The organism is Sorangium aterium (assembly GCF_028368935.1).
GTDB lineage: Bacteria > Myxococcota_A > Polyangia > Polyangiales > Polyangiaceae > Sorangium > Sorangium atrum.
This window is the reverse complement of sequence record NZ_JAQNDK010000005.1, coordinates 56,838-518,210: the sequence shown is the minus strand read 5'-3', so window position 1 is coordinate 518,210 and position 461,373 is coordinate 56,838. Positions and strand designations below refer to the sequence as shown.

Annotated in this window: 340 protein-coding genes, 4 tRNA genes and 3 pseudogenes (2 of these 347 running past the window's edge); 161 read left to right on the top strand and 186 right to left on the bottom strand. The window is 71.9% G+C overall.

The features are described 5' to 3' along the window. A protein-coding gene (locus tag POL72_RS40295) for a S1C family serine protease (protein ID WP_272102166.1) crosses the window boundary here: on the bottom strand, positions 1 to 1,136 show its 5' portion. The gene continues 64 nt to the left of window position 1, outside the view; only the first 1,136 of its 1,200 coding nucleotides appear in the window; its start codon is at positions 1,134 to 1,136; its stop codon lies off the left edge, out of view. 263 nt (positions 1,137 to 1,399) lie between these two features. On the opposite strand from POL72_RS40295, the gene POL72_RS40290 reads away from it, so the two are divergent. The 6 genes from POL72_RS40290 (at position 1,400) to POL72_RS40265 (ending at position 11,695) form a co-directional block, all read left to right on the top strand. Further along, positions 1,400 to 1,978: an RNA polymerase sigma factor gene (locus POL72_RS40290; RefSeq protein ID WP_272102165.1), complete on the top strand. Its 579-nt coding sequence runs from the start codon at positions 1,400 to 1,402 to the stop codon at positions 1,976 to 1,978. A gap of 5 nt (positions 1,979 to 1,983) precedes the next feature. Further along, positions 1,984 to 6,732 carry a VIT domain-containing protein gene (locus POL72_RS40285; protein WP_272102164.1) on the top strand — a complete coding sequence of 1,583 codons (4,749 nt, stop codon included), beginning with the start codon at positions 1,984 to 1,986 and terminating at the stop codon, positions 6,730 to 6,732. Positions 6,733 to 7,159: 427 nt separating this feature from the next. Beyond that, the gene (locus tag POL72_RS40280) at positions 7,160 to 9,445 is read left to right on the top strand and encodes an ATP-binding protein (protein WP_272102163.1); all 2,286 of its coding nucleotides are present in this window, start codon (positions 7,160 to 7,162) and stop codon (positions 9,443 to 9,445) included. Positions 9,446 to 9,563: 118 nt separating this feature from the next. Continuing rightward, complete coding sequence (locus POL72_RS40275; RefSeq protein WP_272102162.1) at positions 9,564 to 10,091, top strand: hypothetical protein; 528 nt, start codon at positions 9,564 to 9,566, stop codon at positions 10,089 to 10,091. An 8-nt stretch (positions 10,092 to 10,099) separates the two neighbouring features. Then, on the top strand, positions 10,100 to 11,008 hold the full coding sequence (locus tag POL72_RS40270; protein WP_272102161.1) for a 3-hydroxyacyl-CoA dehydrogenase family protein: 909 nt from the start codon (positions 10,100 to 10,102) through the stop codon (positions 11,006 to 11,008). 129 nt (positions 11,009 to 11,137) lie between these two features. After that, positions 11,138 to 11,695, top strand: a complete 558-nt coding sequence (locus POL72_RS40265) for a nuclear transport factor 2 family protein (protein WP_272102160.1) — start codon at positions 11,138 to 11,140, stop codon at positions 11,693 to 11,695. A 73-nt stretch (positions 11,696 to 11,768) separates the two neighbouring features. On the opposite strand, the gene POL72_RS40260 is transcribed toward POL72_RS40265, so the two are convergent. The 5 genes from POL72_RS40260 to POL72_RS40240 form a co-directional block, all read right to left on the bottom strand. Continuing rightward, positions 11,769 to 12,446 (bottom strand): tetratricopeptide repeat protein, encoded by a 678-nt coding sequence (locus POL72_RS40260; RefSeq protein WP_272102159.1) that lies wholly within the window; start codon positions 12,444 to 12,446, stop codon positions 11,769 to 11,771. 34 nt (positions 12,447 to 12,480) lie between these two features. Beyond that, on the bottom strand, positions 12,481 to 13,296 hold the full coding sequence (locus POL72_RS40255) for a hypothetical protein (RefSeq protein WP_272102158.1): 816 nt from the start codon (positions 13,294 to 13,296) through the stop codon (positions 12,481 to 12,483). After that, positions 13,293 to 14,273, bottom strand: a complete 981-nt coding sequence (locus POL72_RS40250; protein ID WP_272102157.1) for a pseudouridine synthase — start codon at positions 14,271 to 14,273, stop codon at positions 13,293 to 13,295. Before POL72_RS40250 ends, POL72_RS40255 begins: the two co-directional genes overlap by 4 nt. Then, positions 14,270 to 17,278: a PEP/pyruvate-binding domain-containing protein gene (locus POL72_RS40245; protein WP_272102156.1), complete on the bottom strand. Its 3,009-nt coding sequence runs from the start codon at positions 17,276 to 17,278 to the stop codon at positions 14,270 to 14,272. Before POL72_RS40245 ends, POL72_RS40250 begins: the two co-directional genes overlap by 4 nt. Positions 17,279 to 17,347: 69 nt before the next feature. Next, on the bottom strand, positions 17,348 to 17,698 hold the full coding sequence (locus tag POL72_RS40240) for an alpha/beta hydrolase (protein ID WP_272102155.1): 351 nt from the start codon (positions 17,696 to 17,698) through the stop codon (positions 17,348 to 17,350). A gap of 166 nt (positions 17,699 to 17,864) precedes the next feature. Between POL72_RS40240 and POL72_RS40235 the strand changes: the two genes are divergently transcribed. Together POL72_RS40235 and POL72_RS40230 are read left to right on the top strand one after the other, a co-directional pair. After that, positions 17,865 to 18,182: a hypothetical protein gene (locus POL72_RS40235; protein WP_272102154.1), complete on the top strand. Its 318-nt coding sequence runs from the start codon at positions 17,865 to 17,867 to the stop codon at positions 18,180 to 18,182. 277 nt (positions 18,183 to 18,459) lie between these two features. Beyond that, positions 18,460 to 20,061: an amino acid permease gene (locus POL72_RS40230; protein ID WP_272102153.1), complete on the top strand. Its 1,602-nt coding sequence runs from the start codon at positions 18,460 to 18,462 to the stop codon at positions 20,059 to 20,061. A 198-nt stretch (positions 20,062 to 20,259) separates the two neighbouring features. Here the strand turns inward: POL72_RS40230 and POL72_RS40225 are convergent, their stop codons facing one another. Next, complete coding sequence (locus tag POL72_RS40225; protein ID WP_272102152.1) at positions 20,260 to 21,879, bottom strand: AgmX/PglI C-terminal domain-containing protein; 1,620 nt, start codon at positions 21,877 to 21,879, stop codon at positions 20,260 to 20,262. Between the two features lie 674 nt (positions 21,880 to 22,553). On the opposite strand from POL72_RS40225, the gene POL72_RS40220 reads away from it, so the two are divergent. The 5 genes from POL72_RS40220 (at position 22,554) to POL72_RS40200 (ending at position 28,085) form a co-directional block, all read left to right on the top strand. Next, positions 22,554 to 23,477, top strand: coding sequence for a hypothetical protein (locus POL72_RS40220; protein ID WP_272102151.1), 924 nt, complete (start codon positions 22,554 to 22,556; stop codon positions 23,475 to 23,477). Between the two features lie 52 nt (positions 23,478 to 23,529). Beyond that, positions 23,530 to 24,426: a hypothetical protein gene (locus tag POL72_RS40215; protein WP_272102150.1), complete on the top strand. Its 897-nt coding sequence runs from the start codon at positions 23,530 to 23,532 to the stop codon at positions 24,424 to 24,426. A 269-nt stretch (positions 24,427 to 24,695) separates the two neighbouring features. Further along, on the top strand, positions 24,696 to 26,753 hold the full coding sequence (locus POL72_RS40210) for a TonB family protein (protein ID WP_272102149.1): 2,058 nt from the start codon (positions 24,696 to 24,698) through the stop codon (positions 26,751 to 26,753). A 58-nt stretch (positions 26,754 to 26,811) separates the two neighbouring features. Then, the gene (locus POL72_RS40205) at positions 26,812 to 27,342 is read left to right on the top strand and encodes a thioredoxin domain-containing protein (protein WP_272102148.1); all 531 of its coding nucleotides are present in this window, start codon (positions 26,812 to 26,814) and stop codon (positions 27,340 to 27,342) included. A 107-nt stretch (positions 27,343 to 27,449) separates the two neighbouring features. Continuing rightward, on the top strand, positions 27,450 to 28,085 hold the full coding sequence (locus tag POL72_RS40200) for an AMIN-like domain-containing (lipo)protein (RefSeq protein ID WP_272102147.1): 636 nt from the start codon (positions 27,450 to 27,452) through the stop codon (positions 28,083 to 28,085). Between the two features lie 75 nt (positions 28,086 to 28,160). Here POL72_RS40200 and POL72_RS40195 read toward each other — a convergent pair whose 3' ends face one another. Beyond that, a complete protein-coding gene (locus tag POL72_RS40195; protein ID WP_272102145.1) occupies positions 28,161 to 29,396 on the bottom strand; it encodes a LysM peptidoglycan-binding domain-containing protein in 1,236 nt (411 codons plus the stop codon). 200 nt (positions 29,397 to 29,596) lie between these two features. On the opposite strand from POL72_RS40195, the gene recD2 reads away from it, so the two are divergent. Together recD2 and POL72_RS40185 are read left to right on the top strand one after the other, a co-directional pair. Further along, the gene (gene recD2 / locus POL72_RS40190; protein ID WP_272102144.1) at positions 29,597 to 32,026 is read left to right on the top strand and encodes an SF1B family DNA helicase RecD2; all 2,430 of its coding nucleotides are present in this window, start codon (positions 29,597 to 29,599) and stop codon (positions 32,024 to 32,026) included. Between the two features lie 434 nt (positions 32,027 to 32,460). Then, complete coding sequence (locus tag POL72_RS40185; protein ID WP_272102143.1) at positions 32,461 to 33,594, top strand: tetratricopeptide repeat protein; 1,134 nt, start codon at positions 32,461 to 32,463, stop codon at positions 33,592 to 33,594. A gap of 79 nt (positions 33,595 to 33,673) precedes the next feature. Here the strand turns inward: POL72_RS40185 and POL72_RS40180 are convergent, their stop codons facing one another. The 4 genes from POL72_RS40180 to POL72_RS40165 all read right to left on the bottom strand — a co-directional run bounded on the left by POL72_RS40180 (position 33,674) and on the right by POL72_RS40165 (position 38,093). After that, entirely contained in the window at positions 33,674 to 34,516 is an 843-nt protein-coding gene (locus tag POL72_RS40180; protein WP_272102142.1) for an HAD family hydrolase, read from the bottom strand. 85 nt (positions 34,517 to 34,601) lie between these two features. Then, on the bottom strand, positions 34,602 to 34,859 hold the full coding sequence (gene rpmA / locus POL72_RS40175) for a 50S ribosomal protein L27 (protein ID WP_272102141.1): 258 nt from the start codon (positions 34,857 to 34,859) through the stop codon (positions 34,602 to 34,604). Between the two features lie 14 nt (positions 34,860 to 34,873). Beyond that, on the bottom strand, positions 34,874 to 35,182 hold the full coding sequence (gene rplU, locus POL72_RS40170) for a 50S ribosomal protein L21 (RefSeq protein ID WP_012240531.1): 309 nt from the start codon (positions 35,180 to 35,182) through the stop codon (positions 34,874 to 34,876). Positions 35,183 to 35,477: 295 nt separating this feature from the next. Further along, positions 35,478 to 38,093, bottom strand: a complete 2,616-nt coding sequence (locus POL72_RS40165) for an ATP-dependent Clp protease ATP-binding subunit (protein WP_272102140.1) — start codon at positions 38,091 to 38,093, stop codon at positions 35,478 to 35,480. 80 nt (positions 38,094 to 38,173) lie between these two features. Between POL72_RS40165 and grxC the strand changes: the two genes are divergently transcribed. The 5 genes from grxC to POL72_RS40140 all read left to right on the top strand — a co-directional run bounded on the left by grxC (position 38,174) and on the right by POL72_RS40140 (position 45,643). Beyond that, complete coding sequence (grxC, locus tag POL72_RS40160; protein WP_044966993.1) at positions 38,174 to 38,467, top strand: glutaredoxin 3; 294 nt, start codon at positions 38,174 to 38,176, stop codon at positions 38,465 to 38,467. Positions 38,468 to 38,657: 190 nt separating this feature from the next. Then, on the top strand, positions 38,658 to 40,316 hold the full coding sequence (locus POL72_RS40155) for a serine/threonine-protein kinase (RefSeq protein ID WP_272102139.1): 1,659 nt from the start codon (positions 38,658 to 38,660) through the stop codon (positions 40,314 to 40,316). A 7-nt stretch (positions 40,317 to 40,323) separates the two neighbouring features. Continuing rightward, complete coding sequence (locus tag POL72_RS40150) at positions 40,324 to 41,556, top strand: tetratricopeptide repeat protein (RefSeq protein ID WP_272102138.1); 1,233 nt, start codon at positions 40,324 to 40,326, stop codon at positions 41,554 to 41,556. Positions 41,557 to 41,859: 303 nt separating this feature from the next. Beyond that, entirely contained in the window at positions 41,860 to 43,827 is a 1,968-nt protein-coding gene (gene acs, locus POL72_RS40145) for an acetate--CoA ligase (protein WP_272102137.1), read from the top strand. A gap of 253 nt (positions 43,828 to 44,080) precedes the next feature. Beyond that, positions 44,081 to 45,643 (top strand): serine/threonine protein kinase, encoded by a 1,563-nt coding sequence (locus POL72_RS40140; protein ID WP_272102136.1) that lies wholly within the window; start codon positions 44,081 to 44,083, stop codon positions 45,641 to 45,643. A gap of 106 nt (positions 45,644 to 45,749) precedes the next feature. Here the strand turns inward: POL72_RS40140 and POL72_RS40135 are convergent, their stop codons facing one another. The 4 genes from POL72_RS40135 to rho form a co-directional block, all read right to left on the bottom strand. Then, complete coding sequence (locus POL72_RS40135; RefSeq protein WP_272102135.1) at positions 45,750 to 47,423, bottom strand: sensor histidine kinase; 1,674 nt, start codon at positions 47,421 to 47,423, stop codon at positions 45,750 to 45,752. Then, on the bottom strand, positions 47,420 to 48,514 hold the full coding sequence (locus tag POL72_RS40130) for a (Fe-S)-binding protein (RefSeq protein ID WP_272102134.1): 1,095 nt from the start codon (positions 48,512 to 48,514) through the stop codon (positions 47,420 to 47,422). Before POL72_RS40130 ends, POL72_RS40135 begins: the two co-directional genes overlap by 4 nt. A gap of 49 nt (positions 48,515 to 48,563) precedes the next feature. Continuing rightward, complete coding sequence (locus POL72_RS40125) at positions 48,564 to 50,651, bottom strand: GAF domain-containing protein (RefSeq protein ID WP_272102133.1); 2,088 nt, start codon at positions 50,649 to 50,651, stop codon at positions 48,564 to 48,566. A gap of 102 nt (positions 50,652 to 50,753) precedes the next feature. Further along, on the bottom strand, positions 50,754 to 52,001 hold the full coding sequence (gene rho, locus POL72_RS40120; protein WP_012240541.1) for a transcription termination factor Rho: 1,248 nt from the start codon (positions 51,999 to 52,001) through the stop codon (positions 50,754 to 50,756). A gap of 420 nt (positions 52,002 to 52,421) precedes the next feature. On the opposite strand from rho, the gene yccX reads away from it, so the two are divergent. Together yccX and POL72_RS40110 are read left to right on the top strand one after the other, a co-directional pair. Continuing rightward, positions 52,422 to 52,700, top strand: coding sequence for an acylphosphatase (gene yccX, locus POL72_RS40115; RefSeq protein ID WP_272102132.1), 279 nt, complete (start codon positions 52,422 to 52,424; stop codon positions 52,698 to 52,700). Positions 52,701 to 52,705: 5 nt separating this feature from the next. Then, complete coding sequence (locus POL72_RS40110) at positions 52,706 to 54,859, top strand: tetratricopeptide repeat protein (protein WP_272102131.1); 2,154 nt, start codon at positions 52,706 to 52,708, stop codon at positions 54,857 to 54,859. A 145-nt stretch (positions 54,860 to 55,004) separates the two neighbouring features. Here POL72_RS40110 and rplQ read toward each other — a convergent pair whose 3' ends face one another. From rplQ to rplV, 24 genes are all read right to left on the bottom strand, one after another. Next, positions 55,005 to 55,523 carry a 50S ribosomal protein L17 gene (gene rplQ, locus POL72_RS40105; RefSeq protein WP_272102130.1) on the bottom strand — a complete coding sequence of 173 codons (519 nt, stop codon included), beginning with the start codon at positions 55,521 to 55,523 and terminating at the stop codon, positions 55,005 to 55,007. Between the two features lie 20 nt (positions 55,524 to 55,543). Then, positions 55,544 to 56,584: a DNA-directed RNA polymerase subunit alpha gene (locus POL72_RS40100; protein ID WP_012240545.1), complete on the bottom strand. Its 1,041-nt coding sequence runs from the start codon at positions 56,582 to 56,584 to the stop codon at positions 55,544 to 55,546. Between the two features lie 208 nt (positions 56,585 to 56,792). Continuing rightward, positions 56,793 to 57,422: a 30S ribosomal protein S4 gene (gene rpsD, locus POL72_RS40095; protein ID WP_272102129.1), complete on the bottom strand. Its 630-nt coding sequence runs from the start codon at positions 57,420 to 57,422 to the stop codon at positions 56,793 to 56,795. An 11-nt stretch (positions 57,423 to 57,433) separates the two neighbouring features. Continuing rightward, positions 57,434 to 57,844 (bottom strand): 30S ribosomal protein S11, encoded by a 411-nt coding sequence (rpsK, locus tag POL72_RS40090; protein WP_272102128.1) that lies wholly within the window; start codon positions 57,842 to 57,844, stop codon positions 57,434 to 57,436. A 20-nt stretch (positions 57,845 to 57,864) separates the two neighbouring features. Next, positions 57,865 to 58,245: a 30S ribosomal protein S13 gene (gene rpsM, locus POL72_RS40085; RefSeq protein WP_012240548.1), complete on the bottom strand. Its 381-nt coding sequence runs from the start codon at positions 58,243 to 58,245 to the stop codon at positions 57,865 to 57,867. Between the two features lie 43 nt (positions 58,246 to 58,288). Beyond that, positions 58,289 to 58,405 carry a 50S ribosomal protein L36 gene (gene rpmJ / locus POL72_RS40080; RefSeq protein ID WP_012240549.1) on the bottom strand — a complete coding sequence of 39 codons (117 nt, stop codon included), beginning with the start codon at positions 58,403 to 58,405 and terminating at the stop codon, positions 58,289 to 58,291. A 30-nt stretch (positions 58,406 to 58,435) separates the two neighbouring features. Then, entirely contained in the window at positions 58,436 to 58,687 is a 252-nt protein-coding gene (gene infA, locus POL72_RS40075) for a translation initiation factor IF-1 (RefSeq protein ID WP_012240550.1), read from the bottom strand. Further along, positions 58,684 to 59,325, bottom strand: coding sequence for an adenylate kinase (locus POL72_RS40070; RefSeq protein WP_272102127.1), 642 nt, complete (start codon positions 59,323 to 59,325; stop codon positions 58,684 to 58,686). The genes infA and POL72_RS40070 overlap by 4 nt, the downstream gene beginning before the upstream one ends. Before the next feature lie 10 nt (positions 59,326 to 59,335). Beyond that, positions 59,336 to 60,664: a preprotein translocase subunit SecY gene (gene secY, locus POL72_RS40065; RefSeq protein ID WP_272102126.1), complete on the bottom strand. Its 1,329-nt coding sequence runs from the start codon at positions 60,662 to 60,664 to the stop codon at positions 59,336 to 59,338. Positions 60,665 to 60,708: 44 nt separating this feature from the next. After that, complete coding sequence (gene rplO / locus POL72_RS40060; protein ID WP_272102125.1) at positions 60,709 to 61,200, bottom strand: 50S ribosomal protein L15; 492 nt, start codon at positions 61,198 to 61,200, stop codon at positions 60,709 to 60,711. A 49-nt stretch (positions 61,201 to 61,249) separates the two neighbouring features. After that, complete coding sequence (gene rpmD, locus POL72_RS40055; RefSeq protein WP_272102124.1) at positions 61,250 to 61,453, bottom strand: 50S ribosomal protein L30; 204 nt, start codon at positions 61,451 to 61,453, stop codon at positions 61,250 to 61,252. After that, a complete protein-coding gene (gene rpsE / locus POL72_RS40050) occupies positions 61,450 to 62,067 on the bottom strand; it encodes a 30S ribosomal protein S5 (protein WP_307730676.1) in 618 nt (205 codons plus the stop codon). The genes rpmD and rpsE overlap by 4 nt, the downstream gene beginning before the upstream one ends. Before the next feature lie 79 nt (positions 62,068 to 62,146). Continuing rightward, complete coding sequence (gene rplR, locus POL72_RS40045; RefSeq protein WP_012240556.1) at positions 62,147 to 62,506, bottom strand: 50S ribosomal protein L18; 360 nt, start codon at positions 62,504 to 62,506, stop codon at positions 62,147 to 62,149. Positions 62,507 to 62,553: 47 nt separating this feature from the next. Further along, the gene (rplF, locus tag POL72_RS40040) at positions 62,554 to 63,171 is read right to left on the bottom strand and encodes a 50S ribosomal protein L6 (protein ID WP_272102123.1); all 618 of its coding nucleotides are present in this window, start codon (positions 63,169 to 63,171) and stop codon (positions 62,554 to 62,556) included. Next, positions 63,171 to 63,566: a 30S ribosomal protein S8 gene (rpsH, locus tag POL72_RS40035; protein ID WP_272102122.1), complete on the bottom strand. Its 396-nt coding sequence runs from the start codon at positions 63,564 to 63,566 to the stop codon at positions 63,171 to 63,173. The genes rplF and rpsH overlap by 1 nt, the downstream gene beginning before the upstream one ends. 4 nt (positions 63,567 to 63,570) lie before the next feature. Then, entirely contained in the window at positions 63,571 to 63,756 is a 186-nt protein-coding gene (locus tag POL72_RS40030; RefSeq protein ID WP_012240559.1) for a type Z 30S ribosomal protein S14, read from the bottom strand. 10 nt (positions 63,757 to 63,766) lie between these two features. Further along, positions 63,767 to 64,492: a 50S ribosomal protein L5 gene (rplE, locus tag POL72_RS40025; RefSeq protein WP_373372293.1), complete on the bottom strand. Its 726-nt coding sequence runs from the start codon at positions 64,490 to 64,492 to the stop codon at positions 63,767 to 63,769. Between the two features lie 2 nt (positions 64,493 to 64,494). Next, on the bottom strand, positions 64,495 to 64,812 hold the full coding sequence (gene rplX, locus POL72_RS40020) for a 50S ribosomal protein L24 (protein ID WP_272102121.1): 318 nt from the start codon (positions 64,810 to 64,812) through the stop codon (positions 64,495 to 64,497). Then, the gene (gene rplN, locus POL72_RS40015; RefSeq protein ID WP_012240562.1) at positions 64,812 to 65,180 is read right to left on the bottom strand and encodes a 50S ribosomal protein L14; all 369 of its coding nucleotides are present in this window, start codon (positions 65,178 to 65,180) and stop codon (positions 64,812 to 64,814) included. Before rplN ends, rplX begins: the two co-directional genes overlap by 1 nt. Before the next feature lie 4 nt (positions 65,181 to 65,184). Then, positions 65,185 to 65,535, bottom strand: coding sequence for a 30S ribosomal protein S17 (rpsQ, locus tag POL72_RS40010; protein ID WP_276597801.1), 351 nt, complete (start codon positions 65,533 to 65,535; stop codon positions 65,185 to 65,187). A gap of 2 nt (positions 65,536 to 65,537) precedes the next feature. Further along, complete coding sequence (gene rpmC / locus POL72_RS40005) at positions 65,538 to 65,741, bottom strand: 50S ribosomal protein L29 (protein WP_272102120.1); 204 nt, start codon at positions 65,739 to 65,741, stop codon at positions 65,538 to 65,540. Positions 65,742 to 65,749: 8 nt separating this feature from the next. Further along, a complete protein-coding gene (gene rplP / locus POL72_RS40000; protein WP_012240565.1) occupies positions 65,750 to 66,163 on the bottom strand; it encodes a 50S ribosomal protein L16 in 414 nt (137 codons plus the stop codon). A 12-nt stretch (positions 66,164 to 66,175) separates the two neighbouring features. Next, entirely contained in the window at positions 66,176 to 66,868 is a 693-nt protein-coding gene (gene rpsC / locus POL72_RS39995; RefSeq protein ID WP_061609597.1) for a 30S ribosomal protein S3, read from the bottom strand. Between the two features lie 17 nt (positions 66,869 to 66,885). Then, complete coding sequence (gene rplV / locus POL72_RS39990) at positions 66,886 to 67,224, bottom strand: 50S ribosomal protein L22 (RefSeq protein WP_012240567.1); 339 nt, start codon at positions 67,222 to 67,224, stop codon at positions 66,886 to 66,888. Positions 67,225 to 67,854: 630 nt separating this feature from the next. Here rplV and POL72_RS39985 point away from each other — a divergent pair. From POL72_RS39985 to POL72_RS39975, 3 genes are all read left to right on the top strand, one after another. Further along, positions 67,855 to 68,583 (top strand): hypothetical protein, encoded by a 729-nt coding sequence (locus POL72_RS39985; RefSeq protein WP_272102907.1) that lies wholly within the window; start codon positions 67,855 to 67,857, stop codon positions 68,581 to 68,583. 322 nt (positions 68,584 to 68,905) lie between these two features. Then, positions 68,906 to 69,802: an SUMF1/EgtB/PvdO family nonheme iron enzyme gene (locus tag POL72_RS39980; RefSeq protein ID WP_272102119.1), complete on the top strand. Its 897-nt coding sequence runs from the start codon at positions 68,906 to 68,908 to the stop codon at positions 69,800 to 69,802. 205 nt (positions 69,803 to 70,007) lie between these two features. Next, the gene (locus POL72_RS39975) at positions 70,008 to 71,435 is read left to right on the top strand and encodes a hypothetical protein (RefSeq protein ID WP_272102118.1); all 1,428 of its coding nucleotides are present in this window, start codon (positions 70,008 to 70,010) and stop codon (positions 71,433 to 71,435) included. A 92-nt stretch (positions 71,436 to 71,527) separates the two neighbouring features. Here the strand turns inward: POL72_RS39975 and POL72_RS39970 are convergent, their stop codons facing one another. Then, positions 71,528 to 72,097, bottom strand: coding sequence for a hypothetical protein (locus POL72_RS39970; RefSeq protein ID WP_272102117.1), 570 nt, complete (start codon positions 72,095 to 72,097; stop codon positions 71,528 to 71,530). A gap of 1,266 nt (positions 72,098 to 73,363) precedes the next feature. Here POL72_RS39970 and POL72_RS39965 point away from each other — a divergent pair. Then, positions 73,364 to 74,029, top strand: coding sequence for a class I SAM-dependent methyltransferase (locus POL72_RS39965; protein ID WP_272102116.1), 666 nt, complete (start codon positions 73,364 to 73,366; stop codon positions 74,027 to 74,029). Positions 74,030 to 74,118: 89 nt separating this feature from the next. Then, on the top strand, positions 74,119 to 74,742 hold the full coding sequence (locus tag POL72_RS39960; protein WP_272102115.1) for a hypothetical protein: 624 nt from the start codon (positions 74,119 to 74,121) through the stop codon (positions 74,740 to 74,742). A 55-nt stretch (positions 74,743 to 74,797) separates the two neighbouring features. Here the strand turns inward: POL72_RS39960 and POL72_RS39955 are convergent, their stop codons facing one another. Next, a complete protein-coding gene (locus tag POL72_RS39955; RefSeq protein ID WP_272102114.1) occupies positions 74,798 to 75,907 on the bottom strand; it encodes a PhoH family protein in 1,110 nt (369 codons plus the stop codon). 509 nt (positions 75,908 to 76,416) lie between these two features. On the opposite strand from POL72_RS39955, the gene POL72_RS39950 reads away from it, so the two are divergent. The 4 genes from POL72_RS39950 (at position 76,417) to POL72_RS39935 (ending at position 80,629) form a co-directional block, all read left to right on the top strand. Further along, complete coding sequence (locus tag POL72_RS39950; protein ID WP_272102113.1) at positions 76,417 to 77,868, top strand: porin; 1,452 nt, start codon at positions 76,417 to 76,419, stop codon at positions 77,866 to 77,868. A 173-nt stretch (positions 77,869 to 78,041) separates the two neighbouring features. After that, positions 78,042 to 79,325: a penicillin-binding transpeptidase domain-containing protein gene (locus tag POL72_RS39945; RefSeq protein ID WP_272102112.1), complete on the top strand. Its 1,284-nt coding sequence runs from the start codon at positions 78,042 to 78,044 to the stop codon at positions 79,323 to 79,325. A gap of 445 nt (positions 79,326 to 79,770) precedes the next feature. Further along, on the top strand, positions 79,771 to 80,067 hold the full coding sequence (locus tag POL72_RS39940) for a hypothetical protein (protein WP_148314458.1): 297 nt from the start codon (positions 79,771 to 79,773) through the stop codon (positions 80,065 to 80,067). Between the two features lie 382 nt (positions 80,068 to 80,449). Beyond that, on the top strand, positions 80,450 to 80,629 hold the full coding sequence (locus tag POL72_RS39935; protein WP_272102111.1) for a hypothetical protein: 180 nt from the start codon (positions 80,450 to 80,452) through the stop codon (positions 80,627 to 80,629). Between the two features lie 160 nt (positions 80,630 to 80,789). Here the strand turns inward: POL72_RS39935 and POL72_RS39930 are convergent, their stop codons facing one another. From POL72_RS39930 to POL72_RS39915, 4 genes are all read right to left on the bottom strand, one after another. Beyond that, complete coding sequence (locus POL72_RS39930; protein WP_272102110.1) at positions 80,790 to 81,311, bottom strand: hypothetical protein; 522 nt, start codon at positions 81,309 to 81,311, stop codon at positions 80,790 to 80,792. A 59-nt stretch (positions 81,312 to 81,370) separates the two neighbouring features. Beyond that, positions 81,371 to 84,421 carry a BamA/TamA family outer membrane protein gene (locus POL72_RS39925; protein ID WP_272102109.1) on the bottom strand — a complete coding sequence of 1,017 codons (3,051 nt, stop codon included), beginning with the start codon at positions 84,419 to 84,421 and terminating at the stop codon, positions 81,371 to 81,373. 24 nt (positions 84,422 to 84,445) lie between these two features. Continuing rightward, a complete protein-coding gene (locus tag POL72_RS39920; RefSeq protein ID WP_272102108.1) occupies positions 84,446 to 85,624 on the bottom strand; it encodes a PilZ domain-containing protein in 1,179 nt (392 codons plus the stop codon). 110 nt (positions 85,625 to 85,734) lie between these two features. Continuing rightward, positions 85,735 to 86,583: a methionyl-tRNA formyltransferase gene (locus POL72_RS39915; protein ID WP_272102107.1), complete on the bottom strand. Its 849-nt coding sequence runs from the start codon at positions 86,581 to 86,583 to the stop codon at positions 85,735 to 85,737. 104 nt (positions 86,584 to 86,687) lie between these two features. Between POL72_RS39915 and POL72_RS39910 the strand changes: the two genes are divergently transcribed. The 9 genes from POL72_RS39910 (at position 86,688) to POL72_RS39870 (ending at position 93,470) form a co-directional block, all read left to right on the top strand. After that, positions 86,688 to 87,509, top strand: coding sequence for a cell division ATP-binding protein FtsE (locus POL72_RS39910; RefSeq protein WP_272102106.1), 822 nt, complete (start codon positions 86,688 to 86,690; stop codon positions 87,507 to 87,509). A gap of 41 nt (positions 87,510 to 87,550) precedes the next feature. After that, positions 87,551 to 88,444: a cell division protein FtsX gene (locus POL72_RS39905; protein ID WP_272102105.1), complete on the top strand. Its 894-nt coding sequence runs from the start codon at positions 87,551 to 87,553 to the stop codon at positions 88,442 to 88,444. Next, a complete protein-coding gene (locus tag POL72_RS39900; protein ID WP_272102104.1) occupies positions 88,441 to 89,457 on the top strand; it encodes a murein hydrolase activator EnvC family protein in 1,017 nt (338 codons plus the stop codon). Before POL72_RS39905 ends, POL72_RS39900 begins: the two co-directional genes overlap by 4 nt. A 79-nt stretch (positions 89,458 to 89,536) precedes the next feature. After that, on the top strand, positions 89,537 to 90,310 hold the full coding sequence (rph, locus tag POL72_RS39895) for a ribonuclease PH (protein WP_272102103.1): 774 nt from the start codon (positions 89,537 to 89,539) through the stop codon (positions 90,308 to 90,310). After that, positions 90,307 to 90,930: an RdgB/HAM1 family non-canonical purine NTP pyrophosphatase gene (gene rdgB / locus POL72_RS39890; protein ID WP_272102102.1), complete on the top strand. Its 624-nt coding sequence runs from the start codon at positions 90,307 to 90,309 to the stop codon at positions 90,928 to 90,930. Before rph ends, rdgB begins: the two co-directional genes overlap by 4 nt. Positions 90,931 to 91,050: 120 nt before the next feature. After that, positions 91,051 to 91,419: an AtpZ/AtpI family protein gene (locus POL72_RS39885; protein ID WP_272102101.1), complete on the top strand. Its 369-nt coding sequence runs from the start codon at positions 91,051 to 91,053 to the stop codon at positions 91,417 to 91,419. After that, complete coding sequence (locus POL72_RS39880; RefSeq protein ID WP_272102100.1) at positions 91,409 to 91,873, top strand: ATP synthase subunit I; 465 nt, start codon at positions 91,409 to 91,411, stop codon at positions 91,871 to 91,873. Before POL72_RS39885 ends, POL72_RS39880 begins: the two co-directional genes overlap by 11 nt. Positions 91,874 to 92,075: 202 nt before the next feature. Beyond that, the gene (atpB, locus tag POL72_RS39875; protein ID WP_272102099.1) at positions 92,076 to 92,843 is read left to right on the top strand and encodes a F0F1 ATP synthase subunit A; all 768 of its coding nucleotides are present in this window, start codon (positions 92,076 to 92,078) and stop codon (positions 92,841 to 92,843) included. Between the two features lie 288 nt (positions 92,844 to 93,131). Then, a complete protein-coding gene (locus POL72_RS39870) occupies positions 93,132 to 93,470 on the top strand; it encodes an ATP synthase F0 subunit C (protein WP_012240589.1) in 339 nt (112 codons plus the stop codon). 87 nt (positions 93,471 to 93,557) lie between these two features. Here POL72_RS39870 and POL72_RS39865 read toward each other — a convergent pair whose 3' ends face one another. The 3 genes from POL72_RS39865 to POL72_RS39855 form a co-directional block, all read right to left on the bottom strand. Continuing rightward, the gene (locus POL72_RS39865) at positions 93,558 to 94,916 is read right to left on the bottom strand and encodes a L,D-transpeptidase (protein ID WP_272102098.1); all 1,359 of its coding nucleotides are present in this window, start codon (positions 94,914 to 94,916) and stop codon (positions 93,558 to 93,560) included. A 72-nt stretch (positions 94,917 to 94,988) separates the two neighbouring features. Continuing rightward, entirely contained in the window at positions 94,989 to 96,143 is a 1,155-nt protein-coding gene (locus tag POL72_RS39860; protein WP_272102097.1) for an FHA domain-containing protein, read from the bottom strand. Positions 96,144 to 96,261: 118 nt separating this feature from the next. Then, positions 96,262 to 97,875 carry a cyclin family protein gene (locus tag POL72_RS39855; RefSeq protein ID WP_272102096.1) on the bottom strand — a complete coding sequence of 538 codons (1,614 nt, stop codon included), beginning with the start codon at positions 97,873 to 97,875 and terminating at the stop codon, positions 96,262 to 96,264. Between the two features lie 300 nt (positions 97,876 to 98,175). Between POL72_RS39855 and POL72_RS39850 the strand changes: the two genes are divergently transcribed. Together POL72_RS39850 and POL72_RS39845 are read left to right on the top strand one after the other, a co-directional pair. Then, on the top strand, positions 98,176 to 101,676 hold the full coding sequence (locus tag POL72_RS39850; protein ID WP_272102095.1) for a DNA translocase FtsK 4TM domain-containing protein: 3,501 nt from the start codon (positions 98,176 to 98,178) through the stop codon (positions 101,674 to 101,676). Between the two features lie 180 nt (positions 101,677 to 101,856). Next, positions 101,857 to 102,084, top strand: coding sequence for a hypothetical protein (locus tag POL72_RS39845; RefSeq protein ID WP_162144043.1), 228 nt, complete (start codon positions 101,857 to 101,859; stop codon positions 102,082 to 102,084). A 961-nt stretch (positions 102,085 to 103,045) separates the two neighbouring features. Here POL72_RS39845 and POL72_RS39840 read toward each other — a convergent pair. Both POL72_RS39840 and POL72_RS39835 read right to left on the bottom strand, forming a co-directional pair. Next, the gene (locus POL72_RS39840; protein ID WP_272102094.1) at positions 103,046 to 103,381 is read right to left on the bottom strand and encodes a hypothetical protein; all 336 of its coding nucleotides are present in this window, start codon (positions 103,379 to 103,381) and stop codon (positions 103,046 to 103,048) included. Between the two features lie 729 nt (positions 103,382 to 104,110). Then, on the bottom strand, positions 104,111 to 104,797 hold the full coding sequence (locus tag POL72_RS39835; RefSeq protein WP_272102093.1) for a hypothetical protein: 687 nt from the start codon (positions 104,795 to 104,797) through the stop codon (positions 104,111 to 104,113). Positions 104,798 to 104,810: 13 nt separating this feature from the next. Here POL72_RS39835 and POL72_RS39830 point away from each other — a divergent pair, with 13 nt between their 5' ends. Next, positions 104,811 to 106,640 (top strand): cyclic nucleotide-binding domain-containing protein, encoded by a 1,830-nt coding sequence (locus POL72_RS39830; RefSeq protein WP_272102092.1) that lies wholly within the window; start codon positions 104,811 to 104,813, stop codon positions 106,638 to 106,640. A gap of 79 nt (positions 106,641 to 106,719) precedes the next feature. Here the strand turns inward: POL72_RS39830 and POL72_RS39825 are convergent, their stop codons facing one another. From POL72_RS39825 to POL72_RS39810, 4 genes are all read right to left on the bottom strand, one after another. Then, the gene (locus POL72_RS39825) at positions 106,720 to 107,439 is read right to left on the bottom strand and encodes a hypothetical protein (protein WP_272102091.1); all 720 of its coding nucleotides are present in this window, start codon (positions 107,437 to 107,439) and stop codon (positions 106,720 to 106,722) included. Between the two features lie 108 nt (positions 107,440 to 107,547). Then, entirely contained in the window at positions 107,548 to 108,528 is a 981-nt protein-coding gene (locus POL72_RS39820; RefSeq protein ID WP_272102090.1) for a hypothetical protein, read from the bottom strand. Positions 108,529 to 108,547: 19 nt separating this feature from the next. Next, on the bottom strand, positions 108,548 to 109,654 hold the full coding sequence (locus tag POL72_RS39815) for a M50 family metallopeptidase (protein WP_272102089.1): 1,107 nt from the start codon (positions 109,652 to 109,654) through the stop codon (positions 108,548 to 108,550). A 195-nt stretch (positions 109,655 to 109,849) separates the two neighbouring features. Further along, positions 109,850 to 110,416, bottom strand: a complete 567-nt coding sequence (locus POL72_RS39810) for a hypothetical protein (RefSeq protein ID WP_272102088.1) — start codon at positions 110,414 to 110,416, stop codon at positions 109,850 to 109,852. A 264-nt stretch (positions 110,417 to 110,680) separates the two neighbouring features. Between POL72_RS39810 and POL72_RS39805 the strand changes: the two genes are divergently transcribed. Both POL72_RS39805 and POL72_RS39800 read left to right on the top strand, forming a co-directional pair. Continuing rightward, positions 110,681 to 112,501, top strand: coding sequence for a right-handed parallel beta-helix repeat-containing protein (locus POL72_RS39805; protein ID WP_272102087.1), 1,821 nt, complete (start codon positions 110,681 to 110,683; stop codon positions 112,499 to 112,501). Positions 112,502 to 112,760: 259 nt separating this feature from the next. Continuing rightward, positions 112,761 to 113,480, top strand: coding sequence for a hypothetical protein (locus POL72_RS39800; RefSeq protein WP_272102086.1), 720 nt, complete (start codon positions 112,761 to 112,763; stop codon positions 113,478 to 113,480). Positions 113,481 to 113,561: 81 nt separating this feature from the next. Here the strand turns inward: POL72_RS39800 and POL72_RS39795 are convergent, their stop codons facing one another. Then, the gene (locus tag POL72_RS39795; RefSeq protein ID WP_272102085.1) at positions 113,562 to 115,175 is read right to left on the bottom strand and encodes a hypothetical protein; all 1,614 of its coding nucleotides are present in this window, start codon (positions 115,173 to 115,175) and stop codon (positions 113,562 to 113,564) included. A 352-nt stretch (positions 115,176 to 115,527) separates the two neighbouring features. Between POL72_RS39795 and POL72_RS39790 the strand changes: the two genes are divergently transcribed. Both POL72_RS39790 and POL72_RS39785 read left to right on the top strand, forming a co-directional pair. Continuing rightward, positions 115,528 to 116,664 carry an SUMF1/EgtB/PvdO family nonheme iron enzyme gene (locus tag POL72_RS39790; protein WP_272102084.1) on the top strand — a complete coding sequence of 379 codons (1,137 nt, stop codon included), beginning with the start codon at positions 115,528 to 115,530 and terminating at the stop codon, positions 116,662 to 116,664. Positions 116,665 to 116,959: 295 nt separating this feature from the next. Next, the gene (locus POL72_RS39785; protein ID WP_272102083.1) at positions 116,960 to 117,997 is read left to right on the top strand and encodes a M28 family peptidase; all 1,038 of its coding nucleotides are present in this window, start codon (positions 116,960 to 116,962) and stop codon (positions 117,995 to 117,997) included. A gap of 21 nt (positions 117,998 to 118,018) precedes the next feature. Here the strand turns inward: POL72_RS39785 and POL72_RS39780 are convergent, their stop codons facing one another. The 3 genes from POL72_RS39780 to gloB all read right to left on the bottom strand — a co-directional run bounded on the left by POL72_RS39780 (position 118,019) and on the right by gloB (position 121,563). Continuing rightward, positions 118,019 to 118,963, bottom strand: a complete 945-nt coding sequence (locus POL72_RS39780; protein WP_272102082.1) for an NAD(P)-binding domain-containing protein — start codon at positions 118,961 to 118,963, stop codon at positions 118,019 to 118,021. Next, positions 118,960 to 120,741 (bottom strand): 1-acyl-sn-glycerol-3-phosphate acyltransferase, encoded by a 1,782-nt coding sequence (locus POL72_RS39775; RefSeq protein ID WP_272102081.1) that lies wholly within the window; start codon positions 120,739 to 120,741, stop codon positions 118,960 to 118,962. The genes POL72_RS39780 and POL72_RS39775 overlap by 4 nt, the downstream gene beginning before the upstream one ends. 66 nt (positions 120,742 to 120,807) lie before the next feature. Next, positions 120,808 to 121,563, bottom strand: a complete 756-nt coding sequence (gloB, locus tag POL72_RS39770) for a hydroxyacylglutathione hydrolase (protein WP_272102080.1) — start codon at positions 121,561 to 121,563, stop codon at positions 120,808 to 120,810. Positions 121,564 to 121,758: 195 nt separating this feature from the next. Here gloB and POL72_RS39765 point away from each other — a divergent pair, with 195 nt between their 5' ends. Both POL72_RS39765 and POL72_RS39760 read left to right on the top strand, forming a co-directional pair. Beyond that, positions 121,759 to 122,763: a hypothetical protein gene (locus POL72_RS39765; protein WP_272102079.1), complete on the top strand. Its 1,005-nt coding sequence runs from the start codon at positions 121,759 to 121,761 to the stop codon at positions 122,761 to 122,763. Positions 122,764 to 122,846: 83 nt separating this feature from the next. After that, the gene (locus POL72_RS39760) at positions 122,847 to 124,031 is read left to right on the top strand and encodes a bifunctional methionine sulfoxide reductase B/A protein (RefSeq protein WP_308738139.1); all 1,185 of its coding nucleotides are present in this window, start codon (positions 122,847 to 122,849) and stop codon (positions 124,029 to 124,031) included. Positions 124,032 to 124,302: 271 nt separating this feature from the next. Here POL72_RS39760 and lpdA read toward each other — a convergent pair whose 3' ends face one another. The 6 genes from lpdA to POL72_RS39730 all read right to left on the bottom strand — a co-directional run bounded on the left by lpdA (position 124,303) and on the right by POL72_RS39730 (position 129,992). Next, the gene (gene lpdA, locus POL72_RS39755) at positions 124,303 to 125,709 is read right to left on the bottom strand and encodes a dihydrolipoyl dehydrogenase (RefSeq protein ID WP_272102078.1); all 1,407 of its coding nucleotides are present in this window, start codon (positions 125,707 to 125,709) and stop codon (positions 124,303 to 124,305) included. Between the two features lie 162 nt (positions 125,710 to 125,871). Continuing rightward, on the bottom strand, positions 125,872 to 127,065 hold the full coding sequence (locus POL72_RS39750; RefSeq protein WP_272102077.1) for a thiamine pyrophosphate-dependent dehydrogenase E1 component subunit alpha: 1,194 nt from the start codon (positions 127,063 to 127,065) through the stop codon (positions 125,872 to 125,874). Between the two features lie 115 nt (positions 127,066 to 127,180). Continuing rightward, positions 127,181 to 127,456 carry a hypothetical protein gene (locus tag POL72_RS39745; RefSeq protein ID WP_272102076.1) on the bottom strand — a complete coding sequence of 92 codons (276 nt, stop codon included), beginning with the start codon at positions 127,454 to 127,456 and terminating at the stop codon, positions 127,181 to 127,183. A gap of 126 nt (positions 127,457 to 127,582) precedes the next feature. Beyond that, a complete protein-coding gene (locus tag POL72_RS39740) occupies positions 127,583 to 128,194 on the bottom strand; it encodes a DUF4149 domain-containing protein (protein WP_272102075.1) in 612 nt (203 codons plus the stop codon). Next, on the bottom strand, positions 128,191 to 129,147 hold the full coding sequence (locus tag POL72_RS39735; RefSeq protein WP_272102074.1) for a HEAT repeat domain-containing protein: 957 nt from the start codon (positions 129,145 to 129,147) through the stop codon (positions 128,191 to 128,193). Before POL72_RS39735 ends, POL72_RS39740 begins: the two co-directional genes overlap by 4 nt. Before the next feature lie 125 nt (positions 129,148 to 129,272). Further along, positions 129,273 to 129,992, bottom strand: a complete 720-nt coding sequence (locus POL72_RS39730; RefSeq protein WP_272102073.1) for a hypothetical protein — start codon at positions 129,990 to 129,992, stop codon at positions 129,273 to 129,275. A gap of 168 nt (positions 129,993 to 130,160) precedes the next feature. Between POL72_RS39730 and POL72_RS39725 the strand changes: the two genes are divergently transcribed. The 4 genes from POL72_RS39725 (at position 130,161) to POL72_RS39710 (ending at position 134,597) form a co-directional block, all read left to right on the top strand. Continuing rightward, complete coding sequence (locus POL72_RS39725) at positions 130,161 to 130,466, top strand: YfhL family 4Fe-4S dicluster ferredoxin (RefSeq protein WP_272102072.1); 306 nt, start codon at positions 130,161 to 130,163, stop codon at positions 130,464 to 130,466. A 73-nt stretch (positions 130,467 to 130,539) separates the two neighbouring features. Then, positions 130,540 to 131,328 carry a hypothetical protein gene (locus POL72_RS39720; RefSeq protein ID WP_272102071.1) on the top strand — a complete coding sequence of 263 codons (789 nt, stop codon included), beginning with the start codon at positions 130,540 to 130,542 and terminating at the stop codon, positions 131,326 to 131,328. A 205-nt stretch (positions 131,329 to 131,533) separates the two neighbouring features. After that, positions 131,534 to 132,508 carry a hypothetical protein gene (locus tag POL72_RS39715; RefSeq protein ID WP_272102070.1) on the top strand — a complete coding sequence of 325 codons (975 nt, stop codon included), beginning with the start codon at positions 131,534 to 131,536 and terminating at the stop codon, positions 132,506 to 132,508. Positions 132,509 to 132,530: 22 nt separating this feature from the next. Continuing rightward, complete coding sequence (locus POL72_RS39710) at positions 132,531 to 134,597, top strand: serine/threonine-protein kinase (protein ID WP_272102069.1); 2,067 nt, start codon at positions 132,531 to 132,533, stop codon at positions 134,595 to 134,597. 78 nt (positions 134,598 to 134,675) lie between these two features. Here the strand turns inward: POL72_RS39710 and POL72_RS39705 are convergent, their stop codons facing one another. Beyond that, a complete protein-coding gene (locus POL72_RS39705; protein WP_272102068.1) occupies positions 134,676 to 135,023 on the bottom strand; it encodes a hypothetical protein in 348 nt (115 codons plus the stop codon). 183 nt (positions 135,024 to 135,206) lie between these two features. On the opposite strand from POL72_RS39705, the gene hutU reads away from it, so the two are divergent. Continuing rightward, positions 135,207 to 136,880, top strand: a complete 1,674-nt coding sequence (gene hutU, locus POL72_RS39700; RefSeq protein ID WP_272102067.1) for a urocanate hydratase — start codon at positions 135,207 to 135,209, stop codon at positions 136,878 to 136,880. Here the strand turns inward: hutU and POL72_RS39695 are convergent. Further along, positions 136,795 to 137,745 (bottom strand): deoxyribonuclease IV, encoded by a 951-nt coding sequence (locus POL72_RS39695; protein ID WP_272102066.1) that lies wholly within the window; start codon positions 137,743 to 137,745, stop codon positions 136,795 to 136,797. The two genes, hutU and POL72_RS39695, sit on opposite strands and share 86 nt — an antisense overlap. 294 nt (positions 137,746 to 138,039) lie before the next feature. On the opposite strand from POL72_RS39695, the gene POL72_RS39690 reads away from it, so the two are divergent. After that, positions 138,040 to 142,623, top strand: coding sequence for an AMP-binding protein (locus tag POL72_RS39690; protein WP_272102065.1), 4,584 nt, complete (start codon positions 138,040 to 138,042; stop codon positions 142,621 to 142,623). Continuing rightward, positions 142,620 to 143,621 (top strand): NAD-dependent epimerase/dehydratase family protein, encoded by a 1,002-nt coding sequence (locus POL72_RS39685; protein ID WP_272102064.1) that lies wholly within the window; start codon positions 142,620 to 142,622, stop codon positions 143,619 to 143,621. The genes POL72_RS39690 and POL72_RS39685 overlap by 4 nt, the downstream gene beginning before the upstream one ends. Here the strand turns inward: POL72_RS39685 and POL72_RS39680 are convergent, their stop codons facing one another. Together POL72_RS39680 and POL72_RS39675 are read right to left on the bottom strand one after the other, a co-directional pair. Next, positions 143,622 to 144,542 carry a DUF2267 domain-containing protein gene (locus tag POL72_RS39680; protein WP_373372292.1) on the bottom strand — a complete coding sequence of 307 codons (921 nt, stop codon included), beginning with the start codon at positions 144,540 to 144,542 and terminating at the stop codon, positions 143,622 to 143,624. Positions 144,543 to 144,737: 195 nt separating this feature from the next. Then, positions 144,738 to 148,823, bottom strand: a complete 4,086-nt coding sequence (locus POL72_RS39675) for a transglutaminase-like domain-containing protein (RefSeq protein WP_272102062.1) — start codon at positions 148,821 to 148,823, stop codon at positions 144,738 to 144,740. Positions 148,824 to 148,952: 129 nt separating this feature from the next. On the opposite strand from POL72_RS39675, the gene POL72_RS39670 reads away from it, so the two are divergent. From POL72_RS39670 to POL72_RS39645, 6 genes are all read left to right on the top strand, one after another. Then, positions 148,953 to 149,396 carry a hypothetical protein gene (locus POL72_RS39670; protein ID WP_272102061.1) on the top strand — a complete coding sequence of 148 codons (444 nt, stop codon included), beginning with the start codon at positions 148,953 to 148,955 and terminating at the stop codon, positions 149,394 to 149,396. 92 nt (positions 149,397 to 149,488) lie between these two features. Next, a complete protein-coding gene (locus POL72_RS39665; protein WP_272102060.1) occupies positions 149,489 to 149,920 on the top strand; it encodes a hemerythrin domain-containing protein in 432 nt (143 codons plus the stop codon). 55 nt (positions 149,921 to 149,975) lie between these two features. After that, on the top strand, positions 149,976 to 152,768 hold the full coding sequence (locus tag POL72_RS39660; RefSeq protein WP_272102059.1) for a serine/threonine-protein kinase: 2,793 nt from the start codon (positions 149,976 to 149,978) through the stop codon (positions 152,766 to 152,768). Positions 152,769 to 152,775: 7 nt separating this feature from the next. Continuing rightward, positions 152,776 to 152,964, top strand: coding sequence for a hypothetical protein (locus tag POL72_RS39655; RefSeq protein ID WP_272102058.1), 189 nt, complete (start codon positions 152,776 to 152,778; stop codon positions 152,962 to 152,964). Then, positions 152,961 to 154,019, top strand: a complete 1,059-nt coding sequence (locus POL72_RS39650; protein WP_272102057.1) for a lysylphosphatidylglycerol synthase domain-containing protein — start codon at positions 152,961 to 152,963, stop codon at positions 154,017 to 154,019. The genes POL72_RS39655 and POL72_RS39650 overlap by 4 nt, the downstream gene beginning before the upstream one ends. Positions 154,020 to 154,034: 15 nt before the next feature. Next, complete coding sequence (locus POL72_RS39645; RefSeq protein WP_272102056.1) at positions 154,035 to 156,605, top strand: glycosyltransferase family protein; 2,571 nt, start codon at positions 154,035 to 154,037, stop codon at positions 156,603 to 156,605. Between the two features lie 181 nt (positions 156,606 to 156,786). On the opposite strand, the gene POL72_RS39640 is transcribed toward POL72_RS39645, so the two are convergent. From POL72_RS39640 to POL72_RS39620, 5 genes are all read right to left on the bottom strand, one after another. Continuing rightward, complete coding sequence (locus POL72_RS39640) at positions 156,787 to 157,830, bottom strand: glycosyltransferase family 2 protein (protein ID WP_272102055.1); 1,044 nt, start codon at positions 157,828 to 157,830, stop codon at positions 156,787 to 156,789. Positions 157,831 to 158,074: 244 nt separating this feature from the next. Continuing rightward, entirely contained in the window at positions 158,075 to 158,542 is a 468-nt protein-coding gene (locus POL72_RS39635) for a hypothetical protein (RefSeq protein ID WP_272102054.1), read from the bottom strand. A gap of 59 nt (positions 158,543 to 158,601) precedes the next feature. Further along, on the bottom strand, positions 158,602 to 158,910 hold the full coding sequence (gene nuoK / locus POL72_RS39630; protein ID WP_272102053.1) for an NADH-quinone oxidoreductase subunit NuoK: 309 nt from the start codon (positions 158,908 to 158,910) through the stop codon (positions 158,602 to 158,604). 3 nt (positions 158,911 to 158,913) lie between these two features. Continuing rightward, entirely contained in the window at positions 158,914 to 159,429 is a 516-nt protein-coding gene (locus POL72_RS39625) for an NADH-quinone oxidoreductase subunit J family protein (protein WP_272102052.1), read from the bottom strand. 106 nt (positions 159,430 to 159,535) lie between these two features. After that, entirely contained in the window at positions 159,536 to 160,195 is a 660-nt protein-coding gene (locus POL72_RS39620; protein ID WP_272102051.1) for a NuoI/complex I 23 kDa subunit family protein, read from the bottom strand. Between the two features lie 312 nt (positions 160,196 to 160,507). Between POL72_RS39620 and dapA the strand changes: the two genes are divergently transcribed. The 7 genes from dapA (at position 160,508) to POL72_RS39585 (ending at position 173,645) form a co-directional block, all read left to right on the top strand. After that, positions 160,508 to 161,398 (top strand): 4-hydroxy-tetrahydrodipicolinate synthase, encoded by an 891-nt coding sequence (gene dapA / locus POL72_RS39615; protein ID WP_272102050.1) that lies wholly within the window; start codon positions 160,508 to 160,510, stop codon positions 161,396 to 161,398. Positions 161,399 to 161,427: 29 nt separating this feature from the next. Then, positions 161,428 to 162,267 carry a 4-hydroxy-tetrahydrodipicolinate reductase gene (gene dapB / locus POL72_RS39610; RefSeq protein ID WP_272102049.1) on the top strand — a complete coding sequence of 280 codons (840 nt, stop codon included), beginning with the start codon at positions 161,428 to 161,430 and terminating at the stop codon, positions 162,265 to 162,267. Between the two features lie 105 nt (positions 162,268 to 162,372). Beyond that, positions 162,373 to 164,673 (top strand): serine/threonine-protein kinase, encoded by a 2,301-nt coding sequence (locus tag POL72_RS39605; protein ID WP_272102048.1) that lies wholly within the window; start codon positions 162,373 to 162,375, stop codon positions 164,671 to 164,673. A gap of 153 nt (positions 164,674 to 164,826) precedes the next feature. Further along, positions 164,827 to 166,926, top strand: coding sequence for a glycine--tRNA ligase subunit beta (glyS, locus tag POL72_RS39600; RefSeq protein WP_272102047.1), 2,100 nt, complete (start codon positions 164,827 to 164,829; stop codon positions 166,924 to 166,926). 312 nt (positions 166,927 to 167,238) lie between these two features. Continuing rightward, a complete protein-coding gene (locus tag POL72_RS39595; protein WP_272102046.1) occupies positions 167,239 to 167,670 on the top strand; it encodes an ester cyclase in 432 nt (143 codons plus the stop codon). Between the two features lie 253 nt (positions 167,671 to 167,923). Next, entirely contained in the window at positions 167,924 to 171,061 is a 3,138-nt protein-coding gene (locus POL72_RS39590) for a hypothetical protein (protein WP_272102045.1), read from the top strand. Between the two features lie 763 nt (positions 171,062 to 171,824). After that, entirely contained in the window at positions 171,825 to 173,645 is a 1,821-nt protein-coding gene (locus POL72_RS39585; protein WP_272102044.1) for a TolB family protein, read from the top strand. A gap of 42 nt (positions 173,646 to 173,687) precedes the next feature. Here POL72_RS39585 and POL72_RS39580 read toward each other — a convergent pair whose 3' ends face one another. After that, positions 173,688 to 174,572 carry a zinc metalloprotease HtpX gene (locus POL72_RS39580; protein ID WP_272102043.1) on the bottom strand — a complete coding sequence of 295 codons (885 nt, stop codon included), beginning with the start codon at positions 174,570 to 174,572 and terminating at the stop codon, positions 173,688 to 173,690. 404 nt (positions 174,573 to 174,976) lie between these two features. Further along, complete coding sequence (locus tag POL72_RS39575) at positions 174,977 to 176,458, bottom strand: sigma 54-interacting transcriptional regulator (RefSeq protein WP_272102042.1); 1,482 nt, start codon at positions 176,456 to 176,458, stop codon at positions 174,977 to 174,979. A gap of 130 nt (positions 176,459 to 176,588) precedes the next feature. On the opposite strand from POL72_RS39575, the gene POL72_RS39570 reads away from it, so the two are divergent. Beyond that, on the top strand, positions 176,589 to 179,135 hold the full coding sequence (locus POL72_RS39570) for a bifunctional serine/threonine-protein kinase/formylglycine-generating enzyme family protein (RefSeq protein ID WP_272102041.1): 2,547 nt from the start codon (positions 176,589 to 176,591) through the stop codon (positions 179,133 to 179,135). Between the two features lie 18 nt (positions 179,136 to 179,153). On the opposite strand, the gene POL72_RS39565 is transcribed toward POL72_RS39570, so the two are convergent. Continuing rightward, positions 179,154 to 180,866 carry a caspase family protein gene (locus POL72_RS39565; RefSeq protein WP_272102040.1) on the bottom strand — a complete coding sequence of 571 codons (1,713 nt, stop codon included), beginning with the start codon at positions 180,864 to 180,866 and terminating at the stop codon, positions 179,154 to 179,156. A 545-nt stretch (positions 180,867 to 181,411) separates the two neighbouring features. Between POL72_RS39565 and POL72_RS39560 the strand changes: the two genes are divergently transcribed. Both POL72_RS39560 and POL72_RS39555 read left to right on the top strand, forming a co-directional pair. Next, complete coding sequence (locus tag POL72_RS39560; protein WP_272102039.1) at positions 181,412 to 181,831, top strand: hypothetical protein; 420 nt, start codon at positions 181,412 to 181,414, stop codon at positions 181,829 to 181,831. 115 nt (positions 181,832 to 181,946) lie between these two features. After that, positions 181,947 to 182,420 carry a hypothetical protein gene (locus tag POL72_RS39555; RefSeq protein WP_272102038.1) on the top strand — a complete coding sequence of 158 codons (474 nt, stop codon included), beginning with the start codon at positions 181,947 to 181,949 and terminating at the stop codon, positions 182,418 to 182,420. 8 nt (positions 182,421 to 182,428) lie between these two features. Here the strand turns inward: POL72_RS39555 and POL72_RS39550 are convergent, their stop codons facing one another. Beyond that, positions 182,429 to 182,656, bottom strand: a complete 228-nt coding sequence (locus POL72_RS39550) for a hypothetical protein (RefSeq protein ID WP_272102037.1) — start codon at positions 182,654 to 182,656, stop codon at positions 182,429 to 182,431. On the opposite strand from POL72_RS39550, the gene POL72_RS39545 reads away from it, so the two are divergent. Continuing rightward, a complete protein-coding gene (locus POL72_RS39545; protein WP_272102036.1) occupies positions 182,649 to 182,927 on the top strand; it encodes a hypothetical protein in 279 nt (92 codons plus the stop codon). The two genes, POL72_RS39550 and POL72_RS39545, sit on opposite strands and share 8 nt — an antisense overlap. 63 nt (positions 182,928 to 182,990) lie before the next feature. After that, complete coding sequence (locus POL72_RS39540; RefSeq protein ID WP_272102035.1) at positions 182,991 to 183,374, top strand: nucleotidyl transferase AbiEii/AbiGii toxin family protein; 384 nt, start codon at positions 182,991 to 182,993, stop codon at positions 183,372 to 183,374. Positions 183,375 to 183,505: 131 nt separating this feature from the next. On the opposite strand, the gene POL72_RS39535 is transcribed toward POL72_RS39540, so the two are convergent. The 3 genes from POL72_RS39535 to POL72_RS39525 are packed head-to-tail and all read right to left on the bottom strand — an operon-like array spanning position 183,506 to position 187,344. Further along, positions 183,506 to 184,159: a hypothetical protein gene (locus POL72_RS39535; RefSeq protein ID WP_272102034.1), complete on the bottom strand. Its 654-nt coding sequence runs from the start codon at positions 184,157 to 184,159 to the stop codon at positions 183,506 to 183,508. Beyond that, positions 184,156 to 185,088: an ABC transporter permease gene (locus POL72_RS39530; protein ID WP_272102033.1), complete on the bottom strand. Its 933-nt coding sequence runs from the start codon at positions 185,086 to 185,088 to the stop codon at positions 184,156 to 184,158. The genes POL72_RS39535 and POL72_RS39530 overlap by 4 nt, the downstream gene beginning before the upstream one ends. A gap of 60 nt (positions 185,089 to 185,148) precedes the next feature. Beyond that, the gene (locus POL72_RS39525) at positions 185,149 to 187,344 is read right to left on the bottom strand and encodes a putative metal-binding motif-containing protein (RefSeq protein ID WP_272102032.1); all 2,196 of its coding nucleotides are present in this window, start codon (positions 187,342 to 187,344) and stop codon (positions 185,149 to 185,151) included. Between the two features lie 137 nt (positions 187,345 to 187,481). Between POL72_RS39525 and POL72_RS39520 the strand changes: the two genes are divergently transcribed. Further along, positions 187,482 to 188,909 (top strand): sensor histidine kinase, encoded by a 1,428-nt coding sequence (locus tag POL72_RS39520; RefSeq protein ID WP_272102031.1) that lies wholly within the window; start codon positions 187,482 to 187,484, stop codon positions 188,907 to 188,909. Positions 188,910 to 189,012: 103 nt separating this feature from the next. Here POL72_RS39520 and POL72_RS39515 read toward each other — a convergent pair whose 3' ends face one another. The 3 genes from POL72_RS39515 to POL72_RS39505 all read right to left on the bottom strand — a co-directional run bounded on the left by POL72_RS39515 (position 189,013) and on the right by POL72_RS39505 (position 191,110). Beyond that, entirely contained in the window at positions 189,013 to 189,453 is a 441-nt protein-coding gene (locus POL72_RS39515) for a hypothetical protein (RefSeq protein WP_272102030.1), read from the bottom strand. A 33-nt stretch (positions 189,454 to 189,486) separates the two neighbouring features. Next, complete coding sequence (locus POL72_RS39510) at positions 189,487 to 189,846, bottom strand: hypothetical protein (RefSeq protein ID WP_272102029.1); 360 nt, start codon at positions 189,844 to 189,846, stop codon at positions 189,487 to 189,489. Positions 189,847 to 189,988: 142 nt separating this feature from the next. After that, positions 189,989 to 191,110, bottom strand: coding sequence for a site-2 protease family protein (locus POL72_RS39505; protein ID WP_272102028.1), 1,122 nt, complete (start codon positions 191,108 to 191,110; stop codon positions 189,989 to 189,991). A gap of 256 nt (positions 191,111 to 191,366) precedes the next feature. Here POL72_RS39505 and POL72_RS39500 point away from each other — a divergent pair, with 256 nt between their 5' ends. Next, entirely contained in the window at positions 191,367 to 193,448 is a 2,082-nt protein-coding gene (locus POL72_RS39500) for a carotenoid oxygenase family protein (protein WP_272102027.1), read from the top strand. On the opposite strand, the gene POL72_RS39495 is transcribed toward POL72_RS39500, so the two are convergent. After that, on the bottom strand, positions 193,430 to 194,095 hold the full coding sequence (locus POL72_RS39495) for a beta-ketoacyl-[acyl-carrier-protein] synthase family protein (protein WP_272102026.1): 666 nt from the start codon (positions 194,093 to 194,095) through the stop codon (positions 193,430 to 193,432). The two genes, POL72_RS39500 and POL72_RS39495, sit on opposite strands and share 19 nt — an antisense overlap. A gap of 1,019 nt (positions 194,096 to 195,114) precedes the next feature. Between POL72_RS39495 and POL72_RS39490 the strand changes: the two genes are divergently transcribed. Continuing rightward, positions 195,115 to 195,903, top strand: a complete 789-nt coding sequence (locus POL72_RS39490; protein WP_272102025.1) for a hypothetical protein — start codon at positions 195,115 to 195,117, stop codon at positions 195,901 to 195,903. 239 nt (positions 195,904 to 196,142) lie between these two features. Here the strand turns inward: POL72_RS39490 and POL72_RS39485 are convergent, their stop codons facing one another. The 4 genes and pseudogenes from POL72_RS39485 to POL72_RS39475 all read right to left on the bottom strand — a co-directional run bounded on the left by POL72_RS39485 (position 196,143) and on the right by POL72_RS39475 (position 199,877). Further along, a complete protein-coding gene (locus POL72_RS39485) occupies positions 196,143 to 197,516 on the bottom strand; it encodes a glycoside hydrolase family 15 protein (protein ID WP_276597798.1) in 1,374 nt (457 codons plus the stop codon). Positions 197,517 to 197,601: 85 nt separating this feature from the next. Continuing rightward, positions 197,602 to 197,904, bottom strand: a pseudogene (locus POL72_RS52385) (trehalase-like domain-containing protein); the annotation flags it as partial. Positions 197,905 to 198,045: 141 nt separating this feature from the next. Next, a complete protein-coding gene (locus POL72_RS39480; RefSeq protein WP_272102024.1) occupies positions 198,046 to 198,588 on the bottom strand; it encodes a response regulator transcription factor in 543 nt (180 codons plus the stop codon). Further along, on the bottom strand, positions 198,585 to 199,877 hold the full coding sequence (locus tag POL72_RS39475; protein WP_272102023.1) for an ATP-binding protein: 1,293 nt from the start codon (positions 199,875 to 199,877) through the stop codon (positions 198,585 to 198,587). Before POL72_RS39475 ends, POL72_RS39480 begins: the two co-directional genes overlap by 4 nt. Positions 199,878 to 200,006: 129 nt before the next feature. Here POL72_RS39475 and POL72_RS39470 point away from each other — a divergent pair, with 129 nt between their 5' ends. Then, complete coding sequence (locus tag POL72_RS39470; RefSeq protein ID WP_272102022.1) at positions 200,007 to 200,690, top strand: hypothetical protein; 684 nt, start codon at positions 200,007 to 200,009, stop codon at positions 200,688 to 200,690. Here POL72_RS39470 and POL72_RS39465 read toward each other — a convergent pair. The 4 genes from POL72_RS39465 to POL72_RS39450 form a co-directional block, all read right to left on the bottom strand. Then, positions 200,675 to 201,175, bottom strand: a complete 501-nt coding sequence (locus POL72_RS39465; RefSeq protein WP_272102021.1) for a hypothetical protein — start codon at positions 201,173 to 201,175, stop codon at positions 200,675 to 200,677. The two genes, POL72_RS39470 and POL72_RS39465, sit on opposite strands and share 16 nt — an antisense overlap. Continuing rightward, entirely contained in the window at positions 201,172 to 201,552 is a 381-nt protein-coding gene (locus POL72_RS39460) for a phage holin family protein (RefSeq protein WP_272102020.1), read from the bottom strand. Before POL72_RS39460 ends, POL72_RS39465 begins: the two co-directional genes overlap by 4 nt. A 213-nt stretch (positions 201,553 to 201,765) precedes the next feature. After that, positions 201,766 to 202,644 carry a peptide chain release factor N(5)-glutamine methyltransferase gene (gene prmC / locus POL72_RS39455; RefSeq protein ID WP_272102905.1) on the bottom strand — a complete coding sequence of 293 codons (879 nt, stop codon included), beginning with the start codon at positions 202,642 to 202,644 and terminating at the stop codon, positions 201,766 to 201,768. A gap of 2 nt (positions 202,645 to 202,646) precedes the next feature. Then, entirely contained in the window at positions 202,647 to 204,068 is a 1,422-nt protein-coding gene (locus tag POL72_RS39450) for a phosphomannomutase/phosphoglucomutase (RefSeq protein ID WP_272102019.1), read from the bottom strand. 228 nt (positions 204,069 to 204,296) lie between these two features. Between POL72_RS39450 and POL72_RS39445 the strand changes: the two genes are divergently transcribed. From POL72_RS39445 to POL72_RS39420, 6 genes are all read left to right on the top strand, one after another. Further along, on the top strand, positions 204,297 to 205,439 hold the full coding sequence (locus POL72_RS39445) for a PEGA domain-containing protein (protein ID WP_272102018.1): 1,143 nt from the start codon (positions 204,297 to 204,299) through the stop codon (positions 205,437 to 205,439). Positions 205,440 to 205,482: 43 nt separating this feature from the next. Next, a complete protein-coding gene (rsmD, locus tag POL72_RS39440) occupies positions 205,483 to 206,022 on the top strand; it encodes a 16S rRNA (guanine(966)-N(2))-methyltransferase RsmD (protein ID WP_272102017.1) in 540 nt (179 codons plus the stop codon). 323 nt (positions 206,023 to 206,345) lie between these two features. Beyond that, entirely contained in the window at positions 206,346 to 206,951 is a 606-nt protein-coding gene (locus POL72_RS39435) for an AgmX/PglI C-terminal domain-containing protein (RefSeq protein ID WP_272102016.1), read from the top strand. Between the two features lie 10 nt (positions 206,952 to 206,961). Beyond that, positions 206,962 to 207,372, top strand: coding sequence for a hypothetical protein (locus POL72_RS39430; protein WP_272102015.1), 411 nt, complete (start codon positions 206,962 to 206,964; stop codon positions 207,370 to 207,372). Positions 207,373 to 207,393: 21 nt separating this feature from the next. Beyond that, complete coding sequence (gene truA, locus POL72_RS39425) at positions 207,394 to 208,272, top strand: tRNA pseudouridine(38-40) synthase TruA (RefSeq protein WP_272102014.1); 879 nt, start codon at positions 207,394 to 207,396, stop codon at positions 208,270 to 208,272. Between the two features lie 83 nt (positions 208,273 to 208,355). Then, positions 208,356 to 209,558, top strand: a complete 1,203-nt coding sequence (locus POL72_RS39420; RefSeq protein WP_272102013.1) for an exo-beta-N-acetylmuramidase NamZ family protein — start codon at positions 208,356 to 208,358, stop codon at positions 209,556 to 209,558. A 16-nt stretch (positions 209,559 to 209,574) separates the two neighbouring features. On the opposite strand, the gene POL72_RS39415 is transcribed toward POL72_RS39420, so the two are convergent. After that, on the bottom strand, positions 209,575 to 209,961 hold the full coding sequence (locus POL72_RS39415) for an SPW repeat domain-containing protein (RefSeq protein ID WP_272102012.1): 387 nt from the start codon (positions 209,959 to 209,961) through the stop codon (positions 209,575 to 209,577). Positions 209,962 to 210,399: 438 nt separating this feature from the next. Further along, positions 210,400 to 210,948, bottom strand: a complete 549-nt coding sequence (locus tag POL72_RS39410) for an HD domain-containing protein (RefSeq protein WP_272102011.1) — start codon at positions 210,946 to 210,948, stop codon at positions 210,400 to 210,402. A 788-nt stretch (positions 210,949 to 211,736) separates the two neighbouring features. Here POL72_RS39410 and POL72_RS39405 point away from each other — a divergent pair. Both POL72_RS39405 and POL72_RS39400 read left to right on the top strand, forming a co-directional pair. After that, on the top strand, positions 211,737 to 213,569 hold the full coding sequence (locus tag POL72_RS39405) for an OmpA family protein (protein WP_272102010.1): 1,833 nt from the start codon (positions 211,737 to 211,739) through the stop codon (positions 213,567 to 213,569). Further along, positions 213,566 to 215,296 (top strand): DUF11 domain-containing protein, encoded by a 1,731-nt coding sequence (locus POL72_RS39400; RefSeq protein ID WP_272102009.1) that lies wholly within the window; start codon positions 213,566 to 213,568, stop codon positions 215,294 to 215,296. Before POL72_RS39405 ends, POL72_RS39400 begins: the two co-directional genes overlap by 4 nt. 73 nt (positions 215,297 to 215,369) lie before the next feature. Here the strand turns inward: POL72_RS39400 and POL72_RS39395 are convergent, their stop codons facing one another. Then, the gene (locus POL72_RS39395; RefSeq protein ID WP_272102008.1) at positions 215,370 to 218,081 is read right to left on the bottom strand and encodes a WD40 domain-containing protein; all 2,712 of its coding nucleotides are present in this window, start codon (positions 218,079 to 218,081) and stop codon (positions 215,370 to 215,372) included. Positions 218,082 to 219,054: 973 nt separating this feature from the next. On the opposite strand from POL72_RS39395, the gene POL72_RS39390 reads away from it, so the two are divergent. Then, positions 219,055 to 220,014 (top strand): ATPase, encoded by a 960-nt coding sequence (locus tag POL72_RS39390; protein WP_272102007.1) that lies wholly within the window; start codon positions 219,055 to 219,057, stop codon positions 220,012 to 220,014. Positions 220,015 to 220,355: 341 nt separating this feature from the next. Here the strand turns inward: POL72_RS39390 and POL72_RS39385 are convergent, their stop codons facing one another. The 3 genes from POL72_RS39385 to POL72_RS39375 all read right to left on the bottom strand — a co-directional run bounded on the left by POL72_RS39385 (position 220,356) and on the right by POL72_RS39375 (position 223,725). Beyond that, complete coding sequence (locus POL72_RS39385) at positions 220,356 to 221,426, bottom strand: Rpn family recombination-promoting nuclease/putative transposase (protein ID WP_272102006.1); 1,071 nt, start codon at positions 221,424 to 221,426, stop codon at positions 220,356 to 220,358. A gap of 6 nt (positions 221,427 to 221,432) precedes the next feature. Beyond that, positions 221,433 to 223,058, bottom strand: coding sequence for a hypothetical protein (locus POL72_RS39380; RefSeq protein WP_272102005.1), 1,626 nt, complete (start codon positions 223,056 to 223,058; stop codon positions 221,433 to 221,435). Between the two features lie 505 nt (positions 223,059 to 223,563). Then, complete coding sequence (locus POL72_RS39375) at positions 223,564 to 223,725, bottom strand: hypothetical protein (protein ID WP_272102922.1); 162 nt, start codon at positions 223,723 to 223,725, stop codon at positions 223,564 to 223,566. Here POL72_RS39375 and POL72_RS52000 point away from each other — a divergent pair. Further along, the gene (locus POL72_RS52000; RefSeq protein WP_272102904.1) at positions 223,657 to 224,166 is read left to right on the top strand and encodes an FRG domain-containing protein; all 510 of its coding nucleotides are present in this window, start codon (positions 223,657 to 223,659) and stop codon (positions 224,164 to 224,166) included. The genes POL72_RS39375 and POL72_RS52000 overlap by 69 nt on opposite strands. Continuing rightward, on the top strand, positions 224,163 to 224,336 hold the full coding sequence (locus POL72_RS51995) for a hypothetical protein (RefSeq protein WP_272102004.1): 174 nt from the start codon (positions 224,163 to 224,165) through the stop codon (positions 224,334 to 224,336). Before POL72_RS52000 ends, POL72_RS51995 begins: the two co-directional genes overlap by 4 nt. Before the next feature lie 1,023 nt (positions 224,337 to 225,359). Here POL72_RS51995 and POL72_RS39360 read toward each other — a convergent pair. The 3 genes from POL72_RS39360 to POL72_RS39350 form a co-directional block, all read right to left on the bottom strand. Next, complete coding sequence (locus POL72_RS39360; RefSeq protein WP_272102003.1) at positions 225,360 to 226,376, bottom strand: protein kinase domain-containing protein; 1,017 nt, start codon at positions 226,374 to 226,376, stop codon at positions 225,360 to 225,362. A gap of 421 nt (positions 226,377 to 226,797) precedes the next feature. Beyond that, a complete protein-coding gene (locus POL72_RS39355; RefSeq protein WP_272102002.1) occupies positions 226,798 to 228,747 on the bottom strand; it encodes a zinc-ribbon domain-containing protein in 1,950 nt (649 codons plus the stop codon). 214 nt (positions 228,748 to 228,961) lie between these two features. Further along, a complete protein-coding gene (locus POL72_RS39350; protein WP_272102001.1) occupies positions 228,962 to 230,365 on the bottom strand; it encodes a hypothetical protein in 1,404 nt (467 codons plus the stop codon). A gap of 859 nt (positions 230,366 to 231,224) precedes the next feature. Between POL72_RS39350 and POL72_RS39345 the strand changes: the two genes are divergently transcribed. After that, a complete protein-coding gene (locus tag POL72_RS39345) occupies positions 231,225 to 233,546 on the top strand; it encodes an SdrD B-like domain-containing protein (protein ID WP_272102000.1) in 2,322 nt (773 codons plus the stop codon). A 471-nt stretch (positions 233,547 to 234,017) separates the two neighbouring features. Continuing rightward, positions 234,018 to 234,488 carry a response regulator gene (locus tag POL72_RS39340; RefSeq protein ID WP_272101999.1) on the top strand — a complete coding sequence of 157 codons (471 nt, stop codon included), beginning with the start codon at positions 234,018 to 234,020 and terminating at the stop codon, positions 234,486 to 234,488. 55 nt (positions 234,489 to 234,543) lie between these two features. On the opposite strand, the gene POL72_RS39335 is transcribed toward POL72_RS39340, so the two are convergent. After that, complete coding sequence (locus POL72_RS39335; protein WP_272101998.1) at positions 234,544 to 237,486, bottom strand: Eco57I restriction-modification methylase domain-containing protein; 2,943 nt, start codon at positions 237,484 to 237,486, stop codon at positions 234,544 to 234,546. Positions 237,487 to 237,882: 396 nt separating this feature from the next. Between POL72_RS39335 and POL72_RS39330 the strand changes: the two genes are divergently transcribed. Further along, entirely contained in the window at positions 237,883 to 238,566 is a 684-nt protein-coding gene (locus POL72_RS39330; RefSeq protein WP_272101997.1) for a DsbA family protein, read from the top strand. Positions 238,567 to 238,638: 72 nt separating this feature from the next. Further along, on the top strand, positions 238,639 to 239,718 hold the full coding sequence (locus POL72_RS39325; RefSeq protein ID WP_272101996.1) for a Cdc6/Cdc18 family protein: 1,080 nt from the start codon (positions 238,639 to 238,641) through the stop codon (positions 239,716 to 239,718). A 90-nt stretch (positions 239,719 to 239,808) separates the two neighbouring features. Here the strand turns inward: POL72_RS39325 and POL72_RS39320 are convergent, their stop codons facing one another. Both POL72_RS39320 and POL72_RS39315 read right to left on the bottom strand, forming a co-directional pair. Next, complete coding sequence (locus POL72_RS39320) at positions 239,809 to 240,738, bottom strand: LysR family transcriptional regulator (protein ID WP_272101995.1); 930 nt, start codon at positions 240,736 to 240,738, stop codon at positions 239,809 to 239,811. Between the two features lie 286 nt (positions 240,739 to 241,024). Next, the gene (locus tag POL72_RS39315) at positions 241,025 to 242,434 is read right to left on the bottom strand and encodes a glycoside hydrolase family 6 protein (protein WP_272101994.1); all 1,410 of its coding nucleotides are present in this window, start codon (positions 242,432 to 242,434) and stop codon (positions 241,025 to 241,027) included. 790 nt (positions 242,435 to 243,224) lie between these two features. Between POL72_RS39315 and POL72_RS39310 the strand changes: the two genes are divergently transcribed. Then, a complete protein-coding gene (locus POL72_RS39310) occupies positions 243,225 to 244,520 on the top strand; it encodes a metallophosphoesterase (protein ID WP_272101993.1) in 1,296 nt (431 codons plus the stop codon). A 1,254-nt stretch (positions 244,521 to 245,774) separates the two neighbouring features. Here the strand turns inward: POL72_RS39310 and POL72_RS39305 are convergent. Both POL72_RS39305 and POL72_RS39300 read right to left on the bottom strand, forming a co-directional pair. Beyond that, entirely contained in the window at positions 245,775 to 247,064 is a 1,290-nt protein-coding gene (locus POL72_RS39305; protein ID WP_272101992.1) for an Hsp70 family protein, read from the bottom strand. Between the two features lie 137 nt (positions 247,065 to 247,201). Beyond that, positions 247,202 to 248,725, bottom strand: coding sequence for a serine/threonine-protein kinase (locus POL72_RS39300; RefSeq protein WP_272101991.1), 1,524 nt, complete (start codon positions 248,723 to 248,725; stop codon positions 247,202 to 247,204). Positions 248,726 to 249,549: 824 nt separating this feature from the next. Here POL72_RS39300 and POL72_RS39295 point away from each other — a divergent pair. From POL72_RS39295 to ltrA, 7 genes and pseudogenes are all read left to right on the top strand, one after another. Beyond that, the gene (locus POL72_RS39295; protein WP_272101990.1) at positions 249,550 to 251,472 is read left to right on the top strand and encodes a methionine--tRNA ligase; all 1,923 of its coding nucleotides are present in this window, start codon (positions 249,550 to 249,552) and stop codon (positions 251,470 to 251,472) included. A gap of 193 nt (positions 251,473 to 251,665) precedes the next feature. Next, on the top strand, positions 251,666 to 251,788 hold the full coding sequence (locus POL72_RS39290) for a hypothetical protein (RefSeq protein WP_272101989.1): 123 nt from the start codon (positions 251,666 to 251,668) through the stop codon (positions 251,786 to 251,788). A gap of 714 nt (positions 251,789 to 252,502) precedes the next feature. Beyond that, positions 252,503 to 253,009 carry a transposase zinc-binding domain-containing protein gene (locus POL72_RS39285; RefSeq protein ID WP_272101988.1) on the top strand — a complete coding sequence of 169 codons (507 nt, stop codon included), beginning with the start codon at positions 252,503 to 252,505 and terminating at the stop codon, positions 253,007 to 253,009. Positions 253,010 to 253,035: 26 nt separating this feature from the next. After that, positions 253,036 to 253,197: pseudogene (locus tag POL72_RS51990) on the top strand (transposase); the annotation flags it as partial. Positions 253,198 to 253,253: 56 nt separating this feature from the next. Then, positions 253,254 to 253,820, top strand: coding sequence for a transposase (locus POL72_RS51985; RefSeq protein ID WP_373372306.1), 567 nt, complete (start codon positions 253,254 to 253,256; stop codon positions 253,818 to 253,820). A gap of 336 nt (positions 253,821 to 254,156) precedes the next feature. Beyond that, a complete protein-coding gene (locus POL72_RS39275; RefSeq protein WP_272101986.1) occupies positions 254,157 to 255,815 on the top strand; it encodes a recombinase family protein in 1,659 nt (552 codons plus the stop codon). A gap of 876 nt (positions 255,816 to 256,691) precedes the next feature. Then, positions 256,692 to 258,020, top strand: coding sequence for a group II intron reverse transcriptase/maturase (ltrA, locus tag POL72_RS39270; protein ID WP_272101985.1), 1,329 nt, complete (start codon positions 256,692 to 256,694; stop codon positions 258,018 to 258,020). Between the two features lie 225 nt (positions 258,021 to 258,245). Here the strand turns inward: ltrA and POL72_RS39265 are convergent, their stop codons facing one another. Further along, complete coding sequence (locus POL72_RS39265; protein WP_272101984.1) at positions 258,246 to 258,560, bottom strand: hypothetical protein; 315 nt, start codon at positions 258,558 to 258,560, stop codon at positions 258,246 to 258,248. 519 nt (positions 258,561 to 259,079) lie between these two features. Here POL72_RS39265 and tnpA point away from each other — a divergent pair. Then, a complete protein-coding gene (gene tnpA / locus POL72_RS39260) occupies positions 259,080 to 259,418 on the top strand; it encodes an IS66 family insertion sequence element accessory protein TnpA (RefSeq protein ID WP_272101983.1) in 339 nt (112 codons plus the stop codon). Continuing rightward, positions 259,412 to 259,909, top strand: coding sequence for a hypothetical protein (locus POL72_RS39255; protein ID WP_272101982.1), 498 nt, complete (start codon positions 259,412 to 259,414; stop codon positions 259,907 to 259,909). The genes tnpA and POL72_RS39255 overlap by 7 nt, the downstream gene beginning before the upstream one ends. A gap of 1,003 nt (positions 259,910 to 260,912) precedes the next feature. Here POL72_RS39255 and POL72_RS39250 read toward each other — a convergent pair. Together POL72_RS39250 and POL72_RS39245 are read right to left on the bottom strand one after the other, a co-directional pair. Continuing rightward, positions 260,913 to 261,047, bottom strand: a complete 135-nt coding sequence (locus tag POL72_RS39250; protein WP_272101981.1) for a hypothetical protein — start codon at positions 261,045 to 261,047, stop codon at positions 260,913 to 260,915. A 63-nt stretch (positions 261,048 to 261,110) separates the two neighbouring features. Continuing rightward, positions 261,111 to 261,392, bottom strand: a complete 282-nt coding sequence (locus POL72_RS39245) for a cupin domain-containing protein (RefSeq protein WP_272101980.1) — start codon at positions 261,390 to 261,392, stop codon at positions 261,111 to 261,113. Between the two features lie 380 nt (positions 261,393 to 261,772). Between POL72_RS39245 and POL72_RS39240 the strand changes: the two genes are divergently transcribed. After that, positions 261,773 to 262,825, top strand: a complete 1,053-nt coding sequence (locus POL72_RS39240; protein WP_272101979.1) for a LysR substrate-binding domain-containing protein — start codon at positions 261,773 to 261,775, stop codon at positions 262,823 to 262,825. Positions 262,826 to 263,070: 245 nt separating this feature from the next. On the opposite strand, the gene POL72_RS39235 is transcribed toward POL72_RS39240, so the two are convergent. From POL72_RS39235 to POL72_RS39225, 3 genes are all read right to left on the bottom strand, one after another. Then, a complete protein-coding gene (locus POL72_RS39235; protein ID WP_272101978.1) occupies positions 263,071 to 265,197 on the bottom strand; it encodes a sialidase family protein in 2,127 nt (708 codons plus the stop codon). A gap of 326 nt (positions 265,198 to 265,523) precedes the next feature. Continuing rightward, positions 265,524 to 266,789 (bottom strand): cellulase family glycosylhydrolase, encoded by a 1,266-nt coding sequence (locus tag POL72_RS39230; protein ID WP_272101977.1) that lies wholly within the window; start codon positions 266,787 to 266,789, stop codon positions 265,524 to 265,526. Between the two features lie 531 nt (positions 266,790 to 267,320). Beyond that, entirely contained in the window at positions 267,321 to 267,542 is a 222-nt protein-coding gene (locus POL72_RS39225; RefSeq protein WP_272101976.1) for a heavy-metal-associated domain-containing protein, read from the bottom strand. A gap of 587 nt (positions 267,543 to 268,129) precedes the next feature. On the opposite strand from POL72_RS39225, the gene POL72_RS51435 reads away from it, so the two are divergent. From POL72_RS51435 to POL72_RS39210, 3 genes are all read left to right on the top strand, one after another. After that, positions 268,130 to 268,462 (top strand): FeoA family protein, encoded by a 333-nt coding sequence (locus tag POL72_RS51435; RefSeq protein WP_272101975.1) that lies wholly within the window; start codon positions 268,130 to 268,132, stop codon positions 268,460 to 268,462. Continuing rightward, positions 268,459 to 270,417, top strand: a complete 1,959-nt coding sequence (gene feoB / locus POL72_RS39215; RefSeq protein WP_272101974.1) for a ferrous iron transporter B — start codon at positions 268,459 to 268,461, stop codon at positions 270,415 to 270,417. Before POL72_RS51435 ends, feoB begins: the two co-directional genes overlap by 4 nt. A 185-nt stretch (positions 270,418 to 270,602) precedes the next feature. After that, positions 270,603 to 271,442 carry an SDR family NAD(P)-dependent oxidoreductase gene (locus tag POL72_RS39210; RefSeq protein WP_272101973.1) on the top strand — a complete coding sequence of 280 codons (840 nt, stop codon included), beginning with the start codon at positions 270,603 to 270,605 and terminating at the stop codon, positions 271,440 to 271,442. 53 nt (positions 271,443 to 271,495) lie between these two features. Here the strand turns inward: POL72_RS39210 and POL72_RS39205 are convergent, their stop codons facing one another. Both POL72_RS39205 and POL72_RS39200 read right to left on the bottom strand, forming a co-directional pair. Continuing rightward, positions 271,496 to 272,911 (bottom strand): sugar porter family MFS transporter, encoded by a 1,416-nt coding sequence (locus POL72_RS39205; protein WP_272101972.1) that lies wholly within the window; start codon positions 272,909 to 272,911, stop codon positions 271,496 to 271,498. A gap of 70 nt (positions 272,912 to 272,981) precedes the next feature. Further along, a complete protein-coding gene (locus POL72_RS39200; protein WP_272101971.1) occupies positions 272,982 to 273,188 on the bottom strand; it encodes a hypothetical protein in 207 nt (68 codons plus the stop codon). Positions 273,189 to 273,548: 360 nt separating this feature from the next. On the opposite strand from POL72_RS39200, the gene POL72_RS39195 reads away from it, so the two are divergent. Continuing rightward, a complete protein-coding gene (locus POL72_RS39195) occupies positions 273,549 to 274,274 on the top strand; it encodes a hypothetical protein (protein WP_272101970.1) in 726 nt (241 codons plus the stop codon). Between the two features lie 30 nt (positions 274,275 to 274,304). Here the strand turns inward: POL72_RS39195 and POL72_RS39190 are convergent, their stop codons facing one another. Beyond that, a complete protein-coding gene (locus POL72_RS39190; RefSeq protein ID WP_272101969.1) occupies positions 274,305 to 274,703 on the bottom strand; it encodes a phage holin family protein in 399 nt (132 codons plus the stop codon). A gap of 213 nt (positions 274,704 to 274,916) precedes the next feature. Between POL72_RS39190 and POL72_RS39185 the strand changes: the two genes are divergently transcribed. Next, complete coding sequence (locus POL72_RS39185; protein WP_272101968.1) at positions 274,917 to 275,198, top strand: hypothetical protein; 282 nt, start codon at positions 274,917 to 274,919, stop codon at positions 275,196 to 275,198. A 410-nt stretch (positions 275,199 to 275,608) separates the two neighbouring features. Here the strand turns inward: POL72_RS39185 and POL72_RS52380 are convergent, their stop codons facing one another. The 3 genes from POL72_RS52380 to POL72_RS39170 all read right to left on the bottom strand — a co-directional run bounded on the left by POL72_RS52380 (position 275,609) and on the right by POL72_RS39170 (position 277,140). Beyond that, the gene (locus tag POL72_RS52380; protein ID WP_506377482.1) at positions 275,609 to 275,794 is read right to left on the bottom strand and encodes a hypothetical protein; all 186 of its coding nucleotides are present in this window, start codon (positions 275,792 to 275,794) and stop codon (positions 275,609 to 275,611) included. Further along, a complete protein-coding gene (locus POL72_RS39175) occupies positions 275,791 to 276,525 on the bottom strand; it encodes a cation diffusion facilitator family transporter (RefSeq protein ID WP_272101967.1) in 735 nt (244 codons plus the stop codon). The genes POL72_RS52380 and POL72_RS39175 overlap by 4 nt, the downstream gene beginning before the upstream one ends. A 180-nt stretch (positions 276,526 to 276,705) precedes the next feature. Continuing rightward, complete coding sequence (locus tag POL72_RS39170; RefSeq protein WP_272101966.1) at positions 276,706 to 277,140, bottom strand: hypothetical protein; 435 nt, start codon at positions 277,138 to 277,140, stop codon at positions 276,706 to 276,708. A 305-nt stretch (positions 277,141 to 277,445) separates the two neighbouring features. Between POL72_RS39170 and POL72_RS39165 the strand changes: the two genes are divergently transcribed. Next, positions 277,446 to 277,787 (top strand): hypothetical protein, encoded by a 342-nt coding sequence (locus POL72_RS39165; RefSeq protein ID WP_272101965.1) that lies wholly within the window; start codon positions 277,446 to 277,448, stop codon positions 277,785 to 277,787. 23 nt (positions 277,788 to 277,810) lie between these two features. Here POL72_RS39165 and POL72_RS39160 read toward each other — a convergent pair. Then, a tRNA-Lys gene (locus POL72_RS39160) sits at positions 277,811 to 277,883 on the bottom strand. A 79-nt stretch (positions 277,884 to 277,962) separates the two neighbouring features. Further along, positions 277,963 to 278,036, bottom strand: a tRNA-Arg gene (locus POL72_RS39155). Positions 278,037 to 278,360: 324 nt separating this feature from the next. Between POL72_RS39155 and POL72_RS39150 the strand changes: the two genes are divergently transcribed. Then, on the top strand, positions 278,361 to 279,596 hold the full coding sequence (locus POL72_RS39150) for a penicillin-insensitive murein endopeptidase (RefSeq protein ID WP_272101964.1): 1,236 nt from the start codon (positions 278,361 to 278,363) through the stop codon (positions 279,594 to 279,596). Positions 279,597 to 279,609: 13 nt separating this feature from the next. Here POL72_RS39150 and xth read toward each other — a convergent pair whose 3' ends face one another. Then, entirely contained in the window at positions 279,610 to 280,419 is an 810-nt protein-coding gene (xth, locus tag POL72_RS39145) for an exodeoxyribonuclease III (protein ID WP_272101963.1), read from the bottom strand. A gap of 79 nt (positions 280,420 to 280,498) precedes the next feature. Continuing rightward, positions 280,499 to 281,383, bottom strand: coding sequence for an alpha/beta fold hydrolase (locus POL72_RS39140; RefSeq protein WP_272101962.1), 885 nt, complete (start codon positions 281,381 to 281,383; stop codon positions 280,499 to 280,501). Between the two features lie 53 nt (positions 281,384 to 281,436). Between POL72_RS39140 and POL72_RS39135 the strand changes: the two genes are divergently transcribed. Beyond that, positions 281,437 to 282,063 carry a pentapeptide repeat-containing protein gene (locus POL72_RS39135; RefSeq protein ID WP_272101961.1) on the top strand — a complete coding sequence of 209 codons (627 nt, stop codon included), beginning with the start codon at positions 281,437 to 281,439 and terminating at the stop codon, positions 282,061 to 282,063. 49 nt (positions 282,064 to 282,112) lie between these two features. On the opposite strand, the gene POL72_RS39130 is transcribed toward POL72_RS39135, so the two are convergent. Beyond that, positions 282,113 to 282,775, bottom strand: a complete 663-nt coding sequence (locus POL72_RS39130) for a response regulator (RefSeq protein ID WP_044970202.1) — start codon at positions 282,773 to 282,775, stop codon at positions 282,113 to 282,115. A gap of 345 nt (positions 282,776 to 283,120) precedes the next feature. On the opposite strand from POL72_RS39130, the gene POL72_RS39125 reads away from it, so the two are divergent. The 6 genes from POL72_RS39125 (at position 283,121) to POL72_RS39100 (ending at position 293,635) form a co-directional block, all read left to right on the top strand. Then, positions 283,121 to 283,531 (top strand): response regulator, encoded by a 411-nt coding sequence (locus tag POL72_RS39125; protein ID WP_272101960.1) that lies wholly within the window; start codon positions 283,121 to 283,123, stop codon positions 283,529 to 283,531. A gap of 88 nt (positions 283,532 to 283,619) precedes the next feature. Beyond that, the gene (locus tag POL72_RS39120) at positions 283,620 to 286,661 is read left to right on the top strand and encodes a glycoside hydrolase family 65 protein (protein ID WP_272101959.1); all 3,042 of its coding nucleotides are present in this window, start codon (positions 283,620 to 283,622) and stop codon (positions 286,659 to 286,661) included. Further along, a complete protein-coding gene (locus POL72_RS39115) occupies positions 286,655 to 287,644 on the top strand; it encodes a universal stress protein (RefSeq protein WP_272101958.1) in 990 nt (329 codons plus the stop codon). The genes POL72_RS39120 and POL72_RS39115 overlap by 7 nt, the downstream gene beginning before the upstream one ends. Before the next feature lie 134 nt (positions 287,645 to 287,778). Next, positions 287,779 to 290,142, top strand: a complete 2,364-nt coding sequence (locus POL72_RS39110; RefSeq protein WP_272101957.1) for an AAA family ATPase — start codon at positions 287,779 to 287,781, stop codon at positions 290,140 to 290,142. A 62-nt stretch (positions 290,143 to 290,204) separates the two neighbouring features. Then, positions 290,205 to 291,017: a hypothetical protein gene (locus POL72_RS39105; RefSeq protein ID WP_272101956.1), complete on the top strand. Its 813-nt coding sequence runs from the start codon at positions 290,205 to 290,207 to the stop codon at positions 291,015 to 291,017. Positions 291,018 to 291,568: 551 nt separating this feature from the next. Beyond that, positions 291,569 to 293,635, top strand: a complete 2,067-nt coding sequence (locus POL72_RS39100) for an ATP-binding protein (protein WP_272101955.1) — start codon at positions 291,569 to 291,571, stop codon at positions 293,633 to 293,635. 26 nt (positions 293,636 to 293,661) lie between these two features. Here the strand turns inward: POL72_RS39100 and POL72_RS39095 are convergent, their stop codons facing one another. After that, a complete protein-coding gene (locus POL72_RS39095; RefSeq protein WP_272101954.1) occupies positions 293,662 to 294,183 on the bottom strand; it encodes a M17 family peptidase N-terminal domain-containing protein in 522 nt (173 codons plus the stop codon). 5 nt (positions 294,184 to 294,188) lie between these two features. Next, positions 294,189 to 295,829 carry a thiamine pyrophosphate-binding protein gene (locus tag POL72_RS39090; protein ID WP_272101953.1) on the bottom strand — a complete coding sequence of 547 codons (1,641 nt, stop codon included), beginning with the start codon at positions 295,827 to 295,829 and terminating at the stop codon, positions 294,189 to 294,191. A gap of 1,581 nt (positions 295,830 to 297,410) precedes the next feature. Here POL72_RS39090 and POL72_RS39085 point away from each other — a divergent pair. Next, complete coding sequence (locus POL72_RS39085) at positions 297,411 to 297,731, top strand: hypothetical protein (RefSeq protein ID WP_272101952.1); 321 nt, start codon at positions 297,411 to 297,413, stop codon at positions 297,729 to 297,731. An 84-nt stretch (positions 297,732 to 297,815) separates the two neighbouring features. Here POL72_RS39085 and POL72_RS39080 read toward each other — a convergent pair whose 3' ends face one another. The 3 genes from POL72_RS39080 to POL72_RS39070 form a co-directional block, all read right to left on the bottom strand. After that, positions 297,816 to 298,640 carry a hypothetical protein gene (locus tag POL72_RS39080; RefSeq protein ID WP_272101951.1) on the bottom strand — a complete coding sequence of 275 codons (825 nt, stop codon included), beginning with the start codon at positions 298,638 to 298,640 and terminating at the stop codon, positions 297,816 to 297,818. A gap of 779 nt (positions 298,641 to 299,419) precedes the next feature. Beyond that, positions 299,420 to 300,616, bottom strand: a complete 1,197-nt coding sequence (locus tag POL72_RS39075) for an aminotransferase class V-fold PLP-dependent enzyme (protein WP_272101950.1) — start codon at positions 300,614 to 300,616, stop codon at positions 299,420 to 299,422. 424 nt (positions 300,617 to 301,040) lie between these two features. Next, positions 301,041 to 302,579 (bottom strand): vWA domain-containing protein, encoded by a 1,539-nt coding sequence (locus POL72_RS39070; RefSeq protein WP_272101949.1) that lies wholly within the window; start codon positions 302,577 to 302,579, stop codon positions 301,041 to 301,043. Between the two features lie 394 nt (positions 302,580 to 302,973). Between POL72_RS39070 and POL72_RS39065 the strand changes: the two genes are divergently transcribed. Next, positions 302,974 to 303,519, top strand: coding sequence for a chalcone isomerase family protein (locus tag POL72_RS39065; RefSeq protein WP_272101948.1), 546 nt, complete (start codon positions 302,974 to 302,976; stop codon positions 303,517 to 303,519). Between the two features lie 16 nt (positions 303,520 to 303,535). Here the strand turns inward: POL72_RS39065 and POL72_RS39060 are convergent, their stop codons facing one another. From POL72_RS39060 to acnA, 5 genes are all read right to left on the bottom strand, one after another. After that, positions 303,536 to 303,985 (bottom strand): universal stress protein, encoded by a 450-nt coding sequence (locus POL72_RS39060; RefSeq protein ID WP_272101947.1) that lies wholly within the window; start codon positions 303,983 to 303,985, stop codon positions 303,536 to 303,538. Between the two features lie 150 nt (positions 303,986 to 304,135). Further along, complete coding sequence (locus POL72_RS39055) at positions 304,136 to 305,164, bottom strand: hypothetical protein (RefSeq protein ID WP_272101946.1); 1,029 nt, start codon at positions 305,162 to 305,164, stop codon at positions 304,136 to 304,138. 20 nt (positions 305,165 to 305,184) lie between these two features. After that, positions 305,185 to 307,386, bottom strand: a complete 2,202-nt coding sequence (locus tag POL72_RS39050; protein WP_272101945.1) for an ATP-binding protein — start codon at positions 307,384 to 307,386, stop codon at positions 305,185 to 305,187. 5 nt (positions 307,387 to 307,391) lie between these two features. After that, positions 307,392 to 308,693 (bottom strand): serine--tRNA ligase, encoded by a 1,302-nt coding sequence (serS, locus tag POL72_RS39045; RefSeq protein WP_272101944.1) that lies wholly within the window; start codon positions 308,691 to 308,693, stop codon positions 307,392 to 307,394. A 119-nt stretch (positions 308,694 to 308,812) separates the two neighbouring features. Next, positions 308,813 to 311,566 (bottom strand): aconitate hydratase AcnA, encoded by a 2,754-nt coding sequence (gene acnA / locus POL72_RS39040; protein WP_272101943.1) that lies wholly within the window; start codon positions 311,564 to 311,566, stop codon positions 308,813 to 308,815. A gap of 61 nt (positions 311,567 to 311,627) precedes the next feature. Here acnA and POL72_RS39035 point away from each other — a divergent pair, with 61 nt between their 5' ends. Beyond that, a complete protein-coding gene (locus tag POL72_RS39035) occupies positions 311,628 to 312,473 on the top strand; it encodes an SOS response-associated peptidase (protein WP_272101942.1) in 846 nt (281 codons plus the stop codon). Between the two features lie 36 nt (positions 312,474 to 312,509). Here the strand turns inward: POL72_RS39035 and POL72_RS39030 are convergent, their stop codons facing one another. The 9 genes from POL72_RS39030 to POL72_RS38990 all read right to left on the bottom strand — a co-directional run bounded on the left by POL72_RS39030 (position 312,510) and on the right by POL72_RS38990 (position 326,940). After that, positions 312,510 to 313,271 (bottom strand): hemerythrin domain-containing protein, encoded by a 762-nt coding sequence (locus tag POL72_RS39030; RefSeq protein WP_272101941.1) that lies wholly within the window; start codon positions 313,269 to 313,271, stop codon positions 312,510 to 312,512. Positions 313,272 to 313,626: 355 nt separating this feature from the next. Continuing rightward, positions 313,627 to 315,936, bottom strand: coding sequence for a sulfatase-like hydrolase/transferase (locus tag POL72_RS51425; RefSeq protein WP_272101940.1), 2,310 nt, complete (start codon positions 315,934 to 315,936; stop codon positions 313,627 to 313,629). A 111-nt stretch (positions 315,937 to 316,047) separates the two neighbouring features. Then, on the bottom strand, positions 316,048 to 319,755 hold the full coding sequence (locus POL72_RS39020; RefSeq protein ID WP_272101939.1) for a response regulator: 3,708 nt from the start codon (positions 319,753 to 319,755) through the stop codon (positions 316,048 to 316,050). A 121-nt stretch (positions 319,756 to 319,876) separates the two neighbouring features. Further along, positions 319,877 to 320,968: an isocitrate/isopropylmalate dehydrogenase family protein gene (locus POL72_RS39015; protein WP_272101938.1), complete on the bottom strand. Its 1,092-nt coding sequence runs from the start codon at positions 320,966 to 320,968 to the stop codon at positions 319,877 to 319,879. A 15-nt stretch (positions 320,969 to 320,983) separates the two neighbouring features. Further along, positions 320,984 to 322,096 carry an alanine dehydrogenase gene (gene ald, locus POL72_RS39010; RefSeq protein WP_272101937.1) on the bottom strand — a complete coding sequence of 371 codons (1,113 nt, stop codon included), beginning with the start codon at positions 322,094 to 322,096 and terminating at the stop codon, positions 320,984 to 320,986. A 156-nt stretch (positions 322,097 to 322,252) separates the two neighbouring features. Further along, on the bottom strand, positions 322,253 to 323,893 hold the full coding sequence (locus tag POL72_RS39005) for a DUF4388 domain-containing protein (protein ID WP_272101936.1): 1,641 nt from the start codon (positions 323,891 to 323,893) through the stop codon (positions 322,253 to 322,255). Positions 323,894 to 323,924: 31 nt separating this feature from the next. Next, positions 323,925 to 325,811, bottom strand: a complete 1,887-nt coding sequence (locus POL72_RS51420; RefSeq protein WP_272101935.1) for a diguanylate cyclase domain-containing protein — start codon at positions 325,809 to 325,811, stop codon at positions 323,925 to 323,927. Next, positions 325,808 to 326,605, bottom strand: a complete 798-nt coding sequence (gene dapF, locus POL72_RS38995) for a diaminopimelate epimerase (RefSeq protein ID WP_272101934.1) — start codon at positions 326,603 to 326,605, stop codon at positions 325,808 to 325,810. Before dapF ends, POL72_RS51420 begins: the two co-directional genes overlap by 4 nt. Then, a complete protein-coding gene (locus POL72_RS38990) occupies positions 326,602 to 326,940 on the bottom strand; it encodes a DUF167 domain-containing protein (RefSeq protein ID WP_272101933.1) in 339 nt (112 codons plus the stop codon). Before POL72_RS38990 ends, dapF begins: the two co-directional genes overlap by 4 nt. A gap of 259 nt (positions 326,941 to 327,199) precedes the next feature. Here POL72_RS38990 and POL72_RS38985 point away from each other — a divergent pair, with 259 nt between their 5' ends. Then, entirely contained in the window at positions 327,200 to 327,955 is a 756-nt protein-coding gene (locus POL72_RS38985; RefSeq protein WP_272101932.1) for a hypothetical protein, read from the top strand. Positions 327,956 to 327,990: 35 nt separating this feature from the next. Here POL72_RS38985 and POL72_RS38980 read toward each other — a convergent pair whose 3' ends face one another. After that, positions 327,991 to 328,605, bottom strand: a complete 615-nt coding sequence (locus POL72_RS38980) for a hypothetical protein (RefSeq protein ID WP_272101931.1) — start codon at positions 328,603 to 328,605, stop codon at positions 327,991 to 327,993. A 221-nt stretch (positions 328,606 to 328,826) separates the two neighbouring features. Here POL72_RS38980 and POL72_RS38975 point away from each other — a divergent pair, with 221 nt between their 5' ends. The 3 genes from POL72_RS38975 (at position 328,827) to bioD (ending at position 331,068) form a co-directional block, all read left to right on the top strand. After that, positions 328,827 to 329,141, top strand: a complete 315-nt coding sequence (locus POL72_RS38975; RefSeq protein WP_272101930.1) for a cell division protein ZapA — start codon at positions 328,827 to 328,829, stop codon at positions 329,139 to 329,141. A gap of 65 nt (positions 329,142 to 329,206) precedes the next feature. Continuing rightward, on the top strand, positions 329,207 to 330,373 hold the full coding sequence (locus POL72_RS38970; RefSeq protein WP_272101929.1) for an aminotransferase class I/II-fold pyridoxal phosphate-dependent enzyme: 1,167 nt from the start codon (positions 329,207 to 329,209) through the stop codon (positions 330,371 to 330,373). Between the two features lie 44 nt (positions 330,374 to 330,417). Further along, positions 330,418 to 331,068: an ATP-dependent dethiobiotin synthetase BioD gene (bioD, locus tag POL72_RS38965; protein ID WP_272101928.1), complete on the top strand. Its 651-nt coding sequence runs from the start codon at positions 330,418 to 330,420 to the stop codon at positions 331,066 to 331,068. Positions 331,069 to 331,215: 147 nt separating this feature from the next. Here bioD and POL72_RS38960 read toward each other — a convergent pair whose 3' ends face one another. After that, positions 331,216 to 331,872 (bottom strand): ABC transporter ATP-binding protein, encoded by a 657-nt coding sequence (locus POL72_RS38960; protein ID WP_272101927.1) that lies wholly within the window; start codon positions 331,870 to 331,872, stop codon positions 331,216 to 331,218. A 24-nt stretch (positions 331,873 to 331,896) separates the two neighbouring features. Beyond that, a complete protein-coding gene (locus tag POL72_RS38955) occupies positions 331,897 to 333,249 on the bottom strand; it encodes a serine/threonine-protein kinase (RefSeq protein ID WP_272101926.1) in 1,353 nt (450 codons plus the stop codon). A 754-nt stretch (positions 333,250 to 334,003) separates the two neighbouring features. Here POL72_RS38955 and dnaN point away from each other — a divergent pair. The 4 genes from dnaN (at position 334,004) to clpB (ending at position 342,134) form a co-directional block, all read left to right on the top strand. Further along, positions 334,004 to 335,134, top strand: a complete 1,131-nt coding sequence (dnaN, locus tag POL72_RS38950) for a DNA polymerase III subunit beta (RefSeq protein WP_272101925.1) — start codon at positions 334,004 to 334,006, stop codon at positions 335,132 to 335,134. Further along, positions 335,131 to 336,282 carry a DNA replication/repair protein RecF gene (recF, locus tag POL72_RS38945; protein WP_272101924.1) on the top strand — a complete coding sequence of 384 codons (1,152 nt, stop codon included), beginning with the start codon at positions 335,131 to 335,133 and terminating at the stop codon, positions 336,280 to 336,282. The genes dnaN and recF overlap by 4 nt, the downstream gene beginning before the upstream one ends. Before the next feature lie 457 nt (positions 336,283 to 336,739). Continuing rightward, positions 336,740 to 339,238, top strand: a complete 2,499-nt coding sequence (gyrB, locus tag POL72_RS38940) for a DNA topoisomerase (ATP-hydrolyzing) subunit B (protein WP_272101923.1) — start codon at positions 336,740 to 336,742, stop codon at positions 339,236 to 339,238. A gap of 286 nt (positions 339,239 to 339,524) precedes the next feature. Continuing rightward, positions 339,525 to 342,134: an ATP-dependent chaperone ClpB gene (clpB, locus tag POL72_RS38935; protein ID WP_272101922.1), complete on the top strand. Its 2,610-nt coding sequence runs from the start codon at positions 339,525 to 339,527 to the stop codon at positions 342,132 to 342,134. 39 nt (positions 342,135 to 342,173) lie between these two features. Here clpB and POL72_RS38930 read toward each other — a convergent pair whose 3' ends face one another. The 6 genes from POL72_RS38930 to POL72_RS38905 form a co-directional block, all read right to left on the bottom strand. Then, positions 342,174 to 343,415 (bottom strand): CinA family nicotinamide mononucleotide deamidase-related protein, encoded by a 1,242-nt coding sequence (locus POL72_RS38930; RefSeq protein WP_272101921.1) that lies wholly within the window; start codon positions 343,413 to 343,415, stop codon positions 342,174 to 342,176. A gap of 150 nt (positions 343,416 to 343,565) precedes the next feature. Next, positions 343,566 to 344,438: a formylglycine-generating enzyme family protein gene (locus POL72_RS38925; protein ID WP_272101920.1), complete on the bottom strand. Its 873-nt coding sequence runs from the start codon at positions 344,436 to 344,438 to the stop codon at positions 343,566 to 343,568. A 30-nt stretch (positions 344,439 to 344,468) separates the two neighbouring features. Beyond that, positions 344,469 to 346,106 (bottom strand): carboxypeptidase-like regulatory domain-containing protein, encoded by a 1,638-nt coding sequence (locus POL72_RS38920; protein ID WP_272101919.1) that lies wholly within the window; start codon positions 346,104 to 346,106, stop codon positions 344,469 to 344,471. Then, entirely contained in the window at positions 346,103 to 346,975 is an 873-nt protein-coding gene (locus POL72_RS38915) for a zinc ribbon domain-containing protein (RefSeq protein WP_272101918.1), read from the bottom strand. The genes POL72_RS38920 and POL72_RS38915 overlap by 4 nt, the downstream gene beginning before the upstream one ends. Continuing rightward, on the bottom strand, positions 346,972 to 347,544 hold the full coding sequence (locus tag POL72_RS38910; RefSeq protein WP_272101917.1) for a cytochrome c-type biogenesis protein: 573 nt from the start codon (positions 347,542 to 347,544) through the stop codon (positions 346,972 to 346,974). The genes POL72_RS38915 and POL72_RS38910 overlap by 4 nt, the downstream gene beginning before the upstream one ends. Then, entirely contained in the window at positions 347,541 to 349,835 is a 2,295-nt protein-coding gene (locus POL72_RS38905; RefSeq protein WP_272101916.1) for a heme lyase CcmF/NrfE family subunit, read from the bottom strand. Before POL72_RS38905 ends, POL72_RS38910 begins: the two co-directional genes overlap by 4 nt. A 186-nt stretch (positions 349,836 to 350,021) precedes the next feature. Between POL72_RS38905 and POL72_RS38900 the strand changes: the two genes are divergently transcribed. After that, positions 350,022 to 351,284, top strand: coding sequence for a LeuA family protein (locus POL72_RS38900; protein ID WP_272101915.1), 1,263 nt, complete (start codon positions 350,022 to 350,024; stop codon positions 351,282 to 351,284). A gap of 100 nt (positions 351,285 to 351,384) precedes the next feature. Then, entirely contained in the window at positions 351,385 to 354,360 is a 2,976-nt protein-coding gene (locus POL72_RS38895) for a carboxypeptidase regulatory-like domain-containing protein (protein WP_272101914.1), read from the top strand. A gap of 30 nt (positions 354,361 to 354,390) precedes the next feature. Here the strand turns inward: POL72_RS38895 and POL72_RS38890 are convergent, their stop codons facing one another. After that, positions 354,391 to 354,783, bottom strand: coding sequence for a hypothetical protein (locus POL72_RS38890; RefSeq protein ID WP_272101913.1), 393 nt, complete (start codon positions 354,781 to 354,783; stop codon positions 354,391 to 354,393). Between the two features lie 216 nt (positions 354,784 to 354,999). On the opposite strand from POL72_RS38890, the gene POL72_RS38885 reads away from it, so the two are divergent. Together POL72_RS38885 and POL72_RS38880 are read left to right on the top strand one after the other, a co-directional pair. Next, positions 355,000 to 355,755: an HAD family hydrolase gene (locus POL72_RS38885; protein ID WP_272101912.1), complete on the top strand. Its 756-nt coding sequence runs from the start codon at positions 355,000 to 355,002 to the stop codon at positions 355,753 to 355,755. After that, complete coding sequence (locus POL72_RS38880) at positions 355,752 to 357,050, top strand: hypothetical protein (RefSeq protein WP_272101911.1); 1,299 nt, start codon at positions 355,752 to 355,754, stop codon at positions 357,048 to 357,050. The genes POL72_RS38885 and POL72_RS38880 overlap by 4 nt, the downstream gene beginning before the upstream one ends. A 46-nt stretch (positions 357,051 to 357,096) precedes the next feature. Here the strand turns inward: POL72_RS38880 and POL72_RS38875 are convergent, their stop codons facing one another. Next, positions 357,097 to 357,543, bottom strand: a complete 447-nt coding sequence (locus POL72_RS38875) for an acyl-CoA thioesterase (RefSeq protein ID WP_272101910.1) — start codon at positions 357,541 to 357,543, stop codon at positions 357,097 to 357,099. A 151-nt stretch (positions 357,544 to 357,694) separates the two neighbouring features. Here POL72_RS38875 and hpt point away from each other — a divergent pair, with 151 nt between their 5' ends. Beyond that, positions 357,695 to 358,216 carry a hypoxanthine phosphoribosyltransferase gene (gene hpt / locus POL72_RS38870; RefSeq protein ID WP_157907284.1) on the top strand — a complete coding sequence of 174 codons (522 nt, stop codon included), beginning with the start codon at positions 357,695 to 357,697 and terminating at the stop codon, positions 358,214 to 358,216. After that, on the top strand, positions 358,213 to 358,545 hold the full coding sequence (locus POL72_RS38865; protein ID WP_272101909.1) for a tetratricopeptide repeat protein: 333 nt from the start codon (positions 358,213 to 358,215) through the stop codon (positions 358,543 to 358,545). Before hpt ends, POL72_RS38865 begins: the two co-directional genes overlap by 4 nt. A gap of 29 nt (positions 358,546 to 358,574) precedes the next feature. On the opposite strand, the gene POL72_RS38860 is transcribed toward POL72_RS38865, so the two are convergent. The 3 genes from POL72_RS38860 to POL72_RS38850 are packed head-to-tail and all read right to left on the bottom strand — an operon-like array spanning position 358,575 to position 361,239. Further along, positions 358,575 to 359,966 (bottom strand): replication-associated recombination protein A, encoded by a 1,392-nt coding sequence (locus POL72_RS38860; RefSeq protein WP_272101908.1) that lies wholly within the window; start codon positions 359,964 to 359,966, stop codon positions 358,575 to 358,577. After that, positions 359,963 to 360,547, bottom strand: coding sequence for a redoxin domain-containing protein (locus POL72_RS38855; RefSeq protein ID WP_272101907.1), 585 nt, complete (start codon positions 360,545 to 360,547; stop codon positions 359,963 to 359,965). Before POL72_RS38855 ends, POL72_RS38860 begins: the two co-directional genes overlap by 4 nt. After that, positions 360,544 to 361,239 (bottom strand): YggS family pyridoxal phosphate-dependent enzyme, encoded by a 696-nt coding sequence (locus tag POL72_RS38850; protein WP_272101906.1) that lies wholly within the window; start codon positions 361,237 to 361,239, stop codon positions 360,544 to 360,546. Before POL72_RS38850 ends, POL72_RS38855 begins: the two co-directional genes overlap by 4 nt. A 218-nt stretch (positions 361,240 to 361,457) precedes the next feature. Here POL72_RS38850 and POL72_RS38845 point away from each other — a divergent pair, with 218 nt between their 5' ends. Further along, the gene (locus POL72_RS38845) at positions 361,458 to 361,838 is read left to right on the top strand and encodes a hypothetical protein (RefSeq protein WP_272101905.1); all 381 of its coding nucleotides are present in this window, start codon (positions 361,458 to 361,460) and stop codon (positions 361,836 to 361,838) included. A gap of 158 nt (positions 361,839 to 361,996) precedes the next feature. Continuing rightward, on the top strand, positions 361,997 to 362,464 hold the full coding sequence (locus POL72_RS38840) for a hypothetical protein (protein ID WP_272101904.1): 468 nt from the start codon (positions 361,997 to 361,999) through the stop codon (positions 362,462 to 362,464). Between the two features lie 65 nt (positions 362,465 to 362,529). Here the strand turns inward: POL72_RS38840 and POL72_RS38835 are convergent, their stop codons facing one another. Both POL72_RS38835 and POL72_RS38830 read right to left on the bottom strand, forming a co-directional pair. Then, positions 362,530 to 363,033 (bottom strand): cyclic nucleotide-binding domain-containing protein, encoded by a 504-nt coding sequence (locus POL72_RS38835; RefSeq protein WP_272101903.1) that lies wholly within the window; start codon positions 363,031 to 363,033, stop codon positions 362,530 to 362,532. A 184-nt stretch (positions 363,034 to 363,217) separates the two neighbouring features. Further along, positions 363,218 to 363,652 (bottom strand): GNAT family N-acetyltransferase, encoded by a 435-nt coding sequence (locus tag POL72_RS38830; protein WP_012240797.1) that lies wholly within the window; start codon positions 363,650 to 363,652, stop codon positions 363,218 to 363,220. Positions 363,653 to 363,828: 176 nt separating this feature from the next. Here POL72_RS38830 and rpe point away from each other — a divergent pair, with 176 nt between their 5' ends. From rpe to POL72_RS38815, 3 genes are all read left to right on the top strand, one after another. Further along, positions 363,829 to 364,542, top strand: a complete 714-nt coding sequence (gene rpe, locus POL72_RS38825) for a ribulose-phosphate 3-epimerase (RefSeq protein ID WP_272101902.1) — start codon at positions 363,829 to 363,831, stop codon at positions 364,540 to 364,542. Continuing rightward, positions 364,539 to 366,116, top strand: coding sequence for a hypothetical protein (locus POL72_RS38820; protein WP_272101901.1), 1,578 nt, complete (start codon positions 364,539 to 364,541; stop codon positions 366,114 to 366,116). The genes rpe and POL72_RS38820 overlap by 4 nt, the downstream gene beginning before the upstream one ends. Before the next feature lie 160 nt (positions 366,117 to 366,276). Further along, positions 366,277 to 366,363: transfer RNA gene (locus POL72_RS38815), tRNA-Ser, on the top strand. A gap of 361 nt (positions 366,364 to 366,724) precedes the next feature. Here the strand turns inward: POL72_RS38815 and POL72_RS38810 are convergent. Next, a complete protein-coding gene (locus POL72_RS38810; RefSeq protein WP_272101900.1) occupies positions 366,725 to 367,285 on the bottom strand; it encodes a hypothetical protein in 561 nt (186 codons plus the stop codon). Positions 367,286 to 367,420: 135 nt separating this feature from the next. On the opposite strand from POL72_RS38810, the gene POL72_RS38805 reads away from it, so the two are divergent. From POL72_RS38805 to POL72_RS38785, 5 genes are all read left to right on the top strand, one after another. After that, positions 367,421 to 371,677: a DEAD/DEAH box helicase family protein gene (locus POL72_RS38805; RefSeq protein WP_272101899.1), complete on the top strand. Its 4,257-nt coding sequence runs from the start codon at positions 367,421 to 367,423 to the stop codon at positions 371,675 to 371,677. Between the two features lie 433 nt (positions 371,678 to 372,110). Then, positions 372,111 to 373,325: a GH25 family lysozyme gene (locus tag POL72_RS38800; protein WP_272101898.1), complete on the top strand. Its 1,215-nt coding sequence runs from the start codon at positions 372,111 to 372,113 to the stop codon at positions 373,323 to 373,325. Then, complete coding sequence (locus POL72_RS38795; protein WP_272101897.1) at positions 373,211 to 374,614, top strand: peptidoglycan-binding domain-containing protein; 1,404 nt, start codon at positions 373,211 to 373,213, stop codon at positions 374,612 to 374,614. Before POL72_RS38800 ends, POL72_RS38795 begins: the two co-directional genes overlap by 115 nt. A 101-nt stretch (positions 374,615 to 374,715) precedes the next feature. Further along, complete coding sequence (locus POL72_RS38790; RefSeq protein WP_272101896.1) at positions 374,716 to 375,615, top strand: M20/M25/M40 family metallo-hydrolase; 900 nt, start codon at positions 374,716 to 374,718, stop codon at positions 375,613 to 375,615. Between the two features lie 149 nt (positions 375,616 to 375,764). Beyond that, positions 375,765 to 376,685: an SMP-30/gluconolactonase/LRE family protein gene (locus POL72_RS38785; RefSeq protein WP_272101895.1), complete on the top strand. Its 921-nt coding sequence runs from the start codon at positions 375,765 to 375,767 to the stop codon at positions 376,683 to 376,685. Here POL72_RS38785 and POL72_RS38780 read toward each other — a convergent pair whose 3' ends face one another. From POL72_RS38780 to POL72_RS38750, 7 genes are all read right to left on the bottom strand, one after another. After that, complete coding sequence (locus POL72_RS38780) at positions 376,686 to 377,654, bottom strand: ABC transporter permease (protein WP_272101894.1); 969 nt, start codon at positions 377,652 to 377,654, stop codon at positions 376,686 to 376,688. Between the two features lie 5 nt (positions 377,655 to 377,659). Beyond that, positions 377,660 to 378,715: an ABC transporter permease gene (locus POL72_RS38775; RefSeq protein ID WP_272101893.1), complete on the bottom strand. Its 1,056-nt coding sequence runs from the start codon at positions 378,713 to 378,715 to the stop codon at positions 377,660 to 377,662. Then, positions 378,712 to 380,268 (bottom strand): sugar ABC transporter ATP-binding protein, encoded by a 1,557-nt coding sequence (locus POL72_RS38770; RefSeq protein ID WP_272101892.1) that lies wholly within the window; start codon positions 380,266 to 380,268, stop codon positions 378,712 to 378,714. Before POL72_RS38770 ends, POL72_RS38775 begins: the two co-directional genes overlap by 4 nt. Before the next feature lie 79 nt (positions 380,269 to 380,347). Then, complete coding sequence (locus POL72_RS38765; RefSeq protein WP_272101891.1) at positions 380,348 to 381,565, bottom strand: sugar ABC transporter substrate-binding protein; 1,218 nt, start codon at positions 381,563 to 381,565, stop codon at positions 380,348 to 380,350. 470 nt (positions 381,566 to 382,035) lie between these two features. Next, on the bottom strand, positions 382,036 to 383,985 hold the full coding sequence (locus POL72_RS38760; RefSeq protein ID WP_272101890.1) for a YjhG/YagF family D-xylonate dehydratase: 1,950 nt from the start codon (positions 383,983 to 383,985) through the stop codon (positions 382,036 to 382,038). After that, positions 383,982 to 385,487, bottom strand: coding sequence for an aldehyde dehydrogenase (NADP(+)) (locus tag POL72_RS38755; RefSeq protein WP_272101889.1), 1,506 nt, complete (start codon positions 385,485 to 385,487; stop codon positions 383,982 to 383,984). Before POL72_RS38755 ends, POL72_RS38760 begins: the two co-directional genes overlap by 4 nt. Positions 385,488 to 385,498: 11 nt before the next feature. Next, on the bottom strand, positions 385,499 to 386,365 hold the full coding sequence (locus tag POL72_RS38750) for a fumarylacetoacetate hydrolase family protein (protein ID WP_272101888.1): 867 nt from the start codon (positions 386,363 to 386,365) through the stop codon (positions 385,499 to 385,501). A 142-nt stretch (positions 386,366 to 386,507) separates the two neighbouring features. Here POL72_RS38750 and POL72_RS38745 point away from each other — a divergent pair, with 142 nt between their 5' ends. Beyond that, positions 386,508 to 386,702, top strand: coding sequence for a hypothetical protein (locus POL72_RS38745; RefSeq protein WP_272102921.1), 195 nt, complete (start codon positions 386,508 to 386,510; stop codon positions 386,700 to 386,702). Further along, positions 386,654 to 386,794 (top strand): annotated as a pseudogene (gene rpmG, locus POL72_RS38740) (50S ribosomal protein L33); the annotation flags it as partial. The gene POL72_RS38745 and the pseudogene rpmG, both read left to right, overlap by 49 nt. A 97-nt stretch (positions 386,795 to 386,891) precedes the next feature. On the opposite strand, the gene zigA reads toward rpmG, so the two are convergent. Further along, on the bottom strand, positions 386,892 to 388,130 hold the full coding sequence (gene zigA, locus POL72_RS38735) for a zinc metallochaperone GTPase ZigA (RefSeq protein WP_272101887.1): 1,239 nt from the start codon (positions 388,128 to 388,130) through the stop codon (positions 386,892 to 386,894). Between the two features lie 297 nt (positions 388,131 to 388,427). Beyond that, entirely contained in the window at positions 388,428 to 389,060 is a 633-nt protein-coding gene (locus tag POL72_RS38730) for a TetR/AcrR family transcriptional regulator (RefSeq protein ID WP_272101886.1), read from the bottom strand. A 315-nt stretch (positions 389,061 to 389,375) separates the two neighbouring features. Between POL72_RS38730 and POL72_RS38725 the strand changes: the two genes are divergently transcribed. Both POL72_RS38725 and POL72_RS38720 read left to right on the top strand, forming a co-directional pair. After that, positions 389,376 to 390,464, top strand: coding sequence for an efflux RND transporter periplasmic adaptor subunit (locus tag POL72_RS38725; RefSeq protein ID WP_272101885.1), 1,089 nt, complete (start codon positions 389,376 to 389,378; stop codon positions 390,462 to 390,464). Positions 390,465 to 390,471: 7 nt separating this feature from the next. Further along, positions 390,472 to 393,657, top strand: a complete 3,186-nt coding sequence (locus tag POL72_RS38720; protein WP_272101884.1) for an efflux RND transporter permease subunit — start codon at positions 390,472 to 390,474, stop codon at positions 393,655 to 393,657. Positions 393,658 to 393,728: 71 nt separating this feature from the next. On the opposite strand, the gene POL72_RS38715 is transcribed toward POL72_RS38720, so the two are convergent. Next, positions 393,729 to 394,892 carry an NHL repeat-containing protein gene (locus POL72_RS38715; protein ID WP_272101883.1) on the bottom strand — a complete coding sequence of 388 codons (1,164 nt, stop codon included), beginning with the start codon at positions 394,890 to 394,892 and terminating at the stop codon, positions 393,729 to 393,731. 112 nt (positions 394,893 to 395,004) lie between these two features. Here POL72_RS38715 and POL72_RS38710 point away from each other — a divergent pair, with 112 nt between their 5' ends. The 4 genes from POL72_RS38710 (at position 395,005) to asnB (ending at position 399,827) form a co-directional block, all read left to right on the top strand. Then, complete coding sequence (locus POL72_RS38710; RefSeq protein ID WP_272101882.1) at positions 395,005 to 395,676, top strand: RNA polymerase sigma factor; 672 nt, start codon at positions 395,005 to 395,007, stop codon at positions 395,674 to 395,676. Between the two features lie 84 nt (positions 395,677 to 395,760). Further along, positions 395,761 to 396,243: a nucleoside 2-deoxyribosyltransferase domain-containing protein gene (locus POL72_RS38705; protein WP_272101881.1), complete on the top strand. Its 483-nt coding sequence runs from the start codon at positions 395,761 to 395,763 to the stop codon at positions 396,241 to 396,243. A 262-nt stretch (positions 396,244 to 396,505) separates the two neighbouring features. After that, positions 396,506 to 397,393: a hypothetical protein gene (locus POL72_RS38700; protein WP_272101880.1), complete on the top strand. Its 888-nt coding sequence runs from the start codon at positions 396,506 to 396,508 to the stop codon at positions 397,391 to 397,393. Between the two features lie 760 nt (positions 397,394 to 398,153). Next, a complete protein-coding gene (gene asnB / locus POL72_RS38695) occupies positions 398,154 to 399,827 on the top strand; it encodes an asparagine synthase B (RefSeq protein WP_272101879.1) in 1,674 nt (557 codons plus the stop codon). Positions 399,828 to 400,034: 207 nt separating this feature from the next. On the opposite strand, the gene POL72_RS38690 is transcribed toward asnB, so the two are convergent. From POL72_RS38690 to POL72_RS38640, 11 genes are all read right to left on the bottom strand, one after another. Then, complete coding sequence (locus POL72_RS38690) at positions 400,035 to 401,489, bottom strand: diaminobutyrate--2-oxoglutarate transaminase (RefSeq protein ID WP_272101878.1); 1,455 nt, start codon at positions 401,487 to 401,489, stop codon at positions 400,035 to 400,037. A 91-nt stretch (positions 401,490 to 401,580) separates the two neighbouring features. After that, entirely contained in the window at positions 401,581 to 402,633 is a 1,053-nt protein-coding gene (locus POL72_RS38685; RefSeq protein ID WP_272101877.1) for a TauD/TfdA family dioxygenase, read from the bottom strand. Continuing rightward, a complete protein-coding gene (locus tag POL72_RS38680) occupies positions 402,630 to 406,586 on the bottom strand; it encodes a non-ribosomal peptide synthetase (protein WP_272101876.1) in 3,957 nt (1,318 codons plus the stop codon). The genes POL72_RS38685 and POL72_RS38680 overlap by 4 nt, the downstream gene beginning before the upstream one ends. 50 nt (positions 406,587 to 406,636) lie before the next feature. After that, entirely contained in the window at positions 406,637 to 414,730 is an 8,094-nt protein-coding gene (locus tag POL72_RS38675) for a non-ribosomal peptide synthetase (RefSeq protein ID WP_272101875.1), read from the bottom strand. Between the two features lie 4 nt (positions 414,731 to 414,734). Then, on the bottom strand, positions 414,735 to 428,798 hold the full coding sequence (locus POL72_RS38670) for a non-ribosomal peptide synthase/polyketide synthase (RefSeq protein WP_272101874.1): 14,064 nt from the start codon (positions 428,796 to 428,798) through the stop codon (positions 414,735 to 414,737). Positions 428,799 to 428,807: 9 nt separating this feature from the next. Further along, a complete protein-coding gene (locus tag POL72_RS38665) occupies positions 428,808 to 429,842 on the bottom strand; it encodes a TauD/TfdA family dioxygenase (RefSeq protein WP_272101873.1) in 1,035 nt (344 codons plus the stop codon). Next, entirely contained in the window at positions 429,839 to 430,060 is a 222-nt protein-coding gene (locus POL72_RS38660) for an MbtH family protein (RefSeq protein WP_272101872.1), read from the bottom strand. Before POL72_RS38660 ends, POL72_RS38665 begins: the two co-directional genes overlap by 4 nt. A gap of 32 nt (positions 430,061 to 430,092) precedes the next feature. Beyond that, positions 430,093 to 432,477: a penicillin acylase family protein gene (locus POL72_RS38655; protein WP_272101871.1), complete on the bottom strand. Its 2,385-nt coding sequence runs from the start codon at positions 432,475 to 432,477 to the stop codon at positions 430,093 to 430,095. Continuing rightward, positions 432,474 to 434,270 (bottom strand): cyclic peptide export ABC transporter, encoded by a 1,797-nt coding sequence (locus POL72_RS38650; protein WP_272101870.1) that lies wholly within the window; start codon positions 434,268 to 434,270, stop codon positions 432,474 to 432,476. The genes POL72_RS38655 and POL72_RS38650 overlap by 4 nt, the downstream gene beginning before the upstream one ends. Beyond that, positions 434,267 to 437,530, bottom strand: a complete 3,264-nt coding sequence (locus POL72_RS38645) for a type I polyketide synthase (RefSeq protein WP_272101869.1) — start codon at positions 437,528 to 437,530, stop codon at positions 434,267 to 434,269. The genes POL72_RS38650 and POL72_RS38645 overlap by 4 nt, the downstream gene beginning before the upstream one ends. Next, positions 437,527 to 442,890, bottom strand: a complete 5,364-nt coding sequence (locus tag POL72_RS38640; protein WP_272101868.1) for a non-ribosomal peptide synthetase — start codon at positions 442,888 to 442,890, stop codon at positions 437,527 to 437,529. The genes POL72_RS38645 and POL72_RS38640 overlap by 4 nt, the downstream gene beginning before the upstream one ends. Before the next feature lie 612 nt (positions 442,891 to 443,502). Between POL72_RS38640 and mxcH the strand changes: the two genes are divergently transcribed. From mxcH to POL72_RS38610, 6 genes are all read left to right on the top strand, one after another. Further along, complete coding sequence (gene mxcH, locus POL72_RS38635) at positions 443,503 to 446,184, top strand: TonB-dependent siderophore myxochelin receptor MxcH (RefSeq protein WP_272101867.1); 2,682 nt, start codon at positions 443,503 to 443,505, stop codon at positions 446,182 to 446,184. Between the two features lie 53 nt (positions 446,185 to 446,237). Continuing rightward, on the top strand, positions 446,238 to 447,503 hold the full coding sequence (locus tag POL72_RS38630; protein ID WP_272101866.1) for a DUF4374 domain-containing protein: 1,266 nt from the start codon (positions 446,238 to 446,240) through the stop codon (positions 447,501 to 447,503). A 48-nt stretch (positions 447,504 to 447,551) separates the two neighbouring features. After that, complete coding sequence (locus POL72_RS38625; protein ID WP_272101865.1) at positions 447,552 to 449,159, top strand: PepSY-associated TM helix domain-containing protein; 1,608 nt, start codon at positions 447,552 to 447,554, stop codon at positions 449,157 to 449,159. Continuing rightward, on the top strand, positions 449,152 to 449,499 hold the full coding sequence (locus tag POL72_RS38620; protein ID WP_272101864.1) for a hypothetical protein: 348 nt from the start codon (positions 449,152 to 449,154) through the stop codon (positions 449,497 to 449,499). Before POL72_RS38625 ends, POL72_RS38620 begins: the two co-directional genes overlap by 8 nt. Continuing rightward, a complete protein-coding gene (locus POL72_RS38615) occupies positions 449,492 to 449,779 on the top strand; it encodes a hypothetical protein (protein WP_272101863.1) in 288 nt (95 codons plus the stop codon). Before POL72_RS38620 ends, POL72_RS38615 begins: the two co-directional genes overlap by 8 nt. A gap of 333 nt (positions 449,780 to 450,112) precedes the next feature. Further along, positions 450,113 to 450,199, top strand: a tRNA-Ser gene (locus tag POL72_RS38610). Between the two features lie 197 nt (positions 450,200 to 450,396). Here the strand turns inward: POL72_RS38610 and POL72_RS38605 are convergent. Both POL72_RS38605 and aspS read right to left on the bottom strand, forming a co-directional pair. Then, positions 450,397 to 451,782 (bottom strand): DUF4388 domain-containing protein, encoded by a 1,386-nt coding sequence (locus POL72_RS38605; RefSeq protein ID WP_272101862.1) that lies wholly within the window; start codon positions 451,780 to 451,782, stop codon positions 450,397 to 450,399. A gap of 205 nt (positions 451,783 to 451,987) precedes the next feature. After that, positions 451,988 to 453,937, bottom strand: a complete 1,950-nt coding sequence (gene aspS, locus POL72_RS38600; protein WP_272101861.1) for an aspartate--tRNA ligase — start codon at positions 453,935 to 453,937, stop codon at positions 451,988 to 451,990. Positions 453,938 to 454,227: 290 nt separating this feature from the next. Between aspS and POL72_RS38595 the strand changes: the two genes are divergently transcribed. Continuing rightward, positions 454,228 to 456,153, top strand: coding sequence for a hypothetical protein (locus POL72_RS38595; RefSeq protein ID WP_272101860.1), 1,926 nt, complete (start codon positions 454,228 to 454,230; stop codon positions 456,151 to 456,153). A 111-nt stretch (positions 456,154 to 456,264) separates the two neighbouring features. On the opposite strand, the gene POL72_RS38590 is transcribed toward POL72_RS38595, so the two are convergent. Genes POL72_RS38590 through POL72_RS38580 form a run of 3 tightly spaced genes read right to left on the bottom strand, consistent with a single transcriptional unit; the run spans position 456,265 to position 460,563 of the window. Continuing rightward, positions 456,265 to 458,439, bottom strand: coding sequence for a transglutaminase TgpA family protein (locus tag POL72_RS38590; RefSeq protein ID WP_272101859.1), 2,175 nt, complete (start codon positions 458,437 to 458,439; stop codon positions 456,265 to 456,267). After that, positions 458,436 to 459,650 (bottom strand): DUF58 domain-containing protein, encoded by a 1,215-nt coding sequence (locus tag POL72_RS38585; protein ID WP_272101858.1) that lies wholly within the window; start codon positions 459,648 to 459,650, stop codon positions 458,436 to 458,438. Before POL72_RS38585 ends, POL72_RS38590 begins: the two co-directional genes overlap by 4 nt. A 10-nt stretch (positions 459,651 to 459,660) precedes the next feature. After that, positions 459,661 to 460,563 carry an AAA family ATPase gene (locus tag POL72_RS38580; protein WP_272101857.1) on the bottom strand — a complete coding sequence of 301 codons (903 nt, stop codon included), beginning with the start codon at positions 460,561 to 460,563 and terminating at the stop codon, positions 459,661 to 459,663. A gap of 350 nt (positions 460,564 to 460,913) precedes the next feature. On the opposite strand from POL72_RS38580, the gene POL72_RS51045 reads away from it, so the two are divergent. Further along, on the top strand, positions 460,914 to 461,373 hold the 5' portion of the coding sequence (locus POL72_RS51045; protein ID WP_272101856.1) for a decaprenyl-phosphate phosphoribosyltransferase. The gene runs 707 nt beyond the window's last position; 460 of the gene's 1,167 nt are visible here — the first part of the coding sequence; its start codon is at positions 460,914 to 460,916; its stop codon lies off the right edge, out of view.

The window sequence follows — 461,373 nt, the reverse complement described above, 5'->3', positions numbered from 1 at the left end:
CGCTTCGCCGCGGCGGCCGACGGATCGGGGGCAGCGCGGAGCACGACCGTGACCTGCCGGTACTTCCCGCGGCTCAGCAAAGTGAGCGGGACCTTCTCGCCGACCGCGTGCGTCCGGATCGCGTCGGAGAGCGCGTCGGGGCTCGTGACGGGCACGCCGTCGACGGCGAGGATCATGTCGCTCTCCGCGCGATCGCCGCCCGTCAAGCGGGCCTCGTCCGCAGGGCTCTCGGGGTGCACCACGGTGACCCGGACCCCCTTGGCGACCGGCGCCGCCTCGCTGACGCCCTGGATCCCGAGCCACGCCGCAGGCGGCACGGCCGTCGGCGGCACCGCGCGAAGGAACGCCCTGACCGCGCTGATCGGCACGCCGAACGCGACGGGCGTGCACGGCTTGCCCTCGTTCGGGGCGCAGCCGCGGCCCAGGATCGCGACCACGCGGCCGTCCTCGTCGATGATGGGCGCGCCCAGATCGAGCGGCGAGACGCGCGAGCCGAGCTCGATCGCGCGCTCGAGCGGCCGGTCGTCGCCGCCGATCAGCGTCCGGTGCGATCGCAGCACGAGCGAGGTGGCCGCGACCTTGCCGCGCGCCGCCGAGAACGAGCGGATCTGCGCGTCCGGCCGCACCGGATCGCGCGACGAGGCGGTGAGCCCCTCGGCCCACTTGCCGGTCTGCGGCACGAGCAGCGCGAGATCCCACACGCGGTCGTGGTGGCCGAGCTTCACCCGCACGGTGGTCCCGTCGGCGAGGCGCGCCGTGAGGTCGTTGCCCGCGCCGAGCGGCGAGAGCGCCGTCAGGATGCGCCCGTCGCCAGCGAGCGCCGCGCCGAGGCCGAGGACCTGCCCGCCGCGCTCGATGACGACCACGCCGCGCGCGGCGCGCTCCTCCACCGGCGGCTCCGCCTTGTCCTTCTCGGCCGGGCCCCCCTTCGGCTCGGCGGCGGCCGCCTTCTTCTCCTTCCCGCCCGCGCTGACCCGGGTCGGGAGCACCGCCCGCTTGCCGGCCGGCGGGGCTTCACCTTCCCCCTGAACCTGCGCCTCGCCCGGCGCGCCCTGCGCGAGCGCCGCGGGGGCGGCGAGCGCTGCGGCGGCGGACACGGCGGCGGCGAGCGCCAGCGACCGTCTCCATCGCTTCACACGCGACCTGTCAACGGGATCGCTCGGCGCCGCGCCTCGGGGCGCGGCGGCCTTTGTGACACCAGGCGGGCTTGTCTCGTTCATAAGCGCGGCTCCTGAGGCGACGGCCGATTCTGCGGCGGCGCGGATCGCATTGCAAAAGGCAAAGGCCGGACCGCCCTGTACTGTGGGATCGGGCACCGGAGTCCGCCGGGGGCGGGGGCGAAAAAAAATCCGGTCACGAACTCGGGGGACGGGGGCACATGGCTGGCGATGAGGCAGCGATGGCAGCGGGGTTAGCGCTCGTTGGGTCGGAGGGCGACGCGCGGGCCGACGAGGCGCGCGCGATCGAGGGGCTGATCGGGACAGGCGACTTCCGGGAAGCGCTGTCGCGGTGTGCGAAGGCCTACGCCATGCCGCTGGGCCGGCTGTGCATGGCGTTCACGGGCTCGCAGGCCGAGAGCGAGGAGCTGGTGCAGGAGACGCTGCTCGCGGCGTTCGATGCGTTCCCGCAGTACCGCGCCGAGGGGAGCGTGCGGGCCTGGCTCTTCGGGATCGCGCGGCGCCTCTGCGGGCGGCACACGGAGCTCAGGGCGCGGCGCGAGGCGCGGCTGCGCCTCGTCCACGACACCCGGCCGCGGCCCGACGCGAGCGAGCTCGCGGCGGAGCGCGAGCGGGCCGAGCGCGCCCGCGCCGCGCTCTCGCGGCTGAAGCCGAGCGAGCGCGAGGCGGTGGTGCTGCGCTTCGAGGCGGGCCTCTCCTTCAAGGAGGTGGCCATCGCGTGCGGGATCGACGAGGCGGCGGCGCGGAAGCGGGTGAGCCGCGCGCTTTCGCGGCTCAGGGCCGATCTGGGCGAGGAGTGAGGGCGATGGGCGCGACAGGGACAGGTTCGGTTGGGCTTTGCGGCGAGGTCGAGGAGCAGCTCGCGGAGGTGCTCGACGGGACGGCGCGGCCTGCGCTGTACGAGCACATCGCCGGCTGCGACGCGTGCCGCGACCTCCGCCACGACGCAGCGCGCGCCGCGGAGGTGGCCGCGGCGGCCGGCGCGGACTTCCGGCCGGCGGACGGCTTCACCGAGGCGCTGCTCCGGCGGCTCGAAGCGGCGCGCCCCTCGGAGGGCGCGACGAGCGGCGCGATCCTGAAGGTGGCGGCCGAGGAGCAACACGGCGCCACAGGCGCGCGCTCCGGCGTGACCGAGGGGCGATCCGACATCGCCGAAGGGCGATCGGACATCGCCGAGCAACGATCGGACAGGGCCGACGCTCGACCCGACATCGCCGAAGGACGATCCGGTATCGACGAGCAGCGATCCGACATCGCCGAAGGGCGATCGGACATCGCCGAGCAGCGATCCGACATCGCCGAGCAGCGATCGAACATCGCCGAGCAGCGATCGAACATCGCCGAGCAGCGATCGGACATCGCCGAAGGGCGATCGGACATCGCCGAGCAGCGATCCGACACGCCCGCGTGGCGTTCCCCTACGCTCAGGCCGCGATCCGACACTTCCGGAGCGCGATCCGGCGCGGCCGAGGCGCGCACCGGCGGACCGCGCTCCACGATCCCGGAACGAACCGCGCCGGCGGCGCGCCGCACGGCCTTCGGGCGGCGCTCGGCCTTCGCCGCCGCCGCCCTGGCCGCGGCGGCGGCGGTAACGGTCGGGGTTGCTCTGCGGCGCGGCGGCGAAACAACGGCGCCGTCCGTCGCCGCGGCGGCCGGGGCGCCATGGTCCGGCAAGATCGCCTCGGTGTCGCGCGCGTCGGCCGACAAGTCGGGCGGCCTCGAGGCGTGCGACGCCGCGGGCGCCTGCGCGCCGCTCGCCGCGGGCGCCGCGCTCCCGGAGGGCGCGACCCTGCGCACCGACGCGCGGACGCGCGCCCACCTGTCGCTCGCGGACGGCTCCGCGCTCGCCATCGACCGCGGCTCCCGCGTGTGGATCGCAGGCGACGGCCGCCGCGCACGCGTCGACGAGGGCGCCGTCGTCCTCGACGTCACCCCGGCCCCCGGCGCGCCGCCCGCGCGCATCGAGGTGCCGCACGGCCAGGTCGAGGTGCTCGGGACCAAGCTCGCGATCACCGCGAGCGCCGCGCGCGCCTCGGTCGAGGTGGCCCGCGGCGCCGTGCGCGTCACCGGCGAGCGCGGCGAGCCCGTCGAGGTGCGCGCCGGCGAGGAGGCGACGCTCGCGAAGGGCGCCGCGCCGGAGGTCGCGAGCGCGACGTCGCTCGCCGACACGCTCGAGTGGAGCGACCGCTCCGCCGAGGAGGCCGACGCCCCGGCGCTCCGCGGCCTCGGCGAGCTCAGGGCGCGCAAGCCGGGCGCGACGCAGGAAAAAGAGCGGGCCGTCCGGCTCGCCAGGCACGCCGTCAAGGTGCGGATCGTCGACGTCGTCGCCAGGACGGAGATCGACGAGACCTTCGCCAACGACACCGACGAGGAGCTCGAGGGCATCTTCCGGTTCCCGCTCCCGCCGGGCGCGCAGATCGAGCGGCTCGCGCTCGAGGTGGACGGCAAGCTGGTCGAGGGCGCGTTCGTCGATCGCGATCGGGGGGCCGCGATCTGGCGCGGCGTCATCCAGAACGCCGCCCCCAAGGCGCCCAAGCCGCGCGAGGAGATCATCTGGGTCCCCGGCCCGTGGCGCGACCCCGCGCTGCTCGAGTGGCAGCGGGGCGGCCGGTTCGAGCTGCGCATCTTCCCCATCCCGAAGCGCGGCTCGCGGCGCGTCGTGCTCACCTACACGCAGCTCGTCGAGCAGGCCGGCGGCGTCCGGCGCTTCACCTACCCGCTCGCGCACGACCAGAGCGGCACGACGAACATCGGCGACTTCTCGCTCGACGTGCAGGTGCTCGGCCACGACCGGGAGTTCGGCGTCGCGACGCGCGGCTACGAGCTCGCCGCCGCCCTCGCGGACGGCGCGGCCGACCGCCGCACGCTGGAGGCCCGCGGCTTCACGCCGGCCGGCGACCTCACGGTCGAGTACGCGCTCCCCGATCGCGACCGGCCCGTCACCGCCTGGGCCTACCGGATGCCCCCCGCCCCGCCGCCAGCCACGCCACCCGCGGCATCTCAGCCGTGGCGCGGCGCGGCCGGCGCGTCGAAGCGCGACGGCGCGGAGCACGAGGCCTCCCTCGCCGCGGCGCAGGCCATCGCGAGCGACACGTCGCCGTACGTCGCGATCGCGATCCGGCCCCGGCTCCCGCGGTGGCAGGCGTCGACCTCGCGGCGCCACGCGATCGTCGTCGACTCGAGCCGATCCATGGTCGGCGAGCGGTTCGCCCGCGCGACGCGGCTCGCCTCGTCGCTCGTCCGCGAGATGGACCGGCGCGACGAGGTCGTCGTGCTCGCGTGCGACACCCTCTGCCGCTCGCTCGGCGACGCCGGCCAGGGCGGCGCCGCGCGCCCCATGGCCCCCGGCGCCGCCTCGGCGGGCGAGGTCGAGCGCTTCCTCGGCGGCATCGAGCCCGACGGCGGCAGCGATCTCGCCGCGGCGATGATCGCGGCGCGCGCGGCCGCCGGCCCGCTCGACGGCAAGGAGCTCCGGATCATCTACCTCGGCGACGGCACGCCCTCGGTCGGCCCGACGCGCCCCGCCCACATCGAGGCCGCGGTGCGCGGCGCGATCCCCGCGGACGGCGCCGCCGCCGTGGTCGCGGTCGCGCTCGGGAGCGACGCGGACACCACGTCGCTCAGGGCGCTCGCGCGGGGCGGCGGCGGGGTGATGGTCCCCTACGTGCCCGGCCAGAAGGTCGCGAGCGCGGCGCAGTCGGTCCTCGGCGCGGCGTACGGCCTCGCGCTGCGCGATCCCGAGATCGAGCTGCCCCCCGGCCTCACCCAGGTCACGCCGGCGCGGCTCGACCCGATCCGCGCCGGCGGCGAGGCGCTCGTCGTGGCCCGGATGAGCTCCGGGGCCGACGTCACCGGCGCGATCCGCGTCCGCGGCCGCGTCTCGGGCGAGCGCTTCGAGCAGACCTACCCCGTCAACATCGTCGCCACGACCGGCGCGGGCAACGCCTTCGTCCCGCGCCTCTACGCCGCGGCGAAGATCGCGGAGCTCGAGGAGAGCGGCGGCGACGCGCAGAAGCCCGCCATCATCGAGCTGTCGCGGCGCTTCTCCGTGGCGAGCCGGTTCACCTCGCTGCTCGTCCTGGAGAGCGAGGCGATGTTCAAGGCGTTCGGCCTCGATCGAGGCGGCATCGCCTCCGCGTTCACGGGCGAGGAGCAGGCCGAGCGCGTGAGCGCGAGCGCCGAGGGGGAGGAGCCCGACGCGGCGGACGAGGGCGCCGAGGAGAAGGGCGACGCGCTCGGGGCGGGCCTTGGCCTGTCGGGCAGCGGCAGGGGCGGCGGCGGCTCCGGCTGGCCGGACGCCGCGCCGGCCGCGAAGGCGGAGTCTCGCACGTCGGCCGGCGCCCGCCCGGCGTCGCCCGCCAAGCCGCAGCGCCGGTTCGACAAGTCGTTCGATCCCCTCTCGGGCCCGCTCGACGCCGAGATGCCGGCGCCCCCGCCGGCGCCGACGGCCGCCGCGCCCGCGGAGCCGAAGCCGGCGCCGCCGCTGGACGACCGCGCCCGGAGATCGCGCGGCGACGACCTCGTCGCCGCCGAGGAGTGGTCGCGCCCGCGGCCGCGGCGGATGATCCCGATGCGCCGGGTGTTCGATCGCAAGGTGAGCTTCGACGCGACGAACACGCTCGCGCCCGAGAGCGCCGCGAAGACCGCGGCCGCCGAGGCGGCGCTCGCGGCGGCCCCGGACAGCCGCGACAGGACGGTGGGCCTCTACGCGCTCTACGCAACGACCGGCCGCCTCGGCGAGGCCCAGGAGCTGACCGCGCGCTGGAGCGGGCGCGACGCGCTCGATCCCGACGCGCTCATCGCCCGCGCCGACCTCGCGGCGCGGCAGGGCCAGCGCGACCGCGCCGCGCGCATCCTCGGCGGCCTCGCCGACGTGCGCCCCGGCGACCGGGCCACCCAGACGCGGCTCGCCGAGCTCTGGGACGCCGCGGGGCGGCCCGCGTTCGCGTGCCAGCACCAGGTGGCGCTCGCGGACCTCGCGCCCGCCGACGCGAAGCTCGTCGCCGCCGCGATCCGGTGCGCCGGCGAGGGCGGCATGAGCGAGCTCGCGAGCCAGCTGCGCCTCGACGCGACCTCCGCCGTCCGCGCGGAGATCGACCGGCGGCTCGCGCAGCCGGACGCGGCGCCGGCCGCCGACCTGCCCGGCGACGTGCGGCTCAGCGCCGAGTGGACCGGCGGCGCCGACCTCGACCTCTCCCTCATCGACGCGCAGGGGCGGCGCGTCTCATGGATGGGCGCGACCCTCCCGTCGGTGGGTGTGCGCTCGCGCGACGCGACGAGCACGCGGTCGGAGTCCCTCGCGCTGCGGAGCCTCCCCAAGGGGAGCTACATCGTCGAGATCGCGCGCGCGTCGGCCGTGGACGACGCCGGCGCCTCCACCCCCGGGGCCAGCGCGCCGGGCCCCGTGCGCGGCGAGCTGACCCTGCGCCTCGCGGGAGAGACCCGCAAGGTGCCCTTCACGCTCGAGGGCGCGCGCCTCGAGCTCGGCACGGTGCGCGTCTTCTTCACCTCCCGCCTGGTGCCGGTCGACGGCCTGTCGGCTCCGCCGTTCTGACGGAACTGACGGAACCGACGAAACGGACGAAACCGACGAAGCTGCCGAAACCGACGGGACCGACCTCCGCCCACGCGCGGAGGCTCTCTCCTGCGCACCCCTCCCCTCACATGTCCTGAACGACCCTCGCGGCGCACTTCCGTAACAGTCTCTTCCGCGCACCCCCGGGGACGCTCGCCCGGGACTCGAGCGTCCCTCCCGCCGCGCTCGTGTCGGGCGGAGATACCCGATAGAGTTTCGACATGAATCCGCTCGTCCCGGACTTCATCCTCGAACAGGACGCCGAAGGGCAATACGCGGGCGCGATCGACGCGGCTGTCCTGCACGTCTCGCTGCCGGCGATCGTGGAGCTCGCCGAGCAGATGATCGCGCGCCAGGCGCTCGATCCGGAGGCGCTGCGCCGTTCTTCGATCCGCTGTTCGAGGCCGTGCACCAGTCGGGCGGGTTCGTCGCGACGCTGTCGTCCGGCGGCGGGTTCACCGCGCTGTTCCCCGATCGGCCGGGGCGCAACGTCACCCGGCACGCGCGCAGCGCGGCGCTCGCGATGCGGCGCAGCCTGCTGGAGCTCGCGGCGCGGCGCTCGCTGGGCGCCGGGGGCGCGCAGACGCCGTTCAGGATCGGGCTCGCCTGGGGCACGGTCCACTGGACGATCGTGCGCATCGCCCCGGATCGCGCGTACTTCCTGATCTACGGCCCCGCGATGGAGGCCTGCCAGGCGACCGACCGCGGGGTGGACGACAGCGAGCTCCACCTCGATCGCAGCTTCCGCGAGCGGCTCCCCGCGGCCAGCGCGCGGGAGAGCGTGGCGGACCTCGACGAGGCCGATCTCCTGAGCGGGCCCCCCTCGCTGACGATCGCGTCGGCCCCGACGGACGCGGACGTCGAGGCGTTCCTGCCGCCGGGTGCGGGCGATCTCGCGCCGGAGGGCGAGATCCGCGAGGTGACGACGGTGTCCGTCTCGCTCGATCGGGTGGAGAGCCCGACCGAGCTCCTCCAGCAGCTGCACGAGATCTCGGCGATGTACGGCGCGACGTTCGCCGGCATGACCGTGACGGAGCGCGGCCTCGGCGCGCAGTTCTACTTCGGCGCGCCCGTCGCGCACGAGAGCGACCACGATCGCGCCCTCGACTTCGCGCTCGAGCTGAAGAGCAACGGCCTCGGCGTGCCCCGGCTCGCGGTGGGCGTCACCCGCGCGCGCTGCCTCGTCGGCTTCTTCGGCGCCGTGGGCCGCCGCGAGTTCGCGTGCGTCGGCCGCGCCATCCACCTCGCCGCGCAGATCGCGCGGAAGGCGGCGCCGTCGTCGATCTGGGCGGACGAGCGGGCGTTCCGCGCGGGCGAGGCGAGCCACCAGTGGTCGACCGAGAACATCTTCCGGTTCGACGGGTTCGACCTGCCGATCCTCGTCTACTCGCTCGAGCGGCGGCGCATCGCGGTGCAGGAGGAGTTCTACGATCTCGGCCCCATCGGCCGCGAGGTCGAGCTCGGGCGGCTCACGCAGGCGCTCGAGCCCCTGTTCGCCGGGCGCTCCGCGGGCGTCGTGTACATCCTCGGCGAGGCGGGCATCGGCAAGAGCTACCTCGTGCACAGCTACCGCCACCAGCGCGCGCAGCTCATGGACATGCGCCCGCTGCTGTGGATCGAGGCCCGCTGCGATCAGACGCTGAGGACCCCGCTCTACGCGTTCGAGTTCGCGCTCAAGGAGTACCTCGGGATCTCGTCGGAGCTCGGCCAGCGCGCCAAGGAGGCGGGGCTCGATCTCGCGCTGGAGCTGCTCCTGGAGCGGCTGCCGGAGAGCTGGACCGAGGTGCGGGCCGGGATCGACAGGTCGCGCGAGGCGCTCGCGCGGCTGCTCAGGCTGCGCGGCCAGGAGGCCGCGACCGAGGCCGGGTGGCGCGACGAGGCCCTCGGGGCGCTCGCCGCGCTGCTCGTCGCGGAGAGCTCGCTGCAGCCGGTGGTGGTGCACCTCGACGACGCGCAGTGGGCCGATCCGACCTCGCTCGACGCGGTGCGCGCGATCACGGCCGCCTGCAGGGACTTGCCGCTGGCGGTGATCTGCTCGGCGCGGCCCGGGGTGTCCTCGGGGGAGGGGGTGGACGCCCGCATCCCGCTCGACGCCGGCATCCCGTCGCAGGGGATCGAGATCGCGCCGCTCCCGGCGGAGCGGCTGCTCGCGCTCGCGGAGCCGTTCTTCGGCGGTCCGCTCCCCACGATGCTCGGGTCGCTGCTCGGCCAGACCGCGGGGGGGAACCCGTTCTTCGCGCAGGAGATCCTCGCGTACTGGCTGGAGGATGGGCGGTACGGGTCGGCCCACGACGCCGCGCGATCGAGCCGGTTCATGCCGCCGCGGACCGTGAACAGCCTGCTCGTCGCGCGGCTCGAGCGGCTCGAGCCGCGGACGCGGCAGACGGTGATCTCCGCGGCGGTGCTGGGGCGCGAGTTCGACACGCGCGTGCTCGCCCGGATGATCCCGGACGCCTCGGCGCTCGTGGATCACCTGCGCTTCGGCGAGGCGCAGCGGATCTGGTCGCGGATGGGGGAGCACCGCTTCGAGTTCTGCACGGTGCTGATCCGCGACGCCGCGTACGGGATGCAGCCGAAGGAGACGGCGGAGCGGCAGCACCGCCTCGCGGCGGAGGCGATCGAGGCCGTCTACGGCGACGATCTCGCGGATCAGCGCGCGGCGCTCGACAGCCACCGGAGCCTCGCGGGCTGAGCGCGCTCGGCCGTTCTGGCCGGCGGGGCGTGGGGCGCAGCGTGGAAGGGCGTGGAAGGGCGTGGAACGACGTGGAACCCCCTCGACGCCGCTTTCGAAGTACGGCAACTGTCCGCGCATGAGCACGGCCCATCACGAGGCTCACGCGGCCCCGGCGCACGACGTGAGCGATCACCATGGCTTCGACGGGGAGCCCGCCCGCGCGCTGCCGGCGGACGAGCCGCCTACCCCGAACTGGGTCCCTGCGCTGGGGCTCGCGGTCTTCGTGGTGGCTGGCGTCACCTTTCTTGCGATGAGCAGCGGCGACGACGACGCCGCAGGGCAGGCCGCGCCGGCGGGCGCGCGCCCGGCTGCCGCCGAGGCTCGCCCGGCTGCCGCCGGCGCTCGCCCGGCCCCGGCTGGCGCCCGCCCCGCGACCGCCGAGGCTCGCCCGGCGGCTCAGCCTGGCGCGCGCCCGGCGGCGCCGGCGGGGCCCGAGGCGGGGCCGGCCGCGGAGGCCCTGCGCGCCGCCGGGGCCGAGCGCGCGGCGGGCACCGCCGCGCCGGGCCCGGCGAACCTGCGCAAGCTGACGCCCCAGGAGGTGGAGCTGGTGCGCAAGCGCATGGATGCGCGGCAGAAGGACGGCGCCCCGGCTCCGCCGAAGTGAGCGAGATCGTGGTCGACCCCGCCGCAGCGCGGATGCGCACGGTGCTTGTGCTCGGCGCGGGCACGATGGGCCAGGGGATCGCGCAGGTCACGGCGGTCGCCGGCTACGTGACGCGCCTCTACGACGTCGACGCCGCGCGGATCGGCGCGGCGATCGAGGACCTCAAGCGCACGACCGATCGCCTCGTCCAGAAGGGCAAGATGCTCAACGAGGCGCGCAGCGAGATGATCGGGATGCTCGTGGCGTCTCCGGATCTCGAGCGCGCTGCGGCGGACGCCGATCTCGTGATCGAGGCGGTGCCCGAGCGGATGGATCTCAAGGTCGAGGTGCTCGGCCGGGTGAAGGCGGCGGCGCCGGAGAGGGCGCTGTTCGGCACGAACACGTCGAGCCTGAGCATCACGGAGCTCGGGCGCCGGCTCGGCGCGGGCGGGCGCACGATCGGCCTGCACTTCTTCAACCCGCCGCCGGTGATGGAGCTGCTCGAGGTGGTGCGGGGGCTCGAGACCGACGAGGCGACGGTGACGGCGGCGCTCTCGGTGGCGAGGCGCCTGGACAAGACGCCGATCGTGGTGAACGACACGCCCGGCTTCGCGACGAGCCGGCTCGGCGTGGCGCTCGGCGCAGAGGCGATGCGGATGCTGGAGGCCGGGGTGGCGTCGGCAGTCGACATCGATCGGGCGATGGAGCTCGGGTACCGGCACCCGATGGGGCCGCTCAAGCTGACGGATCTCGTGGGGCTCGACGTGCGGCTCGCCATCCTGGAGCACCTCCACCGCGAGGTGGGGGAGCAGTTCCGGCCGCCGGTGATCCTGCGGCAGATGGTGCGTGCGGGGAAGCTCGGGAAGAAGACGGGGGAAGGGTTCTATCGATGGACGGAGGCGGGGGCCCAACCCAGCGACGGCTGGCGCCGCGGGTAAGGAGCCGGGTTTGCTCAGGTATTTACATTGGCATATCGACTCTTGACGATTCGGGAACCCAGCGAAAGGGTGAGCTCTTTGAGCACGAACAGCGGTCGTCTCAGTAGCATTCTGCGTCGCGTCTTCCCGTTGGCCTCCGCGCTCGCGCTGGCAGGCGCCGTCATCGTGTCGCTCGCGAAGCCCGCGGAGGGCACGCCACCGAACGGCGTGCCCGAGCTCCAGGCGCTGCGGGAGATCGAGCAGCTCGAGTACTGTTACGCGGCCGGGACCGACGCGATCGGCCGCGGTGATCTGGCGACGGGCAAGCAGATCTATTCAAGGTGCTTCACGCCCGACGCTCCGGTCCTCATCTGGGCCGCCGGCGCCGCTCCGGATGATCCGCCGGTCGTCTCGGTGCCCAGCGCGGAGGCCTGGGCCGACTTCATCGATGTCCTGTTCGCAGAATCAGGTTATGTCGGCACGCAGCACCTGATCAGCAACGTCCGTATCGACATCCTGCCCGGCGGCGACCGGGCAAAGATCACCTCGTACCTGATCGCGACGCACGTCTATGATCCCCTGAGCAGCGTCCAGGTGGCACACGGAACGTACGAGAACGAGGCGGTCCGGACGCCCTCCGGGTGGAAGCTCAGCAAGCGGACGTTCCGCACCCTTTCGTTCATGCGTGTCGACTCCCCCGCCCCCTGAAGCGGCGCGGGACGGCGGCGTCTCGCCGTGCGCCGGGCGCGCCGCCTCGGCGGCGCACCCAGCCGAGGGCACGCTACCGGTTCATCTTGTCCTTCTTGGCGTTCTCTTCGGCTTCCTTCTGGCGCTCGGCCTCGCGCTGGACGATGCGCTCCTTGACCGCGGCGTAGTCCTTCTCGTCCTTCATGCGCCGGTCGAGCTGCTTCTGCCGCTCCGCCGCGGTCGCCGGGTAGCCGGTCGCCTTGGGGTTGCTCGTCAGGTACGTGCTGTAGGCCCCCCACGCCTCCTTCGCCGCCTGCCAGTTCTTCAACCGCTCGCGCAGATCGGCGAGGCAGAAGAGCACCTTGGCGTGGAGCTCGTCCGGCCCCTTCTTGCCGAGCGCCGTCGTCCAGGCCGTCTCGGCCTCCGCCGTGTTGCCGGACTCGAGCATCGCCTCGCCGAGCAGATAGAAGCCGAGCATCTTCGAGGAGTCCTGCTTGATCGCCTCCTGGAACCCCGCGATCGCGCCCGGGATGTCGCGCGCCACGAACGACGCCTGGCCCTTCAGGACCTGCTCCGTGTAGGGGCTGATGCCGGTGTGCCCGTTGGGATCTTTGCGCTGCGAAGGAGAAGCATCGGGCGCGGCCGCCGCCGGCTCAGGCGCGGCTGCCTGCGGCTTCTCCTTGCCCGCAGGCGGCTGGGCGGCGACCGGCGCCGCGGAGAAGACGACAGCGAGAGCGAGCGATGCGACGACAGCGAGCGAGCGGTCCTGCATGCCCGCCAAGGTACCGCAGCTCAGGCAGGGCGCGCTACTTCCGCCGCGGCTTGAACGGATCCGGCGGCGGTCCGGCATCCGGAGGCCGCCCCGCGTCCACCGGCGGCCAGCCCGCGTCCGGCCACCCCGCGTCCACCGGCGGCCAGCCCGCATCCGGCCACCCCGCGTCCACCGGCAGCCTGCCCGCGTCTTGCCACCCCGCGTCCACCGGCGGAAAGCCCCCATCGGGGCCAGCGTCCGGCCAGCCCGCGTCCGCCGATCCCCCGGCGTCCGCCGGCAGCTTGCCCGCATCCCCCGGCGCGCCCCCGTCGACCGCCACCCCGCCCTGCGCGCTCAGCGACACGAGGCGGCCGTCGGGCTCCGGCGGCCAGAGGAAGCGCTCCTCCGCGCCCGTCTTCCGGTCCACCAGCTTGGCCCAGCTCGCGCGCGGGTTGTCCGCCATCTGCACGCGCAGCCGCGTCGTCACGCCGCTGTCGAACGTCGGACGGCGGAGCAGGGCGCCCGGCGGCCGGTCCGGCGCGTCCCCCGTCAGCGGCACGTCGAAACGGACCCGATCGAGCAGCTCCTGGCCAACGTACAGCTCGATCGCGAACCGGCCCATCACACGCGCCGTCGCCAGAGGCCGGTCGAGCGCCACCGGTCGCACCCGCACGATGGAGCCCCTCCCCTTCGCATAGTGCACGTCGAAGACCCACTGCTTCGCGCTCGGCCGCGCGGCAGGGTCCGGCGCATACCCGGCGCGCGTCGGCGGGGCCTCCGGCTCGGCCACGGCGACCACGCCAGCGGCGGCGAGCGCAAGGCCAGCGAGGATCCCCAGGGCAGCGCGGGTGAAAGGGCGAGGCGAGGTCATCTGGTACCGGAAGGAGCACCGAGCGGCAGGGCCGCCTCGAGCGGCGCGGAGAGCACCTCATCCCACGCCGAGCCGTCGCCGTCGAGCGCCCCCCAGAGCTCGCGGAGCTCGTCCGGCACCGGCGAGAGCGCTGCGCAGAGCTCGCCGCGCTCGTCCGGCACCGTGACGCGCAAGGCGTGCAGCGCGAGGCGCGAGAGCGGGATCACCCGGCCCTTCGCCGTCGTCACCGACCGGGCCCCGCCATGGTCGCGATCGCCCAGGAGCGGCGCCCCCGCGTGCGCCGCGTGCACCCGGAGCTGGTGCGTGCGGCCCGTCACCGGATCCAGGCGCAGCAGCGTGGCCGGCGCCGCACCGCCGCCCGCCGAGGCGACCGCGCGGTAACGCGTCGCCGCGTCCCTCGCGTCCGCGCCGCCCACCGCGGGCAGGCTGCGGCCGCCCCGCGCCCGCGCCGCGCCGATGGGGGCGTCCCACGTGCCCGCCCCGTCGACGCGCCCCCCGGCGATGCCCACGTAGACCCGCGCGATGCGCCCCGCCTCGCGCATCGCCGCCAGGTGCCGCCGGCCCCGCGCGCCCGTCGCGCACAGCACCGCGCCGCTCACGCCGACGTCGAGCCGCGAGGCCGCGTGCGGCAGGTCGCGCAGCCCGAGCAGCTCCGCGACCTCCGTGACCAGCGACCGCGTGCCCCGGCGCTCCGGCTCCGTCGGCAGCGCCGCGGGCTTCGACGCGACGAGGAGCTCCCCCCAGCGCGCCAGCACCTCCACCGGCGGCGCCCCCGGCGCGTCGCGCCGCGCCGGCCACACGGCGAGCTCGTCGCCGTGGGCCACCGCGTCGCCGGGCCGCGCGCGCCGGCCGTTCAGGAACGCGCGCCCCTCCGCCGCAGCGCCCGCGAGGCCCCGCGACGCGCTGCCCGCGCGCTCGAGGACGTCGGCCACCGTGGGGCCGTCCGAGGGCCCGACGCGGAAGCGCGCGGCCGTCATCCGGGCGGCGCCGCGAGCGGCGCAGCGCCGCCGCCAGGAGCTCCCTCGGCGACGACGCCCGGCGACGACGGCGAGGCGCGCTCGTCCAGGCGCTCGACCACGCCGCGATCGCCGTCGATCCGGAGCCGATCGCCCGTCTTGATCGCCAGCGTCACGCCGGGGACGTTCACCACCGCGGGGATGCCGTACTCCCGCGCGACGATCGAGGCGTGCGACATGGGGCCGCCGAGCTCGGTCACGACCGCGGCGGCCACCAGGAACAGCGGCGAGAGGCCCACGTCGGTCGTGCGCGCGACCAGCACCTCCCCCGGCGCCACCGCGTCGAGCGCCGAGGCGCCCGGCTCGAGCACGCGGGCCCGCCCCTCGACGACCCCAGGGCTCGCGGGCAACCCGAGCAGGCGCTCCCCGGACGCGGGCGGCAGCACGACCGGCGGCGGCCGGCCGATGAACGTGGCCGGCGGATCGGGGCGCGCGGCGTCGCGGAGGTGCTCGGCGCGCCGCAGCCGGACGAGGTGGCCCACGTCGGCGCGGCCGCTGGAGAGCGCCGTCACGAGCTCCTCGTAGGTGCAGAAGAAGACGCTGCCGGGCTCCAGCGAGGGATCGAGGCGCCGGAGGCGCCGGTCGATGTCGAGCGCGACCCTGCGCAGCATGCCGAGCACGCGCGTCACCCACGTGCGCATGCGCTCCCGCAGGCGCACGTAGCGCTGCGCGCGGCCGACGAGCGCGCGCAGGAGCGCGAGCTCCAGCCGCGGCACGCGCGTCTCGAGCATCGCCATCTCCCGATCGGCGAGCGCCCGGGCGCGCGCCAGCGCGCGCTCCGGATCGCCCGGCGCCCCGCGCAGCGACGCCGTGAGCATCGCGACGACCGGCGACGGGTCCTCCCGCCAGCGCGGCGTCGCGAGCTCCGCCTCGCGCACCGCGCGATCGCCGTAGGCGTCGAGGAACCGCGCGTACGCGTCGCGCGCCGGCCCCTCGGGCAGGTCGCGCGGCCACAGGACCCCGCCGGAGAGGAGCCGCTCGCGCGCCGTCCGATCCTGCAGGACGAGCTCGGCGACCCGCGCGAGCTCGATGCCCGGCCCCGCGCTGTCGAGCTCGCGCACGCCGCCAGCGAGCACCTGCGCCAGGTGCTCGACGTTCGTCTCCGCGCGCCCGGCCGGCGCGTCGAGGTGCGCCTCCCCGGAGGCGGAGCGCGCGGAGGCGCGGCGGCCCGCGATGCGCTCGAGCGCCTTGCACAGCGCGAGGTGGCTCGCGAGCGACGCCGACGCGCAGTGCAGCATCCGCGTGCCGGTCCGCTCGAGCAGCAGGAAGACGCTCCGGAGCGTGGTGCCGATGGCGTCGTCCGGCAAGAGCGTCATGTCGAGCTCGGAGAGGGCGCGCTGCGCCCAGAGCGCCTCGCCCTCGTAGGCCGCCACCTCGCGCTCGAGCCGCGCCTGCCGGAGGAGGAGCCGCGGCCCCGTGAGCGGCAGCCGCGCATAGAAGCCGCGCCGCGACACGCCCTCGCTCTGCTCGGCGAGCCGCGCGATGAGCGCCTCGCTCGCCCCGCCGCTCATGCCGAGCAGCGCGCGCGGCGAGAGCCCCGGGACCTGCGCCGCGATCCGCATGAAGGCCGTGAGGTTGAGGTAGAAGCGCCCATGCACGTTGGCCACGAGGCGCGCGCCCCGCGGTACGCGGCAGCCGAGCGCGGCGAACGCCTCGCGGAAGCCGCGGTCGGAGAACGCCCGCGCCACCGACCAGGTGAGCGGCGTCGCGGCCCCGGGGAGCGCCTCGCCCACGTTGGCGCGCGACCAGATCGTGTCGGCGTCGCCGCCCTCGGGGAAGCCGCCGCCGCTCACCGGGCGCACCTGGAGCAGCCACACGCGCCGCGCCACCGAGGAGGGCGCGCCTTCGCCGGCCTCCGACGCCGCCGCTGGTGAGGGCGCGCCTTCGCCGGCCTCTGACGCCACCGCGGAGGGCGCGCCCTCCGCGGCGGCGCCCTCCGGCTGGCCGGAAGGCCCTTCCCCGTCGACCACGAGCGCCGCGCCCGGCGGCACCGCCTCGACCGCGAACTCCACGTCGAACGGGCCCTTGCCGCCCTGCTCGAGCCGCTCGGCGAGCTCGGCGAGCTGCCGCAGCGCGGCCTCGCCGAGCGCCGGCTGCTCGGCGCTCGCCTCGGGCACCGGGACCTCCTCGAGCCCTGCCGCGCCCACGACGAGCGCGCGCCGCTTCTGCGCCACCGCCGACGCGACGACCCTGCCGCCGTCGCGCGCGAGCCGGATCGTGTCGGCCGCCGCGGCGCCGTCGACGACCGGCGCGCCGAGCCCGAGCGTGGCGTTCACGAGCCGCTCGCCGGCGTGCCAGTGCTCGCCCTCGAGCCCCGGCGGGGGCGCGGTGAACAGCACGCCCGCGGCCTCGGCGCGCACCATCACCTGCAGCACGACGCCCATCGCGACGTCGCGGACGCCGGCGTGCGCGAGGTACGCGAGCGCGCGCGGCAGGAAGGCGCTCGCCCAGACCTGCCGGATCGCGGCGTCGAGCCCGGCCTCGCCGCGCACGCCGAGCACGGTCATCGCGAGCCCCGCCATCGACGTCTCCTCGCTGTCCTCGCACGTGGCGCTGGACCGCACCGCGAGGCCCCACGGCGCCTCCTGCTCGACGGCCTGCCAGAGCGCCTGCAGCGCGGTCGAGAGCGCCTCGGGCAGCGGCTCGCTCAGGATGCGGTCGCGCGCGCGCGCCGCCCGGTCGACGCCCGCCCTCGTGCCCGAGAGCCGGATCAGCGTGGCGAGATCGTGCCCCGGCGGCAGCTGCCGGTCGACGAGCTCCGTGAAGGACCGCGCGTCGAGCACCCACCCGCGCGGCACCGGGAAGCCGTCGCGGAGCAGGCGCCCGAGCGAGGCCGCCTTGCCGCCGACGCGCTTCGCGCTCGTGTGGCGGCGCAGGCCGGCGCTCTCGAGCGGCTTGAGCCACTCGCGCACGGTGGGCGGGTCGGTCGCGCCGTCGGCGCGGGCGGTGCGTGTGGGATCGGCCACGTCGATGCCGAGGGAGTAACACGGTTCGGCGGCCTGGGTCAGGGGCTTGTGACGGCCGGGCCGCCGCGATCACGGCGGCGGCAAACCGCGCTGGATCCGCTCGTGCCAGAGCACCATTTCAACGCCGCCCGGCCCCCGATTCCAGGCGTAGTCGTGCGGGCCGGGCACGACGAGCAGGGTGTGGCGCACGCCGTCCTGCCGCAGCCGATCGCTGAGCGCCTGGATGGCGGGCAAGAAGGGGTCGCCCTCGCTCGACACGAGCCGGAGCGCGACCGCGCGGCGCTCCATGGCCCGGCGCGCGAGCGCGGAGAACATCTCCGCCTCGCCCGCCCGCACCGCCGGCTGCAAGGCGCCGACCGCGCCGAAGACGTCGGGGAACGACAGGCCGACGAGCAGCGCGAGGCGGCCGCCGAGGCTCACGCCGTCGATGCCGGTGGCCTCGCGTGCGGCCTGGCAGCCGCCCTCGGCGCGCGCCCCGCGGCAGGAGCCGCTCCACGAGGAAACGGCCGAAGCCCGCGGCCCCCTCGACGGAGCGGTCGCGGAGGTCGGGCGTGAACGGCGTGGCGATGCACAGCCCGCGGTAGGGGTGCTCCTTCAGCGAGGCGTTGAGCTGCGCGAGCCGCTCGGGCGTCACCATCTGCCCGAGATCGTCCGGCGTGAGCGGCGGCGAGCGCAGCCGCTTCAGGGCCGCGTCGAGGCCGTAGTCGTCGCGCCACCCGCGCGCGCCGACCTCGAGGCCCCGCACCGCCTCGCCGCGCCCGTGCAGCGCGACGAGCAGCGGCGGCGCCGGCGCGGCCTCGGGCGCGAGGAGCAGCGCGCGCTGCGGGTCTTCGCCCCCGGAGGCGGGCTCGAACGGGAGATCCTTCCAGGCCGAGGGGGCCGCCTCCTCCGGCGCCGGCGGTGAGGTGCCTCGCCTGCACGAGGGCGCGGCGAGCGCGGCGAGGCCGAGCAGCGCGCGCCGGCGCGAGAGCGGGGGGATCGTCGAGGCGGCCATCGGCGGCGAGGGTAGCAGCGGGGCGCGGGCGCAGCCCTGGGCAGGCGCGCGTGCCCCCATGTAGGCTGGTCGGGTCCGGGCGAGGGCCCCGAGGGGGAGCGCTCATCGGCGAGACGCGCCGATCCTGACGAGGCCCGAAGGGCTCCGTCGGCCCCGGGCGAGAGACCGTGACGAAAGGGGACCGCTCATGAGCCATGAGACGAAGGGGGACGTCGGGCCGCGCGCAGGCGCCGCGCCGGGCAGCGTGGAGGGCGTGATCGCCGACGACGTGAAGACGCTCCACAGCATGGGCTATGCGCAGGAGCTGCTGCGCAGGATGGGGGGCTTCTCCAACTTCGCGATCTCGTTCTCGATCATCTGCATCATCGCGGGCGGCATCACGTCGTTCCAGATGGGCTTTTGCAGCGTCGGCGGCGCCGGCATCGGCATCGGGTGGCCGGTGTGCAGCGCGCTCACGCTCTGTATCGCGCTCACGATGGGCCAGGTCGCGTCGGCGTTCCCGACCGCGGGCGGCCTGTACCACTGGGCCTCGATCCTGGGCGGCCGGGGCTTCGGCTGGGCCACCGCGTGGTTCAACCTGATCGGGCTGATCACCGTCCTCGCGGCCATCAACGTCGGCGCCTACCTGTTCATCATGAGCTCGCTCGGCCCGCTGTTCGGCGTGGATCTCGCCGCGATGCCCCCGGATCGCGCGCTGGTGACGCAGGCCGTCGGGGTCACGCTCATCACGGGGACGCAGGCGCTCTTCAACCACCTCGGGATCCGCGTCACCACGCTGCTCACCGACTTCAGCGGGTACCTCATCCTCGTCGTCTCGGTGATCCTCACCGCCGCGATGCTCTTTTACGCGCCCGCTATCGACGTCGGCCGGCTCGTCACGTTCACGAACTACAGCGGGCCGAAGGGGGGCGACGTGTGGCCGGAGACGGGCAGCATGACAACGCTGTTCCTCCTGAGCTTCCTCCTACCCGCGTACACGATCACCGGGTACGACGCGTCGGCGCACACGTCCGAGGAGACGATCGGCGCGGCGCAGACGGTACCGCGGGGCATCGTCCGGGCGGTGCTCGTCTCCGGCGTCTTCGGGGCGCTGATGCTGAGCGCGATCGTGCTCGCGATCCCGGACATGGACGAGGCGGCGTCGAAGGGCGGGGGCGTCTTCTTCTGGGTGATGGAGCGCGTCATCCCGGAGAACCTCCGGATCGCGCTCTACGCCGGCATCTCGGTGGCCCAGTACCTCTGCGGGCTGGCGACGGTGACGTCCGCCTCCCGCATGACCTTCGCGTTCGCCCGCGACGGGGGGCTGCCGCTCTCGGAGCAGCTGCGCAAGGTGAGCCCGAAGTTCCGGACGCCGGCGACGGCGATCTGGGTCGTCAGCGCGCTGACGATCGGCTTCACGGTGTACACGCCCGTCTACTCGACGATCACGGCCGTCTGCGTGATCTTCCTCTACATCTCGTACGTGATGCCCACGATGATGGGCGTGCGCGCCTACGGCCGCACCTGGGTGAAGATGGGCCCGTGGGACCTCGGCCCGCTGTACCGGCCGCTCGCGATCATCAGCGTCCTTGCGTGCCTGATGCTGATCGTGGTGAGCGTCCAGCCGCCGAACGACAAGGCCCTGGGCATCATGCTCATCGTGTTCGCCGTGACGGCCATCGTCTGGTTCGCGCTGGAGCGCCGCCGCTTCCAGGGCCCGCCCCAGGGGGTGATGATCCAGCAGCGAGCGCAGGAGATCGCGGAGGCGGAGCGGGCCGTCGGCCAGATCGCCACGGGCGGCGGGCAGTAGCACTACCTGCTGCGGGAAGTTGCCCGGTTCAGCAGAAAAACCGCCATGACGCCAAGGCCGCCAAGAGGAGAGGAGAAGGGCCGTCCGGGCATTTGTCTCTCCTACTCCCCTGGTTTCTTGGCGCCCTTGGCGTCATGGCGGTTCACGTCGTCGCCCGCCTTGCCGCTGCAGAGATAGGGACCTGGCTGAAGAGCCGGATCAGCCGCCAGAGGGGCTGAACATGAGGGGATACGTCACAGTCACGATACCAGCGTCCGGCGGCGGGAACGACAGCCCGTAGAACGAGCGCACCACGCAGGAGACCACGCCGGCGTCCGGCAGATCGGAGCCGCCGTTGTGGACGCTCGACACCGCCCCGTCGCGGCCGATCACGAAGCCGACCGACACGCGCCCGGTGAGGTTCGGGTTGTTGCGCAGCCCGTTCTCGTAGCAGAGCCGGAAGCGGCCGAAGTTCTGGCGCACGATGCGCTGGATGACCTCCGGCGGGATCCGGCCCGACACCGTGGTCGAGCCGACCCCCATGCGCGGCGCTCTCGTCTTGTGGCCAGGGCCGTTGGCGAAGCGCGACGCGCCGCCGCCAGGGCCGAAGCCCTGTCCATCGCCCACGCCGTTCCCGTGGTTGATGGTGCCGATGGACCCGATCCCGATGCCCACGAAGCGCCCGTCGCCGCCCTCGCCGACGCCCGTCAACCCGAGCCCGCCCACGCCGCCCGACTCGTCGATCGTCTCGCCCCACATGTTGCCGATCACGCTCCTTTCGCCGTTGCCGAGCGTGTCGGGGCCGCCCCAGGGCGCCGAGAGCGCGTTGGGATCGCCGCCGGACCCCGCCTGGAGCACGCCGATCATGCCGAAGCGCGCCGCGTCGTCGAGCGCCTGGGCCCGCGAGATCCGCACGTCGCGGTTGTCCTTCGGCCCCTGGATCTCGAAGCGCCCGCCCGTCTTCCGGCTCGTCTCGCTCCCGGCCTTGCCCGACTCGCCCATCGCGGCCGCGCCGGAGCCGCCCTCGCGCTCGGTCTGGCCGCTCGCGTCGGTGACGTCCTTCGCCTCGGGCAGCTCCTTCTCGGCGATCGCCCCGATCGCCTGCGCCATGAGGTAGGCCTGCTCCGCGCTCACGCCGCCGTCGTCCGCCATGGCGAGCGGGGGCATGAACGCGGCCATGGCCCCGAGCAGGCCGACGTGGAGCAGCGTCGAGAGCGCGGTGAACGGCAGGCCGCGGCGGTCCATGCCGACCTTGCCCGCGACGCGGCGGCCCGCCTTGCCCACCGCCACCTCGAACCCGAAATCGCCGAGCTCGAGCCTCGCGCGAGCGCCGGGCGACAGCGCGATCCGCCGCGCCCCGTCGAGCTCCGCGCACGGCGCCGCGCGGCCGGCGGCGATCGCCTGCGCGATCGTCATCCTGCAGCTGCCGAACTCGATGGATCCCGACGCGCCCGGCGGGATGACGGCGCTCACCTCACCGCCCTCGCTGACGAGCACGAGCGGCGCCCGCGCCGCGCCCAGCCGCTCCGCGGGTATGAAGAAGTCGCACCCGCCCCCGGCGCCCTCCGCCTCGCCGACATGAAAGGCGCGCGGCGGCGTCAGGTGCGCGACGTGAAGCGGGGTGTTCCCCCACCGGATGATCACCTCGAGCGACAGCGCGTCGGTCTCGCACTCGCCGGCGGGGACGTCCGGCGCGCTCTTGACGAGCGCGTACGTATAGGAGCCCTCCGGCGCGTCCGCGGGCACGTCGGCCGCGATGGCCGGATACGGGCTGAAGGGCAGGTTGCTGAGGAACGGATTCGAGGGTGCGATGCCCGGAGCCATCTTGAACGTGTCCATCGGAGAACAGCCCTTTCCCTGCTCGCGCTCGGGCGCATGTCCGCGCGGCGAGCGGTCTGAATGGAGCGAGCCCTCGAGGGCCCGCCTCTCTCGGCGCGCCCCGGCGCACGCGCGGCGAGCTTCACCGCTCTCTGCGTGCGCCGCGGCTCACCGCGTCCACGCCAGGGATCGACAGCGCCGCCCGCCCCAGGTTCCGGAGCCACGCCGCGATTTTCGGCGGCGCATCCCCGCGCCGGGGGGTTCTAGTTTCTGGACCGCCGCCCGGCGCCTCGAGGTGGTGGTGGCCCGCGCCATCACCCCGCGGGATCGCGCCGCCACCTCTGGCGGAATCCTACGGCGGCCGACGGCAGCCGACGGCGTTCGCGCGGGCACGATCCCGGCGTATCCCGGGGAGATCACCGAGTTCCCGGGGTGACGCGACGCCCCCGCTGGCGGACGCCAGGTGATGGCACGGAAGCTGCGAATAACGTTGATTCGTTGGCGACGTCATCGAGGTCGACGCCGTTGTCGACGTCAATGGCGCGCGAACGCGCTGAACGGAGCGCAGCGCGCGGACGCCCGCCGGCGCTGCCCGGCGCCGGTCCACGCCGTGGTCCGACGGCGGCGCGCCCGTGCTGCGGGGCGGCGGGCCGCGGCTGACATCCACCGATCGAGACAACGAAGGAGTCGAGCGTATGAGCAACAGGCGATCGTTCCATGTCCTCGCAGGGGTTCCGGTGCTCGGGTGCCTCCTTGCGATGCCGTCGCCGGCGCGCGCGCAGCACGAGGCGCACGTCTACGGGATCGCGAACTTCGGACACGCGGGGGAGTGCGAGGACGACACCAGCCTGTCGCACTCGGTGCACACGAGCACCGCCGCCGCCTTCGCGAGCACGTTCAACCTCCTCAGCATGGTCTCCCTCTGGGATGAGGTCTCGACGCGCAACAACACGAGCGCCCGGGGGAGCTACTGGACCGACTCGAGCCAGGCGGCGTCCTGCGCCTGCTCGGCGAACGACATGGCGTCCGGCTCCGGCGCGGACGAGGCCGATGTCGTCTTCATCCACACGCACGGCTGGCACGACGCCGGGAGCTCGTCGACGCCCGCCTACAGCGGCCTGGTCATGGGCAACGGCAGCTACGACTGCGGCGTCCTGACGAACGAGAACATGCTCTTCGGCAACCCGAGCACGGGCGGGGATCTGGAGATCGCGGTCGTCAAAGCGTGCCAGTCGGGCGACTACGACGTGTGGAAGAACGGCGGATACCGGCAGCAGATCACGACCTCGGACAGCACCATGACGATGTGGAACGCGTTCCACGGCGACTCGTCGTGCGGCAATCACGTGAAGGACTATGTGGGCGACTACTCGATCAGCTCGATCTCGAATGGGGTGGGAGAGAACTGGATCGACGAGGCCTACGACGACAGCCAGTTCAGCAACGACGATGACTGCCCCGTCTCCATCGTGTTCGGCGCGTCGTTCGCGTCGAGGGAGCTCATGTACGAGTACGGCGGGTGGCGCGACCGGAAGAACACCGGCCTGAAGACCGGCTCGACCATCTATTACATCGCCGGCTGCGACCCCTCGAACGGGCGCGTGCTCCCCGGCGGATGAACGACGAACGCTGCGTGTTGCCCGAGGGATTCGAACGACAGGAGACATGACAATGACGACGCGAACGATTGGTTTCTGGGCCGCGCTCTCGATGACCCTCATCGCCTGCGGGGCGCCGGAGGTAGCGACCGAAGGGGGCGGCGACGACGGCGAGATCGCCGCGGCCGCGCAGGCGCTCGAGGGGTTCACGTTCGACGCGCGAGAGCTCGCCACGGCGCCCGCCGCGAGGCTCCCGACGGCCCGGCTGACGCTGCGCTCGTTCGATGACGCGCTCATCCAGCGCTCGCTCATCGGGGCCGATCAACAGTTCACGCCGATCGGCGAGCTGGGGCGCCGGACGGAGCTCGAGTCGGCGGACTGGACCTATGAGAAAGACCCGTCGAACGGCCAGGTGCTCGTCCTGCGGAAGACGCCGAGCGGCCCGCGGACCTCACCGGACGAGGCGCTCCTCCGGCGGAACGCGCTGGCGCGCCTGAACAGCTGGGGCATACCGAACGATGAGATCGGGGCCGTGGTGCAGCGGAGGACGCTGCGCGAGGATCAGGACGGAACGGCGGCTTCCGCCCCGGAAGTCCATCGTTACAAGACGTTCGTGTTCCGGGCCGTGAACGGCGTCCGGGTCCAGGGGCACCGCGCGGTCGTGACCCACACGCTCGATGGGACCTTCAACCGCGCCCTCATCCGCTGGCCCGCCATCGCCTCGACGGGCCATCGCCTCCGCACCGCGCTCACGGCGCCGGAGATCGAGCGGCGCGCCGTGGAAGCGCTCTCGGCAGAGGGCGAGAGAGGCGGCAGCGTGCGGTTGCGCTGGAAGTACGTCGCCACGCCCCTCACGAGCGGAGAGGTGACCCTGACCCTGACGGTGGGCGCGATCCTGGGCGCCGAGGTCACGCGCAGCGGCGTCACCGAGGAGCCGCGCGAGGTCGACATCGATGTCGCCGCGCTGTGACGGGCGCGCCGGAGGAGGGGCGCCCGGCGCTGGACGGCGCGCGGGCGCGGGCCGCGCGAAACCGGATGGCAATGGTTCGGCGCTCGCTGGTTAACCGCGGCGTGCCCGCGGGGCGAGGCCGCCAGGAAAACGCGTCGGCAACTCGCCGCATCACGCGCGCTCCACCGCCCTACGATCCAAGCCGCGTCGTTGTTCCAGAGCCGCGCAGTCGGCCAGAACACACGAGTTGGGGTAGCGGTGCGCCCGCCATCGCGCATATAGTAAAGACCATGGGTGCGGCCAGGAGCAACGGTCAAGACCCCCTCATCGGCGCGACGATCGCCGATCGATATCGGATCATCTCGCTCATCGCGCGAGGGGGGATGGGCAGGGTCTACAGGGCAGAGCAGTTCGCGCTGGGTCGGATCTGCGCCCTCAAGCTGCTCCTCCCCGATGAGCGCCTCGAGCAAGATCCGGAGTTCTTTCGGCGCTTTTCGCGCGAGGCTGCGACCGCGGCGAGGCTCACCCACCCGAACTCCGTCACGGTCTTCGATTACGGCCGGGACGATCCGCGCGGGCTCTACTTTATCGCCATGGAGTATATCGCCGGGCGCACGCTCCACCGCGTGCTCCACGACGAGGGCGCGCTCCCGGAGGCGCGCGCGGGCCGGATCGCGCGACAGATCTGCCGCGCGCTCGCCGAGGCGCACGGCCTCGGCCTCGTGCACCGGGATCTCAAGCCGGGCAATGTGCTCCTCGTCGACCAGGAGGACGAGAAGGACTTCGTCAAGGTGCTCGACTTCGGCCTGGTCAAGGACGTCTCGGGGCGGCAGCTGGACGAGCTGACCCAGAGGGGCCTGTTCATCGGCTCTCCCAAGTACACCGCTCCGGAGCAGGCGATGGGCCACGAGCTCTCGCCGCGCGCGGACATCTATGCGCTCGGCGTCCTGCTCTACGAGATGCTCTGCGGCAGGGTGCCGTTCGACAGGAAGGTGCCCTCGGCGACGCTCATGGCGCACGTCGGCGAGCCGCCGCCGCCGCTCTCCGATCACGCGCAGGGCGCGCTCGTGTCGCCGGCGATGACGGCCATCGTGATGCGGTGTCTCGAGAAGAGCCCTGACAGGCGCTTCCAGTCGATGAGGGAGTGTCTCACCGCGCTGAAGAGCGCGGCGGGCGAGCCGATGGACGCCTCGCGAGCCTCGGCCCCGGACCGCCTGTCTCTGGCGCAACCCCGGGGCGCGCTGCCCTCCGCGTCGTCGATCTCGGAGCTCCGCATCTCGGCCTTCTCGCCCCCTCCCAGCGAGCCGCTCGTGTCGCTTCGCGCTGCGCCGCTCGACTCGCTCTCTCCGCCGCAGGCTCCCGCGACCTTCAGCGGCTCCGTCGCTCCGCCCCGCCACTCGACCGTGTCCCTCTACCTGGTCGCGCTCGTGGCGGCGATCGTCGGCGGGGGCCTGGTGCTGGCGCTCGGCTGGCGCGGGCCGGACGCCGCGCGCGCCCCTGCCGCCGTCCAGGCCTCCCCTGTGCCGATCGCCGTGCCCGTCGAGGCGTCGGCGGGCAGGGAGGCGGTGGCCGAGTTCAGGATCGTGAGGATCGAGAGCGCCCCGCCCGGCGCCCGTGTCTCCGACCGCGGGACGGAGGTCTGCCTGGCGACGCCGTGCCGGCTCGTGCTGCAGGGCGCCGGGAGCAGGGCCGAGTACCGGCTCCAGCTGACCAAGCCCGGCTACAGGCCGGCCGTGCTGGTCGTGCGCCCGGAGGACGAGACCGCCTCGGCGGAGCTCGAGGCGTTCGCCGCGGCCCTCGCGGCGGCCCCGCCGCCGGGGTCGCGGCTGGCGGCAGGCGCGCTGCCTGAGCCAGCGCCACCGACGGAGCCGGCGCCCGTCGAGGCCGGCGCCACCGCCGCGGCGGCGGCCGAGTCCGGCGCTGCCACGGCCAGCGCAGCCGAGCCCGACGCTGCCGCCGCGGCAGCCGAGCCCGCCGGCGCCGCGACTGGCGCGGCCGAGCCCGGCGTCGAGCCGAACGCAGCCGCTTTGCCGCCTGCAGCGCCTGCGCTGGCCGCCCCCGAGATCCTGCGTTTCCAGGAAGGGATGACCCGCCCCGTGCCGCTCGCGGCGCCCGCCGTGGTCTACACGCGGGAGGCGCGGCAGGCGCGCGTCGAGGGGACGGTCCTCGCGAAGTGCGTGGTGACCACGGCCGGCAGCCTCACCGGCTGCCGGATCGTCAGGGGTGTGCCCCACATGAACGAGGCGGTCCTCGCCGCCCTCGCGGCGAGCCGCTACCAGCCGGTCACCTACCAGGGCAGGCCCGTCAACGTCGACTACGTGTTCTCGATCAAGCTCGTGCTGCCCTGAGGCGCTGGCAGCGCGGCCGCCCCTGAGCAAAGACCCTGGCCGAGAGGCAAACGACGACGTGAACGCTCATGGCTGGAAGGGGTCGGTTTGCGCCGGGCTGGTCCTCTGTCTTGCGGCGCCGCTCGGCTGCTCGCGGGAAGAGACCTCCCAGCCGGCCGCTCGAGGCGAGGCCCCGCGGCCGGCGGCGCTGCGGGCCGAGCTCGAGCCGGCGCCGGAGGGCGGCGAGATCGCCGCGCTTGTGCAGCAGGCGCGGGAGCGCGCGCTGCGGGAAGGCCGCGAGCTCGTCGTCTACGTGGGCGCGCCCTGGTGCGAGCCGTGCACGAGGTTTCACGACGCAGTGAAGGCCGGTCAGCTCGACGCGGTCCTGCCTGCGCTGCGCCTGCTGGAGTTCGACCTCGACCGCGATCGGGATCGGCTCGCCGAGGCCGGCTACGCGTCGGAGATGATCCCGCTCTTCGTCGTGCCCGGCGAAGACGGCCGGGGAACGCCCCTCCGCATCGAGGGGTCGGTGAAGGGCGAGCGCGCGGTGGACGAGATCGTGCCCCGGCTCGCGGCCATCCTGAGCCGAGCGCGGGCCTCGGCGCGGTGATCCTCGAGGCGCGCCGGCCGCCCCGCCCGCGCGAGCGCCGCCGCGTCGCCGTGCGCGTCGGCGTCTCGGTGGACGCGCGGAGGCCGCGGCACCATGGATGGGACCCCATGAGAACCGCCGCCCTGCTGCTCGCAGCCGCCGCCGTGTCGCTCGCCGCGGGCTGCCGCAACGGCGCCGGCAGCGAGCCTGCCCAGCCCATGCCGAACGTCACGCCGATCGAGCCGCGCGCCTCCGCCGAGCCGGCAGCGGACGACGAGCCGCCCACGCCGCGGCCCCCGAAGGAGGCCGATCCCACGAGCACCGACGCGTTCGAGGGCACCGCGGGCGCCACCGACAAGCCGCGCGCCGGCGCGAAGGTCGCGGTCCTGCGCGACGTGCGAGCAGCCCGGCACGAGCACTACGACCGCATCGTGTTCGAGTTCGAGGGGGACACGGTGCCGGGCTACCACATCGATTACATCGACAAGCCGGTGCGCCAGTGCGGCTCGGGCGAGGCGACGGAGATCGCGGGCGACGCATGGCTCGCGGTGCGGATGACCCCCGCGGCGGCGCACAACGACGCGGGGAACGCCACGGTCCCGTTCCGCGAGCGGAAGCTCGCGCTCGGCGTGGCGCGCGAGATCGAGCGGACGTGCGACTTCGAGGCCGAGGTGACCTGGGTGCTCGGGGTCTCGTCGCCGAACCGGTACCGCGTCCTCGAGCTGACCAAGCCGGCGCGGCTCGTCGTCGACGTGAAGCACTGAGGCCGCGTCCACGGCACTCCTCCGGCTCGCCGCGCCGCGAGCGGGCCGCAGGGCGCGGCGAGCGCCGCCCGCCGCTCAGCCGTCCAGCGCGGGCCCGGGCTCGCCGTGGGGCGCCGGCGGCGGAGGCGCGTCGGCCGCCTTGGGCGGGGGCAGCCTCCGCGGCGGCACGACGACCTGCTTCGGCGGCGCCGCGGGGCCGCTCGACGGCCGCGGGATGTTGTAGACGCGCTTCGCCTGGATCGCCGCGGATCGAAGGCCGTTCGCCCGCTTGATCGCCTCCACGGTGGTGCCGTACTGCCGGGCCAGCGAGCCCAGGGTCTGCCCCTTCTTCGCGGTGTGGCGCACGTACTGCGACGTGGGCTTGATCGCCCCGCGCTTCACGAGCAGCGGATACGCGCGGGCGGCCGACTCCTGCGCGATCGGGCTGTAGAACCGGACGTGGATGTGGTTCGCGTGCCCGCGGGCGTGGCGGACGAGCGGGCGCGGCTTCCTCGACCCGAGCTGGAAGACCTCGTCGAGCCAGTCCTTGTCCTCCCCGATCTTCAGCGCGTACTCCTTGAGCAGCCGCTGCACGCTGCTGTCGATGAGGATGAGCTCCACGTCGGTCTCGGTGACGAGCGCCCGGACGAAGGCCCAGGTGCGCTCCCGATCGAGGTTCGCCGCCGTGGCCCGCTGGTACCAGCGGTGCCGCGCGTCGAGGAAATAGCTGATGTCGACGTCGCGCCCGGCCTGGTGGCTCTTGTGCGGGGAGAGGTGGCCGCCCTCCCGGGCGCTGATGTGCCCGATGTAGAGCTTCGGGCTGCCCGGGAACTGCCGGTGCACCTCGGCGATCGCCCTGTCGAGCGCGTCGATCGTCTCGCGCGTCCCCCAGGCGTGGGCCGGATCGACGAGCTCCCACCGATCGCCCTCGGGCATCCGGACGCCGTTGAACAGCGCGCCCGCGTTGGTGGCGCCCAGCGACATCGGCCCGAGCGTCGCGGGGTCCTTCGAGAGCAGCTCCTCGATCTGGGCCTCGGTCATCGCCGAGAGCGGCGAGTGCGCCCGCGCGCCGGTGCCCGGATCCGCCGGCAGCTCCAGGCCGTCGTCGACCTCACCGTCGTCGTCGTCGTCGTCGACGTCGTGGGCGTCCGCGAGCGCGGCCTCCTCCGCCGTCCCGGGCGCGGGCGGAGGCGAGGCGCCGCGCTGCTCCGAGGACACCGCGGAGGCCACGCGCAGCAGGCCGTCCTTGGACCGCGCCGCCTCCGGCGCCCTCCCGGCGCAGCCCGCGAGGAGGAGGGCGCAGAGGACGGAAACCAAGCTGCTGCGCCCCATCGCGGGCCACTATACTGACACGAGGGAGCGACGCCAACCGCGGCCCAGCGCGTGGCGTGCGGCGCGCTCCACGCGACGCGCGTTCAGCGTGGGCCTGCGTTGCGGGGCGTCATGCGGCGCTGCGCGATGTTTTGCAGCGTCGCTCGCGTCCGCGCACGAGGACGTTGCCGCCGCCGCGCCGGCGGCTACATGCTGCCCTCGTGCAACCGTCCCAGCGGAGCGGCCGCCCCGATCGGGCGGCCCGGGGAGCCGCCGCGCCGGCGCCGACGCCGGGGCCGGACGACGCGCCGCGCCACGACGACCGCGGCGAGCGCACGGGCGGGACCGGGGAGCGGCAACCGGGCGGCGGTGGCCAGCAGAAGCTCTTCTCGGCCCGGGAGGTGGCGGGCAACGGGACGGCGACGGTCGAGGGGGAGGTCGTCCGCGTCACGTACGAGAGCGAGTCGAGCGGCTTCCGGGTGCTGCGGGTGGAGGTCACCCCCGGCGCCCCGCCGGAGGTCTGGGTCGGCGTGTTCCCGCAGGTCGGGCCGGGCACGCGCGTGCGCGCGACGGGGCGCTACGAGCGCGATCCGAAGCACGGCGAGCAGCTCAAGGTCGAGACCCTGCTGCCGATCGCCCCCGCCACGCTGGATGGGCTCGAGCGCTACCTCGGGTCCGGCATGGTGCAGGGCATCGGCCCGGCGTACGCGAAGCGGATCGTGGAGGCGTTCGGCACGGAGACGCTGGAGATCCTCGACCGGTCGCCGGAGCGGCTCGCCGAGGTCCCCGGGCTCGGCCAGCGGCGGGCGCAGGCCGTCGCGAAGGCGTGGGCGGCGCAGCGGGCGATCGGGGCCATCATGATCTTCCTCCAGGCGCACGGCGCCTCCCCGGCGCTGGCGAGCCGCATCTACAAGCGGTTCGGCCCCCACGCGATCGACATCGTCTCCCGCTCCCCGTACCGGCTCGCGATCGACGTGTGGGGCATCGGCTTCAAGACCGCCGACCGGATCGCGCGCTCGATCGGCGTCCGGGCCGACTCGCCGGAGCGGGCGCAGGCGGGCGTGCTGCAGACGCTGGTGGATCTGTCGACGCGCGGCCACACGCTGGCGGCGCGGCCGGAGCTCGCGGAGCTCGCCGCCGCGATGCTCGAGCGCGACGCCGCCGAGGTCGACGGAGCGATCGACGCGCTCGTGGCGAGCGGCCATGTGCGGGTCGAGACGCTGGAGACCGGCGAGGTCGCCGTCTACCCGAAGGACCTCCACGAGGCCGAGGTGCGGCTCGCGCGCCGGATGCGCTCCTTGCTGGGCGACGACGAGGACGACGCGGCGCCCGAGGCGCGCCTCGTGGAGGGCGTCGACGCGGCGATCGCCTCGTTCGAGGCGAAGACGCAGGTCTCGCTGGCGCCTGCCCAGCGGGACGCCGTGGCGCAGGCGGCGCGGAACAAGGTGCTGGTCATCACGGGCGGCCCGGGCGTGGGCAAGACGACCATCGTCCGGGCCATCCTGGCGCTCTTCGACCGCGCCCGACTCCCGGTGCGGCTCGCCGCGCCCACGGGTCGCGCCGCGAAGCGGATGAGCGAGGCGACGGGGCGCGAGGCCGTCACGCTCCACCGCCTGCTGGAGTTCGATCCCAAGCAGCGCAAGTTCGGCCGCCAGCGGGGCCGGCCGATCGAGGCGGGGGCGATCGTTGTCGACGAGGCGTCGATGCTCGACCTCGCGCTCGCCGACGCGCTCCTGCAGGCGACGTCCGACGCGGCGCGGCTCGTGCTGGTGGGCGACGTCGATCAGCTCCCGTCGGTGGGGCCGGGCGCGGTGCTGCGGGACGTGATCGCCTCCGGCGAGGTGCCCACGGTGCGGCTCACGCAGATCTTCCGGCAGGCCGAGGGCAGCCTCATCGTCCGGAACGCGCACCGGATCCACGACGGCGAGCCGCCCGAGGGCGCGCGCGGGCCAGGCGGCGAGTTCTACGTGATCGAGCGGATCGAGGCCGAGGCGGCGGCGGATCTGATCCTCCACCTCGTGACGGAGCGCGTCGGCAAGGGGTTCGGGCTGGATCCGCGGCGCGACGTGCAGGTCCTGACGCCGATGCACAAGGGCGAGGCGGGGGCGATCACGCTGAACGCGCGGCTGCAGGCGGCGCTGAACCCCGAGGGTCCGAGCGTCACGCGCGGCGCGAGGACGTTACGGCTCGGCGACAAGGTGATGCAGCTCCGCAACGACTACGACCGCGAGGTGTACAACGGCGACGTCGGCTTCATCACGGACGTGAACACCGAGGAGCGGAAGCTCCAGGTGCGCTTCGACGATCGCGAGGTCAGCTACGAGGAAGCGGAGCTCGACGAGCTGACGCTCGCCTACGCGACGAGCATCCACAAGAGCCAGGGGAGCGAGTATCCGGCGGTGATCGTGCCGATCCTCACCCAGCATTTCGTGATGCTCTCGCGCAACCTCATCTACACGGCGGTGACCCGCGGCAAGCGGCTCGTGGTGCTCGTGGCGGATCCGCGGGCCGTGTCGCTGGCGCTGGCGGAGACGCGCCGTGAGGAGCGCCGCACGCACCTCGCGGCGCGGCTGCGCGGCGGCGCGCCGGCGCGCTCCGGATCGGCGCGCACGCTCGAGGCCCCCCTCGCCGCCGGCCCACGACTCGACTAGGACGGCGCGCGGCGAGGGAGAGGGCGAGCGAGATGGGCGTCCGAGACGGCGATAGCGACAGCGAGCACGACACGGATCACACGAGCGAGCACGAGGTGACCACGGCGGCGACGGCGACGCGAACCGCAGCGGCGCAGCCGGGTTCAAGCGCGGGAACCGCGCCGAGGTTCACGGTTGCGACGCGCGGAATCACGGGTGGAAGCCGTGGAAGCGGTGGAAGCGGCGGAAGCGCTTCTGGCCCGAACGCGATGGCGGCGATGAGGCCGCGCGCGCTCCGAGCTCCCCCGTTGCCCGGCTGGGTCCTCCCTGCTAGCGTTCGCGCCCCTTCTACACGAACTACGGCCCCCATCATTTCGGCGCGCAGGGTACCGGGGCGAGGCTGGGCGATGCCTGCGCCTCGGCGCGCGTGGGGGAGAGATCTCGGAGCATCGACGATGACGACGAACGGACAGCAGCAGGCGGGTGGGCTCAACATCACCGGAGGGGCGGCGATCGTCGCGCCCGTGAGCGCGTTTCCGAACGGCGTGCCGGGGAACGCGCTCATCGTCATCCCGATGAACAAGCCGACCGACGAGCTGAAGGGCCTGCTCGAGCAGGGTCCCACGGCGGTGACCCTCGAGCAGATGTGGCAGCTCCTCGGCTTCAACGGGCCGGCGGTGCAGGTGCAGGACGATCAGGGGCGCCCGATCGCGATCGGCCTGGAGGACCTGCTCGCGGGGCTCGAGAAGCACTGGACCGAGCAGCCTGATGACCTGAACCGCGGGCGCATCTTCGCGCAGGAGCTCCTCAAGCACAACCGGCTGGCGCGCGCCGAGCAGGTGCTCTCGAAGGTGGTCGCGAAGGGCGGCACGGGCGACGACTGGCTCGCGCTCGGCGTCGCGCAGCTCTCGCAGGACAAGCACGACAAGGCCGAGGGGACGCTCAAGGGCGCGCAGAACCTGCTCAAGGACAACCCCTACCCCTCGCTGCACCTCGCGAAGCTCTACCAGGCGCGCAAGGACGACGCGAAGGAGCGCGAGTTCATCGAGAAGGCGATCGCGATCGACGTGGACTGTATCGACGCGTGGGCCTACCTCTTCCAGTACGAGAAGCAGCGCGGCGACGAGGCGAGCGCGGTCGCGGCGATCGAGAAGTTCTCGGCCGACAAGAAGACGGCCGCGCCGTACATCGCGATCCAGGGCTTCTACGCGGCCAACGAGGAGACGCGCGACAAGGCGGTCGAGTACGCCAAGAAGGCGGTCGCGCAGAACCCGGACAACCCGCTGGCGCTGCTCTGCCTGTCGGCGCTCTACGGGCAGAAGAACGACCTCGAGGCGGTGGTCCGCCTGCTCCAGCCGCACGAGGCGAAGATGAGCCGCGACGTGCGCCTGGCGAACAACTACTTCGAGGCGCTGTTCCAGTCGCGCCAGCTCGAGAAGGTGACCAAGCTGCTGAATGCCCTCGCGGGCTCTCCGAGCAAGGAGGTCAAGCAGTTCGCCATCGAGCGGTCGCGCGCCGTTGCCCAGTACCTGCAGCAGCAGCAGCAGCAGCTCGCCGCGGCGGCCCAGCCGGCGCAGCGCAAGGCCTGACACGCACGGAGGCGGGGGAGCGCTGAGCGGCGCTCCTCCGCTGCCTCCGGCGCTCGCCGTTGGCCGGCGTTCAGCGCGTTCAGCGACCGAAGGCGCGGCGGATGGCTTCGGCGATGCCGCCGCCCACCAGGCCGTCGGCCTTGAGGCGGTCCGTCGCCGCCTGCTTCACAGGCTCGGGCGCCTGCGCCATGGCGAACGACCGCCCCGCGACCTCGAACATCGGCACGTCGTTGAGCCAGTCGCCGACGACGACCACGTCCGACAGCTCGCAGCCGTGGTGCTCCGCGAGCCACGCGATCGCGGTCCCCTTCGTCGGCCCAGCGGCCCGGACCATCATCGCGAAGAGGCTCGTCTGGTCGTCGCGCATGAGGGGGAACGAGACGACGAAGGCCGCTTCACCGAGCTCGGACCGGACCTCCTCGACGGCCGCCGCGACCTGGAGCTCGGTCCCGAGCGCCACGAGCGCGAGCAGGCCATGCTCGTGCTCCCAGTACGGGTGCGACGAGACGCGATCGACCTCGGCGATGGCGGGCGACCAGCCCCGGACATAGTGGACGTGCGGCGCGCCGGTCGCGTCGTGGACGATGCTGTCCTGCGCGAACAGAAACGACGCCGTCGCGTGCCGCTCGGTGATCGAGCGCAGGAGGGCCGCCTCGGCGCCGGAGATCGTGCGCGAGTACAGGTGCGCGTCGCCCTCGGTGTGCACGATGTGGCTGCCGTCGACGCACGCGATGGGGCCGACCACGCCGATCCGGCGCGCGACCTCGCGCGTCCCCGAGTACAGACGCCCGGTCGCGATCGAGACCGGGACGCCGGCGCCCTGGAGGCGCTGGATGGCGCGGAGGTCCTCGTCGTGGATGGACCCATCACGACGGACGAGGGTCCCGTCGACGTCGAGGGCGAGAAGCTTGTAGGTCGTCACCGCGCTCGAGTAGCTCGGCAGCGCGTGGAGCGCAGCAGGCGGGACTGGATGGAACGGATCAGGACGCCCTCCCGGTGAGGAAGGCTCAGGAAGCCGGGTAGACCGACACCTGCTTCTTGGTGTTGGACTTCCACTCGTACGTGACGACGCCGTCGACGAGGGCGAAGAGCGTGAAGTCGCGGCCGGTGCCGACGTTGTGGCCGGCGTGGATCGAGGAGCCGACCTGCCGGACCAGGATGTTGCCAGCGCGCACGGGCGCCCCGGCATACACCTTCACCCCACGGCGCTGTGCGCTTGAGTCGCGGCCGTTCCTGGAGGAGCCGCCGCCTTTTTTGTGAGCCATCTCTGCTTCTCCTGCTAGGCGGTGATGCCGGTGATCTTGAGCTCGGTGTACGGCTGGCGGTGGCCGTTCTTGCGGCGGTAGTTCTTCCGGCGCCTGAACTTGAAGACCACGATCTTCTTGCCGCGGTCCTGCCCGGTGATCTCGGCAGCGACAGAGGCGCCGCTCACGAGGGGCTTGCCAATCTTGGGAGAGTCACCGCCGACGAGGAGCACCTCGCTGAAGGTGACCTTGTCACCCGCATTGCCGACAAGCTTCTCAACCCGGAGCTTCTGACCTTCGGCGACCCGATACTGCTTGCCGCCCGTCTTGATGACCGCGTACATGGTGCGTCTTCCTCAACCTGGGGACCGCGATCCCTCGCCATACGCCACGCAGATAGCCCTCGATCGGAGGGCCCGGTGGGCGAGGGAGCGGCAGTATACGGACCTTCTCCGGCTTGGCAAGTGGTTCGCAGCGGCGTCGCCCTGGTTCTTCGCCTGGAGCGACGTCCCCGGCCTCCGGGCGTGGGCAGGGCCCTGGAAAGCTCCGGGCAGAGCGCAGCCCGGGCCGCGCGCCCGGTCGCGGCGCGGGTCGCGCTCGCCGCTCGCCGCTCGCCGCTCGCCCACCGCCTTTTCGCCCTCACGCCTTGGTGAAGACGAACTTCTCGTCGACCACGTCGACCTGCATCGTCTGGCCGGGCTGGTACCCGCCGGCCAGAATGGTCTCGGCGAGCGGGTTCTGGAGCTCGCGCAGGATCGCCCGCTTCAGCGGGCGAGCGCCGAGGCTCGGCTCGTAACCGAGCTCGACGAGCCGTGCCTTCGCGGCGTCCGTGAGGGCCAGGCGGATGTCCTTGTCCGTGAGCAGCTGCTCCAGCCGACGGAGCTGGATGTCGACGATGCCCCGGAGGTCCTCCTTGCTGAGCGCCTTGAAGACGATGATGTCGTCGACCCGGTTCAGGAACTCGGGGCGGAAGAACCCGCGCAGCTCCTCGAGCAGGACGTCGCGGATCGCCTCGCGCCCGTCCTCCGTGGTCCAGAGCTTGGCGTCGGTCTCGAGCACGCGCTTCGACCCGATGTTCGAGGTCATGATGACGACCGTGTTCGAGAAGTCGGCGAGCCGCCCGCGGCCGTCGGTGAGCCGGCCGTCGTCGAGGATCTGGAGCAGCAGGTTGAACACGTCCGCGTGGGCCTTCTCGACCTCGTCGAACAGGAGCACGCTGTACGGCCGGCGCCGGGCGGCCTCGGTGAGGAAGCCGCCCTGCTCGCTGTCCGCGTAGCCCGGGGGCGCGCCGATCAGGCGCTGCGCCATGTGGCGCTCCATGAACTCGCTCATGTCCATGCGCGTCAGCGCCTGCTCGTCGTCGAACAGGAACTCGGCGAGCGCCTTCGCGAGCTCCGTCTTGCCGACGCCGCTCGGCCCGAGGAACAGGAACGAGCCGATCGGCTTCCCCGGATCGCGCAGGCCGACGCGCCCGCGGCGCACCGCCTTCGCGATCGCGCGCACCGCCTCGTCCTGACCGACCACCCGCTGCGCGAGCCGCGCCTCCATCTTGAGGAGCTTCTCGGCCTCGCCCTCGAGCATCTTGGCCACCGGGATGCCGGTCCAGTCGTTGAGCGTCGCCGCCACGTCCGACTCCGCGACGACGTTCGAGGTCGGCGCGACCCCCTCCCGCTGCGCGGCCTCCTCCGCGGCCTGCAGCCGCCGCTTGATCTCCGGGAGCGTGACGTGCTCGAGCTCGCCGATCTTGGCGAACGCCTTGTCGCGCTGGGCAGCCTTCAAGGCCTCCGTCGCGGCGACGAGCTCCCGGCGGATGGACTGGCACGCCGCGATGACGCCGCGGCGCGACGCGTTGCGGCTGCGCATCGACGACGCCTTCGGCTCGATCTCCGCGAGCTCCGCTTCCAGCCGCGTGCGGGTCTGGACGCTGAGCTTGTCGTCGTCGTCCGCGAGCGCGGCGATCTGGGCGCGGAGCGCGTCGACACGCCGGGTCAGCGTGTCGAGCTCGGCCGGCACGCCGTCGACCTCCACCCGCTTGCGGGCGGACGTCTCGTCGAGCAGGTCCACCGCCGTGTCGGGGAGCGCGCGGTCCGAGATGTACCGCTTGGCCAGCGCGACCGCCGAGGTGATGGCGCTCTCCCCTACCCGGACGCGGTGGTGGGCCTCGTACTTCGTGGCGATCCCGCGCAGGATCTCCGTCGCCTGATCGATGCTCGGCGCCTCCAGCGTGATCGTCGAGAACCGCCGGATGATCCCGGGATCGCGCTCGTTGATCTTGCGCACGCCCTCGGGCGTCGTCGTGGCGATGATCCGGATCTCCCCGCGCGACAGGAGCGGCTTCAGGAGCTCGCCCACGCCGGCGCCCTGCACCCCCTGGCCGAAGAGCGCGTCGAGATCCTCGACGACGAGGATGCTCTCCGCGTCCTGCTCGCCCCGCAGCCGATCGACAAGGACCTTGAGGCGCTGCTCGATCTCCCCGCGGAGCTTCGCCCCGGCGACGAGCGCGCCGGTGTCGAGCTCGTAGAGGTGGGCGCCCGCGAGGTTCGTGGGCACGTCGCCGTGCGCGATGCGATCGGCCAGGCCCCGGATGAGCGCGGTCTTGCCCACGCCGGGCTCGCCGACGATGAGCGGGTGGTTCTTGAACCGCCGCTCGAGGATCTGCAGCAAGCGGCGCGCCTCGACGTCACGGCCGATGACCGGATCGAACCGCCCTTCGCGCGCGTCGGCGACGAGGTCCCGCGTGTAGGGCGCGGGTTGACCCGGCTCGGCCGCGTTGGCCGGCGCGGGCGAGGGCTCCCGCGAGGCCGCCTCCAGCGCCCCGAGGTGCGGCCGGAACGCGCCGGGACCGATGCCGAACGAAGAGAGGATCTCCCCGGCAGGCCCGCGGATCTCCTGGGCGAGCGCGTGCAACAGGTGCTCGATGCCCACGTTCTGCGACTTGTCCCGGGTCGCCTCCCGCTCGGCGCGCCCCAGCAGATCGAGCAGGCGGGGGCTCACGTACGCAACGCCGCTGCTGCCCGCCCTGGACAGCTTCTTCAGGGCGTTCTCGGCGAGCTGGAGCACCTCGTTCGGGTCGGCGCCGGCCCGCCGAAAGACCTCGGACACGCCCCGGTCGCGCTCCAGCAACCTCATGAGCAGGTGCAGCGGCGTGACCTCCGCGTGCTGGCGCTCGTCCGCGATCTGCTGTGCGCCGGCGACGACCTGCTTCGCGTCGCCAGTATAGCGATCGAGGTGAATCGTGCCCTCTTTCTCGGCCATGCGCGCAGCCTACCGCAAGGTGGAGCCCTGTGCGCTTGCATCTTTGGCCTGCCCGGGAAAGGAAAGAGGACGAGATGCCCATGCAAGCAGCCGAAGTCACCATCTACGTCACCGACTACTGCCCTTACTGCGCCATGGCGAAGCGCCTGCTGACGCAGAAGCAGGCGCGCTTCACGGAGATCAACGTGGAGAACCGCGATGACCTCCGCGCCTGGTTGGTCAAGGCCTCCGGGCAGCGGACGGTCCCTCAGATCTTCATCAATGGAGCCAGCATCGGCGGATTCAGCGACCTCTCGGCCCTCGACAAGGAGGGGGGGCTCGATCCGCGCCTCGGTGAGGCGCCGAGCGCGGACGCACCTCCCATGCCGCGCTGAGGTGGATGAAGGTGCCTGAGGTACGGCGGAGAATCCTCGTCGGACGCACCCCTGGGGCCCCGCCGGCGAAGGTGCACCCCGGCGTGAGGAGGTGATAAGCTGCCGCGCGGGGACGGGGCGCAGCTTTCTTTGATGCGGTTCGTCCAAAGGGCTTCACGGGCTTCGTCCGCTTCCCCCACGTCGAACCGCCATGCCTAGCAGCACCGACACCACCGCCGCAGCGACCCAGCCGGTCGAGGGGGCGCTCGTCGGAAAGCGGGTTCAGAAGTACGAAATCGTACGGACGATCGGGCGTGGCGGGATGGGCGTGGTCTACGAGGCGGTGAACACCGCCATCGGGAAGCGCGTCGCGATGAAGTTCGTCGACGCCGATCTCGCGCAGAACAAGGACGCGGTCGCCCGGTTCCACCGCGAGGCGCAGGCGGCGAGCGCCGTCGAGAGCGCGCACATCGTCGAGATCTTCGACGCCGGCTTCGCCGACGACATCCCCTTCCTCGTCATGGAGCTGCTCCGCGGCGAGGACCTGGGCCACCGCATCCGGCGCTGCGGCAGGCTCGACCTCGGCGAGGCGCTCCACGTGACCGCGCAGCTCCTCCGCGGCCTCCACCGCGCCCACGAGGCGGGCATCGTCCACCGCGACCTCAAGCCGGACAACGTCTTCCTTGTCGACCGCGACGACGACCCGAACTTCGCCAAGATCCTGGACTTCGGCATCTCGAAGGTGCGCCGCGCCGACGGCGCTCCGGCCCACACGTTGACCCGGCAGGGCACGGTGCTCGGAACGCCGTTCTACATGTCGCCGGAGCAGGCGCAGGCGCTGCCCGACGTGGACGGCAGGACCGATCTCTGGGCCGTCGGCGCGATCCTCTACGAGTGTCTCACCGGGCACCCGCCGCACAGCGGCGGCTCGTACGAGCAGGTGATCGTCAACATCTGCATGAAGGACGCCCTGGATGTGCGGATGAGCAACCCGGCCGTCCCCGAGCCGATCGCGCGCGTGATCGCCAAGGCGCTCACGCGGGACAGGGACGCGAGGTTCTCCTCCGCGCGAGATTTCCTGGACGCCCTGGCCGCCGGCGCCGGCGGGCTCCTCGCGTCACGGCGCAGCTCGAGCGACGAGCTCGGGGCGCACACGACGAGCGCTCCCGGCGCCCTCGGGCAGACGCCGGCGAGGCAGCAGACGCCGGGGGATCCCAGCATCGGGCTGGATCCGACGCTCGAGGTGCACGGGAGCGGCTCGAAGGTGGGCTGGTCGAGCAGCGGGCACACGGGCGCGCGCGGCCCGCGGCGGCTCGCGTTCGCCGCGGGGGCGCTGGTCGCGCTCATTGGCGGGCTCGCCGGCGCGGTCCTTCACGCGCGCCGCTCGCCGGACGCGGGCACGGCAGCCATCGCGCCCGCGCTGCCCACCCAGGTCTCCGTCGAGCTCCGGACGAACGCCGAAGGCGCCCTGTTCACCGTCGACGGCGTGGCGCTGGCCGACCGCACGCTGCGCGGCCGCACAGGCGAGACGAAGCGTGTGCGCATCGAGGCCTCCGGCTACACGGCCGTGGACAAAGAGGTGACGCTCCAGGACGGCAACGCCCCGATCGATGTCCTGCTCCACCCGCTGCCGGCGGCCGTGACCCCGGCGCCGCCTCCGGCCGAGGCCACGACTGCGGCGCCCGTCGCGCCCGCCCCGGCGCCCAAGGCCGAGCCGATCACGAAGAAGGCGACGACGCTCCCCTTCGCGGCGCGCCCCAAGGGCGCGGGCGCCGGGGCGAAGGCCGCCGGTCCGGCGCAGGCCACCCCGGCGGTCGCGACGCCGAAGCCGGCGGGGGTCGCGGCTGGTTTGCAGCTCAAGGTCGACTGAGGCGGGATTGGGCAGATCACACGGACGACTCACGCTGGCGCTCTGCGCGGCGACGCTCGGCCTGACCATGCAGCTCTCGCCGGCGCTCGCGCAGGTCGAACCGTACCGGCAGCACATGGAGAACGGCATCAAGCTGTTCCAGGACAGGAACTACCGGGCCGCGGTCGTCGAGTTCGAGGCGGCCTACAAGGAGAAGCCGAAGGCCAGCCCGCTGTTCAACATCGCGCTCGCGGAGAAGGCCCTCTTCAACTACCCGAGGGCCATCGCGGCGCTCGAGCGCGCGCTCGCGGAGCACCGCGACACGATGGATGAGGGCGACGAGAAGACGGCGCGCAGCGCCATCGAGGAGATGCGCGCGCTCCTCGCCCATCTCACGATCGAGCTCAGCCCACAGACCGCGACGCTGATCATCGACGGCGAGGAACAGCCCCCCTCGTCCTCCGGGACGCGGGTCGTGGAGCTCGGGCCGGGGGTGCACCGCATCGGCGCGCGAGCCGAGGGGCACGCGAGCGCCGAGGAGAGCGTCACCGTGGCGAGCGGCGAGCGCGACAAGAAGGTGAAGCTCGCGCTGGTCCCGGACAGAGCCCCCGCGACCCCGGCGCCGCAGCCGTTCACGCCGCCCCTGCCCCCTCCGCCGAAGCCGGTGCCCCTCTCGCTCCCGCCGCAGGGCTACTATGTGATCGGCGCCGCGTCGTTGCTCTGGCCGCTCAGCCACCCGCGAGCCTTCCCGGCGCCGGAGGCGAACAGCGGCGGAGCTGGCTCGATCCGGGTGGGATACCGCGTGAACACCCCCGCGGCGTTCGACGTGATGCTCCAGTACGCGAACATCGCGACCGGCTCGGACGACCCCGCCTACCCGAACGCCAGTTACACGCTCGGCTCGACGCGCCTCGGGCTGAACGTCCGCCTGATGACCCCTGGGCAGACCTGGCGGTTCGTGGGCTCGATCGGGGGCGGTCTCACCTACGATTCCGTGAAGTTCGACAGCATCAAGACGCCGGCGGGAGATATCTGCAATGGCCTGTGCCAGAAGGCCGCCGGGGTGAACGCGTTCGTGTTCTCCGAGGTGGGCGTCGAGCTGGACCTCGGGGGCGTGCTCCTCGGGTTCTCGCTCGACAGCTACTTCCAGTCGTCGCGTGGCATCAGCTACAAGAACAGCGATCAGGACGACGCCACGCTCTACTCGGCCGTGCTGCTGCAGCTGGGGGGCAGCTTGCACGCCGGCTATGCGTTCTGGTGATCAGCCTCTGCCGATCTCGGCCGCTCGTTCCATCCTTGTTCTGCCGCTTGACGGATGTATCCTCGCACGCCCTCGCGGTGAGTCGTAGAGGGTTCGCCGCGCTCTCCAGCGGGGAGCATGGGCCGGGGATCGGCTGCCGCCGTCCTCTTCAACATTGGCCGGGGATCGGCTTGCGCCGTCCCCTTCAACATTGGCCGGGGATCGGCTGCCGCCGTCCCCTTCAACGTCAGCCGGGGATCGGCTGCCGCCGTCCCCTTCAACGTCAGCCGGGGATCGGCTGCCGCCGTCCCCTCAAGGGGTGCCATGTCGCAGGATGCCATCACGTCGTTGCTCAAGGAGACGCGCCGGTTCGAGCCGCCGGCCGAGTTCTCGCGTCGTGCGCGCGTCGGCGCGCAGGCGACCTACGAGGCGCTCTACCGCGAGAGCATCGAGCAGCCGGACGCGTTCTGGCGCCGGGAGGTGAGCGACCTCGTGTTCCGCACGCCGTGGACCACGACCAGCGACTGGTCCCTGCCGCACGCCAAGTGGTTCCTCGGCGCCACCCTCAACGTCACGGAGAGCTGCCTCGATCGACACCTGACGACGGCCACCAAGAACAAGGCCGCCATCATCTGGGAAGGCGAGCACGGCGCCACGCGGACGCTGACCTACGCCCAGCTCCACCGCGAGACGCTGCTGCTCGCCAACGCGCTCAAGCGGCTGGGCATCGAGAAGGGTGACCGGGTCGCGATCTACATGGGCATGGTCCCCGAGGTGGCCGTGGCGATGCTCGCCTGTGCGCGCCTCGGCGCGGTGCACACCGTGGTGTTCGGCGGCTTCGCCGCGGACGCGCTCCGCGACCGCATCCACGACAGCCAGGCCAAGCTCGTCATCACGCAGGACGGCGCGTACCGGCGCGGGCAGGTCGTGCCGCTGAAGGCGACCGTCGACAAGGCGCTCGCTCAGCCGGAGGCGAAGAGCGCGACGCGCGTCATCGTGTACCAGCACCTCGGCAAGGAGCGCTGCGATGTGCAGATGACGGAGGGCCGGGACGTCTTCTGGCACGACCTGCTCGCCGGGGCCGCCCCCGCCTGCGAGCCGACGATCGTCGACGCCGAGCACCCGCTCTTCATCCTCTACACGAGCGGCTCGACCGGGAAACCCAAGGGGGTGCTCCACACGACCGCCGGCTACCTGGTCGGCGCGCACGTCACGACGAAGTACGTCTTCGATCTGCGCGACGACGACATCTACTGGTGCACCGCCGACGTCGGCTGGGTGACGGGCCACAGCTACATCGTGTACGGCCCGCTCTCGAACGGCGCGACGTGCCTCATGTACGAAGGCGCCCCGAACTTCCCCGACTGGGGCCGCTTCTGGCGGCTGATCGAGAAGCACGGGGTCACCATCCTCTACACCGCCCCCACGGCCATCCGCGCCTTCATGCGGCAGGGCGACGAGTGGCCCGCGAAGAGCGATCTGTCGAGCCTCAGGCTCCTCGGCTCGGTCGGCGAGCCGATCAACCCCGAGGCGTGGATCTGGTACCACCGGACCATCGGCGGCGGCCGCTGCCCGATCGTGGACACCTGGTGGCAGACGGAGACGGGCTCGATCATGATGACCACGCTGCCCGGCGCGTCGTTCTCGAAGCCGGGATCGACCGGGCTGCCGATGTTCGGCGTCGTGCCCGAGGTCGTGACGAAGGACGGCAAGCCCGTCGCCGCGGGCGAGGGAGGGCTGCTCGTCCTGAAGCAGGCGTGGCCGTCGATGCTGCGCACGGTGTGGGGCGACGACGAGCGGTTCCGGAAGCAGTACTTCAGCGACGTCGAGGGCTGCTACTTCACCGGCGACGGCGCCCGCCGCGACGAGGACGGCTACTTCTGGGTCGTCGGTCGCATCGACGACGTGCTGAACGTGGCCGGCCACCGCATCGGGACGGCCGAGATCGAGAGCGCGCTCGTGTCTCATCCCTCCGTCGCAGAGGCGGCCGCCGTGGGTCGCCCGGACGACCTCAAGGGACAGGCGCTCGTGGTGTTCGTCTCGCTCCGGCCGGGGGTGACGGCCGGGCCGGAGCTCCAGGCGAAGCTCGGCGAGCACGTCGCCAAGGAGATCGGCAAGTTCGCCCGCCCCGACGCGATCCGCTTCGCGGACGCCCTGCCGAAGACCCGCAGCGGCAAGATCATGCGCCGGCTCCTGAAGGACGTCGCCGCTGGTCGAGAGCTGACCGGCGATACCTCGACGCTCGAGGACCTGAGCGTCATGGCGAAGCTCCGCCAGCAAGAAGACGAGTGAGCCCCGCGGCGGCGCAGGGGCGCGGCCGTGCCCCTGCGACCGACGCGAGGACGCCGCGCGCGACGGGGCAGCGCCTGCCCCTCGGCGAAGGGGAGGAGACCCCACGGAAGAGCTCGATCCCGCGGCCCTTCCGCCGCGCTGGGCGCTGGGAAGAGCGACCGCGGCCCGCGACTTACGGTCGGATCACCTCGTTCGCGCCGGAGAATTTGATCCTCCGCATCGGCGCGGAGGATACTCTGGGGCGAGGGCGCGCTTGGAGCTCGAAGCTGGAACCGTCGTTGCGAACCGGTATCGCATCATCCGCCAGCTCGGCCGCGGCGGCATGGGCGAGGTGTTCGCCGCGGAGAACATCCGCACCGGCCGCCAGGTGGCGATCAAGCTCCTGCGCGCCGAGTCGAAGGCCAAGTCGTCCGCGGCCGAGCGGTTCCGGCGCGAGGCGCGCGCCGCGGGATCCATCAACAGCGATCACGTCACCGAGATCCTCGACGTCGAGGAGGACCCCGAGCACGGCATCGTCCTCGTGTTCGAGCTGCTCGAGGGCGAGTCGCTGATCGATCGGCTGAAGCGGACGGGACCGATCGATTTCGAGGAGCTGCACCCGATCATCGAGCAGGTCTGGATGGGGCTCGCCGACGCGCACCGCGCCGGCATCATCCACCGCGATCTGAAGCCGTCGAACGTGTACATCGAGGCGCGCCCCGACGGGTCGAAGCGGGTCAAGATCCTCGACTTCGGCATCTCCAAGCTGCCGAAGGAGATGGGAGCGGAGACGCTGACCGAGATGGGCCAGAGCCTGGGCACGTTCTCGTTCATGCCGCCCGAGCAGATCGGCAAGGCGAAGACGGTCGACCACCGCGCGGACATCTACGCCTGCGCCACGATGATCTACCAGTCGATGAGCGGCCAGCTGCCTTACCAGGCGCGCAACCTGCTCATCATGGTCGAAATGAAGCAGAAGACCAACGCGCGGACGCTGGCCGAGGCGATGGACGGGCCCGTCGACCCGCGGCTCGAGGCGTTCCTCGCGAAGGGGCTGGCGCGAGAGCCCGCGGACCGCTTCCAGAGCGCGCTCGAGGGGCTCACCGCCTGGCGGGAGCTGCGGCCGGCGAGGAGCTCCAGCCATCCGGTCAGCGGCTCACCCAGCTCCACGCTGCCGGCAAGCAGCGCCTCCGGCCATGCGCGCAGCTCGCCCATCCCGCCAGCGCACCAGAGCTACAAGCCGCCGTCCTCCGGCGCGGTCAAGCTCCCGGTGCCACCGATCGATCCCATCTTGATCCGCACGGCGACCGACCCGGGGGCGCAACCGCGGGTCGAGGCCATGGTGCGCCCGCACGGCGAGCCTGAGCGGGCGGCCCACCTCCTCGCGGAGCCGCCGCTCACGCAGAACGAGGGCCAGCTCCCGCCTTACATGCCCGGCGGGCGCGCGCCGGGCGGGCAGACGGCGGTGGCGCCCGCCCAATGGACCGGTCCGAACGGCACCATGGTGCTCAACAACGCGCTCAGAGATCTCGTGCCCCCGCTCGTATCCCACCCCGTGACGCCGCGGACGCTCCCGGATTTTTCCGAGGACAGCTCGGGCGGGTCGACGACCGGCCAGGGTCCGACGCTTGTCTACAAACCCGTGCGGCCAAGCATGGACTCGGCAAGCCCGGGGCCTGCCACCGTCGGTGAGCCAGGGCCGCTCGAGCAGCGGCCTCCGGCGCCGCCGGCGCGGACGCTCCGAACCATCGTCTATGTGCTCGCGGCGATCCTGTTCGCCGTGGTGGGCTTCTTCCTCATGGGGCTCGCCCTCCAGTACCTGGACATGCCGAGATAGTCCGCGCTGCGGCCCCGCGTCGGACGTGCCGCGCTCCGCCGCGCGAGCGAGCCGCGGCCGGAGCGGCTCGCTCTCCGCCGCGCGAGCGAGCCGCGGCCGGAGCGGCTCACAGCATCGCGTCCGCGGCGCGGCCCTGGACCGGTGAGCGCCCGGCGGGCAGCGCGATCCGGAACCGCGTGCCCCCCGCCTCGCGCGGCTCGCACGAGATCGTGCCGCCGTGCGCCTCGATGATGTCCCGCGTGACCGCGAGCCCGAGCCCCGTGCCGCGCTGCTTCGTCGTGAAGAAGGGGTCGAAGATGGACGCGCGCAGCTCCTCCGGCACGCCGAGGCCCGTGTCGTCGACCGCGATGGTCGCGGCGCCGCTCGAGAAGCTGACGCTCACGACGATCTCGCCGCCCTTCGGCATCGCCTCGCGCGCGTTGCGGAGCAAATTCAGGAGCGCCTGACGGATCTGCGACTCGTCGAGGAGGATCTCGGGCCCCGCCTCTTCCACCTCGACGCGAACCGCGACGCCGGCGCGGTCGAGCTCGGGCCTCACGAACGCCACCAGCTCCTGCACCAGGTCGTCCACCCGCTCTGGCTCCAGGCGCGGGCGGGGGCGGCGGGCGACGCTGAGGTACTGCTCGGCGATGCGGGACAGGCGGTCCACCTCGGCCCGGATGGCCGTGACGAGCTGCGCCGACTCCTTCATCACGGGCCTCAGCTCGGCGTCAGGCATGTCCGCCGCGGAGGCGCGCGCCACCTCCTCCTCGAGCAGCTCGAGGTTCAGCCCGATCGACGACAGCGGGTTCCTGATCTCGTGCGTGACGTGCGCGGCCATCTTCCCGATCGCCGCCAGCCGCTCGGCGTTCACGAGCTCGGCGCGCGCGCGGCGGATCGCGGCGACCATGTCCTCGAACGTCGTCGCGAGCTCGCCGATCTCGTCGTTCGTGGCGAGCGCCTGCTTCGGGGTGAGGTCGCCGCGCGCGACGGCGTTGGCCCGCTCGGTGACCGCGGTCAGCGGGGCGAGCACGCGCCGCGCGTACAGCGACATCATCACGCCGACGAGGAGCGTCAGCACGCCCAGCCCGAGGAGCAGGTGCATCGAGCGCTCCTCGCGCAGCTCCGCCTCGTCGGTGAGGCTCTGCATCTGCCCCTCGACGCGGCTCCTGATCGCCCGCAGCCGCTGCGCGCCCTCGACCTCCCGCTTGACGAGCTCGTCGCGCGTGCGCTCGGCGAGCTCGCGGTCGCCGACGGCGAGCGCCTGGAAGAGCTGAGCGAACCGCTCCGGGCTGGCGCCGACGAGCCGCTCGATCGCCGCCACCTCGGCCGCGACCTCGTCGCTGAACCGGCGGACGCCGGACGACGCGGCCGTCTGCCCGAGGCGGGCGTCCCCGCCGGTCGCCTTCTCATCGCCGGCGAGCGCCCGGGCGGCGTCCTTGACGATCGAGAACGCGAGCGGACGGGTCCGCCGCGCGGTCTCGATCCACTCGCGCACGTCCCCCGGGTTCTTCGCGGCGGTGATGTGGTTCAGCTGGGCGTTGAAGACGTTCTGCTCGGCCAGGACCTCGCCGATGCGGAGCAGCAGCGGGACGTACCCGGCGCGCAGCAGCTGGGCGTCGCGCGAAGCTGCCCGCAGCGCCTGGACGCTCCAGCCGACGGTCAGCGCGAAGGCGGCGAGCACCACGAGGTAGCTCGCGAGGAGCCTCCCCGCGACCGTGCGCCGCTTCTGAGGCGCGCGCTCCTCCGGCCCCGCAGCGCCGCCGCGCGCCTCGTCCGCGGCTGGCGGCGGCGCGGTCATCGCGGCGCGACGGCCCGCGCGACGAGGCTCGCGAGGTCCTCCGCCGGCTCGCCCCGCGTCCTGAACCGCCGGAGGCTCTGCGCGCAGTGCGTCACGAGCAGCCCGCCGCCGAGCGCGCGGTGCTCCGCGATCCTGCCGTCGGCGATGGCGGCGGACGACGCGGGGCGCGTGGCGGGCAGGAGGCCGCCGCCGCCGCTGCAGTCGGCGTGCTCGCGGCGGTGGATGAACTCCTCCGGCGGGCGCCCCGTGATGCGGGCGAGGATCTCCCGGGGCGCGTCGTAGCGATCGAGGCCGCGCCCGAGCTGGCAGGGATCGTGGTAGCGCACCCGCCGCTCCGACGCCGATCGCTGCAGCCGGTCGAGCGACGAGCGCGCGAGATCGACGAACAGCTCCGGGCCCTTCACGCTCACGCCCACGCGCGGGTACTCGACGCGCACGGCGCGCGCGCACCCGGGATCGACGGCGACGAAGCGCCCCCCGGGCGCGACCTCCGCGGCGAGCCGCCGCGCGGCGGCCTCGAAGCCCGGACGATCGCCGGCGTACAGGAGCGGCAGCCCGCAGCAGGCGCGCACCGGGCGGGTCGGGGCGCCCGTCAGCGCTTCGGTCGCGTCGAGCGCGTCGCGCGCGACGTCCGGCGCGTGACGCGCGTAGCCGCAGCCGATCAGCACGTGGACCGCGTCGGGCGCGGCCGCGGCCGACCGAGAGCGCGCGTCGAGCTCACCGGCGCGGCCCTCCTCGCGGGCCGAGAAGCGCTCCGCCACGCGCCTGGCCCCCTCCGGCGCGAGATCGCGCGCGAAGAGCTCCGCGCGCGCGTCCGTCAGCACGGTGGCCACCTCGTTCTTGTGATCGCAGCGCTCGCGGCACCCGAAGCACGCGGAGCACGCCCAGGCCGGATCCGCGTGGCCTGGGTCGAGCGGCACGTCGCCGCGCGCGGCGAAGTACGCCATCGACATCTTCCCCCACGGCGTCACCGTCTCGTTCGCCTCGACGTTCGACACGGGGCAGGCGGCGCGGGAGAGCTTGGGGCAGTAGACGCACTTCTCGAGCGACGTCCGGTGCGGCTCGAGGAGCTTCAGGCGGAGCTGGGACACCGTTCGAGTCTCTCCATCGGGTGCGCCTCGCGCAAGCGGCGGGGGCGCGTCAGGCGTCAGAGCCGTTGCTGGACGAGCGTCGGCCCCGCTCGTTCACGGGAGTGACGGAGGGAGCTGAGCCCGCCGGCCTGCGGCGGGAGATGCCCTCGTGGACGACCGGCGCGACGCTCGCGCCCGCCTTGGTCGCCGAGCCGCCGTCCGTCGACGCCAGCTGAGGCTGCCCCCCTGCGGTCCCAGCAGACCGCGACGGCGCGCTCTCCTGAGGCAGGCGGATGGTGAACTTCGCGCCCTTGTCGGACGACGCGACCGTGATCGTCCCGGCGTGCTCGTCGACGATCTTCTTCACGATCGCGAGCCCGAGGCCGGTGCCGCCGCGCTTTCCGGAGGTCACGAACGACTGGAAGAGGCGGCCCTGGATCTCCTTGGGGATCCCCTTCCCGGTGTCCGCGACGCAGATCGCGAGGTCGCCCTCGTCGCGGTAGGCGCGGATCGTCACCGTGCCCCCGCCTGGCCGCATCGCCTCGACCGCGTTGCGGACCAGGTTGTGCAGGAGCCGCGTCATCTTCGCCTCGTCGAAGCGCGCGGTCCCTCGGTCCTCGAGCTCCAGGGAGAGCGAGACGCCGGTCCCGGCGAGCTCGTGCGCCAGCTGCTTCTCGATGTCGCCGAAGAACTTGGTCAAGTAGACCTTGCGCACGAGGATGCTCCGCTCGCCGCGCGCGAACTCCAGCACCTCGCGCTGCATCGCGCTGATCACGTCGAACTGCTTGAGGATCAGCCGCGCGTGGTCCTCCCTCGTCGCCGCGTCGGGAGCGCTCGCCATGAGCTGGACGTAGCCGCTGATCACCGTGAGCGGCGTGCGCATGTCGTGCATCACCCCCGAGAGCAACCGCCCGATCGTGGTGAGCCGCTCGCTCTGCTCCCGCTCGAGGCGCGATCGGAACAGCCGCAGCGCGGTCGACGCGTTCGCCGACACGAGCCGCAGCAGCGCGCGATCGTCCTTCGAGAAGCCGTGGGGGTGCCTGGAGTTGTAGAGGGCCATGGAGCCGATCGGCACCGCGTCCTCGCCCTCGAGCGGCACGGCGATCGCCGTCCGGAGCTCCGCGCCGACGAGCTGGGCGAGCCGCGGCGACACGAGCGTGTCGTCCGGCTCCTCGCCCCCGCCCTCGCGCGAGAAGCACACGGCCTCGTTGTTCACCATGGCGCGCCCCACGACCCCTTCGCCGCGGCGCATCGCGATGCGCTTCACCGCCGGCCTCGGGGCGGCCCCGCCCACGACGCCCTCCGGCTCATCGCCGAGCGCGGGCGCGCGGGGCGGCGCGCTGCCCCCGTCGAACGCCGTGAGATCGAAGAAATAGAGGAACAGCCCGCCCTCGATCTCGTCGACGAGCATCCCCCCCGCCCGCGCCTCGCACGCCCTGCCGGCCTCCGTGATGACCGCGCGCGCGAGGTCCTCCATCGTGGTCGCGCGGCCCATCGCGCTCTCGAGGTCGAAGAGCAGCTTGAGATCGCTCACGCGGTGCTCAAGCTGCTCCTTCGTCTCCACGAGCTGCGTGTTCTTCTGGATCACCGAGAGGAACAGCCTCGAGTTGTCGATCGAGACGGCCGCCTGCGTCGCCAGCGCGCTCAGGAGCTCCTCGTCATGGACCGAGAACTCCCCCTCCCCGTGTTTGTTCAGGACCTGGATGACCCCGATCGTCCGGCCGACGTGGTTCTTCATCGGCGCGGCGAGGATCGAGCGGGTGCGGTACCCCGTGACCTCGTCCCAGTCGCGCTGGAACCGGCGATCCCGGTAGGCGTCCTTCACGCGGACCGTCCGCCCCATCTTGGCGACGTGGCCCGCGATCCCCGCGCCGACGGGAAGCTCGATCGCGCGCGCCTCCTCGCCGATGATGATGCGCGACAAGAGCCGCTGCCGCTGCTCGTCGAGCAGGTAGAGGGTGGCTCGGTCCGCGTCGAGCAGCTCGGTGATCTTGTTCAGGATCAGCGCGAGGAGCTGGTCGAGATCCAGGGTGCTGCCAAGGGCGAGCCCGACGTCCCGGAGCGCCTGCACCGTCTTGTCGGCGTGGGCGAGGCGCGCCTCGAGCTCCTGTATGCGAGCCTGCAGCGCCTTCGTGCGTTGTTCCGCCTTCGCGGTCACCAGAAGACGCTAACACGACTTCGCCCGGAGGAGCGCGCGCGCGGGCCCCCGCGCGAACGAGAGCGCTCCCGACGACCGCCGAAAGCGCCCGAGGACGTGCGGCTACTGGTTCATGCTCTCGAGGAATTCCTGATTGGTCTCGGTGCGGCTCACCTTGTCCAGCAGGAATTCCATCGAGTCGATGACGTTGAGGGGGTGCAGCAGCTGGCGGAGCAGCCACACGCGCTGGAGGATCCACTCCGGCAGCAGCAGCTCTTCCTTGCGGGTCGCGCTCTTGTTGATGTCGAGGCAGGGGAAGATCCGCTTCTCCATCAGCTTGCGATCCAGGTGGATCTCGCTGTTACCCGTGCCCTTGAACTCCTCGAAGATGACCTCGTCCATGCGCGAACCCGTGTCGACGAGCGCGGTGGCGACGATCGTCAGCGACCCGCCCTCCTCGACGTTGCGCGCGGCGCCGAAGAACCGCTTCGGCTTGTGCAGCGCGTTCGAGTCGACGCCGCCGGAGAGGATCTTGCCGCTCGGCGGGACGACCGTGTTGTACGCGCGCGCCAGGCGGGTGATCGAGTCGAGCAAGATCACGACGTCGTGCTTGTGCTCGACGAGGCGCTTCGCCTTCTCGATCACCATCTCGGCCACCTGCACGTGCCGCGTCGGGGGCTCGTCGAAGGTCGAGCTGATCACCTCGCCCTTCACGGTGCGCTGCATGTCGGTCACCTCCTCCGGGCGCTCGTCGATGAGCAGCACGATCAGCGTCGTGTCCGGGTGGTTCGCGGAGATCGCGTTGGCGATCTGCTGGAGCAGCACCGTCTTGCCCGCGCGGGGCGGCGAGACGATGAGGCAGCGCTGCCCCTTCCCGATGGGGCAGAGCATGTCGATGATGCGGGTCGAGAAGCTCTTCGTCCCGTTCTCGATGTTGAACTTCTGCTGCGGGTAGAGGGGCGTGAGGTTGTCGAACAGGATCTTGTCGCGGGCGACCTCGGGGGGCTCGCCGTTGATCTTGTCGACCTTGAGCAGCGCGAAGTACGCCTCGCGCTCCTTGGGCGGCCGGATGGAGCCGCTCACGCTGTCGCCGGTGCGGAGGTTGAAGCGCCGGATCTGGGACGGCGAGACGTAGATGTCGTCCGGACCCGGCAGGTAGTTGTAGTCCGGCGCCCGGAGGAAGCCGAAGCCGTCGGGCAGGCATTCGAGCACGCCCTCGCCGTAGACCGGCTGGTCCTGCGCCGCGTGGGCCTGCAGGAGAGCGAAGATGACCTCCTGCTTGCGCAGCCCGGCAGCGCCCTCGATGTTGAGCCCCTTCGCCATCTGGACGAGCTCGGCCATCGGTTTCTGCTTCAGTTCCCTGAGGTGCATGAGTCGGAAAGCTCCAGGATGCGACGGCGCGTGCCCTGTCAAGGGCGTGGAGGCCGTCGGTCGTTGGTTTTTTGGTTGGGGAGGGTCAGCGGGTCGGACCCGAGGCGGGGCCGAGCATGTCGTCGATGTCGGCGGGTCGCCAGAGGGAAGAGGGCTCGCCTCGCAACCGGCGCCCCTCACGTTCATGTCGCTCGATCGGCGGGCTGTGCTTGCCGATCGGGCGGCGACTCTATCAAGCGCGTCTGCTCTGTCAATGCGCGGCGGGAGGCACGGACGATGCTCGCGCGTCGTGGGGCGCGGCACGGACACAGGTCGTCCGCGCCGTCCTTGCGTGAGACGGCGAGGGCGAACTGTCCGTGGCCACCAGGTGCTGCCTGAAGTTGCCTCCCCCCGAACGCGCGGCTAAGTCAAGCTGGTTCCATGGGGCTCAAACAGGTTCAGCTGTTCGTCCGCGGTCGCGTCCAGGGCGTCTTCTTTCGTGCCTCCACGCAGCGCGAGGCCAAGCGGCTCGGCCTCACCGGCTGGGTGAAAAACCGCTCCGACGGCGCCGTCGAGGTCCTCGCCGAGGGGGAGGAGGACGAGCTGAAGGAGCTCATCGCCTGGGCGAACCGCGGCCCGAGCGCCGCGCGCGTCGAGCGCGTCGACGTCCGGTGGCGGGGCTTCTCCGGCGATTTCTTCGACTTTCGCATCACGGATTGATGCGCTTGGCACGCAGCTCGTCGGATCCGAGGGGCGCAGGGGCGCGATCGGCGCGGCGGCGCACGCCGGCGTGCGCGTGGCTCGCCCTGATTGGCCTGCTCGCAGCCACGCCGCTCTCGGCGCCTCCGGCGCGCGCCGCCGGCGAGCGCGACGCGGGCACGTCCGCGCCGGCCTCCTCCGCGCTCCCGGAGCTCCCGCGCCTCGCCCCGATCGCTCGACCTGAGCCCGACATCACCGCGGTCCGCGAGCTCGACCGGTTGCTCGACCAGCTCACGTCCGAGGACGCGCGCTCGCGGGAGAACGCCCGCGCGGCCCTCGACGAGCCGATCCCTGGCATCGTCGATGCGGTGCGGCTGCGCGTTCAGGACATCCGCGGCTCGCTCGATCGGGGCGCGGCGCCTCGCGTGCTCGCGGAAGCGCGCAGAGAAGGCCGCAAGGCGTTGAAGGGCGAGAAGGGGGAGGACGCGCGCGACGGCAACAAGAAGAAGGCCGCGGACCCGAAGGCCGACAAGGGCGCGAAGAAGGGCGCCGGCGACGCGAAGAAGGGCGCCGGCGATGCGAAGAGGGGCGCCGGTGACGCCAAGAAGGGCGCTGGCGACGCGAAGAAGGACGCCAAGGCCGACCAGGGCGCCAAGAAGGACGCCGGCGACGCGAAGGACGCAAAGAAGGACACCAAGGCCGACCAGAGCGCCAAGAAGGGCGCTGACGACGAGAAGGACGAGGGGGACTGGCTGGACTTCATGCTGGCCGCGGCGCGGCCGCGGGACAGCGCGTGGCGCGATGTCGTCAAGCTGCTCGCGATGGAGCGGATGCTCGTCGCTGCAGGCACGACGCCTGCGGTCCGCGAGCTCATCGCGCTGCACGCCTATTTCGGCGAGCTGCTCCGCATCGATCTCCAGCGGCAGGTGGCCAAGCTCCGCGACAAGGCGGTCCCCGCGCTGATCGAGGCGCGCCAGCACGACGCCAAGATCGTCCAGCGGTGGGCCAACAAGCAGCTCGACCTGCTCGGCCGGGCGATCCCCGGCGAGGCGATCGCGTCGAACGACACGCAGATCCTCGCCGACGTCCTCCGCGCCTATGGTCGCGTCCGGGACGTGGACGCCATGCGCGTGGTCCTCAGCTTCTGCAACAGCGACCGCGCGCGGCTGCGCGACGCCGCGCGGGAGGCGATCTCCGCGATCGGCGAGCCCGGCATCTGGCAGCTCCGCGACGCCTACCTGGACCTCACCGGCGCGAAGCCGCCGCGCGAATGGTCGTGGGACCGTGTCGCGCGCGAGCTCTTCGGGACGTACGATCGCGCGCGCCTCGCGGAGGTGTACAAGCTGATGGACGAGGGCGTCGCCGCGGCGAGTGCGGGCAAGCCCGCCGAGGCCACCGAGGCGTTCGACAAGGTCCTCGCCCGCGCGCCGCTCTTCGAGCGCCGCAAGGAGATGGTGGACGCCTACGTGGAGCGGGCGCGCTCGCTGCCCGCCGACCGGCGCGACGACGCGCTCGCCATGCTGCGCAAGGCGCTGCGCCTCGACGCGCCAGGCGAGCGCGCGAAGAAGATCGAAGCGGAGATCGCCTACCTCGAGGGCGCGCTCCTCATCGAGCGCGGCACGCCGGACAAGTTCGTGCTGGAGCGCGCGATCGAGCTCGACCCTTCCAACGCCGGCGCGAGGGCGGCGCTCGCCTCCCTCGGAGACAAGGTCGCCGAGCGGAAGAGCCAGACGAACCGCCACATCGCCGCGGGAGCGGTAGGTCTCGCCGCGGTGCTCTCGATGTTCTTCATCGCCCGGCGTCGGAGCGCCCCATCGCCCGCGAGAGGGCAAGGCGGCACCATTCCTCCGCCGCCGACTGCCTCTCCTGCTTCGGTGTCGCCGCCGACCGCCTCTCCTGCTTCGGTGTCACCGCCGACCGCCTCTCCTGCCTCGGCGCCGTCCCCTTCCCCGCCGGCCGCCTCTCCTGCCTCGGCGCCGTCCTCTCCGCCGCCGACCGCCTCTCCTGCCTCGGCACCACCCCGAACGCAGGACAGCGCCGCTCCTCCGCAGCCCTCGACGCCTCCCGAGCCGGCCCCGCCCGCCGCCTCGAACGCGGACCCTGATCTGCCGGCACAGCCTCTCGAGAAGGCGGAATCGCGGAGCGAAGACGCCCCTGAAGCCGGCGCGCGCGACCGTTGAGCCGTCGAGCGCGCCGGCCCCACGCAGCGGTCTGTCCCTGATTCCTGGCGGGGCTCACAAAGCAGAAACGCCGGGCGAGCTGAGCGCTCTCCCGGCGTCCTGTCTTCGACTGCGCCGGCGCCATGCGGCGCCGGCTGCGTCTGGCTCAGCCGGCGGTCGTCGCCGGGGTGGCCGGCTCCGCCGCGACGACCGGCTCGGCGGCCTGCGAAGGCGCGTCCGCGACCGGCGGCGCGTCGATGAACTCGATGAGGCTCATCTGCGCCGAGTCACCGCGGCGCGGACCGAGCTTGATGATCCGCGTGTAGCCACCCGGCCGCCCCTCGAAGCGCTTCGAGAGATCGATCATCACCTTCGCGATGATGTCGACCTTCTTGCCATCGGTCGCGACCCCCCAGCGAGGGATGTAGCTGCCCACGAGCCGCTCGGCGTGGAGCCGGCGCGCTCTGTCGCCGGGGCTGAGCTCTCCGTGCGCGGTGTACGCGACCTTGCCGAGCCGCGTCGCCTTGGTGATGAGCCGCTCGGCCACCCGCCGCAGCTCCTTCGCCTTGGCGTCGGTCGTCTCGATCCGCTCGTGGGTGATCAGGTTCGCCGTCAGGTTGCGAAGCATCGCCCTGCGGCTGGAGGTGTCCCGACCAAACTGCCTGCCCGCTTTCTTGTGACGCATGACGTTCCCTCAGTACCGACTCACGCCTGCGCCTGCTGCGCCTTCCAGCGCTCGAGGAGCTGCGGCCAGTTGTCGATCTTCATCCCGAGCGAGAGCCCCATGTTCGCGAGGATCTCTTTGATTTCCTTCAGCGACTTGCGACCGAAGTTCTTGGTCTTGAGCATGTCCTGCTCGGTCCGCTGCACGAGCTCGCCGATGAGCGTGATGTTCGCGTTCTGCAAGCAGTTCGCGGAGCGGACGCTGAGCTCGAGCTCCTCGACGGAGCGGAACAGGTTCTCGTTGAGCGGCTCGTCGTCGCTCATCACCGCCTGGTAGCTCGTCTCCTCGCTCTCCTCGAAGTTGACCCAGATGGAGAGCTGCTCCTTGAGGATCTTCGCGGCGAAGGCGACCGCATCCGCGGGCGAGACGGACCCGTTGGTCCAGACCTCGAGCGTGAGCTTGTCGTAATCGGTCACCTGCCCGACGCGGGCGTTCTGCACGGTGTAGTTCACCTTGCGGATCGGCGAGAACAGCGCGTCGATCGGGATCGTCCCGATCGGCATGGTCGGCGTCTTGTTGCGCTCGGCGGGCACGTAGCCGCGGCCCACGTTGACCGTGAGCTCCATCGAGAGCGGGCCCTTCTTGTCGAGCACGGCGATGAGGTGGTCGGGGTTGAGCACCGACAGACCCTCGACCAGCTGGATATCGCGCGCGTACACGGGCCCGGGCCCCTCGCGATCGATCCGCACCGAGTACGTCTTCGGGGTGGCCGCCTTGAAGACGACCTCCTTCACGTTGAGGATGATGTCGCTGACGTCCTCGACCACGTCCGGCACGGTCGTGAACTCGTGCAGCGCGCCCTCGATGCGGATGGCCGTCGCGGCCGCCCCCTGAAGGGAGGAGAGCAGCACGCGGCGCAGCGAGTTGCCGATCGTGATCCCGAAGCCGCGCTCCAGGGGCTCACACGTGAACTTGGCGTAGAACTGGGTCCCGCTCTCCGCGTCGATCGAGATGCCCTTGGGCCGGATCAGATCGCGCCAGTTACGGGCGATCATCGTGAGGTTCGGGTTGTTCATCGTCATGGCGATCTCCTTCCTTCATGAGGTTTGCGCGGAGGTCTCACGCCGCGGCCGCACTCGACCGATCGGCGCCGCCTCCTGCCCGCATCCTAGGCTCCATGCCCCCGCGCGAGAGCGCGGGACGGCGACGCCGAGGGGAGCCAGCAGCGAGCGAGCGCACCCTGCAAGGTGCGCTCGCGACGCCGCCCTCCTCCGCGCCGCCCTCGCGCGATCAGCGCGAGTAGTACTCGACGACGAGCTGCTCGCGGATCTCGGGCTCGTTGAGATCCTCGCGGATCGGCGCGCCCTTGATCGCGCCGGTGAACGCCGCGCGATCCACGTCGATCCAGCTCGCGACCGGCCGCTTGTCCGCGCCGCCGACGGAGGCGAGGACGCTCTTGAACTTGCGCGCCCCCTCGGTGAGCTCGACCCGGTCACCGGCCCGAACGACGTAGCTCGGGATGTCCAGCCGCTTGCCGTTCACGTGCACGTGCCCGTGCCGGACGAGCTGGCGCGCCTCGGCGCGAGACGAGCCGAAGCCCATCCGATGCACCACGTTGTCGAGCCGCCGCTCCAGCAGCCCGAGCATCTCCTCGCCCGTCCGGCCCTTGCGCCGGTTGGCCTCCTGGAAATACCCGCTGAACTGCCGCTCGAGCACGCCGTAGATGCGACGCACCTTTTGCTTCTCGCGCAGGCGCACCGCGTACTCGCTCAGCTTGATGCGCCCCTGGCCGTGCTGGCCCGGGGGATACGGGCGCCGCGTGTACGCGCACTTCTCGGAGTAGCACCGCTCGCCCTTGAGGTAGAGCTTCATCCCCTCGCGGCGGCAGAGCTTGCAGACCGGACCAATGTAGCGAGCCATCGTGAATTACCTCAAACCCTGCGCCGCTTGGGCGGCCGGCAACCGTTGTGGGGGATCGGCGTGACGTCGCGGATCAGCGTCACCTTGAAGCCAGCGGTCTGGAGCGCACGGAGCGCGCTCTCGCGCCCCGCCCCCGGCCCCTTCACGAACACGGCGACCGAGCGCATCCCGTGCTCCTGCGCCCGGCGCGCCGCCTCTTCCGCCGCCAGCTGCGCGGCGAACGGCGTCGACTTGCGCGATCCCTTGAAGCCGCGAGCGCCAGCGGACGACCACGCGATCGCGTTGCCGTTGATGTCCGTGATCGTCACGACCGTGTTGTTGAAGGTCGACTGAATGTGCGCGATGCCCGCGGAGACATTCTTCTTGACCTTCTTCTTCTGCTTGGCCTTCGTTGTAGCGGCAGCCGTCTTCGCTTGCGCCATGGCGTCCTAATCCCCGCTCGTCACTTGGTCGCGGCAGGACGCCGCTGCAACATGCCCTTGCGCGGTCCCTTTCGGGTGCGCGCGTTCGTATGCGTCCTCTGCCCGTTCGCCGGGAGCCCGCGCCGGTGGCGGAGCCCTCGGTAGCAGCCGAGGTCCATGAGCCGCTTGATGTTGAGCTGCACCTCGCGCCGCAGGTCGCCCTCGACCTTGTACTCGGCGTCCAGGAGGTCGCGGATCGCCTTCACCTCAGCGTCGCTGAGCTCCTCGACCCGCTTGTTCTGCGGAATGTTGGTCTTCTCGCAGATTTGCAAGGCGAGGGTCCGCCCGATACCGAACAGGTACGGCAGGGCGTAGGCGACATGCTTCCGACGCGGGAGATCGACACCAGCGATACGAGCCATGGTTACTCCAAACCGAAACGAGGGCGGGCTTCCGCCGAAAGAGCTAATTCCCCTGGCGCTGCTTGTGGCGGGGATTCTCGCAGATGATCCGAACGACACCACGCCGCCTGACCACCTTGCACTTGTCGCAAATCTTCTTGACGCTCGGGCGCACCTTCACGGGGAGCCTCCAGATTCCTCAAAAACTACGTTACTTGTGCCGGTACGTGATCCGGCCACGGCTCGGGTCATACGGCGAGACCTCGACGGTCACGCGGTCGCCCGGCAGGATCTTGATGTAGTACTGCCGCATCCGGCCGCTGATGGTCGCGAGGACGCCGAGGCCGTTGTCCGCCTTCACGCGAAACATGGCGTTCGGCAGGGCCTCTTGAACCACGCCGTCGAACTCGAGCTTGTCGCCCTTCGGTTCCTTCGGCGGTCTGGTCTGATTCTTACGCCTCATTCTCCACCCGAGCCCGGCCGGCCAATGGCCGACAGCACCCTGTGCGTCACGTCTTCAGGCTTCCCGACCCCATCGACGCGATGCAGCAGCTTCTTCTGCTCGTAGAACGGCAGAAGCGCGGCCGTCATCGCCTCGTAGGCATCGAGACGCTTTGCAACAGCCTCGGGCCGATCATCGGCCCGATGCTCTAGCTCCGCACCGGGGGGCGGCGGATTATAGACGAGATGATATATCTGTCCACTTCGTTTGTCAGTGCGGCGATGGATCAACCGTTCCTCGAGCAGGGGACGCGCCACGTCCAGCTGGATCACCGCGTCGATCCGGGTACCGCCCTGGCTGGCGAGCAGCTCGTCGAGCGCGTCCGCCTGCGGCACCGTCCTGGGAAATCCGTCCAGGAGGAAGCCATTGCTGCAGTCGGGCTCGACCGTCCTGCGCGCGATGAGGCCGATGACAGCCTCATCGGGCAGGAGTCCGCCAGAGTCCATGATGTCCAGATAGCGCTTCTCCAGCGTCCCCGACCGCTTTGCCTCGCGCAGCATGTCGCCTGTCGAGATTTGCGGGATGCCGAAGCGGGCGCACAGCAGCTTCGCCTGCGTACCCTTCCCAGCTCCAGGAGGCCCCACCAGAACCAAGATCATTTGCCCTCCATCACGCTTCCGGGAGCCTGCGGCCCCGGATGCGGGTGGCACCGGGGCCCGTCAGCCCCTCGTAGCTCCGCGTGATCAGGTGCGCCTCCAGCTGGTTCACGGTGTCGAGCGCGACGCCGACGACGATCATCAGCGACGTGCCTCCGAAGCCGAAGGGGACACGCAGGAGGTTGCCGACGATCGAGGGCACCACGCACACCGCGGCGACATAGAGCGCGCCGCCCACGGTGATCCGCTGGATCACGCGGTGGATGTAGTCCGCCGTCTGCTTGCCTGGCCTGATCCCGGGGATATTTGCCTGTTGCTTCTTCAGGTTCTCCGCGACGTCCACCGGCTGGAATGTGACGTTCGTGTAGAAGAAGCAGAAGAAGATGATGAGCAGCGCGTAGCCGGTGTTGAAGACCCAGTCCCCCCGGTTGATGATCGCCTGGAGGTGGTCGGCCCCGGGGACGTTCATGTTCGCGAGCGTCTGCGGGAACATCAGCAGCGACGACGCGAAGATGGGGGGGATGGTCCCGGACGTGTTCACCTTCAGCGGCAGGTGCGCCGTCTGCCCGCCGTAGACGCGGCGACCGACCTGGCGCCGCGAGTACACGATCGGGATCTGACGCCTGCCGTTCTCGAAGAAGGCGATGATGGCGATGACGAACACGATGAACGCGACGACCGCGGCCATCGTCAGGGGCTGGAGATCGCCCGCGTTCTGGGCGAAGTAGTTGCCGAGCTCCGCCGGGATGCGCGTGACGATGCTGGCGAAGATCAGGAGCGAGACGCCGTTCGAGACGCCGCGCTCCGTGATCTGCTCGCCGATCCACATCAGGAACGCCGTCCCGGTCGTCAGCGTGATGACCGTCATCAGCTGAAAGCCGATGCCGGGGTGGTTCACGATCCCGGCCCCGGTCTCGCTGCTCGACAGGCCCTCGAGCATCTTCGCGATCGAGAAGGCCTGGAACAGCGAGAGCGCGACCGTGCCGTACCGCGTGTACTGATCGATCCGCCGGCGGCCCTGCTCGCCCTCTTTCCGCAGCTCGTCGATGGGCTTGTAGACCATGCCCATGAGCTGCATGATGATCGAGGCCGAGATGTACGGCATGATCCCGAGCGCGAAGATCGACAGGTTCTCCAGCGCGCCGCCCGAGAACATGTTGAAGAAGCTCAGGAGCCCGCCGGACTGCTTCGCGACGTACTGCCGCATCGCGTTCCGGTCGACGCCGGGCGTCGTCACGAAGACGCCGACCCGGTAGACCGCGAGCATCACCAGGGTGAAGATCACGCGTCGCCGGAGCTCGGGGATCTTGTGAAAGTTGGTGATTCCCGCGAGGCTGGCCATAGGCGATCCTGGACTCCGGCTTGGTGGGTGCGCGTGCGCGCTGGCTACGAGGACGAGGAGTCCGTCGAGTTGCCCTGGGGTGCAGGCGCCGCGAGCACGACCGCCTTGCCCCCCGCCTTCTCGATCTTCTCGACCGCTCCCTTGGAGAAGCGGTGCGCCGTCACCGTGAGCTTCTTCGTGAGCTCACCGTCGCCGAGGATCTTCAGCACGTCGAACCGCCCCTGCACGAGGCGGCGCTCGTGGAGCGCGATCAGATCGACCTGGGCGCCATCGTCGAACGCCTCGAGCGCACCGACGTTGACGTTGACGACGATGTCCGCGAGCGGGTTGCGGAAGCCACGCTTCGGGAGGCGACGCTGGATCGGCGTCTGCCCGCCCTGGAAGTGCTTCTTGTTGATGTTGCCGCCGGCCCGCGCCTTCTGCCCTTTTTGTCCGCGGCCAGACGTCTTGCCGACGCCCGAGCCCACGCCACGGCCAACGCGGAGCCTCTTGGTTACGGCGCCTTCAGGGGCTTGGAGCTTAGAGAGAATGTCCATGTTTCACACTTCCGTACGCGGCGACTCCGCTGGATGACGATCTCGCTTCTCAGGCCTTCGAGGAGGTCGCACCGTCGGCGACCTCCTCGACCTCGACGAGGTGGAGGATCTTCTTCACCATGCCACGGAACGACGGCGTGTTCGCGACGACCACCTCGGACCCCGGCCCACGCAGGCCGAGCCCCTTGATGATCTTGCGGGTGTGCTCGACCTGGCCGATGTTGCTGGCCTTCTGACGTACCCGGAGCTTCACTGCGAGCCTCCTTCACCGCCGCCGCTCGGTGCACCACCACCGCCGCCCGGCTTCCCGGGGGGCGGCGCGACGCTCGCGCGCCGTCGACCCGCGGTGTTCGTGCCACCGCGGCGCTGGTAGTCGAGCGAGTCGAGCTGCATCGACCGCTTCCCGGCGACGCTCTCCGGGCTCTTGAGCCCACGGAGCGCCGCGACGGTCGCGTGCACGACGTTGTGCGGGTTGCTCGTGCCGAGCGACTTCGACAGCACGTCGTGGATCCCCGCCGACTCGACGACGGCGCGCACCGCGCCGCCGGCGATGACGCCCGTCCCAGGGCTGGCCGGCTTCAGCAGGACCTTGCCCGCCCCGACGTGGCCGAACGAGTCGTGCGGGATGGTCACGCCGTCCAGCGGGATGCGGAACAGGTTCTTGCGAGCCTGATCGTTCCCCTTGCGGATGGCCTCCGGCACCTCGTTCGCCTTGCCCAGGCCGATGCCCACGTGCCCCGCTTCGTCGCCCACCACGACCAGCGCCGAGAAGCTGAAGCGCCGGCCGCCCTTGACGACCTTGGCGACGCGGTTGATGTGGATGACTCGCTCTTTCAGCTTCTCTTCGTCGACATGATCGAACGCCATAACCGTCCTCTATCACGTTCTCCGCCGCGGCAGTTGACCGCGCCCGCTGCCCTCACCATCAGGGCAGCGGCTGTGGGAGTCAGAAATCGAGACCTGCCTCGCGCGCCGCCTGGGCGAGGGCGCTGACGCGCCCATGATACAGATAGCCGTTGCGGTCGAAGACGACCTTGTCGATCTGCCTCTCTTTGCAGATCCTCGCGATCAGCGCCCCGACCTTCTTCGCCGCCTCGACCTTGTTGTCCTCGTCGAGGGAGCCCTTGAGGTCCTTCGACAGCGTCGAAGCGTGGGCGAGGGTCTTGCCGCTCACGTCGTCGATGACCTGAGCGTAAATGTGCTTCGAGCTGCGGAAGACGCTGAGGCGCGGGCGCTCCGGCGTCCCCTCGACCTTCTTGCGGATGCGGAGCTTCCGGCGCTCCCGACCGACGATTTTCATGCCCATGACCGTCTCGTCCCTCGGTGCAGCGGCGTAAACGCCGCCGCTCGCCTTTACTTCTTGCCGCCCTTGCCGGCCTTGCCAGCCTTCTCCCGCACGCGCTCGCCGCGGTAACGGACGCCCTTGCCGCCGTACGGCTCCGGCGGCCTGAAGCCACGGATCGTCGCGGCCGTCTGCCCGATGAGCTCCTTGTCCGCGCCCGTCAGGACGAGGATCGTGCCCTTCGAGTCCGCCGGGATCGTCGCCGTGAGCCCCGTGGGCACCGGGAACGTCACCGGGTGGGAGAAGCCGAGGGCGAAGTTCAGCGTCGTGCCCTTGAGCTCGACGCGATAGCCGGTCCCCTTGAGCTCGAGCGTACGCTCGTAGCCCTCGGCGACGCCCTTCACCATCGCGGCCACGAGCGCCCGGGTGAGGCCCTGGAGGCGCGACCCGTCGCGCCCCGGCGCCACCGAGCTCACGTGCAGCTTGCCGCCGTCGAGCTTGATATCCACCTTGTCGGTGATCGCGCGGGAGAGCTGTCCCTTCGGGCCCTTGACGTCGATCTTCCGGCCGTTGACGGTCGCGGTGACCCCCTTCGGCAGCTCGATCGGGCGCTTGCCGACGCGCGACGTCTTCGGAGCGAGCCGGCTGTCACCGTTCGCGGGCTGGGCTGCGTTCGCCTGAGCTTCCATCACCACACCTCGCAGATCAGCTCGCCGCCCATCTTGAGGCGACGCGCATCCCTGTCGCTCATGAGCCCGCGGGACGTGCTCAGGATCGAGATCCCGAGCCCGCTGAACACGCGCGGGATCCTGTCGTGACGCACGTACACGCGGCGCCCGGGGCGGGAGACGCGGCGCACGCCGTCGATCGCGCTCTGACGATCGCGCCCGTACTTGAGCACGATCGTGAGCTTCTTGGGACCCTCGCCCTCGGTCTCGCGCACGTCGGCGATAAAGCCTTCGGACTTGAGGATCTCCGCGACCGCGGCCTTGATGCGGCTCGCGGGGATCTCGGTCCGGTCGTGCCGCGCGAGCGCCGCGTTGCGAATGCGGGTCAGCATGTCGGCGATGGGATCGGTCATCATAGAATCACCAGCTGGCCTTGATCACACCAGGGAGCTCACCACGGAGCGCGAACAACCGAAGGCAGACGCGGCAGAGCTCGAAGTCGCGGTAGTAAGCGCGCGCGCGCCCGCACACCTTGCAACGGTTCTTGTGCCGCGTAGAAAACTTCGGCGGACGGTTCAGCTTCGCAAACTCTTTTGCACGGGCCATCGAAAATCCCTCAATGCCGGAACGGGATGCCAAGCTCGGTCAGGAGCGCGCGTCCTTCTTCGTCCGTCTTCGCCGTGGTCACGAACGAGATGTTGAGCCCCTTCACGACATCGATCTTGTCGTAGTCGATCTCGGGGAAGATGATCTGCTCGCGCAGGCCCATCGTGAAGTTGCCCTTGCCGTCGAACCCCTTCGGGCTAACGCCCTTGAAGTCGCGAACACGCGGAAGAGAGAACGCGATCAGGCGATCCACGAACTCCCACATCCGCTCGGCACGCAGGGTCACCATCACCCCGATGGGCAGGTTCTCGCGCAGCTTGAAGGTCGCGATCGACTTCCGGGCACGGGTCACCACCGGCTTCTGGCCGGAGATCGCCCGCATGTCCTCGACGGCGGAGTCGATGATCTTCGGGTTCTGCACCGCGGCGCCGAGACCCATGTTGATGACCACCTTCTGCAGGCGGGGCACCATCATCGGGTTCTTGTAGCCGAACTTCTTCGCGAGCGCGGCCGTCACGCTCTTCCTGTAGTGCGTGCGCAGCCGGGGAGCGTAGTTCGGGTCGCGCGGGCGATCCTCGGCCGGCCCGGAGGCCTCGGCCTCGGAGCCCTTGGCCTTCGCGCCCTTGGCTTCCTTGCTCTTGGCGGGCGCCTGAGGCTTGGCCTGCTGCGGCTTGGGCTTGTCCTTGCCCTTGCCGGCGTCCTTGGCCGCCTTGTCCTTGTCCTTCTTGTCCGCCATGGCTAGCCCACACCGATCGCGCTGCCGCTCTTGCCGACGCGCGTCTTCTTGCCGTCCTCACCGACGCGCACCTTCACGCGCGTCGGCTTGCCCGTCGCCGGATCGACCGGCATGACATTCGAGGCGTGAATCGGCGCCTCCTTGGTGATCTTCCCGCCCTCCTGGTTGCGCGGCGTGGGCCGCTGGTGGCGGGTCACCGTGTTCAGGCCTTCCACGACCACGCGATCCTCGTCAGCGAGGATCTTCGTGATGCGGCCCTGCTTCCCCTCCTCCTTGCCGCTGATGACCTGCACGAGGTCACCGACCCTGAGGCGCTTCATCAGAGGACCTCCGGAGCGAGAGAGATGATCTTCATGAACTTCTTCGCGCGGAGCTCGCGAGCGACCGGCCCGAAGATGCGGGTGCCGATCGGCTCCTTCTCCTTGTTGATGAGGACCGCGCTGTTCCCATCGAACTTGATGTAGCTGCCGTCCGAGCGCTGGTACTCCCGGGCGGTGCGGACGACGACGGCGCGCGCCGTCTCGCCCTTCTTCACCTTGGTGCCCGGCAACGCCTCCTTGATCGAGACGACGATGACGTCGCCGAGGGCGGCGTACTTGCGGCGCGAGCCGCCGAGCACCTTGATGCACTTCACGATTCGGGCGCCGGAGTTGTCCGCGACCTCGAGATGCGTCGACACCTGGATCATGGCGCTACTCCTCCACCGGGCGGGCAACGAGCTTGGTCACGAGCCACCGCTTGTCGCGGGAGATCGGCCTGTGCTCCGTGATCTCGACGCGATCGCCCACCTTGTACTGGTTCGTCTCGTCGTGCGCCTTGTAGCGCTCCCGCTGACGGACGTACTTCTTGTACACAGGGTCGAGCGCGTTCCGGATGACCTCGACGGTGACCGTCTTGTTCATCTTGTCGCTGGTCACCTTGCCGACCAGCTTGCGCCGGAAGCCGTGCGCCTTCGCCTCGGTCTCAGCCTGCGCAGGCGCTGCGGCTGCCAGCTCGGGCGCCGCAGCGACCGGCTGCTGGGTCTCTGCCTTCTTCTTCGCCATGGCTACGCCTTCTCCTCGGCACGCGCACGCTGCGTGAGGATCGTCTTCACCCGCGCGAGATCCCGCTTCGACTTGCGGATCGTCGCCGTGTCGTTCAGCCGATTCGTGAAATTCTTGAACCGCGCCTCGAACAGGCCCGCCGCCAGAGACTTCTCGAGCTCGCGCAGGTGCTCGGTGGTGCGTTCACGCAAATCCTTCGCCTTCATCGCCTACCTCACGTCAGCCCGCGGGCGAGGAACTTGCACTGCATCGGGAGCTTGTGCGACGCGAGGCGGAACGCCTCCTTCGCAGTCTCCTCGCTCACGCCGCTGATCTCGTACATCACGCGGCCCGGCTGCACGAGCGCGCACCACTCCTCGGGCGCGCCCTTGCCCCCACCCATGCGGACCTCGAGCGGCTTCTTCGTCACCGGACGGTCCGGGAAGATGCGGATCCAGAGCTTGCCCGCGCGCTTCACGTGCCGCTGGATCGCCATACGAGCCGCCTCGATCTGCCGCGAGGTGACGCGGGCAGGCTCGACGCACTGGAGCGCAAAGTCGCCGAAGGAGACGTCGCTGCCCGTCATGGCGAGGCCGCGGTTGTTCCCCTTCTGCATCTTGCGGAACTTGGTTCGCTTCGGAGACAGCATTCTGCAATCCCTCTACTGGATCCGGCGCGCCTTACGCTGCAGGACCTCGCCCTTGAACATCCAGACCTTCACGCCGATGATGCCGACCTTCGTCTTCGCCTCGGCCAGGCCGAACTCGATGTCGGCGCGGAGCGTGTGCAGCGGCACCCGGCCCTCGCGGTAGGTCTCGACGCGGCTCATCTCGCTGCCACCGAGCCTGCCGGCGCAGCGCACGCGGATGCCCTTCGCGCCGAACTTCATCGCGGTGGCCACCGCCTTCTTCATCGCCCGGCGGAACGCGATCCGGCGCTCGAGCTGCGTCGCGATGTTCTCGGCGACGAGCTGCGCGTTGGTCTCGGCCTTCCGGACCTCCTGCACGTCGATGAACACCTCGTTGTCGGTGAACGACGACACGCCGGGGAAGAGCGTCTCACCCTTGGACGCGGTGCCGACGTTCCCGCTCTTCAGCGTCTCGATGCCCTTGCCGCCCTTGCCGATCACCATGCCCGGGCGGGCGGTGAAGACGATCACCTTCGCGCGGTTGGCGGCGCGCTCGATCTCCACGCCGGCGATGTTGGCGTTGTAGAGGTACTGCTTGATCGCGCGCTTGATGCGGATGTCCTGGTGGAGCCACTTCTGATACGCAGCGCCGTCCTCGTACCACTTGCTGCTCCACGTCTTGATGACACCGACGCGGAAGCCATACGGATGGGTCTTTTGTCCCATATCGGCAGGTCCTCTACTTACTTTCTCTCGTCGACTTCGATGACGATGTGCGACACGCCCTTGGTAATCCGGGTCGCACGGCCCATCGCGCGCGGCCGCCAGCGGCGGTTGAACTTGTTCGGCCCCTTGTCGACGGTGGCCTTGCTGATGAAGAGCGCGTCGATGTCGGCGCCCGCCTGCTGGGCGTTCGCGACCGCGCTCTCGATGATCTTCCGCAGGACGGGGGCGCCGCTCTTCTGCGTGAACGAGAGCAACTGGATCGCCTCGTCCGCGTCGCGACCTCGGACGAGATCGGCGATCATGCGAGCCTTGCGCGGGGCGATCCGCGAAAACATCGCACTGGCTTTGCTTACCATTCGAGATACCTCGCGACACCGGCGGGCGGAGTGACTCCGTACCGGGTTTCGGTTCGCTGCGAACCGGTTGCACCGTCGTACGCTTCCGGTCCCAGCCCGACGTCCATCGACGTGGGCCCCCTTCGCGTCACCGGGGGGGTTCCCGCGGCGGCCGAAGGGGCGGAGCTGGGATCGAAGCGCCGTTACGGCTCTTCTACTGGGAGACCGGGAGGACACCCGATCGCCCGGGAAAACGGAGCGCGGTGATTACCAGCGGGAGGCGCGGTACGCAAGCGCGATCCTTCCGCCCCCTTTCAGTTTGTTTCGCGCGTCCCCGCGGCCTGAGCAGCTTTTCAGCTCTTCCTGAACGGACGTCCGGAGGAGCCGGGCACGCCGGGCCTGGTGCCCGGGCAGGCGGACGGACGACCACGATGCTGAAATCTGTTCTTGACACTGACGAAATGCAGCTGAAACAAGCGGTCGACGGCGGCCTGCGCCGCCGACGGCGGAGGTGCGCCCCCGGAGCGTCGGCGTCGGACAGCTGGACCAGGCCGAAGAGCAGGATTGCGAGGGGAATAGGGGAGCCCCAGGTTCAGTCGAACGCACCAGGCCGTGGAACTCTTCCCTGACATTGTAGGAGGCACCGTGACCATGCTTGCTCGCCATCGCCATTCTTTCCTCGCGCTTACCTTCATCTTGCCCGCCATCGTCACCGGCTGCGTCGTGACCACGGAGGACACCGACAACGACGTGGACCAGACGGTCGGACCCGGCGTCACCCACGGGTCCACGAGCAGCGGAGGCGACGGCGGCGACGGCGGCCAGGGCGGCGACGGCGGCCAGGGCGGCGACGGCGGCCAGGGCGGCAGCGGCGGCGACGGCGGCCAGGGCGGCGACGGCGGCGGCGATGCGTGCGTCGAGGCGTCGGACGGCGACCTCACGGTCGCGGCCTGTGACGAGCTCAACATCTCGCCCGCGCAGGGGGCGACGAGCCAGTGCGGCGCGACCCGCGACGAGGACCCGATCGGCTACGGGCTCTGCAAGCACGGCTTCGCCGTCTTCTCCCCGGGTCACGCCGCGGACCTCGTGGACTGCCTGAGCGACATCGGTGTGGAGCGGGCGTGCGATGTCGATCCCGTTCAGGCGTGCATGAACCGCACGTACGCCAACGCGTGCCCGCACCAGGCCGACGAGATCTGCAACACCATCTCCGACTTCTGCGACGCCGGCACCTTCGACACCTCCAAGTGCGCGGCTCAGATGAACCCTCTCAACCGAGATGCAGCGGACGATCTCGTCGCGTGCATGAACGACAACCCCAATGTCTCCTGCCAGGAGGCTTACGACGGATGCTACGAGGACATCATGGCCTTCGAGTGATCCGGCCGCCGCCCCGGGTGCGCGGCCTGCGCGCCCACCGTGCGCGCTCTGCTCTCGCGGTTCTTTTCCCCTGGCAGTCGACGCACACCAGATGACCTCTGGGCCTCTCACCAGCTCACGCCCACCTTAGCGCCCCGTCGCGCGCACCCTCTCATGTAGGCCCGTTCGGGGAGCCCCCGAGCGCGGTATTCGGTTGCAAAAAAGATCGCGGGAAGGGATCCTCGGCTCCTCCGTGGCCAAGGACTCCTCCCGCCCGCGCCTGGCAGCTTCCGTTCCGCGATCGCCGGGGGCGCGTCCATTCCGCGGTGGAGCGCTGCTCGGCGTGCTCGTCGCGTCGGCCGGCTGTGCGCCGGGGTCGACGACAGCGGAGCAGATCACACCGCGCCTGATGGTGCGCGCGTCGCTCGAGGGGACCGCTGCCGTCCCGACCGAACGGCGCATCAAGGCCAAGGAGAGCGCGCTCGCTGCCGTCAAGGACAGCGCGGCGCTCGCGTCCGGGATGGAGTCCGAGATCGGCGCCACCCCGATGTCCTCCTCGGCGGGCAGCACGCGCTGTCCCGCGGAGATGGCCCTCGTCGACGATCGCGTGTGCGTCGACCGCTGGGAGGGCGCGCTGGTCGAGGTGACGCCGAGCGGTGAGCGCCCCTGGTCGCCCTACGATCCGATTGACGGGAACGAGCGCCGCGTCCGCGCCGTCTCCTGGCAGGGGGTCATCCCCCAAGGCTACATCAGCGGGCGGCAGGCCAAGATGGCGTGCGCGGCATCGGGCAAGCGCCTGTGCACTTCGGAGGAGTGGGTGACCGCCTGTCGAGGGCCGGACGACACGACCTTCCCCTACGGCGCGCTCCGCCAGCAGGGCGTGTGCAACGATGACGAGCGACGCGTTCACCCCGTCGCCCAGATCGCGGCGTTGCTCGACATCAAGCCCGAGGAGCGCTGGACGACGGCGATGAACAACCCGCTCATCAACCAGCTGTCCGAGGCGCTGCTCCCCACGGGCGAGCGCGCGGGATGCACCAACGCCTACGGCGTGTTCGACATGGTAGGCAACCTCCACGAGTGGGTCGATGACCCGAGCGGCACCTTCCGTGGCGGCTATTTCATGGACACGACGCGCAACGGCGAGGGCTGCAAATACGCCACGACCGCCCACTCCTTCGGCTACCACGACTACTCGACGGGCTTCCGGTGCTGCATGGATCCGGAGCAGGCCGACTAGTGCCGGCCGCGCGGCGTGCGGCCGGCGGTAGGGCAGACGCGGATCGAACGCGAAGATCGGGGCGATTCAGCGGGGAGACAGGGCGATCGCTGCGCGCGCATCCCTCCGTGACGCGACGGGCGCTCCGACAAGGCGGCTCGGGCGCGGCGCGAACGAGCGTGCGAGTCGTGGATAAGCCAGGGCGACACCAGCGAAGAGATTGCCGATGTTCGACTCCATAGTGAGCGCGCCCACGCGGCGCCGTGCCGCTGCGACCGCCCTTGCCGCCCTGATGAACCTCCTGGCGCTCGGCTGCGGGAAGAAGGAAAAAGCAGCGCCCATCACCGTCCCACCACCCCCGGGCGCAGCATCCTCGGATGAGCTCACCACCGCCATTGGCCAGGCGCGTGGCATCGATTCGGCGCTCGCGCCGTCGTCGACCCGATGGCGACGGGCGTTCGTGCTCGATGAGAGACGCGCCGTGGTGACAGGAGAGATCGAGAACGAGGCGATCGCGCTCGTGACCGAGAACGCAGGGCGGACCTGGCGATCTCTGCGGCGCGTCCGCGAGGGGTGGTCGACCTGGTCGGTCGGCGGAGACGGCGCCACGGTGCTCACCGCCGGTCCGCGCGGCCCGGCTCTCCCGGCGGAGACGCGCGGAAATCGAGGGACGCCGCCCGCGCTGGACCCGCCGAGCGTCTTCTTCGCTTCGTTCGACGCGACCGACCTCTCGGCGCCTTCACCGGTCACGCTTCCCGCGCTGAGCCGCGGAGCGCGGCCGCTGGTGAACGCGGTGCCCGCGGTGCTCTCCGCCGAGAGCGCCGCGCTGCTCGTGGAGCCCAAGCCTCGGCACGCGACCCTCGTCTATGCGGGGCCGGCGGGCGCCGAGCCGGTGCCTCCCGTCCCGCTCCCCACGCAGGAACAAGCGCTGCCCGTGCCTTATGGCCGCCCACCGGTGCTCCTGTCGGTGCGCGGACGCAACCTCCTCGTACGGCCCGTCCCCTCGCCGGGGAAGCCGCTCGACGCACCGAAGAGCGTCGAGGGACTCGCGATGAACCCAGCGGCGATTGCCGCGCTCTCCACGACACCAGCATGCGACTTCGCCGGGTGGTCGTTCCAGCTCGTGCCTCAGCCGCCCGACAAGACCGCAGTGGTCGCCGTCTCCGCTGCCCAGACAGCCGTGCTGAAGCTCCCGGCGAAAGCCGCGCCTGGAGCGTCGGTCGGCTGCGCAGCCGACCGGATCATGGTCGAAGTCATGACGCCCACAACCCGAGAGCCCACGCTCGCGACGTGTACCCTCCAAGGCACCTGCATCATCGCCGAGAAGCCGCCGTTTCGCCCCTGGCTGGAGCCGCATGAGCGGTCTGTCGCCCTGGCGCCCACACGCGAAGGGGTCACCGCAGTGCTGACCTCCCGCGCGGCAGCGCGATGGGGGCTCTATATCGCGCTATCGCCAGAAGCGGGGAAGATCTACGACGTCCCCAGGGTAATCGGCGAAGGCACAGGCGAGCGCGGCCGTATCGAGCTCGGCACCCTCCTCTCGTTCGGAAATCGACTCTTGATGCTCCTCCAAGCGGACGTCACCGGAACATCGCGCCGCGGCTGGTATGTCGTGGCCTCCGATGATGGCGGGCTCACCTGGAGCCCGCCCTGAGCTCCGTCTCGAACGGGACAACCATTCCAAACGCAACGCGTCAGCACAGCTTGCATCCCATCTGATGCTGACGTGCGCGGTGGTCCCCAGACCTACTTCGGAGGAGCGGCGGCCGGAGCGACGCGCTTGCGTCCCTTGGCGCTCGGCTTCTTCACAGGCGCAGGCCCCGCCGCGGTCTTGCGCGCGTTCGCGCTCGCCTGCTCGGCGGTCTTCGCGTCGCCTGCATAGCGGGCGAAGCGACGGTCGCCACCTTGGAAAATCCGCTTCTCCAGCTTCAGCTCCTTCAGCGCTGCGGCGGCGCGGGTCTGCGGGATACCCGCCTGCTTCGCCACCTCGCTCGCGCTGACGCCAGAGCTCGCTTTGACGACGCGCTCGACGGCATCCAGCGTCTCCTGACGCTCCGCCGACGCGGCCGGCGACTTGCGCGGGCGACCAGGCCGGCGCTTCGGCGCGGCGCCGCGCTTGGCCGCGACGGAAGACGTTTTGGACTGGACCGCTCCAGCGCGGGCGCGCGAGCGGCTGCGGCGCGGCGCCGCAGGAGGAACCAACGGCGCTTCCCCTGTCACGGCGCCCAGCTGATTCTTGACGAGCGCGAGGATCGCCTCGTCCGGCATCTTCCGCACGAGGTTTACAATCTGCTGTGAAAAGGCGTCCGTTGCCATGTGCTCTCCCTCGTCGCCGAATCCAGCTCGGCGGTTGGATACGACTATGCCGTTGCCACTTGCCTGGTCAAGCGAATTGAGGATAGAGGGCCGTCTTTTCTTTCAATAGGCGCTGCGGGCGGGCTCAATCGGAGAGCTCATTGGACGGGACGGCCCCGAACGGCTGGGCTGCTTTGCTCGACAGGCGCCGAGCGATGAAACCCTCGCCAGCGTCGATTGATGGCCGAGACCCCTCCCCCGCGCAGGACGGCCCCGAGGCCGCTCCAATCCTCTCTCGGCCCCCTTGACGATGCACTGCGGCATTGCGTGTCTCGGGTGCTCGGGTCTGGTCAGGTAAGCACCGTCCGAGAACCGAGCAACCCCGCGCCTCGGGCCGCGCCCGTCACGGGCGGCAATGCGGGCGCGCGCACAACCGCGAGGTGCAGCGACCCGGCGCGAGCTTCCTCACCCCCAATCATTGAAGCGCCTCACGCAGGGTGCGACCGCCTGGCGACCACACACAGGCGGCCGGTGCGTGGCTACATTGCACGCCCCGGGCGCACGACTGACCTATGCGGAGGCGTGATAGGATGCCCCGCTCGGCGGGTGGGGCGCAGCACGGACGCTTCGCTATGAGCGCCGGCGGGGGCGCGAGTCCGGGTCGAGCTCTCCGCACGACATCCGCTCATCACGCCGGGGATTGCGCGGACCCGGGCCCACTCTGGCCTCCCGATCGAGCGCCAACCCGCCGAGCTCTTCGAAATCACGACTCTGCCGCAGCCCCGCCGCCGGAGCCGCGCTCGGGTGGCGCAGTGCCGCTCTCCACGTCACGCGTGGCGGCTCCCGGCGGCTCCCGCTGGGTGGGCGCCTCTAGGCCGTCGTGTCCGGCGGACCGGTGTGTACGCGCAGCTCAGGCTCATCCCGCGAGACACCGCGTTACATAGCAGAGCGCCGAGGCGCGCTCGCCCTCGTCTTCGGCCGCTCCGATCGAGCCCTCCCGAGAGAGCTCAGCCTTGGGCCCCGCGCTCTCGAGCGCGAGTCCGCGCGTCCGCGCGTCCACCCTGGGGGCATGTCCTCTACGACATTGGCGCCCGCTCCAATGAGAGGAGGACGCCGGCGGGGAGCCGGCCCGCTCCGCCTCGACTTCTTCAAACGCCTTTCTGTCCATATCTACGACGCCCAGGATCCACCCCGCCCCCGCTCGACCTCCGTCCGACCGGCGGCCGAGATTGACCAGCCGCCGGCAATCGGTTGACACGCGCGTCGGCCGCGGAGAAGGATGCGCGCATGTCACTGGTGCGCGTGCTCGAGCCGGAGGTCATGGATACCGACGAGGACGCGCGGGCCTACGACAGCATGGACCACGCCGTCGTGAACACGGCGTTCTGCGACGCGCTCCTCTCCCACAACCCCGGTCTCGCATACGCCCTCGACGTCGGCACAGGGACGTGTCTGTTGCCCATCGAGCTTTGCAGGCGCGTCCCCGCGGCGCGGATCAAGGCGATCGATCTCTCCGCGGCGATGCTCGATCTCGGGCGCCGCCACGTCGAGCAAGCCGGGCTCACCGAGGCCATCGCGCTCTCGCTCGTGGACGCCAAGGCGCTGCCCGAACCGGATGAGACGTTTTCAGCCGTGCTCTCGAACAGCATCGTCCACCACATCCCGGAGCCGGCGCAGGTGCTGCGCGAGATGCTCCGCGTCCTCCGGCCCGGCGGCCTCCTGTTCGTGCGAGACCTGCTCCGTCCGGAAGACGAGGCGTCGATCACCGCCCTCGTCGACACGTACGCAGCGAACGACACGGCGTACCAGCGGGCCCTCTTCGACGCGTCGCTGCGCGCCGCGCTCTCGCTCGGCGAGGTGCGTGAGATGCTGCGCTCGCTCCGGATTCCCCCCGAATGCGCGCAGGTGACGAGCGACCGGCACTGGACCCTCGCGTTCCGCAGGGCGTCATGATCCGGAGGCGCCGCGCGCCGATCCGGGGCGCGGCGCGGGCACGTCAAATCGACGCGACGGCCAGCCCGGCTCGTAATAAAAGCGTCCACGTGAACGCCACCGGAACACGAGCTCGCCGGGCGCGCGGCGTTGCCCCCGCGCTCTTCCTGTCCTTCGCCATCGTCCTCGCGGCCTGCGAGGAGAACCCGCCTCGTCCGGGCGAGCCGGAGCGGCCCGCGCCCCCGCCGCCTCAGCCGAGCGCGGCGCTCGCGCCGCCCGCGGCCAGCTCGGCGACAGCAGAGCCCCCGAGCGCGGGCACGCCAGAAGACGCGGGCGCCGCGACGGGCACGCCCGCATGGCAAGGGACATGGGAAGGGCGCTACGACGCCAAGAAAGGCAGCGTCGTGATGCCCCCGAAGGTCAAGGACGCCGCGCGCCAGAAGGACGACGGGAAGCAGGCCACCGGCCCCGGGACGGTGACGCTGACCATCGAGCCGAGCGGTGAGCTGAAAGGCACAGCGAAGGGAGCGCTCGGCGACGCGACGCTCGTGGGAAAGGTCGAGGACGGCATGGTCCGCGCATCGGTCTTCCCCGTAGATCCGCGCGCGCCGAACGCGATGACCGGCGTCCTGGTCGGCGAGCTGAAGGAGAACGCCATCCACGGCAGGATCCGGGTGACCGGGCCCGATGCCCTCCTGGTGCGCGAGTCCCCCATCGATCTGAAGAAGAAATGATCAGCGCAGCCGAGCGAGACGTCGGCGCCGGCGCCTCGCTCGGCGGCGTCGCGCGTCAGCTCGCTGCGCCGGCTCCTCCCGGCTCGCCTGCCGGCGTGCGCCCCTGCGGCTCCTGCGGTGCAGCCCCGGCCTCTCCCGCCGCGCCGCCGCGCGCGCCGCGACCCGCCTCCGCCCGCCGCTCCTCGCGCTGGCGAGCCACCTCGGCGTCCCGTTGCTCGTACGCCACGATGATCCGCTGCACGAGCGGGTGGCGCACGACGTCGACCTCGGTGAACGAGCAGATCGCAATCCCCTCGATCCCCGCGAGCAGCTCGCGCGCCTCCGCGAGGCCGCTGCGCGCGCCGTGCGGGAGATCGACCTGCGTGACGTCGCCCGTCACCACGGCGCGGGAGGCGTAGCCGAGGCGGGTGAGGAACATGCGCATCTGGTCGCTCGTCGCGTTCTGCGCCTCGTCCAGGATGACGAAGCAATCGTTGAGCGTGCGGCCGCGCATGAAGGCCAGCGGGGCGACCTCGATCTGACCGCGCGTCACGAGGCCTTGCGCCTTGTCCGCATCCATCATGTCATGGAGCGCGTCGTAGAGCGGGCGCAGGTAAGGATTCACCTTCTCGGCGAGATCGCCGGGGAGGAAGCCGAGCCGCTCTCCCGCCTCGACGGCGGGGCGGGTCAGGATGATCCGCTTCACGCGGCGCTCGAGGAGCGCGTGGACCGCCATCGCCATCGCGAGGTAGGTCTTGCCCGTCCCCGCCGGCCCGATCCCGAAGGTCATGTCGTGCGATCGGATCGCCTGGATGTAGCGCTTCTGCGCCAGCCCCTTCGCCGAGATAGGCCGGCGGCGCGCCGAGATGAGGACGACGTCCTCGAACAGCTCCCGCAAGGTCATCCCCGGGTCGTCCCGGAGCGCCTGCACGCCGCGCACGTAGTCCTGGGGATCGAGGACCACGCCGCTCCTCAACATCTGCGCGGCCTCTGCCAGGCACCGCTCGGCGAGCGCGACCTTGTCGGCGTCGCCGGCGAGCCGGATCGTGTTGCCTCGGACGCCCGACTCGATGCCAAGAGTGCGCGCAATGAGCTTGAGATGCTCGTTCCCCGGCCCGGCGAGGGCCACCAAGGTGCTGTTGTCGAGCACCTCGACATCCGCCGTGATCCGCACGCTGGTCGTCATCCCGTGATCCTTCCCCGCCGCTGCCCCGACGCTCCGCCGCTGGCACGCGCTGCCATTCCATGAGCAGGACCTTGACGCGGCTCACATCTCGCTCGAATGTCGCGGTCGCTCGCCGTATGGCCTACACAGAATCGTAACGTCCTGGTCATATTTTCGCGTTGTAGTGCGTGCGAGATCCGGCGAGCGGGCGAGCCGCACACAGGGAGAACTGCATGAGGTTAGCTACATCGGCGCTGCTGGGCATGACTGTTACGCTGTCGGGCCTTTCGGCGCTAGCACAGCCTGGACCCCAGGGCCCAGCGCAACCTGCCCCGGCGCCGCCTCCGGCCGCTGCCCCGGCTCCTGCCGGCGCGGTTCCGCCCGCTGCCGCTGCCGCTCCGGCCCCCGCGCCGCCGCCCGACGCGGCGCCGCCCGCAGAGCCGCTGCCGCCCCCTGGAGCGGAGCCGACCGCCGCGCCGCCTCCGCCTCCGCCTGCGCAGGTGTTCGCGCCGACCGCCGAGGCCGCCGTCGTGAAAGAAGAGCAGCAGCCGCTCGCCGGCTGGCACGGCGGCTTCTTCCTCCGGGACGCCAACGACAACTTCCGGCTCTACCCGAAGGGGAGGCTGAACTTCGACTTCGCCAGCAGCTTCGGCGCCGGCGTGTCGGACGTGTCGGCGACGGGCGGTGGGAGCGCGCTCAAGCCGCGCTTCTTCATTCGCCGCGCGCGGCTCGAGGTGGCCGGCGAGTTCCTGAAGAGATTTTCCTTCGATGTCGACGTCGACTTCGGCGGCCAGGGGCTCGGGAACGCCAACGGCCGGACCGAGAACGCCGCCGGCCCGGCCGGGCAACCGCCGACGGCCGATAGCGCGCGCTTCGCGCCTGTCGAGAGCACCACCGCGAACGCCGTGCTCGCCGACGCCTGGATCAATTACTCGGTCATGCCCGCGCTCAACTTCCTGTTCGGGCAGCACCAGGCGTTCTTCTCGATGGATAACCAGACGAGCGACAACAGCACGACGTTCATGGAGCGCAACATCGCGACCCGGAGCTTCGCCTACCCCGAGGGCAAGGACATCGGCCTGACGATCTGGGGCGACGTCGCTGACAGGATGGTCGTCTACGGCGTCAGCGTGGTCGGCGGCGACGGGCAGAACCGGCCGGGCGTCGACAGCCAGTTCGATTTCATCGGCCGCGTGGCTGCGCGCCCGTTCGCGAGCGACAAGAAGGGGTTGCTCGCGAAGGCGCAGATCGGCGTCAGCGCGCGCTATGGCGACCGCGACCAGAAGTACGTGGGCTACGACTATGCGCCCATCAGGACGGGGCAGGGCTACACGCTCTGGGGCGCCGGCTACACGGACTCGCTGAAGCGCCCGATCCACGTCATCCCGTCGGCCACGCAGGCCGCGATCGGCGGCGAGCTCCGGCTGCCCATCAAGATGGTCGAGCTCCGGGCCGAGGCGTACTACGTCGCGAACCAGACGCGCGAGGGCGTGGAGGGCTTTCAGCTCACCAACACCGAACGGCTCGGGCAGGTGAAGGGGCTCGGCTGGTACGTGCAGCTCTCGGCGTGGCCGGTCGGCGACGCCTTCGTCAGCGGCGATCCCGGGTTCAGCCCGCGCCCGACGAAGGTCGATCTGACGAAGGAGCTCGAGAAGCCGAAGTCGGGGCTCGAGGTGGCGGCGCTCCTCGCGGGGATCAACGCGACGTACGACGGCGCGTCCCGCGGGGGTGGGTACGACGAGAAGACGCCGGGCGCCGAGGGGGGGCCGGGCACCGACCTCAACGTCATGCAGATCGGCCTCGCCGCGAACTACTGGTACACGAAAAACGTGCGGCTCGGCGTGAATTACAGCGCCTACCTGACGCCCGGCAGCGGCTCCAGCGAGAACCTCCTCCGGGTGCCAGGCAATACGGTGACGCCCGCCAATCCGGACGCGCACGCGCTGCACGAGCTCGGCGCCAGGGTCAGCATGTCGTTCTGACGCGCCCCCGCCCCACCGCGGCCGGCGTCCCGGCCGCGCCCTTCATCCTTTTGCCCTCCAACGATCCGCGCCGCGGGCGCTCCGCGCGGCGCGCCGGCGGCGCGGGAGCCCCGCGGCGAGCTCGCGCGCCTCAATTTTGGCCCAGGACAGCGTGGCGGGGTACCCGTCGGGCCATGCGCGACATGCGTCAGTGGATCGCCGTCGGTGCAGCCGTGGGGCTCGTGGCCGTGACCCTCCCCATGCTGCGCGAGCACGACGTCCAGCTCGGAGGGCTGCTCGCCAAGAAGACGACCGCCGGGAGCCCGACGATCACGCGGACCGTGACGCCGCCGCCGCTCACGGACCTCGATCTGACGCGCATCGACGACCGGAGGACCCCGCCCACGGCGCCGGCGCACGGCGACCGCGTCGCGGAGCTGACCATCGATCCGATGTACCAGCGGGCGGCGATCGGCTTCCTGCGGGCAGGCCAGGTCCCCGAGGGCGCGGTCGTCATGACCGATATCCGTACCGGGAAGGTGCTGGTCTGGGCGAGCTACGTGAACGAGGGGGCGATGCACGACGTCGCCGCGGAGGCCACCGCGCCGTCGGCGAGCGTCTTCAAGGTCGTGACCGGCACCGCCCTCGTCGAGGCCGGCCTGAGCCCGAACACCAAGCAGTGTTATTCGGGCGGCGAGCACTCGATCCGGCCGGCGGACCTTGTCGACAACAAGCGTCGCGACAAGTACTGCGCGACGCTCGCGCAGGCGATGGGCCGGAGCATCAACACGGTGTTCGCGCGGCTCGCCGCGAAGAACCTCGACCGCGAGAAGCTCGGCGCCGTGGCCGAGAAGCTCGGCTGGGGGCAGGACACGCCGTTCGATGTGAAGGTCGCGACGAGCACGATCTCGCTCCCGGAAGACGAGCTCGGCTTCGCGCGGACCGCGGCGGGCTTCTGGAACACGACGCTGTCGCCGTTCCAGGGGGCGAACCTGGCGACCACGGTCGCCAACGGCGGCGAGATGATCCGGCTCCACGTCGTGTCGAGCGTCAAGGACGAGGTCGGCGACATCTACCAGGGCCCGAGCGAGCGCCAGGTGCTCAAGCGGGTGATGGACGAGAGCACCGCCAACGCGGTGACCGCAATGATGGAGGCGACGGTGGATAACGGCACGAGCTACCGTTCGTTCCATGATCGCAACGGCCGCCCCTACCTCCCGGATATCCGCGTCGCCGGCAAGACGGGGACGCTCACGAAGCCGACGCCCGAGGGGCCCTTCTACACCTGGTTCGTGGGGTTCGCGCCGAGCCGCAAGCCGGAGGTCGCCATCTCCGTGATGGTCGCCAACAGCGCGAAATGGCGCGTGAAGGCGACGAACGTCGCATGCGATATGCTCCGCACCTACTTCGCCGACAAGGGCGCGCCCGGCGTGAGCGATCCGAACAACCGGACCGGCGCGACAGCCCAGCGCCGCTGACGCGGAGCTGACGAGCCGCCGAGCCGCAGCGCGCCAGGCCGCTCGCGGTGCGCCGCGCTGCGCAGATGCACCTGAACGCCGCGCCGTGCCCCCGGGCAAGGTCCACGCGGCCGACGAGACCGCGCGCATTGTCGGCCCGTCAGGCAGACCACTGCGCGGCCTGCACGAGGCCTCCGCAAGGCGGAAATCGTTCATCGCGATTTCCGCCCTCACCAGGATCCGGCGATGACGGTGCGCAACGGACCGCTGTGCCTGTCTGGGGGCCGACAGGTGTGCAGGATCATCGTCCACGCCGCGGGCCGCGGCAGCGATCGATTCATGGAAACTTTCCGCTCGGGGGGCCCGGCCCCTCCGGCTGGCCGTCCGCGGCGCGAAGGTCCGGGCCGCTCCGATGCAGCCGGACACCCTGGGCCAGGGTGGGACCTAGTTGCGAGAGGCGCTGCTTGTGCAGCTTGTGCTCGGCCGAGATCTGCGTGCTAGCATCTCTGTTGTGCAGGTTGTGCTCCGCAAGCTCGGCCGGGGATCACGCGCAGTCGTTGGCCGGCTCGTCCGTGCACCACGGAAAGGCTCGGTCATCGTCATCGAGTTCTCCGACGGAATGCATGAATACGTCACGACGCCGGTCAAGCGCGTGCTGCGCCTCGCCGGGCGCGAGGTCTTCTACATAGAGACCGTAAACTCCCGGTACCGCCTCGAGGTGCGCGGCCGCGAAGTCGCGCTGGACGGCGCGGTCGGCGGCTGAGCCCTGGCGGGTGCGGCTCAGGCAGCGCGGATCCTGCGCGAACGTTGCGGATCCTTCGGATCCTTCGGAACGAGCGCGCGCGCCTCTGATGTGACGGATGTGACGGATGTGACTGCTGTGACCGCGTGACCATGCGGCCGAAGGCGGGGAGGCGGAGGTCGCGGACGTCGACACCTGACGGCGGCGCGATGCACTGCACACTCGTCTAGCACGAGAACCGCATCTCCGGGCGCATTGCCCCTTGCGCTTCCATTCGCTCTTGGGCAGAGTCCCGCTCCCTTTGAGGGGCCCCGCGGTAGGCCATCCACCGGTGCAGGATGGGGCTCGCCTGGCGAGCTGTCGTCATGATGCCGCGCCCCCGACCGTGAGGAGATTGAAGCAGATGGGCAAGCGCGATCGCCGCCAGTCGATGAAGATGAGGCGCCGCAAGGCGCAGGCTGCCAAGAAGGAGCGCGCGAAGCGCAGCAAGCTGGCGAAGGCCCCGACGGAGGTCGCTGGCAAGGCCAAGAAGCCCCGCGCTCCGAAGAGCGCCGCTCCTGCGAGCCCTTCGCCGGCTGCTTGATGGAGTGCGAGGCGCGGTCGATCGGCCGCGCACGGCGCACCGCCCGTCGCATCCCCGCGCTGTTGCGATCCCGGCGCTCACCGAGGCCGCGCACGCCGGCGTCGTGCTCGTCCGCGCGCGTCCCGCTGCGCACGGCCGTACACCTCGTCCGCGGCGGCGATCACTCGTCGCGAATCACACGCGTGTGGAGGCTCCGGCCGGGCTGCCGAACCATGTCGGTCGCGCTCGCCGAATCGCCAGCCCCGTTCTGCGTGGGCCGGGGCGCATCGGGCGGGGGCTCGCCGAGGAGCCCAGTGTCGCCCTCTCGTCGCTCCTCGCCGATGAGCTCCCAATGGCCCCGTTCGTCGCGCCAGCGCTGCGCCACCCGGGTGCTGCGGACCGTGGCCTCGTCGTCCCGCAGCCAGAGGACGTCGAGGTAGACCTCGGCTTCATCGCGCTGGGTCATCTCGAAGCCGCCGAACTCCACGTCGACGACCCGGAGGCGGGTGCCCCACCCGGCGTGACGATTCATGAAATCCTGGCGCGCGTTCGAGCCGACGCGCTCGAGCGCGACATCCATGCGGCCGAACCGGGCAGCCGTGTTCATCTCGAGCGCCGCTTCGGTGAGGCGCTGGGAGTTGCTCGGGGCGATGCCGCAGCTGGCGAGGGGCAAGAGGCTCAGGGCGAGGAGGACGCAGCGCATGCCGAGCACCCTCGGCGAAGCGGTCGGCGCGGGCAAAATTTCCAGCAGGCGCGCGGCGCTCAGAACGAGTTCGTCGCGACGAAATAGAACTGACCGCCAGGGATCGCGAGATCGCTCAGGCCATAGGCGTACCCGAAGCGCATCTGCGAGGAGAGGACGTACCCGAGGTTCAAGCTCAGCCACAGCTCGCCGCCGACCGAGGCGTGCAGCTGGGGCGAGTAGAGCAGGCTCTTCCGCGTGAAGAGGGCGAGCTCGTCCATCTCGAAGCGGTTGAATGCGCCGCCGTGGTCGAGGAAGAGGCTCGCGTCGATGCGGCGCAGGTAGATCGGCAGCGTCACGAGGCCGCGGTCAGGCTGCAGGACGGGCACGCGGTACTCGAACGTCTGCGAGAAATAGGAGCGGCCGAACATCGCGCCCGGCGCGTAGCCACGGAGCGTGAACGAGCTATTCGTGACCCCGGTGAGCAATGAGTCGACGAGGGTGAGGTTCTCGAGATCGTACCCGCCCACGCCATAGTTGGCGCCCCGCGGGAAGTTGCCGCCAGACACCGCCCCGGCGACGCGAAACGCGAGGGTGTGATCGCCTGACCAGGGCATGGCGACGTAGGCGGTGAGGGCCGTCGAGAACGCGTAGGACGTATAGCTGCTGCCCGTCTCCGGGCCGGCGTAATCGAGGCCAGCGTTCAGCGACACCCCGCGCGGCGCGCCGGCGGCGTCGATCGAGCCCTCGGCGTTCGAGAATGCGTAGCCGAGGTGCGCGAGGTTCAGCGTGCCCCGCGGCGGGAGGATGGTGCGGGGCGCATACGGGTCGAGCTTGTCACCGATGGGGAGCTGCCCCTTGAACGCGGCGCTGCCGAACGACGCGCTCAGGGTATGCCGCGAGAACTCGCCGCGGATCGGATAGCTGACGCCCGAGGAGATCCCGACCGTCCGCTCGTCGTAGACGACGTTTCGGCCGTTGAAGCGGTAGCCGCCGCGCGGCGAGATGTTGTGGTACGCGCGGACGCCGAGGTCGACAGGCAGCCGGCCGTAGTTGTACCCGAGCAGGACGTTCGGGGCCGGCGCGTCCGGCTGCACGGTGAGCTCGCCGAAGATCGTGTGGCGACCGACGATGTCGGTGCCGGTCACGCTCACCGTGAGCGCGTTCGAGCCATAGCTCCCGGGCGCGTAGTCGAGCGTGATCGCGCGCGGCGCGAGCGTGGGAAGCGGGTTGTAAGGAACGCGCTGGAGCCGCGCCGCCGAAGGCTCGGCGGCGGGATCGGGGCGATCGCCCGGGGGCGGCGGCGCCGGGAGGAAGCGCGCCGGATCGAGCGGCATGGCGAAGAGGTCGTGGCCGCGAGAGGTATATCCAACATAGACAAGCGTCTTGCCATCGGGGCTGATCGCCGGGTGCAAGGCCCCGAGTCTCACGTTCGTGACCTGGCGCAGCGCGCCGGACGAGACGTCGTAGGCGTAGACGTTGTGGATGCCGGTGCGATCGGAGGTGAAATAGAGCGTCTCGCCGTCGGGCGACCAGACGGGGTTCATGTCGGTCGCGCGATCGCGGGTCACCTGTCGGAAGCTGCCGGTGGCGACGTCCACCACGCGGATGTCGCGATAGCCGCCGGCGGTCCAGACGCTGTACGCGAGGCGCTTGCCGTCGGGCGAGAACGACGGGGAGTAGGCCTGCTCGAAGCGGGCGCTCGGGACGAGATCGCGCCGCTCGGACAGGGCCCCATCCCTGGAGAGCCGCGCGATCTCCAGGTAGCGGGTGCCCTTGCTGTTGAGGGAGAAGGCGACGAGATCTCCGGTCGGGCTCACGTCCGGGGCCGAGGATCGGAGGCCTTGCGTCAACCGGCGCCGCGAGGGCTCGTCGCCGTCCGGCGCCGCCTCGCCGCGCGGGAGCAGGACCAGATCGTTCCGGTAGTAGTGGTTGCGCCACGGCAGGAGCGCCGTGAAGACCAGGTCACCCGCCGGCGTGAACGCCGGTCGCGAGGGCGCGTTGGTGCGCGCGACAAGCGCTTCGCGGCGCTCGCTCCCGGGCGCGGGCGCGGCGAGGGAGACGCGGTAGATACCGGGGCGCTCCCTGCCGTCGTCGCGGAAGTAGACGATCTCGTCTGCGTCGGTCCGGCGCGCGGCGGGCGGAACGAACCGCGGGTAGAGCGCCGTGCGCCCGTGGTAGGTGAGCCGCGCGCCCTCGCGGAGCCCGCGCGCCTCGACGGCCGCCATCTGCGCTCGGTAGAGCTGGCGGAGGTGGTCCTTCCAGCCCTCGTACAGCTCGACGTAGGTCCTGCCGGTCACGCGGCGGATGGCGCGGTTGATCCCCCACGGGATGAGCGACGCCCCGTAGTCGGCGGAGACCGCGCGCATCGTGTTGGGCCCGTAGACGTCGATGATCCAGCCCAGGAACCTCGATCCGTAGAGATACCAGAGGTTGCCCTGCGGCCAGCGGAACGCGGAGCTCGAGATCTGATCGAGCCCCGCGATGTTGTCCTCGAGCACGTCGGCGCGCAGGTACATGTCGAACATGCTCGAGCGCATCCGGCCGCCGCTCGAGTGGTGGCTCTCGCTCACCACGGCGAGCCCCTCGATGATCCACCGCGGCTGCACCTGGTTCGGCGAGAACGTCTTGCCAACGATCGCGTTCAGGATCGCCGGGATCCCCGACGTGTTGTCGATGTGCGCGATGTGCGTGAACTCGTGCGTGAGGAGATCGAGGTACCAGTCGTCGTAGTCGCCGAGCGTCGACAGGTCGTCCGGACCGGACGCGAGGAGGTGGATCGAGTTGTAGGGGAGCGTGCCGGCCGACCCGTTCGCCATCTCGGAGTCGTCGGTGATCAGGATCTCCGTGCGGCCCTGCGGGGCGTAGCCGAGCGCATCCTCGACGCGCCCGTAGATCGTCTCGGCGAGCGAGGCGATGCGCGCCGCGATGGGCTCGAGGCCCTGTGGATGGTGCACGCGGAAGTGGGCGGTCTCGAACGTCCAGAAGGCGAGCTCGGGGTCGCCCGTCGCCTGGGCCGGCCGCGGCGCGAGGAGCAGCAGCGCCGCGAGGGCGACGGCAGAGAGGACGGACGCTGCGCGGTGGAGCGGCCGGCTCGCTCGCGAGCCGGCGCGCGCGGGAGAGGAGTTCACCAAGATCGATGCGGCGTGGCGACCTCAGAGGTCGTCGTAGAAGAGCGGCTCCCTGTTGCGCGTGAACCGGGACACGAGCTGCCGGCCCTCCGCCGAGATCTGCGTGATCCGGGCGCCGAAGCCTGGCTCGGCCGAGTCCCTCGATCCGCCGGCCTCGCGCGTCCACCGGACCGCGGCCTGCGCGGTGAACTCGTAGTTGCCCGGCAGGCGGACACGCAGGGTCACGACGGAGCCCGTCGGCGGGATCTTGTAGGTCGCGACGAAGATGCCCCCGTGCTCGATGACATCGTTGCCTGCGAGTCCCTTGTAAAAGTTCGACGGCGTCAGAGCGCCGAGCTCGACATCGACGACCGCGGCAGGCGTGCGGTGGTCGACGGGCTGCGGCATGGCCTGGGGCGGCGGAGCGACGCGCGGCTCCGCGGACGGGTGCGATGCGGCCGGGTAAGCGGGTGACGCGGGCGCCGGCGCGCGCCGCGGCTGCTGCGGCGAGGGCAGCGTGTGCTGGGCGGGCGCAGCCACGGCGACCGCGGGCACAGGCGCGAACGGCGCTGGCGAGGCCACCGCTGCAGGTGCAGCCGCGAACGGCGCTGGCGAGGCCACCGCTGCAGGTGCAGCCGCGAACGGCGCTGGCGAGGCCACCGCTGCAGGTGCAGGCACGAACGGCGCTGGCGCGGGCGCAGGTGCGATCGGCGCTGGCGCGACCGGCGCTGGCGCGGCCACCGCCACAGGCGCAACCGGCGCTGGCGCGGCCACCGCCACCACGGGCGCTGGCGCGATCGGCGCTGGGCCAACCGGCGCTGACGCGGCCACCGCCACAGGTGCAGGCGCAACCGGCGCTGGCGCGGCCGCCGCCACGGGCGCACGCGGCTGCGCGGAGGCGCCGGCGGCCTGCGCCCTGCTCAGCGCGTTGACCTTGCTCAGCGAGGAGGCGACGTGCTCCATCAGCACGTCCACCACCGGATCGGCCGCGGTGATCCTCTGCAGACGGTTCAGGACGTCGCGCACATGGCCGAGCGCGATCTCGCTGCCGTCGAGGGCCTGGCCCCCGGAGCGCTCGATGCGGTGCATGATGCCCATCGCCTGCGCTATCGGCTCGGCGAGCGCCTCGATCTCAGGCGACACCCCCCCGTTCGACTGGAGCGCATTGAGCGCCGCGGCGAGCAGTTCGCGGGCGCTTTTCGCAAGCTGCGCGGGTTCCGACATGAATCCTCCGAGGGGCGCATCCTACGCGGTCGCGCGCGCGTAGGCTCAGGATTCGATGGCCGCGAGCCGGCCAGGCGACCCCGCCGGCCGCCAAACGCCCCTGCCGGCGGTCACCCGCGCGACGCCCCCGACGCCACGAGGGCCGCGAGCTCATCCACCGACGCCGGCTCTCCGTCGATCTCCCCCTCCAGCAGCGCGACCGCCGTGTCGCCGGTCCGCACCAGGACCACCCCGCCCTCGACCACCGCCTCGCCGGGCGCAAGCGCTTCAGGGAAGCTCGCCGCCGGCGCGGCCCGCAGGACGATGACGCAGGCGCCCTCGATCTCGGTCCACGCGCCCGGGGCCGGCGCGAGGGCGCGGACGTGCCGGAGGACGCGCTCCGTCGGCCAGGACCAGCAGATGGCGCACGCCTCGTCGTCAGGCGCAGGCGCCTGCGTCGCGAGCGCCGGATCCTGGGCGACCCCCGCCACCTCCTCGCCGCGCGCAAACCGGGCGACCGTGCGCCGCAGGACCCGGAGGCTCGGCCGGTCGAGCGCCCGGGCGAGCTGCCACGCGGTCCACCCCGGATCGATGGGGAGCCTCTCCTGTTCAAGGATGTCGCCGGTGTCGTACTCCGCCTCGATCCGGTGCGCCGTGACGCCGCTCTCGGCGTCCCCCGAGGCGATCGCCCAGTAGGTGGGGTCCGGCCCGCGATGACGGGGGAGCAGCGAGGGGTGCACGCCGATCCCCCCGAGCCGCGCCGCCTTCACGAGCGACATCGGCAGGCGCGTGGTCCAGAACCAGCTCACCAGGAGATCGGGCGCGAGCGCCTCGACGCGCGACGCGAGCTCCGGGCGCTCGACGTCGGGACGCAGCAGGAGGCGCGCGCCGAAGATCCGGCGGGCCCGGCGGAGCCCCACGGCGTCGGCGCGGCTGATCGCGGCGAGCGCGATCTCGTGACCGTCGCCGTGGAGCAGCAACGCCGCCAGCGGGAGGCCAAAAAAGGCGACCCGCAGAGGGCGCTCGCCCGAGCGTCGGCCGAAAAGTTTTCCGTGTGCGAGCAGGCTGATAGGTGAAGGCTCCGATGGCGGCGCCCCCTCTGCAAGGCTCATTTCGTCCGGCGCTCCGGCCCGGCCACCGCTACGACGCGTCCGCCGCGCGCCGGCCGATCCTCGTCTTCGAGGACGTCTACAAATCGTACCGGGCCGATCAGCCGGTGCTGCGCGGGATGTCGCTCTCGATCGAGCGCGGCGAGTTCGTGTTCATCACGGGTCCGAGCGGCTCGGGCAAGAGCACGCTCCTCCGCCTCGTGCACCGCACCGAGCGCGTCGACGATGGCCGGATCCTGTTCCTCGGCCGGGACATCGCGCGCCTGACCGACGCGTCGATCCCCGCGCTCCGGCGCAACATCGGCTTCGTCTTCCAGGACTTCAAGCTGGTCCCGAGCTGGACCGTGTTCGACAACGTGGCCATCACGCTGGAGGTGCTCGGCCTCCCGTCGCGCCTGCTCCGGACCCGGGTCGGCGAGGCGCTCGAGCGCGTCGGCCTGGCGGGGCGCGGCGGCGACCGGGCGCAGGTGCTGAGCGGCGGCGAGCAGCAGCGCGTCTCGATCGCGCGGGCGATCGTCGGGGAGCCGACGCTGATCCTCGCGGACGAGCCGACGGGCAACCTCGACCCGCAGCTCGCGATCGATCTGCTCGGGCTCTTCGAGGACATCCACGAGACCGGCACGACCGTCCTGTTCGCGACGCACGATCGGACGCTGCTCGACGTGCGCCCCCGGCGCGTGGTCGTGCTCGACGACGGGAAGGCGACCGACGTGCCGCACGGCCTCGGGTCCGGCGGCGAGTTCGTCGACGGCGGCGACGAGGACGAGATGGATAGCGGCGTGCGCGGCGCAGCGTAGCGCCGAGGGCTCCGCCTCACGAGACGGATAGAGGGAACCGGATGCAGACCAGCGAGCGTGACGATCGGCGGAGATGGCTTCGCACCTGGCGGGCAGGGAGGAGCGATTGGCGGCTGCAGGCGCTGTCGATCTTCTCGCTCGCGGTCGCGTTCGTATGCCTCGCGTCGGCCCTCCTCGTGGTCACGAACCTCATGGCGGTGCGCGATCGCTGGTCGCGCGCCGGCCGCGCCACGGTCTACCTGCGCGACAGCGCGACCGAGGCGCAGACCGCGGAGCTGACCCGCGCGCTCGAGGGCACCGAGGGCGTCAAGAAGGTGCGGCTCGTGACGAGCGCCGAGGCGCGCCGCGAGGTGGTGCACGACGACGGCGACAAGGCCCTCGCCGCGCTTCCGCCGAGCGCGTTCCCCGCGTCCCTCGAGGTCGGCTTCACCGAGGAGGTCTCCGACGAGGCGCTCGCCTCGATGACGGTGAAGCTGCGCGCCCTGCCGGCCGTGGACACGGTGGAGACGTACCAGCGCTGGACGGAGCGGCTGTCGTCCCTCCTCAGCGGCGGCGTCGCCGCGAGCGCGTGCCTCGCCGCGATCGTCCTCTGCGCGGTCGTGAGCGTCATCGGCTCGACGATGCGCCTGCTCTTGCATCGCCGGAAGATCGAGGTCGAGGTGCTGAAGCTGGTCGGCGCGACCGACGGCTTCGTGCGCCGGCCGTTCATCGTCGAGGGCGCCACGCAGGGCGCGGCCGGCGCGGCGGGCGCGCTGCTCGTGCTGGGCGGCCTGTTCATGATGGTGCGCGGCCGCTTCGATCACGAGCTCGCCAACCTGCTCGGCATCTCGCCGTCGTTCCTGCCCTGGGAGGTCGCGTTCGGGATGGTCACCCTCGGCGCCGCGCTCGGCGCCACGACCGCGCTGCTCACGCTGCGCAAGATGGTGGCCGTGTGAGGCGCCGCATCCGGCTCGCGCCGCTCGCGCTGGCGCTCCTCACCGGCGCCGCGACGAGCGGCGCCGCGGTGCCGGCGGCCGACGCCCCGGCGCCCACGTCCGCCTTGGCGGCCAGGGCCCCGGCTCCGGCGGCGCGCCCGGGCTCGGCGCTGGCCGAGAACGATCTCGATCGCCTGCTCGCGAAGCTCGACGCCGAGGAGAAGGCGCTGCGCGCGGAGCTCGACGCGATCGGCCCCGCGCTGGAGCTCACCCGCCGCCGGATGATCGCGCGCGGGCGCGCGTACTACCGCCACGTCCGCGCCGGCTTCCTCCCGGTGGGCGGCGGGTTCGACGCGCTGGTGGACCACGCCGCCCGCGTGGAGCGCACCCGGCTCGCCCTCGAGCGCGACCTCGCCCGCGAGGCGGAGCTGACCCGGCGCAGCGCCGAGCTCGCGGACCGGCTCACGCACCTCGGAGCGGAGCGCGCGCCCCTCGAGGTGCACCGCGAGGCGATGAACCGCGCCCGGGTCGCGCTGGCCCAGGAGGAGGAGCGCCGCGCCGCGTTCTCGCGCGCGTTCGAGACGAGCGTGCGCCCCGACTACCTCGCGATCTACGGCGCGGACACCGGGCCCGCCGAGCTCGATCGCCGCGCCGGCTTCCGCTCGCTCATGGGGCGGCTCCCCTTCCCGATCGCCGGCCGCGCGGAGGTGCGCAAGGTGTCGCGCCGCGGCGCCGGCGGCCCCGGCGTCGAGCTCACCGCGCTGGACGGCGCGCCGGTCCGCAGCGTGGCGGCGGGGCGGGTGGCCTTCGCCGACACATACGCGGATTACGGGCTCACCGTGATCGTCGATCACGGCGAGCGGCTCTACTCGGTGTACGCGAACCTCGGCGCCGCGGACGTGCGCGCCGGCGATCAGCTCCCGGGCGGGGCGCGGGTGGGCACGGTCGCGAGCGGACCGGGCGGCGCGAAGCTCTACTTCGAGCTGAGGCGCGGCGCCGAGGTGATCGACCCGGGTCCCTGGTTCGGGATGTAGCGGCGCGGGTCCGCAGGGCTCCTCGCCCGCCGCCGCGAGGCGAGCCCGCGCGACGCGCGAAGTGTGCTAAGGCGGCCGCGTGAATCGCCCTGACGGCCGCGCCCTCGATGTCCACCGCCCCGTGGAGATGATCCTCGGGTTCCACCGCAACGCAGAGGGATCCGTCCTCTACCGCGCCGGGAGGACGGTCGTGCTCTGCACGGCGTCGGTCGAGCCCACGGTGCCCGCCTGGATGATGGGCAAGGGCGCGGGCTGGCTCACGGCCGAGTACCAGATGCACCCGCGATCGAGCCCGGCCCGCAGGGAGCCGCGCGACGGGCGGGGCAAGGCCCCGAGCGGGCGCACGCAGGAGATCCAGCGGCTCATCGGCCGCGCGCTCCGGGCGGCGATCGATCTCAAGCAGCTCGGCGAGCAGACGATCGCGATCGACTGCGATGTCCTGGAGGCGGACGGGGGCACGCGGACCGCGTCGATCACCGCCGGGTTCGTGGCGCTCGCGCTGGCGCTCGACCGGATGCGCGCGGCCGGGTCGCTCGAGGCGCCGGTGCTCCGCGATCAGGTGGCGGCGATCAGCGTGGGCCACCTCCCGGGCGGGCTCGCGCTCGACCTCGTCTACACCGAGGACAGCTCGGCGCGCGTCGACATGAACGTCGTGGCGACGGCCGTCGGCTCGATCGTCGAGGTCCAGGCGACGGCCGAGGACGAGGCCATCCCCCGGGCGGAGCTCGATCGCATGACCGACCTCGCGCTCGCAGGCGTGGCGTCGCTCGCGAGCGCGCAGCACCGGGCGCTGTCGAGCGCCGGCGTCGAACTCTCCGCCCTGTTCCAGACGGATCGCTGGAGGGTCGCGTGAGCCGGGAGCCGCTGCGCCTGCTCGCCGCGACGTCGAACCGAGGAAAGCTCGTGGAGCTGCGCTCGCTGCTCTCCGACCTCCCGATCGAGGTGCTCTCGCTCGCGGAGGTGCTCCCGGGCGCGCCGCCGGTGGTCGAGGACGGCGCGACGTTCCTGGACAACGCGCTCCTCAAGGTGCGCGCCGGGGCGCACCGGTCGGCGATGGTGACGCTCGCCGAGGACTCGGGGCTCGAGGTGGACGCGCTCGGCGGCCGGCCGGGCGTCCGGTCCGCCCGCTTCGCGAGGGAAGGCGCGACCGACGCGGAGAACAACGAGGCGCTGCTCGCGGCGCTCGCGGACGTCGCGGACGACCGGCGCCAGGCGCGCTTCCGCTGCGTGATGGTGCTGCACGATCCGCGGTCCGAGGCGCAGCCCATCGTGACCGAAGGGCGCTGCGAGGGGCGGATCGGCAGGCAGCCCAGGGGCGCGGGCGGCTTCGGATACGATCCGCTGTTCGTCGTGGAGGACTACGGCCGGACGATGGCCGAGCTCGACGAGGCCGAGAAAAACCTCGTGAGCCACCGCGGCAAGGCCGCACGGGCGATGCGCTCCTCGCTCGAGGCGCTGGTCGCGCGACGGTAAGCGACGGTGCGACGGTAGGACGACAGGCGCGGCGACGCCGGACGGCGGTTGACCCCGTCCGGGACCGCTTGTAATCGCGACCGGAGGCACCCAAGTACTGCCCGGTGATCGGATCCCCTGATGAAGCAGGACTGGAAGGCCGTCGGAAGCTACGGGACCGTCGGTCTCGAGGTGGTGCTGTGCATGCTGGTCGGCCTGTTCATCGGCCGCTGGCTCGACGGGAAGCTCGGGACAGATCCGTACCTCTCGGTGCTCTGGTTCTTCTTCGGGATCGGCGCCGCCGGCAAGGCGGTCTTCCGGGCGTGGAAGGACATGCAGGCCGTGGCCGAGCGCGAGGAGCGCGAGCAGGGGAACCCTGCGCCGAGGTTCGACGACCGGAAGACACGGCAGGACGAGCGCGCTCCGGACGACGACCGCCGGACAGGCTCGAGCGACGACGTCCGCGATCCCGACAGGCTGCAGGACGCGAAGGGGAACGATGAGCGCTGAGCGAAGGCCCGGTACGCCCGGGGGCGACCCGCCCCACGAGGAGCCCGACGCGGAGGAGCGGCCCGGCGTCGGGGACGCCACGATGCGGTCTGTGCTCCGCTGGGTCGCCGGCACGGCCGCGGTCCTGTCCGTGGCCGCGCTGCTCGCGTACGGCGTGCGCGCGGCGCTCGGCGTGTGCATCGGAGGCGCCATCGCGACGGCGAACCTGTACGTCTTCGCGCGCATCGTCGACGCATTCCTCTCGCGCCGGGGCCACACGGTGTCGTGGACGCTGATCGCGATGATCAAGCTCACCGGCCTGATGGGCGGCGTGTGGCTCATCCTGAAGAGCGAGATGGTCTCGGGCGTCGCCTTGATGGTCGGCTACGCCTCGCTCGTCGTCGGCATCAGCCTGGGGACGCTGTTCGGACCGAAGCCCCCGGAGGACGGAAGCCCGCCGGGCGCTCACGGCTGAGCTCCCGCCGGAACCGGCGCCGCCGAGGGCGACCCGCGCGGCGTGAGGAGACTTGGCGCGCTGCAGGGTGCCCACCGTAAACGAGTTGTGGTAGAGGCGAGGCCCCTCGCCCGAGGGCGAATTCCCACAAGGCTCGCCAGCGCTCGCGGCCGTACCGGCACAGCCGCGCGGCTGCCGGCGCGGCGCATCGACGACGAAAGCCATGCCTGAGCACACAGGGTTCCTCACGTACCTCCTGGCGCAGCTCCCCGGACTCCGGGAGAACGCTCGCAACATCGGCAAGACGTTCATCGGTCATCACACGGTGGACTACCGCGGGACCGAGCCGATCTTCATGAGCCTGCTGATCATGGTGCTGTTCGTGCTCCTCGCCAGCGAGGTCCGCGGCCAGTACCGGCGCCTGAACGAGTCGGTGATCCCGGAGGACAAGCTCACGCTGCGCACGTTCTTCGAGGCGTTCTTCGGCTACTTCTACGGGATGGCCCGGGACGTGATGGGGCCCGCGAACGCGAAGCGGTACTTCCCGCTCATCGGGGGCTCGGCCGCGTTCATCTTCTTCTCGAACGCGTCGGCGCTCATCCCGGGAGTGAACCCGCCGACCTCGAACCTGAACATCACGATCGGGTGCGCGGTCGTGGTGTTCGTCCTGTTCAATTACTACGGGCTGAAGGAGAACGGCTGGAGCTACCTCGCTCACCTCGCCGGGCCGAAGTGGTACCTGGCGCCGCTCATCTTCCCCATCGAGGTCATCTCCACCTGCGTCCGCCCGGTCACGCTCTCGATCCGGCTCATGCTCAACATCGGCGTCGATCACCTCGTGGCGAGCATCTTCCTGGGGCTCGTCGCGCTGTTCGTCCCGGTGCCCCTGATGTTCCTGGCGATCATCGTCATCGTCGTGCAGACGCTGGTGTTCTGCCTGCTGAGCTGCATCTACATCGGGCTCGCGACCGAGAAGGCAGACCACCACTGACCGCTTCGCCTGACCGCCTGGTCAGCCGCCCACCGGCGCCGCGGAGAATGGCGCTGGAGGTGAAGAGAAGGCTAGCCAGCCCTCGAAAATCGGATTAGAGGGGCCCCGCTGTCGATGGGTTGCCCCACAAGGTGGTGGTTCGCGGAAGCGCGGCCCCTACCGAGCAGCAGCAGAGGTCCCTGGAGCGATCCCCGGATCTCGATGGGGGACCGCCCCGCGGCCCCCGACCCACGCAGATGTTTCGCATGCAGCCCCGCGGGCTGTGTGGCTTGAAAGGAGCAGATTCGGATGTCGCTGAAGAGCAAGCTGTCGCTGTCCGCCGTTGTCGGCACTGCGCTGGTACTGGTTCCCGCTATGGCGCTGGCGCAGGATGGCGCGGCGTCGAACAAGTACGACGCGAACTCGTGGCTCGCCGTCGCTGCCGGATTCGCGATCGGCATCGCTGCCCTCGGCGGCACCATGGGCCAGGGGCGCGCGGCAGCCGCCGCCCTGGAGGGCATCTCCCGGAACCCGGGCGCCGCTGCCCGGATCCAGACCCCGATGATCCTCGGCCTGGCGCTCATCGAGTCGCTCGTGCTCCTCTCCTGGGTCATCGCGTTCTTCCTCCAGGGCAAGATCGCCCCCTGAGCCAGCGCTCGCCGCGCCCATCGGGCCCGGCTCCGCTGCTCCTTCCCGCCCCCCTCACTGCTACCCCGACGGGCCTCGCGCCTGCCGCTACCTCACGCGCACGACGGTGCCCGGCTCGTGCGCCGTGGGGAGGACGGCCGTCCAGCCGGCGGGGAGCCGGGGCGACGTCCACCAGAACAGCCGCTGCGCGTCGAGCGGAGCCAGGTTCACGCAGCCGTGGCTCCGCACCTGGCCGAACGAGCGATGCCAGAACGCGCCGTGAAGCCCGATCCCCTTCGAGAAGTACTGGACGTAGGGGACATCCTCGATCCGGTAGTACCGCTCGGCGGCCTCGTCCTCGAGGTTGTCCATGTCCGAGGTGAGCAGCTTGGCCCAGATCCGGAAGGTGCCGGCGGGCGTCGCGCGCTGCGACCCGGGCGCGCCCTTGCCGGTCGAGACCAGCGTCGCGAACACGGGGCGACGCCCCTCGTAGGCAACGAGCGTCTGCGTCGAGCGCTCGACGTCGATCCAGCGCTCACCCGCCTCGACGTCGACCTCGGGCGGCGGCGCCACCGACGGGCGCCGGAGATCGCGGGTCGAGATCCACGCCGCGACGTCGCCCTCGGCGATCCGCGCGAGCTTCCCCGAGGCGCCCTGCGCCTCCTCCAGATAGGGGACCACCTCGAACCGCACCTTGCTCTCCTCGGTCCGCGTGAAGCCCGCCCCCGTCCGCGTGTAGAGCGGAGCCCGCTCCGACACGACCCACGCGGTCGCGATCTCGGCAGCGCCCGGCGCCACGTCCACCCCGTGGAACGCGAACGCGCGCACCGGACCGAGATCTCGCATCGGCAACCAGAAGCCGCTGTTCGTGCGGCCGTACCGGGCGCCTCCCTCGATCCGCTCCTCGACGATCGCCACCGCGAAGCCGGGCTCGAGCTGCGCGTCCGGCGCGTCGATGTCGGCCGCCTCGGCCCGCCGATAGCCGAAGGTCCCGTCGGGGCCGACGAAGTAGTAGCGGTACGGGAGCCCATCCGGCATCTCGCGCCACGTCCGCACCAGCGGGCTGATCGGAGCCGCGGCGGAGAGCTCGACGGCGTCGTCACAGACCCAGGCCGCGGCGCCCACCTCGAGCCAGCGCCCGAGGCATCCGCCGGCGCGCCTGGCCGCAAAGATGGGCAGCTGCACGTTGCGATCGACGGAGCCGCGCCGGCGCGCGCCCTCGCCGGGGGCGTCGAACAGCGGCTGGTCGCGCTTGAGCACCCGCGCGCTCCTGACCGACGCCGGCAGCGGGGCGTCGCCCGCCGAGACCCACGGCGGCAGCTGCGAAGCGAGGACCGCTCCGCCCCAGATCGCCACGCCGAGGCCGACCACCGCGGCGCCGCCGCGCAGCGCGCCCCGGCGCGCTCGTCGCAGCGCGCCCCGGCGCCGTTCCTGCGGGCCGAGCTCGGCGCCTCCACGCTTGGTCATCCTGCAGCGGGATCCTAAGCCCTCGCCTGCGCTCCAGCCAAACTCCCGCCTGCGCGCCTGCGGTCGGCGGGCTCAGCGGTAGGAGAAGCGCACTTCGTGATCGCAGATCCGGAAGAGATCGCCCTCGACGATGGCCTTCCGGGCGATGCGCTGGCCGTTGTACTCGACGCCGTTCGTCGAGCCCATGTCGACCATGTAGTACTGGCCGTTCAGGAACTCGACCATGGCGTGCTGGCGCGACACGTTCGGGTCCTTGATCGTCAGATCGCTCGACTGCTTGCCGCGCCCGATGATGAACCGATCCTTGTTCACAACGAACCGCTGCCCCGCGTAGAACGCGGCGAGCGTCGGGCCGACGGGCACCTGATTCGGCATCCCCATGGCCATCGGCGGCGGCCCCGACACGCTGCTGGATGCCTGCGGCGGAGCGATGTACGGCGGCGGCGACAGCGGGGGCGCGAGGGGCGGCGCCACCGGCGGTCCCATCGGCGAGGCGTAGCCGGCGGCGTTGCTCATCGGCGGAGGCGGCGGGGGCCCCGAGCGGCTCGCCGCGGCGCCCGGGAGGCTCTGGCGGCCGCCGGGGTTCGTGACCTGGGACGGGAGCGGCGGCGGCGCGCCGAGGCGCGTCACGCTGGTCGGCGGAGGCGGCGGGCCGCCGACGCGACCCGGGACGGGCGGCGGCACGGGCAGGCTGGGCCGCTTGCCGCCCGCGTTGCTGCTGCCGGGGGGCGGCGGGGGCGGCGGCGGCGCGCCCGCACGGACCTGCCCCGGAGGCGGTGGAGGGGGCGTGATCGCCGGGACCGGCGTCGGCCCTGGCCCGACGGGCGTCACGCCGTACGGCGACGGCGCGCCATACGCAGGCGCCCCGGCCGAAGCGCCGTAGGGCATCCCCGCTGCGGGCTGCTGCTGCAAGCCTCCCAGGGGCGGCGCCGAGCCGGACGTCGCCAGCCCGGGCGGCTGGGGCGTCGCGAGGGGAGGTGGCGCGCTGGCCTGATGAGCGTGCGGGACCGCCATGTGCCCGGAGGGGGGCACCGCGTCGCCCCTGGCGGGCGGCGGGAAAGGCGTGCGCGGGCTGTAGCTTCGCTGCCGCGCGTACTGCTTCATCGACTCATTGATGAGGTAGTCGATGGAGCACTCGAGCTCGCGCGCCATCTGCTCGAACGTCTCCCAAAGGACATCGCGACACTGGAACGTCCGTGCGCTTTTCTTGTTCGGATCCGCGCTCATCTCTACCCAACGATAATGGAGGATGAATTGCGCTGGGAAGCCTCCTCCCGGCCTCTTCCCTGCAAGCAACTGACGGCTCTGGGCCGCGCGTGCCGCGCGCGGCGGACGAAGAAGCGCGTCACTTCTTCTCGCCCTTCTCGAGCTCCGGCTTCCTGTCCTGCATGGCCGGCTCGATGCAGTACTGAACGAACTCGCCGACGGTCTTCACGTCCCTGAGCTCGCGCTCGGTCGATCCCTCTTTCTGCACCTCGCACGCCCACTTGCAGTCCGGGTCGGCCTCGCAGACCGGCACGCGCGTCGTGTCGCCCTCGAGCGGCTTGACCGCCGGGAGATCGGCCGCCGTGCCGAAGGTGAAGTAGTAGGCGATCGCGCTCGTCCGCGCCGCCGCGGGGCCCGCGGCGAAGTGCTTCTTCAGCGCCTCGACGGGCGAGCCCTCCTTCAGGTCGCCGAGCGCCGCGCCGTACGTGAGCGCCTCCGGCATGGCGAACCCCTTGCTGTCCTTGCTGTCGGGGAGCCTGCTCATGAACTCGTCGATGTGCTTCACCGTCGACATCTTCAGGATGGTCGCGGCGGCGGCGCGGCGGATCTTCCACTTGTCGGTCTTGAAGAGGCCGTAGAGCTTCTCGACGACGAGCTCACGCGGCATCTCGCCGACGCGACGGAAGGCCTGGTCGAGCACCGCGTCGGGCGCGTCCGCTGTCGCGATCTCGAGGATGCGCTGGATGTCGCTCGGGTTGTTGCGATCGAGCCGGCCTTCGAGCGCGGCGAGCGCGGCCTGGCGGCGCTTCTCCGGCTGATCCTTGTTCGCCGCGAACCCGAGGAGGAAGTCCACCGACGGCCTGCCGCCGAGCTTCTTCATCGACCCGAAGACCCGGAACAGCTCCTCCTCCTGGTACTGCGCGAGCTGCGCCTCGAACTGCTTCTCGGTCGGGTCGAGCTTCGACGCGGCGTTCGCCGCCTGGAGCTCGGGCTTCTTGACGGTGGTCCACTCGCCGGAGGTGACGAACCTGGCGATGGCGACCAGGTTCGCGGAGGCGGCCTCCTTCGTCGGCGGGTCGCCGTACTCGGCCACGAGCGACGCCAGCTGGTCGAGCCGCTTCGCCTCGCGGGTCATCAGCTTCGGCAGGCCGGCCACCGCGGCGGGGCCGATGAAGCGCAGGAGCTGCTCCATCCCGTAGGCCTGCGAGCGGTCCTCGAGCCGGTGCTCGAAGTCCGCCATCGCCCAGTCGATGAGGGCGGCTTTGAGCCCCTCCTTCAGCCCCTCGTCCGCGATGATCACGGTCCGATCCGACGTGAGCATCGCGTACGCCGTGTCCTTGTAAGGGAAGGACGTGTCCTGCTGGAGCGGCTGTCCTGGCTGCGCGACGGGCGGCGGCTTCCTGAGCTCGGCGATGATCGACGGCACGAGCGCCGCCACGATGGATTGCCGGGCCTCCGGCGCCATGGTCGCGAGGGTCTCGACCATGATGCCGATGCCCACGCGCCGGCCCTGCCGCGGCTTCATGCGGATGAGCGAGGTGGCCGCCTCGACGCGGAGCGAGCTGTCGTACTTATCGTGAAACAGCACCGCCCTCAGCTTGTCCGGGCCGTGCGCCGTGGTCTCCCACCGGTGGATGTCGTCCTCGTTGACGCGGCACCCGCTCGTCGCGAGCCCTGCGCCCGCGGTCGCGAGGCACAGCAAAAGAAGGCCCGCAGCGCCGACGCGCCGCCCTGCTCGTTCGACAGTTTCCATGCACGTCCCAGGAGGGTCGGGATGGTACCGCCCGCAGCGCTCTGTTTGAAAGAATTTCAAGGCCGGGATAGAGAGGAGCCTTTCCAAAGTCTGCGCGAAATCTGGCCAGAACTCCAGCGCGCAGGCGGCCTCGTTGCCCCCTCCCGGCTCCCCTTCCCTGCTTCCCCTGACCCACGCCGCCCGGAGGCGGGCGCGTTTCGCCCTCCAGGCGAGCTCAGGCGCGCGCGGCGCACGGCCCTCCCGTACTTCTTGCCCCCGGAGCGAAGTGCGCATATGTGAGCAAAGTAGGTACAGGTAGGTATGCACGTCCCCTTGTTCGCTCCTCGCCGTGCCCAGCCCGCCGCCGGCCTTGGCGAGCCCTTGCGGTCCGGGGCGCGCGGCGCCGCGCGGACCAGCCCAGCAGGGATCGCCGGTCCTGCTGCGCCGCCGGGCCATGGCTACGCCCGGGATGCGGCGGCGCTGGTTCTTCTTGTGTCGGCCCTGTACAGCGCGCTGGCGCTCGCCTCCTTCCGCGGGGATCCGATGCGGCCGGAGGTCGCCGGCGACGACTGGGTGGGTCCCGTGGGCGCCGCGCTCGCGGGGACGTCGATCGAGGCGATCGGCGTCATCGCGTGGTTCGTCCCGCTCGAGCTCGCGCTGCTCGCGATGCCGCTCCTCGGGGCGAGGCGCTCGATCGCCAGCCTGTTCCGGCTGAGCGGCGACATCGTGGTGGTCATCGTGCTCGCGGCGCTCGCGCACGTCGCGTTCCCGCGCGCGGTCGCGTTCGGCGCGATGCCGCTCGGCGGGGCCGTGGGCGAGCTGTTCGGGGAGGTGCTGCGCGCGCTCTTCTCGAACATCGGGTCCTACATCATCGGGCTCACCATCGTCGCGCTCATCCTGATGGGCCGCGCGACGTTCTCGTTCATCGAGCTCGCGCACCGGGCCGAGCAGCTCGCGATCGCCGTCGCGATGCGCGTCGCCGGCTGGGCGCGCGCGCTCTTCGGGGCATGGGCCGCGGCGCGCGACCTGGAGCGGCAGACCGAGGCCAAGACGCAGAGCGCGCCCCCGATCATCGCGCGCAACTCGAGCCCCGACGCGATCATCGCCGCGCTGGCCGACGACACCGACGAGCGGCCGTCCGATCCCTCCGCCAGGGCAACGCCCGTCGAGCCGACGCCCGTCGAGGCGCCGGCGCTTGATCTCTGGAAGAGCGCGCCGTTCGACGCCTCTCCCGAGGAGCCGGCCGCCCCGGCGAAGCCGCGGCGCGGGCGGAAGGCGCAGGCCAGGGAGCCGCGCGAAGCGGCGCAGCAGGGCGTCGAGCCGCGCGGGGCAGAGCCGCGCGACGCCGAGCCCCGCGAGGTGGCGATCCACGGCGGTGAGGCGCACGAGGTGGTGATCCACGGCGCCGAGCCCCGCGAGCTGGTGATCCACGGCGCCGAGCCCCGCGAGCTGGTGATCCACGGCGGTGAGGCGCACGAGGTGGTGACCCACGGCGCCGAGCCCCGCGAGGCGGCGCAGCGGGACGACGAGCCGCGCGAGGCGGCGTCGCGCGGCGCCGAGCCGCGCGGCCGGGCGCAGCGCGTTGCCGAGCCGCGCGAGGGAGCGCAGCGCCGAGCAGCACGGCGTCGCGCCGCATCTCCCGCGGCGCCGCGCGGCGCCGCCGCCGAGGAGGACGGCGATGAGCCGTCGTTCGGAGGCGAGGCGCACATCGACGAGGAGCAGGGCGACCTCGACGAGGAGCAGGGCGAGGTCGACGAGAATCAGGGCGACCTCGACGAGGAGCAGGGTGACCTCGACGAGGACGAGCTCGCGGCGCTCGATCCGGGCGACGACGAGATGGTGACGGCTCTCGGAGAACCGGAGGAGGTCGACGTGCCGACACCGTCGCCCATCCTGCCCGTGCGTCACCGACGCGAGCTGCCCGCGCGAGAGCAGAACGCCGCGGTGGCTCACCGCGAGCTGCCCGCGCGAGAGCAGAACGCCGCGGTGGCTCGTCGCGAGCCGCCGGTGCGTGAGCTGCCCGCACGCGAGCAGGACGCCGCGGTCGCTCATCGCGAGCTGCCCGCACGCGAGCACGACGCCGCGGTCGCTCATCGCGAGCTGCCCGCACGCGAGCACGACGCCGCGGTGGCCCACCGTGAGCTGCCCGCGCGCGAGCACGACGCCGCGGTGGCCCATCGCGAGCCCCCGCCCGCCATCGGCCCGGAGCGGGCTCGCGCGGTCGCGCCGCGCGATCCGACGATCGTCGATACGAGCCGCGCGCTCGTCAGCGAGAAGCCGGCCGTGGTGAAGGTCGTCCCGGCGACCGGGGCGGGCTTCCGCCTGCCGATGACGGACATGCTCGAAGCAGCCGCGGGCGGGCGCCTCCAGCTCGATGCGGATCAGCTGAAGGCGACCGCTCAGCTCCTCGAGAAGACGCTCGCCGACTACGGCGTCAGCGGGAAGGTCGAGGAGATCCACCCGGGGCCGACCGTGACGACGTTCGAGGTCTCCCCCGCCGCCGGCACCAAGGTGTCGAAGGTCGCGGGGCTCGCGGACGACCTCGCGCTCGGCCTCTCGCGCAAGGTCCGCATCGTCGCCCCCATCCCCGGCAAGAACCGCATCGGCTTCGAGATCCCGAACGAGCACCGCCTGCCCGTCAACCTGCGCGAGCTCGTCGAGGATCGCCGCTTCGTCGAGATGAAGGCGCCGCTGCCGTGCGTGCTCGGCCGCGACATCATCGGGACGCCGTACTTCGCCGACCTCGCGTCGATGCCGCACGTCATCGTCGCGGGCGCGACCGGCGCGGGCAAGAGCGTGGGCCTCAACGTGATGCTGGTGAGCCTGCTCTTCCGGAAGACGCCGGAGGAGCTCAGGCTCCTGATGATCGATCCCAAGGTCGTCGAGCTCGCGCCCTTCGATCGCATCCCGCACCTGCTCCTGCCGGTCGTGACGGACATGAAGCAGGCGGCGAACGCGCTCAAGTGGGCCGTCGACGAGATGGAGCGCCGGTACCAGCTCTTCGCGAACGCGGGGACGAAGAACATCACGACCTACAACGCCTGGGTCGAGCGCGTGCAGCGCGGCGAGGCGCGCCCGCCGAAGCCCCCGGCCAAGGTGAGCGCCGTCGGCGCCGACGGGCTCGAGGTGGAGATCGACGCGGCGAAGGACGGATCGGACGCGGCGCTGCCGGAGAAGATCCCCTTCATCGTGATCGTGGTCGACGAGTTCGCCGACCTGATGATGCAGCAAGGCAAGGACGTGGAGGCGAGCGTGGCCCGGCTCGCGCAGAAGGCGCGCGCCGCCGGCATGCACGTGATCCTCGCGACGCAGCGGCCGAGCGTCGACGTGATCACCGGCATGATCAAGGCGAACTTCCCCACGCGCATCGCCTTCCGCGTCGCGCAGAAGGTGGATAGCCGGACGATCCTCGACGAGCAGGGCGCGGAGCACCTGCTCGGCCGCGGCGACATGCTGATCAAGATGAACGGCTCGAACGATACGCGCCGCGTCCAGTGCCCGTTCTGCTCGGAGGAGGAGGTCCAGAAGATCACCGACTTCCTCCGGCTCCAGGGCGAGCCCGTCTACGACGAGGCGATCCTCCGGCCCCGAGACGACGAGGGCGAGGAGCCCGACACGTCCGACGCGGAGACCGATCCGATGTACGACGCCGCGGTTCGCATCGTGGCCGACACCCGGCGCTGCTCGACCTCATGGCTGCAGCGCAAGCTCGGCGTCGGCTACAACCGCGCGGCCAAGCTGGTCGAGGCAATGGAGAAGCGCGGGCTCGTCGGGCCCGCGAACGGCGCCAAGGATCGCGAGGTGCTGATCGCGCCGATTTGACCCCATGTAATTTATCTTGACGCCACTGCACAACGGGTATTGGCACGCGGCCGACCCGGGCAAGCGGGACAGACGGGATGTCGAGGAGCACACAGCGTCGAGGTGCCCGCCGACGGGGCTGCGCGCCAGCATGGCGGTTCTTTTGACTTTCCCGTTCGAATGCTTCATGGAGCACCCAGGATGGCGCCCGAGGAAACGCGCACGCGTCTGATTGCCCAGATCGCGAGCCTCCTGAACGACGGGACGATGCCCGCAGACGCCCGCGCAGCGGGGCTGACGCTCATCGGCTGGCTCGCGAGACGCATGCCCGGAGAGGCCGCATCGCGGGATGGTGTCGAGGAGATGTGCCGTCGCGCAGCGGTCCTGGGCTGCCGGCCGCGGCGCATCGGCGGACGGCGCTCCACCTGACCCGGCGTCATTGCACAGGCCGCGGATGCGCCCGCGCGTGCCCCGTGCTCAACCAGGATCGGCCAGACCCCCTGGCCGAGCGCTCTGCGGACGCACGCGGCGCTCGCTCCTTATAGGTCGGGCTGCGTCGAATTCACGTCGGAGCGTCGCCCCGGACCCGCGTTCGCCTCGCGAATGTGGGCCAGCACCGGGTTCTGACGGGCACCTGACGGGCAACGACAGCGAGGCGACGGCGAGGCGTGCGTTAAAAGCGACATCCGTACCGTAATTTGTACGTGCCGTAGCGAGCGCGGCTAAGCTCCTGGGTGGCGCGGCTTTCCGCGCCGCGGGGCTCGCGCGACGCCCGATCCGGGACGTCGGCTCGCTCGGTACCCTGGGGTAAACGGCCGCAGTGGGGCCTGTGATAGGTGGTGTTGCTCATGGCGAACCGCGTGGTCGCCCTCCCCGAACCGCACCCGAATGACGATGAAGATGTCGTGTGGGGGATCTCCACGGCCAGCGCGCTGTGGGCGCGCGGCGAGCGGCGCGACGCTATCGTGTGGCTGCGACGCGCGGCCGACGCCGCCGGGGCGGCCGGGCAGCCGTTCCGCGCCTCGGAGCTCGGGCTGTGCGTGACGGCGCTCGAGGAGGTGATGGCCTCGGAGGTCGGGCAGCCGAGCGATCCCGATCTCCTGGAGACCATCGACAGCGAAGGCGACAAGCCGCCCCCGTCCTCTGACGAAGCGCCGCCGTCGGACGAGCAGACCTGGCGCCGCCGCATGTCGCTCACCCAGGAGCTGCGCGCCTCGATGCCCTCGATCGAGATCGACATGTTCGAACCGCTCTCGCAGCCGGAGCTGGCGGCCGAAGCAGAGCGACTGACGGCATCTTCCCGGCCGTCGCCGCCGCTCGGCCCGGATGCAGAGGGCGGACCTGGCGCCGGAGCACGACCGATCGCGCCGTTTTCCCCCGCGCCGCCCGCTCAGCAGCCGCCGCCCCTCGCGCCGGCGGCTCCGCCCGTCTCGCGCTCGCAGCCGCCGCCCTTCGCTCCGGCGGCTCCGCCCGTCTCGCGCTCGCAGCCGCCGCCCTTCGCGCCGGCGGCTCCGCCCGGCGTGTCGCGCTCGCAGCCGCCGCCCTTCGCGCCGGCGGCTCCGCCCGGCGTGTCGCGCTCGCAGCCGCCGCCCTTCGCTCCGGCGGCTCCGCCCGTCTCGCGCTCGCAGCCGCTCCCCGCCGCGTACCCGCAGCGGCTCGACCCACCGCACGCGGCGCCGCCGGCGCCGCCGACGGCCCCCTCGGCACCACCGACGGCCGCGCCCAACGTCCAGGCCGGAGCGATGTACAGGAGTCAGCCGCCGCCGGCGGCTCCTCTGCCTGTCCCCATGGCGAGCGCCATTCCGCCGCTGCCTCCCGCGCCCGGGGTTCCGTCGTTCCGGCAGCAGCTCACCACGGACCCGCTTCTGGTGATAGCGCCGGCGAAGACACAGAGCGCGCCACCGCCCGCCCCGATACCACCGCCGGCCATCCCGCGGGGAGCATCGCGGCGGCCGTCTTCGATTCCCCCTCGGCCTGCTTCCGTGCCCACGCCGCAGGAGCTGCAGTCTGCCCTGCCTCCGTCGCCGGAGCGCGGCCGGTCCGACCCCGCGATGAGCCCCCTGCAGCCCCCGCGTCCCGCCGGGGTACGCTCCATGAGCGAGCCACCGCCCCCGGCACCGCGACCTCCGTCAGCGCTTCCGGCGGTACCGCCACCTGCTCCACCGCTGCCGAGCCTCATCGCGGAGCCGCGACCGCCGCCAGCGCCGGGAGGCGTCGCGCCCGCGTCGCGCCCGCCGTCGTTCAGACCTCCGCCAGCGCCGCATCCGGCGTCCCTCGGACTTCCGCCACCGCCGCACCCGCCGTCGTTCGGGCCTCCACCAGCGCCGCACCCGCCGTCGTTCGGGCCTCCGCCCGCATCGCACCCGCCGTCGTTCGGGTCTCCACCCGCATCGCACCCGCCGCCTTTTGCGCCCCCGCGCCCGCAGCCTGCGGCAGCACCGCATCCGCCGTCTTTTCAACCTCCGCGCCCGCAACCTCCGCCTCCATCCGCCGTGCCGGCGCCCGCTGCGCCGTCAGCTGGCGTGCTTGCACCCCCGCAGGTGCTCCCCCCGCCGGTGTCGCCGCCGTCCTTCGCGCCGTCGCAGCCGCCGATCAGCACGCCGCCACACCCGCAGGCTCTGCCTCCCCCGACGCCGCCGCCGCCCACGCTGGCCTCCGCCATACCGCCGCCCAGCGCGCTGCCGCCGCCCGGCGCGCTGCCGCCGCCCGGCGCGCTGCCGCCGCCCAGCGCGCTGCCGCCGCCCAGCGCGCTGCCGCCGCCCGGCGCACCTCCGGCGCCAGCCACGCGTCCACCGTCGCTCTCGGCCACCACCACGCCGCATCCGGCGCCCCTCGCGCCTCCGCCTCTCACGCCTCCGCCCCCCGCGGCGCCGCCGCTGGCGTCGTCGATGCCGGTCGCGCCGCCTGCTGCGCCTCCCGATGCGCCCTCGGGGGTCGCCACGCGACCGCCATCACCTGCTGTGCCGCCGCTCGCCGCGCCGTCGCCGGCGTCCGTCCCGCCGCCCGCGGCGCCCGCTGCGCCATCGTCGCCGGTATCCGCCGCACCTCTGGCCGCAGCGGCCTCGCTCACGACATCGGCGTCGCACCAGGCCCCGAGCCCGCCAGCCCCCGCCGACGAGCACGCGCCCAGCGACGACGACATCGGCGAGATCGTCGTGGAGGCTCAGGCCCCGACGCCCACCCCGGCCCGCACAGGCACGGCCGCGCCCGCACAGGGAGCGATCAGCTCCAAACGCAGGCCGCGCGAACCGATCCTCGATCCCTGGTCCGAGGACGCGGAGCCAGCCGCGCCGCCGCGGCCTCCCCAGGAGATCATCACGTCGAACGGCGACACGTACCTCGTGGCCCGCAGGCATCCCTCGACGCCACAGCCGGGCGACGAAGAGGAAGACGAGGTCATCACCTCGGCAGCGCCGCTCGATCTGACGCTCAAGCGGAAGCCGATCTCCGCGCGACCTCCGGCGCCCCCGACGCCAGCGGCGGCGCGCATCCGCCCGGCGACGCCCACCGGAAACGAACCCCCAGGACACCTCGGGGCCTCGGCCGACAGCGTTCCAGCAAAGGGCACCGCAAATTCCGCGAGCGACGACGCAAAGCTCGAGCCCCCTGCGAGCACAGACGCGTCGCCCGCGGAGTCGACGATCGAGGGGACGGTCGTCATCGAGCTCTCCGACAGCGACCTCGAAGCGCCGATGTCATCCCGGCTCGCCAGCCTTCCGCCTCCGCCACTGGCAGCGGAGCCGGATGACGACCTGCAGACGACGGCCACCCCGTCCCGCACCGAGCCCGCGTCCAGCAGCGCCGAGGTCCAGGCGCCGCGCCCGCGCGCGCTCGATGAAGCCTCGGGCGAGCCCGCGCCGGAACCCGTGGAAGAGCTGCTCGACGACGCGGACCTCGCGCTCGACGAGGAGCCCCCGGCCCAGGCGCCCACCGCCGCGCCGCGGCCTGCGCCCGCCGCCGACGCCCGCGCGCCGGCCTCGGTCGACGCCCTCCCCGATCTCGCCGAGGCGCCGCTCGTCGATGTGCCCGCGGTCGAGCGGCGGCGGTCGGCCGCAGGCGAGAGCGCCGACCTCGCCGCGATGGCGCTCGGCGCGCCGCCCAGCGCGCCGCCGGAGACGGAGGCGAGCGCGGCGCTCGACCTCGCCCCGGAGCTCGCGCCGGATCTGCCGCGACCCGGCGCGGCCAGCGCCGCGCCAGCCGCCGCCGGTGCCGGGGCCCTCACCGGCCGCGACCTGGAGCAGATCGAGGCGTTCGCGGATCTGCCCGAGGAGATGCACGACGAGCTCGCGCTCGCAGCGCGCGTGGAAGACCTCTCGTCCGACGAGGAGCTCGCCGTCGACGGGGCGGCGTTGGTCCTGCGCGGGGACGCCGCCGTGTGCGCGAACATCGTCGATATCCCCGCCGAGCGCGCCGCGACGAGGACGCTCGTGCCGTCCCGAGGGACGCTCGAGGAAGGCGTCCCGCTGCGCGTCGTCGCCGGCGCGGACGGCGCGCGGGTGGCGATCTGGGACCAGGCGACCATCGATCACGCGCTCCGCAGCTGCCCGTGGGTGCTCGACGAGCTGCGCACCGTCGCAGACCGGATCCAGTCGCTCGCAGGCGCCACGATGGGGCCGCTGGGCGAGCTCGAAGACACGCTGCTGCGCCGCGTCCTCGGCCAGCTCCGGCTGCGCGGCCTGGCGCCCGGCGAGCACTTCATCCATGCCGGCAACCCCATCCCCGGGCTCGTGATCATCGGCGCAGGCGCGCTGGAGCTGGTCGCGGAGCGATCGCAGACGATCGCCGGCACAGCGAGGCCCGGCGAGCTCCTGTTCGCCTCGGAGCTGCTCGGAGGCCAGCCGGCGCCGTCGATCGCTCGCGCCGCAGGGGGCGGCGCGCTCGTGCTCATCGCCGACCACCCCACGCTGCGCGAGCTGTTCGAGAGCACGCCCGAGCTGCTCTCCATCCTGGCGCAGTCCGTCTCGATGAACGCTCAGCGCGGCTGAGGCGGCGCGCGGAGCGAAAGCCGCGCGGGGCTCGGCTGGCTCCGCGCGTCGGCGAGCGCTGGCGGGATGGCGCGCGGCGCTAGAGCTGGCCGCCCTTCGGCCGCGGCGGCCGCGCGGCCCCCTGCTCCAGCTCGGCGGGATCGATGGGCTCCGCTTCCTCGTTGATCTGCCAGACGAGCTCGCTGTTGCCCTGCGCTCCGGCGAAGCGGAGCCCGAACCACCTCGCGCTCGGCGAGATCGTCGGCTTGCCGTCCGCGGTCGCGCGCGGGAAGCGGATGCGGAACGCCTGGCGCCACACCGTGTTGTACGGGAAGTAGGTCCGCTCGAGCGCGTTCGGCTTGGCGATCGCGACGATCTCCTCGGGCGCCGTCTCGTTCCCGGTGTCGTCGATCAGCCGCACGATCCACGCGCTGTTCGGCGTCGAGAGGTCGTTGTATTTGCGCTCGCCCCCGAAGATCGCGACGAAGAACTGATGGCGCTGGCGCGTCTCCTCGAGCGTCTTCTCGAGCAGCTTCTGCCGCTGCTCGATCGTGAGCCGGTAGTCCTGCGCGTAGCGGACCACGTAGGCCCAGCGGAAGTCCCACGACTCGAACGTCGCGGTGGCGGTGAGGAAGTTGTCGAGCTCGGAGAGCGCGAACAGGTGCTCCGTGCGCGTCCAGCTGCGCAGCACGTTCTCGTAGTCCGTCGCGACGTACTCGCGGGGCCCCTCGTTCAGGCTCACGAGCTGGGTGGAGCAGCCGGCCGAGCCGAGGAGCGCCGCGAGAACCAGACCGCGCCGGAGCCATGCTGCGTTGACCACGCGGCCAGGGTACCGAGCGCCCGCGCTGGATGCACGCACACTCGAAGCCGAGCCCGCGCCTTCGGCGCCTTCGGCCAGAGGCGCGCCCGGCGAGCGCGCCCGCCGCGCTCACGGGGGCGCCCGTGGAGCGCCTGTCGGGAAGGTGAACCCGACGCTGAACCGCGCGGCGTAGTACGAGGCGACGTCGCCGCGCAGCGGGGTCGTGACCGGCAAGAGCACGCTCAGCGCCGGCTGCACGTTCGACAGGATGAAGCGGACGCTCGGCGAGACCGCGAACGTCGCGCGCCGGTCGTCCGGCAGGTCCTGGGTCAGCTGGTAGACCTCCCACAGCTCCAGCCCCACCCCGACAGGCCGCGCGAGCCGGTAGCCGAAGTAGAACGCCGTGTGCGCCGAGATGTCGGTGCGGCGCTCCCCGGACCGCAGGCCGCGCACGACCAGCGACCAGTCGAGGCCCTGCCTGAGCTGGAAGATGAACGGCCCGGTGATGTGCCGCATGTCGAACCAGGGGCGGAACGTGAGCGTGAGCTCCCGGAAGCGCGTCTCGTCCCACGGCCGCACCACGCGCGCCGTCCGGAGCACCTCGGCCTGGTCGCGCGAGACGTCGCGCGGAACCGGGAGCACGAGGCCGAAGCCTCCGCCGGAGGCGAGCCCGCGCACGCTCGACCAGACGCCGCGCCCGTACAGCTCGGGGCTCCCGAGCAGGATCGACCGCTCGACCCCCGGGACGCTCGCCGCGGCGCTGTCATGCACCGCGCCGACGAACCACTTGCGCGGGACGAGCGGCACCTCCATCTCGCCGTGCGAGTACCAGGCGAAGGCGAGCTTGCCGCCCGCCCGGCTCGCCGCGTCCGGCTCGATCACGGCCGCCGTGTACTCGAAGGTGAAGGTCGGATCGCGCAGCGTGAGCCCGGGGAGCGTCGGGGGCGCGGGGACGTCGAAGACGGCCTCGTCTTCCTCGTCGGACCACGCGCCTGGACCGGGCGACGCGGCCTCCGCTGCGCTCGCCACGGAGAGCAGGCCGAGCCACGCCGCCGCGCGGGCGAGGCGCCTGAGCGACGCCGGGACCCGCGCGGGCGGCCTCGATGCCACGGGGTGCGCTGGCTCGACGCTACTTCGACCCGAGGCCGAAGTCGTTCGCCGTGACGTAGAGCATCAGCCCGATCAGCATGAACACGCCGACCAGATGGATATGCGCCTCGATGCGGGCGTTCGGCCGGCGCCGCGTGGCGGCCTCGTAGAACAGGAACATCAGCCGGCCGCCGTCCAGCGCCGGGAACGGGATCAGGTTGAAGGCGCCGAGGTAGGCCGAGAGCAGACCGAGGAACTCGAGCCCCTCGGCCCACCCGCGCTTGGCCGCGTGCGCGGTCTCCTCGATCATCCGCTTCGGACCGCCGAGCTCGCCGTCGACCTTGCCCGTGAGGTACTGGCCCAGACCGACGACCAGGCTCTGCACGACCTTCGGCGGCTTCGTCACGGCGAGGACCACCGCCTCCTTGGCGGTCACCGGCGCTGACTGGACCGGCCCGATGGCCATCACGCCGATCTTGCCCGCGCCGCCCTCGTTCGCCGGCGTGACCTTGGCCTGGACGCGCTCGCCGGCGCGCTCCACGACGACGTCGAGCGGCCGGCCCGGGCTACGGGAGATGATCTCGGCCATCTTTTCCCAGTCCTGGACCGGGGTTCCATCGATCTCGACGATGCGGTCGCCGTCCTTGAGGTTGGCCGCCGCGGCCGGCATGCCGGCGACCACGCCGATGTCGGTCAAGCGGTAGGGCTTGCCGCCCGTCATCAGGCTCGCGAAGAAGAGCACCGACGCGAACAGGTAATTGGCGAGCGGACCGGCGAAGATCGCGGCGATCCGGCCCATCAGGCTCGCGTTCGCGTAGCTGCCCTTGTCCTCAGGATCGACCTCCTCGAGGGGGTTCATCCCCGCGATCTGCACGTACGCGAGGAAGGGGATCATGGCGACCTGGAACACGGTGGGGCCGTGCTTCACCGGGTCGTGGCGAAAGAGCCGCACGCGGACCTTGTCCGCGGCGGTCGTGAACCAGTAGTACCCGTCCTTCGGGACAACCTTGAAGAAGGTGGGGCCGAAGCCGATCGAGAACTTCAAGACGCGCATGCCGTAAGCGCGCGCGGCGAGGAAGTGCCCTCCCTCGTGGACCACCATCAGCAGGGCGAGACCGAGGATGCCTACGAAATACCAGCCGACCATCTCCGGCTAGTCTAACCAGGGCGGGCCCCTTCCGCACGCGCCCGATGTCCGCGCCGTACGCCCGCCCCGGCGAGATGCCGCCCGCGGCGGAGGCCGCGCGCTCCCACCGGCCCTGGTGTGCCGGGAGAGCGCGACAGCAGGGCAGCGCCCGGTGCGGCTCAGCCCGCCAGAGGGCCAGCGCCAGCGGGGTGCGGCTCAGCCGACGAAGAACGAGACGCCGACGCTGAAGAAGGGATACCCGATCCGCATCGTGAGCGACATGCTGTCGTTGAAGTGGTAGCGGCCGCCGACCATGCCGACGAAGTCGAACCACACGTCGCGGTAAAATCCGTCGGTCCGGAGGGTAGCGCCGAGATCGGCGAACGCGCTCCACTGATCGTTGAAGAAGAAGTTCCACTGCATGGTGACCGGGCTCCAGATGGTGAAGTCGCGGCGGCAGTACCTGCAGTCGGTGAAATCCAGCCCGAACGAGATGGCGACAGTGTTGTTGAGCTTGGGGATGAACGCGGGATCGGCGAGCTCGATGCTCGCCCTGAAGCCGAGGCCGAACTCGGGGTCGCCGAAGTCGTTGTAGCGCCCGGGCCCGTACCGCCGCAGGCCGTAGTCGCGGTGCAAGAAGACGAGGTCTCCGTGCGGCTCGAGCTCGGCGAAGTAGCGGGGGTGATCGTTCGGATTCTTGATGTTCGCCTGCGCTTCGGGCGCGAGCGTGAGGAGGGTGGCGCCGGCAAGAGCGACGCTCACGAGCGAGGGCAGCGCTTTCATGAGCTCTTCGTACCAAAGGAAGGGCAGCGACGGAAGCAAACGGGCACGTGTCGGCCGCATGACGGCCGCCGCTGGAAGGCGATGTCGCACCTGGCTCGGCGCGCGGCGCGGGCCGAGCGCGCGCGGGCCGAGCGCGCGCGGGCCCTGGCCGAGGCGCGCCCTCGTCTGGCTGAAGCGCGCGCTTTGGGGTAAGCCGGGGTAGCCAGGGCCGAGCGCCGCGCGCGCGGCGCACCTCGGAGGGGCCGCCTTCCCCGGAGCGTCGAGATGAGAGGATCGACAAGCGTCATCCAGCTGGCCCGTGGCTGCGCGCGCATCGGCGGCGGGCTCGTCGCGGTCGCCACGCTCGCGTGCAGCGGGACGATCCAGGTCGCGGGGCCGCCGCCCGAGGAGGCGGCGCCCCCGCCGGCGCAGGCGAAGAAGCCGCCCGCGCCAGCGAAGGCCCCCGAGGCGCCAGAGCAGCCGACGCCCGCGGCGGTCGAGCCGTTCGTGATCACGCGGGACTCCGACGAGTGGGTGCGTCAGACGATGAAAGTGCAGGCGCGGTACGAGCGCGTCCTCGTCGTCGGCGCGCCGGCCCCCGCCGAGATCCGCGTGGCCGCGCTCGATCTGAACGCGCGGGGCGCTGCGGCCGAGCCAGGTGAGCTCCCTGTCACGCGCGCGTTCGCCACGCTCCAGGAGGCGGCGGACGCGGCGCGCGGCGGCGATCTCATCGCCGTGTTGCCCGGGACGTACGCGGGGTTCTCGATTGGCGACAAGCCGAGCGCCGGTCAGGAGTCGTACATCCATTTCAAGGCGATGGGGAGCCCGGGCGAGGTCGTGATCGACCGGGGGTGCGCCGCCGACCCGAACTGGATGATTTACCTGAAGGCAGCGCACCACGTCGTGATCGAGGGCTTCCGCCTCGCTGGCAGCAGCGCGCCTGGCGGGCAGAGCGCGGCTGAGCCGAAGGCGGGGATCATGATCGACGGCGCCTTCGGCGAGACCAGCAGGCTCGCGCACCACATCGCAATCGTCGGCAACCTCGCCCATCACCATCGGATGTGGGGGGTTCACTCCACCGACAGCCACACGGTGCTCCTGCAGAATAACCTGTTCGCCTTCTCGGCGGGCGAGCACGGCGCCTACATATCCGACGGATCGGACGACTATGTGGTTCGTCGCAACGTGTTCTTCGGCAACAACGCGAGCGGGCTCCAGGCGAACCTCGATCCGGAGGCCTCTCTCGACGCGGTGCTGGAGCACCCGTCGTTCCGGGATCATCCGCGCAAGGAGCCGACCCGCGCCTGGGCCGCGGAGCTGATGAAGCGCGCGACGGAGCGGTTCGGCGAGCACGGGTTCCCGGATGGCCGCGGCGTGAACTTCATCATCGAGCAGAACGTCATCAACGGCAACGGGCGCAGCGGCGGCGGGGCGATCAACCTCGCAGGCGTGTCGGACTCGGTCATCCAGAACAACCTCATCTATGGCAACCTCGCCAGCGGGATCGCGCAGTGGGACAACGCGAACCCGTTCGACCGCGCCTATGTGGAGCCCGGCCCGCGCGCTCCGGAGCAGGTGACCGGGCCTGACGCGCTGCCGCTCTGGGGCTGCCGCAACAACCTGATCCGCAACAACACCGTGGTGCTGAGCGCGAGGGCCCGGCCCGCGCTCCAGTGCGGCAACGGGAGCTGGGGTTGCCGCCTGCGGAACAACATCCTCGTGAGCGACGCCTCGCCGTCGATCGAGGTGCTGAGCACGAGCATCTACCGGTTCGACGCCGGCCACAACGTGGTGACCCAGGTGAGCTACGGCGGCATGCCGGAGGGGCTGAAGCGCCTCGCGGCCGCGCTTCCGGAGACGAGGGCGATCACGGGCATCACGCGCGCGCGGTTCGCGACGGAGGTGGTGCGCGCGAGCGAGGAGCCGTGGGTGATCCTCGACGGGGGCTGGTGGAAGCTCAACCCGAACCGCCCGGATTTCAGGCCGAAGCGGTCGTCGAAGATGCTGATCGGGCAGGGCGATGCGCGCGAGGTGCCGGCGCGGGATCTGCTCGGCGTGGAGCGCAGCGGCGCGGAGCTCGGGGCCCTGTCGCCAGGGCCGGGCTGAGGGGAGGCGGCGGCGAGGGATCGTCGAGCACGGCGTGGCGAGCGGGGGGGCGCGCCGGGCGCGGCCGTAGCGCGGAGGGCGACGTCGGGGCCGGCTTCGGGCAGGCGACGTCGCGGCCGGGAGCTGGTCGCGGGGATGCGCGCGCCTGGGCATGGGTTCCTCGGCGAAAAATCTTGCCGGGGGAATGAAGCAGGCGAACGATCCCGCGCCGTTGGGGCAATTACGTGGAACACCCGCGGCGTGCCCAAGGAGAACGGCGATGCGCAGCAGGACTTCTTCTTTGGTGTTCGTATTCTGTCTCGCGGCGGGCGCCGCGTTCGCAGCGTGCTCGGGCGAGACGACGGAGAACCCTGGCGGCGACGGGGGGAGCGGAGCGAGCGGCAGCGCGGGAACGACGAGCAGCACGACAGGGGCGAGCACGACGGGGGCGAGCACCGGCTCGACGACGGCGGCGTCGAGCGGAGCTGGCGGGGACGGCGGAGGCGGCAGCGACGGCGGCGCCACCGTGTGCGATCAGGCCTGCGACAAGGCAGACGAATGCGGCTTTCCCGTGTGCGACGCCCTTCCTTTCGACTGCGCAGATCCCGCAGCGGAGTGCGGCGCGCAGTGCGTGGTCGACGCGACGTGTGAGCAGCTCCAGTCGCTGGAGGGGGACACCGTCGATCCGGAGCTCGCCGGCTGCCTGAGCGCGTGCCAGGGTGGTGAAGGGGGCAGTGCCGTGGAGTGCCTGAGCTGTTCGACGCGAAACGGCTGCATGGATGCCTGCGGAGACGACTCTGCATGTCAGCTCTGGCTCCTGTGTGCGCTGGGGTGCATGAGAGACGACCCTCGCCCCGAGTGCTTCAGAAGCTGCGATGCGGCTGCCGAAGCCGGCCCGGGCGGTGAGGGCGTCGAGGCTCTCTACCGTGCTGTCTATGAGTGTACCTGCACGAGCTGCGCGGACACGTGCGAAACCATCGCAGACCCATGCAGCCCGTGAGTTGAAAGCCTCACCAACGCACAGATCGAACGCCACTCGCCGCCTGCGGCCGCCAGGCACCTGGCAATGATCTCGGGCGCCTCACGGGCTGAAACTTGCGACGAAGACATCCCCATCGCCCTGCGGGGTCATCACCCCGGCACCGAAATCAATCCTTCCCTCCGCAGCGCCGGCAATTAGTAGCTCACCACGGCCGCTGAGCACGCTCGCCATCGCGCTCACGCCGCCCTCCCCCACCAGACCGAAGGTCCTGGTCCAGAGAGGCTCACCTTCGGGCCCGACCTTCACGAGCACTAGATCTCGCTCGGATTTCGCGCGAAGCAGCTTGTCTCCCAACTCCACACTTTCGACCAAGCCGCCAACGATCAACACGTCACTCGCGGACTCGGCCAAGAGCCCCTCAACACTCAGGGCCGCATCAAAGGCCCGGCCCCACTCGTAAACATTCGACGTCGTATATTTCAGCAAGGCGTTCGCACGATCATTCGCGACGATCTCTCCACCGCCAAAATCAACCATCCCTTGGAACCCTACCGCGATAGCCGGACCCCCCAGCCTATCTAAAGCGATGGACCACAGCGCCTCGTCGTCGACGCCTCCCACAACCCTCGCCCAGCTCACGAGGCCACGGCTCGTGAGCTTCACCAGGAACACATCCGTGCCACCGGCGGACGTGTAGGAGAGGTCACCCAGAACCAGCTCGTTATAAAAGGTCCCCGCGAGGATGATATTACCAGCGGCGTCGACTATCACATCTTGGGCGATCTGTGCATTCTCACCACCCCAAACCCGAACCCAACCGCTCTCATCGTCGACTGAACCATCAGAAGACCGCAACCTGGCAACAAACATTTCTTCCCGATCGGCCTCGTTGGAAAGAACGTGATCATCGTCGAATCGGATTGTCCCGCAGAAGTTGCCCACGAGCACAATGTCCCCATCTGGAAGAAATTTCATTCCCGCCATGGTGCTCGGCACGATTCCGCACATCTTTCCGCCCAGCGGCTTCCGCCACAGCAACCGCCCATCCGGGTCGTACTTATGCAATACCATGTTCATCGAGCTCAGGTCATCCTCGAGCTCCAAGCTCACGGCAAAGGTATCACCCTGCGGATTGACCGCGAACGAGTACAATGTCTCACTTTTGACATCGCCAACCTGTCGACTCCAGACGTACTCTCCCGAAGCAGAGAACTTGACCAGGAACGCGTCTCTGTCTCGGGCAGCGATGAGCACATCCTCTCCGAACGACATCGCTCCCTCGAAGTTGCCGCCAACATAAATGTTGTCCGCCGAGTCTACTGCGACGGCACTCACCATCTCCTCCTCGGCCCCGCCGATGAACCTCGCCCATCCGACGCAGTCCTTCCCGTCGCAGTCCTCGTCGTCCGTGCTCGCGCACGTCTCGGCCGCCGGCGTCACCTCGCCCTTGCATGCCTCATACCCGGAGCCATCTCGCTTGCACGCCTGCGTCCCAGCCTGGCAGATCCCGACGTCCTTCGTCCCGTCGGGGCCGGAGTAACACTTGGCCACGCTCTCGGGCTCGCACGTGGAGCCTCCGCCTGTCCCCGTCAGCGTCGTGTCGTCCGCGGGTGCGGCGTCCTCGAAGTCGTCGAGGCCGAGCACCAGCCCGCAACCGGATGCGGTCATGATGCCGACACCTGCGAGGCATCGGAGCGATGTGAGCATTCTCATGCGCGCCATCGTAGTGCGAGAAGCGCGGGGCGTCAGCCTGAGCCCTTCTCTCGGACCGTTGCATCGAGACGAGACCACCGCTCCGTCGATCGAGCGCGACAGGCCTTGATTTCGAGGCCTCGCTCCTCCCCTCAGCGTGACCTCACTTACCAGGACGCGAGCCCACGGGAGCGGCACGCCAGCGCTGGCGGGTGAGGAGGAAGGGCATAGCGCAATCCCACGCAGCCGCGCGCGGGGCGCGTGTACACTCCGCCTCGTGCCGTCTGCGCCGTACCGCGATCGCCTCCGGGCTCGCCTGTCGAAAAGATCCTCGTTGCCCCGACGCCGTGCGTCACGCCCTGCAGGTTCAGCCTTGCTCGCCGCGCTGGTAGGGCTCACGGCGTGCTCCGTTCCGAACGACGGCGGCGCCAGCCCGGCGAAGAAAGCGGCGGACTCCACCAGCGAAACCCACATGACGCCCGCCGCCGAGGGGACGGCTCCCGCCGCGGCTTCCGCGCTCACGGCGCCAGCGTCTGCCGGCGGCGCGCACGCCGGCACAGCCATCCTGGGCGGCTCGGGCCCCGGTGCCACGCTGGCCGCGGGCAGCCCGAGCGCCGCCTCCGCAGAGCCGCACCCGCTCGGCTCGGCCAACGCCGCTCCCGCCACCAGCGCCCTCCCCGCAGAGGCGCGCCCGCTCGGCTCGACCGGCGCCCTGCCGCCCGTCCATCCCGCGCCGGCCCCCGGCCCCTGCCCCGCCGACATGGCCCTCGTCAATGGCTTCTGCATCGATCGATATGAGGCGCACCTGGTCACCGATGCCGGCGGGGAGCTCGCCGTCCACCCGCACTTCAAGCGCCCCGAGCCGGGCGTCCGGTACCTCGCTCGCAGCGCGGCCGGCGTCTTTCCGCAGGCGTACATCAGCCGCGTCGAGGCCAAGGCCGCCTGCGTCGCCGCCGGCAAGCGCCTCTGCACGCGGCGGGAATGGCTGCGCGCCTGCCGCGGCAACGGCGCCCACCGCTACCCCTACGGCCCACGCGGCGAGCGCGGGCGGTGCAACACAGGCAAACTTCACCTCCTGAGGGAGGTCTTCGGCGAGCACCCGCCGGGCGGGTGGAGCTACGAGCGGCACTTCAACAGCCCCGACCTCGACCAGAAGCCAGGGTTCCTGGCAAGGAGCGGCGAGCACGCCGGCTGCGCCAGCGAGCTCGGCGTCCACGACATGATCGGGAATCTGCACGAGTGGGTCGGCGACATGGTCGATGGCGAGCTCGTGATCCGGATGAGCACCGAAGGCGTCGAGCGCCGCGACCAGCCCTGGCACGAGGGCAACGGCGTGTTCATGGGCGGCTTCTTCAGCACGACCAGCGAGCTCGGCCCCGGTTGCTACTTCACCACCATCGCCCACGAGCCGACCTATCACGACTACTCCACCGGATTCCGCTGCTGCGACAGCGTCGACCCGCCCGCCGCCCCGGGGGCGACCGACGCGAGCCAGCGAGACGGCGGCTGACAGCGCGGCCGGCCGCGACGCTCGGCTCGGCGCCGAGGCCCCCGGCGCCCATGGGCACCGGCGCCGAGGCCCCCGGCGCCCATGGGCACCGGCGCCCACGGGCACCGGCGAGCTCGCCCGCGGCGCGATCCCCTCGCCCGCAGCGCCATCCCAGCAACGCCGCGCCCCGAGACAGCTGCGGCGCGCTCATCGCGGGCCGCAGTCTCTCATTGCGCGCAGCCGTCTCCGAGGATCGCCCGTCGATTCCTGCCCGCGCCAGGAACAGAGCACGTCCGCCAGATGTCCTGCCCTCTCGATGACCACGAGCGCAGCGACGACCCTGGAGGACGCTCGCGCGATCACAGCGCTTCGCCCTCGCTACGGCCGTTGGGCCGCAGCCGCCGCGACGCTGCTCCTCTCCAGCCTCGCGGCCATCGGAGCCTTCGTCAGCCAGCCCCTCGTGGCGGCGCTCCCGCCGCCCGCTCCGGCGCTCTCCGCGGACCCCGCTCGCATGGAGCGCGACGTCCGGATGCTCGTGGAGGAGTTCCGCCCGCGAGGCTACCGGCAAATCGAGCAGCTGGACCGCGCCGCGGCGTACCTCCGCGACGAGCTCAGCGCCGCCGGAGGACGCGTGACCGAGCAGCTCTACGATGTCGAGGGACAGACGTACCGCAACGTGCTCGCCCGGTTCGGCCCGGACTCGTCGGCGCGCGTCGTGGTCGGCGCCCACTACGACGCGGCGAACGACTTGCCCGGCGCCGACGACAACGCGAGCGGCGTGGCAGGGCTGCTCGAGCTGGGGCGAATGCTCGGCCGGGCGCCCCTCCGAGGCGACGTCGAGCTCGTAGCGTTCACGCTGGAGGAGCCGCCCTATTTCCGGTCCGAGCACATGGGAAGCGCCCACCACGCGGATGCGATGCAAGCAGCAGGCGTGAAGGTCCGGGCGATGATCAGCCTGGAGATGATCGGGTATTTCACCGACGAGGAGGGTAGTCAGGCGTTCCCGCTGGCGCCGCTCTCCATGCTCTATCCCACGAAGGGGAACTTCGTGGCCGTGGTCGGCAACCTGGAAGGGCTCTCGCTCGTTCGCACCATCAAGGGGGCGATGCGCGGCGCGACCGATCTGCCCGCCTATTCCCTGAGCGCTCCGGGGCTCGTTCAGGGCGTGGACTGGTCCGACCACCGGAGCTACTGGGAAGCAGGCTACCCAGCGGTCATGATCACGGACACGGCGTTTCTGCGCAACCGGCGTTACCACACCGACAAGGACACGCCGGATACGCTCGATTACGCACGCGCTGCAAAGGTCGTCACCGGCGTGGCCCAGGCCGTCCTCGCGCTCGCGAACGAGTGAGCGATCTCCGGTCACCGCGCCTCACGCCGCGAACATCCGATCGAGCACCGCCCTCGGCGCGCCGCCCTTCAGCGTCGTCTCGAGCGCCTCGAACACCCCCGCATCCACCCTCCGCGCCTTCGCGAACGCCACGACGCGCGGGATCAGCGGGATCGCCTCCACCCGCAGCCTGGCCTCCGCGACCGCCTCGTCGAGCGTCCTCCCACGCGCGAGCGCCTTGCCGAGCACCACCTCGGGGCGGCCCTCGAGCCGGATCGAGGCGAGCAGGTCGCCGTAGCCGCCGAGCCCCAGCATCGTCCGCTCCTCCGCGCCCGCCGCGGCGGCAATGCGGGCCGCGCTGTCGACCGCCCTCGAGATGAGCGCGGCGAGCAACCCGGGCCCCGCGCCCGCCTGCTCGGCGAAGCCCACGCCGATGGCAAGGCAGCCGACCAGCGCCGACGCCCACTCCAGGCCCTGGAGATCCGGCGTCGTGTAGACGTGGAGCGCGTCCGACTGGAACGCCGCGGTCACCGCGGCGTGGACCTCCGGGAAGCGCGAGCCGCACACCATCGCCGAGGGGCGGCCCTCCCGGAGCTCGTCCTCCTGCACAGGGCCGCCCAGCGCGCCCACCCGGCGCGCCGGCGTCTCCTCGCGCACCAGGTCCGAGACGGTCTTCAGCGCCTCGCCCTCGAGGCCGCGCACGCCGTGGATCACGAGGTGCGAGCCGTCCATGTGATCGCCGAGCGCGCGCAGCGCCGTCCGCGCCGCGTTCGACGGCACCGCGATCACGAGCAGCCGCGCCCGGGCGACCTCCGCGTGGTCGCGCACGATCCGCGGGCCGCCCCTGAGCTGCGGCTGCTCGCGGCGGGAGTAGAGGAGGACCTCCGCCCCGGTGCGGCTCGCCGCGAGCGCCAGCGCCACGCCCCAGAAACCGCCGCCGATGACCCCCACCGAAGGCGCCGGAAGCGCGCTCCCCGGGGCGCTCACTGGCCACCCCCGGCGCCGTTCATCGAGCCCACGTGCGCGTCCGCCTCGCCCGCGCGAGACGAAGCAGACGAGGACGACGAGGCCGAGCCCCGCGGCTCCTCCAGGGGCGGCGGCGACGAGGCGGGCTCGAGCGGCGGGAGCGGCGGCTGGACCTGCAGGCCGGAAGGGACGCCGGGCGGCGCGATGACGTCCCACGCCACCCCGTGGGCGGCGAGGCGGTTCTGGTAGTAGAAGAGCAGGTTGGTGTCGCAGAGCGCGATGCCGTCGGGCCGCGAGTCGAGCACCGGCGACGAGTGGTAGCCCGCGAAGGCGCGCATCGCGCGCTCGACGATGTCCCCGCCCGAGCCGAGCCGGACGTCCTCCCCCAGCACGATGCACCCCCGCTGCTCGAGCGCGCGCAGCCGATCGCAGAGGGCCACCACGTCGGCCGCGAGGTCGTCGCGCGGCACCGTGATCACGTCGCGCTGCCGGAGCACCGTGAAGAGATCCGCGGCGGGCGCCTGGCTGCGGAGCCGGGCGAAGCTCGCCGCCGCGACGACGTGCGTCGCCATCACGACCGTGTCGCGCGCGTACGCCCGGCAGATCTCCTCGCCGAGCTCGCGCGCGTACTGGGCGTCGCGCGCCGCGTCGATGACCGCCTTGCCGGCCAGATCCTTCACGTAGCTCGCCGGATCGACCTCGCGACCGCGGGCGTCGAACGAGCGGCCGAGCTCGTCGACCCGGTTGCCGAACGGATCGAGCGGCTCGGAGAAGCGGATGACCACCGCCGCGTTCATCGCGAGGAGCTTGCGCAGGAACGAGGCGATCCGGCCGATGCGACTCGACTCGTCATCCTCGATGATGAAGCGGCCCTTGCCGGCCTCGGAGAGGAAATCGGCGATCAGCGTCTCGGCCTCGAGCGTGATGAGGTAGTTGATCGTGGCCGGGACGAAGAAGACGCGGCGCTCGCGGCCGCTCTGCAGCGTCCGCGTGTAGGCCTCGAACGCGCTGCCTACAAGGCCCAGCTTGAGCTTCCGCTCCACGCCGCCCGAGCGAGACCGCGTGCCCCCCGGGAAGAACAGCGAGTGGTAGCCGCGCTCCAGGAGCACGCCCGAGTACGTCTTCAGCACGTCCTTGTAGAGGTTGTGCCGGATGCGCCGGTCGACGCGGTAGGCGCCGAGGTTGTGCATGAAGAACGAGAGGACCGGGTTCGTGAACAGGTTCTTGCCGGCGCCGTACGTGGCGGGCGGCAGGCCGGCGCGCTCGAGGGCGTAGCCGAACACGATCGAGTCCATGTTCGACAGGTGGGTCGGGACGTAGACGGCCGTGCCGCGCTGCACGAGCGAGCGGAGCTTCGCGAGCGGGCCCTCCACGAGCACCCGGTCGGCCAGGAGCTCGAGGCTGACGAGCTTGAGCGGGTCGCGGACCACCGTCATGAGCTTGCGGGGCGCGAGCAGGGCGCTGACGACCGGCGGCAGGAGCCGCGACGACAGCTGGTAGACACGCCGGTCGAAGTTCCCGGCGATGTCCCACGCGTACTCCTCCGAGAGCTCCCGCAGGCGGCGGCGGCGCTCGCCGTCGTGCATGCGGCCGAGCGAGCGGGCGAGCCGCTGCCACTCGGCGAGCTCGCGGATGTCCTGCGGCTTCCGGGACCCCTCGAGCCGCTTCGCCTCCTGATACGCCGCCTCGTTCATGGCGAGCAGCGGATCCCTCGTGGAGCCGACGACCCGGTCGACCACGGTGCGCACGATCTCGTCGCGCGCGTCGTTGAACCCGAAGATGGGAGCGCGGGAGTCCATGGGCCTAGTCGTATAGAAATCGGACGGCGGGCGCGAGCGGAATACGGCCGCGCGCGACGTCGAAAGTCAGCGGTAATCGTCCTTCGCGCGACGCACGGCGGCGAACACGTCGGACGGCGTGGCCCCCGGGAAGCGCGCCTGCAAACGCGGCTCGCCGCAGCGCAGGAACGGGTTCGTCGCGAGCTCGTCGGCCATCGTGCTCCCGACCGTGGGCTCGCCGCGCTCCCGCGCCGCACGGGCAGCCGCGAGCTTCTTGCGGACAGCCTCGTTCTCGGGCTCGACCGTCTCGGCGAAACGAAGGTTGTTCACTGTGTACTCATGACCGCAGAAGACGCGCGTGTGCGCCGGGAGCGCGGCGAGCTTGGAGAGCGAGGCGTGCATGACCTCCGGCGTCCCCTCGAACATGCGGCCACATCCGGCGATGAAGAGGGTGTCTCCGGTGAACACAACGTCCTCGACGCAATACGAGACGGCGCCGAGCGTGTGGCCGGGGACGTGCAACGGCTGGAGCGTGAGGCCGGCGACCTGGACCGGCGTGCCCTCCTCGACCCGCTCCGTCTGCGCGGGGACGCGCCCGACGTCGCTCGAGTGCGCATAGACCGGGAGGTCGCCGTAGCGCTCGCGGAGCGCCTCGTTGCCGCCGACGTGATCGTGGTGGTGGTGCGTGTTGACGATGGCGACCAGACTGAGCTTCTCGCGCTCGAGCGCCGAGATGATCGGCTGGGCCTCCGAGGGATCGATGACGATCGCCTCGCGCCGCCCGTCCGCGGCCACGAGGTACGCGTAGTTGTCGCTGAGGCAGGGCACGGGGAGGATGCGCATGAGGCGTCGACTATAGCGGCGCCCCCGGCGGGAGCCGGGGAAAAGGTGCGCGCGGCGCGGTGGATCGCGCATGAGCTCGAGAAAGTTTGAGAATTTTGGGACCGAACCGGCAAGTGGTCCCGAGCGGGACGGCGGGTGGCCTGACGGAGATCCGCGCGGTGACGCGGGCGTCATGGTGTGGCAGAGGGGCCGTGCATGACGTCCGCCGAGCCCTCCGTCCGCTACCGTATCGGCGTCGATGAGAACGGGCTGGGCCCGCGGCTCGGTCCGATGGTGGTGACGGCGGTCCTCACGCGCGTCACGGAGGCGGGCTGGCACGTCGCCGGCCGCGCCCCTCGCGGTGCGCTCGCCCAGCGGCTCGGCGACTCGAAGCAGCTCGTTGCGCACGGGGATGTCTCGCTCGGCGAGGCCTGGGCTCGCGCGCTGGTCGCGCGCGGATGCGGCCGCGCGGGGATGGTCAGCGGCGCGTCATCTGTGGATGAGCTGCTCCACGCCGTCGCGCTCGACGATCGCCCCGCGCTCCGCGCGCTCTGCCCTGGCCACGTCGAGGAGCAGTGCTGGTCGGCGGAGGGCGAGGCGTTCACCGCGCCCGACGAGCTGCTCGGCGCGGTCGGTAAGGACCTCGACAAGCTGTCGGGGAAGGGGGTCGAGGTCGTCGCCGTGCGCTCGGTGCTGCTCTGCGCGAAGCGGATGAACGACGGGGCGCGCGCCGGGAAGAACAGGTTCGTGCTCGATCTCCACGCGATGGAGCGCCTCGTCCTGGAGCTCCGCGGCCTCGCCGGCGCGGAGGTGTTCGCGGTGTGCGGCAAGGTCGGCGGCTTCGGCAAGTACGGCTCCGCGTTCGGCCCGCTCGCGGGGAGGATGCACGCCGTGCTCGAGGAGAGCCGCGCCCGAAGCGCCTACCGCTTCCCCGGCCTCGGCGAGATCGCGTTCGTCCGCGATAGCGACGCCTCGGATCTTTGCGTCGCGATGGCGTCGATGGTGGGCAAGTACGTCCGCGAGGCGCTCATGGAGCGGGTCGCGCGCCACTACCAGCGCGCGGTCCCGGGCCTGCACGGGGCGAGCGGCTACTACGATCCGGTCACGTCGGCCTTCATCGGGGCGACCCGCCTCGTCCGCCGCGCGCGCGAGATCCCTGCCGAATGCTTCGAGCGGGGCGCCGCCGAGAGCGACGCCTCGCTCGAGAGCGGCGGCCCGTAGCGCCGAGGCCGGCGCCGCGCGAGGCTGCGCGGGCCGTGCTCGCCGGGCGAAACCAGCGGCGCCGCGGGGCGTAGGAGGGTTAGGTGCGCTACCCTCGACAGGCCAGGTGGATGATGAAACGGCTCCGCGCTGCTGGTCTTCTCTTCGCGCTCGTCCTCATCGCGTGCGCCGCCGTGTTCGCGTGCTTTCGCGCCGGCGATGCAGGGAGGGCGAGCAAGGTGATTCCGGGGTCCAAGGAGGCTGTGACGATGTCGGACAGAAGCTATCGCAAACCGTCGGATGAGGAGCTGCGCAAGCAGCTCACGCCGCTCGCATACGAGGTCACCCAGCGCGACGCGACCGAACCGCCGTTCCGCAACGCCTTCTGGGACAACCACGAGGCGGGCCTCTACGTGGATGTCGCGAGCGGCGAGCCGCTCTTCTCGTCGCTCGACAAGTTCGACTCGGGCACCGGCTGGCCGAGCTTCACGCGCCCCGTCGAGCCGGAGCGGGTCGTGGAGCGCTCGGACAGGGGCCACGGGATGGTCCGAACGGAGGTTCGCTCCAAGGCCGGCAACTCGCACCTCGGGCACGTCTTCGAGGACGGGCCCGCGCCCGAAGGGCTGCGCTACTGCATCAACTCCGCGTCCCTCCGTTTCATCCCGCTGGCTCGCCTCGAGGCGGAGGGTTACGGCGCCTATCGGGCGCTGTTCGAGGGCCGCGGCGGCGCGCCTAGGGAGCAAGCGAGCGCGAACGCCTGCGCCGTCCCGGCGCCGGGCGAGGCGCCTGGGTGCCAGACGACGCTGGAGACGGCCGTCCTGGCGGGCGGCTGCTTCTGGGGGATGGAAGAGCTCCTCCGGCAGATCCCCGGTGTCCTCGAGACGGAGGTCGGTTATGCCGGCGGCCGGACGAAGGCGCCGACCTATGAAGACGTGAAGACCGGATCGACGGGCCACGCCGAGTCGGTGCGCATCGTCTTCGATCCCGCGAAGCTGTCCTATGCCGAGCTGCTCGAGAAGTGGTTCTTCCGCATGCACGATCCGACGACGCGGAACCGCCAGGGCAACGACGTCGGGACGCAGTACCGCTCAGCGATCTTCGTCACGACGCCCGAGCAGCGCCGCATCGCCGAGGAGGTGAAGGCGCGCGTCGACAAGAGCGGCAAGTGGCGCGCTCCGCTCGTCACCGAGATCGTGGAGGCCGGCCCGTTCACGCGCGCCGAGGAGTACCACCAGAAGTACCTGGAGAAGTACCCGGCCGGGTATACGTGCCATTTCATGCGCGACTGACGTAGACCGCCATCACGTCAAGAAGCCGCGAAAATCGAAGGGCGGCGGGAAGGCTGAGAACTCCACGCCTCCCGGAACTCTCTGCTGGTTTCGAGCGCTCCGGTGCTCGAAACCGGTTTCCGCCCACCTCTGCTTAAGTGCAGAGCAGAGCGGCGGTCTCCCGCACAGGAGACGGGCCCAGATCGGCGTTTTCGGCGCGCAAGCGCACTCCGGTGCGCTGAGCACCGAAAACGTCGAGGTGGGCCCGTATCCGAAGCGGGTGACCGTCGCTCTAGCGATTTGCGATGTGGATCGCGGCGCCCATGGCGTGGGCGGCGGCTTCCATCAGCGACTCGCCGAGGGTCGGGTGGGGGTGGATCGTGAGCGAGAGATCCTCGAGGAAGGCCGCCATCTCGAGCGAGAGGGACGCCTCGCTGATCATGGTGCTGGCCTCCGGCCCGACGATGTGGACGCCGAGCACCTGCTTCGTCTTCTTGTCGGCGACGATCTTCACGAAGCCCTCGGTCTCGTTCATGGCCATGGCCTTGCCGAGCACCGAGAACGGGAACTTGCCGATGCTGACCTCGAGGCCCTTCGCCTTCGCCTCCGCCTCGGTGAGCCCCACCGTGGCGATCTCCGGATCGGTGAAGATCGCGCCCGGGATCGCGACCCAGTCCTTCTCGGCCTTGTGGCCCGCGATGACCTCGGCGGCGATCTCGCCCTCCTTCGTCGCCTTGTGCGCGAGCAGGGGCGGCCCGCTGACGTCGCCGATGGCGTAGATCGAGGGCACGTTGGTGCGGCAGAACTTGTCCGTCGGGACGAACCCGCGCTGATCGACCGTGACGCCGACCTTCTCGAGGCCGAGCCCCTTGCTGCTCGGCCGCATGCCGACGGCGACGAGCACGGTGTCGACGACGATCGTCTGCTCCTTGCCGTCGGCCTGGATCTTCACCCCGACCGAGCCGTCCTTCTGCTTCTCGTACCCGAGCGCCTTGGCGTTCTTGTGGATCGTGCCGCCGCGCTTCAGGATCTTGCGCTCGACGATCTTTGTGCAGTCGGGGTCGACGCCCGTGAGCAGCTCCGGCAGCGCCTCGACGACGATGAGCTCGGCGCCGAACGCCTGGTAGACCATGCCGAGCTCCAGGCCGATGACGCCGCCGCCGATCACCATCAGCCGCTTCGGGACGCGGCGCAGGCTGACCGCCTCCTTCGCGCCGATGATCGTGTCGCCGTCGAACTTGAACGTCGGGATCTCGATGGTCGTCGAGCCGGTCGCGATCACGATCGCCTTCGTCGCCTCGAACTGCTCCACCGAGCCGTCAGCCCGGGTCACGTCCACGCGCTTCGGCCCCACGACCGTGGCGGTGCCGTTCACCACGTCGGCGCCGTTGCCCTTGAGCAGCGACCCGACGCCGCCGGTGAGCTTCTTGACGATGCCTTCTTTCCAGTCCTGCATCTTGTTGGCGTCGAGCTCGACGCCGCTGACCTTGATGCCCATCGCGGCGCCGGCCTGCGACTTCTCGTAGAGATGCGCGGCGGAGATCAGCGCCTTGGAGGGGATACACCCCCAGTTGAGGCAGACGCCGCCGACGTTCTCCTTCTCGATGCAGAGCACCTTCTGCTTGAGCTGAGCGAGCCGGATGGCGCAGGGGTAACCGCCGGGGCCGGCTCCGATCACGATTGCGTCGTAGGTCTTCATCCTTGTCCTTTTGTGCGCTTCGAAGACTGGAACTAGGGGCGCCGGGGTTCGTCAGGCAAGCCCCTCGCCGACAGCCCTGAGGCCGCGCCCGCACCCGCGAGCCGTCCCTGGGTGCCCGGGGGCTTACACGACCTCGCAGCGAGGGGAAATCCCTCCCCGAGGTCAGCGCCCGCCGCCGTGCGCCGGCGCTTTCGGGGAGCGCAGGAGCTCTGCGCGCTGGTCCCGCAGGTGCCAGGGCAGCTCGGCGTAGACGTCGTCGAACAGCGTCTCCCGGGCAGGCGGTCCCATCGCCTCGACCTCGGCGACGGCGGCGGCGATCTCGGCGTTGAGCTCCGCCTCGAGGGAGGACTCCGCGGCGTCGTCGAGGAGCCCGCGGCCGGCGAGGTGGCGCCCGAGGCGCAGCAGCGGGTCGCGCTCCGTCCAGCGATCGACCTCCTCTTGCGACCTGTAGCGGCTCGGGTCGTCGCTCGAGGAGTGCGCGCCGACGCGGTAGGTGAGCGCCTCGATGAAGCTGGGGCCGCCGCCGTCACGAGCCCGCGCGACCGCCTCGGAGACGGCGCGGTAGACGGCGATGACGTCGTTGCCGTCGACCCGCACCGACGGGACGCCGTAGGCGCGCCCCTTGATGGCGATCGTCCTCGAGGCCGTCTGCCGGTCCGTCGGCACGCTGATGGCCCAGTGGTTGTTCTGGCAGATCATGACGCACGGCGCCTTGAAGACCGCCGCGAAGTTCATCGCGCTGTGGAAATCGGGCTCGCTCGTCGCGCCGTCGCCCATGAACCCCACCACCACGGTGCTGTCGCGCCGCAGCTTCGCGGCCCACGCGGCGCCGACCGCCTGCGGGAGCTGCGGGCCGATGCAGCTCGACCAGGACACCTGGTTCACCTGCCGCCCGCTCATGTGCGACGGCATCTGGCGCCCCTGGAGGAGGTCGCCCGCGTTGCCGAACACCTGGGCCACATAGGTGCGGAGCGGGAAGCCGCGCACCAGCATCATCACGCTCTCGCGCAGCGCGGGGAAGATCCAGTCCGTGGGCTCGACCGCGAGCGCGGTGGCGATCGGCGTCGCCTCCTGGCCGGTGCACGCGCCGTAGAAGCCGACCCGCCCCTGCCGCTGGAGCAGGAGCATGCGCGCGTCGAGCAGCCTGAGGCGCTTGATCTCGCGGTACGCGCGCAGCAGCAGCGCGTCGCTCAGGCAGGGGTCGGTCGCGGGATCCAGGGTTCCGTCGTCCCGGAGGACGCTGAGCAAGCCCTCGTCGCCCCCCTCCCCTGGTCGCGACGTGGGCGCGTGAGGTGGAGGGGCGTCGGCGGCGGACCTCGCGGAGGCGCCGGGCGGCGTGGCTTCCAGCTCGCTCATGACCGGACCATACCGCGAAATGACGGCGCTCGTGGCCCCTTCGGCCCGCGGCGACGCGCCTCCCGCGCCCTGCGGCATGCCCGAGCGAAGCGGCTCACATCCCTCGCGCACGAGCTCAGCCGAGCAGGACGCGGAACATCCGCTTGCTGTCCGAGAGGTAGTAGTAAGCGGCGCGGTCCGCGTCGCCCATCAGATCGAGGATGGCGCGCTCCATCTGATCGGGGCTCAGCGTGTTCGACACTTCCCAGGTGTCGGGCGTGACCTCGTCGCCCTGCCACGGTCCGGCGCAGAGCGCGACGAGGCGCGCCCGGTTCGCCTCGTCGGCGATCGAGAAGGTGATGATGTAATCGTGGTTGACGAAGCCGCTATAGAGCTTGTTGTCACGCGGCATCCGATCCCTCCGTGTGGGCGCGATGCGCGGCGGCGCGCGCGCGACGATCGCGCCCCTCGGAGCCTCGATCGTCGCGCGTGCGCCCACGCCCGAGGCGACGGCGCAGGTGGGGCGCCCCCGGCGTCGTCACCGCGGGCCGGGCGGCAGCGGGGCGGCCGCTTCCTCGTCGTCGTGCTGCTCGGGGCGGCGCGCGCCGAGCGTGAAGACGTGCAGCAGGACCAGGCTCGCGCCGAGGAACACCTCCGACTTGCTCACGAGCTCGGCGCGGCGATGGACGCGTTCGAGCTCCATGCCGAGCTCCCCCTCGCCGCGCTGGACGCCCTCGCGGTGGAGCGCCGCGATGCGGGGGGTGAGCGCCAGGCCGACGTACGCGGCGCACCCGGCCAGCACCATGGCGACGACCCGGCGCACGCGCGCCGCGCGGCCCGCGCCGTGGCGGTACGCGGCCCAGGTGCGGGCCACCTCGGCGCCGAGGAGGATCACCGCGGCGCCGAGCGCGAATTGATCGAAGCGGGCGAACGCCGCGCTCATGGCGTCACCGGAGAAGGGGGCCGGGGCGAGCCGGAAGACGAACGGGGCAGCGCAGGCGCCCAGCGCCACGATGCCACCGACCCAGGCCCCCGCCGCGAGCGCGGCCACGCTCGCGGCCACGCGATCGATGAGGGAGCGGCGCGACGCGGCGCGCTCTTCGGGGCTCGGAGCGAGGTCCGCCTCGCTGAACTGCGCTTCATCGTTCATGCATCCACCTCGGAAGCGAGGACGGCGAGCGCCTCCTCGACGGCCCCCTGATCGGCCTTCCGCTCGTCTCCCCGCATCGCCGCGATCGCGGCGCGGGCAGCCGAGAGGCGGGCGCGACCGGCGGCCGCGACGGCGAGCGTGCGCCGGTGGCGATCCCACGCGCCGAGCTCGCTGAGGATCTCGCGGATGGCCCGCTCGTGGCCCATCCGCGCGAGCGCGACGCGCGCGTGCCAGCGCAGCGGGTCGCGACCGAAGCCGAGCTTGAGCCCGAACGCGCGCCGCTCCAGGGCGCTCCGGGAAGCGGCGAGGCCGAGCTCGCCGCAGAGCTCGATGGCCGCGGCCTCGTCTTCGTGATCGACCCCGTGGAGCTTTCCTCCCACGATCTCGGCGAGCACGGGGTGGCCGACCGGATCGCCGAAGCGCGCGGTGACGACCGCCGCCGCTGCCCGCACGAGCGGGGACGCGTGGCCGAGCAGCGCGCGCGCCCGCTCCATGCCCAGCGGAGGCAGCTCGCCGCCGGACTCCCCCAGCTCCTCGAACATCCGCAGCGCGATGTGGCAGACGAGCGGGTCGTCGTCGTGGGTGGCCTGCATGACGGCCTCGATCGCGTCGGCCTGCTGGGCGCAGACGCGCGGGAACGCGATCACCGCCTGGAACCGCACCTCGGGCCGCTCGTCCGAGAGGGCGCGCCGGAGCCGGCCCGTGGCCCGCATGTCCCCGATTTCACCGAGCGCCGTGATCGCCATCTGCCGGACGTAGGGATCCACGTCCTCGACGGCGAGGAGCAGGGCGGGGAGCGCCTCGACGGCCTTCGTGTCGGCGAGGGCGATGGCCGCTGCCGCGCGGACCGCCGCGTGCTCATCGACGCGCAGCGCGCCTTCGATCGCGCGCACGACCTGCTCCCGTGCCGTTGCGGCATACGGGACGAGGTCGCTCACGGCCTCCGCGCGCATGGCCGGCTTCTGCGAAGCGACGTCGCGCAGCGCAGCCTCGAGCGTCCTTTTCGCAGGGGCCGATCCGAACACGCGGCCAACGCTAGCACGGTCGACGCGCAAAGCCGGACCGCACCGAGCGACGCTCAGCCGCCGCCCGAGCCGCCAGCGCCGCCCGAACCGTCAGCGCCGCCCGAGCCACCAGCGCCCCCTTCGCCACGCGAGCCGCCGCCTTCGCCCTCCGAGCCGCCGGCGCCTCCCGCGCCACCCGACCCTCCAGCGCCGCCGGCGCCTCCAGCGCCCGAGGCATCCGGCGTGTAGGGGGGCCACTCGTCCTGTTCAGGAGCGGCCCTGCACACCCCAGGCTCGCTCTCGACGCCGCCCGGCGGCTCGCTGGCGGCGCTCGACGCGGACGGCGGGTTCGGCAGGCAGGCCTTCGAGCCTTCCGGCCTGGCGTCGACGATCGCGGCGTTGCGTTCGCCCGGCGCGATCCCTGCGGCATCCTGGATCTTGCCCAGCGCGACGCACGAGTAGCCGCGGCGGCAGTCGTCGTCCTCATCGCAGGTGGCCATGCAGAACGTGCGCTCGAAGCGCGGCCAGCGGACGTTCTCGAGCTCGCTGCACGCCGGATCGATCACCGGGTTGAACGCGACGCAGACGCTGCTCCCGGAGCAGCCGTCCGGATCGCAGTTGAAGACCGTGCAGTAGCCGCCAGGCTGCGTCCCATCGCAGAGGAGCTGCTGCTCTGCCTGCACGCAATCGAGCGACGAGGTGCACGGATCGCCGATCTGGGGACCGCATCCGGCGAGCAGCGAGGATGCGCCAAGGACGACGAGCAGGAGGGCGGGCTCGGTGAGGCGGAGCATCGAGGAGGCCGCTTAGTACCGGCAGGGGCGCCCGCGCGCAAGCGCAGGCCCGCGACGCCCATGACACCGTGCCGGAACCGGCGCTCGCTTCCGCCCGAATTGACACCCTGCGGTCAGGCCTCTACAAACGAGCGGACCGGGGTGACCCCGGAGAACGAAGCGAAGGCCATGGCGACTTACATCACCGAAGACTGCATCAACTGCGGCGCCTGCGAGCCCGAATGCCCGAACGAAGCCATCAGCGAGGGCGACGAGATCTATGTGATCGATCCGGAGCTCTGCACCGAGTGCGTCGGCTTCTATGATCACGAAGCGTGCCAGGCCGTATGCCCGGTCGAGTGCTGCCTGCCCAACCCGCAGATCGTGGAGACCGAGGAGGTCCTCATCGCGCGCGCGGTCAGGCTGCACCCCGACGATGCGGAGCTGAAGAAGCGGGCCGCTGCCAACGATTACCCCTCGCGCTTCCGCAAGTAGCGCGCCTCTTCGCGCACCATCGCGTCGCCTCTGCGGCCGCGTTTCCCATGCCTCCGCCGGCTCCGTCGGTTCGATGCGGCGCCCGGGTCACACCGTGATCCGGCGCTGGGCCGCAGTGGTCCTCGCGGGCGCCTGCGCGGGCTGCCATGGCAGCGGTCCGCTGCTCCACCCGGCCCACGTCCTCCGCCCCGGCGCCGTGCGCCTCGGCGGCGGCCTGTCGGGTGACATGGTCGTCGCCGGAGCGGCGGACGCAGGCGCGAGCGCCGCCGACCCCGCAACGGCGGAGGGCGCCGCGCGACGAAAGCTCTCCGAGATCGCCGTCTCGCCGGGCGTCGCGCCGTGGGCCAGCGCCCGCGTCGGGATCGAGGGCGAGAACGAAGCGGGGCTGACGTACACGGGGCGAGCCATCCGGCTCGACGGGCGCCACGCGTTCCCGCTCGGCGACGCGGCCCTGTCGATCGGCCTCGGCGCCTCGGCGCTCCTCGCGGGCGGGCCGGGCCCCAGCGCAGAAGGGATCGACGTCCACGGCGCGGGGCTCGACGTCCCTCTGCTGCTCGGCTTCCGGTCGGACGCGGATCTCTACGCGGTCTGGTTCGGTCCCCGGCTCGGCTTCGAGCTCCTCGGCGGCGAGGTGCGGCTGCCCGCCGCCGGGGCGGCGCTCCGAGGACCGCTCGTCGACGCGTCGGGCCAGCATCTCCAGCTCGGGTTCGTGCTGGGCATCCGCGCGGGGTTCCGCCACGTGCACGTCGCCCTCGAGGCCACCGCGACCTACCACCACGCCGAGGGCGAGATCGCCGGCAGTCCGGTCGCGATCGATCAGGGCACCGTCGCCCCGGGCGGCGGCCTCACGGTCACCTTCTGATGGGACCGCAACAAACGCAACGACGTTGCAACGTCGGCAGCGCGACGTTGCACGACGTCGGGGCGTTTCCGGACGTAACCAAACGGAACAAGGCGCAGCAAGCGTAACAAAACGCAACAAAACGCAATGAAGCGGATTCCCGGCCATTTTTGGTGGCAAGCGCAGGCGCTTGCCCGGCCGGAGGACCCGTCTTAGACTCGGCTCTATGCGTCCCCACGGCGCCCTCGCCACCTCATGCCTGCTCGCCGGTGCGGCTCTCGTCGGCTGTTCGGCGCCTGTCGCGGGCGACGCGACGGAGGTCAACGGGGTGGTCACCCAGGGGGTCGTGCGCGTCGAGCGCGCGATCAACCTGAGCCGGGACGCCGCCTCGACCGCCACCCCCGGTGAGCTCGACGACGCCGCGCCGCCGAGCGCGGGCGTCGAGGGGGCGGGGGCGGTCACGAACGTGCTGGCGAAGTTCATGCGCCTCTCGTCCGCGATGGATCCCGAGCTCGCCGAGGGCGCCGTCGGGAAGCCGTTCGTCCTCCCCTCCGCCGGCAGCTGCATGGTCCTCTCGCCCGCCGCCGACGACGAGGCGGCGAGCAGCATCAGCTCGCTCAGCCCCATCGAGCTCCTCGACGCGGGCGACGTGACGATGAAGACCGAGAGCACCGAGATGCCGCTCGCAGCCCGCGCGTTCCCGGACGTGGGCGCCCTGGTCTTCGGCGTGTTCTACACGTCGCGCGACGCCACCAGCGATCTGCCTGCGCCGGCGCGGTACGTGTTCGAGAGCTCCGGCTCGGGGCAGCTCGACCGGTTCGCGTTCGAGGCCGATGCCCCCGCGGGTCCCGAGGAGGTGCGCATCGGCGACGCCGAGCTGGCCGACGGCGTCGATCTCGACGCCGGGGTCGGCGCGGTCGTGCAGTGGCGCGCGGACGAGGGCGGCCGGGCGCGGGACGTCATCTACGTCGACGTGACCTCGGCGCACGGCGCGACCGTGCGGTGCGCGTTCAAGGACACCGGGAGGGGCGTGATCCCGGGTTCCTTGCTGGATCCCTCGACGCTCGGGCCCCTGCCGGCGAACGCGACGCTCGCCCTGCACCGGACGCGGCAGGTGCCGTTCAACACCTCGGGGATCGACCTCGGCGAGGTGCGCTTCGACCTCTCCGTGAACGGCCGAGCGCGCATCGCCGCGCGCTGACGGCGCTCCGACCGACATCGGCGTGGCGCACGAGGATCTGCGACGTCGCGCGGCCGAGCTCGCCGCCATCGGGCAGCGCGACCGCGGCACCGCGCTCCTCGTGGCTGCCGGAGATCACGCGGGCGCATCGGAGCTGCTCGAGCGCGTCTGCGATTTCGCCGGCGCGGCCCGGGAGGCGCTGGCAGCCGGGGACCCGGCCCGCGCGGCGCTGATGGCCGCGCTCGGCGGCGACGAGGCGCTCGCGCGCGAGGCGCTCGATCGGATCGCCGCCACGTCGCCCCGGGACGCTGCGCTGCGCGCCGCCGCCGACCTCGCGGCGCGCGGCTTCTCGCGCCACGCGGGCGCGCTGTTCGCGGCGCTCGGCGCTCACACGGCGGCCGCGGAGGCGTTCACCGCGGCCCACGACGCGTGCCGCGCCGCCGAGAGCTTCGAGCTCGCCGGCCGCCCGGCCGACGGCGCGCGGGTGCTCGAGGCCGCGCTCCGCCGCCGCCCGGGCGACGCGGCGGCGTGGCTCGCGCTGGGCGAGCTGCTCGCGCGCCACGGCCGCACAGAGGCCGCCGTGCGGGCGCTCCAGCAGCTGCCGCCCGCCGCCGCCGAGCGGGCCCGCGCGCTGCCGCTGCTCGGCCGCTGCCTGAGCGAGCTCGGGCTCGAGGACGCCGCGCGGACCGTCCGCGACGAGCTCGCCCGGCTCGATCCGCCCGGCCAGGAGGCGCTCTCCTCGCGAGGCGCCGCTCCCGGCAGCCCCGCCGCAGGCCCTCCCCCGGCAGGACCCGCGCCCGTCGGGCCGCTCCTCTTCGGGCGCTACGAGACGCTGCGCGAGGTCACGTCGACGCCCCACGCGCGCGTGGTGGAGGCGCGCGACCGGATCACGGCGGAGCGCGTCGCCGTGAAGATCTTCGCGGGCGCGGCGTTCGGAGCGGGCCGCGACGCGCTCCTCCGGTTCGAGCGCGAGGCGCGCGCCCTCGCCCAGCTCCGGCACCCGAACGTCGTCGCGCTCCGCGCGTACTACCCCGAAGGGCCGGCGATGGTGCTCGCCTGGATGACAGGCGGGTCCCTGATCGAGCGGCTGCGGGGGGATCCGGTCACCCCCGCGCGCGCCGTCGAGATCGCGGGCGCGCTCCTGTCCGCGCTCGGCGAAGCGCACCGCCTCGGCATCCTCCACCGCGACGTGAAGCCGAGCAACGTGCTCTTCGACGAGATGGGGACGGCTCACCTCGCGGATTTCGGCGCGGCGCACCTCGGGGATCTCTCGTCCACCGCCACGGCGGGCGCGATCGGGACGTTCGCGTACATGTCGCCGGAGCAGCGCATGGGCCGACCGGCGACGCTGGCGAGCGATCTGTACGGCGTCGGCGCGGTGCTCGCCGAGCTGCTCACCGGAGAGCCGCCCGCCCCCGCCGTGCGCGGGCAGCTCGATCCCGCGCCGAGCGAGATCCATCCGGACCTCACGGCGGCCCACGACGCGGCCGTGGCGGCGCTGCTCGCGGAAGACCCCGCCGCGCGGCCGGCCGACGCGTTCGAGGCGCGGCGCGCGATCACCGCGATCTCCTGGCCAGAGCGCCCGCGGCCGCGGCGGTCGCGCGCGAGCGGCCGGCCCCGATCGAGCGACGCGCCGCCCGCCACGGCGGCGCGGCTCGCGGCGACCCTGGAGGTCGGCGACGGCCGGGACACGGAGGGGCGCTGGCACGACGCCTGGCTCGATCGCGACGTCCTCGTGCTGCAGCTCGACGACGCGACCCTCGCCCGGGCCCGGACCTTCGCGCGCGCCGGCCACGCGGCCTTGGCGTCCGTCCTCCGGGTCGATCTCGCCAACGGCGAGGTCTGGGTGGCGCTGCCCCAGGGCCGCGCGCTCGCCGACGAGGCGCGCGCGCTGACGAGGGCTCAGCGCGCGCGCCTCGGCGAGGGTATCGCGGCGCTCCACGCGGCCGGAGGCGCGCACGGGTGCATCGACAGCCAGCACCTTTACGTCCACGACGGCGAGCTCACGCTGGCCTACCCGCGCGAGGCTCCCGGCGACGTGGAGGAGCTCGCAGCGCGGGATCTCGCGGCGCTCCAGGAGCTCGACAGGAACGCGCTGGACGAGCTCTAGATCGATGAACCAGGGCGGAGGCGGCGCCAGACGCGGGGCCCGCGATGCGCGGGCGTTGGGGGTGTCCGGCGCGCCGGCTCAGTTCGGCGGAGACGGGGCGGGCGGCGGCGCCGGCTGCGGCGGCGAGATGCGCCCGCCGGGCGAGGTGCAGAAGCCCCCGTAATCGTCGCGCTTGGTGATGTCGTAACAGCAGTAATCGCCGTCGTACTCGGGCTCGCTGTCGACCGACTCGACCTCGCCGCTGCACGAGTCGCTTCCGAAATAGGCGAGCGCCTCGTCCTGGGAGGGGCATTCCCCTTCGATCTCGGTCCACTCGAAGCACCCGACCTTGTCGCACCCCGTCGTCGCGAGGGTGAGCGCCAGGGCTGCGAGCTGGAGGGCCCGGACCGGGCAACGCGCGAGGGCCGAACGGATCGTCGAGATCATGGATTCTCCCGGACACACGGGCGCTGCGCGCGCCCCGAGCGAGCATACTCCGGTTCGGACGAAGCCGGCTGCTCCGGAGAGGACCGAGCAGGCTCGCGTCGCGCGCCGGCGTGCCCGTCGCCACGCGTGGCGGCGGACGCCGCGCCTTCTGGTCGATCCGGACCGGGTGGAGTACACGACAGCATGACGACCGGAGAGCAGGGGGCCCGGGTGGTGCGCGCGCCGCGCGGGAGCGAGCGGAGCTGCAAGGGGTGGATCCAGGAGGCCGCGCTCCGGATGCTCCACAACAACCTCGATCCGGAGGTCGCAGAGCGCCCCGACGATCTCGTGGTGTACGGCGGCACCGGGAAGGCGGCGCGCTCGTGGGAGGCGTTCGACGTGATCGTCCGCGAACTCCGGGAGCTCGCGGACGACGAGACGCTCCTCGTGCAGTCGGGCAAGGCGGTGGGCCGCTTCCGCACGCACCCGGACGCGCCCCGCGTGCTCCTCGCGAACTCGAACCTCGTGGGCCGGTGGGCGACGTGGGACGAGTTCCGCCGGCTCGAGGCGCTCGGCCTGACCATGTACGGGCAGATGACCGCGGGCTCGTGGATCTACATCGGCTCGCAGGGCATCGTGCAGGGCACCTACGAGACGTTCGTCGCCGCGCGGAAGGCGCACGCGGCGCGCGCCCCGGGCGGCGGGCGCTGGGTGCTCACCGCGGGGCTCGGCGGCATGGGCGGCGCGCAGCCGCTCGCCGCGACGATGGCGGGCATGGCCTGCCTCGGCGTCGAGATCGACCCGGCGCGCATCGAGAAGCGGCTCCGCACCGGCTACGTCGACGAGCGCATCGACGATCTCGACCGCGCCCTCGACGCCGTCCTCGAGAGCGTCCAGCGCGGGGCGCCACGCTCGATCGCCCTCTGCGGCAACGCCGCCGACGTCTACCCGGAGCTCGTGCGCCGCGGCGTCACGCCCGACCTCGTCACCGAGCAGACCGCGGCGCACGATCCGCTCGTCGGCTACGTCCCGCCGGGGCTCACGCTCGAGCAGGCGGCGGAGCTCCGCGCGCGCGACCCCGGGGAGTACGTCGCGCGCGCGAAGGCGGGGATGCGCAGGGAGGTCGAGGCGATGCTCGCGATGCAGCGGCGCGGGGCCGAGGTCTTCGACTACGGCAACAACATCCGCACCTGCGCGACGGAGGCGGGCGAGGAGGACGCGTTCGCGATCCCCGGCTTCGTTCCGGCGTACGTGCGCGAGCTGTTCTGCCAGGGCAAGGGCCCGTTCCGGTGGGTCGCGCTCTCGGGCGATCCCGAGGACATCCTCGCCACCGACCGCGCGGTGCTCGAGGCGGTCCCGGGCGACGCCGATCTCCGCCGCTGGATCGAGCTCGCACAGCGGAAGATCGCGTTCCAGGGGCTCCCGTCGCGGATCTGCTGGCTCGGCTACGGCGATCGCGCGAAGGTCGGGCTCGCCTTCAACGAGCTCGTCCGCGCCGGCCGGGTGAAGGCGCCGATCGTGATCGGGCGCGACCACCTCGACTGCGGATCGGTCGCGTCGCCGTTCCGGGAGACGGAGGCGATGAAGGACGGCTCGGACGCGATCGCCGACTGGGCGATCCTCAACGCGCTCGCGAACACGGCGGGCGGCGCGTCGTGGGTGAGCTTCCACCACGGCGGCGGCGTCGGGATCGGCAACTCGCTGCACGCCGGGATGGTGATCGTCGCCGACGGCACCGAGGCCGCGCGGCAGAGGCTCGAGCGGGTGCTCACCATCGATCCGGGGATGGGGATCATCCGGCACGCCGACGCGGGCTACGAGACGGCGATCCGCGTGGCGGACGAGAAGGGGGTCCGGGTGCCGCACCGGGTAGGGTGACCGGCTCCGCCGCGCCCTCGAGGGCGCGCAGCCGCGCGATCTCCTCCATGTAGCCGCGCCGCTCCTTCGAGAGCGGCGGCAGCTCGATCACCGCCGGCACGCGCGCGAGCCGCGCGTCGTTCGCGAGGCGCCAGAACGGCGCGAGCCCCATCTCCCCGTCGCCGATGCGCTCGTGCCGATCGAGCCGCTGGCCGAGCCCCGCCTTCGAGTCGTTCATGTGCATGCACCTCAGCCGCTCCAGCCCGAGCAGCCGGCCGAAGTCGCTCCAGAACCGCTCGTAGCCGGCCTCGCTCCGGAGGTCGTGCCCCGCCGCGAAGGCGTGCTGCGTGTCGACGCAGACCCCGAGCCGCGACCCCTCCGGCCCGGCGCGATCGATCATCGCGGCGATCTGATCGACGCGATCGCCGAGGGTCGACCCCTGCCCGGCCGTGTTCTCGATGCACAGCTGCGCGCGGAGGCCCTCCGCGCGAGAGAGCACGATCGACAGGCTCTCGCCGATGCGATCGAGGCCGACCTCCTCGCCGAGGCTGCGCGGCGCGCCCGGATGGAACACCACGAAGTCGATCCCGAGCGCGTCGCACCGCGCGAGCTCCTGGAACAGCGCCTCCCGCGAGCGCTCGAGGATCGCGGCGTCGTCGGCGCACAGGTTGATGAGGTAGCTCGCGTGGGCGAGCGTCCGGCCCGCGCCGGCCCAGGCCGCGCGCGCGGCGCGAAACGCGGCGATCTGCTCCGCGCTCAGCGCCGGCTCCCGCCACTGGCCCGAGACCTTGGTGAAGATCTGCACCGCCTCGCAGCGGTCCTCCCCCGCCAGCGCGATCGCGCGGTGAAGGCCGCCGGCCACGGACTCGTGCGCGCCGAAGATCATGGGCCGCACTGCTTGGGGCGCTTCCCCGCCGCCGGCAAGGCATTGCCCCGAGCCGACCGGATCTGCCACGGCCCCCGCCATCCGCGCGCGCCCGCGCGCCCTCCACGCGCCCTCACGCGCTCTCACGCATGGGGGCAACGCCCGGGCCACCTCGTCCGTCCCCTGCGATGACCCCGATTCCGCGAGCAAATCGAGCAAACCGCATGCCGGGAGGGCGCGAACCCCGGTTCGCGGCACCTCACCCTTGACGCGTTCCTGCCCAGGCGCGAATTGAGCGGCCTTCCTGGAGTCTCGATGAGCCATATGGGTGTTACGAACGGGGCCGGCGCCGGAGAGGCAGTGCCGGGGTCGCCGGGTGGGGCCAAGGGCGAGGAAACCGCGGCGGCCCCGCCGCTGATGCCGTCGCATGTGCTCTCGGGCAAGCGGCTCGTGGTGGTCGGAGGGACCGGCTTCCTCGGCAAGGTCTGGCTGGCCATGCTGCTCGCGAGGTTCCCGGAGATCGCCCACATCTACCTGCTCGTCCGGGCCAAGGAGAGCCAGTCGCCGGAGGAGCGCTTCTGGTCGCAGATCGTGACCTCGCCGGTCTTCGACCCGATCCGCGAGCAGTACCCCGGGCCCGCCTTCGAGGAGTACCTGCGGCAGAAGATCACCCCCATGAACGGCAACGTCGGCCTGCCGCTGCTCGGGCTGGGCGACCGCGTGGGGGAGCTCACGGGCACGATCGCCGCGGTCGTGAACGTGGCCGGCGTCGTCGACTTCAACCCGCCGCTCGACGAGGCGCTCGAGGTCAACGCGTTCGGCATCAGCAACCTCGTCGAGCTCGCGCGGACCCTCGGGGCCAAGGTGATGCACACGAGCACCTGCTTCGTCGCGGGCTACCGCTCGGGGCTCATCGAGGAGAACCACCCGGCCGAGATCCCCTTCCCCCGCGCCGCGGGCGAGACGTGGTTCGGCGCCGCCTGCCCGAAGCGGACCCTCGATCGGTCGCACTGGGATCCGCAGCGCGAGATCAGCGAGTGCCTCGACCTCGTGCAGCAGGCGCGCCAGCGGTGCGAGGACGCCTTCCGGCAGAGCGCCTTCCTCGACGAGGCCAAGGCCAACCTGGCCGCGCGCAGCGAGCCGTGCCGGGGCAGCGCGCTCGAGAACGAGCTCGCCAGGGTGAAGCGCAAGTTCATCAAGGACCGGCTCATCGAGGCCGGCAAGGAGCGCGCGCTCTTCTGGGGGTGGACCAACATCTACACCTACACGAAGAGCATCGGCGAGCAGGTCCTCGCGAGCTCCGGGCTGCCCTTCACCATCGTCCGCCCCGCCGTCGTCGAGACCGCGGTCGAGTTCCCGTTCTGCGGCTGGAACGAGGGGATCAACACCTCGGCGCCGTACCTCTACCTCGCCTCGAAGGGGCAGGTGCAGTTCCCGGGCGACCACGACGTGCGGCTCGACCTGATCCCGGTCGACATGACCGCGAGCGGCATGATCGCCTCGCTCTGCGAGCTCATCGAGGGCCGCGCGCCCGCGGTGTACCAGTACGGATCGACCGACACGAACGGCTGCCGCGTGACGCGCTACCTGGAGCTCGCCGGGCTCTACAAGCGGCGGCAGGTGTTCGAGGGGAAGAAGACCTCGCTCTTCGACGTCGTGTCGTCCCGCTTCGAGCCGCGCGGGCTGACCCGGCAGCAGTACGGCGCGCACGGCGCGCGCGCCATCGAGGGCGCCCTCCGCGGCCTGGGCGGCCTGCTCAAGACGGCGAGCGTCGGCCCCGCCGCGGCCCTCCTCAAGCCGGCGGCGGCCGCGCTGGAGAGCGCCGCCAGGACCGAGCAGAAGACGGCCACGCTCCTCGAGGTCTTCATGCCGTTCGTCGCGGAGGGCGACTGGGTCTACTCGTGCGCCAACACGCGCGCGGCGATGGCCCGCATGCCCCCCGAGGAGCGGGCGCGCTTCGTCTGGGCGCCCGAGAAGATCGACTGGCGCGACTACATCTGGAACGTGCACCTCCCCGGCCTGGAGAAGTGGGCCTTCCCGCTCATGGAGGAGATGCTCCGCCGGGAGATCAAGCCGCTCCGGCCCTACGACAGCCTGGTCGACCTGCTCGACGAGGTCGCCGAGCGCTTCGATCACGCGCTGTCGGTGCAGCGGTTCGAGCAGGACGGGCTCTCGCGCACGAGCTACCGCGAGCTCCGGGACGCCGCCTGCATGACCGCCGCGCGCCTCGCCGCGCTCGGCGTCCGCCGCGGCGATCGCGTGGCGCTCTCCGGCGCGAACCAGCCGGCGTGGCCCGTCGCCTACTTCGGTATCCTCCGCGCAGGCGCCGTCGCCGTCCCGATCGATCCCGCGCTCGACGCGAAGGCGTTCGCGGACGTCCTCCGCTCGTCGACGGCGAAGGTCGTCCTCTGGGACAGCGGCGTGGCGGAGAAGCTCGGCGCCGACGTGCGCGCGGCGCTGCCGAACCTGGTCGCCTTCGACATGGGCGGGTTCGCCGAGGGCCAGGTGCCCGACCTGGGGCCGGCGTCCGGCGACGGGCTCGCGCCCCCGGACGTGCGCGTGGGCAGCCAGGACGTCGCGAGCGTCGTCTACACGAGCGGCACGACCGGGGAGCCGAAGGGCGTGCTGCTCACGCACGGCAACTTCACGGCCCTGCTGGCCTCGCTGGCGCCGCTGTTCCCGCTCAAGGCGAGCGACCGCGTGCTCAGCGTGCTGCCGCTGCACCAGACCTTCGAGGTGACCTGCGGCCTGCTCCTGCCGCTGTCGCAGGGCGCGCGGATCATCTACCTCGACGACGTCTCGGCCGATCGGGTGAGCGACGGGCTGAAGAGGGCGCGCGTCACGGCGATGGTCGGCGTGCCGGCGCTCTGGCAGATGCTGGAGCGCCAGATCGTCGCCAGGGTGAAGGAGCAGGGGCCCGCCGCGGCCACCGCGTTCAGCTGGGCGATGGAGCTGAACCGCATGCTCGGCAAGCGCTTGGGCCTGAACGCGGGGCGCCTCTTCTTCGGCAGCGTCCACGACGCGCTCGGCGGCAACGTCCGCTTCCTCATCTCGGGCGGCGCGGCGCTCCCCAGGGACACGGCCGCCGTGTTCAAGGGGCTCGGCCTGCCGCTCGCCGAGGGCTACGGCCTGACCGAGGCGGCGCCGCTCCTGACCGTCGCCAGGCCCTCGCCGGCGGCGAACCCAGGGAACGTCGGCAAGCCGATCCCCGGGGTGCAGATCAAGATCGCGAACCCGGACGCGAACGGCGTCGGCGAGGTGCTCGCGCGCGGCGCCAACGTCATGAAGGGCTACGCCGACGACCCGGGCGCGACCCAGGCGGTCCTCGACGCGGACGGGTGGCTCCGCACCGGCGATCTCGGCAAGCTCGACAAGCAAGGGCGGCTCGTCCTCGTCGGCCGGCAGAGCGAGGTGATCAGCGCGGCGAAGGGCGAGAACCTGTACCCGGCCGACATCGAGCGAATGCTCGGCAAGGTCGAGCACGTCAAGGAGCTCGCCATCGTCGGGATCGACAACGGCCGAGGCGGCGAGCAGGTCGCCTGCCTCGCCGTCCCCACGGCGCCCGGCGCGAAGGACGGCGACGGCGACGAGGCGCTCGCGCGGGCCACGCAGCACGAGCGCGCGCTCGACGCGCTCCGGACGGCGATCCAGGGGCTGCCCAAGCCGTGCCACCCCATGGCCCTCCACCTCCACGACGCCGACCTGCCGCGCACCGCGTCCGGTCAGGTGAAGCGCTCCGAGGTGAAGGCGATCGTCACGCGCCTCGCCGCCGAGGCCGGCGCGGGCGCGGCGGCCGTCGCGCAGGACGCCGGCGCGGCGATCGCAGAGCCGAAGGCGCAGGGCCCGGGCGAGGAGCCGATCCACATCCCTCGACCGGTGGCCGACTTCGCCAAGCACTGGATGAACAAGGTCCAGTCCGGCTTCTACGGGAACGTCATGCGCCCGAAGGTCTACGGGCGCGCGTTCATCCCGCACAACCGCAACACGATCGTCGTCTCGAACCACGCGAGCCACCTCGACATGGGCCTCGTGAAGTTCGCGCTGGGCAGCTACGGGGACGGCCTCGTCTCGCTGGCCGCCCAGGACTACTTCTTCGAGGGCAACCGCTGGCGGCGCGCCTACTTCGAGAACCTCACGAACCTGGCGCCCTTCGACCGCAAGGGCGGCCTCCGCACGGCGCTGCGCCAGACCGGCGAGATCCTGGACCGCGGGCGGACGGTGCTCCTCTTCCCGGAGGGCACGCGCAGCCCCGACGGCGGCATCCTCGAGTTCAAGCCGGCGATCGGGCACCTCGCGCTCACGCACAACGTCGACATCCTGCCCCTCTACCTGGGCGGCACCTTCGAGGCGCTCCCCAAGGGGCGCACCGTCCCGATCCGCCGCGACCTCGTCGCGCGCATCGGGCCGCCGCTCACGATCGGCGACCTCCGGCGGCTCACCGCCGGGATGAAGTACGCGGTGGCCTGCCGCAAGGTCGCGGAGCTCACGCAGCTCGCCGTCATCAAGCTCAAAGAGGGCGGCGCCCTCGATCTGAGCCGGGTCGAGAGCATCGATCAGGCCGCTACCACCACCAAGGAGCACCCGCTCACGGTCCTGTTCCGCGAGCTCGAGTCGAAATACGTCGCCGGGCGGGTCACCCAGCCGATCACCTACTACGTGACGCTCGGCACGGAGGACGAGGCGAAGTGGACGCTGCGGATCGACCCGGCCAGCTGCGAGGCGCGGATCGGTAAGCCAAGCCAGCAAGCGGACTGTGTCCTCAAGACGACGCCCGAGATATTCACCAAGATCGTCCGCGAGGCCTACACACCGAGCCCGATGGAGTTCATGACGGGCCTCGTGAAATCGAACGACATCTCCCTCCTCCAGACCTTCCAGAAGGTTTTCGATCTCGCATGAGCCGCTATCTCGTCACCGGGGCGACCGGTTTCCTGGGATCGCACCTCGTCACGGCGCTCCGTGGGGGTGGCCATGACGTGGTGGCGCTCTGCCGGACGGAGGCGCCCGCGCTCGCCGAGCAAGGCGTGGAGCTTCGCCGCGGAGACATCTTCGACGCGGGGTCGGTGCGCGGCGCCGCCGAGGGCTGCGACGGGGTCTTCCACTGCGCGGGGCGCGTCTCGCGGCGCCGTGAGGACGCCGAGGCGCTCTACCGGACGCACGTCGAGGGGACCAAGATCACCCTCGACGCCTGCCGCGACGCGGGGGTGAAGCGCGCGGTGATCGCGAGCACGAGCGGCGTCGTCGCGGTCAGCAAGGACCCGAGCGACGTCCGCGACGAGACGGCGGCGACGCCGATCGACCTCATCGCCGGCTGGCCCTACTACCGCTCGAAGCTGTACGCCGAGCGCGCGGCGTTCGATCGCAGCGGGCCCGGCTTCGAGGTCGTCGCCGTCAACCCGAGCATCCTGCTCGGCCCGGGCGACGTCCACGGCGCCTCGACCGGGGACATCGTGAGCTTCCTCGAGCGCCGGCTCCCCTTCACCCCCGCGGGCGGCCTCTCCTTCGTCGACGCCCGCGACGCGGCCCAGGGCATGGCGCTGGCGATGGACAAGGGCCGCGCGGGCGAGCGCTACCTGCTCGGCGCCGCCAACATGAGCCTGGAGGTCTTCTTCCGCCGCCTCGCGCGCATCTCCGGCGTCCCGGCCCCCGCCCTGCGGCTGCCGCGGAGCATCGCGCTCGCGAAGGCGGGCGCGCACCTCATCGAGCAGGCGCGGAAGCGGCTGCCGTTCGATCTGCCGGTCGATCCGGTGTCGGCCGAGATGGGCCAGCACTTCTGGTACCTCGACGCGACGAAGGCCCGGCGAGAGCTCGGCTGGACGCCGCGCGACCCGCTCGAGACCCTCGCGGACACCGTCGCCGATCTGCGCGCCCGCGGCGTGGTCTGGCCGCAAGCGTAGCTAGACGGCCCGGCGCAGCGGGGTCGGCGGGAACAGGTCCTTCATGTCGAGCGGGAGCTGACCGCGGAACCCCTCGATCTCCCCCGCGGACACGCTGTCGGCGACGGCCTCGCAGATCGCCTGCAGCACGAAGCCGGCGGCCTCGCGGTCCATGCGCAGCTCGCGCGCGACGTCGGCCTCGATGGTCGCGGTCGTGATGCGCTTGTCGGGCCCGTCGAGGAACGGCTCGAGCGACGGGTGGAGCTTCGAGGGCAGCTGCGCGACGAGGTGCCGCGCCTCCTGGGGCGTCACCCTGCGGCAGAGGCAGCCGAGGACGATCTGCAGCGCGAGCTCCGCGCGGTCGCGCTGCTGGAGGCCGCTGTGGCGCTCGACGGCGTGGATCAGCCGGCCATACGCGCTGTCGGCGCGCGCCTTGCGCCGGGTGAGGGCGCGCACGCGGCCGTGCGAGCGCTCCGGGCGCGCGGTCGCCTCGGGGTGCATCGCGCCTTCCGGCTTGAACCGGGCGGCCACCTCGAGCTGCGCCTTCACGACGGAGCCGGCGACCTCCGCGTCGATGACCCCATCGGCGAGCAGATCGTCGAGGGTCACCAGGCCGACGGGCCGCCCTTGCTCGGTCACCGGCACGCGCCGACACGCATGATCGCGCATGGTGCGCACGGCGTCGTCGATCGACGCGTCGAGCTCGAGCGTCGCGATCTCGTCCGACATGATGTCGCGCAGCATCGTGCTGCGCGCGTCGAGGTCGCCTGCCACGACCTCCAGCGCGATATCGCGGTCGGTCACGATGCCGGCGAGGCGCTGGCCGTCGTGGACCAGGACCGCGCCGACGTGGTTGTCCATCATCGCCCTCACGGCGTCATAAGCGGTCGAGCGCGGGCTAAGAACGATCATTCGCGGGCGTCGGTACTCTTCGAGCGACATGGCGAGTCCCTCCCCTGGGCAGCGCGTTCGGGGTTGTGCGTGCGTACGACAGGGATCGGCTAGCCAGAACGGTACCAACCGCGATGGCGCGCGTGGCCGGCGGGTGGACGCGGCGCGCGGGATGGCCGATCGCCGCCGCCGCGAGCGGACGAGCAAGCGCCTGGCGCGCCGCCCGCGCGAGGGCGAAGCCGCTCGTCAGTGGATCGCGCCGCGCGCCTGCGGCGGCGCCGCACCGGCGCCGCCGCCTGCCTCGGTGTCCAGCGCGCTGCGCGCCTGCTTGGTCGCGGGCGCGACAGGCGAGAGCCGCACCATCCGGTGCAAGAGCCCGTCGACCCGCTGCAGCCAGCCGCGCCAGGCGGCGTACTGCGCCACCGGGATGGTCGACTGATCGAGGATCACGCGCTCCTTCACCACCACCGCGTTCTTGCCGGGCGCCTTCGCGAAGGAGATCGTCGCCCGCCCGAACGCGCCGCCGTTCTCGTCGCCGCCCGGCGGGAGCTCGGCGAACACGTACCCGGGCGGGGCGGTGATCGTGATCGTCCGGTTGTGGTGCCGCGGCGCGAAGCTCGGCGGCAGGACCACCGGCAGCGTGCGCTTCACGAGCGGCGCGAGCTGCGACGTCATCGTGGACGCGCCCGAGAGCGGCACGGAGAGCTCGGCGCCCTCGCGGCGGGCGAGCCCCTCGGAGCGCGCCTCGTACTCGAGCGTCGCCGCCCCGTGCGGGAGATCGGCCTGGAACGCCACCTTGGGCTTCACGTCGACCGTCGGGAACCAGCCGTACGCGAGGTACTGCTCGACCCACTGCGCGCGCGCGTCGGCCTCCGCCAGGTTCGACCGGAGCTCGAACGCCGCGTCGCCGATGTGCCGCTCCTTCGCCGCGAGCTCGCCCGCGCCGGAGGGGAGCAGCGCGATCGTCCACTCGGCGTCGACGCCGTGATCGGCCGGCGAGCTCGCCGGCGTCTCCACGATCTTCGGCGGCCCCTCGTCGACGAACAGCGCCAGCGTGCGCGCGTCCATCGCCGGCAGCGGACCCAGGCGGCTCTGCGGGCTCGTCGCGTCGAGCCACAGGCCCGGCGCGCCGCCCGCGCCCGGGAGGTACGCGATGCCGTGATCGAACACCGGGATCGCCGCCACCTCGCTCCGGAGCAGCGAGGGCTGGCCCGTGTAGCGCGTCTGCACCAGCACCTCCGTCGCCTCGATGCCGATCGACTTGAGCAGCGTGATGAGCAGCATCGCCTTGTCGTCGCAGTCGCCCTGGCGCCGCGCCAGGAGCTCCTGCGGGCGGTTCGGCAGCCACCACTCGCCCGACACGAAGTTCACGTACCGGATGTCGTCCGACACGAAGTCGAAGAGCGCCCGCAGCTTGTCCTCGCGCGTGGCCTTGCCCTTGGTGAGCTCCGCGGCGAGCCGGCGGACCTGATCGTCGGGCTCCATGAAGCCAGCGACCGCGCCCCGGTACCACTCCCGGAAGTCGTGCCATCCGTGGAACGTCGAGCCCACGACGACCGGCAGCACCTCCGCGAGGTGCGGGGCGAGCGGCTCCTCGGGCACCTCGGGCGGGTCGTCCCAGATGTACCGCGTCACCTGGCGGCCGTCCTTCTCGGACCTGAGCACCCGCTCGGCCTTGCCGTTCAATACGTCGATCGCCAGGGGATCGCTCGCCGGCGAGTCGACGACGACCTCGTTGTAGAGGATCGGCCGCGTGTCGGTCGAGCCGACGTAGTCGATGAAGTAGAACGGCGCGTCGCCCCGGCGGCCGACGGGGCCCCGGGTCCACGAGCGCACCGCGACCTCCACCACGTCCCCCGCCTTGAGCTCGGGCCAGCGCACGAACGGCTTCTGCCCTCCCGCGCCCTGCTCGTCCGGCTGCGCCACCGTGCCGTCCTTGCGGTGGACCCGCGCGAACAGGAGCTCGGTGTCCTCCCCCTCGGCGGGGATGTCGCGCTCGTAGAGATCCTGATCGGTGCGCGGCTCGATGACGATCTCGCGCGCGTAGTGCATGAGCTGCGAGACGCGCTTGTCCGGGTGGTACGTCACGACGCGCACCCAGTGGAGCTGCCGGTCGGCCACCTCCCCCTTCTTCGCCGGGGTCTGCCGCGCGCGTGCGAGGAAGACGTCGGGCGCGACGATGTGCTGCTCGTCGCGCATGCGCTGCCGGCCCGGCGCGCCGGCCGAGCCCTCGCCGAGGCGGAGCGCGAGCTCGGCCTTGAGGAACGGATCGCCAGGCGTGAGGTCGCGCGCCCGCGCGAGCGCCGCCGTGGCCACGCGCGACGCGGCGGCCGTGGCCGTCGCCCGCGCGCCCGCGCCGCCCTCGCGGACCGCGGCGAGCGCCTGGAACGCGGCGGGCTGGTTCGGCGCGACGTGCGTGGCGTACGACAGCACCTCGCGCGCCCACGCGACGCGCCCCGCGTCGTGGAGCGCGCGGCCGATGCGGATGACGTCCTCGGCCGACGTCTGCTGCGCGAGCGCCCCCGCGGCCGCCACCTCCAGCGCGGCGCCGCCGTCGGGCTCGAACGCGAGCACGTAGGACGCGCCCCGCGACTCGGGCGCGATCTCGGCGAGCCTGCGCGCGGCCCGCAGCTCGAGCGCCGGGTCGAGCCGGGCCGCGGCCGCGATCTCCTGCCAGACGACGACCGGCGTCCGGTCCTTCTGCTCGCGCTCGACCGCGAGCAGCTCCTCGAGCCCGGCCCGCGTGAGCCCCGCCGTCGCGAGCTTCTTCTTGACGAGCGCCCTGAGGACGCGCGCCTCGGGATCGCGCGCCGAGCGCAGCGGCTCGTCGCGCAGCGCGGCCGCGGCCCAGTCGACCCGCTCCGAGGCGAGGTGGGCGGCGACCAGCCGGCGCTGCGCGAACGCCGCGGTGGCCCGGTCCTTCTCCGCGAGGCCCCGGGCGCGCGCGGCCTCGAGCCAGCCGCTGCGGTTCGCGCCGAACGGGGACACCCACCCCGCCAGGGCGAGCGCGTCGGCGGAGATCCCGGGCGACCGCGTAACACGGTCGAGCAGCCCGGGCGCGCGGGGCGACCGCTGGTCGTCGGCGCCCCCGAGCGTGCGCGCCACGACGGCCGTGAGGGTCTGCTCGAGCGACTGCGACGCGCCCGCGTCGAGCGCCCTGTCGAGCGCCGTCGCGACGGCGGTCGCGGCGCGCGCGCCAGGGGGCGGGGCCGGCGGCAGCTTGAGCGGCGTGAGGTCCGACGAGGTCGCGAGCGCCACAGGCCGGCGGTCCTCGTCGGTGAAGCGCACGCGGACGCGCCCCTCGTCGGCGATGGCCCCGGTGCACACCTTGAGGGCGAGCAGGTGATCGCCGGCGGGCGCCTCGACGCGCGCGGCGATGCGGTCGAGCACGAGGCGCTCGTGCGCCGCCTCGCTCGCGGCGACGTGGGCGCCGTCCCACGCGAGCCGCACGGCGCCCGTCGCGGCGACGTGGGCGAGGATCGGCTTGCGATCGAGCGCGGCCGGGACGGTCACGCGCGAGGCGAGGTACGTGCAGGTCTCGGTGCGCGGATGGATGTAAAGATCGAGCGGCACGCCGCGCGCGGTCGACGCGGCGGGCAGCACCCTGCGCCACGCGACGTCGTACACCCCCCAGGCGTAGCGGGCGCTCATGTCCGAGAAGCGCTGGCCTTCCGCCTCGGGCCCCTCGCGGCGCGCGAGCCCGCCGCCCGAGTTGTCCTGGAAGGGGCCGAGGACCGCGAACGCCTTGACGAGCCCGGACGGGTCCGGGGGCGCGTCGTACGAGACGGCGCGCGCGCCGGGCCACGTCGCCGCCGGCGGCTCCGGGGCGAGCGAGGCGGCGAGCCAGCGCGCCTCGTCGGCGAGCGGCGAGGAGGACGCCCCGATCTGCGCGAGGCCTTCCCGTGCGCGGCCCTGCGCGGCGCGGTCCGCGAGCGCCGCCGCGATCACGAGCCCGGCAAACGCGTCGTCGCCGCCCCGCCGCGCGCGGGCCAGCGCCGCGCCGAGCATCTCGTCGGGCGTCGCGGCGGTCCACCGCAGCGCCAGCACGATGGGCGCGCGCTTCTCGGAGGCCGGCGCGCCGCCCGCCGCGGGCGCGCCAGCGCCTGCCTTCGCGCCCCCCGCGCGCGGCGCCGGCGCGCTGCCGGCTGCAGGCGCGCTCGCGCCCGCCTTCGCGCCTCCCGGACGCGGCGACTGGGCGTTGCCCGCTGCAGGCGTGGCGGCGATCGCGAGCAGCGCGGCGAGCCATCCGCCCCCGCGGAGCGCGCGGGCGCGCGCGCGTCGATCTCGTCCTCGTCGATCCCGTCGATCTCCCCCCGGCGAGCTGCGCTCCATCGAACCTCGCTTCCAGGCCACGGCATAGCGCGGGCCCGATCGCGGCGCGAGCGCGGCGATCGCGCGCGCGGCGCCCGCGCGCCGTGCGCGAACTTGGCCGGCGAGCCCGCGGCCCCCTACCCTGCGCGCATGCGCCGCGCGTCACGATGGCTGCTCTCGGCGGTGATGGCCCTGACCACGCTCACGGCCTCGCCAGCATCGACCTTCGCCCGCGACACCAAGGTCGAATGGAAGAGCGTCGACGTCCCCGCGGGCGAGGGCCAGGCCCAGCGGGCGCGGGCGCTGCGCGGCATGCTCTCCAGCGCCGCGAAGAAGGCGGACTTCGGCAAGGCGAAATCGGTCGTGCTGAGCGCGCGTGTCGTCGAGTTCACCTCGACCACGCGGGGCGACGTCCACCGCGTGAGCTGCACCGTCGTCGGCCGCGTCGTCGGCGGCCCCACCGCCCGCTCGCACATCTCGTTCGGCGGCAGGCCGAGCGAGCGACAGGCGCTGGAGAAGCAGGTGCTCGCCATGGTCGCGAGCGGCGTCGTCGGCCGGCTCGCCGCGATCGTCCGCGCCCGCGCGCATGACTGACGCGCGCGACGGAGCCGACCTGCTCCGCCGCGGGATCGCGCAGCGCCCCGCTCGACCCTCCACGGGATCTGGACTACGACGGCCCGCACCTCATGGAACTGGACCGGATGGTGAGCGAGCTCTTCCAGGAGGAAGAGCTCGCTCGCGACACGGCGAAGAAGCTGATCGAGCTGGCGCAGCGCTCCGCGGACGAGGCGAGCGCCGAGCGCGCGAGCCTGCTCGCGTTCCTGCGTGGGCCGATGGAGCGACACATGCGCTACGAAGAGACCGCCATATTCCCGCATTTCCAGGCGCGCGGGCTCGCCGAGGAGGTCCAGGTGGCGCTGAAGCAGCACGCCGCTGTGCGTGAAGCGACCGACGCCCTGGCGGGCGTTGCGCAGGGCGGCGACGTCGCGCGGGCCATCGTCGATGTCGCCCGGTTGCTCCTGCACCATACAAATTTCGAGGGCGACTACATTTATCCAGAGCTCACCCACGACGAATGGCGCGAGCTGATGAAGGAAACCGTTCCGCAGGGCATCTGAGGTGGTACGCAGGAACTCGACACGGATGTTGTCCTCGACGTAGGCTTTTGCCGCCGTGTCTATTGCAGCTGGTCAGGTGCTGAGCGAGCGCTACCGCCTCATCCGACCCGTGGGGCAGGGCGCGCAAGCGGCGGTGTGGGTCGCCGAGCACCTGGCGCTCGGCACGCATGTCGCGGTCAAGCTCATCGATCCGGAGCTCGGGAAGCAGGACGACGCGCGCGAGCGGTTCCGCCGCGAGGCGACGGCCGCCGCGCAGCTGCGCAGCGCGCACGTCGTGCAGATCATCGATCACGGCATCGACGGGGAGCAGCCGTTCATCGTGATGGAGCTGCTCGAGGGCGAGGACCTCTTCGATCGGCTCGCGCGCCGGCGCCGCCTCTCGCTCCAGGAGACGTCGAAGATCGTGACGCAGGTCGCGCGCGCGCTCACCCGCGCGCACGGGGCCGGCATCGTGCACCGCGACCTCAAGCCGGAGAATTTTTTCCTCTGCGCGAACGAGGACGACGAGATCGTCAAGATCCTCGACTTCGGCATCGCGAAGGTGAAGGGGCAGGGGAAGCGGGTCGCCCAGCGCACCAGCGTCGGCACGCTCATGGGCACGCCGCACTACATGAGCCCGGAGCAGGTGAAGGGGCTCCGGGAGGTCGACTACCGCGCGGATCTCTGGGCGCTCGGCGTGATCGCTTACCAGTGCGTGACGGGCGAGCTCCCGTTCGACAGCGAGGGCGTCGGCGACCTGCTGATCAAGATCTCGCTCGGCGAGATCCCGGTCCCGTCGAGGGTGAACCCGGAGCTGCCGCCGAGCTTCGACGCGTGGTTCGCGCGCGCCTGCGACCGCGACCCGTCGCGGCGCTTCAGCAGCGCGCGCGATCTCGCGGAGTCGCTCGCCCGCACCGCCGACCTGTCGGCCGATGCTCCGAGCAGCATGAGATCGCCGCCGTCGCCGCAGCCGCCGCCGCTGCCGCCCCGGGCCGCGCCCACGCGCCCGCCGGCGGCCCCGCCGCGGCCGGCGACGGGCTCGGTGATCCCCAAGGCGCCGCCGCTCCCCCGGGTGGCCGACCCCACGGGCGCCGCCGCGACGCGATCGCCCGAGCGAGGATCAGGCGAGCCGCCGGCGGACATGGCGGCCGCGCCGTCGTCGGCCAGGCCGAGCGCGCGGATCCCCGCGGTGCCGAGCGAGCGGCCGCAGACGCCGCCGCGGCTCACCGAGCGGCCTCCGCTCAGCGAGCGCCCGCCGCTGTCGTCCCGGTTCGGCGAGCGGCCTCTCGCACCGCCGCGGGCCACCGAGCGACCTCCGGCGCCGCCTCGGCCTACGGTGCGGCCTCAGACGCCGTCGCTGGCTCAGATCAGCGAGCAACCGCCGGGCTCGTCCGAGGTCGGCGAACGGCCGCCGCTGAGCCAGCGGCCGCCGCCCTCGGCTCGGCCCGGCGAACGACCTCCGGCGCCGCCGCAGCACAGCGACAGCGCGTCGCAGAAGCCGCCGGTCGCTGCCGAAACGTTGGTCGTTGCCGGAGCGCCGGTCGCCGCCGAAACGCCGGTCGTTGCCGGAGCGCCGGTCGCCGCCGAAACGCCGGTCGCTGCCGGAACGCCGGTCGCTGCCGGAACGCCGATCGCCACTGGAACGCCGGTCTCCGCGCAGCCGAGCAGCGTGTCGCCCGCGACGGCAGACAGCGTCGACGCCTCGCCAGGCGCGCCCGCACCGGCGCTGGCGCCCGGCGACACGTTCCGGAAGGCGGCGGACAGCGCGTCCTCGCTCGTCGACGTCGACATCGACGAGTTCGAAGAGGACGCGATCGACACCGACGTGGACGAGCCCGGGGCGGCGCCAGCCGCATCTGCAGCGCTCGCTCCGCGCGCAGACGCGACGCCGGCCGAGCCCGCAGCCGCAGCCCATGCGCCGGTCGAGCCCATGGCCGGCGTGCCGGCCGAGCCTGCGGCCCATGCGCCGACCGAGCCCGCGGCCCACGCATCGGCCGAGCCCGCGGCCCATGCGCCGGCCGAACCCATGGCCGATCTGCCGGCCGAGCCCGCGATGACCGCGCCCCAGAGCGGCGTGCCCATCGCGCCGGGCGCCACGGCCGAGCCGCCGCTCTCCTCGCAGACGCCGCGCGCGCTCTCGCAACAAGCGGCCGATCCGCACGCGATCGCCGCGGAGCGCGAGGCGCCGCCGAGCCAGGACCCGCCGTCGGAGCAGCTCCGCGACAACGTCAGGCGAGCGGTCGCCGGGACGGCCGCAGCCGCCGCGCCCCCCGCGTCGGTGCGCGCGCCGCACCCGCTCGATCCACCGCTCGTCCCTCGGGCTCGCGCGTTGCCCTCCGGCCAGTCGCCGGACCAGTGGATGAAGGGGTCCAGCGTGAGCGGGGTGGCGCACGAGGCGCGCGAGAGCGAGCCTCCGGAGTTCGACCCCGGCTCACGTCGGCGCCGGCGCGCTCGCCTGGTAGCCTTCGCGCTGGTGGCCTTGGCCGGCGTCGTCGCGTGGCAGGTGGTCCGCTCGCAGCGCCTGCCGCAGAGCACGCCGGCGGCCGAGAGCGAGGCCCCGCCGCCGCCCGCCGTCACGGCAGAGCCCACGCCGCCGCAAGAGCCAGCGCCCGAGCCGGCCGTCACGGCGCCGCCTGTGGAAACGGCCACGTCCACGCAGCCGTCGGCCAAGGCCGCCGCGACGACGCCGCCGCGGAAGCGGCGCCCGCCGCCGCCGCCGCCGAAGAAGTCGCGGAAAGAGCCGGGCAAGGTGGACGATCTGACGATCGAGATCCCGACCCCCCCGGAGCCGGCCGAGGCGGAACCAGCGGAGTCGCCGCCCCCGGCCGGATCGCCCCCCCAGGGCGATCCGGCCCCGCATGCAGAGTGAAGAGCGGATGGGAACGACGGTAGTTCAGCGCGACTTCGAGGAATCCGGCGACTGGTTGAAGAAGGGGAGGGCCCGGTTGCCGGTCCATCGGGTGAGCGGGTTCGGCCTCGGCGCCGAGGTCGACCTCATCGCGCGCGGGTACCGGCCGGGCTTCGGCCCGTCGGTCTTCTGCGTGGCGAAGCGCTGGCCCGCGTGAAGGACCGATCTGCGTCGCTCGTCGACCTCACCAGCACCCCGCCCGCCAGCGCCCCGCCAGCGCCCCCGATGATCGCGGCGGATCCACCCGAGCCCGCGCGCGACCCGCCCGGCCCGCCGCAGGGGATCGGAGGCCCGCTCGCGAGGGTGCGCACGACGCTGCGCCCGGTCATGGTCGTCGCCGTAGCCTTGTTCATCGGGCTCGCTGCGCGGGATCTCGCTCGCAAGTGGGAGAGCGGCGAGCCCGTCGACGTCCGTCCCGCGTTCGTGGCGCTCGCGGTGCTGCCCCTCGCTCTCGGCGTCGTCGTGCTGGGGCTCGCCTGGGCCTTTGTCCTGGAGGAGCTGACCGGCCGGCCCATCCCTCGCTGGCCGGCGATCGCGCTGCACATCGAGTCGCAGGCGGCGCGCTACATCCCAGGCAAGCTCGGCGTGCCGCTGGTCCGCATGCTCGGCGCCCCGCGGATCGGGACGACCAGCGCGGTGGTGGCGTCCTCCTTCGCGGTCGAGTTTGCCAGCTTCGTCGCGGTCGGCGCCATGGTGGGGTTCGGCCTGCTCGCGGCGGGCGGCGAGCAGTTTGCGGGCGCGAGCGCGCTCATCGGTCGATGGAAGCTGCCTCTGCTCGTCGCCCTGGGCGCGGTGCTCGTCGCGCTCATGACCGTGGATCGTGCCCGCGCGCCCGAGCGCGTGCGCAAGCTCCTCGCGGCCGAGGGGCGCGGGCCGCTCATGCCGGTGCGACTGCCGCTCGTACACGCGGCGTACTGGCTGACCTGGGCCGCGCATGGCGCGTGCGCCGCGCTCGCTGTCGGCGCGACGCCGGGCGCGGCGCTCGGCGGCTCGGGCCTCTTCGTGCTGGCGCCCGTGGCCGGTTTCCTGGCGATGGCCACGCCGGGCGGCATCGGCGTGCGCGAGGCGCTGCTCTCCGTGGGCCTCGCCCCCGCCGTTGGACCCGCCGCAGCGCTGGGCGCTGCGGTCATCTCGCGCGCCACCTCGCTCGCCGTGGACGTGGGCGGCTTGCTCCTCGCACGCCTGCTTTGCCGACGCCCCCCGCCTCGCTAGGATGCGCCCCCTCTCATGCTGGCTCACCTGCGTGTTGCCCTGAACTCCGACTCCCCCCTGGCCCGCTTTTGTGCCGCCCTGACCTCGAGTTCGCCCCGGCCAAGGCTGCTGCGCAACGTCTTCGCGGCCATCGCATGCCTCACGGGCCTCGCCGGCTACGCGCTCGTGGTCCACGCGCACATTCCAATCCAGCACTGGCTCCTGTGGCGGCTCGCGCCGCTCTGGGGCTATTCGCTGCTGTTCCTGCTCTCCAGCCTCGGCGTCGGCCTCGTGCTGTTGCGCCGGGGGCTCCGCGTCGCGCACTTGCCGCCGGTCGAAGAGGGCCTGTTCGGCATGACGCTCGGCACCATCGCCTTCGTGTTCGGCATGTACCTCGCGGGCGTGGTCGGCTGGATCCGCCCCTGGTACGGGCTCGCGATGCCGGCGGCCCTCTTCGCGGGCGGCCTCCTGGAGCTGCCACGCTGGCTATCGCGTCTGAAGCACGATCTCGACGCCTCGACGACGCCGAAAGGGACGATGCGCTGGCTGTGGCTCACGGCCACGGGCGTCGGCGCCGTGTGCCTCGTGCTCCTCTACCTGCTGTCGCTGACCCCGGATTCCATCAGCTTCGACGCGACCTGGTATCACCTGCCGATCGGGCAGGACTATGCGCGCGCCGGCCGCATCGTGCCGTTCTACGGCGACGTGAACCACTCGTTCCCTCACCTCGCGAGCATGCTCTACGCGTGGGGTTTCAGCGTCCCCGGGATGCTCGTGGAGCAGCGGTGGATGATGGCGCTCCACCTGGAGCTCGTCTTCGTCCTGGGGAAGGTGGTCGGCGTCGCAGCCCTGGCGCGGTACCTGCTGCATGGCGAACGCGTCCCTGGCCTCTGGGTGGCTTTCTTCCTGTTCCCATCGCTCTTCGTCCAGGACCAGAACCCCGGCGGCTCGGCGGACCATTTCCTGGGCTTCTTCGCGGCGCCGGTCCTGCTCGCGTCGATGCGCTTCGCCGAGCGCTTCGACAGGCGGTATGCCGTCCTGCTCGGCGCGTCGCTCGGGGGCGCGATGCTGGTGAAGTACCAGGCGGTCTATCACCTGGCGATGGCGGCGGCGGTCGTCGTGCCGCGCGCCGCGCTCCTGCTCGCGCGCGACGCCTACCGCGCCGTGAAGAAGCGCCGGCGGCCGCTGCTCTCGGCGCGCCGCGTCCTCGTGGCGGGGCTCATCGTGTCGGGCGTGGCGCTCGGCACGGCCGCGCCGCACTTCATCAAGAACGCCATTTATCATAACAACCCCGTTTTCCCGATGGCTCAGCGGGTGTTCACGCGGTCGTACCCGCAGCACGCGCGCTCCGCGGAGTTCATGGAAAAGGCGTATCCCAACGAGCCTTACCTGCCCAAGGGGAAGGGGCTGGAGCGGCAGCTCATCGCGGTCGGGAACTTCTTCACATTCTCGTTCGCTCCGCACTACTCGTTCACTCGCTACGTCCCCTCGATGGGCTCGCTCTTCACGCTCCTCCTGCCGATGCTGCTGATCATCCGCGGTCGGCGCAGGCCGGCGCTCGCGGCCTGGGCGACGTTCGCTGGCATCTGGATGTGGAGCAACACGTACACCGCGGACCGGTACCTCCAGGGCCTGCTCGCGGTGCCGATCGCCGTCACCGCGGCGCTGCTCGTCCGCACATGGCAGCTCGGGCCCATCGCGCGGCTCGGCCTCGTCCCGCTCGTGGCGTTCCAGATCGTGTGGAGCGGCGACGTGCCCTTCTACTCCGGCCCCCGCCGGCTGGAGAGCGCGCTCTCGATGATCCGCTCCACCTTCGACAAGCGGTGGAGCGACGCGCAGCGGTTCAAGTTCCGCGAGGAGCACCGCGCGATCACCCGGGCGACCCCGCCGGACGCGCGCATCCTCGCGCGGAACTACCGCACGACGCTCGGTATCGAGCGCGAGATCATCTTCGATATCCAGGCCTGGCAATCGCTCATCTTCTACGAGCCCTTGCGAGGGCCGCGCGAGCTCTACGACCATTACCGGAGCGTCGGCATCACCCACATCCTGTACCCGCCGGGCCAGCGCCCGCCGGACACGCTGCAGGCGGCGGTGCTGTTCAACGAGCTCGTGCACCGGTACGCGACGGACAAGCGCCGCTTCGGCAGCCTCCAGCTCGTGACCATGCCGAAGGCGCCGCCGCCGCCCGACGAGCTGCCGTATCAGGTGCTCGCGCTCGGCGCGCCGGGCTACACGGACGGGCTCTACCCGGTCGAGGCGCTCCACATCATCCCCAAGCTCCGGCCGCCCAAGGGCCAGGAGCCGAAGCCCGCGCGGGCGTGGCCCAGCGACGCGAACACGCAGGCCGCGCTCCTCGACGCCGCGCAGGCGGTGGTGGTCGGCAAGAACGCCGCGCGGAGCGGCCGGAACGTCAAGCTGGACGGCGCGTTCTTCGCAGCGGAGCGCTTCAAGAACTACACGGTCTACCTGCGGCAGCAGCGCGACGCCGCCCGGCCGGAGCCGCCGCTCGAGCCCCCGGCGGCGGACACGTCATCCGGACCGGAGCCAACCGGCCCGGCGGATCCCTCGCAGGAGGACGACGACCAGGAGGATTCGGACGGTTGAGCGCCAGGCCGAAGGCTACCCGCGCCGCTCGGCCAGCAGCCCGGTCCAGGGGACCGGGCTCTTCACCTCGCGGACAGCGAGCTCGCCCCCGACGAGCGCCACGAGACCGCGACCACGGCAGCTGACCACTCGATGCTTCCCGGAGCCGGAGCAGGAGATCCGATGTTCTCCGGCATGGCCCTCACCTCGCGATCGCTCGCGCCTGCCGCACCTGCTGGTTGCGCCAAGGCTTCGCGCCCGTGGTCCGGATGCCCTCCAGCCCGAGGGCCGACTCCCGCCCCGCGAGCTCGGTCTCGATCCGGCGCACGCGCATCAGCACCTCCTCGACGAGGCGGCGGTTCGTCGCAATGAGCTCCGCGAGCAGCGCCACGGCCACCAGGATGCACGCCATCACGACGGCGCCCGTGCCGACGATGAGCGACTGAATATAGCCGCTGTGGTCCGGATTCCGCAGGTAGAAGTAGAGGAACCGGACGCCGAGCGCGACGCCGAACACGAGCAGGACCGTCGCGACCCAGCCCACGAGCTGCACGGGGCGGTACATCGCATAAGCCCGGAACATGACAGGACCGGCGCGGCGCAGGTAGTCGGGGATCGAACGAAAGAGCCGCGACTCGCGCGTCTTCGGGTTGGTCGTGATCTTCACGTTCTCCACGGCGAGGCCGCGGCGGCCTGCCTGGATCACGGTCTCCAGCGTGTAGGTAAAGCGGTTGTGCACGAAGAGCTGCAGCGCGGCCTTCCGGCTCACCGCGCGGAAGCCGCTCGGCGAGTCGGCCACCTCCGTGGCGGACAGGCGCCGGATGAGCCGCGAGCCCCACCGCTGCAAGACCTTCTTGAGCGGCGAGAACTCCTCGATCCTGTCTGTCTGCCGGTCGCCGATCACCAGGTCGGCCCGCCCGTCGAGGATGGGAGCGATGAGCTTCGGGATCTCCGCGCCGCGATACTGGTTGTCCGCGTCGGTGTTCACGATGATATCGGCGCCGAGCCGCAGGCACGCGTCGATGCCGGCCATGAACCCGGCGGCGAGGCCTCGATTCCTCGCGAAGCGGACGATGTGGTGGATCCCGAGCTGCTCGGCGAGCGAGCTCGTCCCGTCCGTGCTGCCGTCGTCAATGACGAGGACCTCGATCTCGTCCACGCCGTCGATCGACCGCGGCAGGTCCGCGAATGTCTGCGCGAGCGTGTCGCGCTCGTTCAAGCAAGGGATTTGGATGATGAGCTTCACGGGCGATTTCGCGGCGCAGCGTAGCACGACGTGCGTCGAGAAATTCACGTCGGAGCGCAGCGAGCTCCCCCGCGACGCGGGGCTCCCGGGCCGGAACGCCGCCCCGCTCGCGCTGAGCGCCGGGCGGCCAGCAGAAACCTGTCCACACCGCTCCGCCGGTGCCCTGGGGCACCGTGCATCGCGGAACATCCCGGAGACGATGGCCCGCAGCCCTGCGGCGGGCCAGCGGGACCATCGCTCCGCTCTAGTTGAGCAACTTCTTCGAGAGGTGCTTGACCGCCTCCTGCGCCGCGTTTCGCAGCGCGACCTCGACCGCCTTCGAGGACGTGTCGCCTCGCACGAGGATGGCGCAATTGTCCCCTTCAGCCTCGAACGATGCGAGCGGTAGCTCTGTCGCCGCTGCGGCGGCGCGGATCGGCACCTGCACAGCAAGCGAACCGACCTCGAGCTCCACGAACCCCACCAGCTCCGACTTGGATAGGTTCTGCATGCCTTCGAACGTGGGTCGCCAGCTGGGCCTTAGCAAGGTCAGGTTTTTCCTGCTTGTCGCTGGGATTGAGCTCCACGTGAAGAAGCAGGGCGCGGGCGTGTCGAGCGCATCGCCTGGTCGGCGATCGGCGTAGGCGATCCGCATCGGCGCGCGGTCGACGTGACGCGCGTGACGCGCGCGGGCGCGTGACGCGGCGGCCGCCGGTCCGAACGTCGCGCCCATCGCGCGCGTCACGCGCGTCACGTCGACCGCGCGCTTCCGCACGGATGACCGCTCTCCCGTCAGTTCTTCAGGGATGTCAGCTGGTCGGCCATGATGCTTCGGTGGTTGCGGTAGACCTGAAGCACGATGGCCAGCGCGATCGCCGCCTCGCTCGCCGCGAGGACGATGATGAAGACCGTGAACACCTGGCCAGCCACGCCGCCGGCGACGAAGTGGTCGAACGCGATGAAGTTGAGCGCCGCGGCGTTGAGGATGAGCTCGACGCCGAGGAGGATTCCCACCGCGTTTTTCCGCGTCATGACGGTGAACAGCCCGAGTCCGAAGAGCACCGCGGCGACGCTGAGGTAATGGATGAGACCGACCTCCATCGCCTACTCCCTCTCCCAGGCGCGCCTGACGGCTCGACGCGCGAGCACGACCGCGCCGATCATCGCGGCGAGCAGCACGACCGAGCCGAGCTCGAACGGGAGCAGGTACTCTCCGAGGAACGCGTGCCCGAGCTTGGCGGTGGACGGCATCGGCGGCTTGGCCTCGGCGGGCCAAGGGGTCTGGGCCGCCACCCTGCCGAGCAGGAGCAGCACGGCCGTGACCAGGCCGAACGCCACGGCCGGCCCGCCGCGCGGGTTCGAGATCTTCATCTCTGCGATGCGGCTCGTGAGCATCACGGCGAAGAGGATGAGCACGAGCGTGCCGCCGACGTAGACGAGCACCTGCGTCGCCGCGATGAAGTCGGCCGAGAGCGTGACGTACAGCCCGGCGATGCCCAGGAACGTGCCGAGCAGGGCCAGCGCGGAGTGGATGATGTTCCTGGAGAACGCCACGAGCCCGGCCGAGCCGAGCGTCAGCGCGGCAAGCCCGAGGAAGACGAGTGCGCTCAGGGAGGGCATGGGGTGAGGGCCGCGACGTTAGACCGCTGCCCACCGCCCATCAAGGGCGACCCCTGGGCGTCGCTCGCGGCGCGCTTCTGCGCCCTTCTACGCGCCGCGCCCTCCCTCAGGCGCCCGCTCCGGTCCCCGCTCCGGCCCCCCCGCCCGCGGGCTCCGCGCCCTCGGCGCCCTGCTGCTTGCCGCGCTCTTTGCGCCAGATGGCGCGCAGCTCCTCCAGCGCGGCCGGGTTGTCGCGCATGGCGCGCTCGCGGGCCTCCCGGGCGTGCGGCCCGTACTCGCCGACGGGCACCTCGCCGAGGTCCTTCGGCGCCTTGTACAGCGGCACGAGGCCCTCCGGGATGAAGCGGAACGTGAGGTGGTCGAGCGTCGGCGCCGCCCCCTCGAACTCGCGGGTGTGGCGGATGGCGCCGGTCGACTCCGTCTTGCACGCCTCGACGCAGAGGCCGCAGTACATGCACTTGCCCATGTCGATGTCAAAGCGGCTCATCGCCTGCTTCTTCGTCGCCGGGTCCTTCTCCAAATCGATGGCGATGCACTCGATGGGGCACGCGCGCTCGCAGCGCTTGCAGCCGGTGCAGATGTCCATCTGCACCTCGAGGAAGCCGCGGTACCGCGGGGGGAGCATCTCGCTGACGGGGCGGTCCGTCTTGTCGGGGTACTGGACGGTGATGGGCTCCCGGAACAGATGGGAGAACGTGACCGCCATCCCCTCCAGGATGGTATTGGCCGCGCTGGAGATGCTCTTGATGTACTGGGCGAGATCCATGGCCGGTGCCTCTCAGGGACCTGACGCGCTCGGGCAAATCCCCCGAAGGAGCGAGGCGCTACACCGCGGACGATAGCAGACGCGGACCTGCCCTGGAGCGTCCGGCCCGCTCCCCGCAAGCCCCGGGGGCTCCCGCCAGCCCGCGCCGTACAGGCCCAGCGGGCTCCCGGCAGCCCACCCCCAAGGCCGCGTCCGTTCGGCGTCGCCCCGCGCAGGAACCAGCGGAGAGCGGGGAGTCCGCGGCGAACCTGTCCTCTCCTGTTGACGCGCACCCGGGGTGGCGATCATGGTCGTCTGATGTCGCAGCTCCCCTTGTCGGGAACATTCACCGCCCTCGTCACGCCATTCACGCCCGATGGTGAAGCCGTCGACTTCGACGCGCTGGACGCGCTCGTCGAGGCGCAGATCGCGGGCGGCGTCAGCGGGCTCGTGCCGTGCGGGACCACGGGGGAGTCGCCGACCCTCAGCGAATCCGAGACGACCGCGGTCATCCGGCGCGTCGTCGAGGCCGCGCGCGGCCGCGTGCCGGTGATCGCGGGGACGGGCTCGTTCTCGACGAAGAAGACGATCGAGGCCTCGCGCGCCGCGCTCGCCGCCGGCGCGGCGGGCGTGATGATCGTGATGCCGTACTACAGCAAGCCCTCGCAGGACGGGCTCCGCGAGCACACGCTGGCCGTGGCCAGGGCCGTCCCGGCGCCGATCGTGCTCTACAACATCCCGGGGCGGACGGTGGTCGACCTCTCCGCCGAGACGACCGAGCGCATCTGCGCCGCCGCGCCGAACGTCGTCGCCATCAAGGACGCCTCGGGCAACGTGTTCCGCTGCCAGGAGCTCGTGCGGCGCCTCGGCGACCGGCTCACGATCCTGAGCGGCGACGACGCGCTGACGCTCGCGATGATGGCGCTCGGCGCGCAGGGTGTCATCAGCGTCACGTCGAACGTGCTGCCGCGCGAGACCAGCGCGGTGACCCGGCGGTTCCTGGCCGGCGACCTGGCGGGCGCGCGCGCAGCCCACCTCGCGCTCCTCGAGCTGCACGGGCTCCTGTTCGTCGAGCCGAACCCCGCCCCCGCGAAGGCCGCGCTCGCCGCCCTGGGCCGCATGAGCGCCGCCGTCCGGCTGCCCCTCGTGCCGGCCGGTGAGGCGACCCGGCAGCAGATCGCCGAGGCGATGAGGCGGCTCGAGGCGAGGCGCGAGGCGTCGTGAAATCGAACGGAGATCATCGAGGTGTTCCGATGAGCGCGCTCCTGGGGGCCGCCCAGGGAGACGACGCCCGGCTGCTGAAGGTCGCGATCCACGGCGCGAGCGGCAAGATGGGGCAAGCCATCGTCCGGCTCGCGGCGAACGAGCGAGCCCAGGTCGTGGGCGCGATCGTGTCGCGCGGCTCCTCCCGCATCGGCCGTGACGTCGGCGAGCTCGCGGGGACAGGCAACATCGGCGTCGCGATGAGCGACGACACCAGCGCCGGGCTGCTCGGCGCGGACGTGGTCATCGACTTCTCGCGGCCCGAGGCGCTCCCCCGTCTCCTGCACCTCGCGATGCGGGCCAAGGTCGCCGTGGTCAGCGGCACGACGCGCCTCGACGGCACGTGCGAGCGGCTGCTCGACGAGACGGCGCAGCACGTCCCGGTCCTCTGGTCGCCGAACACGAGCATCGGCATCCACGTGCTCGCGGAGATCGCGGCGAGCGCGACGCGGCGGCTCGGGCCCGGCTACGACGTCGAGATCGTGGAGGTGCACCACCGCGCCAAGGTGGACGCGCCGAGCGGCACGGCCGTGCGGCTCGCCGACGCCGTGCGCGCGGCCCGCGAGCCGACCGCGACGCTCGCCGACGTGCACGGCCGCGAGGGCAACGTCGGCCCGCGAAAGGCGAACGAGCTGGGGATCTTCGCCGTACGCGGCGGCGACGTCATCGGCGACCACACGGTCCACCTGCTCGGCCCCGGCGAGCGCATCGAGCTCACGCACCGCGCGACCAGCCGTGATCTCTTCGCGCGCGGGGCGCTGCGCGCGGCGTGGCACCTGCACGGGAAGCCGCCCGGCCGATACACGATGGCCGACGTGATCGGCGGCTGACGGCGGCGCTCCAGGGCCGGACGCGGGCGATCCGCGATCCGGCGCGCCGCGGGAGAGCCACAATGTGGTCAGCGGCGGTTCGCCGCACTACGCTGCGGCGCTCGTATGGAGACGCTCGCTGCGAGGATCGCACGCGCCGGTCCGCTGCCGGACAGGGACGCGGTCGGCTGGGTCGTCCGCCTGGCGAAGCGCGTCGAGAGCCTGCACGCGCGCGGGACGGTGCACGGCCGCCTGTCGGCCGCGTGCGTGGTCATGGAGGGCGAGCCGTGCACGTCGACGGGGTGGCTCTCGGACCCGCTCGCCACGCCCGCCTTCGTGGGTTACCGCTCGCCGGAGCGGGCCGCGGGCGAGGGGCCGTCGCGCCGGGACGACACGTGGGCGCTCGCGGTCACCCTGTACACGGCGCTCTCGGGAGCGCTCCCGTTCCCTGCCGAGAGCGACCAGGAGCTCCGCCGCAAGCAAGGCGCCGGCGCCGCGCCGCGGATCACGCCGCCAGGCGCTGCGGGCGACGCGCTGTGGCGCGTGCTGGACCAGGCGCTCGCGCGCGGCGCTGAGCAGCGGATCACCGAGGTCGCGGCGCTCCGTCGCGCGCTGGAGGCGGCGCGGCCGGACGACGGCCTGGAGGAGCTGCCGCCGCTCGATGAGCACGCGCTCGCGGCGCCGGCGAGGACCATTCCAGCGCCGCGCCCGTCGAGCAGCGGGGTGCGGGGGACGTCGAGCTCGCAGCCGCCCCGCAAGAGCGCGCCGCCGCGCGAGGGCACAGGCTCGCAGCCGCCCCGCAAGAGCGCGCCGCCGCGCGAGGGCACAGGCTCGCAGCCGCCCCGCAAGAGCGCGCCGCCGCATGGCCACTCGAGCTCGCAGCCGCCGCCCATCGCGAGCGCCTCGGCCCGCCGGACGCCGTTGCCCCTCCACGGGCTCGCGAGCCTGGGCCTCCGGTCGACGACCGGCGCGCCGACCACCCCGCCTCCGGAAGCGCCAGACCGTCCCTCGAAGGCGCAGACCGCGCTGCCTGCCGCATCGCCGCGGCTCGCCGGCGCAAGGACGGAGGACGGCGCGCGAGCGGGCGCAGTGGCTGCCCCGACCGCGCAGGTGCAGCCACCGCCTGTCGTGCCTGCGGCGACGGCGCAACCGCCCGTCGCCCCCACAGGGACGGCGCAGCTGCCCTTTGCGCCCGTAGCGACGGCGCAACCGCCCGTCGCCCCCACAGGGACGGCGCAGCTGCCCTTTGCGCCCGTAGCGACGACGCAACCGCCCTTCTCGCCCACCGCGGTGCCCCTCTTCGACGCGGATGCCCCGGCGAGCCCGCGAACGTTCGACGATCTCCCCTGGCTCGGCGAAGACGACAGGCACGAGCCGTCGCACCCCTTCCCGATGGCGCCCGGCGGCGCCGCAACGCGCGTCGGCGCGCCCGAGCTCGGCGCACCGACGCCCCACGTCCCGGCCGTCGATCTCCTCTGGCTCGGCGAAGACGACACGCATGAGCCGTCGCACCCCTTCCCGATGGCGCCCGGCGGCGTCGCCGCGCGCGGCGGCGCGTCCGGGCTCGGCGCGCCGCCGCGCGCGGCAACGCCGCCGTTTCGCGCGCCGGCGCCGGCGCCCGGGGCGAGCCGCGAGGCGCCGTCCGCGGCGCGCCGGTGGGTGACGCTGGCCCTCGGGGTCGTGGCCATCGCGGGCGCCGCGGGGGCAGCCTGGTTCTGGATTCGCCACCGCGACGCCGCGCCGCCGTCCCTCCCGGCGCCGCCGTCCGGCTCGGACGCTGCGCCGGCCGCATGCGCCGCCCCCGCAGCGCCGAGCGCCCCGGCGCCCGGTGACGCGGGCGCGGAAGACGCAGGTACGGCGACGCCAGCGGACGCAGGCACCGCGAGCACAGCACCGGATCCTGCGGCCACGGCGGACTTCGCCGCGTGCGCGATGCCCCTCTTTCCCGGCAAGAGCGTCGACGCCGCCACCGCGGGCCAGCTGTTGTCCGTGTGCGCCGAGATCGACCCGATGAAGGGCGTCGCGGCGCTCAAGAGCCACCTCGCCCAGGCAGCTGGGCCCAAGGGCGTCTCGGACGCCACGAAGGAATGGGCCGTCCTCGGCTGGCACGACATGGCGACCCTGGCCACCCTGCGCGCCCGCTGCTGCCACGCCCCGCCCCCCCTCGAGCTGCCCCCCACGCCCGAGGGCTGCACCCCGCTCGACGAGGCGCTGAACGAGCTCGGCGCGGCCGTCGCGTCGGCGTCTGCTCCGGGCGATCGGGCGGTCGCGAAGGCGGCCCGGCGGTACATGCGCGCAGCCCAGTGCGTCGCCCGGGTCGGCGCGGCGACCCGTTACGGGCGCAAGGACAAGCCGAACGGAGGCGAGGCGAGCGCCTTCAAGAAGGTGCTCTCGCGCGCGCTCCGGAGCGCAGCACAGGCGCGCTGAGCCGCGCGGACGTCACGTCGCCCGTGGCGCACGCCGGTGGTGCGCGCCGCGCCACGGCCTGACGTGGCGGACGGCGCGGCCGGCTGAACAGCGCGGCGCGATCGCTCGACCACCTCGCCGAACGAGCGGTTCTGGGGTAGCGTCCGCGGTCCCATGTCCAACGAAGCGAGCGATCTCCTGCTCGAAATCGGCGTCGAGGAGCTCCCCTCGTCGTTTGTCGAGGCCGCGCTCCGCGCGCTCCCGGATCTCGCAACGAAGCGCCTCGCGGAGCTCAGGCTCCGCCACGGCGCGGTGCGCGCGCTCGGCACCCCGCGTCGGCTCGCGCTGCTCGTCTCCGGGGTCGCGGCGCGCCAGCCGGACCTCGAGGAGGAGGTCACCGGCCCGCCGGTCAAGGCGGCCTTCAAGGACGGCGCGCCCACGAAGGCGGCCGAGGCGTTCGCGCAGAAGCTCGGCTGTACCGTCGCGGAGCTGCGCCGCGTCGAGGGGCCGAAGGGCGAGTACCTCGCGGGCACCCGCCGCGAGGCCGGCAAGCCCGCGGCCGAGCTCCTCCCCGACATCCTGACGTCGCTCGTCGCGGCCATCCCCTTCCGCAAGTCGATGCGCTGGGGGCAGGGAGATTTCGCGTTCGGCCGCCCCATCCAGTGGCTGGTCGCGCTCTCCGGCGGCGAGGTCATCCCCGTCGAGATCGCCGGCATCCGCAGCGGGCGCACGAGCCGCGGCCACCGCTTCCTCGCGCCGGGCGAGATCGCGATCGGCGCCGCGAAGGACTACGTGGAGGCGATGCGCGCGGCGCACGTGCTCGTCGACCCCGAGGCGCGCGCGAAGCTCATGCGCGAGCGCCTGCTCGCCGCGGCGCGGGACGCGGGCGGGGCGCTGATCGAGGACGACTTCCTGATCGGCGAGAACCTCTCCCTCGTGGAGGAGCCGCACGTCATCGTCGGCAGCTTCGAGGAGCGGTTCCTCGAGCTGCCGGAGCGGGTGATCCTCGAGGTCGCGCGCGGCCACCAGCGCTACTTCGGCGTCCGCGACGCGAGGACGGGGGCGCTGCTCCCGAGGTACCTGGCGGTCGTGAACACCGCGGAGGCGCCCGAGAAGATCAAGCGCGGCAACGACAACACGATGCGCTCGCGCCTGTCGGACGCGCAGTTCTTCTACCGGGAGGACGTCAAGATCCCGCTCGCGAACCGCCGCGAGAAGCTCGGCGGGATCGTGTTCCAGAAGCGGCTCGGCAGCGTGCTGGCGAAGGCCGAGCGCGTCGAGCGGCTCGCCCGCGAGCTCGGCCTGCTCCTGATGCTGCCCGAGCAGACGCTGGTGGCGGCGGCCTCCGGGGCGCACCTCGCGAAGTGCGATCTCGTCGCGCTGATGGTGGGCGAGTTCCCCGAGCTCCAGGGCGAGATGGGGCGGGCGTACGCGCTCGCCCAGGGGGTCAGCCCGGAGGTGGCCGACGTCGTCCGCGATCACTACCTGCCCAAGGGCGCCGCGGACGCGACGGCGCCGACGCACGCCGGCGCGCTGGTCGCGATCGCCGATCGGCTCGACACCCTGGTCGGCTGCTTCGCGATCGGGCTCGTCCCCACGAGCACCGCCGACCCGTACGGGCTGCGCCGCGCGTGCCTCGGCGTGCTGCGCACGCTCCTGGATCGCGATCTCGATCTGCGCCTCGGCGCCGCGTTCGGCGCCGCCTACGACGGCTACGCCGGGGTGGAGCTCAACGTCTCGCGCGAGGAGCTCGCGACCCGCCTCGGCGAGTTCTTCTCCGAGCGGCTGCGGGGCCTGCTCTCCGACCGGCTCCCGCAGGACGCGGTCCTCGCGTGCCTGCGCGTCGCCGCGGACCGCCCGCTCGATCTCAGGGCCCGCGTGCGCGCGATCGACGCGCTGAGCCCGGAGGTGCGCGCGCGGGTGGGCGAGGTCTTCAAGCGGGCCACGAACATCGCCGACAAGGCGCCTGCCGGCGAGCCGGTGGCGCCGTTCGGACAGGACGTGCACCCGAGCGAGACGGCGCTCTTCGCGGGGTACCTCAAGCTGCGCGAGCAGATCGCGTCGGACGTCCGGAGCGGCTCGTACGACGCCGCGTTCAGGGCGGTGGCGGATTTCGCGCCCCTCTTGCACCAGTACTTCATCGACGTGTTCGTGATGACCGACGACGCGGCCGTGCGGGACAACCGGCTGCGGCTGATGCGCGCCCTGTCGGAGACCTGCGGGAGCCTGGCCAGGCTGGAGCTCCTCGGCGAGGCGCCGCGCGCGGCGTCGTAGCGGGGCGGGCGCGGCGCCTCGGCCTCGCCATGGAGGCGCCGCCCCTCGGTCTGGTGGTGGCTGGCGCCATCATCGACGGTGGCTCGATAGGGGCGCGTCGAGCGCGACGCCACGCGGAGCGGCCAGCTCGTCGGCTGGAGCGCCTGGCTGCGGCGCCTGGCACCGCACCTGCACCAGCACGGCACCAGGCGCCGCGCCGCCCGCGACAACCCCCGGCGGCGCAATCGACCAGGCGACCAGGCGTCGGGAGCCGATCTCAGCTCAGCCGAGCGGCGATGCGCTCTCAGCATGACAAGAGGAGGGTGAGCAGCGATGTCTTCAATCGAGGCGAACAAAGCGATCGCGCGACGGTTTCTCGATCTCGTGAGCGAACACAAGATCGAGGAGCTCTGCGAGATGATCTCTCCGTCGTGGAGGATGCACGGCGGGCCGCCCGCGCTCCCCGAAGGGCCGGAAGGGATCCGCGCGCTCTTCGGGACATTCGGCGCCGTCGAGCAAACATGGTCGATCGAGGACGTGATCGCCGAAGGGGACAAGGTGGTCGTGCGCGCGAAGAACACGTGCGCACAAGCGAGCTTCCTCGGCATCCCGAGCCACGGACGGCAGCAGACGTTCACCGCGATGTTCATTCACCACATCGTCGAGGGCAAGATCGTCGAGACATGGCGTAACGCCGACGATCTCGGCCGGCTCTTGCAGCTCGGCGCGCGGTTCGAGCCAGGGGTACCCAAGGCTCCGACGTGAGCAGGCTGGCCGCGCCTCGCGTCCATCTTCGCCTGGTCAGCGCTGCTATCGAGTTGAAGAGGATTCCATCCGGGCGACCTCGATGGATCACGAAACGGCGACTCCCAAAGAGACGTGAAGCCACGTCCATGCACTCCGCTTCGCGGGGCCGATAAGCCCACCGGGGGCGATGAGCAGCGCCTCCGGCGCCTCGCCGGGCCGTCGGGCGTCTGGACCTGCACGCTCGCCAGAAGCTGCTGTACCGTTCGCCCCCATGCCGGGATCTCAGCCCTATCCGTTCGCGTTCTTCGGGGCAGCGCCGAGCGACTGGTTCGATCTCGAAGGGGACCTGTTCTCCTATGAGCTCTGCTTCGTGGCGCCCCCGGACGCGGCCGCGCGGCGCGCCGTCGGTGAGGCGTGGGAGCGGGCGCTCGACGCGCGCGCGGTGGAGCACTGCGAGCCGTTCCAGTGGGCCGATCGCTGGGCGCTCGTGCGGGCGCGGCCGGCCGGGTGGAGCAAGGCCTGCATCGCCGACATGGCGCGCGCGGTCCAGCGGGCCCTCACTGCGGTGCACGGCGCGCACCCGATCGAGGTGGCCTCCCTGGCCGAGGCGATCGAGGCCGACAGCGACTGGGACGCCTGGTCCGCCGAGCAACGACCCGAGCCCCCGGCGGGCCCGAGGTGGCCCGTAGAGCTGCCCCGCTTCGGCGGAAGCCAGCGCTTCGAGGCCGCGTGCTCGGTGGATCCGGAGGTCGAAGCCGCGCGCGAGGCGGCGCGCGCCGCGGCCCCCGAGGAGGAGCGCGCGGCGGGCGACGACCACGACACGGACGAGGCGGACGAGGCGGAGACCGGCGACGACGACGACAAGCCCAGGGTCATCTCCGGCGGGCTCCGGCTGGAGCGCGTGCCGGGCTACACGGCGCCCGAGCCCTCCGACGAGCAACTGAAGCTCTTCGGGCAGAGCAGCGAGTGGCTGATCGCGCCGAACGGCCTCGTCTTCGGTGTCTCCAAGCCGAAGCGAAAGCCGCCCGTCGCCGCGTGGATCCAGGACGGCGAGCTCCGCACCGCTCAGGGCGATCCGCTCGCCACCACGCACGGCATCTCCCTCGCCGCGCGCGACGACGGCGGCGCGGCGCTGATCGGGGAGGACTCGGAGGCCGTATGGGAGGTCGTATTTGCGGCGGGCTCCGTGCGGCGCCTCCTGGAGCACGGCGAGCCCTTCTCCGACGTCGCCTACGGCCCGGACGACCGGGTGCTGGTCGCGAGCGACACGATCGAGGTCTACCGCCGGGAGGGCTCGGGCGTCGCGCTCGAGGGGCGCTGGGACCTCGACAGCTACGGGATGCGCTCGGTCTTCGGCGGACGCCTGCTCCTCTTGAAGTGCTTCGACGACGAGGACGAGAGCGCGGATGGCGTCACCCTCCTCGGCTACGACGGATCCACGGTGCGCCGGCTGGCGCGCGTGCGCATCGCGGTCGGCGAGATCGTGATCGACGGCGCCCGCGTCGTCGTGATCGACGGCGACGACGGCTACGTGCTGCGCGGCCTGGAGGAGCTCGCCGCGCGCTTCGCCGCGCAGCCGGAGTCCTTCCCCGAGCTGAAGAAGCACGAACCCGGCAACGAGGACGAAGACGAGAGCGCGTCCGGCGAGGGCGACGACGAGGGCGAGAGCACGTCCGGCGAGGGCGATGAGGAAGAGGGCGACCGGCCAGAGGTGCTGGAGGGCGCGCTCCGCGTGGAGCAGCGGAGGTCGCGCGAGGTGCCCCCGGAGCCCGAGATCGAGCGCGCGCAGCGCGAGCTGTTCGGGTCGACCTCCTGTGTCTCGGTCGCGCCCGGCGGCCGCGTTTACGGCATCGCGAAGCTCCGGCGCAAGCCGGTGACGGCCGCCTGGATCGAGGGCGGTGAGCTGAAGCGCGCCGAGGGCGAGGCGCTGCCCAGCCCCCACGGTTACATCGCGGCGCGGGAGGACGGCGGCGCCGTGCTGTACGGGTTCGACTACAAGCTCGTCGCCGAGCTCTCCTTCGCGGACGGCAAGCTGCGCCGCCTCTTCGAGCACGAGGCGTCGATCTCCGACATCGCCTACGGCCCGGAGGACCGCATCCTCCTCTCCACGGGCGAGTCGCTCGACGTCTACCGCCGCGAGGGAGAGGGCGCCGTCCTCGAGCAGCGCTGGGGCGTGGGCGGTTACGGCCTGACCCCCGCCCTCGGCGGCCGGCTGCTCCTCGTCAAGAGCTACGAGGGCGAGGACTCCGAGGACGGGCTGACCATCGTCGGCTTCGACGGGAGCAAGCTGCGCCGCGTGGGCCGCGTGAAGGCCTCCGTGGGTGAGGTCCGGATCGCCGAGGGCCGGGCCTTCATGGATCACATCGGCGACACCTACGAGCTGCTCGGCCTCGACACGCTGCTCGAGCGGCTCGCCACGAACCCCGACGCGTTCCCCGAGGTCGCCGTGTACACGCCGTCCGAGGAGGACGAGGACGACGACGAGGCGCCCGAGTCGGGCCCGAAGAGGGCGCCCGAGGAGTACGCCATCGAGCCCGCCCCGGGCCGCGTCGGCCTGCGTTACCTGGGCAAGCAGCGCCCGCTGCCGGAGGACGAGGAGGACATCCCGAAGGACGTGCGCGCGCGTTTCGGAGCGGGCGCGCGGGAGATCGAGCGCTACCGCCCCGCCGACGTGTACATCGGGTGGAAGAAGGAAGCCCGGCGCTCCTTCGTCTTCGCCGTGCTGAAGGACGGGGAGCTCATCGAGACCGCGGTGAAGGCGAGCTCCCCCTCGTCGACGGGCCTTGTGAACGCGGATCGGAGCGCCGCGCTCGTGGCGACCGACGGCGACGCCAAGCTCTGGTGGGTCGACCTCCCGCACGGAAAGCCGGTCCTCGTGCACGACTTCAGCAAGGAGGACAGCGAGGACGAGGTCTACACGCTCGAGGCGCTCGCCTCCGGGCGGGTGATCGTCGGCACCTCGTCGGAGACCTGGATCTTCTCGGTCAGCGGCGGCGCGTCCAGGCTGGAGGCGCGCGGCGACCTGGATCTACGCGTCGTGGAGAGCGCCGCCGGGGGCCGCGTGGCCGTGCTGGAGGCCTCCGAAGGCAAGCCCATCCGCATCTGGGGCGTCTACGACGACGGCGTCCGCACGCTCGCCGAGCTCGAGCCGGAGCCCCTCAGCTTCGAGCCGAGCGCTGACGGCAGGTTCTTCTTCGAGGCCGTGAATCGCCTTGGCTGGTATGAGCTCGTCAACCTCGAGGACGCCTGGGAGGCCGGGCGCCGTGACACCTCCGGCGAGCACTACCCGCGCGTGGCGCTCGCGCCGAAGCCCCCCGAGCAGGACGAGGACGACGAGGACGGCGCTGGCGACGACGAGGACGGCGAGGACAGCGACAGCGACGACGAAGATCCGCAGTCTGGCGAGTGAAGGCGGTCCCCTCGATGCGTGGGTGAGCGTTCGAGCTAGCGTCGCTCTTCCAGGAGGGGGAATCGCATCCAATCTCCTCCGTCACGGGCAGCAAGCGTGACGAATCGCGGTTGAACTCCTCCAATCGTTTTGCTTTTTCTCGTCTCTTTCCTTTCCCCTCTGTGGTGACCGAAGGACCTCGCCAGAAGCCGTGATGGGCCGGCGGGCCGCTGCACGCCGTCAGGCCATCGAGCTCGAAGAAGCCCGCGCCGTCCAGCCGCTCGACGCCATCGAGAGCAGCCGGCTCACGCGCTCCTCGGTCGCCGGGTGCGCGGAGAACCACTTCAGCGCCGAGCCACCCACAGCGAATGGTGGTGAGGGCCAGCGCGGACGGCTCCATGATGGGCAAATACGGGCTAACGAGCAAACCAGTAATACGATTCACAGCCAGTGAGTTGACGCTCGGCGCTCGCTTTACTCGCGTGCAATGCCCGATGTAGCCTGTCGGAAAGGGGGTCTCGCTGATCCCCGTGGGAGGGCGCCGATGCGGTTCTCGCTGTTTCCGGTCTTGCTCGCGTTCTGTATGGGGGGCTGCTCGTGCGGGAGCGACACCGAGGCGGAGGGGACGCCTGCGGGCAGCACAGGTGTCGTTCCAGGCAGCACAGGCGGTGCAGATGGCGGAGGTGGCGCAGGTAGCGCAGGTAGCACAGGCAGCGCAGGTGGCGGACACGTAATGTGCGTCCCAGGGCTGCAGTCCATCGCTCTGTCGCCTGACGACTCCACGGTGGAGATCGATGGCCACTCCGCTGCGCCGATCACGTTCACGGCCACCGGGACGCTCTCCGACGGCACCACGAGGGCGCTCGAGCCGGGGGCGCTCCTCTGGTCAGCGACGCGCGGCGACGACACGCCTCCGGGGACGATCGCGGGCGGTGTCCTGGCGCCTTTCGCCTCAGCGGGCGGCACGGTGCGAGTCACTGCGAGCGATGGATGCGTGATGGGAGAGACGACCGTCGTGCTCCACCTGAGCACGGTCCTCGGCACGCCGAGCGATCAAGGCGCCTGGGCGGGGACCCCGGTCACGGGCGCTCCTGCGCCGAGCATCGTTTACCCGAGCGATCAAACGCGCTTTCCGCGGAACGTCTACCGCACGCTGTTCCAGTGGCGGAGCCAAGGGTTCACGGAGTTCCGGCTCGTATTCACGGGCGCGAGCTCCACGGTCACCATCTTCACGGACGGCGCGCACGGCCTCTGCGAGCAGGCCAACCCCGCCGCCGGGTGCTGGGAGGTGGACGAGACGACCTGGAACTACATCGCTGGCTCCAATGCCGGCGGGACCGCGACCTGGACGGTCGACGCGCTCGATACCTCGACGACGCCAGCCACCGTGCGCCGCTCGGCCGCCATCGAGATAGGCTTCTCCAGGCAGGACGTGAAAGGCGCGATCTTCTATTGGTCGACGACCTCTGCCGGAGTGCGGCGGGGGAAGATCTCTCGCCAGACTCCGGAGGACTACATCGTGGGCAAGCCCCCGACGACGTACTCCGACGGCGACAAGGTGAAATGCGTCGCATGCCACGTGGTCTCGCGCGATGGCAAGTACATGGCAGCTCCGGTGTCCGCCAACTCCGGGAACAGCCTGTGGATCCTCGCGGTGACGCCGGACGCGCCGCCCGACCCGCTCGTCAAGAGCGTGAAGGACACGGACGGCCACGTCTTTGCGACGATCTCGCCCGACGACGCGCGGGTCGTCGCCGCGTCGAAGGGAGCCATGTGGATGGTCGAGCGGGAGACCGGCGCCTATGTCAACGATCTCCCGACCGGCGCGCTGAAGGGGACGCATCCGGACTGGTCCCCCCTCGGGACGGAGGTCGTCTTCGCCACGGGCGACGGCGATGCTCCCGGCGGCTCATCGCTCGCGCATATTCCGTACAGCAATGGCGTCTGGGGGCAGGCATCGGTCCTGCTCGCGCCGCCCGCCAAGAAGAGCGACCTCTTCCCGAGCTTCTCTCCGGATGCGGCATGGATCGCGTTCTCGCGGGGGAAGGGCGGCCACGGTGACAACACGGCCCAGCTCATGGTCCTCGGCGCGAGCGGCGGCCAGCCGGTGGAGCTCCTCAACGCGAACCGCGTCACATCGAACCGGATGACCGACGGGCAGTATCAGAACAGCCAGCCTACGTGGGCGCCGCCAGGCGATCTCAACTGGATCGCCTTCAACACGAAGCGGGAGTACGGCGTCGTGCGCCCCGAGGGGACCCAGCAGATCTGGGTGGCCGCCATCGATGTCCAGAAGGCTGCTGCAGGCCAGGACCCGAGCTACCCGGCGTTCCGCGTGCCGTTCCAGGGTCTCGACGAGAACAACCACCGCGCCTACTGGACCCTCGACATCAACGAGGACAGCGGCGGCGCGGGCGGGAGCGGCGGCGGCACAGGCGGCGCGGGGACGGGGGGCGCGGGGGGAAATCCGACTGAGCCCGTATGCTCGACGATCCTCGACGTTGATGATCTCTGCGATCCCGTGAACGACTGTTGCCAGACCGGCTCTTACTGCGACACATCCGACGATGGCGTGACGTACACCTGCATCGCAGCGATCAGGTAGTCGCGCCGCCGCGCATGGGCGCCGAGAGGGCAGCGCCCGCCGTCAGGCCATCACGCTCGAAAAGCCCCGCGCCGCCCGGCCGCTCGACGCCATCGAGAGCAGCCGGCTCACGCGCTCCTCGGTCGTCGGGTGCGTCGAGAACCACTTCAGCACCGAGCCGGCCCCGGCGAGCGGGTTGACGATGAAGAGGCTGGCCGTCGCCGGGCGCGCCGCCTCGGGGGGCACGAGCGCCACGCCGTGCTCCAGCTTGGACAGCGCGCTGGCGAGCGCCTCCGGGTCCCCGGACAGCTTGGCGCCGAGCTCGTCCGCCATGTACTCGCGCGACCGCGAGATGCCGAGCTGCACGAGGGTCGCCGCGATCGGCGCCACGATCGCGAGGGCCAGCCCGCCGAGCGGGCTCGCGCCGTCCTCGTCGTCCGACGATCCGCCGAATATCCCGGCGAAGCTCACGGCGTGGGCCACCCACGTGATGCCCGAGGCGAACGCCGCCGCGATCGTCGATACCAGGATGTCGCGGTTCTTGATGTGCGCGATCTCGTGCGCCAGCACGCCGCGCAGCTCACGCTCGCTCAGGAGCTGCATGATGCCCTCGGTCACCGCCACGACGCCGTGCTCCGGGTTGCGCCCCGTGGCGAAGGCGTTCGGCTGCGCGTCCGGGATGACATAGACGCGGGGCTTCGGGATCCCCGCCCGGCTCGAGAGCTCCTCCACCATCCGGTGCAGCCCCGGGGCCTCGATGGGCGAGACCTCGGCGGCCCGGTGCACCGCGAGCACAATGCGGTCGGACATGAAATACGCACCCAGGTTCATCGCGAGCGCGAGCACGCCGAACAAGACGAGGTACCCGGGCCCCAGCGCCCCGCCGATGGACACCAGGATTGCCGACATGACGCCGAGCAACAGGATCGTCTTGATCTGATTCTTCATGAACTTCGTATCCTCCTCGAAGCGGAGCGCTGCAAGAGCCGCTCCCCCGGGATCGATGTGTCGCGCGCGTCGCATTGCAATACCGTGCGCCCTCCGATCAGCAGGCGGCGGGTCCGCTGGATTCCCTCGTGTGGATTCGCTGCCCCGGCCGGCCCGCCCCATTTCGCCCCAGCGACCCATTTCTCCCCTGCCGGGGGATGCTCTCGCGGCGCGCCTCAGCTTGCCAGATCGCCAGCGGCCCCACCGCGGCCCCGCCGCGCGGGCCGCGCGCCCCGACACGTCTCGCGACCACACCTGACGGTCTGTCACCGTGACCGCGCGGCACAACCCAGCTCGCGCCGGCGACCCACGCCACGAACGCCCCGGCGAGCGCCGCAGGCGACAAGCGCAGACCTCTTCGCTGTTTATTCCGCGCTGAGTCCGTATTTTCGCATCAGGCGATAGAGCACGTAGCGGCTCGACAGCCCGAGCGCCTGCGCGGCGCGCGTGATGTTCCCCCCATGCTCCTCCAGGCTCGCCCGCACACGATCGGCGGACGGATCCGGGATCTCGGGGGGCGGCTCTGCCGCGCCTGCCGGCGAGTCCGACGCCTCGATCGCCGCCGGCGGTGGAGCAGCGACGGAAGGTGAGCTCTCCGACCACTCGATCTCGCTGCCCTGGCTCGTCGACATCGCGCGCCACAGGAGGGCATCGAGCTCCCGGAGGTTCGTCGTGTACCGGCGCCGCATCAGGTGATCGATCAGGGTCGCGCCGACCGCGGGCTCCGGATCCCCGTCGCCCCTCGCCGTCAGGAAGCGCCGTACCGCGTCGGGGCTCTTCGCGGCCGCGCGCCGGAGCAGGTGCCGCGCCAGGAAGGGGATATCGTCGCGCCGCTCGTCGAGCCCCGGGACCTCGAGGCGCAGCACGAGGCGGGCGCCGACGTCGTGCTTCAACGCCGCCGGGTCGCGGTTGGTCGCGCCGATCAGGCGGAAATGGGAGCGCTTCGCGACCGCCGCGCCGAGACAGTGATATTCGCCGCCCTCGTCGAGGACGCGGAGCAGGTTCGCCTGAAGGCCCTCTGGGAGCTCGCCTATCTCGTCGAGGAACAGCGTGCCTCCGTTCGCCGCGCCGATGAGGCCCGGCCGCTCCGGCATCCCGGGGTTCGGATACCCCTTCACGTTCCCGAAGAGCTCCGCGTCGATGAGGCTCGCCGGGATCGTCGCCGCGTTGCGGGCGATGAAAGGCCCCCTCGCTCTGGCCGACAGCGCGTGCACCGCGCGCGCGGCGAGCTCCTTGCCGGAGCCGCTCCCGCCGAGCAGCAGCGTGTGCTCGTCGGCCGTCGCCATCCACGCGATGCGATCGCGGAGGCGCCAGACAGCGGGGCACTCGCCCACGATCCCGTGGCTGTCCGGCGCGCCGAACACGGGCGCATCGGCGAGCTTCGCGCTGGTGAGCGGGGCGAGCTTCCGGGGGCGGCGCGTGCAAAAGAGCAGGAGCTGGCCCTTGAGCAGGAGCGTGTCCCCGGGCTCCAGGACACACCGATCCACGCGCTCGCCGCGGACCTCCATCGCGCATCGTCCGATCCGCTCGATCCGCAGCCGGCTCCCCTCCGGACGAACGCGGAGCTGCTCCCTCGACAGGCCGGGGCCGGCGAGATCGGCAGTGCGCTCGACGCAGCCGGGCCGCTGGCGATAAAAGACCGTTCGTTCGACGCCGGAGCCGTCCCGAGGCCCGCCGCGGCCGAGGATCTGCGCTCCCCCTTCGGACTCGAAGAACGCCAGCTCGCCTATCCGGTGCGGCTCGGAGGCGGCCCAGGCGATCATCAGCGCTGTTGTTTCACCCTGGGATCGCTCGGTCGAGGCCGTCTGCGAGCTGCCGAGGTCGAGGGTGGAGGCTGAAGCGGCCATGCAACGTGGCTCCGTGCGCCGGTCCGCTCGCCAAGGTAACCCGACGGGAGGGAAAGTACATCCCCCCGAGCTCGCCCGTGTGTCCGGCGCCGAGCGCAGCTGCTAGTCTGCCAGGCCCGCAGGGACGCTCATGAAGGCCGGCCACCACGAGGCGACCCAGGACGCGCGCGGTCCTCAGGAGGACACGCTCGCCGCGGACGGCAGCGGCGTCGTCCGGACAGGCTCGCCCGGGCGGACGGAGGCCTCGATCCAGGCGGGCCTCCCCGGTCGCTACGAGGACCTCGGTCCGATCGCGGGCGGCTCGTTCGGCGAGGTGCGGCGCGCGCGCGACACCGTGCTGGATCGCGTCGTCGCGATGAAGCTCTTGCGCGCCGAGCACGCGGGTGAGCCTCACCTGCGCCGCCGCTTCCTCGTCGAGGCGCAGATCACAGCGCAGCTCCAGCACCCTGGGATCGTCGCTCTCTATGATCGCGGCGAGCTCCCGGACGGGCGGCTGTGGTTCACGATGAAAGAGGTGCGCGGCCGCACGCTGCAAGACCTCATCACCGAGCTCCACGCGAGCGCGAGCCCCGCGGGCTTTCGCGCCGCGCCCTCGGGCTGGACGTTCCGGCGCGTGGTCGACGCGTTCGCGCGCATCGCTCAGGCGATGGCCTACGCGCACAGCCGCGGCGTCGTGCACCGCGATCTCAAGCCGGATAACCTCATGGCCGGCGAGTTCGGCGAGGTGCTGGTGATGGACTGGGGCCTCGCGCGGCGGGTGGGCTTCGCGGACGCGGCCGAAGGCGGGATCAGCGGCCCGCCGGACGACGCGGGCTCGGCCGGGCTGACGCGTCATGGAGATATCGTCGGCACGCCCGCGTACATGCCGCCGGAGCAGGCCCGCGGGGACACTCGATTGCACGGCCCCGCCAGCGATGTCTATTCGCTCGGCGCTGTCCTTTATTGCCTGCTCGCCGGGCGGCCCCCTTATCGGGGCGACCACGCCAGGGAGGTGCTGTCAGCGCTCCTCGCGGGCCCGCCCGTGCCCGTGAGCGACGCCGCCGCCGGCGGGCCTGCCGTGCCGGCCGAGCTCGCTGCGATCGTGGAGCGCGCGATGCGCCCCGAGATCGAGCGACGCTACGAGAGCGCGGAGGCGATGGCCCGCGACGTCGTGGCGTGGCTGGACGGCGTGCGGCGGCGGGAGCAGGCGCTCGCGGCGCTGGAGCACGCGCGGGCGTTCGAGCCGGAGATCGCGGCGCTGCGCGCGCAGGCGGCGGCGGCGGAGGCGCGGGCGCGGGCGGTCCAGAGCGAGCTCAGGCCGTTCGATCCGGTCGAGAAGAAGCGCCCCGCGTGGGAGCTGGAGGACGAGGCTCGGCGAGCGGGCAGAGCCGCGGCGCTGCTCGAGACGCGGTGGTTGGAGGCGGTGCAAGGCGCGTTGAGCCTGGATCCCGACCTCTCCGAGGCGCGCGCGATGCTCGCGGATCACCACCGGGCGCGCCTGATCGAGGCGGAGCTCTCGCATCGAGACGAGGACGCGGCGCGCGCCGAGGAGATGTTGCGCGTCCACGATCGGGGCCGGAACGCCGCGTTCTTGCGGGGGGACGGGGCGGTGACGGTGGTGACGGACCCGCCGGGCGCGGAGGTGATGGTCGAGCGGTTTGTGCTGGAGGACCGGCGGCTCGTGCCGGTGCGCGAGGGGGTGCTCGGGCCGACTCCGCTTCTGGAGGTGCCGTTGAAGCGGGGGAGTTATCTGCTGCGGCTCCGCGCGGCGGGGCGGGCGGAGGTCCGATATCCGGTGCTGATCGGGCGGGACGAGCACTGGGACGGCAGGGCTCCGGGGGAGGAGAGGCCGTATCCGATCATCCTGCCGCGGGAGGGGGAGCTCGGGGCGGACGACGTGTACGTGCCGGCGGGGTGGTGCTGGATCGGCGGGGATGCGGTCACCCCCGACAGCTTGCCGCGCCGCCGGGTCTGGGTCGACGCGCTCGTGATGCGCCGGTTCCCGGTGACCACGGGCGAATACATCGCCTTTCTGAACGATCTGGTCGCGACCGGACGCGAGGCGGAGGCGCTCGCCGCCTGCCCCAGGGCGCAGCTCGGCCTCGCGGAGGGAGGTGATGAGCTGGCATTGCTCCGGGACGAGCGGGGTCTCTTCGGGCTGCCTCCGGATCGCGAGGGGTTGTCCTGGCGGCTGGACTGGCCGGTGGTCCTCGTGGACTGGAATGCGTCGGCGGCCTACGCGCGCTGGCTGTGCGAGCGGACCGGCTTGCCGTGGCGGCTGCCCAACGAGCTCGAGCGTGAGAAGGCCGCGCGCGGCGTCGATGGTCGCTTCTTGCCGTGGGGCAATCACGTCGATCCGACGTTCGCGTGTGTCGTCGACGCGACCGCGGGAGAACCGGCGCGTGAAGGCGTGAACGGCCACCCGTTCGACGAGAGCCCGTACGGGGTGCGAGGCCTCGCCGGGAACACGCGGGACTGGTGCAACAACGTGTGGAAACACGAGGGGCCCGCCGTCGAAGGAGACCGGCTCCGGCCGGACGCTGCGGCGCCGGACGAGCCGGATTTCATGGTCATCAAGGGCGGCGCGTGGGCCAGCACGATGATGTACAGCCGCGCCGCTGCTCGCTTCGGCGGCCGTCCCCATGTCCGCCGGCCCGTGGTGGGGCTGCGGGTGGTGCGGCGCGCGCCTTTCGCGTGACGAGGCGGGGAGGAGATCTCAGGGTCCAGATACAGACGTGGACCAGACCGACAACGACGAATCTTGGAAATGCATGGGCAGCGTGTCACCGACCACCTTGAACACCATGTTGCTATCGGTCGGCGGCTTGGCCCACGAGATCCTTCCGGACCACGTACCATTGAGCTTTGTCACATCGATCCTGAAGCCGCACACCCAGCCCCCTTGGCTGCGGAAGACGTGAAAAGTGGCAGTTCGAACAGAGGGCAGCGACCAGGCCGGATACACGGCGCATCTGAAGCTCACGTCGCTCATCGGGAAGGAAGGCCCATTGGCCCAGAGCTTCTCCGTCCTGGTCACCTCGATCCCCCCGGTGTACGCCGTTGAATCGAGCCTGGCGCCCGTGATGTTCCAGTGCTCGGCGTTTGGAGTCCAGTTGTCCTGGACAGAGGTATTCGTGACGAGGACCTTCGCCAGCACGGCCTTCGTTATCTTGTCCTTCATCACATATTCGACGTAGCTGTTGGCGAGCTTGACCGAAGGGTCGAGCTGTCCGCCCGTCCGCGCCGCGTCGGGTCGCGCGCTCGTCGCTGCGCCGTCAGGCGGCCCATGGTGAAACACCGGCAGGCTCCCCAGCTCGTCCACGAGGATCGGGTGCTGCCGGAACGACAGCGCCTGGAGCAGCATCCTCGACCGGAAGAGGAGCTCGGTGTGCGACATCGTGCTTCGCCTGAACTGGCCGTCTTCTTTGATCTTCCACTGCTCCAGCGCCACGGTGATCGCCCACGTGAACGCGCCGTGCCAGTGCCCGCCGAGCATGGCCTGGTACGACGGCTCGTCGCGGCTCGACGCGCAGAACACCCGGCTCCCGATCTCCTTGTTCGCCCGAGGCGCGTTCGCCGAGGCCGACCCCGCCTGCGTGAGGGTGGCCGCCCGCTCGGCCTTGCCGGTCGGGTCGCTCGCGGCCGCGAAGCAACAGTCGAGGATGACGGTGAGGTTATCGGTAGAGCGCTTGCCGAAAGCGGCGCCGTCGTCTTCGTCGAAGATCCCGCGCAGGTCCGTGAAAGGTACGGCGTTCTCGAGGCCGGGGCCGGTGTCGGTCGGGCAGAGGGCGAGGTCGCCCTCCACCTGCGCGCCGTGCCCGGAATACGTCATGATCCCCGGCAACGTCATCCACGCCTCGTCGACCTGAAAGTCGCCCCACGACAGCTTCAACCGGATGATGAGCCCCCTGGCCAGCCAGCGGGCGCCCTCCTTCAGCTCCGACGAGGTGGCCTCCCGCAGGACCACGCTCAGCGCGTCCGGCTCTTGCCGCACGCTCTCCAGCCATCGCGCGACGGCGTCCGCGACCTCGTCCGCTGTCTCGCCCCGGATCTCGGCGCGCGCTGTCGCCTCCTCGTTCGCCAGCCACCGCCTGACACGGGCTTTGACCTGATCCTCGGTCTCACCGGGCGAGAGCTCGGGGACCAGCTCCAGCTCGGCCCGGACGATCTCGTCTTCTGTGAGCGCCGGGCTCGTGAGCACCCGGATGTGCGTGAAGCCTAGCCGGCGACACACCTTCCAGTAGGCGAGCACGTCGTTGCGCCCCGCCAGCAGGTCCTTGCCGCCCGTCGCGTCGTGCGCCTTGTAGTCCTCGACGCCGACCAGCAGGGCGCCGCCGCGGAGCCTCGACACAACCTCCCTGGCGGCGGCGAGCGCGGGCTTCACGGCGTCCGGAAGACCCGGGTGAACTGCGGTGTCCTTCTCGATCATGGGGTTCTCCATGGGGGTTGGATGCGCTGCGTGGTCCGCGGGCGAGGAGCGCTCCCGCGCCCCGGGCAGCGCGACCATCGTGCAGCGACGCGCCGGCTTTCGCGCTCGTCATCCGCCATCGCCCATCGTCCGTCGCAGGGCAATCCCCATGCCGCCCGTTGCTCCTCGTGCTGTCGCCTTGTCCTCTTCCGGGTTCCGGGCGCCCGACCTCATGGGCCGGCGCGCGAGGATCGACCGTGCGCACAGCTGTGGCGCACGCTGTGCGGCCACCGTGGCGCACGCTGTGCGGACGGCTATGGCGCACGGCGGGGTCGTCGAGGCGCGCGCGCCGCGCGCGACAGCAGCGCTCGCGGCGGCCGCGAAGAGCAGCCGAGAACCAGCGCTCCGCCCCCGTGAGCGCGCTGGCACGGCTGCTGCAATCGACCTAAGCGACGCAATCAACGCAAGTGACACTCACCGCGGCTCGCCGCCTCTCACGGCAAATCGACACGAAGCGAACGTGAGCCGGCAAGTCGGGTTCAATCATCAACCACGAGGAGATCACCATGGGACAGGGCGCCAACATGACGGTCAACAACTTCTCTCCCTACGACATCCAGGTGGCGGTGGTGCGGAAGCACTGCATCTACCCGCAGAGCCCCAACGGCTACGGCGCGCCGGGCATCGACGCCTTCAACGTCCGGCTCCCGCACGGCGAGAGCCACGGCGGGTACATCGAGGACAAGAACACGTCGACCGGCGGCGACCTGTGCGCCACCGACACGGGGTACTTCGAGCTGAGCTTCACGGTCATGCGAGGCGACGTGCCGGATCCGCGGTACACGCTGTCCACCACGACGATCGCGATCCCGCACGATCATTTCCAGCAGGGCGACGGGCACAAGGACGGGGCGGTCAAGGTCGATCTGATCTTCTTGCCCGGCAAACAGGACTCGATCACGATCGGCCTCAAGGACAACGTCTGACGCTCCGCCCGGGGGGCCGGGCGGCACGAGCGAGGAGGGCGAGGACCGGAGAGCGCGACAGCGCCCCGGTCCCTCGTCCTCCGCCCCCGTTCGAAGCCAGCGCGGAGGACGTTCCATGAGATACGCCGATACGGAAGCATGCCAGTCTGGAGGGCACTGCCGCATCTGCCGCGATCCGGAGATGGGGCGCAAATTCCGCCTGCTCGTCCTGCAAGACTTCGAGGTGCCGGGGGGCACCGCCGATTTCGAGTGCCCGCACGGCATTCCGTGGGACACGGACGTCGAGGTGAGCCGGTTCGCGCGGGCGATCGAGCGCGGTCGGGCCGCGGCGCACGGAGCCCTGTCGGCGTTGAGGACGTCGCTGGGGGTGGGCCTGTTGCCGCGCCAAGCGGTCGAGGCGAGACTGGCGGTGTGCCGCGCGTGCCCCGGCGGCCTCGCGGTCATGCGCGGGGACGACGTCTACACGTGCGGCAAGCTGCTCGAGGTCCACAGGGAGCAGGGGCGCTCGACGTGCGGGTGTGTCCTTCGATTGAAGGCCGCTGACGCCGACGAGGACTGTCCCAATGGATGGTGGCCACGAGGTGGGTAGGCCAGCGATCAGGCCTGCCAGATCGCCAGGAGCCACACCGCGACCCCCGCCGCGCACACAGCGAGCCCCGGCGCCGCCCGCGGCCACACCCACTGCCCCGTCACCGTGACCGCGCGCCGCACCACCCAGACGGCGCCCGCGACCCACGCCGCGAACGCCCCGACGAGCGCGACGACCCGGGCGCTGCGAGCGGTGGCCCAGGCGCCTGGAGACGTGTAGAATTTCCTTGTGAGCACCGAGGCCACGCTCCGCGAGATTGCAGCCAGGTACGTGTGGTGGCAGCCCCCTGAGGTCACCCTCGCTCGCCGGCATCACTTCCTCTGCCAGGTGATGGCCCTCGGAACGGAGGAAGACGTGACGACCCTGCGGCGCGCGATGGGCGATCCAGCGTTGCTGGACGCGCTGGAGCACGCACCTCCGGGCGTGATGGATCCGAAGTCCTGGAACTTCTGGCATCTCTTCTTTGGCCGGCGCCCGCCGCCCCTGCCCGAGCGACCGCTGCCGTGACACACCTTCTACCGCGGCTCGACATCCTTCCTCCCGCCCAGCGAGCCCTCTGGCGGCGGGAGCGTGAAGGTGTCGCTCTTCGGCGAGATACAGTTCGGGCGCGTGGGGGAGCCGGCGCTGACGGAAGACGGTATCATCCGAGTGGCGTCCATCCTGGACCTGGCGGGGACCAAGGTGAAGGCGCTGCTCCAGCGCGTCGAGTCCAAGGACTATCTCGACATCGCGGCGCTCATCAGCGCGGGAGTGGCGATCGACCGGGTCCTGGGGTCGGCGCGCTCGCTCTTCGGACCCGCGTTCAACCCGCTCATTGCACGGAAGACGCTCGCCTATTTCGAGGGCGGGGATCTTGCGAGCTTGCCGGAAGCCGTGAAAGGGCTGCTCATACAGCATGCGACACGCGACGTCGAAGTCTTGCCGCTGCCCAAGCTGTCTGAGCGGCTTGATTGAGTGTGCTTGTTCCGCAGCCGAGCGACCACGCCGCAGCCACCTCGAACAACGCACGGAAGAAGGACGTGAGCTGGGCGAGGGGCGGTGCATGAGCGCCCGCGCGCCTCACACCTGCCCGCCGCCAGCGCGCCTCACGCCTGCCAGATCGCCAGGAGCCACACCGCGACCCCCGCCGCGCACACAGCGAGCCCCGGCACTGCCCGCGGCCACACCCACTGCCCCGTCACCGTGACCGCGCGCCGCACCACCCAGACGGCGCCCGCGACCCACGCCGCGAACGCCCCGACGAGCGCGACGACCCAGCCGACCCGCGGCGCCTCGTCGCGCGCGAGCGCCGCGAGGTGCTGCCGCTCGACCGCCGCGGCAGGCTCGGTCCGGGTGCCCGGCGGGCGCGGCGCGGCCGCCGACAGGCGGGCGATGGCCGCGTTGGCCAGATCGAGGTCCTCCGCGTGCGGCGTCGTGAGCCACCGCGTCTCCAGGGCGGCCGTGCGCACCGCGCGCCACGCGAAGAGCGCCGTGTCGGCCTGACCGAGGCCCTCCGCGGCCGTCGCGAGCGCGATCAGCCGCTCGTACGCGACGCGGACGTGCGGCGCCCCGGGGGCGTACCAGCCCGCCGCGCGCCGCGCGTGGAGCGCCGCCGCGTGCGCGTCGCCGGCGCGCAGGGCGTCCGTGCTCTCCGCGATCTCCCGCTCGCCCGCGGCCACCACCCGCAGCGACGCCGCGCCGACGAGGAAGCCGGCGATCGCGAGGCCGCGCAGCGCGCCGAGCACGACAGAGAGCCTCACAGAAAGTCGCGTCTCTTGAAGACGAACGCCGCCACCAGAAGGAGAATGAGCGCCCACCCGGCGCACGTGATCGCCGCCCAGCCCAGGTACACGAGGAGGTTCGCGTCCGCGACCTCACCCGCGAGCAACGGGCGCGGCGGCACGTAGATCTGAAGGTTCGGGACGACCTTGGAGAAGGCGTGCGCCGCGGCGCTGATCTGGGGGCCGAAGTACTTCACCGGCAGCCGGGCGAGCGAGTCGGCGTTGCGCCCGATGAGGAAGACGCCCAGCGTGAGCAGCGACGACAGGAACGGCGTCGAGAACGACGAGAACAGCGTCGCCACAGCGGCGACGATGCCGACCTCGAGGAACGCGAGCGCGCTGCCCGCGAGCACGACGCGCCGCTCCGTCGGCGCGCCGCCCGAGAAGAGCACGCCGAGCACGAGGAAGACCGCCGCCCAGGGGATGAACCCGTACGTGCGCGCCAGCGGCGAGCGCCACGCCACGACCCCGAGCGCCGCGAGCGAGGCGGCCCCGGCGCCCGCCACGAGGGCCAGCGAGCGGCCGGCCAGCACGGCGCTGATCTGCAGCACGAGCCCGGCGTCGGCCAGGATGAACACCGCGAGCGTGAGCAACGTGCCGAGGTACTTGCCGACGAGGTGCTCGCCGCGGCGCACCGGGCGGGCCAGGATCGGGAAGATCGTCTTCTGCTCGAGCTCTCGGTACAGCGACGTCGCGCCGATGATGACCGCGACCGCGATGCTGAAGACCGAGATCGACGCGACGCCGAGGTCGCTGACGACCCGCGCCCCGTTGCGGAGCGTGTAGGCGCCGACGATGATCGAGTAGAACGCGACCGCGAAGGCGACGCCCGCGAGGCCGATGAGGATGCGCGCCCGAAGCGATTCCCGGTAGGTGTTGAGGGCGATCGCAGAGATGCGGCCGAACATCGGGGCGACGTTAGCAAGGGACGGGGGGAGCTTGAAAGGGCCCCGGGTCAGGAGCCGCGGTCAGGGGCCGGCGTCGTCCCCGGGGTCGACGACCCACACGTCCAGGAACCACAGGCCTTGCGCGAGCGCGTGGCCGTCGATCTGGAGGTAATAGACGCCAGGATCGAGCACGAGATCGAGGAAGCTCCGCTGCGGATCCGTACCGATCGTGCAGGAAAGCGGCATTTCGACCCCGGGACAGCCCGGGCCGCGGCGGACCGAGAGCAGCGTCTCGTAGCTCGATCCGGCCATGTCGAGCACGACCCGCCTGCGCCCGGTGAGCGTGAGCCGGAGGAGCTGGTCCCGGGCGCCCCCCTCCTCCGTGCCGGCGCGGTCGCAGCCGGCATTGAAGTCCGCGGCGGCGTTGGCCGTGTTGCCCTGGAAGAAGCCGCCGCTCTCCGGGATCTCCAGCGCCCCCGCGCACGCGTCGGAGAACGGCACCAGCGTCGGCGGCACCGCCGGCCGGACGAACGCCGTCACGCTCACGGGCTGGCCGAGCTGCGCCTCGGCCACGACGCGGTACGACCCCGGCGCGACGTTGCGCCGCGCGCTCCGGAGCGGCGTGACCTCGCCCACGCCGCACGCGAGCCGATCGCCTTCGCCGCCGCACGCCGGCGCGGACAGGGCGATCGCGCCGGAGTCGCCGGCCGACAGCTCCTCGACGAGCAGCACGTCGGACGCGATCGGCAGATCGAGCGCGTACACAGCGTCGACGGCCGCCGGGCCGCAGCCGAGATCGACGTCGTCCTGGTGGCCGAGCAGCGACACGGAGACCGTCCGGTTCGGCGCGAGCTCGGCCGCTTCTTCGCACCGCTCGTCCGGCGGCGGCTCGGTCGGCGGCGAGAGCTCCAGCGTGACGAGCGCCGAGGTCGGCGCCGTCGCGGAGACCGCGACGGCGTACACCCCCGCAGGCAGCGCGCGCCGGAAGAGGTGCGGCGCCGCCGCCGTCTGGCAGGCGAGCTCGTCCTCCGGCAGCGCGCACGCGGCGCTCCGCAGCGAGAGCGAGGGGTCGCCGTCGCCGTCGGTCGAGATCGCGTAGAGGTCGACGTCCTGGGGCTCGGCGAGCTCGAACGTGTACACGAGCTCCCCGAGCCCGGTCTCGCACGCGCTCCCGAGATCCCGGGCGGCGTCGAGGATCGTCGCCAGCGCCGGCGCGCCCGGCGAGAGGGGCGCCGCCGTGCCGCACGTCTCGTTCTCCGGCGCCGGCGTCGGCGGCAGGAACGCCACGTCGACGACGACCGGCGCGCCCACCTTCGTCGTCACGTAGAGCGGCAGCACCGTGGCCCGCTCGGGATCGCCGAGGCCGCGGGCCCGGAGCTTCGCGAGCTTGCCGCCGTCCGCCGTCTCGTGGGGCCCCCCGCACGCGATCTCGGTCGCGGCGTCGCCGCACTGGCCGGCGAGCGTCACGGCGACGTCCGTGGCCTCCGTCTCCTCGTCGGGGGCCTCCGTCCGCGCGGTCACCTCGACGTCGACAGGCGGCCCCGGCGGCAAGATCACCGCGGCCACGACGTCGTGCGTGCTCGCAGGGCGGGGCAGGCCGCACGAGCTCGCGTAGTGGAAGCCCGCGCCCGCCGTCGTCATCGCGTACGAGCCCGGCGCGGAGATCTCCAGCGCGTCCAGGCACGTGTCGTGCTCCGGAGACACGCAGCCGGCCTCGTCGGCGCGCCCGTCGCAGTCGTCGTCCCGATCGTTGCCGCAGACCTCGGGCTGCGCCGACGACACCGTGGGATCGGCGTCGTCGCAGTCGCCCCCGCCGCAGTGCTCGTCGGGATCGCCGTCGAGATCGGCGTCGCGCGGCGCGCTCTTGCACGCCTTGGTCGCCTCGTCGCAGGCGTCGATCGTGCAGGTGCTCTGATCGTCGCACGCGATCGGCGCGCCGGGCACGCAGCCGAGCCGCGGGTTGCAGCGCTCGACGCCGTCGCAGTAGACGTCGTTCTGGCAGGCGCTGTCGTCCGGCGTGAAACGGCACCGCCCGAGGGCGGTGTCGCACGCATCGAAGGTGCAGGGAAATCCGTCCTCGCACTGATCGTCGTCGACGCACGGGCCGCCCAGCGTCGGGTCCGCTGGAGCCTGCTCGCCGCCGGCGCCGCCTTCACCTCCCTCGCCGCCCGCTCCACCGGCGGCCGAGGGGAAGGGGCTCGGGGCGCTCGAGGCGCAGGCGGCGCCAGAGAGCGCCGCCGCAGCGAGCGCTCCCCAGAGGAGAGCGAGACGCGTCAAGGAGGAAGGCGTCAAGAAGGAGGAAGTGCGAGTCCGCATCGAACGAGGTGAGCGGCAATGAGCGTAGCAGGGCACCGCCACGTCTGGCATCATGGCGCGCGATTCCGCCGAGCGTCGCGGATAGAGGGAAAAACAGGGTGACCAGCGACAGATTGACCCGACCCGAGCTGACGTGGCTGCTGGCGCAGGAGGCGCGGAGCGCCGCCCAGAAGCTCCGCCAGGGCGTGGGGATGATCGCGACCGAGAGCGCGCCGCCGCCGACGCCGTCGCCGGACGACGGCTCGGGCGGCGTCGAGAGCACGCTCAACCGGCTCGACGAGGCGGTGAGCATGCTCGCCTCGCTCCACGGCCGCCCCATGCCGCGCGGGCGGCGCGGCCGCGTCGACCTGACCGCGCTCCTCTGGGAGGTCGCGCCCGAGGCGCGGGTGCAGATCGAGATGGGCGAAGGGACCACCGTGTTCGGCGACGAGACCGAGCTCCGGCGGATGCTCCAGGTGCTCATCGCGCAGGGCGGCGACCCCACGAGCCTGACCGGGGCGCCCGAGGTGAGCATCCACCGCGTCGGCGACGAGGTGAGCGTCCGGGTCAACCTCGGCCCGGAGACGCCCGTGAACTTCGAGACCGAGCGGGTGTGGCTGTCGCGCATGGCGCTGCGCTACGGCGGCCGGCTCGAGCTCGACGGCCAGATGCAGACGCTGACGCTGCCCGCCGAGGTCGATCTCCAGCGCCTCGAGGTCGAGAGCCTCAGGAAGGAGCTCGCCGCGGCGCAGGCGCAGGGCGAGGCCTACGCGCGCGAGCTCGCCGCGGTCTTCTCGCGGGCCGAGGGCGAGCGCGAGCGCGGGTCGCTGTCGGGCGTCATCTCACGGCTCGGCGGCAGCGAGCCGGTGTCGCACCTGCCCCCGAGCGGCGACAGCCTCGCGGTGCTCGTCGCCGCGGTGCGCGTTCTCGGGACGCAGCTGCGCGGCATCCTGTCGGCCATCGGCCGCGACATCGCGCCGCTCCGGACCCACGGCGGCGACGCGGGCGAGACGGCCTCGTCGGTGGGGCGCCACGTGACCGCGGCGTCAGAAATTGTCAGTGATCTCGCCAGGTTGGGCGCATGTCCGCTCCACGAGTTCCCGCGCCACTGCGACGTCGCCGACGTGCTCCGCGACGTCGTGAAGGACGATCTCGCGCGCGCGGCCCGCCACGACGTGCGCGTGGTGGTCGAGGCGCCGGAGACAACGCAGGAGGTGGTGCCGCAGGGCGCGCTGACGGTGCTGCTGCACGCGCTGCTCGATCACGCCATCAGCGCGTCGCCGCCGGGCAGCGAGGTGCTCGTCTCGCTCACCGAGGGCCCGAGCGGGGTCGAGATCACCTTCGACGACGCCGGGCCGCCGCTCCCGGCCGCGGCGCGGAGCGTCGTGCTGAGCCGCGACTTCGAGGCGGTCGCGCAGGGCCGCCCGCCGGCGCTGCCGCTCATCGCGGCGCACGCGATCGCCGCCCACACCAACTACGGTATCGCCATCGAGGACGGGCCGCGGGGGGATACCCGGGTGCGGCTCACGATCCCGCGATCGGGGTAGCGCCTCTCCATCCACATCCACGCTCGTCTCCGGGTGAGCGGGAGGTCTCGCCGAGCTGCCCGGCCACCTGGGAGTGTGCTCAGGGACGGAATGGAGCGACCTGCTATCGCAGGAACGAGCTCGGCGGGAAATCGACGTCGAGGTTGAGCGTGGCGCCGCGCACGATATGGATGTCCTCCACCTGCAGCGTCGTGGTGACGGGGCGGTCGTTGCCACGCTCCACGAGCGTCGCCGTGGCCGTGTAGTCATCGGGCGGGAGATCCACGGTGATGCTGAAGTCGTCGCAGCGCGCGTAGTCTCTCGCCACCTCGCTGCTGCCACGGTAGATGATCAGCTCGAAATCCGCCCCTCCGCGGCTGTGCTGGGAGCAGGCCCGCGAATCCACCCGGTTGGCCACGGTCCACTCCATCGTCAGGCTCCCGACGGCCTGCATGGGCCGCGGCCGGCGCTGGGCGCTCGGCTCCACGTCGAGTATACACCCCAGGGCCAGGAAGCTCGATAGCGCGAGGCCGCAGAGGGGAAAGACGCTCTTCTCCAGATTCATCCTCGTACCCGTCCTTTCGCTGCTACCTCGCCGTCAGCGCGGTGTGTAGTAACGGCGCCCCCGCTCGCGCGGATAGCTCAGCTCACGCTCCGGCACGTACCGCGGCGACGTCCGGTACGTCTGCCTGTAGTGCTGGAGCTCCGTGGGCTCTTCCTCGAAGATGACCCAGCCCCGGTTCGTGGGGTAATACCAGCGGCCGTCGACCAGGTACGCATACGTCCCGCGGAAATAGACGCGCGGATAGGCGGCGATCTCCACCGGGACGATCTCGGCGCGCACCGCCGGAACGCCGGACACGACGAACCCACCCTCGGTCCCGACCGTGCCCATACACCCCATGAGCAGCGAGGCGCCGACCGCGAGCGCAGCCGCGGCGAGCGAGGCCCTCGTCATACAGAGAGATCTGGACCGCCCTCGCACGGGCGGAGTCACGTTGTTGCTCTGCTTCACGTCATTGCTCCTCGGAGCGCAACTCAGCAACGCGAGTGCCAGCGCGGCGCGACTCGAGATCTCCGGATCTCCGCCGGCGCGGCGCTCAGCGGGCCGCGCGGAGCGCGCCGGCGAGCGCGAGCGCGCGCTGGATCTCCGCCGACGTCACCAGGCCGATCACGCGCTCGCCCTCGTCGAGCACCGCGACCACGCTCGCCTCGCCGCTCGCCAGCGCGTCGAACGAGCGGGACGCGTCGTCGTCCGCGTGCGCTCTCGGCACATCCACGGGCATCACGGCGCCGACCGTCGCCGGCGCGACGCCGCCCTGCAGCAGGCGCGCGAGATCCCAGACCGTTATGACGCCGATCTCGCGGCGCCCCTCGCCGCCCCGGGGATCGTCGATCACCCGCGCGCCGACCAGGTTGTGGCGCAGGAGCCGCTCGGCCACCGCGCGGGGGCTCTCGTCCGCATACGCCTCGCCGAGCCGATCGGTCATGAACCGCGCGACCGGGATGCCGCGGAGGAGCTCGTTCGTGCTGGAGCGCGCCTGCTCGGCCGACGCCCCCATGTAAACGAACACCGCGATGAGCACCAGGATCATGTTCCACGACAGCAAGCCGAAGAGCCCGAAGGCCACCGCCATCGCCTTGCCGGTCGCGGTCGCGATGCGCGTCGCGCGGGCCCGCCCGAGGCGGCGCAGGAGCAGCCCGCGCAGCACCCGGCCGCCGTCCATCGGGAAGGCCGGCAGCAGGTTGAACGCGCCGAGGAGCGCGTTCGTGATCGCGAAGGCCACGAGCGCGGCGCCGATCTCCGCCGGCGCCGGGAGCAACCGATACGCGGCGTAGCTGGCGAGCGCGATACCGAAGCTCACGAGCGGCCCGGCGAACGCCATCCACGCCTCGTGCTCGGGATCGTCGCGCTCCATCTGCGAGACGCCGCCCAGCATCATCAGCGTGATCGCGCGCACCCGGATCCCGTTCTTGAGCGCGACGAACGAGTGGGCCAGCTCGTGCACGAGCACTGCGACGAACAGCCCGACAGCCAGGATCGCCCCCCAGGCGAGCGGCGGCAGGCGCATCTCCTCGCGTGGGATCCCGAGCGACGACGCGATCAACGAGAACTGCGACGACGCCGCCCACGCCACGTACGGCAGGAAAATCAGCAATGTGATGTGCAGCCGTATCGGGATTCCACGGATCCGCAGGACTGTCAGCCCCTGGTCGAACATGTGCCTCCTGATCCACGGGTACAGATGGGGCCGACAAGCACCTTCGCAAGCCGCCGAGATGGCGCCAATGCGCGGAAGACCAGGGCGCCGCGCAGCGCCGCCGCACAATGCAGAGAGGCGCGCGGCGCTGCGAGGGCGCCAGCGCGCGTCCGTCCCAGGCGGGAATCACGGCGAGGAGCGCGTTCGGTGACGCGCGGCGCAGCGCGGCGCCCACGCCGCGCGCGGATTGGCGTAGCTTGGTGTGACCGAGGTCGTCATGCGCCAGCGCGTCCCCGATGCATTGATGGCAGCGAGCACGGAAGAGCTGACGAAGGTCGAGCTCGCGGTCCTGGATTCATCGCACTCGGGCGGCGTGCCCAGGGACCTCACGGGCCACGTGTTCGCGATCGGGCCCGTCGGCTCGGTGGACGGCGACCTGCCCAGATCGGACGGCGCGCCGATCCTCAATGGCAATGGGATGATCTACCGGCTCGACTTCGGCCGCGGCGGGGCGGTCCGGCTGACCTCGAAGATCGCGCGCACGCCCTGCTATCACGCGGACGCCGCCTCGCGCCCCGGCACGCGCTTCGAGGCGCTGGGCTTCCGTGACGCAGGGCTGCTCCGCTTCTCGCCGCACCTCGGCCTGCGGAACCACCTCAACACCGCGTTCGTGCCCCTGCACGGGCCCCGCGCCCCCGCGCGCCTGCTCGTCACGAGCGACACGGGCAGGCCCTACGAGATCGACCCGGCCACGCTGGAGCTCGTCACGCCGGTCGGGCGCAACAGCACGTGGTACCCGGCCGCGCCCGTCGATCACCCCTTTCCGATGACGCTCTCGAGCGCGCATCCATGCTTCGACGCGGAGCGGGGCGAGCTCCTCACCGTCAACTACGGCCGCTCGCTCCTCCCCCTGTTCGTCGCGTCGCTGCCGCGGCTCGACGAGCTCCCGCGCTCCTGGGATCGGCTCGCCGCGGCGGCCGCGTCGATGATCGAGCAGCAGCTCGTCCGCCCGAGGGCGGATCGGATCGAGGCGTTCGCCAAGCGGGCGCTCGAGCTCTTGCCCGCGCGCCTCCGCTCGAGCGCGCCGCCGGCGCCGGGCGACCTGCTCGCGCGGCAAGCGGCGCGCTTCGGCGGCGTCGCGCTCGACGAGCCGGCGGGCGACTTCGTGCACCTCCTGCGATGGGACGGCCACAACGAGCCTGAGCGGCACGCGCTGGTCCTGCCGAGCGGCGCGCCGGTGCGCATCGAGCAGAGCGTGCACCAGATCGGGCTCTCGCGGCGCTGGGTCGTGCTCGCGGACACGGCCTTCAGGATCGGCCTGGAGAGCGTGGCGTTCCGGGGCTCCAAGGAGAGCCCCGGGGTCGAGCGCCTCGTGCGGTCGCTCCTGACGATGCCCCACGAGCCGAGCACGACGTTCTACCTGGTCCGGCGGGACGCGCTGCGGCCGGGCGGCGGGCCGGTCGTGGTGAAGCGGGTCGTCGTCCCGCTGGAGACTCTCCATTTCCTCGTCGACTACGAGGACGCGGGGGACCGCATCACCGTGCACGCGGCGCACAACTGCGCGACCGATCACGGGGAGTGGCTCCGGCCCTGCGATCGGCACGCCGCCGACAGGACGCCGGCGCCGCCGCGCCTGCGCGGCCTGTTCCCGCTCGGGCAGGCGGACGTGAACCGGATCGGCCGGTATACCCTCGACGCGGCGGCCGAGCGCGTCGTGGATCAGGCGGTGTTCGCCGATGCGGCGCGGGCGCTCGGCGTCGGCCTCTATGCGTACCGGGAGACGGGCGCGTCGTGGATGCCGCCCGATCGCCTCGAGAACGTCTACTGGCGCGGCGGCGGGATATGGGATGAGCTGTCGACCGAGTTCATCGACAGGCTCTACGCGGCGCACCCGCACAGGTCGCTCCCCCTCCCGGCGCTCCGCCGGATGCGCGCGGAGGGCGGCCACCCCGACAGCCTGTTCCGGTTCAACCACCGCGCGATGCGGATCGAGGATCGCTACGAGTTCCCGCGGCGCGACGTGGGGTGCTGGCTCAGCTCGCTGCAGTTCGTCCCGCGGCGCGGCGGCAGCGGGGCCGACACGGACGGGTACGTCGTCGCCATCGTCGCGACGCCGCGCCGGGCGGAGGTCTGGATCTTCGACGCGACGAACCTGGCGCGAGGTCCGCTCTGCAAGCTGGGGCACCCGGCGTTCCGGCCAGGGCTGACCCTCCACACGGCGTGGCTCAACGCGGTCGCGCCGTGGAGGTCCGGATACAGGGTGCCGGTGCGGGAGGATTACGAGGAGTTCGTGGCAGAGGCCCCCGGGGACCAGGTGAAGGCGCTGTTCGAGGAAGAGGTCTATCCGCGGTTCGCGTGAGCCGCGGCGCGGGATGGCCGCGAGCTGCGAGGCGGGGGCGCCTCGGCGCAGCGCGGGGGCGCCTCGGCGCAGCGCGGGGGCGCCTCGGCGCAGCGCGGGGGGACCTCGGCCCCGAGGCCGTCGACCCGCTCGAGCAGCACGCCCGTGGCGCCGTCTCCCAGGATCTCCGAGATCTGGTGGTTGCCCCACGGCTGCCCCGCGCGCAGGCGCCGCGACCGCACGTCGCTCGCCACGATGAGCACGCGCCGACAACCCCTGTCGAGGTGCCGATTCGCCAGCTCGACGGCCGCGGAAAAACCGCCCTGAGCGGGCGTGAGATCGATCGTCAGCGCGGGCACGAGGCCGGCCATGCACGCGGCGAAGGCCGCCTCGCCGGCGTCCCCTCCCCCGCCGTCGTCGGTCGTCATGATGAGGACATCGACGAAGGGATCGCGGAGCCGCCCCACCTCGATGAGCTCCCGCAGCACCGCCGCGGCCATGGAAAGCGTGGTCTCCGCGGCGCCGGCGAAGCGCCGCTCCGCGACGCCCGTCGTCTCGTGCAGCCAGTCCGCCGAGTGAGGGAGACCGTAGCTGGTGACGAGCTCGTGGTTCGTGACGACGCGCTCCGGCAGATAGGCGGCGACAGCCGCGATGCGACGCTGGAACATGTTTCTGCTCTGTTACGGCGCCGCGACCGACGCGCGCCGCTCCTGCAAACCTTGGCCAGGGCAGCTCGATCCGGCGCTCCACCACCGCCGTTCGGCCAGCGCCGAGCACGCTGGAGAGCCAGCGTCCCGGACGACATGAGACAACCCGCCACCGAGTCGTCGAGAGCCGTGGGGCAAACTACACAACCGGATGCTCCCTCCCCGTCACCGACATCCTCCACTGGACCATTACCAGAACGTCCTGCGCAAGTGGGAATAACAGCCGATTCGACTCCGTCCGCCGCCGGAGCAGGAAAGCGGCGCAGCGGGAGGGGCCTGTTGCGACGCGGGCGGCATCGTCGCCGATGCGCGCCGCATCGCGTCGCGCGCTGGCGGCCAATTCCGACCAGGAGCGACAATTCCGCTCTCACGGGCGAATGGATGCACAAACGTGTCGGAACGCGAGGCGCTGAGCAGGCAGGGCGCAGGGCGCGTGTCTCGCCTGGACGTCGCCATCGAAGTCACCGGATCACGCCCCTTTGTGTCCAATCACATCCACCTGCGTCCGATCACGTCCGATCACGTCCGTTTGGGTTCGATCACGTCCAATTGCGTCCCGTGATGTCGATGGCTTCGTGAGCCCGCTCTTTTCTGGATCCGGAGGGAGGTTTTACCTGTTCGAGGACACCTCCGCTCGCCACGACCACCGCGCGATCCACGCCGCGGGGAACCGCCTTCGCGTCTTCCTTGTTCCCGCGCGGCCCCGCGGCGCGCGGCGGGACACCTTCTATCCTATCCATCGTAATCGCGACGCCGCTCCAGCGCGCGCCGCGCTCGCCCGGATCCACCACGATTGAATCGCGGAGAAATCCCAGGGGAGCGCAGATGCGAGGAGCGCCTGATTCGCGGGCGCCATCCCGCGAATCCATGCTGCTCGAAGCGGCAGCCTCTGCACAGAAGAGCGAGGCACACAGCCTGCTCTGGGGTGCACCAAGGTGTTCGGGGGCCGCAAGGCTCATCAGGGACACCGGGGAGGACCAATGATCTCGATTCACAAGACGATGGGCTTTGCGATGATGCTGGCGCTCGGTGCCGGGTGCGCGATCGGCGCGGACGACGACTTCAACACGGATGACGAGGGCGTCGACTCCGCGAACAGCGCGCTGGAGGCGGACGAGCGCGGCGGGTACGCGACCCAGTCGCAGGCTCAGGCTCAGGTCGGCCAGATGGGGCCCAGCAAGCTCGGTCTGCCCCCCAGCAAGGGTCTGCCCTCGAAGGGCGTTCCGATGCTCCCCAGCAAGGGCGAGCTGCCCAGCAAGGGCGGGCTCCTTCCCAGCAAGGGTGAGTTTCCGACCAAGGGCCTCCCGAGCAAGGGCGGCTACCCGACCAAGGGCGGATACGCGCAGCAAGGCCCGGCGCAGCTCGGCCAGGCGCAGCTCGGCCAGGCGCAGCTCGGCCAGGCGCAGCTCGGCCAGGCGCAGCTCGGCCAGGGGCCCGAGCTCTCGCAGGCGCAGATCGGCCAGGCGGGACCGGCGCAGATCGGCCAGGCGGGCCCGGCGCAGATCGGCCAAGCCGGCCTCGGGCAGACGGGCGTGGTCGGGCAGGAGACCGGGCAGCGTGAGGGCGAGCGCTGCTTCGGCGGCTTCGGCGGCGGCTGGGGCGGCTTCGGCTGGGGCGGCTTCGGCTGGGGCGGCCTCGGCTTCGGCGGCTGCGGCTTCGGCGGCGGCGCCATCGTCTCGTCGTTCACGAACTGCACGACGTCCATCATCCCGATCGGCGGCTTCGGCGGCTTCGGCGGCTGCGGCGGGTTCGGCGGCTTCGGGTGGTGATCTGACCCCATCGTGCTGGCCGGCGCCTGGGACTCCGCGTCGCAGGATCCCTCGGCGCCGCGCCAGCCCTCTCCTTCTACACACCTGCACGACACACCTACAGGGCTCGTGAGCGCCGGCCGCCCGGGGTTGGATATCCCGGGCTGCCGGCAGCCGTCCTCTCCCCTCCACCGCTCGCGCTTGAGAGCCACGCCCCGCCGCTCGCCGGCGGGGGGCGCGCGAGGACCCAGCTCCGACCTTCAGCCGCCCTGACCGAGCGCGCGATCCAGGTAGAACGCCGCGCTGACCAGGCCGAGGTGGGTGAACGCCTGGGGGAAGTTGCCGAGCAGCTCTCCGCTCGGCCCGATCTGCTCGGAGTAGAGCCCGAGGTGGTTGGCGTACGTCAGCATCTTCTCGAAGATGAAGCGCGCGTCGTCGAGGCGGCCAGCGCGCGCGAGGGCCTCGACGAGCCAGAAGGTGCAGATGCTGAACGTGCCCTCCTTGCCGGTCAGGCCGTCGCCCGCGCCCTTGCCGAGCTCGTAGCGGTGGACGAGCGTGTCGCTCGCGAGCTCCTCGAGCGTGCGGTCGAGCGTGCCGAGGATGCGTGGATCGGTGGGGGAGATGAAGCGCATGAGCGGCATGAGCAGGTTGCTCGCGTCGAGCGCGGCCCCGCCGAAGGCCTGCACGAACGTCCTCCGCTGCGCATCCCAGCCGCGCGCCATGATCGCCTCGTAGATGTCGTCGCGCGCGCACGCGACGCGCTGCCGGTCGAGCGGCAGAGAGCGCTTGCTGCTGAGCCGCAGCGTCCGGTCGAGCGCGACCCAGCACTGGAGCTTCGAGTAGACGAACTGCTGCTTGCCGCCGCGCACCTCCCAGATGCTCTCGTCCTCCTGCTCCCAGTTCTGACATATCCAGTAGGCCATGCGCCGGAGCTCGCGCCAGAAATCATAAGAGATGGGAGATCCGTATTTGTCGAAGAGATACACCGAGTCGATGAGCTCTCCGTAGATGTCGAGCTGGAGCTGCGTCGTCGCCCCGTTGCCGACGCGGACGGGCCGCGACCCGCGGTAGCCGTCGAGGTGGGTGAGCGCGACCTCGGGGAGCTCGTGGCGTCCGTCGATGCCGTACATGAGCTGCAGCGGCCCGGTGGGGCCGTCCTCCTCGGAGACACGGGCGCTCAGCCATTCCATGAAGCGCGCGGCCTCCTCCGTGTAGCCGAGCCGGAGGAAGCCGTAGAGCGTGAACGCGGCGTCGCGCACCCAGACGTAGCGATAGTCCCAGTTGCGGACCCCGCCGATCTCCTCGGGCAGGCTGGTCGTCGCCGCCGACGATCGCGCCGGTCGGCTCGAACGTGAGCAGCTTGAGGACGAGCGCCGAGCGATCGACCATCTCGCGCCAGCGCCCCTTGTAGCGCGAGCGGGCGAGCCACGACCGCCAGAAGGCGACCGTGCGCCGGAGGGCGTCGTCGCCGTCGATCGGCGTGGCGAGCAGATCGGCGCTGGCCGTCCAGTCCTCGACCTGGCGCAGCGAGAACGTGGCCGACTCGCCGGGCTGGAGCACGAAGTCGGCGGTGACGCCGCCGGCGCCGTCGCTCGACAGGGGGACCGGGCTGATGAGCGCCAGGTCGACGCCATCGGAGTCGAAGACGGCGCCGCGCGGGTCGTCGAGGATCAGGCGGTGGGGGCGGCGGGCGAAGTCGATCGCGGGGCGGCAGGCGAGCCGGAAGCGCACCGCGCCGCGGACGGCCCGCGCGACGCGGACGATCTGGTGCATCCCGCGGCGGTAGGCGCCGTGCGGGTCCCGGTGGATCGGCATGAAATCGCAGACCTCGCCGACGCCTTCCATGCCGAGGAACCGCGTGAGCAGGACGTTGGTGTCGGGCATGTACATCTGCTTGTTGCGCGACGTGCCGTTCGCCGCGGAGAGCGCGAAGCGGCCGCCGCGCTCGTCGTCCAGGATGGCCGCGAACACGCTCGGCGAGTCGAAATTCGGGAGGCAACACCAGTCGATGGATCCATCCATCCCGACCAGCGCGACGGAGTGCATGTCGCCGATGACGCCGTAGGACTCGATGGGCTTGTAGGGCATGGCCTCTCCATAGGGCTCGCTCGGCGGAGCGGAACCCGCCTCTCGTGGACCCTCCGCTCTACCCCCTCGCGCCCCTCACGATCTCGGCGGCAGGCGCGAGAGCTTCCGCTGGAGCGAGCGGCGGTGCATCCTGAGCTTGCGCGCCGCCTCCGAGATGTTCCCCTCGCAGTCCGCGAGCACGCGCTGGAGGTACTCCCACTCCACCCGCTCGAGCGACGGCAGGTCCTCGTCGCCCCGCGCGGCAGGGTCGACGCCGAGCAGCGACCGCGCGCACCGGGCCGCGTCCACCGGCTTGGTCAGGTAATCGACCGCCCCGGCCCGGATCGCCGCCACCGCGTTCGCGATCGTGCCGTATCCGGTGAACACCACGATACGGATGCCGTCATCCATGCTCCGCAGCGTCCCCACGAGGTCGATCCCGCTCTGCCCTGGCATCCGGACGTCCACGAGCGCGTACTCGAACACGTGCCCTCGCGCCATCGCCGCGGCCTCCTCGGCGCTTTCGGCGAGGGACACCGCGAACCCGCTCTTGCCGAGCGCCTGCCCGAGCGCGGTCCGGAAGGTCGCGTCGTCATCGACGATGAGCAGCGTCGGATCGCCGGCGGCCTCGGAGCTCATGAGTCCACCGGCGCGAGGCGCAGGGCGACGCGCGTGCCGCGCTCGCCAGACCCCTGCCTCGGCGACACCGTGAGGCAGCCGCCGACCTGCTCGATGAGCGTCCGCACGAGGTAGAGCCCGAGGCCCATGCCCTCGCCGGGCGCCTTGGTGGTCACGAACGGCTCGCCGAGCCGGCCTTCCAGGCCCGGCGCGACGCCCGCGCCGCCGTCCTCGACGCTGATCACGGGCGCGCCGCCCTCATCCCCGACGGTGACCACGATCGGCTCCGCGACCGCGGGGCTCGGCCCGAGCGCCTCGAGCGCGTTGTCGAGCAGCGCGAACAGCGCCGCCTCGACGTCGGCCGCGTCGAGCGGCACCGTGCGGCGCGGCGCGAGATCGCCCCGCACCTCGACCGCGACGCCGGGGTGCGCCGCCTGCCAGGCCTGCACGCCGCGCCGGGCCGCCTCGCCGACCTCGACCCCGGCGCGCAGGTCGCTCGCCCGGACGTCCGCCCGCATGCGCGCGATCACCACGCGGCAGCGCTCGACCTGCTCCGCGATCGTCCGGGCGCGGCGCTGCGCGGCGTCGCTCGATCCGGGGTCGCGGAGGCTCTCCCCGGCGAGCACCGCGATCGTGCCGAGCGGGGTGCCGAGCTCGTGGGCGGTGCCGGCCGCGAGCGCGCCGAGCGCCTGGAAGCGGGACGCCTCCTCCGCGCGCCGGCGCAGCGCCGCGTTCTCGGCCGCGCTCTCGTCGAGCGCGCGGCGGATCTTCAGGAGGACGTGGGCGACGAGCGCCGCGCTCAGCACGAAGGCGAGGAGCATCCCGTAGAGGTGGGTGGAGAACGCGCCGTGCTCCGGGTGGCTCGGGCAGCACGCGCCGGCGGGGAGCGCGAAGAGCGCCGCGAAGAGGCAGGCCGCGAGCGCGGCGAGCGCGAAGGTCGTCCGCGGCGGCAGGAGCGCCGCGGCGAGGGCGACGTGCACGAAGAAGAGGGCGCTGAACGGGTTGCCCGCGCCGCCCGACGCGGCGAGGACCCCGGCGATCGCGACGAGATCGAGCGCCACGACGCCGGCGACGAGGGCCGTCTGCGCGCCCCGCTGCGAGCGCACCCGCCGGTCGAGGGCGAGGTTGAGCCCGGCGGCCAGCGCCAGGATGGGTACGGCGATGGCATACCGGACGTGGTAGCCGAACAGCGCCTCGTCGACGGCCAGGGTCGCCGCGAGCAGCGCGAACACCGCCCAGCGCAGTCCGACGAGCCACCGGAGGACGATCCCTCCCGCCGGCGCCCGCTCCAGGGAAGCTTCGTGCGTCACGGCGGGAGCATAGCGCGAACACGGACGATCCCTCCCGTGCGACGGCGCGCCGTCAGGCCCGCGCCGGTCCGCGCCGAGCGGCAGGATTGCGATGCCGAGCCCCGCGTCATCGTATAGGAAAGGGAGCCCATGGCGACGTGTCCCCACCTCCGACGCGCGCGCGCGGCCGCGCTGCCGGCGCTCCTTGGCCTCAGCGTGCTCCCCGCGGCCGCCGCGGCGCAGCCGGCGGCCGGAGAGACGCCGGCCGCTGACCCGCTGTTCGCGCCCAGATCGGCCGCGCGGCGCAGCGGGCTCGCTGCGGGCATCGCCGGAGGTCTGGCGCTCGGGAGCGCCGCCGGCTTCCCGAACGACGTCCAGAAGATCGGATTCCAGCGCCATTACACCGAGACCGGCGTGGGGATCGGCGCCGGAGGCTACGTCTGGATCGGCGGCGCGCTCGCGGACTGGCTCACGTTCGGCGCTGGCTTCGGCGGACACGGCCTGAGCGCCGCGGACCACGCCTCCCTCGCCGGGGGGTTCATGCTCCACACCGAGGTCTTCCCGCTCTTCTCGCTCGCGGATCGGTGGAGGGACGTCGGCGTCGCCTTCGACGCCGGCACGGGCGTCGCGTACACGACCTCCGACGCCGACGGCGCGGAGGTCATCGACGGCGCCCTGCCGGCCCGCATCGGAGGCGGCGTGTTCTACGAGGGGATCCGGCTCTGGAAGGTGGCGATGGGCCCGTGGCTCTACGCCGACTACACCTGGAGCACGTCCGTCCGCCAGCCAGGGTTCTACCTGGGGTGGCGCACCGCCCTCTACACCGGGCCCTGACCGGACGGCCTCCTGGTCCCCGGCGCCGCGGCGCTGAGCTCGAGCGGGCCCCGCCGCGCCTGCGCGTCCCGATCCGGCAGCGCCAGCGTGAGCCGGACGCCGCGCCGGATGAGCTGTATCGCCACGAAGGACGCCATGCCCACCAGGATCCTCCGGCCGATCTCGCGGGACACGCTCGGCTTGCCGCGCGGCGCCACCCGCTCCGGGTGCCGCCAGAAGCGCACGAGCGCGCGGAGGCGCTCGCCGCCCGGCCGCTCGTTGCGCGCGCGCACTTCCTTGATCAGCGCGATCGCCGCCGCGCCGCCCGCGATCGCGAGCAGCAGCCCTCCGGCGAGCACCTCGGGGCCGTGCCGGCGCACCCGCGACCGCACGTCGACGAGCACGTGGCGGCGCCGATCGAGCGCCTCGATCGTGTGCATCAGCCGGTCGCGCAGCTCGTCCGCCCTCCGCTCGAAGTCCGCGCGTTGACCGTTCAGCCCCTTCATACGAGCTCCCGGACCAGCCGGACGTCCGCCCCGAGGCGGCCCCGGGTCCTCTCGAGCGGCCTCCTCGGCACGCTCTTGTAGCCGACCACGCCCACCACGATCGCCAGCGCGATGAACGCGAGCCCTATCAGCAGCGCCGGCAGCGGCTCCGGCGCGATGGCCAGCGCGATCGCGACGAGCACCAGCGCGACCCCGAGCAGCGCCGCGGCCGCCGCCGCGCCGAGCGCGACGCACGACGCCTTCGCCCGCGAGATCTCCTGGTTCATCTCGTCGCGCGCCAGCGCGACCTCGACCTGCATCAGCTCCCTGGCCTCGGCGATCGCCTCCTTCACGAGATCTGCTGTCGAGCTCTCCGGCCTGGGATCCAGCTGCCTCATGGGACACCTCTCCGCTTCGCGGCGTGAACGCGCTCGGGGGCGGCGCTGGCAGCCGGCGGCGCGCGGGTCGCCCCGAGCCCCCGCCACCGACTGCGCCACGCCCCCCTCGCCGTGCGTCGCTGTGCATACAGCGCGCCAGCCCCATCCTCGCGGTCGCGGAGGCGCGCGCGCTGCGCGGCCGCGGCGGCCTCCGCCCTCCCGGGCGGCGGGCGATCAGGGCAGGGCGCCGGAGACGACGCGCTCGTGCCCGCCGTAGTCGAGGTGCCTCGAGACACCGCCGAACCCCGCCGCGGCGAAGAGCTCGGCCACCGCGCCCGCCTTGCCGGCCTCGACCTCCACCGCCAGCACGCCGCCGGCGGAGAGCAAGGCCGGCGCGCCCGCGACGATCCGGCGCGTGAAGACGAGGCCGTCCGGGCCCCCCGCGAGCGCGAGGTGGGGCTCGTAGCCGCGGATGTCGATCTGCAGCGCGGCGACGTCCTCGTCCGGAATGTACGGTGGGTTCGCGGTGATCAGGTCGAAGCGAAGGCCGGACGGCACGCCGGCGAAGAGGTCCGAGCGCACGAACCCCGCGTTGACCGCGCCGAGGCGGAGCGCGTTCTCGCGGGCGACGGCGAGCGCGCCGTCCGAGATGTCGACGCCGAGGACGCGGCTGGTCGGCCGCTCGCACGCGAGGCTGACGGCGACGCAGCCGGACCCGGTGCACAGGTCGAGGACGCGCGCGAAGAGCGCCAGGTGCCTCGTCCGGGCGAGGCCGACCTCGACGAGGATCTCGGTGTCGGGGCGGGGGATGAGCACGCGCGGATCGACGCGGAACGGGCGGCCGTAGAACTCCCGCACACCGAGGAGATAGGCGACCGGCTCGCCGGCGCGGCGGCGCTGGTGCAGCTCGCGGTAGGCGGCGAGCTCGGCCCGATCGAGCGGCCGCTCGGCGTCGATGAGCAGCCCGACGCGATCGAGGCGCAGCACCTTGCCGAGCAGGAGCTCGGCGTCGAGGCGCGCCGAGGACGCGCCGCGCTTCTTCAGGTCGCCCGTGGCCCAGGTGATCACGCGCCGGATCGTCCAGGCCTCGCTCTGCTGCTCGCCTTCGGACATGGTCACGGGAGCGGGGCGACGGCGTCGCGGACGGCGGCGGTGACGACGGCCTCGACCTCGGCGCGGGCCGCGTCGCGGTCCGCGACGGACCGCCCCTCGAACCGCAGCACCAGGATCGGGCCCGTGTTGGAGGCGCGGCAGAGGCCCCACGCCCCGCCGCCGAAGTCGATGCGCGCGCCGTCGATGTCCACGACCGGACGGACGCGGCGGAAGTGCTCGGTCACGCGGCGGACGACCTCGAACTTCACGGCGTCCGGGCAGTCGACGCGGATCTCGGGGGTGGCGAAGGTCTCCGGCACGTCGGCGAGCAGCTCGCCGAGGGGCCGCCGCGCCCGGGCGACGATCTCGAGCAGGCGGACCGTCGCGTAGATCGCGTCGTCGAACCCGAACCACCGATCGGCGAAGAACATGTGCCCGCTCATCTCGCCGGCGAGCAGGGCGCCTTCCTCTTTCATCTTGGTCTTGATGAGCGAGTGGCCCGTCTTCCAGAGGATGGGGCGCCCGCCGCGCGCGGCGATGTCGGCGTAGAGCGTCTCGGAGCACTTCACCTCCCCGAGCACGGCCGAGCCGGGGCGCTCCGCGAGGAGCGACCGCGCGAACAGGAGCAGCAGCTTGTCCCCCCAGAGCACCTCGCCGCGCTCGTCGACAACGCCGATCCGATCGCCGTCGCCGTCCCACGCGACGCCGAGCGCGGCGCCGGTCGCGAGCACGCGGGCGCGGAGCGCCTCGAGGTTCTCGGGGACGGTCGGGTCCGGGTGGTGGTTCGGGAAGAGGCCGTCGATGTCGCAGAAGAGCGCGTCCGGCGCGAAGCCGAGCGCCGCGAGCGTGCGGACGCCGAGCGGGCCGGCCGCGCCGTTGCCGGCGTCGATCACGAAGCGGACGTCGGCGCCGGACAGGCGGGACGCGGCGCGCACCGCCGCGATGTAGTCCTCGGTGAGGTCGACCTCGGTGAGATCGCCCCGCGCCGCCGCGGCGCTGTGGCCGTCCGCGCCGCCCTCCTCGATGAGGTCGGCGAGCGCCTGGATGTCCTTGCCGAAGAACGAGGCCTTGCCGCGCATGAGCTTGAACCCGTTGTCCGGCGCCGGGTTGTGGCTCGCCGTGATCATGATCGCGCCGTCGGCGTGGAGGTGGTGCGCCGCGAAGTAGAGCAGCGGCGTCGGCCCGACCCCCGCCGAGATCACGTCGGCGCCGCCCGCGAGCAGGCCGTCCGTGAGGGCGGAGAACAGCCGGTCGCTCGAGAGGCGGCCGTCCCGGCAGACCGCCACCTTCGGCCGAGCCCGGCGAGGGGGCGCCCCCGCGGCGAGCTCGCGGCCGAGGAGCAGGGAGAACGCGGCGCCGAGCTCGCGCGCAAGCCCGCTCGTGAGGTCGCGCTCTGCGGCGCCGCGGATGTCGTACTCGCGGAAGATGTGTCGGGGGACCTTCATGGACCGGGCAGAGGAGCGCGCGTCGCCCGCGCTGCAGGGGCGGGCCGGGGCCCAGGACGCTCTGACACGGCGCAATCGTGGGCGAAACGAAAAACGCCGCGCGCAGCGTGGGCTCGCCGGCTCGTCATCGCGATCGCCGCCGCCTCGCCGCCGCGCCGCCTCGCCGGCTCACGGATTGCGTTCCTGGCCGCCGGACAGGTACCTTGGGCGCGTGGAGCCCAGGACCACATGATGACGCGCGCACAGAGGACCGGTCTCGCTGCCGTGGTGGCCCTCCTCGCCTGCAGCAACGCCGCCCAGGCGGCGGAGCCGTCGCCCACCGCCTTGCCGATCACCGTCGTCGTCCTCCGGACAGACGACGCCTATGACCAGGCCGGCGCGCTGACCCAGGCGCTCCGCTCCGCCATCAAGGATGCGCCGGGGTGGTCGGTCAGCGAGGAGGATTTCTCGCTCGAGGTCCTGACGCTCTCCCTCCAGTGCGACGATCGGCCCGACGCGGCCTGCCAGGCCCGCATCGCCGACCAGATCAAGAGCGACCGGTACATCTGGGGCATGCTCCGCAAGAGCGACACCGAGGTCGAGGGGGAGCTGCACCTCTGGACCCGCGGGAAGCCGGAGTCGAGCGTGCCGGTGAAGTACAGCGCGAACCTCACCGAGGCCAACGACGAGCCGCTCCGCAAGATCGCCGCGGAGGCGATCGCGAGGCTGACCGGCGGGCCGCCGAGCGGGGCTCTCCGCGTGAGGACGGGCGCCGCGCAGGCGAGCGTCTTCATCGACGGAAAGCCTGTCGGCAACGTGCACAACGGCGAGGCGACCTTCACGGTCACGGCCGGGCCGCACGACGTGCGCGTCAAGTCGGCCGGCTTCCTCGACTCCCAGGCGTCGGTCGTGGCCCTGCCCGTCGCCACGACCGACGTCGCGCTCAGCCAGATGCCGGCCGAATCGACGCAGACCAACTGGAAGCGCATGGGCGGGTTCATCGGTCTCGGCGCGGGCGCGGTGTTCGGGTCCGTCGCCGTCATCAGCTCCGTCCAGGTCGCGAGCATCCAGAGCGACGCGCGGTACACGGCCTATCGAGGGCTGTTCACGGAGAACGTCGATGACGTCTGCGCGATCGAGAACCGCAAGGCCATCCAGGACGACTTCACCGCCGACGCGAAGACGGCCCGTAAAGGCATCCAGCTCTGCGAGAAGGCCGACACGTTCATGGCGCTCCAGTACGTCTTCTACCCGCTGGCGGTGGTGTCCGCGGGGGTCGGCGCGTACCTGCTCGTCACGAACAACAGCCAGACCGCGGAGCGCACCGGCTGGAGCGTGCAGCCCAGCGTCGGCCTCGGCGCAGGCGGCGTCGACGTGACGTACCGCTGGTGAGCTCTGCCTCTCTGCCCGCGGCGACGGGGGGACGACCGTGCGGGTGATCGCCGGCCGGCTCGGCGGGCGAAGGCTCGCCGCGCCGCGCGGGGAGGGCACGCGGCCGACCGCGGACCGCGTGCGCGAGGCGCTCTTCTCCTCGCTCGGCGACGTCACCGGCGCGCTCGTCTGCGACCTGTACGCCGGCACCGGCGCGCTCGGCATCGAGGCGCTCTCGCGCGGCGCGCGGCGCGCCGTCTTCGTCGAGAGCGGCCGCCCTGCGCTCGCCGTGCTCCGCGAGAACCTCGCCGCGCTCGGCCTCGACGAGGCGGCGCGGGTCGTCCCGCTCCCCGTCGAGCGCGCGCTCGATCTGCTCCGCGACGAGGGCCCCTTCGACCTCGCCCTGCTCGATCCGCCCTACGCCGTCCTGGCCAAGGCCGCCGCCGCGGCCGCGCGCCTCGCCGGGCCGCTCGGCTTGCTCGCCCCGGAAGGGCGCCTCGTCCTCGAGCACGCGCGCCGCGATCCCTCCCCGGAGATCGCCGGGCTCACCTGCGCTGCGAGCCGCGCCTACGGTGACACCTCGGTGTCGTTCTACACGCGCTGAGCCGCCTGCACGCGCCAGCCGCGCGCGCTGAGCCGCCTGCACGCGCGCCAGCCACGCGCGCTGAGCCGCCCGCAGCCGCGCGCGCTGAGCCGCCTGCACGCGCGCGCCAGACAGCCGCCCGCCGCTGCGCCGAGCAGCCCTCCGCACGGCGCTGTCGTGTTCATCCGGGGCGCATCCAGTTTCCTGGCGCGCTTCCCTGCCCGCCCTTGTAGACTCGCCCCCGCCGGACGCGCCCGCGTCTCGGCTCCGGCGCACGATGGTCCCGCAGAAGCGGCCGGACCTCGGGCGTCTCTCCGGGAGGACTTCTCAACGTGTCCGCATCGATGCCTCCGTCGTCCCAGCAGATCCCGGGAAAATCCGGCGGCCCTGGGCCCTACATCGCAGGAATGGTCGTCCTTGCTGCGCTCATGGCGGGCCTGCTCTACTGGAAGCTGCGCCCGGAGCCGGCCGCGCCGCCCGTGGCGCCGACCGCCGCTGTCCCCGCCGAGACGAAGCCCGCGGAGCCTCCGCCGCTCTTCGCGCCCCCGCCGCCGCCGCCCGTCGACGAGGTCGAGGACGCCGGCGTGGACGCCGGCAAGGTCGCGTCGGGGCAGGGCCCGGCCACCACCGGCAAGTCGCCTTGCTCCGGCAAGTGCGGCGACGGCGCGACCTCGCCCGCGCTCGACTCCGCCGTCCTGGGGCTCGCTCGCTCGGCGCAGGGTTGTTATAACCGCGCGCTGCGCACCTCGGAGGTCTCCGGCAAGCTGACGGTGAGCGTGCAGGTCGCCTCCAACGGCGCGGTGTGCAGCGCCTCGATCCTCAACGACACGGTGGGCTCGGGCGAGATTGCGTCTTGCGTCTTGGGACGTTTCCGCGGCAAATCACTGCCTCCGCCGCAGAGCGGATGCGTCGTGGTGAACGTTCCGATCAACTTCACCATCAAGCAATAGGAAGCAGCCGATGCGAACGCTCCCCCCCCGGATGGCCAGCTTGCTCCTCCTCGCGCTCGCGCCGCTCGTCCTGCAGAGCGCCGCGTGCCACGTCGATGAAGGGACCACGGCGCTCTGCAACAACAACCTCGACGGCGACCAGGGAATCGAGAACGACCCGGCCGGTTGCTATCAGCTCCCGTCCTGCGTGGTGAATGGCCAGCTGTCGGCCCCTGAGGAGTGCTGCAAGAACGCGGAGGGCCTCGTCAACCCGGAGTGCGTCAAGGGATATGCGTCGCGGACCTCGTCGGCCAGCTCGGGCGGCGACGGCGGCTCGGGCGGCAACGGGGGAAGCGGCGGCTCGGGCGGCTCGGGCGATGCCGGCGGCTCGGGCGGTGCCGGCGGCGCGGGCGGCTCGGGCGGCGGGGGGAGCGGCGGCTAGGCCGCGCGCCTCGATCGCGCCGTGGCGAGGAGCACCGCTTCGAGCCGGGGGATCCTGCTCTCGGTCGCCTACGACGGGCGCCCGTTCGCGGGCTTCGCCCGCCAGCGCGACCAGCGCACGGTCTCGGGAGAGCTGCTCGGCGCGCTGCGCGTCATCGATCCCGGCATCCGCGAGATCCGCGGCGCGAGCCGCACCGACGCGGGCGTCCACGCGCGCGACCAGCGCGTCGCCTTCGACACGACGGCGCCGCTGCCGCCGCGCGGCTGGGTCCTCGCGACCGCGCGCCACCTCCCGGAAGAGATCGTGATCCGGCGCGCGGCCCTGGTGCGCCTCGGGTTCTCGCCGCGCTTCGAGAGCCTCCGCAAGCGCTACCGCTACCTGGTCCTCCGGGATCTGGTCCGCGACCCGTTCCTCAGCCGTCGCGCCTGGCGGGTCGAGGGCATCACGGACGAGGCGATCGAGCGGGCGCGCGCCGAGGCGCTCGCCGCGAAGGGCACCCACGACTTCGCCGCGTTCCGGACGAGCGCGGACGAGCGGACGACCACGGTGCGGACGCTGTACGGCGTCGAGCTGTCGCTCGATCCCGCGGATCCGCGCGTCGTGCGGATCGACGTCGAGGGGAACGCGTTCCTGCACAACATGGTGCGCATCCTGGTCGGCACCTTGATGGACGTGGCGCGCGGCCACCTCGCCCCCGGCGCGATCGCGCGCGCGCTCGCGTCGCTGGATCGGCGCGACGCGGGGATCACGGCGCCGCCGGACGGGCTCTACCTGGAGCGCATCCACCTGCGTGACGATGGGCAGGATGCCTGGCCGACGGGGCCTTCGGACGGATGCTCGACGGACGACGCCGCGCCGACGGACCTCGGCGCGCCCGCGGAGGGCGCCCCCGAGGAGTGACGCCGCCCGTCGCCGCACGCGCGTCACACAGAATCCAACGCGGACGCATGGACGGCCCGCGCTCGCCTTGGTAGCACAGCGATGTGCACGTCGGACTGGACCGCCTCCCGGATCTTCCGCAGCTCCAGCGCCTCCGCTCGACTCGCCTGGGGGTCCTTGCGCACCCGGCGAGCGTCGATCGCGAGCTGACCCATATCGCCTTCGTCCTCGAGCGCCTCGGCCTGCGCCCGCGCCTCTTCTTCGGCCCCGAGCACGGCTACGGCGGCGAGGCGCAGGACATGGCGACGGTGATGAGCAGCGTCGACGCGCGCTCCGGCGCGGGCATCGTCAGCCTGTACGGCGAAAGCTTCGAGGATCTCTCGCCTTCCGCGGCGGATCTCGCGAAGATCGACGTGCTGCTCATCGATCTCGCCGACGTCGGCGCGCGGTACTACACGTTCGTCTGGACGGCGCTCCTCGCGCTGCGGGCGGCTCACGCGGCGGGCGTGCACGTCGTGCTGCTCGATCGCCCGAACCCCCTCGGGGGCGCGGCGGAGAGCGTCGAGGGCGCGACGCAGGCGCCGGGGTTCCTGTCGTTCGTGGGCCTGGAGCCGGTGCCCGTCCGCCACTCGCTCACGGTGGGCGAGCTGGTCGCGCTCTTCGCGCGGCGCGAGGGCATCCCGCTCGGCGACGTCGCCTGCGGGCTCCAGGTCGTGGCCGTCGAGGGTCATCGCCGGGAGGCGCTCGCGTCCGGGTGGGATCGCCCGTTCGTCCTCCCGTCGCCCAACATGCCGACGGCGGACACCGCGCTCGTCTACCCGGGCGGCTGCCTGCTGGAGGGGACGAACCTGTCGGAGGGCCGCGGCACGACGCGCCCGTTCGAGATCGTGGGCGCCCCCTGGCTCGACGGCCGCGATCTCGCCGCGCGCCTCTCGTCCACCGCGCTGCCGGGCTTCGTCGCGCGGCCGCTCACCTTCCGGCCCACCTTCCAGAAGCACGCGGGCAAGATCTGCGGCGGCGTCCAGATCCACGTCACCGATCCGCGCGCCTTCCGCCCGGTCGCGACGTACGTCGCGCTCATCGCGTTCGCCTTCAGGCAGCAGCCCGAGCAGTTCCGCTTCCGCACCGAGCGGTACGAGTACGTCGACACGATCCCGGCCTTCGATCTGCTCACCGGCTCTGCTGCCGCGCGCCTCGCCATCGCGGCCGGCGAGGATCCGCTGGCGATCGCCGTCGAGGTGTCGCGCGCGGATCCGACCTGGCCCGAGGTGATGCGGGAGGCGCAGGCGGCCGTCTCCGCCTGCTGAGCGCCGCCCGCGCGGCTCAGCGATCGTAGCGGTCGTAGGGCTGCTGCCGGGAGGCGGCGCCGGTCGCGTACCTCGTGCCGAGGGCGACGAGCACCAGCGCGAGCCCGGTGACCACGAAGAAGGTCCGCGCCGGGAGCTCGGCGGAGAACCCGAACAGCCAGGGCGACGCGAGGAGAGCGGCGGCGAGGGATGTCTCCAGCGCGCCGTGCACCGAAAACGGGATCTTCCTGGCGGCGCCGAGCGGCTGATCGGACAGCAGCGTCACGACGAGGTGCGCCACGGCGGCGACGTAGCAGACCGCCGTGGGCACCGGATCGAGGCGGAGCGCGAGCGGCGCGAGCGCGAGCACGACGACGACCGCGTAATCGACGTATCCATGGTGGCGAGGAGAAAGGAGCTTCATCGGTGCCTCCTTGGAGGAGCTCCCCTCGCGCCGGTGCATCGCATGTGCCGGTGAGCGCCTGTCGATGCGCGCGCCCCGGCCGCTCCGGAACGCAGCGCCGCCCGGGATCAGCGTGGTTGTCGCGCGCCCGGGACGGGCAGGAGGGGTGCTCGTCGTGCTCACAGGAAGGGAGCGGAGGGCCCGAGTGAGCCCGATCCGGCACGGAGCGGGGCAGCGTGGCTCACGGGAGCTCTGGTCCCTTCACGCTGGCTCTCGCCGATCGCGCATCCCCGAGAGGGCCACTCCGGAATCCAGCGCGCTCCGCCCTCGCCTCGTTCACGTTCGAGACACACCGTGTCTCCGAGGCCTCGGTCCTCGGGATCTCCCGCGGGCGGAGCTCCGCTCGCCGCCGACCCCGAGGCTCCGGAGCGCGTCGTCGAGCCCCCGCAGATCCGGCGCTCAGCCCGTCGACAGGAGCTCGTCGAGCACGGCCCCGTACTCGTCGAGCAGCGGGTGCGGCGGCAGGCCGCGGCACATCGCGCGCAGCTCTTCGAACCTCGCGATCTGCATGTCCCGACCGCGCTTGAACATCGACCACGGATCGCCGTGCTCGCGCGCGCAGACGATGATCGACTGGAAGTTGTCTATCTTGTCGGCCAGCGTGATCGCCTGCGCCTCCCAGGGCTTCTTCGGGAACGCCTCGAGATAGAGGCGCTTGCGGTCTTCCCAGGGCAGCGCCCTGTCCTGCTCGGTCACGTGGCGGACGAGCGTGGCGACGCGATCGCCGAAGCGCTGGCTCAGCTCGTCGAACGTGACGCCCTGGTCCTCCATGGCGTCGTGCAGCGCGCCGGCCGCGACGACCTCGTCGTCGAAGCCGTGGCGCGCGAGCAGGACCGCCACGCCGGCGAGGTGGCTGATGTAGGGGACGTCGGCGTTCGGATACTTGCGCTTCTGGGCTCGATGCCAGACCGCCGCCTGGTCGAGCGCACGCTTGAGGAGGGTGCCCATCGCGATGTCCCGCCAACCATAGCCGCTCGGCGTCCGGAGCGCAGGCGCCCGAGCGCCCCCTGTCCCGTCCGGCAGGTCCTCCGTCCCGATCCGACCCTGCGCCGTTCGAAGCGCGCCCTCGAAGGCCGCGGCGGTTCGCGCGCCCAGCGCACCAGGAGCTCGGTGTGCGGCGTGCGCCGAGCGCGCTCGGCGTGCGGCGGGCAGGCGCCACGAGGGATGCGCCGGGCGAGGTGTGCGACGCGCCGCCGCGCCGCGGGCGAACGCGCCGCCCCGCCGCGGGCGAACGCGCCGCCCCGCCGCGGGCGACCCCGGGCTGCCGGCCCAGGCGCCCGCCTCGCGCCGGGGCCGCCGCGACGAGAGGGGCTCTCCCGGCCCTCTCGTCGACTCGACGGTCCCTCTCGTCCTCCAGTCGTCCGGCGGGCAGCGCGGGATAACCGCTCTTCGCCGAGGTCGACTGGCCTGATTTCCTGTCTTGTTGTGCCACGCGGGCAGAGGCCCGCGGCGATCGCGGCCGCGCTGCAGCGGCACCGCCCGCTCGCCGCGGCGTCGCTGCGATGGCGCGCGCGCCGCCCGCGCGCGATAGCCTCTCGTTCGTTCAGCGGATCGGGGAATGCGCGGGGGGTGGCGCGGAATGGTCGGGGAATGGTCCGGTGAGGTGCGCGCAAGTCCTACGAACATGCCGTCGACGGCGCTCGTTGCTCAAGACTCCGCACTTGCCGACCTGTATACTCGTCCGCGACAGCGTCTTATATCGTCATGCGAAACCCGCCGATGCAGGGTGCCACCTCATGAGACTTTGGGCTCTCCGTTCGCTTGCCGCCGCGCTGGCCGCTCTCGTCGTCGCCCTCCTCCTCCTCCCTGCGCCCGCGCGCGCGCAGGACGCGCCGGTCAACCCCGGAGGCATGGCCCTGAGCCGCTTCGTGCCGGCGCCGGCCGGGGACCGCATGTTCAGCGTGCCGTCGCCGTTCGCGGCAGGGCACCTCACGCCGCATGTGATGCTGCTCGCCGATTACGCGAGCAACCCGCTGGTCCTGCGGCGCGAGCGCGACGGCGCGGAGATCGGCGCGGTCGTCAGCGATCAGCTCACGTTCCACCTGGCCGCGTCGCTCCCGCTCTGGAACAAGGTGAGCTTCGACCTCGATGCGCCGCTCACCGCGGTGCAGTCGGGGGAGAGCCCGAGCGGCGGCGGCCAGCAGTTCCCGTCGCCGAGCGGCGCGGCGCTCGGCGACGTGCGGCTCGGCGCGCGCGTGCAGCTCCATGGTACGTACCATGACCCGTTCCAGCTCGCCGTCGGCGCGTACCTCTGGTTGCCGACCGGCGCGGACGACTCGTTCGTGAGCGACGGGAGCGTCCGGGCGATGCCGTATGTCGCTGTAGGCGGCCGCATGGAGCGGCTCGTCTGGTCGACCGCGCTGGGCACGGAGGTCCGGCGCTCCCAGTCGTTCGGCGGCGTGGCGCAGGGGACGATGCTCACGCTGGGCGGCGGCGTCGGGTTCCTCGCCGCGGACGGCCGGCTCCAGGTGGGGCCGGAGCTCAGCGCCGCGATGGTGCTGGAGGACCTCAGCAGCCGCTCGACCAACGCGGAGCTCCTCCTCGACGCGAGGTATCGATTCCTGCCCTTCATGGAGGCGGGCATCGGCGTCGGTCCGGGGATCACCTCGGGGATCGGGACGCCGGACGTGCGCGCCGTCGCGATGGCCGCCTTCACGCCGGAGCAGCCGACGGACCAGGACAGGGACGGCATCGGCGACCCCGAAGACGCGTGCCCGAGCGTGCCGGGCGTGCGCAGCGGCGACCCGAAGAAGAACGGCTGCCCGCCGCCGCCGGACCGCGACGCCGACGGCATCGTCGACGCCGAGGACGCCTGCCCCGCCGTCGCCGGCGTGCGCAGCGACGATCCGAAGAAGAACGGCTGCCCGCCGCCGCCGGACCGCGACGCCGACGGCATCGTCGACGCCGAGGACGCCTGCCCCGCCGTCGCCGGCGTGCGCAGCGACGACCCGAAGAAGAACGGCTGCCCGCCGGACCAGGACGACGACGGCGTGGCCGACGCCGAGGACGCGTGCCCCGACATCAAGGGGTTCCGCTCGAAGAACCCGGAGAAGAACGGCTGCCCGCGCGACACGGACGGCGACTCGTTCCGCGACGACAAGGACGCCTGCCCGAGGGAGAAGGGCTTCGCGGATCCTGACCCCGAGAAGAACGGCTGCCCGAAGGCGGTGCGGGTGACCGAGAAGCACGTCGTGATCCTCCAGCAAGTGCAGTTCGACACGAACAAGGCCACCATCAAGCCGGTGAGCGATCCGCTGCTCGACGAGGTCGCCGAGGTGCTGAAGGAGCACCCGGAGATCGAGCTCATCGAGATCCAGGGTCACACCGACAACCGGGGCACCGTGGAGCACAACAGGGTCCTGTCGCAGAACCGCGCCAACTCCGTCATGGCGGCGCTGGTCCGCCGCGGCATCGACTCGACGAGACTGACGGCCCAGGGCTACGGCCGGGACCAGCCCATCGACGACAACGCGACGGAGGCCGGGAGGCAGCGGAACCGACGAGTCCAGTTCAACATCATCAAGCAGGCCGCGTACAAGCCGCAGGCCGAGACCGGAGAGGATCGATGAGAAGGCAGTTGAGCATCACGGGGCTCGCGTCCCTCACGCTGATCGGGCTCACGACCGCCAGCGCGACGGCCGAGCCCAAGCTGCGCGTACAGGTCGATCAGCAGGGCGACTTCGCCCTCATCGGGAGCTCGCTCGGGCAGGAGTGCCGCTCCGCGACGCCGAGGCCCACGGAGGGCACGGTGGGCGCATGCGGCCAGTCGACCGTCGAGTCGGGGCCCGATCTCTTCTGGCGGTCCGACTCGCCTGCTGACGGCAGGGCGGAGGCGAGCCTCGATATCACCCCGGAGATGGCGCGCACGACCGCTGTGCTGACGCTGCCCGAGGGGGCGACGGTGACCCACGCGTTCCTGTACTGGGCCGCGCGCAACACCGCCGGCGCCGATCCGGACGTGGAGCTCCACCACGAGGGCGGCTACGACGGCGCGGTGACCGCCATCGACTCGGTCGAGACGGTGATCAACCAGGGGAAGCCCAACGAGTCGCACAACTACCAGTCCGTCGCCGACATCACCTCGATCGTGAAGGAGAGCGGCGCCGGGGCCTACCGGGTGGGCGGCGTGGACGTCGTCGACGTGAGGGACAGCGACGACGACGTGGTCTTCGTCGCGTGGTGGATGGTGGTGTTTTACGAGGCGCCGAGATCGCCGATGCGCAACCTCGCGCTGTTCGACGGGCTCGACCGGGTCTCCGACGTGGGATGGCAGCAGGTCGAGCTCTCGGGCTTCAAGGTGCCCGACGCCGGCTTCGTGGCGAAGCTGGGCATCGTCGCGTTCGAGGGCGACAACTCGAACACCGGCGACAGCGTGTTCTTCAACCCCAAGAACCCGGGGAAGCCCGATCTGGCCGAGGCGCTGAGCGACGAGCTGAACCCCGCGGACAACTTCTTCAACAGCACCCGTTCGGCGCTCGGAAAGGCCGTGTCGATGGAGGGCGATCTCCCGAGGATCCCGGGCACGCCTCAGAGCATGTCGGGGGTCGACATCGACATCGTCGATGTCAGCGCGAAGCTCAAGCCGGGGGACGATCGGGCCACGCTCGTCGCCACGAGCAAGGACGAGCTCTATTTCCTCGCGGGGTGGGTGACGTCGATCTCCAACTACGGGCCTGATTTCAGCAAATCGAGCAAGGTGGCCACGGATCTCGGCGGGCTGCCGACCTACCGCGGAGACGCCGTCGAATACCGCATCACGGCGACGAACACGGGCAATGACGAGGCGGTGGGCGCGGTGCTGACGGACGCGCTGCCTGCTGGCGTGACGTTCGTCCCTGGCTCGCTGTCGATCGTCGACGGGCCGAACGCCGGTCCCCAGACGGACGCGCCTGGCGACGACCTCGGGCAGTACGATCCCGCGACGCGGACCATCACGTTCTGGCTCGGGGATGGGGCGGACAGCGCGCGAGGCGGGAGCATCCCTGTCGACGGCAGCGTCACCGTGCGCTTCGAGGTGACGGTCGACGCGGACGCGCCGGACCTCATCAAGAACCAGGCGAAGATCTCCGCGGCGGGCGCGTTCGGCGCGCCGGTCAGCGACGATCCGACCGACGGCAACGGCGACGCCCCGGGCGCGCCGCCGACCGAGGTGGCCGTGGTGCCGGAGGCTTTCTATGCGGCTGGCAGCGGCATGCTCGGCCCCTGCGCGGCGAGCCCGCGAGGCCGGGATGGGAGCGCCGGCTGGCTCGCCGGGCTCGCGCTGGCGGGTCTGCTCTGCCGGCGGCGGAGGGCGTAGCCGCGCGGCGAGGGGGTCGTCGCGGGCGTAGCGCGCGGCGAGGGGGTCGTCGCGTGGCGCACGGCCGTGTGTGTCACTCCGACGCGACGGAAGCGGCCGCGCACGGGCTCGGGTCGGCGACGTACTCCGGCTCGGCAGAGGAGGTGTCTCCGGCCTGGACCTTCGCGAGCAGGTCCTTGACGTAGACGCGCTCCTCGCACACGTCGATGGGGAAGGCCAGCGGACCGAAGCGGCAGATCGGGTAGACGCGGGCGGCGCACAGATCGGCCCCCGTGAAGTCGATGTGCTCGCGGGTGAAGACGTAGCCGGCGTCCTTGTCCTCGATGGCGCGGAGCGTGGCGAGTCGACTCCCGCCGGCGACGCGATGGAGCATCGCCGATCCGTCTTCTGCAGCGGACACGAGCACGTTGCCATCCGGCGAGAACGCCAGTGCGGTCACCCGGCTCGTGTGCCCGTCCAGCGTCTCGAGCAGCGCGCCCGTGCTCGCTTCCCACAGCCGCACGGTATTGTCCGCAGCCCCCGAGGCGAGCCGCTTGCCGTCCGGCGAGAACGCCACCGCTGTCACCCCGCGGTCGTGCCCCTCCAGCGTCTTGAGCAGCGCGCCCGTGCTCGCTTCCCACAGCCGCACGGTAGCGTCCAGATCTCCCGAGGCGAGCCGCTTGCCGTCCGGCGAAAACGCCACCGCTGTCACCCCGTCGGCGTGCCCCTCCAGCGTCTTGAGCAGCGCGCCCGTGCTCGCTTCCCACAGCCGCACGGTCTTGTCCCAGGACCCCGCGGCGAGCCGCTTGCCGTCCGGCGAGAACGCCACCGCTGTCACCCCGCCGGCGTGCCCCTCCAGCGTCTTGAGCAGCGCGCCCGTGCTCGCTTCCCGCAGCTGCACGGTCGCATCCCAGGACCCCGCGGCGAGCCGCGCGCCATCCGGCGACAGCGCCACCGTGCTCACCAGGCTGGTGTGCCCCTTCAGGTCCTTGAGAAGAGCGCCCGTGCTCACGTCCCACAGCCGCACGGTATTGTCCAAGGCTCCCGATGTGAGCCGCTTGCCATCCGGCGACAACGTCACCGCCGTCACTCCATCTGTGTGCCCCTTCAGCATCTTGAGCAGCGCGCCCGTGCTCCCTTCCCACAGCCGCACCGTCCCATCATGAGATCCCGAGACGAGCCGCTTGCCATCCGGCGAAAGCATCATCGCCGTCACAGGGCTTGTGTGTCCCCTCAGGGTGGTGAGCAAAACTCCCGTGCTCCCTTCCCACAGCCGCACGCTCTTGTCCCCGGACCCCGAGGCGAGCCGCTTGCCGTCCGGCGAGAACGCCACCGCTGTCACCCCATCGGTGTGCCCCTCCAGCGTCTTCTGCAGCGCGCCCGTGCTCGCTTCCCACAGCCGCACGGTATTGTCCGTGGCCCCCGAGGCGAGCCGCTTGCCGTCCGGCGAAAACGCCACCGTGAGCAGCCGGCGGGGGTGCCCGCTCAACGTGGCGAGCAGCGCGCCCGTGCTCGCTTCCCGCAGCCGCACGGTATTGTCCGTAGCCCCGGAGGCGAGCCGCTTGCCGTCCGGCGAGAACGCCACCGCTATCACCCCACCGGTGTGCCCCTCCAGCGTCTTGAGCAGCGCTCCTCTGCTCCCTTCCCACAGCTGCACGACCCCGCTGCTGGACCCCGACGCGAGCCGCTTGCCGTCCGGCGAGAACGCCACCGCTGTCACCCCACGCCCCTGCAGGGTCCTGAGCAGCGCTCCCGTGCTCCCTTCCCACAGCCGCACGGTCCCATCGTCAGACGCCGAGGCGAGCCGCTTGCCGTCCGGCGAGAACGCCACCGCTGTCACCCCGCCGGTGTGCCCCTCCAGGGTCTTGAGCAGCGCTCCCGTGCTCCCTTCCCACAGCTGCACGACCCCGCTCCTGGCCCCCGAGGCGAGCTGCTTGCCGTCCGGAGAAAACGCCACCGCATTCACCAGCATGGAGTGCGCCCGCAGGCGAGCTCGCTCCCTCCGAGTCGTGGTATCGACGATCGAAATCTCACCTCCGTGAGCAACGGCCAGACGCGTCCCATCGGGCGACCAGGCAACCGAGGCGACAGGTCCTGAGAATCCATCGGGCACTTCCAGCGAAAGCGCCTCCCCCGTCGCCTTCTCCAGGTCCACCATCGCCCGATCGAACAGCCGCTGCGCCATGGGCCGATCCCCTACCCTCCTCGCGCACTCCCCCGCGGCAACCAGCGCCTGCCCGTTGGGTCGCCACGCCTGCCACGCGGCGACGAACTTCTCCATCGCGCCTCGCAGCGACGCCTCATCGCCCTTTGCGTACAGCCTGTCGGCCTCTCCGTACAGCCGGCGCATCGCCGCCTTGGCCTTGTCCGTATCGGCAAAGCTCCTGTCGAGCCGCGCGCTCTTCTCCATCGCCGCCGTCGCCGCCTTCCTGGCGTCCTCCGGCGCCGGCCTCACCGCCTCGATCTCCTGCGCCACCCGCCGCGCCTCGGCGTAACGCCCCAGCTCCGCCAGCGTCTCGACCTCCGCTGCCCACGTCGCCGCGGCCGTCGCAGGGCACAGCCGGTTCGCCTTTCCGATGACACGTACCGTCCGATCCAGCCGGCCCTTGCCGAGCAGCGTGGGCACGAGCTTGCGCAGCTCCCCGGCTGACTGGCATGGATCTGGCGGCATCGGTGGTGGCGGACGCTGCGCCGTCCCGGCCGCGGACGGCTCTACCGGCTGCGGCGGTGCAGATCCGGAGCAGGCGAGGAGCAGCACCAGCAGGCCGAACGGCAACCAGAAGCTCGGACGCAACGCACGCTGCATCGCGCCAAGCTATCACCGCGGCATCAGCATGTGCGCACTCCTGGGCTGCGGCGGCGATGTTGACCCAGCTCGGGCAGCTCGCCAAGGCACGGTGACCTTCGCGCTCGCACGCCGGACCGTGCGGACAGGCTCGCGTGCACCGAGACCGCGGAGAGCGGCTCGTGGTTGGATCCTGGCGGTCCGAGAGAGCGCGGCGACCGTGTCGCGTCGACGAGGATCCGGTCCCTGTTTCTAGTCCTCCCGGAGCATGGGCCTGTAGCTCAGGGAAGCGTCACCGCGGCTCCCGGTCTAAAGTGTTACCAGGGCTCCCGGTCGTTCACACCTGCGCGCCCTCGGCGCCCTCCTGCGCAGCCCCGGCGGTCCTGCTGCGCGGTCCCGTCAGCCCTCCTGCGCAGCCCCCGCGACCTCCTGCGCGATCCCGCCGACCCTCCTGCGCGCCCTCGGCGCCCTCCTGCGCAGCCCCGGCGGTCCTGCTGCGCGGTCCCGGCGACCCTCCTGCGCGCCCTCGGCGCCCTCCTGCGCAGCCCCCGCGACCCTCCTGCGCACCCCTCTTGGTGTCCTATCGCACGATCGCGTGGCTCCTGCGCAGCCCCCGCGACCCTCCTGCGTACCCATTGATGTGTCCCATCGTACGATCGCGTGGCTCCTGCGCAGCCCCGCGACCCTCCTGCGCACCCATTTTGGTGTCCTATCGTACGATTGCCTGATTCCTGTGCAGCCCCAGCGCCCCTCTGCGCGCCCAGTTTGTGCCCCGCGTTACCATGGCTCGACGCCTGCGCCCGGCCGTCGCCGCTGCCGCGCAGCCTCGGCGTCCACTTGCGCGGCGCCTCTGTCTCCTTGCGACCTTGCGACAAAAGCGTCGGTATCGTGCTCTCCCGTGACCCGATGCCTTGGCGCCGACCGATTCCCTCATTGAGCGACCGCGCCTCTGCTCGGAGGGGCGCTGACCTCGATAAGGAGACATCTCATCGCCATGGCAACGAAGGCACCCACCGCCGCTTCATCCAGGACCAAGAACACCAAGAACACACGCGCTTCGAGCGACGCCGGAGGCGCGCACCGCTCGTCGGGCGGTGCGCCCGAGTTCACGCTGAGCGCCGAGCGAGAGGCCGAGCTGCTCCGAGAGGCCGAGTCGCTGGGCGATAACGCCTCCCTGTTTCCAGGCAAGCTCGCTCGACGCGTCATCTGGGCGAGCCGCATTCAGCTCGCTGCCGAGCGCGACGCGGCGGATCTCGTGCTCACCCCGTTCGCCGAGGGCGAGCCCCCGCTCACGGGCGAGGAGATCAGCGGGCTTCGTGAGAAGATCGAGCTCCTCCGCGTCGTGCAATCGCGCTGGCAAGCGGCGCAGCAGCGCCAGGAGCGGGCCTCGGCGGCCTTCCAGAAGCCGGCCGCCGAGGCCGTCCAGATCAAGCAATCGCTCCTCCGCTTCTTCGATCTCCGCTTCAAGAAGAGCCCCGAAGGGCAAAAGCGGCTCATGGCGATCCGGGCAGGCAGCGGTGACCCCGATCTGGTCCAGGACACCTCCGATCTCCTCTTGCTCTGCTCCGAGCACGCGGAGGCCGTTCAAAAGGCGCCTCGCGGCGAGGCCGCCGCGGCGGACCGCCTCCGCGAGCTCTCGCCGCTGCTCGCGCGCATGCTCGCCGACAAGACGCTCTCTCTCGAGGCGGTGCGCTCGCGCAAGCTCCGCGACGCCGTGTACACCCTCGTCGTGAACGCCGAGCGGAGGCTGCGCGCCGCCGCGGAGTACTGGTATGCGGGCACCGACAAGATGAAGGACTATGCGCCGTTCCCAGCCTCCCGCGGCGCCTACGGCGGAGGAGGAGCGGAGGGGGAGGATGGCGGCGAGTCGGAGGAGGCCGAGCCGGAAGACGGCGAGTCGGAGGAGGGCGAGTCGGGTGACGACGAGGCGGGCGATGACGGGGAATCGCCCTGAGCTCGGGGTTCACGGATCCCTGAGGGACGACCCCGAGCCCGCCCGACGTCCGACCGACCAGCGCCGGTCCCGGAGAGCTCCCGGCAGCTGACTCACCTCGGGCGCCGTGAGGACCTGCGGCGCCCGAGTCTCCGCCCAGCGTCGGTAGCTCTGATCGATCGTCCGGCAATGCAGGAGACGCCGTCTCTTGGTGCAATCAGCATCGGCTCACCAACGGCGCGCGCATCGATTCGAGCGCCAACGTCCCCGCGGTGTCCCGGCGACACGCGACGCTGGAGACAACATGCACGAGGGAGCCGCGTCAGCGCTCGGCCAACGTGTCGTCGAGCGGGGGCACCGCATCAGCGCTCGGTCAGCGCGTCGTCGAGCGTAGGCGCGGTGATCACGCGCTCGGTCCAGCCTTCGATCTGCGCGGCATCCGCGGCGCCGATGCGCGCCTCGATCGGCTCCGGCAGCTCGCCGAAGCGCAGCCGGAGCTGCTTCAGCAACGTGCTCCGCTGCCCTTCGAGCCGGCCCTCTCGCTCGCCCGCCAGCCGGCCCTCTCGCTCGCCCGCCAGCCGGCCCTCTCGCTCGCCCGCCAGCCGGCCCTCTCGCTCGCCCGCCAGCCGGCCCTCCCGGCGCCCCTCTTCGCGAAGGTAATCTGCGATGGTCACGATCTCCTCCTTGGCCTCCGGTCCCGCTGCCGCGAGCAGCGCCTTCAGCACTTTCTCGGGGTCGCGCAGGTCGGCGATGCTGAACATATAATGCCACAAGCGCGCGAGCGCAGCCCCTCCGCTGGGCGCCCGACGCACCTCCTCGAGTACGTCGCGCCACGCCGGCAGGAGCTTCACCAGCTCGTCGAAGTCGCTCGAATGCCGGAAGCACCACAGCACCACCCGCCCCAGCGCCGTCATCGCCCGCGCTCGCAGCGCCTCGTCCGTCTCGTGGCTGATGTCGTCCAGCACGAAACAGAACTGCGGCACATGCTCGGCCATCTGCGCCAGCGTTTCCGGCGGCACATCCAGCAGATCCTGAAACGAAACCGGCGCGTTCCAGGCAATCGCGCCGTGAACCAGCACCACCGGCAGGATCCCCGGGAGGAGCGTCGCCTTGGGGTGACGCTCCAGGTAGCCCTGCCAGATCCGCACCATGTACGCGAGCAGCCGGGACGCCATCAGCGGGTGCATCGTGCTCTGGTGCTCGAAGAGCACGTAGATGAACCGCGACCCTTGCTCCAGCCTCGCGGTGAAGAGCAGGTCGCTGTGGCTCGCCACGAGCGCTTCGTCGATGAAGCTGCCAGGTTGCAGCGTCAGCGACCCGAAGTCGATCTGGGCCGCAAGCGCCGCCGGCAGCGCCTCGCGCAGCGCCCCGGCCGCGTGCTCCGGCTGGCTGAACGTGGACTTGAACAGGGCGTCGTGAGGGGTCGGCGTCATCGAGACTCACTCCCCGCCCGCGCTCTCCGTGCCGGCGAGCTCGCCGATCTCGCGCATCGCCGCCTCGTCACGGCGGATGGCCATCGCGTAAGCCCGGAGCTCCGCGTTCTCGAGGAACGCACGGCAGACCTCCGACGCGTCCAGCTCGCTGGCCCTCAGGCCGACGAGCGCGATCCACCACGCGACGACCTCCGGCTCACGCTCCGCGAGGACCCCGTCCCACGCGTCCTCGGTGAGCAGGAACTGCCGCTCGATCAGCAGCTCTGCGAGCAAGCGCTTCCCCTGCGCCGCGTCGTCGAGGATCCCCGCCATCTTGGGGTCCCCATCACGGAGGCGCGCGAGCGCCTTCGCCGCGCGCCACGCCATCGCCCGCACCCAGGTTCGCTGCTGCGGGCCCATCGCCTCCGCGGAGCAGAGCGCCGCAAGCGCTTCCGTCGTGTCGCTGGCAGCGCCGCCGATCTCCGCGAGGATCGTGTTCGTGTCGTCCGCCAGTTCGCGGAGCTGCGCCTCGAGCTTCGCGCTCTCCTCGCGCAGCTGCTCGGCGAGCGCAGGACCTCGATCGCCGAAGACCGCCGAGAGGTCGGCGCTGAGCGCGGCCGGCTCGATATGGATCCGAAGGCGCCGTCCCGTCATCGTCGCGTCAAGGAAAAGGGCGCCGCACCACGATGCCGTAGGGTGCGGCGTCTCCAGCGGCTTGCACAACGCGCTGAGCGGCCCGCGCGCAGGAGGCGGCACCGCGACCCACGTCGACGCGAGGATCCCGATGAACTCCTCCGGTGAGATGCGCGGGCCCTCCGGCGCGAGGCACGCGAGCCGGCACGCCTCACGCAGGCCGCGCCCTGCGTTGAGCCAGGCGATCACCAGACGGACGGCATCGGACGAGGCCTGCGACCTGGACTCGGCGAACGCACGCAGCGCACGCTGCCATTCCTTCGCGGCGTCCTCGCCCGGGAACACGCGCAGCACGGCCTCGTACCGCTCGCCCGCCTCGCCGAGGAACACCCGCTTGAACGCACCGAACAACGCGCCGGCAGCGTAGCGAGCACGCAAGCGCTCGATCAGCCGCGGCGCATCGACGCGCACGGGCAGCGGCAGCTCGCGGCCGAGGAGGGGCGCCGAAAGCCGCCTGGCTTGCTCGACCTGCCCGCGATCGATCTCGCCCCACACCATCGCGTGCTGGGGAAAGCGCTCTTCAATGAGCATCGCCGCCGCGAGCACGGCGAAATGGTACGGGTACCCCCGCGTCCTGCCGCTGAAGACGCGCACGGGGCCGCTGGTGTCGCCCCTGTCCGGCATGGCGGCGGTGACCACGATATCGCCGTCGGGGCATTCACCCAGTTGCGCCGCATACCGGCCGAGATCGCGGTAGAACACCTGGCCCTCGGCCGTCTGCAGGCTGTCGCGATCGCCGACCACATGCCAGCGCGCCCGCTTGGGGTCGTCGACATCACGGCCGAGCGAGCGCATGTACATCGGCACGCGAACACGCACACCCTCGATCGCGCGCCAGCCCCAACCCAGGAGGCGCGGCTGCCACGCCGAAACGAGCGCGAGCGTCTCCTCGTAAGTGGCTGCCCACTCGGCCTCGTCGATGCCTCGCGGATCGATGTCGAGAATCACGTGCACGCCCATGGGTCGATCCTCCTGGCCGACGTGTGCAGCCGGCCGTCGTGATGGGGCAAGCGCCTCCGCGGCGCGGAAGGACAAACGTCGGCCTTGCGCCGCCGAACACGGGCTCGGCGGCGCGCCGTCTCCGAGGCCGATTCGCTAGCAAGTCACAGATGGATTGACCATGAAAAAGAAATCTATTTTTGGATGCGATTCATGAGATGACATCGAACGGTGTCGCGCAATTACGGCGAGGCAAACCATCTCATCTCTCAATCGTCTTTCGCGCACGCCAGTGCTGCCAACCCAACCTGGTTCGGGTCGCCTCGGAGCGGTTCGCCTCGGGCCCAGATCGCCCGCTCCGCTCAGCCCTGGTCACGCCCGCCTCACCTGCCGTATCCTCCTCCCAGGTGCAGACCCTCCACATCTCCCGCCTCTCCGAGCTCATGGCCCTCCTCGAAGCCGCGCCCGGCTCGCGGTTCTGCTACCGGGGCCACGCGAGCGCCGCGTGGAGCCTGGTGCCGACGCTCTACCGCGACGTGGAGCGCACCTCGCCCCGCTTTCGCCCGTCGACGGCGAGTGGCTCGGCCCGCGCGAGCGCGACATCGCGCGCCGCTTTCGGCTGGCGGCGCGCGGCGAGCCGGACGTCCTCGCCGACGAGTGGCGCGCCCTGTGCCTCGCCCAGCACCACGGCGTACCGACCCGCCTTCTCGACTGGACCTATAACCCCTCGTCGCGGCGTTCTTCGCGCTCTCGGAGCGCTCGCCCGACGACGCGGCCATCTATCGACTCAACCTCTCGGACTACCCCTTTCCCGCGGCGCTCGGCCGGCGCCTCCCGGAAGGCGCCTTCCGGATCGAGAACCTCCGCTCCTTCCTCGGCGGCAGGACACCGCCCTTCTTCACGCCCGTGTCGAGCATCCTGCCCCGCGAGGACGCCACGGCCGCGCCGCCCGCCGTCGACTCCGCGCTCGTCGTGTTCCGGGCCCCGCTCGACGTGGCCCGCATCGAGCGGCAACAGGGGATCTTCTCGGTCTATCTATCGAGGAACGACCACGATTTCGCGCTCGATCACCTGGCGCCCATCCTCGGCGCGGAGGCGTCGGCCGGGCGAGAGCTGCTCACCAAGGTGATCATCCCCAGGGCAGCGGCAGACGGCATCCGCAGGCAGCTCGCGAGCCAGGGAATGACGGCGAGCGTGCTCTTCCCCGACCTGACCGGGGTCGGCCTGGAGCTCAGGGCGAAGCTGCGAGACGAGCTCGAAGAGGAGCTGCAGGACCGGCGACGCCGGCGGGTCGAATGAGCCCTCACCCGCCGAAAGGCCGCGTCGTCGCGAACTCCGCCGGCCGCAGCACCACGCCGCCGCCGAGCGCGTCGACCACGCGCACCCCGGTCGGATGGAAGCCGATCGCCACAAGCCCGGGCGCGCCCTCGGGCTGCGCGTGGTACCGCTTCCAGACCGGCACCCCCGCGCCGTGCCGGCGCAGCACCTCGCGCTCGGTCACGAGCCACGGCACCCCGTCCTCGTCGAGGCCCATCGCCACCGGGCGGCCGCCGCCCTCCGACGCCTCCATCGCGGCGCCGCTCTGATCGAAGCGCATGACCACCCCGGCGCCCGCGGCCCACGCCGCGCCGTCGGCGCCGGCGACGGCCACCTCCAGCGGCGGCGCGTCGGTCATGCCCGTCGCGAACACCTGCGCCTTGCCATCGTAGCCGAGCCACATCGCCCGTCCGCGCTTGCCCCGGTAACCGCCAGCCACGAAGAAGCCGAGCGGCCCCGATGCGACGGCGTGGACCTCGCCCTTGAGCAGCAACAGCAACGGGTCGCTCCAGCGCTCGCCGTCCTGCGACAACCACAGCTCCGGGCCGCCTTCGCCGTCGTCGGTCTCCGCCGTCACGACGCCGAACGTGCGGCCGTCGCCCAGCACGGCGACGATGGGCCCGACCGCGCCCCCACCCGCGCGACGCGGCAGGGGCATGAGCGCGAAATCGGCGTCGCGAAACAGGGTGCCGCGGAACAGGAGCACGTGCGCCGGGCCGACCAGCGCGACGCCGCCACCCGGCCCGCGCGCGAGCCACCTCGTCGCGGCCAGGGATGGGAGCACCTCCTCCGGCACCTCCACCTCGAACAGCTGCGGCTCCCGCTGAGAAAAGCAGTAGAGGCCGCCGCCGCTGCACGCGAAGGCGAAGGTCCCCGGCGTGAAGACGACCTCGCCCGGCGCGAGGAGCAGCGCGCGACCACCGGGGATCGACGACGGCGGAACCACCTCCACGGCGGCGTGCGCGCCCTCGTCCGACGCGACCATCCGGGTCCGCCGGAATTGCGTCACCGGCCGCTGCCCCTTGCTCTCGCGCTCGATCCACCGCGCCGCCACGGCCTCGAGCGGCGACAAGACCGCCGCGGCGAGCTCGTCCACGCTCGCATACCGCGCCGGCGCATCGCCGAACACCGACGCACCGAAGAGCTGGCGCGCGCGCCGCTCGTAGAAGCTCGCGCCCTCCCGATCCCAGGTCCCCGGCGGCAGCTTCGGCGACGCGCCCGGTCGAGCGCCTCGAGCAGGTCACCATCCGCGAGGAAGCCCCGGTGCAGCCGCCGCGACGTGCGCAAGCTGCGGCGCTCGCCGGCGTTCCAGGCCGGCTCCGAGCGGCACCACTCCTCGCCGGCGATCACGAAGAAGATCGTCGCGGCGAGCGCGTGAACGTCGCTCCACGGTCCGACCAACGGGTTCTGGTGGCTCGGCCGCAGCGCCGAGAGGCTCTGCTCGGGCGCGCCGTAACCTGGCGTCATCGCCTGCACCGTGGCGAGCCGCAGCCCCTCGACCCGCGCGATGCCGCAGTCGGCGATCTTCGGGGTCTCGACGTCCACGGGGCCAGCTACGAAGACGTTGTTGGGCTTCAGGTCGCGGTGGATGACGCCGAGTCGGTGCAGCACGCGTACACCCTCGATCATCCCGCGCGCCAGCCGGTGAACCCGCACCGGGTCGACGCCACCCTCCCCGGCGAGCTCGATCCGCTCGGCCAGCGTCGTCCCAGCGTTCGATCCTTCGACGTGCTCGAGTGCGATCCAGGGCAAGGAGAGCGCCGAATCGTTCTCGAGCTGAACGAGCGCGCTGCCGCTGCCGTAAAGGCCGATGACGAACTCGCTCGGTGGACGCAGGTTTTTCACCCGCACGAGGGCCTCGATCTCGCGGAGGGCGACGTCCATGCTGCTCATCCCGAGCTGAGCGAGCCCGTGCTCCGTCTCGGGTTTGACGATCTTCACGGCAAGGAGCGTCGGCGCGATGTCGGAGAGGAGACTCGATGCAACCGTCGGATCCCGCTCGGCAAGGAACACCGCCGACATGCCGCCCGCGCCGATCCACCGTAACAGGCGCAGCCCAGAGGGCGCGCCGGTGCGAGCGTCGGCGAGCACGGGCCGGCCCTGGGCGAGATCGCGGAGGTCCGGCGCGCTGCTCCGCGGGGACGAGCGTCATGGGGCACGATGCTACGCGGAATGGACCGCAAGCGGGAGCCCGGCCGAGTAAAGGGTGCTGCCTCCGCAACGACCTTGTCGTCCGCAGGAGCTCGCGGAAGCGCCGCGCGCGAACCCTTGCGGTTCAGCTGCATCGAGGTGGCAATTGCCCGAGCAGCCCGGAGCCGCGCGAGTGCTCAGGGTCCTATCGACCCCTCCTTCATGGCAGCCAACCTCGCTCGATACTCCGGCGGACCCATCGAGGAGGCGGCAACCCAATCGAAGCGCGGGAGCGCCCGCGCTGGGGCCGCGATCAGTTGATGGTGAAGGACTTGCTGACGGAGATCGGGCCCCCGCCGAAGGCAGGCACCCGCGCGCCGCGGAACAGCCTGGCGACGCATCCGCCGACGCTGGTCCCGGCGAACGGCGCCCCCTGGACTTCAGCCGACGTGACGCTGCCGCTCGGCGCGAAGGTGACCTTGACCCTCCCGGTCCCGGTCGGTCCGCCGGCCTTCTTGCAGCTCTTCGCAGAGCCAGCGGCGGCGCCGAGCGCCGAGCTCGCGGCGCCACGGTTGAACTCGGCGCCTCCGGACGCCGCCGGCTCCGGCTTCGGTGCCGCCGGCTTCTCTGCCGCGGCAGCGGGCGCGGACGCCGGCTTCTCCGCCGCGGCGGCGGGCGCGGACGCCGGCTTCTCCGCCGCGGCGGCAGCAGGCGTCGCGGCGCTCGGCGCCTCGGCGCTGGCGGTGGGCTCCGCGGACGGCGCCGCCGTCTCCGCCGTGGACGGCGTTGCGGCCGCAGCGGTCTCGGCGGGCGTCGGCGTCGGCGCAGGGCTCGGCACCTCGGCGGGGGCGGTGTTCGCCTGCTCCGGCGTGGCCGTCGACGTCTCCGGCTTCGGCGACTGCATGAAGAAGAAGGCGACGCCGCCGATCAGCACGACCGCGGCGACCGCGGCCGCGATGAGACCGGTGCGGCCCTTCTTGGGCGAGGCCTCCGGCGCCGTGAGCGGAGAGAGCGACGAGAGCGACGCGGGCGGCACCGACGCCTTGGACGGAAACGGCATCGAGGGAGGCGGCCGCGAGTCCGTCACCGGCGCGAGCAACGGCGGCGGCGCGAGCATCGGCGCGGAGGCGATGGGGCCGCCGCCGAGGTTCAGCAGATCGTCGTAGCCGGCTCGACCGTTGTTCTTCGAGGGGCGGTTCGAGGGACGCCGGCCCGCCGGGAGCTCGTCTTCATCCTTCTGCTTGGCCGCAGCGTTCTCGGTCGCGGTGAGCGCCGAGAGCGAGAAGAGGACCGAGTTCTCGTTGCGCTCGCCCACCTGGCGATCGAGGCCCGGCGGCGGGGCGGACGCGCCGGGGTCCTCGGCGCGCTCCGCGGCGCTGAAGACGTCGACCGCGGCCCCCCGGGCCGCGCGACGCGCAGCCGCTGGCGCCGGTGCGCCGCCTGGGGCCGGCGCCGCGGCCGCTGGATTCGCTGACGCCGCGGCCGCTGGATTCGCCGGCGCCGCAGCTTCCGGGGCCTTCGCCGATGCGACGGCTGCAGGCGCCGGGGTCGCGGCCCCCGCCTGGTTCAGGGCGCGCCGCGAGTCCTTCATGACCACGGTCCCCTCGGGCCCGAACCTGAGCCCAGCAGGCGCCGGAGCCGTGGGGACAGCCGCAGGCGCTGGAGCGGCGGCCGGCGCAGAGACCGCTGCGGGCGGAGGCGCCGCTGCGGCCGCAGGCGCAGCTGCAGCAGGGACGGCCGCCGCGGCAGGCGCAGCTGCAGCTGACACAGGCGTCGCGATCGCGGGCGCCGCGGCAGCTGGCGCCGCCGCGGCGACGGCTGCTGCGGGCGCGGGAGCCGCGTCTTCCCGCGAGGAGAAGCGCTCCTTGAGCTCCGGGACGCTGGCGATCGGCAGCCAGTCGCCCATCCCGTCCTTCCACACGTACGTGTCGTTGCTCAGGCCTCCGCGCGCGTACTCGGCCACGAGCTCGGCGGTCGTCATGGTCCGCTCGTCGCCCTCGGCGACGTTGACGGTCCACGTGTCGGGCGCCGCCGCCGGGGGCGCGCCGCCCGCGTCGGCCACGAGCTTCGCGTCGGCGTCATCCGACAGGTCGCCCTGCTGCTCCGCGGTCGCGTCCTGCGGCGCGGCCGGGGTAGCCTCATTCGCGCCGTGGACCACCATGGAGTGGTTGCACTTTTTGCATTTGATCTTGACCGTCTTGCCGGCGACTTTCTCGTCGGCAATCGTGTACTTGGCCTGGCACGACTCACACGTAATCTTCATGCGACTGTCGCCCTTCCCGTTCCGGCATGCGGGCATGGGTTCAACGACCACACACGCGCACGTTCACGCGGCCCGGTCGGTCGACGCAGAATAGCGGGACGGCGCGAGGCCGATCAAGGCGGCGACTTCTTTTATGATCGCGCCGGCGCAGCGCCGCCCGATGACGCAGCGCGCGTCCACGTCCCGCGCAGCCGCAGCGCGCAGTGTGGCGCGATCAATTGAGCAGGAGCAGCTGCGTGCCGTCTTTCCCGCAGAACATCGCCTCGCTCGGATAGCGGTCGCCGCAGGTTGGGCAGATCTTTCCACGAGCCCGCAGCGTCCGCCGGACCGGCGCCGCGGCTGACCCTGCGACGCCCGCGAGCGAGGCCTCCGAGGGCGCCGGGGTTCCCTCGGCGCCTGCGCTGTCGTGCTCGCCGGCGGCACCGGCCATGGAGGCCGGGCCTTCCACCTCGCCTCCTGTCCGCCGTCGGCCTCGGCGGAGCAGGATCAACCCGGCAAATCCGAGGCAGGCCGCGACCCCACCCACGATGGCGACGAACAGGTTCTTGCGCTGGCGTCCCAGGTCCTCGCCCGAGGTCGTGCGCCCGCCGATGGTGCCGGCCGCGATCACCACGACGGCGGCCTGCTCGCTCTCGCCCGCCTCGTTGAGCCCGCTCGTCGCGAGGAGCGCGTCGTAACGATCGGGGCTCGTCACCTCGATCGCGACGGTCACCCCCTTTCCGGCGACGGACGCGACGAGGCCGAGCGCCCCCTCGCCCGCGCCGGCGCCGAGCGAGAGGGCGCCTGTCGCGTCGACCGTCGCGGCGGACGCGAGCGGCCCCGGCGCGATCGACCACGTGGGCCTCGTCGGGAGCGCGCACCCCGCATCCATGACCAGCGCGCGGAACTGAGAGCGTTCGCCCGGCCGCATGAGCTTGCGCGACGGCGTGACCTCGAGGCGCGCCGGCTCGCCGGGGGCGTCGCAGGTGCGCGAGGCCGCGGGCTTCTTCTCGGCTGCGGCGGGCGCCGCGGACACCGCCGGCGGCGGAGCGCTCGCCACCGGCGGCGGGGCGCTCGCCGCGGGGGGCGCCTCGCCCTCGCGCCGGACGAGCGTGTAGGCCCGCGTCCTCGTCACGGACGCGCTGCAGGTCGTGTCCTGGATGATGAACTGGTACTGCCCCGTCTCCACCATGTTGATGCTGGCGTCGGTCGCCTGCGTCGTGGTGGTGACCACGGCCCGGCGGGGGTCGCTGGCCGGCGTCGTGCAGCGGGTCTGCCAGGAGCGCGCGTTGCCAGAGGCCGAGTGCTTGCTCCGCGCGAGCCCGGGCATCTGCTCCCAGCACTCGGCGGTGCTCCACGACCGTCCGGCGCCCGAGATCGAGAGCTCCGAGCCGTGCTGCTGGATCTGCACGGCGCCGCCCGGGGCGCCCTGCGGGCGCGGCCTGGGCCCGCACGCCTGCCCCCAGGCGGCGACCGACCACTGTTCCGTGAGGGCGCTCGCCGTCCAGGACCCGCTCAGCGTCGGCAGGTCCTGCGCGGCGCCCGCGCGGGGGATGACGACGGCGAGGACGATGGACGCGAGCGACGCGAGGCGAAGCGCGTCGAACAGGGCGGACGAGGCGAGCAGCGGGCGTCGCACAGCCGAACCGTAGCAGCGCCCGCGCGCGGGCGGCAGCCGGCAGGCTTGGAGCGCCGCCCGCGCGGCGCGGGATGCGCAGGATGCGCAGGATGCGCAGGATGCAACTGACGCCAGATGATCGCAGCGAACCGCGACGCAGCCTGCTCGCTCCGCCTAACGAGCGCCGCGTGACAAGCAACGCCCGGGCCCCCCGTACCCGAAACCAAGAGCCACACAAAATGCTCACGCCCCGAAAAAGGATCTAGACAGGCAAAGTAAAGACTCGTTATCTTTAAAAATGGTCCTGTGTGCGTTCTGCATCAAATCTCGTCAGGCACTCCCGCGTACCTGATCCGATCCTGTTCGTCCCTCGACCCCTGCGAAGGGTCGGAGAGGGCTGCTCAGCGTCGCCGTACGTCGCCGAACGCCCGGCGCCCCCCGCCGCGAGCCGCGAGCTGCGCACCGACCGTCGAGCTGGCGAGTGTTCTGGCGATCGAACTCGATGGGCCAAACTGCGCTCGTCGCCACGAACCGTGAACAGACGGCGAACAGACGGCGAACAGACCGCGAGAAGACGAAAAGCGTCACCGCACGACCCAAAATTGTCACCGTACAACTCGATAACTTTCTCCCGTCTACCACCAAAAAGACCTGGACACTTTCATCTCTGAGTTGCTAACTTGAATACTGTCACCTTGCGCATCCGCTTTCCGATCGAAGCAAAAGCACCCGCGTACTCGATCCGATCCTGATCAGCCCGCGGGGCTCATTCCGACCGGAGCCCGCGAAACCGACCTCGCCTGACCCGTGAGTCATGGTGCCTGCTATTCGGATGACGCTCCAGCAATGGTTCACCCGTGAGGACCTCAAGGAGCTACCCATGAAGCAGTTTGCAATCGCATCTTCTGCCGCGCTCGCCACGCTGTTCATCACCGCCACCAGCCTCGCCAACACCACCGCTCCGTCTCCCACGTGCACCGTGATCAAGCGGGGTGTCCTGGGCGACGTCTACAACGCCGAGATCTGGAGCCTCGCCCCGAGCTACCACGTCCCGACCCCGTTCGAGGTCAACACCGGGTACTCCAGCTCGGTCGGAGAGAAGCGCGCCCTGTTCCGCTTCGATCTGAGCTCCATCCCCGCCGGCTCTCTCGTCACGTCGGCCAATTTCTACGCGCTGACGTACACGAGCACCGCGAAGACCGTGTACGTCCACCAGGTGCTCGCCCCCTGGAGCGAGGAGCTCGTCACGTGGAACAGCTTCGGCGGCATGGACCCCGCCGCGTTCACCTCGTTCGTGCCCAACGTTACCGGGTGGAGCACGGTCGATCTCACCGGCATCGTGCAGGACTGGGTGAACGGGACGTCGCCGAGCTACGGGATCCTCCTCGAGGAGGGCGCCAGCGGAAAGACATCGTACAAGGGCAGCGCCCACACCGACATGGGCTACCGCCCTCTCCTCGAGGTCTGTTACACGGCGCCGAAGGGCTCGATCGGCGACAAGGTGTGGTTCGACGCGAACGCGGACGGCGTCGAGGACGCCTCCGAGCTCGGCATCTCCGGCGTCGTCGTCGACCTCTTCGGCGACGCCAACTGCGACGGCGTCGGCGACGGCGCCCTGCTCCAGACGGCCGTGACCGGCGCGAACGGCGTCTACCGCTTCACCGAGCTCGAGGCGGGCTGTTACGTCGTCGACGTCGACGACACGACGCTCCCGCTCGGCCACATCCTGACCAGCGACGACGAGCCGATCGGCGTGTCCCTCGACGCGGGTGAGAACGTGGCCAACGCCGACTTCGGCTACGTGACCTACTCGTCGATCGGCGACACGGTCTGGCTCGACAGCGACGCCGACGGGCTCTACGAGCCGGAGACCGGCGAGCTCGGCGTCAACGGCGTCCGTGTCGAGCTGTTCCAGGGGGCCCAGCTGATCGACTTCACCATCACCGGCACGAGCCCCTACACCGGCCAGCCCGGCTTCTACCTCTTCGACACGCTCCCGGCGGGCACCTACTCGGTGGTCATCACGCCCGACAACTTCATGACGAGCGGCCCGCTCGCCGGGCAGGAGCCGACGGCCGATCCCGATGGCGGGCTCGACAACGTGGGCGTGGTCTCGCTCGGCTGGGCACAAGACCTCCTCGACGCGGACTTCGGCTACCGGCTCTCCTGCGGCAACGGCGTCTGCAGCGGCGACGAGAGCTGTTCCAGCTGCGCTGTCGACTGCGGCGTCTGCCCGCCCCAGTGCGGCAACGGCACCTGCGAGATCGGCGAGGACTGCGGCAGCTGCAGCGCCGACTGCGACGTCTGCCCGCCGGTCTGCGGCGACGGCACCTGCAACGGCAGCGAGAGCTGCAGCACCTGCGCGGCCGACTGCGGCACCTGCCCGCCGGTCTGCGGCAACGGCACCTGCGAGGCCGGCGAGGACTGCGGCAGCTGCTCGGACGACTGCGGCGCCTGCCCCGCGGTCTGCGGCAACAACGTCTGCGAGAACGGTGAGGACTGCTCGAACTGCACCGGCGACTGCGGCGCTTGCCCCGCGGTCTGCGGCAACGACAGGTGCGAGGCCGGCGAGAACTGCCTCGAGTGCCCGAGCGACTGCGGCATCTGCCCGCCGGTCTGCGGCGACAAGGTCTGCGCGGTCGGTGAGACCTGCTCGAACTGCGCCGGCGACTGCGGCGCCTGCCCGCCGGTCTGCGGCGATGGGGTCTGCAAGGCGGGCGTCGAGAACTGCTCGAGCTGCGCCGCCGACTGCGGCGTCTGCAAGTGCTCTTCCCCCGGCACCGGCTCCCCCGGTTACTGGAAGAACCACCCGAACGCCTGGAAGATCACGAAGCTGACCATCGGCGGCAAGACGTACACGAAGTCCCAGCTGCTCGATATCATCAGCCGTCCGACGCGGGGCGACGTCACCTACATCATCGCGAAGCACCTCATCGTCGCCAAGCTCAACGTCGGTATCGGCAACCAGTCGAGCTGCATCGAGGACACCATCGCCAAGGCCGACGCCTGGCTCAAGAAGTACCCGCTCGGCAGCAACGTGAAGGACAACTGCAGCAGGAACGCGCCCTGGGCGACCGGCGAGCCCCTGGCCGAGAGACTCGACAAGTACAACAACGGCTTTCTCTGCGCCCCCCACCGTGACGACCTTGACTGCGAGGACAACCGCAACGATCGCGACCATGACCGCGGCTGCGGCCGCTGAGACATAGTGGCGAGCGCCCCCGGGCCAGCGCGCGCTCCAAGCGACCAGCCTGGAGAGCCGCCGACGCTGGCCAGCCTCCCCCTCCTCGCCTCGCCTCCCCTCCTCGCCTCCCCTCCTCCTTCCCGCCTTCCTCTGCCCTCCGCCTCCTCGCCGCGCCTGGCGGGGATGGCCACCCCGTACTCAGGACGGAACATTCCTCGACGCGCGTGGACACCCTATGCCCCCTTATGGGCGTGATCTGCCCCTTCCGCGGCAAATTGCCCCTGCCGCCCCGAAGGGAGCCCCCGCCGGCGCCGCCTACGCCTCGAACAGCGCCCCGCCAAGGAGCGGGGTCGAACCCGTCGAGGCCGCTCCACCGCAAGGCAGGACAGCATGGCACGGGCGCTGCAAATCCTGCGGGGCTGAGCTCCGAGGACCGCGGTAAACGGTCCAACACGCAGCATTGGCGGGCCAGAAGAAGGAGAAGTTGCCATGAACCTGACGGAAAGCTGGATTGGCGATAAGCCCCTGGTCCCGCCTTGCGGCTTGTTCGGCAAAGGCCGGCATATCGTCCTGGCCGAAGACGACGAGGACTTCCGGTCCACGATCGCCATGGCGCTCCGCAGCGACGGGTTCGAGGTGTCCGAGGCGCGCAACGGCCTCGAGCTGCTCGACAAGGTGGCGCCCTGCCTGGGTGGGGAGGACCCCCCGAAGCCGATCGACGCGATCGTCAGCGATATCCAGATGCCCTGCTTCTCGGGTATGGAGATCCTGGAGGGCCTCGCCGAGGTGAGGCGCCGGCCGCCGGTCATCCTGATCACGGCGTTCGGCCAGCCGCACCTCCACGCGACCGCGCGCAGCCTGGGCGCGTCGGCCGTCTTCGAGAAGCCGTTCGATCTGGACGACCTCCGCAGCGTCCTGTTCAACCTGAAGGACGCGCCCGGCTTCGACGGCGGTTACTGACGTGGACTGACGAGGACTGACGAGGGGGCGCGCCTGCGCGCGCCGGGGCCGCCGCTCAGCCGTCCGGCCGCGGGAGCGGGGTCGCCGCCGCCCAGCGCGCGACACAGCCCCGCTCCTCCTCGGTCATCTCGAGCATGCTCGCCACCGTGCCGTCCAGGTGGCGCCGGGCGTCGGCTGGCAGCCCCGCGTTCGCCGGGCCGAGCTCCCGTCCGAGCGCGTCGAGCGCCGCGATCAGGGCGGCTCCCGCCGGCGGGGGCGCAGGGATCGCACGCAGGTGCGCGATCTTCACCTGCGGCATGCCCTCGCGCGCGTCCCGGTGACGGGTGTAATGCCACCAGCGGACAGGAGAGGAGTTGAGATAACAGAGCAGCGCGAACTCGCTCCAGGTGGCGTCGGAGAAGCCGGCCAGGATCGAGTTGCGGAACGGGAGGCCGTCGCTCAGCGCGGCGATCGGATAGCGGGCGGTCTGGCGGATGAGCAGCCGCACCGCCTTCCAGTCCTCGTCCTTCCGGAAGCGGCCCTTCACGCCGGCGCGATCGACGTGGTGGCGCGGCGCGCGCGCGATGAGCTCGCCCACGTCGGCGCCCTCCCGGATGGGGCAGGAGTAAGGCGGCTCCGGGGTGTCCGCGCGCCGGATGCGCTCGGCGTCCTCGGCCGTCGTCTGGAACCCGCGCTCGCCGAACAGGGCCGCTGGCAGGGGGGGCAGCGCGCCGAGCCGCTCGAGGAGCCGGCGGGACACGACGTCGAGATCCGAACGCGCGAGCGGCCACGAGGCGATCGCGGCCGCCCGCGGGGCGGCGGGGGCGAGGCGGGTCGAGAGGAGGCCCATGCACGGCTGGAACACGCCGTCGAAGGCGTCGCTGCCGAAGCTCGGAAGGTCGGAGTCCACGGCGCAGAGCGCGTCGTGCGCGCGCCGCGTCGGGCCGTATCCATCGAGATCCGACACCGACGTGGGGATGACGAGGCCGAGCCGCCCACCCGGCCGCAGCAGCGATGCGGCCCGGTGCACGAACAGGCCGTGCAGCGAGCGGTAACCGTGGAACGCCGGGTTCCTCCGGAGGTGGAGGTGGAAGACCTCGGGCGCGATCGGCTGCGCCGCGCGGCCGACGTACGCGACCCACGGAGGATTGCCGATCACGGCGTCGAAGCCCGGCTCGGGGCGATCGAAGGCGCCGGGGAACGCGAGCTCCCAGTGCAGGAACCGGCGCTCCTCGGCGATGCGCCGCGACAGCGCCGCCCGCGGATCGGCCGGCTCGCGCGCGGCGGCCATGTAGCGCGCGAACGTGGCAGGGGCCGGCGCCAGGGCCGCGAGCTCGCCCGCCGGCGGCCAGAACCACAGGGCCATCCAGGCGTCGAGCGCCGCCTGGTCCGCCCCCTCGGGCCCATCGCCGAGCGCTCGCTCGGCGCCCTTCGGCCCACCGCGGGGCGCCACCTCGGCGCCCTCTGGCCCACCGCGGGGCGCCACCTCGGCGTCCTCCGGCCCAGCGCGGGGCGCCACCTCGGCGTCCTCCGGCGGCGCGCCCTCCGGCCGCGGGGGCAGCGGGGCCTGCCGCAGCAGGGCCCGCCGTGTCTGCCGCTCCCCGCTGCGCCCGGGCAGCCTCGCGGCGGCCGGGAAGCCGCCGACCTCCGCGCGCTCGGCGCCGATGAGGCTATCGCCGCAGCGGAGCTTGCCGTCGAGGAAGCTCAGCGGGAGGCGCGCGTCCTGCACGACGAGCCACAGCGATAGCCTGGCGAGGTCGACCGCGAGCGGGTCGAGGTCGACGCCGTGCAGACAGCGCTCCGCCACGAGCGCCATCGCGCGAGCGAGCGGCGGCTGCGGCGGCTCGGCGCGTGCGAGCGGCGGCGCCGCGCCGGCGCTCTGCCACGCCTCGACGAGGCGCGCGGCGAGCTGGCGGCATGCCTCCACCAGGAACGCGCCGGACCCCATCGCGGGATCGCACACGGCGAGCGCGAGGACATCCGCGGGCGCCGCCGGCCGGCTATCCCTGTCGAGCAGCGGCGACAGCGTGCGCTCGACGACGTGCGACGTGATCTCCCGCGGCGTGTAGTACGAGCCCGCGCGCCGCCGGAGCTGCCCCGGCTGCAGGTAGAGCGCGCCCCGCGCGATCCGATCCGGGTGCCGCGGGGACGCGCGTCGCGCGAGCGCCTGCGACAGCTCGGCCACGCTTCCGGCCGCGGCGACGCGCGCTGCCGGCCGCGCGCCGAGCTTCAGGTCCGCCGCCTCCTCGAGCCGCGCGAGCCGGTCACGGCCGGGGAGGGCGAGGAGCGCCTCCAGATCGACGACGATGTGCGACGGCAAGAGCGCCATCGACTCGCCCTCGGCGATCTCGAGGTCAAAGGCGATCAGGCCCTCGTAAAGCGTGCCGAGGTGCTCGACCTCGAGCTCGCCGTAGCGCAGCGGCACGCCGTCGTGCACGAGGAGCGCCGAGAGCACCCGGTGGAGCGCGCCGTCGCTGAGCCACGGTCTCCCCTCCAGGAAGGCATGGGCGTCCGGATCGCAGAGGCCGCCGCGCGCGCTCCCGGGACCGCGATCGCGGAGCGCGCGGAAGAGCGCCGCGATCCTCGCCCATGCGCCGTGGCGGCGCTCGAGGTCGTCTCCCTGCCGTCGCCGTTCTTCCTGGAGATCCTCGAAGAGCCGAGCGAGCGGCGCGCCGCCGCCTTCCGCGCCGGCGAGCAGGCCGCGCGCCTCGGCGTAGAGGAGGAAGATGAGCCGCATCAACGCGGACACGAGTCCGGCGCGGAGGCGCCGCCGCCCTTCAGCGGAGCCGGCGCATGCGACGTCGCCGCCCTGGGGATCCGCCGCCTGAAAGCCGCGGAGGACCTCGCCGAGCGCGCCCTGCGCCTGGTCCCGGAGCTGCCGCGCCACGCCGTCGGCGGACGGCCCGGATCCGTCGAGGGACGCGCCCGTTCCCCTCGCGGCGCCGCGCGGGGCGAAGGCGCCGCCCCGTTCACGGTCGCGGCCCAGGGCGGCGCTGAGCTGAGGGCATTCCGAGGACACGCAGGTTCCGCAACAGCATTGCGGATGAGACCGGGTGCAGGCAAGCGCCCCGGCGCGGCGTCGCGCCCCGCCGTGGCGGTCCGCGCGGCCCGCGGCCGGCCGCGGGCCGCGCGGACCGCCACGGCGGGAGGAACGCCGAGAGGAGACCTCCATGCCCCGACCCCTTCCGGCGATCTCGGCGCTTGCCCGTGCCGCTCCTCGAGCCGCGCGGCGCGCTGGAGAGGAGTCCTTCCTCGCCCGGAGGTCCTCACCCAGCACGGTTTACCGAGATCCTCGTGAAAGCATCTCTGTCACGCGGCCCATGGAGGTATGGTTCGTGCCGCATGCTCAAGAATGAATCCTGAGCTGTTCGAACGATACGCACTCGCTCATTCACGCAATTCACGCGCTGGCGCCGTGGCGCGGCGCGGCGCCCTGCTCGCCGCGCTCCTGCTCGGGATCTCGGCGTGCCACGGCGCGAGCGAGGACCCTGCGCAGGAGCCCACCGGCGCGGTCGCCGGCGGGATTGACCTCTATTCCGGCATTCCCCAGGACGGCATCGTCCTCGGGGACCCGGACGCGCCGATCACGCTGGTGGAGTTCTCGGATCTGCGCTGCTCGCATTGCCGGGATTACGGGCTCGAGATCTTGCCGGTGGTCCTCGAACGCCATGTGAGGACGAAGCAGGTGAAGCTCGTATTCCGGAATCTCGCGTTCCTCGGTCCGAGCTCCGTGCAGGCTGCGCGCATGGCTGCGGCGGTCGGGATGCAGGATCGACTCTTCGATTTCGTCGACCGCTTCTTCCGGCTCCAGGAGCGCGAGCGCCCGGCGATCACGGACGAGCTCCTGTTGCGCGTCGCCTCCGAGGTGCCGGGCGTGGACGCCGATCGAGCGATGGCGCAGCGCGACAGCCCGGAGGTCGTGAAGCAGCTCGAGGCCGCGCGGGCCGAGGCGGTGGCGCTCCAGGTCCGGGGCGTGCCGGCGCTGTTCCTGATCCGGGAGGGGCAGGAGCCCCGCCGGCTCCGCCTCACCTCGATGTCGCCGGAGCCGATCTCCCGCGCGATAGAGGAGATCATGCTCGAGCCGCAACCGCCCGGGTGAACCGCCGCGACCGCCGCGACCGCCGCGACGGGCACCGGCGCCTCGCGCGCTTTTTGGTACGCTCGCGCGGGGATGACCGCATCGCCGCTCGTGTTCCCTCCCCGCCCCCCCTCGCTGCGCGGCCGTCGCCGCGAGCTCGCGACGCTCGTGGCGACGGTCCGCGCGTCGCGCCCGACCCGCGTCGCGCTCGTCGGCACCGGCGGCAGCGGCAAGTCGACGCTCGCGTGCGCGCTCGGGCACAAGCTCGCGCGCGAGCTCCCCGGCGGGATCCACTGGTTCCGGGTCGGCGCATGGGACGCGCGCACGCTGCGCGGCATGCTGTCGCTCCGCTTCGGGGCAGGGCCGTCGCCATCGCTGCCTGCGCTGCGGAGCCGCCTGCGGGCGCTCGGGGAGATGCTCATCGTGCTCGACAACCACGAGCACGACCGCGCCGTCGCCGAGCTGCTCGACGGCCTCCGCGACGAGGCGGTGACCTGGGTCATCACGGCGCGGCGCTGCCTCGTGGCCGGCGTCTCCATCTTTCCGGTCATCGCGCCGCTCGTGACCTCCGGGCGGAGCCCCTTCCCTGCGGTCGCCTCGCTGACCCGCCTGCTCCGCTGGAACCCGGTCTCCCTGGAGCTCGCCGACGCGATCGTCGAGAGCGGCGCGGCCGACGTCGCCGAGCTCCACCGGTGGCTCGTGGCGGGCGGCGTCGACCGCGTGCAGGTCATCGATCACGAGGACGACCTCCCCGAGGTCGGCTTGCTCGTCGCGTGGGCTTTCCGCGGGCTCTCGCCGCCGGCGCGGCGGATGCTCGCGGTGCTGGCGCACTCGAACGGCGACCACATCGACGAGGGCTCCCTCGCAGAGCTCGCGCGGGCCGGACGGCGCGCCGGCGACGCGCTGGCCTCGCTGCGCCGCTTCCGGCTGGTGCAGGAGCCGTTCGCGGGCCGCTTCGCGCTGCACGCGACGGTGCGCCACGCCGTGTTGAAGCGCACGCAGATGGATCAGCGCCGCTTCTTCGATCACTACGTGGCGCTCCTCGAGCGCTCTCCGGAGCGGCTCGATCTCGAGCAGACCCACCTGTTCGCGGCCATGGACTACGCGCACGACATCGGGAGCGTCGCGGCCGCGCTCCGCGTGAACGAGCTGCTGTCGCGGCTCTCGCTCTGAAGCCCGCGCCGGCTCCGAGAGCCCGTGCGAGCGCGAGCGTCGATGGACGCGCTCGCTGCTCTCCCTGCTCGATCCCCGCTCGACTTCAGGTCACCGCGGCGCCTCCGGGCCCCCCACGTGCTGGCGGCAGAGCTCGACGAGGCGCTTCAGCACCCATTGCCCCGCGGGCCCCTGCACGAGGCCCGGCCTGTGGACCACGGCGAGCGGCAGGACGTGCTCGTCGTCTCCCCACGCCGCCGGCCAGAGGCGGACCAGGCGCCCGGCGCTGAGGTCGTCGCGGATCATGTGCTCTGGCAGGTTCCCCCAGCCGAGCCCCGCGCACAGGAGCTCTCGCTTGGTCTGGAGATCCACGACGCGCCAGGTGCGGGGGGACAGGACGGCCTGCTCCGGCGAGCGCGCTCCGCCGCGCTCGCTCAGCACGATCTGCACGTGCTCGCGCAGCTGCTCGGTCGCGACGCGCGCGCCGCGCGGCCCTGCGGCGGCGAGCGGGTGTGTCTTGCCGACGACAGGGACCATGCGCACCGACGTGAGGTGCTGGCGCTCGAGCCCCTGGGCCGTCGCCGTCGGCCCCACGACCCCGAGCTGGCATGTGCCGTCGAGGACGCGATCGGCGACGGCGGCCATGGTCTCGGTGTGGACGACGAGCTCCACGGTGGGGTAGACGCGCGCGAACTCGACGCAGAGATCGACGAGCGCGGACAGCGGAAAGACGGCGTCGACGCACAGCGACACGAGCGGATCGAGGCCGCCGGCGAGCCGCTGCGCCGTGCTGCTGAGCGCGTCCGCGTCGGCGGACACCCGCCGCGCGGCCGCGAGCAGGACGCGGCCGTGCTCCGTCAGCGCCGGGATCCTCGTCGACCGATCCCAGAGGGCGACCCCGAGCTGGCTCTCCAGGTTGGCCATCGCGTGGCTCACGGCCGACTGGACGCGCCGGAGCTTCCTGGCCGCGGCCGAGAAGCTGCCCTCGTCGGCGACCGCGATGAACGTGCGCAGCTGTTCGAGCGTGATGGAGTCGTGCACCGCGCATCACCATGCCACGGCGCGCAGCGGTGCGGTCGCAGGGTGGGTGGGTGCGTGCGCCCGCCCGCCAAAGGCCGCGGGCCCTTTGCTCTGGTGATGTCCCTGAAAACGGCGCGGCGGCCAGGACAGGCGAGGAGCGTTTTTCCAAGGGGTCTACCCTCCAGCGGGCCCGCGTCGTCCGCGGGAAGGTAGACCCCTTTTTCTCACGCTCCTCGCCTGCCCCGGCCGCCGGCCGCGCGCTCAGCCGAGCGCGCTCGTCACAGCTTGAAGCAGGCCGACCCGCCCGTCAAAGCGGCGGATTGGCGTTCTTCACGCACTCCACGAAGTAATCGTGGAACCACTGCCCCGCCTGCGGCGCGCGCGTGTCCGCGTTCGGCATGCCGCAGAACGAGTCGTAGCGCGGCTGGCCCGACTGGCCCACACCGTCGGAGTCACCCGGCGGCTTGACCCACACGTAGGCGTCGAGGTTCGTCGCGCCACCCGGGTTGGCCTTGGGCCGCTGGCCCATGCCGGCGCCCTTGTTGTTGCACCAGTAGCCCCAGTCGTCCCGGATGTTGCCGACGCCGTTGCGGCTCGTGTCGATGATGAAGTGCTTGTCGCCGAGGCCCTCGGCCGAGAGCGCCGAGGCCATGGCATCGACGTAGTCGAGCTCGCCGTAGCAGGGATTGCTCTGCTGTTCGTACTTCTCCGTGGTGTAGCTGAGCTGCGTGTAGTTCGCGACGTTCGTCGCGAAGCCGCGGACGTTGGCCGGGCTGCCGGCGGCCTTGATGACCTCGGCGAAGATCTTGGCGCCCTTCTTCTGGTTGTCAGGCCACCCGAGCCAGCCCGAGTGCGCCGCATCGATGTACTGGTACACGTGCGGCATATTGAGCTCCTTGAGCGCGTGCGCGACGTTGTCCCGGTAGCCCTGCGCCGTCGCCTCGTCGCAGTTCTCCGTGCCGAGGTTCGTCGCGATGTTGGGGAGCGAGTCGGGCTCGATGACCGCGGCGATGCGCTGACCCGAGTGAGCGGCGAGGATCTGCTTGATCGGGGCGATGTACTCTTCCTTGTACCGCTGGGCGCCGTTCTCATTGAGGTGGAGCTCGCCGTTCGACGCCTTGGCGTGGCAGTCGCGGTTCGGAAGGTCGTAGACGACGATGAGCGCCGTGACCGGCTTGCAGAGCTCGTTCTGGAGCTTGAGCGCCGCGTCGAGGTAGGCCGGAAGCTTGCTGACCGCCGAGATCGTGTCGAGCCAGAACGCGGTCTGGATCTCCTTGACCTTCTCCATCTTCGCCTTCAGGGCCGTATCCGTGACCATCGCGATCGACGAGTCGACCTTGGTCACGTAACCGGGGTCCACGAACAGCGTCGCGTCCGCGAACGGGTTGCCACTCGGCGCCGTGATGTCGACCGCAGGAGAGCAGTTGCCGCCGCCCGAAGCCGCGCTGGTCGTCGGGTCGACGTTGCCGGTGCTCGTCGTCGTCGGGTCGACGTTGCCGGTGCTCGTCGTCGTCGGGTCGACGTTGCCGGTGCTCGTCGTCGTCGGGTCGACGTTGCCGGTGCTCGTCGGGGTGCCCGCGCCCACGCCGCTGCTCGTCGGGGTGCCCGCGCCCACGCCGCTGGTGTTGCCGCCCCCGCCCGTCCCGTTCGTGTCACCGCTCCCGCCGTCCCCGCCGCACGCGGTGAGCGCAAGGATCACCGCAACCGACGTTGCCAACCCCAGCTGATGCGCATTCCTTCTCAGCATATTAAGCCTTTCATTACTTCAACGAAGAAACCAGGCCAATTCAACGCGTCAAATAGCGGGCCGAATTTAGACCAAAGGCATCTCTCGGGCAAGGACAAACGACGGCTATCCCACGCCAGCGCGGCTGCGTTAACAGTGCGCCATGTAGGTATTTTTCCACGGACGCTGAAACGACCGACCCCTCTCGACGCGCGTCACACGTGCCTCCTCCGCGCGGCCAGCCGCGAGCAGCTGCAGCGGTTCTGCAAGGGGAGAACGCACCGGCGGCGGGGGTGAGCGCCCTCCGCTCATCCACTCATCCACTCAACGCAACGCGCAACCACCGCGACTCCACAGTTGCGAGCACGGCTGCGCCCGGATGTGACACGGCAGTGTGACACGGCAGACCGATAGAAGGGTTTCAGTTCTATTTCCAAGGTTGCCAGCGACGACGAACTCCGCCTCTCCGAGCGTCAACGCATACTGGGGCTGCTCGGCGCTCTGCGCCAGGCGTCATGCGAGATGGCGACGCATGGCGCCATGGCGCGTCCGAGGTCGAGGGGCGGAGTGCGCCGCTCGCCCGCGGCCTGCGCGTGGACCGCTTCCCAGCCGGGCGCTCATGACGTGACGGCGAGCGGGATCGCACGCCACGTCCGCGCCTCGCTCGTGTCGCTCGATCCGTCGCAGCGCGTCGGCGTCACCCGGCCGTCACGGAGCGCTTTCTGGCCGGCCGTCGCCGATCGGTTAGGCTTCCGTCCCCCCTTTCGTGCAGAGCCCCCCCATGCGCATCGCTGTCGTCTCGCTGATCCTCGCCCTCGTCGTCGGCGTCCTGGGCCTGTACGTGCATCGGCGCGCCTCCGGGCTGCTCGGCCTGGGTGTGCGCGCCCGGCGCGCGCTCGCGTGCCTGCTGGCCGCCGGCATCATCGCCATGATCTTCGCGCGGCTCGGGCGCGGCGCGCTGCCCGACGGGGTGCTCCGCGGGATGGGGCTCGCCGGCAGCACGCTCTCGCTCGGCGTCCTGATCTCCGCGGTCCTGCTCGCCGTCGTGGACCTCGGCCGGCTGATCGCCCGGCTCGGGGGCGCCGCGCTCCGGCGCGCGACGGCGGCCGGACCCGCGGAAGGCGGGACCAGCCGCCCTGCCGACGCGACGCCTCGCCTCGAGGAGGGAGCAGCGCGAGAGGAAGGCGGCCCCGCGGCCCTGCCGCTCCCGCCGCCGGTGGAGCTGCCGGCGCTCGCCCGCCGCGACTTCCTCGCGACCGGGGCCGCTGGCTCCGCCTTCCTCATCGGCGGCGGCAGCGCGGTGTATGGCGCGCTTCTCGGGCGACACGACTACACCATCGAAGAGGTCGCCATCCCGATACCGGGCCTGCCGCGGAGCCTGGACGGGTTCACCATCGTGCAGCTGTCCGACATCCACCTCGGGCTGTTCGTCGGCGAGCCGGAGATGCGCGCCGCCGAGGATCTCGTGCGCGAGGCCCGCGGCGATCTCGTCGTGATGACGGGTGATCTCGTCGATTTCGATCCGAGGTACGCCGACCACCTCGGGCGCCTCACGCGGAGGCTCGGCCCGCTCGCTCGGCATGGCGTCGCGGCGATCCCGGGCAACCACGACCACTTCGCCGGCATCGACGCGGCGCTGGGCGCGCTGGAGCGCGGCGGCGCGCGCGTGCTCAGCAACCGCGGGTGCGTCGTGGGTGGGCCCGGCGGCGCCTTCGCGCTGCTCGGCGTCGACGATGTGTGGGCGCGAGGGCGGGTCCCCGGCGGCGGTCCGGACCTCGGCAGGGCGCTCGCGGACGTGCCCCGCGATCTGCCGCGCGTGCTGCTCTGCCACAACCCCGTGTTCTTCCCGGAGGCGGCCGGCGAGGTGGCCCTGCAGCTCAGCGGCCACACCCACGGAGGCCAGATCAACCTCCTCGTGCGGCCCGCCGAGCTGCTGCTCCCCCACGGCTACGTCGCCGGGCTCTACCAGCGTGGCAGTTCGCATCTCTACATCAACCGCGGCTTTGGCACCGCCGGACCGCCCGCCCGCGTCGGAGCGCCGCCCGAGGTGAGCCGTATCGTCCTCGTCGCCGCCTGACGTCGCGCCCGACGAGCTCGCATGGCGCCGGCGAGCAGACGGCCGAGCTCGGCGTCGATCTGCAGAAGGCCCCCGCGAGCTCCCGGGCACTCCGATGGTCTCCGGGACAGGCATGTTCTCGGATCCTTGATTCCCGTGCTGAGGGTGTTCACCCTCCGATGTGCGATGAGCGCAACACGTGCGACCCGTACGACACGCGCGATGCCTGAGAGGCGTGCACCACGCGCGATGCGCGCGGCACGTCAGCGCGCGCCGACGGCCTCGGGTCCCCGGCGGGCGCTCCTCCTCGGGATCGCGCTCGCGATCGGCGCCGAGGGGTGCGCGCGAGCGCCGCTCGCCGCTCCTCTCGGCCGTGTCGGCCGCAGCGATCCGCCCGCCGCCCCGCAGGAGCGCGCTCCGCAGGGCGCGGCTCCGCCTGCGCCGGATCCTCCGCCGCCCGCGGACGAGCCCGAGCTCATCGAGCTCGAGGTCCCGGACTTCGGCCCCGCGGTGGTCGTGACGCCGCGAGGCGTGGGGCCGCGGCCCCTGCTCGTGGTCGCGCACGGCGCGGGCGATCGGCCCGAATGGCACTGCGACATCTGGCGCGGGATCGTGAGAGGGGCCGGGTTCGTGCTCTGCCCGCGCGGCAAGCCGATCGACGTCCGGGCGCCGGACGCCGGGCGGATCTTCTACTACCCGGACCATCACGCGTTGAGCCGCGAGGTCGCCGCGGCGGTCTCGGCGCTGTCGGCGCGCTTCGGGGATCGGGTGGATCTCCGCGACCCGATCTATGCGGGGTACTCGCAGGGGGCGATCATGGGCGCGCTGCTCTTGCCCGGGCATCCCGCCCGCTTCGCGCGAGCGGCGCTGATCGAGGGTGGCTACGGCAGCTTCGACGAGTGGACGCCCGGCGCCGCCCGGCGCTTTCACGGCGGCGGCGGGGCGCGGGTGCTCCTCGCGTGCGGACGAGCCGACTGCGCGGCGCGGGCGCGCAAGACGCGGGAGGTGCTCGAGCGCGGCGGCGTCACGGCGCGCGTCGTGCACGCTGTGGGGGCCGGCCACAGCTACGGCGGCCTGATGGAACGCGCGCTCCACGAGGCGTACCCGTGGGTCGTCGAGGGCGATCCCCGCTGGCTCGACGGTGGGGCCGCGTCGCCCGCGGACGGGGCCGCGTCGACCGGCAAGGCCGCGCCGACCCCGGACGAGGCCGCGCCGACCGGCAAGGTTGCGCCGACCACGGACGGGGCCGCGCCGACCGGCGAGGCCGGCGCCCGCTCAGCAGGACGCGGCGGCGATGCTGCGCGCGCGCTCGGCCAGCCCCTGGACGACGGAGTGGAAGCTCCGCAGCTGCCTCACCTTTCCCTCGCCGAAGCGCCGCTCGATGCCGCGCCGGAGCGCCGGCACCCTGGCCGTCCCGCCCGTGCAGCACACGACGTCGATGTCGTCGAACGACAGGCCCGCGTCCGCCACCGTCCGGTCGAGCGCGCCGAGGATCGCGTCGATCGGCCGCTCGCTCCCGGCCTCGAACTCCTCCCGGGCGACGCGCTCGCGGATGTGCATCGACGGGTAATCGAAGCGGAACTCCGTGGCCGCCTCTCCGGACAGCGCGCACTTGCTGCGCTCGATCTCCTCGAAGAGCCGGAATGCCAGCGAGTCCTCCACGAGGCAGAGCAGGTTGTCCATGCGCTGCCGATCCTCCGGCCCGAGGGACCACGCCTTCACGTCGCGAAGGAAGGCGAGGACATCGCGGTGCTGGAGCACCGTCATGTCGGCCGGTGAGCAGAGCTTCTCGGCGATCGATCGCGGCATGGTCAGCTGGTTCGAGCCGAGCGGGACGCGGTAGGTGACCTCCGCGCCGAAGTGACGGGCGATCTTGTGGCGCATGAGGCTGCCGTCGAGCGCGTCCCCCGCGACAGAGACGCCGCCGAGCGACAGCACGTCGGACGGCGAGAACCCCTCCGGCCGCATCCGGACGATCGTGTAATCGGACGTCCCGCCGCCGAAATCGGCGACGAGGACGACGGCCCCGCGCTCGAGCTCCAGGTGGAAGTCGTGCGCGGCGGCGACCGGCTCGGGGCAGAAGGAGACCTCGCGGAAGCCGGCGACGCGCGCCGCACGCTCGAGGCGCTCCTCGGCGAGGCGATCGTCCGCCGGATCGGCCGAGAACTTCGCCGGCCTGCCCAGCACGACCCGCGCGACGTCGGCGTCGAAGTGGCGGTTCGCCTGCTCGCGCATCTCCCGGAGGAAGCGCCCGATCAGGTCCTCGATGGTCACGACCCGGTGCCCGATCTGCGTGCCGGAGAAGCTCCGATCGGGGAGGTATTTCTTGATCGAGCGGATGAAGCGGCCCTGCATGCCGTTCGCGACGAAGTCGCTGATCGCCGCCGCGCCGCAGGAGAACCGCTCCTGCCCGAAGAACAAGAGGCTCCGGAGGACGGTCGGATCGGCGGCCGCGGCGTCGAGCGGGATGGGCGGGCAGGTCGCCTCCGCGCTGGCCGCCGAGAGCAGCGAGTTGGAGGTACCGAAATCGACGGCATACACCTCGGGCCTGAATCGTGCGGACATGATCTCGCCTCCTCGTGGGGTGCTTCGCGAGCACGCGGATCTGCCCGACATGGCCACCTATTTACAAGCTATCGAATGCATGCGAAAATGCCCGCTGGCTCGCTGGATGAGCAGAATTTGCTGCCCCGCCCGCGTCGCTACGACACGCGGGTCACGCGCCGCAGCGCCACGGTGAGCACGACGAGCGCGATCAGGGTCGGCAGGGCGATCACGCCGACGTCGATCCAGCCGAGCCAGTCGGCCGGATCGAGGCCCAGGGCGGGGATCGGCAGCGCGAACGCGTTGTAGGCGGCGGCGCCGAGCGCGAGGGCGCCGCACGAGACGAACAGCCACACGAGCGCGCCGAGGAGGCCGTTGCCGAGGCGCTCCATGGCCGGCGCGCTCCGCCAGCGGCCGACGAGGACGCGGAGCGTGGCGACGAAGGCGATGAAGGCCAGCGCGCCCGCGGCGCCCGCGGCGAGGAGGATCTCGCTCTGGCTGAGCGCCCGCCGCTCGGTGATGCCGTAGACCCTGCGGAGGACCATCGCCGCGCTGGTGAAGACGGCCGCGCCCGCGGCGACGCTCACGGCGATGGACAGCAGCGACGCGAGGGGGCGAGCGCGCCGCGCCTTGCGCGTCACGTCGTCCGCGCTCTGGCCCTGGGCGTTCGGGATGACGACCGTGGCCCGCTCGTCGTTCGGGGCGCCCTCGGTCACCGCGACGCCCACGCCGAGCGCGCGCGAGGGCGCGAGCGGATCCTGCAGATCGAAGTCCGCGAGCAGGCGATCGAGCTCCTGGGCGGACGGCGGACGGTCCTCGCGCGCCCGGGCCATGGCGCGCTGGATCAGCGCCTCGAGCCCCTCGGGGATCGTCTTGTCGATGTCGCGCGGGCGCCGAGGATCCTCGGTGAGCAGGCGGAGCATGGTCCGCGTCGGCTCCTCCTCGGGGAAGGGCCGCTCGCCGGTCAGCATGCGGTACAGCACGGCGCCGACCGCGTAGATGTCCGCGCGCGAGTCGACGTCGGCCGAGCCGCGCGCCTGCTCCGGCGCCATGTACTGGGGCGTACCGACCACCGAGCCGGTGCGCGTGAGGTCGGCGCCGTCGAGCACCTTGGCGACCCCGAAATCGAGGATCTTCACGTGGACGCTGCCCCCTTCGCGCCGGACGAGGAACAGGTTCGACGGCTTGAGGTCGCGGTGGACGACGCCGGTCGCGTGGGCCGCGGCCAGGCCGCGGCAGACCTGGCGCGAGATCGTGATGGCGGTGGGGAGCGGCAGCTTGCCGACCTGGTCGAGGAAGGCGCCGAGGTCCTCGCCCTTGAGCAGCTCGGTCACCATGCACGGGCGCCCGTCCTTGAGGCGGACGATGTCGACGACGTCGATCACATGCTCGTTGCCCACGCGCGCGATCGTCTGCGCCTCGCGCTCGAAGCGCGCCATCGCCTCCCGGTGGCTGGCGAAGTGCTCGTGCGGCACCTTGACGGCGAAGCGCTTCGGCAGGCGGATGTGCTCGGCGACGTAGACGCGCCCCATGCCGCCCGCGCCGATCACGCCGGTGATGCAGAAGCTCCCCGCGAGCAGCTCGCCGACCATCGGGTCGGTCGCGGTCACGCCCTGGAGCTCCAGGGCCGTCGCGTCGATGGGGCAGACGAGGAAGTCGAGCGGGTACCGGACGCCGCACACGGGACAGCGTCGGGTGGGCCTCTCCGGGGGTACTTGCTGCCGTGCCTGGTCCGGGGCGGCTTGCCTGGCTAGGTCGGCCATCGACGGCGAGTCTAGACGAGAAGCGGGTTCCGGGCGCGACGGATCGGCCCCGCCTCGGCTGACGCAGGGCGACGCCGGAGAGCCCCGCCGGCGTCCGCGCGGCGCCCTGGCGGCGTCGGCGGCGCGTTCCGGTGTCACGCGGGCATGGCGAGACGGCCCTCCTGGCCCGGCCTCGTCGCGTCGATGCCCACCCGTGGGGAGCTGTCGCCTTCGCTGGCTGCGCCGATGGGCGGGTGGTCCTAGACCAGCGAGCGACCGCCGGAGCCCCGTGGCCCCACGACACGGGCCGCGATGTGCGCGTGATCCGAGCGTGCCTGATCGCGGTGAAAGCGGAAGTCTTCAATGGCCTCCGTCCTGTCCTCCTGGGGACCCCCTGGATTGCCGACACCGGTGGACACCTGACCCCACGACGTCCGTTCGAGCCGGCAGGAGAGGAATCGCGACACGGAGGACGGGTATCGAGCAGGACCTGACAGATCCCTCATTTCGTCGGCATTTTTTAGAGGAATATTGAACAGGGAAGCGGGGAGATTCATGGGGATTTATTTCCCTTCTCCCCGCCTCTCCGCCTCCCTGTGAATTCTCCCGGACCATTCGTGGAGAGGCTTCAGGAGCAGGCCACCTCGGAGCTCAGGCAGGGCCCGAGTCCTCCGCGGGCGCGGCTTCGCGGCTCATGAGACGACGAAGGAAGCTTGAGGCGCGAGCGTTGTGCCGATGGGCTCGCTGGGGTATAGCGAGCTTCGATGGCATCTTATCACGGCGCCCCGACCGACGTCGCCTCGGTCCTTCGCCAGGTTCGCAGGCCCAGGCGGGCGGTCGTCACCGCAGGCATGCCCTACGCCAACGGGATGTTGCACCTTGGGCACCTCGCGGGGGCGCACGTCCCTGCGGACATCCACGCGCGGTGGCTGGGCCTGGTCATCGGCCGCGAGAACGTCCTCTTCGTCTGCGGCACCGATGATCACGGCTCCGCCAGCCAGATCGCGGCGCGGCAGGCCGGGGTGCCGATACGCGAGTTCATCGACGGCATCCACGAGAAGCAGCGCGCGAGCCTCCGGCGGTATGACATCGATCTCGACGTCTACTCGGGGACCTCGCGGCCGGAGTGCTTCCCGATTCAGCAGGAGCTCGCGCACCGCTTCCTGAGGCGCCTGCACGAGAACGGCCTGCTGGAGAAGCGCACGAGCAGCCAGTGGTTCGATCCGGAGCTCCAGTGCTTCCTCCCCGACCGCTTCGTGCGCGGGCGCTGCCCCAACCCGAAGTGCGACAATGGAGACGCGTACAGCGACGAGTGCGATCGCTGCGGTCACCAGCACTCGCCCTCGGAGCTCGGCAGTCCGCGGAGCGCGCTCAGCAACGCCACGCCGGTGATGCGCGACACCGCGCACTGGTGGCTCGACATGTGGGCCGTGTCCGAAACGCTCCGGGGCTGGATCCAGGGCAAGCAGGGCGCGTGGCGCCCGGCGGTGCTCGCGGACGTGCTGAACACCGTGATGCCTTCGCTCCGCTTCGAGGCCGACCTCGCCCCGACGTACAAGGAGATCAAGGCGTCGCTGCCGAAGCACAAGGCGAAGTTCACGCAGGATCGCGAGGTCCTGCTGCAGCTCGGCAGCAAGCCGGAGATGGAGGAGGCGCGCGCCGCCCTGGCGCGCCACGGCGTCCCCAGCGAGCCCGTCGAGGACTGGGCTCACCGCGCCATCACCCGCGACGTCGCCTGGGGGCTCTCCTTGCCGGTGGATCTCGATCCCGAGCTGGCCGGCAAGACGCTCTATGTCTGGCCCGACTCGCTGATCGCGCCCATCGCGTTCTCGCAGGTCGCGCTCGCCCGGAGGGGCGTCGATCCGGCCCGGTACGTGGACTTCTGGTGCGATCCGGAGGCCAGGATCTACCAGTTCCTCGGCCAGGATAACGTCTTCTTCTACGTGCTCATGCAGGGCGCGATGTGGCTCGGCGCGCAGGCCGATCCGCGCCGGCTGCCGGCGCCCGGCGAGCTGCAGCTCACCGACGTCCTCGGGTGCTTCCACCTGCTCGTCGGGGGCGACAAGATGAGCAAGTCGCGCGGAAACTTCTTCACCGCCGATCAGCTCCTCGACGAGAAGGGGTATTCAGCGGACCAGATCCGTTATTACCTGGCGCTGCTCGGCCTCGCGGAGAAGCCGTCGAACTTCGAATTCGCCAAGCTCGACGAGCGCAACCGGTTCCTCGCCGGGCCGCTCAACGCGGCGTTCGAGCGGCCGATCTCGGCGACGCACTCGAAATTCGGCGGGCGCGTGCCCGAGGGGGCGCTGCTCGACAAGGTCGTCTCGGATACCGTCCGCATCGTCCAGCGCTACGTGCGGGCGATGGATCGCGCCGACTACCCGACGCTGCTCTTCGAGATCGAGAACTACGCGCGCGTCATCAACAGCCTCTTCGCGCAGTTCAAGCCGCACGACGACCGGCACCCGGAGCAGGGCCGGCGCGACGCCCTCTTCTCCTCATTCTACGTGCTCAAGAACCTGATGATCATGCTCTACCCCTTCGTCCCGGCCACGATGGATCGGCTGCGGGAGTCGCTCCGACTCCCACCGGACGTCTTCCGCCTCGACGAGCTCGGCACCCCCATCCCCGCCGGGCACGCCATCGGTCCCAAGCAGGTCTACTTCGCGCCGGTACCGGCGGAGTAGTTCTGCGTGTCAGAAATCCCGCCAGGATTCCGCCACGGGGGCGAACCGTCGCGATCCGTCGCATCTCCAGGGATTTTACGAGCGCGTGACGACGGATCGCACCCCCTCAGGAGGTATGGACCCAACCCCGGCCCAACCGCCGAGCCCTGGGCCCGGAGAACTCGCGACGGTCGATCCATCGCCTCGAGCCGCCGTGGTTGCGTCGCTCGCCGGCACCCTGAGCCGAGCCGTCGCCCTCGGGGACGCGGAGGCAGCCTGGGTCGTGCACGAGGCGATCGGTCAGCTGCTCGGGCTGCCGGTGGCACCGGAGCGGTGAGTAAGCTTGGGCCGAACGTCGAGCCCGCCGCTCGCGTCGACTCGCTGCCGGAGCCTTGCCGCTCGCCAGTGCCCGCAGGCTCTACTGGGATCGCCCGCACGCGGCGGTTGCGTGCCGAAGCGCCCCGGAGGCATCCGGAAAGTGATGCCGGCAAGCACCAGGCCTGTGCCGGGAGGCAAGCGTGGCGGCGTGCGCAGGCGACGACCCTCTCGCCGCGATGCTGCGTGGCGACGCCATGGCGGAACTGCGGACGCCACGGGGAGCGGTGGGGAAACGAGTGGCGAAGCGGCTCCTGCATGCTGGCACGGAGGCGGCACGCGCACCATGCGCCTCGGCGCCAGAGAGCGCAGATGCAAGCACGTGCCCGGCACGCTGCTCATCCATGGTCCCAATGAGAGGCATGACCATCACGTGCTCGGTGATCGGGATCATCGGCGTGGACAGCTCCGCTAGCCGGCTCTGCTGCACCCGGATCATCTCCTCCTGCAACGCTGCGCGCTCGCGCTCTGCGTTCTCGCGCGCCGACATATCGAGCGCGAGCCGGGTGCTCGGCGAGCGCCTCCGCCGCCGCGGCAGCGAGCGTCGCGGCCCGCCGCCCCCCGGCCCGCCGCTCCGCCCTGGCGCCGCCATGGGCGATAGCCCGGCGGGTTGTCGAAATTCGCGGCGAAAACGCGCCCTCACCGCGTGGCGTGCGGCGTGCGGTGTCCGCGCCGTGTGGCCAGCGCGGCTCGCACCACGGGCGTCGTCTACGAGCGCCGTCGCCCCGAGAAGACGACGCTCTACGAGATCGTGCGCGACAACGTGGAGACGCTGTACGGGGCTATCGACGACGGCGCCATCGCCGTCCGGATACCCAAGCACGCGAAGAAGGAGCTCGAAGCCTACCTCGACTGCGGGCTGCTCTGCCGCGGGTTCGCGCGGCTCCGGTGCGAGCGCTGCGAAGAGAGTCGGATGGTGGCCTTCATCTGTAAAGGACGCGGTTTCTGCCCGTCGTGTCTGGGCCGACGCATGTGTGCCACGGCGACGAACCTGATCGAGGACGTCCTGCCCGAGGTGGCGTTCCGGCAGTGGGTGTTGACGTTTCCGTTTCCGTGGCGGCGCAGGCTCGCCCAGGACGGGGCGTTGTTCGGCGTGCTGACCCGCATCTTCGTCGAGAGCGTGGAGCGGTTCTACGAAGAGCGCGCCGAGGCGCGTGCGGCGCGGTCAAGAGCGGCGCGGTGACCGTCGTGCAACGCACGTCCGGCGACATGCGGCTCAATCCGCATCTGCACGTGGTCTTCCTCGACGGGGCTTATCACGAAGACGGCACCGAGCTGGTGTGGAACGAACTCGGTCACCTGCGAACGCGCGAGGTCGGTCAGGTCATAGAGCACGCCGTCGGGCGGATGCTCCGTTACCTCCGGCGGCACGGGCATCTCGAGATCGAGCACGACGTCGAGGAGGACGACGAGCCCGAGGCCGCGCTCTGTGCCTCCGCCGTCTCGGGACGAGAGCCGCGCCACACGTCGTCGCCCCGCGATGGCTCCGCGGGCTCTCGTCGTATTGTCCGAGCGCGCTCGCGTACGACAAGCCGCTGTGCGCTGCGCTCGATGGCTTCACCTTGCACGCAGCGACGCGCGCTGGTGCGCACCATGCCGCGGCGAGGGAGGCGCTGCTGCGTTACGTGCTGCGACCCCCGATCGCAAACGAGCGCGTCGAGCCGCAGCAGGACGGCCTGGTGCGGCTGTCGCGGAGGCGCGCCTTCGCTGACGGGACTGTCGCGGTGGACATGGATCCGCTCTCGGCCCTGTGCCGTCTCGCGGCCAGCGTTCCGCCGCCGCGCTTTCACACCGTCAAGTACGCTGGCGTGCTCGCCTCGGCAAGTCGCCCACGTTGGCGCGCAAGCGCATCGGACCGCGCCCTGCGAAGCCAGAAGTGCCTACGAAGGCGGACGATGACGTCGCTCCGAAACGCAAGCGTGGCGGCTATCGACCGTGGGCCGAGCTCTTGCGCCGCACATTTGCGATCGACATCCTGCGAACGCAAAGCATGAAAACCTGCTGAGGCTGGTGCTGCACCGGCGTGTTTTCAAGATCCGCAGGAATTCCGGGAAGGGTGGGAATGAGGCTGCGGATGGGTCGCTCCCGTCAACGGGCTGGGGTCGTGAGGGGGTCCCCGAAAGGATGGCGGGGATCCATGACCCAGCGTGCGTGGAGGATCGAGTGGAGAGCGCGGCCCCAGCCCGACGGTTCATCTCGGCTCAGCCTGGCGGTCGGCCTCGTGATCGACGCCGCGGAAAGCCCCCCGATCGGGCTGCGCAGGAGCGGGGACGACGGCGCCAAGAGGAGCAACGAACCCAACGCCAGCAACAGCAACGAAAGGAGAGACCATGAGCCAACGAGCCGCCCTCTATGCGCGCGTCTCGACGGCGCGGCAGGAACAGGAGCAAACGGTGGCGTCGCAGCTCGAAGCGCTCGAGAACGCAGCGACCGCCATGGGGCTCACGGTGCCGGCAGAGCGACGGTACATCGATGACGGCATCAGTGGCGCTCGCCTCGATCGGCCGGGATTGGACGCGTTGCGCGACGCAGCGGCCGATGGGCTGATCGACGTGGTGCTCGTACATGCTCCCGATCGGCTCGCGCGCAACTACGTGCATCAGGTTGTGCTGGTCGAGGAGCTGACGAACCGCGGAGTCCACGTGCACTTCGTCGAATGCCCCGCGACCGAGCGTGCCGAGGACCGCCTGCTCGTGCAGATGCAGGGCATCATCGCCGAGTATGAGCGCGCGAAGATCATGGAGCGCACGCGCCGCGGTCGTATTCACAAACTGCGTGCCGGGCAGATGCTGCCTTACAGCTCTGTCGCACGCTATGGCTATGCCATCGAACGCTCTGCCGATGGGCTGCGGCGCACGGTCGTCATCGACGAGGTCGAAGCCCAGCATGTACGGGCGATGTACCGGTGGGTGCGCGAGGAGGATCTCAGCTCACGCGCCGTCGCCAGGCGACTGAACGCACAGGGGATACGTCCTCGCAGGGCGGCGCGGTGGACCGAGGGCCGCGTCTATGGGGTGCTGACCGACCCCACCTATACTGGCATGGCGACCTACGGTCGTCGGATGTCGGTCGAACCGGCACGACCGAAAAAGCCGGGTTCCTACCGAAAGCACCTCAAGAGCTCCAGCCGCTTCCGTCCCAAGCAGGAGTGGCTCATCATTCCGGTCCCTTCGATCGTTGACGAAAAGGAGCAAGCCGAGGTCCGCGCGATCCTCGCGAAGCACCGGTGGCAGGCGCCGCGGCACCTCAAGCACGACTACCTTCTCCGGTCGCTCGTCGTCTGCGGTGAATGCGGGTGGCGCATGGAGGGCCATCGACAGGCCCCGCGGTCCGGCGTGCCCTACGAGTACTTCTATTATGGATGCCGACGCCGCCTCGCCGAAGTGCGCGGCCATGACAAGCGGTGCAAAGCCAAGTACATCCGTCGCGACGAGCTCGATGCGGTGGTATGGGACGCGCTGGTATCGTGGATTCAGTCCCCGGAGATGCTGCTGCAAGAGGTTGAGGCATGGCGTTCGAGCCGCGCGGGAGAGGACCAGAGTCGCCGTGACCGTGCCCGTCTCGAGAGCGCCGAGCGCAAGCTCCAGACTCAAGTCGAACGGCTGGTCGACGCCTATCAGGCCGGCGCGATATCCGTCGAGGAGCTCAAGGCGCGGCGCGATCGCCTCGATGCCGAGCAGCGCGCGGTGCGCGTTCGCATCGAGGAGATCGCGGCCCAGGACCAGGACCGAACTCGGCTCAATCAGCTGGCCGACGACCTGACGGCCTTTGCGGCGACGCTGCGGGAAGGACTGGATAAGCTGGACTTTGCAGGGCGGCAACGCCTCGTCCGGCTGCTGATCGAGCGTGTCGTCGTGACAGGCGACCACGTCGCTATCGAGCACGCGATCCCGCTCTCCGGCCGGTTTTCGGCTTTACGTTCGCAGGATCGATGTCCTCGAGTGCCCAACTTGCAAGGGGCGGATGAAGCTCGTCGCCATGGTCACTGAGCCCCGGAACATCGTCCGCTTCCTCTCCGCGCTCGGCTAGCCGACCGATGTTCCAGCACGCTCTCCCAGCGTCTACGCGGCGGCCACCGTACTGGAAAAGCACCGTTGTGCGCCGCAAGGCGCCCGGTGACGCCGCATAGCGTCTCGCGACGCGCCTCCCGGGCCAGACCAACGCCCGGACGGACACGTGTGCCCACGGCGCGCCGATGCGCCCCGTAGCGCGTTCGGCGCCGCCCGGACCACGCTCTTTCGACCCAGGACCGAGCCATCACGACGCTCGCGGTCCCACCCTTTCGCTCTGCCGCGCTACACTTCTTCGCGCTGCGATCCGGCTTCTTTTACCTACGGTGCGCCAAGCACAGCTTCGATCAGGAGGATGCCATGTGAAGTCCACACCAACTGAAACCTGATGTAGCGACCCAGCGGGTTGAATTCCTGCCCGACCAAGGTAGGGCCGCCAGTCGGAAGCGAGTCTTGCGTGGTGACCGAGGGCAACCCGGACTACGAAGCGTAGACAGCGAGCACGCGGGCCGCGGAATCGGGCTCCGAAAGAAAGAAGTCGTGGAAGCCGACGGGACCGTAAGCCCGGAAGGCAACATCGAGGGAGCGATGCGTAGGGACATGTTCCCGGAGGCCTGCTCCTGAGATTCCACCGGAGTCGAAGAGCCGGGGCATGCGTGGCGAGGGTCGCCGAGGAACTTGGGAGGTCCCATTGGCTACGTCGTGAGACGGAACCGTGAAGGCGAGCGCGAGCGAAGCCGAAGCGGAGCAGCGGGACGTCGGAGCGCGCCATAGTAGCGACGAATCGGGGGAACCGAGCCGTGGGACCCCGTGGAGCGAAGGGCGCGCCGGGACACGGAACCGTACGAGGGAAAGATGGAAGAGACATCGGGTTTGGTACCCATCTCAACGCGACTCAAACGGATAGCAGGGCTGGCGCGGCAACTCCGCGAACAGCCGCTCACGACGCTCGCTCATCACATCGACCTGGAATGGCTACGTGAGGCACACCGAAGGACGCGCAAAGATGGCGCGATGGGCGTGGACGGACAGAGTGCGGACGACTATGCGGCACACCTGGAGGACAACCTCCGGTCGCTTCTCGAACGCGCGAAGTCCGGCACGTACCGTGCGCCGCCGGTGCGCAGAGTCCATATCCCGAAAGGGTCTGGCTCGGAAACGAGGCCGATCGGTATTCCAACTTTCGAGGATAAGGTGCTGCAACGCGCAGTTGCCATGGTGCTTGAAGCCGTCTACGAGGAGGAGTTTCTGGACTGCTCGTACGGCTTTCGTCCCGGCCGGTCGGCGCAACAAGCGCTGGACGAGCTGCACCGAGAGGCGACGAGGATGGCTGGCGGTTGGGTCATCGAGATCGATATACGGAAGTATTTTGACTCGATCGATCACGAGCGTCTGGGCGAAGTGCTATGTCGCCGGATACGCGATGGAGCGATTCTACGCCTGATAGGTAAGTGGTTGAATGCGGGAGTGCTCGAGAACGGAAGTCTGAAGTACCCGGATGCGGGTAGTCCGCAAGGCGGGGTCGTTTCCCCGATTCTTGCAAATGTCCTTCTGCACGAGGTGTTCGACGTGTGGTTTGCCAGAGAGGTGCGACCGCGCATGCGCGGCCAAGCCCATCTGATGCGCTATGCCGATGACGCTGTGATGTTGTTCGAGTACGAGGAGGACGCGCGCCGCGTGATGGCTGTGCTACCGAAGCGATTCAGCAAGTACGGTCTGACGCTGCACCCGGACAAGACCTGGCTTCTGCCATTCAAGCGGCCGGACCGGATGACGCGCCGACGCGACGCGGACGAGGGGCCGTACAAGCCGGCCACCTTCGACTTCCTCGGCTTCACCATCCACTGGGGCAAGAGCCTCGCGGGCAAGTGGGCAGTGAAGACACGAACGGCATCGGATCGCTTCCAACGGGCATTGAGGGGTACCTCGCAGTGGTGCAAGGCCCATCGCCATGAACCACTCGAGAGGCAGCAGTACGTCTTGAACCTGAAGCTCCGAGGCCACTACGGCTACTATGGCCGCCCTGGCAATCGGGCGAGGCTCTGGACTCTTCTGCATTGGGCCACGCGGGTGTGGTGGCGGTGGCTGCATCGCCGCTCCCAGCGTGGTCTCTCCTGGGCGGCAATGAATCGGCTCCTGAAGCGCTACCCGCTTCTGAAGCCGACCGCCGTCCGAATCGTGTAGCGAAGCCGTGTTTCGAAGAGCCGGATGCGGGAAATCTGCACGTCCGGATCCGTGGGGGCCCCGGGAAGGCGACGACCCGGGGCTACCCGGCCGCTATACGACGGTCTGGTTCGGCAGCAAGGTGAGCGGCGAATCGCTCCTGCAGCCGCCGGGGACGCCCTGACTGAACTGCAATGGGAACAGGTTGCGCCAGGATGAATGCCGAAATCCTACCCGAGCAGAGGATCAGCATGCTGGCAATTCTGGATCGTAGGAAGAGCTGACGGTCACGGCGCTGCCCGAGACTGTGAAATTGATTTCTTTTGGTGTATCGGTGTGCGATTTCCAGGAGTCTGTTGAGTAATTGTATTCTGCTCTGAGGTAAACTGTGTCATTGACGCCAAATTGGATGGTCGCGTCTCCGCTTAGAGAAATGGTATAGCTCTTGCGTGTCGAGCCAACTGTGACACTCTTGTTGATGACGTTTTCCGAGTAAATCGACCATTCCTGTTCTTTCTGCTTCGAGGTGTTGTAGATAAACAAGGTCTTGTTGCGTGCCATTGCGAGCCCTCCCCTGTGATCTCTACTCAGTGCTGTGTGCGATCGGTCGTGGTGCGCGAAGTACTATGTAAAGCGGTGGCTCTTCGTCCACCAGGGCGCAGGTGCGCCTGCAGATGCGCCACGCACGATTTAGGGAGGTTTTCCGACGCAGCCGGCAAGACTCCCGAAGGTTGACGTTCCCTGGAGTCTCGAAGCGAACCCTGTCGCGTGAACTGCTCAATTTTTGCAATTGTTTTTGCAAAGAGAAATCTTGAGTAGACGAGCGCGAGGTTCTGGAATCGCGCGAAGCGGTAGTGTGAATGTCACGGGTCTGCAAGAGTACTGGTCGCGCGTGTGCTCGGTGGTATGCAGCACGGCGTCGCGTTCGATGCGATCGACAATAGTGTCGTTTCTTGCGAAGCTCCCGAGCTCGCGCAGCGGCTCGCCGACGGTCTTTCCGCTGTAACCGCCCAGCCAAGGGCATCGTGACCGTCCGCGCGCCGCCGGTTACCTGTTCCCATCGCGACGAAGGAGGAAGCGATGGCGACGAGAGTGGAGTGGGCCGAGCGGGTGGGGCGATGGGAGCGGAGCGGGCTGAGTGCCGAGAAGTTCGCGCGCCGCGAGGGGTACAAGCCCAAGCAGCTCTATTGGTGGCGCTGGAAGCTGCGGGCTGACGGGCGCTCGCAGCCCTCGCCGTCGTCGTCGACCGAGCCGCCGCGGTTCCTGCCGGTGCACGTAGTGATCGACGCATCGCCGGTCGCGGCCGAGCCGATCGAGATCGCGCTGCCCAACGGGCGGGTGGTTCGCGTTCGGCCGGGCTTCGACCCGGCCACGCTCGAGCGGGTGCTGGCGCTGGCGGCCGAGGAGTCGCCGTGCTGACGCTGCCGCCGTCGGTGCGCGTCTACGTCGCGGCCGAGCCTACCGACCTGCGCAAGAGCATTGTGGTCCTCCCCCGCTTCCGCTGCCGTGCAGGCACCGCGCGCAGCGCGGATCCAGTCCGCCGCAGGCGCCCGCGCAGCGGGGCGAAGCACCTGAAGGCGCGCGAGCACGGTGCCACGCTCGCCAGGCGACGGCGGAGCTTCTCCGACCTGTCCGGTTGCGCGGCCACGATCGGCAGGTGCGGGAACCAGCAGGATCGACCTTGCGGACGCCACGTTCCTATGATGCCTAGCCCCAACTTCACCTCGACCGGGACCTTCTACATCTGGATCCGAGGCACGGGCATCAACGGCAACGATAACTCGGCCTCGGCGGGCGTCGACGATACCGTCATCGGCACCAACGACTCGCCGGACGAGACCGGAACGCTGACCTGGCAGAGCCAAACCATCAACGTCGCCAGCACCGGCATCCACACCGTGAATGTCTAGGGCCGCGAGGATGGGTTCCGCCTCGACAGGATCGTCGTGAACAAGAGCGCGACCGCGCCGAGCGGCAGCGGTCCCGCGCAGAGCGTGCGGCAACAAGCGATGCCCGGCGGGCGCTCTTCGCGCCGAGCTCTGCTGCGCCCGTGCGGCGCGCTCCTGAGATGGGGCGCGCTCACGGGCGCGGCGCCATCGCGCGCCTTCCGATCAGCCGGTGAGCAGGGCCCCAGCCGGTCCGCATCCCTCGAGAAAGGTGATCAGGATGCGCGAGAGGCTGTCATCGGTAGTGCACCGCGCAGCGCAGGTCGACATGGCCAGAATGATCGGGTCTTCGCTGTCGTCCTATCCGGGCGCCTCGTCAATGCGGCTTGCTACGGTCGGCGCGACCTTTCTTTCCCCTCCGGCGCTGGCACCAGGCCGAGCAGCCGACCGATCGTCTCGTGAACGATCCGCGCCGCCTCCTCATCCCCAAGGGCGATGGCGCGGTTCAGGGTGCCGGCGAGCGAGGCAACCACGACGGCCCGAGGCGACGCGTCGGCCGACGCGAGCTTCCCAGGATCGAGGCTCGCCGGTTGGGCCCGGGTTGGGCCCACGCCCACCGACCGGCTGCGATCCGTCGTCACGCCTCCCTGAAATCCCGGGCAAAGCACCGGATCGCGACGGTTCGCCACCGCGGAACAGTCCCGCCAGAGAAACCGATCGGATATGAGCAGCCGTCGAAAACAACAGTAATCTCCAATGCTTCCGCCTGTTTCGCCGCCGAGGGCGGCTCCGGTGTGGCCCGACGGGGCGCCCTCCGCCGCTGCGTCGCCCGCGGTGAAGGGCTCGCGGCATCACCGGTCCCACCGTACGGCCACGCTGCGCGCGCTGGGAAGAAAGAATTACCTACTTGCGGGCTCGGACAAGTGGGCTGAACGCCTCGCCATCCGCCCCGCGCCCAGCATCTCGACCCCGGCGAAAGCCGCAAGGGACCAGGCCATGGCGGTTGGTGGGCGGTTACGGCTGAACGTCACGACGTGACGTCCAGCAGGACCTTGCCGACCGCGCCGCTCTCCACCGCCCGGTGCGCGTCGGCGGTGCGATCGGGCGGAAAGCGGACCAGCGGCAGGCCGTGCTCCTCGACCCTCGCGACCATGCTGCGCACGGACGCTGCAAGGACCGAAGCCGCAAGGACGCAAGGGGCTCGAGCGAGAGAGCGCACGCGCGTCTACTGGAGCCTGTGGAGCAGCTCCGTGTCCTGGTCGCCCAGCAGGTAGGTGGCGATGAAGGTCGCGGGGGCCGAGCTGGAAGCGTTGTCGAAGCGCTCGATGGGCGCGCTCGCGGGCTCGAAGATCGTTTGCCCTGCCGTGTAGTACCTGGCCGGTTGGCCTTTTACCTGGAACAGAATACGCCCTTCGGTCACATAGCAGACGACCGGACCGGGGTGCGTGTGCGGCCCTGCCTTGAACCCAGGGGGCAACGTCAGCCGCTGCACCTCGACGCGAGTCACGGCCTTCCCGCCCGCGACCGCGTGAGTTCCAAGCGAGGCTCGCTCCAGGACCGAGTCCCGCGTGCATCCCGCGCCGGCACAGAGCAAGGCTGTCGCCATCGCGAGCGCAGCCCGGGAGAGGCGGCGCCCGCTCCCCGGGAGCGCGCTCCCCGGACGCCGCGTGCGACGAGGGCTGTCGGCGAGATCGCGAGAGAGGTCCCCTTCGCGCAGCGGCGGCTCGCCGTTCCGCCGTGAGACGTGAGCGAAACGCATGGAGTGTGGGTCCTTGTGCTCTGTCAGGCGGCTCCGGCTCGCCTTGACGCCACCAGCATGACGGAGCACCATCATGCTGAAAATCAGGAAGTTTGGTACGGATAGTTCAGAAAAACGGGACGGTTGGCATGCAACGCGTCACCTTCGATCTCGACGTGCTGCGCAGCTTCGTCACGGGGATGGAGCTGGGCAGCTTCGCCAGGGCGGCGAACCGGGTGGGCCGGTCGACCTCGGCGGTGAGCGCTCAGCTCAAGAAGCTGGAGGAGCAGGCGGGCACGCCGCTCTTTCGCAAGGCCGGGCGCGGTCTCGCGCTGACGGAGGCAGGCGAGACGATGCTGGCGTACGCCCGCCGCCTGCTCGAGCTGAACGACGAGGCGGCGGCCGCGGTCCGCGGCGTCGATCTCGAGGGCTGGGTCCGGCTCGGCCTGCAACAGGACTTCGGTGACGTGCTGCTCTCCGAGGTGCTCGGGCGGTTTTCGCGCGCCCACCCGAGGGTGCGGATCGAGGTGCGGGTCGCGCGCAATGCGGAGCTGCTCGAGCGGGTCACGTCGGGCCGGCTCGATCTCGCGCTCGCGTGGGGCGACGGTATGGGCGCGCCGCACGGCGAGCGTCTGGCCGAGCTGCCGATGCGCTGGATCGGGTCGGCCGCGGGGTGCTCTGCGTGGACCGGGGCGGAGGGCGAGCCGCTGCCGCTCCTGGCCATCGAGGCGCCGTGCCGGTTCCGGGATGCCGCCGCGGCGGCGCTCGATCGCGCTGGCATCCCGTGGCGGCTCGCGTTCACCAGCCCGGACCTGGGCGGGCTCTGGGCCGCGGCGGCGGCAGGGCTCGGGCTCACCGTGCGCACGCCGATCGGCCTGCCCGCCGGCGTGCGGGCGCTCGGCTCCGGGGAGGCCGGGCTGCCGGCGCTGCCCGCGCTCCCCCTGGCCCTGCACAAGGCAGAGGCGGCACCGGGGCTCCCGACCGCCCGCCTCGCGGCCCTCGTGGTGCAGGCGCTGCAACGTCCCGTCGAAATCGCTCGTGGAGTCCGGCGCGAAGCCCTCGTGGAGGGCGGCGAACGCATCGCTCCCCTCGAGCACGTTGGCCGCCTGGTCCGGAAACCGGAGGCGCAGGTCAGAGGCCACAGGCACCTCGACCTCCTCAGCGCAGCCGGGCCCCGCGGCGGACGCGGTGCCGAAGAATGATGTCATGAGGTTCTGTATCAGGGGCTGAAGCGATGCTTTGTACCGAGTCATGGGATCCTGCATCACAACGAGCCGGTGCGGCTTTCCCGAGATCCCGGGGCATCCGATGGCTCGAGACGGTTCGCCCCTGCGGGACAGTCCCGCCAGAGACACCGATCGCTGACGAGCGGCGGCCGGGAACAGCAGCGATTTCGTAGCTTCCGCAACCCGGGTGGCGGCGCCCCGCGGGTGGGGGCGCCACGCCCTCACCAGGCGCTGATCGGCGCGCTCCTGTAGATGCCCGACAAGCAGGCGACCATCAGGCCCCCGTCAGGCCGCTGCGCTACCACCGCGTCGACCAGCCCGGGCAGCCCTGCGTTGCGAGGCTGCCACGTCGCGCCCCCGTCGCGGGAGATGTGGAAGGCGAGGTCCGGGCCCGTGCTCGGCGTGTAGGTGATGAGCTCGCCGTGCGGCCCCGCGAAGATCTCGGCGGCCCCCCGCGGGAGCATGCCTTTCGAGGTGAACGTCGCGAAGGTCTCGTTCGTGACGAAGAGCTCGGCCTCGCTGACGGCGTAGATCGTGTCGCCGGCGATCACGACGTTCTGAAGGGGGCGGCCGATACCCTGTAGTTCCACCGGTTCCAGCTCGTCCTGGGCAGCGTTCATCCTCCCGACACCGTGGTCATGGACCGCCAGGAGGCGCTGATCCGGACCCACGAGCAGGCGCGCCCACGAGACGTTTCTCAGGAGCCAATCCCAGGATTGCCCGTCCGCCGAGCCGAAGATGCCGTCGTCGAAGAAGCCGAAAATGTGGCCGTCGGGCATCACCGCGAGCTGCCTCGGGTTCGCGGGCATGCCCTCGCCCGCGATGAGCGACCAGGTCTCGCCGTCGTCGTCCGAGACCTGCAGATAGCCGGGGACGAGCGCGTAGAGCCTCCCGGCTTGCTCCACCTGCGGCACGGCGAAGCTGTCGGCGAGCGCTCGCCAGGTGTTGCCTTCATCATCGGAGCCGTCGAGGCGGCCAAGCACGCCCTGCGAGTACCAGCGCCCCGTCGACGAGACGAAGATCCCGCGATGCGCGGCGCTGCCGTGGAGCGTCCAGTCCTCGCACATGCCGCAGACGCCGCCGCAGTCCGTGCGCTCCTCTCCCTCGGACAGCGCTCCATCCTTGCACGTATCCGGGCGAACCACCGCCGGCGCCGAGGACGCGGGCGCCTCCCCGGCGAACGGCGCGCTGATGTACAGCCGGCCCTTGGTGCTTCCAAAGTCGCTGTGATACCACGACACCAGCAGCGAGCCGTCGGAGAGCTGCGCCGCCGTGCTCCAGGGCCCCGGCTCCGGCGCCCTCAGCTTGGCCCAGGAAGAGCCGTAGTCGTGCGAGTACCACAGGCCGGAGGCGGTCACGCCCACGTGGCTGCCCGACCGGAGCTGCACAAGCTGGTGGGGTTCGCCGATCGGCTCCATCCCGGGGACGATCGTCCAGCTATCACCGTAGTCCCGCGAGCGGACCATGTGCTGGCTCGTGTCGCTGCCGAGCAGCGTGCCATCCGCCATGCTCTCGAGGAACACGAGGCCGCGAGCGGGGCGCGTCAGATCCTCGCCGACGAGGTACTCGAACCACCGTTCCTCCGGGTTCTTCCGCGCGACAACAGCGCTGGACGCGACGTGGACAGCGCCGTTCCGGTCGAGGGTGATCCCCTGGAACTGGCCGATGGCAGGGCCGAGGAACTCCCACGTCCGGCCCCCGTCCGTCGACTGCTTCACCCCCTCGACCGTCGTCACGAGGAGGCGCTCGGCGTTCACGACGAGCAGCTCGCCGATCGCGGGGCCGCCCTCGTCGATCAGGGCGGACCAGGTGACGCCGTCGTCTTCCGACACGTAAAGCCCCCCCGAGGTGTCATTCGTCCGGCCCCGGTACCAGGAGAGGGCGAACAGGCGCCCGCCGGCCTCGGCGCGCACCGTCAGATCGATGGGCATCAACTCCCCGAGGAGGTCGGTTCCGCCGCCCGGGCCGACCCCGTTGTTGGTGACCCCGGTCCACGTCGCCCCGCGATCCGTCGACCGGAAGAGACCCTCGCTGTCCTGGCCGACGGCCGTGCCGAGCACCGTGTCCTTCGAGGTGACGAACAGGCGGTTGAAGCCATAGAGTTGGTTCCCGAAGACGTTGCCCACCGTCCGGACGGGGTCGATCTTCGTCCACTGGAGCGGCAGCTCCTCCGCGGCGCCGCCGCCTGGCCCGCCCGAGCCGCCGGCGCCGTCCGAGCCGCCAGCGCCGCTCGCCCCGCCTCCGGTCGCGCTGCCGGCGCCCGCGCCGCCCGTCCCGTTGCCGCCTCCACCGCACCCGCACGCCATGGCGAGGAGCACGCACCCCGCCGCTCGGATAAGCCAGATCATCGAATCGCCTCTCTTCTCGAGCCCTTCCGTCGATGGACGGCGCGACATCGCAGGCGCCACCTGGGCCGCACCGGCATACCACCTCACGGTCCGCGGGCGACAGGGCTCGTCAGGTCCAAGCAATAGAGCGGCGGCGTGCGCTCCGGAAGGCATCGGACGGCTGTTGCCCGAGGTAACGCGCGCCATGCGCTCGTAGATCGGCGCCGCGAAGGGGTCCGCGAGGCGCCGCGGCCTTTGCACCGACGTTCGGCCCGCTGACCGAGCCTCGCTCGTCTGCGGTCCTCGCGAACTAGGGACGCCCGGGGTCAGGGGGCGCCGTCACGCCGCTACCTGCACGATCCGGTCTCGATCGAGCGCGGGCGCACCGACGTGTTCTGGATGCTGTTCGGGTCGGTCACCGCGACCTCGCGACCCCAGCCGGTGAGCCCCGCGAAGGTCCCGTTGGTCGTCATGTCGAACGGCCCGTCGCTCTGACAGTCGCTGTTCTTGACGGCGCCCCACGACCAGGCGAGCCACCCCACCTCGAGCTCGACGCTCTTCGCCAGGAGCGTCTTGTAATCGAACGGGTGCTTGCCGCACTCGTACACGGCGTGCTGCGCGAACTCGCCGACCATCAAAGGCAGGTTCAGCGCCACGGACTCCTGCAGCTCCTTCGTGATCGTGGCGCCGCTCCCGTCCGTCCACCACATGTGGACGCTGAGCAGGATGTTCGGGTCGTGCTTGACGAGCGCGGGGCCGACGGCCTGGAGCTGGTCGATGTTCTGCCCCCACTTCGAGGCGTCGATCACGAGCGGGACCGTGATGCCGGCGCCGCGCATCCGGGTGATGGCCTGCTTGTAGCCCGCCTCCCACGCCGCGTTGTCCACCTGGTCCCCGACCTCGTTGCCGATGTTGACGAGCAAGCTCTGCTCATGCTTCTTGATCACGGCGACGACATCCGCCCTCGTCCAGTAGTCGACGAGGCTCGGCAGGAGATCCCATTTCCCCGTGGCGTCGTGGAGCTCGACGATCGGAATGAGCTTCTGCGCGAGCGCGTTCGTGATGGCCTGATCGAGGCCCGCCGAGGACTCCGTGGCGAGCCAGACGATCCGCACCGCGTTGGCGCCGGTCTTCGCGATCTCCGCGAACTCCGGCAGGCCGTCGGGCCCCGACGACAGCCACACGACCATCTCGTTGATGCCCCGGAGCAGCACCTTCTCGCCGCAACGGTCGTAGAGGAAGCGGCCGCGCACCGAGAACCCCGGCGACTCCTGGTCACCCCCGCCCCCGGCGCCCGCGCTCGAGGTGGCGCCGCCGGCGCCGGACGTGGCCCCGCTGCCCGACGTGGCGCCGCCGGCGCCCGACGTGGCGCCGCTGCTCGAGGTAGCGCCGCCGGCGCCGGACGTGACGCCGCTGCTCGACGTCGTGCCATCGGCGCCGGACGTGGCTCCCGTGGCCCCCCCGCCCGCGCCCGATGCGCCGCCGCCCGCTCCGGTCGTCTCCTGCCCCGAGCCCTGCTGGTCATCCGAGTCGCCTCCGCATCCCGCGGAGAGGCCCAGCGCCATGAGGGCTGCTCCGGTCCAACCAGCCACCGACCCATGAAGAACGCGCATCGTGATCTCCTTCTGCCTCTCCCCTGACTGCACCTGGCGACGTCCGGCTTCGACCCTGCGTGACCGCACGGTGAATCCTTCGCGTTCTGCAGGTCGACCGGGCCCTGCACGCCGCGCAGCACCGCGGGCAGCGCGCGAATGGCGCAAATGCCGTGCTGCATGGCCAGACCTGGGAGGAACCCACGGTGAGGAGAGGACCTAGTCAGTCCGCGGGCCCACGAGAATGAAGAAACCAAGAAACCGCGGACCGGGGCTCACAAACGACTCCTACGACATGGCCCGTGGCACGCGGGAAGCGCGGAAAGGAAACCACTTAATCGGTTCATTGTCCAGCGCCACGAAGGGCGGCGCGGGGCCTCGGCGCCTGCCGGGACGAGCGCGCCCCGGAGCTCGTGGAGACGGTCACATCTGTGAGCTGGCTCCCGCTTGGGTTAACCGGTAAATTTCTCCCTGCAGCGTCGAGCGCGGCGAGGGAGATCTCGCGGCGCGGTGCGCTCATACGAGGCCACGCGCCGCGGGCGCTGCGTGCATTCAGGCGGCGCGCGGGCGCACGCCGTAGCCGGCCCCGCGCACGGCCTCGACGAGGGCGTCCACGGGCGCGCTCGCCGGATCGTGCTGCACGACGACGATGCCCTCGCGCAGGCGCACGTCGACCCTGGTCACGCCGCCGCCGAGCTCGCGAAGCGCGCTGTCGATGTGGCGGACGCAGGACGGGCAGCTCATCCCGTCCACCTGGAGCATGGTCTCTTTCATGGCTCTTCCTTTCGGCGACCCACGGGCCGCTCATCCCGGGAGACGCAGCCATCGGGGCTCATTACACCGCGCAGGAGCCGCTGCGTCCCTTCGCGCGTGGCGCGCGTGGCGCGCGTCGCGCGTCGTTAGGGAGCGGCGGGTCTGCGGTGGACGCCGTGAGGCGCTCGCGTCGCGCACCCATGGTAGAATGGGCCCCTGGAGGACAATCCGCGGACCGCCGTCGCTCTGGCCGAGGCTCCGCCGCGGCCCGGTGAATCGGATGGCTCGCCCGACCCGAATGCTTCGCGCGCTCCGCTCCGCGGTCTCGGCAGACGCGCGACGGCCGCTCGCCGGAGAGCCGATCGGGGGTGCGCCGGGCCCCGGAGCACGGAGCGACGCGGCTATCTCCAGGACAAGGAATGGTTGGCCGCCTGGGCAGGAACAGGAAGAAAAGGCGTCGCCGCCACCCGGAGCGGTCAGCCGCCACGGCAGCTGGTCGAGAGGCGCTCGACATCCCGGCCGAGACCGTTCACAATGCCATTAGATTTGAAATTGATTTTCAAAATCTGACGGGGCCCATGGTTTCCAGCGTTCCTCCCCAGTTTGACGTGAGCTTCGCCGATGTGGACTCGGCCGGCGGCGTGGCCGGCACGGAGGCGCGGGCGCACGACGCCAGCGCCGCGGCTCCTGCGGGTCCGCTCTCGGAGGTGCGCGCCGGTGAGCGCGTGATCGTGGTCGAGGTCGGCCTCGACGCCGAGCTCGCCGCGTGGCTCGGCGCGATGGGGCTCGGTCCCGGCCAGACGCTCACGTCGATGCGGCGCGCGGCGTTCGGCGGCCCGCTCCACGTGCGCACCGGGTCGGGCGGGGAGCTCGCGATCAACGCGACGCTCGCGCGCTCGATCCTCGTGGCACCCCTGCCCTCGCAGCGGCGGGTCGGATGACCGCCTCGCTCGACTTTTCAGGCGCACGCGCGGAGCGCCTCCCGGCGTCGGCCGAGCGGCCGCTCATCGCGCTGCTCGGGCGGCCGAACTCGGGCAAATCGTCGCTGTTCAACCGGCTGACCGGGGGCAGCGCGCACGTCGGCAACTTCCCGGGCATCACGGTCGAGATCCTCACGGCCGACGTCCGCCTCGCGGGCGGGGCCGTCGCGACGATCGCGGATCTCCCCGGGCTCTACTCGATCGAGGCCGTCGTCGATCCGGCGACGGACGAGGGCGTCGCGCGCCGCTTCCTCGATCGCACCGGCGCGGAAGAGCGGCCGCGCCTCGTCGTCCAGGTGGTGGACGCCACGCAGCTCGCGCTCGGGTTGCGGCTCACGCGTGAGCTCGTGCGGCGCGGGCTCGCCCCGCTCGTCGTCGCCACGCAGCGCGACGTGCTCGAGGGCGAGGGGCGCGGGCTCGACATCGGCGCCCTCGAGCGCGCCATCGGCCTGCCGGTGCTGCTCGTGAGCGCGAGGGACCCGGCCGCGCGCGGCGTGGTGCTCGACGCTGCGGCCGCGCGGCTCGACGCGATCGCGTCGGGCGCCGTGAAGCCCCCCGGCGCCGCGGCGTGGGACCCGGATGAGGTCGCGCGCGCCGCGTACGTCGAGCCGCCGCGCCGCGATGCCGGCGCGGAGCGACGGAGGACGTTCACCGCGCGCGCGGACGCCGTGCTGCTCCACCCGGCGGCCGGCCCGGTGCTGTTCCTCGGGCTCATGGCGCTCCTCTTCGCCGCCGTGTTCCTCGTGGCCACCCCGGTCACCGAGGCGCTCGACGCGGCGATCGGTCAGCTCGGCAGCCTCGTGTCCCGCACCCTCGGCGGGGGGCTCGCCGCCTCGTTCGTCGTCGACGGCCTGCTCGGCGGCGCGGGGACGGTGCTCGCGTTCATGCCGCAGATCGTGATCCTCACGATCGCCATGGAGCTGCTCGAGGCGAGCGGGTACCTCGCGCGCGGCGCCTTCCTCGTCGACCGCCTGCTCCAGCTGATGGGGCTGAGCGGCCGGGCGTTCCTCCCGCTGCTGATGGGGCACGCGTGCGCGGTGCCCGCCGTGCACGCCACGCGCATCCTGCGCGACCCGCGCGAGCGGCTCACGGCGATCCTCGTCCTGCCGCTCATGGCCTGCTCGGCGCGGATCCCGACCTACGCGCTCCTCCTGACGACGTTCTTCGCGGCCCACGGCCCCTGGGTGCAGGCGCTGCTCTTCGTCGCGCTCTACGTCGCCGGCATCTTCTCCGGGCTCGTCGCCTCGCTCTTGCTCCGGCGCACGGCGACCCGCGGGCGCTCGCTCCCGATGGTGCTGGAGATGCCGGCGTACCGCAGCCCCGAGCCGCGGCTCGTGGTCCGCAAGGCGGGCCAGGCGGCGTGGCGGTTCACGCGCGACGTCGGGACCGTGATCCTGGCCGTCTCGGCCGTGCTGTGGGTGCTCTTGAAGGTCCCTATGCCGGGCGCCGCGCCGCACGAGGCTCCGGCCGCAGCGGCCGAGAGCGCGGCGACGTCGCTCGAGTCGAGCATCGCCGGCAGCGTGGGGCGCGCGCTCGAGCCGGTGACCGCCCCGCTCGGGTTCGACTGGCGCATCAACGTCGGCCTCATCGGCTCGTTCGGCGCGCGCGAGGTCATGGTCGGGACGATGGGCGTCATCTTCGGCGTCGAGGACGCCGACGACGAGCCCGCGCCGCTCGCCGAGCAGATCCGCGAGGCGAAGCGCCCGGACGGGGCGCTCGCGTACTCGTCGCGCACCGGGCTCGCGCTGCTCGCGTTCTTCGTCCTGGCCTGCCAGTGCATGAGCACCGTGGCGGCGATCCGGCGCGAGACGAAGTCGTGGCGCTGGCCAGCGTTCGTCCTCGCCTACACCTACGCGGCGGCGTACGTCGCGGCGCTCGTCGTCTACCAGGGGAGCGGGCTGCTCGGGATGCCGTGAGGCGGCGCCGCGCCCGGCGGAGATCGCCGGCGCCTGCTGGACGCCAGGGCCCGTAGCCATCGAACGCCGGCCGCGAGACCTCGACCGCGCCGAGCGCGTCGTCGAGCGTCGTCCAGGTGCCCCTCCTTGACAAATGCCACTCGGTAGCACATTCTTTCTGCTATCGCGGCTTCCCGAGGAACACCATGGAACACGACAAGGTCGCGCTCATCACGGGCGCAAACCACGGTATTGGGCTCGAGCTCACGCGTCGTCTGCTGTCGGAGGGCTTCCAGGTCATCGCGCTGAATCGCTCGGGCTTCCCCGAGGAGGATCCGTTGATCCGGGAGGGCCTCGAGCGCCGGAGGCTCCGTGTCCACAACGCGGATCTGTCCGATTTCGAGGGCCTCAGGCGGGCGCTCGGCGCCATCAAGGAGAGTGAAGAGAAGATCGACGTGCTGTTCAACAACGCCGGCGGCAGCGCCCCGGAGCTGACCTTCTCCAGGCAAGGCCGCGAGCTGCACTTCGAGCTCCAGACGGTGGTGCCGTATGTCATCGCGATGGAGCTCAGAGAGCTGCTGCGGAAGGGGGACTTGAAGACGGTCGTGAACACCTCCTCCAATGCATTCGAGATGACGAGGCGCTTCGACCCCGAAGCCCTGGAGCGCCCGGCGTCGTTCAAGCAGCTCTTCGGCCCCTACGCGACCTCCAAGCTCGCGCTCTCCCTCTGGACGCGTGAGGTGGCGCCGCTGCTCGCGGGGGACGGGATCAAGATCCGGAGCGTGGATCCCGGGCCCAACAACACGCTGAGGAAGGGAAAGCGGTCGGGGCTGCCGTTTTACGTGCAGCCGCTGATGAGGTTCCTGTTCCCGCCCCCGAGCCAGGGGGCTTCGCGGCTCTACGAGGCGGCGTTCGGCGCGAACCGGGAGCTCTCGGGCGTCTATCTGAAGAAGGACCGCGCCAAGGATCTCCCGTTCCGGGAGCACGGCCCGAGGGTGCTGGAGAAGGTGAGATCCATCCACGAGCGGGAGTTCGCCGCCCGCTGATTCCTCGAGATAGCCGCGCCGACACATATCGCCTCTCGCCAGGCCAGCGCACGTCACATCTCCTCGAGCTCCTTGCCCTTCGTCTCGGGGATGAAGGCGACGACGAACACGAGCGAGGCCGCCGCGGCGGCGGTGTAGAGCCCGTAGGCGATGCCCAGGCCGGCCGCCTTGAGCGCGGGGAAGGTCGCGCTCACGAGGAAGTTCGCCAGCCACTGCGCGGCGGCCGCGATCGAGAGGGCGAGGGCGCGGATGCGGTTCTCGAACATCTCGCCGAGCAGCACCCAGGTCACCGGGCCCCAGGACGCCCCGAAGCAGAAGACATACAGGTTGGCGGCGAGCAGCGCGGCGGGGCCGGCAGCGCCCGTCAGGACGGGGTTACCCGCGGCGTCCTCGCCCGCGGCGCCGAACACGGCCGCCATGGCGCCGAGCGTCAGCGTCATGCCGATGGATCCCGCGAGGAGCAGCGGCCTGCGCCCGACGCGGTCGACGGTCGCGATGGCGACGAGGGTGGTCACGATGTTCGTGACGCCGGTGATGACCGTGATGGCAAGCGAGCTTCGCTCGGAGAAGCCGACCGCCTGCCAGAGGACGCTCGAGTAATAGAAGATGACGTTGATGCCCACGAGCTGCTGAAACGCAGAGAGGCCGATGCCGATCCAGACGATGCGGAGCAGTCCAGCGCGCCCCCGCAGATCCGCGAGCCTGGGCCGGCGCTCGGACGAGAGCGTCCTCTGGATCTCGACGAGCTTCGCCTGGGCGGACGCGCCGAGGAGGTCACGGAGCACGGCGAGCGCCTCGTCCACACGCCCCCTCGCCACGAGGTGGCGCGGAGACTCCGGGATGAGCAGCGCGCCGAGCCCGTAGAGGAGCGCCGGTGGGATGGCGCTCCAGAACATCCATCGCCAGGCCTGTGCCCCGAGCCAGAACGGGCTCGCCGCCGAGCCCGCGGACGTCGCGATGCCGTAATCGCCGAGCAGGGCGACGAAGATGCCGAGCACGATCGCGAGCTGCTGGAGCGATCCGAGGCGGCCGCGCAGGTGGGCCGGCGCGATCTCCGCGATGTAGGCCGGAGCGACGACGCTGGCCGCGCCGATGGCCATGCCGCCGAGCACCCTCCACGCGCTGAAATCCCAGGGCGAGATCGCCGCCCCCGAGCCCGCCGCGCTGACGACGAACAGCAGGGAGGTCGCGATCATCGTCCGCGTCCGGCCGTAACGGTCCGCCAGCCTGCCCGCGAGCACCGCGCCGGCAGCCGCGCCGAGCAAGGCGGAGGACACGGACAGGCCCACGGTTCCCGGGTGCGCAGTGAATACCCTCTCCAGCGCGCCGATAGCGCCGTTGATCACGGCGGTGTCGAACCCGAACAGGAAGCCACCCAGCGCGGCGACGGACGCGATCAGGGCGATCCGTACCGTCGATAGGGGCTCCTCGCCGCGTCCATGCCCCTGCTGCGCCGCGGGCTCTGCCATGCCCCCCCGTGAACCACGAACCGTGCCGCCGGGACTCGTCAGCTCGACCGACGACCGCCGGTGTGACCAGCTACGGCGCCGCTGTCGGTGCCGCCACGATCGCTTCGAGGCGGCCGAGCACCACTTCGAGCCGCTCGATCGTCGCCTTCAGATCCGCCCGGTAGGCTCGATCGTCGGTGTGGACCAGCTCGTCTCGCATCCCCACGAGCCGGGTCGAAAGGGCTGTCCTCGTGTCATCCGCTTCGCGCTCGCTGAGCTCGAGATGAAGCTTGCTCATATCTCCTCCTGACTGACGATGGCATGTCCCTCGGGCGAGCGTTCGCTCACGGGCGCTCCCGCGGCTGGTTCGGGCCGCCGGCCAGCGACCCTCGCCTGTTCGCTCGCCTGCCGTTCACCGCTGCTCCTTTCGACAGTGCACGAGGTTTGCGCTGCCCGAGTTCCGGGGGAGAACATGGTGACGCGAGGCCTCGCCGTCAGCGGCCGCGGCGAGCGAGCAGCGCTTCGGCCCGCTCGACACGCGGCCGCAGACCGATGAGCCCGTGGACCCAAATCGCATCGGCGACCCGCAGCGGGGCGCAGAACATGCAAGCCAGAGGCGCGTAGCCGCGGCGAGGCCACACCACAGGATGGGGGAATCATGCAGACGCTAGGACCCGAGGAGCGTGAACGGTTTACACAGCAGGAGAGCCCGATCGCGCCGATATCTGGCGCGCGGCGCAGGCCGGAGGAGGAGAGGGAGGCGCCGCGGATCGTGCTCGGCGGCTCGCTCGCCGAGGTGGTGTGCGGCGCGGGGGCGATCGTCCTCGCCATCCTTGGGCTGACGGGGGTCATGCCGGGAGAGCTCACCTCGATCGCCACGATCGTCTTCGGCGCCGCGCTGATCGCGCACGGCGGCGCGATCGCGTCGCGCTTCGGCGCCTTGACGCGGACCACGGCGCCCGTCGAGTGGGACACGCGCGCCGAGCTCGGCGGCGGCATGGGCGCGGAGCTCGTCGGCGGCGCGGCGGGCATCGTGCTCGGCATCCTCGCGCTCCTCGGGCTCGCCCCCGGGACGCTGACGTCGGTCGCGGTGATCGTCTTTGGCGGCACGCTGCTGCTCAGCGGCGGCGCGACGGCGGACCTCGGCGCGCTCGACGCGCGCGGCGCGCACCTGCACCTCGCCCACATCGCTCGTCAGGCGGCGATGGCCGCCGCCGGCTTGCAGTCGCTCGTCGGCGCCGGAACGGTCGTGCTCGGCATCCTCGCGCTGGTCGGCATCTATCCCATGGTGCTCACGCTCGTCGCCCTGCTCGCGCTGGGGTCGGCGATCGTCACGAGCGGATCGGCCGTCTCCGGGCGCGCGGCCGCGGCGCTTCGGCGCTGAGCCGGGGCGACGCTCCCCTCACGAGACGGCTCACCCCACCACGCGCTGGGCGACGTCCTCGATGTCCGATGCGATGCGCGCGGCGATCGGCAGCGGGCTGCGGGGCAGCGCCGACCGCCCCACGAGCGCCGCGGCGGCCGCGAGCGCGAGCAGCCCGAGCCCCACGGCGGTCGAGCGCGCCGGATGATTGCGGCGCTGCCCCACGGCCAGCGACACCATCAGCGCGTCGATGCCGGCGAGCCCCGCGACCCCCGCGACGCCGAACGCGATCGCCGAGCGCGAGAGGGCAGCGGCCGACCGGCGGAGATCGCGCCTGGCGAGCGCGAGCTCCGCGCCGAGGAGCTTCTTCGCCTCGTGGACCGCGTCGGCGGCGAGGTCCTGCGCGCTGCGATCGGTTTGTGATGGACCGATGGACGGCTGTCGTTGCATGCGGGCTCTCCCTGCCGGCGTGAGCACGCGCCCGGCGCGCCCCGGGATGCATCGTCTGCGCCCGCGCGCGCCGGGCCCGCCCGAACGCGCACCGGAGGCACGCAGCGCGGCGAGGCGGCACGGATGTCGCACGCCGCCCAGGTCGAGCTCACGCTCCGAGCTCGCGGGCGTCGCAATCACGGCTCACCTGGCAACCGATCATGGGAACCGCCGATGAAGCATGTCGTGGGCTGGATCAGCTCCCTGCTGCTCCTCGTGACCTTCGGGTCACAGACCTACAGGGAGTGGAAGGGCGAGAAGGATAAATCGGAGAAGTACACCCTTGTCTTCTTCATCGCCGCGATCGCCGGGACGGCCGGGAACCTCCTCTACAGCCTGCTCGTGAGAAACTGGGTGTTCACCGCCCTGAACGCCGCGCTGGTGGTCAACAACGCCGCCGGGCTCTGGATCGCACTCCGGCATCGGAAGCAGGCCCGGCAGGCAGGGGCGGCCTAGCGCTGCTGTGCGATGCGCTGGCGAGGAACGGCGGTTGCAGCGCGGGAGACATGGAACCGTCCACTGCAATCCGATTCGATGAGGAGAGGGTCTCCCGTCCCCTCAGCGAGCGAGGTCACGTAAGCGCCGGCGCAGGCTTCGCGGCGCCCACGAGCCCGGCCGAGCAGATCGAGCACAGCAAGCAGCGGCTCGCGGGCGACCTGGTCGCGGCACGGGCGAGGTTCCGCGGTGCCAGGAGCGAGGCAGAGCATACGGCCTGGCGCGTCGCCGTCGTTGCGGCGGCCGTGCTCGCCCTGGGTGGTGTCGCAGCGGTGGCGGTGAGCTCACGCCGCAAACGCCGGCGCGTGTGGTGGTGACGCCGCGCCTCGCAGAGGAGGCTGCGAGCGGCCTCTCCACTCTCCACGCGCGCGTCATGGCCTTGCGCGCCCTGGGAATGACCTGGCCTCGACATAGATGTGCTTCACATCGGGTCGCTGGCTCCGTATCCGCGCCTCGATCCGGTCGATCGCCTCCGCCACCTCGGAGGCCGTGAGCGCGGGGTCGAACTCGATGCACAGCACGACAAGGACGTCGTGCGGACCGAAGTGCATCGTCATCGGTCGCCCCACCTCCGACACGCCAGGATCCGCCTTGGCGAGCGCGCGGATCGCGGCAAGGAGATCCCTGTCCGCGCTCTCCCCCACGAGGAGCCCGCGGCTTTGCTGCGCGAGGAAGATCGCGACCGCCGCGAGCACGAGGCCGATGCCGATCGACGCCGCGCCGTCGAGGTAGGGGTTTCCAGGCGGTGCCCGAGCCAGACGCCGAGGAAGGCGATGGCGAGCCCGGCGAGCGCCGCGGAGTCCTCCAGGACGATGGTGAACGTCGTCGGGTCCTTGCTGGATCGCATCGCCGCGAGGTAGCCCTGTCCGTCCTTCTTCTTGAACTCGTGGACCGAGATGGCGAGCGACGTTCCCTCGAAGAGGGCCGCTGCGCCGAGGACGACGTAGTTCCACGTCGGATCCTCGATCGGGCGCGGGCGCAGGAGGTGCAAGATCCCTTCGTAGATCGAGACGCCGCCGCCTGCGGCGAAGATCATGAGGGCGACGATCAGCGTCCAGAAGTAGAGCTCCTTGCCGTGGCCGAACGGATGATCGGCGTCGGCCGGGCGGGCGCTCCGGTGCTTGCCGAGCAGGAGGAGGAGCCCGTCGGCGGTGTCGACGAGAGAGTGCACACCCTCGGAGAGCATCGCCGAGCTGCCGGTCACGGCGGCGGCGATGAACTTGACCGCCGCGATCGCCACGTTGGCGCCGACGGCGCCATAGATGGCGATCCTCGACCCTTCCCTCATGCGCCGCCGATCCTCCCAGCGATGTGCAGGCCGCGCCAGGCGCGCTCCTGTCGTGAAGTCGTGAAGTCGTGAGGGGAGAGCTCTGCTCGCACGGCGGCCGCACGGACGCGATCGTCGCTAAAGGAGAGCGCGCAGGGTGGATGGGAAAGGCCTTCGAGGCAGGGCGCCGGGGGCTCCTGGCTACCCGACCGATGTCGGCCCGATGACGGCAGCAGACGATGGGGATCGAGGGCTGCTCTGCTTCTCGACGGTGATGAGCAGATCGAAGCTGGCATGCGGCACGCTCATCTGGGCCAGCTTGCCTCTTCGGCTGTCAGCATTGTAGTCGAGCACTCCGACCCGTTTCCACGGAGACTCGGAGCTCGGGCGCTGCCAGACGACGAAATGCTCGCTGCCGGCCTCGATCCGCTCGGGCGGCGAGAGGTGAACGACGTCCACCACGAGCCGTGTGGTCGCGGCGTCGGAGTCGATGTCGGCGGTGATGTGCGCATCGGCGCCGGGCGCGAGCCGCGTGCCATGAACGGTTTGCTCGCTCGGACCGCCGCAGCCCGCGAGCGCCATGCTCGCGAGAAGACCGAGCGTGAGCCCTATCCGGCGGCCGGTTCGTCGTCCCATGTCCGTGTGTTTCATATCGCCACCTCGATCGCCTCTCTGCTTCACGGCAGATCCGCTGTCCCCCTCGGGCGTCGCGTCCGGGCTGGCCGGTACCACAGCCTCTCGGCTGCATCGTCGGCTGCATCGTCGCAATTTGAGCAAGCATCATGCCGAGGTGGGATGTGCGTCGGCGGGTGGCGGCGAAGCGAGGACATCCACGACCGCGCAGCGCTCACTCCGGCCTGCCGAGGCGTCGGCGGGCGTCGTGACGTCCTACGACGAGCGGGCGGGCGTGCTGGGCAGTCCTACGGGCGCCTTTCGTCACCGTGAACCTCGCCGCCGGGAAGACCGGGGAGTGGAGCACCGACCGGACGGGGTACAAGTCGTCGCAGGGGATCTACCGCTATGAGCGACAGGCCCGGACCTACGGCGAGCTCAACGCCGGCGCCCTGAAGCCGTTGCGCGAGGCGAGCCCCGAGCTCGCAGAAGTGGGCGTCTACCTGACGCACCGCTCGGAGCGCCGGAGTGACGTCGACCTGACGCGCCGCTCAAAACACCGAAAGCCCGACACCCCCCTGGGTCGTCAGGCTTTTGAGCGTCTGTCCTGTGCTGCTTCTTCGATTGTCCCAGCCGTTGTCCCGGCTGCCCCAGCCAGCCTCTCGGGCTGACTGGATTCCGCAATCATCTCGGGTGGGCCATGAAGGACTTGAACCTTCAGCCAATGGATTAAGAGTCCACTGCTCTACCAATTGAGCTAATGGCCCGAGTGAATTGTCAAACCGACTGAACCTGAAACGGCTCCCGGGATCTCGCCGGAACGCTTGAGTCGCCCGTTGAGCCCGGCACGCCCGGCCTGATTCGAACAGGCGACTTTCGGATTCGAAGTCCGACGCTCTATCCAGCTGAGCTACGGGCGCTCCTGCTCGCCCCTCGGCGGGGCTCGCGGAACGCTTCTAACCGCACCGGCGGCGATATGTCAAGACGTTGTAGCAACATGATGCGCAATTCTTAGGCCGCCACCACCGCCGAGCCCGGACGGACGCGCTCGACGGGCGCATCCCGTCGCTCCCTCCTCCGGCAGCACCCCGTCCGCCGGCGCCGATCGCGGCCAGCGCAGCGCCCTCGGTGGGCGCGCCTGGCCCGGCACGGCGGCGTTTGGCCCGACGCGGCTGCGCCTGGCCCGGCGCGGCTGTGAAAGAAGTTCTCCGTCCGCGGCGCCGCAGGGTAGGGTCCTGCCCGTCATGCCGCTGCTCCGCCCGCCCTCTCGGCGCTGCCTTGCGTTCCGAGGCCCCGTCGCCGCCCTCCTGCTCGCCCTCTCGCTCGCTGCGCCGGCCCAGGGCGCTCCCTCGACCCATACGGGCGCGCAGCCGGCCGCGGCCGAGCAGCAGCCGGGCAAGAGCCCGCAGAACAAGCGCCGCGCCGCGCGGCGGAGCTCGGCCGACGGCGAAGGTGAGGCGCGGGCGGCGCGCAGCAGCCGATCCAAGGAGAAGGCCCAGGAGCGGGCCAGCAAGAAGCGCGCGGCGAAGCGGGACGACGCGTCCCGCGCGGAGCGCGACGGCACCGCCGCCGACGCCGACGAGCGGAAGCCGCTGTCGAAGGGCGCTCCGAACCGCGGGCGGCTGACCGGCGCCGTGCGGCTCCGATCGTCGAGGCACCTCAAGGCGCGCGAGGGCGCCAGGACGTGGGGGCTGCCCGTGCTCGTGAAGACCCTGCGGCGCGCCGCCTTCCAGGTGGCCAAGAAGCACGGCGACTCGGCGCTGCTCGTCGGCGACCTCTCCGCCAGGACGGGCGGCGCGCTCGACGGGCACAACTCCCACCAGACGGGGCGCGACGCCGACGTCGGGTTCTACGTCGTCAACTCGAAGGGCAAGACCCTCCGCATGGATCGGTTCGTGGCGTTCGACGACGAGGGCAACGCCATCGGCCTCCCCGGCGCGCGGTTCGACGACGCGCGCAACTGGGCGCTCGTCCAGGCGCTGCTCGAGGACCGGCAGGCAGGCGTCAAGTACCTGTTCGTGACCGACGCGCTGCGGGCGCGGCTGCTCGCGCACGCAGCGAAGAAGCGCGTCCCGGCAGACCTCCGGGCCCGGGCCGCGGCCGCGATGATGAGCCCCAGGGACGCCGACCTGCACAACGACCACTTCCACATCCGCGTGATGTGCCCTCCGTCGATGCGCGGCGCCTGCATCGAGGAGTCGCTGGCCCGCCCCGCGTGCGCCGCCGATGAAGCGAAGCAGGCGCTCGCCTCCGGAGCGCCCGCGGCGACGGACACGGACATCTACGGCGTGCCTTCCACGGCGGCGCCGACGGTGGCCGACGGAGCGCGCGCCACGGCCGCACCGGCGGGTGCCGACGGAGCGCGCGCCACGGCCGCACCGGCGGGTGCCGACGGAGCGCGCGCCACGGCCGCACCGGCGGCCGCGATCGCGCCGCCCACCACGGCCCCAGGCGCTCGCCCGATCGCCGCGCCCCGCTGAGGTCCGCCCGCGCTCAGGCCGCCGGCGCGGCCCCAGGCGGCGCGGCGCCGTCCGCGAGCTCCACCACGACCGGCGCGTGATCGGAGGGGCGCTGGAGCTCCCGCGGGCGCGTGTCGATCGACACATCGGTGCAGCGCGCGGCGAGCGGGCGCGTCACCAGCGCCAGATCGATGCGGAGGCCCTTGTTGCGCCTGAACGCGCCCATCCGGTAGTCCCACCAGCTGTACGCCTCCTTGGCGGGGTGGCAGGCGCGGAACGCGTCCACGAGCCCCCACTCCATCAGGCGCCCCAGCGCGGCCCGCTCGTCCGGATGGAAGAGCACCTGCCCCTCCCACTTCTTCGGCTCGGCGACGTCGATCGCCTCGGGCGCCACGTTGAAATCGCCGCAGATCACGATCTCCTGATCCGGACGGTAGCGCGCGTCGAGCTCGCTCCGCAGCCGCTCCAGCCACGCGAGCTTGTAGGCGAAGGCCGGCGTGCCCACCGCCTGGCCGTTGGGCACGTAGACGTTGATGACCCGGATCCCCTCGATCGTCGCCGCCAGCATCCGCCGGGCGACGTCCTGCTCGTCGCCGTCGAGGCCCTTCTTCACGTCGTCGACCGAGAGGCCGAAGCGCGTGGCGATCGCGACCCCGTTGTAGGACTTCTGGCCGAAGACGACCGAGCGATAGCCCACCTCGGAGAGCGCGGCCTCGGGGAAGCTGCCGTCCTCGACCTTCGTCTCCTGCATGCAAACGACGTCGGGCGCGGCGCGGACCAGCCAGCTCGTGAGCTGCTCGAGCCGCGTGCGGATGGAGTTCACGTTCCAGGACGCGATGCGCATAGGTCCTCCGGGCGATAGCGGATGAAGAGGCGGGCGGAAAGCCTGGTCCAGGGGCACGCGCGCGGTTCACGGCTCCCGGTCACAAGGCCGCCCGCATCACGTCGAAGAGGCCCTCCGGATCGTCGACGTGGAGCCAGTGGCCGGCGCGCGGGAGGACGTGGACCGAGAGCCAGGGCGCGCGCGCCGCGAGCGCCTCGAAGCGGTCGCGCGAGGCCGGTGAGATCGACGCGGATCTGCCGCCGAGGACGACGTGGATGCGCCGCTCCTCCACGCCCGGGCCGGCCGGCGCCGGCGGGTCCTCCAGGACGTGCCACAGATCGCGGGCGAAATAGTCGGTGAGCAGCTCGTTCAGGATGTCGAGGTCGAGCCGGATGCGGAAGCCGTCGCCCTCGCGGCGGACATTCATCGCCAGCCAGTCCGCGATGCCGCGGCTGAACCCGGCGGCGTGCACCGCCTCGAGGAACGCCTCGCGCGACGGGATCGGCTGCGGGATCGCGCGGAGCATCGCGAGCACGCCGGGGCTCTCCGATCCGCTCTCGCCGGCGGGCCTCGCGCTCGGATCGGCGTCGAGGATGAAGCCGCGCTCGATCCCCGTCGGCCGGCGCTCGAGATAGGCGAGCGCCACCTTGCCGCCGAACGAATGGCCCATCACGCCGCGGATATCGAGGCCGAGGCGGTCGCCCAGCCGGAGAAGATCCTCCGCGGCCGCCGCGATGGTGTGCGGCGCAGGCGGGCTCTGCGACATGCCGTGGGCCCGCAGGTCGACAAGGATGAAGCCCCACGGCCGGGCGGCGGCAGGAGGCGCGCCCTCGGCGGCTTGCGCCTCGGCGAGGCGTCGGATGAAGGTGCGCCAGTTGGCGCCCGAGCCGAAGATGCCGTGCAGCACGAGCATCCAGCGGGCAGGCGCCGCGGAGGGGGCGGAGACGAGGGCGTGGTGGGGCACGAAGCCGGCGTGTGCGTTCATGGCTCTCCGGACCGCGCGAGCGCGCGGCCTGCGCCTAGCGCTAGCATGGACCCATGGCCAAGAAGCCCCCCATCGCGCCGCCGAGCGCGGGCGCCACGCAAGACGAGGGCACCCAGCCGGCGAAGCCCGAGCAGTTTCACGGCTCGGCGCTCGCCGGGGCCAGCTTCGACGACGTCGACCTTCGCAACGCGCGCCTGCACAACGTCTCGCTCGCGGAGGCCGAGCTCGACGACGTCGACCTTCGCAACGCGCGCCTGCACAACGTCTCGCTCGCGGAGGCCGAGCTCGACGACGTCTCTCTCGCCGGCGCGCGCCTGCGCAATGTCTCGCTCGCGGAGGCCGAGCTCGACGACGTCGACCTTCGCGACGCGCGCCTGCACAACGCGACCCTTGCCGGCGCCTCGCTCGACGACATCTCGCTCGCCCGCGCGCGCATCGACGACGCCGACGCCGCCGAGACCCGCTGGTCCGACGCGAGCCTGCGCCGCGCTCGCTTCGAGGGGTCGGACCTCCGCGAGGTCGAGATCGTCGGCTGCGCGATCGACGGGCTCACCATCGACGGCGTGCGGATCGATCGCCTGCTCGAGGAGGCGAAGGATCGATCACGCGCGAGCCAGGCCCCGAAGGCCACCGAGAAGGAAGCGCCGCCGAAGAAGCCGAAAAGGGAGCGAAAACCGTAGCGTCCCACCCGCGGAGCGAGCGGGCAGCGCCCCGCGCGACCGCGGGTGGTTACGCCTCGATGAGCCCGGTGCGGACCGCGATGCGGGTCAGCTCGACCGCGCTCTTGCACCCGAGCTTCGCGTAGATGCGCACGCGGTGGGTCTCCACCGTCTTCGGGCTGATCGTCAGCCGCGCGGCCGTCTCGCGCGTCGACACGCCGGCCGCGAGCAGCCGCAGGACCTGGCGCTCGCGCGGCGTCAGCGCGTCGAGGCCGCCGGAGCCCTCGCTCGCCGGCTTGCGCATCGCGCGCACCACAGCCCCCGCGATGCTCGAGGAAAGCGGCGCTCCACCGGTCGCGATCCGGCGGATGCCCTCGATGACCTCCTCGAGCTTCGAGGTCTTCACGAGATACCCCTGCGCTCCCGCGCGGAGCGCCTCGGCGACGCGGAACTCGTCGTCATACCCGCTCAACACGAGGAGCTTCGCCTGAGGCAGCTGCGCTCTCAGCGCCCCGAGGAGCTCGATGCCGTCCCGGTCGGGGATGTTGAGATCGACGAGCACGACGTCCGGCTTGCAGCTCGCCGTCTCGCGCAGGGCATCGGCCGCCGTCCCGGCCTGGCCCACGACGACCATGTCGGGCTCGTCCGAGAGCGCTCGAGCGAAGCCTTCGCGAACGACGGGGTGATCGTCGATCAGATAGATGTGCAGCTTGCTAGCAGGGGTTTCCGCCATGATGACCACAGGGGGATTGGAGTGTCCTTCGGACCACAATTCGATACCCGTGAGCAGTTCAAGTCAAGCTGCTCGGGTCGTCCTGGGAGGAACCTTACAGGGGTATCAGGTGCTCAACGATCTGCAAGGAGCGGCGCGGCGGCAAGCCCAATTGGTGAGGAAAACTCCGTCCTGAGCGAGTTTCGGAGCTCGACGGAGATCCGCGCGACGTGGAATGCGCAACGGAGGACGTGACGGGAGGTGCAACGATGCGTCCAGAGCGGCCTGCGCATGCGGTCTCGGCAACCCTCTGGTATCCTTCGCGCGCCTCATGCGCCGGAATGGCCAGCGATCCAGGGAAATACGATGAGCTCGCCGGTCCCCGCTCCCGGCCCGGCCGCCACCTCCTCGCCGCGCGCGACCGCGGAGATCTTCGTCGTCGATGACGACCCCGCGCTCGTCGAGTCGCTTCTCGACCTGCTCTCCGACGAGGGCTACCGCGTTCAGGGCTTCACGCGGCCGCTGGAGGCGCTCGATCGCCTCGCCCGCGGCGCGCGGCCGCGGGCGGTCCTGCTCGACTACATCATGCCCGAGATGACCGGCGACGAGTTCCTCGCCGCGCTCGCCGCCGCGGGCGTCGAGGTGCCCGTCCTCCTGCTCTCCGGCGTGAACGAGCCCAGCATCCGCGGCGCCGTGGCCGGTGTGCTGGCGAAGCCCTTCGACGTCGACCGGCTCCTGCTCGTGCTCGATCGCCTGACCGGCGCCGTGCAACGCTAGCGCACCGACGCCACGGCCCTCCGATCCCGGCTCGCACAGGCGCGGCGGCACGCTCCTCGCGTCCCCTGGCCCCCAGGAGAAGCCGAGGATGTCGTCGCTGCTCGTAGAAGACAGCGCCACCGGGCAAGCCGTCCTCGCGCGAGGCGGATCGGGCAACCCCGCCATCGCGAACGCGCCGGCAGCCTCGATCAAGCTGCCGGCCGAGCTGCACCACCGCTTCCGCTTCATCGCGATCGACGCGGGCCTCCTCGGGGAGGCGGTCGACGGCGCCGCGGCGCTGCTCGACGCGCTGCTCGCGATGGGGGTGCGCGTGGCGCTCTTCACCGACGAGGCCATGCCCCACCTCGCTCGGCGGCTCGCTCGCGGCGTGCGCGCCGAGAACCGCAGGCGGCTCTTCCTCGGCGCGCTCGAGGGCGCGGAGCTCCACGGCTTCGATCGCCGCGGCGCCGCGGTCGCGCTCGCCGCCCGCGCGGAGCGGGACGGGCGCTCCGCCGTCGCCGCGCTGCTCGCTCAGGTGATCGCGCCGCTCCGCATCGAGCCGCACGATCGGCTCGCGATCTCGCCGGACCCACGCGAATCACGCGAATCACGCGACGGCGCGGCGGCCGGAGAGGCGCGCGGCCTCCGCGGCGCGCCGGAGCTCGCGGGCGCCGTCCATGCGACGGCCGGCGCGCAGCGGCTCCACGAGATCCTCGCGCTCCAGCGGGATCTCGAGGGCGAGCTCGGCTCCCTCGCGGCGCCCCGGGACGCCGCGTGGATCATCGAGGAGCCAGGGTTCGACATCGCGCGCGAGCACGAGATCGAGTCGCTGCTCGCGATCGCCAACGGCTACCTCGGCTCGCGCGCGTCGCTGCCGGAGGGGTCGAGCGTGTCGCGGCCGGCGACGTTCATCGCGGGCGCGTTCGAGCCCTCGGCCGACGTGAGCCGCGTGCCGGAGCTCGTCATCGCCCCCGACTGGGGCCGGCTGAGCGTCGCCATCGAGGGCGAGTCGTTCTCCGCGGAGGCGAGCGGCGTGCTGCACCACCGCCGCGCCCTCGACATGCGGCGGGGCGTGCTGCTGCGCGAGTGCCTGCGGCGCGGCGAGGGAGGCCACCTCACGCACCTGCACACGCTCCACGCGGCGTCGCTCGCGAACCGCCACGTCCTCATGGAAGCGCTCAGCATCGCCCCCCTCAACTTCACCGGGACGATCCGCGTCGACGCGATCCTGAGCGGCGACGTGAAGAGCGCGAGCGGCGCGGCGCACTGGGCCGGCTTCGCGGCGGACGCGCGCGCGAAGAGCCTGCTGCTCGTCGGACACACCCACGGCGGTCTCGTCACCGCGATGACCTCGCACCTGCGGGAGCTCCCGGAGCAGGCCCCGGAGAGCTCGCCCCGGCTCGAGGCCCTCGAGGGCGCGCGCTGCGAGCGCACCACAGGCGCGCGATCCATCGCCGAGCGCTGCGACGTCGGCGTCCGCGTCGCCGAGCGGCGCCGCCTCTTCCGGACGACGACGCTGCACACGTCGCGCGACACGCCCACGCCGCGCGAGGCGGGCGAGGCGCTCCAGGACGAGCTCTCGAGCCGCGCCATGGCCGACGTGCTGGGCGAGCACACGCGGGCGTGGGCGGAGCGCTGGCGCCACGCCGACGTCGAGATCGACGGCGCCCCCAGGATCGAGCGGGCCCTCCGGTTCGCGCTGTACCACCTCATCGGCGCGGCGAACCCGGACGACCCGCGCTGCTCCATCGGCGCGCGCGGGCTCAGCGGGGAGGCGTACCGCGGCCACGTCTTCTGGGACACCGAGACCTTCCTCGTCCCGTTCTATACGCACTGCTACCCCGAGGCCGCCCGCGCGCTGCTCCTCTACAGGCACCGCACCCTCGCCGGCGCGCGCCGCAAGGCGAAGGCGCTCGGCTACGAGGGCGCGCTCTACGCGTGGGAGTCGGCGGACACGGGCGACGAGACGACGCCGGCGCTCGTCGTCACGCCGTTCGGCGAGGTGGTCGGGGTGCTCTCCGGCGAGCAGGAGCACCACATCAGCGCCGACATCGCGTACGCGGTGCACGCGTACGTCCGCGCGACCGGCGATCTCGACTTCCAGCGCTGCGAGGGGGCCGAGATCCTGATCGAGACGGCGCGCTTCTGGGCGAGCCGCGCCGAGCTCGGGCAGGATGGCCACGCCCACATCCGGCGGGTGATCGGGCCGGACGAGTACCACGAGACCGTGGACGACAACGCGTTCACGAACTGGATGGCGCGGCACAACCTCCGCGTCGCCGCCGCGCTCGTCCAGCGCAACGTCGCGCGAGCGGACCTGCTCGCGCGGCTCGATCTCCGGCCCGACGAGCCCGGCCACTGGTGCGACGTCGCCGACCGCCTGCTCCTCGGGATCGACCCGCAGACCGGCCTGATCGAGCAGTTCGCGGGCTACTTCGGCCTCGCGCCGTTCTCCATCGCCGACTACGCCGTGCGTAGCGCGCCGGTCGACGTCCTGCTCGGGCGCGAGCGGACGCAGGCCTGCCAGGTCGTGAAGCAAGCGGACGTCGTGCAGCTCATCGCGCTGCTCTGGAGCGCGGTGCCCGCGAGCGCCCGGCGCGACAACTTCCTCTACTACGAGCCGCGCACCGCCCACGGCAGCTCGCTGAGCCCCAGCGCCCACGCGCTCGTCGCCGCCCGGCTCGATCTCCACGCCCACGCCGAGCGCTACTTCGAGCAGACCGCCGACATCGACCTCGGCAACACGATGGGCAACGCCGCGGGCGGCGTGCACATCGCCGCCATGGGCGGCCTCTGGCAAGCCGTCGCGTTCGGCGTTGCCGGCGTCACGCGCGTGCCGCGGAGCGCGCTCTCGGAGGCGCTCCCCCACGCGCCTCCGTGCCCCGACGAGGACGAGGCGATCGGGATCGAGCCGCACCTCCTGCCGGGCTGGCGGCACCTCAAGATCCCGATCGCCTGGCGAGGCCGCGCCCTCGAGATCCACGTGGAGGACGGGGCGGTCGAGGTCGCGCTCGAGGGGAGCGCGCCGCTGCCGATCTGCCTGCTCGACGCGGGCGCGCCCGCCTGCGCCGTGCTGGCGGAGCCGGGCCGCCGCTATGCGACGCGGCTGGGCGGCCGCGTCACGCCATGGGAGGAGGTCACGCCATGCTGAGCGCCGTACGCAACGGATCCCCGGTCGGGCTCGGGGCGCCGCCCGGGCCGGCGCCCGCGGTCGAGCCGCCCCCTGACGCGTTCGAGGAGGCCGACGAGCGCCCGCCGCAGAGCGGCTTGCAGCGCAGGAGCGTGGTCGTCGCGCTCCACGGCCGCCGCGCCCACCTCGGCGCCGTCGCGCTCGGGCGGCTCATCGCCCACGGGCTCGAGGCACCGCTGCGCGGGCTGTGCCTCTCCACGGAGCCGATCGACGCGAGCGAGGTGCCGGCCCACTTCGGGATCGCCCCGGAGGCGCTGCAGGGCATGGTGCTGGACGTCGAGGCGAGCGACGATCCGGCCGGCGCGCTCGCTTCAGCCGTGGCGAGCTGCGGGACCGCGCTCGTGATCGTGGCCTCGCACGCGGACGAGCCCATGGACGAGCGCTTCGGCGTCGGCCAGCTCGCGGCGCGCGCGCTGGAGTCCGCCGCGCTCGGCGTCCTCGTCATCCGTGAGGAGCCCTCCCCGCCGCGGCTACAGCGCATCCTGCTGCCGCTCGACGGGACCCCCAGCACGGCCAGCGCGATCGGGCCCGTCGGGGAGGTCGCCCGCAAGCTCGGCGCCGAGCTCGACATCGTGCTGGTCGGCTGCGCCTCGCCGCGGGAGGCCGCGGACGAGGGGCCGCCCGTCTCGACGCCTGTGCCATTCGAGCCGGGCGCGATGGTGGCGCCCCTCTACGTCGACCAGCCTCAGCACGAGTGGCCCGCGTTCACCGAGGAGTTCCTGGCCCGGTTCCTGAGCGCGATCGGGCACTGCCCGCACGGCGTCGCCACGCGGTTCTTCCTCGGCAAGGGCGAGCCGGCGGCGGAGATCGCGCGCCTGGCCTGGCAGCTGGCGAGCGACCTCGTAGTGCTGGTCTGGCACGGGCAGCTCGCCGATCACCATGGCGGCGTCATCCGCGACGTGCTCGCTCGGGCGCCGTGCCCCGTGCTGGTCCTGCGGCGCTAGCGCGCGCCCCACGTGACGCGTGACGCGCCCCAGCGGGGGCGAGGCGCCCCCTCGCGGCCCTCGATCGGCGCGCGGGCGCGCCGCCGGGCGGGCTCCACGCCAACGGACAGCGAAAGGCGCTATGGTGCGCCGCCATGGTCTCCCGGAAGCTGCCCCCCAGCGAGTGCCGCAAGATCGTAGAGCCTCAGAGCTTCCGCTTCTCCACGACGGACGAGGTCGCGCCGCTGTCGGCGGGAATCGGCTCGCAGGAGCGCGCCCTGGCCGCGCTCGCCTTCGGCCTCGACATCCGCCAGCCCCGCTTCCACGTCGTCGTCGTCGGCGCGCCAGGCACGGGCCGGACGTTCTGCGCTCGCGCCGTCGCGAAGCGCATCGCGGCGAGCCGCCCCACGCCCGACGATATCCTCCTCCTGCCGAACCCGCACCGCCCGAGCGAGCCGACGGTCCTGTCGCTGCCGCCCGGCGAGGGGCGCCCCTTCGTCGAGGCGATGGAGGAGCTCCACGAGAAGCTCGTCGACGCCCTGCGCGGCGCGACCGAAGGCGAGCGCTTCAAGCAGGCGCGCGGCAAGATCCAGCGCCGCGTGAACGCGGAGGAGCGGCGGCTCGAGGAGCAGCTCAAGTCCGCGGCGCGCGAGCTCGGCCTCGACCTCGTGCGCGGCGAGGACGAGGTGCAGATCACCTCGATCGAGGACGCCGCCAACGCGCCGGACGGCGAGGCCCTGCTCGCCATCGCCGGCTCCATCGAGGAGTTCGAGATGCGGCTCGCCACCGTGCAGGACGAGGCCGACGTCGAGCTGCGCGGCGTCGTGAAGCAGCTGCTCAGCGACGGGGTGAAGGGGTGCTTCCAGCCGGTGCGCGCGCGCTTCGAGGGGCGCGACGACATCAGCGCGTTCCTCGCGGACGTCGAGACGGTCGTGTCGAAGGAGTTCCGCCTGCTCGTCGACGAGGCGCGCGGCGAGGAGGGCGGCGCGACGCTCCCGCGCGGCGTGGTCGTCCCGACGCTCCTCACGGAGCACACGCCCGACTCCGGCGCCCCGGTCGTCGAGGTCCCCTACCCCACGCTGACCGCCCTGTTCGGCCGCACCCACGCGCCGCCCGACTCCGGCTTCCCGCCGGAGCCCGGCTTCGCGGTCGCGGGCGCCCTCCACGAGGCGGCCGGCGGCTTCCTGATCCTGCCCGCCGGCGCGCTCCTCAAGAACGAGGCGCTCTACGAGCAGCTCAAGGCCTGCCTCCTCGCGGGCAAGTTCATCGTGCCCGAGCACAACCCGTCGTACTTCCGCGGCACCGCGGAGGAGCTGCTCTTCCCGCCGATCTCGATCGACGTGAAGGTCGTCCTCGTCACGAACCCGCAGCTCTACCAGGACCTGCACGACGCCGATCCGGAGTTCTCGCAGCTCTTCAAGGTGCAGGCGCGCTTCGAGACGACGATCTCGCTCGATCAGGCGCTCCTCACGTACCCCGCGTTCCTCGCCGGCTTCGCGCACGATCGCGGCCTCCCGCCGATCACGGCCGACGGCGTGACCGCGCTCCTCTTCCACGGCGGCCGCCTCGCGGAGAGCCAGACCAAGGTGAGCGCCCAGGTCGGGCTCATCGCCGAGGTCGCGACCGAGGCCGGCTACCGGGCCCAGCGCCGCGGCCGCAAGGTGGTCGACGGCCCCGAGGTCAACGAGGCGCTCGAGGCGGCGCGGCGCCGCGGGAGCCATTTCCGCGACCACGTGCACGAGCTGCTCTCGGACGGGACGATCCGCATCGACGTCACCGGCCGACGCGTCGGGCAGGTCAACGCGATCTCGGTCCTGTCCGACGGCCCGCAGACGTTCGGCCGCCCGTGCCGGGTGACGGCGGTCGTCTACCCGGGCCTCGAGGGCCCGGTGAACATCGCGCGCGAGGTCGAGATGTCCGGCCCGCTCCACAGCAAGGGCGTGCTGGTCCTCACGGGCTTCCTCGCGGCCCGGTTCGCCCAGCACCGCCCGCTCTCTTTCGGCGCCTCGCTCGTCTTCGAGCAGACGTACGAGCCCATCGAGGGCGACAGCGCCTCGTCGAGCGAGCTGTACGCGCTCCTGTCAGCGCTCTCCGGCGTCCCGATCCGGCAGGAGCTCGCCGCGACGGGCAGCATCGATCAGCAGGGGAGCATCCAGCCCGTGGGCGGCATCAACGAGAAGATCGAGGCCTTCTTCGATCTGTGCGCCGCCAAGGGCCTGACGGGCGAGCAGGGCGTGCTGATCCCGAGCGCGAACCGCGACGCGCTCATGCTGCGGGGCGACGTCGTGACGGCGATCGAGTCCGGCCGCTTCCACGTGTTCGAGGTGAGCTCCGTCGAGGAAGGCATCGAGATCATCACCGGCGTCCCTGCGGGCGTCGCCGACGCGGACGGGAGGTACCCGGAGGGAACCGTGTTCCACGCGGCGGACCAGCGGCTCGAGCGCTTCCACCAGGCGATCGCCGAGACGCTGAGGAGCGGGACGAGCGTGGATCCTCGGCGCGTGCTCAGGGAGCGCTGAAGAGGACCGATGGCACCGAAGCGCACGGCCGACCCCGCGCCGATCCGCGCCGGAGCCCGCCGATGATGCGGCGGCCGATCTTGCTCGCGGCGGCCGGCGCGGCGGCGCCTCTGCTGGCGTGGGGCGCGCTCGCCCGGTGGCGTGGCGGGTCGCTCTCGCTCGGCGCCGCCTGCGCGGCCGCCGCCGTGATCGCGCTGCTTGTCCTCCTCGGCGGCGACGTCCGGCGGCTGATCGCCGCGAGGCCCGGTCGATCCTCGCGCGAGGCGCCCGCGCCTCGGCTCCCGCGTCCGGGGCAGCCGGCCGCGCGTCGCGCGGATCGCGCCTCGATGCCGCCGACCGAGCTCGGCGATCCGCGGATCATCTACGCCTTTGCGGCCCAGGCCGTCGGCCAGTCGCTCGCCTGGGAGGGGAGCTACAAGGCGGCGGCCGCCTCGCTGCGCGACGTGCCTCGCGACTGGATACCTCCGCAGGTCCGGGTGCTCGTCATCAGCAACCTCGCCCAATGGCAGCTCTGCGCTGGCGACATCGAGTCCGCCCGGCGGCTCCTCCCGGACCTGGACGAGCAGCGCGCGCCAGCGTCGGCGCGGCCGCTCGTGCGGGGAGCGCGCGCCGCGGTGCTCGTGCGCACGGGCGACGTCGAGGGCGCGCTCTCCCTGGTCGGCCTCCGTGATGGCGAGCGGGAAGAGCCCACCGAGGTGCGCCAGCGCTACCGCATCACCCGCGCGCACGCGCTCACCGCGCTCGGCGAGCCCGCCGCCGCGCGCGCGGAGCTCCGCCGGGTGGTCGATGACGTCGGCGTCGACGAGCTCTGCCGCTGGATTCCCGCGGGCGGGCCCGCCCGAACCACGATGATCGAGCTCATCGACGAGGGCTGACGGATCCGCGCGTTTCCGACCTTCCGCGCCGCCCGTGCCTGGCCTCGCCAAGGAGCCAGGGCGGTGATGAGCTCCGCTCCTCGCCGCGCGCTCACTGCCTCCTCGACGCCGGCGCGCCGCCGCGAGGGCGCGACTCGCCAAGCGCGGATCTCGAGTCGCTCGAGTCAGGCGCAACTCGGATCGTCACGCCGCTTGTCAAGCGTCATTTCCCTGGTTTGTAACGCGGGAAGCCCCCCTCTGCTGGCTCCGGGCGCTCGAAGCCCACAGCGCGCATTGTGTGCGCTTCCCCAGGGATTTCGGATGGCGGTGGGGGACGCAACGTTGCGAGCGCCTGGCGGCTGGTAGAAATAGGATGCTGTACGCAAAGTGCATGGGGCCAGGTAGCCTTTTCGCGTCGACCGGGGGAGAACGCATGCCAACCTGTATGGGTGGCCAATGAGGGTGGAGGCGCCACGGGGGGTGATCGGCGGGTGCTGCACCGGTTTAACCAGCCCCACGCGCCCCGTCATGGCGACTGCCCTCGCTCACAGGAGCCCGCCCCGGAGGCTCTCGTGAACCGCCCGTCGGACACGCCGTCCCACCGCATCCTGATCGTGGACGACAGCCCCACGTACCTGAACCAGGTCGCGGCGGCGATGCGCGACGAAGGCTACTTGCCGGTGCTCGCCCACTCAGGGGAAGAGGCGCTCGCGCGGCTCACGGTGGCGCGCATCGACGGCATTCTGCTCGACATGGTGATGCCGGGTCTATCGGGCCCGGCCACGTGCCTCCGCATCAAAGCGAACGCCTCGTGGCGGCCGATCCCGCTGCTGATGCTCACGGGCCGCGACGATCACAAGGCGATCCTCGACGCCCTCTCGGCCGGCGCCGACGATTTCGTGACGAAGACGGGCGAGCTCACGGTGCTCAAAGCGCGCCTGCGCGCCCAGCTGCGCAGGAAGCATTACGAGGACGAGAACCGCAGGATGCGCGAGCTCCTCCTGCGCCGGGAGATGGAAGCGGCGGAGGCGCGCGCCGACCGGCGCCTCAAGCAGAGCGAGGAGCGTTTCCGCCTCATCGTGGAGGGCGTCCAGGACTACGCCATCTTCATGCTCGATCCCGCGGGCCGCATCGCCAGCTGGAACCCGGGCGCAGAGCGCATCAACGGCTACCGGGCCGACGAGATCATCGGCTGCCACTGCTCGGTCCTCTTCCCGCCGGAGGACGTCGAGCTCGGCAGGCCCGCCGCAGAGCTCGAGTCCACCGTGGAGACCGGCCGCTCGATCCAGGAGGGCTACCGCGTCCGCAGGGACGGCACCCGCTACTGGGCGAACGAGGTGATCAGCGTACTCTTCGACGAGGCCGGGCAGCTGCGCGGCTTCGCGAAGGTCACCCGCGACGTGACGGAGCGCCGCCGCGTCCACGAGGCGCAGCGCATCCTCGTCTCCGCCGGGCAGATCCTCGGCGAGTCGCTCGATTTCGAGGAGACGCTGCGGCGCGTGGTCCGCGTCGCGCTCCCCGACTTCGCGTCGATCTGCGTGCTCCTGTTGCAGGACGAGTCCGGCGCGATCGATCGGCAGGTGACCGCCCACGCGGATCCGTCGATGGCGATGGCGACCGAGCTCCTCGGCAGGATCACGGCCGACTCCGCCGGGCGGGGCATCGGCAGGGTCCTGCGCACGGCGCAGCCGGAGCTCATCCCCAAGGTGACCGACTCGTTCGTCCGCGCGATCTCGTTCGATCAGGCGCACTACGAGGCGCTGCGCTCGCTCTCGCTCGCCTCGCACCTCACGGTCCCGCTGACGGCGCGCGGCCGCACGCTGGGCACGCTCTCGTTCGCCTCGACGCACCGGCGCTACGACGCCGTCGATCTCGACCTCGCGCAGGATCTAGCGCGGCGCGCGGCGCTGGCCGTCGACAACGCCCGGCTCTACCGGGAGGCGCAGCTCGCGGTGCGCGCGCGCGACGATTTCCTCACGATCGCCTCGCACGAGCTCCGCACGCCGCTCACGCCCATGCAGCTGCAGGTCGACGGCCTCCTGCGCGCCGGCAAGCGCGGCGGGCTCACCGCCGAGCGCGCCACGCCGCGGCTCGAGATGATCAAGCGGCAGGTCGAGCGGCTTGCCCGGCTCATCACGAACCTGCTCGACATCTCGCGCATCTCCGCGGGCCGCCTGCAGATCGAGCTCGAGGACGTCGATCTCGCGGCCACGGTGAACGAGGCGCTGGAGCGGTTCCGCGAGGAGCTCTGCGCCGCCGGCTGCCCCGTCAACCTGTCGGCCCCCGCCTCGATCGTCGGCCGGTGGGATCGCCTGCGGCTCGATCAGATCGTCACGAACCTCCTCTCGAACGCCATCAAGTACGGCGCCGGCAAGCCCATCGACGTCACGCTGGAGGACCTCGCGGACCGCGCCCGCCTGACGGTGCGGGATCGCGGCATCGGCATCGCCCCGGAGCAGCAGGCCCGCATCTTCGAGCGCTTCGAGCGCGCCGTCTCCAGCGAGAACTACAGCGGCTTCGGCATGGGGCTGTGGATCGTGCGGCAGATCGCCGACGCGCTCGGGGCGACGATCCAGGTCGACAGCCGGCCGGGCGAGGGGGCGACCTTCACCGTCGACCTGCCGAAGGAGCCTTCCTGACGTCCTCCGCGCCGCGCGCCGCGCGGCTACAGCGCCCGCCGGACCCTGCGGCGCTGCTCGATCATGTGCTGGGTGATCTGCTGCCTGCCCTCGGCGCGCTCCACCAGCGTCCACACGTTGTCGCCGCGCTCCCTGCCCGCGCAGTCGAGGAGCGCGTCGGCCGCCTGCTCGGCGGGGATGAGCCCGTCGTGTCGCCCCGGGAGCTCCACCACGGCGGCGCGCGTGCAGAGCCCGCCCATCGTGGCGAGCATCCCGCGCACGATCTCGCGGAAGATCGCCTCGTCGAACGCGTCGCGCCGGCCGGCGCCGAACAGGACGAGCTTGTCGAACGCCATGCGCGGCTTGCACGGGATCATGACGACCTCGCCGAGCTCGCCGGTGATCAGGCCCTGCCGCCTCAGCTCGGAGATCCGGCCGCCGAGCCGCCAGTCGCAGAGGCCGGCCACGCCGTGGACCGGCCGCGCGTCGCTGAACGGGGCGCACGCGAGCACCTCCGAGTCGAGCTCGTCGAGGCTCTGCAGGTCGGGGGAGATGAACCGTAGCTCCACGTGGATCAGACGCTGATCGCGCCCTTGCGGAAGTCGCTCTTCGCGATCTTCACGTTGATGCAAGCGGGCCTGCCGCACCGGAGCGCCTCGTCCAGCGCGGGCCCGAGTTCCTCGACGCGCTCCACGCAGGCCCCGAAGCCGCCGAGCGCCTCGACCACGCGGTCGTACCGGGTGAAGTCGAGCGACGTCGCCGGCGCGCGGCCCTCGCCGTAGAGCTCCACCTGGCCCCTTCGGATCTGCGTCCAGGCCGCGTCGTTCCCGATCACGCTCACGACGGGGATGCCCTGGCGCACCATCGCCTCGAACTCGAGCGCGTGGAAGCCGAACGATCCGTCGCCGTACACGAGGACCACGTTCGCCTCCGGCCGCGCGAGCTTGGCCGCCATCGCGTAGCCCGGCCCCACCCCGAGGGTCCCGAGCGGGCCGGGGTCCATCCAGAGCTGCGGCCACTCGAGCTTCAGCACGTTCGCGGCCGTGGCCACGAAGTCCCCTCCGTCGCCGATGACGATGTCGTCCTTGCCGAGGCGCCTGCCGATCTCCGCGCAGACGCGCAGCGGGTTCGGCGGGTCGCCGTCGCTCGCGATCTCCGCCAGCATCTTCGCGCGCGATCGCTCCTCGGCCTCGCGCACGGCCGAGAGCCACGCCGCGGCCGTCTTGTCGGGCACCTCCGCGAGCAGCTGCTCCAGGACGACGCCGCTGTCCCCGTCGATCCCGAGGTCGACGCGGCGGTTCCTGCCGAGCTCGCTCCCGTCGAGATCGATCTGGACGACCTTGGCCGCCGGGCTGACGGCGCGGCCGTACTCGAGGCGGAAGTCGAAGGGGGTCCCGAGCACGACGCAGAGGTCGGTCTGCGAGAGCGCGAAGCGGCGCGAGCGGCTCATCAGCCCCGGGTGCGCGTGGGGCAGGGCGCCGCGGGCCATGCCGTTCAGGTAGAAGGGCGCCTTCACCGCGTCGGCGAAGCGGCGCAGCGCGTCGCGCCGCGGCGACCACCGGAGCTGGCTCCCGACGATGAACATGGGCCGCTCGGCCTCCCTCAGCATGGCCGCGGCCCGCGCGACGGCGGCCGGGTCTCCCCCGGGGCGAGGCGGGGCCGTGGGCGCGGTGGCCGGCGCGTCGTCGCCGGCGTAGTTCATCAGCAGGTCGAGCGGCATCTCGAGGAAGACCGGGCCTGGCACGTTCGCCTGGGCGACGCGGAAGGCCGAGTCCACGTACTCCTGGATGCGATCGGTCGAGGGGACGGAGACGCTCCACTTCGAGATGGGGCGCATCAGCTCGACGTGGTTCATGTCCTGCAGCGAGCCCATGTCGGCGAGGGCGCGCGGGCCGGCGCCCCCGATGACGACCATCGGGACGCCCGCGCGCTGGGCGTTGGCGACGGCCGTCACCACGTCCGTGACGCCCGGCCCCGCGGTGACGGCGCACACCCCCGGCCTTCCGGTCACCCGCGCGTACCCGTCGGCGGCGTGTCCGGCGGTCTGCTCGTGTCGCACGTCGACCACCCGGATGCCGTCATCCAGGCACCCGTCGTAGATCGCCTGGATGTGCCCGCCGCACAGGGTGAAGAGGTGCGTCACCCCGTGCCTCGCGAGGGCCTTGGAGACGAGCCTGCCGCCGTGCACCTGCGCCATGGCGCCGGCATATACCATGTGCGACCCAGCGTCCCGCCGGCGAGCGGTCGGTTCGCGGCGCCGCCCGGGCGCGAGCGCGCGTCGCCCCGGCCACGTCGCCCGCCCGGCCGCTCGGCGCCCCGAGTCGGCGCCCCGGGGCCGGGCCCCGGGTCACGCGCCGTCGGCCCCATGGCCGTCGCGCTGCGGCGCCGCGTCGAGGTGTCCACTCCTCAACATCACAGGAGCTGGCGGGTCGTGTCCGCCCGAAACCCTCATGTTCCGGGTGGTAGGCAAGTGTTCTTCCTAACCTCCCGACCTCGTCTGAGCTCTCTCGGGATCAGGGCACCACCCGCTTGCTGGCGCGGCGCCGCCTCCCTGACGGGTGATCCACGCTATCGCCCGATCAGCTCGGCTATCCGACCGCCGAGAAGGATAACCCCCCTTCGCAGGACGTAGCTGTAAAAATACAGCTCCGCTACAGCATCGACTCCGACCTTGGATGCGAGGTCGGCGCCCCACCGCAACGGCCGACGCCTTTGCGATCACGTACCCGACGCTGTTCTCTTCTATCCCGGCCACGAGATGATATAGTTGGAACCTTATTGCAGGTGCCAGCTCGACACCGCCACCTCTCTCGACCTCTCCCCGGTGCTCCTGCCCTGCAGCCGCCGGCGTGGGAGACGGCCCGGTCCTCTGCCGACGCGGCGATCGCGCCGCCGGCGACCACCTCCGCCGCCGGCGTTCCCCGCAACCTGCCGGAAACATTTCGAAGGGGACTCGATAAGCCACGCCCCCGAGCTCCTGTGAGGAACGTAACCGGTTCATGGCCGTTGCGGCGCTCGGCGAGCACTGGGTGGTTGCCAACAAAGGGCGTGTCGAGCTCACCGAGCCCTCGCAGGGAGCGCGCGGCGCGCCCTGTCGCGACGCCTGGCGCGCGGCCGGAGAGGGCAGCAGGCACCTGGGGGCGGCTCCGGCCGATGGCCGCGTTGCCGGGGCTCGCCCGCCGCGCGGCGACGACACACGATCTCCATTACGTGTGCTCGCCAACTCCTTTGCGGCGTGCCGACCTCGACCGGCGGGAGGCGTCGAGCCGCTGCGGCGATCTGGGCAGCATCAGGGGTGAACACGAGCCATCTTGTGCGACGGTCTCGTGGACGCTGCCTTCACAACCTACGTCCCGAGCGGCGTCTACCACGTGTGCGCTGACTTCACCCGTCCGGGCATTCCTGACATCCGATCGCCATGTTGCTTTCACTGGTGTGCGCCGGGACTTTCTCCGTCCATGGTGCATCATTTCATCACCACGCGATCGCTCAGGGCATCACGCGCTCCTGTTGCAGCGCAAGGAGGCCCGAATTCTCGGCGATTTTGCGCGAGGTCCCGCGGGGGCTGTCGTGCGCTGGCGCCTCCCCATCTCGCAGCGTTCATTTCAAATATCCTGCGCTCACAGAACGTTACCCGATACACCAAAATCACGCGTGACTGCTTACATGAGCTGGCGAGCTTGTTGTTTTTTTATTTCGGGAAGGCTCTGTATCGGTTATGCGGGATAAGAGGACGCGCAATCGCGCTTCGCTGGAGTAGCATCGTCCTATGTCGGAGCCCCCTAGTAGCAGTCAGTTGATCCGGATACCCATGGTGCTGGCGCTCGACTGCAGCCCCCATTTTCTGGCTCGTTGCCGGAGGGTTGCAGCGCGGGCTCGCTTCCTCGTCCGCTCCTGCGATGCGGCCTCGGCGTGGGGGGTGGCCGTCCGCCTCCGCCCGCTGGCGATCGTCTTGCCGAGCCACTTGCACGATCGTGCGCCGAAGACCTTCGAGTTGCTCGCGGAGGACGCGGGCGCGCGCCTCGTCGTCGTGGAGTCCGAGCAGCTGCCCGCGGGCGAGCTGGAGGGGCACATCACCCACGCGATCGGCGAAGCGAGCCGCGCACGCGGCGCCTAGAGCGGGTGCGGACGCGGGTTCGTGCGCTGCGGGCTCGGCCGCCAGGCAGGCGCGGCCCGTCGCCGGGCGCCTCGGCCGCGCGCCTCAGTCGACGTGGACACCGGCGGTGAAGTGGAAGCCCCATGTGTGGTCGAGCGGCGGGCCGAGCTCCTCGTCGAAGGGCAGCAGCAGGCCCGTCCGGAGGAACGCGAGGTTGCGCTCGATCGCGAGGAAAGGCTCGATGGCCAGGACGTAGAGATTGCGGGCGACGGCGTGCCGGATGCTCACGTTGTCGAACGTGGGCAGCGCCATCCCTTGCACGCGCACGCCGCCGCCGATGCCGTGGCCGATCTGGAGCTCGACGGCGTGCTGGATCGCGACCTCGTACTCCTTGTTGCGGCCGAGCGGGATGTAGAGCACCGGCTCGAGCTGGAAGCGCCCGATCATCAGCGAGCCGACGTGGGCCTCGGCGCCGAGGCGCGCGTGGATGGGGAGGATGCTCGGGAAGTACTCGTGGAGATCCCAGTACGCCCGGCTGGCGCTGACGGGCTCGTAGCTGGCGTGGTCGTGGGTCTTGCCCGAGAGCGTCGCCAGCCCGACGTCGCCGCCTACCGTGAGCCAGAACGTCCGGCCGACGCGGGCGACGTGATGGGCGCCGAGCGTCACGTTGCCGAGCACGGCGTCGGTGCGCTCGGCCATCGCGAGCCCGAACGGGAGTCGGACATCGAGGAACGTGTGCGGGGCGAACGGCATACGGGCGAAGAGGGCGACCGAAAGCCCGGAGACCTCGCCGTCGCCGCCGGTGAACGAGGAGGTCTCCAGGCCGATCGCGCCACGCCGGCTCAGCGGGACGATCCCCTCGTCGATCGCTCTGCCGCCTCCCGACGCGCGCGCGGGCGGCGGCCCCAGCTCGGCGTCCGAGAGGGACACGGCCCAGGACGCCGGCGTGCTGCCCTTGCGGCCCGCCTCCGGCCCGCCCGCCTTCCGGTCGGGCGGCGCCGAGTCCGAGGGCGGCCCGGCTGCTCCCGGCGCGGTTTGCGCCTCTGCCGGCGCGAGCGGCGAGGCGTCTGGCTCAGGTGCGCCCGCTCCGGGCGCGCCGGGTTCCGGGGGCTGCGGTGGCCCGCCGGGCAACGGCGTCGCGGGCGGCTGCGGTGCGCCTGAGGCAGGCGGCTGCGGTGCGCCCGGCGCCGGCGTCGCAGGCGGCTGCGGTGTGCCCGGCGCCGGCGTCGCAGGCGGCTGCGGTGTGCCCGGCGCCGACGTCGCGGGCGGCTGCGGCGTCGCTGGTCGCTGCGGTGTGCCCGGCGCCGGAGGCGTTCCCGCCGACGCGGAGGGCGCAGGGCTAGCTGCCGGGCGAGACGTCGCGGGCTGCGCAGCAGACGACGCGACCACGAGGGTCGCCGCCAGCCAGGAAAGCGAGGACAAGACCAGGATTCGACGTGGCATCGTGTCTCCTTGGAGCGCGCATCCTATCGTCTCGGCAGGCAGACGCGCTCTGCTCGGGCGAGCGGTGGACGCATCTCCGGCGGCCAGCGCCGTCCCGCGGCCGCCGGTGCCCACAGCGCCCGTGCCATCCCGCAGCGAGACGGGCATGGGGCGACCCGGAGGAATGAGGCGAGCGCTGCGCGGCACCCCGCTGCGGAGCAGCGCGCGAGGCCGGGCCCTCCCGCGCGCCGCTACAGCAGCGCGAGGCCGGGCCCTCCCGCGCGCCGCTACAGCAGCGCGGCGAGAGCGGCCGCGAGCCGCTCGTAGTGCGGCCTGTCGTTGTAGATCTGGGCCGAGATCCGGAGGTGCCGCCGGGGCGACGCGGGCCAGGCGAACACCGGCACCTCGATCCCCCACCGCTCGAGCAGCGCGTCCTGGAGCGGATCGAGGCGCAGCCGGGACGACGGCGCGTCGGGGAGCGGCACCGTCGCGAGCGCGCCGATCATCGCGTCGGGGCTCGGCGGCATGCAGCCGAGCGCCTCGCACAGGAGGTCGCGCGCGGCGAGCGCCGTCGCCCGGTTGTGCGCCTGGAGCGCGGGCCAGCCGCCGGGCACGAGCGCGGCCATGGCGCGGAGCGCGTCCGCGGCGCAGAGCGCCGCGCTGGGGTCGGCCGTGCCGGTCCAGTCGAACTCGAGCAGGAAGCGCGACCTGTCGGTGCGCGGCGAGTTGGCGCCGTGGCTGATGGAGAGGGGGCGGACCGCGCCCTGCCTGTCCCGCCGCACGTGGAGGAACGCCGCGCCCTTCGGCGAACAGAGCCATTTGTGGCAGTTGCCTGTGTAGTAGGCCGCCCCGAGGGCGCGTAGATCGAGCGGCACCATGCCGGGCGCGTGCGCGCCGTCGACCAGGACGTCGACGCCGCGCTCCGCGAGCGCGGCGATCAGCGAGGCGACCGGGAACACGAGCCCCGTCGGGCTCGTCACGTGGTCGACGAGGACGAGCCGCGTTCGCGGCCCCACGCGCGCGAGCACCGCCTCGACCACCTGCTCGGGCGCCTCGATGGGGAACGGCACCGGCGCGATCACGACACGCGCACCGGCGCGGGCCGCGACCGCCTCGGCCGCGTTGTTGCAGGCGTTGTACCCGTGATCGGTGATGCAGAGCTCGTCGTCGGGCCGCAGCGAGAGCGACCGCAACACCGTGTTGACCCCGACGGTCGCGTTGGGAACGAACACGAGGTCGTCGAGGTCGGCGCCGACGAAGGAGGCGAGCGCGCCTCGGGCCGCGTCGAGCAAGGGCTCCAGCTCGCGAAGGAAGAACCGGACCGGCTCACGCTCGAGCCGATCGCGGTAGCGCTGCTGCGCCTCGAGCACCGCGCGCGGGCAGGCGCCGTACGAGCCGTGGTTCAGGAAGGTGACGGCCGGGTCGAGCGACCAGAGCTCGCGCACGGCGGCGGCGCGCGACTCCGGGAAGGCGTTCGGGTTCATGGCGAGGAGCGGGCCCCGAGGAGGCGACGTGCCGGAGGGCCCGGAACAATGTCTCGCGGGCCCCGACCCCTGTCGAGGGGCACGCGAGGTGCAGCTTCCAATCCATGATGGACTGTACCGTCAATGTTGAATCATGGATCAACCATGACCGGATGCCGGCGGCCATGCAGAGCCGGTCAACCCGTCCATGATGGACATCGCGTCCGGCCGTCCCACGACGGACATTGCATCTTCGGTCCCATGATGGACACCGTACCTGCCAGCTCATGATGGACACCGCACCTGCCAGCTCATGATGGCTTGTCATGAACGGGCAGGGAGCAGCGACGGGAAGCCGCCAGCGGCGACGGGCAGGGAGCAGCGACGGGAAGCCGCCAGCGGCGACTGGGAGGCGCCAGCGACGCGCCTCGGCGGGTGTACCGGATCAGCGGCCCGACCAGACCGGGGAGGCGCTGTTCATCTCGAGCGCCTCCATGCGCCGCGCCGCGGGCGAGGGCGGGGCCGCCGCGGCCGCGCGCGCGGTCTTCCGCGCGCTCGCAAGCGCCGAGGCCGCCTGGACGGCGCGCTCCTTCTCCTTGTCCGAGCGGGCGCGCGCCGCCTGCTGCCGGAGCCGGTCCTCCGCTGCCGCGAGCTTCGCCTCGGCCGCGCCGAAGTTGCCCGCGCTCACCTCCTGGGCCGCGTCGAGCTGCATCATACCCGCCTCCATCACCGCGGCGATCGTCTGGGTCTTCTCGTTCTGGTGCGCGGCGACGAGGGCCGGATCGCTCGTCACATCGTAGCTGGCGACCACCTCCTGCACGCGCGGGAGGTTGCCGCTCTCGGCGTCACGGAAGTGGAGCCGCACGCTCGCCAGCGGGTGCGAGCCGGCCGCCGGCGCGGTGACCCGCGCCCGCACGAGCATCTCGCGGTGCTGCCCGCCGAACATCGTGCCGAGCAGCACCCGGAGCGCGTCCCCGGAGCGCTCGGTGCGCTCGTTGGGGACGTCGAGCAGCTCCACGCCGGGCGCCGGGACGATCTCGACGAACGCGCCCGTCGCCGCCGTCGTCTGGAGCAGGGCGAGCTCGCGCTCGAGGACGGAGGACATCTCGCGCGCCTCGGTGAGGTGGTACAGCCGGCCGCTGGAGCCGATGGCGAGCGCGTTGAGCGTGCGCTCGTCGTAATCGGCCCCCACCCCGATCGACGTGACCTGCACCCCGTGCGCGGCGCCGCGCTGGGCGAGCGCTCCAAGGATGTCGGGAGAGGAAGGCCCGATGTTCGCCTGGCCGTCCGAGATGAGCACCACGCGCCGGACGGCGTGCGTCGACGGCGCGGCGAGCGCGTGCTGCTCCGCGAGCTGGAGGCCAGCGAAGAGGTTGGTGCTGCCGTCAGGGCCGAGCGCGGCGATGGCGCGCGCCACCGCGGGGCGCGTCGACCGGCCGAGCACGGTGGGCGAGACGCGCGCCTGCGCGGTGTCGGCGAACGACGCGACCGAGACGAGGTCTCCGTCGGGGAGCCTGTCGACGAACGCCTGCGCGGCCGCGCGCGCGTTCTCCATCTTGGGGCCTTGCATCGAGCCGGAGGCGTCCACGAGCAGCACGACCGCCGCCGGCGCGCGCTGCTGTCCGCGGGCCGCGCGCGCCGCCGGGACGTCGATCCACACGCCGAGCTGCGTCTCGCGCCTCCCCGGCAGCACGAAGTCGCTCGCGCCCGCGGCGCCGATCCACACGCCCTGGTTCCCCGAAGGCCGCGGCTCCGGGCGGGACGACGGCGCCTCGGCCGCCGCCGCGGAGGGCTCGGCCGGCGCCGCCGGGGCCACGGCCACGGCGACCCGCTTCGCCTCCTCCCCCTTCGTCGCGTCCTCCCGAGCCGCTGCGCCCGACGCGGCCGCCACCGCCGCGGCGCTCGTGCCCGGAGGCGCCGCCGCGCTGGCCGTGCAGCCCAGAGCCGCCCATCCCATCAGCAATCCAGCGAGCATCGTCCGCATCGAGAAGCTCCTTCCGCCGCAAGCCATGGCGCGGCCCACGGGGGGACCGCGTCCCTCCGCCGCGATCTCCCGGACCCCGCAGCGCGCGGCTTCTACGGACCGGGCCGAAAAAAGATCTCCGGGAGAGCCCGCGCCGACAGCACCACCGCCGGCGCTCGCACCGGCGGAACGCCGCCGCTCCGCGCCCGGAGCCCCCTCCGAGCACACATCCATGGGTCGTCCCTGCCTGACTCCAGGGCACATCTCGAGATCTCGCGAGATCCGCGACTCCCAACGTCCCTCTGTCGATGGTTCAGGTCTTGCTCATTCACGACCATCGACAGGCGATCGCCGGAGCGCGGCGCCCAGACACGATGCGCCGCACGGAGCGGCGATGCCGGAGGAGGTCGATCCGATGCAACTCGCGCGCAGCAAATCTCCAGCTCTCCTCGCCGCGTTCGCGGCGGTCTTCCTCGCTGTCGGGAGCCTCCTTGCTTTGCCGGGCTACACGCTCACCGGCACGGGCGTCCGCGTGAGGACCATCGGCGTGGTCAACATCGATGTCTATCGGATCAGCCATTACATGGATCAGCTCCCCGCCACCAAGTCCAAGGAGGCTGTCATCGACATGGACACGGGGAAGAAGTTCGTGTGGACGATGCTCCGCGACGTCGACCGCGCGAGCATCGTCAAGGCGCTGCGGGACGCCTATGCGTTGAACCGATACACGGACACGCCGAAGATCGAGAGGTTCGTGGCGGCGTTCAACGGAGACCTCAAGGCGGGAGAAGAGGTCACCATCGCGTACGACCCGGGCGCGAAGACGACCACCGTCACGGTCGCCGGCGGCGGGACGGCAACCGTGGCAGGCGTCGATTTCATGAAGGCCACCTGGCGGATCTGGCTCGGCAAGATCGATCAGCCCACGCTGAGCGACGCCCTCATCGCCAGGCTCCGCTGAGGCAGGCGAGGCCCCGTCAGTCCGCCGGCTTGTCGCGCACCACGAGCACCGACCGGTTCGTGTGGTTCACGACCTTCGCCGCCGTCGTGCCGAGCACCTTGTCGATGCCCGAGTAGCCGTGCGACCCGATGACGATGAGATCCGCGTTCTCCTCGTCGGCCGTCCGGCAGATGACCTCCCAGGCCACGCCGACGTGGATCACGACCTTGGCGAGGAGCTCGGGCGGCACGTCGCGCGCGAGCTGCGAGAGCTCCTCGCGGTCGCTCCGCTCCAGGATCTCGGGGACGCGGGTCGGCGACTCGTTCAGCGCTTCCGCGGGCAGGCTGTGGTGAAGCCCGATCCCGCGCACGAGCACGAGCTTGCCGCCGAGCTTCTGCGCGAGGTCGACGCCCTCCGCGAGGACGAGCGACGCCTTGGGGGAGCTGTCCAGTGCAACGAGGATGGTCCGGGGGTGCTTGAGACTCATGGCGTCCGCCTTTCGTGCGGTGACGTACCGCACCTTCTTTAGCCGACCTGGCGCCGGACGCGCAGCGCATCGCTCGGCGGCGGCGCCCCGCGCCTTCGCGCTAGCCCGGCCGCCTGCGCCGAGCACGGAGGACGGTGCGTCCAGCGTGGATCAGGCCCGGATCGTCACGCCATGGCCTCGGTCGTCCGTGAGGATCTCGAACGCCGCGCGCCGCGCCGTCGTCAGGGTCTCGATCCCGACCTCGCGGCCCAGGCTCTTCCGCCGCAGGGTGACGGTGCAGGCCCCGATCTTGGTGTTCAGGCAATGCTTCACGCCGCCGGGAGGGTTCCTGTAGGCCAGGCCGACGAAATCGCCGGCGGACCCGGAGATCTGCCCGTCGACGCTCAGCCGATCGGTCTCCGTCCGGAAGCGCCAGGTGAAGTAGTCGAACGAGGCGTCGGCGCGGACCGACTGGACGAGCGAGGTGAGCGCGATCTCCTCGCCCCGGTGCCGGAGGACCAGCGGTGTCATGTTCGGCGTCCAGAACGGTCCGACCTTCAGTCGGGCCGTGGCGACCTCGAGGAAGCTGTCCGGGTGGCTGTCGAACCCGGCGACCTGCCCCCAGGCGTAGAGGTCCGTGTGCTTCGTCCCCCAGTTGTGGTTCTGGCTGCCCACCCAGCCCGAGACGTCCACCCCGCGCCCGGCGACGCGGAGGAGGCCGCTGTAGACGGCCATCGGCGCGCCGACCAGCGCCTTCGCCTTCGGCAGCGGGGCGCCGTAGAGGGCCGCGGGGAGCAGCAGGAGAGGCTCCCCGCCGCCCTCGTACGCGAGGTCCCAGGTGATGGCGTCCTCCCCCTCCCCCGCCGCGCCCGTGAGCCTGCCGAGGCTCAGGCGGGCGCCGTCGATGGCGACCGACAGGCTGTCGCGGGCGAAGGAGCAACGCCCGGCGAACGGGACCTCGCGCTTGGCGACCACGTGGCGCCCCGACTCGCCGTCGAAGTAGACCGCCCAGAGCTCACCCTCCGCGGCCTCGGGCCTCCCGGCCGGGCTGAACAGCGTGTACCGGATCCAGAAGGCGAGCGGGCGCGTCGGGTGGTTCGCCCGCTGGAAGAAGCTCTCGTAGAAGCCGCCCCGCTGCCCCGGCCGGTAACGCGCGTGGTTCGCCCGCTCCCGGATCGTCCTCGCCTTCGCGCGCGCCATCGAGCCCCCGCTCCTCCAGCCTAGTGCCCCCGCTTCGACCCGCCGCTGAGAAGATCGCCGATCACCCGCTCCAGATCGTCGAGCGAGATCGGCTTCGCGATCTTCGGGTTGTCCACCCGCTCCACGAACTCGCGCGCGCTCGGCGTGAAGGCGCCGCCCGACATGAAGGCCATCTTCGGCAAGAGCTGCGGGAACCGCTCGCCGATCTCGTCGTACAGCGCCATCCCGCTCATCTGCGGCATCAGGAGATCGCAGACGATCGCGTCGATCCGGCCGCCGCGGTCCCGCAGGAGGTCGAGCGCCTCGTGGCCGCTCTTCGCCACGAGCACCTCGTGCCGCTCCTCGAACGCGCGCGCGAAGGCGTTGAGCAGCATCGGCTCGTCGTCGACGAAGAGGATCGTCCCGCGCGGCGACGCGCGCGGCGGCTCCGGCGGCGGCCGCGGCGCGGGCAGATCCGTCGGGTTGAGGCCGGTCAGGCGGATCGTGAAGACGGTGCCGACGCCGGGCGTGCTCGACACCGTCATCGTGCCGTGCTGCTCCTCGACGATGTTGCGCGACACCCAGAGCCCGATGCCCGGGCGCGCGCTCTCTTCCTTCGTCGTGAAGAACGGGTCGAAGATCCGCTCGACGACCTCCGGGGTCATCCCGCGCGCGTTGTCCTCCACCTCGACGTGGTGGACGCCGGCGTCGAAGCGCGTCGTCACGCGCACCATGTTCTCGTCGCGCGGGCGCTTCGGCATCGCCTGCGCCGCGTTGATGAACAGGTTCACGAACACCTGCGAGAGCTTGCCCGGATAGCCGACGAACGGCGGCATCTCGCCGTAGCTGCGCTCGATGCGGCAGAGCTGGCTGAGCTGCGGGCCCGTCATGCGCAGCGCGAGCTCGATCACGTCGACGAGATCGACCCGCTCGGGCTTGCGCTCGCTGCTGCTCGAGAAGAGGTTGAGGTCCGTCACGATGTCCCGCATCCGCTCGACGCCGGCGAGCGCCTCGTGGCACGAGCGATCGATGAGGTCGATGGCGCGCAGCAGGTCCTCGTACGAGCCCGAGGCGACCGGGCGCGCCGCCGAGACGAGCTTGTGCGCCCCGCTCCGGATCTGCTCGAGGTTCGCCATCACCCACGCCATGGGGTTGTTGAGCTCGTGCGCGACGCTCGCCGCGACCTGGCCGATCGAGGAGAGCTTCTCGCTGTGGAGGATCTGCGCGCGGCGCGCGACCTCCTCGGTGACGTCGCGCATGAGCGCGAGCGAGGCGTCCTCGCCGTAGAGCCGCGTGATCCGGACCGTCATCACCTTGGTCAGGCCGGCGCGCGTCCCGCAGCGGATGGTGGCCTCCCGCGGCGCCTCGGCCCGCGACGCCGACAGCACGAGCGTGCGCAGGGCCGGCACGTCCGCCGCGACCGCGAGCGCGGTGATCGGCCGGCCGATCCACGCCTGCCGCGAGTGACCGAAGAGCGCCTCGAACCGCACGTTCAGCCGCGTCAGCATGCCCTCCTGGTCGATCGTCGCGAGGACGTCGGACGAGAGCTCGACGATCTCGCGGTAGCGCTCCTCGGAGGCGAACAGCGAGCGCTGGGCGTACGCCTCGGCGAAGCGGTGCTCGAACTGGAGCAGCAGCGCGTCGACGGCGCGGAGCACGTCGATCGAGGACGAGCCGTCCCCCTCGGCGTCGTCGTGCGTCGTGTCGAGCACGCCCGCGACCGCGGTGCGGAACTCGGACGCGGCGATCAGGGGACCGCTGATCGAGTACCCGGTCGCGTAGCGCTGCTCGACGAGGTGCGTGATGAACTCGTCGAGCAGCGTCTCGCTGCCGTCCTCGAGGATCCTGGTGAACGCGGCGAGCCAGGAGCGCACGTTCTCCGTGACCTCGCCCACGGGCCGATCGGTGTACCGGCCCCGCTCCGGCGGCAGCGCCAGCACGTTCTCGATCCAGTCGTCGATGAGCTCGTCCTTGTGCCGCTTGCAGAGGTCCAGAAGCCGCCGGCGCGCGAGCGCCATCGACGTCTCCGCGTTGGTCGGCGGCCCGTGGATCTGCGAGCGCCGCTCGCCGTCCCCCCCGCCGCGCGCGCCCCGCGAGTCCGGGACCTGCGAGCGCCGCTCGCCGTCCCCTCCGCCGCGCGCGCCCCACGACTCCGGGATCTGCGAGCGCCGCTCGCCGTCCCCTCCGTTGCGCGCGCTCCGCGCCTCCGGAAGCTCACGCTTGGCTTCCTCGTCCGCTGCCATCGCCGTTACCTGCCGCGGAGGACCTCGCAGCCCATGAACGCCCGGAGCGGCTCCGGCACGACCACCGTGCCGTCCGCCTGCTGGTACTGCTCGAGGATCGCGATGACCGTCCGCCCCACCGCGAGCGCCGACCCGTTCATCGTGTGGACCAGCCGCGGCTTCGCCTTCGGCTCGGGCCGGTAGCGGATCTGGGCGCGGCGCGCCTGGAAGTCGCCGAAGTTCGAGCAGCTCGAGATCTCGCGGTACACCCCCTGGCCGGGCAGCCACACCTCGAGATCGTACGTCTTCTGCGAGCCGAAGCCGAGATCGCCGGTGCAGAGCGCCGAGACCCGGTAGTGCAAGCCGAGCCGCTTCAGGACCTCCTCCGCGTGCGCCGTGAGCATCTCGTGCTGGCGAGCGGAGTCCTCCGGCGCCGAGAACCGCACGAGCTCGACCTTGTCGAACTGGTGCTGCCGGATGAGCCCGCGGACGTCGCGCCCGTGGCTGCCCGCCTCGCTGCGGAAGCACGGCGTGTAGGCCGTGTACGCGATCGGGAGCGACGCGCCGTCCAGGATCTCGTCGGCGTGGAGGTTCGTGACCGGGACCTCGGCCGTCGGGATGAGGTACAGGTCGTACGCCCTCTCCGGGTCGCTCTTCTGCGTCTTGAACAGGTCCTCGGCGAACTTGGGCAGGTTGCCCGTGCCGAACAGCGCCGTGTCCTTGACGAGGAAGGGCGGCAGCACCTCGAGATAGCCCTGCTCGCGCGTGTGCAGGTCGAGCATGAACGAGATCAGCGCCCGCTCGAGGCGGGCGGCGGCGCCCATCAGGACGGTGAAGCGCGCCCCCGAGAGCTTCGCCGCGCGCTCGAAGTCGAGCAGGCCGAGGGCCGTGCCGATGTCCCAGTGCGACTTCGGCGCGAACGAGAAGGTCGGCTTCTCGCCCCACGTCCGGACGACCACGTTGCCCTCCTCCCCCGCGCCCACGGGCACCGACGGGTCAGGCAGGTTGGGCACGACGGAGAGCTGCTCGGTCATCCGCTTCTCGAGCTCGGAGACGACCTGCTCGGCCTCCTTGATCCGCGTCGACAGCGCCTTCAGCTCGTCGCGCTTCTGCGCGAACTCCGGCGATTTCTTGTCGAGGCGCGCCATCGCGTCGTTCGCCGCGTTGCGCTCCGCCTGCCACCGCTCGAGCTCCTGGATGTTGGAGCGCCTCGCGCTGACCGTGGAGGCGAAGTCGTCTCCGAGGCTGGCGGCGGCGGCGGGCGAGCGAAGAGCGAGCGCCGCGCGCACCTCATCGAGGTGCTCCGCGACGTAGCGAGGATCGAGCATACCCCAGGGTTTAGCCGAAGCCTGCACGCGCGTCAGCAGCCGCGACGCGCCGCTCCGCATTCAAAGATGGGCCCGCTCCCCGCCGGGCGGAGCGGCGAGGAGCGGCGTGGCAAGACGCGTCAGGCGCTGGCGCCCAGGCTGCGCAGCACGAACTGGAGGATGCCGCCGTGCTGGTAGTAGTCGACCTCGTTCGGCGTATCGATGCGCGCGGTGACGGTGAAGGTCTTCTTCGCCCCGCCTTCCCCGGTCGCGACGACGTTGAGCTTCTTGCCCGGCGTGAGGTTGTTCGAGATGCCGTCGATCTCGAACACCTCGCGCCCGGTGAGCCCGAGGGTGGACGCGTCCTCGCCCGGCGCGAACTCGAGCGGGAGCACGCCCATGCCGACCAGGTTCGACCGGTGGATGCGCTCGAAGCTCTTCGCGATGACCGCGCGCACGCCGAGCAGCTTGGTCCCCTTGGCCGCCCAGTCGCGCGACGACCCGGTGCCGTACTCGGCGCCGGCGATCACGAGCAGCGGCACGCCCTCGTCCTTGTACTGCATGGCCGCGTCGTAGATCGTGGTCTTCCCGCCGTCGGGCAGGTGCACCGTGATCCCGCCTTCCTCGCCGGGGCGAAGGGCGTTCTTGAGGCGGATGTTCGCGAACGTGCCGCGCATCATCACCTCGTGGTTGCCGCGGCGGGCGCCGTACGAGTTGAAGTCGGCGGGCGCGACGCCGTGCTCGACCAGGTACTTCGCGGCGGGGCTGTTCTTGGCGATGTTGCCGGCCGGGGAGATGTGGTCGGTCGTCACCGAGTCGCCGAGCAGCGCGAGCACGCGCGCGCCCCGGATGTCGGTGAGCGGCGCCGGATCCTTCGACAGGCCCTCGAAGAACGGCGGCCTGCGCACGTAGGTCGAGCCCTCGTCCCACACGAACGTCTGGCCGCCCGGGACCGCGAGCTTCTGCCACTCCTCGTCGCCGGCGAAGACGTTCTCGTACTGCACCTGGAACTGCTCGGGCCGCACGGCCGTCCGGATCGCCTCGTTGACCTCGGCCGAGCTCGGCCAGATGTCCTTGAGGTACACCGGCTCGCCGTTGCGATCCGTGCCGACCGGCTCCTTGAAGAGGTCGGCGTCGACGTCGCCGCGCAGCGCGTACGCGACGACGAGCGGCGGAGAGGCGAGGAAGTTCATCCGCACGTGCTGGTTGATGCGGCCCTCGAAGTTGCGGTTGCCCGACAGGACGCTCGCCACGACGAGATCGTTGTTGCGGATCGTGTCGCCGATCACGTCCGGCAGCGGCCCGGAGTTGCCGATGCAGGTCGTGCAGCCGTAGCCGACCATGTGGAAGCCGAGCGCCTCGAGGTACGGCAGGAGCCCCGCCTGGCGCAGGTAGTCGGTGACGACCTTCGACCCGGGGGCGAGCGACGTCTTCACCCACGGCTTCACCGTGAGCCCGCGCTCGACGGCCTTCTTCGCGAGCAGGCCCGCGCCCAGCATGACCGCCGGGTTCGACGTGTTGGTGCAGGACGTGATCGCGGCGATCACGACCGAGCCGTGGCGCAGCGTGTAGCGCGTGTCGCCCTCGGTGATCTCCGCGGGGCGCATGACCTTCTCGAGCGCCGGGACGCGCGCGGCGGCGTTGCCGGCTCCCTCCTCGAGGAACGCCTTGACCGCGGGCGCGTCGGCCGCGGCGAACTCCTTCTCGAGCATGCCCTGGAGCGAGGCGCGGAAGGTGCGCTTCGCGTCGCGCAGCGGGACGCGGTCCTGCGGCCGCTTCGGGCCGGCGATCGACGGCACCACGTCGCCGAGGTCGAGCGAGAGGGTGTCGCTGAAGACGGGGTCCGGGGTGCTGTCCGTGCGGAACAGCCCCTGCTCCTTGTAGTAGGCCTCGACGAGCGCGACGAGCTGCGCGGGCCGGCCGGTGAAGCGCAGGTACGCGATCGTCTCGTCGTCGACGGGGAAGAAGCCGATCGTGGCGCCGTACTCGGGCGCCATGTTGGCGATCGTGGCGCGGTCCGGGAGCGAGAGCGCGCTCAGGCCGGGGCCGTAGAACTCCACGAATTTCCCGACCACCTTCTTCTGCCGCAGCAGCTGCGTCACCGTGAGGACGAGATCGGTCGCGGTCGCGCCCTCGGGCAGGCTGCCGTGGAGCTTGAAGCCCACGACCTCGGGGATGAGCATCGAGAGCGGCTGGCCGAGCATCGCCGCCTCGGCCTCGATGCCGCCGACGCCCCAGCCGACGACGCCGAGCCCGTTGATCATCGTGGTGTGCGAGTCGGTGCCGACGAGCGTATCCGGGTAGACCAGCGTGCCCTGCCGCATGACGGCGCCGGCGAGGTACTCCAGGTTGATCTGGTGGCAGATGCCCTGGTCGGGCGGCACCACGCGGAAGTTCGTGAACGCCTGCGCCCCCCAGCGGAGGAACGCGTAGCGCTCCTCGTTGCGCTCGAACTCGAGCGCCGCGTTCACCTTCACGGCCGTCGAGGACGCAAACTTGTCGACCTGGACCGAGTGGTCGATCACGAGGTCGACGGGCTGGAGCGGGTTGATCTTGAGCGAGTCGCCGCCGAGCTTCGCGAGCGCCTCGCGCATGGCGGCGAGATCGACGACGGCGGGCACGCCGGTGAAGTCCTGGAGCAGCACGCGCGCGGGGTGGAAGGCGATCTCCTGCGAGGGGCGGGTTTTCGGGTCCCAGTTGAGGACGGCCTCCACGTGGTCCTTGCGCACGACGCGCCCGTCCTCGTGGCGGAGGAGGTTCTCCAGGAGGATGCGGAGCGAGAAGGGGAGCTTGTCGATCGACGCGCCGCCTTGCGCCAGCGAGGTGAGCTTGTAATAGGTGTATGTTTCGGCTTGAACCGTCAGCGTGCTCTTGGTGCCAAAGCTGTCGACCATGCGGCCTCCTCCAACGTCCGGAGCGCCCTTGTAGGCGCCCCGAAGCCGCTAATCTAGTGTTATGTGCGCGCGTTTCACCCTCGCCGTTCCGGACTTTGCGACCCTCATCGCGCTGCTCGAGTCGTCCTCTGGCGGGGGCCGAGCAGGCGGCGGTCCGGCTCGGCCGATTGCCGCTGATCCGGAGATAGCGGCAAGGTTTCGGCCTCGTTTCAACATCGCACCTGCGACCGTCCACCCGGTGCTGCGCGCTCGGGACGGCCGGCGCGCGCTGGAGGCGGCGACCTGGGGTTTCCTGGGTCGATTCGCGAGGGGCGGCGCCGGGCCTTCGCTCCTGGCCAACGCGCGGGCGGAGAGCGCGCGGGCGAAGCCGACGTTCCGCGAAGCGTTCGCGGCGCGCCGCTGTGTGGTGCCGGCGGACGGCTTCTACGAGTGGACCGGGCCCAAGGGCGCGCGGCGGCCCACCTGGTTCCACCCCGCGGAGGGCGGGCTGCTCCGCCTGGCGGGGCTGTACCAGCCGGCGAAGGACGCCGACACGGGGGAGCCCGACCTCCGCTTCACGCTCCTGACCACCGAGGCGAACGCCGACGTCGCGCCGATCCACGACCGGATGCCGGTCCTGCTGGGCCCCGGGGACGTGGACCTCTGGCTCGGCCTCGGTGACGGCGCGGACGCGGATCGGGCCGAGGCGCTGCTCCGGCCGGCGCCTCGCGGCGCCCTCGCGGCGCGCGCCGTCTCGCCGCGGGTCAACTCGGTCGCCCACGACGACCCCGCCCTGCTGCAGGAGCTCGCGGCGGAGACCGCCGCCCCGAAGGCCGCTTCTCCGAAGGCCGGCGGCACGCTTCCGCTGTTCGATCTCGATGGCGGCGCGAGGCCCGCCGTCCCCTCCGGCCGGACCTCGCGCCGCTGATCTGCGGCAACGTACGTTGATGTGCGCTCGTGACGGTCAGCGCGCGGAGGCGCTGCTCGCGCGACCGCCCTTGCGGCCCGTGCGGCTGGTCTTCGCCGGCCGGCTCGCCTTGCGCGCGGGCGCGGCTCGCCCGGTCTTCGTGGGCGGCGTGGCCGCCGCCTTCTTCCGTCCGGTCGCGGCGGTGCGGCGCCCCTTCTGCGCCCCCCGCGCCGGCTCGGCGCGCTGCGTCGACGCGCGCTTCGGTGCGCGCTTCGCGGGTGGACGCTTGGCCGCCGCCTTGCGCGCCTGCGGCTTCGCTGCGCGCGCGCGGCGGCCGGCGGCGGGCATGCTCTTCGCGACGTTCCGAGCGAGGAGCGCCTCGACGTCGCTCTCGCGCACCTGGCCGAAGCGCATGGCCAGGCGGCTGCCGAGCTCCTCGAGGCGCTCGGCGCCCATGGCGCTCTCGACCTGGGGGAAGAGCTCCTTCTCCTCTTCCTCGACGTGGTGCTGCACGAGCTCCTTCAGCACGTCGAGCCTGGCGTGAAAGGTTTCGTCACCCGGCTCGGCGCTGAGCAATTTCTGCAACATGACGTCGACGAGCGCGTGCTCCTCGTACGAGGTCGGGATCAGGGGGGAGGCGCCGAGCGCCTCCCGGCTCTCGGGATAGAAGAGCTCCTCCTCGATGGCCGAGTGGCTCACGAGGGTCGCCACGAGCTCGTCGCGGAGCGCGCTGATCTCGTCGTTGTCAGCCTGCGACATGCGCTCGAAGAGCTCTTCGACTTCCTGGTGATGCTCCTTCAATAGGTCGGTCGCCTTCATGCGGGGACTCCTCTCACGGAATGATGAAGCGCCGTCGAGGCGCTTGGCCTGTGCGGTCTGCGGGGTTTGCGCGAAGCATGCCAGGCGCCTTCCGCGCGCGAAGCGAGCGCACGACGCGCACGCGCGGGCGCGGGCGTACGTCGATCGGCCAACCCGCGCGGGGGCGTCACGGCGCGCGCGACGCGGGGCGTGCTGCCCCGCAGCGAGGCGTCATGGCACCGCTGGAGCGTGATCGCGCGCGGCCTGCGCGATGTCGCGGACGCCTTCGCCCGCGCAGGGCGCCGGCGCGCCGCCGGGCGCCGTCAGCGGGCTCTCCCCGGCTCGCAGGCGCGGGCGTGCGTCGATCGCGCGCGCCTCAGTTCGCGCCCCATACGTTGAGCACGGCCGCCGTTTCCGCGTCGATCGTGGCCGGCTCCCGTTGCGCCGCGGGCGCGCGCACGGACAGGTCGAACGTCACGGTGCGCCGGAAGAGCGACACGGTGGCGAGGGGCATCACCTCGCGACGGTTGAAGGCGCAGGTCGGGTCCACGTCGAGGTCACAGAGAAAGGGGGGAACGCCGAGTCGACCCGAAAGCACGAGGTTGCCCCAGCGGGTGGAGTAACGATCGCCGAGGGCGGCGATCTGGGGGCCGCGCTCGACGCCCTCGAGGCCGGAGGCGACCGCCGCCAGATCCTTCCCGAGCGGCTTGCGGGCGAACGACAGGCCGAGGGCGGCGATCGCCGTGCGCGCGACGTCGATGATCTCGGTCGGGGCAGCGACGCGCTGGCCGGCGTACAGATCACCGGGAAAGTGGACATAAAGCGGGAGCGTCAGGACGGGCTCTTGGAGGTCCATGCCCTCGCCGTAGAGCGCGGCGTCGGAGCGCCCGCTGGCCAGATCGCCTGTCACGATGAAGAGGGTGTCGTCCCACAGGCCAGCGGCCTTGAGGGTCCCGATGAGGTTGCCGAGGGCGCGGTCCTGGCCGGCGAGGGCGATGGAGAAGAGGTCGCGGATCCGGTCGCGATCCTCGGGGCTGAGCACATCGCGGCGCCGGCTCCTCAGCCTGGCCAGCACCTGGGCGGCGCGGCGCGGCTCGACGGGGCCGGCGTAATCGGCGGGCTTGAGGGCGTTCAGCTCCTTCGGGCTGACCTCCCAGGGCGGATGGCCGCCGCGCGCGTGGACGAACGCGAGGAGGCGGTTGGAAGCGTCCTGACGGACGGTCTCGCTGATCCAGGCGGCGGCGGCGTCGATCGGGGTGGTGGCTGGCTCGCCGCTCGTCGGGGGATGCTCGAGGACCCGGGACCAGCCGGGCCCGAAGCCGAACGCCCGGAAGGTGGTGGGGACGCCGGTGAAGAACCCGGTGCGGATGCTGCTGTCGCTCGCGATGGCGCCGATGGTGGTGACATGGGCAGGGAGGCGGGCCCCGGTGTCGGCGACGGTATGGGCCGGCGGCGGAAGACCGGTGAGCAGCGACGCGGCCACGGCGGACACGACCGTGCTCGGCCCCCGGTGGTGATCGAACGTCGTCGCCGACGTCGCGAGCTCCGAGAGCGTGGCGAGGTGCGGCTCCGGACGACCGCTCCAGGGGGGCAGATCGGGCCGCTCGACCCCGTTCATGGCGACGATCACGACGGCGCGCGCGGCGGGCACGGACGGAGGAGGCTCCGGCGATCCGGCGAGGACGGGGTCGCCGAAGAGGATGCGCCCGCCGCGGGCCGCGGCGGCGGCGCGGAGCTCGAGGGAGATGAGGGACCCGGCAAAGGGCGCGAGCGGCAGCTCGACGTCAGTCCAGGCCGCCTTGTCGCCGCCGTCGACGTGGACGCGCTGGATCACGAGCGGCTCCTGGCCGTCGCGGAGGACGCGGATCTCGGCGTCGCCTTCTCCTGAGCCCAGCGCGCCGATGGCGGCGCGGAGGCGGGTCACCCTGGAAGGGCGAAAGGCGCAGCGGACCGCGCCCGGCGCGCGCAGCGCGATGGACCGGTGGGGGACGCCCGACAGGGCGGCGGCGGGCGCCACGACGTCCCGCAGGGTCGGGGGGCCGTACGTGGCCGGGTCCTCGTCGGGGATGCCCACGCGCACCCAGTCGACGTCGGCGAACGACTCCCCCTGGCGGAGCCGGCCGGAGAACTGGAGCGTGAGGGTGTGCAGGCCGGGATCGGCGGGGAGCGTGGTGGTCGGGGTCGAGGCGATGCGGATCTGGTCGCGCTGGAGGCGGAGCGTTCCGAGGAGCTGATCGTCCAGGGAGACGGTGGCGTACTTGGAGGTGAGCCCGACGGCCCGGGCGGACACGAAGATGGGGCTCGCGGACGGCAGGACGAACGTGAGCTTGATCTGCCGCTCCGAGATCCGCGCCCAGGTGGATCCATCGTGCTCGACCGCCTGGATGCCGGTGGGCACGGTCCCTTGCCACGCGAAGCGGCCGATGAGCGCGTTCGCGCCGGTATCGAACAGGAGCCCGCGGTGCTCGAGATCGCAGCTGGGCAGCTCGTCGATGAGGTGTACGACGTCGCGCGCCGGCGGCGGAGGCGCCGCCTGCGGGCTCGCGGACGCCGTGGCCGGGGCGCCGGCGGGCAGATCCCGGGTCGACGACTCGCACCCGGTGCAACCGGAGAGGAGCGCGGCCGCGGCGGAGACGAGCGTGAGCGCGGAAGCGGAAGCGGAAGCGGAACGGCGGGTTCGGATCACGCGGGCGCGCACGGGGCGTCCTCTACCACGAGCGGGGTCCCCTGCCTGTGGCTGGGCACCCCGGGGCGAGCGCGGGCTCCTCGATTGCCTGGAGGAGCGCTCGCGGCGCGCTCAGCGGCGCCACGGCGGCGCGACGCGGAGCCGGGTGAGGCGGCCGGCCTTGACGACCGCGAACCGCACCCGCTCCTCGTCCCGGAGCTTCGCCCGGATCTCGTAGGCGCCGTCCTTGGGCGCGAGCGGCAGCTTGACGCTGCCGGTGCCGACCTTCCGGCCGTCGACGAAGAGCGTGTCGCCCGCGCCGGCGATCACCTCCAGCATGCCCTGCCCCTCGGGCACCTTGTGCTCGGCGGCCAGCGGCAGCGTCTCGGGGAGCACCGGGTTGGCCGTCGTCTCGCCGATCGGCCCGGCGGCAGCCGCGGCCGGCGTGGCGGCGACCGCCGCCGCGACCACGCTCGACGAGCCGGCGGCGGCAGGCGCGGCAGCGCCGGCCGGGGCAGCGGTCGCGGGCTCTGCGGCTGCCGGGCCCGGCTGCTCTGGGGGCGGCGGAGCGCCCTGCAGCTCGTGATCGCGCGACAACCGCGCGGCCACCGCGAAGACGAACGCCGCCACCGCGAAGAGGACCCACATCGTCGTGCGGTTGTCGCGGGCGGGCGGCTGCGGCGTCGGCACGTAGGCCGACGGCCGGCGCACGCGGCGCGGCGTGGGCGACTCGTCGAGGGCGGGCGCCGGAGCGGGGGCCGCGAGCCGCGCGGCGGGCGGCGCCGCGGGGACCTTGAGCGCCGCGGGCGCCGGCTCCTCGACGACGGGCGGCGGTGGGAGCGAGCCCAGCGTCAGCAGCCGCTCGGGCTTCGGGTACTCCAGCGCGGGCAGCGTGGCCTCCGGCCTGCGGGGCGCGGGCGCCACGCCGGGCACGGCCGGCGTCACGCCCGCCAGCGCAGCGGCCTCCATTTGGGGGCTCCGCGCCGCGCGCACGCTGACCACATCGCCTCGAACCTCGGCGAGATCGCTCGGAACCCGCGCGCTGACCAGCGCGCTGGCGAGATCGCTCGGAACCCGCGCGCTGACCAGCGCGCTGGCGAGCGCGCTCGCCTCCTCCTCGGGCGCGCTCGCGAACGCCGTGTCCTCGTCCTCGCCGTCCACGGACAGCACGGGGATAGACATGGCCGAGCCCGGCCCCGACACCGCCGAGCTCGGCGCCGCCGAGCCGCGCGCCGGCATGGCCGATCTCGGCGCCACCGAGCCGGGCACCACCGTGAGCTGGTCGTCGGTGAGCTCGACCGACGCGCGCGACGACGCTGCGGCGACGTCGCCGGCGAGCTCCGCCGGCAGCGCCACGACCGGGGCGGCCCGCTCCGGGAGGCGCCGCACGCCGCGGAGCGTCTCCTCCTCGTAGGCCACGGCGGGGGCGAGCAGGTCGTCTCCCTCGCGGCCGATCACCCGACGCACGCCGCCGCGCGCCGCGACGTCGTTCAGCACGTCCTCGACGAGGCTCGCGGCGAACTCCCCCGAGGTGATGACCGATCGCGGCGACGTCCCCCGGGCGAGCGCCCTCAGGAGCGAGCGCGCCGGCTCGGGCGTCGCGTCGGCGGTCGCGCCCATCCCCTCCAGGTCGAGGACGACGCGCTCGACCTGCATCAACGGCGGCCCGTGGAACAGCCGCTGGGCGGCCCGGGCCGCCGCGATCGCGGGCAGGAGCTGCTCCGCGAGCGTCCCCTCGAACCCGGGGCGCGGCGGCGCGGCGAGCTCGCTCTCCGGCGCGGGCGCCACGACGAAGCGGCCGGAGCCGACGCCGAGGAGCGCCGCGAGCACCGAGGGGCCGCGGTGGAACGTCCCGTCCTGCGCCGTCCGCGTCGCGCCGGCGGGGCGGCCGTCCTTGAGCAGCACCTCGTACAGGAACGCGGCGTCCCGGACCGACACGAGCGCGTCGGGCCGGCGCGCGCACGAGAGCGACAGCAGCGTCCGCGTCGTCATGCCGTCGAGCCGCCCGCGGACCTCTCCGCCCGTCGCGATGCGCTCCGCGACGCGCCGCCTGCCCCGCAGGACCTCGTGCACCCGCTGCACGAACGCCGCGGCGCTCTCCTCCTTGCGGAGGTAGCCGTCGGCCTGGGCGCCGAGCTCGCGGAGCCGCTGGAGCAGGTCCTCCTTCCAGGAGAGCAGGATGACCGGCACGTCGCGCAGCGCGACGTCGCGCTTGAGCGCACGGCAGAGGGCGAAGCCGTCGAGCCGCGGCATCAGCACGTCGCTCACGACAAGGTCCGGCGTCGTCTGGTACGCGAGGTCGAGCGCCCGCGCGCCGTCGTGCGCCTCGTGCACGTTCGCGCCCGCGGCCCGGAGCACGCCGGCGAGGAACCACGTCACCGCCGGATCGTCGTCCGCCACAACGATGTCGAGGGCGTCGAGCGCCGCGTCGCCCGGCGCCGCGCTCGACGCGCTGATCGTGCGCGCCGGCGACTTCGCGCGGATCTCGCTGTGCAGCCGCGAGCGCTCGCCCTCGGGCGTGCTCGGCGCGATCATCCACGGGGCGAGCGGCAGCGCGCCCTCCGGCCCGTTCGGCGAGAAGCGCACGCCGCCCTGCGAGCGGATCGTCACGAGATCGCGGATGCGCGCCACCGCGCCCCAGAGCGCCGCGAGGACCTCCGCGCCGTCGCCGAGATCCACGTGCGCCCCGCGGCTCCTCGGCTCGGCGGCGTCGCAGAGGCCGCGGCGCAGCTCCGCGGCGAGGCGCGCCCCGAGCTCGTCGAGGTTGACGGCCCCGAACGGTCCGCGCACGGCGCGCGAGGCTTCAGCGCGCACGCAGGCCGCCGCTGCTTCCGCGGCGGCGCGCCGGAGCGCGTCCGGCGACACGGGCTTCGGCAGCGCGCGCGCGGCGCCGAGCGCCAGGTACGGGGCCGCGTCCTCCGGCCGCGCGAAGCGGCCGACGGCGACGACGGGGACCAGGTCGGTCAGCGGATCGGCGGCCAGCGCCTCCGCGAGCCCGCGCGCGCCCGGCATGTCCGCGTCGAGCAGGACCAGATCCGGCGCAAAGGCCCGGGCGAGATCGATGGCCGTCTCCACGTCGTCGGTCCGCTCCACCTCGAACGACGGCCCGGCGTCGGCGCTCGCCGCGTCGAGCGCCTCGGCGAGCGGCGCGGCGCCCACGACGAGGACCGTGATCGGCGCGTCGATCGACGCGGCCGGCGCGGCCTCCGGCGCCTCGGCGGGGGGCGCCTGCTCCACGCCGCGCGTCGAGGACGCGCGCGCTTCCTCTTCATCGTCGAGCGAGAGCGGCTCGGGGGCGAGCGCGCGGCCGTTGCTCACGCCCGCGATCCACGTCGTGGCCTGGCCCTTGGCCGCGGCCGCGTCCGTGGCTTTCGGCCGCGCGCCGGCGCCGCGGGCGTTCGGCGGATCCGCGGCAGCGCGCGCGCGGGGCGGCGCCGACGCCTGCTCGATCGGCTCGGCGGCGCGCGGCGCCTGCTCGCCCATGGCCGACTGCCCCCAGGCCAGGGCGGGCAGCTCCTCGAGCAGCTTCCGCAGGGCCGCCGCGGCCTCGCCGCTGAGCCGCGCGCCGTTCGCGGCGGCGAGCTGCGACTCCCCTTCGGCGAGCCGCTCGGCGACGCGCGCGAAGCGCAGGAGGCGCGCCCCCGCGCCGAGCGAGTGCAGGCGCCGCTTCAGCTCCTCGACGAGCCGCGGCGCATCCCCGTCTGCCTCGATCCGCCGGACCATCTCGCGGAGCTCCGCCACGCGGCGACCCAGGTTCGCCACGAACTCGGCGCGCGCTCCGCCCAGCCGCTCGTGCCGAGACTCGCTCGCTGCATTGCTGCGCGGCCCCGCGTGCTCCACTGCCCTCGATCCTACGCCCATTGGCGGTCCCGTATCACAGGAGGATCGGACACCCGAACTTCTCGGCGATCGAGCCCCCGCGCCCGTGGCTTCCGGCCGCGCGCGGGCGCCCCGGGTCACCTCACGGCGGTCCCAGCTCGGCGGCGATCTGCTCCCGGACCCATGCGCCGGCAGCGCGTGTGCCGAGCGTGCCGCCCACATCGACCGTGCACATCCCCTTGTCGAGCGCCTGGGAGACCCAGCGCTCGATGCGGCGCTCTTCCTCGGGCCACCCGAGGTGAGCGAGCAGCAGCCCCGCGGTGAGCATCGCCGCGAACGGGTTCGCGACGTCCTTGCCGGCGAGCGGCGGCGCCGACCCGTGCACCGGCTCGAACAGCGCGACGCGCCCCGGATCGGACGCGTGCACGTTCGCGCTCGCCGCCATGCCGAGCCCCCCCTGCAGCGCCGCGCCGAGGTCGGTCACGATGTCGCCGAACAGGTTGTTCGTCACGATCACCTGGAACTGCGCGGGATCCTGGATGACGTACAGGCAGAGGGCGTCCACGTAGACGTGGTTCGACTGGATCTCCGGGTACTGGGCGCGCACCTCGTGGAAGACGCGCAGCCAGAGCTCGTGCGCGTGCCGCATCGCGTTCGACTTGTCCGCCATCGTGACCCGCGTCCGGCCGTTCGCTCGCGCGTAGTCGAAGGCCGCGCGGATGATCCGCTCGACGCCCTTCCTCGTATTTACGTCCTCGTTGATCGCGACCTCGTCGGGGGTGCCGCGTTTGAACTGCCCGCCCATCCCGACGTAGATCCCCTCGGTGTTCTCGCGGAACACGACGAAGTCGATGTCCTTCGCCGTGCGGCCTTTGAGCGGCACCAGCCGGTCCGACAGCGCGCGGACGGGCCTCACGTTGGCGTAGAGGTCGTAGCCGAAGCGCATGCCGAAGAGGATGTCGCGCGCGTGCTCCAGGTTGGGCACGCGGGGATCACCCAGGGCGCCGAGGAGCACCGCCGAGCACTCGCGCTGGATGGCGATCTGGATCTGGTTGGGAAAGGTCGTCCCGTCGCGCAGGTACCGATCGGCGCCGAGATCGAGCTCCCAGAGGTCGATCGGCAGCCCTGCTCGCGCCTGATAGAGCTCGAGCAGCAGCTTCGCCTCGTCGATGACGGACGGGCCGATGCCGTCACCACCGATAATCGCTATTTTCTTGTTTTTTCTGGCTGCCACGAGATCGCGCTCCCGTCAGCCGAGCGCGCGTTCGACCGGCACGTACTCCAGCCGGTGGGCCGCCGCGACGGGGCCGTAGGTCACGTGGCCGCCGTGGGTATTGATCCCGAGGGCCACGGCCCTGTCGGCCTTGGCCGCGGCGACGATGCCCTGGTTGGCGATCGCCACCGCGTAGCCGATCGTCGTGTTCGTGAGCGCCCAGGTGCTCGTGTGCGAGACCGCGCCTGGCATGTTGGCGACGCAGTAGTGAACGACCCCGTGCACCTCGTAGGTCGGGTTGTCGTGCGTCGTCGGGCGGCATGTCGCGATGCACCCCCCCTGATCCACGGCGACGTCGACGACGACCGTCCCCTTCTCCATGCGTCGGATGAGCTCTTCGGTCACGAGCTGGGGCGCCTTGGCGCCGGGCACGAGCACCGCGCCGATCACGAGATCGGCGCGCTCGCACATCGTCTCGATGTTCTCCGCGTTGGAGTAGAGCGTCTCGATCGCGCCGCCGAACACGTCTTCGAGGTAGCTCATCGTCTCGGCGCGGACATCGAGCACGGTGACCTGCGCCCCCATCCCGACCGCGATGGTCGCTGCGTTCCGGCCGACCACGCCGCCGCCCAGGATCGCCACGCGGCCGCGCCGCGTCCCCGGCACGCCGCCGAGGAGCACGCCCTTGCCGCCCCGCTCCTTCTCCAGGCACGAGGCGCCGACCTGAACGGCCATCCTGCCGGCCACCTCGCTCATGGGCCGCAGCAGCGGCAGCGAGCCGTCCTCGAGCTGGATGGTCTCGTACGCGACGCCGGTCACGCCTCGCTTGGCGAGCTCCCGGGTGAGATCCGGCTCGGCGGCCAGGTGCAAGTAGGTATAGAGGAGGAGACCCGGGCGAAAGTGGCCGTACTCGGCGGGGAGCGGCTCCTTCACCTTCACAACCATGTCGGCGCTCCACGCTTCTGCTGCCGACCTCGCGATGAGCGCGCCCGCGCGTGCGTAGGCTTCGTCGGAGAGCCCGCTGCCTTCGCCGGCGCCGGTCTCCACGAGGACCTTGTGCCCGTGCCCGACCAGGGCCCGGACTCCCGCGGGCGTCATGCCGACGCGGTACTCACGTGTCTTGATCTCTTTGGGGACTCCGATAAGCACGATCGCGCTCCTCTCCTCGCCGGACTGCTGAAGCGAGGCGTGTGCGACGATAGCAGAAACCTGTTCTCGCAACGCCGTGAGCCGCCGAGTCGAACGCCGGTTTCCGAGGTGAGAAACCCGGAAGATCCGTTCTAAAGCGACGTTTTCGTCGGCCGGTCACACGCCCGCGGCGGCTTCGAGCGCGGCGCGGACGAGCAGCGTGATCTGTCCCGGTGAGGCGAGATCGAGCGGCCCCATCATGGCCTCTGCGTCGAGCAGCAAGAGCTCCAGCGCTTCGCAGTGCGCCGCCAGCGCGTCCTCCCCGCCATCGCCGAGCCGGACGACCGCGGCCGCGCCGTGCAGGGCGAGCGGCCAGGCCGGCGAGAAGCTCTCCTCGATGGGGAGGCCGACCAGGGCGAGCTCGACGGCGTCGCCGAGCCGGATCACGCCGAGCGGCCTTGGGATCGCCGCCTGCGGCGGAGGCTCGGCGGGGACGACGGCGTCTCCGATGCGGCGGACCGCATGAGAGAGCGTCGCCATACGGCGCGTGCTCGCGGCGATGACGAGGTGAGGCGGCGGCGCGAAGCCCGGCCGGGCCAGGCGGGTCACGAGGGACCGGAGGACCGGAAGGTGCTCCGACGGCGCGAACGGCGTCGTGAGGTCGGCGAGCGAGATGCGGCGGATCTTCCCGGAGGCCGTCAGCTCCATCAGGACCTCGAGGATCAGGAGATCCGGCCCGCTGATCTCGTCGAGCAGCTCGTCGAGGTTGTGCGGCATCTGGAGCAGCGCCGTCAGCTTCTCGGCCACGGCGGTGCGCTCCGCGGGCTCCCCGAGGGGCGCCGGCGGCGACGTCGTCGGGGTGCGGAGCGCGTCGAGCCGGAACGCGGCCGGCTCGGCCGCGCGGAGCGTGGGCGGCGGCGGCATCGACCCGACGCGGTTGCCCTTCACGTCGCTCGCCGGCATCGGCGCGGCGGTGAAGTCGGGCACCGAGCTCATGGCGTTCGCCAGGGGTGCGGCGCTCGCTCGGTCCGCCGCGGCGCTGTCGCCGAAGGTCGCGTCGACGCTGAACGTCTCGTGGTCCGGGAGCGGTGACAGGTCGAGATCGTCGCTCGCGGGCTCGGTCACCAGGAAGGCCTCACCGGCCGGCGCGAGCTCGGCTCGCCGGCGCTGGACCTCGTCGACCTGGCGGAGCGCTTCCATCAAGAGACGCGAGGTCGGCGCCATGATGCGGCGCGCGCTCGCCGGTTCGCCGGGCGAGAACGCGAAGTGTCCGTCCCGCTCTCCGAGCAGCCGATAAAGCGCCTTCTCGCCCTCGAGGCGGCGGTAGACGGCATCGATCACCTCCCCTGCCGAGAGCCGGAGCTCCGCTGCCCCGGTCGGCGTGGTGATGCCGAGGGTGCCGCTCCGGCGGTTCATGGCGAGCAGCTGGAGCAGGTCGACGAGCGGGGCCTGCTCGAGATCGCCACGGATCTCCTGCGGCACCGTCGGCTTGGAGCCGCGCGGCGACGCCTCGGTGATCCGCGAGACGATGTGATCGACGTCGCCGCGCAGGACCTCGTCGAAGCTCGGATCGCCCTCGGCGCCGTCGACGAGGAAGAGGATGGGGGTATCGGCGAGGTCGGGGACGGCGGCGAACGCGTCCGCGAGCGCGTTGTCCTCGTCGAGCGCCCTGGCGGCGAGCACGACGTCGGGCCGGCGCTTGAACGCCTGCTCCACGGCCTCGAACGCGCCGTTCGCGTTGGTCACGGTGAGACCACGCGCCCTGAGCGCCGACGCGAGCGCGCCGAGCGCGTCCACGTCCGAATCAACCAACAGCACCCTGCGAGACACTGGATCGGCGCCCTCCGAGTCAGCCGAAGACCCGCAACCCGGCCGCGCGGCCAAGCCGCTCCGCGAGGAAGTCCGCGAGCAGCGGATCGGCGGCGTGGATACCCTTCACGAAGCCCCCCTGGTTACGCCCGATCAGGGCATACGCGCCGTGCTCCGCGAGGACACAGAGCGCCTCGATGTCGTCGCACCCAGGCGAGGAGCGGAGATCGACGGTGTGCACCACCACGTCGTCGCGCGGCGAGGCCAGCAGCGCCTTGACCTGCGCTCCCAGGCTCAGCCCGTCGTGGTGAGCGACCAGCACGAACACCGCGCCCCCGCGGAGCGCGTTCCTGACGACCGACGTCGCGAGCAGGATCGTATCGGACACCGACAGATCGAGCGCGCGGGGCGCCGAGATCGCGGAAGCTCCACCGGGCGCGGGGGACTCCCGGAAGAGGAGGTTGATGATCTCGCCCATGCTCCGCCGATCCTGAGGGATGCGATGGACGATCGAGGACTTGGTGGCGTCGGCCCGCCGCCGGGCGATGCGGAGCAGCTGAGCGAGGCTCTGGCCGTCATGGGGGAACGTGGCGACGCCGACGAGCAGCCCCTTCGGAAGGTACCCGGCCCGCTTCTCGCTCTCGGCGACGTTGGAGAGCATCCGTCGATGGCAGGCGTGAGCCTCCAGGGCGGCCGTCTCCGGCATCAGCAGGTGGAACTCGTTCTCATCGACGCGGGCCAGGATGTCGGTGTCGCGCACGGCGCGGAGCAGGTGCTCGACAACCTGACCCGGGTTGTGCGTGTTGGCAGGGGGCGCCGGCGTGATCCTCCAGAAGGCGAGGTCGCCTGGGCGCTCCGGTGCGGCTGCCGCGTCAGGCTCGATCACGATGGTCGCGATCGTGAACCGGCGGCCGTACCGCCTGGCCTTGTCGATCTCCCGGCCGGCGACATCGACGTAGTAGGCGAACGAGTAAGCGCTCGACGCCGGATCCTTCATCGCTGCGCCGCCCGTCGAGCGCTCGCGTTCGCCGAGGAGGGCGAGCGCCGTCGTCGCCTGCGTGGCGAGGAGCTTGACCAGGCCGTCGAGGAGGGGGGCGCGCCGCGGGGTCGAGGCGGCGCTGTCCGGGCGCCTGACCGAAGGGAACGCGGAGCTGCGGCCAGGCTCCTTCTGGAGAAGGAGGTGCCCTGCGGCGAGCTTGCGGAGAGCCAGCGGGACGACGATGAGCTGCTCGCGCCGGGCGAAATCGAGGATGTCGGTCTCGGTCCCGTAGGCGGGCGCGCGCTCGAGCGGCCCCATCGCCGCGGAGCGGACCAGCTCGCTGGAGCGCTCTCCGGCGGTCAGGTACACGGCGGCTGCCGCCGCGCCCGTCGCCTCGACGAACACCTCGGCGAGCTGCTGGGCCGCCGCCGTGCGGTCGCGCGCGTCGGCGAGCTCGGCCAAGCGGGCGATCCACCCGGCCGCGCGCGCGCTGCGCGCGGATTCCTGCTCGAGCTGCATCCGGAGAGCCCGCTCGGCGAAGCGCAGGCGCACCGAGCCGACCGCGTTCAGCACCTCGTCCCCGCCGAGGGGCAGCAGGAAGAGCCCGGCGCCGCCGAGCGCGACCGCATGGGCGCCCGCCTCGAGCTCCGCCCTCGTCGCCAGCGCGAAGACGGTGGCCTCGGACGCGAGGGCCTTCAGGTGGTGGACCATGGCGAGGCCGGCCCCGTCCCCGAGCCCGACGTCGATGAAGGCGATGTCGGGCGCGGCGGTCTCGGCAAGGACGATCCCCTCGGCGAGATCGCCGGCGAGCAGCAGCTCATCGGACGTGATGACGCGCGAGAACAGCGTGCGCGTCGCCTCGTCGGCGATGACGGCGAGCACCTTGAGCGAGAACTCGTGGGCCGGCGCCCGGCCAGGACTCCAGACCCCCTCGAGCGAGGCGGTCACGCGATCACCACCTCGCCCGAGAACGCCCGGCGCGCCGGGCCTTGCATGAGCAGCTCCAGGGATCCGGGCGCGACGGTGATACGCAGCGAGCCGCCCGGCAGCGCCAGGCGGAGCGGTGCTCCGTACGGCGCGCGGCCCTGCGCGCACGCCGCGGCCGCTGCGGCGCAGGCGCCCGTGCCGCACGCGAGCGTGCGGCCCACGCCGCGCTCCCAGACGGTCACGTCGATGCGCGCTGCCTCGCCGTGCTCGGCAGGTCGAACGCGGCAAAACTCGACGTTGACGCCTTCGGCGGGCGTGGTCGCGACGATCGGCCCGAGCTCATCGATCGCGTCCTCCGTGTAGGGATCGAACGTCACCGCGTGCGGGTTGCCGACGTCGACGGTGGCGAACCGGTGCTCCGCGCCGAGCGCCGTGACGACGAGCGTCTCGCCCATGCGGGCCCGGCCCATGCCGACGAGCACGTCGAAGCGATCGCCCGCCCGTGTGACCTCGCACCGCTTGTCGCCGGCGTCGGTCGCGATGGTGAGCGCCTTCTGAGGGGTGCCGCGGGAGACGAGATAAGCCGCGACGCAGCGGATCCCGTTGCCGCACATCTCGGGGCGGCTCCCGTCGGCGTTCCAGACCTGCATGCGCGGCTGCTCGCGATCGATCACGAGCACGCCGTCGGCGCCGATGCCGAACCGCCTGTCGCAGAGGCGCCGCGCCGCCTCGGCGGTCATCGGGACCGCCTCGACCAGGATGAAGTCGTTGCCAAGACCTTCCCACTTCTCGAACCGGACGACGTTTTCCTTCATCGCTTCGCCCCGGCGAGCCGCTTTCGCGCCTCGGCTTCCTTGAGCCCGCGGACGGCGACGACCTTGCTCCTGCCGCTCGCGCCGAGGGCGATCTGGACATCGCTCTGGCGCACGTCGAGCGCGCGCGAGAGCAGCTTGACGAGCTCCGCGTTGGCGGCGCCATCCACGGGCGGCGCGGTCAACGACACGTCGAGCGCGCCCTCGCGCACCCCGACGATGGCCGAGCGCGACGACTTCGGACGCACCTGGACCGAGATGCGGACGCCTTCGGCGCGCTCGGTGATCGCGAGGCGACTCCACTCGCCGACGGCGCCGCTCTCCTCGGGTTTGCTCATCTGGCCGGCGGCATCGTAGCGTATCTGGAGCTCACGCGTGGTTCCCGCGAGGCGGGGTGATGTCGCTCTTCGGGCGGCGACGGCCATCGCGAATTTGCCGGTCGGCGGCCTGACCCGCTACTCTTTTCGCCCCGGCCGTGGGTCGGCTCGCGCAGTACGATCCGGCAGGTCGACTTGCATCGGCGGCTCTCATTGTTCGCTGCTGATGTTCATTTCCGCGGTGGAGGCGTTGGACATGACTGATGAAGGAGAAGGGTCCGTGAACGCAACGCCCAGCCTCGCGAGGAGGTTGTGCGCGCTCGCGCTGCTCGCGACGTCGGGTGGCCTGCTCGGGCCTGCGTGCGCCGACAACGAGAGCAGCCTGTTCATCCGCATGCGGATGGCAGAGACGGGAGACTGCACCGTGAGCTGCGGTCCCAGCGAACCGTTCTGGACCGAGGACGCGGTGGACTCGGCCTATGCGGGCAGCCACAGCGCGATGCTCCTGGTGGGCAACCAGATCGTAGAGCGCGGCGACCCGGACGTCCTCCGCACGGAGACGTCCCGCGTCCAGCTCTACGAGGCCGAGGTCCGCGTCGCCGACATCGAGGGCAACGACGTGACGCCGGGATACGTCGTTCCGATCACCGGCGCGGTCGACCCGAGCACGTCCGGCGACCCCGGCTACAACTGCACCGAGGTCCTCCTGATCGACGGCGCCACGATGGACACCTTGCGCGTGCAGGCCGCGCAGCTCCGGCGCGACATCCAGGTGTGGGCGACGGTGGTGTTGCGCGGCAGGACGCTGGGTGGCCAGGAGGTCGAGACCAAGGAGTGGACCTACCCCGTCAGGGTCTGCTTCGCCTGCAGCCGATGCGTCGACACGTCGCCGCCGGACTGCTGCTCCAGCTCCGCGAACGAGGAGTGCGAGGACGCCAAGGAGCTCGAGGGTGCCTGCCCTGGCGCCCGGGGTCCTCAGGACTGTCGCGACCTCGGTCAGCCCTGCGCCGATCACATCGCAAGCTTCGGCCTGTAGAGGCGCTCCCCAGCAGGCGCCGGATCGAGGCGCCTTCAGGGCGCCGGTTTGGCGCGGCGCACCGGGGCTGCCTCGGGTGACGGCCCTTTCGCAGCCTCGAAGAGGTAGACGAACGGGAGGGCGAGCAGCGCGAGATCGAGCTGCGCCGCGAGGACGACGGCGGTCTCCTTCGAGCCGCCGAGCCCGAACCGCACCTGGGCGAGCAGCCCTGTGCTCATCCCGTAGCGCGAGTGGAAGTTGTAGCTGCGTCCGCCCCAGAAGATGGCGGCGGCGATCCCTGGCTCCACGCCACGGGCGTCGCCGCTCCACCGGCCGTAGGCGCCGGTGGACAGGACCAGGGGGAACGTGTCGTGGATGGGCGCGAGCACGGAGACCCCAGCGCCGGTCTGGATCTCATCGAACGCGTGGGTGAGCACCTCGGCGTAGGGACCGACGCCGAAGTCGGCGTTGGCAGCGCGACCGAACAGGACATCTCCGCGCAGTCCGACGTGGAAGACCGTGGAGTCCCACAGCTGCCGATCGAGGCCAACGCCGGCGAGGCCGACGGTGACGCCGGCGCTCGCCTGGGGCTCGGCGCGGGCTGTGCCGTGGAGGAGAAGGGCTCCGAGGAGCGCGGCAACCAAGGCAGCTGGGCGGCCCGCGGTGGCCATGATGGAGCCATGCTACAGGGCGCTGGCGGGGAGCGCGCCTGAATTCTGCGGCGCAGAGCCTGCGCCCTGCGTGAGGATGGCCTGAGTTCGTTTTTGGTGCGTCGCGTGTGTCCCGTCCGTCGCATCCGTCGCGGGTGAGTCGCTCCGTTCGCACCGCGCAGCCCGCCCTGCGCGCCCGCTGGCGTTCATGGTAGCGTCCGGGGGCAATGGCGCGCCGCACAGTGCAGCTACGGGTAGGAGGTCAGACCTACCGCGTGGTGACGTCCGCGAGCGACGAGGAGCTCCAGCGGCTCGCCGCGGTCGTCGATCAGAAGCTCGCTACCGTTGTGCCCGCCGGCCGTGCCGTGACCCCCCAGGCCATGTTGCTCGCCGCCATCGCGCTCGCGCACGATCTCGAGCAGGAGCGGACCCGGGCGTCGGCGATCGCAGGGCGCGCGCGGGACGCATTTGGCCGTATCCTGCAGCGGGTCGACGCGGTCCTCGGCGCCGGTCCGGAGTCGCCCTCGTCCAGCGGAGCGAACGACAGCACGCGCTGAGCTGGAGTGCCCATACATGGCGGGGCGGTCCTGCCGATCGGCCCCTGCCACTGACTGGAGATGGCATGCCCGCACCCATGGATGAAGCTTTCCAGGCCCTCAACCCCGCGCCTGGAGGCGTGAACGCCCTTCGCCATCTCCAGGACGAGCTCTCCGAGATGGAGCGTGCCGGCCTACTGCGCACGCCTCCAGCGGCCCCGGCTCCAGCGCGAATGCTGGTCCTGTGCTCCAACGACTACCTCGGCTACGCCGGGCTCGCCTTGCCTTCCGAGGTCGGAACCGCGAGCGGTGCGGGGGCGTCCCGCCTGGTGAGCGGGACCCACGAGGCCCATCTGATGGCCGAGAGGGAGATCGCCGCCTGGTTGAGCGTGGAGGCGGCGCTGCTGTTCTCCTCAGGGTATGCGGCCAACGTCGGCACCGTCGCCGCGCTGGCCAGGCCGGGGGATGTCGTCGTGTCGGACGCGCTGAACCACGCGTCGCTCATCGACGGATGCCGTCTCTCGGGAGCGACGGTCGAGGTCGTGGGCCATGTCGACGTGGAGGCGGTCGAGAGCGCTCTCGTGCGGGCCAGGGGCGCCCGCCGCCGGTGGGTGGTGACCGAATCGCTCTTCAGCATGGATGGCGACACCCCCGACCTCCGCCGCCTGCGTGAGCTCTGCGATCGCCACGATGCCGCGTTGATCGTGGACGAGGCGCACGCCCTGGGTGTCTTCGGACCGCGCGGCGCTGGCCTCTGCGCCGAGGTCGGGGTTCGCCCCGACGTGCTCATCGGCACGCTCGGCAAGTCGCTCGGACTCCACGGCGCCTTCGTGGCGGGCTCCTCGACGTTGCGAACTTACCTGTGGAACCGTGCCAGGAGCTTCGTTTACTCGACAGGCATCAGCCCGGTGGTGGCGCTCGCTGCAGCGGAGCGGGTCCGCCGCGCCGCCGCGGACGACCCGGCTCGGGCGCGCCTGGCGCTGCTCACCCGCCGGCTTCGCTCCGGTCTGCAGGCGCTGGGGGCCGAGCTGCTTCCTGCCTCCTCGGGCCCGATCCTCCCGTGGATTCTGAAGTCGACGGGGGCCGCGGTGGAGATGTCTCGACGCCTCGCGAGCGAGGGCGTCCTCGTCCAGGCGATCCGGCCGCCGACGGTGCCGGCGGGCACGTCGCGGCTCCGTATCGTGGCGAACGCGTCGCTCTCCGAGTCGGACGTCGAGCGTGCCCTCGCAGGGTTCCGGGAGGCGATACGATGAGGGGGCATCCTGTTTCACGTGAAACAGGACGGATCCGGGTCGCGGTGGTCGGAACCGGGACCGGGGTGGGCAAGACACACGTGTCGGTCGCGCTGGTCGCAGCGCTGGCAGCTCGCGGCAACAAGGTCTGCGGCTTGAAGCCCATCGAGTCGGGCGTCGACGGCACCTCGACGACCGACGCCGAACACCTGGCGCTCGTCAGCTCGGTCCAACCCGAGCCAGCACCCTACCGCTTCGCCGAGCCGCTCTCCCCTCACCTGGCAGCGCGCCGTTGCGGACGCGCCATCTCGCTGGAGGTCGCCGGCGCGTGGGTCGACAGGCAGCCAGCTCCCCTTGCCATCGTGGAGAGCGCCGGCGCGCTCCTCTCCCCGCTCGGACCAGGACTGACGAACGCAGACCTCGTGCGCGCACTCTCCCCCGATGCCGTCGTGCTGGTCGGCCTCGACCGGCTAGGCATCCTTCACGAGGTCGCTTGCTGCACGCTCGCCCTCCGTGCGCTCGCTCCTGGTCTTCCGCCAGCCGTGATCGTGCTGAACCCGCCGGCAGCGCCCGACGCATCGACTGGCACAAACGCGGGGGAGCTTGCCGCGCTCGGCATCGCTTCCGGCGCGGTGGTGATGCCGCGCGCGGCTCCAACCGCACCGGCTTCACTCGCCGCGGCGCAGGTCGCCCTGGCACGCCTCGCAATGTCCTAACGAGACATCGTCACGTTCGAGGGGTGGCCAGCCTCGACGTCGTGAGAAATCAAGCCGGGCTACCGGACCCGAGTACCTGGTCCTGAGCTCCGGTCCGAGAACACGCTCGGTGGGTTCGCGGGACTTCCGAAAGATCGGTGCGCGTCGTCAGGGAGCGTCGGTGACGACGCGACCCCGCTCCAGCACCAGACGGGCAGCCGCCCGCTCTCGGAAGACCTCCGGCTCGTGGGACACCACGACCACCGCGGCCCCTCGCTCGACCTCCGCCTCCACGACCGTGAGGAGTCGCGCGACGCCGCCGCGGTCAAGACCCGTGGTCGGCTCATCCAGCAGCACCAGCGACGGGTGGTGCACCAGCGCTCGCGCGAGCGCGATTCGTTGCCGCTGGCCGCGCGAACACGTGCGGAGCGGCCTTAGCGCAAAGCTCCCGAGCTCGAAGCGCTCCTCGGCATGACGCCACGCTTCGTGCGCGTCGAGCCCGTGGAAGCCGGCCGCCAGCTCGACGTTCTGCCGACCGGAGAGGTCCGGGTACGCCAGCGACTCGTGGGACAGCCAGCCGATGGTGCCGCGAGCCATCCCGGCATCGTCGCCGAGCGGCTCGTAGCTCACAGCGCCCGACGTGGGACGGATCACGGTCCCGAGGATCCCGAGCAGCGTCGATTTGCCGGACCCGTTCGCCCCCTCGATGAGCGTCAATCGCCCTGCCTCGATCGTCGCGTTCACTCCGCGCAACGCCGCCGTCGCTCCGTAGGTCTTCACGACGCCACGGGCCACCACGCGCTCGATCGTCCTCACAGCGCTCACCTCGCTCCTGCGCTCGCGTTCCCGTCAGCTCTTGTCGCCGCCTCGAGCGCGACCTTCGCCCTGAACGACCGTGGTGATGTCCTCCGGGAACGCTGGCGGATCAACGACAGTCGCCTCGGAATCGTCGGAGAGCTCCGCTTCCGCTTCGAGCGGGCTCAACGACGGAATCGTCGGTCGATCTTCCGACTCATCTTCCCGAGACTGCCCGTCACCCGTCTCCGCGACCGGCTCGCTCGGCCTGCGCACAGCGCTGCCATCGGACGACCGCAGCGACCGCGCGCCATGAGGGACCTGCAGCCCTGTGCTGCAGTCCGCCGTCTGCGGTTCCTTCCTCGCCGCTGCCTCCACGCCGCGATCGCCCGCCACGACGACCCTGCCAGGGTCACTCCCCTGCTCACCCTCTCCGAGCCGAGCGAACATCATCGTGCCGTCGTCGGACTGTTCGCCGACGACATCACGAACGGCGACGCGCTCCGCCACCTGGCGCTTCTGTGACACCGGCACCTGGTTCTTGAACCGCCGCAGCGCTTCCAGGAACTCCCGCGCGCTCTGGAATCGTTCATCCCGCGCCTTCGCCAGGGCGCGATCCACGAGGCGAGAGAGGCCGGGCGGAATCGTCGGATCGAGCTCCGTCATCGGCCGGTGCCACAGCGTGAGGATCTGGACGAGCAATGCGTTGTAGTTGCGGGCCACGAACGGGCGCTGGCCTGTCAGCGCCTCGTACAGGATCACGCCCGCAGCCCACAGATCGAGCCGGCGGTCAAGCTCCGCGTCGCCCCGTGCCTGTTCGGGCGCCATGTAATACGGCGTGCCCATCACCATGCCGGTGCGGGTCAGATCCATCATCACCCCATCCACGCCTGGGGCCTGGGAGATGCCGAAATCGAGCAGCTTGGCCACCGGCAACATGCCGGCGCGCTCCGAGAGGAAGATGTTCTCTGGCTTCAGATCACGGTGGACGACCCCCCGATCATGCGCCGTGACCAGCGCCGAGAGCACCTGAAGCATGATGTCGACGAGCTCGTTCGGCGGAACGACACCGCAGCGCTCGATCCGCTGCGCCAGCGTCTCCCCATGGAGGCGCTCCATCACGAGGTAGGGGCTGCCGTCAGGGAGCCACCCCATGTCGTACACTTCACAGATGTTGGGATGACCGATCCGTCCGGCGACACGAGCCTCGTGCTCCAGCCTCGAGATGGCCTCGCGCTTCTGGGTCTCCCGCGGATGCATCACCTTGACGGCGACCAGCCGCCCGATCTGGAGGTGCTCCGCCTCGTACACAGCGCCCATCCCCCCCTCCCCGATGATGGCGGTGACCGCGTACTTGTCGCCGATCACGTGGCCGAGCAGCGAGCGCCCGGAAGAGGTCGGGCTCACGCCGGGGTTCCTCGGCCACGCCGGCGTCCGCGAGCCCGCCGCGGGAGACGACGAAGCGCGCGGCGCGATCGCCCGCTGCTCTGGACCCGGCGCCAGCGCGCCACGCACCGATGAGCTCGGTTGCACGCCCGCCGGCCACCTCAGCAACGGCGGCGCCACCCTCGACGGAGGACGCGCTGCTGGCCGAGGAATCGGCTGCAACGGAGCCACGCCAGCGCGAGGGCCCGGGCGCGAGGGCGGCGCATCGCTCGGAGCGACGACCAGCCCGGTCGCCGGACACACGACCACCGCGAGATCGTGGTGGCTACCGCAGTGGATACACCGCACCGAACTCAAGTCCGTACAATTTGAAATACTCCATCCAGGTGCCGCTCGGAACTGCACAGCGCATCGGGCAGAGCACGTGGGCAGCGCTCGGTTCCACATCACCCCGCACGCCCCCTGGGGGATCCTTGGGGATAACCCCGCCGGCAACCCTGGGGGCAAAACGGGGGAGATCGGCCATCCGCCAGCTCTCCCCTGTCCACCTACCCCTGAGGACGGTCCATTTACCCCAGGGCGTCCGCTTCTAACTCATTGGATTCGTTGCGCATTCTGAGTTATCCCCGCCCTCCACAGCGCCTACGACGAAGACGATGTCTTTATCTATCTATTTCATGGAAGAAAGAGGCGTTGCGCAAGGTCACGCGAGCGCTCATTTCCGGCGCACCCCCGGGCGATAACCCTGCTAAAGGGAGCGGCTCCGGAGTCGGCTATGGACCTTGTGATCCCCAAGAAAGATCTGCTTCGCCTCGTCGCGCGCTGCCAAGGCGTGGCGGACAAGAAGAGCGCCATGCCCGCGCTCGCCAACGTCCTGCTGGCCGCCGAGGGCAACGCGGTCCGCGTCGCCGCGACCGACCTGTACCTCGGCGTCACCGGCCAGACCCACGCGGACATCAAGACCGGCGGCACCGTCGCGGTCCCCGCCAGGGACCTGCTGGAGCGCGTGAAGGCCATGCCCGATGGCCCGATCCAGATCACCACCACCGAGGGCGCGCACACGTCGCTCAAGGCCGTGGGATCGCCCCGGCGCTACACGCTCCCCGGGCTCCCCGGCTCGGAGTTCCCGCAGCTGCCTGCCCCGGCGCAGGACGCGCCCTCGCTGGAGCTCCCCGTCGAGCAGCTCGCGCTCCTGATCACCCGGACCCACTTCTCGATCTCGACCGACGAGACCCGCGCCCACGTGAACAGCGCCCTGTTCGAGTGGGCCGGCGATCGCGTCAGGATGGTGACCACCGACGGCCATCGGCTCTCCAAGATGGAGGCGACCGTGTCGGGCAGCTCCGCGACGGCCACCATGCTCATCCCGCTCAAGGCGATCACGGAGCTCCGCCGCCTCGCCGAAGAGGCGCGCGCCGAGAAGGAGACCCCGATGGTCGCCATCACCCAGAGCGGGCCGAACGCCTTCTTCAACATCGCCGGGATGCAGTTCTCGGTGAAGCTCGTCGACGCGCAGTTCCCGCCCTACCAGCAGGTCATCCCGTCCGTCACCGAGCGCTCGGTCCGCGCCCCCCGCGTCGCGTTCGCCGAGGCCCTCCGCGCCATCGCGCTCGCCGCCAACGACCGCACCGGCGGCGTCAAGCTGTCGATCGCGCCGGGGACGCTCCGCATCACCAGCGAGAGCCCCGACACCGGCGCCGGCTTCGACGAGGTGGCCGTCGACTACAGCGGACCCGAGGTCACCATCGGCTTCAACGCGAAGTACTTCCTCGACGTGCTCGCCTCGATCGACGACGAGGAGGTCATCCTCGGCATCTCCGGCGAGCTCGACCCCGCCGTGATCCGGCCCGGCAGCGAGTCGAACCAGCAGAGCTACGTCGCCGTCATCATGCCGATGCGGATTTGAGCGCGCCCTCCGACGAGCCCGAGGGGCGCTCCCCGAGCCTCCTCCTCGAGCGGCTCCACATCCGCGAGTTCCGGAACCTCGGTCGCGTCGATGTCGAGCCAGCGCCGCGCATCAACGTGATCGCGGGCAACAACGGGCAGGGAAAGACGAGCCTGCTCGAGGCGATCTACTTCGCCGCGACCTCGAGGAGCTTCCGCACCCACCGGCTGGCCGAGCTGGTCCGCCACGGCGCCCCCATCGCAAGCGCGCGCGCGCGCTTCGTCGAGCGACGGGACGCGCTGCAGCCGCTCGCGCGCGAGCAGACCGCCGCCGTGGAGCACAAGCGGTGCGTCGTGCGGATCGACGGCAACCGGCCTCCGAGCCTGGCGAGCTTCGCGACGCGATCGCCGGTCGTCGCCTTCCACGCGGAGGAGCTCGCGCTGTCCACCGGGCCCGCGAGCGCGCGGCGCACGCTGCTCGATCGCCTGGCGCTCTTCATGGACCCGCAGAGCGCCGACCACCGGGCCCGCTACGCGCAGGCGCTCCGCGCGCGCCACGAGCTGCTCCACCGCGGCGGGGGAGCGCAGGCCCAGGCGAGCCCCGAGCTCGACGCGTTCGAGGCGCTCTGCGCCCTCCACGGCGCGGCGCTGACCCGCGCCCGCGAGGCGGCCGTCCAGGCGCTGGCGCCGGAGCTCACGAACGCCTTCGCCCGCATCGCCGCGCCCAACCTGACGCTGGCCGCGCGGTACGCGCCGGGCGGCAGCGGCGCCGCCGAGCAGGCGCGCGAGGCGCTGCGCGAGCAGCGCCGCCGCGACGCGCACCGGCCGAGCGCGGGCTTCGGTCCCCACCGCGACGACCTGGTGCTCGAGCTCGACGGCCACCCCGCCCGCGTTGTCGCCTCGCAGGGCCAGCACAGGGCCCTCACGCTCGCGCTCAAAGCAGCCGAGACCGCTGCGATTGCTTCCGTCCGGGGCGTAGAACCGATCCTCCTGCTCGACGACGTGTCGAGCGAGCTCGATCCCGACCGGACCGCGGCGCTGTTCATGTTCCTCGGAATGGCGCGCGGACAGGTATTCCTGACGACCACGCGGCGCGATCTCATCGTCACGCCGGGCGTACCTTCCTCGGAGCGGCGCGATTTTCACGTCGAAGGCGGCGCGGTCGGCTGACGTTCGTTCGTCGCGGGCGCGCCGGGCTGCCGCCGGGCTGCCGGACGCACGCGGCGCGCGGCGCCCGGCGCGCGCGACGAACGTCAGCCGACCGCGCCGCGACCGCCGTCAAACGCGTTGATCCCGGCCCCGGAGCGCGCGAGTTGGGATGCTCCGGACGCGCCCGCGATGGGCACCGAAAATACGGTGTTACGAGGCTTCCGGACCCGGCGAAACGCTTGCCCGAGCCCCTGATTTCGGCTACATTTCCGCAGTCTTTACGGGGCATCGACGAGCGGTCCGCGCGTGAACGCTCATGGCCCCGGAATCGATCCGGCGCCGCGGCCGCGGCGCCCGGGTCTCACCAGACGAGCTGCCATCGAGCCGGCCCCTCCACTGCAAGAACTCCGGCAATCCGAGCGGCCTCCGCCGCTCTGCGCCCCCGGTGAGAGGCGGCGGGCGCGCCACCAGGACCGAGATGACGGAACCCACCCTGAGCCAGCCGACCGACCTCACCAAGGCGTCGTATGACGCCCACAGCATCACGGCGCTCGAAGGCCTTGAAGCGGTGCGAAAGCGACCCGGCATGTACATCGGCGATGTGCACGACGGATCGGGGCTCCACCACCTGGTCTGGGAAGCCATCGACAACGCGGTCGACGAGCACCTCGCCGGCGCCTGCACGGAGATCAGGGTCACCGTCCACTTCGACGGCTCGGTGTCGATCGAGGACAACGGCCGCGGGATCCCGGTCGGGATGCACGCCAAGGGCGTGAGCGCGGCAGAGGTCGTCATGACCGTCCTCCACGCCGGCGGCAAGTTCGACAACTCCAGCTACAAGGTCTCTGCGGGCTTGCACGGCGTCGGCGTGAGCGCCGTGAACGCCGTCTCCGAGTGGCTGAAGCTCGAGATCAAGCGGGAAGGAAAGCTCTGGTTTCAGGAGTACGCCCGGGGCGTGCCGAAGGCGCCGCTCAAGGGGATCGGCGTGACGGACAAGACGGGGACGAAGCTCACCTTCAAGCCCGATCCGCTCGTCTTCAGCACAGTCGAGTTCAGCTTCGACATCCTGGCGAGCCGCCTGCGCGAGCTCGCGTTTCTGAACGCCGGGCTCATCATCCACCTCCACGACCAGCGCCCCGACGGGAGAACGGAAGTCTACGAGTACAAGGGGGGCATCTCCGAGTTCGTGTCGCTCCTCAACAAGACCAAGGAGCCGATTCACGACGACGTGATCAGCTTCGTGTCGCAGCATGAGGCCGGCGCCACAGGCGACGGCGCGAACGGCCGCGGCAGCTCCGCGGCTCCGCCGGTCGGCGTGGAGGTCGCGCTGCAGTGGAACGGCTCCTATACGGAAGCCATCTTCTGTTACACGAACAACGTCCACAACAAGGACGGCGGCACCCACCTCACCGGGCTCCGCGCCGCGCTCACGAAGACCATCAACAACTACGGGAGCGCGCACAACCTCTTCAAGGAGCTGAAGCAGGGCCTGCAGGGCGAGGACGCGCGTGAGGGCCTGACGTGCGTGCTCAGCATCAAGCACCCGGACCCGTCGTTCGACTCGCAGACGAAATCCAAGCTCGTGTCGAGCGAGGTCAAGGGCATCGTCGAGGCCGCCGTCAGCGACAAGCTCGGGCAGTACTTCGAAGAGAACCCCCAGAGCGCGAAGAAGATCATCGAGAAGGCGGTCGTCGCCGCGAAGGCGCGCGAGGCGGCCCGCAAGGCCCGCGAGGTGATCCGCAAGGGCTCGCTCGACGTGACCTCGCTCTCGGGCAAGCTCGCCGACTGCCAGTCCAAGGACCCGGAGAAGAGCGAGATCTACATCGTCGAGGGCGAGAGCGCCGGCGGCAGCGCCAAGATGGGGCGCGACCGGCACTTCCAGGCGATCCTCCCGCTGAAGGGGAAGATCCTGAACGTCGAGCGCGCGCGGCTCGACCGGATGCTGAGCTCCGCCGAGGTGGGCACGCTGATCACCGCGCTCGGCTGTGGGATCAACGACGCCGGCGGCTTCGAGATCGACAAGCTCCGCTACCAGAAGATCATCCTGATGACGGACGCCGACGTCGACGGATCCCACATCCGCACGCTGCTGCTGACCTTCTTCTTCCGGCAGATGCCGGAGATCATGGAGAAGGGGTACCTGTTCATCGCGCAGCCGCCGCTCTACCGCGTGCGCAAGGGCAAGCGGGACCTGTACCTGAAGGACCAGGGCGCCCTGGACGAGTTCCTCGTGGGCAACGCCGTGGACGGGCTCGAGATCGTCGCCAGCGGCGCCCAGACGGGCATCGCGGGCCAGCCGCTCTACCGGCTGGCGCAGCGGCTGAAGCGGTTCCGCGCCGTGCTCTCCAACATCGACAAGCGCTGTGACGCGCGGATCGTGGCGGCGCTGCTGCGGTCGAGCGGGCTCGGGCGCGACGATCTGCGCGAGACCAAGAAGGTCGCCGCGGCCGCCGACGAGCTCCGCGCCTACCTGAAGCAGCGCTATCCGGACCTGTTCCCGCTCACGCTGTCGACGCCCCGGGACACGGAGCACGGGACGAGCCGGATCGAGGTCGTGCCGCGCCCGGGCGCGAGCGCGCGAAAGAGCGTCATCGACTGGGATCTGGTGAACTCGCCGGAGTACCAGGAAGCCTGGTCGATCGAGCAGGACCTCCGGTCCATCGGCGCGCCCCCGTACCGGGCGCGCACCTCGAGCGGCGAGGAGACCCTGGAGAACGGAGAGTCGCTCGTCGAGTACATCGAGGAGCGCGGCAAGAAGGGCATCTCGATCAGCCGTTACAAGGGCCTCGGCGAGATGAACGCCGACGAGCTCTGGGAAACGACGATGAACCCGGACGCTCGGACTCTCCTCCAGGTCCGCATCGACGATGCGGTGAAGACGGACGAGCTCTTCACGATCCTGATGGGGGATCAGGTCGAGCCGCGGCGCAACTTCATCGAGCAGAACGCGCTCAACGTGAAGAACCTCGATATCTGAGCCCCACGGCCAGGGCGCGCGGCTCCTGCGCGCCCGGCGCGGCTCCTGCGCCCGGGCGCGGCGCCTCGGCCCCGCGCCCGGGCGTGCGTGCGTCGAGCCCCTCGCTCGATGCGCATGGCCGGGGGGTTGACACGGCGCTGCTGCTGCATCGCTCACCTGCCCTGTTCGCTCGTCATCCCTTCAGCGCCTCTTCGGCGTCCCATCAGCGCCCTTCAGCGTTTTTGGCAAGCCGCTTGCCTGGCCGTCCCCTTGCTAGGCGGGGCACCCGCCTTAGCTTCGAGGGGCCATGAAAATCGAGCGAATGACGACGAAGGCCCAAGAGGCCATACGAGAGGCTGTCGACTTCGGCAGCCGTCGGGGAAACCCCGAGCTCTATCCCGAGCACCTTGTGCGGGCGATCGTCAGCCAGGACGGCGGCGTCGGCGCGCCTCTGGTGCAGAAGGCAGGCGCCGATCCGGCGGGCGTGCTGCGCCTCCTCGACGCGAAGATCGACACCTATCCTCGCGTCAGCGGCGGCGCCGAGCCGAACCTGTCGAGGCGCGCGCTCACGGTCCTGCAAAAGGCCGAAGACGAGGCGAAGGCGCTCAAGGACGAGTACATCTCGACAGAGCACGTCCTGCTCGCCGGCATCAAGGCCGACAAGGAGATCCAATCGATCTTCGAACGAGCGGGGCTCTCGTACGACAAGCTCCTCTCGTCGCTCGCGGCCGTGCGTGGCAATCAGCGCGTGACGGACCGGGACCCCGAGGGGAAGTTCCAGGCGCTCGAGAAGTACACACGGGATCTCACGAAGCTCGCTCGACAGGGCAAGATCGATCCGGTGATCGGGCGAGACGAGGAGATCCGGCGCGTCATCCAGGTGCTCTCGCGGCGCACCAAGAACAATCCGGTGCTCATCGGCGAGCCCGGCGTCGGCAAGACGGCGATCGTCGAGGGCATCGCGCAGCGCATCGTCGCGGGCGATGTGCCGGAGTCGCTCAAGGACAAGACCATCGCCGCGCTCGATCTCGCCGCCATGGTCGCAGGCTCGAAGTTCCGCGGGGAGTTCGAGGATCGGCTCAAGGCCGTGCTCAAGGAGATCGAGGGCTCGAACGGCCGCATCATCCTGTTCATCGACGAGCTTCACACGCTGGTGGGCGCCGGCGCGGCCGAGGGCGCCATGGACGCGGCCAACATGCTGAAGCCGGCGCTCGCGCGCGGTGAGCTCCGGTGCATCGGCGCGACCACCCTCGACGAGTACCGCAAGCGGATCGAGAAGGACGCGGCGCTGGAGCGGCGGTTCCAGCAGGTGCTCGTCACGCAGCCCAGCGTCGAGGACACGATCGCTATCCTGCGAGGCCTCAAGGAGAAGTACGAGGTCCACCACGGGATCCGCATCCAGGACGCGGCGCTCGTCGGGGCCGCCGTCCTGTCGAACCGGTACATCACCGAGCGCTTTTTGCCCGACAAGGCGATCGATCTGGTCGACGAGGCGGCGTCGAAGATCCGTATGGAGATCGATAGCCTGCCCACGCCGATCGATCAGGTCGAGCGCGATCTGCTCAAGCTGCAGATGGAGGAGCAGGCGCTCAAGCGCGAGAGCGACAAGGCGAGCAAGGTCCGCCTCGACGAGGTGCGGCGCGAGATCGCCGAGCTCCAGGGGCAGCGCGACGCGATGCGGGCGCAGTGGATGCGCGAGAAGGAGCTCATCTCCGAGCTGCGCCGGCTCAAGCCGCAGATCGAGGAGCTCCGGCTCGAGGAGGAGCGGCTGAAGCGCGCCGGAGACCTCGGGCGCGCCGCGGAGATCCATTACGGCAAGATCCCGGAGATCGAGAAGCAGCTCGAGTCGATCCGCGCCACCCTCTCCCAGGTGCAGTCGAAGCAGAGCTACCTGAAGGAGGAGGTCACCGACGAGGACATCGCCGCGGTCGTCTCGAAATGGACCGGGATCCCCGTCTCCAAGATGCTCGAGAGCGAGATGCAGAAGCTGCTGCGCCTCGAGGAGGAGCTGCGCCGGCGGGTCGTCGGGCAGGAGGACGCGCTCCGCGCGGTGTCGAACGCCATCCGGCGCTCGAGGGCCGGGCTCGGCGACGAGCGCCGGCCGATCGGATCGTTCCTGTTCCTCGGGCCGACCGGCGTCGGCAAGACCGAGCTCGCGCGCGCGCTCGCCGAGATCCTCTTCGACGACGAGAAGGCCATGGTGCGGCTCGATATGAGCGAGTACGGGGAGCGCCACGCGGTGGCCCGCCTGATCGGCGCGCCGCCCGGGTACGTCGGCTACGAGGAGGGCGGCCAGCTCACGGAGCCGGTGCGCCGACGGCCGTACAGCGTGGTGCTGTTCGACGAGATCGAGAAGGCCCACCCGGACATCTGGAACACGCTCCTCCAGGTGCTCGACGACGGTCGCCTGACCGACGGCCAGGGGCACACGGTCGATTTCAAGAACACGATCATCATCCTGACATCGAACCTCGGGACGCCGGCGGCCGCGGCGATCGAGGAGCGAGCGAACCTGCCGGCGGACGAGAAGGCCGAGCTCGTGAGGAGGGCCGTCATCGAGGAGGTGCGGAAGCACTTCCGCCCGGAGTTCTTGAATCGCCTCGACGATCTCATCGTGTTCCGGCGGCTGGCGCGCGAGCAGATGGAGCAGATCGTCGATATCCAGCTCGACCTGCTGCGAAAGCGCCTGGATCGACGCGGGCTGCTTTTCACCATCTCGTCCGAGGCGAAGGGCTACCTCATCGAGCAGGGGTGGGATCCGCAGTACGGCGCGAGGCCGCTGAAGCGCGCCATCCAGCGGAGCATCGAGGACGAGCTCGCGAAGCGGATCCTCGGCGGCGAGTTCAAGCAGGGAGACACGGTGCGGATCGACCGCGGGGCCGGAGGGCTCACCTTCACGCGCGCAGCGCCGAACTGACGCTCGCCGGCCCGCGCCTGCGTCAGCGCTCGGCCTGCGTCAGCGCTCAGGGAGATTGCCGGCGATGCGGCGGAGGAGGTCGAGGACGGCGTAGGCGGCGCCGAGCTGGACCTCCTCGCGATCCCCCGAGAACACGCGGTCTCGCACGACGAGGCCGCCAGGGTGCGATACAGCCCAGTAGCAGAGGCCAACCGGCTTGGTCGCGGTGCCGCCCGTCGGGCCGGCGATGCCGGTCACGGAGATGGCGACGTCGACCTCGCAGAGGCGGCGGACGCCCTGCGCCATCTCGGCGGCGACCTCGGCCGACACCGCGCCGTGGCCGCGCAGGGTGTCCTCCGCGACGCCGAGCAGCCGCGTCTTGGCGCTGTTCGCGTAGGTGACCGCGGCGCCAACCAGGTAGTCGCTCGCCGGGTAACTGGTGAGGAGGTGAGAGATCAAGCCGCCCGTGCACGACTCCGACACGGCGAGCCGCCAGCCACGGGCGCGCACGGAGCGCCCGACCATCTCCGCGAAGGCGTCGCCCCCCTCCCCGTACACGGCGGTGCCGAGCCGCTCACGGACATCGGCCGTCGCCTTCAAGGCCAGCTCGTGCGCCATCGACTGCGTGGCGGCGCGGGCGTGGACCTTCACGTCGACCTCCGGGTAGTGCACGCGGTAGCCGAGCGTGATGCCGGGGTGGGCCTCCTCCACGCCTTTCAGGAGCTCGCCGAGCGTCGCCTCGGGCAGACCGTAGGTGCGAAGGCGGACCTGGAAGGTGTTGTTCGGAGCAGCCGGCCGCACGCGCGGCAGCACCTGCTCGGTGAACATGCTCTTCATCTCCCGCGGCACACCCGGGAGGAAGAACACGGTCGACTCGCCAAGGTGGATGCCGAAGCCGGGCGCGGTGCCGGATGAGTTCGGAAGGATCTCCGACCCGGCGGGGACCTCGGCCTGCTTCTCGTGGCCCGCGTTCATCACCTTGCCACGGGCCTCGACGCGGCGGCGGATGGCGAGCAGCGTGCTCTCGTCGCGCACGAGGTCGGCGCCCGTCGCGCGCGCCGCGGCCTGCGCGGTGAGGTCGTCCGTCGTGGGGCCGAGGCCGCCGGTGGCGATCACCAGCCGGTGCGCGCTCGCGAGCTGGCGGACCGCGGCGACGATGCGATCGACGTCATCGTCGACCGTGCTGGACTCGCTGACCGTGAAGCCCGCTGCGGTGAGCTCGGCAGCGAGCCAGGCCTCGTTGGTGTTGATGATCTCGCCCCGGGTGAGCTCGGTCCCGATCGAGAGAAGCGCGACAGCCATTGGGACTCGGGACTCTAACTCCATCCGGCGCCGCCGGAGCGCGTTTCCGGATTGTTTTGCGGTCGGAAAGCGAGGTGGGTTTGTCCCCCTACGTGGGTTTGTCCCCCCTCCCCACCCAGCCCGCCGCCGAGCGGGGCGCGCTTGCGAGCGCTACGGTGGATAGACACACCGGAAGCCAAGATCCGGGGCTCGGGTGGATACCGGGACAAGCCGACGATTCCAGGTGCGAAGCGCGGCCGCGGCCCCATCCGTCCATGATCCGCCGTGAGTTTCCGAGAACTCGCCCTCGAGCGCATCGGGGGTCGCCCACTCGGCAACATTGCCGGCCAGATCGAACACCCGCCCCCCCGGATGCACGGCGGCGCCGTCGGGGCGCGAGCCGGCGAGCTCGGGGCCCGTCGCGCCCCAGCCGCAGGGGCCCGCTCGCAGGCCAAAGGCGGCGCGCCGGCAGACCGCGCCGGTGTCTCCCCACGGGTACCGCCGGCCCGAGTCGCCCGCCGCGGCGAAGGCGAGCTGATCACGCGAAGGGAGCGCCCCGCCCGCGAACGCGCAGTACCGAGCCGACTCGGCCAGGGTGACGCCCGTGACGGGGACCCCGGGCTCGCCGCGCAGCGGGAGCGGGGCGCACGCGCCGGCCTCGACGCAAGCCGCGTAGCGCTGCTCGGTGATCTCGAACGCGTCGAGCGAGAACGCCGGGACGAACACCGCGCGCGGGTCGACGATGCCCTGCGCCTCCCAGTCGCTTGGCCCGAGGCGCAGCGTCCCCGCGGCGATGCGGACGGTTGCGTTCGGCGCGACGCAGCCAGCGGCGGTCACCGTGAGGTCGGCGCTGCAGCGCCTCGGCGCGCCTGCGCAGCGGCCGGCATCATCGAGGCGCTGGCCCTCGCCGCAGCACCTCGGGCCGAGCGCGACCATCCCCGGCGCGCAGCGCGCCGGCGGCTCCGCGCGACGGAAGGCGAGCGCGACGACGGCGCCGATCAGGAGGGCCGCGCCCGCGGCGAGACCAGCCTTCCACCCCGGCATCCGCCCGGCGTCCGGTGCTGCCCGCACCCCTCAGGAGCGCGGCGATCCGGCGGCGTCGGCCTTGAGCGCGCCGGCCGGCTCGCGCGCGCCAGCGGCCTTCCCGCGCGCCGGCCTGGCCTCGATCATGGCCACGATGCGCGCGAGCGCGTCGAGGAGCGCGGCACGGACGCGATCGTACGTCTTCGGACCGACGTCGCCCCGCTTCCGCGCGCGCTCGAGCTCGACGAACTCGTCGAGCAGCGCGTTCCGCGCCTCGAGCAGCTCCCGCCGCTCCTCGTCGTCGGGCCCGCGGTCCTGGTCGCGCCGCCGGACCAGGTTGAACGCGGTCCCGCCGATCACGGTCGCGCCGGCCAGCAGCAGCGCGATCCACCGGCCCACCCCCGGCGTCGGCAGACCGCCGAGCGTGATCTCGATGACCTTCATCCCGCCGTCCGTGCGGGTGCCCTGCATCTCGGTGATCAGGATCTTCTTCCCGTCCCTGTTCTGGGTGCGCTGGGCCGCGGGGAAGCCGGCGACGTTCAGCGTCATCGACTTGGACGCCTCGGCCATCACCCGCATCTGGGCGATGCGCGGCGGCAGCTCGATGCGGATCGTCTGCCGCTCCTCGTCATGGAGCGGGACCTGCCAGCGGAACTGCCCTTCATGCCGGCCGGGGCTCACGGTGCCGCGCAGCGCCACGCCGGTGCCCTTGACCTCGTCGAAGCGCATCTCCTCGCCCATGCCTTCGCTCTTGTTGAAGGCCTTGTAGTCGCGCGGGAGCGCGAACGTCTCGTCAGGCAGCCAGGCGACGCGGCCGAGGTTGTAGACCTGGAACAGCTGCTCCACCGCGATCGAGTCTTGCCGGAGCTGGAGGTAGACGATGCCCTGCGTCCCGACCATCAGGCCGCTCACGTTCGGCGTGGCGTCGTAGATGTGGAGCACGGCCCGCTTTCCGGCCTCGGCGCTGAGGCCGAAATGCGGGATCGAGAACGTCGCGCCGTCGCGCGTGATCGAGATGCCGTAGCTCGTGCCGCCGGCGATCGCGAGGTTCTCGAGCCGGAGGGTGCCCGCGTCGTCCGTCTCTCGGCTCATGCGCTCGCGCGAGTCGCCCCTCGACACCGAGCTCTGCAGGATGTCGATATCGACGGAGATGCGAGGAACGGGGTTCCCGTCCGCGTCCTGTACGGTGAGCACGAGGACGCCGGGCGGAAGGCCTGTGTCTTCCTGGACGGTGTCGTCGGGCGCATCGAACAGGCCCGTCAGCTGCTCCGAGGCGCGCCGGGAGGCCGCGTCTGCCGCGGGAGGCTTCCCCACCGGCGGATGGCCCGAAGGCAGCCCCTGCCCCACCTCGGGATGCCCCGGCGGAAGGGCGCCCGCTGCATCGGGCGCGCCCGCGTCCGCCGCCGCGGCCGTCGAGGTCGCAGCAGGAGCGCCGCTGCCGGCAGGCGCGGCTCCGCCCGAGGGCGCCGCCGGCTTCTCCCCCTGCTTCGCCGCTGCGGGCTGCGCCGGCGCGGCCTTCCCGGCTGCCGGCTGCCCTGGAGCAGCCTTCCCAGCTGCGGGCTGCGCCGGAGCGGCCTTGTCCGCCGCGGGCTGCGCCGACGCAGCCGGCTTCGCCTGCACCGCCTGCGCGGCGGTCAGGCTCAGCGAGGCGATCGCGGCCAGCGCCGTACACCCGGTCCAGCGCATCACGAAGCCCTCCTGCGGTCGTTCTCATCGGCGCTGGCGGCGGCGTCGTCCGTCGCAGCCGGGTCGTCCTGAGGCGCGTCCGCCGCGCGCTTCGTCCCGCACTTCTTGCAAAACACAGCGTCTTCGTCGTTCAGCGTGCCGCACGCCCCGCACGCCACCTGCGTCGCCGCGCGCTCCACCGTCGCCGCGGCCTTGTCACGCTCGCCGTCCGCCGCCGGCTCCCGATCGCCCTCCGGCTTCTCCAGCGGTCGGGCCTTGGCGCGCCTCCGCTTCGCCGGCCTGGCCTCCGCGGCGGCGCCTTCCGGATCGCTCGCGCCGGCGTCCTCGTCCGGCTCCCTGGGCGCGCCGTCGTCCTGGAACCCGGCGCGCCGGAGGTGCTTCGCCACGAGCGCCGCGACCTGCTCGCGCCGCGGCTGCGCGTCGGCGTCCAGCAGGCGGAGGAGCCGCTTCGCCTCGGCGCGGTACTTCGCGACGAGCTCGGCGTAATCCTCATCGCTGATCTTCCCGACGCTCCGCTCGAACTCGAGGTCCTTGAGCGCGCGCAGGACGGCCTGCTTCTGCTCCTCCTCCGCGCGCGGCGCGCCGATCGCGTACGCGTCGGCCCCGCTCAGCGGCGTCTCCCCGATCAGCACGCGGAGGCTCGCCCAGAAGATGGCGATGACGGCGACGAGCGCGCCGCCCGCGAGCACGAGGATCGCCGCGGGCGGCCCACCGACGAGCCCCGCGACGCCGGCGCCGACGAGCGCCACGAGCGGCGCCCCGAAGCGGGCGTAGTGAATGATCTGCCGCTCCAGCGGCGAGTCGGTACCCCTGGTCACGGTCTCGTCGGCCGTGGCCGGGGCGGCGCTTTTGGCGGGCTGTTCGGCGCTCATTCGCGGTCTTCGCGGTCCAGGCTCTTGAGCTCCTCGTCGAGCTTGTCGTCGTAATCGTCACGGGCGCCGGGGACAACGCCCTTCGCGGGTGGCTGCTGGCCAGCGGCGCCCGCCTCGTCGCTCCGCCGCTTCCATCGGCGCAGCGTCGCGATGACGATGCCCGCGCCGACCACGATGGCGCCGAGCGGGAGGAGGTAGAGCAGCCGCTGGCTCCCCTTGTTGGGCGGCACGGCCAGCGCCTCCGCCCCGTAGCGCTCGGCGTAGGCGGTCTGAATGGCCTCGATCGACAGCCCCGACGCGAGCGCCGCGCGGAGCTGGTCGCGGCGCTCGTGCGCGGTGCCGCACGTGCACGTCCCGAGGGTCTCGCGCGGGCAGCCGCACGTGCAGATCAGGCTCCAGAAGAGCTTGCGCTCGATGTCGTTCGCGATGCCGACGACGCCCGTGCGCTCCATCCGCTCCCCGAGCTGCTGCCCGTGGGCGAACTCCGGCGAGCGAAGCAGGACGACGAGGGCGAGGGCGCCCGCGACGAGGAGGGTGATGCCTTGGATGAGTCTTCGGGTGCGGCTCATTCGAACGCCGGCTGCCTCGAGTCGACAGCGGTCGGGAGCATGGCACCGATCGCGGGCGCCCGCCCGGGATCGACCGACGCGTCGGAGCCTGGGGCGCGGACGTCGCCGTCCGCCGCGCCCGGCGCGAGCAAGACCGGCCGCCCGAGCCCCTCCTGGACGGTGTGCCCGTAGGCCTGCGACGGGCCGCCCGCGAGCAGGAAGGCGAACACGACGGAGGCGGTGACGGAGCCCGCCGCCCGCACATAGCCGAACGCGCCGGCCTCCTCGAGCGCGATGTCGGGCCACATCGCGACGAGCGCCCCCAGGATGAGGATGCCCGCCCCGAACCACATGAACGAGATCAGGTTGTTCACGTGGATCTGGAACGAAGCGACCTTCGTCTGGGGGTTCGCCATCCCGATGATCACGTAGAGGTCGTTCTTGACGGTGATGTGCCGCGCGACCTCGGTCGACGGCGCCTCCGGGGACGCCTTGTAGATGAACTTCGCCGGGCTGATCCGGCCGACCGGCGCGCCGTGGCGCTCGACGTCGAGGTCGGCGAAGACCATCCGCTTCTCGCTGTCGACCTCCATGCGCGGGCCGGCGTAGGTGAGGCGGTACTCCTCGAGCTGCACGGACTCGCCCGGGTGGAGGCTGATCTCCTTGTCGACGCCCCACGCGCGGCCGGCGAACCCGAGGAACATCACCGCGATGCCGACGTGCACGATGTAGCCGCCGTAGCGGCGCCTCGACCTGGCGATCAGGTTGTAGAAGGAGGCGAACAGCGGTTCTTTCCCGCGCTTCTGCCGCGCCGCGATGCCGCGGGCGAACTCCTGCACGACCACGGCGACGTTGAACGCAGCGATGGCCACCGTGAAGAACGGGTAGGTCGACGCGAGCTTCGCGAGCGCGTCGCCGAGCTGGCCGGGGTAGATCGGGTCCACGGCGACGAACGGGGCGAAGCCCACCCGCTTCCCGAATACGAGGTGGAGCGCCGTCGTGACGACCGTGACCAGCACCGGCCAGCGGAAGCTCTTCCGGAAGAGCTCCGGCGACGTCTTCCGCCACCCGAGCAGCGGCGCGACGCCCATGAGCAGGAAGACCACGAGCGCGACCGGGGGCAGCCACATGTTGTAGAACGTCGGCCCGAGCGTCGACTTCTGGTCGAGCAGCCACTCGCTGATGCGCGGCCACACCGTCGCGACCGCGATGAAGATCATGATGCTGAAGAGGCCCCAGTTGTTGAAGAGGAACGCGGCCTCGCGCGACAGCATCGACTCGAACTGCCCGTCGCTGCGCAGCCGCGGCAGGCGGTAGACGATCAGCGCGGTGCACGTGGCCACGATCACGGCCATGAAGCCGACGAACCAGATGCCGATGCCGGACTGGGCGAACGAGTGGACGCTCGCGATGAGGCCGGACCGCGTGAGCCAGGTGCCGAAGATGGTGAGGAAGAACGTCCCGCAGATGAGCGAGACGTTCCACACCTTCAGCATGCCGCGGCGCTCCTGGATCATCGTCGAGTGGACGTAAGCGCTCGCGGTGAGCCACGGGAGGAACGCGGCGTTCTCGACCGGATCCCAGGCCCACGGGCCGCCCCAGCCGAGCTCCTCGTAGGCCCACAGCATCCCGAGCACGTTGCCGATGGAGAGGAACAGCCAGGAGAAGAGCATCCACTTGCGCGTCGCCACGATCCACTCGCTGTCGAGCCGGCCGGTGGCGAGCGCGGCGATCGCGAACGCGAACGGGACCGCCGCGCTCGTGAAGCCGATGTAGAGGCTCGGCGGGTGGATGATCATGTAGAAGTTGCGCAGCTGGTAGTTCAGCCCGTTGCCGTCGAGCGGGGCGCCCGCCACGCTCGTCCGGAACGGGTTCACCGCGAAGATCATCAGCGCGGAGAAGAAGATGAGGACGCTCATCAGCGTCGCGATGACGTAGGGCTGGAGCTCCAGATACCGGCGCTGCAGCCAGATGACGCAGGTCCCCGAGAAGAGCGCGGTCAGGAACATCCACCAGAGCAGCGAGCCGTCCTGCCCGCCCCAGAGCGCCGCGATGAGGTACGGCGTGCTCATGGACCTGTCGCTGTACTGCGCGACGTAGGCGATGCGGAAATCGTGGCTGACGAAGGCGTACGCCAGCACGAGAACCGCGAGGCCGACCAGCGCGATCGTGCCGTACGCGCCGAGCCGCGCCGCCTGGAGCAGCCGCGGCCGCCCGCGCGCCGACGCGAGCCCGACGGCGAAGGTGTACGCCGCGGTCACCAGAATGGCGTAAAGGACGCCGGTCCCGAACTCAGGTAGGGATTGCCACATCGTCGTGGTCGCAAGCTTAGGCTTGCCAGGCGCGCAGGGCCAGCGCACCGCAGCGATGCGTGGTGGGTGGTGCGTGGTGCGTGGTCGAAAACGTTTGCGTCTTCACCTGCGCCGTGCGTCATGTCGAGAGCCCCGGAAGAGCTTCGTTTCAGGCCCGGCGTCGAGCGCGGCGCACTATAATAGTGCATGGCGATCGCTGCCTCCGGTACCCGCCCGACCGAGCTGATCTACGACTGGAACGAGGTGGGGCGCGTCGGGCGGGTCATTCCGGAGAACATCGGCTTCTTCGACGAGACCCTGCGCGACGGCCTGCAGAACCCATCGGTCGCCGACCCGAACATCGAGCGCAAGCTCAAGCTGCTCCACCTGATGGCCAAGATCGGCATCCAGATCGCCGATGTCGGCCTGCCCGGCAGCTCGCAACGGGCGTTCGAGGACGTGCTCCGGATGTGCAGGGAGGTGGCCGATAACAACCTGCCGCTCCGCGTCGCCTGCGCAGGCCGCACGGTCGTCTCGGACATCACGCCCATGATCGAGATCTCCCAGCGCGCAGGGATCCCTGTGGAGATCTACGCCTTCATCGGATCGAGCCCGATCCGCCAGCTCGCGGAGGCGTGGGACGTCGACCTCATCGCGCAGCGGAGCGCCGCGGCGATCGACGCGGGCGTGAAGGCCGGGCTCCCCGTCGCCTACGTCACGGAAGACACGACGCGCTCGCGCCCCGAGGTGCTGGCGACGCTCTTCAAGGTCGCCATCGATCACGGCGCGTCCCGGCTATGCCTGTGCGATACCGTCGGGCACGCGACGCCGGACGGGGTTCGCAACCTCATCAACTTCACGCGGGCCATCGTCGCGGGGGCCGGGGCGTCGGTCGGCATCGACTGGCACGGCCACAACGATCGCGGCCTCGCGCTCGAGAACGCGATCTGGGCGCTCCAGTTCGGCGCGGACCGGGTGCACGGCACCGCCCTCGGGATCGGCGAGCGGGTCGGCAACGCCGCGATGGAGCTCATCCTGCTCAACATGAAGCTCCTCGGCCTCCTCGAGCACCAGGACCTCACCCACCTCCTCGAGTACTGCACGACGGCCGCGCAGGCGGTCGGCTGGGAGGTGCCCATCAATTATCCCCTGGTCGGACGGGACGCCTTCCGCACGGCGACCGGCGTGCACGCGGCGGCCATCATCAAGGCCGAGTCGAAGGGCGACGCCTGGATGGCCGACCGGATCTACTCCGGCGTCCCCGCCGGCATGTTCGGGCGAAAGCAGGAGATCTGCGTGGGCTACATGTCCGGGGCCTCCAACGTGAACTACTGGCTCCGGCAGCGGAAGATCGAGCCCTCGAAGGAGCTCGTCGACGCCATCCTGGCGAAGGCCAAGGCCACCGACCACATCCTGTCCGAGGAGGAGATCCAGGCCGCGATCGAGCTGCACCGCGGCCGCCAGGCCTGATCCCGGGACGCCTGCGCGGCGCCGCGCGATCGGGCGACGGCGGCGGGAACGGCGCCTGGACGTTCGGCGTTTTCACGGATCCAGAGTAGAAATCCAGGCCGTGGCCGAGCAGGACAAGCAACCCGCAGCGGAAGCCGACCGGGCCGATCGCCGGTCGCGACTCGATACCGTCCTGGCCGCGCTCGCCGCGCTGGTCTGCTTCTTCGCCGCGACCACGCTGCGCGATCTGGGGCCGCGGTTCCTGCCGCGGGCGCCGATCCCGGCGCCGCCGGTGCCCGCGTGGGTGGAAGGGCGCGCGGCAGAGCTCACCGCCACCGTGCGCGACGAGCAGGGGCGCCCGCTGAAGGACGCCACCGTGCGCGTCTTCGCGATGCGCGAGGACCGCGCCTATTTCGCCGGCGAGCAGAAGACCGATCCCTCGGGCGAGGCTCGCTTCGCCGGGCTGCCGTCCGGGGAGGCCTGGATCATGGCGTACGGCGCGGAGCGGGCCCGCGCCTCGACCCGCGTCGCGCTCGAGCCAGGCCCCCGTGCCGTCGACCTCGTGCTGCGGCCCGCGAAGGTGCTGGACGTGCTGGTCGTCGACGAGGCCGAGCGCCCGATCGACGGCGCCGAGGTGACGGTGGCGACCGCCGATCCCCTCCCCTTCGTGGCGACGACCGCCGAGGGCGGCCGCGCGCGGTTCGATCGGCTCGGGGCGGCGCCCTACGTCGTCCGCGCGTCGGCGCTCGGCTTCGAGGACACCGTGCGGACGGGCATCGTGCCCGGGCCGGCGCCGCTGAGGCTCCGCATGGAGCGGCTCGGCGCCCTCACGGTCCGCGTTGTGGACGCGGAGGGGCAGCCGGCAGAAGGCGCGACCGTGCTCGCCGCCGGCACCGGCCTCTGGCCAGCGCGCAGCACGACGACCGACGCGACGGGCGCCGCGAGGATCGCCGGGCTCCGCGACGGGGTGTACGACCTCAAGGCCCGGCGCGGCGCCGCCGTCAGCGCGACAGCGCTGGCCGTGCCCGTGAGGCGCGGCGAGGGCAAGGAGGTGAAGCTCGTCCTCGGGCCCGGCCGCCACGTGCGGCTCCTCGTGACCGACGGCGACGGCGAAGACGCGCCGGCCGTGAAGGGCGCGAACGTCGTGCTCGTCGAGCAGGGCCTGTCGGCGTTCCCGCTGCACGGCCGCACGGGCGACGACGGGTCCGTGACGCTCGGGCCCATCGCGCCGGGATACGCGAGCGCCTCGGCCCTGGCGGCCGGCTTCGTGCCGAGGAACGCCGTGCAGGTCGACGCAGGCGCCACCGAGGTGCGCATCCCCCTGCTCCGCGGCGGCGCGCTCGTGGGCGAGGTCGTCGACGACCGCGGCTACCCGGTCCCGGGCGCGACGATCGAGGTCGTGGGCGCCGACGCCGAGGGGATGCCCATCGACGAGACCACCGCGATGTCCGAGTTCAGGGAAGAGCAGTTCGAGCGCGCCCTGCCCGGCCCGGCGCCGCTGGTCCCCGCGGGCGAGCTCGGGGTCATGCCGGGCCCCATCCCGGACCTGCCGCATGGCGATGCGGTCCTGCCGACCGCCTCGGTGCGGTCGGGCGAGCCTTGGGTCACGCGCGCCGACGGCACGTTCCGGGCCGAGCCCGTCACCCCCGGGCGCGTCCACGCGATCGTCCGGCACCCGGAGTACGTCGAGACGCCCAGCGAGATCGTGACCCTGCAGCCGGGCGGCGAGGCCCACGTGCGCGTGGTGATGCGCCAGGGCGGCCTGCTCGAGGGCCGCGTCCTCGAGGAGGACCGCAAGCCGGTCGCCGGCGCGCGCGTGGAGCTGGCCGCGACCGCCGGCTCGCTCGAGCGGGTGACGTACTCCGCGGACGACGGCACGTTCGCCTTCGCCGCGGTCCCCGACGAGGTGCTCGTCTCCGTCTCCCGGGCCGAGTCGCCGGGCGACGTCGTGGCGCGGCTCGTCGTCGAGGTCCCGGAGCGCGACCGCAAGGAGATCGAGGTCGTCCTCCCGAAGGTGCGCGAGGCGGTGGCCATCCACGTCGCCGACGATCGCGGCTACCCGCTCGATCGCGTGGAGGTGCGCGTGCTCTCGCTCGACGTGGCCGTTCCGCTCCGCAAGACGCTGTTCACGGACGACGACGGCGACGCGCTGCTGCCCGACGCCGCCGGCTTGCCGCTCCGGGTAAGCCTTGTGCGCTCCGGCAAGTCCCCGCGCGTCGAGCAGGTCGACGCCGCGCCGAAGGAGCTGCGGCTCGAGATGGGCGCCGCCCTCAAGGCCACCGGCACGGTGACCGGGCGCGGCGGGCGGGAGCGGCTCGAGGGCGCGCGGGTCACGCTGTTCTCGACGACCGGGCCGCGCCGCGCCACGAGCGACGCGGAGGGCGCGTTCACCCTCGCCGACCTCGCGCCGGGCCAGTTCCGCGTGACGGTGAGCCGCGACGGGTACGCGCCGGCGACGCTTCGGGTCACGATCGCCGGCGATCCCGATCGCCCGACGGACCTCGGGCGCATCGACCTGTCCGAGGCGGGAGAGGTCGCCGGGCAGGTCGTCGATCAGCGCGGCGACGCGGTGGCGGGGGCCCGCGTGGCGCGCGACCGCGTGCCGACGTACCTGCCGCTCGGCCCGCTGCCGCCGGGCGTCGTGACCACCGACCGCGACGGGCGGTTCCAGCTCGGCGGGCTGCCCGAGGGCACGGCGGTGATCGAGGCGTACAGCGCGGATCTCGGGCGCGCCGAGTCGCAGCCGGTGCAGGTCCGGGCCGGCAGGACGACCGAGCGCGTGAGGATCGCGCTGCCGGGAGACGCTGCGCGGCAAGACCCGAAGGGCGCAGGGAGCCTGGCGGTGACGCTCGGCGAGGAGCGGAGGACCGTGACCGTGGTGTCGGTGCCCCCGGGGAGCGAGGCCGAGGAAGCCGGCATCGAGCCCGGCGATCGGCTCCTGTCCGTGAACGGCGTCGACGTGCGCTCCATCGAGGAAGCGCGGCGGCGCCTCACCGGGCCGCTATCGGAGGATGTCGTGGTGCTGCTCGCGCGGGACGGCGCTCGCGGCGAGGCGCGGTGGCTCACGCGGGTGCGGAGGGAGCGGGTGCGGCGATAGCCGGCCGGGCGCCCGCGGCGCCGGCCGCGCTCAGTTCTTCGCCTTCGTCAGCACGATGCTGCGGCCGTCGCCGATCTCCCAGAGCAGCGTCTGATCCGCGGTGAAGCGGAACGCCGCCTCGTCGAGCCCGCCCTCGGGGCGGAGGAACGCGACGGTCACCTGATCGCCGTCCGCCTTCGTCACCTTGAAGGTGCCGCTGCGCGGCGTCTCCGCGGGCACGGTCACCGTCACCTTGCTGCCGTTGAACTCGAGCGCCGTTCCCTTCACCCATCCGGTCGCCTTGGTGAGCTGATCCGCAGGGGCGTTCTCGATGGCATCGCCATACCAGCGCCCCTGCAGACGGTCGCGAGGGGTCTTCGAGCAGCCCACCACGGCGGTCGTCGCCATCGCCAGGGCCAGAGCGGTCTTGATGCGGTTCTGCATGGGCCTTCCTTCGGAGCCTCGAGGGTCCCGGTTTGGAAAATCCTACGAAGAGCGGAATGAATAGGCCAACAATGTAGGATATTTCTGCACACTTACGCAGGGTCGCAGGGCCTGGCGAGGGGGTGGGCGCCGCCGCTTCTGGGGAGGGCGAGTTCGCGCTAGGGTTCCGCCCTGAGGATCCGCGCGGAGGACGCGCGTTTCCGCGGCGCGACGACCTTGAGCACGCTGTTTCACGAGAAGCGCCTCGTCCCTCTCGAGCGGACGCGGCTCCTGAGATCCATCGTCGAGCGCGCGGCCGATCGGTCGGAGGGGCCTCCCGTGATCGTCTTCGATCTGGACGGCACCCTCATGGACAACCGGCCGCGGGTGGTCGCGATCCTCCACGAGCTGGCGGAGGAGTGGCGCCGCAAGCACCCGCACGCCGCCGGCCTGCTCGAGCGCGCGTCGCCCGACGGCATCGTGTACGGGTTCCAGGACAACCTGCGGCGGCTCGGCATCGACGACGAGGCGCTCCACCTGCACGCGTTCGATTTCTGGCGGGCCCGCTTCTTCAACGATCCGCACATCCGGCACGACGTCGAGGTGCCCGGCGCGAGCCAGTACGCGCGCGACTGCCACGCGGCGGGGGCGACCCTCGTGTACCTCACCGGCCGCGACCTGCCGAACATGGCGCTCGGCTCGTTCGCGAGCCTGCGCGATCTCGGCTTCCCCATCGGGATCATCGGCACGGAGCTCGTGGTGAAGCCGAGGTTCGAGATGCCCGACACCGAGTTCAAGCGGAGCGTCGCGCCGCAGCTCTCGCGGCTCGGGCAGGTCATCGCGGTGTTCGACAACGAGGCGGCCAACTGCAACCTGCTCCTGGGCTGCCATCCCCGCTGCACCGCGGTCTTCCTGGACACGCAGTGCGCGCCCGACCCGCCGCCGCTCGACGCGCGCGTGCAGGTGATCCACACGTTCGAGCGGGAGCCGTGATCGCCGCGCGCGTCGCCGCGGCCTTCCTGCTGCTCGCCGCCGCCGGGTGCGAGCCGTCGCGCCACGCGCCCGTCGATCCCGTGGAGGCCGGCGCGAGCCCGAACGCGAAGATCCTCCCCGCGCCGCTCGCGAACGAGACGCCGGACCTGCTCGACGCCTCCGTCGCCGAGGCGACGGCGAAGATCATCGCCGACGACTACGGCCGGCTCATCATGTCCGAGGCGAGCCCGCAGTCGCCGCTGCCGCTCTCGCCCGCCACCCCCCTGCCGGACGACGCGCTCTCGCCGCGCGAGCTCCCCGGCGTCACGCTCGAGGCGGCCTTTCGCTTCCGCGACGTGCCGCAGCCTCCCAAGGCGCCCGAGGTGGCGTCCTCCGGGATCCACGCGGCGCAGAAGCTCACCGAGCTGACGTGGAAGGTCGAGCTCGCGGAGACGGGCCGGATGCGGGTCCAGTTCACGTCGCGGGCGCTCCCGCTGCCCGCGGGCTCCGAGCTCCGCGCGCGCCATGACGTGTACGGCGAGGTGCTGCTCTGGCCGTCCCTGACCCAGTACCGGGTCGTGCCGCCGGGGGCGCTCCGCACGCTCCTCGGCGAGCGGCGCGTCGACGTGACGCCGCTGTCGACGGGCTCGGCGCGCCCGGTCGGCGACGGCAAGCGGCTCGATCTCGACGTCCGCAAGGTCGAGGTGCACGGGAGCCTCGGCGCGCTGTACATCGAGCTCGGCAGGGTCCCCGAGGCCGGCGACGGGGGGCCGCTGCTCTGCCGGGCGCTGCTGGAGATCCTCGGCGTGGATCCGAAGTCGCCCGAGTGCGTGGCCGGCGAGGTGCCGCTCTACGCGAGTTATGCCTGGCAAGGCGGCGGCGGCGTCGCGTTCGAGGTCACGTCGATCGCCCGGCGAACGGACCTGATCTCGACCGACATGCTCATGCCGCCCCCGAGCGCCGCGTACGCCGCCGCCGGGCTCCCGTCGGCGCAGGGCGGCGTCTTCCTGACGCGCGACGAGCTCGCGGCCATCCGAGAAGAGCCGCTCCAGCTGCCCGCGAGCGTCGACCCGGGCGCGCCCGGCGAAGGGTTCGTCGCGGTCAACCAGACCGACGCGCTGCTCTACCTGCTCGTCGACGGCATCCCCGCGGTCGCCGTTCCTCCGACGAGCGAGCGCTACGTGATCGGGCCCCTGCGCGGGCGCTACGTCGTCCAGTGGCGCACGTTCCTCGGTGAGCGCATCGAGCCGCCGCAGACGGTCGAGATGCCGGCGCGCATCGTGCGCAGCGGGGCCGAGGCGGCGGACGGCGGCTGAAGCGGGGCGGCGGACGGCGGCTGAAGCGAGGTCGGCGTCCCCTGCCCTAGCGATCGGCCGCCGTCTCGTGGCTCGCCAGGAGCTGGACGATGTCGTCCGGGATCCGCGTCAGCGTCAGGTTCGAGCCCAGGCACGCGAGGAGGATGTCGCCGTCGCAGATCACGTCCTCGCCCCGGAGGATCCGGTAGCTGAAGCGCGCGGTGACCCGCTGGACCTCGCGGCAGGTCGTCTCGATCACGAGCTCGTCGCCGAACCGCGCGGCCTGGCGGTACTTGATCCGCAGCTCCGCGACGGCGAGGTGAAGGTCGCGCCGCACCATCTCCTCGTAGGAGAGGCCGCGGCGCTTCAGCCAGTCGATGCGGCCAGCCTCCAGGTAGATGACGTAGTTCGCGTGGTGGACGATGCCCATGAGATCCGTCTCGCAGAAGCGGACGGCCAGGGGCGTGCGCGAGGTGAGGTGCGGGGGCGCGTCGGGCAGAGAGGGGAGCGGCATCGCGGAAGGCGCAGAGACTAACCCAGTTTCGACCCGGGCAGCAGCAGAGCGACCGCGCGACATCTTCTGCACGGCATGGGATCGCGGCGCGCGGCGACGGCGGGCCCGCCTCGGCGCTGGTGGCGCGGGCGCCGCGATGTTAGCGGGCGGCATGGCGAATGTCCGGACGCTCCTGTCCGCCGAACAGATCGGCGCTCGCGTGCGCGACCTCGGCGCGCAGATCACCCGGGACTACGCGGAGCGCCGGCTCGTGCTCGTCTCGGTGCTCAAGGGGAGCTTCGTGTTCACCGCCGACATCGCGCGCCACATCGACCTGCCGGTGCGCATCGAGTTCCTCGGCGTGCGCAGCTACGGCGAGGGCACGGCCTCGACCGGCGTCGTGCAGATCACGCAGGACCTCACCCGCCCGATCGAGGGTGAGGACATCCTCCTCATCGAGGACATCGTGGATACGGGCCTCACGATCTCGCACTTGCTCCAGCTCTTCCGCACGAGGATGCCGAACAGCGTCAAGGTCTGCGCGCTCCTGCACAAGCCGGCGCGCGCGCGGGTCGAGGTGCCGATCGACTACCTGGGCTTCACGATCGAGGACAAATTCGTGGTCGGCTACGGGCTCGACTGGGCCGAGCGCTATCGGAACCTGCCGTTCATCGGCGTTGTGGAGGCGACGTGAGCAAGCGGCTGCTGATGCTCGAGAAGATGACCCGGGACGGGTCGAAGGATCCATTCCACTGGTACGCGCTCGCGCTGGAGTACGCGGGGCAAGGCCGCCACGACGACGCGCTCGCCACGTTCGTCGCGCTCCGGGCGATAGAGCCGACGTACGTGCCGATGTACCTCATGTGCGGGACGACGCTGGTGAAGGCGGGCCGCCTCGACGAGGGACGCGCGTGGCTGGCCGACGGCATCGGGGTCGCGCGCAGCAAGGGAGATCAGCACGCGCTGAGCGAGCTCCAGCAGGCGCTCGCCGGCGCGGGCGGCGGCGACGACGACGACGCGTGACGCCCTGACGGCTGGGCCGGCGCCGCGCCTCAGCCGCCCTCGCCCTCCCCCTCGCCGCGGATCCGGCGGAGGCGCTCGCCGATGGTCCGCTCGTAGCCGCGGTCGGTCGGCTCGTAGAACCGGCTGCCCGCGAGCGGCTCGGGGAGGTAGGCCTCGCCCTGCGCGACGCCGCCCGGCTCGTCGTGCGCGTAGCGGTAGCCTTCGCCGTAGCCCTCGTCGCGCATCAGCCGCGTGACGGCGTTGCGCAGCGTGAGCGGGACCGGGAGCGCGCCGTGCTCGCGCACGGCGGCCTGCGCCGACTGCCAGGCGGTCTTGCAGGCGTTCGATTTGGGGGCCGTGGCGAGGTAGAGCGCCGCCTGCGTGAGCGGGTAGAGCCCCTCCGGCATCCCCATGCGCCGGAACGCGGCGTCGGCAGCGACGGCGATCTCCAGCGCGCGCGGGTCGGCGTTGCCGATGTCCTCGGAGGCGAAGATCATCATCCGGCGCAGCAGGAAGAGCGGGTCGTCGCCGGCCTCGATCATGCGCATCAGCCAGTAGATGGCGGCGTCGGGATCGGAGCCGCGCATCGACTTGATGAAGGCGCTGATGACGTTGTAGTGCTCCTCGCCGGCCTTGTCGTAGAGCAGCGTCTTGTGCTCGCCCGCGCCGGCGATGAGCTCGCGCGTGATCGTGGGGGCGCCCGCGCGCGCCGCCTCGTCCGCGGCGATCTCCAGCGTGGTGAGCGCCCTGCGCGCGTCGCCCTGCGCGAGCGCCGCGATCGCCGAGAGCGCGTCGTCGTCGGCGGCGATCGCGCCGGCGAGCCCGGCGGGCGACTCGAGGGCGCGGCGCAGGAGCTCGACGAGCTCCGAAGCGCCGAGGCCCTGGAGCCGGAAGACCTTGCAACGGGAGAGGAGCGGCGCGTTGACCGCGAACGAGGGGTTCTCGGTGGTCGCCCCGATGAGCGTGATCGTCCCGTCCTCGACGTGCGGGAGGAAGGCGTCCTGCTGGGCCTTGTTGAAGCGGTGGATCTCGTCGACGAACAGGATCGTCCGCTTGCCCTCGTAAGACCGCGCGGTGCGCGCCTGGGCGAGGATCTCGCGGAGCTCCGGCACGCCGCCCAGCACGGCGTTGAAGGGGACGAAGCGGGCGTTCGTCGTGTGCGCGACGACGCGCGCCAGCGTGGTCTTTCCGGCGCCCGGAGGGCCCCACAGGATCATGGAGGGGATCCGGTCGGCCGCGATCGCGCGCGCGAGCAGCTTGCCCTCGCCGAGGAGGTGGCCCTGGCCGATCATGTCCTCGAGCGAGCGCGGGCGCATGCGCTCGGCGAGGGGCACCGTGCCCCTGAGCTCGGGCTCCCGCTGCCGGGCGGCGTCGAAGAGCGTCGGCTCGTCGCCCGCGGGCCGCCGTCGCGCGCCGCCGCCGCCGCCCCGGGGCGCGCTCATTCGAAGACCGACCGCGCCCCCGCGGGGCGCTCCGAGAGGAGGACCTCGACGGCGCGGCGCGCGCTCGCCGGATCGTGGCCGACCCAGCGCACGGTGCCCGCGCCGTCGACCACGAACGTGAGGGGGACCTGCGCGACGCCGTAGGTCCCGGTGAGCCGCTGATCGAGATCCGCGACGATGGGAAACGTCGCGCCGAGCTCGTAGGCGGCGGCCTCCGCGGCGGCCTCCGAGTCGTCGACGTTCACGCCGATCACGGCCACCCCGTCCGCCTTGCGCTCGCGCCAGAGCCGGTCGAGCGCGGGCATGGTCCGGCTGCACGACGGGCACCAGGACGCCCAGAAGTCGATCACGGTGACCCGCGTCCTCCGCGTGCCGGGGACGCCAACGGTGACCGCCGCCGTGGACTCTGCGTGGAACTCCGGCGCGGCGCTGCCGACGAGCGGGTGGCGCACCGACGCGGGCATCGCGCCCGGCCCGCACCCGAGCGCGAGCAGCGCGCACGTGGCCAACGTGGCGCCGCGCGCGGCGGCGCCGGCAGGGATGGCCGAGCCGAGGCGCGACGCGGCGGACCTCGCCGTCATCCGCGGGCTCCGAAGATGGCGGTGCCGACGCGGACCCACGTCGCGCCTTCCGCGATGGCTGCCTCGAAATCGTGAGACATGCCCATCGAGAGCTCGGGCAGCGCGGCCCGGCCGCCGTGCGCGTCGCGCAGGGCGCGCAGCTGCGCGAAGAACGGCCGGACGTCGTTCGGGTCCTCGAGGAACGGCGCGATGGTCATGAGGCCGATCGGCCGGAGGTGGGCGCACCGGGCGATCGCACCGAGGAGCGGCGCGAAATCGCCGGGGGCGCAGCCGCCCTTCGAGGCTTCGCCGCCGACGTTCACCTCGAGCAGGACGTCCAGGGTGCGATTGAGCGCGGCTGCGCGCCGATCGAGCTCCACGGCGAGCTCCTCCCGGTCGACCGACTGCACGACGTGCGCCGCGCGCGCGACGAGCTTCGCCTTGTTCCTCTGGAGCTGGCCGATGGCGTGCCACACGAGCCCGTCGAGATCGGCGAGCGCCTCGGCCTTTTCGACGAGCTCCTGCGCGTAGTTCTCGCCGAAATCGCGCTGCCCGGCGGCGTAGGCGGCGCGGATGGCCTCGGCGGGCTTCCCCTTGGATACGGCGATGAGCCGGACCTCCTCTGGCCCGCGCCCTGCCCGCGCGACGGCGCTCGCGATCCGGCGCCGCACCTCTTCGAGCCGCGACGCGACGTTCCCCAGGTCTTCCGACATCACGCCGCACGATACCGCGAGCTGCCGCCGTGGACACCAGGGGGACGCCCTGCAGCGGACGGGTCCGCGCAGGTCGCGGCGCGGAGGGAAGTGTCGGATCCCTCCGCCCGAGCGGCGTGCCAGAGTGTGCCTGAGCACCGCGTCGACAGCGAAGCGATCGAGGCGCTTTTCGGCTATTTTCACGTGGCATGTTGATTGCCATACTCGGTGCACCCGCCATGCGAAGCCTGCTGTTCCTCGCCCTGCTCCTCGCGGTTGGATGCTCGTTCAACCCGCAGCCTGAACCGCCGTTTCAGGATCCCTCCACCACGGCGTCATCGACGACCGGCGCGGCGGTCGGCAGCTCGGGTTCGGGTGGCACGGGCGCCGGCAACGCAGCGGCAGGGACCAGCACTGGCAGCGGCGAGGCCGCGGGCGGTGGCGATGGGGGCGCAGCGGGCGGCGCGGGCGCTCAGGGCGGTGCCGGAGGGGGCGAGGGCGGCGCGGGCGGTCAGGGCGGCGCGGGTGGTCAGGGTGGCGCGGGCGGTCAGGGTGGCGCGGGCGGCGAGCCCTGCGGTGTCGGGGGCGCTGGAGGCGCTGGAGCAGTGGAATGCGGCTGAACGAGCACGCGGCCCGGGTGTGACGGCGGCGTCGGCCCGGCGGTAGAAGCGAGCGAGAAGCAGCCGACGGATCGCGCTCGACGCAGCAGCGTTCCCGCGGACGAGAGCGCCGCGCAAGCGGGCGGGGAGATGCGCAGGGTGCTATGAGGAGGGAGCTTATGCGCCAGCTTGTCGTCCTTGTGTTCGGGGTCGTCCTCGCGGGCTGTGTCTTCAATCCACAACCTGAGCCTCCCGCCGAGGGGGGCATCGGGTGCGATTGCGACGACCTCGGCGCGACCGGCGCAGGAGGGGGCGTCGCCGCCGGTGATCCAGGACAAGAGCAAGGCACGGGCGGCGGTGGCTTGCTGCCAGACGCGGGCGGTCCGACCGGGGCCGGTAGCAGCACCGGGTCCGGTGCTAGCACCGGCTCAACCAGCACAGGGGGCGAACCGACCAGCCCAGCCGGCAGCGGTGGTGCGGGCGGCGCGGGTGGCAAAACCAACGACGGTGGTGCGGGCGACGCAGGCGGCGAAGCCGGCGCCGGTGGCGAAGCCGGCAGCGGTGGTGCAGGCGGCGCGGGGGGCGACGCCGGGGGCGCGGGTGGCGAAGCCGGCGGCGGTGGAGCGATCGGTCCAGACGGCGGATGAGGCGACGGATGGGCCCGGCGCCCGCCGGCAGAGCGCTCGACGTCGGCTGACGCGGCGGCGCCGGCTCAGATCGCCGGTCGCCGTGGCCGCGCGTACTCGTCGAGCATGTTCGCTACCAGCTCGGCGAGCAGGCTGTCCGCCACGCGAAGGCGGCGCGACATCTCGCGCGCGATGTTCAGCACCAGCAGCGTGTACGATTTGAGATCGCGCCGGTAGAGCGTGTCGAGATCGTGCGCGGTGACACGCAGCAAGCGCGACGGTGCGATCGCCCGGACGGTCGCCGAGCGGGGCATCACGTCGAGGATCGACATCTCGCCGAACCAGTCGTTCGGCCCGAGGATCGCGACGCGCGCCTCGACGTCGCGCTTCGACCGCTTGAGCACTTCCATCTCGCCCGAGAGCAGCACGAACATCTCGCGGCCGCTGTCGCCCTCGCGAAAGGCGACGGCGCCCGGCTCCAGATCGAGCAGCTCCAGCGTGTCGGCGAGGCCCTGGAGGACGTGGTCGCCCAGGCCTCCGAACAGCCCGATCTCGCGCAGCTGCGTGATCAGCGCAGGGGGATGGCTCACCTGGATGCACCGAGGGCGCCCGCGGCGACCGTCCTGTCGGCTGACCCGACAACGCCTACCACCACGTCGCGAACATGCCCGCCTTCTCGCATCGCTCCACCTCGCGGTTCCGAGGAGATGTACCCCGTCGAGAGCGTACGCCGCAACACGAGCGTGCTCCGCGCGATCTGCACCAGAGGCCGCACTAGAGGTCCTTGGTGAACACGATCCGCGGACGCCCAGGCCCGGCGTAGTCCTCGACCTCGGCCGCCGACCAGCCGACCGCGGCGTGGAAGCGCACGGAGCCCTCGTTGCCCAGCGTCGTGATCGCCTTGAGCTGCCGGCAGCCCTCGCGGCGGCAGTCCTCCTCGAACGCCGCGTAGAGCATCCTGCCGACGCCGCGGCGGCGATAGTCCGGGTGAATGCCGACGAGGTGCACGTACCCGACCGCCGCGTCCGGGCACCTGAACCCGAGCAGGAAGCCGACGAGCAGCCCGCGATCCTCGACCACGCGCGCGAGCCTGCCGAGCTCGTAGAAGAAGATCGGGTGCGCGAGCGCGCTGGTCGGGCCTGCCCACCACCGATCGATCTCGCCCACGATCCGGTCGTAGTCGGGCTTCGTCAGCGGCCGTGTCTCCATGCATCACCTCACTCGAACGGTTCGGATCCCCTGCCCTCGATCTGCCGCGTCCGCGCACACGACACGAACGCGTCGCGAAGACCCTGCGCAGCCTAGCAGCCGCGCCGGCCTCCCCGTAAGCGCGCTCGTGGGATGCTCGGCTAGCCGCCGCGCGTCACGCCTGCTAGCGCTACCCTGTGCGTCACGAGAAAATCATCGTCGCTCCGTCGATCCTGTCGGCTGACTTCGGTCGTCTCGCCGAGGAAGTACGGGCCGCTGAGGCCGCCGGCGCCGACTGGATCCACGTCGACGTGATGGATGGCCGGTTTGTGCCAAACATCACGATCGGGCCGCTCGTGGTTCGCGCGGTCCGCGCCGCGACGCGTCTTCCCCTCGATGTCCACCTGATGATCGTCGAGCCCGAGCGCTACGTCGCGGAATTCGCGGCCGCCGGCGCCAATCGCATCTCGGTCCACGTCGAGGCGTCGCCTCACCTGCACCGGACGCTCCAGCAGATCAGGGACGCAGGCGCGAGCCCGGGCGTCGTGCTGAACCCCCACACGCCGGAGGAGTCGATCCGGCACGTGATGGCGGATATCGGTCTGGTGCTGGTGATGAGCGTCAACCCCGGGTTCGGCGGCCAGCGGTTCATCCCGGAGGCGCTCACGAAGCTGCGGAGCCTGCGCCGGACGATCGACCAGGCAGGCCTGGACATCGCGCTCGAGGTCGACGGCGGCGTCGCCCCGTCGACCGCCGGGCAGGTCATCGCCGCCGGGGCACGGGCGCTCGTCGCGGGCTCGGCGGTGTTCGGCGCGGTGGCGCGGGACGAGGATCTGCCGTTCGACGCGCGCGTGGCGCGTTATGCCGAGGCGATCCGCACGCTCCGCGCGCCCGGCGGGGAGCCGTCGTGACCCGGCGCGTCGAGGACACTGCCGCGGCGGGCAAGGAGGGCTGTGAGATGGGCGCGGCGCGCGCGGCATGCGCAACGTCGAAGCGCGGCCGCGGCCGCGGGCGCGGCGCGGCGCTCGTGGCGGTGGCGGGGCTTGCGGCGGCGGGGCCGGTCGGGGGGGGTGGGCTGGTCGGGGTGGTCGGGGCGGCTGTGCTTGGCGGGTGCGCGCCGGCCGCCGCGCCTGCGGCGCCGCCGCGAGCGCAGGCCTCGGCTGCGGCGCTTCCTGCGGCATCAGCCGCGCCTGGGCCGGTTGGGGGAGCAAGTCCGGTCGACGAGGGCGAGCTCGACGAGGACGCGGCTCGCCTGAGCGACGGCGAGATCGCGCGCGTGCTCGCGCGCGTGGCGAAGGCGCGCGGCCTGCCAGTGCGCCGCGATGTGCGGAGCCGCGTGCTCGCCCGCGGGCAGATCCTGGAGCGGGTCCGCGCGCACGTGGAGCGAGAGATCCCCGAGGGCGTGCTCGATCACCAGCGCGAGGTGCTCGCGGCGCTCGAGCTCATCCCGGCCGATTACGACTTCACCGCCGGGATGTACCGCCTGCTCGAGGGCCGCATCGCCGGCTTCTACGAGCCGGAGGACGCGACGATGTACCTCGTCGACGATCTCAGCGAGGCCGAGGCCGAGGAGACGCTGGCGCACGAGCTCGTCCACGCGCTCCAGGACCAGAGCTTCTCGCTGGGGAAGCTCCTCGATTTCAAGCTCGGCGACAGCGATCGTCTGGCGGCCACACACGCGCTCGTCGAGGGCGAGGCGATGAGCGCGATGTTCGATGTGCTGGTCGGCTCGGCGTTCCAGGTCGACGAGTCGATGCTCCGGAAGCTCGTGGCGATGTCGACGGCGCTGTCGTCCGTGGGCGACACGCCGCTCGTGCTGCAGGAGTCGCTGGGCGCCCCGTACACGGACGGCTTCGCGTTCGTGCAGGCGCTGCGCCGGGACGGCGGCTGGGCTTCGGTGGATGCGGTCTGGCGCGCGCTGCCGGAGACCACCGAGCAGCTGCTCCACCCCGAGAAGCTCGCCGCGCGGGAGCCCGCCGTCGCGGTGGCGGTGCCGACGGCCGCGGCGCTCGGCCCGGGGTTCCGCGTCGTCTTCGACGATGTGATGGGCGAGCAGGCGCTGCGCATCGCGTTCGCGGCGTATGCCCACCGCGACGCGGCGATCGGCGCGGCGGCGGGGTGGGGAGGGGATCGGTTCGCGGTGGTGCGGCGGGATGATCCGGAGGACCCGTCGCGGAAAGAGTTCGCGCTCGCGTGGCGGCTGCGGTTCGACAGCGCGGGCGATGCGGCAGAGGCGGGGAAGGTGATCGAGCGGCGCTTCGGGAAGGCGTGCAGACGGCGGCCGGCGCTCGGGCCGATCGCGTGGACGGCGCGAGGGAGCGACGTGGCGATCGTGGCAGGGCCGTACGCGCGGCGCGGGGGAGGCGGGGGAGGGGAGGTCAGCGCGGCGGGGACGTGCGCGGGCGCGGGGAAGTGGCTGGCGGAGGTGATGAAGGGCGGGGTGGGGGGGCAGGGCGCCGGGACGGTGGCGGGGAGGATGAAGTAGGGGCGAAGGGCGATGGGGACATGCCGGTGGGCGCGGAAGCGGCAGGGTTGGGGCTGGAGAGCCCAGGCGCTGCCCGGAGCAGGGTAGGGGAGGCGGGTCTCAGGGCGGCGTTGACAGGGGGCGGTAGAAGAGGCAGAAAAACGAGTCGTTCTGGATGTTTGGAGGAGTGGCCGAGCGGTCGAAGGCAGCGGTTTTGAAAACCGCCGTTGGGGCAACTCAACCAGGGGTTCGAATCCCTTCTCCTCCGCCGAATTCTTGAAGTAGCACTGACACTTGGCGAAGTTTCCCCGCGCGTCGGGAGCGGACGGCTGAGGCCACAGAGGCCCGGAGATTCGGCAACCTCTCGGCGCAGCGGCACCGTGTCTGACCCCGGCTCAGGGACGATTACAGCGCTCGAGATGCTCGCGCTGGATCCTTGTTGTTCGCCGATCATGCCTTGGGAAGGAACTCCTCGGGGAGCTTCCAGACCAACACGAGCTCCGCCTCTTCAGTCGCCAGGGTCATGTGAAATCTACTCGCAGGGGAGGCCGGCACGGGGGGCGAGGATGGCGCCCTCGGCTCGGAGCCGCAGGGAATCGGTGCCGATGAGCACGGCCGCGCCATGTGCCTCACAGGCGACGACGGTCAGCCTCAAAGAGCAATACGCCTGCCCGCGCAAGTAGGTCGCGGAGTACGACGAGTCCTACCAGCTTCCAGAAATATCGCTGCTGAAGTGGCGTTTCGCTCTCGGCGGTCGCGAAGCGGCGCATCTTGGCCAGGAACTCCGTGCGGGCAGGGGTCTTGAACGAGCTCACTGCCGCCGACTCGGTGTCTCGTTGCTGCTCGCCTGGCCTCGCGAAGCCGCAGGGCGCATCCACTGCCGCCCCGTACACACCAGTTTTGTCGCACAGGCGGGCCGACCATTGCCGCACCAGCGCTGAGCGCTCGAGAATGTTACCCACGCCCAGCTCGACCACTGGAGTGAGCCAGGTGCTGCGAGCGAGATCCAGGAAGCCAGCCGCGTTGTTCGCCGGCCATCTTGCATCCCCAGGTGCCTCACGAACCTGGCCGCGCTCGAACGTTACCGTGACGGTTCCTGCGCCGTCGGATGCGATGAGGCACAGGCTCCCGACCTTGCTCCGTGATGAGCCGACGTCGATCCCCAGCCATGCTCCCTTTCGGAAAGTCACGTCTTGCTCATGCTGTGCTTCCGCCGCGAAGTCACGCCGCTGCCGGGGTAGCCATGAACGAGCTCCTCGGGAAGTTGCACGTGATGGCGACCAGAAGACACCTCGCGCCCGCTCCGAAGTACCATCCCCCGGCCAGTGACTTCCCCGTTCCTCGAGGCCCCCGAATCCGCCTGGGTGGCGAGCAACGCGCTCGCCTTCGCGCTGCGCGACCGCTTCCCGGTCAGCCTCGGCCATACGCTCGTCGTCCCGCGCCGCCTCGTCCCGACCTGGTTCGACGCCACCGCCGAGGAGCGCGCCGCGATCTTCGAGCTGGTCGACACGGTCAAGCGGGACCTCGACGCCGAGCTCCACCCGGACGGCTACAACGTCGGGATCAACGCCGGCGAGGCCGCAGGGCAGACCGTGATGCACCTGCACGTCCACGTGATCCCGCGCTTCCGCGGCGACGTGGACGACCCGCGCGGCGGCGTGCGCCACGTCATCCCGGGCCGGGGGAACTACCTCGCCGGGCGAGCCCCGCCGCTCGCGACAGGCGGCGCCGAGGACCCGTTCTTGCGCCACCTCGCGCCGGTCTTCGCGCGCGCGACCGACATCGCCATCGTCTCGGCCTTCGTCCAGGAGCGCGGCCTCGATGTGCTGGAAAGCCACGTGTTCGCGGCCCTCGCGCGCGGCGCTCGCGTCCGGCTCGTCACCGGCGATTACCTCCACATCACCCAGGCCACGGCGCTCGCCGAGCTGCTCGACTGGGCCGGCGGCAACGCCGCCCTTTCGGGCGCCGAAAGTACCCGGGGCAGCTTCGAGGCGCGCGTGGTCGAGGTCGACGCGCTCCCCGGCAAGATCCGCTCGTTCCACCCCAAGTCGTGGCGCTTCGAGGGCCCGGGCTTCGGCGCCGTATTCGTCGGATCGAGCAACATCTCCCTCGCCGCGCTCGGTCACGGCATCGAGTGGAACCTCCGTGTCGACCGACACCGCGATCCGGACGCGTACGAGGCCGCCGCCGTCGCCTTCGAGCGCTGGTGGTCCCGCGCCCGGCCGCTCACGGCCGACTGGGTCGAGAGCTACGCCCAACGCGCGCGGCAGGCCACTGTGGGCCTGCCGCCCGGCGAGGAGGACGCCGAGCCCATCGTGCCCGCGCCTCCGCCGCACGCCGTCCAGCGCGAGGCGCTCGCTGCGTTGCACCGGAGCCGCGCCGAGGAGGGGCGGCGCCGCGCGCTCGTGGTGCTCGCCACCGGCCTGGGCAAGACGTACCTCGCCGCGCTCGACGTCGACGCCTGGGCCGAGCACCACGGCCGCCGTCCGCGCGTCCTCGTGCTCGCCCACCGCGAGGAGCTCCTCGTCCAGGCCGCCCGGACCTTCCGTCGCCTCCTGCGGGGCTGCACCGCGCGCTTCGGCTGGTTCGCCGGGAGCGCCGGTGAGCTGGCCGGCGATGTGGTCTTCGCCTCGGTGCAGAAGCTGTCCCGTCCCGAGCACCTCGCGCGCCTCGTCCCGGGGAGCTTCGACTACGCCATCGTGGACGAGGTCCATCACGGCACCGCGCCGAGCTACCGCGCCATCCTGGACCGGCTCGAGCCGGCCTTCTTGCTCGGCCTGACCGCCACGCCCGAGCGCGCCGACGGCGCGGATGTCGTCGGGCTGTTCGACGATCACGTCGCCTACCGGGCGGACATCGGCGCTGGCATCGAGCGGAAGCTGCTCGTCCCCTTTGCGTATTTCGGCCTGAGGGACGAGACTGATTACCGCGCTGTCACCTTCCAGAACCGGAGGTTCGATCCAGGAGAGCTGGAGAAGGCCATCGACACGGATCGACGCCTCGAGCAGATGTGGCGCGCGTGGCAGGAGCGCCCGGGGGAGCGCACGCTCGTGTTCTGCTGCTCGATCCGGCACGCGCACCATGCCTGCGACTTCCTTGCCGCACGAGGTGTTCGCGTCGCCGCGGTCCATTCCGGTCCGGAGTCGGCGCCGCGCGAGGAGGCGCTGGCGGATCTCATCACTGGCAAGCTCGACGCGCTCTGCGCCGTCGATCTCTTCAACGAGGGCATCGATCTGCCGAACGTCGATCGCGTGGTGATGCTCCGTCCCACGGAGTCTCCTATCGTCTTCTTGCAGCAGCTCGGCCGCGGCCTGCGCGTCGCGGACGGGAAGGCGCGCCTCACCGTGCTCGACTTCGTGGGCAATCACCGCGTGTTCCTCGACCGAGTGCGGACGCTGTTCTCGCTCGGATCCGAGCCGTCCGATCTGCGCGATTTCCTTGGCGGCATCGGCGCCGCGCGCCTGCCGTCGGGCTGCACGGTGGACCTCGAACTCGAGGCCAAAGAACTCTTGCTCAGCCTGCTTCCTGCCCGCGGGAAGAGCGAGGTGGAGCGCGCGTACCGCGATCTCCGCGACGCGCGCGGCGAGCGCCCGACGGCCGGCGAGCTGTTCCGGATGGGCTACCGGCCTGCCACGCTGCGGCCAGCCCACCAGGGCTGGTTCGATTTCGTGGCTTCCGAAGGTGATCTGAGCCCGCCTGAGCTCAGGGTCCTTCGCGCCGCCGGCGCGTGGCTCCGGGAGCTCGAGATCACCGCGATGAGCAAGTGTTACAAGATGGTCACGCTCGAAGCGCTTCTCGAGACGGGCGCCCTCTTCGACGGGATCTCGATCGTCGAGCTCGCGCGCAGGAGCCAATCCATTCTCATCCGCTCTCCGGAGCTCTCCCGGGATCTCGACGGCGTGGCCGAGCTGGGCGGCGGCCGGAAGTTCGATGAGCCGCGCTTCGTCAGCTACTGGAAGGAGAACCCCATCGCCGTGTGGACGGGCGCGCGAGGCCGCCGCTGGTTCGCGCTCGACGGGGGCCGCTTCGTCTCGAAGCTCTCCTGTCCTCCAGGCCACGAGGAGGCCTTTGTCGCGATGACGCGGGAGCTCGTCGACTACCGGCTCGCCATGTACCGCGCGCGCCGCCGCGAGGACGGCTCCGGCGCGTCGTTCTCGGCCAAGGTGCTGTGGAACAAGCGCGACCCCATCCTCAAGCTGCCCTCGCGCGCAGCCCGCCCTGACCGCCCTTCAGGGGACGTCGACGTCCGCCTTCCGGACGGCGAGGTGTGGCGCTTCCGCTTCATGAAGGAGTTCTGCAACGTCGCGCACCGCGTGGGCTCGCAGCGCAACGAACTCCCGGATCTGATGCGCCGCTGGTTCGGCCTCGCCGCCGGCCGCCCCGGAACGGCGTTCCACGTGCGCTTCGTCCGCTCGCCCGATGGGCTATGGGTCGAGCCGGAGAGCCCCGAAGGGATCTCCACGGCGCCGCGCGGCGCGCTCATCGCTTTCCCCGATCTACGCGCGGCGGCGGGCGTCGCGGGCGCGCCGACGGAGCTCTCTCCCGATGCCGAGACGGTGTGGCTCCCGATCGTGGCCGCGCGTGGCGATGGGCTCTTTGCGGTGCGCGCTTCGGGCGACTCGATGGACGGCGGGCAGCGTCCGATCCGCGACGGGGACTGGCTGATCATGAGGTTTGCGCGCGGCGCCTCGTACGGTGCGCTGGACGGTAGGGTGGCGCTGCTTCAGGTACCCGATCGCGATCTGGGGTTTGCCTACCAGATCAAGCGGATCGTGCGCGATCGGTCGCAATGGTGGCTCCGCTCGGACAATCCGGATGGGCCATCGTACGAGGCCACAGTCGAGACAGTGCCTATCGCGCTCCTGGTCGAGGTGGTCCGCCCCGAGGACATCGGCCCGAGCGCCGGCGAGCGCTTCGAGGACGACGAGGCCGCAGCCCGCGCGTTCGGGCTGGAGGAGCCGCCGCGGAGCGGCCGTGTCGGCGGTCACCTCTTCTTCTGTCTGGAGACGCCCGGAGCGCTGGTCACGCCCGATCGCATTCGATCGCCGGTGCCAGCCCAGGAGCGCCGCCCTGGGGAGACGGCCTTCGTGCTCGCGCGGCCGCCCGGCGAGCCCGGCTGGCGATACCTTGGCGTGGCCCGTTACCTCGATGAGGAGGGGCTCTGGGCCTGTCCGGGGATCGACCATGCCGTGTACCGCGCGCTGGGATCAGGCCGCGCGGTGTCCCGATCGCTCCCGGCGGGGACCCGCGAGCGCGCGCGGGCACTCGTGGAGGAGCTGCTCCGGCGGCCCGGCGCGGGCGCCTTCGTGGAGCGGGACGGCGGGCGGTGCAGGATCGTCGGCCGGGCCGACGGAGGTGGGCTGCGCATCGACGGTGGCCCGGGCGGCTTCGCGGAGCGGACGGTGTCGCTGACCGATCTCGCGTGGGTGATCGTCGCGCGCGACGACGTCAGGAAAAACGGCGGACTGCTGGACGAACAGCGGGTCAATCGGCTGCGCTATCTCGAGGGGACGCCGCGGGCATCGACGCGGTGGATCGACACGGGATGGGCGCTTGTGCTTGCGACGGCCGGCGAAGGGTGATGGCGGCGTGGAGGGCGGGCTCGCAGCGGCTCGTCGCATTCCCTGGCAGCTCGTCGCAACCCGTGCCGATCGCCATGCCCGGTCCGCAATGCCGGACCTTTCTGCAGCGGCTATTGCAGGACTCCTTCCTTTGAGGCGTGCTATCGCGTTGCCCGCCTTCGCCGCGCCAGTAGCTCCTGCATAATAACGACGTGCGGCCAGCCGGTTCGGCCATCGTGCCGCCCCCGCCATCAGCACAGCCGCCATGACCGCACGGACGTACGCTCCGCAAAGGCGACCTTGCTCGACGGACGCGCCGCCCCGCGATAGCAATTGAACTACCCCGGGGGATCACGTCACCCGGGCGGCGCGACATGAGCGTAAGGGCGCGCACGCAGGGCACGGCTCTTGGACACGGGGCCGCGCTCCGCGTGTGCGGGGGAGGTGGGAGCCTATGTTGAGCGGTGCTGATGTTTCGGTCCACCAGGGGAATATCCAGTGGGACGCGTTCGCCTCACGGCTCGATTTCGTCTTCATCCGGGCGACGTACGGGACGGAGGGGGTCGACAGGAGGTTCGCAACCAACCGGGCCGAGGCCGCGCGCTGCGGGCTCCTCCGGGGGTACTATCACTACGCATCGCCGCGCCTCGACCCCGTCGAACAGGCGCAGAAGCTCTGCAGCGTTGTCGGCGACCTCGAGCCCGGGGAGCTCGACATCGTGCTCGATCTCGAGGAGACGCAGCACGCGGGCAACAACGGCCATGTCTGGACGTCGCAGGACACCCTGGCTCTTCAGGGGTGGACCCGCCGCTTCGTCCAGGAGGTGAAGTCGCGCTACCCGGGCCGCTTGGTCATCCTCTATACCCGCCACAACTTCTGGCACGATTGCCTCGGCGGCAGCTCCGAGTTCGTCGACTGCCCCCTCTGGATCGCGAACTATACCTACGGACTCGACTCGTTGCGGGCGAGGCCCCCGGCCAACCCGAAGGACTGGGCGGACTGGGCGCACAAGAAGCCGCTCAGCGCATGGGACCCCTGGTCCGCGTGGTCGTTCTGGCAGATCACCGCCAGGGCCGTGATGCCGGGCATCCGGACCAACACGGTGGACGCCAACCTGTTCAATGGAACGGTGAGCGAGCTGCGGCGCCTCGCCCGGCTCGAGGCCGGGTCCGTGACGTCCGAGCCGCTGCCCACGGCCGACGCGCTCTGCCAGAAGCTGCTCTCGCAGGCGGATGACAGATACGTCTTCGGGCACGAGGTGCGGCTGACCGATCCCAATCCCTCCGCATTCGACTGCTCCGAGCTCATCGAGTGGGGCTGCGCCCAGCTCGCCGTCGAGCCCACGATGCCCGACGGCTCCTGGATGCAGGCGCGCCACGTGAAGGCGGCGCGGCTGCTCATGCCGGTGGACACGGCGATCGCGACCCGCGGCGCCCTGCTGTTCCGCTTCTCGACGGACCCGTTCACGGGCGGGCGCCCCGAGCACGCCCACGTGGCCATGAGCTGGGCGACGGGCGCACCATCGAGGCGCGCGACACCGCGCATGGCGTCGGGGTGTTCCCGGCCCTTGACCGCGGCTGGACGCACGCGGGCCGGATACCGGGCCTCGACTACGGGGCCGCGCCGCCCGGCGGCGGGCTCGCGCGCGGCGCAAAGGGGCCCGAGGTGAAGGCCTGGCAACAGCACCTGTTGCTGTGGCGCGCCGGGATCCTGCCGCGGTTCGGCGCGGACGGCGACTTCGGCGAGGAGACCGAGGCGGCCACGCGGATCTTCCAGCAGGAGATGGGGTTGCCCGTGACTGGCGCGGTCGGGCCCGAGACGCGCGACGCCATGCAGCGCGCGCTGCCGCGCCCGCCCTGCGCCCTCGAGCTGCCGCGCGCGCTGGGCCGAGCGCTCCTGGGCGTCGTCGGCCAGCGGGCGGCCGCGGGAGGCGCGGTGCGCGCGGCGGGGCCGCAGGCAGAGCTCCAGGGAGCGGCGGGCGGGTCGACGGCGATGGCGACTCCGGGCTACGACGCGGCCGGCACCCGCAGCTACACGTTCGCGCAGAGCGGCTTCCGGTTCACGGTGACGGCCACCCCCGAGCCGGTCGCGGCGGCCCGGGCGAACGACGCCGGGGGCGCCGTGGCGTTCTTCGCGTCGAGCCAGGCGCAGCCCGCGTCCGCGCAGCTGGCATCCGTGTTCGACGGGACGGGCCTCGACTGGCTGCCGCCGCGCGATCCGGGCGCGCTGACCGGCACGACGTTCTACGAGCAGGTCCGGGGCCTGTCGCTCGCGGCGCGAGAGGAGCTCTTTCTCCAGGAGGTGCTGCGGGGGAACGTGCCCGGCTTCCTGCGCCGCTTCCATCGCGTCACCGTGGCGGCGCCCGACGGGAAGCGGGGCGTCGCGTACGTGTGCGCCGACTACCTGGCGATCGGCTCGGACACCGATTTCCTGCGCATGCCGCTCACCGGCGTCACCGCCCAGCGCGTCGCGGATGCGTGCGGCTGCGTGCTGCCGACGAAGAAGCTCGTGAAGGACATCTATGCCGCCTCGCGGAAGCAGACGGCCATCCCGTTCGATCCCCAGGACGGCACGCAGGTGGAGCGCTTTCGTGACCACCAGCTGGCCATCGAGCAGCACCGGGTCGGCGAGCTCGGCGAGCTGCTCGCGGGACACAAGAAGGACATCGTGGTGACGAACCGGTTGCACCACTACGCGCGCCGGCTGGCGATCTACGGCTTCTACAAGGCGGACGGCAAGCCGTGGCAGCCGCTGGACACGTCGCTCCGGCGGCGGCTGCCGCACGAGGACACCTACGTCGACTACAGCCACGGGGTGCGGCTGATCGGCGGCTTGATGGCCCTCGGGTCGGAGCAGCGCTGCGTGGCCGACGTCCTGCTCGACCCGGCCCTGTGCGGCCTCGTGAGCGACGAGGGGATCATCAGCGTTCCCAGGTACGAAGTGCACCCGCTCGGGTGACCCGTGCGCTCGTGTTGCCGCGGCCGAACCCGGGGGGTGAGGGGCGAGGGGAGAAGTGAAACTCAGCTACACTCATCCGGTAGCAGGAGGAGACCCCCGCGATGGAGCTGAGACGCACGAAGGCCATGGGCGGTCACGGCAGCCTGATCGACGCGCTCGCGTCGGTCAGCGAGGCGGAGCTGCTCGACGCGGTCGTCGCGCTCGCGAGGCCGCGGCACATGTTCCGCCAGCGCGCGGAGAACCGCCGCGCGGCGCAGCACGTCGCGGCGGCGCTGGAGGAGCGGGGCTACGCCGTCGAGATCGAGGGCGAGCTCGGGAACGTGGTCGCGACGCCTCGGGCCCCGGTCGATCGCCCGATGATCCTCGTCGGGGCGCACTACGACAGCGTGCCCGACACGCCCGGCGCCGACGACAACGCGAGCGGGATCGCAGCGATGCTCGCCTGCGCGAGGGCGTTCTCGCGCTTCGATCCGGCCCCGCCGGTGGGCTTCGTGGCCTGGAACGGCGAGGAGGACGGGCTGCTCGGCAGTGTCGAGTTCGTGGCGCGGCATCGATCGCAGGGCGGAGGGCCGATCGCCGCCGTGCACGTGCTGGAGATGGTCGGCTACGCGAGCCACGAGCCGGGATCCCAGCGAATGCCGGTCCCGGTCCCCGGCGCGCCGGACGTCGGCGACTTCATCGGGCTGCTCACGAACCAGCGCTCGAACCACCTCGTGGAGCTCGCCGTGAAGCAGGCAGAGGCGATGGTGCCCGAGCTGCCGGTCGTGGGCCTCAAGGTCTACCTCGGCCTCGAGGAATGGCTCCCCGTGCTCCACCGGAGCGATCACTCGCCGTTCTGGAAGGCGAAGATCCCCGCCATGCTCTGGACCGACACGGCGGAGTTCCGCAACCCGAACTACCACCGCCCGACGGACACCCCCGAGACGCTCGACTACGGCTTCATGCGCCGCGTGACGCAGCTCGTCCTCGCGACGGTGATGCGGCAGGTCCGTACCGGCTGACCCCCCGGCTGTGCAACCATGTTGCTCTCGGCGCGAGGAGATACGCGCCGAGCGCGGGCGCCAGGCTGCGCCGGGTAGCGACGAGCGGACACCTCGCGTCCGCTTCGACGTACCATCCGGCGGCCGATGGATTGTAAAAGGAGATCCCGATGGTCATCGAGCTGACCCCGAGCTTCGAAGTGATCGACGCGCGCTTCCGCAAGCTCGCGCTCCCGCACGTGCACGTCGAGAAGCTGTACACGGGCTGCCGCTGGGCGGAGGGGCCGGCGTGGTTCCCAGCGGGGCGCTATCTCGTCTGGTCGGACATCCCGAACGACCGGATGATGCGCTGGGACGAGACCGACGGCTCGGTCTCGGTGTTCCGCCAGCCCGCGATGAACACCAACGGCCACACGGTCGACCTGCAGGGCCGCCTCGTGTCCTGCGAGCACCGCGGCCGCTGCGTCTCGCGCACCGAGCACGACGGCTCGCGCACGGTGCTCGCGTCGCACTTCGAGGGCAAGCGGCTGAACTCGCCGAACGACGTGATCGTGAAGTCCGACGGCAGCATCTGGTTCAGCGACCCGAGCTACGGCATCGACAGCGACTACGAAGGCGACGCGTCGCCGAGCGAGCAGGGCGCGCAGCGCGTCTATCGCCTCGACCCCGTCTCCTTCGCGCTCACGGTCGTCGCGGACGACTTCGTGCAGCCCAACGGCCTCGCCTTCTCGCCGGACGAGTCGCTGCTGTACATCGCCGACACAGGCGCGACGCACGTGAAGGGCGGCCCGCACCACGTGCGCAAGTTCCGCGTCGACGCGAAGGGCACGCTGACCGGCGGCGAGGTGTTCGCGACCTGCCCGGTCGGCCTGTACGACGGCTTCCGCGTCGACGTGCACGGCAACCTGTGGCTGTCGGCCGGCGACGGCGTGCACTGCCACGCGAGCGACGGCGCGCTCCTCGGAAAGGTGCTGATCCCCGAGACGGTGTCCAACGTCTGCTTCGGCGGCGCCAAGCGCAACCGCCTGTTCATCTGCGGCACGACCTCGCTGTATTCGGTCTACCTGAACACCCGCGGCGCCGGGCGCTAGTCATCGTCCCTCTTGATGTTGCCGGCCGTAGACGAGCAGCATGGCGATGATCACGGCGCCGTAGATGATCTGGCGGCCGGCCTCGGGCATCTGCAGCACGCTGAGCATGCTCTGGAGCAGCACGATCAGGATGGTGCCGAGGACGGTACCGAGGTACGTCCCGCGCCCGCCCATGATGTTGGTTCCGCCGATCACCACCGCGGCGATGGCCGGCATGAGGTAGTCGTTGCCCATGGCCTGATAGGCCTTGTGCGAAAAACCCGCCAGCAGCATACCCGTCATGGCGGAGCACACGCCGCACATCACGAAGGCGCCGATCAGCACGAAGTGCGTTCTGACGCCCGAGAGGTAGACGGCCTGCTCCTGGTTGCCCACGGCATAGATGTAGCGACCGAGCGCGGTCTTCTTCAGCACGAAGGTGCCGACGCCGCCGACAAGGATCCAGACGAACAGCGAGTTCGGGATGGAGAGCGTCTTGCCCACGGCCAGGACCTCCATCCACGCCGGCGCCTCGCTGCGCGGAGCGAAGCCGCCGGTGTAGAGCACCATCAGCCCCTGAAGCACGGTGTTCGTGCCCAGAGTGAAGATCATCGAGGGCACGCGCAGGTAGGCGACGCCGAGCCCGTTCACCAGACCCGCGGCGGCGCCGACGGCCAGGCCGCAGGGCAACGCGGCCCAGCCGCCGAGCCCCGCGGCCAGCATGGCGCTCGAGGTGAGCACCCACGGCAGCGAGAGATCGATGTGACCGAGCAGGATCACGATCATCATGCCCGTGGCGGCCACGCCCAGGAATGCCGCGATCTGCAGCTGTTGCAGGATGTAGTACGGGCTCAGGAAGCTCAGCGTGCCCTGGGTGATCAGCGTGCCGATCGAGCCGCCCACGAGGACGACGCCGATCGACAGCAGCGTGTACCAGGTCGGCTTGTCGATCTCGCCGAGTCGGCTCTTGAGGGAGAGGGGCTGTTGCATCGAGCTCACCTGAAGACCTGCAGCCGGTTCTTCACGCGGATGACCCAGAGCGCGCCGAGGCACACGGCCGCGAGCAGGATGAGGCCCTCGAACAGCGGCTGGTAGAGCGGGTTGGCGAGGAGGCCGAGCGCCGAGCCCTCGTCGAAGACGCGGAAGTTGAAGGCGACGGAGCGGAGCACCAGCGCGCCGAAGAGCGAGCCGATGGCGCCGCCGATCCCCCCGTACAGCGAGGTGCCCCCGATCACGACGCTGGCGATGGAGTTCAGCGTGTAGGAGCCGGCCTGTGGGATGTCGGCGTTGCCCGACGTCGTCTGCAGCGCGAGGTAGAGGCCGCCGACGCTGGCGAAGAACCCAGACAGCGTGTACGCGGCCAGCTTGACGCGCTTGATGCGGACGCCCGACATGTACGCCGCCTCCTGCGACGCGCCGACGGCGTAAGCGCCGAGGCCGTAGCGGGTGCGGCGGTAATAGGTCCAGAGCAGCGCGAGCAGCGCCATCCAGATCGCGGGCGACGGGATCGTGCCGACGAAGCCCAGCGCACCGTCGAGGGGGGCGGCGCCCGCGGCCTGCAGCAGCTCGTTGAGATCGAAGGTGGCCGCGAACGCCAGATCGCCGTCGACCTGGCCGCCGGGCGTCGGCCTCAGGAACAGCGCGACGCCGAGGAAGATCGTGCCCGAGGCCAGCGTGGCGATGATCGGTTGCAGGCGGCCATAGACGACCAGGCAGCCGTTGAGAAGGCCCGCCGCCATGCCCACGGCCAGACACAGCAGGATGCCCAGGACCATCGTGAGCGCGCTGCCGGCAAGGACGTGTGAGGCCACGCAGTTGACGAGGGTGATCACCGCGCCCACGGACAGATCCAGGCCGCCGGTCAGCACGGGGATCGTCTGGGCCATGGCCGCCGCGACCAGAACGAACGATTCGTTGGCGTTCTGCCCCACCAGCGACGCGCTGAAGCCCTTGGGATGCGACAGCGAGTAGAGTCCGTAGAACAAGATGCACAGACCGACGGCCACGAGGAGGCCCTGGTTCTGGCGCAGGCGGAGCTTCCAGTCCTTCATCGTGCCTCCGATGGTGCGCGTTCGTCGTCGCGCCTCGCGCGCTCAGGCCCGCCGCGCAGACCGAGGGCCAGGTCCAGGATGTTCTTTTCGGTGATGTCGGGCCCCACGAGCTCGCCCTGCACGCGGTTCCGGTAGAGGACCAGCACGCGGTCACAGCAGCCGATCAGCTCGTCGTAGTCCGTTGTGTAGAAGAGGATGGACGTGCCGGCGTCCGCCAGCTCCCGGAGCAGCTGGTAGATCTCCTGCTTCGTGCCGACGTCGATGCCGCGGGTGGGATCGTTGAGCATCAGCAGCCGCGGCTCCGTCATCAGCCACTTGGCCAGCACGACCTTCTGCTGGTTGCCCCCGGACAGCGACGACACAGGGTGGTCGAGCGAGCCGATCTTGATCTGGATGCGGCGCACCATCTCGTCGACGCGCGCGGCCTCGCGCCGGCGGTCGATCACCAGGCCGCTCGTGAGCTTGTCGAGCGACGCCAGCGACAGGTTCGCGGCGATGGCCATCGGCAGCATCAGGCCTTCGGTCTTCCTGTCTTCGGGCACGAGGGCGATGCCGTGCGCGCGGTCCTTGGCCTGGCGCGGGCTCGTCAGCTTGACCGGCTTGCCGTCGATCTTGATCTCGCCGCGAACATCCTTGAGCACACCGAACAAGCTGAGCAACAGCTCGCGCTGGCCCTGGCCGTCGAGCCCGCCGATGCCGAGGATCTCGCCCTTGCCGAGCTTGAACGACACGTCCTCGAGCTGCCGCTCCCAGCTCAGGCCGCTCACCTCGAGCAGCGTCGCCGGGAAGCTGCGGGCCGCCGGCTTCGGCGGGAAGACGTGGCCCATGTCACGGCCGATCATGAGCTCCACGATCTGGTCGTCGCTGCGCTGGCCCTTGGCGAAGGTCTCGATGTGTCGGCCGTTGCGGAAGACCGACATCACGTCCGCGAGCTCCTTGATCTCGTGCATGCGGTGCGAGATGTAGAGCATGCCGACGCCCTGAGCCTTGAGCTCGGCCAGGAGGTCGTAGACCTTCTTGACGTCGCTGTTGGTCAGGGCGGAGGTGGCCTCGTCCAGGATCAGCAGCCGCGGGTCCTTGCCGAGCGCCTTCGCGATCTCGACCATCTGGCGGCGCGACAGCGGCAGGTCGCTCACCCAGGCGTTCGGGTTCACGCCCTCGCAGCCGACGCGCGCCAGGAGCTCCTCGGCCCTGCGGACCTGCGCCTTGCGATCGAAGAGCCCCAGGCGGTTCGTCGGCATGGAGATGCCGATGTTCTCGGCCACCGTCAGCGTCGGCATCAGGGACAGCTCCTGAAAGACGCAGACGATGCCGGCGGCGTTCGCCTCGATCGGGTGGTCGAACCGGACCGGCTTGCCGTGGAGCAAGAGCTCCCCGGCGCTCGGCTTGACCACGCCGCCGATGATCTTGATGAGGGTGCTCTTGCCCGCGCCGTTCTCGCCGAGGATCGCGTGCACCTTCCCCGCGTCGCAGGCGAAGTCGACGCCGCTCAGGGCGGTGACTCCGCCGTAGTGCTTGGAGACGGCCCGGAGCTCGAGAAGCGGAGGGCTCACCGGTTCGGTCATGATGCTGGGGGGCCCGCGGGGCGCTACTTCATGTCTACTTGACGTTTACTCGACGTCTACTTCACGTCTACTTCACGTCGGATTCCGACTCGTTCATGATCTTCACGCCCGAGATGTTGACCCCGCAGGGCGGGAACTCGTTGGGCGTGAAGAAGTTGTCGGAGAGCTGCGAGAAGAAGCTCTCGCCGTCCTTCAGCGTGGTGTGATCGGCGGCGGGGATCGGCACGGAGATCATCTGCGGCATCACCTTGCCCTGCAGGCCCTCGAGCGCCGCCTTCATCGCGATGGCCGCGAGCCCCGGCGACTGGCCGAGCGACAGGCCCTTCATGCCCTGTTCGTGGTGCTTCGCGATCAGCTTGCGCACGCCGTTCTCGGCCTCCGTGGCGACCGGGATCGGCTTGTGTCCCGCGTCGAGCAGGGCGCGGACGGCGCCCGTCGAGCCGCCCTGCGCGAAGAGCGCGTCGAACTGGCGGTGCACGGCCAGCGCGTCGGCCACCGCCTTCTGCGCCTTGCCGTCGTCCCAGCTGCCCACCACCTCCACGATGGTGTAGCTCTTCCCCGGCGCTTCCATGACCTGGCGGAAGCCGACGTGGCGGTCGCGATCGACGGAGTTGCCCTGCAGGCCGCGGACCTCGAGCACCTTGCCCTTGCCGCCGAGCTGCTTGTCGAGGAACTCGCCCCACTGGCGCCCCATCGCCAGCTGGTCCTCGTTGACCTGCATCACCTTGTCCGTGTCGAGCACGTTGTCGAACGGAACCAGGATGACGTCCTTCTTGTCGGCGAGCCGGATCACGCGATCGAAGCCGTCGGGGCTGACGGCGAGCGTGACGATACCGTCGAAGCCCTGGTTGATGAAGTCCTCGATCGCGCCGAGCTGGGCCGCGACGTCGGTGCCGGTCGACACCACCTTGAACTCCTTGATCAGCGGCGCGATGGCCGGGTCCTTGGCGAAGGCCTTGGCCGTCTTGACCATCTGGATGCGCCAGGCGTTACCGACGTAGCCGTTGACGAGCGCGAGGCGGAACGGCGGCTTTCGCGCCGTCCACTGCAGATACTTGGTGTCCTGCTTCCACGGCGCGAAGCACTCGGGGTTATAGCCGGGCCCTGGAACGATCTTGGGCCCGTGCCCGCTCGGCGCCTGCGCCTGCGCCTGCTCGGCCGCGGCGCCGGCGGAGCCTGCTGCGGCCGCGGCGCTGGCGGAGCCTCCTGCGGCCGGTGCGCTGTCGGGCTTGTCCTTGCAGGCAGAGAGACCCCAGAGCCCGAGCGCACAGCTCAACACCGCCATTGCGCGCCGCGCCGATCCACGTGACTTCAACTGGCCAATCGACATCGTGCCGCTACCTTTCGAGCAAAGAGACGTGGTCGGATGGAGATCTCTACGGCCCATCACACGTCGTCACGTTCTCGCCCTCACGAACCACGAGGGCAATGTCTGTGTGCCGCCGCATGCTCACGGCAAAAGCACTGGGGTACAAACGATCCGCGTTTGGCGAGCGACGGTGTCGCGCGTCATTCCCGGGGCACCACGCGGATTTCGCGAGCGCCCCCACAATTCAATGACGCGATCGGCGACGCTCGTGGGGCCTACCACGAGAGATCTTCTGGTTTCGGGGCTTAGGAAATCCAAACGCGATTCGGAAGTCAAGCTTCTCGTTGTGATCGTTCACATCGTACAGCCACGCTGCACGCGCTGGCTGAATGATGAAACTCACGCGATCCGCCTTTCTCCTGGAAAAATGGCGCTAGATCAAAAGCTTATGTGCCAGAGGAGCTGCGCTCAGCGGCGATGGCGCGACCGAGGAGCCCGATGATGCGCTCCGCGTCATAGACGCAACCACCCCAGCTGCCGCCGCTGGCATCCTGAAGCGCAGCCCACAACCGCGTATCCGGGTTCACTCGGCCGTCCGGTTGAAGGGCTGGATTGGGCGCACGGGCGGCAAGGCTGCCTGCATCCACGCCCACGACGTCCACCGTCCCCTCCAGCGTGCGCGTGTCGATCCGCAGCCGGATGCGCTCGCCGTCGCGCACGCGGCCGATGGGTCCACCCGCCCACGCCTCCGGGCTGACGTGGCCGATGCACGCCCCGGTGGAGACGCCGGAGAAACGACCGTCCGTGACCAGGGCGATACGGTGCCCATCCTTCACGTGCTTGAGGGCAGAGGTGATCTGGTACGTCTCCGGCATCCCGATACCGGGGCCGATGCCGATCAGCACCATGACGTCACCCGGTTGCACGGCGCCCGTCTTGATCGCCTCGATCGCCGCGTCCTCGCTGCCGAACACGCGCGCAGGCCCTTCGTGCAGATAAACGCCGTCCGGTCCGATCACCTGGGGGGCAATCGCGGTGCTCTTCACGAGCGCTCCCTCGGGCGCGAGGTTGCCGCGCAAGAAGGTCACCGTGCTGGTGAGGCCGCGCTCGCGTGCCTTCCCGGCGGACATGATCACGTCGTCCGGATCGATGCCGTCCAGCTGCCGCAGCTTGTCGCGCAGGCGCCGGCGCCGCTCGCTGTGCTCCCACCACTCGAGGTTCTCGCCGAGGGGAAGGCCGCTGACGGTGCGCGCGCCGAGCCGCAGCAGGCCGAGCTCGCGCAGGTGGAGCATGACCTCCGGGACGCCTCCCGCGAGGAAGACCTGAACCGTAGCGTGGTGTTTCGGCCCGTTGGGCAACACGTCCACGAGGCGCGGAACGAGGGCGTTGATGCGCGCCCAGTCGTCCACCGTGGGGCGCCGAAGCCCGGCCGCATGGGCGATCGCCGGCACATGGAGCACCAGGTTGGTCGACCCCCCGACGGCGGCGTGCAGCACCATGGCGTTGTGGACCGAGTCGTCGGTGACGATGTCCCGCGTGGTCACCCCACGTAGCTCGAGGGCCATAAGCGCGTGCGCGGAGCGGCGGGCCAGGTCGCGCCAGATCTCGGCGCCCGACGGGCTGAGCGCGCCGTGCGGGAGGGCGAGGCCGAGCGCCTCCGCCACGACCTGGCTCGTCGCGGCCGTGCCCATGAACTGGCAGCCGCCGCCGGGGGAACCGCAGGCGCGGCAGCCCATCTCGGCGGCGTAATCGAGGCTCACCTCGCCGCGCGCGTAACGCGCCGCGAGGGTCTGGACCTTGGCGGTGTCCTCGGCCTCCTCCGCGAGGAGCGTGACGCCTCCCGGCACGATCACCGTGGGGAGGTCGGGGGTGCCGGCGAGCGCCATCAACATGGCCGGCAGGCCCTTGTCGCAGGTGGCAACGCCGAGCACGCCGCGGCGGGTGGGCAGCGAGCGTATCAGCCGTCGAAAGACGATGGCGGCGTCGTTGCGGTAAGCGAGGCTGTCGAGCATGCCGACGGTGCCATTGGTCCGCCCGTCGCACGGATCGCTGACATAGCCGGCGAACGGGATGGCCCCGCCGGCCGTGAACGTGCGGGCTGCCTCCTCCATGAGCAGCCCGACCTCCCAGTGCCCCGTGTGGTACCCGAGCGCGATCGGCGTGCCGTCGGGCGCGCGGATCCCCCCCTGCGTGCTGAGCACGAGGAACTGCTTCCCTCGCAGGCGCGCAGGATCCCACCCCATCCCGGCGTTCTGAGTCCAGCCGAACAGCTCGCCGCTGGACATGGCGCGCAGCTGCTCGGCCCCGAGCGGGAGGCGCCCCGACGGTCCGGGCGCGGTGGTGCGCAGGGTGTAGATCGCCTCGCTGCCGGACTCGAATACCGGGTCGTGGCTCATGCGCGGGGTGCGATGAGGTCGCGGGTGGCGCGGCCGTCGACGAGGCGTGAGATGCCGAGCGGATTCTCGTCGCGCAGCTCCAGCGGGAGCAGCGCTGGCGGACACGACTGGTAGCAAACGGGGCGCGCGAAGCGGAGGATGGCCGCGGTCCCAACCGACGTGAAGCGCACGTCGCTGCTCGCTGGATACGGCCCGCCGTGGTGCATGGCGGGCGACACCTCCACGCCCGTCGGGTAGCCATTGAAGAGGAGGCGGCCCGCGACGCGGCCGAGGACATCGACGAGGTCCTGGGCGGCGGCGAGATCGTCGGCGGTCCCGTGCAGCGTGGCGGTGAGCTGGCCGTCGAGCGCGCCGAGGAGCCGAAGCAACTCTCCGCGGTCCGAAGCGGTGACGAGCAGCGTGTACGGTCCGAAGATCTCGTGCGCGAGGTGCGGCTCCCGCGCGAAGTCGGCGGCGGAGACGCGAGCGACGCGCGCGCCGGCGTCGGTCAGCCACTCCACGCCTCTCAGCTCCCGCACGGAGCGGTCGAACGACTCCTGGATACCGGCGTGCAGCATCACACCAGGCGTGATGGCGCGGGCTCGGTCGGCGACCGATCGCGCAAACGCGTCCCATTCAGGGGAGGCCAGCCCCAGGACGAGGCCGGGCTTGGTGCAGAACTGTCCGACGCCGAGCGTGCACGAGTTGATCAGCCCTTCGGCGATCGCGTCGCGGCGCTCGCGCAGCGCGCCGGGCAGCACGACCAGCGGGTTGATGCTGCTCATCTCGGCGAAGACGGGGATGGGCCGCGGGCGGGCGGCGGCGGCGTCGCAGAGGGCGCGGCCCGCGCGGCTGGATCCGGTGAAGCCCACCGCCTGGATGGCCTCGTGGCGCACCAGCGCGAGCGAGACCTCGGGCGAGGCGCCGTGCACCATGCCGAACACGCCCGCGGGCAGGCCCGCCTTCTGCACGGCGGAGCGCAGGGCCGAGGCCGCGAGCTCGGAGGTACCAGGGTGCGCCGGGTGGGCCTTGACCACGACCGGGTTGCCCGCGGCGAGGGCAGAGGCGGTGTCGCCGCCGGCAACGGAGAACGCGAGGGGGAAATTGCTCGCGCCGAAGACGGCGACCGGACCGATCGGCCGCAGCACGCGCCGCACGTCGGGGCGCGGGAGCGGCTTGCGGTCGGGCAGCGCGGGATCGATCCGGGCATCGACCCAGGAGCCCTCGCGCACGACGGCGGCGAAGAGGCGCAGCTGGCCGGTGGTGCGGGCGCGTTCGCCTTCGAGGCGGGCGACGGGCAGCCCGGTTTCCCGGTGCGCTGTCTGGATCAGGGGGTCGCCGAGCGCCATGATCTCGTCGGCGGCCGTCTCCAGGAACCGGGCGCGCATCTCCGGCGCGAGGCCGGCGAAGGCGGGCGCCGCGGCGGCGGCGGCGCGGGCGGCGGCGTCGATCTCGGCGGCGGTGGCGTCACGGTAGGCGCCGAGCGCTTCCCCGGTGGCGGCGTCGTGGGCAAGGAATTCCATGGGGTGCCTCGTCAACCTCGAGATACCGGGTTCGCCAGCGTGCCGACGCCCTGGATCGTGATCTCCACGAGATCGTCGGGCTCCAGGGTGAACGAGTCCGGCGGGACGATGCCGGTCCCGGTCATGAGGACGACGCCCGCCGGGAAGCTCAGCTCGCGCGTGAGGTAGGCGACGAGCTCCTCTGGCGAGCGACGCATGCTCGCGGTCGAGGTCTTCCCCGCGAACACCGCCTCGCCACGGCGCCGGATCGCGAGCTCGATGGAGAGCGCGCGCAGGTCGAGCCCGGGCTCGTCCGCGAGCACGATGGCGGGGCCGAGCGCGCAGCAGCCGTCGTAGACCTTCGCCTGCGGCAGGTAGAGGGGGTTGTCGCCCTCGATGGACCGCGACGAGACGTCGTTGCCGGCCGTGTAGCCGACGATGCGGCCCGCTGTGGACACGACGAGCGAGAGCTCCGGCTCGGGCACGTTCCAGCTCGAGTCGCGCCGGATGCGCACCGGCGCGCCCGGGCCGGCGACCAGGCGGGGCGTCGCCTTGAAGAACAGCTCGGGGCGCTCGGCCTCGTACACGCGGTCGTAGAAGTCGCCGCCGCCGGCGCTCTCCTCTTTGCGCGCGGCGCGCGAGCGCTCGTAGGTGACGCCCGCCGCCCAGACTTCCTGCCCGTCGATCGGGGCGAGCAGCTGGACGTCGGGCGGGAGGGGGTGGGCCGCGGCGCGCGCGCGCGCGTCGCGCACCGCGCCGAGGGGATCCGGCAAGGCGAGCCACGAGGCGACGGACGCGAACGCCTCCGGGGATGCCGCCGTGAGGTCGTGGCGCGCTCCCCGCTCGTCCTCGATCCCGAGCCGAGCACCGCCACCGCCCGCAAACCGAAACAGCTTCATGTCCGCACCTCCCTACAGAGTCGCCCTGTCGATCGCGATGCCAGGAGCGCGCCACCCTGCGCGTCCACCCACGCACTCTCGATGCAATCCTGGAATCGCGTCAACACTTCTCTCGTCCCGGGCTCTACGATCGGACCGCTCGATGCGCTACGGCTCCTTGTTCATCGCGCTGAGCGCGTCGTTCGTGTGGCTTGCGGTCGTGGTCGGCGGCGCCGGGCTCGCCCTCCTCTGGCCGGCGCTGAGCTTCGCCCTCGTCGGCGCTGCCTACCTCGCGCGCCAGCCCGCCCTGCTGGGACGGGTCACTGCTACTACACGACGAAGAACAGACGGACGATGACGGAGAAGATGCAGGTGAATAAGTTCGATCCGATCGTCCGCAAACACGTGGTCTTCACGGAAGGGAAGATCTCGAAGGGAGCTGGCAAGTAATCGCAACTCCAGCGTCGCGGTCATGCAGCCAGCGTGTGCGCACTGCGCTGCATGACCGCGCCCACGAGGCCGAGTCAGCCAGCCTGCGTGGAGCGCTTCACGACCCGAGGAGCTGCTCCGGCCCAGCCTCGCTCTCCTGTTCTCCCGCGTCCTCCCACGCCGGGAAGGGATCCTCGAACCGGCTCCACGCCGAGGGCCCCGCGGCCATCTCGTCCGGCGTGAGCAAGCAGGCGTCGAGCCCGCGCGTGAGCTCCTCTCGGGCCATGTCGACGCCGATGAAGACGATCTCCTGCCGACGGTCGCCCCAGATTGGATGCCACGCGGCGGCCGGCCCGTCGTCCTCCGGCCGCTCCTCCTCCGGCAAGGCCGCGTACCAGAGCCCCGCCGCCTCGAACGAGGCGGCGCCGCCCGCCTGCGACCAGGCGCCTGTGACGTCCATGCGCGTCGCCAGCCAGAAGAACCCCTTGGAGCGGAGCACTCCATCCCAGGCGGCCGCCCCGTGGAGGAAGGCCCAGAGCCGCTCCGGGTGCATCGGGCGCTCCGCGCGGTAGACGAAGCTCTCGATCCCGTACTCCTCGGTCTCGGGGACGTGCTCCCCGCGCAGCTCCCGCATCCAGCCGGGCGAGCGCGCCGCTTCCTCGAAATCGAAGCGCCCGGTGCCGAGGATCTCGCGAGGATCGACCCGGCCGCGGCAAGCGCTGATGATCCTGGCGCCCGGGTTCAGGTGCAGAAGCATCGCCGTGAGCCGCTCGACCTCGTCATCGCTCACGAGATCCGCCTTGTTGAGCACGAGCACGTTCGCGAACTCGATCTGCTCGACGAGCAGATCCGCGACCGTGCGCTCGTCGTCGCCGTCCAGCGCGGCCTCGCGCGCGCGCAGGTCGTCGGCGCTCGTCCAGTCGGCGAGGAACCGCTGCGAATCGACGACGGTGACCAGCGTGTCGAGCCGTGCGACCTCCGAGAGGCGCTTGCCCGTCGCCGGGTCGTCGAAGGTGAACGTCTCGGCGACCGGGAGCGGCTCCGAGATGCCCGTCGACTCGATCAGCAGGTAGTCGAAGCGCCCCTCGGCCGCCAGGCGAGCCACCTCGACAAGGAGATCCTCCCGGAGCGTGCAGCAGATGCAGCCGTTCGACATCTCGACGAGCCGCTCCTCCACGCGGCGCAGCGCCGCGCCCCCGCCCCGCACAAGCGCGGCGTCGACGTTGACCTCGCTCATGTCGTTGACGATCACGGCGACGCGCAGCGAATCGCGGTTCGCCAGGACGTGGTTGAGCAGCGTGGTCTTGCCGGCGCCCAGGAAGCCGGACAGCACGGTCACAGGGAGCTTTTGCGTCACGTCGAGGTCCTCTCTCGCCAGCGCCGGCGCGCTCCAGCGCGTGCGGGTACGCCCGCCGCGCCTGCGGCGTGGGGTGAACGAGGCGCATCCGCGGCCGCGGCGCGATCGGCCGGGCCCGACTCTGGCGTGGGCTCGAATTAATGCATCAAAATTGCATTTGCAATAAAATAGCTTTTGTTGCCGAGACGTACGCCGGACACCTCGCGCACGGGCCGGCGCGCCGCGGACCCGTGCGCCGAGGCCGACCCGATCGCCGCGCCGAGCGCAGGTCCCCGCGCCGCCCCGCGCCCCTGCGGCTCAGATCTGCTTCCGCCTGTCGGGGCGCAGCACGCCCTGGAGGATCACGTCGACGACGTGAGCGAGCTGGGCCTCGTTCACGATCGTGCGGTCCGCGAGCATCCGGTGCCTGAGATAGGCCGCGAGCAGCTCGCACGGCAGCAGCGGATCCGCGCTCGGCGCGAGCTCGCCGCGCGCGACCGCGGCCTCGATGATGGCCCGGATCCCTGCCTCCTGGACCGCGCGCAGCGAGCGGGCGATGGTCATGAGCTCCGAGTCGGGCCCCTCCGACAGGAACACGTGAAAGAGGCTCTGCCCCACCGGCGACGTCTGGATCTCGATGATCGCGCGCCCGAGCGCGACGAGGTCCCCGCGGAGCGAGCCCGTGTTCGGCGGGATGATCTTCTCGTCCGTGACCGACAGGAGCGCGGCCCGCACGAGATCCTCCTTCGTCGGCCAGCGCCGGTAGACGGTGGTCTTGTTGACCCCCGCGCGCGTCGCCACGTCCTCGATCCGGAGCGCGCGATACCCCGCGCTGGCGAGCTCCTCCAGCGTGGCGGCGAGGATGCCCCGCACGACAGGCTCGCCGCGCACGAGCGCGCGCGTCTTCGCGGAGCCTCGCTTCGCCGTGCGCTTCGCCGTCGTCGCCTGCATCGGCCGCCATTGAAGTTCCGTCGCGCGGCACACGCCAGCCCAATTTTACGGCGTGTTCACGGCGTGGCCGGCTATCGCACCCTTTCGTTGCGATCATCGCAACCAGTGGTTGCGGTCGGCTTCGGCCGTGTTATACCCATCGCAACTGTCGGTTGCGATCGCCTGGGCGCCGGCGCGTCCTCGCGGTGGGGCCGGACGCTGAGCCACGGGGGAACGAGCGTACGGCGCAGCGCACCGGCGCGTGCGCCGACACGCGCGGCGCCGTGCTCCGCCCGGATCAGGCCGCTCCGCGACCGACGCTGCCCCGAGGGACCCTTGAACCACACCACGACGACAGGCCGCGCCCAGAGCCTCCTCCTTCTCCTCGCGCTCGCCGCCGCAGCGGCGGGCTGCGAGACCAGGGCCAGCGCCTCCACCGCCGCCGAGACGAACGGGCCGAAGGCCCGCGTCGAGACCGCGGAGGTGCGCGAGCAGCCCATGCCGCGCAGCATCGCGCTCACCGGCACGCTGCGCGGGGATCGGGAGACCGATCTCGCCGCCAACGCGGTCGGCCGCGTGGTGGAGACGTTCGTCGAGCGCGGCGCCGAGGTGAAGAAGGGCGACCTGCTCGCGCGCCTCGACGTCCGCGCCGCCGCGCTCTCCGCCGCGGAGGCGCAGGCGAACGCCGCGCTGACCCGCGCCCAGGAAGAGACGGCGAAGCGCGAGTGCGAGCGCTACGGGGCGCTGCTCGAGAGCGGCGCGATCTCGCGGGTCGAGCACGACCGGATCGCCGACCAGTGCCGGAGCGCCCCGCTCTCGGTCGCGGCCGCCTCCGCCCGCGCCCGCGCCGCCGCGCAGAGCGTCGGCGACGGGCAGATCCGCGCGCCGTTCGACGGGGTGGTCGCCGAGCGCTTCGTCGACGTCGGCGAGTACGTCCGCCAGGACTCCCGGGTCGTCGCGCTCGTCTCGAAGGGCGCGCCGCGCCTCCGGTTCACCGTGCCCGAGGCGAGCCTCGCAGCCGTCAAGACCGGCGGCGCGCTGACCTTCACCGTGCCGGCGTACCCGGGGCGCTCGTTCGCGGGCACGGTGCGCTGGATCGGCGCCGCGGTCCGCGAGGCCACGCGCGATCTCGTCGCCGAGGCCGAGGTGCAGGACCCCGACGGCGCGCTGCGGGCGGGCATGTTCGCGTCCGTCGCGCTCGCCACGGCCGAGGCGCCCACCCCGGTGGTGCCGAGGCCCGCCATCGTCCCGCGGGACGGGCGCGCGCACCTGTTCGCCGTCGTCGACCATCGGATCGAGGAGCGCGTCGTGCAGACCGGCGTGGAGAAGGGCGACGCCGTGGCCGTCCTCCGCGGCGTCCGCGCAGGGGAAGCGATCGTCATCAACCCGTCCGAGGCGCTCCAGAACGGCCAAGCCGTGGAGTGAGGTCGTCATGCAGTGGCTCGCCCGCGTCTGCGTCAAGAGGCCCGTCTTCGCGTCGGTCCTCATGCTCGTCATCGTGGTCCTCGGCGTCGCCGGCTACACCCGGCTCGGCCTCGACCAGTTCCCCAACATCGACGTCCCGTACGTCGTCGTCACGACGCGCCTCGACGGCGCGGCGCCCGAGGAGGTCGAGGCCGAGATCTCCGACCGGATCGAGGGCGCTGTGAACACCATCAGCGGCATCGAGGACCTCCGCTCGACGTCGACCCAGGGCGTGAGCCAGGTCGTCGTCGGCTTCGAGCTGGAGAAGAACGCCGACGTCGCGGCCCAGGAGGTGCGCGACAAGATAAGCGTCGTCCTGCCCAGCCTGCCCAAGGGCATCGATCCGCCGATCGTGAGCAGGATCGACCTCGGCGCGGCCCCGGTGATGCTCGTCTCCGTGTCGTCGGATCAGCCGATCCGCGAGCTCAGCGAGATCGTCGACAAGCGGGTGCGCCGGCAGATCGAGAGCATCTCCGGCGTCGGCCAGGTCAGCCTGATCGGCGCGCAGAGCCGGCAGATCAACGTCTGGCTCGACGCGATCGCCCTGCGGGCGCAGGGGATCACCGCGGCCGAGGTGCAGCGGGCGATCGCGGCGCAGAACCTGATGACGCCGGGCGGCAGCGTCGAGACCGGCCCCGAGGACCTCACGCTCCGCGTGATGGGGCGGGTCGAGTCGCCCGAGGCCCTCGGCCGTATCGTGCTCCGGGAGCAGGACGGCCACGCCGTGCGCCTCTCGGACGTCGCCCGCGTCGAGGACGGCCGCGCGGAGGAGAAGACGTGGGCCCAGCTCGACGAGCGGCGCACCGTCCTCTTGTCGGTGGTCAAGCAGTCGGGCCAGAACACCGTCGCCGTCGTCGACGCCGTGAAGGCGCGCCTCGACGAGGTGCAGCGCTCGCTGCCCGAAGGGACGAAGATCGAGGTCGTGCGCGACGGCTCGCGCGTGATCCGCACGGGCATCGCCGCCGTGAAGGAGCACCTCGTCCTCGGCGCCCTCCTCGCCGCGGTGGTGGTGCTCCTCTTCCTCGGCAACGCCCGCAGCACGCTCATCGCGGCGCTCGCGATCCCGATCTCGGTCGTCGGCACATTCGCGGTGATGTGGATCGCCGGCTTCACGCTGAACTTCCTCACGCTGCTCGCGCTCGCGCTCGCCGTCGGCATCGTCATCGACGACGCGATCGTCGTGCTCGAGAACATCGTCCGCTACATCGACGAGAAGGGGATGAAGCCGTTCCCGGCCGCCGTGCTCGCGACGAAGGAGATCGGCCTCGCGGTGCTCGCGACCACGCTGTCGCTCATGGCGGTCTTCATCCCGGTCGCGTTCATGCCCGGGATCGTGGGGCGCTTCCTCAAGAGCTTCGGCCTCACGATGGCGTTCGCGATCGGGGTCTCGCTGATCGTCAGCTTCTCCCTCACACCCTCGCTCGCGGCGCGGTGGCTCTCGGGGCACGCGCGCGCCGGGCGTGACGGAGCGGACGGCGCGCCCGCGAAGCCGTCGGTCCTCGAGCGCGCGGTCGACGTCTTCTACCGGCCCATCGAGCGCGCCTACATGGCCGCGCTCTCGTGGGTGATGAAGCGCCGCTGGGTGATCGTCGTCGCCTCGGCGGTCGCGCTTGGCTCGTGCGCGCCCATCGCGAAGACGCTGCCCGCCGGCTTCCTCCCCGAGGACGACCAGGCGCAGTTCGAGATCAACATGCGCGCGCCCGAGGGGACGAGCCTCACCTCGACCCGCCTCATCGCCGAGCGGATCGCCGGCGACGTGCGCCGGCTCCCGGGCGTCACCCGGACGCTCCTGACCGTGGGGGAGGGCGATCAGCAGGCCGCGAACGTCGCCAAGGTCTACGTGATGCTCGTCGACCCGGAGCAGCGCGCGCTCGGGCAGCTCGCCATCATGCAGCGGGTGCGCGAGGAGATCCTGGCGAAGCTGCCGAAGGAGCTGCGCGTCACGGCCGGCGAGGTGCAGGCGATCTCGTCCGGCGGCCAGTCCTCGGCGAGGATCCAGGTCGCGATCCAGGGGCCGGATCTCGACCGGCTGGGCGAGTACGCGGCGCGCATCACCGAGGAGCTGCGGAAGGTCCCCGGCGCCGTGGACGTCGACAACAGCCTGGTCGTGGGCAAGCCCGAGCTCCGCGCGACCATCGACCGCGACCGCGCCGCGGATCTCGGCGTGCAGGTGGCCGACGTGGCCGGCGCGCTCCAGCTCTTCGTCGGCGGGCTCAAGGTGTCGACGTACTCGGAGGCGGGCGAGCAGTACGACGTCCGCGTGCGCGCCGACGCGAAGTACCGCGCCGACGCCGAGAGCCTCGCGTTCCTCACGGTGCCCTCGTCCAAGCACGGCGCCGTCCCGCTCCAGAGCGTCGTCACGATGGAGCCCGACAGCGGCCCCTCGTCGATCGGCCGCCTCGGCCGGCGCCGGCAGATCACCATCAGCGCGAACGCCGCCCCCGGCGTCGGCGACACCGCCGTGCAGGCGGCGCTCGACAGGATCATCGCCGAGCAGCGGATGCCGGCGGGCTACTCGGCGCAGCCCGTGGGCAGCTCCAAGAACACGGCCCGCACCGCGGCGAGCTTCGTCGTCGTCATCGGGCTCGCGTTCGTGTTCATGTACCTGATCCTCGCGGCGCAGTTCGAGTCGTGGCTCCACCCGATCACGATCCTGCTCTCGCTGCCGCTCACGGTGCCGTTCGCGCTGCTCTCGCTCAAGCTCTTCGGCCAGTCGCTGAACCTCTTCTCGGGGCTCGGGCTGCTCGTCCTCTTCGGCGTCGTGAAGAAGAACGCGATCCTCCAGATCGATCACACGAACCACCTGCGCGCGGAGGGGATGCCGCGGCTCCAGGCGATCCTGCAGGCGAACAAGGACCGGCTCCGCCCGATCCTCATGACGACGATCGCCTTCGTGGCCGGCATGATCCCGCTCGTGCTCTCGCACGGGGTCGGCTCGGGCCAGAACCGCACGACGGGGGCCATCGTGCTCGGCGGCCAGTCGCTCTCCCTGGTCCTCACGCTGCTCGCGGTGCCGGTGGCCTACTCGCTCTTCGACGACGCGGCCGAGTGGATCCGCCGCCGCCGGCGCAGGGCGGCGGAGGACAAGGGCGAGGCCGAGCTGGACGCGCTGCTCGGCGGGCCGGAAGCGAGCGCGCCGGCGGGCGGAGAGTGATGGAGTAGGGGAGTAGGGGCGCCGCGCGGCCGAGGCCCTCAGGGCCGGCGCGCGGCGCGCGATGGGCCGCCTCAGAGGATGGGATCGATGCGGTAGACGCGGCTCGTCAGCGTGTCGACGAGGTAGAGCTTGCCGTCCGGCCCGAAGGTGATCCCCGCGAGCGAGCCCGCGGGAAGACCCGTGTCCAGGGTGCGGACCACCTGCCCCGCCGTGTCGAAGGCGTAGATCCGGCTGGTTGCGTGATCCGTGACGTAGACGAGGCCCTCGTGGACCTCGAGGCCGCTCGGGGCCTCGAGCGTCCCCGGGGGGACGAACTCGATGAGCGTGGCGCCGTCCATGTGCCTGCGCACCTTGACCGGCTCTTGCCCATCGAAGCTCGCGCCGGGCACGCCGCTCGTCGGATCCAGCTTGAGCAGCCGCTTGTGGCCGGTGTCGGCGACGTAGAGGCGCTCTTCCTTGGCGCTGTAGAAGATATGGCTCGACGTGGCGTCGACCCCGAGCACCTCGCCGGCGGCATAGCGGTAGATCTCGCCGTCGGAGTGGTCGTCGTGGCCGGGGCCGTGATCGTGGGCGAAGTCGTACCGGTCGAGCGCCTTGTCGTAGTCGTTGAAGACCCAGTAGACGTTGGCCTGCTCGTGCGCGATCCCCTTGCAGAAGGGGCTCGAGTGGAGCATGTCGAGGTGCGATCCGAGGCCGTCCGGCGTCTCCGTGGCGAAGATCGAGAGATCCGACGAGAACAGCGACGGGCCCATGAAGTAGTTGCCGCCGTTGTCGTTGTCGCCGCAGACCCCGAACGTGCCTGGGTGGCCGAAGGCGATCGCGGGCGGCTTGTCCATGAAGTGCGCCGCGGCGGGGTCGCGGAGGCGGACCCACGAGCCGTCCGGCGCGCCGGGCTTCGTGATGATGATCACGCTGTCGTCCTTGCGGTTGACGACCCAGAGCTCCTCGGGCCGCTCCGGGTTGAAGGCGAGGTCGGTCGGCTCGCGCTGCCGGTTCGGCTCGAAGACGGACACGAGCGCGACCGAGGACGGACTGCCATCCTTCACGCCGATCGGAGATCCCGGCGGCAGCTCGACGCACTCGCCGCGCGCCTGGTCGCACAGCGGCGTCGCGGGCGTGGCGGCGCACTCCGGCGATGCGCTGCAGCGCGGCGCGGCCGGGGCCTCGGCGTCCGCATCCGAGCAGGCCGGCAGGAGCGCCACGCTGGACAGGAAGAGCACCCTCTGAAGCGTCATTCAAGCCTCCCGGTGAAGAGGAGGACATTCTGACCCGGCCGGTCACGCTGGCCATCGCTTTGTACCGTGGCGCGGTGGCGCAGGGCGGCCCTCGTGGATAGCCTGGTGCGTCATGAGCGAGAGCGAGCCAGCGAGAGGCCCGGAGGGCGCCGAGACGTCGAGGGAAGGCGCCGAGGACGCGCGGCCTTCGGCGGTCACGACGCTCGTGGAGAGCCACCGGGAGTTCCTGCGCTTCCTGGAACGGAAGGTGGGCAATCGCGCCATCGCCGAGGACATCCTCCAGGACGCCTTCGTGCGGGGCATAGGGCGCATCGACAGCTTGCGCGATGAGGAGTCGGCCACGGCGTGGTTCTATCGAACCCTCCGGAACGCCGTGGTCGACCATTTCCGGCGAAAGGGCGCGTCGGAGCGGGCGATGGCCGCGCTGGCCGCCGAGCTCGACGAGGCGGCCCAGCCCGAGGTGGAGCACCGCGCCGTCTGCCAGTGCGTCCGGGCGCTGGCCGGCACGCTGAAGCCCGAGTACGCCGCCGCGATCCAGCGCGTGGAGGTCGACGGCCTCTCGGTGCAGGCCTTCGCCGAGGAGGCGTCGATCACCGCGAACAACGCGGCGGTGCGCCTCTTTCGCGCCCGCGAGGCCCTCCGCAAGCAGGTGATCGCGTCGTGCGGGAGCTGCGCGGAGCACGGGTGCCTCGACTGCACGTGCGCCCCGGTGCCTTTGCGGCAGGCGAAGGACGAGCCCGAGCCGAAGCGAGGCTGCGGGCACGGGCACGGCGGAGCGGGCTGACCGTTTGCGGGTTACGGGGCGGGGGTGGGGAGCGGCCCGCATGGCGATCGTCGTTCACGTGTTCTCATCCGCGAGGTGTTCCCCATGATCGAGGTGCTGGCGCCGCGGCCGTTCGACGGATTGACGGGTCCGAAGCTGTTCCTCGCCGGATCCATCGACAACGGCCAGGCCGAGCAGTGGCAGGCGAGCGTCGCGCAGGAGCTCGCGGATCTCGACGTGGTGATCCTCAACCCGCGGCGGGAGCGCTGGGAGCCGGGCTGGGCGCAGAGCCTCGAGAACCCGAGCTTCGTGGAGCAGGTGCAATGGGAGCTCCGCGGGCTCGAGGAGGCGGACGTCATCTTGATGTACTTCGCGCCGGGCTCGAAGGCGCCGATCAGCTTGCTGGAGCTCGGCCTGTTCGGGCGCTCCGGGAAGATGCATGTCGTCTGTCCGGAGGGGTTCTGGCGCAAGGGCAACGTGGATGTCGTGTGCGAGCGGTACGCGATACCGCGCTACGCGAGCTTGCCCGAGGGGCTGCGCGCGGTGCGCGGCGCGCTCCTGCGCAGCTGCGGCGATTCAACTCGGTAACCGCTGCGTGAACACCACGCATCGTCGGTAGCGCCTCGAAGCCGTCGAGGGCCCGGTTCCGCTCGTGTACGCGCGAGCCCTCCCGTGGAGCCCACGTGCCCTGACCGTCGGAGCACACGCAGGGCGCTCGGCGTGACGAATCCGAGGAGATGCCCGGAATTCATGAGTGGGAGGTGGCTGCTCGGCTCCTGCGGGCCCTACCGCATGAGCCTGGCGCGCCACGCAAATCCAGCATGATTGCAACCACTCGTGAGATCACCCGATGCCCTCAGTGACCCATGAAGCCCTCGTGGAGCTGTTCAAGAACCGGCCGACGCTGGCCGCCGAGATGCTGCACGACGCGCTCGGCCATCCGGTCCCGACGTTCACGGAGGCGCGCGTCGAGTCCTCCGACTTCACCGAGATCGTGCCCTCCGACCGCCGCGCCGATGTCGTTGTCGTGCTGCTGGTCGGCGAGCAGCAGCAGCCCGCGATGGCGATCGTGGTCGAGGTCCAGCTGGGGGTGGACCCGGACAAGCCCTACGTCTGGCCGGTGTACGTCACCCAGACGCGCGCCCGCCATCGTTGCCCAACCGGGCTGCTGGTCGTGACGATCGACGCGGCGATGGCGCGGTGGAGCGCGCGGCCGATCGATACGGGTCATCCCGGATGGACGCTGACGCCGCTGGTGCTCGGGCCCAAGGGCGTCCCGGTCGTCACCGACGCCGAGCAAGCGAAGGCGGCGCCCGAGGTGGCCGTGCTCTCGGCGATGGCGCACGGACAGAGCGAGGCGGCGGAGGCGATCGGCGTGGCCTTTTTTTCGGGGGCGGCGGACGGGCTCGATGAGGAGCGCCGGGCCGTCTACGGGGACCTGGTGCTATCCTCGCTGAACGCAGCGGCGAGGCGGAGGTTGGAGGCGATGATGAAGAGCGGTTACCAGTTTCAGAGCGAATTCGCGCGCAGCTACGTGGCGAAAGGTCGGCAGGAGGGGAGCCTCGAAGCCAAGGCGCAGGCCGTGCTCGCCTTCCTCGAAGCCCGTGGGATCGAGGTCCCCGCGGAGGTGCGGGGACGCGTCCTCGCGAGCACCGACCTCGACGAGCTGGACCGCTGGATCCGCCGGGCCGCCGTGATCAGCGACGCCCGGGAGCTGCTCTCCACGACCGGCTCGTGAACACGCGCCCCCACCCTCGATAGCTCGACGCCAAAGCCCGCGGCGTCGATGAGCGCTTCCTGACCCGGCGCACGTGCCGGGTGGCCGACACCGAGGAAAGAAGCGGCTATCTCGCCCGAACGACAAGTACAGAGAAGTCGCCGCCAGCGCCTGACCGAAGATCCTTGCCACCTCGTCGATCCGAGCCGCCGTGATGACGAGCGGCACCCGCAAGCGCACCACGCTGTCGTGGGGGCCGCCGAGCTCCACGATCATCCCCGCCGCAGGCACTCGCGCCCTGGTGTCGAATCGCTCGTGACACGCGACCACCGAGATCCGCGGCCCGCCGACCCTTCAACCCCCAAGTGCGACTGGAATATTCATACGTCGCGGTACCTCGCTCAGAAATGAAATTGATTTCTATTTTCATCTGAGCCACCGAAGCCGTCGGGCATGGCCGTCCGCTCGGTTCCTCGACCCCAATGCTCGGACCCCCGGGCTCGGCCACGGGTGGACGCGGCACCACGGGGTCCTCTCGCGCTTCGAGCGCCCGCTTGCACGTACGTCGACCTTCCTGCTGCCGCGGTCGATCCAGCTGGGCTCCGGCGATGCCTCCCCTCGTGAGCTCGGCTCTCGCGAGGGGAGGCTCACTGGCCAGATCGGCGGCCTATCGAGCCCTTCGCGCTGCGGAGCCCGCGTCCACGCACAAGGGTCTCTTCGGTCTTCAGCCCAGAATACGCGCGACGCCGCGACCGATTCACAACCCTTCAGGAGCCAACCCATGTGTTCCATTTTCGGCATCTTCGGTCTGCATCCCCGCGACGACCGGCAGGCCCTGCGACGACAGGCGCTGGAGCTCTCTCAGCGACAGCGCCACCGGGGGCCCGACTGGAGCGGCGTGTACGTCGACGAGGGCGCCATCCTGGTGCACGAGCGCCTGGCCATCGTCGACCCCGCCGGCGGCTCGCAGCCGCTGCGCTCCGCCGACGGCGAGCTGGCGCTGGCCGTCAACGGGGAGATCTACAACCACCGCGAGCTGAAAAAGGAGCTGGAGCAACCCTATTCCTTCCAGACCGGCTCCGATTGCGAAGTGATCAACGCGCTGTACCGGGAAGACGCACCGACATCGTTCCTCAACCGGATCAACGGCATCTTCGCCTTCGCCCTGTGGGACAAGCGCCGGCAGCGCGCCCTCATCGCGCGCGACCCCATCGGCGTGTGCCCGCTGTACTGGGGGCACGACCGCGAGGGGAGGCTGTGCGTCGCGTCGGAGATGAAGGCGCTCTCCGGCCTTTGCGCCGATGTCGCGCAGTTCCCGCCGGGCCATTGCTACGACAGCGCAACGCGCGAGCTCACGCAGTATTACCGCAGGCCGTGGCGCGACTATGCAGCGGTGGAAGGCGTCGACGTGGACGAGCGAGAGCTGCGCGAGGCCTTCGAGCGCGCGGTGCGCCGCCAGCTGATGACCGACGTGCCGTATGGCGTGCTGCTGTCGGGCGGCCTGGACTCCTCCCTGGTGGCCGCGGTGGCCGCGCGCTTCGCCCGCAAGCGCGTGGAGGACGACGGCGCGTCGGAGGCGTGGTGGCCGCGCCTGCACTCGTTCGCCATCGGTCTGAGAGGCTCGCCCGACCTGGCCGCCGCGGCCGTCGCGGCCGGGGCGCTGGGCACGGTGCACCATGGGTTCGAGTACACCTTCGAGGAAGGCCTGGACGCCTTGCCCGAGGTGATACGCCACATCGAGACCTACGACGTCACCACCATCCGGGCGTCCACGCCCATGTACCTGCTGGCCAGGCGCATCAAGGCCATGGGCGTGAAGATGGTGCTGTCGGGAGAAGGCTCGGACGAGATCTTCGGCGGCTACCTGTACTTCCACAAGGCGCCGAACGCGCGCGAGTTCCACGAGGAGCTGATACGCAAGCTGGACGCGCTGTACAGCTACGACTGCCTGCGCGCCAACAAGTCGATGATGGCCTGGGGCGTGGAGGCGCGGGTGCCCTTCCTGGACGTGGAGTTCCTGGACGTGGCGATGCGGATGGACGCCAGGCACAAGATGGCCGGCAAAGGCCGCATCGAGAAGGCGGTGCTGCGCGAGGCGTTCGAAGGCTATCTGCCGAAGGAGATCCTGTGGCGGCAGAAGGAGCAGTTCAGCGACGGCGTGGGCTACGGCTGGATCGACGGCCTGAAGGCGTACGCCGAGGCGCGGGTCAGCGATCGCGAGCTGGCCGCGGCCGAGAGGCGCTTCTCCATCAATCCGCCGCGGACCAAGGAAGCGTACCATTACCGCAGCCTGTTCGAGCAGTTCTATCCGGGACAGGCCTGCGCGGAGACGGTGCCTGGCGGCAAGTCCATCGCGTGCTCGTCGCCCGCGGCGATCGCCTGGGACGCCAGCTTCGCCGCCGCGGCGGACCCGTCTGGGCGCGCGGTGACGGGCGTCCATAACGCGGCATTGTAGGAGGAGCCCTGGGGGAGATATCGTCGTCTCCCCTCCTGCGAAGCGGTGGGTCTCCGCATCGCTTTTATCGGGAAATTGAACAGGGAGACAGGGAGGCGGGGAGATGAATGGGATTTTACTCCCCGTCTCCCTGTGAATCTTCCCAATCAATTCGAGTGAATGCTTCGGGCGAAGACCGACGCGCGAGACAGGCCTGGGCCTGCTCGGCTACGGAAGGGCCGCTACCAGCGCCTGACCGAAGATCCTCGCCGCCTCGTCGATCTGCGCCGCCGTGATGACGAGCGGCGGCAGGAACCGCACCACGCTGCCGTGGCGGCCGCCGAGCTCCACGATCATCCCCCGCCGCAGGCACTCGCGCTGCACGCGCCCGGCGAGCTCGCGGTGGGCAGGGCGCGCCCCGAGCGCGTCGGGCGCGGCCGCCGCGTCCACGAGCTCCACGCCGATCATCAGGCCGCGCCCGCGCACGTCGCCGATGCACGCGTGCTCCTTGGCGAGCGCGGCGAGCTGCGCCATGAGCCGCGCGCCGAGCTCCGCGGCCGCCGCGTCGAGGCGCTCCGCGCGCAGCACCGACAGCGTGACCGAGCCCGCCGCCATCGCGAGCTGGTTGCCGCGGAACGTGCCGGCGTGGGCGCCCGGACGCCAGGTGTCGAAGCGCTCGTGGTACGCAACGACCGAGAGCGGCAGCCCGCCGCCAAGCGCCTTCGACAGGACCAGCACGTCCGGCTCGATGCCGGCGTGCTCGAACGCGAACATGCGCCCTGTGCGGCCGAAGCCCGTCTGCACCTCGTCGAGGATCAGCGGGATGTCATGCCGCGTCGCCAGCGCCCGCAACCCCTTCAGCCAGGCGACCGGCGCCGGGATCATGCCCCCCTCGCCCTGCACCGCCTCGACGATGATGGCAGCAGGCTTGGGCACGCCGCTTTCCGGATCGGACAGCAGGTTGTCGATGTACGCGAGCGATGCCGCGATGCCGGCGCCGCCGCCGAGCCCGAACGGGCAGCGGTACTCGTACGGATATGGCAGGAACTGCACGCCGTTCAGGCTGGAGCCGAGCGCCGCCTTGGGCCCGAGGTTGCCCATCAGGGTGAGCGCGCCCTGCGTCATGCCGTGGTACGCGCCCTGAAAGGCCAGCACCGTGCCGCGCCCGGTCGCGAGCTTGACCAGCTTCAGCGCAGCTTCCACGGCGTCCGCGCCCGTGGGGCCGCAGAACTGGATGCGCGCATGGTGGGCAAAGGGCGCCGGCAGCGCGCCGAGCACGTCCTGCGTGAAGCGATCTTTGACCGGCGTGGTGATGTCGAGCGTGTGGAGCGGTAGGCCGGAGTGCAGCGTCCGCACAAGGACGTCGGTGACCGCCGGGTGGTTGTGCCCGAGCGCCAGGGTGCCGGCCCCGGCCAGACAATCGAGGAACACGCGCCCCTCGACGTCTTCCACATACACGCCCTGCGCGCGCGAGAGCGCCAGCGGCAGCCGCCGCGGGTACGAGCGGGCGTTCGACTCGTGCTGCCGCTGCCGCTCGAGCAAGGGGTGATCCCCGAGCTCGTACAGCGCGCGCCGCCGGTGGCGCTCGCCGAGCTCCGCGGCGAGGCCCGCGTGGAGGGGCGCCTTGGGGGCCGGCGTCAACGGGTCCACCGCGGAGAAACTGGAGGCTGTAGACAGACTCATCGGGTACTCCCTGTTGCGAAACGTCCCTTGATTCACGCGCTCCTCGACCGTGGAACGCGGGCCGCGCTCCCGCGCGGACCGATGCCGTGAGCTAGCTCTGCTCGAGATCCTTCGCGTAGTACGCCTCTGCCATCCCCGTGAGGATGGCGCGCTTGCCACCGTAGGATTCACGGCCGTGGACACACAGCATGTTGTCGATGAACAGGATGTCTCCCTGCTGCCAGAGGAACTTCACGAGCGAAGAGAGGTACGCTCCCCGGAGCTCCTCCAGCACCTCGGGCTCGATCGGGCTGCCGTCGCCATAAAAGGTGTTCGTGGGCAGCTCGTCGTCGACGAAGCTCGCGGTGAGCGAGCCGCGGACGTCCGGGGGCAACGTGCTCACGTGGAAGAACGTGGCGTGGTTGAACCAGACTTCCTCCCCGGTGCGCGGGTGGCGCACGATCGCCGGCCCTACCTGGGTCGTGCGAAGGCGATTGTCCGGCTTCCACTCGATCTGGATACCCACCGAGGCGCAGTAGGACGCCACCTCGCCGCGATCCTCGGTCTGGAAGACGGTTTGCCAGGGCAGGCCGAAGCCGTCCCCGTAGTTGCGGACATACAGGACCCTCTTCTGGCGGAACTTCTCCCGGATCTCGGGGCGGATGTGCCGGAGGACCTCCCGGGTGGAGCCGATGGGGGTCTCGCCGCCCGTCTCCGAGGGCTGATGGCAGTAGAAGAACAACCGCAGAGGGAAGCGCGGCGAGTAGGAGTGCTCGTTGTGCGGGAAGATCTTCTGGTCGGCCGGGTAGTCGGTCGACGTGTAGATGTTGCCCCCCACCCGCGTGCGCGGCGACGCGCGGAACATGTACTCCAGGGCTCCAGGCGAGAGGGACGCGATGGTCTGCTCGAACCGCTCGACGGTCTTGCAGGTGAACCCGCGGAACAGGATGGCGCCGTGCTGGAGGACCTTCTGCTCCAGGGCCTCGCGGTGCCTCGCGGCCCACTCGACGAGATCGACGCCCGCGACGGCCGGCTCGATCACGAGCGGCAACGGGCGCTCCGGGTGCCACATCCGCTCGCGGACCAGCGTGCCGTCGGACACCGTGATGGCCTTGCGGTGCGGGGCGCCCGGCCCTGGGATCGGTGCAGTCTTGCCAGAGTTCATGCTCGCTCCGTGGTGAGATCGATGCGTTCGGACGAAAGCGCGCTCGGGGCGCCGGACAGGATGGCGCGCAGGCGCGCGTGCACGGCGCTCCCCTCCAGGGCCGCGAGGTGATCGCCGGGGGCCGTCGCGGTGTGCACGGCGGCGCGCGTGTACCGCTGCCAGTCCACGGGGGGGGCGCCGTGGCGCTCGAGCGTCTCGGCGCTCCACCACGCGTGAATGGCCGCGTGGAGGCACCGCGGCGGCAGCTCGTTCATGAACAGGGCCGCGTCTCGCAGGAGCGCGTAGCGGTGCGCGAGCGCGGCGGTCTGCGCCCCTTCGGGCAGGAAGCCGCGAGTCTGGGCCCATGCCGCCGCCGCCATCACGCGCTCCTCGTCGCCTCGGCCCTGCAGCTGCTCCCGCAGCGCCCGCAGCTCCGCCTCCGGGAGCGCGAGAAGCGCCGCCCTGCGGTCGGTGTCGACATACTCCGCGAGCTCCGCCACGACGTCCGGCGGTCCCGCCGCGTAAAGGCTCGTGGGCGGCTGGGTGTCCAGGATGCCGAGGAAGGCGACCGCCTCCTCCTGCTGCTCCAGCGCCCGGGCGACGCCGAGCGCCAGCGCGCCGCCCAGCGACCATCCGAGGAGGTGATACGGGCCGCGCGGCTGATGCTGCCGGATCTCGCGGGCCAGCTGATCGACGATGCGCCGGCACGAGGGGCCTTCGCCCGCGAGCGCCGGGCCCAGATCGAGCCCGAACACGGGCCGATCCCCGCCGAGCGCGTCGGCGAGCGGCTGGTACGCCCCGACGCGCAGGCCCGAGGGATCCACGCAGAAGAGCGGGGGGAGAGACCCGGCGGCGCGGAGCGGCACAAGGCTCGAGCGCGGCGCCCGCGCCACGCATCCGGCCGCCATCGGTACGGTCGGCCGAGACGGCTGTTCCTCCGCCTCGATCAACGCCGCAAGGGCCTCGAGCCGGGGGCGCTGGAACACGGTGCGGACAGGGATCGTGGCGTGCAATTCGGTGTCGATCCGATGCACCAGACGGACCGCCAGCAGCGAGTGCCCACCCAGGGCGAAGAAGTCGTCGTCGCGGCCGATGAGCTCGACCGCGAGCAGCTCTTCCCACAGCGCGGCGAGCGCCCGCTCGACCTCGGTGTGAGGCGCGGCGTACGGTGCCCGCTGCCGGTGGCGCCGGAGCGCGAGCAGCGCTTGTCGATCGAATTTGCCGTTGGCCGTGCGAGGAAGCGTGGGCAGCGCCTGGATGTCGGCCGGGATCATCGGATCCGGCAGCAGCCTGGCGAGGTCGTGGCGCACCGCCGCGACCTCCAGCGGCTGTGCCGCCTCGACGAAGCCGCGGAGGAAGACCTCGCCGTCTTCGCCTCGATCGGCGAGCACAACGACCTGCTCGGCGCCCGTCACGCGGCGCAGCGCGGCGTCGACCTCGCCCAGCTCGATCCGGTAACCACGGATCTTCACCTGGCCGTCGCCGCGCCCGAGGAACACGAGCTCTCCGCGCTCATCCCAGCTTGCGTAGTCGCCTGTTCGGTAGAGCCGCTCCCCCGAGACCTCGACGAACTTCTCCTTCGTGAGCTCGGGCCGATTCAGGTACCCGGGGCTCAGCCCCGGTCCACCCACCCAGATCTCGCCCTTGAGCCCGCGCGCGCTCGGCTGGCCGCGCTCGTCGAGCACATGGACATGGCCATGAGGGATGGGGCGGCCGATGGTCACGGGGCGATCGGACTGCGATGCTGCGCACTCGCCGACCGTGCTCCACACCGATGCCTCCGTGGCGCCGTACTCGTTGTAAAGGCGCGTGCCGGGGAGGGCGCGGTGGTGCGCGTCGACCAGCGCGCGCGGGCAGGGCTCTCCGGCCACGATCGCGGTGCTCAGGGCGATGGACTGGCCGGCGAGCCGGTGCAGCAGCAGGTGATGGAGGGAGGGCAGGGCGAGCAGGTGAGTGATGGACTCCTCGCGGATGATCTCGGCGAGCCGCTCGGCGTCTTTCTGCTCGATCTCGCTGCACAGACGCAGGCAACCCCCCTGCGCGAGCGTCCCGAAGAGCCCGGCGATCGAGCTGTCGAACGCGAAGGAGGACAGGAGCAGGAAGCGACGGATAGGGTCCTGGTAATACGAGACGCGGGCAGCCAGGGAGTAGAGCGCGCCCGCATGGGTGATGGGCACGCCCCTGGGCTGGCCCGTGCTGCCGGAGGTGTAGATAACGTACGCGACGTGCTCCGGCAGGATCTCGGGCCACGGGAGCGCCGCCCCGTCCTCCGGCGCGGCGTCGGTGAACACGAGCCTCGCCCCGTCCTGCCAGGGCTCCGGCAGCCTCTCCACGAGATCGCGGCGGGTGAGGACGAGGTCAGCCCCGCAGTCGTCGAGCACGTAGGCGATGCGGGCCGCGGGGTAGTCCGGATCGATCGGGACATAGACCGCGCCGGCCTTCAGGATGGCGAGCATCGCGACGATGGCGTCGACGTCCCGCTGGAGGAAGTGCGCGATCCGCGTGCCCGCCGCCGCGCCGCGGCCGAGGAGGCTCTGCGCGAGCCGCGTGGCGTGTGTATCCAGCTCGGCGTAGCTCAGGCCGCGCGTCGCGCTGCTGACCGCCGGCTGGTCGGATCGCTGCAGGATCTGCTCCGCGAAGCAGGCGGCCAGGTGAGGCAATGAGGCGATGCGCGCGAACTCCCGCTCTCGCTCCGCGGAGAGCGGCTCGGAGCGGCTATAGACCTCGGTCACCAGGCGCCGCTCCGCCTCGCTCAGGGCAGAGAGCTCCCGGAGCTGCCGGGCAGGGTGGCGGCAGACCTCCTCCAGCAGCGCGATCAGCTGATCACCGAGCAGCGCGGCCGTGGCGCTATCGTAGAGCGCCTGGTTGTAATGCAGGGTGAGGACCGGCCCGTGGCCTCCCTCCCGGTGCTCCAGCAGCAGGTGGTGCGGCGCTGTCGGGCTGTCGGCGGACTCGACGCGCCAGCCGGCGGCCGCGAGCGCGCTGTCGCCGGCGGCCGGCACGTAGCGGAAGCCCAGCGGATAGGGCTCCTCGTCCGCCGTGCTCGGGAAGTAATCGCGCCACTCCCTGAGCTCCGCGCAGCGCGCGCGGAGCGCATCGCAGAGGGTCTCCGCGGTCGCGCCGTCGAGCGCGTCCACGGTGAGCGGCACCGGCTCGCTGAACAGGCCGATCGCGTCGCCGAGGTCCCGGCTGGGCTGCTGCCAGTCGAGACCCACCGTGAGGCGATCGGCGTCGCCATGCTGATGAAACAGCGTCACCCACGCGGTCAGGGCGAGCAGCGCCGGGGGAACGCTCAGCGCGCTGGCCTGGCGCGCCCAGCGCTCCTGGAGCTCGGGTGAGACCGGCAAGCGCACGCGGGCGAGGTCCACGCGCGCGACGCCGCCGCGCGCCTGGCCGCGCAGCGGCAGCGCCGGCGCGGGCGCCCGGGTCGCGAGGCGCTCCTCCCAGAACGCGTCGGCCTGCGGATCGCTCCCCTTGAGCTCGTTGCGCCAGGCGGCGTAGTCCGCATAGTGCAGCGGGGCGTCGCCCGGGTCCTCGCCGCGATAGGCACGCTCCCACGCGGCCACGAGGCGCAGCAGGCCCGCTGTGTCGGTGTGCGCCGCTGGCAGGCGCAGCCGGATGCTCGCGCCTTCGTCCGGCGATCCAGAGAGGGCCACCGCGACGCCGCTCGGGCTGCCTTGATCCGCCGCGTTCCAGAGGATCGCCGGGGAGGGCTGGATCACCTGGACGGGCAGCGCCATGCCTGGCAGCTGCGGGTAGTCCGTGCGCAAGATCTCGTGACGATCGACGAGCTCCGCCAGGCTGCGCTCGAGCCGCGCCTCGTCGGTGCCGGCGGGAACGCGGAGACACAACGCGGCAGCTCGGACAGCGCTCGCCAGATGGGCCTCTTGCCACCGCCACGAGCGCGCCTGCTCCGGGGAGAGCTCGAATCCCTCGATGAGGGCGTCGCTCCGTGCCGTGTTTGAGCTGGACATCTGAGATTCCCTTTCTGTCGCTGCGACTCGCTCCGTGAGCGGTCCGCCTTTTACTGTGGTTTCTGGACAGCCAACGGTTTGCGCTGGACGGTCCCCAGCGCCGCGCGCTGCTGCTCGCGCGCGGCCCGGCCAGCCTCCATCGCCTGCTGCTGCCGCGCCTTCTGGTGCTGGCTCAGCGCCTCCACGAGCTCCGCGACCGTGCGCGTCTCCGGCTCGCTCACCATCCCCAGGGCCGCCTCGTACAGGGCGGCGAGCTGCTCGATGAAGGCAGCGGGGTAGACGTCGGCGCGGTAGTCGTAGGCCACGCGCAGCCCGTTGGCGTGCGCGTCGACGGCGATGAGCAGGTCGACCTCGACGTCCCGCGGCGAGAGCTCGAGCTCGGAGATGGAGAGATCCTTGAGCTCGAGATCGCGCTGCGGGGTGTTCTGCAGGATGAGCTTGATCTGGAAGAACGGCGCGCCGTCCGCGTCGCGCCGGGGCAGGAGGTCCGAGACCAGCGCGTCGAACGGGAGATCCTGGTGCTGGTAGGCCTCCAGCGCTGTGCGCTTGCACTCGGCGAGCAGCTCCGTGAAGCGCAGGGCGCCGTCGATGCGGCAGCGGAGCACAAGCTGGTTCACGAAGAAGCCGACCATGCTCTCCGTCTCGCGGACATGGCGGTTGGCGACGTCCGTCCCGACCAGGAGATCGCCGCGCCCCGTCTGCTGGTGGAGCACCACGTTGAGCGCGGCGTACAGCACCATGAACAGCGTGGCGCCGTGCTGCTCGGCGCCGCGCAGCAGCGCCTCCGCCGCGGAGCGCGGCAGCGCGCGCACGAGGCGCGCGGCGCGCCGCTCCTGGGCCGGAGCGGTCCGCGCCTGGGGCAGGGTCAGCGTCGTGGCGCTGCCGGCGAGCTGCTGCCGCCAGTAGGCCATCTGCTGGTCCCACACGGCGCCCGGGAGGTGGGCTCGCTGCCAGGCCGCATAGTCGGCGTACTGGAGCGCCTGCGGCGGCTGCTCCGGGGCCGCGCCGCCGTCGCTCAGGGCGCGGTACGCCGCCATCAGGTCGTCCACGAGGAGCGCGATCGACCATCCGTCGGCCGCGATGTGGTGCAGCGCCACCGCGAGGACGTGCTCTCGCTGGCCGAGGCGGAACAGCTGGGCGCGCAGCAGCGGCGGGCGCTGGAGATCGAAGGGCGCCGTGAGGACCGCGTCGATGCGCCGGGAGAGCTGCGCGTCCGCGACCTCGGCGGGCAGCGCGGAGAGATCGTCGAGCGGAAGCTCGAACGGCTGCGGGGGCAGGATGGCCTGCCAGGGCTCCCCGCGATCGACGACGATGGCGGTGCGCAGCACCTCGTGCCGGGCGATCACCGACGCGAAGCTCCTCTTCAGGGCCTCGGCGTCGAGCGCGCCCGTGAGCCGGAGCGCGAACGGGATCGTGAGCAGGCCCCGCTGTCCTTGCAGCTGCTCCAGGAACCACAGGCGCTGCTGCGCGAACGAGAGCGGCAGCGGCCCCTGCCGCGGCGCCGCGACGATCGGCGGCGCCCCGGCCGCGGGCGCGCCCCCGGCAGGATCGCGCCGCCGATCGACGTCGCGGGCGAGCTCGGCCACCGTGGGGTGGTCGAACAGGCTGCGGAGCGGCAGCTCGACGCCGAGCGCCTTGCGCACGCGCGACACGACCTGCGTGGCCAGCAGCGAGTGCCCGCCCAGCTCGAAGAAGCCCGCGTGGACGGGGATCCGCTCGAGCCCAAGCACCTCCGCCCAGATGCCCGCGAGGGCCTCCTCGGTCGGCGTCGTCGGGGCGCCGGCCGCCGCGCCGCCGGCGTCGACCGCGGGCGCCTCGGGCGCCGGCAGCGCCTTGCGGTCCACCTTGCCGTTCGGGGTGAGCGGCAGCGCGGGCAGGGCGACGAAGACGGGCGGCACCATGTAGTCGGGCAGCGTCTCCTTCAGGAACTCGCGCAGGCGCTCGGGCGCGGGGGTCGCGCCGCCCTCGCCGACGACGTAGGCGACGAGCCGCTTGCCCGAGGCGCGCTCCTCCCGGACCGCGACGACGGCCTCGCGGACCTCCGGGTGCCGCGCGAGGCGCGCCTCGATCTCCCCGAGCTCGATGCGGAAGCCGCGGATCTTCACCTGGTGATCCCGCCGCCCCGAGAACTCGAGGGCGCCGTCCGCGAGGCGCCGGCCGAGATCGCCCGTGCGGTACATGCGCGCGCCGGGCGCGCCGCCGAAGGGATCGGGCACGAAGACCTCGGCGGTCCTGGCGGGGTCGTTCAGGTAGCCGCGCCCCACGCCGATGCCCGCGACGCAGATCTCGCCGGTCACGCCGACGGGCGCGAGATCGTCGCCCGTCACGACGTGGAGCCTCACGTTGGGCACGGGCCGGCCGATGGGCATGTGGACGACCTCGGGCCCGGGGGCCGCCGTGATCGCGTGGAGCGCCACGTCGTCGGCGCACTCGGCCGGGCCGTAGGCGTTCATCAGGGGGACGCGGGGGTACCGCGCGAACCACCGGCGGGAGAGGTCGGGCGTGAGCGCCTCGCCGGTGGGCAGCATCCACCGGAGGCGCGAGAGGCGCGGCGCGTCGGCGTCCGCGGAGACGAGCTCCGCGAGCAGCGACGGGACCAGCTCGAGGACCGTGATCCCCTGCGCCTCGGCCTCCTCCAGCAGGCGCTGTGGATCGCCCACGATCTCGTCGGGGACGATGTGCACGCGGCCGCCGCAGAGCAGCGCCGTCAGGAGCTGCCACACCGAGATGTCGAAGCACTGGGACGCTGTCTGGCCGATGACGTCCGAGGGGCCGAGCTCCAGCGCGGGGATCTTGCCCCACACGTTGTTGAGCATCCCCGCGTGCTCGACCATCGCGCCCTTCGGCACGCCGGTCGATCCGCTCGTGTAGATCACGTACGCGAGGTGACCGGGGCCGGCGAGCTGCGGGAGATCGCCTTCGGGCGCAGGCCCGCGCTGCGCGGCGAGCCGCTCGCGGGTCACGAACCGCGGCCGCGCCGCCTCCGGCAGGCGCGCGAGCGCCTTCCCGAGCCGCGGGACCCACGCGTCCGAGGTCACGACCACGGGCGCGCGGCTGGCCTCGACGACGCCGGCGATGCGCTGCTCCGGCTGGTGGGGGTCGAGCGGGAGGTACGCGCCGCCGGCCTTGAGCACGCCGAGCAGCGCGACGACCAGCTCGATGTCGCGCGACTCCAGCACGGCGACGACCGTGTCCGGACCGACGCCCTGGGCCCGCAGCGCGTGGGCCACGTGGTTCGCGGCGCGGTTCAGGGCCGCGTAGGTGAGCCGGCGCCCGCGGCACGTCACAGCGTCCGCGTCCGGCGTCCTCCGCGCCTGGGCCTCGAAGAGCGCCACGTAGCCGGGCGCGGCGGGCTCCGCGCTCGTCGTGTCGTTCCACTCCCGCAGGAGCTGCCGGCGCTCGCGCTCGCCGAGGAGCGCGAGGTCGCCAAGCCGGGCCTCCGGGCGGGCGGCCATCTCCGACAGCAGCTGGACCAGGTGGCCCAGCATCCGCTCGACGGCGTCGGGCTCGAACCAGCGCCGGTCGTACGAGAGCCGGATCCCCAGCGTCTCGCCCGGGTACGCCACGACCGTCATCGGGTAGTTCGTGTGGACCCGGTCCTGCTCGTACGAGAGGCGGACGGCGCCGACCTGCTCCCCGAGGCGGGGATCCTTCGGCGCGTTCTCGAAGACGAGGAGGCTGTTGAACAGCGCCTGTCCCTTGGGGAGCTCGCTCCACCGCTGGATGTGCACGAGCGGCGGATACTCGAACTCGCGGATACGGTAGTTGTGGGCGAGGAGGCCCTTGAGCCACGGGAGGAGCGGCTGCTCGGGCGACACGCGGACGCGGAGCGGAAGGCTGTTGATGAACAGCCCCACGATCGTCTCCACGCCGGGCAGATCGGTCGGTCGGCCCGCCACGGTCACGCCGAACACGACGTCGCGCTGGCCGCTGTAGCGGCTCAGGAGGAGCGCCCAGGCCCCTTGCACGAGGGTGTTGGGCGTCAGCCCGTGCTGGTGCGAGAGGCGGAGGAGCGCCTCGCTCACGGCCGGGGGCAGCTCGACGTGCTCGTCGCTGATGCCGGCCCCCGCGAGCGGCGCCGCGCCGCCTTCGGCGGCGCGCTCCACGCCGAGGGGCGTCGGCTCCGCGAAGCCGCGGAGCTCCTCGCGCCAGAACCGCTCGGCCGCCGAGAGGTCCTGTCGCGCGAGCCAGGCGATGTAGTCGCGGTACGGGCGCGGCTGGGGCAGCTCCAGCGAGCGGCCCTCGCTCAAGGCCTCGTAATACGACAGGCACTCCATCATCATCACGGAGAAGCACCAGTCGTCCGTGAGGATGTGGTGGAAGCTCCGGACGATGCGATACGCGTCGTCCTTCATGCGGATCAGCCGGATCCGCATCAGCGGCGCGCGGGTCATGTCGAGCCCGGCGGCGAGCTCGGCCTCGAGCGCCTCGGCGAGGCGCTTCTCCTGCGCGGCCTCGGTCTGATCGCGCCAGTCGAGGACGTGGATGACCTCGGAGAGGTCGATCCGGCGGTGGACGACCTGGACAGGCCGCTCGAGGTCCTTCCAGGCGAAGGAGGTCCTCAGGATGGGGTGCCGCGCCACCACCCGCTGCCAGGCCTCGACGATGAGGCCGGCGTCGAGCGGGCCGTGCCACACGTAGTGCTGCTGCATCAGGTAGATGCCGGAGCCCGGGTTCAGGAGGGTGTGGAAGAGCATGCCCTCCTGCATCGGCGAGAGCGGGTAGACGTCATCGAGGCCCGACGCGTCCGGCAGGCAGCGCGCGATCTCGTCCTCGGTGAGGCCGCTCAGCGGGAACTGCGATGTTGGCAGAGAGGTTGTCTGCGACGGCGACGTTGACGTCGACATGGATGGCGTCGCCTCGCGCTGCTCTCCCTGCGGCCCCCCCGCGTTCCCCGGGCGTGCGGGCGCCTCTTCCGGGGCAGCGGCAGCCTTCACCGGGGCCGCTGTGGAGACCGCGACGGCCGCGGCGCCGGCCACGGTGGGGTGGTCGAACAGGGCCTTCGGGCTCAGCTTGATGCCGCGCTGGTTGGCGCGCGCGATGACCTGGAGGCTCCGGATGGAGTCGCCGCCGAGGGCGAAGAAGTTGTCGTGGATGCCGACCCGCTCCACGCGCAGGATGTCGGCCCAGATCTGCGCGAGCGTGGCCTCGACCTCGTTCCGGGGCGCGACGAAGCCGCTCGCCTCCTGCGCGCCGGCCCGCTCCGGCTCGGGCAGCGCCGCGCGGTCGATCTTGCCGTTCGCGGTGAGCGGCAGCGCTGGCAGCGGCACGATCACGGCGGGCACCATGTGGTCGGGCAGCTGCTGCGCGAGCCGGCCGCGGAGCGCCGCCGCGTCGAGCGCCGCCGCCTCCCGGCCGACCACGTAGGCCACGAGGCGCACGGCCCCCCCGTCGTCCCGCGCCGCCACGACCGCCTCGCGCACCTCGGGCTGCTCCCGCAGCCGCGCCTCGATCTCGCCCAGCTCCACGCGGTGGCCGCGCAGCTTGATCTGGTGATCGGTGCGCCCGAGGAACTCGATCGCGCCGTTCGCGAGGAGGCGCGCCCGATCCCCGGTGCGGTACAGCCGGCCCCCAGGGACGCCGCCGAACGGATCCGGGACGAAGCGCTCCGCCGTCAGCTCGGGGCGAGCGTGGTAGCCGCGCGTCACGCCAGCCCCGCCCAGGTAGAGCTCCCCGGGCACGCCCACCGGCATCGGCTCAAAATTTACACCAAGGACATACGCCTGGGTGTTGGGGAGCGGACGGCCGATGGGCACGGTCGCCCCGGAGCGGCCGCCCGCGGGGTCGATCTGCCAGGTGAGCGAGCCAACGGTCGTCTCGGTGGGGCCGTAGTGGTTCACGACGGTGCAGCCCGGCGCGAGCGCCCGGATCCGCTCGATGAGCTCCCAGCTCGAGGCCTCTCCGCCGACAACGAGGCAGCGCGCCGGCAGCACGCGCTCGGGCCGCGCGGCTTCGAGGAGCGCGGCGAGGTGGCTCGGGACGATCTTGAGCGCCTCGACCCCGTGGCGGCTCATGTACTCGGCTGTCGCGTCGGGATCGAAGATCCGCGCCTCGGACAGGACGTGCAGCGCGCGGCCCGAGCAGAGCGCGCCGAAGAGCGACGTGTGCCCGAGGTCCGCGGCCACGGTCGAGACGAGCGCCATGCCGCCGCCCTCGGCGAGGGGGAGCCGCGCGAGCACGCCGCGCACGTAGTTCACGAGGTGGCGGTGCTCGACGGCCACGCCCTTCGGGCGCCCCGTCGAGCCCGAGGTGTAGATGAGGTAGGCGAGGTTCTCGGGCCGGGCCGTCCGGCCGATCGGCGCGTCGGGCTCGGCCGCGAGGGCGCCCGCGTCGCGGTCCAGGAAGAGCAGCGCGGGCCCCGGCCCGTCGAACGCGCCGGCCCACCGCTCCTGCGTGATCACGACGCGCGCGCCGCTGTCCTCCACGACGGCGCGGAGGCGCTCGCGCGGGAACTTCGGGTCGACGGGCACGTACGCGGCGCCGGCCTTGAGCGCGCCGAGCAGCGCGAGGATCATCTCCGCCGAGCGCTCGATGCACAGGACGACCCGGTCCTCGGGCCCCACGCCGAGCGCCCGCAGCCTCCGCGCCAGCTGATTCGTCCTCCGGTCGAGCTCCCCGTAGGTCAGCGCCGTCTCCTCGCAGGCGACAGCGAGCGCGTCGGGGCGCGCGGCGGCGTGCGCCTCGAAGAGCTCGTGGATGCAGGCCGCCGGCGGGGAAGCCGTGGCCGTCGCGTTCCACTCGGTCAGCAGGCGGCGCCGCTCGGCGGCGCCCACGAGGGGCAGCTCGGCCAGGCGGGCCTGCGGCCGCGCGGCAGTCGCCTCGAGCAGCGCCCGGCACTGGCCGAGCAGGCTGGCCGCGGCCTCGTGCGTGAGGCGGCGGCGCTCGTAGCAGAGGATGAGCCCGAGCTCGCGCGACGGATCGACGATGAGCGACACCGGGTAGTTGTTGCGCCCGGCGGTGAGCAGGGCGTCGCCGACGCGCCCGCCGCCGGGGCGCGGCAGGACGCTGGCGCGGACGTCCAGGGGCACGCCGCTCACGTCCTCCTCGGGGTAGCTGTCGAAGACGACGATCGTGTCGAAGAGGGAGCGCCCGCCCGGCACCTCGCTCCAGCGCTGGACGTCGGACAGCGGGGCCCACTCGTGCTGGCGCAGCTCGCTGTTCCTGTCCTGCAGCCGCGAGAGCCAGAGGGCGAGCGGCTCGTGCTCGTCCACGCGGACCCGCACCGGCAGCGTGTTGATCAGCACGCCGACGATGGCCTCGGCGCCGGGGAGCTCCGGCGGCCGGCCCGACACCGTGGCGCCGAAGACGACGTCGGGCTCACCGCTGTGCCGGGAGAGCAGGAGGGCCCACGCGCCCTGCACGAGGGTGTTCAGCGTGACGCGCAGGCGGCGCGCGCAGGCCGCGAGCGCCTCCGTCTCCGCCCGCGAGAAGCGCAGGACCTGCTCGGCGAAGGGGAACGCGCCGTCGCCCGCCGCGGCCGCCGCCGGCGCGGCCTCCATGGGGATCGGCGTGGGCGCCCGGAACCCGGCGAGCGCGCCGCGGAAGAAGCGCTCTGCGGCCCCTTCGTCCTGGGCCTGCACCCACGCGAGGTACTCGCGGTACGGGCGCGCCCGCGGCAGCTCGGGCGCCGCGCCCTGCGCGAGCGCCTTGTAGACGAACAGCGCCTCTCTCAGCAGGAGGGCGAGGCTCCACCCGTCCAGCAAGAGGTGGTGATGGCTGTTGACGAAATAGAACGCCTCCTCCTCGACCTGGACCACCGTGAGCCGCATGAGGGGCGCCTTCAGCAGGTCGAAGCCGGCGCGCCGATCCGCGGCCATGAGCTCGACGAAGGCCTGCTCCCGCTCGGGCGCGGCGAGCCCGCGGAGGTCGTGGCGCGAGAGCGGGATCGCCGCCCGCGGGCGGACGACCTGCACGGGCCGCGCGACGCCCTCCCAGACGAACGCCGTGCGCAGGATCGGGTGCCGCTCCGCGAGCGCCTGCCAGGCGCGCTCGAACGCGTCCACGTCGAGCCGCCCCTCCAGGAGGAACGCCGTCTGGACGAAGTACGGGTCCGCGGCGCGATCCGAGACCGCGTGAAAGAGCAATCCCTGCTGGAGCGGGGAGAGGTAGTGAATCGACTCAACGTCTTTCTTCTTGTTCGTCATGGCGTCAGTCCAAGGCTTCCAGGATGGAGTCCAGCTCATCCGCCGCGAGCGCGACGTCGGTGAAGTCCGACGGCGTGTAGCCGCCGGCGTCGGGTGACAGGCAGTGCGCGATCAGCTCTCTCAGCGCGTCGCGCCACAGCGCGCTGACCGCCGCGATCGTCTCCTCCCGGTGCCGCGCGGCGCTGTAGCGGAAGGTCGCCTCGAGCCGGCCGTCGTACACCGCCGCGTCGATCTCGATCTCGTACGCGAGCGGGCTGCGCGGGTCGTGCTGGGCGCCGGGCGACTCCGCGGCGAGCGAGAACCGCGCGCCGGCGCCGACCACCTGGTCCCACTGCCCCAGGTAGTTGAACCCGACCCCGGGCGCTGGCAGGCGGCGCAGCCGATCCGCGATCGCCCCGGTCCCGAGCTCCCGCACCGCGCCGTAGGGGAGGCCGCGCCGCGGGACGCGGCGGAGCTGCTCCTTCACCGCCTTCAGCACCGCGCCCGGCGCCGCGCCCGGCGCGATCTCGAGCAGCACCGGGTAGACGCTCGTGAACCAGCCGACTGTGCGCGACAGGTCGAGGTCCTCCCCGTCGAGCGCCTCGCGCCCGTGGCCCTCGACGTCGATCGCCGAGAGCGGCTGGCCGGTCCACCGGTGGAGGGCGAGGGCCAGCCCGGCCAGCAAGAACTCGTCGATGCGCGTCCGGTAGGCCTCGGACACCGCCTCCAGGAGCGACCGCGTCTCCGGCCCGCTCAGGCCCATCTTGAGCGTGGCCATGGCCGTCTCCGCGCGATCCCCCGCCGGCTCGTCGACAGGCAGCGGCGCGAGGCGATCCCAGGGGAGACCGAGCCAGAAGGCCGCCTCTTCCTGGAGCGCGGCGTCCCGGGCCGCCGCGTCGAGGCGCGCCGCCCACCGCGCGAAGGAGGTGGTCCTGTCGGGCAGCCGCGGCGGCGCCCCGCGGCGGGCCTGATCGTAGGTGGCCTCGAGATCCTCGAGCAGGACGCGCCACGACACGCCGTCGACGACCAGGTGGTGGGCGACGAGCAGCAGCCGCCCCGGCCTGCCGGCGCCGAGCTCGAAGCCGACCACGCGCAGGAGCGGCCCCGCCGTCAGGTCCAGGCTGGCCTGCCACCGGGACGCGTGCTCCTCGATCGCCGCCGGCTGCTCGGCCTCGGGCACGCCGGCGAGGTCTGCTCGATGGACGACCGCGCCGACCGATGCGGGCTCGTGGGAGGGCGCGAGCGTCTGGCGGAAGCCGCGCTCCTCGGGCACGTAGCGCAGCCGCAGCGCGCCGTGGTGACGGAGGAGCGCCTGCACGGCGGCCTCCAGCGCCGGCCACTCGAGCGGCTCGGCGACGGCGAGCAGGAGCGCCTGGTTCCAGTGGTGCGGGTTCGGCAGGTCGCGCGCGAAGAACCGCCGCTGGATCGGCGTCAGCGGGACGTCGCCCGCCGCCGCGCCCTCCTCGTCCGGCTCCGGCGCCCGAGCGGCGTCCGCGGCGAGGCCCGCGGCGGCCGCGAGCGCGGCGAGGGTCTGGTGCTGGAACATCTGGCGCGCGGTCAGGCGCAGGCCCGCCTGCTTCGCGCGGGAGACGACCTGGAGGCTCAGGATCGAGTCGCCTCCCAGCTCGAAGAAGTTGTCGTGGCGGCCGACGCGCTCGCGGCCCAGCACCGCGGCCCAGATCTCCGCGAGCCGCGACTCGACGGCGGTCACAGGCGCCGCCTCCGCCGCTGCGACGTCCGCGCCGGTCGCGCCGGCGGCGTCGTCCTGGCGCGCGGCCTCGACCGGCTCCGGGTGCGCCGGGACGCGCGGCTCCGGCAGCGGCAGCTCGCCGAGCCGGGAGGTCGGCCGGGCGGCGATCCCCGCCAGCAGCGTGAGGAGGTCGTCCGCCATGCGGCGGATCGAGCGCTCCTCGAAGAGATCGGTGCTGTACTCGAACGAGCCGCGCAGCCCCTCCGGCGTCGCCGCCATGTGGAGCGAGAGGTCGAACTGGGCGCTGCCCGGATCGACGTCGAGCCGTCGGATCTCGAGCCCGTCGAGCGGCGGCGCGCCCCGCGGGTCGTCCTGGAGCGAGAACATCACCTGGAACAGCGGCGTGTGGCCGAGGTCCCGCGCGGGCCGGAGCGCCTGGACGAGCTGCTCGAACGGCAGGTCCTGGTGCGCCTGCGCCGCCAGCACCTCCTCGCGGACGCGCGCGAGCAGCTCGGGGAAGCTCGGATCTCCGCCGACGTCCGCCCGCAGGACGAGCGTGTTGACGAAGAGCCCGATGAGCCCCTCGATCTCGACACGGGTGCGGCCCGCGATCGGCGTCCCGATGCAGAGGTCCGTCTGCCCGCTGTAGCGCGCGATCAGCACCTCGAACGCGGCCAGGAGCAGCATGAACGAGGTGACCCCCTGGCCGCGCGCGAGGGCGCCGAGCGCCGCCGAGAGCTCGCCCGGGAGCGCGAAGGCGTGGCGAGCGCCCCGGTACGAGCGCGCCGGGGGCCGCGGCAGATCCGTGGGCAGCCGAAGCACCGGCGGCTCCGCGCCGAGCCGCCGCCGCCAGTACGCGAGCTGCTGGTCAAGCGCCGGTCCGGCGAGCCACGCGCGCTGCCACCGGGCGTAGTCGGCGTACTGGACCGGCAGCGACGGGAGCGCCGCGGCGCGGCCCGCCGCGTCGGCGGCGTAGAGCTCCATCACCTCGTCGACGAGGAGGTTCAAGGACCACCCGTCCGACACGATGTGGTGGAGGACCACGAGCAGCGCGTGCTCGCGCTCGCCGAGGCGGAGCAGCGTGATCCGGAACAGCGGCCCCTCGACCAGATCGAAGGCGCGGCTCGCCTCCGCCTCGAGCGCGCGCTGCGCCTGCGCCTCGCGATCCGCTCCGGGCGCGGCCCGGAGGTCCGCGATCGCGATCGCGACGGGCTGCTCCGTGCGGACGATCATCGCCGGCTGGCCGTCGATCTCCGCGAACGTCGTGCGCATCGACGCGTGACGGCGGACCACCGCCTCGAACGCGCGCTGCAGCCGGTCCACGTCGAGCGGGCCGACGAGGCGCACGGCCGCCGGGATGTTGTACGAGGCCGCCGTGGGCTCGAGCTGGGCCAGGAACCACAGGCGCTGCTGGGAGAACGAGAGCGGCGGCGCGCCGTCCTCGGGCTGCGGGGTGATCGGCGGCAGCGTCACGCCCTGCCGCCGCCCGACGGCGTCGTCCACGGCGCGGGCGAGCCGCGCCGCGGTCGGGTGATCGAAGGCCGACCTGAGCGGCAGCTCCACCTGGAACGCGGCGCGGACGCGGGCGATCACGCGCGTCGCCAGGAGCGAGTTGCCGCCGATCTCGAAGAAGGTCTCGTCCACGCCCACCGCCTCGAGGCCGAGCACCTCGGCCCAGATCGCGGCCACGGCCTCCTCCGTCGCGGTGCGGGGCTTCCCGGCCTGCTCGCGGGAGGCGAGCCCCGGGGCGGGCAGGGCCTTCCGGTTCAGCTTGCCGTTCGGGGTGAGCGGCAGCTCGTCGAGCCACACGTACGCCGAGGGCACCATGGGCTCGGGCAGCCGCTCCCGGAGCGCTGAGCGCAGCCCGTCCGCGGTGAGCGCCGCGCCGCGCGCCGGCACGACGTACGCGACGAGGCGGAGGAGCCCCGCGTCCTCGAGGGCCACGACCACCGCGTCGCGCACGCCCGGGTGCGCCCGCAGCTGCGCCTCGATCTCGCCTGGCTCGATCCGGTGGCCGCGGATCTTGAGCTGATGATCGGCCCGCCCGAGGAACTCGATCGCGCCGTCGCGCCGGAGCCGCGCCAGGTCGCCGGTCCTGTAGAGCCGGCGGCCGGGCTCCCGGCTGAAGGGGTCCGGGACGAAGCGCTCGGCCGTCAGATCGGGCCGATCGAGGTACCCGCGCGCGAGGCCGGCGCCCCCGATGTAGACCTCGCCCGCCACGCCGAAAGGCGCGGGCGAGAGCTGCCGATCGAGCACGTGGATCTCGGTGTTGGCGATCGGGCTCCCGAGCGGGATCAACCCGTCGGCCGTCACGCGGTGGAGGCTCGACCAGACGGTCGTCTCCGTCGGTCCGTAGAGGTTCCAGGGCGACACGCCCGCGTCGAGGAACCTGCGCGCGAGCTCCCGCGGGAAGGCCTCTCCGCCGCAGAGGACGGTGACGCCGGCGAGCCGCGGGCTGCCGCTGTCGAGCAGCATCTTCCAGCCCGTCGGCGTGGCCTGCATCCACGTGGCGCCGGACGCGCCGAGCAGCGCGGCGAGGCGCTCGCCGTCGGCCACGTCCTCGCGGTGGGCGAGCACAACGCGCCCGCCCGAGAGGAGCGGCAGGAACAGCTCGAGCACCGCGATATCGAACGAGATGGACGTGGTGGCGAGCAGCACGAAGCCCGCCGGCGGCGCCAGCAGCTCCTGCATCGACAGGAGGAAGTTGGCGACGCCCCCGTGGCGGACCATGACGCCCTTGGGCCGACCCGTGGAGCCCGACGTGTAGATCACGTAGGCGAGGTCCTCCTCGCCCGCGCGCGGCGCCGGATCGTGAGCCGGCGCGCCGGCAATGGCGGGCCAGTCCCGATCCAGGCAGATCGCGCGCGCGCCGGCGCCGGCGCCAGGCAGCGCCGGCAGCAGGCGCTCCTGTGTGAGCAGGAGCGGCAGCCGGGAGTCCTCCAGCATGGCGCGGAGCCGCTCGCGCGGATAGGCCGGGTCGAGCGGGACGTACGCCCCGCCCGACTTCAGGATGCCCAGCGCTCCCACGAGCATCTCCAGCGAGCGCTCGACGCACAGGCCCACCAGCGTCTCCGGGCCGACCCCCTGCTGGCGCAGGTGGTGGGCCAGCCGGTTCGCGCGGGCGTTCAGCTCGCCGTAGGTCAGCTGGTCGTGCCCGCACGTCACCGCGACGGCGTCCGGCGTCCGCGCGGCTTGCTCCGCGAGCAGCTCCGGCAGGCACGGCCTGGACCGATGGTCCCGCCGCGTCGCGTTCCGCTCCGCGATGAACGGCAGGAGCTCCGGGTCGTCGGGGAGCGCGAGCTCGGCGAGCCGCGCCCCGGGCTGGGCCGCCATGCGCTCGAGCAGCGCGCACAGGGCCGCGGCCATGCGGGCGACCGAGCCGTCGTCGAGGCGGCGCCCGTCGAACGAGAGCAAGAGCGAGAGCTCGCGCCCCGGGGTCACGTAGACGGTGAGCGGGTAGTTCGTCCAGGCCTCCGCCGTGCTCACCTCGATCCCGAGGGCCTTCCTGTGCTCGTCGACGGCGTCGTCGATGGGGAAGTTCTGGAAGACGAGCAGCGACTCGAAGAGCGGCGCCCCTCGCTCCACGTCGCTCCACTGCTGCACCTGCGCCAGCGGGCTGTACTCGAACTGGCGCAGCTCGAGGTTGAGCTCCTGGATCTGGCGGAGCCACGCCCCGAGCCGCATCTCCGGGGCGACGCGGAGGCGCAGCGGGAGCGAGTTGATGAACGCGCCCATGATGGAGCCGGCCTCGGGCAAGTCGGCGGGGCGGCCGGCCACGGTGACGCCGAAGAGCACGTCCGGCTCGCCGCTGTACCGGGCCAGGAGCAGCGCCCACGCGGCCTGCACGGCGGTGTTGAGCGTCACCCCCTGCGCCTGCGCGAAGCCCTGGAGCGCCCTCGTCGCGTCCGGCGAGAGCCGCGCGTGGCGCTCGCGGAAGCCGGGCGCCGCCTCGGCCTCGTCGCGCTCCGGCAGCGGGGTCGGCGCGGTCAGCCCCTTCAGGTGAGCCCGGAAGAAGGCCTCGGCGGCCGCCATGTCCTGCCGCTCGAGCCACGCGACGTAGCTCGAGTAGGGCGGCGCCTTCTCTCGCGCGACGAGCGCGCCGCGGCGCGCCTCGTCGTAGCAGGTCAGCCACTCGTTCAAGATCAGCCCCTGACACCAGCCGTCGAGCAGCGCGTGGTGGACGCTCCAGACGATCTGGTCGACGCGCTCGGAGAGGCGCAGCACCGAGACCCGCAGGAGCGGCGGCTCCTCGAAGCGGAGGCCCCGCCGGCGATCGTCCCGGAGGAAGCGCTCGAGCGCCGCCGCCTGCTCGGCCTCCGGGACCTCGCGCCAGTCGAGGACCTCGATGGGCAAGCGCGCCGCGCGCCGCACGACCTGGTGCGGCTCCTCGACGCCGGTGAGGAAGCCCGTCCGCAGGATGGGGTGGCGCGCGCTGAGGACATCGAAGGCCCGCGAGAAGGCCTCGACGTCCAGGCCCTGCGTGAACCGGCAGACGATCTGGTTGAAGTACGGGCTGTCCTCCGGCGTGAGGAGCGAGTGGAAGAGCATGCCCTGCTGCACCGGGGACGCGGGGACCACGTCCTCGATGCCGTCGTCGGCCTGCAAGGCGTCGAGCTGCGCCCGCTCCAGCCGGGCGAGGCTGAACGGCGCGATCGCGACGGGCTGGGCGGGCGGCAGGGGCGCGGCCGGCGCCGCGGCGAGATCGCCGGCGAGCGCCGCGATCGTGCGGCGCGTGAAGATCTGCTTGGGCGTCAGCCGCAGCCCGCGCTGCGCGGCGCGCGCGATGATCTGCAGCGTGACGATGGAGTCCCCGCCGAGCTCGAAGAAGTCGTCCTCGACGCCGACCTGCTCGCGGCGCAGCACCTCGGCCCAGACCTCCGCGAGGAAGCGCTCCGGCTCGGTCCGGGGCGCGACGTGGGGGCGATGGGCCGGCGCCTCGAGCTGCTCGGGGGAGGGGAGGGCGCGCCGGTCGACCTTGCCGTTGGGCGACAGCGGCAGCCGCTCGAGCACGAGGATGGGCGCGGGCACCATGTAGGCCGGGAGGGCCTCGGCGAGCCAGGCCCGGAGCGACTGCGGATCGAGCGCCGCGCCCTCGCGGCCCGCGACGTAGGCGACGAGGCGCTTTCCGCCGTGGGCCTCGCTCCGGGCGAGGACGACGGCCTCGCCGACGCCGGGGTACTGGAGCAGGCGCGCCTCGATCTCGCCGAGCTCGATGCGCAGGCCGCGGATCTTGACCTGGTGATCGAGGCGGCCGAGGAACTCGATGGCTCCGTCGGGCCTGTGGCGCGCGAGATCGCCTGTCCTGTACAGCCGCCCTCCGGGCGCCGAGCCGAACGGATCGGGCACGAAGCGCTCCGCTGTCAGGTCAGGACGCCGGTGATAGCCGCGGGCGAGGCCGACGCCGCCGATGTGGAGCTCGCCGGCGACGCCGGCGGGCACGGGCTGGCCCTGGCGGTCGAGCAGGTAAATCTGCGTGTTGGCGATGGGGTACCCGATAGGCACCGAGGCGGAGGTGTCCTCTCGCTGGCAGGCCCAGAAGGTGACGTCGATCGACGCCTCGGTGGGCCCGTAGAGGTTGTGGATCTCGGCGTCCGGCAGCCGCTCGAAGCACCGCCGCGCGAGCTCCGCCGGCAGCGCCTCGCCGCTGCAGATGACCCGGCGCAGCGACGTGCACGAGGCCACGTCGGGCGTCTCCAGGAACGCCTGGAGCATGGGCGGGACGAAGTGCAGCGTGGTGACGCCGTTGCGCGTGATCAGCTCGACGAGCCGATCGCCGTCGCGGTGATCGCCCGGCCTCGCGACGACGAGGCCGGCGCCGATCATCAAGGGCCAGAAGAACTCCCAGACCGAGACATCGAAGCTGAAGGGCGTCTTCTGCAACACCCGATCTCGCGGGGTGAGGCCGTAGCGCTCCTGCATCCACTGGAGCCGGTTGAGCAGGCCACGGTGGCTGTTGCCGGCGCCCTTGGGCCTGCCTGTCGAGCCCGATGTGTAGATGGTGTAAGCGAGGTTGTCCGGCGAGACGGCCACCGCGGGGTTCTGGGCAGGCTCCTTGTCGATCTTGGCGCGATCCACGTCCAGGCACAGCACCTGGGCGCGGTGGGGCGGCAGGCGCGAGGCCACGGGCCACTGGCTCAGAAGGACCGGCGCGGCCGCGTCCTCGAGCATGTAGGCGATCCGATCGGCGGGGTAATCGGGATCGATGGGCACGTACGCCCCGCCGGCCTTCAGGATACCGAGCAGCCCGACGACCAGCTCGACGGAGCGCTCCGCGGCGATGGCGACGAGCACGTCCGGCCCCACGCCGCGCTTCCTGAGCGCGTGCGCCACCCGGTTGGCGCGCGCGTTGAGCTCTCGATAGCTGAGCCGCCGCTCACCGAAGATCACGGCCACCGCGTCGGGCGTCCGCGCCGCCTGCGCCTCGAAGAGCTCGTGGACGTGCCGCTCGCCCGGATACGCGCGCTCGGTCGCGTTCCACGCCGTCACGACGCGCCTCGACTCCAGCTCGCCGACGAGCGACAGCTCTCCGACCCGCGCCTCGGGGCGGCTGACGATCTGCCGGAGCGCCACCTCCACGAAGCCGAGGAGTCGTGAGGCGACCTCCTCGTCGAACCGCCGCCGATCGTAGGAGAGGCGCAGCTGGAGCTGAGCCCCCGGCAGGGCGGCCAGGGTGAGCGGGTAGTTCGTCTGGTCCGCGAACGCGACGTCGCGGACCGCGAGCCCGGGCAACCCCTGCTGGGTCCGAGGATCGGTCGGATAGTTCTCGAAGACGACGAGGCTCTCGAAGAGCGGTTGTCCCGCCGGCACCGCGCTGAAGCCCCGCGCCTGGGCCAGCGGCGTGTGCTCGTGCGGGCCGAGATCGGTGGTCGTCCCCAGGAGATCGCGCAGCCAGTCGGCGACGGTCGCCGCCTGCGGAACGGCCACGCGCAGCGGCAGCGTGTTGATGAAGATCCCCACCATGGCGTCGATGCCGGCGAGCGGGGCCGACCGCCCGGCCACCGTGACGCCGAAGACAACGTCGTCGGTGCGGGCAGCTCGGCTGAGCAGGAGCGCCCAGGCGGCCTGGACCAGCGTGCTCAACGTCACGCGGTGCTGCTGCGCGAAGCGCTGGAGGCGCGCCGTGACCGGCTCCGGCAGCGACACGATCGTCGCCCCGTGGCCGCTCGCGTCATCCGTCGGCGGAACGCGCTCCAGGGGGAGCGGCGTCGCCGCGCTGAAGCCTGCGAGCGCGCCCCGCCAGAACCCCTCGTCGGCGCTCGCGTCCCGCTCGCGCAGCCAGCCGATGTACTCGCGGTAACGCGGGCGAGGCGACAGCGCGGCCGGCCGGCCGGCGCGGAGGGCCTCGTACGCGGCGAAGGCGTCCTGCAAGACGAGGGACGCCGCCCACCCGTCGAGGAGGAGGTGATGGTGGCTCCAGAGGAACTGGTAGGCGTCGTCGGCCACGCGCAGGAGGGCGACGCGCATCAGCGGGCCCCGGGCGAGATCGAAGCCCCTCGCGCGATCCGCTTCGATCCGGGCCTCCAGGCGCGCCCGCTGCTCCTCGGCCCCGGCGTCGCGCCAGTCCTCGATCTCGACCGCCACCGCGGCCCCGCGCCGCACGACCTGGAGCGGCTCGTCGGCGCCTTCCCACGCGAAGGTCGTGCGCAGGACGCCGTGGTGCAGGGCCACGGCCTGCCAGGCCTCGCGGAACGCGTCGACGTCGAGCGCCCCCTCCAGCCTGCACGTCACCTGCTCGACGTAAACGCCGGAGCCGGGCTCCCACAGGCTGTGGAACAGCAGCCCTTGCTGGAGCGGGCTCAGGGGATAGACGTCCTCGACGTCGTGGCCAGGCCCCAGCAGGCGGTCCAGCCTCGCCTGATCGAGCCGCGCGAGGGGGAAGTCCGAGGGCGTGTACCCGCCGGCGTCGGGGGCGACGCCGCGCGCGACGAGGGCGCGCAGCCGCGCAGCGAAGTCCTCGAAGACGCGCGCCACCGTCTCGGGCCGATAGCGGGCGCCGCTGTGGCTCCACATCACCCGCAGGCGCCCGTCGACGATGGCCGCGTCGACCTCCAGCTCGTAGCCTCGCGGCGCGCGCGGATCCTGGTTGCGCCCGACGTCGCCCTCCGCGTGCGCGAACAGCGGGCTCGACGCGAAGAGATCGTCCCACCGCCCGAGGTAGTTGAAGCGCACCTGCGCCGCGGCGCGCTCCCGGAGCCGCGCCGCCTGCGCGTCCTCGCTCAGGTACCGGAGCATCCCGTACGTGGCGCCGCCCTGCGGGGCCGCGCGGAGCTGCTCCTTCAGCGCCTTGAGCGCGCGCTCGGGCGCCGCGCCGGCCGGGATCTCCAGCCGGCCGGGGAAGATGCTCGTGAACCACCCCACGGTGCGGGAGAGATCCAGGTCGTCGAGCGCGTCGCGCCCGTGTCCCTCCAGATCGACGAGCACCGCGGGATCGCCCGTCCACTGCGCGAGCGCTCCGGCGAACGCCGCGAGCAGCACCTCGTCCACGCGGAGCCGGTACGCAGGCGCGGCTTGCAGCAGCGCGCGCGTCTCCTCGGCGTCGAGGAACCGGGTCAGCGACACGGTGTCCGCTTCGAGCGACGCGCCGGCCGGATCGTCGGCGGGCAGCGCCCTCGCCGGGCGGCTCGCGGCGAGCCACGCCTCCGCCTGTCGGGTCACCTCCTCGGACTGGGCCTGCGTGAACAGGCGCCAGGCCCATTCACCGAAGGAGACGATCTCCTCGGGGAGCCGGATCGCTTCGCCGCGCTCGTGCTGCTGGCAGGCGGTCTGGAGATCCTCGATCAGGATCCGCCAGGAGACAGCGTCGATCACGAGGTGATGGGCGACCAGCAGGAGCCGGCCGGGGCGCTCCGGGCCCAGATCGAACAGCACCGCGCAGAGGACCGGCCCCTCGGCCAGATGGAGGCGCGCCTGGTGCTCCGCTGCGGCGCGGGCCAGCGCCGCGGGCTGCGCCTCGGCGGGCAGGTCCGAGAGATCGACCCGCGCGACGGCCGCGGGGGGCGAGTCCGCGAAGTACTGGCTCCACCCGCCCTCCTCGCGCGTGAACCGCAGCCGGAGCGCGCCGTGGTGCTCGACCGCCGCCTCGATCGCGGCCGTGAGCGCCTCGACCGAGACCCGCCGCCGCAGCTCGAGCAGCACCGTCTGGTTCCAGTGGTGCGGGTTCGGCCCGCCGAGCTCGAAGAACCAGCGCTGGACGGGCGTGAGCGGCGCGTCGCCGGGGAGCGGCATCGCGGGCTGCGCGTCCCCGGCCGGCGCCGAGCCCGACGCGGCGACCGAGGCCAGACCGGCGATCGTCTGGTGCTGGAAGACCTGCCGGGGCGTGAGCGAGAGGCCCGCGGCCCGCGCGCGTGAGACGACCTGGAGCGCGAGGATCGAGTCGCCGCCCAGCTCGAAGAAGTTCTCCTGGACCCCGACGGCCTGCCTTCCCAGGAGCTCCGCCCAGATCCCCGCGAGCGTCGCTTCGGCCTCCGTGCGCGGCGTCGTGGCCTGGCCGCTCTCCTCGATCGGCGCCGGCAGCGCGCGCCTGTCGATCTTGCCGCGCGGCGTGCGGGGCAGCTCCTTCAGCGCCACGAGCGCCGAGGGCGCCATGTAGTCCGGCAGCCGCTCCTTCAGCGCGCGCCGGAGCTCCTCCGGCGCCGCGTCCGCGCCGGCCGCGACGTACGCCACGAGCCGTCGCTCCTCCGGCCGGTCCTGCCGCGCGATCACGACCGCCTCGCGCACCCCGGGCAGCTCGGCGAGGCGCGCCTCGACCGCCCCGGGGTCGATCCGGAAGCCGCGCAGGTTCACCTGGTGATCCACGCGGCCGGCGAGCTCGAGCTGCCCGTCGGCCCGCCACCGCGCCCGTTCCCCGGTGCGGTACAGCCGCTCTCCCGGCTGATCGGCGAACGGATCGGGGACGAAGCGCTCCGCGGTCAGATCCGGGCGCTCCAGGTACCCGCGCGCGAGCCCCTGGCCTCCGAGGTACAGCTCTCCGACGACGCCGGCCGGCACCGGCTGCCCGGCGGGGTCGAGCACGTAGGCTCGCGCGCCCGCGAGCGGCCGGCCGACGGCGACCGCCCACCCGTCGCGCGGGTCCGCGGCCGTCAGATCACACGCCACCGCCGTCGCCGTGGTCTCGGTCGCGCCGTAGGCGTTCAGCAACCGGACCCGCGCGGCCCCCGGCGACGCCCGGAAGGCGCGCACGCGCGCGGGCAAGGCTGCCTCGCCGGTGAGGACGACCTGCCGGAGGCACGACGGCAGCGCCAGGCCCTCGTCGAGCCCCGCGACGACGCGGTGCCAGACGAGGGTCGGCAGCACCGCCACGGTCACGCCCGACGCTCCGCACGCCGAAATGAGCCCGGCCGCCGACTCGAGCGCCGCCTCTGTGGGCAGCACGAGCGTCGCGCCCCGCGCGAGGCACGCGAACATCTCCACCGCGCCCGCGTCGAGGCCCGGCGACGCGAGCTCCAGCACCCGGTCGCCCTGCGAGATCTCGCAGGCCGCCGCCGCGCCATCGGCGAAGCCCGCGATCGCCCGGTGCGGCACGACGACGCTCTCGGGCGTCCCCGCCGCGCCGGAGGTCGTGCGCACGCACGCCGCCTGCTCGGGCGCCGGCTCGCCGGCCGGCGGTGTGGACGGCTCGTGGAGCACGCACGTCCAGGCCGCGTCCAGGTGGACCACGTCGACGCCGGGGGGCGGCTCGGCCGCCGCGTCGCCCTGCGCGATCATCATGCGGATCCGGGCGCCGCCGATCGCCTCGGCGATCCGCTCCCGGGGGAGATCGGGGTCGAGCGGGACGAACGCGCCGCCCGCCTTCAGCACGCCGAGCACGGCGGCGATCCTCCCGATCGAGCGCGGCAGGCAGATGCCCACGCGGACCTCCGGCCCCACCCCGCGCCGCCGGAGGAGCTGCGCCAGCTGGTTGGCCCTCCGATCCAGCTCGCCGTACGTGATCTGCTGCGCCTCGTGGACGACGGCCGTCGCTTCGGGCGCCCGCGCGGCCTGCTCCTCGAACCTCCGATGCGCGGCGCGCGGCGTCTCTCCGATCGCCCCCGCCGTGCCCCACTCGAGCACCTGCCGCCGCTCTTCGGCCGCGAGCAGCGGCAGCTCCGACAGGCGCGTCGCGGAGCTCGCCGCCGCGCCTGCCAGCAGGCGCAGCAGCTCATCGGCCATCCGCGCGATCGTGCCCGCGTCGAACAGGTCCGTGTCGTATTCGAGGGCGCCTGCCAGCCCGTCCTCGTCGGGCGCGAGGTTGAGCGAGAGATCGAACTGGGCGCCGCCCACGTCCAGATCGAGAAGGCGCACCTCGAGGCCCGGTATCGCGAAGGGCTGCCGCAGCGCCGGCTGGAGCGCGAACATCACCTGGCAGAGCGGCGCGTGGCTCAGGTCCCGGACCGGGCTCACGGCCTCCACCACCTGATCGAACGGCACCTCCTGGTGCGCCTGCGCCTCGCGCACGGCGCCCGTGACCCGGGCGAGCAGCGCCGCGAACGGCGGATCCCCGGAGAGGTCGGCGCGGACCACGGCGGTGTTGGCGAAGCAGCCGACTAGCGCTTCCAGCTCGGCCCGGCTCCGGTTCGTCACCGGCGTGCCCACGCTGATATCGAACGTCCCCGCGCGGCGGGCGAGGAGGGCCTGGAACCCCGCCATCAGCACCGCGAACAGCGTCGTCTCCTCGCGCCGCGCGAGGGCCCCGAGCGCCCCGGCGAGCGCGCCCGGCACCCGGAAGAAGTGCCGCGCTCCCCGGAAGCGCTGGATCGCGGGCCGCGGGCGATCCGCGGGCAGCTCCAGCAGCCCAGGTTGCCCATCGAGCTGCCTCTTCCAGTAGGCCACCTGGGCCTCGAGCAGCCCGCCTTCCACGCGCTCGCGCTGCCAGTGCGCGAAGTCCGCGTACTGCAGCGGCAGGTCGGCGAGCGCGGCGGGCCGGCCCGCGGAGAACGCTGTGTACAGCGCGGCGAACTCCGTGAGGACGAGGCTCGTGGACCACCCGTCGAAGACGAGGTGATGCACGACCCACAGGAGGATGTGTTCTTCCGATCCGAGCCGCAGGAGCGTGAGCCGGAGGAGCGGTCCGCTCGCCGTGTCGAACGGCCGCCGCGCCTCGCGCTCGATCAGCCGCCGGACCTCGGCGTCCCGCTGCGCCGCTGGCAGCGCGCCGAGGTCGATCCGCTCGATCCGCGGCGCCCCGTCGGCGTGGACGATCTGCGAGGGCAGGCCGTCGACGACGTCGAACGTCGTGCGCAGCACCTCGTGCCGGCGCACGATCTCGGAGACGCACCGCTCCACCAGGGAGACGTCGAGCGACCCGGCGAGCCGCACGGCGGTCGCCAGGTTGTAAGAGGCGCTCTCCGGCTCGAGCTGGGCGAGGAACCACAGCCGCTCCTGGACGAAGCTCATCGGAAAAACGAAGACATCCTCACGCATGAAAGAACCTCAGGAGGCTTTGGCCCGGTACGGCTCGGCCATGGCTACAAGGACCTTGCGCGGGCCGCGGTAGGGCGCGCGCCCGTGGGCGACCAGCATGTTGTCCGCGAGGAGCACGTCCCCCTCTCGCCAGGCGAACTCCACGGCGAGCTGCCTGTACACCTCGCGGATCTCGTCGAGCGCGGCGCCCTCGATGGGCGATCCGTCTCCATACATGGCGTTGCGGGGCAGGTCTTCCTCGGCGAAGATCGAGAGGAGCGCCTCCCGCGCGGCCGGGTCCAGGTTGGAGACGTGGAACAGGTGAGCCTGGTTGAACCACACCTGCTCTCCGGTGCGCGGGTGGGTGGCCACGGCCTGGCACACCTGGCGTGTGCGCAGCTCGCCGTCGGCCTTCCACGCGCACTCGATGCCTGCCGCCTGGCAGAAGCGCTCGACCTCGGCCCGGTCGTCCGTGCCAAAGACCTTCTGCCACGGCAGGTCCAGGCCGTTCCCGTAGTTTCGGACGTACATCACCTTCTTCGCCGCGAACCGCTCCCGAATCGGGGCCGGGATGCGACGGAAGACCTCGCGGCTGTCCGCGATAGGCGTGCTCCCCCCCTCGGGCGCGGCCTGCGCGCAGTGAAACCAGATCTTGAGCGGCCAGTCGAGCGTGTACGACTGCTCGTTATGAAGGGGGATGTGCTGGTGAGCGGGGTACTCCGTCGACGTGTAGATCCTGTCCTGCACGTGGGAGCGCGGCGTCGACCCGAACGTGTAATCGAGGAGCTCCGGCGTCACGAGCCGGACGAAGGCGTGGAAGTCGGCGATCGATCGCACAGGGAAGCCGCGGAACAGCACCGCGCCGTGCCGGATCAGCTCCTCTTCCGCGCACGCCCGGATGGACGCGGCGAGCGCGGGCACGCTCGCCGCGTCGCCGCGGCCGAGCGGGCTCACGACGAGGGGCAGGGCGCTTCCCGGGAAGAACGATCGCGACAGGCCTGCCGCCTCGCTCCGCGCCGCGCCCTCGGGCGCCTCGCCCTGTGACAGAGCGCTCGAGGCGGTCACGACGGCCGGCCCTCGTCCATCTGCTTGCGCAGGCTGAGCGGCCGCATGTCGGTCCAGACCTCCTTGATGTGTTCGAGGCACTCGGCCTTCGTGCCGGTCTTGCCCGCGTCGCGCCACCCGAGGGGGTTTTCGCGGTACTCGGGCCATATCGAGTACTGCTCCTCGTGGTTCACGACGACTTTGTAAATGGTGTTGTCTTCGCGTTCATCGTTGGCCATGGACTCCTCCGTTTCGAGATGCGTTGATGACGTCAGCGGCGCTCGGGAACGAGCGTGATCGTGTGTTCGGCCGGCCCCGCCAGGAGCGGCAGCGGGCGCCCGTCGACCCAGGCGCGCTGCTGATCGCGGTAGTGGGGCGACCGCGGGTCGCCTGACTGGCCGGCCGGCATGTGCAGGATGCCGTCCTGCTCGTGGCCCGGCGAGACGACGAGCCGCTCGCTCGCGGCGACTGCGTGGACCGCCAGGCGCACGCAGAAGCCGCACCCCGCGAGCGGCTCGTCGGGCATGTTGAGGAGCGCGGCGAGCTCCGGGCTCGCGCCGAGCGGGTGCGCGATCCGCACCCGGCTCACCGCGCCCCACTCGAGCTGGTCGAGGGGCCGCCCGCCGTTCTCCTGCTTCACGGCGGTCACGGCCTTCTCCAGCGCCGCGAGGACGAACGCGTCCCATCCGCCCGCCGGCGCCGGCGCCAGATCGGCCGAGCGCGCGTGCGTGTCGAGGACGCGCTGGAGGGGCGTGTCGATGTCGGGCAGCGCGAGCTCGAGGTCCGGCTCCGCGGCGCGGTTCGGGCCGAGCCACGCGGCGAACACGTCGTCGGCCAGGACGCGCCGGAACCGCACAAGGAGCGGCAGCCCGACGCTGGACACGTCCGCCCGGCCGTCCCACGCGGCCACCGCGCGCCGCGCCTCGGCGAGCGCCGGCCGCTTCGACAGGGCCTCTCCGGTGAGCGCGCGCAGCGCGAGGTCGCGGTAGAAGGCGAAGAACTCGGCCCGCGTATCGAGCTGCAGCTGGAACAGGTCCGCCTCGGCGACCTGGCGCGCCTCGCGCAGGCGCTCGGTGATGCGGTAGGCGCGGTAGCCGTTCACGTAGTCGTGGCCGAGCACCGGCGCGCCCTCGCCGAGCGGCATGCGGTGGTTGGCGTTGACGATGAACCCCGACGGCGGATCGACGACGCGCGGCAACGTCGCGGGGGCCAGGTAGCCGTCCCAGCCGGCGCGCCCGTCGGCCCAGGAGACGCTGACCGAGCCGTCGAACCCGCGGCGCCGGGGCATGCGCCCTGTCACCGTCCACGCCACGCGGCCGGCTCGATCGGCCAGGAGGACGTTGCACCCGGGCCCGCCGGCGGCGCTCATCACGGCGACGGCATCGTCGACGCTCCGGACCCGATCCATCTCGAGGAGCCCGATGTCGACCCCCTCCGGATCGAGCGCCGTCCAGCGGATCGCGACAGGCGCTCCGAGGAGCGGCCGCGCCGCGACGGGCCCCCAGATCGTGCTGCGGACGGTGACGCTCGCGTCGGGCTCGCCGCGGACCTTGATCGTCTCCTGCGCGACGTCGAACCGCCTCCACCCGGAGGGCGTCCGGTACTCGCCCGGGCGCTCGGGGAGGGTCTCGATCCGCACGAGGTCCATCACGTCGCCGAGGAGGCTTGTCAGCCCCCAGGCGACATGGCGGTTCGTCCCCACGATGACCACGGGCACGCCGGGCAGCACCACGCCCGCGACCTCGCGCTCGCCGTAGCGGAGCTCGGCGCGATACCAGATGTTGGGCACGCCGAGCTGGAGGTGCATGTCGTTCGCGAGGATGGCGCGGCCGTCCCGCGTCCTCTTGCCGGCCACCGCCCAGCCGTTCGACCCGATCGGCGCCTCGCCGGCGTCCTCGCTGAGCACGCGTCGGCTCGGCGGGCGCTGATTCCGGCCCTGCGCCACCAGCGCTCGCAGCGCCTCGGCCGGCAGCGGCGGAGGCGCGGCGGCCTGCGCGCCGAGCAGCGACCTCGTGTACGGGTCGACGCTCTCGAGCAGGAAGGGCATCACGCCCTTCGGGAGGCTCTGTGTCAGGACCGTTTGCGTCCGCTCGATGTCCTCGCTCTCGCTGAGGGCGTTGAACATCCCCAGCACGACGAGGACGCTGTCCTCGGGGCGCCACGGCTCGGGCCGATAGCCCAGCTTCTGGAACTCGACGGGCAGCGCCTCTGCGCTCCGGAGGTACGCGTTGACGCCCTCGGCGTACGCGTCGAGCGCGGCGCGCTGGCTCTCCGGCAGGCGCGCGAGGATCGCCGCCGCGGCCTGCGGCACGCCGAACTGGCGCTGCCGGGTATCGGCCTCCAGCAGGCCGCGCCCGAGGATCTCCGCGAGCCGCCCGCCGCTGCTCCGGCGGAGCAGGTCCATCTGGAACATCCTGTCGCGCGCCGTGATCAGGCCGAGGGCGCGGAGCGCGTCCTGCCGGGAGGAGGCGCGGATCGTGGGGATCCCCAGCCGATCGGACGTGACGGTGACGGTGTCCTCCAGGCCGGACAGCGTCGTCGCGTTGCCGGCGCGCTGCGCCGGGGCTCGGGTCACGCCCGGGGCTCTCTCCGCGCAGCCGGCGGCCGCCAGCGAGACGAGCGCCGAGGCGAGGAGTGATCGAATGTCACGCTTCATGCTTCATGCTCCGTTGCTCTGATGGCCTCATGGCCGTTGGCGCTGGGCTCCAGCGCGGCCTGCCGCTCGACGGGGAGGCGGTGGATCTGCGCCGAGCGGACCCGACCGCCCTCGTCGGCGCGGGGGCTCGCGGCGTGCTCTCTCGGCGCCGATCGCGGCTCGGCGGCGGTCGCGGGCAGCTCCGACAGGCGGCCGAAGTCGAGCCGCAGGCAGCGATCCGCGAGCGCGAAGTACTGGTCGTCGTGCGTGATGACGAGGGCGGTCTTGCCCCTCGCCCGGAGCTCGGGGAGCAGCTCCGTGTAGAAGAACTTCCGGAACTGGGGATCCTGGTCGGACGCCCACTCGTCGAACACGTAGAACGGCCGGTCCTCGAGGTAGGCGGTGATGAGGGCGAGGCGCTTGCGCTGCCCCTGCGACAGCCCGGTCACGCGGAGGGCGCCCTGCTCGACGCGCACCCGGTGATCGAGCTGCAGCCGCTCGAGGTAGCGCCGGGCGCGCTCGTCGAGGTCGGGGCCGTTCAGGCCGAGCAGGTGCTCGAAGAGGTGGAAGTCCGCGAAGACGACCGAGAAGAGCTGCCGATACCGATCGCGGCTCGCGTCGTCGACGGCCGCGCCGTCGAGCCGGATCTCGCCGGACTCCGGCGCGTAGAGCCCGAGCAGCAGGAGGGACAGCGTCGTCTTGCCGCTGCCGTTGCCGCCGACGAGGTACACGATCTCGCCGGGCCGGAACGCCAGATCGATGGGCCCGAGCTGGAAGCTGCCTTCTTCCTTCTCCCGGTAATAGCGGTGCGTGACGCCGGCGAGCTCGATGCGCTCCCACGTCGCGCGCGCGCCCTCCGCGCCGCCTCCGCGCGGCGGCGCCGCGGCCTCGGGCGTCAGCGCGAGGCCGAGCTGGCTCGCCTTGTCGAGCGCGATGCTGGCGCGCCCGACGGACGGCAGCAGCTCGACGATCTGCGCGAACGGCGTCATCAGGAAGAGCATCGCCAGCACCACGCCGGAGCGCGCCGGCGTCGTCAGGCCTGCCCAGACGGGGAGGGCGAACAGGGCGATCCCGAGGACGGCGTAGAAGAGCAGCGTGCCCCAGCCCATCGCGACGGCGTATTCGGTCGTGCCCGCCACGAACGCCCGCTCGTACGTCGTGACGCTGCCGCCGAGGACATCGGACAGGAACGCCTTCCCGCGCCCGCGGTGCATCTTGAGCTCCTTGATCCCGCCCGTCAGCCCGCGGAAGTGCTGGAACAGGGCGTCGCTCGTCTCGCGGGCGAGCGTGAACGCGCGCATCGCGCGCCGCTGGTGCGTCCGGAAGAGCAGGGCGCCGAGCGCCATCGCGCCCAGCACGATCGCCAGCGCTGACCACGCGATCCGCCCGATATAGGCCAGGCAACCGAGGACGGTGGCCAGGTTGACGCACAGGAGGGGCAGGTGGATGTACGCCTGCGAGATCACGGCCGGATCGTCGTTGAGCGTCGCGAGCAGCCTGTGGGGGCCGACCTGCTCGATGTGGCGCAGCGGCGCTTCGAGGATGCGCTGGCTGAGCTGCACGCGGAGCTCGGCGATCAAGGCCTGTCCCAGCCGGGTCAGGAGCACCTGAGAGACGGCCCTGCTCAGCACGCCGGCGACGGCGAGCCCCGCGAAGGCCCACGCGAGCTGCGCCGCGGGGCGGTCGTCCGCGGAGAGCGCCTCGTGGACGAGCGCGATGACGCCCGCGGCCGCGAGGCCGCTGATCACGCCGGCGGCGACGGCGAGCAGGAGGGACCGGCGGGACCGGCGCAGGAGGAAGCCGAGCACGCTCACTTTCGTCCCTTCGCCTTCGAGCCGCCCGGCTCGCCGTCCGGGAGCGCCGGCGCCTTCGGGCCTCCGGCGCCGGGGAGCCGCCGCGCGGTCCGGGGCAGCGCGACCAGGGCCGGCTCGGGGCTCGCGGGCGCTTGCCCTCGGGCCTGCTGGACGCGCTCCACGAGCGCGGCCACGGTGGGCCGCTCGAGGAACTCGCGGAGCGACACCTCCACCTGGAACGTCTCGCGGACGCGGTTGAGGATCTGCAGGGCGAGGAGCGACTCGCCGCCGAGGTCGTAGAAGCTCTTCCCGGGGTCGACGCGCTCGATGCCGAACGCCCGCGCCCAGATGGCCGTCACCTGCGCCGTCACCGCGTCGGGCGACAGGCGCTCGGCAGCGCCGGCGGCCACCTCCTCGGCCGCGGAGGTCCCGACCGAGGTTGAGGTCGAGCCGGCCGAGGTTGAGCTCCCGACCGAGGTTGAGGTCCCGACCGAGGTTGAGGTCGAACCGACCGAGGTTGAGGTCCCGACCGAGGTTGAGGTCCCGACCGAGGTTGAGGTGGACCCGACCGAGGTTGAGGTCCCGACCGAGGTTGAGGTCGCCCCCCTGGCTCCGGGGCGCTCCAGCCAGTACCGCTTTCGCTCGAACGGCGTCGCCGGCAGCGCGACGCGCCGCCGGTGCCGCCCCGCCTGCAGGCCTGCCCAGTCCACCGCAGCGCCGGCCGCCCAGACCTGCCCCACCGCGTCGAGCAGCGCCGCCCCCGCCGCGCCCTGGTGTGCAGGCTCGCGCCCCATGGGCATCGACGCGAGCGACAGCGACTCCCCCGCGAGCTGCCGGCTCAGCGCTGTGAGCGTCTGCCCCGGCCCCACCTCCAGAAAGATCCGCTCCGACTTCTCCCGCAGCGTCCGCACGCCATCGGCGAAGCGGACCGTGCTGCGGAGGTGCCGGACCCAGTACTCGCGGTCCTGCGCGTCGGCCGCCGTGATCCACGTCCCGGTGACGTTCGAGATCCACGGGATGCGCGGCGTCCGCAGCGTGACCCTGCCCACTGCCTCGCGGAACGCCGCGAGGGCGCCGTCCATCAGGTGCGAGTGGAAGGCCCGCCCCGTGCGCAGCCGGCGCGCCTCGATCCTCAGGCCCGCGAGCTCCTGCTCGACCCGCTGGATCGCCGCCGCCCTTCCGGACAGCACGCACTGCCGCGGCCCGTTGACGGCGGCCAGCGCCACCTCGTCGCCGAGCCATCCCGCGACCTCCGCCTCGGCCGCGGACACAGCGAGCATCGCGCCGTCCGGCGTCGCCTCCATCAGCCGCCCCCGCGCCGCCACCAGCGCCACGGCGTCCTCGAGCGACAGGCACCCCGCGATGCAGGCGGCCACGTACTCGCCCACGCTGTGCCCGAGCATCGCGTCGGGCGTCACGCCCCACGCCATCCACAGCCGGGCGAGCGCGTACTCCACGACGAACAGCGCCGGCTGCGTCATCGACGTCCGATCGAGGCGCCGCGCGGCCTCCTCGACGTCCGCGGGCGCCGGGAACAGCAGCGTCCGGAGGTCCGTGCCCAGGTGGCGCTGCAGCAGCGAAGCGCAGGCGTCGACCTCGGCCCGGAACACGGGCTCCGTCTCGTAGAGATCGCGGCCCATGTCGGGGCGCTGGGTGCCCTGCCCGGGGAACAGGAACGCGATCGCCCGCGGTCCGGCCGCCGGCCCGCCCGCGCGCACCGCGTCGCTGCGATCGCGCAGCGCGCGCGCTGCCTCCTCGCGCGAGCGGCACACCACCGCGCGGCGGTGGCCGAACGCCCGGCGCCCGAGCTGCTGCGTGAACGCCACGTCGCCGAGCTCGAGATCGGCGTGGGTCTCCAGGTGCTCCGCGAGCGCGTCGGTCAGGCGCTCGAGCGACGCGCTCGACCGGGCCGACAGCACGAGCAGCTCGCACGCCCGGGGCGCGTCCGCCTCCGGCGGGGGCGGCGCCTCTTCGAGGACGACGTGCGCGTTCGTGCCGCCGATGCCGAAGGAGCTCACGCCGGCGCGGCGCGGGGCGCCTGGGGTCGACCAGGCCGTGAGCTCGGCGGCCACGCGGAAGGGGCTGTTCTCCAGGTCGAGCGCGGGGTTCGGCGCGCGGAAGTGCAGGCTCGGCGGGATGCGCCCGCGGGCCACGGCGAGCGCCGCCTTGATCAGCCCGGTGACCCCCGCTGCCGCGTCCAGGTGCCCGACGTTGGTCTTCACCGAGCCGATCGCGCAGAAGCCCTTCCGATCGGTCGTCGCGCGGAAGACCTGGGTCAGCGCCGCGATCTCGATCGGATCGCCGAGCGGCGTCCCGGTGCCGTGCGCCTCTACGTACGTGATGGAGCCCGCGTCCACGCCCGCGGCCGCGTGCGCCGCGCGGATCGCGCGCGCCTGCCCGTCGATGCGCGGCGCGGTGTACCCGACCTTGGCCCGGCCGTCGTTGTTGACGGCCGATCCCTTGATGACCGCGACGATCGCGTCCCGATCCGCGATGGCGTCGTCGAGCCGCTTCAGGAGGACCACGCCGACGCCGCTGCCGCCGACGGTGCCGCGGGCGCCGGCGTCGAACGCGCGGCAGTGCCCGTCGGGCGACGCGATCGCGCCTTCCTGGTAGAGGTACCCGCTCTTCTGCGGGACGCTGACGGAGGCGCCGCCCGCCAGCGCCAGATCGCAGTCGCCGGTGAGCAGCCCCTGGCAGGCCAGGTGCACGGCGACGAGCGACGTGGAGCAGGCCGTCTGCACGGCGATGCTCGGCCCTTCCAGGTTCAGCTTGTACGACACGCGGGTCGTGAGGAAGTCCTTGTCGAGCGCGAGGAGCGCCGCGATGTCGGCCGCCGATTGCAGGCGCGGCCCGTCGGGGAAGAGGTGGGGCAGGTACCCGCTCAGGCTCGATCCGGCGTAGACGCCGACCGGGCCGCCCGCGCGCTCGGGGTCGATCCCGGCGCTCTCGAACGCCTCCCACGCGCACTCCAAGAACAGCCGGTGCTGCGGATCCAGCGCCGCGGCCTCGCGCGGCGTGAACCCGAAGAGCTCCGCGTCGAACAGCTCGATGTCGTCGAGCACCGCGCGCGCCCGCACGTACTCGGGCCGCGCGATCAGCGCGGGATCCACGCCCGCGCCGAGGAGCTCCTCGTCGGTGAGGATCGAGACGGACTCGACCCCCGCGCAGAGGTTTCGCCAGAACGCCGCCACGTCCGGCGCGCCCGGGAAGCGCCCGGCCATGCCGATGATCGCGATGTCCAGACCCGGGCGGGGCTCGCCGCTGATCGGTGCTGTCATTTCTTGGTCTCCAGTCCGCCGCGCCGCCGCGCGAAGATCTCCCCGCGCCGCTGCTGCGCGGCCCTCGCCCGCTCGCCGTCCGGCGCTCCGCCCTGCGGCGCCGCCTCGGCGCCGGGATCCCGGCTCAACGCCGCCGCGAGCGAGGCGATCGTCGGGTGCTGGAACAGGACCAGCAGCCGCAGATCACGGTCCACCGTGTCGCGCAGCCGGCTGTGGACCTTGGCCAGCAAGAGCGAGTGTCCGCCAAGATCGAAGAAGTTGTCGTGAATGCCGACCTGCGGGACCGACAGCACCTCTCGCCAGATCGCCGCGAGCGTGCGCTCCAGCTCGGTGCGCGGCGGCGTCGTGTCCCTGGCGGTCGCGACGAGCGCCTCCGGCGGCGGCAGCGCGCGCCGGTCCACCTTGCCGTTCTGCGAGAGCGGCAATCGCTCCAGCACGAGGATCGGCGCCGGCACCATGTAGCCCGGGAGCGCCTTTGCGGCCCACGCCCGCAGCGCCTCCGGCTCCGGCGCCGTCCCGTCTCGCCCCGTCACGTAGCCGACGAGTCGCCTGTTGCCCGGCGAGTCCTCCCGCGCCACCACCACGGCCTCGCGCACGCCCTCGTGCTGCATCAGCACGCTCTCGATCTCGCCGAGCTCGATCCGGTATCCGCGGATCTTCACCTGGTGGTCGAGCCGGCCCAGGTACTCCAGCGTCCCGTCCCCTCGCCACCGGCACGCGTCGCCTGTGCGGTACAGCCGCGCTCCCGCCTCCGCGCGGAACGGGTCTGGCACGAACCGCTCCGCCGTCAGCGCAGGGCGGTTCAGGTACCCGCGCGCCACCCCTGCTCCTCCGATGTACAGCTCGCCGGAGACGCCCACGGGCACGGGCTCGAGCTTCCGGTCGAGCACGTAAAGCTGCGTGTTGGCGATGGGCCGGCCGATCGGCACCGAGGCCGCGTCTCCCTCGCCGCGACCCGCCTCATGGATGCAGCAGCCGACCACCGTCTCGGTCGGCCCGTACTCGTTGATCAGCCGCGTCTCGGGCGCGTTCTGCTGCCAGAACTGCAGCGTCGACCCGCTCAGCGCCTCTCCTCCGATCACGAACGCCCGTGTGCGCTGCGCCGCCTCTTCCGGCCTGACGAGGTGGTTGAGCACCGCCAGGTGCGCGGGCGTCAGCTTCACCAGGCTCAGGCCCTGTTGCTCGCACAGCGCCCGGGCCAGGCCCTCGCCTTCCACCTCGCCTGCCAGGATCACCCGGCCGCCCGCGAGCAGCGGCGCGTACAGCCCCGTGATCGTCAGATCGAACCCGATCGACGAGTGCACGAGCGCGCCTTGCCCCTCCGACACCCGGTACGCCTCCACGCACCAGCTCAGGTAATTGACAAGGCCCCGGTGCGGGATCATCACCCCCTTCGGTTTGCCCGTCGAACCCGATGTGTAGATCACGTACGCCAGGCACTCCGGCGTTCCCCGGCGCTCCGGATTGCCGCCCGGCGCTCGCTCGATGGTCTCTCGCTGCGTGTCCAGGCACAGCGTCCTGGCCCCTCGCCCTTCCAGCCTCGCCGCGAGGTGCTGTTGCGTGAGCAGCACCGGCGCGCCGGTGTCCTCCACAATGAACTGGAGTCGATCGTCGGGGTAACTCGGGTCGAGCGGCACGTACGCGCCTCCCGCCTTGAGCACGCCCAGCATGCCCACCACCATGTCGATCGACCGCTCCACGCAGAGCCCCACCGGCACCTCGGGCCCCACGCCGAGCGACCGGAGGTGATGCGCGAGCTGGTTCGCTCGCCGGTTCAGCTCTCGGTAGGTCAGCGTTTCTGCGCCGGACACCACCGCCGCCGCCTCCGGCGTCCTCTCGACCTGCGCCTCGATCAGCTCATGGGCGCAGCGATCCAGCGGCGCCTCGGCGTCCGTGGCGTTCCACCCGATCACGAGCTGCTCCCGCTCGGCCGCGTCCATCACCGGCAGATCGGCCAGGCGGACCTCGGGCCCGGCGGCGAGCCCGTCGAGGATCGCGAGCAGGTGCCGCGCCATCCGCGCGGCCGTGGCGCGATCGAAGAGATCGCTGTTGTACTCCCACGCTCCTCGCGCACCCCCCTGCGCGTCCAGGGTGAGGCTGAGCGTCAGATCGAACTGGGCCGTGCCTGTGTCCACCCGCTGCACGCCGATCGACAGGCCCGGGATCTCCGGCGCCTGCTCGGGCGCGGGATCCATGGCGATCATCACGTTGAACAGCGGCGTGTGGCTGAGGTTCCGCTCGAGCGAGAGCGCCTCGAGGACGCGCTCGAACGGCGCCTCCTGGTGCGCCTGCCCCTCGAGGACCGCCGCGCGGACGCGCGCGAGGAGCTCGGTGACGCCGGGGTTCCCCGAGAGGTCGACCCGCAGCGCCAGCGTGTTGAGCAGGCACCCGACGACGCCCTCCAGCGCCGCCCGCGGCCGCGCCGTGACCGGCGTCCCGATGCACACGTCGCTCTGGCCCGTGTACCTGTGCAGCAGCGAGAAGAGCCCCGCCGCCACGATCGTGAACAGCGTCGCGCCCGTCCGCCGCCCGAGCGCGCTCAGCCGCGCCACGAGCTCCGGTGACAGCGCGAGCTCCTCGCGCGCCCCAGCGTAGGTCTGGACTGGAGGCCTCGGTCGATCGGTGGGGAGCTCGAGGGGAGGCACAGGCCCCTTCAGCCGGTCGCGCCAGTACGAGAGCTCCCGTTCGCGCGCCGCCGCCCGTTCGTTCTGGCGCTGCCACAGCGCGTGATCCGCCTGCTGCAGCGCGAGCGGCGCGAGCGCCGGGGACCGCCCTGCGGCGAAGGCGCCATAGAGCAGGGAGAGCTCCCGCAGGAGCACGTTCATCGACCAGCCGTCCGCGATGAGGTGATGGCAAGTGACCGAGAGCACGTGCTCTTGGTCGCCCGTGCGGACGAGCGTCCAGCGCACGGGCGGCGCCTCGGCGAGGTCGAACGCGCGCCGCGCCTCCTCGCGCAGGCGCCTTTGCAGCGCGGACTCCCGCGCTTCGTCTGCAAGAGCGCTCATGTCCTCCCGCGGCAGCGCGACCGGCGCGGGCGGCGCGATCCTCTGGACGGGCCTCCCTTCGACGGAGGGAAAGCTCGTGCGGAGGGCCTCGTGGCGCGCCGCGAGCGCCGTCACCGCCTTCTCGAGCGCCCCCGCGTCGAGGGCCCCGGCGAGCCGCACGGCCGCCGCGATGTGATAGACCGGCGCCCCCGCGACCAGCTGCTCCAGGAACCAGAGGCGCTCCTGCACGAGGGACAGCGGCAGCCGCTCCGGCCGCTCCATCGGCGCTACCGGCGCGCTCCCGCCCGCCGCGCCGCCCGCGGGCGCGCCGGCCTGCTTCGCCTCGATCCACGCCGCGAGCGCCGCGACCGTCGCCGACTCGAAGAGTTGCGCCGGCCCCACGTCGATGCCGAGCGCCTCGCTCACCCGGCCGCTCACCTGCATGGCCCGCAGCGAATCGCCGCCCAGGCTCAGGAACTCCTCACTCCGGCCGACCCGCGCGCGCCCCAGCACCTCGGCCCAGATGCCTGCCAGCGTCGTCTCCAGCGCCGTTTGCGGCGGCTCCGCGCTCTCGGCCTCGGCGCCCGCGTGCGCCCCGACCGCCGACTGCCACACCGCGTCCAGCGATCCCTCCAGGAACCGGCCGCGGCACGCCCTCCGCTGCACCTTGCCGCTCGTGGTCCGCGGCAGGCTCCCCGGCTTGATGAGCACCACCGCGTGGACCGCGACCTCGTGCCGATCGGCCACGGCGCGCTCGATCGCCGCCCCGAGCTCCGCCGGCTCCGCCGGCCCCGACGCGGGCGCGCGCCGCCCGAGCTCCTGGACGATGACGATGCGCTCCTCGCCGTCGACGTCCACCGAGAACGCCGCGCCCCCGCCGGCGCGGAGGCCCGGGTGGCTCTCCTCCGCGGTGAGCTCGATGTCCTGCGGGTAGAGGTTCCGCCCGCGGACGATGATCAGGTCCTTGAGCCGGCCCGTCACGTACAGCTCGCCGCGCGAGAAGAACCCGAGATCGCCGGTCCGCAGGAACGGCCCTCCTCCCGTCGAGAGCCGGGCCTCGAACGTCAGCGCCGTCTCCTCCGGCCGCTCCCAGTAGCCCTGGGCCACGCTCGCACCGGCGACCCAGATCTCCCCGACGCGCTCGTCCTTGCAGGGCCTGAGCGTCTCTGGATCGACGATCCGCACCTCGTCGCCCGCGGGTGATCCCCCGCAGCCCACGAGGGAGACGCCGTCCTCTGGCCTGCGCGGCTCGAACGCCGCGTATCCCTGCGCCAGACCCGCGCGGTCGACGGAGCGCACGACGGGCGGCGCATCGGCCGCTCCGCCGGTCACGAGCAGCGTCGCCTCGGCCAGCCCGTAGCAGGGATAGAACGCGCCGCGCCGGAACCCTGCAGGCGCGAACGCCTCGGCGAAGCGGTCGAGCGTCGCTGCCCGGATCGGCTCGGCCCCGTTGAAGGCCACCTTCCATGAGCCGAGATCGAGCCCTTCCCGCTGCTCCGGGGGGATCTTGCGGATGCACAGCTCGTAGGCGAAGTTCGGCCCGCCGCTCGTCGTGGCCCGGTAGCGGGAGATCGCCTCCAGCCATCGCCGCGGCCTCATCAGGAAGTGCTCGGGCGCGAGCTGGATGCACGGCACGCCCACGTAGAGCGGCTGCAGGATGTTGCCGATGAGCCCCATGTCGTGGTGCGGCGGCAGCCACCCGACGATCACGCTCTCCTCGGTGTGCGCGAACGCGCGCTGGATCATCAGCTCGTTGCGCAGCAGGTTGCCGTGCGTGAGCACCACGCCCTTGGGCGTGCCGGTCGAGCCCGATGTGTACTGGAGGAACGCCACGGTCTCGGCCGTCACGCGCGGCGCTCGCCACGCGTCTTCCTGGCCGTCCCGGATCGTGTCGACGGCCATGCAGCGCAGGTGGCTCAGCTCGGCGAAGCTCGGGTCGTCGCGGAGCATCGTCACCGCGCCAAGGAACGCCTCGGTGGTGAGCACGACGCTCGGCCGGCAGTCGCGCACGATGGCCAGCACGCGCATCAGCCCGCTCTTGCGCTGCGGCAGCGGGACCGGCACCGCGACGAGCCCCGCGTAGAGGCAGCCGAAGAAGGCGGCGATGAAGTCGAGCCCCGGCGGCACCAGCAGGAGCGCGCGGTCACCCGCCCGCGCGCCGGCCTGGAGCTCCGCGGCGAGCGCGCGCGCCCGCCGATCGAGATCGCCGTACGTCATCGCGCGGGCGTCCGCCTCCCCGTCGACAAGGAAGGTGGTCGCGTGCCCTGACGGGCGCTGCTCCGCGCGGCGCTCGAGGAGCGCGACAAGCGTCGCAGGCTCGTTTGCGCCACCGCCGCGATCGCTGATCGCACGCCCAGGGGATCGGTTCGACTCCATCGCCACCTCAGCTCCAGACCGAAAAAGAAAGCCCGGTGAAAAGCAGTCGCGTTCACCAGGCCCTGGGCTTCGAGCCTGCTGACGCAGAGCGTCGCGAGCTCGAAATGCCTGACGGCTCCCTCAGCGACCGCGACACGCGCCTGTCGACGTGCTGATGAAAATGAAAATGATGATCAAGTTCTCGGAGGCGGTTGTATGGAATACCGATCCGACCGGTGTCAAGGCAAAAACCGACAACGGCCTGCGAGGATGCGCAACGAGGGCGAGCGGAGCGGCGGACGGGGTCCGGCTCCGGGTGCGCCGAGGAAGGCTGGCGGGGGGTGGCCGAACGGGGAGCGGTCCGGTCCAGCGGGGTGCTCCGGGTCCACCTCGGAGGGAGCAGGTCACGGCCCGGAGGCGCACGGAGAATCCATCATAGGTGGAATTTTGGATTCTGGACGACACGATCCCGTCAACGAATGAAATTGAATTCTGTTTTCATCTTGGGTACCGAAACGTTCGGACATGTTGGTCAGTTCGGTTCCCCAACCGCCGCGCCCCGAGCCGCGGGCCAGGTTCAAGGTGGACGCGGTGGCGCGAGGTGCTCTCGCGCTTCGAGGCCCGCTTGCAGGCGTGTTGACCTTCCTGCTGCTCGGCCTGCAGGCACCGGCGCACGCTCAGGACGGAGGCACGCCCGAGCGCGCGGGGGGGGACCGAGAGCCGCGCGTGGACGCGCCTGCCACCGGCTCGCCCGATCCGGAGCGCTCACCGTCCGGCGCTGAAGGCCCCCGGATCGAGCCGCCGCGGCTGCTCGAGCTCGTCGAGGCCGAGTACCCCCGGGAGGCCCGGGCGGCACGACGGGAGGGCAAGGTCGTGCTGAAGCTCCTGATCGACGCGACGGGGCGCGTGACCGAGGCCGAGGTCACGAGTCCAATCGGCGATGGCTTCGACGACGCCGCCCGCGCCGCGGTGCTCCGATCCCGCTTCACGCCGGCGCGCCGGGGCGGCACGCCGATCGCTGTACGGATCCTCTACAGCTACGAGTTCCGGCTCCCCGAGGAGGCCCCGGCCGAGCCCACCTCCCCGGCGACGGGCGGAAGCGCGGTCGCGGCCACGGGCATAGCGGCGACCACGCTCCCGCGGGCCACAGGGCCCGACCAGGCCAGCAACACCGCAGCTCCTCCGCCGGCCACAGGGCCCGACCCGGCCAACACCGCAGCTCCTCCGCCGGCCACAGGGCCCGACCCGGCCAACACTGCAGCGCCCGCCGAGGTGACCGTGCGCGGCGCCGCGATGGCCGAGCGCCTCCGGCAATCCGCGCAGGCGATCACGGTCATCGAGACCGAGCAGGCGCAGCGGAGGACCGCCGATCTGGGCGAGGTGCTCGCCCGCACCCAGGGCGTCGGCGTGCGGCGGAGCGCGGGGCTCGGGTCGTGGGCGCGTTTCTCGCTGAACGGCCTCACGGACGAACAGATCCGCTTCTTCATCGACGGCGTGCCGCTCGATCTCGCAGGCTACCCGTTCGGCGTCTCGAACGTGCCTGTGAACCTCGTCGAGCGCGTCGAGATCTACCGCGGCGTGGTGCCGGTGCGCTTCGGCGCCGACGCGCTGGGTGGAGCCGTCAACCTGGTGACCGATCGGGACGTCCGCGGCACCCACGGCGCGGCGTCCTACGAGGTCGGCTCTTACGACACCCACCGGCTCTCCCTCACGGCGAGGCACCTGCACGAGCCGAGCGGCTTCTTCACCCGCGTGAACGGCTTCTTCGATTATGCGAAGAACGACTATCCGGTCGACGTCGTGCTGGCGAACGAGACGACCGGACGAGAGGACTCCGAGCCCACCCGTGTTCGCCGCTTCCACGACGCCTATAGGGCGGCGGGCGGGAGCGCCGAGCTCGGCTTCGTGAATCGGCCCTGGGCGCGGCGGCTGCTCCTGCGCGCCTTCGTCACCGACTACGACAAGGAGCATCAGCACAAGTTCGGCGTCATGAAGACGCCTTATGGCGAGGTCACGAACGGCGAGACCGTGCCGGGCGCGACGCTCCAGTACGAGCACGGGATCGGCCGAGGCGTCGCCCTCGAAGCGCTGCTCGGGTACACGTACGGGCGCGCCACCTTCCTCGATGTCAGCGAGTGCGTCTACGCCTGGTCCGGCCGCTGCATCAGCAAGCGCACCGTCCCAGGCGAGGACGGGCCGCGCCCCCGGGACCGGGTGTTCCGGGAGCACAGCGGCCTCGGCCGCCTGAACCTCCGCTACCGGCCCCACCCGGAGCACGCGCTGCAGCTCTCCGTGTCTCCGACGTTCATCGCGCGCACGGCGGAAGAGCGCAGGTTGGACAACGACGACCGCGAGCAGCTCAGGGGCGGACACAGCCTGTTCACCTGGGTGCACGGCGTCGAGCACCAGCTCAACCTGTTCGACGATCGCCTGGAGAACAGCGCCTTCGTGAAGGACTACGTGCAGCTGCTCCGCATGAAGGGGCGGCTCCCGGGGCTCGACGGGCGCTTCGACCGGCAAGAGCGCGACACCCATCGCCTCGGCGTCGGGGATGGCCTTCGCTATCGCTTCTCCGGGTGGCTCTACGCCAAGGCGTCGTACGAGTGGGCGACGCGGCTGCCGCGGCCCGTCGAGGTGTTCGGCGACGGGGCGATGATCGTCCCCAACCTCGAGCTCAAGCCCGAGACGAGCCACAATGGAAACCTCGGATTCACGATCGACGCGCGCGACACCGCGTGGGGCGCGTGGCGGCTCGACGCGAACGGCTTTCTCCGCGCGGTCGAGCGGCTCATCGTGCTGAACAACCGCACGGACTCGATCCAGTACATCCACGTCTCGGGGGCCCGGTCGCTGGGCGTCGAGGCCGCCGCGGGCTGGACATCGCCGGGAGAGCACGTCGCCCTCGACGGCAACATCACCTACGACGATTTCCGCAAGACGTCGGACGAGGGGAACTTTGCTCGCTCCGAGGGCGAACGGATGCCGAACCGGCCGTGGCTCTTCGCCAACGGCTCGGCGCGCTTGCAGCTCCAGGAGGTCGCCGCGCCGCGCGACGCGATCTCGCTCACCTGGGATACGCGCTACGTGCACGGGTTCTACCTAGGCTTCGAGAACTGGGGGCGGCCCGACTCCAAGGCCAGGGTGCCCTCGCAGCTCCTGCACTCGCTCGCGCTGACCTACGTCGCGCGCGACGCGCCGCGCACGGTGAGCTTCACCATCGAGGCGCACAACCTCACCAACGAACCGGCCTTCGATTTCTACGGTACCCAGCGACCCGGGCGGACGCTGTTCTCCAAGGCGACGCTGGAGATGTGATGACGACGATGTCGAGGTGAGCTCTCTCGCTCGCGCGACAGGAGGAGACTCAGATGCGTGTGATTCAGCGGAAGCAGCGGCCATCGAACCGGACGAGCGCGACGGCCTTCGCGCTCGTGCTCCTGACCGGCGCGCTCGGCGGCGGCTGCGCGGACGACGAGACGTCGAGCCCCGTCGAGCAGGGCGGCACCGGTGGTGGTGGCAACGGCGGCGACGCGTTCGTGGTCGCCACGCGCGTCTGGGACGACACCGCGACCAACTCTTACTTCCACGTGGTGTCGTCGCTCGAGGCAGGCACGCCGGTCGACCCGACCCAGGCGCTCGAGATCCCCGGATCGGCGAGGCTGTTTGCGTTCGAGGGGCAGGGCTGGTTCGGCATCGGTGACGGCCAGTCGCCGACGATCTCGCATTACACGCTCGGCAACGGCGACGCGCTCGTCAAGGGAGACGCGATCAGCCTCCAGCCCTTCGGCGTGCAGGACCTCTGGCAAACGAATTACATCATCTCTCCGACGAAGGCGTACCATCCGGATCGCGCTGGCGAGCAGATCGTCGTGTGGAACCCCACGACGATGGAGGTAGAAGGGACGATCCCGCTGCCGGACACCCACCGCGATGGCCACCTGGCGGTGTACGGATATGGCTCGGTCCTGCGCGGCAAGACGCTGCTCTTCTCGGTGGGGTGGTTCGACTGGCAGACGACCGACACCATCGTCCCGGAGACGGGGCTCGTCGTGATCGACACCGAGACCGACACCCTCGTGCGCTTCGACGTCGACGACCGGTGCGCCGGGATCACGCAGTCCGTCGAGACGGCCTCCGGCGACGCTTACTTCGTGAGCTCGGCGCTCGCGGGGGCGTCCTATCACGTCGAGCGGCTGGAGACCGAGCCCTGCGCGCTGCGCGTCCTGAAGGACGCGGACGCCTTCGACCCGGACTTCGCCCTGAGCCTGGGCGAGCTGGCCGGCGGCGCGATCGTGGGTGATCCCATCCCCGCGGGCAGGGACAGCCTCTTCCTCCGGGTGTTCGAGGAAAGTCTCGCCACGATCGACGAGGAGACCAAGACCTTTCAGATCACGAGCCAGCCGGCGTGGCGCTGGTGGCGGTGGGATACAGCGACGAACGAGGCCAAGGAGATCCCGGATCTGGCCCCCTCGCCCGCCAACGTCTCCTTCTTCGAGGTCGATGGCCGGGTCTTCACGATCGACGAGAAGAACGGCTCCACGGAGAGCACGCTGATCGAGCTCACGGCCGAGGGCGGCCCGAAGCTCGGCCTGACGGCGCCGGGGTACCTGCACGGTCTGGCGAAGGTGCGATGAGATCGAGCGGCGCGCGGCGCTCCGCGTGAGGGGACAAGGTGACTCGCGATGGCCAAGAAGCTCTCCCGCCATGCCTTCACGACCTTCTGGGACGTACACGCGTGGGTCGGCGTGATCGGTGGGCTCTTGCTCTACGTGATGTTCCTGTCGGGGGGGATCGCGCTCTTCCGGAGGCAACTCGAGGTGTGGGAGGAGCCGTTGACCCAGCAGCGCTCCTCGATCGAGCAGGTGGGGCTCCAGGCCACGCTCGATCAGGGGCTCGCCGCCGCGGGGACGACGCCCGAGCAGCTCTGGCTCTATCCGCCGGAGGGCGGGCTGGGCGTCGCGCGGCTCCTCTACTTCTCTCAGGGTGAGCGGGTCTCGCGGTGGGTAGAGGAGCCGCTCGTGCCCGAGCGCGAGCGGCTGTCCGACTTCCTCTTCGAGCTGCACTACCTCTGGCACAGGGTCACCGGCGTGTGGCTCTTCTATGTGGCCGGCCTCCTGTGTGTCGCGCTCCTGCTCGCGCTCGCGACCGGCGTGCTCATCCACCTGAAGGACATCGTCCGGCAGTTTCATCAGTTCCGGCCGGACAAGACGCGCCGTGTCCTGTGGTCGGACATGCACAAGGTGCTCGGCGTGATGGGCCTGCCGTTCCAGGTCCTCTTCGCTTACACCGGAGCGTTCTTCGTGTTCCTGGGGTTGCTCGTGCCGGTGTTCACGGATCCCGTACTCGGCGGAGACGCTGGTCGAGCGGACCAGGTGGCCTGGGGAGCGTCCTTTGCGGACGAGCCGGCGCGCGGGACGCCCGCTCGCGGCCTGACGCTGGACGAGCACCTGGCCCGCGCGCGCGCCGCCGCGCCCGGGCTCGTGCCGGAGGTGTTCTCCGTCCGGCACCACGGCCTCGACAGCGGCACCGTCGATATCCGTGGATCGATCGAGGGCGTGCCGTTCTCGCGCAGCATCGTGCGCCTGCGGGCGGTCGACGGCGCGGTCCTCTCGCTCGACGCGCCGGGCGCCGAGGGCGGGCGCAGCGGCGTGATTCGCTGGATCTATGGGCTCCATTTCGCGAATTTCGGCGGCGTCACGCTTCGCATCCTGTTCTTCGCGCTCGCCCTGGCGACGTGCGCCACGATCCTCACCGGCAACTGGATCTGGCTCGCTCGACGGGAGGCGCGGCAAGAGCGCGTCGGCAACCGCCTCCTCGCGCGGCTCACCGTGGGGTTCGGCGCGGGGACCGTCGTCGCGATCGCGGCGCTGTTCCTCGTGAGCCGGGCATTCCCGCTCGACTGGAGCGGCCGTGTCGTCGCCGAGGAGCTCACGTTCTTCGTGGCGCTCGGGCTCTGCGTCGCCTGGGCGCTCGCCGCGCGGGACGGCGGGCGCCTCTGGTCGCGGCAGCTCGGGCTCGCGGGGCTCTTGCTGCTGCCGGTCCCCGCGCTCGCGGCGCGCTGGTCGGGGGCGGGGCTCTTCGGCGCGGGGCCGAAGCTCGGCGCCGTCGTCGCCGTCGACGTCGCGCTCCTGCTGACGGCCGCGGCGCTCTGCGCCTCGGCGTGGGCGCTTCGCCGGGCGATCTCGCGACCCGAGGCGCGGCTCCTGCCGACGCGGGGCGCGCCGCCGCCCTCGCTGGCTCACGGCGGGGCAGGGCTCGTGGCCCGGCGGCAGACGGCGACCCATGGTTGAGACAGCGTCGGTCCTCTCGGCGTACCTCGCCTTCGCGCTGCTCCACGGGGCGCGGCCGGAGCGCCTGCCGTTCGGCGTCGCGGCGCGGCTGCGCGCGAGGCGCGAATGGCGCGCCTCGGCTCGGGCCCTGGCCGTCGCCTTCTTCTCGCTGTCGGTGTGGCTGTGGAGCCGAGCCGAGGCGGGCGCGGCGGCGCTCCTCGTCCCCTTCGCGGCGCTCCTCTGCTCCGCGAGCGCGTTCGTCCTGCTCGCGCCGGTCTGGCCGCGCGCCGTCTGGGGCCTCGCCCTCCTGTGTCCGCTAGCCATCGCCGCGCTCTCGCTCCTCGGAGCGCGCCATGGTTAGTCGCCGCCTCGCCCGCCTCGCCCGCCTCGACGCCGCGCTGCGCGTGCTCGCGGCGCTGGTCGGGACCCTCCCGCTCGCGGTCCTGGCGAGCGTGTGTCTCGCGCGATTCGCGCCGTTCGCCGAGAGCACGCGGGCCGCCCTCGGTTTTTCGCTCGTGGTGCCGCTCTGGCTCGCGGCGATGTGCTTCGCCTTCCTGGCCCGCAGCGCGGCCCGCGCGTGGGGGGTCTGCGCGGCGCTCGGCGCCGTGTTGCTGGCCCTGGCCTACGTGGTGCCGCAATGACGGACGCGCGCTCCTGGCGAGCTCCTGGCGACCGGAGCTGGCCCGGCGCCTTCGGCGCTCCTCGTTCGTTCGACGGTTCCCGGCCGATCCGAGCGCCAAGGGCCGAGCCCGACAGCCTGCTTCCCGCGCCGTCCGTCCCGCCCCCGCGAGATCCGTCGCCACCGGCATCCCCCTGCACGATCTTTTGTGCACGGCGACAACCTCTTTGGTATGTTGCCGCTCCCTCGCCGCCGCGCCGAGCGTCGACGAGCCAGCGTTCTTTCTATCGTCATGCATCGAGGTCCGCGCTGCTCCTGCGCTGAGCACGGGGCGGGCGGACCATCCTGGGTACCAGGAGAGGTGGCCGAGTGGCTGAAGGCACACGCTTGCTAAGCGTGCGATCGGGAAACTGATCCGCGGGTTCGAATCCCGCCCTCTCCGCTGCGAGAACGCTCAGCGCTACGCCCATCGTGCGGCGGCCTGAGCACCGCGAACACGCGAAACACGCGAACACAAACGGACGACCCGCGGGCGATGCGGGCCGCGCTCGCTCGTGCCGCTGCGGTGCGCGACGCGTCGGCGGTCATCGCGCCGTCGCGGCCTCGCACGGGACCGCATGGCCCGCGCGGCCGCGGCGCTCAGGCCGCCCTGGTCCTCAGCACCCGCGACTGAAGGAACTGGTAGATCGTCTTGATCGCGTCGAACGAGCCGACCGCGCTCTCCTTGATCACCTCGTTCACCGTGCGCGAGCCGTTGACCGCGCCGAGCACGAGCTGCTCGATGCGCGTCAGCTTGCCGGAGCCCACGCCGTCGAGCGCGACCTGGTCCACGACCACCACCTGGTCGAAGTTGATCGTCCCCTCCATGAGCCGCCACTCGTCGACGCGCCGGAACCCCTCGAGCACCAGCGCGGACACCGGGAGGCCGAGGTGCGCCTGCTCGACCTCGGGGCGGAAGGGCTCGCGCGTGAACGAGAAGCGCCCGTACGGCCAGCGCAGCACCTCGTAGATGAGCTCGCTCGACTGCCGCTCCAGCACGGCGATGAGGTCGTCGTTCGTCGCGACGCCGGCCTCCACGAGCACCTGGCCGAGCAGGGCGTGCGGCCGCTTCGCGCGGAGCAGCGCCTCGAGCCGCTCCCGCGTCAGGAGCCCGCGCTCGATGAAGTAGCGCCCCAGCTTGAACTCGTCCGACGAGTTGCGCGCCTGCACCAGATCGATGAGCCCCTGGCGGAGCGAGATCGTGACCGACGCGCGGTTCGTGGTCACCCGAAGCACGCCCGTCTGCCGCTGCATCTGGAGCAGCTGGAGGATCTCGGCGAGCGGGATCGCGGAGACGTCGCCGCTCATCACCTCCTTCGCGTCCGCGGGCGTGTCGTCGAGATCGCGGAGCGTCAGGGTCAGCTTGGAGACCACCTCGCTCGTCATCACGCGGGCGACCGCCTGCATCACCGCGGCCTCGTTGGTCCGCGCCTCGATCGAGAGGCTCATGATCGCCGGCGTCATCACCGTCGACAGCTGCTGCGCGAACTCCGCGCCGGCGCGCTGGCGCATGCTCCTGGCGAGGAGGCTCGGCCGCACGCTCTCGGCGATCGTGTCCTCGTCGGGCATCTTCGCGCCCTCGGGCACGGGCCGCGCGCGCCCCTCCGCCGCCTTCGAGAGCGCGCCCTCGATCACCGCGACGAGCGCGCGCGCGTCGAACGGCTTGGTGATCGCGTCGACGGCGCCGGTCTGCTGGACGAACTGCCCCCTGAGCTTGTCGCCCTTGGCGCTCATCAGGACCACGGGCACGTTGCGGTGCGACGGGTTCGAGCGGAGCTCCCGGCAGAAGGCGTAGCCGTTCATCCTCGGCATCACGAAATCGAGGAGGACGAGATCGTACTTCGGCCCCTTCTTGACCAGCTCGATCCCCGCGAGCCCGTCGCGCGCCACGGTCGGGTCGAACCCATTGCGAGCGAGGATGGCGCTGACGACCTTCAGGATGGTCGGGCTGTCATCGACAACGAGGACTCGCGCCGGGGAGGCCATGGCGAAGGATACAGGCCCTACCCTACCAGAAGTGCGCGGCCTGCAAACATAAAGGCCAACGCGACCGGCCGCGCGCGGCGAGGCAGAGCACAGCGCGCGCGGCGGCGGCGGTGGTGTGGCAGCGCGGCGAGGGGCCCGCCGCGCCGCCGCGCCACTGCCGCCGCCGGAGGTGCATCCGATCGCGCGCGTGCCCCCCGGGCCGGCATCAGGCGCCGGCGCTGCCGGTGCCCGTCGCGCCCTGCCGGGGGTCCGCGGCCGCGACCGCCGTCTTCACGTGAAGCTCGGCGAGCTGCGCGGCGTCGACGATCACGGGCGCGCCCGTCATCTGATCAGTGCCCTGGTTGGTCTTCGGGAACGGGATGACGTCCCTGAGCGTCGGCGCGCCGCTGAGCAGCATCGCGAGCCGGTCCATGCCGATCGCGATGCCGCCGTGCGGGGGCGCGCCGCTGCGGAGCGCGTCCAGGAGGAAGCCGAACTTGTCGCGCGCGTCGTTCTCGTCGATGCCCAGCGTCTTGAAGACGCGCGCCTGCACCTCGGGATCGTGCAGCCGGATCGAGCCGCCGCCGATCTCGAACCCGTTCAGCACGAGATCGTAACGGTAACACTCGACGCGCGCCGGATCGCTCTCGAGGAGCGGGACGTGCTCGTCGATCGGCCGCGTGAACGCGTGGTGCGCGGCGGCCCAGCGCCCCGTGTCCTCGTCGAACTCGAACAGAGGTGGGTTCGTCACCCAGAGGAACCTCCACTGGTCGCCATGCCCGTACTCCGGGATGAGCCCCATCTTCTTCGCGACGTCGATGCGGAGCTTCGCCATCACGGTGTGCACAACGGCTTCCTTGCCGAACTGGAAGCAGAGGACATCGCCCGGCTTGGCGCCGAGCACCTCGTTCAGCTTCTGCCGGAGCTCCGGCGTGATCGACTTCGTGAGGGGCGACTGCGTCCAGGAGCCGTCCTCGGCGAGCTTGGCGCGCGCGAGGCCGCGGAAGCCCTTCACGTCGCGGAGCCCGCGCTCGAGGTCCTCGGTCTGCTGGCGGGACAGGTTGGCGCTCGCCGGGATCACGAGCCCCTTCACGATCTCGGCCGGCAGGTCGCGCCGCAGCTTGCCCGACTTGAACTTCTCGGCGAGCTCGACCCAGAACGGCACCCCGCCGCCGTTGTGCTCGATGATGAGGTCCGTGAGGTCGGTGTGCTCGATCCCGAAGCGGAGGTCGGGCTTGTCGTTGCCGAAGCGGCGCATGGACTCCGCGTACGGCATGCGCGGGAAGCGGCCCGTCGGGTAGAGCTCGGTGAGGTCCTTGCCGAGGGCGGCCTTGAACACCGCGAAGACGAGCCCCTCCATCAGCCCGAAGACGTCGTCCTGGTTCACGAACGACAGCTCGACGTCGATCTGGGTGAACTCCGGCTGCCGGTCGATGCGCAGGTCCTCGTCCCGGAAGCACTTCACGATCTGGAAGTAGCGGTCGAAGCCCGCGACCATGAAGAGCTGCTTGTAGAGCTGCGGGCTCTCGGCGAGCGCGTAGAACTTCCCGGCCGAGATCCGCGAGGGGACGAGGAAGTTGCGCGCCCCGCCCGGCGTGTACTTCACGAGGAAGGGCGTCTCGAGCTCGAGGCAGCCCTTGTCCGACAGGTAATTCCGCGTCGCCCGGTTGATCTCGTGGCGCATCCGCAGCGCCCGCTGGAGCGGGGCCCGGCGCAGGTCGAGGTACCGGTGCTGCAGGCGGATCTCCTCGCGCGTCTCGATCTCGTCCGCGATCTCGAACGGCGGCGTCTCCGCCCTGTTGAAGATCGTCGCTTCGGCGACCCAGACCTCGATGGCCCCCGTGTCGATCTTGTCGTTCACGTTGCCTTCGCGGCTGACCACGACGCCCCGGACGCCGACGACCCACTCGGACCGGGCCCGCTCGGCGGCGGCGTGCGCGTCGACGAGGTCCTTCTCCTCCGCCTTCAGGCCATGCTTCCTGATCGCCTCGAGGTAGCTGCGATCGAAGACGATCTGCGTCACGCCCGTGCGGTCGCGGAGGTCGATGAAGATGCAGCCGCCGTGATCGCGGCGCCGCGCGACCCAGCCGAACAGCACGACTTCCTTGCCGATGTCCGCCTCGCGCAGATCGCCGCAGCGGTGCGTCCTCTTGAGCTCATCGATGAAACGGGACACGAGACGACCTCCGATTTTCCGTGGAAGGGGCGACTCTAGCCCAGGTCGCCGCTCACCGCCTCTCCGTATCCTCCGCGCCCTGCGCGCGCGGATCGGCCCCGCGCGCGTTTCGCTGGCGGCGCGGCGCGCGGGGCGGCGGGGCGGCGTGCGGCGCGGGCCAGGCGCCGCCGCGCGCCGCCGCCGAAGCGCGCACCAGCGCGCGCCGGAACTTGGCCCGGCCGCGGCCGATCTGGCATGGCCGCTCGGTGGGCTCCGGAGAGAAACGCTGCTGGCCCGATCGGTCGCTCGCCTTGCTGTCGGCCGCGCTGCCCTTCGGGCTGTCGCTGGCCCGCGCCGCCTCCTCGGGGCAATGGCGGGAAGATCTCACGGCCGTCCGGGATCTCGGCCTCGTCGCGGTCGGCGTGGGCGGCGGCCTGTCGACGGCGCTCTCGCAGGCGCTCAGCCTGCTCCCGCTGGGCTCACGCACCTTCCGCACCGCCCTCGGATCGGCGCTCGCGCTCGCGCTCGCGTCGCGCCTGCTCTACGGGATGGTCCGCCGCCTCCTCCTGGAGTCCGCGCGGCCGGCGCCCTTCCCCGGGCTCTCGCTCTGGCGCAGGCTCCGCGGCGGCGCAGCCGAGGTGACCCCCGCCGGCGCGCCCGCCGCGCCGGACACGCTCGGCGGCGCCGTGAGCCCGCGGCTCGCCTCCGTGCTCTCCGCGATCGCCGTCCTGACGGCGGCCCTGTCGCCGACGTGGCAGCGCGAGGCGACGGTCGGCGGCGGCGCCATGGTCGCCACCTGCTGCGCGCTCGTGACGCTCGCGCTCGCGTCGACCTGCGCCGAGCAGGCGCGGCACGCCGGGCGCGCGTGGATCGCGCTCGGCGCGCTCCTCGGCGCCACGTTCGCCGAGAGCCCCCCCGCCGGCCTCGCCGCGCTCGCGGCGTCGTACGCGATGTTCCTCGCGCGCGGCGGCGCACAGCACGCGAGCGGGCGCCCCGCCGAGGCCTCGGCCGGCGGCCCGCCCCGGCGCCTGCTGGGCGCCGCCGCCGGCGCGGGGGCGCTCACGGCCGCGCTCCTGCTCGCGCCGCTCGCGCTCAGGCCCCTCGCGCCGCGCGCCTGGGCCGACATCGGCCGCGCGCTCACGGCCGGCAGCCTCTCCGCCCTCGACGTCGCGAGCGCCCGCACCACGGCGCTCGCCGCGTGGAGCCGCGAGATCGGCGTCGTCTCCCTGCTCATCGCCGCGGCCGGGCTCTCGCTCTCGCTCCTGCGCCCGCGCGCGCGGTGGCTCGTGGCCCCCTTCCTCGTCCTGCTCGCGCTCGACACCCTCCTGCCCGCGCGGGCTGCCGGCGTGCTCTCCGCGGATCCGCTCACCCCCCTGCGCTCGCTCGCGGTCGCCGCGATCGCCGTCGGATCGGCGCTCGGCGCGCACGCCGCGGTGCGGGCGCTGCTCCACACGCGCGTGCCGTTCTCGCGGAGCGGCGCGGCGCTGCTCGTCGTCTTCCAGCTGACGCTGGTCGCGCTGACGAGCGAGGAGGCGGGCTTCGCCGCCGATCGGAGCGAGCAGACGGCCGCCGAGGTCTGGACCGACGAGGCGTACGGGAGCCTCGATCCCGGCGCCGCGATCCTCGTGCGATCGCCGGCGATCACGTGGCGGGTGTGGGCGGCGCGGATCACGCGCGGCGAGCGGCCGGATGTCCTCGTGGTCCCGATCCCGCTGCTCGATCGCGGCCACGTCGCCGCGAGCCTGCTCGCCGACGAGCGCAAGCTCGCGCCGCTGCTGCGCGACTTCGCGCTCGCGGGCGAGCCCGGCGAGTTCGCCCTCTCCACGCTGGCCGACGTCCGGCCGCTCCACGTGGAGCTCGACCCGCGCTGGTCGAAGAAGCTGCTCGGCCACCTGAACGTCGCCGGCATCTGGCTCGAGTACGCCCCGCAGCCGCTCGGCGCCTCGGATCGCAAGCTGGCGACCGCGCAGTCGATCGCGCCGCTCAGGCGCGTGCTGGAGTCGCTCTCGATCGCCGCGGTGCCGGACACGTCGACGGCGGCCGTCCTCGCGTCCACGATGCGAAGCCAGTCGGACGTCGTGAGCCTGCTGGGCGAGCGCGTCGTGGCGCAGTCGTTCCTCGACCGGCTGGGCGAGCTCGCGCCCCAGGATCCGTTCATCTCCGGCGGCCCGAGCCGCCGCGCCGTCGCCGGCATCCGGCAGGCGTTCATCGCGAGGCGGCCTCTGCGCCGCCGTTGACGCGGCCCGCGCGGCTGGAGCAGCTCGCGCGGCGCAACCGGCGACGCTCGCGCGCCGCGGCCCCGGGCGCGCCGCTCGTCTTCCCCTCGTCTTCCCGGTCCCCGGCCGCGATCAGGGCGACGCGGCGAGCCCGCTGTCGCTCGCAGCGCGCGCCCGCCGCTCCGCCCCGCGCAGCGCCTTGACCCGCCGCTCGAAGTCGCGGCTGTCGTCCTCCGTGAGCGTCGCCCCGCCGAAGCGGGCGCGCAGGTAGACCTGCGTGAGCGTCAGGATCTCGCGCGCCAGCGGGTGATCCGCGAGCTCCAGCGCCTCGGCGTGACGCAGCGGCGGCAAGCTGGGGGGGCGCGGCACGCCCTGGACGAGCATGGCGGCCTCCAGGCCCTCGTAGAGCGCGGTCGCCAGGATCGCGCTCGGCGTGCGGCCGGCGTCCGCGCGGCGCTCCTCGCGCCCGCGGCGCGTGCGGCGGAAGCGCCAGTAGAGCAGGCCGCCGCCCAGCGCGAGCGCGACGGCGGCGACCGCGAGGATCCGCGGGCGCGACAGCGAAAGATCGCTGCTCGATCCGGACCTCCGGTAGCGCGACGTCAGCGTCTGGAGCAGGCCCACCTGCTGGTTCAGGTCGTAGCCGACGACGTGCCTGTCCCAGCGCTGGCTCGTCGCCTCGATGAAATCGCGGAGGTACGCCCAGGCCCCGACCAGCTCGCTCTTCGGCGCCGCGTCGGCAGGCGGCGTCGGGTCGAACGTCATCCACCCCTCGCCGTCGAGGTACACCTCGACCCACGAGTGGGCGTCGCCCTGCCGCACCGCATAGAACCGGCCGAAGCGGTTGTAGGTGCCGCCGACGAAGCCCGTCACGTTGCGCGTCGGGACGTCCACCGCGCGCAGCAGGATAGCCATCGCGGTCGAGTAGAACTCGCAGTGCCCGCGCTTCGACTCGAACAGGAAGTGATCGAGCGGCTGCGGGTCCGCGCCCGACGGCGACGCAAGGTCGTACCGGTACTCCGTGCGCAGGTGCTCCTGGATCGCCCGCGCCCGGTCCGCCGGACGATCCACGCCTTGCGTCCACTGCTGCGCGAGCTCGACGACGCGCGACGGCAGATCCCTCGGGAGATCCAGGTAGCGCCGCCGCTCGGCCGCCGGCAGGCGCTGGAAGGTCGGCGACCGCTTCCGCGACAGGAAGACGTCGTAGACAAGCCCGCGATCGTCCGTGGGCTGGTACCTGAGCTCCCCCTCCGGCCCGCGCTGGGCCATCGCGTTCGCGTCGACCCCGAGCTGCCCGCGGTGCTTGAGCCGGAGCCCCGTGGCGTTCGGCGGCAGGAAGATCACGGGCGGATCGATGGGCTCGAGATCGATACGCATCACCGGGTCGACCGCCGGGTCCGGGTACCGCTCGATCGGCACGAGCCCTCCGTCGCTCTCCGTGGGGCGCTTGAAGGTCTCGCTCTGGGTCCAGGTGCGGCCGTCGTACGCGTCGAGCGCGGTGCCGCGCAGGTGCATGGTGAGGCGCGGGGGCGGCGGCTCGGGGAGCTCGGGGATCTCGACCCGCATCGCCAGCTTGGGGTCGCTGCGCAGCACGCCGACCGCGCCGAGGTCGACCTTGCCCGAGAAGCCGATCATCCGCCCGGTGTGGCCGCGGTTGAGCAGGAGCAGCGAGAGGCCGACGCGCGGGAAGATGACGAACAGGAGCGCGGTGAAGACGAAGATCGGGACGGAGAGCAGGCAGGTGACGGCCAGGAACGAGCGCCCGACGACCCGCCTCGAGCGCAGGATGCGCGGCACGTCCACGGGCAGCCCCGTCCGGTCGCGCGCCCCCTGCCGGTAGTTGCCCTCGACCTCGCGCCGCAGGTGGCTGAGCACGAGCGCGCCTGGGGCGACGACGAGCACCCCCAGGAAGCACAGCCCGTAGCCCATGCCGCCGCCGAGGACGGTCCCGGCGATGAGGTGCAGCAGCGCGAGCACGATGACCTGCTGGTCGTGCGCCGCCCCTTTGCGCGTCGCGAGCCGGATGATCTGCAGCGCCGCGGCGAACTCCACGAGCACGTCGAGCACGCTCGCGTCGGTGGCGACGATGCGGACCACCTGGACGGCGATGACCGCCAGCAGGATGCCCGTGTCGAGGTGGCGGAGCGCCGGGTGCCGCTGCCACGACTCGCGCACGACGAGCGCGAGCCCGAGGCTGATGAGGATCGCCCAGCTCACGTAGCGGTTGAACTGTCCGCTGGCGACGAGGGCGATGACGCCGAGCGCCGCGAGCGCGTCGGTCATGACCCGGTGCACCATCCCGAACCTCATGACGCGCTCCTCGGCGCGCCGGCGCGGCGCTCACCGCTGCTCGGGCTCGATCCCTGGCGCTGCGGCGCGCGGGCGCCGCGCTCGGGCGCCCGGCCGTCGTCGACCGCATCGAGCAGCGCCAGGAAGCGGAGGATCGCGTCGGAGCCGATGTTGCGATCGCCGCGCACCCGCTCGCCCAGCGTCGTCGCGACGACCACGGCGTCGCCGCGCTTGATGTGGGCGACGGCGCGCGACGCCGCCTCGCGGATCCTCCGCTCGAAGGTCGGCGCGAACGCGTCGCCCTCCCCGGCGGGGCGCACCGTGTCGACGACGATCTGCACGTCCGGCCGCGTCTCGCGGGTGCGCTCGCGCAGCACCAGCTGGTCGCGCATCGTGCTCTTCTTCCAGTAGATGTCGCGCGGATCGTCCCCGTCGCGCATCGGCCGGAGGCCGAAGGTCTCGTCGCCGCCCCCGCGCCCGCTGAGGCTCGCGCCGCCCTCGCGCCGGCCCGCGTCCTCGACCGGGAGCCGGACCGGATCGACCGCGGGGTAGATGATGAGATCGCCCTCGGCCTCGACCTCCCGCGATTTCTCGAACAGCCCGAAGGGAAAGCGGGTCGCGATGCGGAACCCGGTGTGCCGGTCGCGGCCGCGCCTCGCCGGCGTCCGCCGGTACGCGGCCACCTGCGCGCTGGAGGGGCTGATCTTCAGGAAGAAGCAGCGCTTGTCGGCCGGCTGGCCGGCGCGCAGATCCTCGACCTCGATCGCGTACGACGGCACGCGCTTCTTGTGGTTGTAGACCTCGATCTCGACGAGGTGAGCCCGGCCCACCTGGGCGCGGGCCGGGAGCCGCCGGGTCACCGTGAGGTGCTGCAGCGACAGGTCGCTCATCACGCCGGAGACGACGATCAGCGACAGCAGCATCCCCAGCAGCAGGTAGAGGAGGTTGTTGCCCGTGTTGATCGCCGCGAAGCCGACGCCCAGCGTGATCCCGAGGTAGTACTTTCCTTCCCGGGTGAACTTGAGCTTCCGGGGCGGCCTGAGGAACAGCAGGAGCCTCGTCCACAACGACGCCTTGTCCCCGCGCGGGGGCAGCAGCGGCCGCTGCTCGACCAGCGGTCTATCGCGCCTCGGCTTGCTCGGCCGGACGGCGCTCCGCACCGCTGCGCCGGCGCGCTCGGTGCCGCGGGAGCTGCCGCTGACTGATCCCCGCTCCCTGTCCTCTGCGCCCATCGCCCACCCCTCAGAGGGGGACCGGCACCCGCGCCACGAGGTCGCGCACAGCCGCCTCGCACTCGTCGCGGGTCGGCATGTAGCCCTCGGCGTGGGCCGAGAGCCGGACCCGGTGCGCCAGCACGGCGACCGCAAGGTTGTGGATGTCGTCCGCGATACAGTACGAGCGTCCGTAGAGGACCGCGCGCCCCCGGGCCGCGCGCGCCAGGTTCATGCCGGCGCGCGGCGATGCGCCCAGCGAGAGGGTCGGGCTCGATCGCGTGGCCGTGAGCACCGCCTGCAGGTAGGTCGCGAGCGACGAGTCGAGCTCGACGCGATCGACCTCGCGCTGCAGCGCGACGAGCTGGGCCGGATCGATGATCTGCGGCACGTTCCGCGCCCGGTCGGGCTCGCCGCCCTGGAGGAGCAGCCGCATCTCCACCTGGGGAGGCGGGTACCCGATCCGGATCCGCACCATGAACCGGTCGAGCTGCGACTCCGGCAGCGGGAACGTACCCGCGAAATCCTGCGGGTTCTGGGTCGCGAGCACGAAGAAGGGGTACGGCAGCGGCGTCGCCGTCCCCTCGATGGACACCTGCCCCTCGTTCATCGCCTCGAGCAGCGCCGACTGCGTCCGGGGGCTCGCCCGGTTGATCTCGTCGGCGAGCAGCACGTTCGCGAAGATCGGCCCCTGCCGGAAGACGAACTGCCCTAGCCGCTGGTCGAAGACGCTGACCCCGAGGACGTCGCTCGGCAGGAGATCGCTGGTGAACTGAACGCGACGGAGCTCGCCCCCCACGGCCTTGGCCAGCGCTCGGGCCAGCGTCGTCTTGCCGACGCCGGGTACGTCCTCGATGAGGACATGGCCCCGGGCGAGCAGCGCGATGAGCGCCAGCTCGACCGCCTCTGGCTTCCCTTCGAGGGCCTGCTCCACGGCAGAGCGAAGCTTCAGGAGCAGAGGCGAAGCTTCACGCGCGACCGAGAGCGCTGATGTCATCGGGGGCGATGGTAGCACGAGGTCACGGCCCGCCTGCGGGGATGCGCATTTTGCGTTCCACGAGCCGGGCTGGCGGGTGCGAACCCAGATTCGCGACCTCGCTGCGTGGCCGCCGGCCCGGGTGCGCTGCGGCACGTTCTTCCTGGTTCGTGGCCTGGAGGGGCTTCGGCGCTGCCGCTGGCGCTCGGTTTCGTCGCTTTCGTCGGTTTCGGGCGCCGGCGCCCCCTGTGCTTTTAACTTGCCGCGGAATGGCCGGGACCTGTGCGCCCGAGTATGCTCCGCGCGCCGTGACCGCCTCGGGGCCCCTTTTTCGCAGCAGCGCCGCAGCCCTCCCTGCTCAGGAGGCGCCCGGCGCCGATGCTCACCCGGATGCGGGCGCGCCGGACGTGCCGGCGCCTGCCGAGCAGGGCGGTTCGCCCGCGTCGGTGAGCTCCGTCCCCGCCGGCAAGCCTCCGTCCTCGCCTCCGCGGAGCGCCGGCGCGCCGAGCTCCGGTCCGCCGGAGAGCGGGCCCCCCTCGGGCGGCTTGATCGCGCAGCCGCCCCTGTTGCCCGACTCCCCGAAGGGGACGCTGCTCTGGCGTGTGCGCGGGATGATCCGCGCGATGCGGCCCCACCAGTGGGTGAAGAACCTCTTCGTCCTCGCCCCCGTGGTGTTCGCCAAGCACCTGACCCACCCCTCGATCATCATGAGCGCGATCGGGGCCTTCGCGATCTTCTGCCTGCTCGCCGGCGCCGTCTACATCCTGA

Excerpts from the sequence above, each read along its gene's own strand:
- POL72_RS40290 (WP_272102165.1), top strand. The coding sequence starts at position 1,400 with ATGGCAGCGGGGTTAGCGCTCGTTGGGTCGGAGGGCGACGCGCGGGCC.
- POL72_RS40285 (WP_272102164.1), top strand. The coding sequence starts at position 1,984 with ATGGGCGCGACAGGGACAGGTTCGGTTGGGCTTTGCGGCGAGGTCGAG.
- POL72_RS40275 (WP_272102162.1), top strand. The coding sequence starts at position 9,564 with ATGAGCACGGCCCATCACGAGGCTCACGCGGCCCCGGCGCACGACGTG.
- POL72_RS40260 (WP_272102159.1), bottom strand. The coding sequence starts at position 12,446 with ATGCAGGACCGCTCGCTCGCTGTCGTCGCATCGCTCGCTCTCGCTGTC.
- POL72_RS40255 (WP_272102158.1), bottom strand. The coding sequence starts at position 13,296 with ATGACCTCGCCTCGCCCTTTCACCCGCGCTGCCCTGGGGATCCTCGCT.
- POL72_RS40250 (WP_272102157.1), bottom strand. The coding sequence starts at position 14,273 with ATGACGGCCGCGCGCTTCCGCGTCGGGCCCTCGGACGGCCCCACGGTG.
- POL72_RS40230 (WP_272102153.1), top strand. The coding sequence starts at position 18,460 with ATGAGCCATGAGACGAAGGGGGACGTCGGGCCGCGCGCAGGCGCCGCG.
- POL72_RS40225 (WP_272102152.1), bottom strand. The coding sequence starts at position 21,879 with ATGGACACGTTCAAGATGGCTCCGGGCATCGCACCCTCGAATCCGTTC.
- POL72_RS40220 (WP_272102151.1), top strand. The coding sequence starts at position 22,554 with ATGAGCAACAGGCGATCGTTCCATGTCCTCGCAGGGGTTCCGGTGCTC.
- POL72_RS40215 (WP_272102150.1), top strand. The coding sequence starts at position 23,530 with ATGACGACGCGAACGATTGGTTTCTGGGCCGCGCTCTCGATGACCCTC.
- POL72_RS40210 (WP_272102149.1), top strand. The coding sequence starts at position 24,696 with ATGGGTGCGGCCAGGAGCAACGGTCAAGACCCCCTCATCGGCGCGACG.
- POL72_RS40200 (WP_272102147.1), top strand. The coding sequence starts at position 27,450 with ATGAGAACCGCCGCCCTGCTGCTCGCAGCCGCCGCCGTGTCGCTCGCC.
- POL72_RS40195 (WP_272102145.1), bottom strand. The coding sequence starts at position 29,396 with ATGGGGCGCAGCAGCTTGGTTTCCGTCCTCTGCGCCCTCCTCCTCGCG.
- POL72_RS40185 (WP_272102143.1), top strand. The coding sequence starts at position 32,461 with ATGACGACGAACGGACAGCAGCAGGCGGGTGGGCTCAACATCACCGGA.
- rpmA (WP_272102141.1), bottom strand. The coding sequence starts at position 34,859 with ATGGCTCACAAAAAAGGCGGCGGCTCCTCCAGGAACGGCCGCGACTCA.
- rplU (WP_012240531.1), bottom strand. The coding sequence starts at position 35,182 with ATGTACGCGGTCATCAAGACGGGCGGCAAGCAGTATCGGGTCGCCGAA.
- POL72_RS40165 (WP_272102140.1), bottom strand. The coding sequence starts at position 38,093 with ATGGCCGAGAAAGAGGGCACGATTCACCTCGATCGCTATACTGGCGAC.
- grxC (WP_044966993.1), top strand. The coding sequence starts at position 38,174 with ATGCAAGCAGCCGAAGTCACCATCTACGTCACCGACTACTGCCCTTAC.
- POL72_RS40155 (WP_272102139.1), top strand. The coding sequence starts at position 38,658 with ATGCCTAGCAGCACCGACACCACCGCCGCAGCGACCCAGCCGGTCGAG.
- acs (WP_272102137.1), top strand. The coding sequence starts at position 41,860 with ATGTCGCAGGATGCCATCACGTCGTTGCTCAAGGAGACGCGCCGGTTC.
- POL72_RS40135 (WP_272102135.1), bottom strand. The coding sequence starts at position 47,423 with ATGACCGCGCCGCCGCCAGCCGCGGACGAGGCGCGCGGCGGCGCTGCG.
- rho (WP_012240541.1), bottom strand. The coding sequence starts at position 52,001 with ATGCACCTCAGGGAACTGAAGCAGAAACCGATGGCCGAGCTCGTCCAG.
- yccX (WP_272102132.1), top strand. The coding sequence starts at position 52,422 with ATGGGGCTCAAACAGGTTCAGCTGTTCGTCCGCGGTCGCGTCCAGGGC.
- rplQ (WP_272102130.1), bottom strand. The coding sequence starts at position 55,523 with ATGCGTCACAAGAAAGCGGGCAGGCAGTTTGGTCGGGACACCTCCAGC.
- POL72_RS40100 (WP_012240545.1), bottom strand. The coding sequence starts at position 56,584 with ATGACGATGAACAACCCGAACCTCACGATGATCGCCCGTAACTGGCGC.
- rpsD (WP_272102129.1), bottom strand. The coding sequence starts at position 57,422 with ATGGCTCGCTACATTGGTCCGGTCTGCAAGCTCTGCCGCCGCGAGGGG.
- rpsK (WP_272102128.1), bottom strand. The coding sequence starts at position 57,844 with ATGGCGCAAGCGAAGACGGCTGCCGCTACAACGAAGGCCAAGCAGAAG.
- rpsM (WP_012240548.1), bottom strand. The coding sequence starts at position 58,245 with ATGGCTCGTATCGCTGGTGTCGATCTCCCGCGTCGGAAGCATGTCGCC.
- infA (WP_012240550.1), bottom strand. The coding sequence starts at position 58,687 with ATGAGGCGTAAGAATCAGACCAGACCGCCGAAGGAACCGAAGGGCGAC.
- POL72_RS40070 (WP_272102127.1), bottom strand. The coding sequence starts at position 59,325 with ATGATCTTGGTTCTGGTGGGGCCTCCTGGAGCTGGGAAGGGTACGCAG.
- secY (WP_272102126.1), bottom strand. The coding sequence starts at position 60,664 with ATGGCCAGCCTCGCGGGAATCACCAACTTTCACAAGATCCCCGAGCTC.
- rplO (WP_272102125.1), bottom strand. The coding sequence starts at position 61,200 with ATGGACATTCTCTCTAAGCTCCAAGCCCCTGAAGGCGCCGTAACCAAG.
- rpsE (WP_307730676.1), bottom strand. The coding sequence starts at position 62,067 with ATGGCGTTCGATCATGTCGACGAAGAGAAGCTGAAAGAGCGAGTCATC.
- rplR (WP_012240556.1), bottom strand. The coding sequence starts at position 62,506 with ATGGGCATGAAAATCGTCGGTCGGGAGCGCCGGAAGCTCCGCATCCGC.
- rplF (WP_272102123.1), bottom strand. The coding sequence starts at position 63,171 with ATGGAAGCTCAGGCGAACGCAGCCCAGCCCGCGAACGGTGACAGCCGG.
- rpsH (WP_272102122.1), bottom strand. The coding sequence starts at position 63,566 with ATGATGACCGATCCCATCGCCGACATGCTGACCCGCATTCGCAACGCG.
- POL72_RS40030 (WP_012240559.1), bottom strand. The coding sequence starts at position 63,756 with ATGGCCCGTGCAAAAGAGTTTGCGAAGCTGAACCGTCCGCCGAAGTTT.
- rplE (WP_373372293.1), bottom strand. The coding sequence starts at position 64,492 with ATGGCGGACAAGAAGGACAAGGACAAGGCGGCCAAGGACGCCGGCAAG.
- rplX (WP_272102121.1), bottom strand. The coding sequence starts at position 64,812 with ATGAAGCGCCTCAGGGTCGGTGACCTCGTGCAGGTCATCAGCGGCAAG.
- rplN (WP_012240562.1), bottom strand. The coding sequence starts at position 65,180 with ATGATCCAGGTGTCGACGCATCTCGAGGTCGCGGACAACTCCGGCGCC.
- rpsQ (WP_276597801.1), bottom strand. The coding sequence starts at position 65,535 with ATGGCGAAGAAGAAGGCAGAGACCCAGCAGCCGGTCGCTGCGGCGCCC.
- rpmC (WP_272102120.1), bottom strand. The coding sequence starts at position 65,741 with ATGAAGGCGAAGGATTTGCGTGAACGCACCACCGAGCACCTGCGCGAG.
- rplP (WP_012240565.1), bottom strand. The coding sequence starts at position 66,163 with ATGCTGTCTCCGAAGCGAACCAAGTTCCGCAAGATGCAGAAGGGGAAC.
- rpsC (WP_061609597.1), bottom strand. The coding sequence starts at position 66,868 with ATGGGACAAAAGACCCATCCGTATGGCTTCCGCGTCGGTGTCATCAAG.
- rplV (WP_012240567.1), bottom strand. The coding sequence starts at position 67,224 with ATGGTAAGCAAAGCCAGTGCGATGTTTTCGCGGATCGCCCCGCGCAAG.
- POL72_RS39985 (WP_272102907.1), top strand. The coding sequence starts at position 67,855 with ATGCTTGCTCGCCATCGCCATTCTTTCCTCGCGCTTACCTTCATCTTG.
- POL72_RS39975 (WP_272102118.1), top strand. The coding sequence starts at position 70,008 with ATGTTCGACTCCATAGTGAGCGCGCCCACGCGGCGCCGTGCCGCTGCG.
- POL72_RS39970 (WP_272102117.1), bottom strand. The coding sequence starts at position 72,097 with ATGGCAACGGACGCCTTTTCACAGCAGATTGTAAACCTCGTGCGGAAG.
- POL72_RS39965 (WP_272102116.1), top strand. The coding sequence starts at position 73,364 with ATGTCACTGGTGCGCGTGCTCGAGCCGGAGGTCATGGATACCGACGAG.
- POL72_RS39955 (WP_272102114.1), bottom strand. The coding sequence starts at position 75,907 with ATGACGACCAGCGTGCGGATCACGGCGGATGTCGAGGTGCTCGACAAC.
- POL72_RS39945 (WP_272102112.1), top strand. The coding sequence starts at position 78,042 with ATGCGCGACATGCGTCAGTGGATCGCCGTCGGTGCAGCCGTGGGGCTC.
- POL72_RS39935 (WP_272102111.1), top strand. The coding sequence starts at position 80,450 with ATGGGCAAGCGCGATCGCCGCCAGTCGATGAAGATGAGGCGCCGCAAG.
- POL72_RS39930 (WP_272102110.1), bottom strand. The coding sequence starts at position 81,311 with ATGCGCTGCGTCCTCCTCGCCCTGAGCCTCTTGCCCCTCGCCAGCTGC.
- POL72_RS39920 (WP_272102108.1), bottom strand. The coding sequence starts at position 85,624 with ATGTCGGAACCCGCGCAGCTTGCGAAAAGCGCCCGCGAACTGCTCGCC.
- POL72_RS39910 (WP_272102106.1), top strand. The coding sequence starts at position 86,688 with ATGGCGGCGCCCCCTCTGCAAGGCTCATTTCGTCCGGCGCTCCGGCCC.
- POL72_RS39905 (WP_272102105.1), top strand. The coding sequence starts at position 87,551 with ATGCAGACCAGCGAGCGTGACGATCGGCGGAGATGGCTTCGCACCTGG.
- POL72_RS39885 (WP_272102101.1), top strand. The coding sequence starts at position 91,051 with ATGAAGCAGGACTGGAAGGCCGTCGGAAGCTACGGGACCGTCGGTCTC.
- POL72_RS39880 (WP_272102100.1), top strand. The coding sequence starts at position 91,409 with ATGAGCGCTGAGCGAAGGCCCGGTACGCCCGGGGGCGACCCGCCCCAC.
- atpB (WP_272102099.1), top strand. The coding sequence starts at position 92,076 with ATGCCTGAGCACACAGGGTTCCTCACGTACCTCCTGGCGCAGCTCCCC.
- POL72_RS39870 (WP_012240589.1), top strand. The coding sequence starts at position 93,132 with ATGTCGCTGAAGAGCAAGCTGTCGCTGTCCGCCGTTGTCGGCACTGCG.
- POL72_RS39865 (WP_272102098.1), bottom strand. The coding sequence starts at position 94,916 with ATGACCAAGCGTGGAGGCGCCGAGCTCGGCCCGCAGGAACGGCGCCGG.
- POL72_RS39860 (WP_272102097.1), bottom strand. The coding sequence starts at position 96,143 with ATGAGCGCGGATCCGAACAAGAAAAGCGCACGGACGTTCCAGTGTCGC.
- POL72_RS39855 (WP_272102096.1), bottom strand. The coding sequence starts at position 97,875 with ATGGAAACTGTCGAACGAGCAGGGCGGCGCGTCGGCGCTGCGGGCCTT.
- POL72_RS39850 (WP_272102095.1), top strand. The coding sequence starts at position 98,176 with ATGCACGTCCCCTTGTTCGCTCCTCGCCGTGCCCAGCCCGCCGCCGGC.
- POL72_RS39845 (WP_162144043.1), top strand. The coding sequence starts at position 101,857 with ATGGCGCCCGAGGAAACGCGCACGCGTCTGATTGCCCAGATCGCGAGC.
- POL72_RS39835 (WP_272102093.1), bottom strand. The coding sequence starts at position 104,797 with ATGTCGTCGTCGCTGGGCGCGTGCTCGTCGGCGGGGGCTGGCGGGCTC.
- POL72_RS39815 (WP_272102089.1), bottom strand. The coding sequence starts at position 109,654 with ATGGTCGGCTGGTATTTCGTAGGCATCCTCGGTCTCGCCCTGCTGATG.
- POL72_RS39810 (WP_272102088.1), bottom strand. The coding sequence starts at position 110,416 with ATGAAAGCGCTGCCCTCGCTCGTGAGCGTCGCTCTTGCCGGCGCCACC.
- POL72_RS39805 (WP_272102087.1), top strand. The coding sequence starts at position 110,681 with ATGAGAGGATCGACAAGCGTCATCCAGCTGGCCCGTGGCTGCGCGCGC.
- POL72_RS39800 (WP_272102086.1), top strand. The coding sequence starts at position 112,761 with ATGCGCAGCAGGACTTCTTCTTTGGTGTTCGTATTCTGTCTCGCGGCG.
- POL72_RS39795 (WP_272102085.1), bottom strand. The coding sequence starts at position 115,175 with ATGAGAATGCTCACATCGCTCCGATGCCTCGCAGGTGTCGGCATCATG.
- POL72_RS39785 (WP_272102083.1), top strand. The coding sequence starts at position 116,960 with ATGACCACGAGCGCAGCGACGACCCTGGAGGACGCTCGCGCGATCACA.
- POL72_RS39775 (WP_272102081.1), bottom strand. The coding sequence starts at position 120,741 with ATGGACTCCCGCGCTCCCATCTTCGGGTTCAACGACGCGCGCGACGAG.
- gloB (WP_272102080.1), bottom strand. The coding sequence starts at position 121,563 with ATGCGCATCCTCCCCGTGCCCTGCCTCAGCGACAACTACGCGTACCTC.
- POL72_RS39765 (WP_272102079.1), top strand. The coding sequence starts at position 121,759 with ATGACGTCCGCCGAGCCCTCCGTCCGCTACCGTATCGGCGTCGATGAG.
- lpdA (WP_272102078.1), bottom strand. The coding sequence starts at position 125,709 with ATGAAGACCTACGACGCAATCGTGATCGGAGCCGGCCCCGGCGGTTAC.
- POL72_RS39750 (WP_272102077.1), bottom strand. The coding sequence starts at position 127,065 with ATGAGCGAGCTGGAAGCCACGCCGCCCGGCGCCTCCGCGAGGTCCGCC.
- POL72_RS39745 (WP_272102076.1), bottom strand. The coding sequence starts at position 127,456 with ATGCCGCGTGACAACAAGCTCTATAGCGGCTTCGTCAACCACGATTAC.
- POL72_RS39740 (WP_272102075.1), bottom strand. The coding sequence starts at position 128,194 with ATGAACGATGAAGCGCAGTTCAGCGAGGCGGACCTCGCTCCGAGCCCC.
- POL72_RS39735 (WP_272102074.1), bottom strand. The coding sequence starts at position 129,147 with ATGCGCGCGGAGGCCGTGAGCGACCTCGTCCCGTATGCCGCAACGGCA.
- POL72_RS39730 (WP_272102073.1), bottom strand. The coding sequence starts at position 129,992 with ATGCTCCGCCTCACCGAGCCCGCCCTCCTGCTCGTCGTCCTTGGCGCA.
- POL72_RS39725 (WP_272102072.1), top strand. The coding sequence starts at position 130,161 with ATGGCGACTTACATCACCGAAGACTGCATCAACTGCGGCGCCTGCGAG.
- POL72_RS39720 (WP_272102071.1), top strand. The coding sequence starts at position 130,540 with ATGCGGCGCCCGGGTCACACCGTGATCCGGCGCTGGGCCGCAGTGGTC.
- POL72_RS39715 (WP_272102070.1), top strand. The coding sequence starts at position 131,534 with ATGCGTCCCCACGGCGCCCTCGCCACCTCATGCCTGCTCGCCGGTGCG.
- POL72_RS39705 (WP_272102068.1), bottom strand. The coding sequence starts at position 135,023 with ATGATCTCGACGATCCGTTCGGCCCTCGCGCGTTGCCCGGTCCGGGCC.
- hutU (WP_272102067.1), top strand. The coding sequence starts at position 135,207 with ATGACGACCGGAGAGCAGGGGGCCCGGGTGGTGCGCGCGCCGCGCGGG.
- POL72_RS39695 (WP_272102066.1), bottom strand. The coding sequence starts at position 137,745 with ATGATCTTCGGCGCGCACGAGTCCGTGGCCGGCGGCCTTCACCGCGCG.
- POL72_RS39690 (WP_272102065.1), top strand. The coding sequence starts at position 138,040 with ATGAGCCATATGGGTGTTACGAACGGGGCCGGCGCCGGAGAGGCAGTG.
- POL72_RS39685 (WP_272102064.1), top strand. The coding sequence starts at position 142,620 with ATGAGCCGCTATCTCGTCACCGGGGCGACCGGTTTCCTGGGATCGCAC.
- POL72_RS39680 (WP_373372292.1), bottom strand. The coding sequence starts at position 144,542 with ATGTCGCTCGAAGAGTACCGACGCCCGCGAATGATCGTTCTTAGCCCG.
- POL72_RS39675 (WP_272102062.1), bottom strand. The coding sequence starts at position 148,823 with ATGGAGCGCAGCTCGCCGGGGGGAGATCGACGGGATCGACGAGGACGA.
- POL72_RS39670 (WP_272102061.1), top strand. The coding sequence starts at position 148,953 with ATGCGCCGCGCGTCACGATGGCTGCTCTCGGCGGTGATGGCCCTGACC.
- POL72_RS39665 (WP_272102060.1), top strand. The coding sequence starts at position 149,489 with ATGGAACTGGACCGGATGGTGAGCGAGCTCTTCCAGGAGGAAGAGCTC.
- POL72_RS39655 (WP_272102058.1), top strand. The coding sequence starts at position 152,776 with ATGGGAACGACGGTAGTTCAGCGCGACTTCGAGGAATCCGGCGACTGG.
- POL72_RS39645 (WP_272102056.1), top strand. The coding sequence starts at position 154,035 with ATGCTGGCTCACCTGCGTGTTGCCCTGAACTCCGACTCCCCCCTGGCC.
- POL72_RS39635 (WP_272102054.1), bottom strand. The coding sequence starts at position 158,542 with ATGGGCGCGACGTTCGGACCGGCGGCCGCCGCGTCACGCGCCCGCGCG.
- nuoK (WP_272102053.1), bottom strand. The coding sequence starts at position 158,910 with ATGGAGGTCGGTCTCATCCATTACCTCAGCGTCGCCGCGGTGCTCTTC.
- POL72_RS39625 (WP_272102052.1), bottom strand. The coding sequence starts at position 159,429 with ATGCCCTCCCTGAGCGCACTCGTCTTCCTCGGGCTTGCCGCGCTGACG.
- POL72_RS39620 (WP_272102051.1), bottom strand. The coding sequence starts at position 160,195 with ATGGATCTCGCCCAGTACATCAAGAGCATCTCCAGCGCGGCCAATACC.
- dapB (WP_272102049.1), top strand. The coding sequence starts at position 161,428 with ATGAGCGCGCTCCTGGGGGCCGCCCAGGGAGACGACGCCCGGCTGCTG.
- POL72_RS39605 (WP_272102048.1), top strand. The coding sequence starts at position 162,373 with ATGGAGACGCTCGCTGCGAGGATCGCACGCGCCGGTCCGCTGCCGGAC.
- glyS (WP_272102047.1), top strand. The coding sequence starts at position 164,827 with ATGTCCAACGAAGCGAGCGATCTCCTGCTCGAAATCGGCGTCGAGGAG.
- POL72_RS39595 (WP_272102046.1), top strand. The coding sequence starts at position 167,239 with ATGTCTTCAATCGAGGCGAACAAAGCGATCGCGCGACGGTTTCTCGAT.
- POL72_RS39590 (WP_272102045.1), top strand. The coding sequence starts at position 167,924 with ATGCCGGGATCTCAGCCCTATCCGTTCGCGTTCTTCGGGGCAGCGCCG.
- POL72_RS39580 (WP_272102043.1), bottom strand. The coding sequence starts at position 174,572 with ATGAAGAATCAGATCAAGACGATCCTGTTGCTCGGCGTCATGTCGGCA.
- POL72_RS39575 (WP_272102042.1), bottom strand. The coding sequence starts at position 176,458 with ATGGCCGCTTCAGCCTCCACCCTCGACCTCGGCAGCTCGCAGACGGCC.
- POL72_RS39570 (WP_272102041.1), top strand. The coding sequence starts at position 176,589 with ATGAAGGCCGGCCACCACGAGGCGACCCAGGACGCGCGCGGTCCTCAG.
- POL72_RS39565 (WP_272102040.1), bottom strand. The coding sequence starts at position 180,866 with ATGATCGAGAAGGACACCGCAGTTCACCCGGGTCTTCCGGACGCCGTG.
- POL72_RS39560 (WP_272102039.1), top strand. The coding sequence starts at position 181,412 with ATGGGACAGGGCGCCAACATGACGGTCAACAACTTCTCTCCCTACGAC.
- POL72_RS39555 (WP_272102038.1), top strand. The coding sequence starts at position 181,947 with ATGAGATACGCCGATACGGAAGCATGCCAGTCTGGAGGGCACTGCCGC.
- POL72_RS39530 (WP_272102033.1), bottom strand. The coding sequence starts at position 185,088 with ATGTTCGGCCGCATCTCTGCGATCGCCCTCAACACCTACCGGGAATCG.
- POL72_RS39515 (WP_272102030.1), bottom strand. The coding sequence starts at position 189,453 with ATGAATCTGGAGAAGAGCGTCTTTCCCCTCTGCGGCCTCGCGCTATCG.
- POL72_RS39510 (WP_272102029.1), bottom strand. The coding sequence starts at position 189,846 with ATGACGAGGGCCTCGCTCGCCGCGGCTGCGCTCGCGGTCGGCGCCTCG.
- POL72_RS39505 (WP_272102028.1), bottom strand. The coding sequence starts at position 191,110 with ATGTTCGACCAGGGGCTGACAGTCCTGCGGATCCGTGGAATCCCGATA.
- POL72_RS39500 (WP_272102027.1), top strand. The coding sequence starts at position 191,367 with ATGCGCCAGCGCGTCCCCGATGCATTGATGGCAGCGAGCACGGAAGAG.
- POL72_RS39495 (WP_272102026.1), bottom strand. The coding sequence starts at position 194,095 with ATGTTCCAGCGTCGCATCGCGGCTGTCGCCGCCTATCTGCCGGAGCGC.
- POL72_RS39490 (WP_272102025.1), top strand. The coding sequence starts at position 195,115 with ATGATCTCGATTCACAAGACGATGGGCTTTGCGATGATGCTGGCGCTC.
- POL72_RS39485 (WP_276597798.1), bottom strand. The coding sequence starts at position 197,516 with ATGGCGTCGACCTGGCGCTCATCAGCCCGGTCCCCCTGTCGAGCGACG.
- POL72_RS39480 (WP_272102024.1), bottom strand. The coding sequence starts at position 198,588 with ATGAGCTCCGAGGCCGCCGGCGATCCGACGCTGCTCATCGTCGATGAC.
- POL72_RS39470 (WP_272102022.1), top strand. The coding sequence starts at position 200,007 with ATGGCGACGTGTCCCCACCTCCGACGCGCGCGCGCGGCCGCGCTGCCG.
- POL72_RS39465 (WP_272102021.1), bottom strand. The coding sequence starts at position 201,175 with ATGAAGGGGCTGAACGGTCAACGCGCGGACTTCGAGCGGAGGGCGGAC.
- POL72_RS39460 (WP_272102020.1), bottom strand. The coding sequence starts at position 201,552 with ATGAGGCAGCTGGATCCCAGGCCGGAGAGCTCGACAGCAGATCTCGTG.
- prmC (WP_272102905.1), bottom strand. The coding sequence starts at position 202,644 with ATGTCCGAAGGCGAGCAGCAGAGCGAGGCCTGGACGATCCGGCGCGTG.
- POL72_RS39450 (WP_272102019.1), bottom strand. The coding sequence starts at position 204,068 with ATGAAGGTCCCCCGACACATCTTCCGCGAGTACGACATCCGCGGCGCC.
- POL72_RS39445 (WP_272102018.1), top strand. The coding sequence starts at position 204,297 with ATGATGACGCGCGCACAGAGGACCGGTCTCGCTGCCGTGGTGGCCCTC.
- POL72_RS39435 (WP_272102016.1), top strand. The coding sequence starts at position 206,346 with ATGCCTCCGTCGTCCCAGCAGATCCCGGGAAAATCCGGCGGCCCTGGG.
- POL72_RS39430 (WP_272102015.1), top strand. The coding sequence starts at position 206,962 with ATGCGAACGCTCCCCCCCCGGATGGCCAGCTTGCTCCTCCTCGCGCTC.
- POL72_RS39415 (WP_272102012.1), bottom strand. The coding sequence starts at position 209,961 with ATGAAGCTCCTTTCTCCTCGCCACCATGGATACGTCGATTACGCGGTC.
- POL72_RS39410 (WP_272102011.1), bottom strand. The coding sequence starts at position 210,948 with ATGGGCACCCTCCTCAAGCGTGCGCTCGACCAGGCGGCGGTCTGGCAT.
- POL72_RS39405 (WP_272102010.1), top strand. The coding sequence starts at position 211,737 with ATGAGACTTTGGGCTCTCCGTTCGCTTGCCGCCGCGCTGGCCGCTCTC.
- POL72_RS39400 (WP_272102009.1), top strand. The coding sequence starts at position 213,566 with ATGAGAAGGCAGTTGAGCATCACGGGGCTCGCGTCCCTCACGCTGATC.
- POL72_RS39395 (WP_272102008.1), bottom strand. The coding sequence starts at position 218,081 with ATGCAGCGTGCGTTGCGTCCGAGCTTCTGGTTGCCGTTCGGCCTGCTG.
- POL72_RS39390 (WP_272102007.1), top strand. The coding sequence starts at position 219,055 with ATGGCAACGAAGGCACCCACCGCCGCTTCATCCAGGACCAAGAACACC.
- POL72_RS39385 (WP_272102006.1), bottom strand. The coding sequence starts at position 221,426 with ATGACGCCGACCCCTCACGACGCCCTGTTCAAGTCCACGTTCAGCCAG.
- POL72_RS39380 (WP_272102005.1), bottom strand. The coding sequence starts at position 223,058 with ATGGGCGTGCACGTGATTCTCGACATCGATCCGCGAGGCATCGACGAG.
- POL72_RS39360 (WP_272102003.1), bottom strand. The coding sequence starts at position 226,376 with ATGTCGGCGGTGTTCCTTGCCGAGCGGGATCCGACGGTTGCATCGAGT.
- POL72_RS39355 (WP_272102002.1), bottom strand. The coding sequence starts at position 228,747 with ATGAAGATTACGTGTGAGTCGTGCCAGGCCAAGTACACGATTGCCGAC.
- POL72_RS39345 (WP_272102000.1), top strand. The coding sequence starts at position 231,225 with ATGAAGCAGTTTGCAATCGCATCTTCTGCCGCGCTCGCCACGCTGTTC.
- POL72_RS39340 (WP_272101999.1), top strand. The coding sequence starts at position 234,018 with ATGAACCTGACGGAAAGCTGGATTGGCGATAAGCCCCTGGTCCCGCCT.
- POL72_RS39325 (WP_272101996.1), top strand. The coding sequence starts at position 238,639 with ATGACCGCATCGCCGCTCGTGTTCCCTCCCCGCCCCCCCTCGCTGCGC.
- POL72_RS39310 (WP_272101993.1), top strand. The coding sequence starts at position 243,225 with ATGCGCATCGCTGTCGTCTCGCTGATCCTCGCCCTCGTCGTCGGCGTC.
- POL72_RS39305 (WP_272101992.1), bottom strand. The coding sequence starts at position 247,064 with ATGTCCGCACGATTCAGGCCCGAGGTGTATGCCGTCGATTTCGGTACC.
- POL72_RS39295 (WP_272101990.1), top strand. The coding sequence starts at position 249,550 with ATGGCATCTTATCACGGCGCCCCGACCGACGTCGCCTCGGTCCTTCGC.
- POL72_RS39275 (WP_272101986.1), top strand. The coding sequence starts at position 254,157 with ATGAGCCAACGAGCCGCCCTCTATGCGCGCGTCTCGACGGCGCGGCAG.
- ltrA (WP_272101985.1), top strand. The coding sequence starts at position 256,692 with ATGGAAGAGACATCGGGTTTGGTACCCATCTCAACGCGACTCAAACGG.
- POL72_RS39265 (WP_272101984.1), bottom strand. The coding sequence starts at position 258,560 with ATGGCACGCAACAAGACCTTGTTTATCTACAACACCTCGAAGCAGAAA.
- tnpA (WP_272101983.1), top strand. The coding sequence starts at position 259,080 with ATGGCGACGAGAGTGGAGTGGGCCGAGCGGGTGGGGCGATGGGAGCGG.
- POL72_RS39240 (WP_272101979.1), top strand. The coding sequence starts at position 261,773 with ATGCAACGCGTCACCTTCGATCTCGACGTGCTGCGCAGCTTCGTCACG.
- POL72_RS39235 (WP_272101978.1), bottom strand. The coding sequence starts at position 265,197 with ATGATCTGGCTTATCCGAGCGGCGGGGTGCGTGCTCCTCGCCATGGCG.
- POL72_RS39230 (WP_272101977.1), bottom strand. The coding sequence starts at position 266,789 with ATGCGCGTTCTTCATGGGTCGGTGGCTGGTTGGACCGGAGCAGCCCTC.
- POL72_RS39225 (WP_272101976.1), bottom strand. The coding sequence starts at position 267,542 with ATGAAAGAGACCATGCTCCAGGTGGACGGGATGAGCTGCCCGTCCTGC.
- feoB (WP_272101974.1), top strand. The coding sequence starts at position 268,459 with ATGACCGCCTCGCTCGACTTTTCAGGCGCACGCGCGGAGCGCCTCCCG.
- POL72_RS39210 (WP_272101973.1), top strand. The coding sequence starts at position 270,603 with ATGGAACACGACAAGGTCGCGCTCATCACGGGCGCAAACCACGGTATT.
- POL72_RS39205 (WP_272101972.1), bottom strand. The coding sequence starts at position 272,911 with ATGGCAGAGCCCGCGGCGCAGCAGGGGCATGGACGCGGCGAGGAGCCC.
- POL72_RS39200 (WP_272101971.1), bottom strand. The coding sequence starts at position 273,188 with ATGAGCAAGCTTCATCTCGAGCTCAGCGAGCGCGAAGCGGATGACACG.
- POL72_RS39195 (WP_272101970.1), top strand. The coding sequence starts at position 273,549 with ATGCAGACGCTAGGACCCGAGGAGCGTGAACGGTTTACACAGCAGGAG.
- POL72_RS39190 (WP_272101969.1), bottom strand. The coding sequence starts at position 274,703 with ATGCAACGACAGCCGTCCATCGGTCCATCACAAACCGATCGCAGCGCG.
- POL72_RS39185 (WP_272101968.1), top strand. The coding sequence starts at position 274,917 with ATGAAGCATGTCGTGGGCTGGATCAGCTCCCTGCTGCTCCTCGTGACC.
- POL72_RS52380 (WP_506377482.1), bottom strand. The coding sequence starts at position 275,794 with ATGACGATGCACTTCGGTCCGCACGACGTCCTTGTCGTGCTGTGCATC.
- POL72_RS39175 (WP_272101967.1), bottom strand. The coding sequence starts at position 276,525 with ATGAGGGAAGGGTCGAGGATCGCCATCTATGGCGCCGTCGGCGCCAAC.
- POL72_RS39170 (WP_272101966.1), bottom strand. The coding sequence starts at position 277,140 with ATGGGACGACGAACCGGCCGCCGGATAGGGCTCACGCTCGGTCTTCTC.
- POL72_RS39150 (WP_272101964.1), top strand. The coding sequence starts at position 278,361 with ATGCCGCTGCTCCGCCCGCCCTCTCGGCGCTGCCTTGCGTTCCGAGGC.
- xth (WP_272101963.1), bottom strand. The coding sequence starts at position 280,419 with ATGCGCATCGCGTCCTGGAACGTGAACTCCATCCGCACGCGGCTCGAG.
- POL72_RS39140 (WP_272101962.1), bottom strand. The coding sequence starts at position 281,383 with ATGAACGCACACGCCGGCTTCGTGCCCCACCACGCCCTCGTCTCCGCC.
- POL72_RS39135 (WP_272101961.1), top strand. The coding sequence starts at position 281,437 with ATGGCCAAGAAGCCCCCCATCGCGCCGCCGAGCGCGGGCGCCACGCAA.
- POL72_RS39130 (WP_044970202.1), bottom strand. The coding sequence starts at position 282,775 with ATGGCGGAAACCCCTGCTAGCAAGCTGCACATCTATCTGATCGACGAT.
- POL72_RS39125 (WP_272101960.1), top strand. The coding sequence starts at position 283,121 with ATGAGCTCGCCGGTCCCCGCTCCCGGCCCGGCCGCCACCTCCTCGCCG.
- POL72_RS39120 (WP_272101959.1), top strand. The coding sequence starts at position 283,620 with ATGTCGTCGCTGCTCGTAGAAGACAGCGCCACCGGGCAAGCCGTCCTC.
- POL72_RS39115 (WP_272101958.1), top strand. The coding sequence starts at position 286,655 with ATGCTGAGCGCCGTACGCAACGGATCCCCGGTCGGGCTCGGGGCGCCG.
- POL72_RS39110 (WP_272101957.1), top strand. The coding sequence starts at position 287,779 with ATGGTCTCCCGGAAGCTGCCCCCCAGCGAGTGCCGCAAGATCGTAGAG.
- POL72_RS39105 (WP_272101956.1), top strand. The coding sequence starts at position 290,205 with ATGATGCGGCGGCCGATCTTGCTCGCGGCGGCCGGCGCGGCGGCGCCT.
- POL72_RS39090 (WP_272101953.1), bottom strand. The coding sequence starts at position 295,829 with ATGGTATATGCCGGCGCCATGGCGCAGGTGCACGGCGGCAGGCTCGTC.
- POL72_RS39075 (WP_272101950.1), bottom strand. The coding sequence starts at position 300,616 with ATGAACCCGAACGCCTTCCCGGAGTCGCGCGCCGCCGCCGTGCGCGAG.
- POL72_RS39070 (WP_272101949.1), bottom strand. The coding sequence starts at position 302,579 with ATGCGGACGATGCTCGCTGGATTGCTGATGGGATGGGCGGCTCTGGGC.
- POL72_RS39065 (WP_272101948.1), top strand. The coding sequence starts at position 302,974 with ATGCAACTCGCGCGCAGCAAATCTCCAGCTCTCCTCGCCGCGTTCGCG.
- POL72_RS39060 (WP_272101947.1), bottom strand. The coding sequence starts at position 303,985 with ATGAGTCTCAAGCACCCCCGGACCATCCTCGTTGCACTGGACAGCTCC.
- POL72_RS39055 (WP_272101946.1), bottom strand. The coding sequence starts at position 305,164 with ATGGCGCGCGCGAAGGCGAGGACGATCCGGGAGCGGGCGAACCACGCG.
- POL72_RS39050 (WP_272101945.1), bottom strand. The coding sequence starts at position 307,386 with ATGGCAGCGGACGAGGAAGCCAAGCGTGAGCTTCCGGAGGCGCGGAGC.
- serS (WP_272101944.1), bottom strand. The coding sequence starts at position 308,693 with ATGCTCGATCCTCGCTACGTCGCGGAGCACCTCGATGAGGTGCGCGCG.
- acnA (WP_272101943.1), bottom strand. The coding sequence starts at position 311,566 with ATGGTCGACAGCTTTGGCACCAAGAGCACGCTGACGGTTCAAGCCGAA.
- POL72_RS39035 (WP_272101942.1), top strand. The coding sequence starts at position 311,628 with ATGTGCGCGCGTTTCACCCTCGCCGTTCCGGACTTTGCGACCCTCATC.
- POL72_RS39030 (WP_272101941.1), bottom strand. The coding sequence starts at position 313,271 with ATGAAGGCGACCGACCTATTGAAGGAGCATCACCAGGAAGTCGAAGAG.
- dapF (WP_272101934.1), bottom strand. The coding sequence starts at position 326,605 with ATGAAGGAAAACGTCGTCCGGTTCGAGAAGTGGGAAGGTCTTGGCAAC.
- POL72_RS38990 (WP_272101933.1), bottom strand. The coding sequence starts at position 326,940 with ATGAGCAAACCCGAGGAGAGCGGCGCCGTCGGCGAGTGGAGTCGCCTC.
- POL72_RS38980 (WP_272101931.1), bottom strand. The coding sequence starts at position 328,605 with ATGGCCACCGCGGGCCGCCCAGCTGCCTTGGTTGCCGCGCTCCTCGGA.
- POL72_RS38970 (WP_272101929.1), top strand. The coding sequence starts at position 329,207 with ATGCCCGCACCCATGGATGAAGCTTTCCAGGCCCTCAACCCCGCGCCT.
- dnaN (WP_272101925.1), top strand. The coding sequence starts at position 334,004 with ATGGACCTTGTGATCCCCAAGAAAGATCTGCTTCGCCTCGTCGCGCGC.
- gyrB (WP_272101923.1), top strand. The coding sequence starts at position 336,740 with ATGACGGAACCCACCCTGAGCCAGCCGACCGACCTCACCAAGGCGTCG.
- clpB (WP_272101922.1), top strand. The coding sequence starts at position 339,525 with ATGAAAATCGAGCGAATGACGACGAAGGCCCAAGAGGCCATACGAGAG.
- POL72_RS38930 (WP_272101921.1), bottom strand. The coding sequence starts at position 343,415 with ATGGCTGTCGCGCTTCTCTCGATCGGGACCGAGCTCACCCGGGGCGAG.
- POL72_RS38925 (WP_272101920.1), bottom strand. The coding sequence starts at position 344,438 with ATGCCGGGGTGGAAGGCTGGTCTCGCCGCGGGCGCGGCCCTCCTGATC.
- POL72_RS38915 (WP_272101918.1), bottom strand. The coding sequence starts at position 346,975 with ATGAGCGCCGAACAGCCCGCCAAAAGCGCCGCCCCGGCCACGGCCGAC.
- POL72_RS38910 (WP_272101917.1), bottom strand. The coding sequence starts at position 347,544 with ATGAGCCGCACCCGAAGACTCATCCAAGGCATCACCCTCCTCGTCGCG.
- POL72_RS38905 (WP_272101916.1), bottom strand. The coding sequence starts at position 349,835 with ATGTGGCAATCCCTACCTGAGTTCGGGACCGGCGTCCTTTACGCCATT.
- POL72_RS38900 (WP_272101915.1), top strand. The coding sequence starts at position 350,022 with ATGGCGATCGCTGCCTCCGGTACCCGCCCGACCGAGCTGATCTACGAC.
- POL72_RS38890 (WP_272101913.1), bottom strand. The coding sequence starts at position 354,783 with ATGCAGAACCGCATCAAGACCGCTCTGGCCCTGGCGATGGCGACGACC.
- POL72_RS38875 (WP_272101910.1), bottom strand. The coding sequence starts at position 357,543 with ATGCCGCTCCCCTCTCTGCCCGACGCGCCCCCGCACCTCACCTCGCGC.
- hpt (WP_157907284.1), top strand. The coding sequence starts at position 357,695 with ATGGCGAATGTCCGGACGCTCCTGTCCGCCGAACAGATCGGCGCTCGC.
- POL72_RS38860 (WP_272101908.1), bottom strand. The coding sequence starts at position 359,966 with ATGAGCGCGCCCCGGGGCGGCGGCGGCGGCGCGCGACGGCGGCCCGCG.
- POL72_RS38855 (WP_272101907.1), bottom strand. The coding sequence starts at position 360,547 with ATGACGGCGAGGTCCGCCGCGTCGCGCCTCGGCTCGGCCATCCCTGCC.
- POL72_RS38850 (WP_272101906.1), bottom strand. The coding sequence starts at position 361,239 with ATGTCGGAAGACCTGGGGAACGTCGCGTCGCGGCTCGAAGAGGTGCGG.
- POL72_RS38845 (WP_272101905.1), top strand. The coding sequence starts at position 361,458 with ATGCGAAGCCTGCTGTTCCTCGCCCTGCTCCTCGCGGTTGGATGCTCG.
- POL72_RS38840 (WP_272101904.1), top strand. The coding sequence starts at position 361,997 with ATGCGCCAGCTTGTCGTCCTTGTGTTCGGGGTCGTCCTCGCGGGCTGT.
- POL72_RS38830 (WP_012240797.1), bottom strand. The coding sequence starts at position 363,652 with ATGGAGACACGGCCGCTGACGAAGCCCGACTACGACCGGATCGTGGGC.
- POL72_RS38800 (WP_272101898.1), top strand. The coding sequence starts at position 372,111 with ATGTTGAGCGGTGCTGATGTTTCGGTCCACCAGGGGAATATCCAGTGG.
- POL72_RS38790 (WP_272101896.1), top strand. The coding sequence starts at position 374,716 with ATGGAGCTGAGACGCACGAAGGCCATGGGCGGTCACGGCAGCCTGATC.
- POL72_RS38785 (WP_272101895.1), top strand. The coding sequence starts at position 375,765 with ATGGTCATCGAGCTGACCCCGAGCTTCGAAGTGATCGACGCGCGCTTC.
- POL72_RS38780 (WP_272101894.1), bottom strand. The coding sequence starts at position 377,654 with ATGCAACAGCCCCTCTCCCTCAAGAGCCGACTCGGCGAGATCGACAAG.
- POL72_RS38775 (WP_272101893.1), bottom strand. The coding sequence starts at position 378,715 with ATGAAGGACTGGAAGCTCCGCCTGCGCCAGAACCAGGGCCTCCTCGTG.
- POL72_RS38765 (WP_272101891.1), bottom strand. The coding sequence starts at position 381,565 with ATGGCGGTGTTGAGCTGTGCGCTCGGGCTCTGGGGTCTCTCTGCCTGC.
- POL72_RS38760 (WP_272101890.1), bottom strand. The coding sequence starts at position 383,985 with ATGAGCCACGACCCGGTATTCGAGTCCGGCAGCGAGGCGATCTACACC.
- POL72_RS38755 (WP_272101889.1), bottom strand. The coding sequence starts at position 385,487 with ATGGAATTCCTTGCCCACGACGCCGCCACCGGGGAAGCGCTCGGCGCC.
- POL72_RS38750 (WP_272101888.1), bottom strand. The coding sequence starts at position 386,365 with ATGAAGCTGTTTCGGTTTGCGGGCGGTGGCGGTGCTCGGCTCGGGATC.
- POL72_RS38745 (WP_272102921.1), top strand. The coding sequence starts at position 386,508 with ATGCGCTACGGCTCCTTGTTCATCGCGCTGAGCGCGTCGTTCGTGTGG.
- POL72_RS38730 (WP_272101886.1), bottom strand. The coding sequence starts at position 389,060 with ATGCAGGCGACGACGGCGAAGCGCACGGCGAAGCGAGGCTCCGCGAAG.
- POL72_RS38720 (WP_272101884.1), top strand. The coding sequence starts at position 390,472 with ATGCAGTGGCTCGCCCGCGTCTGCGTCAAGAGGCCCGTCTTCGCGTCG.
- POL72_RS38715 (WP_272101883.1), bottom strand. The coding sequence starts at position 394,892 with ATGACGCTTCAGAGGGTGCTCTTCCTGTCCAGCGTGGCGCTCCTGCCG.
- POL72_RS38710 (WP_272101882.1), top strand. The coding sequence starts at position 395,005 with ATGAGCGAGAGCGAGCCAGCGAGAGGCCCGGAGGGCGCCGAGACGTCG.
- POL72_RS38705 (WP_272101881.1), top strand. The coding sequence starts at position 395,761 with ATGATCGAGGTGCTGGCGCCGCGGCCGTTCGACGGATTGACGGGTCCG.
- POL72_RS38700 (WP_272101880.1), top strand. The coding sequence starts at position 396,506 with ATGCCCTCAGTGACCCATGAAGCCCTCGTGGAGCTGTTCAAGAACCGG.
- asnB (WP_272101879.1), top strand. The coding sequence starts at position 398,154 with ATGTGTTCCATTTTCGGCATCTTCGGTCTGCATCCCCGCGACGACCGG.
- POL72_RS38690 (WP_272101878.1), bottom strand. The coding sequence starts at position 401,489 with ATGAGTCTGTCTACAGCCTCCAGTTTCTCCGCGGTGGACCCGTTGACG.
- POL72_RS38685 (WP_272101877.1), bottom strand. The coding sequence starts at position 402,633 with ATGAACTCTGGCAAGACTGCACCGATCCCAGGGCCGGGCGCCCCGCAC.
- POL72_RS38680 (WP_272101876.1), bottom strand. The coding sequence starts at position 406,586 with ATGTCCAGCTCAAACACGGCACGGAGCGACGCCCTCATCGAGGGATTC.
- POL72_RS38675 (WP_272101875.1), bottom strand. The coding sequence starts at position 414,730 with ATGACGAACAAGAAGAAAGACGTTGAGTCGATTCACTACCTCTCCCCG.
- POL72_RS38670 (WP_272101874.1), bottom strand. The coding sequence starts at position 428,798 with ATGCGTGAGGATGTCTTCGTTTTTCCGATGAGCTTCGTCCAGGAGCGG.
- POL72_RS38660 (WP_272101872.1), bottom strand. The coding sequence starts at position 430,060 with ATGGCCAACGATGAACGCGAAGACAACACCATTTACAAAGTCGTCGTG.
- POL72_RS38655 (WP_272101871.1), bottom strand. The coding sequence starts at position 432,477 with ATGAAGCGTGACATTCGATCACTCCTCGCCTCGGCGCTCGTCTCGCTG.
- POL72_RS38645 (WP_272101869.1), bottom strand. The coding sequence starts at position 437,530 with ATGACAGCACCGATCAGCGGCGAGCCCCGCCCGGGTCTGGACATCGCG.
- POL72_RS38640 (WP_272101868.1), bottom strand. The coding sequence starts at position 442,890 with ATGGAGTCGAACCGATCCCCTGGGCGTGCGATCAGCGATCGCGGCGGT.
- POL72_RS38630 (WP_272101866.1), top strand. The coding sequence starts at position 446,238 with ATGCGTGTGATTCAGCGGAAGCAGCGGCCATCGAACCGGACGAGCGCG.
- POL72_RS38625 (WP_272101865.1), top strand. The coding sequence starts at position 447,552 with ATGGCCAAGAAGCTCTCCCGCCATGCCTTCACGACCTTCTGGGACGTA.
- POL72_RS38620 (WP_272101864.1), top strand. The coding sequence starts at position 449,152 with ATGGTTGAGACAGCGTCGGTCCTCTCGGCGTACCTCGCCTTCGCGCTG.
- POL72_RS38615 (WP_272101863.1), top strand. The coding sequence starts at position 449,492 with ATGGTTAGTCGCCGCCTCGCCCGCCTCGCCCGCCTCGACGCCGCGCTG.
- POL72_RS38605 (WP_272101862.1), bottom strand. The coding sequence starts at position 451,782 with ATGGCCTCCCCGGCGCGAGTCCTCGTTGTCGATGACAGCCCGACCATC.
- POL72_RS38590 (WP_272101859.1), bottom strand. The coding sequence starts at position 458,439 with ATGAGGTTCGGGATGGTGCACCGGGTCATGACCGACGCGCTCGCGGCG.
- POL72_RS38585 (WP_272101858.1), bottom strand. The coding sequence starts at position 459,650 with ATGGGCGCAGAGGACAGGGAGCGGGGATCAGTCAGCGGCAGCTCCCGC.